This is a genomic window from Variovorax sp. PDC80 (genome assembly GCF_900115375.1).
Classification (GTDB): domain Bacteria; phylum Pseudomonadota; class Gammaproteobacteria; order Burkholderiales; family Burkholderiaceae_C; genus Variovorax.
Window position 1 is genome coordinate 1 of sequence record NZ_FOWG01000011.1, and the last position, 344,212, is coordinate 344,212.

A 344,212-nucleotide genomic window follows, 5' to 3' on the forward strand; every position below is an offset into this window, starting at 1 on the left:
CCCGATCGCGATGGAAGAAGGCCTGCGCTTCGCCATCCGCGAAGGCGGCCGTACCGTGGGTTCGGGCGTCGTGGCCAAGATCCTCGACATCTAAGCCGAACGCAAAGGAATCACCATGGCAACCAAGCAAAAAATCCGCATCCGCCTGAAGGCGTTCGACTACAAGCTGATCGACCAATCGGCCGCCGAGATCGTTGACACCGCGAAGCGCACCGGCGCGATCGTCAAGGGCCCGGTGCCCCTGCCGACCCGCCTGAAGCGTTTCGACATCCTGCGCTCGCCGCACGTCAACAAGACCAGCCGCGACCAGCTCGAAATCCGCACGCACCAACGCCTGATGGACATCGTCGATCCCACCGACAAGACCGTGGACGCGCTGATGAAGCTCGACCTGCCGGCCGGCGTCGACGTCGAGATCAAGCTGCAGTAAGCACGCAACAAGCCCGCTCGCGCGTCAAGCGCGGTGTCGCTTCGAGGCCCGTTCACAGAAATGTGAGCGGGCCTTTGTCATTTGCGTGTCGTCTGTGGCATCCTCGCCCACCACCGGCCGTTCAGACCTTGGCCGGGAGCTGAATGAGGGCAGCACAAGCTATGAACCACAGGATTCTTTCTGGCATCGGTTCGGCGCTGATTGCCGCGGCGTTCCTCGCAGGTTGCGGTGGAGGCGGCGGTGGCGGCGGCGGTGGAATCCCGATCGGTTTTCCGCCCCCGGTAATCGGTGGGGTCACGCTCAGCGGCAAGGCCACCTACGACTCGGTGCCCAACAACAGCGGGCCGCTGGTCTACTCGGCCACTACAGCGAAGCCGGTGCGCGGGGCCTTCGTCGAAGTGCTCGATGCCTTGTCGAATCAGATCGCGGTGACGGCCACCGATGCCAACGGCAACTACTCGGTGTCGGTGCCGGCGAACGCCACGATCGTCGTTCGCGTCCGCGCCCAGATCCAGACCGCGGCATGGGATGTCAGCGTGCGGGACAACACCAGCGCCAACACGCCGCTCTACTCCATGCAGTCGGCGGCCTTCACGACGGGCTCGGGTGCGACGACGCGCGACCTGCGCGCCGATTCGGGATGGGGTGGTTCGAGCTACACCGGGCGCCGCGTGTCGGCGCCGTTCGCGGTGCTCGACACGGTCTACACCTCGATGCAGAAGGTGCTGTCGGTGGCGCCGGCGACGAGCTTTCCGCCGTTGAAGGTGTTCTGGAGCCCGAACAACGTGCCGACCAGCGGCAGCCTCGCGCTGGGGCAGATCGGCAGCACCTTCTTCACCAACCGCAGCACCGGCCGCGAAATCTATGTGCTCGGCAAGGAAGACGTGGACACCGACGAGTTCGATGCACCGGTGATCGCGCACGAGTGGGGACACTACTACCAGTCTTCCTTCAGCCGCGACGATTCGGTCGGCGGGCCGCACAACCTCAGTGACCGCCTCGATCGCCGCGTGGCCTTCTCCGAAGGCTGGGGCAACGGCTGGTCGGGCATCGCGCTCGGCCGCAGCAACTATGTCGATTCCCGCGGCGAAGGGCAGGTCGCTTCCGACGTCAGCGTCTCGATCAACCTGGCGACGGGGCCGTCCAGCAATCCAGGCTGGTTCCGCGAGCGCTCGATCCACTCGATCTTCTGGAATCTCAACCAGCAGGTGGGCTTCAAGCCGATCCACGATGCGATGACCAGCGCGCAGTTCAGGGGCGGTGCTGCCGTGACCTCGATCCATCCGTTCACCGCGGCCTTCAATGCGGTGGCGCCCGGCAATGCATCGGCCCTGGCAAGTCTGTTGAGCGCGCAGAACATCAGCGCCGGCGCCAACGATTCTTTCGGCGAAGCCGAAGGCAACAACGGTGGCGCGCCGAGCGTGCCGAACGTGCTGCCTCTGTACGGCAGCGCCGTGGTGGGACAACTGGCCAATGCCTGCGTCTCGACGGTCGCGGGTGGCGGCAACAAGCTGGGCAACTATGCCTACCTTCGCTTCCTGGCGCCCACGACGCGCGACTACCAGGTGTCGGTGGCATCGAGCGCACCGCTGGTGAATCCGGATTTCGCCGTGTTCCGCGCCAGCCAGATCCCGAGGTCGGGCAACAAGGTCAGCCTGCCGGCCGGCGAGTACGTGCTGGCGGTCACCGATCTCAACAGTTCGGGCTCGAACTGCATCAGCGTCGCGATCCAGTAAGAGGAATGATGGCCATGACGACTCGCTCGAACACACGGACCGCCATCGCGGCGCTCCTGCTGGCGGCGCTCACGAGCTGGGCATTGGCCGACGGCATGCCGGACTCGCGCGTGCCCAAGCGCTCGCAGCACAAGGCGGCGCCGGCGCCCATGACCACGGCCGTGCAGAAATCCAACGGCTCGGGTGTCGCGGTGCAATACCGCGTCGATGGCGCGCCGCAGGCAGGCCGAGCCACGTCGGTCGTGCTGCAGTTCGACGACGTGACCGATCCGCAGGGCGCGTCGGTGCGCTTCACCGCGGACCCCGGCCTGACGCTGCGAAACGGCAATCCGCTCACACTGCCCGCCGGCCAGCGCTCCACCGCGACCGTCTCGGTCATCGGCGAGTCGGATGGGCTGCGCTACCTGAACGTGTTCGTGAGCCAGGGCGGCGCGAGCAGCGCCATCTCGATCCCGATCCAGACCGGGACGGCACCCCTGATGAAGTCGCAGGGCGACGTCCAGACCACCAAGGAAGGCGACAGCATCATCACGATGCCCGCCAAATAGGCGGACAACGGCCCCGCGGGCCGTTGCAACCGCCCCGAAAGGGGCCTTTTTCCAGCGCTTGCGCCCCGCCCATACCGCGGGCTATAATCGCTGGCTCTGCCCTTGTTGCGTCCGCAAGGTACGTGCAGGTCGGAGATTTATCAACCTTCCCCCGTTGCCGCGAGTCGGTCATACGACTTCGGTCAAACGCTGTCGCCAATTGAAGTGGCAGCGGCGGGAGAAGCTTCCATTTTTTGGAGAAAACACATGAGTCTGAGCAACTCCCTCGGGTTGCTGGGCCGCAAGGTGGGGATGATGCGTCTCTTCACCGATGACGGGGATGCAGTTCCTGTCACGGTGGTGGATGTGTCGAACAACCGCGTGACCCAGATCAAGTCGCAAGAGACCGATGGCTACGTCGCACTGCAAGTGACGTTCGGTTCGCGCAAAGCATCGCGCGTGACCAAGCCGGAAGCCGGCCACCTCGCCAAGGCGGGTGTCGAAGCTGGCGAAATCATCCAGGAATTCCGCGTCACCGCAGATACCGCAGGTCAGCACCAGGCTGGCGGCGTGATCGCGGCCGGCAGCGTGTTCTCCGTGGGCCAGAAGGTGGACGTGCAAGGCACCTCCATCGGCAAGGGCTACGCCGGCACGATCAAGCGCCACAACATGAGCTCGCAGCGCGCGTCGCACGGTAACAGCCGTTCGCACAACGTGCCCGGCTCGATCGGCATGGCACAGGACCCCGGTCGCGTGTTCCCCGGCAAGCGCATGACGGGCCACCTCGGCGACGTCACCCGCACGACGCAGAACCTCTCGGTGTTCCGCATCGACGAAGCGCGTCAGCTGTTGCTCATCAAGGGCGCGATCCCGGGTTCGAAGGGTGGCTTCGTCACCGTGCGTCCCGCCGTCAAGGCCAAGCCGCAAGCGGCTGAAGGAGCGAAGTAATGGAACTCGAACTCCTGAACGAGCAAGGTCAGGCCGCGTCGAAGTACGACGCCCCCGAAACCGTGTTCGGCCGTGACTACAACGAAGACCTGGTGCACCAGATCGTCGTCGCATTCCAGGCCAACGCCCGCCAAGGCACGCGCGCCCAGAAGGACCGCGAACAGGTCAAGCACTCGACCAAGAAGCCTTTCAAGCAAAAGGGAACGGGCCGCGCCCGTGCCGGTATGACGTCCTCGCCGCTGTGGCGCGGGGGTGGCCGGATCTTCCCGAACATGCCTGACGAAAACTTCTCGCAGAAGATCAACAAGAAGATGTACCGCGCCGGCATGGCCGCCATCTTCTCGCAGCTCGCTCGCGAAGGCCGTCTGGCCGTGGTGGATTCGCTGACCGTGGATTCGCCCAAGACGAAGCCGCTGGCAGCCCGTTTCAAGGCAATGAATCTCGAGTCCGTGCTCGTGATCGCCGAAGAAGTCGACGAAAACCTGTACCTTGCCTCGCGCAATCTGGTCAACATCCTCGTGGTCGAACCCCGTTACGCCGATCCGGTGTCGCTGGTTCACTACAAGAAGGTGCTGGTCACCAAGGGTGCAGTCGACAAGCTCAAGGAGATGTTCGCATGAGCCGCGTGAACCCCACCCCTGCTCAACGTCAGTTCGACGAAGGCCGTCTCATGAACGTGCTGGTCGCCCCGATCGTGTCCGAAAAGGCCACGATGGTCGGCGAGAAGTCGAACGCTGTCACTTTCAAGGTGTTGCAAGACGCCACCAAGCCCGAGATCAAGGCCGCCGTCGAACTGATGTTCAAGGTCGAAGTCAAGGGCGTGTCGGTTGCCAACATCAAGGGCAAGACCAAGCGCTTCGGCAAGTCCGTCGGCCGCCGCGACCACGTTCGCAAGGCCTACGTCACGCTGAAGGCCGGTCAAGAGCTCAACCTCGTCGGGGAAGGCGCTTAATCATGGCCGTCATCAAGATGAAACCCACTTCGCCGGGCCAACGCGGCGCGGTGAAGATTTCGCGTGACCACCTGTACAAGGGTGCTCCGCTCGCATCCCTGCTGGAACCCCAGTTCCAGAAGGCCGGCCGCAACAACAACGGCCACATCACGACCCGTCACAAGGGCGGCGGTCACAAGCACCACTACCGCGTGGTGGACTTCCGTCGCAACAAGGACGGCATCCCGGCGAAGGTCGAGCGCATCGAGTACGACCCGAACCGCACCGCCCACATCGCGCTGGTCTGCTACGCCGACGGCGAGCGCCGCTACATCATCGCCCCGCGCGGTCTGGAAGCCGGTGCAACGCTGCTGTCGGGTTCGGAAGCTCCGATCCGCGCCGGCAATACGCTGCCGATCCGCAACATTCCGGTGGGTTCGACGATCCACTGCATCGAACTGCAGCCCGGCAAGGGCGCGCAGATCGCCCGCTCGGCCGGTACCTCGGCCACGCTGCTGGCCCGTGAAGGCGTCTACGCCCAGGTCCGCATGCGTTCGGGCGAAGTCCGCCGCATTCACATCGAATGCCGCGCGACCATCGGTGAAGTGGCCAACGAAGAACACAGCCTGCGCCAGCTCGGCAAGGCCGGTGTGAAGCGTTGGATGGGTATCCGCCCGACCGTTCGCGGCGTGGTGATGAACCCGGTCGACCACCCGCACGGTGGTGGCGAAGGCAAGACCGGCGAAGGCCGTCACCCTGTCGACCCGTGGGGCAACCTGACCAAGGGTTACCGTACCCGTAACAACAAGCGCACGCAGGTCTTCATCGTGTCGCGCCGCAAGAAGTAAGGGATAGCAAATGACTCGCTCTCTCAAAAAGGGTCCGTTTGTTGACCACCACCTCGTTGCCAAGGCCGACAAGGCCGTGACGACGAAGGACAAGAAGCCGATCAAGACCTGGTCGCGCCGCTCGATGGTCCTGCCCGAGTTCATCGGCCTGACCATTGCCGTGCACAACGGCAAGCAGCACGTGCCTGTCTACATCACCGACCAGATGGTCGGCCACAAGCTCGGCGAATTTGCGCTCACGCGCACGTTCAAGGGGCACCCCGCGGACAAGAAAGTCCAGAAGAAGTAAGGAACGACCATGTCTGAAACACGTGCAGTCCTCCGCGGTGTCCGCCTCTCGGTCGACAAGGGCCGTCTGGTCGCCGACCTGATCCGCGGCAAGAAGGTCGATCAAGCGCTCAACGTTCTGCAATTCACGCAGAAGAAGGCCGCTGTGATCATCAAGAAGGTGCTCGAGTCGGCCATCGCCAACGCGGAGCACAACGACGGTGCCGACATCGACGAGCTGAAGGTCAAGACCATCTACGTCGAACAGGGCGCCACGCTCAAGCGCTTCACGGCGCGCGCCAAGGGTCGCGGCAATCGCATCAGCAAGCCCACGTGCCATGTGTACGTGACGGTTGGCAACTAAGAGCCTGGAAGAAATATGGGACAGAAAATCCATCCGACCGGCTTCCGTCTGGCGGTTACCCGTAACTGGTCCAGCCGCTGGTATGCCAGCGACCGCGATTTCGCGGGCATGCTGGCCGAAGACATCAAGGTTCGCGAATACCTGAAGAAGAAGCTGAAGAACGCTTCGGTGTCGCGCGTCCTGATCGAGCGTCCCGCCAAGAACGCCCGCATCACGATCTACTCGGCTCGTCCGGGCGTCGTGATCGGCAAGAAGGGCGAAGACATCGAGAACCTCAAGCGCGAACTGGGCCGCCAGCTCGGCGTGCCGGTGGCAGTGAACATCGAAGAAGTGCGCAAGCCCGAAATCGATGCCCAGCTGATCGCCGACAGCATCACGCAGCAGCTCGAAAAGCGGATCATGTTCCGCCGCGCCATGAAGCGCGCCATGCAGAACGCCATGCGTCTGGGTGCCCAAGGCATCAAGATCATGTCGGCTGGCCGCCTGAACGGCATCGAAATCGCTCGTACCGAGTGGTACCGCGAAGGTCGCGTGCCGCTTCACACGCTGCGCGCCGACATCGACTACGGCACCTCGGAAGCCAAGACCACCTACGGCGTCATCGGCGTCAAGGTGTGGGTCTACAAGGGCGACACCCTGGGCCGCAACGACCTGCCCGCCGTCGAGACCCCGCGTCCCGAGGAAGAGCGTCGTCCGCGTGGTCCGCGCCGTGATGGCCGCCCTGGTGGCGACCGTCCGGGCGGTGACCGCCGCGGCGGCCCGCGTGCCGGTGCCCGTGGCCCGATCGGTGGCAACACCGCTCCCGCCGACGGCAGCGACAAGCCCGCAGAAGCAACCGGCGGTGCCGGTGCAGACTCGAAACCCGCCGTTAAGCGCGTCCGCAAAGCCGCGCCCGCTGCAGCAGCGGACGGTGCCAAGACCGAGTAATCGGTCTCAGCCCCGGGTGTGCATTCGCACAGGAAGCCTGGGGCAGTCCTCACGGAGTAACAAGACATGCTGCAACCTGCACGCAGAAAGTTCCGCAAGGAACAAAAGGGCCGCAACACCGGCGTCGCCACCCGGGGCAACTCGGTGGCCTTCGGTGACTTCGGTCTGAAATGCACCGACCGCGGCCGCCTCACGGCGCGCCAGATCGAAGCCGCTCGCCGCGCGATTTCGCGTCACGTGAAGCGCGGTGGCCGTATCTGGATCCGCGTGTTCCCCGACAAGCCGATCTCGACCAAGCCCGCAGAAGTGCGGATGGGTAACGGCAAGGGCAACCCCGAGTACTACGTCGCCGAGATCCAGCCCGGCAAGATCGTGTTCGAGATCGTCGGCGTGCCCGAAGAACTCGCCCGCGAAGCCTTCCGCCTGGCCGCTGCCAAGCTGCCGCTGCGCACGACGTTCGTCTCGCGCCAGCTCGGCGCCTGAGAGGAGAACATCCATGGCAACACGTAAGAAGAAAGAAGCCGCGGCTCCGGCCAAGGTGAGCAAGGCAACAGCACTGCGCGAGAAGGACGTCGCCGGTCTGCAAGCCGAAATCAAGGATCTGCAGAAGGCCCATTTCGGCCTGCGCATGCAGAAAGCCACGCAACAGCTGTCGAACACCTCGACGCTGCGCGTGACGCGTCGCGACATCGCGCGCGCCAAGACCGTTCTTGCTCAGAAGCAGCAAGAAACCCAAGCCGCCAAGTAAGGAGTGAACATGACGGAAGCTAAAAAATCCCTCAAGCGCACCTTGATCGGCAAGGTGGTCAGCGACAAGCGTGCCAAGACCGTGACCGTGCTGGTCGAGCGCCGTGTGAAGCACGAGCTCTACGGCAAGATCGTGGCCAAGACGAGCAAGTACCACGCCCATGACGAAAAGGGCGAGTACAAGCTGGGCGACACCATCGAGATCACGGAAAGCCGTCCGATCTCGAAGACCAAGAACTGGGTCGTGACCCGTCTGGTCGAGAAGGCCGTCCTGGTCTGATCCCCCTCGGGTCCGCCGGCTCCGCAAGGCAGCCGGCAGTCCATCGCGAAACGGCCCACAATGTGGGCCGTTTTTCTTTTTCCAGGAGCACTTTCAAATGATCAAAGTCGGCGACACCCTTCCCTCGGCCACCCTGCAGGAGTACTCGGAAGTCGAGGGCGAAGGCTGCAGCATCGGCCCGAACCCCGTCGACGTGAGCAAGGCAACGGCTGGCAAGACTATTGCGCTGTTCGCGCTGCCGGGCGCCTTCACGCCCACCTGCTCGGCCAAGCACGTGCCGGGCTACGTGCAGCACTTCGACGATTTCAAGGCCGCGGGCGTAGACGAGATCTGGTGCGTGAGCGTGAACGACGCCTTCGTGATGGGCGCCTGGGCGCGCGACCAGAAGACCGGCGCCAAGGTGCGCATGCTGGCCGACGGCAGCGCCGATTTCGCCAAGGCCACGGGCCTCACGCTGGACCTCACGGGCCGCGGCATGGGCCTGCGCAGCAACCGCTACTCGATGCTCGTGAAGGACGGCAAGGTCGCGACGCTCAACGTCGAGGCACCGGGCAAGTTCGAAGTCAGCAACGCCGAAACGCTGCTGGCGCAAGCCAAGGGCTGAGCGGCAGGTTCATGACCAGAGCGGTCCGCTTCTCGCGGACCGCGCCCCGCCTACAGGTCCACCTTCAGGTAGTGCGCCCCCGCAATGGGGTTGTGATAGAAGGGCGGCACCTCGGCGAAGCCCAGGTCTTCATAGAGGGCACGCGCCGACTCCATCTCGTCGAGCGTGTCGAGCAGCACGCAGCCGTAGCCCGCGCCACGCGCCGCGTCGAGGATCGCCTCGGCGAGCTGGCGGCCCAGCCCCAGACCGCGAAAGCCCGGGCGCACGTACAGGCGCTTCATCTCCGCCGCATTCACGTAGTCCGCGCTGTCGAGCGGCCGCAGCGCGCAGCAGCCGGCCACGTGCGCGACCCGACCATCGGCGCGCACCAGCGTGGGCGTGGCGCGGCCGGCCTCGTCCTTGACGTGCGCCGGATCGACCAGCGCCAGCAGCAGCGTGCCGCGCGGCTCGACGTATTCGCCTGGCAGCGCGGCCAGTTCCTGGTCGAAATTCTGGAAATCGAGATCGATGCCCAGCGAGGCGGCGTAGTCGCGGAAGATGAGGCGCGCGGCCTCGAGTTCGTGGGCCTCGTCGGGCGTGAGCAGCACGACGGCCGGCGTGTCCGACAGCGGCAGGGGGCGTGAGACGGATGAGCTCATGCGCGCAACGATGAAACCCAGTACGCGACGCCCGCGCACAGCAGCGCGAGCACCAGCGCGAGGCCGCGCGATGCCGCGTCGTCGCGGCTGCCGGCGACGGGCGCGGCACGATCGGCGGCGGCGATGTCCTTGTCGCCCGAGAGCATCGGCGCGACCAGCCGGTGGCGCTTCACCAGCACGTAGAACAGCACCGCGAGCACGTGCAGGCTCGCGAGCGCGATCACGATCCACTTGCCCTGCGTGCTGTGCCAGCCCGTGGCCAGGCTCACGAGATCGCCCGAGACGAAGCGCGTGAGCGGCCCCGCGGCCGAGATCTCGTCGTCGGCCACGAGGCCGGTCGCCACCTGCAGCGCCAGGATCGCGAGCACCGCGAACACCGACAGCGCGCCCAGCGGCGTGTGGCCGATCAGGTGATCGGGATGGGCGCGGCCGCGCAGGTAGGCGAGGAGCGAGCCCGGCGCGTAGACGAAGGCCGCGAAGCGCGACCAGCGCCCGCCGACGAAGCCCCAGAGCAGCCGGAACAGCAGCAGCGCGAGCACCGTATAGCCGAGGCGGAAATGCCATTCCATGACGCCGCCGAGGCCGGTGGCGATCAGCCCGATCACGGCGGCGGCCAGGGCCCAGTGGAACAGCCGGGTCGGCAGGTCCCAGACGCGTGTTCGGGTGGCCTGGCGGGACGCCGCGGCCGCGGGGGAGTCGGTCATCGAAGGTGGGGGGAGCGCATGGCTGCGGAAGGCGCAGATTAGCAAAGTCCGAGCCGCCCGTTCCATCGGGTTGTTGCTATGCGCGCCGACCGGCCTGCCCCTACACTGCCGCGCAGGTGCCGCGCCCGACGGCATCACCCACGATTCCCACATGTCAGAAGGACCACGATGATCCGACTCGCCACCTTCGCGCTCGCCGCCGCCTGCGCCGCCACCACCCTGCCGGCCGCGGCCCAGTTCGCGAAGCCTGAAGACGCCATCAAGTACCGCCAGAGCGCGCTGTTCATCATGTCGCAGCACTTCGGCCGCCTGGGCGCCATGGCCAACGGCCGCGCGCCCTACGACGCAGCCGCCGCCGCGGCCAATGCCGAGGTGGTGGCCGACATGGCGAAGCTGCCCTGGGCCGGCTTCGGCGCCGGCACCGAGGGCGGCAAGGCCAAGCCCGAGGTCTGGAAGGAAGCGCCCAAGTTCAAGGAGCACCAGGACAAGCTGATCGCCGAGACCGGCAAGCTGCTGGTGGCCGCCAAGGCCGGCAACATCGATGCGCTCAAGACCCAGTTCGGCCCGACCGCCGCGAGCTGCAAGGCCTGCCACGACACCTTCCGCGATCGCTGATCCGCCATCGGTTGCCCCAACGAAAAAGGCGCTGTCCGGTTACGGGCAGCGCCTTTTTGATGGGTGGGGGAGGGCTCAGGCCTCGGCCAGCAGCTTCTCGATCAGCTTGTGCAGCTCGGCGAAATCGGGCTCGCCCACGTAGCGCTTGACGATCTGGCCCTGCTTGTTCACGAGGTAGGTGGTCGGCGTGAGCTTCACGTCGCCCCAGGCCTGCGCCACGCTGCCGGTGTTGTCGATCGCCACCTTGAACGGCAGCTTGCGGGTTTCGGCGAAATTGACGACGTAGCTCGGCGGGTCGTAGCTCATGGCCACCGCCAGCGTGTCGTAGCCGCGCGCCTTGTACTTGTCGTAGGTGGCGATCACCTTGGGCATCTCGCCGACGCAGGTCACGCAGCTCGTGGCCCAGAAGTTGACCAGCGTGACCTTGCCCTTGAGGTCCTCGGTGCTCTTCCTGGTGCCGTCGAGCAGCACGAAGGTCGAGGCGGGCGCCGCGGTGGCTCCCGAGCCGAGGTACACCCCCACGCCGGTGGCCAGGGCGACGGCAACGGCGGCTGCGATAACGTACTTTTTCATGGCTGCTGACTGAGTGGGGCGGCGCGATTCTAGTTCCGCACGTTCGAACGTGCTGGCGCGCGCGACAGTCCCCGTGGAACGGCGGATCGATAATCCGGTCCCCATGCCGCAGCCCACCTCCCGTCTTCGCCGCCGCGCGCGCGCCTCCTGCGCCGCCGCCGCGGTCCTCGTGCTCGCGGCCTGCAGCCCGACCTTCAACTGGCGCGAAGTCCCGGTGGCCGAGGCCGGCCTGGTCGCGCTGCTGCCCTGCAAGGCCGACCGCGCCACCCGCGCGCAGCCGCTGGGCGTCGAATCGGTGCAGGTCGACATGGCCGGTTGCGAGGCCGGCGGCGCCACCTTCGCGATCGCGCATGCCACCGCCGCCGACGCCGCCCAGGCCGAGAGCTGGCTGCGTGCCTGGCAGCTCGCCACGCGCGAGCAGCTGCAGGGTGCGGCCACCACCGAGGCGCCGGCCACGGTGCCGCGCGCCGCCGCCACGCCCGCGCCGCTGCGGCTCGATGCGCCGGCCACGCCCACGGGCCAGCCGCTGGAGGTGCTGTGGTTCGCCCAGACCGAGACCCGCTCGACGCCGCCTGGCGCCGTGTCGCTCTACCAGGCGATGGTGCTGGGCCGGCCATCGTCGGACGAGGCCGCCAAGACCTTCTTCGAAGGCCTGCGGCTGCCATGAGCCGCCCCCGCCACTTCGGTGCGGCGCTCCCGGCGGCCGCGCGATGAGCGAGGGCACGCTCGGCGGCCGGCGCCGCGTCGCCGGCGTCTTCCTGGCCTTCGCCTTCGCGTACTTCCTCTCGACGCTGGTGCGCGCGATCACCGCCACTCTGTCGCCCACGCTCACCGACGAGTTCGACCTCGAGTCGCGCGACCTCGGCCTGCTCGCGGGCGGCTACTTCCTCGGCTTCGCGTTCACGCAATTGCCCATGGGCGCCTGGCTCGACCGCCACGGCCCCAAGCGCGTGGTGGTGGCTTTTCTCGGCGTGGCGGTGGCCGGCTGCCTGCTGTTCTCGGTCGCCACGCATTTCTCGCTGTTGCTGGCCGCGCGCGTGCTCACCGGCGTGGGCGTCAGCGCCTGCCTGATGGCGCCGCTCACCGGCTACCGGCGCTGGCTCTCGCCGGCGATGCAGCTGCGCAGCAACTCGTGGATGCTGATGGTCGGGTCCTTCGGGCTGGTCGGCGCGACGCTGCCGGTGCAATGGCTGGTGCCGCTGGTCGGCTGGCGCGCGCTGTTCTGGCTGCTGGGCGCGGGCGTGATCGTCTCGATGCTGCTGATCGCCTGGGTCGCGCCGTCGTGGCGTCGAGCCTCACCCGCTGCGGCGGTGGCGGCTCTCGACGACGGCGGCAGCTACGCCGCCGTCTGGCGCGATCCCTTCTTCCGCAAGCTCGCGCCGATCGGCTTCTTCCACTACGGCGGCTTCATCGCGATGCAGTCGCTGTGGGCCGTGCCCTGGCTCACGCGGGTGTCGGGCTACACGCCGCTGCGCGCGGCCGAGGCGCTGTTCGTCATCAGCCTGGTGCTGCTGGCCACCTACTGGCTCTGGGGCGTGGCCAATCCCAGGCTCGCGCAGCGCGGCATTGCGGCGGATCGGCTCATGGCCTGGGGCCTGCCGCTTTCGCTGCTGTTCATGGCTATTGTTTTGATAGCGGGGGCGCGTGCGGGCACGGGAACGTGGGCGGTTTTCCTGTGCCTCTGCACGGTGGTCACGCTGGCCCAGCCGGCCGTGGCGATGGCGCTGCCGCCGGCACTCGCGGGCCGCGCGCTGTCGGCCTACAACCTCGTGATCTTCGTCGGCGTGTTCGTGGTGCAGTGGGGCGTGGGCCTGCTGATCGACCTGTTCGTGCGCGCCGGCCTCGACACCGTGGACGCTTTCCGTGGCGCAATGGCCATCCTGCTGGGGTGCTGCGTTATGTCGTATATCTACTTCCTCCGGGCGCCCCCGCATAATCGACGCGCCGTCCCCCGAGCCGCATGAACAGCATCCTCATCATTGCCCATTCGCCCTTCGCACAAGCGTTGCGAAAGTGCGCGCTGCATGTGTTTCCCGACAGCGAGAACGCCATCGTCGCGCTCGACGTGCTGCCCAACGTGCCGCCCGAGGAAACCCTGGCGGCCGCGCGCATCACGCTCGCGCAGCAGCTCCACGGGCCGCGCGTGCAGGTGCTGGTGCTGGCCGACGTGTTCGGCGCCACGCCTTGCAACGTGGCGCAGAAGCTGGTGGACGGCGTTCGCTCGCGGCTCGTGGCGGGCGTCAATCTTCCGATGCTGCTGCGTGCCGTGACCTACCGGCACGAGCCGCTCGACGTGCTCGTGCAGCGCGCCATCGCCGGCGGCACCGCGGGCGTGATGCAAGTGGCGGTGGCGGCACCGCAGAACCAGGCCAAGAGAAAGCACAGTGATCAAGAAATCCGTGACCATCAGCAATAAGCTGGGACTGCATGCACGCGCATCGGCCAAGCTGACCAAGCTCGCAGGCAGCTTTCCCTGCGAGGTGTGGCTCTCGCGCGGCGACCGCCGCATCAACGCCAAGAGCATCATGGGCGTGATGATGCTGGCCGCCGGGCTCGGCTCGACCGTCGAGCTCGAGACCAACGGCCCGCAGGAAGAAGAAGCGATGAACGCCATCGTCCAGCTCATGGACGACAAGTTCGGCGAAGGCGAATAAGGACCACCGCGCATGACCTTCGCAGTCCACGGCCTTCCCGTCGCCCGTGGCATCGCCATCGGCCGCGCGGTGCTGGTGGTGTCGAGCCGCATCGACGTGGCCCACTACTTCATCAAGCCCGAGGAGATCGAGACCGAGATCGATCGCGTGCGCACCGCGCGCAATGCCGTGGCCGAGGAGCTGGCCAAGCTGCAGACCAATGTCGCGCAGATGGGCCCGAACGACGCGCCGCACGAACTCGCGGCGCTGCTCGAGGTGCACCAGATGCTGCTGCAGGACGAGGCCCTGAGCGGCGGCGTCAAGCACTGGATCAGCGAGCGGCTCTACAACGCCGAATGGGCGCTGACCACGCAGCTCGAGGTCATCGCGCGCCAGTTCGACGAGATGGAGGACGAGTACCTGCGCGAGCGCAAGGCCGACCTCGAGCAGGTGGTGGAGCGACTGCTGCATCGCATGAAGGGCACGGCCGCGGTGCTGGCGCCGAGCCCGCCACGGCGCAAGCGCGCCTCGTCCGACGAGGACGACGACCTCACCGCGGGCGACGGCATCGACGTGCCGCTGGTGCTGATCGCGCACGATCTCTCGCCGGCCGACATGCTGCAGTTCAAGAAGAGCGTGTTCGCCGGCTTCGTCACCGATGTCGGCGGGCGCACCTCGCACACCGCGATCGTGGCGCGCAGCATGGACGTGCCGGCGGTGGTCGGCGCGCGCACCGCGAGCCAGCTGGTGCGGCAGGACGACTGGGTCATCATCGACGGCGATGCCGGCGTGATGATCATCGACCCCTCGCCGATCATCCTGGCCGAGTACGGCTTCAAGCAGCGCCAGGGCGACCTCGAGCGCGGGCGCCTCGCGCGGCTGCGCCACAAGCCGGCCGTCACGCTCGACGGCCAACGCGTCGAGCTGCTCGCCAACATCGAGATGCCCGAGGACACGGTGGGCGCGATGAAGGCCGGCGCGGTCGGCGTGGGCCTGTTCCGCAGCGAGTTCCTGTTCATGGGCCGCGAGTCGTCGGCGCGCCAGACGCGGCTGCCCAACGAGGAGGAGCAGTACCAGGCCTACAAGCGCGCGGTCGAGGGCATGCAGGGCATGCCGGTCACCATCCGCACCATCGACGTGGGCGCCGACAAGCCGCTGGACAACAAGTCCGCCAACAAGCAGGAGCACCTGAATCCCGCGCTCGGCCTGCGCGCCATCCGCTGGAGCCTGGCCGATCCCGCGATGTTCCTCACGCAGCTGCGCGCCATCCTGCGCGCGGCCGCGCACGGCGAGATCCACCTGCTGATCCCGATGCTCGCGCACGCGAGCGAGATCCGCCAGACGCTGGCGCTGATCGCGCTCGCGCGCACCGAGCTCGACAACCGCGGCGCGGTGCACGGCCACGTGAAGCTCGGCGCCATGATCGAGATCCCGGCCGCGGCGCTCACGCTGCGCACCTTCCTGAAGCACTTCGACTTCCTCTCGATCGGCACCAACGACCTGATCCAGTACACGCTGGCGATCGACCGCGCCGACGAGTCGGTGGCGCACCTCTACGACCCGGCCCATCCGGCGGTGCTGAAGCTGGTGGCCGACACCATCGCCGAGTGCCGGCGCCAGGGCAAGGCCGTGGCGGTGTGCGGCGAGATGGCGGGCGACGTGGCCTTCACGCGGCTGCTGCTGGGCCTGGGGCTGCGCAGCTTCTCGATGCATCCCTCGCGCATCCTCGCGGTCAAGCAGGAGGTGCTGCGCGCCGACACGAGCAAGCTCGAGGCCTGGGCGCGCTCGGTGGTCGACTCGGACGATCCCGCCGCCATGCTCGCGGGCTGAGCGCCGCGCGCGCTTCAAGCCCGCCGCAATAAAACGAAACACGCCGAAACCGCGGCGAAAGGACTTGCCGCGCGCCGGCAAGCACGATCAGGCCTTCTCTTCACCAACCCTGAAAGGCCCGATCCATGAAGCTCTCCCTGACCCAGGCTGTCGCCGTCGCCTCCTTCGCCATGCTCGCCGCCGCGGGCGCCAAGGCCGAAAGCTATGACGGCGTGCACCAGGCCGTGTCGGCCAAGACCCGCGCCGAGATCAACGAGGAAGCCGTGCGCGCCGCCGCGGCACCGAACCAGAACGTGACGCGCGGCTCGCGCGGTCCCGAGACCGTGGCGCGCTCGACCGACCGTGCCAGCGTGGCCGCCGAGGCGGTGCGCACCGCGGCTGCGCCCGACCAGAACGTGAGCTCGGGTTCGCGCGTCAACAGCAAGGTGATCTCGACGCTGCAGAACCCGGTGGACGCACGCGCCGCCGCCTCGCGCGACGCCAGCAAGCTCTGAGCGACGCGGCCCTCCGCGCCCCCCGGAAACAAGCGACGCATCGGCGTCGCTTTTTCGTTTCGGCCTCCCGGGCTTCGCGTCGCAATAAAACGAAACACGCCGATACCGCGGTGAAAGGACGCGAAGGCGGCCCGAAAGCACCATCGAGCTTCCTCCTCCAACACACACAAGGACCCGTCATGAAACACTGGATCAAACGCACGCTCTTCGGTTTTGCCGGGCTCGCCGTGGTGGCCGGCAGCGTCGCCGGCTGCGCCGGCCATCGCCACGGCTGGAACGGCGACAGCGCCGAGTTCCGCGCCAAGATGGTCGAGCGCGTGGGCAGCAAGCTCGACCTCGATGCGTCGCAGAAGCAGAAGCTCACCGTGCTGGCCGAGAAGCTGCAGGCGCAGCGCCAGGCCCTGCGCGGCGCCGACGGCTCGGGCGATCCGCGCTCGCAGTTCCGCGCGCTGTTCGCGGGCAACAAGCTCGACCAGGCCGGCGCCACGCGACTGGTCGACGAGAAGACCGCCGCGCTGCGCAACGGCAGCCCCGAGATCATCGCCGCGGCGGCCGACTTCTTCGACCACCTGAACCCCGCGCAGCAGCAGAAGGTGCGCGAGTTCATGGAGCGCGGCGGACGCCGCTGGAGCCGCCAAGGCTGATGCACCGGCGGCCCCGTCCCTCGGCCGGGGTCGCATTCCCATCCTTTCGGGGCCCGGCGCCCTCCACCTGATGCGAGCACACCATGAAGACCATCGAACCGAACCTGGGCGACTTGATCGCGCTGCGGCGCCAGGCCGCGCGCCGCGCGAGCGATGCCGCGACCGAGACACAGGAAGGCGCCGCGACCGGCGGCGTGCGCACCACGCTGCGGCTCGAGGCGCTGGCCGTGCTGGCGGGCGCGCTGATCGCCTACGACCGCACCGGCACCGGCTGGGGTCTGTTCGCGCTGCTGTTCCTGCTGCCCGACCTGTCGATGCTCGGCTACCTGGCGGGGCCGCGCATCGGCGCGCGGGTCTACAACGTCGCGCACTCGTACCTGGTGCCGCTGGGCATCGGCGCGCTGGGCCTGCTGGTGGCGTTGCCCTTCGCGCTGCCGCTGGCGCTGATCTGGGCCGCGCACATCGCGTTCGATCGCGCGCTGGGCTTCGGCCTCAAGTACGAAGCGGGCTTCGGCTTCACGCACCTGGGCCGCGTCGGAAGGCAGGACCCATGGTGAGCGCGCGTCCCGACGATGTCGTGCGGCCCGTGCTGCGCCCCGCCGTGGCGCGCACCTGGCTGCTGGCCGAGGCGCTCGCGCTCGGCACCGCCTCGGCCGTGCACGCGGGCCGGCTGATTCCCGGCTTCGCGCATGCGCAGGCACGCACGGCCGAGGCCGTGATCGCGCTGGTGCTGGTGGGCGCGGCGGTCGCGAGCTGGCTGCGCCCGGCCTGGACGCGCTGGTTCGCGATCCGCGCCCAGGGCTTCGCGCTGCTCGGCACGCTGGTCGGCCTGTTCACCATCGCGATCGGCATCGGGCCGCAGACCGTGCCCGACGTCGCGTATCACCTGGTCCTGCTCGCCGCGCTCGCGGCCGGCCTCGTCGTGGCGGTGCGATGCCGGGCGGGTTGATCATCAGCCAGCTCCTGGCCAGGAGGCACAATCCGCCCATGCCGCGCATCCTGCTGATCGACGACGACGAACACCTCGGCGCGCCGCTGGCGAGCTACTTCGCGCGCTTCGGCTGCACGCTCGAGAGCGCGGTGCGGCCCAGCGAAGGCCTGGCGCGGCTGCGCGCCGAGAGCTTCGATGCCGCCATCCTCGATGTCATGCTGCCCGAGATGGACGGCTTCGCGCTGTGCCGCGAGATCCGCAAGGAGAGCGACATCCCGATCGTGATGCTGACCGCGCGCGGCGAGGTGATGGACCGCGTGGTCGGCCTCGAGCTCGGCGCCGACGACTACGTGCCTAAGCCCTTCGAGCCGCGCGAACTCGTGGCGCGCGTGCAGACCATCCTGCGGCGCCAGCGCGTCGCGCCGCCCGCGGCCGCCTCGTCGCAGCAGCGCGTGTTCGACGGCCTGGCGATCGATCTCGACCGGCGCCTGGTGCTGCGCCAGGGCGAGCGCGTCGACCTCACCGGCACCGAGTTCGAGCTGCTGGCGCTGCTGGCGGCCGAGCCCGGCAAGGTGTTCAGCCGCGACGACATCCTCAACCGGCTGCGCGGCCACGAGGCCGAGCTCTACACGCGCGCGGTCGACATCGTGGTGAGCCGCCTGCGCAAGAAGCTCGAACCGCTGGACTGCATCAAGACGCTGCGCAACGCGGGCTACGCGCTGGCCGTGGCACGCGGCGAGCCTTCTTCATGAACTTCCGCCGCAGGGAACGCCGCGAACGCGAGGGCGCGTGGCATGCCTTCGCCTGCCGCCGCGACGAGCTGCACCGGCAGTGGCATGCGCAGTGGCACGAGAAGGTGCAGGGCAAGCGCCGCTGGCGCCGCTCGCTGCGCATCCGGCTGGTGATGATGTTCGTGCTGCTCGCGGTGGTCATGACCGGCGTGTTCCTCATGGGCATGAAGAAGTCCTTCTCCACCGGCTGGGCCGAGGCCGCGCAGCCGATGCTGGTCGACTACGCAGACCGGCTGGTGACCGAGCTCGGCACGCCGCCCGACGTGTCGCGCGCGCAGGCGCTGGTCGATCGCCTGCCGATCACCATCCGCATCGTCGGGCCGACGGTCAACTGGGACTCGAACCCCGGCGAGCACGGCACGCGCGGCGGCTGGATGCGCGACCACGACGAATCGATGTGGAACGACAAGTGGTTCATCCGGCCCACGGCCGACGGCCACCGCGTGATCTTCGGCTGGGCGCCGCGGCTGTGGCAGATCGCGCCGCGCGCGGCCGGCTGGGCCACGCTGAGCCTGCTGCTGCTGCTCGTGGTGCTGGGCTATGCCTACGTGAGCCGGCTGCTGCGGCCGCTGATCGACATCCGCGATGGCGCGCAGCGCTTCGGCCGCGGCGACTTCGAGCGGCCGATCCCGGTGCGCCGCAACGACGACATCGGCGATCTCGCCGAGCACATCAACACCATGGCCCACGACATCCAGGCCATGCTCGATGCCAAGCGCGGGCTGCTGCTGGCGCTGAGCCACGAGCTGCGCTCGCCGCTCACGCGCGCGCGGCTCAATGCCGAACTGCTGCCGGCCACGGCCGAGGGCCGGGCCGAGCGCGAGGCGCTGCTGCGCGACCTCAACGAGATGCGCGACCTGATCAGCGACCTGCTCGAGAGCGAACGGCTCGCGAGCCCGCACGCGGCGCTGCAGCGCGAGCGCATCGATCTCGCGGCGCTGGTGCGCGAGACCGTGGCCGAGATGCCGGCCGCGCGCGAGGTCCACCTCGACCTCGCCGAGGGCCTGCCGGCGCATTCGGTCGACCGCATGCGCATCCGCCTGCTGGTGCGCAACCTGCTGGACAACGCGCTGCGCTACAGCACCGAGGCGCCGCGTCCGCCCAGCGTGTCGGTGCGCGCGGTGCTCGAGGGCCAGGCGCAGGGCGTGGAGATCGAGGTGCGCGACTTCGGTCCGGGCGTGGACGAGGCGCAGCTCGAGCGGCTGACCGAGGCCTTCTACCGCACCGACGGCGCGCGCCAGCGCACCACCGGCGGCGTCGGCCTGGGCATGTACCTGTGCCGGCTGATCGCCGAGGCGCATGGCGGCAGCCTGCGGGTGCGCAACGCGTCGCCGGGCCTGCAGATCGTGGTGCGCCTGGGCTGACGCGGTCCGAGCGGGGAGGGCGGGAAGAGCGGGCTGTCGCCTGCGCTACGCGCGGCCCCGCGCGGCGCGGCTAGCATGCGCCGCTCAGCCAACCCCGGGGCGCGGCCCCATCTCCAGGAGACGCTTCATGACCGACACCACCGCACTCGTCAACCACCAGGTCCGCCTCGCCAAGCGTCCCGAGGCCGCCGCCACGCGCGAGCACTGGAGCTTCGGCAGCGAGCCCGTGGCCGAGCCGGCCGAAGGCGGCGTGCTGGTCAAGACGCTGTCGCTGTCGCTCGACCCGGCCATGCGCGGCTGGCTCAACGATGCCAAGAGCTACATCCCGCCGGTCGAGATCGGCGCCGTGATGCGCGCCGGCGGCATCGGCCGCGTCATCGCCTCGAAGAACCCGCAGTTCGCGGTCGGCGACACCGTCTACGGCACGCTCAACGTGCAGGAATACATGCTGATCCCGCAGGAGGAAATCAAGCGCAACGGCCTGGTGAAGATCGACCTGCGCGTGGGCAGCATCACCCAGTGGCTCAACGTGCTGGGCATGCCCGGCATGACCGGCTACTTCGGCCTGATGGACGTGGGCCAGCCCAAGGCCGGCGAGACCGTCGTGATCTCGGGCGCCGCCGGCGCGGTCGGCCAGACCGTGGGCCAGCTGGCCAAGATCAAGGGCTGCCGCGTGGTCGGCATCGCGGGCGGCGAGGCCAAGTGCGACTGGGTGGTCAAGGAGCTGGGCTTCGATGCCTGCATCGACTACAAGGCCGGCGCCGCCGCGGTGCGCGACGGCCTCAAGCAGCACTGCCCCAAGGGCGTGGACATCTACTTCGACAACGTCGGCGGCGAGATCCTCGACCTCGTGCTCGCGCGCATCGCGCGCAAGGCCCGCATCATCATCTGCGGCGCCATCAGCCAGTACAACAACGCCAACAGCATGCCGGCGGCCGGCCCGCGCAACTACCTGAGCCTGCTGGTGAACCGGGCGCGCATGGAAGGCATCGTGGTGTTCGACTACGCCGACCGCTATCCCGTGGCCATCGCCGAACTGGCGGGTTACCTGAAGGATGGGCGCATGAAGAGCAAGGAAGACATCGTGCAGGGCCTCGACACCTTCCCCGAGGCCCTGAACCGGCTCTTCAGCGGTGCCAACTTCGGCAAACTGGTGCTGCAGGTGGCGACCGAGTGATGTCAGCTCGGTAGTATTTGGCAAAACTTTCGTATCGAAAAGTTTGCAAATGGGTTTAGTTCACAAACATTGAATTAACAATGTCAACCACTGTCAACTGAGTCGAAAACGTCTTCTTCTCCTAGGAATTGGTTAATAGACTGCGCTCTGCCTTGTCAAGGCAAGTAGTTCTTTTTGTTAACAATCCCAGGGAATTCAGATGCGTAAATTCTTCAAGCTGGCGGCGCTGGCCGCTGTCGCCGCTGCGCTGTCGCAAGGCGCGATGGCTGCCGACGGCACCATCAACTTCACGGGCGAAATCGTCGATGCACCTTGCTCGATCTCGCCGAACAGCCAGAACATGACCGTGCCGCTGGGCAAGGTCGCTCGCACGGTGCTCGACGGCGGCAAGGGCAAGAAGGCCACGCCGTCGAAGTTCACCATCGACCTGCTCGGCTGCGGCGCCACCGCCAAGGGCGCGACCGTGTCGTTCACCGGCACGCCCGACCTCGACGACGCCACCAACCTGCGCCTGGCGAATGCCGGCCAGGTCGGCGTGACCACCGCTTCGGGCGTGGCCATCGAGCTGGGTGATTCCGCCGCCACCAAGATTCCGCTCGGCTCGGAATCGGCGCAATACGTTCTGGGCCAGGGCGACAACGCCCTGAAGTTCCAGGCCGTGTACGTGTCGACCAAGGACACCGTGACGGTCGGTCCGGCCAACTCCACGGCCCAGTTCACGGTCAACTACAAGTAAGCCGCCTTCGCGGAATCCGGCCCCTGTCCATTGCGGCAGGCGCCGTCGGATTCCGCCCCGGACCGACGCGGCGCGGCGACCTCGCGTGGACGCGCCGCATCGGCCGGTTTTTCCATCACCCGTCTTTTTTCCGCCGGTGCGCCGCGTGCGCCGCCGTGCTGGGGTACGCCTGGACGCCAGCGTCCGCCGTACCGAGGAACCCGTCGTATGTGCAGCAAGAATCGAATTCGTTGGACCCTGGGCATCATGGCGATGCTCTGCCTTCAATGGCCGGCCGCGGCGGGCGTGATGCTCGGCGGCACGCGCGTCATCCTGGGCGAGAAGGACCGCGAAGCCTCGATTCCGGTGAAGAACACCGGCACCTCGCCCTACGTGGTCCAGGCCTGGATCGACGCCGGCGAAGGCAAGAACAAGACCCCGATGCTGGTCACGCCGCCGCTGTCGCGGCTGGACCCCGGCATGGAGAACATCCTGCGCATCATGCGCGTGGCGGGCGAGCTGCCCGCCGACCGCGAGACGGTGTTCTGGCTCAACGTGAAGGAGATCCCCGAGCGCTCCAAGGACGAGAACGTGCTGCAGATCGCGGTGCGCAGCCGCATCAAGCTGTTCTACCGGCCCGCCAGCCTGGGCGGCAAGTCCGAAGAGGCCCGCAGCCAGCTGCAGTGGGCGGTGGCCGGCGGCGCGCAGGGCGCGGTGCTCAGGATCGGCAACCCGACGCCGTACCACGTGACCTTCACGGGTCTGAAGATCAACGGCGGCCAGCAGGACATCAACGCCGACATGGTGCCGCCCTTCGGCGAGTCGGTGTATCCGCTGACCGCGGTGAAGACGCCGCAGGCGATCCAGGTCAACTTCACCACGCTCAACGACTACGGCGGCGAAACGCCCGAGGAACTGGTGCGCGTGCCCGCGGGCGATGCGCCGGTGGCCGTGAAGGCCGAGCTCGCTCCTGTCGCAGCCGACGGCGCGAAGCGCTGAGGCGCGAGGGCGAAAAGCCATGCGCCGCCGCATCCCGTCCCTTTCAGCGATCCGGCGCGCGCCGGTGGCCGGCGGCGCCCTGCGCGCGCCGTTCCGCCTGAGTTTGTGCGCCGCGGTGCTCGCGGCCCTCGGCACGCACGGTGCGCAGGGCGCGCCGGTGCAGGAGCAGGCGCCCGCGCCCCAGAAGCCACAGGTCGCGCAGAAGCAGCAGCTGGCCGCCTCGAGCTTCAACGAGGAGTTCCTCGGCATCGGCGGCGACCAGCCCAATGCCGACCTCTCGCTGTTCTCGTTCGGCAACCGCGTGCTCGCGGGCAAGTACACCGTCGACGTCTCGCTCAACGAGCGCGGCGTGGGCCAGAGCGAGGTCCGCTTCGAGGACAAGGAAGGCACGAACGACGCGGTGGCCTGCCTCACGCGCGGCCTGCTCGACACCTGGGGCGTGAACGTCGCGGTGTTCCCGTCGATCGCCGCTGCCGCCGACGAGGCCTGCATCGACCTCGTCAACGCCATCCCCGAGTCGAAGCTCAGCTACGACGCTGGGCGCCAGCGCCTGTTCCTGAGCATTCCGCAGGCCGCGCTCAAGCGCAGCGCGCGCGGCGCCGTGGGCCCCGAGAAGTGGGACAAGGGCATCACCGCCTTCATGCTGGACTACCAGCTCAACTACTCGCGCTTCAGCGGCAGCAACTACCGCAACGACACCCCGCTGACCAACCCGCAGCTCAACGTCTTCGACGCCGCCGATCCGTTCAACCGCAACCGCAACACGCTCCAGCGCAACACCTTCTTCGCGGGCGTGCGGGCGGGCTTCAACATGGGCGACTGGCGCTTTCGCCACTACTCGACCTACAACCACGGCCTCGATGGCCGAAGCCGCTGGCAGGGCGTCACCAGCTATGCGCAACGCGACCTGGCCTCGATCAATGGCCAACTGCTGATCGGCGACGGCAACACGCCCGGCAACTTCTTCGACAGCCTGCCGTTCCGCGGCGTGCAGGTGTCCTCCGACGACGCGATGCTGCCCGACAGCCTGCAGGGCTACGCGCCCACGATCCGCGGCATCGCCCAGACCAATGCGCGCGTCACCGTGCGGCAGAACGGCTACATCGTCTACAGCACCTTCGTGGCGCCCGGGCCCTTCGTGCTCGACGACCTGTATCCCACCGCCTCGAGCGGCGACCTCGAGGTCACGATCACTGAGGCCGACGGCCGCCAGACCAAGTACACCCAGGCCTTCTCGGCCGTGCCCACCCTGCTGCGCGAGGGCACCTGGCGCTACTCGGCCACCGTGGGCAAGTACCGCAACGGCTACGACAACGTGAACACCAACCCGCTGCTGCCGAGCCAGGTGCCGGCCGAGCCGGTGTTCCTGCAGGCCACCCTGGCGCGCGGCCTGCCCGACGAGTACTCGGTGTACGGCGGCCTGATCGCCGCGCGCAAGTACCAGTCGGGCCTGGTGGGCCTGGGCAAGAACATGCGCGCCTTCGGCGCCGTCTCCTTCGACCTCTCGGCCGCGCGCACCGTCGACCGCTTCGACAAGACCTACAACGGCCAGTCGCTGCGCTTCCTCTATTCGAAGGCTTTCGTCGATTCGGGCACCAACTTCCGCGTGGCTGGCTACCGCTACTCGACCAGCGGCTACCGCACCTTCCAGGAAGCGGCACAGATGCAGGGCCTGCTGCTGCCCGACAACTTCAACAGCCGCCGCAACGAGCTGCGCTTCGAACTCTCGCAGCAGATCGGCAGCTGGGGCTCGGTGTTCGCCTCGGCGCGCCAGCAGACCTACTGGGGCACGCCCGCCAAGGACCGGCTGGTGCAGATCGGCTACTCGGGCAGCTACAAGCAGTTCGGCTACAGCGTCTTCTACAACTACAGCACCAACAACGGCGGCATCAACAGCTTCAGCACCGGCTCGATCCGTCCGGTCAGCCGGCAGCTCATGGTGATGGTCAGCATCCCGCTGGGCGACACGCGCGCCAGCGCGCAGTACACCGTGAGCCGCGACAACGACGGGCGCCTCAACCAGCAGGCCAGCGTCTACGGCAGTGCCTTCGAGGACAGCCGGCTCAACTACAACGTCACCGCGGGCCACTCGAATGCCGACGGCCAGGGCTCGAGCGGCAGCGCCAGCGCGAGCTACCTCTCGCCCGTGGGCCGCTTCGACGTCGGCCACTCGCAGGGCAAGGGCTACGGCCAGACCACCTTCGGCATGTCGGGCGGCCTGTTGGCGCATGGCGGCGGCGTCACCCTGTCGCAGCCGCTGGGCGAAACCATCGCGCTGGTGCAGGCGCCCAAGGCCGGTGGCGTGGGCTTCGAATCGCAGCCGGGCGTGGCGACCGACAGCGCGGGCAACGCGGTCATCCCGAACCTGAGCCCGTACCGGCTCAACCGCCTCGCGCTGCGCACCGGCGACCTCGGCGACACCGTCGAGGTGAAGAACGCGGCGATGGAAGTGGTGCCCACGCGCGGCGCCGTGGTGGTCGCGAAGTTCGAGACCTCGGTGGGCTTCCGCCTGCTGATGACGCTGAGCGACGCAAAGGGCCGCGTGCTGCCGCTGGGTTCGAAGATCGAGAACGAGGCGGGCCAGGAGGTCGGCATCGTCGGCCCCGACGGCCAGGCCTTCGTGACCGGCGCGGGCCAGAGCGGCAGCCTCACGGTGCGCTGGGGCCAGGGCGCGAACGACCAGTGCACGGTGGCCTACACCCTGCCCGAGGACGCCAATCCGCCGCCGATCCGCGAATTCACGGGGCAGTGCATCGGCAGCGCGGTCGACAGTGCGGCGCTGTTCGCGCCGCGAGCAAAGAAGAAGGGAGCGGAATGAACCGCAGCAATCCGTCGGGCGCGATGAAGGCGTTCTTCTCCTCCCCGCTGCGCCGCGGCGCCTCGCTGATCGCCGGGCTCGTGCTGCTTGTGGCCGCGCAGGAGGCGAGTGCCCTGTGCTCGCTGAACACCGCGGGCGGCTACGTCCCGAAGAACATCAACATGGTGATGGGACGCATCGTCGTCAGCCCGGACCTGCCCGTGGGCAGCCTCATCACCACGGCCAAGACCTTCCCCATCTACCAGGCGGGTTCGAACAACACGCCATTCACCTGCTCCGGCGGCGGCACCCTGTTCGGCGTCATCAATTCCGCGGCGGTGGGCGCGGAGTGGTCGGGGAAGGAAAAAGTCTTCGCCACCAACGTGGCGGGCATCGGCATCCGCCTGCTGCGACGGGCCACGGGGGGCAACCCGCCCGATGTGTACTACCCGCACACCTTGTCGACCACCACCACGTTCGGATCGTTCGCGACCAACGCGGACTTCGTGGTCGAGCTCTACAAGATCGCCCCCGTCACCGGCAGCGGACCGCTGGTCAGCGGCATCTACACCACCTATTCCGGCGACCGGGGCGGCTCGGCCGTGACCACCCGCGTCGACGGCGACGCCATCACCATCGTCACGCCCAGCTGCCTCGTGGACACGGGCTCGAAGAACATTCCGGTGGTGTTCGGCAAGGTGCCGCAGAGCGACTTCAAGGGCCGGGGCACGACCGCGGCGGAGCGCAACTTCAACATCCGGCTCAAATGCAACGCCGGGGTCGGCACGCAGAACACCGTCTACCTGCGCATGGATGCCACGCCCGATCCGGCCGGCGATGCAGGCGTGCTGCGCATCAGCCAGGCCAGCGGCTCGGCCACCGCCACCGGCGTGGGCATCCAGATCATCGACGGCCAGAAGGTGCCGGTGAAGTACGGCGACGACGCGTTGGTGGGGCCGTCGAAGGACGGCGACTACGTGCTGCCCTATACCGCGCGCTATTTCCAGACCGGCAACACCGTGACGCCGGGGCAGGCCAACGGCATGGCGACCTTCACGCTCGACTACAAGTAACTGGGCAAGGCGATCCGCAAGATGGATGCGCTGGGCCCGGTGAGCACCCGGGCCGGCGAGCGGCCGTCGCCGCTTCGCGTTCAGTCCACGTCCGGCCGCATCGGGATGTCGCCCATCGCGTCATCCTCGCGCAGCCCGCGCGCGGCCTTCAGCAGCTCGATCGACAGTCCGTCGCCGTGGCCCGCGAAGCCTTGTGCGATGCCCTCCAGCGCGGTCGAGAGGCCGAGCTCCCCGTCGGCGCGCGCATCCATGCTGATGTTGAGCACGCGCGCCGCCATCTGGCGGTAGGTGACGGCGCCCGCGCCCTCCAGCGCCGCGACCAGGTCGAGGTACAGCGCCAGGTTCATGTCGAACACGAGCTTGGGGGTGATCTCGAAATCCTCGCTGTTGTTCTTCTTGTCCATGCCATGACTCCTTTCTTCGGGAGTCTCCACTCTAGCCACAAAAAGCGCGCGCGCTCGTCGGACACGGGCGATGTTGCTCAACGCGCACGCGTTCGAGGCCGCGTGCCCCCGCCGCCGCCGTCACCCGAGCCGCAGTAGCAGTGCCGAGGCCGCGCACACCAGCAGGAAGGGCACGCTCAGGCGATGGAACTCGCGCAGCCCGTTGGGCAGCTTCGCGAGCCGCAGCGCGATCAGGTTGGCGAGCGAGCCCAGCACGCAGCCGAAGCCGCCCACGCTCACGCCGGCGGCCAGCGCCGGCAGGTCGTGCACGTAGCGGTCGAGCAGGATGGTGGCCGGCACGTTGCTGATGAACTGCGAGCTCACGATCGCCGCCAGGTAGGCGCGCCAGCCCTCGGCGATCGGCCATTGCGTCATCAGCGCGGCGATGAAGGGCAGCTCGGCGAGCTGGCGCAGGTCGACGAACATCAGCGCGATGATCGCGAGCAGCGCCCAGTCGACGTCGCGCAGCACGCGGCGCTGGAACAGCAGGTAGGCGCCGAACACGACCGCCAGGCCCGCGGCCAGCCAGTGCCGGTCGAGCGCGATCACGAAGCCCACGAACAGCAGGCCCGACAGCGCCAGCAGCCGCGGCTGCACCGGCGCGCTGTCGGCCGCCGGCTTGAGCGCGATCGCGGTGCGCGGCACCAGCAGCCAGACGGCGGCGAACAGCCAGAACAGCATCACGCCCACGGTCGGCGCCATCATGCCCATGAAGCCCGCGAAGCTCTCGCCGCTGCGGTGCCACAGGTAGAGGTTCTGGGGGTTGCCGATCGGGGTGAGCGCCGAGCCCGCGTTGACCGCCAGCGCCTCCAGCACCACCAGCCGCGCCAGCGGCAGGTGCGCCTGGGTGGCGAGCACGCGCGTGAGCGGCACCAGCAGGAACAGGCTGACGTCGTTGGTGACCAGCGCCGACAGCACGGCGGCGCTGGCAACGAGCAGCAGCGCGAGCTGGCGCAGGTTGGTGGTGCGCGCCAGCAGGCGCTGCGCGGCCGATTGCAGCACGCCGCTCTTCTCCACGCCCTGGGTGATCGCGAGCAGGCCCGCGAGCGCGCCCACGGTCTGCCAGTCGATTAGCTTCAGCCAGTCGAGCGGCGCGCGCGGCCGCAGGAAGGCGAACAGCACGGCCACCGCCACCAGCACCCAGAGCAGGCCGTTGCCGCCGCCCTCATGGGGCGATGCGGTGTCCGCGGCGGCGGTGGCGGGGGGCAGGACGGACGCGGTGTCTTTGGTCATGGAGCGGCGGTGGTCAGGGCGGCGGGAGCGTGCGCGGCACGCGCTTCCCGCCCCCGAGTTTCGGGCATGGCGAGCGCGAACAGCGCGAGCGCCGCCGCGGCGATGGCCGCGAGCACGACGAAGGCGGTGCCGTAGCCGGCCGCGTGCGCGATGCTGCCCGCCAGCAGGTTGCTGAGCGCCGCGCCCAGCCCGACGCAGGCCGCGCCCAGGCCGAGCGCGAAGTTGAAGCGGCCGCTGCCACGCGTGAGGTCGCCGATCATCAGGGTCAGCATCACGCCGAAGATGCCCGCCCCGATGCCGTCGAGCACCTGCAGCGCGAGCAGCGCGGCGGGGCTGTCGGCCAGCAGGTAGAGCAGCCCGCGCACCGGCAGCACCGCGAAGCCGACCAGGAACACCGGCTTGCGCGCGAGCCGCGGCGCCCAGCGCCCGACCGCCATCGCGATCGGGATGGTCACCAGCTGCGTGACGATCACGCCGGCCGAGAGCCACAGCGTGGCCGCGGCGCCGGTGCGCGAGCCGACCTTCTGCGCCACCAGCGTCAGCATCGCGGCATTGGCCAGGTGGAACAGGAAGGCGCAGGCCAGCAGCACGACGAGGCGGCGGTCATGCCAGCGGACGGTGCCCGGGGTGAGGTCATCGGATGGCGCGTCGGCGCCGCGCGCCAGCCGCGGGTCGACGTCACGGTCGCGGATCAGCAGCGCCGCCGCGATGGTCGGCAGCGCCATCGCCACCGCGTAGAAGAACATCGCGCGCGGGCCGAAGGCATGGCCGACCCAGCCGGTGCCCAGCGCCCACAGCACCGTGCCGGCCGCGGTGATCGCGGCGTTGCGGCCGATGCGCGCGTCGAGGCCGGCGCGGCCCACCATGCCGAGGCTGGTGGCCGCGAGGGCGGGCGCGACCAGCGTGCCCGCGGCGCCGATCAGCGACTGGCCCGCGAGGATGGTGCCGTAGAGCGGCCATTGGGCCATCGCCACCAGGCACAGCGCGATCAGCGCGACCGCGCCCGCGATCCAGCGCGGCTTGCGGCGCACGCTGTCGATCAGCGCGCCGGCCGGCGCCTGCACCGCCAGCCCGACCAGCGCCGAAACGAACATCACGCTGCCGATGCGCTGCGGATCCCAGGCCAAGGTGCCGGCCATGAAGACCACGAGGAAGGGGCCGACGCCGCCCTGGATGTCGGGCGCGAAGAAGGCCAGCGCATCGAGGGCGCGCAGGCTGCGGCGGGTGGGCGCGGTCGTCATGGCGGGACGGGGCCGAAGCTCAGGAAGCCGGGCCGCGCGGGGCGGGGCGCGGACCCGGGCCCGCGTCGGGACCCGCGCCCGGACGCGGACCGCGCAGCACCTCGGCCACCGTGTCCGCCGTCGGGCCCAGGCCGGTGGCCTCGAGCACCGTGCCCTGCGCGCCGCGCGTGCCCCAGCCGCGCGCATGGAGCTCGGCGCCCGGCTTCAGCTGGTCGCGGTACATCGCGCCCACGTGCGGCGGGAAGCGCACGATGGTCTGGTCGGCCAGCAGCGCGCCGCGCACGTCGCCGCGGTCGGTGTAGAGCAGGCGTTCGATGCGGCCCTGCGCGCTCAGCGCATCGAGCGCGCCCGGTTCGCGCGGCGGCCGCGGCGGCGCCATGCCGGGCGCGGGCGGGGTGTCGACCAGGCTGCGGCCGTTGGCTTCGAGCGAGCGCATGCGCAGCACCGGCACGCCGGGCGCGCGCCAGCCGCCGACCTGCACCGTGTCGCCGGGCTGCAGCAGTTGCATGGCGTCGGCCGACAGGTGCGGCGGGAACGCGACCTGGGTGCCGTCGGCCAGCAGCAGGCCGTCGGCCTCGCCGCCGGGGTTGAGCAGGAAGCGCTGCACACGGCCGGTGACGACCGTGCCGGCCTCGGGCGCGGCGGCCGCGGCGGCGGGGCTCGGGGGCAGCGGGGCGCCGGGCGGCGGAGGCGGCAATTGGGCGAAGGCCGTGCCGCCCGCGAACAGGATGGCGGCGGCGATCAAGGGAGTGCGGACTGTCATGGGAGGCTCCTTGCGGGTGGATGTCCCGAAGACATCTCACGCAACGTGCCAGCACCGAAATCCTTTGAAATCAAGGACTTGCGGGCGTCGCCGCGGCGGCGCCCGGATGATCCGGAGACAGCGGGCGTCCGCTTTCCGGACACCGCGTCATTCGAGGCCGTACTGCGTCAGCTTGCGATAGAGCAGTTGGCGGTGGATGCCGAGCCTGCGCGCCGCCTCGGCCCGGTTGCCCTGCGTCTGCGCGAGCGCATGCGCGATCAGCAGCCGCTCCAGCCTTTCGACGGCCATCGGCAGCTCGCCCTCGAGCCAGTCCGCGGGCAGCGCCGGCGCGGCATCGGCGGCCGGCGCGGCGCCCAGCGCGGCGGCCAGGTCGGCGTCGCCGATCACGCGGTGCCGCACCAGCGCCTGGCAGCGCTCCATCGCATTGCGCAGCTCGCGCACGTTGCCGGGCCAGGGGTGGCCGAGCAGGCGCCGGGCCGCCTCGGCCGACAGCGACTTCGGCGGCTCGGTCGCATCGCGCGGGACCGCGCGGCGCAGGAAGTGCTCGGCCAGCGGGATGATGTCAGCCAGCCGCTCGCGCAGCGGCGGCAGTCGGATCGACAGCACGTCGAGCCGGTACAGCAGGTCCTCGCGAAAGCGCCCCTCGCGCACGGCCGCGCGCAGGTCGCGGTGGGTCGCGGCGACCACGCGCACGTCGACCTTCACCGTGCGGTGCCCGCCCAGCGGCGTGACCTCGCCCTCCTGCAGCGCGCGCAGCATCTTGGCCTGCACGTCGAGCGCCATGTCGCCGATCTCGTCGAGCAGCAGCACGCCGCCGTCGGCCGCGCGGAAGCAGCCGAGCCGCTCGCCGGTGGCGCCCGTGAAGGCGCCGCGCACATGGCCGAACAGCTCGCTCTCGAGCAGTTCCTTCGGGATGGCCGAGCAGTTGATGGCCACGAAGGGCCCGCCGGCGCGCGCCGAATGGCGGTGCAGCGCGCGCGCCACCATTTCCTTGCCGGTGCCCGTCTCGCCGAGCACCAGCACCGGCATCGCGCTGGCGGCGGCCAGGCCGATGCGTTTGTGCACCTCGCGCATGGCCTCGCCCGGGCCGATCAGCGCGGCGTCGTCCTCGTCGTCGGGAGCGGACGAAGGCGCGGCCGCCGTGCGCTGCTGCAGCGCGCGCTCGAGCACCTCGCGCACCGCCTCGCGGCCGATCGGCTTGGCCAGGTGGTCGAAGGCGCCCAGGCGCATCGCCTCGATGGTGTTGCCCGCGCTCGAGAACGCGGTCAGCACGATCACCGGCGGCAGCCGGCCCGCGCGGGCGCGCAGCGCCGAGAGCGTCTGCAGGCCGTCCATGCCGGGCATGCGGTGGTCGAGGAACACGGCGTCGAAGCGCGTGTGCGCGAGCGCCTCGAGGGCCTCGGCGCCGCCGGCCACGGCCGTCACGCCATGGCCCAGGCCCTCGAGGGTTTCGGCCAGCGTGTCGCGGAAAGCGTCGTCGTCGTCGACGATCAGGAGGTGCGCCATGGAAGCTCCAGTTCGAAACGGGTGCCCGGCGCCAGCGGCAGGTGGCGCAGCTCGCCGCCATGCGCCAGCGCCACCTCGCGCGCCAGCGCCAGGCCCAGGCCGGTGCCGTCGGCGCGGCCGGTGGCGAAGGGCTCGAACAGGCTGGCCTGCAGCGACTCGGGCACGCCCGCGCCGTCGTCGTCGACGCGCAGCGCGAGCGTGCGCGCATCGGGCTGCACCGCCGCGAGCACGACCTCGCCGCCGCGCGGCGCATGGCGCACGGCGTTGTCGAGCAGGTTGTCGATGGCGCGGGCCAGGTGCACGGGGTCGAACACGGCGCTGTCGGGCGCCTCGTGCCGCAGCACGAGCCGCACGCCCGCGGCTTCCGCTTTCGGCGCCACGGCCGCCAGCCGCTCCTCGAGCCAGCGCGCGAGCGGCACCGGCACCGGTGCCAGCGTCACGGGCTGCACCAGCGCGAGCAGGCTCTGCACCAGTCCGTCGAGCCGGTCGATCTGGCCGACGATGGCCTGCAGCGCCGGGCCTTGCCGTTCGGGCGAGGCGGCCAGCGCGTTCTCGGCCTTCAGCCGCATGGTAGCGATGGGGTTGCGGATCTCGTGCGCGATGCCGCCCGTCATGCGGCCCAGCGCGGCCAGCCGCTGGTCGCGGCTGCGCTGCTGCGCGGCCGCGCGCAGGTGGGCGCGCGCCTCCTCGAAGCGCAGCCGGTAGCGGTTGAAACCGTCGACGATGCGGTCGAGCTCGCGCACGCCGGTGCGCGGCAGCTCGGGCATGGCGTCGCCGTCGGCGTCGGCCTGCGCCAGCCGGCTCTCGAGGCGCTGCACGTGGCGCAGCCCGCGCAGCAGGATCGAGCCCAGCCACAGGCCCGAGGCCAGCACCAGCAACAGCAGCACGCCGAGCCCGGTGCGCAGGCTGTCCTGGGCGGCGAGCGCGCCGCCGCTGGTGCGCGTCATGGTCCAGGCGGCGAGGTCGTCGGCCGGCGCGGGCAGCGGGCAGGCCGAGACGATCAGCGCCTCGCGGCTGCCGCGCACCACGTCGGTCTGCGGCTGGCGGGTGCGCGCCGCGAGCTGCGCCAGCTGGGCGATCAGCGGCTGCTCGGCCGCGGGCACGTCGCGCTTGACGCCGCTGCCCTCGTAGGTCGGGAAGGCGTAGGCCAGGGGACCGTCGACCGCGTGCCAGACGCCGCCCTCGACCTGCGGCGCCTCGATCAGCACGAGTTGCAGCAGCACGCGCAGCAGGTCGACCTCGGGCCGCGGCGGCGCGGGCGCGGCGATCGACTTGGCGTAGCGCGCCGCGATCGCGCGGCAGGACTGCTCGGTGGCGGCGCGCCCGGCCGCCACCTGGGCGCCCGCGCTGCTGCGGTAGAGCGTGAACATCACGACCGCGAGCGCGGCGCACATGCCGAGCAGCAGCACCCAGAAGAAGACCAGTTGACCGCGCAGGGATTTCATCTGCCGCGATCCTGCCCGGTCTTCGGGTCGCGGCGCGTCAGCCGCGGACGCGTTCTCGCAGCTCGCGCTTGAGCACCTTGCCGATCGCGCTGCGCGGCAGCTCGTCGATCAGCGCCAGGCCCGCGAGCCGCTGCGTCTTGCCGACCTGGGCATTGGCCCACTGCAGCAGCGCCTCGGCAGCGGTGGCATCGCCCTCGCGGCGCACCACGAAGGCCATCGGCGTCTCGCCCCATTGCTCGGAGGGCACGCCGACCACCGCCACGTCGGCCACGGCCGCATGGCAGCGCAGCACCGCCTCGAGGTCGCTCGGGTAGATGTTGAAGCCGCCGCTGATGATCATGTCCTTCTTGCGGTCGAACAGCGTGAGGAAGCCGTCGGCGTCGAAGCGGCCCACGTCGCCGGTGCGGATGAAGCGCTTGCCCGTCGCGTCGAACCATTCGGCCTCGCGTGTCTTCTCGGGCTGGCGGTGGTAGCCGGTCATCATGCCGGCCGAGTGGCCGACCACCTCGCCGGCCACCTCGGTGTCGCCGGCCGGCAGCTCGCGGCCTTCCTCGTCGATCAGCCGGATGTCGCTGCCCGGTGCGGGCTGGCCCACGGTGTGCAGCTTGGTCGGATGCAGGTGGGCCTCGAGGATGCAGGTGCCGCCGCCCTCGGTCATGCCGTAGAACTCGATCAGCCCGCCGGGCCAGCGCGCGAGCACGTCGGCCTTGAGCGCGGCATTGAAGGGCGCGCTGGTGCTGAACTTGAAGCGGTAGGCCGAGAGGTCGTGCGCGTCGAAGCGCGGATGCGCCATCAGCCGCTGGTACTGCACCGGCACCAGCATGGTGTGGGTCACGCGATGCCGTTCGGCCAGTTGCAGGTAGCCGAGCGCGTCGAACTTCGGCATCAGCACCACGCAGCCGCCGAAGGCCAGCGTGGGGAAGAACACGACCAGCGTGGTGTTCGAGTACAGCGGCGTCGACAGCAGCGTGACGGTGTGGCTGTCGTACTCGTACTTGGCGCCGCGCTGCACGTGGGCCCAGCGCATGCCGTGGCCCTGCACGATGCCCTTGGGCTCGCCGGTGGTGCCCGAGGAATAGATGATGTTGAAGGCCGTGCCGGGCTGCACGTCGGCGGGCTCGGGCGTGGCGCCCTCGGGCGCGAGCCAGTCGGCCAGCGAGCGGCCGATGGCCGAGCCGTCGAGCGCCACGCGCGCGATGCCGCCGGGCTGCGCCGGGCCGATCACCTCGGCCGCGCCCGCGTCGGCGAAGAGGATGCGCGCATCGGCGTCCGAGATCATGCGCGCCAGGCTGGCCGGCGTGGAGCCCGGGGCCAGCGGCGCCACCGCCACGCCCGCGCGCAGCGCGCCGAGGAACACGGCCGCGTAGTTCACCGACGAGGCGGCGCAGACCGCGATCGCGTCGCCGGCGCGCAGGCCGTCGCGCTGCAGGCTGGCGGCGATGCGGTCCATCAGCGCGTCGAGCGCACGGTAGTCGAGCTGCTGCGCGGCGTCGGCGAGCGCGGGGCGCTCGGGGGTGTTGTGCGCGTGGAAGCGGATCAGGTCGGCGATCACGCCGAAGTCGCGTTCCATCAGGGCCTGAAAGGAAGCGTCGGAAGAAGCGGAAGCGGGTTGCTGCAAGGTCGGGTCCTCGGTCGTTGCCGGTCGTGCAGGATAGCGAAGATGCCCGACGCCCGGTGAGCCCGAGGCGACGGGCCGCGCCATGAAAAAAGCGGCCCGGAGGCCGCTCGTTGCAGGGGCTCGCGCGGCTCAGACGCCGGCCGCGTGCGCCTGCTGGTCCGCGTGGTAGCTCGAACGCACCATCGCGCCCACGGCCGCGTGCGAGAAGCCCATCTTGTAGGCCTCTTCCTCGAACATCTTGAAGGTGTCGGGGTGCACATAGCGGCGCACCGGCAGGTGCGAGCCCGACGGCGACAGGTACTGGCCGATGGTCAGCATGTCGATGTCGTGCGCGCGCATGTCGCGCATGACCTGCAGGATCTCCTCGTCGGTCTCGCCGAGGCCGACCATGATGCCGCTCTTGGTCGGCACCTCGGGGTGCAGCGCCTTGAACTTCTTCAGCAGGTTGAGGCTGAACTGGTAGTCGCTGCCCGGGCGCGCTTCCTTGTACAGGCGCGGCGCGGTCTCGAGGTTGTGGTTCATCACGTCGGGCGGCGCGGCCTTGAGGATCTCGAGCGCGCGGTCGTCGCGGCCGCGGAAGTCGGGCACCAGGATCTCGATCTGCGTCATCGGCGAGAGCTCGCGGATGTTGCGGATGCAGTCGACGAAATGCTGGCTGCCGCCGTCGCGCAGGTCGTCGCGGTCGACGCTGGTGATCACCACGTACTTCAGGCGCAGCTTGGCGATGGTCTTCGCGAGGTTGAGCGGCTCGTCCTTGTCGAGCGGATCGGGGCGGCCATGGCCCACGTCGCAGAAGGGGCAGCGCCGCGTGCACTTGTCGCCCATGATCATGAAGGTGGCGGTGCCGTTGCCGAAGCATTCGCCGATGTTGGGGCACGAGGCTTCCTCGCAGACCGTGTGCAGGTTGCTCTCGCGCAGGATCTGCTTGATCTCGTAGAAGCGCGTGGTCGGGCTGCCGGCCTTGACGCGGATCCACTCGGGCTTCTTGAGCACCTCGCCCTGCTGGATCACCTTGACGGGGATGCGCGAGAGCTTGGCCGCGGCCTTCTGCTTGGCCAGCGGGTTGTAGGTTTCGGCGCTCTGGGCGTCGCGGACGACTTCGGTGGTGCTCATTGGAGTTCTCGTCAAGGCGCCAGGAAAGTACCGAGCTTGCGGCCCAGCACGGCGGCGGCTTCTTCCCATGTGGATTGGACGCCGATTGTAGAAAGGTCGACCGTTTGCAGCCCGGCGTAGCCGCAAGGGTTGATTCGCGAGAAGGGTTCGAGGTCCATCGCGACGTTGAGCGCCACGCCGTGGTAGGTGGCGTGGCGGCTGACCTTGATGCCCAGCGCGGCGATCTTGCCGAGGCCGCGGAACGGGTCGTGCTCGGGCCGCGGGCCGGTGAGGGCGGCGTGCGAGAACGGGTCGTCCAGGCGCACGTAGATGCCGGGGGCGCCCGCCACGCGGTGGCCGGTGACGCCGAAATGCGACAGCGTGCGCAGCACCGCCTCCTCGAGCCGGTAGACGTATTCCTTGACGAAGTAGCCCGCGCGGCGCAGGTCGATCAGCGGATAGGCCACCACCTGGCCCGGGCCGTGGAAGGTGACCTGGCCGCCGCGGTCGGTCTGCACCACGGGGATCTCGCCGGGGTTGAGGATGTGGTCCTGACGGCCCGCGATGCCCTGCGTGAAGACCGGCGCGTGCTCGCAAATCCATAGCGCGTCGGGCGTGTCGGGCGTGCGTTCCAGCGTGAACTGCTTCATCGCGGCGAAGGTGGCGGCGTAGTCGACGCGGCCTTGCCGGTCGAGGGCGATGGGGGGCGCTGCGGTGTCGGTGCTCATCGTGGGGGCTGCCGCTCGGGCAGGGTGCGGGTCTCGCCGATGGCGAGCGTGAAGAAATCGTCGGCGGCCACGCCCTGGGCCTGGCGCGCGGCGGCGAGGTCGCGCGGCGGCTGGTCGAGCGCCTCGTCGGTCAGCGCGAAGGTGCCCCAGTGCACGCCCAGGCTGCGCTTGGCGCCGAGTTCGCGGTGGATGCGCACGCTCTCCTCGGGATTCACGTGCTGGTCCTTCATGAACCAGCGCGGCTCGTAGGCGCCCACGGGCAGCAGCGCGAGGTCGAAGCCGCCGCCCTGGGCCGGACCCTGGCGCGGCGCGAAGCGGGCTTGGATGTCGGCGAAGTCGCGCGAATAGCCGGTGTCGCCCGAATAGAAGAGCTGCAGCTTCGGCGACAGCACGGCGAAACCGCCCCACAGCGTCTTCAGCCGGTCGCCGAGGCCGCGCGCGCTCCAGTGCTGGGCGGGCGTGAGGAAGACCTGGGTGGCGTCCGTCGCGGCCGCGAGGCCCGCGCCGTTGCGCTGGATGCGCACCTGCGAAGCCTGCGGCGGGGCGCTGCCGGCACCGGTGCCGGGCGGCAGCTCGAGGCTGTCCCACCAGTCGAGCTCGACCGCGTTGGCGATGCCGCGCTCGGCCAGCCAGGGCGCGATGCCCAGCGGCACCACGAACAGCGGCGATCCGCCGGCCTGCGCGGCGAGCGCCTTCACGCTGGCTTCGTCGAGGTGGTCGTAATGGTTGTGGCTGATCAGCACCAGGTCGATGCGCGGCAGCTCGGCCAGCGCCAGGCCCGGCGGCTGGAAGCGCTTCGGGCCCGCGAAGGACACCGGCGAGGCGCGTTCGCCGAACACCGGGTCGGTCAGCACGTTGAGGCCGCCGTTCGCGGTCGGCAGCTGCACCAGCACGGTGGCATGGCCGATGAAGGTGGCGGTGGGGCGCATCGGCTGCGCCGTGGCGTTGGCGCGCAGCAGCGCGAGCTCGGGCTTCACCACCGGCGGCGGCGCCTCGGGCGCCTTCGGCAGGCCCTTGAACCACGACGGGATCTGCCAGCGCACCAGCACGTCGATGAAGAAGTTCTTGGGCTGGAACTCGATGTAGTTGTCCTGGAAGCCGTCGCTGCGGTGATGCGGGCGGCTCGCGTCGTAGTAGGGATTGGGGGCGGTGGAGCAGGCCACCGCCAGGCCACCCGCGCACAGCGCGGCCGCGAGGTGCCGCCAGCGTGTCAGCGCGGAACGCGGCATCGCTCGCTCGTGCTCAGAGCACGACCTTGACCATCGGGTGCGAGGACAGGGCGCGGTAGATGTCGTCGAGCTGCTCGCGGCTGGTGGCGGTCACGGTGATCGTCACGCCGAGGTAGTTGCCGGCCTTGCTGTCGCGCAGCTCGACGGTGGTGGCGTCGAAGCTCGGGTCGAAGCGCTCGGCGATCTGGGTGATCGCGTGCACGAAGCCGTCGACCTTCGCGCCCATCACCTTGATCGGGAACTGCGAGGGGTACTCGATCAGCGAATCCTTGCGCGGATCGGTGACGGCGTCGGCCGCGTCGGCGGCCGGTGCGGGCGTGTCGGGACGTTCGGTGCTCATGCGGATACTCCTCGTGGCGGCTGCTGCGCCTGTGCGTTGCGTCGCTTGGCCTCCTGGTAGGCCGCGTACAAGCTCTGGTAGATGGGGCCGGGTCGGCCATTGCCAATGGGCCGGTCGTCGAGCTGCGTCACGGGCAGCACCTCCTTGGTGGCCGAGGAGATCATCAGCTCGTCGGCCGCGAACACCTCCTCGCGCGCGATGCGCCGCAGCGCGAACGGGATGCCGTGCTCGGCGCACAGGCGCTCGAGCAGGCCGTAGCGGATGCCGGTCAGCACCAGGTTGTCGCGCGGCGGGCCGAGCACGGTGCCGTCCTTGACCACCCAGACGTTGCTCGAGGCGGCCTCGCTGAGCCAGTCGTCGCGGAACATCACGGTCTCGGTCGCGCCCGCGTCGACGCCGATCTGGCGCGCGATCACCGCGCCCAGCAGGCTGGTGCTCTTGATGTGCGCCTTGGCCCAGCGGAACTCGTCGGCCGTCACGCATCGCACGCCGTCCGTGCGCGCCGCCGCGTTGGGCAGGGTGAGGGTGTTGACCATCGCGAAGACGGTGGGCACGATGCCCTGGACCATCGCGTGGTCGCGCGGCGCCACCCCGCGCGTGACCTGGATGTAGACCGAAACGCTGGCTTCGCCGGCCGCCGAGGCCACCAGCCGCCCGGCCAGCGCGCGCCAGCCCTCGCGCGTGTGCGGGTTCGGGATGCGGACCTCGGCGAGCGAGCGCTCGAGCCGGGCCAGGTGTTCGTCGAGGCAGAACAGGTGGCCGTCGTAGGCCGGGATCACTTCGTAGATGCCGTCGCCGAAGATGAAGCCGCGGTCCAGGACGCTGATCTTCGCGTCGCGCAGCGGAAGGTATTCGCCATCGAGATGGCACAGGGTGGCGGGCAGGGATTGCATGGCGCAAATTATGAGCGCCGGGCCGAAGGTGTCGCTTGTGCGCCCAAGATGTCAGGATCGGCGCGGGTTTGTCCTTATAATCAGAGGCTTTGTAGAATTCGCGGTAGGCAAGGGGTCGCATTCCAAATGACAACCAAGACCCCTGAAGCTGAACCCGAGGCCGAAATCTCTGATTTCGAGCCGCTCACGCCCGAAGAGGCGCAGCGGCTGCGCGAGCAAAATCCCGAACTGTCGCCCTGGTGGGTGATCGGGGCCCAAGTGGCCTTGGGAGTGATCGTGGCGGGAGTTGCATGGGTGTGGACTGGACTGTCGTCCGCCGCCGTGTCGGCGCTCTACGGAGCGATGGCGGTGGCTGTACCGGCGGCGCTGTTCGTTCGAGGCGTACGGCGCGGAACGGGAGCAGTGTCACAGTCCGCTGCCATGCTGAGGTTTTTTGTGTGGGAGTCGATCAAGATCGTGCTGACCGTGGCCATGCTGGTCGCGGCACCGTGGCTGGTCGGAGGGCTGAACTGGCTGGCGCTGGTCGCTGGCGTGATCGCCGCCCTGAAGACGTACTGGATCGCGCTCGTGGTGCGGCCCAGGTTGTTGAACCGGATTTGACTGTTTAAAAAAGAGACGCTGAAGATGGCCGCCGAAGGACACGCACCGACTGCGAGTGAGTACATCGTTCATCACCTCCAGCATTGGCAGGTCGACTGGAGTCTCAATCCCGTGGTGCAGAAGTCGATCGTCGACTTCAACATCATCAATCTCGACTCCGTCCTGTATGCGCTGATCATCGGCGCACTGGGCTGCTTCGTGCTCTGGCTCGCCGCGCGCAAGGCCTCGTCGGGCGTGCCGGGCCGCTTCCAGGCCGCGGTCGAGATCCTGGTCGAGATGGTCGACAACCAGACCAAGGCCAACATCCACAACGCCAAGAGCCGCAAGTTCATCGCGCCGCTCGCGCTCACGGTGTTCGTCTGGATCTTCCTGCTCAACGCCATGGACATGCTGCCGGTGGATCTGCTGCCGGCCATCTGGGCGAAGCTGCATGAAGTTGCCGGCCACGATCCGCACCACGCGTACATGCGCGCCGTGCCCACGGCCGACCTGTCCACCACGCTGGGCCTGTCGACCTCCGTGCTGCTGCTGTGCCTGCTCTACAGCATCAAGATCAAGGGCGTCGGCGGCTGGGCGCACGAACTGGTGACCGCGCCGTTCGGCACCAGCAAGAACCCCGCGTTTGCCGTGATCCTCGGCATTGTCAACCTGCTGATGCAGATCATCGAGTACGTGGCCAAGACCGTGTCGCATGGCATGCGGCTGTTCGGCAACATGTACGCGGGCGAACTCGTTTTCATGCTGATCGCGCTCATGGGCGGCGCGATGGCTGCGTCGTTCTCGGGAGTGCTGTTGCCAGTGGGCCACGTCATTGCCGGTACTGTCTGGGCGATCTTCCACATTCTGGTGATCACGCTCCAGGCATTCATTTTCATGATGCTGACGCTCATTTATCTGGGCCAGGCTCATGAGGCCCACTGAGGCTCGGTTCCCTTTCGTTCTTTTTCTTTTGCATTCATCCAGTTAAATCTAAGGAGTCATCATGGAAGCATCCAACGTTCTCGGTCTCGTTGCTCTCGCCTGTGGTCTGATCGTCGGTCTCGGCGCTATCGGTGCATCGATCGGTATCGCCCTGATGGGTGGCAAGTTTCTGGAATCGTCGGCCCGTCAGCCCGAACTGATGAACGACCTGCAGACCAAGATGTTCATCTTGGCCGGTCTGATCGACGCGGCCTTCCTGATCGGCGTGGCCATCGCCCTGCTGTTCGCGTTCGCCAACCCCTTCCTGTCCGCCCTGCCGAAGTAATCCGGTTTCAACGCCACTCTAGAAAGGTGTTGCCGTGAGTATCAACGCGACCCTGTTCGTTCAGGCCATCGTCTTCCTGTTGCTCGTGCTGTTCACGATGAGATTCGTGTGGCCGCCGATCGCGAAGGCTTTGGATGACCGGGCACAAAAGATCGCCGCGGGCCTGGCGGCCGCCGACAAGGCCAAGGCCGAACTGCAGTCCGCCAACCAGCGCGTCGAACAGGAACTGTCGGCTTCTCGCACCGAGACCGCCAGCCGTCTGGCCGACGCCGAGCGCCGCGCCCAGCAGATCATCGAAGAAGCCAAGGGCCGTGCGAACGAAGAGGCCAACAAGATCGTCGCGGCTGCCCGTGACGAGGCCGAGCAGCAGACCGTGCGTGCCCGCGAAGCCCTGCGCGAGCAGGTTGCCGCGCTGGCCGTCAAGGGTGCCGAGCAGATTCTCCGCAAGGAAGTCGATGCCGGCGTCCATGCCGACCTGCTCCAGCGCCTGAAGACCGAGCTCTGAGGACGACATGGCCGAACTCGCGACCATTGCCCGTCCCTACGCTGAAGCGCTGTTCCAGGCCAGTGCCGGCAACCTCGACGCCACCACCGGCTGGATCGACCAGCTGGCCGCCGTCGTCGGGAACCCGCAGCTGCTGCAGTTCGCGGCCAATCCCAAGGTCGCGCCCGAGCAGGTCGTCGGCCTGGTCGCCGGCCTGTTGTCCCAGCCGCTGCCGGACCTCGGCACGAACTTCCTTCGCACCGTCCTCGACAACGGCCGCCTCGCGGCCGTTCCCGAGGTGGCGGTCCAGTTCCGTGCCCTCAAGAACGCCAGCAGCGGTTCGTCCGATGCGGTGATCTACAGCGCCTTCCCGATCGAAGGCGCCGCGCTGCAGGACATCGAGGCGGCGCTCGTGCGCCGCTTCGGTCGCAAGCTCAAGACGAGCGTCGCGATCGACCCCGAACTGATCGGCGGCATCCGTGCCGTGGTCGGCGACGAGGTGCTCGACATGTCCGTCAAGGCCCGGCTCGAACAAATGAAAGCTGCGCTCACCGCCTGAGGCGGTCTGTCGCCGCGGTAAGCCCTATTTATTGAAAGAAGGAAAGAGTCATGCAACTCAATCCCGCAGAAATTTCCGAGCTGATCAAGAGCCGCATCGAAGGGCTTGGCGTCAGCGCAGACATCCGTAACCAGGGCACCGTGGTGTCGGTGACCGACGGCATCGTGCGCGTGCACGGCCTGTCGGACGCGATGCAGGGCGAAATGCTCGAGTTCCCGCCCACGGCCGACGGCGTTCCGTCGTACGGCCTGGCGCTGAACCTCGAGCGCGATTCCGTCGGCGCCGTGATTCTGGGCGAGTACGAGCACATCTCCGAAGGCGACACCGTCAAGTGCACGGGCCGCATCCTGGAAGTGCCGGTGGGCCCCGAGCTCATCGGCCGCGTGGTCAACGCGCTGGGCCAGCCGATCGACGGCAAGGGTCCGATCAACGCCAAGATGACCGACGTGATCGAGAAGGTCGCACCGGGCGTGATCGCACGGAAGTCCGTCGACCAGCCGATGCAGACCGGCCTCAAGTCGATCGACTCGATGGTGCCCGTCGGCCGTGGCCAGCGCGAGCTGATCATCGGCGACCGCCAGACCGGCAAGACCGCCGTGGCGATCGACGCGATCATCAACCAGAAGGGTCAGAACATGACCTGCGTCTACGTCGCGATCGGCCAGAAGGCTTCGTCGATCAAGAACGTGGTGCGCTCCCTCGAACAAGCCGGCGCGATGGACTACACCATCGTGGTGGCCGCATCGGCGTCGGAATCGGCCGCCATGCAGTACGTGTCGGCCTACTCGGGCTGCACGATGGGCGAATACTTCCGCGACCGCGGCCAGGACGCCCTGATCGTCTATGACGACCTGTCGAAGCAGGCCGTGGCCTACCGTCAGGTGTCGCTGCTGCTGCGCCGCCCGCCGGGCCGCGAAGCCTACCCCGGCGACGTGTTCTATCTCCACAGCCGTCTGCTCGAGCGCGCGGCCCGCGTGAACGCCGACTACGTCGAAGCCTTCACCAAGGGTGAAGTCAAGGGCAAGACCGGTTCGCTGACCGCACTGCCGATCATCGAAACGCAGGCCGGCGACGTGTCCGCCTTCGTGCCGACCAACGTGATCTCGATCACCGACGGCCAGATCTTCCTGGAAACCAGCCTGTTCAACGCCGGCATCCGCCCCGCCATCAACGCCGGTATCTCGGTGTCGCGCGTGGGTTCGTCGGCACAGACCAAGGCGATCAAGGGCCTGTCGGGCGGTATCCGTACCGACCTCGCGCAGTACCGTGAGCTGGCTGCGTTCGCGCAGTTCGCTTCCGACCTCGACGAAGCCACCCGCAAGCAGCTCGACCGCGGTGCCCGCGTGACCGAACTGCTGAAGCAGGCCCAGTACAGCCCGCTGTCCATCTCGCTGATGAGCGCGTCGCTGTTCGCGGTCAACAAGGGCTTCATGGACGATCTCGACGTCAAGAAGGTCCTGGCCTTCGAGCACGGCCTGCACCAGTTCCTCAAGACCAGCCACGCGGCCCTGCTCGACAAGATCGAACAGGCCAAGGCGATCGACAAGGACTCGGAAGCCGAACTGCACGCGGCGATCACCTCGTTCAAGAAGTCGTTCGCCTGATCGACCCCCAAAGGAATCCTCATGGCAGCTGGTAAGGAAATCCGCGGCAAGATCAAATCGGTGGAGAACACCAAGAAGATCACCAAGGCCATGGAAATGGTGGCCGCGTCGAAGATGCGCAAGGCGCAGGAACGCATGCGCGCCGCCCGCCCCTACAGCGAGAAGATCCGCAACATCGCGGCCAACCTCGGCCAGGCGAATCCGGAGTACACGCACGCGTTCATGAAGGAGAACGAGGCCAAGGCCGCGGGCTTCATCGTCGTCACGACCGACAAGGGTCTGTGCGGCGGCATGAACACCAACGTGCTGCGCGCCGTCACCGCCAAGCTGCGCGAGCAGCAGTCGGCCGGCAACGCGGTCGAGGCGGTCGCCATCGGCAACAAGGGCCTGGGCTTCCTGAACCGGATCGGCGCCCGCGTGGTGTCGCATGTCACCCAGCTGGGCGACACGCCGCACCTCGACAAGCTGATCGGCCCGGTCAAGGTCCTGCTCGACGCGTACGCCGAGGGCAAGCTGAGCGCCGTGTACCTGTGCTACACGAAGTTCATCAACACGATGCGCCAGGAATCGGTGGTCGAGCAGCTGCTGCCGCTCGCTTCCGAGACGCTGCAGGTCGAGAGCGGCCAGCACGCCTGGGACTACATCTACGAGCCCGATGCGCAGAGCGTCATCGACGAGCTGCTGGTGCGCTACGTGGAATCGCTGGTCTACCAGGCCGTGGCCGAGAACATGGCGTCCGAGCAATCGGCGCGCATGGTCGCGATGAAGGCCGCCACCGACAACGCGGGCAACGTGATCAGCGAGCTGAAGCTGGTCTACAACAAGACCCGCCAGGCCGGCATCACGAAGGAGCTTTCGGAAATCGTGTCGGGCGCGGCCGCAGCGGCGGGCGTCTGATCGAGGCAATGCACAGGGCCACATTGCCCACGGGTCCGTACGCGGACCGGTGACAACGGCCCAGCTCAGAAAAAAGGGGACTCGATTCAATGAAGAAATTTCTCGCTCTGGTGGCCGTGGCTGCCGCTCTGACCGCCTGTTCCAAGAAGGAAGAGGCACCGGCACCCGCGCCCGCTCCGGCGGCCGCACCGGCTCCGGCGCCTGCTCCCGCTGCTTCGGCTCCCGCCGCGGCACCGGCAGCGCCTGCCTCGGCACCGGCTGCAGCAGCACCGACGGCTTCGGCCGCCGACCTGCCGCAAGAGTGCAACGACTACCTGACGAAGGTCAGCGCTTGCGTCAGCTCGCAAAGTGGTGCCGCCGCCGACGCGATGAAGGCCAGCCTCGATCAGACCAAGGCGACCTGGGCTTCGATGGGGGCCGATAAGGCCGCCCTGGGCCAGGCCTGCAAGGCGGCGTCGGACGCTTTCGCCGCGCAAGCCACGGCGATGAAGTGCTGAGCACGACGAGCGCAGAAATCCGAACGCATCGTCATTGACTTCGAGGATGCCGGCCCGGCCGGCATTCTTGCAAAAGCGGCCCGCATTGGCACCAGGACGCTTCTGCAAGAACCTGTCGCAAATTTATTGAGAATCCATCCAGAAGGAAACGCCATGGCTGAAGGAAAAATTGTCCAATGTATCGGCGCCGTGGTCGACGTGGAGTTCCCGCGTGACCAGATGCCCAAGGTGTACGACGCCTTGAAGTTCGAAGGCAGCGCGCTGACCCTCGAAGTGCAACAACAGCTCGGTGATGGCGTGGTGCGCACGATTGCGCTGGGCTCGTCGGACGGCCTGCGCCGCGGCCTCATCGTGACCAACACCGGCGCACCCATCACGGTGCCGGTCGGCAAGGCCACCCTCGGCCGCATCATGGACGTGCTGGGCGCGCCCATCGACGAGCGCGGTCCCGTCAGCCAGGAGCTGACCGCTCCCATCCACCGCAAGGCCCCCGCGTACGACGAACTGTCGCCCTCGCAGGACCTGCTGGAAACCGGCATCAAGGTGATCGACCTGGTGTGCCCGTTCGCCAAGGGCGGCAAGGTGGGCCTGTTCGGCGGCGCCGGCGTGGGCAAGACCGTGAACATGATGGAACTCATCAACAACATCGCCAAGGCCCACTCGGGTCTGTCGGTGTTCGCCGGCGTGGGTGAACGTACCCGCGAAGGCAACGACTTCTATCACGAAATGTCGGACGCCAAGGTGGTGGACCTCGACGACCTGCCGAACTCGAAGGTGTCGATGGTCTACGGCCAGATGAACGAACCGCCGGGCAACCGTCTGCGCGTGGCGCTGACCGGCCTGACCATCGCCGAGTCGTTCCGCGACGAAGGCCGCGACGTTCTGTTCTTCGTCGACAACATCTACCGCTACACGCTGGCCGGTACCGAAGTGTCGGCACTGCTGGGCCGCATGCCTTCCGCCGTGGGCTACCAGCCGACGCTGGCCGAGGAAATGGGCCGCCTGCAAGAGCGGATCACCTCGACCAAGGTCGGCTCGATCACCTCGATCCAGGCCGTGTACGTCCCTGCCGACGACTTGACCGACCCGTCGCCCGCCACCACCTTCGCCCACCTGGACTCGACCGTGGTGCTGTCGCGCGACATCGCTTCGCTCGGTATCTATCCCGCCGTGGACCCGCTGGACTCGACCTCGCGCCAGCTCGACCCGAACGTGGTCGGCGAAGAGCACTACAACGTGGCCCGCTCGGTGCAAGGCACGCTGCAGCGCTACAAGGAACTGCGCGACATCATCGCGATCCTGGGCATGGACGAACTGGCGCCCGACGACAAGCTCGCCGTGGCCCGCGCCCGCAAGATCCAGCGTTTCCTGTCGCAGCCCTTCCACGTGGCCGAAGTGTTCACGGGCTCGCCCGGCAAGTACGTGCCGCTGTCGGAAACCATCCGCGGCTTCAAGATGATCGTGAACGGCGAAGCCGACCACCTGCCGGAACAAGCGTTCTACATGGTGGGCGGCATCGACGAAGCGTTCGAGAAGGCCAAGAAGGTCGCTTAAGAAGGAATCACCATGGCAGGCACCATTCATGTGGACGTGGTCAGCGCGGAAGAGTCGATCTTCTCGGGCGAAGCCAGGTTCGTCGCGCTGCCCGGTGAAGCCGGTGAGCTCGGCATCTATCCGCGCCACACCCCGCTGATCACGCGCATCCGCCCCGGCGCCGTGCGCATCGAAACGGCCGACGGCAACGAGGAATTCGTCTTCGTCGCCGGCGGCATCCTCGAAGTGCAGCCGAACGCCGTGACCGTGCTGTCGGACACCGCGATCCGCGGCAAGGACCTCGACGACGAGAAGGCCAACCAGGCCAAGGCCGCCGCCGAGGAAGCGCTGAAGAACGCCAAGAGCGACATCGACATCGCGATGGCGCAATCGGAACTGGCCGTGATGGCCGCGCAGATCGCAGCGCTGCGCAAGTACCGTCAGAAGAAGTAAGCCTGCGGGCTTGCTGCTTCCGAAGGCCGCCCACCGAGGCGGCTTTTTTTCGTCCCGGCTCGGCGCGAGGCCTGGTCCTCAAGGCCGAATTCAGCCATCTTCGATCTGAATATGGTCGAAGTTCAGCCTTGTCTGGCTGAAGACCTGCTCCTAGTATTCGCCTTCGCCCGCCGGCCTCGATGCCGCCGGGTCACCACAAAGAACCGGAGACAAGCGCGCGTGGCACCCTGGAGCGGCATCACTGCGGACGAAATGCGTTTGCTGGAGACCACCTTCTGGTCGGCCGGCGGTTCGCGCCATGCCATGGCCGAGGAACTCGGCTTCTCCAAGAGCAAGGCCAACGCGCTGATCGCAGGGCTGCTCGAGCAGGGCCTCTTGGCCGAAGCCGGCCTGCAGCGTTCCTCGGGCGGACGCCGCCCCGAAAACCTCCAGCTCCATGCCGACCTCGGCGTGCTCGTGGGCGTCGACATCGGCGCCACCAGCCTCGGCGTCGCCGTGCTGCAGCCCGACCTCACGGTGCTCGCGCAGCACGAGGAAGCGGCCGACGTGCGCGACGGCCCCGCGGTCGTGCTGGCGCGCGTGCGCGCGCTGATGCGCGAGCTGCTGGGCCGTTGCGGCCGCACGGCGCGCGACGTGTTCGGCATCGGCATCGGCGTGCCCGGGCCGGTGAACTTCGAGATCGGCCAGCTCGTCAATCCGCCGCTGATGCCGGCCTGGGACAGCTTCTCGATCCGCGACTACCTGCGCGAGGACTATGCCGCGCCGGTGTTCGTCGACAACGACGTCAACCTGATGGCCCTCGGCGAACTCTGGCGCCTCAAGCGCTCGCTCTCGAACTTCCTCGTCATCAAGATCGGCACCGGCATCGGCTGCGGCATCGTCTGCCACGGCGAGGTCTACCGCGGCGCCGCCGGTTCAGCCGGCGACGTGGGCCACATCTGCGTCGACCAGGAAGGGCCGCGCTGCCACTGCGGCAACCTGGGCTGCGTGGAGGCGATGGCGGCCGGCCCCGCGATCACGCGCATGGCGGTGCAGGCGGCCGAGGCCGGCGAGAGCGCCGTGCTGGCCGAGGTGCTGCGCAGCCAGGGCCGCATCGAGGCCCTCGACGTGGGCCAGGCCAGCCGTGCCGGCGATCCCGCGGCCAATGCCATCGTGCAGCGCGCGGGCAACCTCATCGGCCAGATGCTGGCTTCGGTCGTCAACTTCTTCAATCCGTCGCATGTGTTCATCGGCGGCGGCATCACGCGCATCGGCCCGCTGTTCCTCGCGGCGGTGCGGCAAAGCGTCTACCAGCGCTCGCTCGCGCTGTCGACGCGCCACCTCGAGATCCAGTACACGCCGCTGGCCGCGCAGGGCGGCCTGATCGGCGCCGGCGTGCTCGCGATGCAGCAGAGCCTCAAGGCGAGGGGGATCGCGCCATGAGCGAAACGCAGAACAAAGCCAGCGTCGCGGTCGAATTCGACGACGTGCGGAAATCCTTCGGCCCGGTGCAGGTGCTGCACGGCGTGAGCTTCGCGCTCGCGCCCGGCAAGGTCTACGGCCTGCTCGGCGAGAACGGCGCGGGCAAGTCCACGCTGATGAAGATCCTCTCGGGCTACGAGGGCCTCACGGGCGGCGCGCTGCGCATCAACGGCCAGCCGCAGCAGTTCGCCGGCTCGCGCGATGCCGAGGCGCTGGGCATCGTGCTGATCCACCAGGAGTTCAACCTCGCCGAGGACCTGAGCATCGCGCAGAACATCTTCCTCGGCCACGAGAAGAAGAAGGGCCTGTTCCTCGACGACGTCGCGATGGAGCGCGAGGCCGCCGCCGCGCTGGCGGCCGTCGGCCTGCAGGCCGATCCGCGCACCAAGGTGCGCCGGCTCATCGTGGCCGAGAAGCAGCTGGTGGAGATCGCCAAGGCCATCGCGCGCCGCGCGCGCCTCCTGGTGATGGACGAGCCCACCGCCACGCTCACGCCCGGCGAGACCGAGCGCCTGTTCAAGCTGATCGCGCAGCTGCGCGCCGACGGCGTGACCATCGTCTACATCTCGCACAAGCTCGACGAGGTCGAGCGCGTGACCGACGAGGTGATCGTGATGCGCGATGGCCGCTTCGTCGCGCGCTCGCCCACGGCCGAGGTCACGCGCCAGCAGATGGCCAACCTGATGGTGGGCCGCGAGCTGGCCGACCTCTATCCGCCGCGCGACCCGGTGTCCACCGCGCAGGCGCCCGCGATGCGCGTGCAGGGCTTCAGCGTGCCCGGCTGGGCGCAGGACGCGAGCTTCGAGGTGCGCCCCGGCGAGATCCTCGGCTTCGCGGGCCTGGTCGGCGCCGGCCGCACCGAGCTGTTCGAAGGCCTGCTGGGCCTGCGGCCCGCGGCCGGCAGCGTCGAGATGCTCGGGCGCGCGGTGCCCCACGGCAAGGGCTGGCGCAGCCCGCGCGATGCCGCGAAACACGGCCTCACCTACCTGAGCGAGGACCGCAAGGGCAAGGGCCTGCACGTGCACTTCGGCCTGCGCCAGAACCTCACGCTGATGGCGCTCGAGCGCTACGCCACGCCCTGGCTCAAGCCCGAGGCCGAGCGCGGCGCGCTGGCCGAGGCGGTCAAGGACTACGGCATCCGCGCCGGCTCGCTCGAGGTCAGGGCCTCGTCGCTGTCGGGCGGCAACCAGCAGAAGCTCGCGCTCGCCAAGGTGCTGCAGCCGCGCCCGCGCGTGGTGGTGCTCGACGAGCCCACGCGCGGCGTCGACGTCGGCGCCAAGCGCGACATCTACTTCCTGGTCCAGCGCCTGGCGCGCGAGGGCCTGGCCGTGATCGTCATCTCGTCCGAGCTCATGGAGCTGATCGGCCTGTGCCACCGCGTCGCGGTGATGCGCGCGGGCCGGCTGGTCGCCACGCTCGACGCCGACCACCTGAGCGAAGAAGCGCTCATCGCCCACGCCACCGGCGCGCACTGAGCCACGACCCACACCCGGCCCCCATGAACAACAGCCCCGAACCCACCGCCGACACCCACCGCGCCCAGCCCAAGGCGCGCTGGACCGAGCACCTGCACGGCCTCGGCCCCGTCATCGGCCTGGTGCTGCTGTGCATCGCCGGCACCCTGCTCAACGGCGACTTCGCCACCGTCGACAACGCGATGAACGTGCTCACGCGCACCGCCTTCATCGGCATCATCGCGGTCGGCATGTGCTTCGTGATCATCTCGGGCGGCATCGACCTGTCGGTGGGCTCGATGGCCGCGCTGATCGGGGGCAGCGTGATCATGTTCATCAACTGGGCCGGCCCGGCCACCGGCTCGCCGCTGATGGCGGTGATGCTCGGCGCCGTGCTCGCGGTGGTGCTGGGCGCGCTGTTCGGCCTCGCGCACGGCCTGCTCATCACCAAGGGCCGCATCGAGCCCTTCATCGTCACGCTGGGCACGCTGGGCATCTTCCGCGCCTACCTCACCTACTTCGCCGACGGCGGCGCGCTCACGCTCGACAACGAGCTGTCGGACCTCTACGCGCCGGTCTACTACGCGAGCCTGGCGGGCATCCCGGTGCCGGTGTGGGTGTTCGTCATCGTGGCCATCGTCGGCGGCGTGATCCTCAACCGCACCGCCTACGGCCGCTACGTGCAGGCCATCGGCTCCAACGAGCAGGTGGCGCGCTACGCCGCGGTCGACGTCGACCGCGTGAAGATCCTGACCTACGTGCTGCTCGGCGTGTGCGTGGGCATCGCCACGCTGCTGTACGTGCCGCGCCTGGGCTCGGCCTCGCCGACCACGGGCCTGCTGTGGGAGCTCGAGGCGATCGCCGCGGTGATCGTCGGCGGCACCGCGCTCAAGGGCGGCGCGGGCAGCATCACCGGCACCGTGGTGGGCGCGATCCTGCTCTCGGTCATCAGCAACATCCTGAACCTCACCAGCATCATCAGCGTGTACCTGAATGCCGCGGTGCAGGGCTTCGTGATCATCATCGTGGCCTTCCTCCAGCGAGGAAAGCGATGACGCCGTTGGGCGTGGCCACACCCGGTTCCTTCCCGTTCCGTTCCATCCACCAAGAGGAGACATCAGCATGACCCGTTTCACCCGACGCATCGCGCTCACGGCCGTGGCCGCCGCGGCATTCGCCAGCCTGCCTGCGCTCGCCGCGGACAAGGTCAACCTCGGCGTTTCGATCCCCGCCGCCACCCACAGCTTCATGGGCGGCATCAACTACTGGGCCAACCAGGCGAAGAAGGATCTCGAGAAGGAACACAAGGACCTGAAGATCACGATCAAGACCGCCGCCAACGCACCCGAGCAGGCCAACCAGCTGCAGGACCTGTCGACGGTCACCAAGATCAACGCGCTGGTCGTGTTCCCGTTCGAATCGGCCGCGCTGACCAAGCCGGTCGCGCAGGTCAAGGCCAAGGGCGCCTACGTCACCGTGGTCGACCGCGGCCTGACCGACACCAGCGCGCAGGACGCCTACGTGGCCGGCGACAACACCGCCTTCGGCCGCATCCCGGCCGAGTACATCGTCAAGCAACTCGGCGGCAAGGGCAACGTGGTGGCATTGCGCGGCATCGCGACCACGCTCGACAACGAGCGCATGGACGCCTTCAACGCGGTGCTCAAGAACAGCCCCGACGTGAAGCTGCTCGACGCCAAGTACGCCAACTGGAACCGCGACGACGCCTTCAAGGTCACGCAGGACTACCTCACGCGCTTCAAGCAGATCGACGCCATCTGGGCCGCCGACGACGACATGGCCGTGGGCGTGCTCAAGGCGATCGAACAAGCCAAGCGCGACGACATCAAGATCGTGTTCGGCGGCGCCGGCGCCAAGGGCATGGTCAAGACCATCATGGACGGCAAGGACAAGCGCATCACGGCCGACGTGAGCTACTCGCCCAAGTTCATCTACGACGCCATCAAGCTCACGGCCGAGGCGCGCCTGAAGGGCGAGAAGCTGCCCGCGACCACGATCATCCCGTCGGTGCTGATCACCAAGGACAACGCCAAGGACTTCTACCACCCGAACTCGCCGTTCTGAACGGGATCGGCCGGCCGGCCGATCGCTTCGCTCCCTCTCCCCGCGGGGAGGGGGAACCCCGTCTCTGGAACCTCAAGGAGTTGGATGACCGACACCCCCCATCGCAAGCTGCGCTACGCCATGGTCGGCGGCGGCCGCGATGCCTTCATCGGCGGCGTGCACCGCAAGGCCATCGCGCTCGACGCCCAGATCGAGCTCGTGGCCGGCGCGCTGTCCTCCGATCCCGCCAAGGCGCGTGCCTCGGGCGCCGACCTCGGCCTGGCCGACGCGCGCAACCATGGCGACTGGCAGGCCCTGCTGGCCGATGAACTGAAGCGGCCCGCCGGCGAGCGCATCGACTTCGTCTCGATCGTCACGCCCAACCACGTGCACTACCCGGTGGCGCGGGCCTTCGTCGAGGCCGGCTTCCACGTGGTGTGCGACAAGCCGCTGGTCCACACGCGCGAGCAGGCCGATGCACTGGTCGCCAGCGTGGCGGCACAGGGCACGGTCTTCGGCGTCACCTACAACTACACCGGCTACCCCATGGTGCGGCAGGCCCGCGCGATGATCCGCGCGGGCGAGCTCGGCACGCTGCGCAAGGTGGTCGTGGAATACAACCAGGGCTGGCTCGCGAGCCAGCTCGAGGGCACTGGCAACAAGCAGGCCGACTGGCGCACCGACCCCGCGCGCAGCGGCGCGGCCGGTGCCATCGGCGACATCGGCTCGCATGCCGAGAACCTCGTCGCCACGCTGACCGGCCTCGAGATCGAGAGCCTGTGCGCCGACCTCACGGCGCACGTGGCCGGCCGCCAGCTCGACGACGACGGCAGCCTGCTGCTGCGCTACCAGGGCGGCGCGCGCGGCGTGCTCATCGCCTCGCAGATCAGCACCGGCCTCGAGAACGACCTGCGCGTGCGCATCGCGGGCACCCTGGGCACGCTCGAGTGGCACCAGGAGCAGCCGAGCCGGCTGCTGCACCTGCCGCACGACGGGCCGCTGCGCGTGCTCACGCGCGGCGCCCCCTGGCTGCACGAATCGGCGCGCCGCGCGAGCCGCCTGCCCGCGGGCCATCCCGAGGGCTTCATCGAGGCCTTCGCCAACGTCTACGCGGGCGTCGCCGCCGACATCCGCGCGCGCCTCGAAGGCCGGCGCGCCGATCCGCTCGAGGCCGACTATCCGCGCGTGGCGGATGGGGCGCGCGGCGTGCGCTTCATCGAACGCACGGTGGTCTCGGCGCGCAGCGATTTAAAGTGGACGCCCTGGTGATGCCGCGGCCCCGCACCCGCGGGGCCCGCGCGCATCGCCTCCGGCGCCCATGACCTCCTTTCCCGACTCCAAGCCCGTCGCCACGCCAACGCCCTGGGCCCGCGCCCTGGGCCGCCGCGCACTCGCGCTGCTGCCGCTCAAGCTGATCGGCAACACCCTCGCCACCATCGGCTTCTTCCCGCTGTACTTCTGGGTCATGCGGCATTCGGGCGAGGCCTGGGTGCTGCCGCTCACGCCGATCGACCGGCTCGTCGCCTTCTGGCCCGCGCTGCTGCCGGTGTACCTGTCGCTGTGGCTCTACATCGCGCTGCCGGTGCTGTTCTCGCGCGACCGGCGCGAGCTCACGGCGTTCTCGCTGGCCTGCGCGCTGATGACGAGCATCGCGCTCATCGTGTTCTGGTGCCTGCCGACGGCGATTCCCAACTTCACCATCGACACCAGTCCCGGCACCACGCTGCACTTCCTCAAGACCAAGGACTCGGCGGGCAATGCCTTTCCCTCGCTGCATGTGTCGTTCTCGGTGTTCGCCTGCGTGGTGCTCGCGCGCCAGCTGCGCAGCGTGGGCGCGCCCGCCTGGCTGCGCGGCCTCAACCTCGCGTGGGCCGCGGGCATCGTCTACTCGACCATGGCGGTGCGCCAGCACGTGCTGATCGACGTGGGCGGCGGCTTCGTGCTGGGCGTGGTGTTCGGGCTGGCCACGCGCGTGCGCGCGGCGGCGAGCGGGGCGCGTGACATCGCCGGGGCCGGCCGCGCGGCGTAGACCGATCGCGGTATTCCGCGCCGCGGGGGCGCCCTGTACAAACCGAGGCATCGTCGAGCCTTCGACACGCCGCGCCCGGAGCCGCCCCATGAAGACCCTTCCCCTCGTCCTGGCCTTCCTCGCCGCCTTCGCCGCGGTGCTGCCCTGCACCGTGCTCGCCGGGCCCGCGGTGGCGATCGACTATCCCGCGCGCAAGCCCGGCCTGTGGGAGATGCGCAGCGACGACGGCAGCGGCGCGAAGGAGGGCAGCCACACCATGCAGCAGTGCATCGACGCGGCCACCGACAAGGCCCTGCGCGAGATGGGCCAGGGCATGGGCCGCAGCCTGTGCTCGAAGCAGGACCTGCGCGCCGAGGGCGGCAAGCTGGTGATCGACTCGGTCTGCAAGATCGGCAGCACCACCGCCACCTCGCGCGCCGTGATGAGCGGTGACTTCGGCTCGGCCTACCGCGTGGAAAGCAAGTCGACCTACAGCCCGCCGCTGATGGGCCGCAGCGAAGGCATGGCCGTCGTCGAGGCGAAATGGGTCGGCCCCTGCAAGGCCGGCCAGAAGCCCGGCGACATGGTAATGGCCAACGGCATGAAGATGAACGTGCTCGAGATGACGGCCGCGCGCCGCGGCAAGCAACCCTGAGCACCCGGGACAGGCGCGCCGGGTAGGCGCCGGCCCACGGCGCCTCGCGGCATCCGGGCCGAGGCGCCACGGGCCGCGAGCGCCTACGATGGCATGCCATGCCCGCGCAGGAAGAAGATCTCGTCGTCGCACGCCCCGAGGGCCTGTACTGCCCGCCGGGCGATTTCTACATCGACCCCTGGCGGCCGGTCGCGCGCGCCGTCATCACGCACGCGCATTCGGACCATGCGCGCACCGGCCACGGCCACTACCTCGCCCACACCGACAGCGCCGGCATCTTGCGCGCGCGCCTGGGCGCCGACATCCCGCTGCAGACGCTGCCCTACGGCGAGGCGATCGAGCACCGCGGCGTGCGCGTGTCGCTGCATCCGGCCGGCCACGTGCTCGGCTCGGCGCAGGTGCGGCTCGAACATGGCGGCCGCGTCTGGGTCGCCTCGGGCGACTACAAGACCGAGCCCGACGGCACCTGCGCGCCCTTCGAGCCGGTGCCCTGCGACACCTTCATCACCGAGTCCACCTTCGGCCTGCCGATCTACCGCTGGCCCTCGCAGGCGCAGCTCATCGCGGAGATCGACGCCTGGTGGCGCGCCAATGCCGAGGCCGGCCGCGCCTCGGTGCTGTTCTGCTATGCCTTCGGCAAGGCGCAGCGCATCCTGCATGGCGTCGACGCCTCGATCGGTCCGATCGTCGTGCACGGCGCGGTCGAGCCGCTCAATGCCGTCTACCGCGCGGCAGGCGTGGCGCTGCCGGCCACCTTGCGCGTCACCGATCCCGGCGTCGACGCGGCGCTGCTGAAGCGCGCGCTGGTGCTGGCGCCGCCCTCGGCGCAGGGCACGCCGTGGATGAAGCGCTTCGGTACCTATGCCGATGCTTTCGCGAGCGGCTGGATGCAGCTGCGCGGCACGCGGCGCCGGCGCGGCGTCGATCGCGGCTTCGTGATGTCGGACCATGCGGACTGGCCCGGGCTGCAGCAGGCGATCGCAGGCACGGGCGCCGAGCGCGTGTTCGTCACCCATGGCAGCGTGCAGGTGATGGTGCGCTGGCTGTCGGAGAACGGGCTCGACGCGCAGGGCTTCAAGACCGAGTACGGCGACGAGGACGACCAGGAAGCGCCGCCGCCCGCCGGGGAGGCGGCGCCGGCATGAAGGACTTCGCCGCGCTCTACCGCGAGCTCGATGCCAGCACCTCGAGCCTCGCCAAGCAGGCCGCATTGCAGCGCTACCTGCGCGCGGCCGATCCGGCCGATGCCGCCTGGGCCGTCTACTTCCTCGCGGGCGGCAAGCCGCGCCAGCTGGTGCCGACCAAGCTGCTGCGCCTGCTCGCGCAGGAGGCCGCGGGCCTGCCCGAGTGGCTGTTCGACGAGAGCTACGAGGCCGTCGGCGACCTCGCCGAGACCATCGCGCTGCTGCTGCCACCGCCGAGCGAGGCGCACGAGCTCGGGCTCGCGGCCTGGGTCGAGCAGTACCTCTTGCCGCTGCGCGAGGCAGCGAAGGCCGCGCCCGAGGAACTGGCCGACAGGCTGCGCGCGCAGTGGCGCCGGCTCGCGGCCGAGGAGCGGCTGGTCTACTTCAAGCTCATCACCGGCGCCTTCCGCGTCGGCGTGTCGAAGCTGCAGGTCACGCAGGCGCTCGCGGCGGTCGGTGGCATCGATGCCAAGCGCGTCGCGCAGCGGCTCATGGGCTACACCCACATCGGCGCGCGGCCGCGGGCCGGCGACTACGGCACGCTGATCGCGCCCGAGTCCGATGCCGAGCAGGTCCAGAAGACCAGCGGGCAGCCCTATCCCTTCTTCCTCGCGCACCCGTTCAACCTGCCGCTCGAGCAGTTCGACGCGGCGCTCGGGCCGCCCTCGGACTGGATCGTCGAGTGGAAGTGGGACGGCATCCGCGCGCAGCTCGTGAAGCGCGCGGGCGTGGTGTGGCTGTGGTCGCGCGGCGAGGAACTGGTGACCGAGCGCTTCCCCGAGCTCGCGGCGCTCGGCGAGGCGCTGCCCGACGGCACGGTGGTCGACGGCGAGATCGCCGTGTGGCGCGACGGCCGGGTGCAGCCCTTCGCCGAGCTGCAGAAGCGCATCGGCCGCAAGACGCTGGGCGCGAAGCTGCTGCGCGAGATCCCGGTGGTGCTGCTGGCCTACGACCTGCTCGAGTGGGAGGGCCGCGACCTGCGCGCGCTGCCGCAGGCCGAGCGCCGCGCGCTGCTCGACGAGCTGGTCGCGCGCCTCGCGCATCCGCTGCTGCTGCCGAGTCCGATGCTCGTCGGCGCCGACTGGGCCGATCTCGCGCGCCAGCGCGAGGCGGCGCGCAGCATGGGCGTCGAAGGGATGATGCTCAAGCGCCGCAGCGCGCAGTACGGCGTGGGCCGCACCAAGGACGTGGGCGTGTGGTGGAAGTGGAAGATCGATCCGCTGAGCATCGACGCGGTGCTGGTCTATGCGCAGCGCGGCCATGGCCGCCGCGCCAGCCTCTACAGCGACTATACCTTCGCCGTGTGGGACGGCCCGCCCGAACAGGCTGAGCGCAAGCTCGTGCCCTTCGCCAAGGCCTACTCGGGCCTCACCGATGCCGAGATGGCGCGCGTCGACGCGGTCATCCGCAAGACCACCATCGAGAGCTTCGGGCCGGTGAAGAGCGTCAAGCCCACGCTGGTGTTCGAGCTGGGCTTCGAGGGCATCGCGCGCAGCGCGCGCCACAAGAGCGGCATCGCGGTGCGCTTTCCGCGCATGCTGCGCTGGCGCGAGGACAAGCCGGTGCAAGAGGCCGACACGCTGCAGACGCTGGCCGCGCTGCTGCCCGGATGAGTGACCCGACCGATCCCGAATCTCTCCCTCCCCCTTTGGGGGAGGGCCGGGGTGGGGGCACGCGGCGCATCCAGCGTCAGCCGCGTGTCGAAGGGCGCGAGCCCCCATCCCGACCTTCCCCCAGAGGGGGAAGGAGCAAAGTCAAGGCGGCGCTCGACGCCTGGTTCGCCGCGCGCGGCTGGAAGCCCTTCAAGTTCCAGCGCGAGGTCTGGAAGGCCGTGGCGCAGGGTCGCTCGGGCCTGCTGCATGCGACCACCGGCGCGGGCAAGACCTATGCCGTGTGGCTCGGCGCGCTGCTGGCCCATGCGCAGGCGGCGCGCCCGCGCAAGGACGGCGCGCGGCCGGCACCGGCACCGCCGCTCACCGTGCTGTGGCTCACGCCGATGCGCGCGCTCGCGGCCGACACCCTGCGCGCGCTCCAGCAGCCGCTGGAGGCGCTCGGTGCCGGCGTGCAGCCCTGGAGCGCGGGCGCGCGCAGCGGCGACACCTCCTCGGCCGAGCGCAGCGCGCAGAACACGCGCCTGCCCACGGTGCTGGTCACCACGCCCGAGAGCCTGTCGCTGCTGCTCGCGCGCGCCGATGCCAGCGAGGTGCTGGGCGCCGTCAAGATGGTGGTGGTCGACGAGTGGCACGAGCTGCTCGGCAACAAGCGCGGCGTGCAGGTGCAGCTCGCGCTCGCGCGGCTGCGGCGCTGGAACGCGGGGCTCGCGGTCTGGGGCATGTCGGCCACGCTCGGCAACCTGCACGAGGCGATGCATGCGCTGCTGGGCCACGACGACGGCGTGCTGGTGCAGGGCCAGGTGCCGAAGAAGCTGGTCATCGATTCGCTGCTGCCGGGCCGCGCCGAGCGCTTTCCCTGGGGCGGCCACCTGGGCCTCACGATGCTGCCGCAGGTGCTCGAGGAGATCGCGGCCAGCAGCACCACGCTGGTCTTCACCAACACGCGCTCGCAGTCGGAGATCTGGTACCAGGCGATGCTCGAGGCGCGGCCCGAATGGGCCGGCACCATCGCGCTGCACCACGGCTCGCTCGACCGCGAGGTGCGCGAGTGGGTCGAGCTGGGCCTGAAGAGCGGCGAGCTCAAGGCCGTGGTCTGCACCTCGAGCCTGGACCTCGGCGTCGACTTCCTGCCGGTGGAGCGCGTGCTGCAGATCGGCTCGCCCAAGGGCGTGGCGCGGCTGCTGCAGCGCGCGGGCCGTTCGGGCCATGCGCCGGGCCGACCCTCGCGCATCACGCTGGTGCCCACGCACAGCATCGAGATGGTCGAGGGCGCGGCGGCGCGTGCCGCGATCGCCGAGGGCCACATCGAGGCCCGCCATTCGCCCGACCAGCCGCTCGACGTGCTGGTGCAGCACCTCGTGACCGTGGCGCTCGGCGGCGGCTTCGTGCCCGACGAGCTCTACGAGGAGGTGCGCGGCACGGCCGCCTATGCCGGCCTCACGCGCGCGCACTGGGCCTGGTGCCTGGACTTCGTCGCGCAGGGCGGCGCCTCGCTCGCGGCCTATCCCGACTACAAGCGCGTGGTGCCCGATGAGCAAGGCGTGTGGCGCGTGCCCGATGCGCGGCTCGCGCGGCGCCACCGCATGAACATCGGCACCATCGTGAGCGACGCGAGCATGGCGGTGCAGTACCTCGGCGGCGCGAGGATCGGCAGCGTGGAGGAGGGCTTCGTCGCGCGCATGAAGCCCGGCGACTGCTTCCTGTTCGGCGGCCGGCTGCTCGAGCTGGTGCGCATCCACGACATGACGGCCTGGGTGCGGCGCGCCAGCGGCCAGCGGCCCGCGGTGCCGCGCTGGAATGGCGGGCGCATGCCGCTGTCGAACACGCTGGCCGACGCGGTGGTGCAGCAGCTCGCGCTGGCCGACCAGGGCCGGTGGGAGTCGCCCGAGCTGCGCTGCGTGCGGCCGCTGCTCGAACTGCAGCAGCGGTGGTCGGCATTGCCCACGCCGCGAACGCTGCTGGCCGAGACGCTGAAGACGCGCGAGGGCTGGCACCTGTTCCTCTATCCCTTCGCGGGCCGCCACGTGCACCTGGGGCTCGCGAGCCTGCTGGCCTGGCGCGTGGCGCAGCACGAGGCGCGCACCTTCTCGATCGCGGTCAACGACTACGGCTTCGAGCTGCTGAGCGCGAGCGAGGTCGACTGGCCCGCGCGGCTGCCCGAGGTGCTCGGCATGCCGGCGGGCGACGCGGCGCAGGCGCACGAGGCGCTGCTGCACGAGGTGCTGGCCTCGCTCAACGCGGGCGAGCTCGCGCAGCGGCGCTTTCGCGAGATCGCGCGCGTGTCGGGGCTGATCTTCCAGGGCTATCCCGGTGAGAAGCGCAGCAGCCGGCAGCTGCAGGCCTCGTCCTCGCTGTTCTGGGAGGTGTTCCGCAAGTACGACCCCGACAACGCGCTGCTCGCGCAGGCCGAGCGCGAGCTGCTGTCGCAGGAGCTCGAGATCGGCCGCCTCGCCGCCAGCCTCGCGCGCATGGGCACGCAGCAACTGGTGCTGCGCGTGCTCGAACGGCCGACGCCGTTCTCGTTTCCGCTGATGGTCGAGCTGTTCCGCGAGAAGCTGTCGAACGAGAACGTGGCCGACCGCATCGCGCGCATGGTCGAGCAGCTCGAGAAGGCGGCCGGCGGTGCCGTGACCGCGGGCGGTGCGGAGCGGGTGCGCAGCACGCTGGCCTTCGGGCAGGAGGGCGCCGCCCGGCCGCCGGCGCCGCGACGCGAACGCCGGCGGCGCCCTTGACGCTTCAGCCGGCGCCGTGGGCCCTGGCCCAGCGCACGATGTCGGCCGCGCCCATCGCGCCGGCCTGGCGCGCGACCTCGCGGCCGCCCTTGAACAGCGCCAGGGTCGGGATGCTGCGGATGTTGAAGCGCGCGGCCAGCGCGGGCACGGCCTCGGTGTCGACCTTGGCGACGCGCACGCGCGGCTCGAGCTGCGCCGCGGCCTGCTCGTAGGCCGGCGCCATCTGGCGGCACGGGCCGCACCACGGGGCCCAGAAGTCGACCAGCACCGGGATCTCGTTGCGCGCGATGTGGCGGTCGAAGCTCGCCACGTCGGGCAGCGCGGCCGAGTGGGCGCCGAACAGCGGCTTGTGGCAGTTGCCGCAGTCGGGCGCGCTGGCCAGTTGGGCCTCGCGCACCCGGTTGGTGGTGTGGCAGTGCGGGCAGACGATGTGCAGCGTGGGCGATTCGGTCATCCGGCAAAGCTAGGGGCAGGGCGGGCGAATTGCAAGTCGGACGCGGTCGCACGGCGCTTTTGCGACACTGGCCGCCAATGAGTTCCCTTCCGTCTTCTTCCACTTCGACGCCGCTGCCGCTCCAATGGGCGGGCGAAGCGGTGCAGCTGCTGCCCGAGCGCGCGCTCTGGTGGCCGGCCGGGCAGGCGCTGTTCGTCGCCGACCTGCACCTGGGCAAGGCTGCCACCTTCCGCGCGCTGGGCCTGCCGGTGCCGGGCGGCACCACGCTCGAGAACCTCGCGCGGCTCGATCTGCTGATCGCGCGCCATGCGCCGCGGCGGCTGGTGTTCCTCGGCGACTTCCTGCATGCGGCGCCCGCGCGCGCCGTGCTGCCCGTGGTGCGGGAATGGCGCGAGAAGCATGCGGCGCTCGCGATGACGCTGGTGCGCGGCAACCACGACAGCCGCGCGGGCGATCCGCCGCCCGCGCTTCGCATCGAGGTGGTCGACGAGCCCTGGCTGCTCGGCCCCTTCGCCTGCTGCCACCATCCGCAGGCGCATCCCACGCACTTCGTGCTCGCGGGCCATCTGCATCCGGCGCGCCGGCTGCATGGGCCGGGGCGCGACAGCGTGCGGCTGCCGTGCTTCGTGCACGAGGAAGGACAAGGGCGAGGGCAGGCCGTGCTGCCCGCCTTCGGCGAGTTCACGGGCGGCTGGACGATGGAGTCGGTGCCGGGGCGGCGCTTCTATGCGGTGGGCGGATCGGCCGTGTGGGCGCTGCCCGCGGCCGATTGAGCAAGCGGCTCAGAGCACCACGGGTTCGTCGGGCAGCTCGTTGCGGTCGGGTTCGTCGTCGCGCAGCGGGAAGTGCTCGACCAGCAGCGCCGACATCTCCTCGAGCGCCTGCGTGAGCCCGTCCTCGAAGCGGCCCTCGCGAAAGGCCGCGCCCATGCGCTGTGCCATCGCGCGCCAGTCGTCGTCGCTCACCCGCGCATCGATGCCGCGGTCGGCCACGATCTCGATCGCGTGCTCGGCCAAGAGCAGGTAGATCAGCACGCCGTTGTTGTGCTCGGTGTCCCACACGCGCAGCTTGCCGAACAGCGTGACCGCGCGCTGCCGCGCCGGCGCCTCGCGGCGCAGGTAGGACATCGGCAGGCCGGCCTCGATGCAGATGCGGATCTCGCCGCTGTGGCGCCGCTCGCTCGCGCCCACGCGCGCGGCCAGCCGCGCGAGCGCGTCGGCCGGCAGCACGCGGCGCACCGCGGCCTCGTCGATCCAGCGATGGCGCCACATGCGGCCGAGTTTGGAGAAGAGGGTTGCCATGCTCACCAGTCTCCCGAGGCGCCGCCGCCGCCGAAATTGCCGCCGCCACCCGAGCTGAAGCCGCCGCCTCCGCCGCCGCTGCGGCCACCACCGCCGCCCCAGCCGCCACCTCCGCCGCCGCTCCAGCCACCGCCGCCACCCCCGCTGATCCAGCCCCCACCGCCGAAGCGTGCGAGGCCCGAGGCCAGCGAGACCACGAGCGCGACCATGCCCGCGAGCACCGCGATCACGAGGCTGGTGGTGAGGAAGAACGCGACCACGCCGATGCCGCCGCCCATGACCACCGAGCCCAGGGTCTTGCCGAGGATCGCGCGCACGATCGGCGCGCCGATGAAGACGCCCACGAACAGGAAGATCGCGAGGTTCTCCCAGTCGAAGCCCTGGCTGCCGCCATTGCCGCCGTCGCGCGCGGGCTCGGGCAGCGGCTCGCCGTCGACCAGGCCGATCAGCCGGTCGACCGCCGCGTTGATGCCGCCCGCGAAGTCGCCGTTGCGAAAGCGCGGCTTCATCTCCTCGTCGACGATGCGCGCCGCCGCGAGATCGGGCACCGCGCCCTCGAGCGCCTTGGCGGGGGCGATGCGCATCCGGCGGTCGTCCTTGGCGACGATCACGAGCAGGCCGTCGCCCACGCCCTTGCGGCCGATCTTCCAGGCATCGCCCACGCGCTGGGTGTAGCTCTCGATGTCCTCGGGCTGCGTGGTCGGCACCATCAGCACCGCGATCTGAGAGCCCTTGCGCTGCTCGAAGGCGGCGAGCTTGGTCTCGAGGCCGGCGCGTTGCGCGGCGTCGAGCGTGCCGGTCTGGTCGATCACGCGCGCCGTGAGCGCGGGCACCGGCAGCGGGGCCTGCGCGAAGGCCGGCAGCGCGGCCCAGCCGAGCGCTACGGCGAGCAGCGCGGCCAGCAGGCGGCGGATCAGGGCTGCGGCCATCGGCGCAGCTTTGCCTTACTTCTTCGGCGCGCCGAAGTCGACCGTCGGCGGCACCGAGATCTGGGCCTCGTTCTGCACCGAGAAGTTCGGCTTGGGCGCGTAGCCGAAGACCTTGGCCGTGAGGTTGGTGGGGAAGCTGCGCGCGAGCACGTTGTACTCCTGCACGCTCTCGATGTAGCGGTTGCGCGCCACGGTGATGCGGTTCTCGGTGCCCTCGAGCGTCACGCGCAGGTCGCGGAACGACTGGTTGGCCTTGAGGTCGGGGTAGCGCTCCGACACCACCATCAGCCGCGACAGCGCCGAGGAGAGCTCGCCCTGCGCCTGCTGGAACTTGTTGAAGGCCTCGGGGTTGTTGAGCGTCTCGGGCGTGACCTGGATCGAGGTCGCCTTGGCACGCGCCTCGATCACCTTGGTCAGCGTGTCCTGCTCGAAGGCCGCTTCGCCCTTCACGGTGGCGACGATGTTGGGCACCAGGTCGGCGCGCCGCTGGTACTGGTTGAGCACCTCGCTCCAGGCCGACTTGCTGGCCTCGTCGAGCGACTGGAACTGGTTGTAGCCGCATCCGCTGAGGGACAGGACCGCCGCGAGGATCAGGAGCCAGCGCTTCATCATCATTTGCATTACCTCCACAGAATGGGGCCGAAGTTAGCATAGGTGCCCCTATGTCCCTCGATCCGCTCCAAGCCCTGCGCGGCGCGAACCGCCCGGCGGTGCCCATCCCCGACGCCTCCGCCGCCTTCGGCACGCTGCTCATTGCCGGCGCCACCGGCGCGCTGGGGCAGGACCTGCTGCACCGGCTCGCGGGCAGCCACCGCCATGCGCATGTGCGCGTGCTCGTGAGCGAGCCCATGCACGACGGGCTGCCCGGCGTCGAGTCCTGCCTGTGCCCGTCGCTGCCCATCGAGCAGTGGCCGCCGACCTCGGCCCGGGCCGCGATCGTGGCCTTCGACGCGCCGCGCCTGTACCACGGCCGCGAGCGCGCGCTGTGGCTGCCCGACCCCGCGCAACTGCCGGCGCTCGCGCGCTGGCTGCGTGCCTGCGGCGTGCAGACCCTCGCAATCGTGCAGCCGCACGACCAGGGCCGGTTGCCCGAGGCGCTCAAGCGCGGCCTCGCGAACCTCGACGAGCAGGCCGTGGTGGCCTGCGGCTTCGAGCGCCTGCTGATCCTGCGCTCGGCGCGCAAGCCGGCCGCGGCGCAGCGCGCGAGCCGCCCCGAGCGGCTGGCGGCCTGGATGCTCGGAACGCTGAGCTACATGGTGCCCAGCAGCGAGCAGCCGGTGCGGCCGTCGAAGCTGGCCGAGTTGGTCGACCTCGCGCTGCGCATCGCGCCGCCGGGCGTGCACATCGCGGCGCCCGAGGTGGTGTGGCGCGCGGCGCAACCCGGGGCGATGCAGGCGGTGGCGCGCGAGTGGCTCGGCGCGCCGGCCGACGCGTAGCCGCTCAGCCGCGCCACTGGCGCAGCAGCTCCCGCGATTCCATCACCAGCCCGAGGTGCAGCGAGACCATCGCGAGCGCCGCGCTCTCGAGCCGCGTGTCGGTGCCGCGCACCAGGTCGCGCAGCACGATCACGCGGTAGTTGTGGTTGTTGGCGTCGAAGGCGGTGTTGAGCACGCAGCAGTCGGTGAAGCCGCCGTCGAGCACGACGGTCTCGATGCGCTGGTTGCGCAGCAGGAAGTCGAGGTCGGTGGGATAGAAGGCCGAGAGGCGCCGCTTGCTGTCCACGCGCAGGTCGCCGGGTTCCACGCGCGTGACCCACTCGGTCCACTTCGAGCCCTCGAGGGCATGCGCGTCGGCGTTCGGGATCTCGCCCACGTGCAGCGGGAAGGTGCGCCGCCAGGCGGCCGGAATGCCGCGCAGGTCGTCGCTGCCGTCGGGCCGCAGCACCGACTTCACGTGCACGATGCGCACGCCGAGCGCGCGCGCTTCGTCGTGGAAGCCGTCGATCGGCGCCACCACCTCGCGGGCGCGCGGCGCCGGGCACGGGCAGGCGGGATCGTCGTCGAGGTGGCCGCGGTGCATGTCGATCGAGACCACCGCGGTGGTCCTCGGATCGAGGTAGTCGGCGAAGCGCGCCGCCTCGAGCTCGCGCGGCTCGTCGTAGACCCAGGCCTTCAGCGTCATCTTCTTTCCTCCCGCACATAGGCCTGGCCGAGGGCGCCGGGCTCCTCGTCGGCGCCGCGCCGCGACAGCGCCACCCAGACCATCACGCCGAGCGTCACCGCGTACGGCGTCATCATCACGAAGTACTGCGGCAGCCGAACGCCGGCCGCGGCCAGTTGCGGGATCAGCGCCTCGATGCAGCCGAACAGCAGCGCGCCCACCAGCGCCTTCCACGGCGACCAGCGCGCGAAGATCACCAGGCCCACCGCGATCCAGCCACGCCCGCCGGTCATGCCCGCGATCCACAGCTTGGTGCTGACCACCGAGATGTAGGCGCCCGCCAGGCCCACCAGCGCCGAGCCCGCGAGCACCGCCGCGAAGCGCCAGGCCGGCACGCGGATGCCGGCCGCGTCGGCCGCCTGTGGGTTCTCGCCCACGGCGCGCAGCCGCAGGCCGGTGGCGGTGCGCGCGAAGAACCAGGCCACCGCACCGAACAGCGGCAGCGTGAGCCACACCATCGCGTTCTGCTCGAACAGCCGGCCCACGCCCGGCAGCAGCGACAGCGGCCACAGCCCCATCGCGCCGATGCCCTCGGTGGCATGGTTGGTCCACCCGGCCAGGCTGCCGACCAGCGCCGTCAGGCCCTGGCAGAAGAACACCAGCGCCAGCCCCGCGATCACCTGGTTCACGCGCAGCCAGATCACCATGACCGCGAACAGCACCGACACCGTGGCCGCCGCCAGCATCGCGAGCGCCAGCGACACCGCGGGCTGCCCGATCGCGATCTGCGCGCCGATGCCGGCCAGCGCGCCCACCAGCATCAACCCCTCGGCGCCGAGCGAGAGCACGCCCGCGCGTTCGCTGAGGATCAGGCCGAGCGCGGCCAGCGCATAGGGCACCGCGAAGTCGGGCGTGCTCGCGAGCCAGTTGAGGATCACGCCGCCGTTCATGGCGCGGCCTCCGTGCCGACGCGGCGCAGCCGGTGGCGGATGAAGAAGTCGCTCGAGGCGACGCACACCACGATGATGGCCTGGATCAGCTGCACCATCGAGAACGGCACCTGGTAGAACACCTGCAGGCTGCGCCCGGTGACGAACAGCGCCGCCACCAGCAGCGCCACCACCGTGGCCGCGAGCGGGTTGTTGCGCGCGAGGAAGGCGATCAGGATGCCCGAGAAGCCGTAGCCCTGGTAGAAGGCCTGCGTGAGCCGGCCCTCCTGGCCCGCGGCGACCGCGAAGCCCGCGAGCCCGGCCATCGCGCCCGACAGCAGCACCGCGCCGTAGATCGTGCGCCGCACCGGTACGCCGTTGGCATGCGCCACGCGCGGGTTGGCATCGACGAAGCGCAGGTACAGGCCCGCGCGGCTCACACCCACCAGCCACCAGGCCAGCAGCGCGACGATGCCCGCGAGCAGGATCGCGCTGCCGATGCCGGCCCCGAGCTCGGGCAGCCGCTCGAAGGCGCGGAACTGCGGCGAGTAGGGGAAGCTGTCCTTCGGATCCTTCCAGGCGCCGTAGACCAGGTGCAGCAGGAAGTTGGCCGCCATGTAGTTGAGCATCAGCGTCGAGATGATCTCGTTCACGCCCAGCCTGAGCTTGAGCCACGCGGGCCCGAGCACCCACAGCAGGCCGCAGCCGATGGCGGCCGCGAACATCAGCGGCAGGCGCAGCGGCTCGGGGCCGAGCTGCCAGATCGAGACGGCGGTCGCACCGATGGCGCCCCAGATCATCTGGCCCTCGAGCCCGAGGTTCCAGAAGCGCGCGCGAAAGGCCAGCGAGCCCGCGAGGCCGACCAGGATCATCGGCGCGGCCTGGAACAGCACGGCGCGGAAGTTCTGGCCGTCGAGGAAGGTCTGGGTCACGAACTCGTTGGCGAGCTCGTCGGCCGGCACGCCCGCGGCCACGAGGATCGCGGCCGAGATCGCGAAGCCCGCGGCCAGCGCAGCCGCGAGGATCAGCGCCTGCCAGCGCCAGGCCATGTGCTGGCGGATCTCGAGCGCGTAGCGGCGGCGTGCCAGCGGCTGCACGCGATGCGGTGCCGTGCCGCGCGCGGTGTCGGGGGCGAGCGCGGCTTCAGCCATGGTCCACCATCGCCTGCCCGATGGCCTGGCGGTCGGCCGGCTGCGCGAACTCGCCCGCGATGCGCCCGCGCGTCATCACGCCCACGCGGTCGGCCAGCTGCAGCACCTCGTCGAGGTCCTCGCTGATCAGCAGCACCGCGGCGCCGCCGTCGCGTGTGGCGCGCAGCCGCGCATGCACCTCGGCGCTGGCGCGCACGTCGAGCCCGCGGCTCGGGCTGTGCGCGAGCACCAGCGTGGGCGACTTGCCGAACTCGCGCGCCAGCACCAGCTTCTGCGCATTGCCGCCCGACAGCAGCGCGGCCTTCTGCGCCACCGAGCGCACGCCCTGCACGTCGAAGGCGCGCACCGCTTCCTGCGTGTCGGCCTGGATGCGGCCGCGCCGCAGCCGCCACACCGGGCCGTAGCGGCCCGTGTGCACGCGGCCGATGGCGTAGTTCTCGGCCACCGACAGCCCGCCCGCGAGCGCGAGCCCGTAGCGGTCGGCCGGGATCGCCGCGATGCCGAGCCCGCGGCGCGCCGCGGCGGCCATCGCCTTCAGGTCGCCATGGCCCTCGAGCCGGATCTCGCCCTCGACGGCTTCGCCCGGCAGGCCGAGGATCGCGCCGGCCAGCTCGCCCTGGCCGTTGCCGCCGACGCCGGCCAGGCCGTAGATCTCGCCCGCGTGCAGCACGAGGTCGACGCCGTCGAGCACGCGGCGTCCCTCGGGCGAGGCGGTGGTGCGCAGGCCGCGCACCGACAGGCGCACCGCGCCGCGTGCCGAGGGCGCGGGCCGGAAAGCCGAGGCCGCGACCGCCTCGCCCACCGTGAGCTTCACGAGCTCGGCGACCGATGCATCCTGCGGGCGCAGCGTGGCCACGGTGCGGCCGCCGCGCATGACGGTCACGCGGTCGGCATAGGTCTTCACGTCGGCCATCTTGTGCGTGACCAGCACCACCGCGGCGCCGCCACGCGCGAGCCCCTGCACGGTCTGCAGCAGCCGCGCGGCCTCCTGGTCGGTCAGCACGGCGGTGGGCTCGTCGAGGATCAGGATGCGCGCGCCCGCGAGCAGTACCTTGAGGATCTCCACGCGTTGCTGCTCGGCGATCGAGAGCGTGTCGACGCGGCGCATCGGGTCGATGTCGAAGCCCAGCGCCGAGGCCTTGTTGCGGATGTCGCGCGCGATGTCGCGCAGCCGCTCGCCATGGCTTCGGAACTCGGCCGAAGGCGGGGCGGTCAGCAGGATGTTCTGCGCCACGGTGAAGGGCCGCACCAGCTTGAAATGCTGGTGGACCATGCCGATGCGCTGGCGCGCCGCATCGCGCGGGCCGGCGAAGCGCACCGCGTTGTCGTCGACCAGCAACTGGCCCGCCTCGGGCGCGTAGAGGCCGGCCGCGATGTTCATCAGCGAGGACTTGCCCGCGCCGTTCTCGCCGAGCAGCGCATGCACCTCGCCCCAGCGCGCGGCGAAGTGCGCGTCGGTCAGCGCCGCGAAGCCGTCGAAGGATTTGCGGATGCCGGTGAGTTCGAGCGCGTTGGGCATGGGGGCGGAACTCCTCGCGGCCTACTTCTGTGTGACCACGCCCTTGACGAACCAGTCCATCTTCCAGAGGTCGGCATCGGACAGCACGGCGCCCTTGGCCACGCGCTCCTTGCCGTCGCGGTCGGCCAGCGGGCCGGCGTAGATCTGCTTGCCCTTCATGAGCGCGTCGCGCTCGGCGGTGATCAGCGCGGCCTTGTCCTTGGGCACGGCCGGGCCGAAGCCCGCGATGTCGGTGCCGCCGTCCTTCATCGAAATGAAGGCGCCGTACTCGGCGGGCTTCCAGTTGCCGGCCATGATCTTCTTGAGCTCGGGCGTCAGGAAGCGGTCCCACACCCAGACCGAGGAGCACAGCGTGGCCTTGGGCGCGAACTGGCGCAGGTCGCGATGGTGGCCGGTGCCGTAGACGCCACGCTCCTGCGCGACGATCTGCGGCGTGGGGCTGTCGACGTGCTGGCCGATCACGTCGGCGCCCTGGTCGATCAGCGCGGCGGCGGCGGCGCGTTCCTTCACGGGGTCGTTCCACGCGCCGGTGTAGATCACGTTGACGGTGGCGTTGGGGTTCATCTTCTGCGCGCCGAGCGCGAAGGCGTTGATGGTCCAGTTCACCACGCCGAAGGGGTTGGCCGCGACGAAGCCCAGCTTGCCGCTCCTGGAGGCCGCACCTGCGGCCATGCCGCACAGGTACTGGCTCTCGTAGGTGCGGCCGTAGAAGGATTCGAGGTTGCGGCCGTTGGTGGTGCCCGAGCCGTTGAGGAAGGCGACGTCGGGGTACTTGGCGGCCAGGTCCTTGAAGCTGTCGGAGTAGCCGAAGGCCGTGCCGATGACGATGTTGGCGCCGCGCTGGATGAACTTCTCGGCCGCGGGCTTGATGGCCGAGGCGTCCTCGGGCACGTTCTCGACGAACTGGATCTTCTGGCCGAGTTCCTTCTCGATCTTCACGCGTGCCTCGTCGAAGGCCTGGGTCCAGCCGCCGTCGTTCTTGGGGCCGAAGTAGAGCATCGCGATCTTGGGCTTGTCCTTGAGCGTGAAGCCGTCGGCGGCGGCCGCGGGCAGCGCCGCGAGGGACGCCGCGCCCGCCGCGAAGGCCAGGGCGAGGCAGGAAACGGGAGTGCGCGACATGGAGCGACCTTTCGAGAGAGGCATGGCGGAAGGGGGCGGGGAAGGAAGAAGGAAAGCGAAGAGGCGCGGGGACGCCGCGTTCGCGTCACAGCATGAAGTTGATGCGGAACACGTTGCCCTCGGGATCGAGCAGCACCGACTGGTACCAGTCGTAGTAGGTGCGATAGGGCGCCTTGACGAGCGTGGCGCCGGCTTCGAGCGCGATCGGCACCATCCGGTCGACCTCGTCCTGGCTGTCGACGTCGATGTTGAGCAGGAACTTCACGCCGCGCGTGTCGGAGAACTCGGCGAGCTGCAGCAGTTCGTAGGCATCGAGTGCGTTGAAGCCCAGGCTCGACTTGCCGGTGTCGAGGCCGCGGAAGATCGGCGAGCGGATCGCCTCGATCTCGGGGAAGCCGAACACGCGCTGGTAGAAGCCGCTGAGCGCGACCACGTCCTTCGCGAAGACGTTGACGTAGGACAGGTGGGCCATGTTCTCTACGCCGTCACCTTGGTGCCGCCGAAGGTCGTCTGCTTGACGAACTTCGAGGTCAGGTGGTCGCCCGAGGAGATCGGCGCGTACTTCGGCTGTTCGCCGGGCGCGAGGCAGCTCGGCAGGCACTCGACCATCGCGTCGTAGTTGGGCTGGTGGAAGAACACCAGCGACTGCCGGCGGTTGGTGCTCGCCACCTCGAAGGGCGGGTTGATCACGCGGTGCAGCGTCGACACCCACTGGTCGTTGGTCCACTGCATCATCAGGTCGGCGATGTTGACGACCAGTCCGCCCTCGACCTGCGGCACGTCGACCCACTGGCCGGCCTTGTTGAACACCTGCAGGCCCTTGTCGTCGGGCAGCACGATCGTGAGGCTGCCGTAGTCGCTGTGCGCGCCCGCGCGCAGCTGGCCCGGCAGCGGCTGCTCGCGCTGCGGCGGATAGCTCAGCACGCGGAACATGCTGATGTGGCGGTCGATCTTGTCGTCGAAGAAGCGCTCGGGCAGCGCGAGGCCGAGCGCGAACACGCGCATCAGCGAGCGCGAGAGATCGCTCATCGCCTCGAAGTAGCCCTCGTAGGCTTCGCGGAAGCCCTCGATCGGCGGCCAGCTGTTGGGCTCGAAATGCGGACCGGCCGCGGGACCGCGGTGGTAGTCGTCGTCGGGCACGTTCGAGGGGCCGATCGAGAACGACTCCTTGAGGTCGCCCGGTGCCGCTTCCTCGAGGCTGTAAGAGAGGCCTTCCTCGCCGACCGCGCTGTAGCCGCGCACCGCGTCCTCGCGCGGGCGGTCGACCTTGCGCTTCTCGGCCAGGGGCAGCTCGAAGAAGCGCCGCGACAGCGAGGCCACGCGTTCGATCAGCTCGGGCGCGATGCCGTGGTTGGTGATCACGAGGAAGCCGATGCTGCGGCAGGCTTCGTCGACTTTGTGCGCGACCTCGGCCTTGCCTTCGGCGGTGCCGGCGAAGTACGGCGCGAGATCGATGATGGGAACGGACAGCAGGGTCATGGCGAATGGCTCCATGGGCTTGGCATGCCTTTCGCCATGCAACGTCTGTGCCAGTTGGACCAAATGGACAAATCGCTTTCGTCGCGTCAGCATGGTGCGCCGCGAGGCCCTAGCGGACACCGACGCGGCGCAGTGCGATGCACGCGGCCTTACAGTGGTGCGCGTTCCGAACCAACGACCGACGAAGACAGAAAGAGCAAGGGAAGATGCCGAAGACCAAGGCGCTGGCCGCTGCCAGCCACAGCGAGAAGCCGAGCCGCAAGCCCGCCGTGCGCAGCGCGTCGGCGGTGAACCGGCGGCTGCGCCAGATCGAGAACAAGCGCAGCGCGATCCTGGGCGCGGCGCTCGGGCTGTTCTCGCGCTTCGGGCTGCACGGCACCTCGATCGACCAGGTGGCCGCGCGCGCCGACGTGTCGAAGAGCAACCTGCTCTACTACTTCGCGAACAAGGAGGAGCTCTACGTCAACGTGCTGCGCGACCTGCTCGCGCTGTGGCTCGAACCGCTGCGCGGCTTCAGCGCCGAGCAGGATCCGCGCGAGGCGATCGGCGACTACATCCGCCGCAAGCTCGTGATCTCGCGCGACCGGCCCGATGCCTCGCGCCTGTTCTGCCTCGAGATGATCCAGGGCGCGCCGCTGCTGCGCGACGAGCTCGATCGCGAGCTGCGCACGCTGGTGGAGAAGAAATCCGAAGTGATCCGCGCCTGGGTCGAGGCCGGCAAGCTCGCGCCGGTCGATCCGCCGCACCTGATCTTCGCGCTGTGGGCGATCACGCAGCACTACGCCGACTTCGGCGTGCAGGTGCAGGCGCTGTCGGGTCACACGCTGGAAGACGAGGGCTTCTTCGAGCGCACCGTGGAGAACGTGCAGCGCATCGTGCTGCAGGGCATCGAGCCGCGTTGAGTTCGCGGCTTCAGTGCGGCGGCGCCGCGATCTCGTGATAACGCCGATCGAAGTAGATCAACCCCTGCGCCGCGCCGCCGATGGCGATGGCCACGGCTTCGCAGAACAGCACGTCGTGCGTGCCCGCGCTGGTGGCGTGCATCACGCGGCAGTCGAAGGAGACGGCCGCGTCCTCGAGCATCGGCGAGCCGGTGGCGTCGCGGCGCCAGCGACCGGCGGCGAAGCGCTCGTCCATCGGCGTGCGACCACCGAACAGCGCGGACAGCGACTGGTGGCCCGCGGCGAGCACGTTCACGCACAGCACGCCATTGGCCTTGAAGGCCGGGTACACCGAGGCCGAGCGGTTGAGGCACACGAGCAGGGTCGGCGGCTCGTCGGTCACGCTGCAGACGGCCGAGGCCGTGAAGCCGGCGCGGCCCGCGGGACCGTCGGTGGTGATGATGTTGACGGCCGCGCCCAGTCGCGCCATCGCGTTGCGATAGTCGCTTTTCTGCAGGCCGGGCGGCAACCCGGCGGGCGTCGAAATGGAGGCCATGGCGTGTTGCATGCCGGGTGCTTTCAGGCCAGCACGCAGGCCTCGTCGAAGCCCAGGCGCGGCAGGCGCCCGAACAGCTTCGACGCGTCGCCGTGGCCGAGGTTGATGAGGAAGTTGACGGTCCAGTCGCTGCCCTCGAAGAAGGCGGCGTCGACCTTGGCCTTGTCGAAGCCCGACATCGGGCCCGCGTCGAGCCCGAGCGCGCGCGCCGCCAGCAGCAGGTAGCCGGCCTGCAGGCTGGCATTGCGAAAGGCCGTCTCGTGCGCGGCCTCGGGGCTGCCGGTGAACCAGCTGCGCGCATCGGCATGCGGGAACAGCGTGGGCAGCCGGTCGTAGAACCTGCGGTCCCAGGCGGCGATGACGGTGACGGGCGCGCTCATCGTCTTCTCGAGGTTGCCCTTGGAGAGCGCGGGCGCGAGCCGTGCCTTGCCCTCGGGCGTACGCACGAACACGAAGCGCGCGGGCGAGCAGTTGGCCGAGGTCGGGCCGAGGCTGGCGAGCGCGTGCAGCTGGCGCAGCTGCGCGTCGGACACCGGTTCGGCGGTCCAGCCGTTGTGGCTGCGCGCGGCGGTGAAGAGCAGCGCGAGCGCCGCGTCGTCGAGCGAAGTGGAAGTGGTCATGCGATGGCGGCGGGTGCGGCGACCCGCGAGAGGAAATCGAGCAGGCCGCGGTTGAAGGCCTCGGCCTCGGTCACGCTGTGGGCATGGCCGCCGTGCGCGACGAAGTCGAGCGTGACGTCGCGCAGGCCGTCGGCCAGGTGCTGCGAGCAGGTCCAGGGCACGAGCACGTCGTCCTTGGCGGCCGCGATCAGCGCGGGCGCGGCGATCTCGCCGAGGCGCGCGGCGATGTCGAAGGCGCGCAGCGCGCCGATGCGCGCGCGCATGTTGGCCTCGCCCGGAAAGTGCGCGAAGGCATGGTCGACCTCATCGGCCACGCGCTGCGCATGCTCGGCGGCCCAGGCGGCGGGGTACAGGAAGATCGGCTGCGCCTCGACATAGGCGCGCGCGCCGCAGGCGCCGAGCAGCGCGAGCCGTGCGTCGAAGCAGCGTGCCGAATGCGGATTGGGACGGGCCCACGCGTTGACGAGCACCAGGCTCGCGATGCGCGCGGGTGCGTCGAGCGCGAGCTGCAGGCCCACGAGGCCGCCGAGCGCATGGCCCGCGAAGTGGCACTGCGCGGTGCGGGTGGCATCGAGGATCTCGAGCACGTCGCGCGCCATGTCGGCGATCGCATAGGCCTCGGGCAGCGCGGCGGGGCTGCGGCCGGTGCCGCGCTGGTCGTAGGCGATGACGCGGTGGCCGGCGGCGACCAGCGCGCCGAGCTGCGGCTGCCAGAAGCCGGCCGAGCCGCCGAGGCCCGACGACAGCAGCACGGTGGCCGCGGCATCGGACGGGCCATGCACCTCGTAGTGCAGGGTGCTCATCGAGCTCAGGCCTTGCGGCCCACGTGCGCGATCGAGGCGATCTCGATCAGCGCGTCGGGCTTCACCAGGCCGCACTGGATGCAGAAGCGCGCCGGCTTGGTGCCCGGGAAGAACTCGGCATAGACCCCGTTGATCTTCGCGTAGTCGGCCCAGTCCTTGATCATGATCTGGTTGAAGGTCACGTCGTCCATGGTGCCGCCCGCGGCCTCGACCACGCCCTGGATGGTGGCGAGCACGTGGCGCGCCTGCGCGGCGGCGTCGCCGACATGGACCACGTTGTTGTCCTTGTCGAAGGGCAGCGTGCCCGAGACGTAGAGCACGCCGTCGGCGAGCGTGCCGGGCACGTAGGGGGCGAGCGGCACGCCGGTGCCGGGCGGGATGATGGCTTGCTTGGGCATGGGAAGGCTCCTGGAGAAAAGAGGATCAGGCGGTGGCGGCTTCGGCCGGGGCGGGTTGCGACAGCGCGGCCGGCGCGAAGCTGCGGCAGAAGTGGTCGACCGAGGAGACCCAGCCGAAGAAGGTCTCGACGTTGTAGACCGAGGCCTGCTGGATCGCGGGCCCGCCGAGCTCGTGCGTGGCGTCCTCGAGCATCACGGCGAAGTACTCGAGGTGGAAGGCATCGCGCAGCGTGGACTCCACGCAGACGTTGGTCGCGATGCCGGTGAACACGAGGTGGCGGATGCCGCGCGAGCGCAGCGTGCTGTCGAGCGTGCTGTTGAAGAAGCCGCTGTAGCGGGTCTTGGGCACGACGATGTCGCCGGGCTGCGGCTTCATCTCGTCGATGAGCTCGTAGTCCCAGCCGCCCTTGGCGAGGAAGCGGCCCTGCAGTTCGGGCCGCGCGCGCATGGTCTTGAGCGCGTTCGACTTGTGCCAGTTGGGCGAGCCGGGACCGCCGGCCTCGACATAGCCGGCGTCCCAGCCGTTCTGCAGGAACACGACCAGCAGGCCGGCCGCGCGCGCCGCGGCGATGGCGCGCACGATGCCGGCGATGGTGCCCTGCGCGCCCGAGATGTCGAAGCCGGCCGAATCGACGTAGCCGCCGAGCGAGGCATAGGCGTTCTGCATGTCGACCACGACGAGCGCGGTGTCGCTCGCATGCAGCGCGAGCGGCTCGGGGCGCGCGGGCAGGATCAGCGGGGCGGGCGCGCCCGCGGCGCGCGGCGCGCCGACGGGCGTGGTCGAGGTGAGGGTGGCGTTGCGGGCCGGTGCGTTCATGGCGTGCCCCGGTTCAGGCCGCGAGGCGTTCGGGTTCGGCGCGCGAGGGCACCGGGCTCGGCACGTGCGCGCGGCTCTTCATCAGCGGCTGGATGCGCTCGCCGAAGGCCTCGACGCCCGCGAGGAAGTCGTCGAAGGTCAGCAGCACGCCCTCGGTGCCGGGCACCTCGGCCACCTCGTCGAGCAGGCGCGCCACGGTTTCGTAGGAGCCCACGAGCGTGCCCATGTTGATGTTCACGGCCGAGGTCGGGTCGGCCATCTGCCGCACGTTGGTGTCGGCGCCCGATTTGGTGTCGGCCGCGCCCTGCGCGCCGAGCCAGGCGATGGCCTCGCTGTCGGCGCCGGCCTTGTAGTGCTCCCACTTGGCGCGCGCGGCCTCGTCGGTCTCGTCGGCGATCACCATCATCAGCACATAGCTGGTGACGTGGCGGCCCGTGGCGGCGCTGGCCTCGATCAGCTTCTCGGCCGCGGGCGCGAAGGCGCGCGGCGTGTTCACGCCCTTGCCGAAGCAGAAGTTGTAGTCGGCGTACTTGGCCGAGAACGCCATGCCGGCGTCGCTCTGGCCGGCGCAGATCACCTTCATGTCGACCTGCGGGCGCGGGCTCAGGCGGCAGTCGTCCATCCGGAAATGCGTGCCCTTGAAGTCGCAGCGGCCCGTGCCCCAGAGATCGCGCAGCACCTGGATGTATTCGGACAGGTATTCGTAGCGCGTGCCGAAGAACTGGTCGCCGGGCCACATGCCCATCTGCGAGTACTCGGGGCGCTGCCAGCCGGTGACGAGGTTGAGGCCGAAGCGGCCGTTGGAGATCGAGTCGATGGTCGAGGCCATGCGCGCGACGATGGCCGGCGGCATGACCAGCGAGGCCGCGGTGGCGAACAGCTTGATCTTGGTGGTGACGGCCGCGAGCCCGGCCATGAGCGTGAAAGACTCGAGGTTGTGGTCCCAGAACTCCGTCTTGCCGCCGAAGCCGCGCAGCTTGATCATCGACAGCGCGAAGTCGACGCCGTAGTGCTCGGCCTTCAGCGTGATCGCCTTGTTGAGCTCGAAGCTGGGCTTGTACTGCGGGGCGTTCTCGGACAGCAGCCAGCCGTTGTTGCCGATGGGAATGAAGATGCCGACGTTCATGGAAGAGCTCCGGTTGCGGGATGGCGAGGCTCCTTGCATGCGGCGTGCCAGTCGGAAAAATCCTTTCAAATCAATGGCTTGATGATTTTTAGGGCCGTTGTTTTGTCCAAATGGTCCAAAGTGGAGCGGTCGATCGCCCGAGGCTGCGGCGGCACGGTGCGCGCCGTGCCAAAGCAGTGCAGTGCCCGCGTCACGCACGGCGCGGCAGAATCACGCCCATGCCCAAGTCCCCACTCCGCACCGCCGCGGCCATCGGCGGCACCGCCGACGACATCGAGGCCGCCTTCTACGAGGCGCTGCAGCGCGGCGACATCGACGCGCTGATGGCCTGCTGGGCCGACGAGGACGAGGTGTTCTGCGTCCATCCGGGCGGTCCGCGGCTGGTGGGCACGGCGGCGATCCGCTCGGCCTTCGAGCAGATGTTCGGCAACGGCGCGATCCACGCCACGCCCGCGCACGTGCGCAAGATCGACTCGATCGCGAGCGCGGTCCACAACGTGCTCGAGCGCATCGAGGTGCTCACGGTCGAGGGACCGCGCCATGCCTTCGTGCTGGCGACCAACGTCTATCACAAGACCGCGCAGGGCTGGCGCATGGTGGCGCACCATGCGAGCCCGGGCAGCGCGCGCGAGCCCGACGACGCGAACGAGCTGCCGCAGATGCTGCACTGAGCGCCGGGCGTTCTCTTCCTTCGTTCGATGTCCGCGTTCCTTCCTTCTTCCTTTCCCTCCGGCACGCCCGATGCGCCGACGCCGTCCGCGATGGACTACCTGGCGCCACGCTGGCTGCCCGGCGGCAACCTGCAGACGATCTGGGGCGCGCTCTATGCGCGCCGCTTCGAGGGCGCGGCGCCGGTCTACCGGCGCGAGCGCTGGACCGCGCCCGACGGCGACTTCGTCGACGTGGACTTCGCCGATGCGCCCGGTTCGCAGGGCGAGTCTGGCGGCCGGCCCTTGCTGGTGCTGTTTCATGGCCTCGAGGGTTCCTCGCGCAGCCACTATGCCGAGGCCTTCGCCGACTTCGCCGCCGCGCGCGGCATGGACTTCGCGGTGCCGCATTTCCGCGGCTGCAGCGGCGAGATGAACCTCGCGCCGCGTGCCTACCACTCGGGTGACTTCGAGGAGATCGGCTGGATCCTGGCGCGCATGCGCGCGAGCCGCAAGGACGGCGCGCCGGTGCTCGCGGCCGGCGTCTCGCTCGGCGGCAATGCGCTGATGCGCTGGGCCGGCGAGGCCGGCGAGAGCGCCTCGCGGGTGGTGAGCGCGGTGGCCTCGGTGTGCTCGCCGCTCGATCTCGCGGCGGGCGGCGATGCCATCGGCCGCGGTTTCAACCGGCTGGTCTACACCCGCATGTTCCTCGCGACCATGAAGCCCAAGGCGCTGGCCAAGCTGGCGCAGTTCCCGGGGCTGTTCGATGGCGCCCGGCTCGCGGCCGCGCGCGACCTGCGGACCTTCGACGACGTCTTCACCGCGCCGCTGCACGGCTTCGTCGACGCGGACGACTACTGGCGGCGCGGCTCGGCCAAGCCGCACCTGGGCGCGATCCGCGTGCCCGCGCTGGCGGTCAACGCACGCAACGATCCCTTCATTCCCGCGGCCAGCCTGCCGCGGCCCGGCGAGGTCGGCCGCCACGTCACGCTGTGGCAGCCCGCGCACGGCGGCCACGTGGGCTTTCCGATGGGGCGGCCGCCGGGCCATGTGCGCGGCATGCCCGAGCAGGTCGGGCGCTGGCTCTGCCGCCAGGCCGGCGTGCCGGCCGACGCGGTGCGCGCGGCGCCGCGAGGACAATGAGGCCATGGACGACATCGTCAGACAGGCCCTGGCCAAGTGGCCCAACGTTCCGCACTGCTACGGCTGGCTCGGCCTCGACGCGCGCGGCAACTGGTACATGCGCGACGACCGCACCCAGGCCCAGGGACCGTTTCCGGCCGCCAAGGGCTCGATGCTGCGGCACGACAAGCTGATCGACTTCATCCACCGCAACTACGAGCACGACGACGAGGGCCAGTGGTTCTTCCAGAACGGGCCGCAGCGGGTCTACGTGGAGCTGGAGGCGGCGCCGCTGGTGTGGCGCATCGCCGAGACCGGCTTCGCGGTGACGGCCCACACGGGGCAGGCCGTCGAGGTCACGGGCTGCCTGCTCGACGAGCATGGGCACCTCTATCTGTCGGCGGGCCTCGGCCTGGGGTTGGTCCACACGCAGGACGTGGGGCTCGCGGCCGATGCGATCGAGCAGGGGTTGTGGACGCCCGAGACGGTGACGGCGGCGGAACTACCGGCGCGCTTCGGGCATGTGCTGAGCCCGGCCGAACGCCATGCTACGCAAGCCTGAATTGCTATCTAAAACGTAGCAAGCGAACACGAAAAAGCCGGCGCGAAGCCGGCTTTTTGCTGGGCGGACGCGGCGCGCGGGCCGCGGTCCTCTTCCGAATTACTTGCTGGCGCTGGCCGCCGGAGCCGCAGGCGCCGCGCCCGAAGCCGCGGGTGCTGCGGCGGCCGAAGCGCCATCGGCCGGGGCTGCCGCCGCCGGACGCTCGGGCACCGGGAACTTGGCGCCGCCGGCGTTGGCCATGTAGACCACGGCACGGCCGATCTCGAGGTCCTCGAAGTCGCCGCCGCCCTGGGCCGGCATCGCGCCCTTGCCCTTGAGCGCATGCTCGAGCAGCGTGGCGTAGCCCTGGCCGATGCGCGGGCCCCAGGCAGCCGCGTCGTTCAGATGCGGTGCGCCGGGAATGCCGGGCGCGCCGTGGCAAGCGACGCACTGGGCCTTGAACACCGCTTCGCCGGCCGCCAGCGGGCGGTTGGCATCGCGGATCTCGATCGCGCCGATCTTCTTCAGGCGCTCGCCGACCTCGCGGTCGCGGGCTTCCTGGGTGACGCCGTAGAGCGCCATGTTGTCGCCCTCGGCGGTACCTGCCGGCTTGTTGCCGGACACCACGTAGGCAACGAGGCCCACGATGATGAAGATGGGTGCGAGGAAGGAGAAAAAGACCGCCAGCAGCAGTTGCTTGGGATTCTTGATCGGACCGGTGTGGGCTTCTTCGGTGGCCTGGTAATGCGGGTCTGCGCTCATGGCGTCCTCAAAATCGGGGGCTCGTCGGGGGGCGTTTTTCGAATCAACCGACGATTATAGAGAGGCCCTTCGCCGCAAGGCGAAGGGCCTGTCGCATGAGCGTGCGCGGATTTGCGCGCAAACAACCGTCGAGGCGGCTTCAGCCCTTGCGGCGGATGACGACGGCGGGCGGCGTTTCGGCCGCGCCGGTCGTGGCCGCGGGGGCCGCGCCACCGCTCGCGCCGCTCGTCGCGGTGCCGGCCGCGGCCGCATCGCGCGAGGCCCAGCCGCCGCCCAGCGTCTTGTACAGCGTGACCTGGTTCTGCAGCAGCTGCAGCTGCGTGGTCACGGCCGACTGCTGCGCCGTGAACAGCGAACGCTGCGCGTCGAGCAGGTCGAGCGCGCTGGCCACGCCGTTGCGGTAGCGCAGGTCCGAGAGCTTGAAGCGCACCGCCTCGGCATCGGCCTGCGCCCGCTGCGCGCGCGCCTGCTCGCCGAAGGTGGCGCGGCCCGCGAGCGCATCGGCCACTTCGCGGAACGCGGTCTGGATCGACTTCTCGTACTGCGCCACCGCGATCTCGCGCCCGGCCTTGGCCGAGTCGAGGCCCGCGATGTTGCGGCCCGCGTCGAACAGCGGCAGCGTGACCGAGGGCGCGAAGCTCCAGGCCTTGGTGCCGCGGTCGAACAGGTTCGAGAACTCGCTGCTCGCGGTGCCGATCGAGGTGGTCAGCGAGACGCGCGGGAAGAAGTTCGCGCGCGCCGCGCCGATGTTGGCGTTGGCGCCGATCAGCTGCTGCTCGGCCGCGCGGATGTCGGGCCGCTCGGCCAGCAGGTCGGAGGGCAGGCCCGCGGGCACGTCGGGGATCGGGCGGATGCCGCCCAGGCCCTTGGCGCCCGCGAAGGCGCTGGCCGGCACCGGTGCACCCAGCAGCAGCGCGAGCGCGTTCTCGTCCTGCTGGCGCGTGCGCAGCTGCTGCGCATAGGCGGCGCGCGCGGTCTCGGCCAGCGAGTTGGCGGCCTGGAAGTCGAGCTCGGACGACACGCCGTTGTCGAAGCGCAGCTTGGTCAGCCGCACCGATTCCTCGCGCGTGCTCAAGGTCTGGCGCGTGATCTCGAGCAGCTCGTCGTCGGCCAGCACCGTGAGCCAGCCGTTGGCGACCGCGGCGATCAGGCTGATCTGCGCGGCCTTGCGCGTTTCGTCGGTCGCGAGGTACTGCGCCAGCGCCTGGTCCTTCAGCGCGCGGATGCGGCCGAAGAAGTCGATCTCCCAGGCAGTGATGCCGAGGTTGACCGAGTACTGCGACGTCACGCTGCCCTGGCTGCTGTCGATCGCCTGGTACGGGTTGGGGCTCGAGCGCGAGCCGTTGCCCGACAGGCCCAGCGCGGGGAACAGGTCGGCGCGCTGGATCTGGAACTGCGCGCGCGCCTGCTCGATGTTGAGCACCGAGACGCGCAGGTCGCGGTTGTTGGCCAGCGCAGTCTGGATCAGGCCCGCGAGGCGCGGGTCGGTGAAGAAGTCCTGCCACGGCATGGCGGACGCCGCCGGCCCGGCCGGCTGCGCCGGATCGCCCGGGTAGGTGGTGGGCACCGGCGCCGCGGGGCGCTCGTAGGTGGGGATCAGCGAGCAGCCGGCCAGCAGCAGCGTGGCCGCCAGCGCGGTGGGAATCAGTCTGTTATTGAGATTCATGTTTTTCCTCCGAGATGCCGGCGGCTTGCGCATGCCGCTTGTCGGCCTCGTGCTGGCGCGCGCTGCCCTTGAACAGCGTGCGCACCACCACGAAGAAGACCGGCACGAAGATCACCGCGAGCAGGGTGCCCGTCACCATCCCGCCGAGCACGCCGGTGCCGATGGCGCGCTGGCTCGCCGAGCCGGCACCCGAGGCCGTGAACAGCGGCACCACGCCGAGGCCGAAGGCCAGCGAGGTCATGATGATCGGCCGGAACCGCAGGTGCGCGGCCTCGAGCGCCGACTCGATCACGCCGCGGCCCTGCGCCTGCAGGTCCTTGGCGAACTCGATGATCAGGATCGCGTTCTTCGCCGACAAGCCGATGATCGTGATCAGGCCCACCTGGAAGTACACGTCGTTCGAGTACGAACGCAACAGCGTCGCGAGCAGCACGCCGATCACGCCCAGCGGCACTACCAGGATCACCGACAGCGGGATCGACCAGCTCTCGTACAGCGCGGCCAGGCAGAGGAACACCGCCAGGATCGCGAAGCCGTAGAGGATCATGGCCTGCGAGCCGGCGAGCTTTTCCTCGCGCGACTGGCCGGTCCACTCGAAGCCGAAGCCTTGCGGCAGCTGCGAGGCGAGCTTTTCCATCTCGGCCATCGCGGCACCGGTGCTGTAGCCGGCCGCCGCGTCGCCGCTGATGCGCATCGCGGGATAGCCGTTGTAGCGCACCGTCTGCGTCGCGCCGGTGACCCACTTGGTGGTCGCGAACGCGCCCAGCGGCACCGGCTGGCCCTGTGCGTTGGTCGCATTGAGCTTGAGCATGTCCTCGGGCTGCATCCGCGCCGGGGCATCGGCCTGCACCACCACGCGCTGCAGGCGGCCGCGGTTCGGGAAGTCGTTGATGTAGCTCGAACCCAGCGCGGTCGACAGCGCGCCATTGATCGCGTCGAAACTCACGCCCAGGGCGTTGGCCTTGTCGCGGTCGATGTCGATCTGCAACTGCGGTGCGTCTTCCAGGCCGTCGGGACGGACCTGCGACAGGATCTTGCTCTGCGAGGCCATGCCCAGCAGCTGGTTGCGCGCGTTGACGAGCGCCTCGTGGCCCGCGCCCGAGCGGTCCTGCAGCCGGAAGCTGAAGCCGCTGGCGTTGCCCAGTTCGGGAATCGGCGGCGGGCTCAGCGGATAGATGAAGGCGTCGCGGATGCCCGAGAGCGCGCCGAAGGCCCGGCCGGCGAGCGCGCTGGCCGAATTGCCCGGGTCCTTGCGCTCCTCCCAGTCCTTGAGCGTCACGAAGGCGAGGCCCGCGTTCTGGCCCTGGCCCGAGAAGCTGAAGCCCATCACGCTCACGATGCTCTGCACTTCGGGCTGCTTCATGATGAAGCCCTCGACCTGCTGCATCACCGACAGCGCACGTTCCTGCGTCGCGCCCGGCGGCAGTTGCACGTTCACGATGATGTTGCCCTGGTCTTCCTGCGGCAGGAACGAACTCGGCAGGTGCGTGTAGAAGTACACCACCGCGCCGATGATCGCCGCGTAGATGATCAGGTAGCGCGCGGCGCGGCGCAGGATGCGCGCGACGACGCTTTCATAGCCCTTGGCGGTGCGCGAGAAGCCGCGGTTGAACCAGCCGAAGAAGCCGCGCTTCTCGTGGTGGTGGCCGGCTTCCACCGGCTTGAGCAGCGTGGCGCACAGCGCCGGCGTGAGCGACAGCGCCATGAAGGCCGAGAAGCCGATCGAGGCCACCATCACCGCCGAGAACTGGCGGTAGATGTTGCCGGTCGAACCCGCGAAGAAGGCCAGCGGCACGAACACCGAGATCAGCACCACGGTCACGCCGATGATGGCGCCCGAGATCTGCTGCATCGCCTTGCGCGTGGCTTCCAGCGGCGACAGCCCTTCCTCGCTCATGATGCGTTCGACGTTCTCCACCACCACGATCGCGTCGTCCACCACGATGCCGATCACCAGCACCATGCCGAACATGGTCAGCACGTTGATCGAGAAGCCCAAAGCGAGCAGGGTGGCGAAGGTACCGAGCAGCGCGATCGGCACCACGATGGTCGGGATGATCGTGTAGCGCCAGTTCTGCAGGAACAGGAACATCACGAGGAACACCAGCGCGACGGCCTCGAACAGCGTCTTCACCACTTCGGTGATCGAGATCTGCACGAAGCGCGAGCTGTCGTAGGGGATGTCCCATTTCACGCCCTTGGGGAAGTAGCGTTCGAGCTCGACCATCTTCGCGCGTACGGCCTTGGCCGAGCGCAGCGCGTTGCCGGTCGGCGTGGGCTGCACGCCGACGCCCACCGCGGGCACGCCGTTCAGGCGCGCCGAGGTGGCATAGCTCTGGCCGCCGAGTTCGACGCGCGCCACGTCCTTCAGGCGCACGGTCGAGCCGTCGGTGTTGGCGCGCAGCACGATCTCGCGGAACTGCTCGACGCTGGTGAGCTGCCCGTTGACCGTCACCGTGGCGGCGATGGCCTGGCCCGGCACGTTCGGCAGGTCGCCGAGCGTGCCCGAGGCCACCTGGGCGTTCTGGGCGCGGATCGCGGTGTTGACGTCGGACGGTGACAGGTTGAAGCCCTGCAGCTTGGCCGGATCGATCCAGATGCGCATCGCATTCTCGGAACCGAACAGCTGCACCTTGCCCACGCCCTCGATGCGCTGCAGCTCGGGCACGATGTTGCGCGCGACGTAGTCGCCGAGCGCCACCGGGTCGACGTCGGGGTTGTCCGACGAGAGCAGCGCGAACAGCAGGAAGTTGTCGCGCGACTTGTCGACCTGCACGCCCTGCTGCGTCACGGCCGAGGGCAGCCGCGGCGTGGCGCGCGAGAGCCGGTTCTGCACGTCGACCTGCGCGAGGTCTTCGTTGGTGCCGGGCTCGAAGCTGATGGTGATCGCGCCGGTACCGTCGGCCTGCGCCACCGATTCCATGTAGATCAGGCCGGGCGAGCCGTTCATTTCGCGCTCGATGACGGACAGCACGCTGTCCTCGAGCGTCTGGGCCGAGGCACCCGGATAGGCCACGTTGATCACGATGGCGGGCGGCGCCACCGGCGGGTACTGGGCGATCGGCAACTGCGTGATGGACACGCCGCCGAGAACGATGACGAACAGTGCGATCACCCACGCGAAGATGGGTCGATCGATGAAGAATTTGGCCATTGCGGGCGCGCTCCTTGATTACTTCTTCTCGGCCGGAGCCGAGGCTGCCTTCTGGGGGGCGGGTGCCGCGCCAGAGGCTGCCGGCGCGGCGGCGGGCGCCGCACCGTTGGGATTCGGTTTCGTCCACGGGACGGCCTTCACGGGCGTGCCCGGCGGCATCATCTGCAGGCGCTGGAAGCCGTCGACCATCACCTGTTCGCCGGCCTTCAGGCCTTCGAGCACCACCCACTGGTTGTCCTTGGCGGCGCTGATCTTCACCGTGCGCTGGCTCAGCTTGCCGTCCGCGCCCACCACCGTCAGGTGGTCACCCTGCTGGGTGCGCGTGACCGCCTGCTGCGGCACCGTGATCGCGTTGCTGACCTGCGCCTGCTCGAGCTTCACGCGCACGTACAGGCCCGGCAGCAGCTCGCCCTTGGGGTTGGGGATCTCGGCGCGCAGCGTGACCTGGCCGGTGGTGGCGTCGACCGTGAGGTCGGAGAACAGCAGCTTGCCGTCCTGGCCGTAGTCGGTGCCGTCCTCGAGCACCAGGCGGATGCTGGCCGCGTCTTCGCCGCTGGCGCGCTTGTACTGGCCCGCGGCGACCGCGCGGCGCAGCTTCAGCACGTCGGAGGCCGACTGCGTGAAGTTCACGTACAGCGGATTGATCTGCTGCACCACGGCCAGCTCGGTGGCATCGCCCTGGCCGACCAGCGCGCCTTCGGTGACCAGCGCGCGGCCGATGCGGCCCGAGATCGGCGAGGTCACGTCGGCGTAGCCCTGGTTGATCTTCGCGGTCTGCAGCGCGGCGCGGCTGGCGGCCACGTCGGCCTCTGCGGTCTTCTGCGAAGCCACCGCGTTGACGTATTCCTGCTTGCTCACGGCATTGGCCTCGACCAGCGGCTTGTAGCGGTCGGCCAGGGCCTTGGCCTGCGCGGCATTGGCTTCGGAGCGGGCCAGTGCGGCCTGCGCGTTCTGCGTGGCGGCCACCAGCGGTGCCGGATCGATGCGGAACAGCAGCTGGCCGGCCTTCACGTCGCTGCCTTCGCGGAATTCGCGCTTGAGCAGGATGCCGGCGGCACGGGCGCGCACCTGGGCCACGCGCGAGGCCTCGAGGCGGCCCGGCAGTTCGGTCACCAGGCCGACATCGCCCGGCGCCGCGACGATCACGCCCACTTCGGGGGCGGGATGGCCGCCGCCACCACCACCGGCAGCACCGGCGCCGGCTGGCGCGTCGCTCTTCGAACAACCCGCGATGACCAGCAACACGACGGCAGCCACGGTCGCGAGGCGCGGCGAAAGAAACGATGGGCGCGAAACATGCAGGAGAGGCATGCGATTCCTTTGAAGCGAAGACGGGAGACGGCGATTTTTGCGGCCGCGCCGGAAAGCCAGCACGGCCAGGTGGGCCATCGGGAAGGGCGACAGTTTACATACATTCATGGATGTATAGTGACATCCACGCAATGGCCCCACGATATGCAAAGGGCGTTGCCTTTACAAATCAGGAGACTTGGTGGCACGTCGTACGAAGGAAGAAGCACTGGCGACGCGGAATCGACTGCTCGATGCCGCGGAGTTGCTGTTTCAGGCGCAAGGGGTCTCCCAGACCACGCTGCAGCAGATCGCGCAGCAGGCCGGGGCGACGCGGGGCGCGATCTATTGGCATTTCAAGGACAAGGCCGATCTCTTCAACGCGATGATGGAGCGGGTCATTCTTCCGCTGGAGGCGCCGCCCAAGGCCGCGGCCCTGAGCCATGACGACCCGCTGGCCGAGATCGAGGAGGGCATGGTGCATGCGCTGACTCTCATGACCACCGACCCGCAGGTGCGCCGCGTGTTCGACGTGGCAACCCACAAGGTCGAATACACCCACGACATGGCCTCGGTGCAGCAGCGCCATCTCGATGCGCGCAATGCCTGCGTGGTCGATTTCGAGAAGGCCCTGCGGCTGGCCGCGCGGCGCGCCCGCATCAAGCTGCCGGTGCCCGGCAGCGTGGCGGCGCAGGGGCTGCATGCGCTGATCAGCGGGCTGATCCAGAACTGGCTGCTCGATCCCGCGGCCTTCGACCTCGTGCCCACGGGCCGGCGCACCTTCCGCGTGTACCTCGCGGGCCTCGGTTTCGCGCGGCAGACGGGGGCGAATGGCGCGGCCGTGCACGAAGCCGAAACAGCGGCCGCGTGATAGGCGATAATGCGAGGCTCCGGTTTCACCGGAAACCCATTTCTCGCTGTATTTCAACGGATAGAATTCGGCCCTCCGAAGGCTGAGATCCAGGTTCGATTCCTGGCGGCGGGACCAGACACACGGCAAAAAGGCCGGAAGCTCCAAGGGGCTTCCGGCCTTTTTCATGGGGCGGTCATCGGGCGAAGGCAGGTCGCCCGCGCTTCAGACCCGGCAATCCGGCGCCAGCCGGTCGAGCGTCTGCACGATGCGCATCGACAGCCGCTGCGAATAGGCGCCTGCCGGATGCAGGATGTCGGCCATCTCGCTGGCCCTGAACTCTTCCGCACCCCAGTCGGCGAAGCCCGCGCCGGTGTCCTGCGCCACCTTGCGGATGGCCGCGTCGTACTTGTCGCGGCCCGGCACCGCGATGCGCTGGCGCGACAGCCCCGTGACGATCACGACCCGGCCCTCGCGCATCGCGGTGGCGATCATGCTGCGCAGCGGAGCCTCCACCGGCAGCGACAGCGCCGCGTCGTTGATGCCGTGGCCGATGACCACGAACCGCGCCTCGCGCTTCTCGCTCGCGAAGCTCGCGGCGCGCGTGGTGGCCGTCTCGCCATTGGCGGTGCGGTCGTCGATGGTGTAGCGCGGCCGCAGCCGCTTCAGCGCCGCGGCCGGCGGTTCGGCCAGCCGCTGGTTGCCGCCGTAGCCGCCGTGCAGGATCGAGTCGCCATAGAGCACGACGCTGCAATTGGGCGCGGCCGCGGCGGCAGGGGCCGCCGGCGTGGCGGGCGCGGCGGCGACCTGGGGCGGCGCCTCGGGCGCGCGCTGCACGGCCGGCGCAAACGGCACCGCTGGCGCGAGCGCCACGGGCGCGGGCGGCCGGGCCTTGTCGGGGGCGGACACTCCGCAGGCCGCGAGCGCGCAGGCACCCAGGAGGGAAAGGAGGGCCCGCGACGCGCGCGAGGCCTGGCGCGCACGGGCGTGCACTGCGAGATGGGAAGACATGGGAGGGGGAATCCGGTTCCGAGGTCGCCATCTTGCGAGTGCAATGTGGAGCAACTGTGAAGATCGTACCCCCGACATGGCCTTGCTTGCTTTTGCGGGCCGTCGCGCAGCCAATCGCCGCAGGGCCGCCCGTGCCATCGCCCCGCGCGGCATCATCGGCATCCATCATGAGAATCGGCATCCGGACCAAGCTCTTCTTCTTCCTGCTGGTGGCTTGCGCCGCCGTGGTGGTGGTTCAGGCCGGCGCCATGCGCTTCGTGTTCGCGCGCGGCTTCCTCGGCTACCTCAACCAGCAGGGCCGCGCGCATGTCGAGGAGATGCTGCCGCGCGTGGCCGCGGCCTATGCGGCGCACGGCGACTGGCAGTTCCTGCGGCAGGACTTCCGCAACTGGATGGAGCTGGTGCTGCCGATCGCGCGCGAACCCGGCGTGGATCCGGCGCCGCAGCTCGCCTCGTCCGACCAGACCGGCGCCCTCGCGCGCATCGGCCTGCTCGACGCGCACCTGCGCCGCGTGGTCGGCAATCCCTCGGTCGGGCCGGACTCGATCCGGCTGCCGGTGACGGTCGACGGGCGCATCGTCGGCTGGGTGGCGATGGTGCCCTTCGAGGACGTGTTGCCCAAGGACGACGCGCGCTTCCTCGAACGGCAGTTCAAGGCCCTGACGCTGATCGGCCTGGGCTCGATCGCGGTGGCGGCGCTGCTGACCTTCGTGCTGTCGCGCGCGCTGCTGCGGCGGGTGCGCGGCATGGCCCGCGCCACGCAGCGGCTGGCCGCCGGCGACTACGCCTCGCGCATCGAGGTCGGCTCGAACGACGAGCTCGGCCATCTCGCGAAGGACTTCAACCGCATGGCGCAGACGCTGGAACACACCGAGCGCGCGCGCCGCACCTTCATGGCCGACATCTCGCACGAGCTGCGCACGCCGCTGGCGGTGCTGCGCGCCGAACTCGAGGCGATCCAGGACGGCATCCGCTCGACCACCGCGCAGTCGGTCGATGCGATGCATGCCGAGGTCGGCCGGCTGGGCAAGCTGGTCGACGACCTGCACGACCTCTCGCTGACCGACATCGGCGCGATGACCTACCGGCGCACGCCGATCGACGTCGCCACCGTGCTGCGCGCGGCGGTCGGCAGCATGCAGGGCCGGCTCGAGGCGGAGGGGCTCGAGCTGCGGGTACGGATCGCGCAGGCACCGCTGTCCATCAGCGGCGACGAGCGGCGGCTGCAGCAACTGGCGGCGAACCTGCTCGAGAACTCGCTGCGCTACACCGACCGCGGCGGCGTGGTGCAGGTGCGCGCCGATCGTCACGAGAGCGGCGTGCGCATCGTGGTGGAGGACGGCGCGCCCGGCGTGCCGAGCGACAAGCTCGGGAAGCTGTTCGAGCGCTTCTACCGCGTCGAGGGCTCGCGCAACCGCGCCAGCGGCGGCAGCGGGCTGGGCCTGGCGATCTGCCGCAACATCGTCGAGGCGCACGAGGGCCGCATCCAGGCCCAGGCCTCGCCGTTCGGCGGACTGCGCATCGTCATCGACCTGCCGGGGATCGACGCATGAGCTCGGGCCTTCCGACCCTGGGCCATGTGCTCGTCGTCGAGGACGAGCCGCGGCTGGCGGCCGTGCTCGGCGACTACCTCGCGGCGGCCGGCTACACGCACCACTGGGTCGCCGACGGCAACGCGGCGCTGCCGGCCTTCCATGCGCAGCGGCCCGACCTGGTGCTGCTCGACCTGATGCTGCCCGGCCGCGACGGTGTGGAGATCTGCCGCGACCTGCGGCGCCTCGGCGCGGTGCCGGTGATCATGGTCACCGCGCGCGTCGAGGAGGTCGATCGCCTGCTGGGGCTGGAGATCGGCGCCGACGACTACGTGTGCAAGCCCTTCAGCCCGCGCGAGGTGGTGGCGCGCGTGGGCGCGGTGCTGCGGCGGCATCGGGCCGCGAGCGCCAGGCCCGCGGCCGCGTCGGCGCAGGCCCCGCTGCTGGTGGTCGAGGCCACGGGCCGCGCCAGCGTGCGCGGCCGCGAGCTCGACCTCACGCCGGTCGAGTTCCGCCTGCTGGCCGTGCTGCATGGGGCGCTGGGCCGTGCCTTCTCGCGCGACCAGTTGCTGGGCCGCATCTACGACGACCGGCGCGTCGTGACCGATCGCACCATCGACAGCCACATCAAGAACCTGCGCCGCAAGCTCGCCGAGGCCGGTGGCTCGGAGGACTGGATCAAGTCGATCTACAGCGTCGGCTACCGCATGGAGCTCTGAGCGCCCGCTTCGGCGAAGTGCGAGGGCGGGCGGCCCAGCGTGCGGCGGAACATGGTCGAGAACGCGGCGGGGCTGTCGTAGCCCAGGTCCAGCGCCACCGTCGTCACCGGCTCGCCGGCCGCCAATCGCGACAGCGCCAGCAGCACGCAGGCGCGCTGGCGCCACTGGCCGAAGGCCATGCCGGTCTCGCGGCCGAAGCGGCGGCTGAAGGTGCGTTCGCTCACATGCAGCCGCGCGGCCCATTGCGCCGGCGTGGCGTGGATGTTGGGCGCGCGCAGGAAGTCCAGGCACAGCGCGGCCAGCGCCGGCTCGCGCGGCAGCGGCAGGTGCAGCGGCAGCGCCTCGGCGCGCGCCAGCTCGTGCAGCGCGAGCCGCATCAGCAGGCCGTCGCGGCCCTGGCGCTCGTACTCGGCGGGCACCTCGACGGCTGCCATCAGCAGCTGGCGCAGCAGCGGCGACACCTCGAGCACCTCGCACTGGCGGCCATGGCGCGGCGCCTCGCGCGGCTCGATGTAGAGGCTGCGCGTGCTCACGCCCAGCATGCGCACGCGGTGCGGCTGGCCCGCCGGTATCCACACGCCGCGCTGCGGCGGCACCACCCAGGCACCGTCGTCGGTGCCGACCTCCATCACGCCGGTGGCGCCGTAGAGGAACTGCGCGCGCCGATGGCTGTGCGTGGGCAGCAGCTGGCCCGGCGGGTAGTCGGTGCCGATCGCGAGCACCGGGCGGGCGATGGCGTCGACGGCATCGATCGGGACATTGCGCATGAGGGGAAGAAGTGGCTTGGCCGGAACGAAAACATCATTGTCCGGCTTGCGCGGGCGCGCCGCACGGCAGCGGCCTATCTTCGAGGCCTGTCTTCGTTCTCCTGGAGTGCCTCTCGTGTGGATCTATGTCCTGCTCGCGGTCTTCGGTGGCCTCGCGGGCGTCACCACCGTGCTGTTCGGTTTCGGCGGTGGCTTCGTCGTGGTGCCGCTGCTCTACCGCGTGCTGCTGCTCGCGCATGGCGAGCACAGCGCCACCGGCCGCGCGGCCATGCACATCGCGGTGGCGACCTCGACCTGCGTGATGATCGTGAGCGCGCTGCTCGCCACGCGGCGCCACCAGCGCGCCGGCACCATCGACTGGCCGCTGATCCGGCCGCTGCTCGGCTTCATCGGCCTCGGCGCCATCGTCGGTGCCGCGGCCGCGGTGCAGGCCGATGGCGGGTTCGTACGGCTGGCCTTCATCGTCTACCTGGGCGTCACCCTTCTCGACTGCCTGTTGCGCCCGGGCTTCATCGTGCGCCGTGCCACGGCGACGGCGGCCATCGCGCCGCTCTCGCGCGGCATCGCCACCGCGGGCAGCTTCGTCATCGGCCTGATCGCGGCCTTCCTCGGCGTGGGCGGCAGCGTGATGACCGTGCCGCTGATGCGCCGCCGCGGCATCGACATGACGCGCGCCACCGCCATGGCCAATCCGCTGTCGCTGCCCATCGCGCTGGCCGGCACCGCCACCTACATGGCGCTGGCCTGGCGCTCGGGCGCGGCGCTCGAGGGCTGGCACCTCGGCTACGTGGACCTGCCGGCCTTCGCCGCGCTGGTCGCCGGATCGCTGCTGGGCGTGCGCGCCGCCGCGCCGCTGATCGGCCGCCTGCCCGACCGCGTGCATGCCTGGGGCTACCTCGCGCTGCTGGTGGTGGTGCTGCTGGGCATGCTGCTGCGCTGAGCCGGTTCGCGAAACGCGCGCCTGCTTGTCATCGAAGTTCGACAGTTGGGCGCCGGCGGTTGCGGCGCCGCGCCGGGCCTGCCACCATGGCCGCATGCCTTACCAACTCCATTACTGGCCCACCATCCAGGGCCGCGGCGAATTCGTGCGGCTCGCGCTCGAGGCCGCCGGTGCCGACTATGTCGACGTGGCGCGCGAGCGCGAGGACCAGGGCGGCGGCGAAAGCGCCCTTGGCCGCCGGCTTGCCGATCCCCTGCAGACGCGGCCGCCATTCGCACCGCCCTTCCTCGTCGACGGCGACATCGTTGTCGGCCAGACCGCCGCGATCCTGCTCTACCTGGGGCCGCGCCTGGGCCTGGCCGGCGTCGGCGAATCGGACGGCCTGTGGACGCATCAGCTGCAGCTCACCATCGCCGACGCGGTGGCCGAGGCGCACGACACGCACCATCCGCTCTCGACCGGCGACTACTACGAGGACCAGCGCGACGCCGCGCTGGCGCGTGCGAAGGGCTTCCGCGAGCAGCGCATCCCGAAGTTCCTGAACTGGTTCGAGCGCGTGCTGCAGCGCAATCCCTCGGGCGACCTGCACCTGGTGGGCGACGTGCTGACCTACGCCGACCTCTCCCTGTTCCAGTTGGTCGACGGACTGCAGTACGCCTTTCCCAAGGCCACCGCGCACGCGCTCGCGAAGACGCCGGCGGTGGCGAAGCTGCATGCCAACGTCCGGCGCCGCCAGAGCGTGCAGGCGTACCTGCAGAGCCCGCGCCGCATCGCCTTCAACGAGGACGGCATCTTCCGGCGCTATCCCGAGCTGGACGCCTGATTCAGCGCACCAGTGCCGCCGCATCTCGCCATGCGGGCAGCGGCACCAGGCCGGCCACGGTCACGGGCCTGGCCTGCGGGCCGAACAGGTAGCGCTTCGGCACGATGCCTTCGAGGTGGCGCAGCACATCGCTGCGGTCGTCGATGAAATGCGTGATGCCCAGTTCGCGGCAGTGGTCGGCCTTCTGTGGACGCTTCAGGCAGAAGCGCAGGTTGCCGGGCGCCATGCCCGTGCGTTCGAAGAAGCGGTGGTGCGCGAGCCAGGCGCGGCTCTTGGCCTGCACGCTCGGTCCGCACTTCGACACCAGCCAGACGCGGCCCTCGAAGCGATCGACCAGCGGCGCGACGGCCTCGAACATGCCTTCGTAGGGCGGCGTGTCGAGCGCGTCCCGCAGCGAGCCGCCGATGAAGGCGGTGTCGCCGCCGTCGGCCCGTTCGGCCGCGATCAGCACGCGGCCGATGTCGATGCCCAGGCGCGGGAGATGTTGCGATGCGTTCTTCATGTCGTGTTCCTTTCTTGTGTGTGCGGTGGATCGTAGGAACGAAGCCAATCACCAGGAACTACCGATATGCGATGGGCTATCCATAGAATGGATAGGTGGACATCCCCCGCACCAACCTCGACGCGCTGCAATCCTTCGCCGTGTTCGCCGACACGCTGAACTTCAGCGAATCGGCGCGCCTGCTGCACATCAGCCAGCCGGCGCTGCATGCGAAGGTGCGCAAGCTCGCGGAGCAGCTCGACGCCAAGCTCTACCTGCGCGTGGGCAGCGCGCTGCAGCTCACGAGCGCGGGCGAACAGGTGGCGCGCCATGCGCGCGAGCTGCTGCTGCTCAACCAGCGCTTCGTGAAGGGGCTCGCGCAGGGGCAGGAGCAGGCGGTGGTGAGCCTCGCGGCCGGCGAGGGTGCCTACCTCTACCTGCTGGGCAAGGCGCTGTCGCAGTTCTCGGGGCCGGGGGCCTCGCCGCACCTGCAATTGCTCACGCGCAACCGCGACGCCTCGGTGCAGGCGGTGCGAGCGGGCCAGGCACAGCTGGGCATCGCACCGCTGGGCGGCGTGCCGGCCGACCTGCATGCGGTGCGGCTCACGGTCGTCGGCCAGGTGCTGGTGCTGCCGCGCGCGCATGCGCTGGCCTCGCGCCGTTCGGTGCGCTTGCGCGACCTGCAGGGCGCGAACCTGATCGTGCCGCCCGCGGGTCGGCCGCACCGCGAACTGCTCGGCCGGCTGCTGCAGGCCGAGTCGGTGTCGTGGCAGCCCTCGCTCGAGGCCGATGGCTGGGAGCTGATGCTGCGCTTCGCCCAACTGGGCTTCGGGCTGACGGTGGTGAATGCCTGCTGCCGCATTCCCAAGGGCCTGGTGGCGGTGCCGCTGCAGGGCTATCCGCCGCTCGAGTACCACCTGTTCCGCGCGGCCGACCGTCCGCCGTCCGTGCATGCGCAGCGCCTGTGGAATGCGCTGCTCGCGCAGGCCGACCACTGGAAGAACGCATGACGCCCGAGGACGCGAGCCGGTTCATCGCCTACGTGCTGCGGCATGCGCCCGAATCCATCGGCCTCGCGCTCGATGCCGAGGGCTGGGCCGAGATCGATGCGCTGGTGGCCGGCGCGGTGGCCGCGGGCCGCGCGCTCACGCATGCGCAGGTCGTGCAGGCGGTCGATGCGGTCGAGCGGGGCGCGAAGAAGCGCTACGCGCTGTCGGCCGACGGCCGCTGCATCCGCGCGCTGCAGGGCCATTCGACGCCGCAGGTCCGCCGCAGCTTCGAACCGGCGGAGCCACCGGCCGTGCTGTTCCATGGCACGGCCACGCGCTTCCTCGCATCGATCCGCGCCGAAGGCCTGCGGCCCGGCGCGCGGCAGCATGTGCACCTGTCGGCCGACGAGGCGACCGCCGTGCAGGTCGGGCAGCGCCATGGCAAGGCGCATGTGCTGCGGGTCGATGCGGGCGGAATGCAGGCGCTGGGCCATGCCTTCCATCGCGCGGAGAACGGGGTCTGGCTGACGGAGGCGGTGCCGCCGCGATTCCTGTCTGGCTGGCCTTCGTCCGCCTGATCTACGCGCCCGAGCGCTGGGTGGTCGAGCGTGAGCGCGAGCGCTTGCGGGTGGTGCGGGGTTCGGCGGCGGGCAGCGCCGCGGCGCTGCGCAGGTCCTGGTTGCGCTGGTGCGCGCCCGCGATCACGCGGCGCAGGCCGCGCTCCATCGACTCGAGCTCCGAAGCCGTCATGTGCTCGTTGAACATCTCGTGGATGAGCTTCTGGTAGGGCGGCCACATCTTGCGGCGCAGCGCGCGGCCCTGCTCGGTCAGCACCGCGACGCGGCCGCGCCCGTCGGTCTCGTCGACCTCGCGCACCACCAGGCCCTCGGCCTCGAGCGTGGTGACGATGCGCGAGATGAAGCTGCGGCTGTAGACCGCGCGCTCCGCGAGCTCGTGCATGCGCATGCGGCCGTTCGGCGAGGCGTCGAGCAGCCACAGCACGTCGTACCAGGTCAGCGGCGGCAGGCCTTCCTTGCGGAAGCTGTCCTCCATGAAGTCGAGCACCAGCACATAGGCGCTGATGAAGGAGGCCCAGGTGGAGGTGCCGCGCACGGCGGTGGAACGGGGCGTTGCCATACGGGTGGAGAGCGCTTTCGGGAGTGAGCCTCGATTCTCTCTCCGCCGCGCCGGCCACCCGGGCGCGCACCGCTATGGGAGTGCCGCGTACCTGGCCTCGGGGTCGATGCCGTAGAGCGACAGGGCCCGCGCCGGCAGTTCCGCGTCGACCGCGCCGTCGTCGGCCAGCGCCTTGAGCGCCGCGAGCGCGACGTGATGGCGGTCGACCTCGAAGAAGGCGCGCAGCGCTTCGCGCGTGTCGGAGCGGCCGAAGCCGTCGGTGCCCAGGGTCACGAAGCGGCGATCGCCGACGAAGGGCCGGATCTGGTCGGGCACGATCTTCATGTAGTCGGTGGCGGCGATCGCCGGTCCGTCCTGGCCGGCCAGGCACTGCGCGACATACGAAGCGCGCGGTGCCTGCGCCGGATGCAGGCGGTTCCAGCGCTCGGCTTCGAGGCCGTTGCGGCGCAGCTCCGAGAAGCTGGTCACGCTCCAGATGTCGGCGCTCACGCCGAAGTCGCGCTGCAGCAGCGTGGCGGCCGCGATCACCTCGGAGAGGATCGCGCCGCTGCCCATCAGCTGCACATGCGGCGCGCCGGCGGCACGAGTGCCCCGCTTCAGGCGGTACATGCCTTTCACGATGCCTGCCTCGGAACCTTCGGGCATCGCCGGATGCGCGGTCTTCTCGTTGAGCAGCGTGAGGTAGTAGAAGACATCCTCCTGCGGCTCGCCGTACATCCTGCGCAGCCCGTCCTGCACGATGACCGCGATCTCGTACGCGTAGGCCGGGTCGTAGGACACGCACGACGGGATCACCGACGACAGCACGTGGCTGTGGCCGTCGTCGTGCTGCAGGCCCTCGCCCTCGAGCGTGGTGCGGCCCGAGGTCGCGCCCAACAGGAAGCCGCGCGCGCGGATGTCGCCGGCGGCCCAGGCCAGGTCGCCCACGCGCTGGAAGCCGAACATCGAATAGAAGATGTAGAACGGGATGGTGGCGACGCCGTGCGTGCTGTGCGCGGTCGCCGCCGCGATCCAGGACGACATCGCGCCCGATTCGTTGATGCCTTCCTGCAGGATCTGCCCCTGGCGGTCCTCCTTGTAGAAGCTCAGCTGGTCCGCGTCCTGCGGCGTGTAGAGCTGGCCCACGTGCGAGTAGATGCCGACCTGGCGGAACATGCCGTCCATGCCGAAGGTGCGCGACTCGTCGGGCACGATCGGCACCACGCGCGGGCCCAGCACCGGGTCCTTGAGCAGTTGCGCGAGGATGCGCACGAAGGCCATGGTGGTGGCGTACTCGCGCTCGCCGCTGCTTTGCAGATGGCTCGCGAAGGCCGCGAGCGCGGGCGTCGCCAGCGGGCCCGGTCCGCGCGAGCGTGACGGCAGGAGCCCGCCAGCGCGCTGCAGCCCGGCCTCGAGGCAGGCGGCCTCGGGGCTGCCGGGCGCGGGCTTGATGTATGGAATCTCCTCGAGCCGTTCGTCGGGCACCGGAATCGCGAAGCGATCGCGGAAGGCGCGCACGGCGGGGTCGCCCATCTTCTTCAACTGGTGGTTGATGTTGGCCGCTTCGCCGGCCGCGCCCATGCCGTAGCCCTTCACCGTCTTGGCGAGGATCACGGTCGGCTGACCCGCGTGGCGCACGGCGGCGGCATAGGCCGCATGCACCTTCAAGGGATCGTGGCCACCGCGGGCGAGGGCGCCGATCTGTGCGTCGCTCAGGTGCGCGACGCGCTGGCGCAGCTCGGGGTCCTTGCCGAAGAAGTGTTCGCGCACGTAGTCGCCGCCGTGCGACTTGAAGGCCTGGTATTCGCCGTCGACGCATTCCATCATGCGCCGGTGCAGCCGGCCGTCGTGGTCCTGCGCCAGCAGCTCGTCCCAGCCGCTGCCCCAGACGACCTTGATCACGTTCCAGCCCGCGCCGCGGTAGACGCTCTCGAGCTCCTGGATGATCTTGGCGTTGCCGCGCACCGGGCCGTCGAGGCGCTGCAGGTTGCAGTTCACCACGAAGATCAGGTTGTCGAGCTTCTCGCGGCCCGCCATCGCGACCGCGGCCAGGGTCTCGGGCTGGTCCTGCTCGCCGTCGCCGAGGAAGGCCCAGACCTTGCGGCCCTGCGCCGGGATCAGTCCGCGGTCCTCGAGGTAGCGCATGTAGCGGCCCTGGTAGGCGGCCATCAGCGGACCCAGGCCCATCGAGACGGTCGGGAACTGCCAGAAGTCCGGCATCGTGCGCGGATGTGGATAGGAGGCGAGGCCGCCGCCGATCTCGCGCCGGAAGCGGTCCATCTGCTGCTCCGACAGGCGCCCCTCGAGGTAGGCGCGCGCATAGATGCCCGGCGAGGAATGGCCCTGGATGTAGAGCATGTCGCCGAGGAACCCGGGCGTGGCGGCGCGGAAGAAGTGCCGGTAGCCGGTTTCGTAGAGCGTGGTGGCCGAGGCATAGGTCGCGATGTGGCCGCCGACGCCCGAGTGCTTGCCCGCGCGCAGCACCAGCGCCATCGCATTCCAGCGCAGGTAGGCGTCGAGCCGCAGCTCGATGTTCACGTCGCCCGGAAAGGCCGGCTGATCGGCGACGCGCACGGTGTTCACGTAGGGCGTGGTGCGCGGCGCGGCATAGCGGCCGGCGGCCGCGTGGTCCTGCTCGATCAACTGGTCCAGCAGGTAGTGGGCCCGGTCGCGGCCTTCGTGGACCACCACGGCGCGCATGGCGTCGAGCCATTCGCGTGTCTCTTGCGGATCGATGTCGTCCGCGCTCGCCAAGTCGTTCATTCGTTGCTCCTTCGTTGTGCGGTTCGTTGTTCGAACGTCGTTCGCATCTCACTGAATTTCATTATGTGGATATGAATCGTGCAATGCGCAACGGCAATGTATCCCCAGTTGATTGCAAATGCAATCAGTTGTGCTGTAACCTGCCTGGCGTGGATCGAGGCGATGTGGGGGATGAAGAAGGCTGAACTGGCCATGATTCGCCGCCATGACCTCGATCACAACGGATCTATCTGCATGCGATAGCAACTATTGATGTGGCAGATCCGTACCCATGCCCATGGCGCCCGCCGGGGCCGAAGACAACCCCTCGAGAACCCAAAGGCATCCATGCCGCCCTCCGACCCGTCATCCAGCTTTCCCACGCCCGCGCAGTTGCGCGACCTCGATCCCGCGGACCTCGCCGCGGTGGCCACCGATCTCCGACGCGCGCTGCTGCGCAGGGTGTCGCGAACCGGCGGCCATCTCGCCTCGAACCTCGGCGTGGTCGAGCTCACGCTCGCCTTGCACCACGCCTTCGACACGCCACGCGATGCGCTGGTATGGGACGTCGGCCACCAGTGCTATGCGCACAAGATCCTCACGGGCCGCGGCCCGGCCATGGGCACCCTGCGCAAGGTGGGTGGCCTGTCGGGTTTCACGTCGAGGGACGAATCGCCCTACGACCCCTTCGGTGCCGGCCATGCAGGCACGGCCGTCTCGGCGGCGCTGGGCCTGGCGATGGGCATGCGCGACGATGGCCGGCATGCCGTCGCGATCGTCGGCGACGGCGCGCTGTCGGCGGGCATGACTTTCGAGGCGCTCAACCATGCGGGCAGCTTCGCGACCCTGCCGCTCGTCGTGGTGCTCAACGACAACGGGATGTCGATCTCGCCCGCGCTGGGCGCGCTGCACCGGCATCTGCGCGGGCTGGTCGAGCGCGGCGCTTCTGCTCGAGGAGATCACCGCTCGTTGTTCGAGCTGCTCGGCCTGCGCTACACCGGTCCCATCGACGGCCACGATGTCGAGGCGCTCGTGGCCGCGTTCCACGCCGCGAAGCGATCGCGCGCGCCGCAGGTCATCCACGTCGTCACGCAAAAGGGCCGGGGCTACGCACCGGCCGAGGCGGACCCGACCACCTACCACGGCCCCGGTCCTTTCGATCTCGCCGTGGGCGTGGTCGCCAAGGCGGCGAGCCGCCCGACCTTCAGCCAGGTTTTCGGCGAATGGGTCTGCGATGCCGCGGCGAACGATCCCGCGGTCGTCGCGATCACGCCCGCGATGCGCGAGGGCTCCTGCCTGGTCGATTTCGAGCGGCGGTTTCCCTCGCGCTTCGTGGATGCCGCCATCGCGGAGCAGCATGCGGTGACGCTGGCCGCGGGGCTCGCGGCGGCCGGCATGCGGCCGATCGTCGCGATCTATTCGACCTTTCTCCAGCGCGGCTACGACCAGCTCGTCCACGACGTCTGCCTGCAGCAACTGCCGGTGCTGTTCGCGATCGACCGCGCGGGGATCGCGGGCGGCGACGGCGCCACGCACCTGGGCGCCTTCGATGTCGCGGCGCTGCGCTGCATTCCGAACCTGCTGCTGATGACGCCGGCCGACGGACACGAGTGCCGGCGCATGCTCGCGCTGGGGTTGGGCCACGATGGGCCATCGGCGGTGCGCTACCCGCGGGCCGTCGTGCCCGCGGACGACGGCGTTCGCACGGACCAGCCCCTGGCGATCGGTCGCGGCGAGGTCGTGCGTAGCTCGGCGAGGAGCAAGCCCGCCAGGGTGGCGCTGCTCGCCTTCGGCCCCTTGCTCCACGCCGCGATGGAAGCCGCCGAAGCGCTCGACGCGACCGTCGCCAACATGCGCTTCGTCAAGCCGCTGGACGAAGCGCTACTGCTCGAACTGGCCGCGACGCACGAGGTGCTCGTCACGCTCGAGGAGGCCTCGGCCATCGGCGGCGCCGGCGCGGCCTGCGCGGAGCGCATCGCGATGGAGGGGCTGCCCGTGCGGGTGCTTCGCCTGGGCTTGCCCGACGTCTTCATCGGGCATGGGGATCGAAGCGAACTGCTCGCGTTGCAGGGCCTCGATGCAGCGGGCATCGTCGGGGCGATCCGGGCGTTCGTCGAAATGCACTGACGGCCCGCGCAACGCGCGGATGTAGGGCAAACGCGCCTCTTGCCCCGCCGGCATGGCGCGGCGCCAGGGCTCTGCCCGACAATTCGCGCCGAATCCTCCGCACCCGGCGCGCCTTGTTCTTCAAAAACGCTTCCACCGACATCCGCCGTGAAGGCGAGGGGCCCCTGGCCCGGGCGAGGGCGCGCCTGCCGTCGCCGATCGCCTGCCTGGTGTTCGCGCTGTCGGTGGCGCTGCTGGTGGGCATGGGCGCCTTCTTCGGCGACCACTCGGGCGGCAAGTACCCGCCGGGCGCGACGCAGCACATCACGCGGGCCGACTGGCAGGTGCAGCGCGCGAACGGCTTCATGGCGCCGCCGCTGATCTTCGGCAGCCAGTCGCTGCCCGATGCCTGGCAGCCGGTCGAGCTGCCACTGGCGCTGCCGATCGCGCTGTTGGCCCAGGCCGACGCCAACACGATCTCGAACCCGGGCAAGGAGACGCGCATCACCTGGCTGCGGCTGAAGGTGCCGCCCCATCCCGGCCTGCGCGGACCGCTGGCGCTGTACGGCGCGCGCGTGAAGACCGACGGCACGATCGCGGTCTATGCCGATGGTCGGCTGGTGCATCGCGCACAGGAGCTGGGGCCGCTGTGGAACAGCACCCGCACGCCGTTGTGGGTGGTGTTCGAGCAGCGCGACGACGGCTCGGCCGCGCGGCCGGCCGAGATCCTGATCCGGCTCGAGCACACGCGCGCCGCGCAGGTCGGCATCGCCTCGCTGTGGCTGGGCCCGGCCGATGCGCTCAAGGGCCGCTACCAGATGCGCCAGTGGCTGCAGCAGGAACTGCCCGCGATGCTGAGCGCGGCCTTCATGGCGGTGGGCGTGTTCGCGCTGTTCGTATGGCTGTGGCGGCGCCACGAGACCGGCTACCTGCTGTTCTTCAACCTCGCGACCACCTCGTACCTGCGCGGGCTGCACTTCTACGTGGCGCTGCCGATCGCCAACGACTGGTTCGCCTGGCTCACGGTCAATGCGCTGTTCTGGCTGGTGGCGGTGGTGCACTTCGCGCTGCGGCAGCTGCACGACCGGCCGCTCACGCTGCTGACCTGGGCCGTGACGACGATCACGCTGCTCGTCAGCGTGCTGACCCTGCCCGGCATCGCGCTGCTGCCGAACACGCCGCAGGTCACGCCGCTGATCTACCTGGTGGCGGCGGCCATGGGCACGGTGGTCGGGCTGGTGGGCGGCATCAGCGCCTGGCGCCGATCGCCCGAGGGGCGGCTGGTGGCGGCCGGCATCGGCGCATGCGTGCTGCTGGGTGCCACCGACTGGATGGTGCAGAACAACATCGTGAGCCCCGAGGGCTGGTACCTGGGCGCCTATGCGAATGCCGTCACCTTCAGCGTCTTCGGCATCCTGCTGTACCGGCGCTACGTGCACGCGATCGGCGAGGTGGAGCGCGTCAACGCCAGCCTCGCGCAGCGGCTGCAGGCGCGCGAGAGCGAGCTCGACCTGAGCCATCGCCGGCTGCGCGAGGTCGAGCGGCAGAAGACCATCAGCGACGAGCGCCAGCGGCTGATGCAGGACATGCACGACGGGCTGGGCTCCTCGCTGATCAGCGCGATCCGCTCGGTGGAAGAGGGCCGGCTCAGCGACCAGAAGGTGTCGCAGATCCTCCAGGGCTGCCTCGACGACCTGAAGCTCACCATCGATTCGATGGAGCCGATCGATGCCGACCTGCTGCTGCTGCTCGCCACCTTGCGCTACCGGCTCGGGCCGCGGCTCGAGGGCATGGGCGTGTCGCTGACCTGGGAGGTGCAGGAGATCCCGCCTTTGCCGTGGCTCGATCCGTCGAGCGCGCTGCACGTGCTGCGCATCGTGCAGGAAAGCATCTCCAACATCCTGCGCCACACGCGCGCCACCACCATCCGCGTGGCGACCGGCACGGACGCCGCGCACGTGTGGGTGCGCATCGAGGACAACGGCCAGGGCTTCGACGTCGAGCAGGCCCTGACCGGCGGCCGGGGCCGCGGCCTGCAGAACATGCAGCGCCGCGCGCTCGCGGTGCAGGGCCACGTGGCGTGGGAGTCGGATGCCGCGGGCACGCGCTTCCTGCTGTGGCTGCCGCTGGTGCGGGCCGAGCGCCCTTCGGGGGCATGAGCCGTCGGGTACAGTGACGGCCCCTTGCCGCCGCACACCGACCCCTCTTCCGCCGACCACGGCATCCGTCTCGAATCCGTCGTGCTGGAGCGCGGCGCACAGCGCGTGTTCGACGGCCTCTCGCTCGAACTGCGCGACGCGCGCATCGGCGTGATCGGCGACAACGGCGCCGGCAAGAGCAGCCTGTTCCGGTTGATCAGCGGGCTGGAGCCGCCGGGCGAAGGCCGGGTGCGCGTGCATGGCTGCGACACGGTGGCCGATCGCCGGCAGCTCTCGCAGCATGTCGGCCTGATGTTCCAGAACCCCGACGACCAGATCATCTTTCCGACCGTGGCCGAGGAGCTGGCCTTCAGCCTCACGGCGCGCGGCGAATCGCGTGCCGAGGCACGCCGGCAGGCGCGCGACTTCCTCGCGCGGCGCGGCCTCGCGGCCTGGGCCGAGCGCGCCATCGGCGAACTGAGCCAGGGCCAGCGCCAGCAGGTGTGCCTGCTGGCATTGCTGATCAGCCGGCCCGCCACCCTGCTGCTCGACGAGCCGTTCGCGAGCCTCGACCTGCTGAGCCAGGCCCGGTTGTCGGCGCAGCTCGCCGCGAGCGACCAGCAGGTGCTGGTGTCGACGCATGTGCTCGAACACGTGCACGACTTCGAGCGCGTGCTGTGGCTGGCGCAGGGCCGGGTGCAGGCCGACGGCCCGGGCCGCGAGGTCTGCGAGGCCTATGCGCAGGACGTGCGGCGCCGCGCGGCGATGGACCTGCCGCATGCGTAGCCTCTACCTCGATCGCCGCACCTGGATGCACGCGGTGCCGGCGTGGCTCAAGCTCGCGCTGCTGTCGGCCGGCGGCACCGCGCTCGTGCTGACGGACCGGCCGATGGTGCTGGGCGCGGCCTGCGGGCTGGCGCTCGTACTGTTCGCTTCGCTCGGGCGGCCCGCGTGGGGCCGGGTGCGCACGCTGTTCGGCATCGCGATCGCCTGCGCGCTCATCGTCGGCTTCCATGCGCTGCTCGGCACCACCTTGCTCGGCGTGGCGAGCGCGCTGCGCATCGCTACCGCCGCGGTGCTCGCGCTGATGCTCACGCTGACCACGCGCTTCGAGGACCTGCTCGCGGTGCTCGAGACGGTGCTGCATCCACTGCGTCGCCTGGGCGTGCCCACCGACCGCATCGCGCTTGGCCTGGGACTCACGCTGCGTTTCGCCGAGAACTTCTACGTGCAGTGGCAGCGGCTCGACGACGCGCATCGCGCGCGCGCCGGCCGGGGCGGCGGGCTGCGGCTGCTGGCGCCGCTGACCATCCGCACGCTGCAGACCGCGGAGCGCGTGGCCGATGCGCTCGCGGCGCGGCTCGGGCGCTGATCAGCCAGCGGCGCGGAAGCGCGTGAGGCTCACGTAGTCCTTGCGCGGGCCGCGCACGGTGTGGCGCAGCGTGAAGCTGCCGTCGGCCAGGAAGCGGTAGAGGCTGTCGTAGAGGTCGGCGGCGCATTGGTGCGCGGCGGTGCCGGTCCAGGCAGTGTCGTCGTCGCCCGGCCGCAGCGCGATCTCGTGGAACAGGCGGGGCGGCTGTTCGGCGAACAGCACCGCGAAGCCGCCTGGACGGCCTTGGTACAGGTATTCGCGGTGCGCATCGAAGGCGCGGCCATCGAGCAGGCGCAGCCGGCCCTCCTCGCGGCAGTGCAGGGTCGGGTGCGCCGCGCTCGGCACGAGGCGGAAGACGGCCGTGCCATGCATCGAGGCCTGGCCTTCGATCGTGCGTTCGAAGGTCCAGCCACCCGCGAGCCGGGCCCAGACCGCGTCGGCCTCGCCCCATGGCGAGAGAGAAAGGGTGGGGTCAGGCGCCTGCATGGCGGCGACTCTATCCCCAGGCGGAATGGCCCGCCATGTCGGACGGAGGCGATTGATTGTTTCCTTCTCGTGAACGCCGCGGTTCCATTTGCCTAGGGTTTTTACCTAGGTTCGAGGCGCACAATTCATCTCACGGACCAGCCGCCGGCTCCAAGACAAGTAGAAGGCAGCGACTGATCTGGGTGAACAGGCACTAGCGAGGTGGCCGCCCCCTTAACGGACGGCGCCCCCCAAGACCGGTTCGAATCATCCAAAGTCAAGTCACAAGAATTGAAGGAATACTCAAATGAACGCCTCGAAGCTCCTCTCCGCCGTTGCCCTCTCCCTGCTCGCCGCTGCCGGTGCAGCCCATGCAGAAACCTATGAGGGTGTGCACCCCCTGACCTCGGCCGCCAGCCGCGCCGAAGTCGCCGGCCAAGCCGTCATCGCCGCCCGCAGCGCCGATCCCTATGCCGAAGGCGCGAACGCCGGCCCGGCCCAAGTGATCGTGTCGCAGACCAACCTGGCCACCGTGCGTGCCGAGGCCGTTGCCGCCGCGCACAGCGCCGACCCCTACGCCGAAGGCGCTTCGTCGGGCGTGGCCCCGCTGATCGCCAGCACCGTGGACCGCAATGCCGTGCGCGCACAAGCCCGCGCTGCTGCTCGCGGCGACGCGCTGCCGCTGTAATCGGCACCCAGAACTCGGTCGCATCGCAGGGCCCGTCCCCGCGGTGAGTCGAGAGGTTTAGCCACCCGGAGGCCGGCCCTTGCGAAAGCAGGGGCCGGCCTTTCGCTTGAGGGTGGTTAATCCAAAGCATTAACGGCCGATGCCGCGTGCTTCGCGGTCGATGGGGCCAAGAAGCCGGGTCTGTCGCGCAAATCGCACAGACCTGCAGGAGGCGCATCGAGCGCTTTCGGCTTCCATGCGTCGCGCGCGAACCCGCGCGGTCGCTGGCGCACCGCAGCAAGCCACTGCAACGTTGCACCGCCGCGGTGCGCTTCATCCTCCCATTCGGCCGATCGCACGAGTCACCGTCCGCCGAATGGCGCATTGCCATGCTGCAATGCATGATCGATGATGTTGCTCGCGGCTCGATGGACCGCACAACGTCATGCTTTCGGCCTACAGCGCCATTGTGGTGCGGGCACGCGAAAATGTACGGGCGCTTCTGCCACGACAAAAGCAAGCACGACCCTCGCCGCCGAGCGCGGCTGACCCATTACGCATGGCCCTCACTCTCGACACCGAAGACACGCGACAAAGGATCCACGATCTCGTGTGGTCAGGCTTTCATCACGACGCCGACGTCGAATGGATGATCACCGACGAGTACCTCGATCCCGACGAGCTGACTTCCGATGACCGGGCCTGGGTCAAGGCCGAGACCGCGCGCGCCTGCGCCGCCAAGCACGTGGCTGAGGCCGAGTGGCCCGCGCAGACCGAATACGACCGCCTCGAGACCGCGTTCGCGCAGCTGCGCGAAGAGAAGATCATCGCGCTGCACCGCGCGGGCAACACGCTGGCCGACGGCCAGGACGATGTGCGCGACGCCTGGCGCGCCGCGGGCCGCGATGCCTCGGGCATCGTGGGCTGCTGCTTCTATCACGCACAGGACCTCGAGCGCGCGGTGCGCACCGGCCGGCTGCACCTGGCCTTCAGCGGCGGCCTGATCCCCGAGATCGCGCGGCGCGAGGCCAACACCGTCGCGGTCGGACAGCGCATCGCCGCGCTGCTCCAGGGCGTCGGCTTCGTCGTGCACTGGAGCGGCAACATCGACGAACGCATCGAGGTCGACCTCGGCCAGTGGCGCAAGCGAGGCCCATCGGCGTGAGCGTGCAGGCCTGGCAGCCGCCGCGCCGCATCGATGCGATCGATTTCTGGCTGCGCTCCCGGTTGCTGGCCACCGCGCATGGGTTGCGCGAAACCTTGCGTCCTTCCGCGCGGCGCTGGCCCGTGGCCGAGGCATTGGCCGATGCGCCCGTGCTGGCGCGCTTCAGCAGTCCGCTGTGGACCGATGGGCGCGACGATGAATTCGCGCTGGTCGCCGGCAAGGTGCAGAACCTGCGCGTGGCGCGCGGCGCTTTCGATGCCATCGAGGTCCCTGCGGGCGAGGTGCTGAGTTTCTGGCGCCAGCTCGGCCGTCCCGGCGCCTGGCGCGGCTTCGTGCAGGGCCGCGAGCTGCGCGGCGGCTGCGTGGTGCCGACACTGGCGGGCGGGCTCTGCCAGCTCTCGAATGCACTGGCCACGGTCGGCGCCCGCGCGGGGCTCGAACTGGTCGAGCGCCATGCCCACACCGCGCGCATCGAGCAGGCCGCGGCCGTGCCCGACGATGCAGTGGACGCGACCGTATTCTGGAACTACGTCGACCTCAAGCTGCGCGCGCGCCATGCGTGGCGGCTCGAGGTCGAGCTCACGGCCACCGAGCTGGTGCTGCGCATCCGCGCCCATGCGCCGCGGGTCGCGCCGCGCGTGATGTGGCGTGCGCCGCACGATGTGGGCGTCGACGCGCCATCGCCGCCCGTGGCGCGCGGCTGCCTGAGCTGCGACCGCAACGATTGCTTCCGTCACCGACCCGCGCTGCCGGCCGCGGCCCAGGGGCGGACCGCCGTGCTGCTCGATGCATGGACGCCCGAATTCGCGCGCTACCTCGAGGCTCATCATGCCGACGCCGATCGCCTGCAGCGCGCGCCCGTGCGGCTGGCGTTCTGGCGGCCGATGACGGATTGGCGCGGCGGCAATTCGCCCGTGCACCGCCCCTGGCTGGCCAGCGTTCGCGGTGCGCTGTGGCGCCGCCTGTGGGCGCGCCAGGAAGGCGGACGGCGGCAGGCCAGCGTGATCGATGCGCAGCGCTGGCTCGCGCAGGCTTTCGTGACACGGCTGCTGCCCGAACACACGCAACTGGTGGTCGACCAGGCGCTGTTGCCGCATCTGCAGCGCCTCGGCGCGCTCGACGGGCGCGCGTTCACCGTGCTGGCCGGCTCGCTGCCGATGGCCGGGATCGAGGCACGTCTCGATGCGGCCGCTGCGCGCTGGCCCGACGACACCACGCTGCGCGACTTCCGCGCCGTGCCGTCGATGGTGCGCGCCGAAGCCCAGGCGTTGGCACGTGCCGCCGTGGTGGTCACGCCGCATGCGGCGGTGGCGGCCACGATGGCTGCCGCGGCGCCGCAAGCCATGCTCGAGCGGCTCGAGTGGGTGCTGCCCGGCATGTCGCCGCGCGCGAACCGGACCCCGGACGACGGCGTGCCGCTGGTCGTGCTGCCCGCCAGCGCCCTCGCACGCAAGGGCGCGCGCGAGCTGGCCGCGGCACTGCGCGGCAGCGGATGGCGCCTGCGCGTGCTCGGCACGCCGTCGGCCGATGCTTCGCTCTGGCAGGGCATCGCGCTCGACACGGCCCGCGATCCGCGTGCCGATTGGCTCGACGGCGCCTGCGTGGTGGTGCTGCCCGCGCATGTGGAACACGCGCCTCGCGCGGCGCTGCGCGCGCTCGCGGCCGGCGTGCCGGTGGTGGCTTCCACCGCCTGCGGTCTCGCGGGCTTGCAGGGCGTGCGCGAGGTGAGCGCGGGCGACATCAAAGGCCTGCGCGCCGCGCTGCGCGAGGCGATCGACGGCGCGAGCCGCTTCAACGAACAAGACGACAACGACCAGCGCTTCCCATGACCATCGATCTCCAGACGCTCAAGTGCGGCGAATGCGGCAGCAGCGTGCTCAAGCGCACCGGCCTCAACGAATTCACCTGCCAGCACTGCGGCTCCGTCACGCTGGTGGAGGACGACATCTCCGACCGCCTCGACCGCGTGCTCGACCAGGTCAAGGATGCGGCCGCGCGCCGCCTTGCCGACGAGCAGGCGGCACGGCAGAAGGTGGCGATGCGCACCGCGGGCTTCGCGGTCGCGGCCGTGGTCGGCATCACGCTGTTCGTGATGGTGGTGCAGATGTTCACGCGCAAGGACACGCCCGACGGCGGCCGCCGCGCCGCGGTCGCCTCGGTGGTCGACCGCAACATTCCCACCGACGGCCTCAAGCTCGGCGAGCCGCGCCAGGTGCTGGTGGGCAGCGGCAGTTCGGCACGGCCCAAGCTGCTGGTGGTGGTGCGCAACGAGACCGGCAAGCCGCTCGAGCGCGCCAGCGTCAAGGCCGCCTTCTACGACGGCGAGACACGGCTCGAGGAACGCAGCGAGTCGCTGCCGATCTCGGTGCTCGAGCCCGGCGAGAGCGCGCCGCTGCTGTTCGATCTGCCGAGCGGCAAGAACGTCACGCGCCAGGAGCTGCAGGTGCAGCGCCTGTCGGCACCCTACCGTTCGGCCGATGGTGCGCGGCTCGCGTTCTCGCGCCTGCGGCTGGTGCAGCAGGGCGACCGCGTGCGGCTGGTGGGCCGCGTGGTCAACGAGCGCAAGGACGCGGCCATCGGCGGCGTCGAGGCGCTCGCCACGCTCTACGACGATGCCGGCAACGTGATCGGATTCGGCCGCGGCTATGCGCAGGGCAACGACATCGCGCCCGGCGCGCGCAGCGCGATCGACATCGACATCGCGCGCTTCGGCCGCGCCGCGCAGGTCGCGGCCTGGGACTACCGCATCGCCTACAGCACCATCGAAGCCGGCGGCTCGCGCACCGCGGTGCGCAGCGCCGACCGCGTGATCCGCACCGCCGGCGCGCCCGAGGTCTTCCATGCCGACCTGCGCCTGAGCACCGAGGACCTGCTGGCCGACGACAGCGAGCGCTTCGACCTCAAGGAGCTCGAGCTGCTGCCGTTGGTGGCCGGCCGCAGCAACATCCAGCGGCCGCTGTTCCTGACCGAGCTCGTGAACCGCAGCAAGGAGGCGGTGGTGATCGCGCCCGGCGGCGTGATCTCGCGCTTCGGCGGCAGCAAGGCCGACGGCGCCACCGCCATCCAGGGCCTGGCCTATCTCTACCCGGGCGAGCGCTTCCCGATCCTGCTGGAGCCGCGCGATGTCGACCGCATCACCCAGACCCGCGTCGAATGGAAGCCGATGCGCCGCGCGGCGCTGCCCGGTCCGCGCACGCCGCTCGAGGTGCAGGTGACCGGCACCAAGGCCGAGACCGGCAGCGTGCTGCTCAACTTCAGCCAGCGCTTCCTCTACAAGAGCGTGCAGGTCACGGGCAAGGTCAGCAATCCGGGCACGACCATCGTCGGCAAGGTGCGGCTGTGGGTGAGCCTGCGCGACCGCGATGGGCAGCTCAGCGGCTTCAAGCTGGTCGACAACCTGCCGGCCATCGCGCCCGGCGAGAGCGTGCCGTTCCAGGTCAACGTGGAGCAGAACGGCCGAGACTTCGCGAGCGTCGGCACGCTATACCAAACCGAATAGCCCCGCAGCCAGCGTTTGCGGGCGCTTCGCGCCATGATCGGCGGATGACCGATTTCTCGATCCTCGACCTCTCCCCGATCGTCGAAGGCAGCGATGCCGCGCAGTCCTTTCGCAACTCGCTGTCGTTGGCGCAGCACGGCGAAAAGCTCGGCTACCGGCGCTACTGGCTCGCCGAGCACCACGGCATGCCGGGCATCGCGAGCGCAGCCACCGCGGTGCTGCTGTCGCACGTGGGCGCGGGCACCTCGACGATCCGCATCGGCGCCGGCGGCGTGATGCTGCCCAACCATTCGCCGCTGGTCATCGCCGAACAGTTCGGCACCCTCGAATCGCTTTACCCGGGCCGCATCGACCTGGGCCTGGGCCGCGCCCCCGGCTCCGACCAGCGCACCGCGCGCGCGCTGCGCCGCAACCTCGAATCGGATGCCGACCAGTTCCCGCAGGACGTGATCGAGCTGATGGACTTCATGTCGAAGAACCCGCAGCAGGCGGTGCGCGCCGTGCCGGGCGCGGGGCTCGAGGTGCCGGTGTGGATCCTCGGCTCGAGCACCTTCGGCGCGCAGCTGGCCGCGCACCTGGGCCTGCCCTACGCCTTCGCCTCGCACTTCGCGCCGCAGCAGATGATGCAGGCGATCCAGATCTACCGCGAGACCTTCAAGCCTTCGGCGCAACTCGCCAAGCCCTACGTGATGCTGGGCTTCAACGTGTTCGCGGCCGACACCGACGCCGAGGCCGAGTTCCGCGCCACCTCGTGGCAGCAGGCCTTCGTCAACCTGCGCAGCGGCCGGCCCGGCCGGCTGCCGCCGCCGGTCGAGGGCTACCGGCAGAAGGTCGGCCCGGCCGAGAACACGCTGCTCGACTCGGTGCTGTCGTGCTCGGCCGTGGGCTCGCCCGACACCGTGCGCGCGGGCCTGGAGGCCTTCATCGAGCGCACCGGCGCCGACGAGCTGATGATCACCTCGCAGGTCTTCGACCACGCCTCGCGGCTGCGCTCCTACGAGCTGCTGGCCCGCATCCGGGACAGCCTGCGCGCCTGAGGGGCGCGCCCCGATTTCCCCCACGCCGACCCCGCCTCGCCGGGGCTGGGACAATGTCGCCCCTATGGCAAAGCAACGGATCGTGGTCGGGCTGAGCGGCGGTGTGGATTCCGCGGTGACCGCGCACCTGCTCAAGCAGCAGGGGCACGAGGTGGTCGGCATCTTCATGAAGAACTGGGAAGACGACGACGACAGCGAGTACTGCTCGTCGAACATCGACTTCGTGGATGCCGCCAGCGTGGCCGACGTGCTGGGCATCGAGATCGAGCACGTGAACTTCGCGGCCGACTACAAGGACCGCGTGTTCGCCGAGTTCCTGCGCGAGTACAAGGCCGGCCGCACGCCCAATCCGGACGTGCTGTGCAATGCCGAGATCAAGTTCAAGGCCTTCCTCGACCATGCGATGCGCCTGGGCGCCGAGAAGATCGCCACCGGCCACTATGCGCGCGTGCGGCTGAACGAGGCCACGGGCCGGCACGAGCTGCTCAAGGGGCTCGACCCCTCGAAGGACCAGAGCTATTTCCTGCATCGCCTGAACCAGGCACAGCTGTCGAAGACGCTGTTCCCGGTCGGCGAGCTGCACAAGACCGAGGTGCGCCGCATCGCCGAGGAGATCGGCCTGCCGAACGCGAAGAAGAAGGACTCGACCGGCATCTGCTTCATCGGCGAGCGGCCGTTCCGCGAGTTCCTCAACCGCTACATCTCGAAGGAACCGGGCCCGATCAAGGACGACCGCGGCCGCAAGCTCGGCGAGCACCAGGGCCTGAGCTTCTACACGCTGGGCCAGCGCCAGGGGCTGGGCATCGGCGGCGTGAAGGAGAAGGGCGCGCAGCGCGGTGCGGGCGACCACTCGCCGTGGTTCGTGGCGCGCAAGGACGTCGAGAACAACACGCTGTGGGTGGTGCAGGGCCACGACCATCCCTGGCTGCTGTCGACCTCGCTGCGCGCCGACGACGCGAGCTGGGTGGCGGGCGAGCCGCCGGTGCCGGGCGCCTATGGGGCCAAGTCGCGCTATCGGCAGGCCGACGCGGCCTGCGAGATGGTGGAGGGCGATGACGCACCGCGCCACGATGCCTTCGCGCTGCGCTTCGGCGAGACGCAGTGGGCGGTGACGCCGGGCCAGTCGGCGGTGCTCTACGACGGCGAGCGTTGCCTGGGCGGCGGCGTCATCGTCTGAGTCTGTTCAGCGCGGCTTCTGCCGCACCGAATCGTCGACATGGATCAGGTCCAGCGGATGCCGCTGGCCGGCCAGGTGGTCTTCCACGCACTGCAGCAGCAGCGGGCTGCGATGCCGCGCCACGCTGGCGCGGATCTCGTCGGCCGTCATCCAGAGCGTGCGCACGATGCCGGTGTCGAGCGCCCGGCCCGCTTCGCGTTCGCCGAGCTCGCCGCTGAAGGCGAAACGCATGTAGGTCACGTCGGGGTCGTCGGCCGAGCGCGCGAGGTAGATGCCGATCAGCGCGGTCGGCGTGAAGGCATGGGCGGTTTCCTCGAGCGCCTCGCGTGCGCAGCCTTCGGCGGGCGATTCGCCGGGATCGAGATGGCCGGCCGGGGTGTTGAGGCGAAGGCCTTGATCGGTGTGCTCCTCGACCAGCAGGAAGCGGCCTTCGCGTTCGATCACCGCGGCGACGGTGACGTTGGGTTTCCAGCGGACGATGGTGTTCATGGGGACGGCTTTCTTCGGCGGTCGCGCGGGGCCCGGGCCATGGCGGGCACGCCGCCGCGCGAATCATCCCCGTATTGGACGCGAAGCCGAAGGCGATGGAGGGCCGCGAGAACCCGGTGGCTGCGTTTGCCTCCCCCAAGAGCGCAGCGCCGGGTTGTCGCGTGGTCCGCCGCGGCGGACCACCGAAGCGCTCAGGGGCTGCTGCGCAGCTCGGGCCCGCGAGAACCGAGCTGGCCGGCCTCGACCGTTTCGAGCCGGTAGCCGAGCCCGTAGATCGCCAGCAGCAGGAAACCGTTGGACGGCCGCAGGTCGAGCTTGGTGCGCAGGCGAGAGATATGGGTGTCGAGCGAGCGCGAGAGCGCCTCGACGCCCAGGCCCCACACGGCCTCGTGCAGGTGCTCGCGCGACAGCAGGCGGCCGAGGTTCTGGAACAGGAACAGCGCCAGCTCGTACTCGCGGTTCTTGAGCTCGACCGGCATGCCGCGCACCTTGAGCGTTCGCGAGGGCGGGTAGAAGTGGTAGGGGCCGAAGACCAGCTCGGTCTCGTGCTGCGCGGGATACGAGCGCCGCAGCAGGGCGTTGACGCGCGCCTCGAGCTCGGTGGCCTGGATCGGCTTGCTCATGAAGTCGTCGGCCCCCGCATTGAGCCCGGCGACCATGTCGGCGTCGTCGCGCCGCGCAGTGATGAACAGCACGGGCAGGCGGCTCTTCAGGTCGTGGCGGATCGTCTTCACGACGTCGAGGCCGCGGATGTCGGGCAGATGCCAGTCGAGAAGCAGCAGATCGAAGGTCTGTCGTCGCATCGAATGCAACAGCGACTTTCCATCTGCGTACTCATGGCACTCGTGCCCGAGCGACGCCATGGTCTGATGAATCAGTTTTCTCTGATGGGCCTCGTGGTCGAGGACAGCAATGCGCATTTTTATTACCCCCTTACTTCCTCCCATGGGCCGCCTCTGTGTACGACTCCAAGTGAGGCGAAGTGTATCTATCTGCGTCTAAGGTAAGTAATCTGCCCTGCAACTAATGCACATGAAGCGATCTTTTAAATGGATTCATCGAAGAATGATTACAAACACGCACAACTTTGTCCTTTAGATGACACGAAGTGCGTGCAGGCGTCGGGGCGTTGTTTTTGCGCTGCATGGTGGGACGCCGCCCCGGCGCCGCCTGAGACCGGTTTCCTTACAGCGCACCAGAGGGAGCGCCGCCGATCCATCACTAATAAGCTATCAAATGGATAGCTAGATTTTCAGCAGCCACGGACGTTGGAGCATGGATACTTCGCCCCTTGCGCGACAGATCGGGCCGAATGTCTTGCTGTAAGCTTCGCCCGCATTTCGCGCTGCACCTTGCCCTGAGGAGAACTCTATGCTGATAGGCGTGCCTGCCGAGACAACGACAGGCGAAACCCGAGTGGCCGTGACCCCGGAGACGGCGAAGAAACTGGTGGCGTTGGGGCACACGGTGCGTGTGCAGAGCGGCGCGGGCGTGGCGGCCAGCGTGACCGACGCGGCCTACCAGGCGGCCGGTGCCGAGATCACCGACCAGGCCGGTGCCTTCGGCGCCGACATCGTGCTCAAGGTGCGCGCCCCGAGCGACGCCGAATGCGCGCTCGCCAAGTCCGGTAGCGTGCTCGTGGGCATGCTCAACCCCTTCGACGCCGCCGGCCTGCAGCGCGTGGCCGCCGCCGGCCTCACCGGCTTCGCGCTCGAAGCCGCCCCGCGCACCACCCGCGCCCAGAGCATGGACGTGCTCAGCTCCCAGGCCAACATCGCCGGCTACAAGGCCGTGATGATCGCGGCCGACAAGTACCAGCGCTTCTTCCCGATGCTGATGACCGCCGCGGGCACCGTGAAGGCCGCGCGGGTGGTCATCCTCGGCGTGGGCGTCGCGGGCCTGCAGGCCATCGCCACGGCCAAGCGTCTGGGCGCGGTCATCGAGGCCTCGGACGTGCGCCCGAGCGTCAAGGAACAGATCGAATCGCTGGGCGGCAAGTTCATCGACGTGCCCTACGAGACCCAGGAAGAGAAGGACGCGGCCGAAGGCGTGGGCGGCTATGCGCGCCCGATGCCCGCGAGCTGGCTCACGCGCCAGCAGGCCGAGGTCGCCAAGCGCGTGGCGCTGGCCGACGTCGTCATCAGCACCGCGCTGATCCCGGGGCGTGCCGCGCCGACCCTGATCACCGAGGACATGGTCAAGTCCATGAAGCCCGGTTCAGTCATCGTCGACATCGCCGCCGGCAAGGGGCCGGACGGGGTAGGCGGCAACTGCCCGCTGTCCGAAGCCGACAAGACGGTGGTCAAGCACGGCGTGACCATCGTCGGCGAGACCAACCTCGCCGCGCTGGTGGCGGCCGACGCGTCGGCGCTGTACGCGCGCAACGTGCTCGACTTCCTCAAGCTCGTGCTGACCAAGGAGGGCGCGCTGAAGATCGACCTCGAGGACGACATCGTCGCCGCCTGCCGTGTCACGCAGGACGGCCAGGTCACGAAGAAGTAAGCGAACACGCCGAACACGCCGAACACGCGAGGAGAAGAAATCATGGACATCGTCTCTCACACCGTCATCAACCTCATCATCTTCGTGCTGGCCATCTACGTGGGCTACCACGTGGTGTGGACCGTCACGCCCGCGCTGCACACGCCGCTGATGGCCGTGACCAACGCCATCTCGGCGATCGTCATCGTGGGCGCCATGCTGGCCGCCGCGCTCACCGAGACCGGCCTGGGCAAGACCATGGGCGTGCTGGCCGTCGCGCTGGCGGCGGTCAACGTCTTCGGCGGCTTCCTGGTCACGCGGCGCATGCTGGAGATGTTCAAGAAGAAGGAGCGCAAGGCCGCGCCCGCAGCCGCCGAGGGAGCTTCCAAGTGAGCATGAACCTCGTCACCCTGCTGTACCTGCTGGCCAGCATCTGCTTCATCCAGGCGCTCAAGGGCCTGAGCCATCCCACCACCTCGATCCGCGGCAACGTCTTCGGCATGACCGGCATGGCGATCGCCGTGCTGACCACCGGCGCGCTGATCTACAAGCTCGCCAGCGGCAACCTCGAGGGCCTGGCCTACGTGCTGGTCGCGCTGGTCGTGGGCGGGGGCCTCGGTGCCTACATGGCCAACAAGGTCGAGATGACCAAGATGCCCGAGCTGGTGGCCTTCATGCACAGCATGATCGGCCTGGCGGCCGTGTTCATCGCGGTGGCCGCCGTGGCCGAGCCGCATGCCTTCAACATCGCGCTCAAGGGCGATCCGATCCCCGCGGGCAACCGCCTGGAGCTGTTCCTGGGCGCGGCCATCGGCGCCATCACCTTCAGCGGCTCGGTGATCGCCTTCGGCAAGCTCTCGGGCAAGTACAAGTTCCGCCTGTTCCAGGGCGCGCCGGTGCAGTTCGCGGGCCAGCACATGCTCAACCTCGTGCTGGGCCTGGCGACCGTGGGCCTGGGGCTGGTGTTCATGGCGACCGAGAACTGGACGGCCTTCTTCGCGATGCTCGCGCTGGCCTTCGTGATGGGCGTGCTGATCATCATCCCGATCGGCGGGGCGGACATGCCGGTGGTGGTGTCGATGCTCAACAGCTACTCGGGCTGGGCGGCCGCGGGCATCGGCTTCAGCCTGAACAACGCGATGCTGATCGTGGCGGGCAGCCTGGTGGGCAGCTCGGGCGCGATCCTGAGCTACATCATGTGCAAGGCGATGAACCGCTCGTTCTTCAACGTGATCCTGGGCGGCTTCGGCGGCGACGCTGCGGCGGCCACGGGTGGCGCGAAGGAGCAGCGCCCCGTGAAGAGTGGCAGCGCCGACGACGCGGCCTTCGTGCTGGGCAATGCCGAGACGGTGGTGATCGTGCCGGGCTACGGCCTGGCCGTCGCACGTGCGCAGCATGCGGTCAAGGAGCTCGCGGCCAAGCTCACCGAGAAGGGGATCACGGTGAAGTACGCGATCCATCCGGTGGCCGGGCGCATGCCGGGGCACATGAACGTGCTGCTGGCCGAGGCCGAGGTGCCGTACGACCAGGTGTTCGAGATGGAGGACATCAACGGCGAGTTCGGCCAGGCCGACGTGGCGATCATCCTGGGCGCCAACGACGTGGTGAACCCGGCCGCGCACACCAAGGGCAGCCCGATCTATGGCATGCCGATCCTGGAGGCCTACAAGGCCAAGACCGTGATCGTGAACAAGCGCTCGATGGCCGCGGGCTACGCCGGGTTGGACAACGAGCTGTTCTACATGGACAAGACCATGATGGTCTTTGGTGATGCTAAAAAAGTAGTGGAAGATATGGGCAAGGCCATCGAATAGGCCGAGGTTCCGTCCCGGCCCGCGCTCTGCGGGCAAACCCTTACGGCGCCGTTCAGGCGCCGTTTTCGTTTTCATCCCAATCCGACTCCGGAGGAGACACATCCATGACCGATCGTCCCTGGCTCAGCAGTTACCCGCAAGGCGTGCCTGCCGACATCGACCCATCGCAGTACGCCTCGCTGGTCGGTCTCATGGAAGAGAGCTTCTCGAAGTACGCCGACCGCACGGCCTACAGCTTCATGGGCAAGGACGTGAGCTATGCCGAGACCGACAAGCTCAGCAAGGCCTTCGCGGCCTACCTGCAGGGCCTGGGCCTCGCCAAGGGCGACCGCGTCGCGGCCATGATGCCCAACTGCCCGCAGTACCCGATCGCGGTGGCCGCCATCCTGCGCGCGGGCCTGATCCTCGTGAACGTGAATCCGCTGTACACGCCGCGCGAGCTCGAGCACCAGCTCAAGGACTCGGGTGCGAAGGCGATCGTCATCATGGAGAACTTCGGCGTCACGCTACAGCAGTGCATCGCGGCCACGCCGATCAAGCACATCGTGCTGGCCTCGATGGGCGACCGCCTCGGCTTCCTCAAGGGCGCGCTCGTCAACTACGTGGTGCGCAACGTCAAGAAGCTGGTGCCGGCCTTCAACCTGCCGGGCGCGGTGCGCTTCAACGACGCGCTCGACCAGGGCGCGGGCCGCACGCTGCAGGCGCCGGCCATCGGCGCCGACGACGTCGCGGTGCTGCAGTACACCGGCGGCACCACGGGCGTGTCGAAGGGCGCGGTGCTGCTGCATCGCAACGTGATCGCCAACGTGCTGCAGTCCGAGGCCTGGAACGAACCGGTGATGCGCAAGGTGCCCGCGGGCCAGCAGCCCACGAGCGTGTGCGCGCTGCCGCTGTATCACATCTTCGCGTTCACGGTCGGCATGATGCTGAGCATGCGCACGGGCGGCAAGCTGATCCTGATCCCGAATCCGCGCGACCTGCCCGCGGTGCTCAAGGAGCTGTCGAAGCACACGATCCACAGCTTCCCCGCGGTCAACACGCTGTTCAACGGCCTGGCCAACCATCCCGATTTCAACACCGTCGACTGGTCGAATCTCAAGGTCTCGGTGGGCGGCGGCATGGCGGTGCAGGCCGCGGTCGCGAAGCTCTGGCTCGAGAAGACCGGCTGCCCGATCTGCGAAGGCTACGGCCTGTCCGAGACCTCGCCCTCGACCACCTGCAACCCGACCGACAGCAAGGCCTACACCGGCACCATCGGCGTGCCGCTGCCGAGCACCTGGCTCAAGCTGCTCGACGACAACGGCAACGAGGTTGCACTCGGCGAGCCCGGCGAGATCGCGATCAAGGGACCGCAGGTGATGGCCGGCTACTGGCAGCGCCCCGACGAGACCGCGAAGGTCATGACCGGCGACGGCTACTTCAAGAGCGGCGACATCGGCGTGGTCGACGAACGCGGCTACTTCAAGGTGGTCGATCGCAAGAAGGACATGATCCTGGTGTCGGGCTTCAACGTGTACCCGAACGAGATCGAGGACGTGGTCGCACAGATTCCGGGCGTGCTCGAATGCGCGGCCGTGGGCGTGAACGACGAGAAGACCGGCGAGGCCGTGAAGCTCGTGATCGTGAAGAAGGACGAGTCGCTCACCGAGGCGCAGGTGCGCGAATACTGCAGAGCAAACCTTACGGGTTACAAGCAACCGCGAATCGTAGAGTTTCGCACTGACTTGCCGAAGACACCGGTCGGAAAGATCCTGCGCAGAGAGTTGCGCGACGCCAAAAAGTAAGGGTTCGGCCCGGGTGGGGCCGCGGCATCGATCTTGCATATTGCGGGTCGATGTTTCGCTTCCTACTCACGCGCGTGAGCTTGCTGGTGCCGACCTTCTTCGGCATGACGCTGCTTGCCTTCTTCCTCATCCGGCTGGTGCCGGGCGACCCCATCGAGACCATGGCCGGCGAGCGCGGGATCGACCCCGCGCGCCATGCCGAACTGCTCACGGCCTACGGCCTCGACAAGCCGGTGATCGTGCAGTACGGCATCTACATCGCGCGCGTGCTGCACGGCGACCTCGGCAAGTCGCTGATCACGCAGGAATCGGTGATGAACGAGTTCCTCGCGCTCTTTCCCGCGACCATCGAACTCGGGGTCTGCGCCATCGTGTTCGCGCTCGTGCTGGGCCTGCCGGCGGGCATCCTCGCGGCGGTCCGGCGCAACTCGATCTTCGACCATGGCGTGATGGCCACCTCGCTCACCGGCTACTCGATGCCGATCTTCTGGTGGGGCCTGCTGCTCATCCTCTTCTTCTCGGTGCAGCTCGGCTGGACGCCGGTCTCGGGCCGCATCGCGGTGCAGTACTACGTCGAGCCCGACACCGGCTTCCTGCTGCTCGATGCACTGCGCGCCGGCGAGATCGATGCCTTCTGGTCGGCGCTGCATCACCTCGTGCTGCCGGCCGTGGTGCTGGGCACGGTGCCGCTGGCGGTGATCGCGCGCATGACGCGCTCGGCCATGCTCGAGGTGCTCGGCGAGGACTACATCCGCACCGCGCGCGCCAAGGGTCTGTCGCGCTTTCGCGTGGTGGGCCTGCATGCGCTGCGCAATGCGCTGATCCCGGTCGTCACGGTGATCGGGCTGCAGGTGGGCGTGCTGTTCACCGGCGCCATCCTCACCGAGACCATCTTCTCGTGGCCCGGCGTCGGCAAGTGGCTGATCGAGGCCATCGGCCGGCGCGACTATCCGGTGCTGCAGGGCGGCATGCTGCTGCTCGGCGCCATCGTGATGCTGGTCAACCTGCTGGTCGACCTGACCTACGGCGTCATCAACCCCCGCATCCGGCGCTGAATCCATGGCATCGACCCACACCCTCGCGAACGCGGCCCCCGCCGCCTCGACGCCGCCCGGACCCTGGCGCGAATTCTGGAGTGCGTTCTCCGCCAACCGCGGCGCGGTGATCGGCCTCGTGACCATCGTCGTGCTGCTGCTGGTCGCGCTGCTCGCGCCGTGGATCGCGCCGCATGCGCCCAACCAGACCAACAGCGCCGTGTTCCTGCAGCCGCCGGCCTGGCAGCAGGGCGGCTCGCTCACCTACCTGCTGGGCACCGATGCCATCGGCCGCGACATCCTCTCGCGCCTGATGTACGGCGCGCGCCTGTCGCTGTCGATCGGCGTCGCGGTGGTCGCGATCTCGGTGGTGGTGGGCGTGGTGCTCGGCCTGGTCGCGGGCTTCTTCCGCGGCGTGCTCGAGATCGCGATCATGCGGCTGATGGACATCATCCTCACGCTGCCGAGCCTGCTGCTCGCGATCGTGATCGTGGCCATCCTCGGGCCCGGCCTCATCAACGCGATGCTCGCCGTGGCCATCGTCGTGCTGCCGCACTACGTGCGCATCACGCGCGCGGCCGTCATCGCCGAGGTCTCGCGCGACTACGTGACCGCGGCGCGCGTCAGCGGCGCCGGCACCCTGCGCCTGATGTTCCGCGAGGTGCTGCCCAACTGCGCGGCGCCGCTGATCGTGCAGGCCTCGCTGGGCATCTCCACCGCCATCCTCGACGCGGCAGCGCTCGGCTTCCTCGGCCTCGGCGCGCAGCCGCCCTCGCCCGAGTGGGGCACCATGCTGGCCGATGCGCGCGAGTTCGTGCTGCGCGCCTGGTGGGTCGTGACCTTTCCCGGCCTCGCGATCCTCGCGGCGGTGCTGGCCTTCAACCTGCTGGGCGACGGTCTGCGCGACGCGCTCGATCCGAAGCTCAAGCGCTGAAGCAAGGGAACGCATCGATGCCTTTGCTCGACATCCAGGATCTGCACGTCGAATTCCCGACCCAGGGCGGCGTGATGCATGCGGTCGACGGCGTGAGCCTCTCGCTCGAGGAGGGCGAGGTGCTCGGCATCGTCGGCGAGTCGGGCTCGGGCAAGAGCGTGACCATGATGGCGCTGATGGGGCTGATCGGCTTCCCGGGCCGCGTGCGCGCCGACCACATGCGCTTCGCGGGCCGCGACCTGCTCGGCATCTCCGACAAGGCGCGCCGCGCGCTGGTGGGCAAGGAGGTCGCGATGATCTTCCAGGAGCCCACCACCAGCCTCAACCCCTGCTTCACCATCGGCTTCCAGTTGATGGAGACGCTGCGCCTGCATCTCGGGCTCGACCGGCGCGCGGCGAAGAAGCGCGCCACCGAGTTGCTCGAGCAGGTCGGCATCCCGGCCGCGTCGTCGCGCCTCTCGAGCTATCCGCACCAGCTCTCGGGCGGCATGAACCAGCGCGTGATGATCGCGATGGCGATCGCCTGCAACCCGCGCCTCTTGATCGCCGACGAGCCGACCACCGCGCTCGACGTCACGATCCAGGCGCAGATCCTCGACCTGCTGCGCGACCTGCAGAAGGAGCGCGGCATGGCGCTGGTGCTGATCACGCACAACATGGGCGTGGTCAGCGAGATGGCGCAGCGCATCGCCGTGATGTATGCGGGCCAGGTGATGGAGCAGCAGCGCGTGGACCGGCTGTTCGCGACGCCGCAGCATCCCTACACCGAGGCGCTCCTGGCCGCGCTGCCCGAGCGCGCGCCGCCCGACGGCCGGCTCGCCACCATCGCGGGCGTGGTGCCCGGCGTGCACGACCGGCCCGCGGGTTGCCTGTTCGCGCCGCGCTGCGGCTACGTGACGACGCGCGCCTGCCAGGTGCGCCCGGCCCTGCGCGGCGTCGAGGCACTGCCCGGCGCGCAGGTGCGCTGCCACTTCCCGCTCGGCGAACCGGGGCGCATGGCCGCGATCGAGCGCGACCGGCCGCGCCTGCCGCGCGTCGAGGAGGCCGCATCGTGAGCGCCGCGGAAATCGTGGTCGAGGCGAAGAACCTGCAGCGCATCTACGAGGTGCGCCGCGGCCTGTTCCGCCCGAACGCGCAACTGCGCGCGGTGGGCGACATCTCGTTCCGGCTCGAGCGTGGCCGCACGCTCGCGGTGGTCGGCGAATCGGGCTGCGGCAAATCGACGCTCGCGCGCATGGTCGCGCTGATCGAGAAGCCGACGGCGGGCCAGCTCACGCTGGTCGGCCACGATGCCGTGAACCCGCCGTCCGAGCGGCGCCGCGAACTGCGCCAGGCGGTGCAGCTGGTGTTCCAGAACCCCTACGGCTCGCTCAATCCGCGCAAGAAGGTCGCGGCGGTGCTCGAGGATCCGCTCGCGATCAACACCACGCTCGGCAAGGCCGAGCGTGCCGCCAAGGCGCGCGAGATGCTCGCGCGCGTGGGCCTGCGGCCCGAGCATGCCAACCGCTATCCGCACATGTTCTCGGGCGGCCAGCGCCAGCGCATCGCGATCGCGCGCGCGCTGATGCTCGAGCCGCGGCTGGTGGTGGCCGACGAGCCGGTGTCGGCGCTCGACGTGTCGATCCAGGCCCAGGTGCTGAACCTGCTGGCCGACTTGCAGGCCGAGCTCGGCCTGGCCTACCTGTTCATCTCGCACGACCTCGGCGTGGTGCGCCACATCGCGCACGACGTGCTCGTGATGTACCTCGGCCATGCGGTGGAGCAGGGCCCGAAGGCGCGCATCTTCGAGCGTCCGCTGCATCCCTACACGCAGGCGCTGCTGGCCTCCACGCCGGGCCTCAGCAGCCAGCGCATCGTGCTCAAGGGTGAGCTGCCGTCGCCGCTGTCGCCGCCGCCGGGCTGCGTCTTCAGCACGCGCTGCCCGCATGTCACGCAGCGCTGCCGCGACGAGCGGCCCGTGCTGCGCGAGCTCGACCAGCGTCGCGTCGCCTGCCACTACGCCGAGCGTTTTCTCGAAGGCGCGCCGGTGGTGCGCGCCGATTTGCCGTCGGCACCGCCGTTCATCGCACCCGTCGCGATGAATCCCTGAAACCCGCTTTCCGTTTTCTCCAACCCGTGTCTCAAGGAGTTCCCATGACGAACCGTTCCTTCCTCCCGCGCCGCGCACGACGGCTGGCGCTGCTGGCACCCGTGGCGATCGCGGCGCTGACCCTGGCCTGCGGCGCGGTGTCGGCCAAGACGCTGGTCTACTGCTCCGAGGGCAGCCCCGAGAACTTCTATCCGGGCATGAACACCACCGGCACCTCGTTCGACGTGACCACGCAGGTCTACAACACCATCGTCGAGTTCGAGCGCGGCGGCACCAAGGTCGTGCCGGGCCTGGCCGAGAAGTGGGACATCTCGGCCGACGGCACGGTCTACACCTTCCACCTGCGCAAGGGCGTGAAGTGGCACACCACGAGCAAGAGCTTCAAGCCCACGCGCGACTTCAACGCCGACGACTTCATCTTCATGATCGACCGCCAGTGGAAGGAGAGCGATCCCTTCTTCAAGGTCACGAGCCAGAACCACTCCTACTTCAACGACATGGGCATGCCCAAGCTGCTGAAGTCGGTGGACCGCATCGACGACTACACGGTGAAGATCACGCTCAACCAGGCCGAGGCGCCGTTCCTCGCCAACCTCGCGATGCAGTACGCGGGTATCCAGTCGAAGGAGTACGCGATCGCGATGCTCAAGGCCGGCACGCCCGAGAAGGTCGACCAGGACCCGATCGGCACCGGCCCGTTCTACCTCGTGCAGTACCAGAAGGACGCGGTCATCCGCTTCAAGGCCTTCCCGCAGTACTGGGGCGGCAAGGCCAAGATCGACGACCTGGTGTTCGCGATCACGCCCGATGCCTCGGTGCGCTGGGCCAAGCTGCAGAAGGGCGAATGCCACGTCATGCCCTACCCGAACCCGGCCGACCTCGATGCGATCCGCAAGGACCCGAACGTGCAGGTGCTCGAGCAGCCGGGCCTGAACGTCGGCTACCTCTCGTACAACACGACCAAGAAGCCCTTCGACGACGTGCGCGTGCGCAAGGCCATCAACATGGCGATCAACAAGAAGGCGATCATCGACGGCGTCTACCTCTCGACCGGCGTGGCCGCGAAGAACCCGATTCCGCCGACCATGTGGTCCTACAACGATGCGGTGAAGGACGACCCCTACGATCCCGAAGCCGCGAAGAAGCTGCTGGCGCAGGCCGGCTTCCCCGACGGCTTCTCGACCGACCTGTGGGCCATGCCGGTGCAGCGGCCCTACAACCCGAACGCCAAGCGCATCGCCGAGCTGATGCAGGCCGACCTCGCCAAGATCAACGTCAAGGCCGAGATCAAGAGCTTCGAATGGGGCGAGTACCGCAAGCGGCTGCAGGCCGGCGAGCACCAGATGGGCATGCTGGGCTGGACCGGCGACAACGGCGACCCCGACAACTTCCTCTACACGCTGCTGGGCTGCGCCTCGGCCAAGTCGGCGAGCGGCAGCAACATCTCGAAGTTCTGCTACCAGCCCTACGAGGACATCGTGGTGAAGGCCAAGAGCGCGACCAAGCAGGCCGACCGCGACGCGCTCTACAAGAAGGCGCAAGTCATCTTCAAGGAGCAAGCGCCGTGGTTCACCATCGCGCACGCGGTGCAGCTCAAGCCGGTGCGCAAGGAAGTGATCGACTTCAAGCTCAGCCCCTTCGGCCGCCACACCTTCTACGGCGTGGACATCAAGTAAGCGGTGGGGGCCACCGCACCCATCGCGATCGTCGCGGCGATGCACGAGGAGCTGAAGGCGCTCCTCGCGCTGATGCCCGACGAGCAGCGCGTGCGCGTCGCGGGCCGCGACTTCTGGGTCGGCCACCTGCAGGGCCAACCCGTGGTCGCGGTGCTGTCGCGCATCGGCAAGGTCGCGGCCGCGGTGACGGCCACGCTGCTGCTCGAGCGCTTCGGCGTGCGCGCCATCGTCTTCAGCGGTGTGGCGGGCGGGCTCGCGCCGGGCGTCGAGGTCGGCGACGTGGTCGTGGCGACCGAGCTGCTGCAGCACGACATGGATGCCTCGCCGCTCTTTCCGAAGCACGAGGTGCCGTTGATGGGAATCTCGCGTTTCAAGGCCGATGCGGCGATCGGCGATGCACTGGCGGCCGTGGCCGAGCAGACCTTGCGCGATCCCGTGGCCCTGGTGGGGCAGGGCGCCGTCGACGAATTCGGCCTGCGTTCGCCGACCGTGCATCGCGGCCTGCTGATCAGTGGCGACCGCTTCGTCGCGACCGCGGCCGAAAGCGAGGCGCTGCGCCGCGCGCTGCCCGATGCGCTGGCGGTGGAGATGGAAGGCGCCGCGGTGGCTCAGGTGTGCCACGACTACGGCGTGCCCTTCGCCGCGATGCGCACGATCTCGGACCGTGCCGACGACGCGGCCCATGGCGACTTCGCACGCTTCGTCGCCGAGGTCGCGAGCCGCTACAGCCTGGCGCTGGTCGGCGCCTGGCTCGCCGCCCAGCCTTCTACTTGAGCCAGCCGCGCCGGCGGAAGTACCACATCGGCACCAGCGCGCTCGCGGCCATCAGCACGATGGCGTAGGGATAGCCCATGGCCCAGTCGAGCTCGGGCATGAACTTGAAGTTCATGCCGTAGATGCTCGCGATCAAGGTCGGCGGCAGCAGCGCGACGCTGGCCACCGAGAAGATCTTGATCGTCTTGTTCTGGTTGATGTTGATGAAACCGACGGTCGCATCCATCAGGAAGTTGATCTTGTCGAACAGGAAGGCCGTGTGGTTGTCGAGCGATTCGATGTCGCGCAGGATCTGCCGCGCCTCCTCGAACTGCTCGGCATTGAGCATCTTGCTGCGCATCATGAAGCTGACCGCGCGGCGCGTGTCCATCACGTTGCGGCGGATGCGCCCGTTCAGGTCTTCCTGGCGCGCGATGGCGCCCAGCACCTCGCCCGCGAGTTCGTCGCTGACGTTGCCCGAGAGCACCTTCTTGCTGGCGGCCTCGAGCTCGTCGTAGATGTTCTCGAGCGAGTCGGCCGAGTACTCGGCGTCGGCGTCGAAGAGCTTGAGCATCACTTCCTTCGCGTCCTCGATCAGCCCCGGGGCGCGGCGCGCGCGCATGCGCAACAGGCGGAACACGGGCACGTCCTCGTCGTGGATCGAGAACAGCACGCCGCGGCTGCGCAGGTCGGTGTTGTGCTGGTTGAGGATGAACGCGACGCGCACCGCGCGCGGGGCTTCGTCGTCGTCGATCAGGAAGTCGCTGCGGATGTGGAGCTCGCCGTTGTCCTCTTCATAGAAGCGCGCCGATTCCTCGATGTCCTCGTCCATCGCGTCCTCGGGGATCGAGAGGCCGTAGTACTGCTTGATCCAGCGCTTCTCCTCGAGCGTGGGCGATTCGAGGTCGACCCAGATCGGCTGGAAGCGGGAGAGCTCCTCGAGGGCCTCGATCTCTTCCTGGACGAGGCGGCCGTTGGCGAGCGTGAAGATATTGAGCATGGCTCACTCCCGTGAAATGGCTGGGGCGATGGGGCGGACGGGCGGGGGGGCGAGAAAGGGGGCGCTTTCAAATCCCGGACCCGGTCGGCCGGACTCAGCCGGGAGTTGAAAGCTGCCGAGACGGGGCGGTTTCCACGATGCGGTCTCCAGTTGCAGCGAGGCGCGATTATGTCATCGGCGAATGAGCGCAGAGTTGGCTGGACTGGACGAACATCCAGTAGAGTGGCGCCCATGCCGAGCGCCGTGTCCCCCGTTTTTTCCAGCCCGCCGGCGACCCAGGCCGAGCGCCTCGCGGCCGCCCTCGCCAGCCTCAACGACGAGCAGCGCGCGGCGGTCGAGCACGGGGTGGAGGCGCTGGCTGGTGGCGCGCCGGACGCGGCCGATGCAGGGCCCTTGCTCGTCATCGCCGGCGCCGGCTCGGGCAAGACCAGCACGCTGGCGCACCGGGTGGCGCACCTGATCGCGCGCGGGGTCGACCCGCAGCGCCTGCTGCTTTTGACCTTCTCGCGCCGCGCCGCGCAGGAAATGGCGCAGCGCGCCGGCCAGGTGCTCGCGCGCGTGCTGGGGCTGCAGGCCCACACCGCGCCCGCGCTGCCCTGGGCCGGCACCTTCCACGGCATCGGCGCGCGGCTGCTGCGCGAGTACGCCGCGCAGATCGGGCTGGACGACAACTTCACCATCCACGACCGCGGCGACGCCGAGGACCTGATGGGGCTGGCGCGGCACGAGCTCGGTTTCTCGTCGAGCGCGCGCCGCTTTCCGCACAAGGGCACCTGCCTGTCGATCTATTCGCGCTGCGTGAACACGCGCGCGCCGCTCGAGTCGGTGTTGAAGCAGTCCTTTCCGTGGTGCGCCGAATGGGGCGTCGAGCTGCAGCAGCTGTTCGGCGCCTACGTCGAGGCCAAGCAGCAGCAGAACGTGCTCGACTACGACGACCTGCTGCTCTACTGGGCCGGCATGATGGAGGAGCCCACGCTGGCGCAGCACCTGGGCGCGCGCTTCGACCACGTGCTGGTCGACGAGTACCAGGACACCAACCTGCTGCAGGCCGCGATCCTGCTCGCGCTCAAGCCCGATGGCCGGGGCGTGACGGTGGTGGGCGACGACGCGCAGTCGATCTACTCGTTCCGCGGCGCGACGGTGCGCAACATCCTCGACTTCCCCTCGCAGTTCTCGCGGCCGGCGCGCGTGGTCACGCTGGAGCGCAACTACCGCTCCACCCAGCCGATCCTCGACGTGTCGAACGCATGCATCGCGCATGCGGCCGAGCGCCATGCCAAGACGCTGTGGACCGACAAGCCCTCGGCCGGGCGGCCGCAGATCGTGCGCGTGCCCGACGAATCGCAGCAGGCCTGCTGGGTGGCCGACAAGGTGCTCGCGCACCGCGAGGGCGGGCTCGCGCTCAAGTCGCAGGCGGTGCTGTTCCGCACCTCGAGCCACAGCGCGCCGCTCGAGCTCGAGCTGGCGCGCCGCAACATCCCGTTCGTGAAGTACGGCGGGCTCAAGTTCCTCGAGGCCTCGCACGTGAAGGACCTGCTCGCGGTGCTGCGCTTCGCGCAGAACCCGCGCGGGCGCATGGCGGGCTTTCGCGTCACGCAGCTGATCCCGGGCATCGGGCCGGCCACCAGCGCGAAGCTGCTCGACGCGATGGACCAGGCGGCCGATCCGGCCGTCGCGCTGCGCGACTTCGTGCCGCCGAGCGCCGCGCGCGCCGAATGGGCCGCCTTCGCCGAGGCCTATGCCGCGCTGCGCGCGCCGTCGCTGGCCTGGCCGGCCGACGTGGGCATCGCGATGGACTGGTACCTGCCGCACCTCGAGCGGCTCTACGACGACACCGCGGGCACGCGCCGCGGCGACGTCGAGCAACTGGTGCACATGGCCTCGGGCTACGCCTCGCGCGAACGCTTCCTCACCGAGCTCACGCTCGATCCGCCCGAAGCCACCAGCGACCGGCCGGGGCCGCCGCTGCTCGACGAGGACTACCTGATCCTCTCGACCATCCATTCGGCCAAGGGCCAGGAGTGGAACTCCGTCCACGTGCTCAACGTGGTCGACGGCTGCATGCCGGCCGACGTGGCGCAGAGCGCGCAGGAGCTCGAGGAGGAGCGGCGCCTGCTCTACGTCGCCATGACCCGCGCCCGCGACCACCTGCACCTGCTGGTGCCGCAGCGCTTCTACATCCCGCAGCAGGCCGCGCGCGGCGACCGGCATCTCTATGCCAACCGCAGCCGCTTCATTCCCGATGCCGACCTCGCGCGCTTCGAGGCCCAGACCTGGCCGCCCCCGCCGCCGCGCGCGCCGGCAGTGCCGCCGCCGGCCGCGGTGATCGACCTGCGAAACCGGATGCGCGCCGCCTGGCGCTGAGCAAGCCCGGCCCTTTCTTCAGCAGGGTCATGCGCGGGTGGCCGCGAAAGATGGGCGCGGCAGCGAGCGTTCGCAACGCGGCCCGCAGCTTGCGGGGCCGCTGGGGCCTGCTATGGAAGAAATAGCTGAGCATGCGACGCGGTCCGCCGGTGCGTCATCCGGGCATCCCCCGGTATTGCAATACCGTGACAGCTTGGGCATAGTGAATCGACCTTCTCCTCTCCCGCACCCCTCTCTCTTCCCCCTCTCCCCCTTTCTTCTCCCAGCCCCACAACCGTTTTCGCCGGCCGCGCTGTATCCGCAGCGATGGTCATTTCCCCAACCGTCAATTCCAGGAGGTCATTCATGAATTTGACGATCAGCGGTCATCACCTCGACGTCACCCCTGCCTTGCGCACCTACGTCACGAGCAAGCTGGACCGGATCACCCGACATTTCGACCAGGTGGTCGATGTGAAGGTGATCCTCACGGTGGAAAAGCAGAAGGAAAAGGAACGCCGGCAACGGGCCGAGTGCAACATCCACGTCAAGGGCAATGACATGTTCGCGGAGTCGAGCCACGCTGATCTCTATGCCGCGGTCGATGAACTGGTCGACAAGCTCGACCGCCAGGTGGTGCGCCACAAGGACCGCCTGCAGGACCATCACCACAGCGCGCCCAAGCGCCTGATGTAAGACCCAGCGGATTTCCGGCTGTCGCGCCGGAGACTCTCGAAGCCGCCTCCGGGCGGCTTTTTCATGGGCTTTTCCGACTGCCCATCAAGGGTTTGAAGGGCCTCTGTCGAGGGAAGCGAGGCCTGCGGGCAACATGTAACCAGAAAGTAGATAAGCGGAGTGGGGGTTTTTACCAAGCAGGTGCATAATCGCCCCCGCTCTGACCCACCATGAATCGTCTCGCGTCCATCCTGCCGCCCGCTCAAGTGCTTGTGAGCGTTGACGCCACCAGCAAGAAGCGTGCTTTCGAGGAAGCCGGCTTGCTGTTCGAAAGCCTTCACGGGCTGGGCCGCGCCCTGATCACCGACAGCCTCTTCGCGCGTGAGCGCCTCGGCTCCACCGGCCTCGGTCATGGCGTCGCCATTCCGCATGGCCGCATCAAGGGCCTCAAGGCCCCGATGGCCGCGGTGTTCCAGCTCGCGAACCCGATCGGCTTCGATGCCCCCGACGAGCAACCCGTCGGGCTGCTGATCTTCCTGCTGGTGCCCGAAGCCGCCACACAGAAGCACCTCGAAATCCTGTCCGAGATCGCCGAGCTGCTGAGTGATGCCGGCCTGCGCGAGCAGATCAAGTCGAGCACCGACGCGGCCGCGCTGCACGGCCTGATCGCCGGCTGGCACTCCACGCAAGTCGCCTGAGCCCATGGCTCGCGGGGCGTGGCTGCTGCTAAGCTGCGCTGCCCTTCTTCCCGTCCCCCCTCACTTCCGAAGCGGTGCCGCGCGCCGCGCCCTGAACGCATGAAGCCGACCGTCATCAGCGCCGATGCCATGTTCGAGGAGTTCCGCGGCTCGCTGCGCTGGGAATGGCTCGCGGGACTCGGCGCGTCCGAGCGCCAGTTCGATCCCGAGGTCATCAGCCGCGCCCAGTCGGCCGCCGACCTGGTCGGCTACCTCAACTACATCCATCCGTACCGCGTGCAGATCCTCGGCGCGCGCGAGGTCGCCTACCTGACGCGCGGCAGCCCCGAGGACACCGCGCGGCGCATCGCCCGCATCGTCACGCTCGAGCCGCCGATGCTGGTGCTGGCCGACGGCCAGGCCGCGCCCGACGAGCTGCTGTCGATCTGCGAGCGCGCCCAGCTGCCGCTGTTCGCCACGCGCGAGTCCTCGGCCTTCGTGATCGACCTGCTGCGCGCCTACCTGTCCAAGCACTTCGCCGAGCGCACCTCGATGCACGGCGTGTTCATGGACATCCTGGGCATGGGCGTGATGATCACGGGCGAGTCGGGCCTCGGGAAGAGCGAACTCGGCCTCGAACTGATCTCGCGCGGCAACGGCCTGGTGGCCGACGACGCGGTCGATCTCTACCGCATCAACCAGAACACCATCGAGGGCCGCTGCCCCGATCTGCTGCTGAACCTGCTCGAGGTGCGCGGCATCGGCCTGCTCGACATCCGCGCGATCTTCGGCGAGACGGCGGTGCGGCGGAAGATGCGGCTCAAGCTCATCGTGCACCTGGTGCGGCGCGACAGCTTCGAGCGCGACTACGAGCGCATGCCCTCGACGCCGCTCACGCAGGACGTGCTGGGCATCCCGGTGCGCAAGGTCATCATCCAGGTGGTGGCGGGTCGCAACATCGCCGTGCTGGTCGAGGCCGCGGTGCGCAATTCGATCCTGCAGCTGCGCGGCATCGACACCTATGCCGATTTCGTGGCGCGCCACCACAAGGCGATGGAAAGCGCGCGCGACGCGGACTAGCTCAGCGCTTCTTGACGCAGTCGCCGCACAAGCCGTAGAGCGACATGGCGTGGTCCTGCAGGATCCAGCCCTTGTCCTTGGCCACCAGCTGCTGGCGGCGCTCGATCTCGGCGTCGTAGAACTCCTCGACCTTGCCGCAGGCGGTGCAGATCAGGTGGTCGTGGTGCGTGCCTTCGTTGAGTTCGTAGACGGCCTTGCCGCTCTCGAAATGGCTGCGCTCGAGGATGCCGGCCTGCTCGAACTGGGTGAGCACCCGGTAGACGGTGGCCAGGCCGATGTCGGAATGCTCGTTGAGCAGCACCCGGAACACGTCCTCGGCGGTCATGTGGCGTTGGCCGCCGGTCTGGAAGATTTCCAGAATCTTCAGCCGCGGCAGGGTGGCCTTGAGGCCGGTGTTCTTGAGTTCGTCGATGTTGGCCATGATGGTTCCTGCGCCCTGGGCAGCCAAAGGCCCCGGAGGGGCCAGCCGCTACAATGGCCGATCATATCGCTACCCCCTTTTCCCCCAATGCCTGCCATTTTCCAACGCCGTCCCTGGCTGCTGGCTGCGGCCGTTGCCGTCACCCTGGGCCTCGGTGCCTGCAGCGGTTTCAGCGAGCGCTCGCGTGGCGCGCTGTCGGCCGTCACCCCCTACAAGGTCGAGGTGGTCCAGGGCAACTTCGTGTCCAAGGAACAGGTCGCGGCGCTCAAGACGGGCATGTCGCGCCAGCAGGTGCGCGAGATCCTCGGCACCTCGCTGCTCACCGACATCTTCCATTCGAACCGCTGGGACTACGTCTTCACGATCCGGCGCCAGGGCGTGGAGCCGCAGGAGCGCCGCTTCACCGTCTTCTTCAACGGCGAGCAGCTCGAGCGCTGGGAAGGCGGCGAGATGCCGAGCGAGGAAGAATTCGTCGCCACGCTCGACACCCGCAAGAAGACCGGCAAGGTGCCGCCGCTCGAGGCCACGGAAGAAGAACTCAAGAAGTTCGACCCCAAGGGCGACCGGAAAGCCACCGACACCGAGAGCAAGGCGCCCGCCACGCTGCCCCCGCTCCCGGCCGCCTACCCGCCGCTCGAGGCCGCGCGCTAAAAGCGGCGCCCGGCCGGCGCGCCGAACCTGGCTTGGCGGGGCGGCGCGGTTTCCCCACCCATCGTCCCTACCGTCCTCCGACGGCAAGCAAGCCCGAATCCGCGTGACCGACTCCAACACCACCACCTCCTCCACGCCGGCCGCGCGCCGGGTTGCCGTCGCCGGCGCGTCGGGCCGCATGGGCCGCATGCTGATCGAGGCGGTTCGCAACACCCCCGACTGCCGCCTGGCCGGCGCGCTCGACGTGGCCGCCAGCCCCGCCATCGGCAGCGACGCGGGCGCCTTCCTCGGCTTCTCCAGCGGCGTGGCCATCGCCGCCGACCTGCGCGCGGGCCTGCAGGACGCCCAGGTGCTGATCGACTTCACCCGCCCCGAGGGCACGATGGCGCACCTGGCCGTCTGCCGCGAACTCGGCGTGCAGGCCGTGATCGGCACCACCGGCTTCAGCGACGCGCAGAAGGCCGAGATCGCCGAGATCGCCAAGGACATCGCGATCGTCATGGCGCCCAACATGAGCGTGGGCGTCAACGTCACCTTCAAGCTGCTCGAAATGGCGGCCAAGGCGCTGTCCACCGGCTACGACATCGAGATCGTCGAAGCCCACCACCGCCACAAGATCGACGCCCCCTCGGGCACCGCGCTCAAGATGGGCGAGGTCATCGCCGACGCGCTGGGCCGCGACCTCAAGGAATGCGCGGTCTACGGCCGCGAGGGCGTGACCGGCGAGCGCGACCCGTCGACCATCGGCTTCGCCACCGTGCGCGGCGGCGACATCGTCGGCGACCACACGGTGCTGTTCGCCGGCACCGGCGAGCGCATCGAGATCGCCCACAAGTCCTCGAGCCGCGCCAACTACGCGCAGGGCAGCCTGCGCGCGGTGCGCTTCCTGGCCGACCAGCGCGCCGGCCTGTTCGACATGTTCGACGTGCTCGGCCTGCGCTGAGCCCGGCCTTCCTCCGCCATCCCCGACGATGAGCGTCCTCGAACTGCTGACCCACGGCGACGGCGTCAGCCGCTCGGTGGCCGCGCTGCTGCTCGCGATGTCGATTTCGAGCTGGGTCGTGATCCTCTGGAAGGGCTGGCTGCTGCGCGGCGGCACGCGCGACGTGCTGCGCAGCATCGCGGCCTTCTGGCAGTCGACCAGCCTCGCTGAAGCCGAACAGCGGCTGCAGGCCTTCGACCGTTCGGCGCTGGTGCTGCCCACGGTCGCGGCGCTGCGCCAGGCCGCGGCCTCCCAGGCGCAAGACGCCGCCACCCTCGGCGCCGCGGGCGACCGCAACCAGCGACTCACGCGCGTGCTGCGCGAGGCGCTGCACGGTGCTCTGCGCCGGCTGCAGGCCGGGCAGATCCTGCTCGCCACGGTCGGCGCCACGGCGCCCTTCGTCGGTCTGCTCGGCACGGTCTGGGGCATCTACGGCGCGCTCGTGGGCATCGCGGGCCAGGCCGGCGGCTTCACCATCGACAAGGTGGCCGGACCGGTCGGCGAGGCACTCGTGATGACCGCCTTCGGCCTCGCGGTGGCGATCCCGGCCGTGCTGGCCTACAACGTCTTCGGCCGCGTCATCGGCCGCGTCGAGGCCGAGCTCGAAGGCTTCGCCCACGACCTGCTCGGCAGCTTCGGCGAAGCGCCCGCGGCGGTGCCGGCTCCGCCGCCGCCCGCGCGGCCGATGCCGGTCTGAACCGCTTCGCCCCATGGCCTTCGGACGCACCTCGCTCGGCAGCAGTTCCGCCGGCGGTGGCCGTGCCACCGGTGCCGGCGGCCAGCGGCCGCTGTCCGACATCAATGTCACGCCGCTGGTCGACGTGATGCTGGTGCTGCTGGTGATCTTCATCATCACGGCGCCGCTGATGGCCAGCTCGATCAAGCTCGACCTGCCGCAGACCGATGCCGGCCAGCCCAACGACACGCCGAAGTTCGTGAGCCTGTCGGTCGACCCGGCGGGCAAGGCCTTCCTCAACGACCAGCCCGTGACCGACGAGGAACTCGGGACCCGCCTCGAGAAGGCCGCCGCCGACAGCAAGGACACCGAAGTCCAGCTGCGCGCCGACCAGACCGTGTCCTACGGCCGCGTGGTGGCCCTGATGGGCATCGCCAACAAGGCGGGCCTGAGCCGCATCGGCTTCGTCACCGAGGCGCCGCCGCCGACGACGCCGCGCTGACGCCGGCCGGCGCCGGGCTCAGCCCAGCACCACCGGCTTGGTCTGCCAGATGTCGTGCGCGTACTGGGCGATCGTGCGGTCCGACGAGAAGGCACCCATGCCCGCCACGTTGAGGATCGCGGTGCGCGTCCAGGCGTCGGCGTCGCGGTAGAGCGCATCGACCTCGGCCTGCTTCGCGACGTAGCTCGCGTAGTCGGCCAGCAGCAGGTAGTGGTCGCCCCAGTTCACCAGCGCGTCGTAGATGCCCTGGTAGCGCGCGGGTTCGGCCGGCGAGAAGGCGCCGTCGCGGATCGCGTCGAGCACGCGCCGCAGCTCCTCGTTCCCGTCGTAGATGTCGCGCGGCTGGTAGCCGCGCGCGCGGATCTCGGCCACCTCGGGCGTGGTGTTGCCGAAGATGAAGATGTTTTCGGGCCCGACGTTCTCGCGCATCTCGACGTTGGCGCCGTCGAGCGTGCCGATGGTCAGCGCGCCGTTGAGCGCGAACTTCATGTTGCCGGTGCCCGAGGCCTCCGTGCCCGCGGTGGATATCTGCTCCGACAGGTCGGCCGCCGGCATGATGATCTCGGCCAGGCTCACGCTGTAGTTGGGCAGGAACACCACCTTCAGCAGCTTGCCCACGCGCGCGTCGGCGTTGATGGTCGCGGCCACGTCGTTGATGAGGCGGATCACCTGCTTGGCCATCACGTAGGCCGAGGCCGCCTTGCCCGCGAACACCACCACGCGCGGCACGATATCGACGCTGCCGCCCGCGGCCTGGGCGTCGAGGATGCGGTGGTAGCGTGCGATCACGTGCAGCACGTTGAGCAGCTGGCGCTTGTACTCGTGGATGCGCTTGACCTGCACGTCGAACATCGCGTCGGTGTCGACCACGATGTTCATGTGCTGCTCGATCCAGTTGGCCAGCCGCAGCTTGTTCTCGCGCTTGGCGTGGCGGAAGGCGCGCACGAAGGGCGGCTGCGCCGCCATCGGCCGCAGCGCCTCGAGCTGCGAGAGGTCGCGCCGCCAGCCCTTGCCCAGCCGCTGGTCGAGCAGCGCGGCCAGCGGCGGGTTGGCCTGCGCGAGCCAGCGCCGCGGCGTGACGCCGTTGGTCTTGTTGTTGAAGCGCTCGGGAAAGATCTTCGCGAAGTCCGCGAAGATCGACTGCTTCATCAGCTCCGAGTGCAGTCCCGACACGCCGTTGATCGAGTGGCTCGCGAGCACCGCCACGTAGGCCATGCGCACGCGGCGCTCGCCGGCCTCGTCGACCAGCGAGAGGCGGCGCATCAGCTCGACGTCGTTGCCGTGCGTCTGCGTCACGGTGGCGAGGAAGCGCGCGTTGATGTCGTAGATGATCTGCAGGTGGCGCGGCAGGATGCGCCCGAGCATCTCGACCGGCCAGGTCTCGAGCGCCTCGTGCATCAGCGTGTGGTTGGTGTAGCTGAACACCTTCTGCGTGTGGGCCCAGGCCGTGTCCCAGGGCAGGCCGTGCTCGTCGAGCAGCAGGCGCATCAGCTCGGGCACCGCGAGCACCGGGTGGGTGTCGTTGAGGTGGATGCTGACCTTCTCCGAGAGCCGGTCGAAGCTGGTGTGGTTGCGCAGGTAGCGCCGCAGCAGGTCCTGCACGCTGGCGCTGCAGAAGAAGTACTCCTGGTGCAGCCGCAGCTCGCGGCCCGAGGGCGTGGAGTCGTCGGGGTAGAGCACGCGCGAGACGTTCTCCGAGTGGTTCTTGCTCTCCACCGCCGCCATGTAGTTGCCGCGGTTGAAGGCCGAGAGGTCGATCTCCTCGGTGGCGCGCGCCGACCACAGGCGCAGCGTGTTGGTGGCCTGCGTGCCGTAGCCCGGGATGATGGTGTCGTAGGCCACGGCGCGCACGTCGTGGGTGTCGACCCAGTCGGCCGCGCCGTAGGGCGCGTTGGTGCCTTCGCGCTTCTGCACGCGGCCGCCGAAGCGCACGCGGTAGTTGACCTCGGGCCGCTTGAATTCCCAGGGGTTGCCGCGCGTGAGCCAGTAGTCGGGCGTCTCCACCTGCTGGCCGTCGACGATGCGCTGGCGGAACATGCCGTATTCGTAGCGGATGCCGTAGCCCATGCCCGGCACGCCGAGCGTGGCCATCGAGTCGAGGAAGCAGGCCGCGAGCCGGCCGAGGCCGCCGTTGCCCAGCGCCGCGTCGGGCTCGCGCTCGGACAGCGCCTCCATGTCGACACCGAAGTCGGCCAGCGCATCGCGCACGGTGGCGTGGAGGTCGACTGCGAGCAGCGCGTTGGTGAAGGTGCGCCCGATCAGGAACTCCATCGACAGGTAGTACACGCGCTTGAGGTCCTGCGCGTAGTTGGCGCGCGTGGTCGCCATCCAGCGCTCCACCAGCTGGTCGCGCACCGCGAGCGCGGTGGCGTAGAGCCAGTCGTCCTGGCTCGCGGCCACGGGGTCCTTGCCGACCGCGTAGATCAGCTTGTTGGCCACGGCGCGCTTGAAGGCCGCGACATCGCGGTCGGGATGGTCGTAGGCGAAGTCTTCGATCGTCATGGTGGGTGTGTCTTGTGTGCGGGTTGAACGGATGCCCCGGGCCTTCTTCAGTGGGGCAGGGGCGTCGGTGCCTGGGCCGCGGCCAGCGCCTGCCGGTACACGGCCACGTACTGCGCGGCCGCGGTGGCCCAGTCGGCGGGGCGCCGCATCGCGTGGCCGCGCACGCGCCGCCAGTCGGGGGCGCGCTGGTAGAGCGCGAAGGCGCGGCGCACCGCGCGATCGTAGTCCGCCGAGTCGAAACGGTCGAACACGAAGCCGGTGGCCTCGCCGCTGGCCATGTCCTCGAGCGTGCTGTCGACCACCGTGTCGGCCAGCCCGCCGACGCGGCGCACCAGCGGCAGGCTGCCGTACTTGAGGCCGTACATCTGCGTCAGGCCGCAGGGCTCGAACAGCGAGGGCACCAGGGTCACGTCGCCCGCGCCGAAGAGCTGGTGCGCGAGCGTCTCGTTGTAGCCGATGGTGACGCTGACCGCGTCGGGCGCGGCGGCCGCGCGCTGGCGGAAGGCGTCTTCGAGCCAGGCCTCGCCGCTGCCCAGCAGCGCGAGCTGGCCGCCCTGCGCGAGCAGCGCGTCGAGGCCCTGCAGCACCAGGCGCAGCCCCTTCTGCTCGGTGAGCCGGCTCACGAGGATGAACAGCGGCGCATCGGGCCGCGCGGCCAGCCCGAGCTGGTGCTGCAGCACGGACTTGCAGCGCGCCTTGCCCGCCATGTGGCGGCCCTCGGGCGTCTGGTAGCCCTGCACCAGCGCCGGGTCGGCGGCCGGATTCCAGACCTGGTCGTCGACCGCATTGAGGATGCCGTCGAGCACGCCGCCGCGCTGGCGCAGCAGGCCGTCGAGGCCGCAGCCCTGGTCGGGCGTCTGGATCTCGCGCGCGTAGGTCGGGCTCACGGTGGTGAGCCGGTCGGCATAGGCGAGCCCGCCCTTCATGAACGAGAGCTGGCCGTGGTATTCGAGCCCGTTCATCTGGAAAGCGGGCGCTGGCAGGCCGAGCTCGGGGAAGTGCCAGGGCGCGAACAGGCCCTGGTAGGCGAGGTTGTGGACCGTGAAGACGCTGCCCACACGCGGCCCGTCGGCGCCGCGCGCGAAGGCCATGTAGGCCGGCGCGAGCCCCGCGTGCCAGTCGTGCGCATGGACCACCTCGGGCAGCCAGGCCGGATCGAGCCCCTGCGCGAGCTGGGCCGCGGCCCAGCCCAGCAGCGCGAAGCGCAGGTGGTTGTCGCCGTAGGGCTGGCGGTTGGCGTCTTCGTAGGGATTGCCGGGCCGGTCGAACAGCGCGGGCGCATCGACCACGTAGGCCGGGATCGGCGGCGCGCCGTCGATCTCGATGCGCCCCTGCAGCAGCCCGAAGCGCTCGCCCCAGGGCGCCGCGAAGGCGGCGACCGGCGCGAGCCCGCGCACGCCCGCCACGATGGCCGGGAAGCCCGGCAGCAGCACGCGCGCGTCCTGGTCCGCGGCCATCAGCGCGAGCGGCAGCGCGCCGGCGACGTCGGCCAGGCCGCCGGTCTTGAGCAGGGGAAAGAGTTCGGCGCTGACCTGGAGGACTCTCATCGGCGGCATCAGGCGGCGGGCGCCGCGGAGCGCTCCGCCAGCCGCTTGAGCATTTCGCGCGTGACCAGCACCACGCCCGTTTCCGTGCGCTCGAAGCGCGCGGCATCGGCCTCGGCGTCCTCGCCGATCACCATCTCGTCGGGGATCACGCAGGCGCGGTCGATCACCACGCGGCTGAGCCGGCAGCCGCGCCCGACCTCCACGTCGGGCAGCAGCACCGCCTCGTGGACGGTGCAGAACGAGTGGATGCGCACGCCCGAGAACAGCACCGAGCTGCTGACCTGCGAGCCCGAGACGATGCAGCCGCCCGAGACGATGGTGTTGACCGTCATGCCGTGGCGGCCGTCGCGGTCGAGCACGAACTTGGCCGGAGGCAGCTGCCGCTGGTAGGTCCAGATGGGCCAGTCGGTGTCATAGATGTCCAGCTCCGGGGTGATCGACGCGAGGTCGAGGTTCGCCGCCCAGAATGCATCAATCGTGCCCACGTCGCGCCAGTAGGCCTTGGCGCCCGGCCCGCGCGAGGCCCGCGTGACGCAGGACATGCCGAACGGATGCGCGAGCGCCCGGCCCTCGGCCACCGCGCGCGGGATGATGTCCTTGCCGAAGTCGTGGCTGGAGTTCGGGTCGCGGCTGTCTTCCTCGAGCAGCTTGTAGAGGTAGGCCGAATCGAACACGTAGATGCCCATGCTGGCCAGTGCCACGTCGGGGTGGCCCGGCATCGCGGGCGGGTCGGCCGGCTTCTCGAGGAAGCTGGTGATGCGGCGGCTGTCGTCGATCGCCATCACGCCGAAGGCCGTGGCCTCCATGCGCGGCACCTCGATGCAGCCCACGGTGCAGCCCGCGCCGCTCTCGGCATGGTCCTTGACCATGATCGAGTAGTCCATCTTGTAGATGTGGTCGCCCGCGAGCACCACCACGTAGTCGTGCGGCGTGGAGCGGGTCTGGATGATGTCGAGGTTCTGGTAGACCGCGTCGGCCGTGCCGCGGTACCAGTGCTCGTCGCCCATGCGCTGCTGCGCGGGCAGCACGTCGACCATCTCGTTGAGCTCGGCGCGCAGGAAGCTCCAGCCGCGCTGCAGGTGGCGCATCAGCGAATGCGACTTGTACTGCGTGACCACCGCCATGCGCCGGATGCCCGAGTTGAGGCAGTTGGAGAGCGCGAAATCGATGATGCGGAACTTGCCGCCGAAATACACGGCCGGCTTGGCGCGCCGGTCGGTCAGCTGCTTGAGCCGGGAGCCGCGTCCGCCGGCCAGTACCAGCGCGATGGTGCGGCGCACGAGCTGGTGCGATTGCAGCGGCGTGCCGGGGGCGGCCGCGGGTGTCTTGTGATCCATCCTGTGTCTCCGTTCGTTCGTTCGTGTGTCGTCAGAGTTTCTGTGTGTGCCTGTGCCCGCTCGGGCCCTTGCACACTAGCACCGCCGCGCGGCGCAGGCTCCTACGTTCTTGCAATCCAGAGGCTCGAGGGCGGTATCGCGACCTCGGCAACGTTCACGACCGAGGGCTCGGGGCCCGGGTCGATGGCGGGGTCGCTGGCGAGGACGCCATGCCAGGCGCCGGGCGGCAGGCGGAACGGCTGCGCCTGCGCGCCCGCGTTCACGAGCAGCAGCCAGGCCGGCGCTGCCTTCGGTGTCGCTGGGGTGGTGGTCGATGTCGGTGTCTCCTTGGCGGTGCCTGCCTCCAGGCTGCCGAACAGGATTGCAAGGGCCGTGCCGCCTTCCCAGTTCGGCGGCTGCATCGGTGCGCCGTCGGGCCGCAGCCAGCGGATGCCGGCCGTGCCCGGCGCGGGATCGGCCGGCCACCAGCGCGTGCTGCGCAGCACCGGTGCCGCGCGCCGCAGCGCGGCCAGCCGCGCCACGAAGGCGCTCAACTGCGCCGGCTCGCCGGCCGGGTCGGTGCTGCCGACCCAGTGCAGCCAGGTGGTCTCGTTGTCCTGGCAGTAGGCGTTGTTGTTGCCGTGTTGCGAGTGGCCGATCTCGTCGCCGGCCAGAAGCATCGGCGTGCCCTGCGACAGCATCAGCGCGGCCAGCAGCGCGCGCCGCAGCCGCAGCCGTTCGGCCCGCACCGCGGGATCGTCGCTCGGGCCTTCCACGCCGCAGTTGCGGCTCAGGTTGTGGCCATGGCCGTCGCGGTTGTTCTCGCCGTTGGCCTCGTTGTGGCGCGTGTCGTAGCTCAGCAGGTCGCGCAGCGTGAAGCCATCGTGCGCGGTCACGAAGTTCACGCTCGCGGCGGGCGAGCGCCCGTCGTGCGCGAACTGCGCGCTCGAGGCCGTGAAGCGGTGCGCGAAGTCGCCGAGGCCGGCGCGCCCCTCGCGGTCCTGGCGCAGCCAGAAGCCGCGCTGCGTGTCGCGGAAGCGGTCGTTCCATTCGAGCCAGCCCGGCGGGAATTCGCCGAGCCGGTAGCCGCCCGGCCCGATGTCCCAGGGCTCGGCGATCAGCAGCGTGCGCGACAGCAGCGGGTCCTGCGCGATGGCCGCGAAGAAGGGTGCGCGCGGATCGAAGCCCGTGGCCGTGGCGCGGCCCAGCACCGGCGCGAGGTCGAAGCGGAAGCCATCGACCCCCATTTCGCCGGCCCAGAAGCGCAGACTGTCCATCACGAGTTGCAGCACGCGCGGCTCGCCGAGGTTCAGGCAGTTGCCCGTGCCGGCCCAGTTCTCGTAGAGGGCGCGGTCGTCGGCGCGCAGGTGGTAGTAGAGGGCGTTGTCGATGCCGCGCAGCGACAGCGTGGGGCCGAGCTCGTCGCTCTCGGCGCTGTGGTTGTAGACCACGTCGATCACCAGTTCCATGCCGCGCGCATGCACCGCGTCGGCCAGCGCGCGGAACTCGCCGGCCGGCGTGGTGCCGGGGCGGCCGCTCCAGTAGCGCGCCTCGGGCGCGAACCAGCCGATGGTGTTGTAGCCCCAGTAGTTCGTGAGGCCCATCGCGAGCAGCCGTTCCTCGTCGGCGCGGTGCTGCACCGGCATCAGGCTCAGCGTGGTGACGCCCAGGCGCTGCAGGTGGTCGAGCACGGCCGGCTCGGCGAGGGCGGCGTAGCTGCCGCGCAAGGGGGCGGGGACCGCGGGGTGCAGCTTCGTGTGGCCGCGGACGTGGAGTTCGCAGATCACGCGGTCTGTGGGGGGGATGCGGGCGTGGCCTGGGTTCGGATGGGTTGGCGCGGGCACCACGCGGGCCTTGAGGGCGATGCTGGCGTTGTCCCGTGTGTCGCGCTGCGTCGGGTCGGCGGCGGTGTGGCCGTGGGAGAGGTCGCTGCCGTCGTAGCGTCCGACGATCTCGCGGGCGTAGGGGTCTAGCAGCAGCTTCGATGGGTTGAAGCGATGGCCCTCGCTCGGGGACCAGGGGCCGTGGACGCGGTAGGCGTAGACGAGGCCGGGGCGGGCGCTGGGGAGCTGGCCGTGCCAGATGCCGTCTGTGAACTCGGGGAGCTTGAGTCGCTGCTGTTCGTGGGTGCCTGTGGGGTCGAATAGGCAGAGTTCTACCTTCTCAGCGCTGGGTGCTACGAGCGCGAAGTTGACGCCTGTCTGGGTTGCTGTGGCGCCCAGGGGGTAGGGGGTTCCTGGGTTCAGCACGATGGTTGAGGCTTTCTCTTGCTGAGGCAGGAGCCGGGATTTCGCCCCGGCGGGCGAGTCACTTTCTTTTGCTTCGCCAAAAGAAAGTAACCAAAGAAAAGGCGACCCCGCTGTCTGCGACCCTTCGCTTCGCTACGGGCAACCTGCGGTGCTCGCGTTTCGCGGGGTCTCGCAGAACTCGCTTCGCTCAAACAGCTGCGAGCCCTTATCCGCGAAACGCTGCGCTCCTCGGCGCAGCCAGAGGGGGTGGGTCGGGCCGTCGCTGCGCTCGGCCACGAAGACCCAACGGGCCTTCGCTTTGCTCGGCCCCGGTGGAAGAAGACCCGGGGCCTTCGCACTCCCCCACCCCACACAAGGACGCGCCATGGCGCGTTGACCCTGATCCCCTCTGGCTGTGCCGAGGAGCGCAGGGGAAAGCGGGATAAGGGCCGCAGCTGTCTGAGCGGAACGAAGTGGAGCGAGTTCTGCGGACCCCCGCTTTCCCCGAGCACCGCAGGTTGCCCGCAGCGAAGCGGAGGGACACAGACAGTGGGGTCGCCTTTTCTTTGCCTACTTTCTTTTGGCGAAGCAAAAGAAAGTAGGTCCGCCGCCGGGCGGAATTCCCGGCTCCTGCCTCTGCAAGACAAACAACTCAAATTCAAGCCAACACCCACATCAAGGTAGCCAGGGGAGGCAAATCAACCACCACCGAATCCGCTTTCCCATGCCAAGCCAAAGCCTCACTGGCAACCACCCCATTCCCCACCCCACTCCCCCCATAAACAACCCCATCGGTATTGATGATCTCCCGATAGGACCCCGAACAAGGCACCCCCAACCGATACCCATGCCGAACCACAGGCGTGAAGTTGCAAACCGCCACGACAAACGCCCCATCCCGCCCCCGACGAACGAACGCGAACACCGACTGCGCCGTATCGTCATGCACGAGCCACTCGAACCCCGCCCCTTCATGGTCGAGCTCGTGCAACGCCGGATAGTGCCGATACACGTTGTTGAGATCCCGCACCAGCCGCCGAACCCCCTGGTGCGATGCATGCTCGAGCAGATGCCAGTCCAGGCTGCGGTCCGCATTCCACTCCGCCACCTGCGCGAACTCGCAGCCCATGAACAGCAGCTTCTTCCCCGGATAGGCCCAGAGGTAGCCGTACAGGTTGCGCAGCCCCGCGAACTTCTGCCACTCGTCGCCCGGCATGCGCGCGATCATCGAGCCCTTGCCGTGCACCACCTCGTCGTGCGAGAACGGCAGCACGAAGTTCTCGCTGTGCGCGTACATCAGCCCGAAGGTGATCTCGCGGTGGTGATGCGGCCGGTACAGCGGGTCCTTGCCCGCGTAGGCCAGGGTGTCGTTCATCCAGCCCATGTTCCACTTGTAGTGGAAGCCCAGCCCGCCGTCCTCGGGCGGGCGCGTCACGCCGGGGAAGCTGGTCGATTCCTCGGCGATCGTCACCGCGCCGGGGCGCTCGGTGCCCACCACGCGGTTCATGCGGCGCAGGAACTCGATCGCCTCGAGGTTCTCGCGCCCGCCCTGCGCGTTCGGCACCCACTCGCCGGGTCCGCGGCTGTAGTCGCGGTAGAGCATCGAGGCCACGGCGTCCACGCGCAGGCCGTCGATGCCGTAGCGCTCGAGCCAGTACAGCGCGTTGCCCACGAGGTAGTTGCGCACCTCCGTGCGCGACCAGTTGAAGATCAGCGTGTTCCAGTCGTTGTGGAAGCCCTCGCGCGGATCGGCGTACTCGTACAGCGCCGTGCCGTCGAAGCGGCCCAGGCCGTGCGCGTCGGTCGGGAAGTGCGCGGGCACCCAGTCGAGGATCACGCCGAGCCCGGCCGCATGGGCCGCGGCCACGAAGAAGCGGAAGTCGCTCGGGGTGCCGAAGCGCGAGGTCGGCGCATAGAGGCCGATCGGCTGGTAGCCCCAGGAGCCGTCGAACGGATGCTCGGTGATGGGCAGCAGTTCGATGTGCGTGAAGCCGAGGTCGCGCACGTAGGGCACCAGGGTGTCGGCGAGCTCGATGTAGTCCAGCCATTCGTGGCCGTTCTTGCGCCGCCACGAGCCCAGGTGCACCTCGTAGATGCTGATAGGCGCATCGCGCCCGTTGGCCTTGGCGCGGCCCGCGGGCATGGTGGCGACCGGCGGCAGCGGGCGCACCACGCAGGCGGTGTCGGGCCGCAGCCGCGACGAGAAGGCGAAGGGATCGGCCTTGCGCAGCAGCTCGCCCTGCGCCGACAGGATCTCGAACTCGTAGGCATCGCCCACCGCCACGTGCGGCGCGAAGACCTCCCACACGCCGCATTCGCGGCGCAGCCGCATCATGTGGCGCCGGCCGTCCCAGTTGTTGAAGTCGCCGACCACCGACACGCGGCGCGCATTCGGCGCCCAGACCGCGAAGGCCACGCCCTTGACGCCGTCCATCTCGCGCAGGTGCGCGCCCAGGCGCTCCCAGGGCCGCAGGTGCGTGCCCTCGGCCAGCAGCCAGATGTCGGTGTCGCCGAGCACGAAGGGAAAGCGGTAGGGGTCGTCGATGCGCGAGACGTGCGAGCCCCAGTCGACCTGGAACGCATAGCCCATGCGCGCCTCGGCCGCGGGCACCAGGCCCGCGAAGATGTCGGAGCCCTCGTGCCGCTCGAGCGTGGCCAGCGGCCAGCCGGTGCGCGCATGCAGCACCGTCACGCCCTGCGCGCCGGGCAGCAGGGCGCGCACCACCAGGCCGCGCGAGGTCTCGTGCGGGCCGAGCACGCCGAAGGGGTTGCCGTGCTCGGCGCGCATCAGCGCATGGACTTCGGCTTCGGGCAGTTGTGTCGGGGCCATGGGATCAGTCGGTGATCGGTTCGCCGAAGAAGGCACCGAAGGGCGCCAGCGCGAGCGTGCGCCCTTCGGGGCCGCCGAGCGTCGCGCTCGAAGCCAGCGGTGCATCGACCAGCGGCCGCAGCTCGTCGCGCAGCACGATCGACATCGGCGCCGCGCCGAGGTTGAACACGGCCTGCAGTGAATGCGCGCCCTCGCGCCGCTCGAACCACAGCACCGGTTCGGGCGCGTCGAAGAAAGCGATGGCTGCCGTGTGCAGCAGCGGCTGCGCGCGGCGCCAGTGCAGCATCGCGCGGCTGAAGGCCAGCATCGACTGTTCATCGCCTTCCTGGCGATCGACCGCCAGCGGCAGGTGCGCGGGCGACATCGGCAGCCACGGCGTGCCGGTGGTGAAGCCGCCCTGCGCGTCGTCGCCGCGCCAGGGCATCGGCGTGCGGCAGCCGTCGCGGCCCTTGAACTCGGGCCAGAAGGCGCGGCCGTAGGGGTCCTGCAGCAGCTCGAACGGCACCTCGGCCTCGGGCAGGCCCAGTTCCTCGCCCTGGTAGATGCCGGCGCTGCCGCGCAGCGACAGCAGCAGCGCGAGCCACAGCCGGTCGCGCCGCGCATCGGGCGCGCCGCCGTCGCTCCAGCGCGTGACCACGCGCGGCACGTCGTGGTTCGACACCGCCCAGCAGCCCCAGCCGCCGGTGGCCGCGAGCGCGCGGTCGAGCGCCTCGACCTGCTGGCGCAGGTGCTTCGCCGTGTGGTCGGCGGTCAGCAGGCTGAAGCTGTAGGCCAAGTGCAGGCGCCGGTCGCGCGCGGTGTACTGCGCCATCACGGGCGGCGCGTTCTCGTCGCCGACCTCGCCGAGCGCGACCGCGCCGTGGCGGTCGAGCAGGGCGCGCAGCCGCTCGAGGAACAGCAGGTTCTCGCCCTGGCTCTTGTCGTACAGGTGCTGCTGCATCGCATAGGGGTTGTCGGCGCGCACCGTGCTGACCTCGCCCACCGACTGCGCCGAGGCCGGCGGGTTGCTGCGCAGCAGGGCATCGTGGAACTGGTGGTTGCAGGCGTCGAAGCGGAAGCCGTCGACGCCGCGCTCGCACCAGAAGCCGACCTCGCCGAGCAGCGCGTCCTGCACCGCGGGGCAATGGAAGTTGAGATCGGGCTGCTCGGCCAGGAAGCTGTGCAGGTAGTACTGGCGGCGGCGCGAATCCCATTGCCAGGCCGGCCCGCCGAAGACCGAGAGCCAGTTGTTGGGCGGCGTGCCGTCGGGCTTGGGGTCGGCCCACACGTACCAGTCGGCCTTGGGGTTGTCGCGGCTCGCGCGGCTCTCGGCGAACCAGGCGTGCTGGTCGGAGGTGTGCGAGAGCACCTGGTCGATGATGAGCTTCAGGCCCAGTTCGTGCGCCCGCGCGAGCATGGCGTCGAAGTCGGCCAGGGTGCCGAACATCGGGTCGACCGCGCGGTAGTCGGCCACGTCGTAGCCGAAGTCCTTCATCGGCGAACGGAAGAAGGGCGAGACCCAGATCGCGTCGACCCCGAGCGAGGCCACGTGCGGCAGCCGCGCCGTGATGCCGGGCAGGTCGCCGATGCCATCGCCGTTGCTGTCCATGAAACTGCGCGGATAGATCTGATAGATCACCGCGCCGCGCCACCAGTCATCGCTCTTGCTGCCGTTGCTGCTGCTGCCCATGCTGTCCCTTGGTCTGAAATCATTGTGGCATGCGAAATCCGGGCCAGCGGTACGCTCGTGCGCGCTCCGCGACTCTCTACACTGCACGCCCTCCATGACAGAGACGATTCCCCACGCCACCGCGGGTTCCCCGCCTCCCGCTTCCGATGCCGAAGGACTGCCCGCGCTCGAGCGCCGGCTCGCGCGCGACCTCGACATCCTGGGCTGGCGCGCCCGCGCCTGGATGCCGGCCTGCGAACACGAGGGCGAGGCGGTGCTCGACGTGGCCATCGTCGGCGGCGGGCAGGCCGGGCTGGCCGCGGCGGCCGCGCTGGCCCACCAGGGCATCCGTGCCGTGGTGTTCGATCGCGCGCCCGAGGGTTTCGAAGGGCCCTGGGCCACCACCGCACGCATGGAGACGCTGCGCTCGCCGAAGGAACTCACCGGCCCGGCGCTGGGGCTCGCGGCGCTGAGCTTCCGCGCCTGGTTCGAGGCCCAGCACGGCAGCACCGCCTGGGCCGCGCTCGACAAGATCCCGCGGCTGCAATGGATGGACTACCTGCGCTGGTACCGGCGCGTGATGGCGCTCGAGGTGCGCAACGACTGCGCGGTCACGGCGATCGTGCCCGAGGCCGGCGGCGCGCTGGTGCGGCTGGACCTGCGCACGCCGGCCGGCGCGCGGCGCGTGTTCGCGCGCCGCGTGGTGCTGGCCACCGGGCGCGACGGCCTCGGCGGCCCGGCGGTGCCGGATTTCGTCGCCGGCCTGCCGCGCGAGCGCTGGGCGCATTCGTCCGACGCCATGGACTACGGCCGGCTCGCCGGGCTGCGCGTGGGCGTGATCGGCGCAGGCTCCTCGGCCATGGACAGCGCCGCCACCGCGCTGGAGGCCGGCGCCCACAGCGTCGAGCTGCTGATCCGCCGCCTCGACCTGCCGCGCGTCAACAAGGGCAAGGGCGCCGGGGTGCCGGGCCTGACCCAGGGGCACTACGACCTGCCCGACGCGCACAAGTGGCGCGTGCGCCACTACATCAACCGGCTCAACGTGCCGCCGCCGCACGGCAGCACCTTGCGCGTGTCGCGCTTCGCCAACGCCTTTTTCAACTTCGGCTGCCCGGTCGAGGCGGTGGCGCTGGCCGGCGACGGCACGATCTGCGTGGCAACGCCGCGCGCGGATTTCGAGTTCGACTTCCTGATCGTCTCGACCGGCTTCAAGGTCGACTGGGCCGCGCGCCCCGAGTTCGCCGCCATCGCGCCCCATGTGCGGACCTGGAAGGAACGCTACCTGCCCGCGCCCGGCGAGGAGGACCAGGAACTGGCCGATTCGCCCGACCTCGGCCCGGTGTTCGAGTTCAAGGAACGGGTGGCGGACGCGTGCCCGGGGCTGGCGCGCATCCACTGCTTCTGCTATCCGGCCGCGCTCTCGCACGGCACGGTCTCGGGCGACATCCCGGCCATCAGCGATGGCGCCAAGCGGCTGGCCGCGGGCATCGCGGGGCTGTTCTACCGCGAGGACTTCGAGCGGCATTTCGCGAACATCGAGGCCTATGCCGAGCCCGAGCTGTACGGCGACGAATGGACGCCCGCGCCACTGCCCGACCGGCGGCCGGCACCCAAAGCCGGCTGAATGGCCCGGCCCGGCGGGAGCCCGGCGGCCGGGGCGCGATAATCCGCCTTCCCGGCCGCCCCGCGCCGGGCTCCTGCCGAAGCCCCGTCATGAACCCCAGCTACAAACCCAGCGACGTCGAGTCCGCTGCCCAGGCGCAATGGAGCGCCGCCGATGCCTACCGCGTGACCGAGGACGCGAGCCGCAAGAAGTACTACGCCTGCTCGATGCTGCCGTACCCCAGCGGCAAGCTGCACATGGGCCACGTGCGCAACTACACGATCAACGACATGCTCACGCGCTACCTGCGCATGAGCGGCTACAACGTGCTGATGCCCATGGGCTGGGACGCCTTCGGCCTGCCGGCCGAGAACGCGGCGCTGAAGAACGGCGTGCCGCCGGCCAAGTGGACCTACGAGAACATCGCCTACATGAAGGGCCAGCTCCAGGCCATGGGCCTGGCGATCGACTGGAGCCGTGAGATCGCCACCTGCGATCCGAGCTACTACAAGTGGAACCAGTGGCTGTTCCTGAAGATGCTCGAGAAGGGCATTGCCTACCGCAAGACCCAGGTCGTGAACTGGGACCCGGTCGACCAGACCGTGCTGGCCAACGAGCAGGTGATCGACGGCAAGGGCTGGCGCACCGGCGCCACGGTCGAGCGCCGCGAGATCCCGGGCTACTACCTGAAGATCAGCGACTACGCCGAGGAACTGCTCGAGCACACCCAGCACAAGCTGCCGGGCTGGCCCGAGCGCGTCAAGCTGATGCAGGAGAACTGGATCGGCAAGAGCGAGGGCGTGCGCTTCGCCTTCACCCATGACATCCAGGGCGCCGACGGCCAGCCGATCCAGGACGGCCGCATGTACGTGTTCACCACGCGCGCCGACACCATCATGGGCGTGACCTTCTGCGCCGTCGCGCCCGAGCATCCGCTGGCCGCGCATGCCGCCACGCTCGATCCCAAGGTCGCGGCCTTCATCGAGGAATGCAAGAGCGGCGGCACCACCGAGGCCGAGCTCGCCACGCAGGAGAAGAAGGGCGTGCCCACGGGCCTGACCGTGACGCACCCGATCACCGAGGAGCAGGTACCGGTGTGGGTCGGCAACTACGTGCTGATCGGCTACGGCGACGGCGCCGTGATGGGCGTGCCCGCGCACGACGAGCGCGACTTCGCCTTCGCCAACAAGTACGGCATCGAGATCATCCAGGTGGTGCTGGTCGACGACGAGCCGCACTTCGACTATCACAAGTGGCAGGACTGGTACGGCGACAAGCAGCGCGGCGTGACCATCAACTCCGACAACTTCAGCGGCATGTCGTACAAGGAGGCCGTGGCCGCCGTGGCGCATGCGCTGGGCCAGAAGGGCCTGGGCGAACTGCAGACCACCTGGCGCCTGCGCGACTGGGGCGTGAGCCGCCAGCGCTACTGGGGCACGCCGATCCCGATCATCCATTGCGAGGAGCACGGCGCGGTGCCGGTGCCCGAGAAGGACCTGCCGGTGGTGCTGCCCACCGACTGCGTGCCCGACGGTTCCGGCAATCCGCTGAACAAGCACGAAGGCTTCCACGCCGGCGTGGTGTGCCCGGTGTGCGGCAAGGCCGCGCGGCGCGAGACCGACACGATGGACACCTTCGTCGACTCGTCGTGGTACTTCATGCGCTACTGCGATCCGAAGAACGACCAGGCGATGGTGGCCGAGGGCGCCGACTACTGGATGCCGATGGACCAGTACATCGGCGGCATCGAGCACGCCATTCTTCACCTGCTGTATGCGCGCTTCTGGACCAAGGTGATGCGCGACCTCGGCCTGGTGAAGGCCGACGAGCCCTTCAGCAAGCTGCTGACCCAGGGCATGGTGCTCAACCAGATCTTCTACGCGCGCAACGAGAAGGGCGGCAAGGACTACTTCCCGCCCTCGGAAGTCACGCCGGAGCTCGACGCGCAGGGCCGCATCGTCGGCGGCACCGCGGCCGACGGCACCAAGGTCGAGTACGGCGGCGTCGGCAAGATGGGCAAGAGCGAGCGCAACGGCGTCGACCCGCAGGACCTGATCGAGAAGTACGGCGCCGACACCGCGCGCCTGTATACCATGTTCACGGCGCCGCCCGAAGCCACGCTCGAGTGGAACGACGCGGCCGTCGAGGGCAGCTACCGCTTCCTGCGCCGCGTGTGGAATTTCGGCGCGGCGCAGTCGGGGCTCGCGGCCGCCGCGGGCGGCAAGCCGGCCTACGGCAAGCCGGCCCAGGCGCTGCGCCGCGAGGTGCACACCGTGCTGCGCCAGGTCGACTACGACTACCAGCGCATGCAATACAACACCGTGGTGTCGGGCGCGATGAAGCTGCTCAACGCGCTCGAGGGCTTCAAGCCCGACGGCAGCGCGGGCGACGCGGCCGCGCTGCACGAAGGCTTCGGCATCCTGCTGCGCTGCCTCTATCCCGCCACGCCGCACATCGCCCAGCAGCTGTGGACCGAGCTCGGCTACGACCGGACGCTCGGCGCCCTGCTCGACGCGCCGTGGCCCACGGTCGACGTCGATGCGCTGGCGCAGGACGAGATCGAGCTGATGCTGCAGGTCAACGGCAAGCTGCGCGGCAAGCTGCTGGTGCCGGCCGGCGCCTCCAAGGACGAGATCGAGAAGCTCGCGCTGGCCTGCGAGGACTTCACCACCTTCGCGCCGGGCGCGAGCGCCAAGCGCGTGATCGTGGTGCCGGGCCGCCTGGTCAACGTGGTCATTTGAACAAGCCAAGCATGAACATCCGCACTGTCTCGCTGCCGCGCCGCGGCTTCCTCCTGGGCCTGGCGGCCGGCGGCGCCTCGCTGGGCCTGGCCGGTTGCGGCTTCGAGCTGCGCAAGCCGCCGGTCTTCGCCTTCAAGTCGATCGCGGTCTCGGGCAACTCGGCGCTGGTCAACCAGATCCGCCGCAACCTGCGCGCGGCGGGCACGGTGACCTTGCTGCCGGGCGACGACAAGAGCGCCGAGGCGGTGCTCGACATCCTCGGCGAGGACCGCGAGCGACTGGTGGTGTCGACCAACTCGGTCGGCCTGCTGCGCGAGATCCAGCTCGTGCTCAAGGTGCGCTTCCGGCTGCACGCGCAGGGCGGCAAGGACCTGCTGGCGGCCACCGAGCTCATGCAGACGCGCGACCTGACCTTCAACGAGACCAATGCGCTGGCCAAGGAAGGCGAGGCCGACCTGCTGTTCCGCGACATGCAGGTCGACATCGCGCAGCAGCTGGTGCGCCGCCTCGGGGCGGTGAAGACGCTGTGACCGGCCGCTGACGCGATGCAGCTTGCCAGCGCCCAGCTTTCGGCCCACCTGCAGAAGGGGCTGAAGCCGCTCTATACGATCCACGGCGACGAGCCGCTGCTCGCGCAGGAGGCGGCCGACGCCATCCGCGTGGCGGCGCGCGCGCAGGGCTACACCGAGCGCAGCTCGTACACCGTGGCCGGCGCGCACTTCGACTGGAGCGCGGTGCTCGCGGCCGGCGGATCGCTCTCGCTGTTCGCCGACAAGCAGATGGTCGAGATCCGCATCCCCTCGGGCAAGCCCGGCAAGGACGGCAGCGCCGCGCTGCAGCAGATCGCCGAGGGCGCGGCTGCGAACGACAGCACGCTCACGCTGGTGATGCTGCCGCGGCTGGACAAGGCCACGCGCACCGGCGCCTGGTTCTCGGCGCTCGAGAACAACGGCGCCAGCATCCAGGTCGACCCGATCGAGCGCGCCGCGCTGCCGCAGTGGATCGCCCAGCGCCTCGCGCTGCAGGGCCAGCGCGTGAAGCCCGGCGACGAGGGCCAGCGCACGCTGCAGTTCTTCGCCGACCGCGTCGAGGGCAACCTGCTCGCGGCGCACCAGGAGATCCAGAAGCTCGCGCTGCTGCATCCGGGCGGCGAACTCGGCTGGGAAGAGGTCGAGGGCGCGGTCAACAATGTCGCGCGCTACGACGTCTTCAAGCTGTCCGAGGCCGTGCTCGGCGGCAACCCGCAGCGCGTGGCGCGCATGCTCGACGGCCTGCAGGCCGAGGGCGAGGCCGAGGTGCTGGTGCACTACACGCTGGCCGAGGACATCCGCGCGCTCAAGCGCGTGAAGGACGCCATGGCGGCCGGCCGGCCGCTGCCGATGGCGCTGCGCGAGAACCGCATCTGGGGCCCGCGCGAGCGCGCCTTCGAGCGCGTGCTGCCGCGGCTGGACGACCGCATGCTGGCGCGGCTGCTGCGCGCGGCGCACCTGGTCGACGGCATCGTCAAGGGCCTGAAGCAGCCCGACTGGCCGGCCAGCGGCTGGCAGGCGCTGCAGCGGCTGGCGCTGATGCTGTGCCGGGCCTGCGGCAACGGTGGCGCCGCCGCACCGCGCCGCGCCTGAATTCCCGGCGTCAGCCGCCCGCAGGGTTGGCGTGGGAAAATGCCGCCCATGAACGCGTTCAATGTCAGCGAACACATGCAGACCCTGGGTCTGCAGGCAAAAACGGCCGCCGCCCTCATGGCGCGAGCGGATGCAGCTACCAAAAACGTAGCGTTGAAGGCGCTGGCCCGGCGCCTGCGCGAAGCCGGCGCGGTGCTCGCCACGGCCAACCAGAAGGACCTCGAGCGCGCCACGGCCGCCGGCCTGTCGGCCCCGATGGTCGATCGCCTGAAGCTCGGGCCCAAGGTGATCGAGACCGTCGCCCTCGGCTGCGAGCAGCTCGCGGGCATGGCCGACGTGATCGGCGAGATCATCGGCATGAAGCAACAGCCCAGCGGCATCCGCGTCGGCCAGATGCGCGTGCCGATCGGCGTCTTCGGCATGATCTACGAGAGCCGTCCCAACGTGACCATCGAGGCCGCGAGCCTGGCGATCAAGTCGGGCAACGCCGCCATCCTGCGCGGCGGCTCGGAGGCCATCGAATCGAACAAGGCGCTGGCGCTCTTGGTGTCCGAGGCGCTGGCCGAGGCCGGCCTGCCGGTGGAGGCGGTGCAGCTGGTGCAGACCACCGACCGCGAGGCCGTCGGCCAGCTGATCGCGATGCCGCAGTTCGTCGACGTGATCATTCCGCGCGGCGGCAAGGGCCTGATCGAGCGCATCAGCCGCGACGCCAAGGTGCCGGTCATCAAGCACCTGGACGGCAACTGCCACGTCTACGTCGACGACACGGCCGAGTTCGGCATGGCGCTGCGCATCGTCGACAACGCCAAGACCCAGAAGTACAGCCCCTGCAACGCCGCCGAAGGCCTGCTGGTGGCCGCCTCGGTGGCCGAGGACTTCCTGCCGAAGATCGGCGCCATCTTCGCCGCCAAGGGCGTCGAGATGCGCTGCGATCCGGCCGCTGCCCAGATCCTGCGCGCCGATGGTGCTATCGATCCGGGAGCAAGGGTGGTGGACGCGGTCGAATCCGACTGGTCCGAGGAATACCTGGCCGCGGTGATCAGCATCAAGGTGGTGGCGGGCCTCGAGGAGGCCATCGCGCACATCAACCACTACTCGAGCCACCACACCGACGCGATCGTCACGCGCGACCACGTGAATGCCCAGCGTTTCCTGCGCGAGGTCGATTCGGCCAGCGTCATGGTCAATGCGAGCACACGCTTCGCCGATGGTTTCGAGTTCGGCCTGGGGGCCGAAATTGGCATCAGCACCGACAAGTTCCACGCCCGCGGACCGGTGGGCATCGAAGGGCTGACCTCGCTCAAGTACGTGGTGCTGGGGCAGGGCGAAGTCCGGACCTGAGGGGGCGCGACGGGCGCCGTTGGGTGCTCTTCGCGTCGGTGGTGCGTGTGGATTCCACGTAGGCCGTGGTGCTTGTCATCGGGGGGCGCGTCCCCAAATCTTAGGGTCTGTCATCCATCCAACGCCCTCGCGCTGGCCCCGCCATGCGGTGGATACGCGAAGGACGGCGCAGCCCATGGCCACCCATGGGCAAGCCGGCCGACAAAGTAGCCGCCGTATGGCGGGGCCAGCCCGGAGGGAAGCCCTGTTGCGCGGTGCATTGCGGCGTTGCCCTTCGCTTGCGTAGTGCGCTACGCGGCGCTCAGGGCGCCTTGCACTGCCCCGCGCAACAGGGCTTCGCGAGGGCGTTGGATGGATGACAGACCCTAAAATCCCGCATACCTTTAAGTAGAAAACAAAGAAGGCCGCCGCATGGTTCCGCATCTCGTCACAGCCCTGACCGGCCCGATCAACGAACTGGAGCAGCGGGTGCTCGACTCGATGCCCGCCATCGAGCGCTGGTTCCGGCTCGAATGGATGGAGCACACGCCGCCGTTCTACAGCGCGGTCGACATCCGCAACGCGGGCTTCAAGCTGGCGCCGGTCGACACCAATCTCTTTCCCGGCGGCTGGAACAACCTCACCAAGGAAATGCTGCCGCTGGCGGTGCAGGCCGCGCAGGCCGCGATCGAGAAGATCTGTCCCGAGGCGCGCAACCTGCTGGTGATTCCCGAGAACAACGCCAAGAACAGCACCTTCTACCTGGCCAACGTGGCGCAGATGGTGCGGATCTTCCACATGGCCGGGCTCAACGTGCGCGTGGGCTCGATCGATCCGGCGATCAAGTCGCCCAAGAAGATCGAGCTGCCGCACGGCGACACCGTCACGCTCGAGCCGGTGGTGCGCACCAAGCGCCGCCTGGGCCTGAAGAACTTCGATCCCTGCACCATCCTGCTGAACAACTCGCTCTCGGCGGGCACGCCGGGCATCCTCGAGGACCTGCACGAGCAGTACCTGCTGCCGCCGCTGCACGCGGGCTGGTCGGTGCGCCGCAAGAGCAACCACCTGCACAGCTACGAGGAACTGTCCAAGCGCTTCGGCAAGCTGCTGGGCATCGATCCCTGGCTCATCAACCCGATCTACGCGCGCGCCGACGGCGTCGACCTGGCCGAGGGCCGCGGCCTCGACGTGCTGACCAGCCACGTCGACGCGGTGCTGACCAAGGTGCGCCGCAAGTACAAGGAATACGGCATCAACGAGAAACCCTTCGTGGTGGTCAAGGGCCAGAGTGGCGCCGAGGGCCCGCGCGTGCTGACGGTGCGCGACGCCAAGGAGGTCGAGGGCCTGGCGGGCAAGGTGCGCGCCGCGGCGGCCCGGCCGGCCGGTGCCCGCGAGCCCGGCGAGATCATCGTGCAGGAAGGCGTGCTGACCAACGAGCGCGTGCACAACGGCGTGGCCGAGCCCGTGGTCTACATGATGGACCGCTACGTGGTCGGCGGCTTCTACCGCGTGCATGCCGACAGCGCGCCCGACGAGAACCTCAAGCTGCCCGGCGCGAGCTTCGTGCCGCTGGCCTTCTCCGAGAGCGCGCACCTGCCGCAGCCCGGTGCCAAGCCCGGCGCCAGCGCGCCCAACCGCTTCTACATGTACGGCGTGGTCGGCCGGCTCGCGATGGTCGCCGCCAGCTACGAGATGGAAGCCACCGACCCGGACGCCGAAGTCTACGAATGACCCCCACCGCGCGCCGTGTTTGCGGCCCGCGCGGGTGACGGCAGAATAGCGGCCCCACAGCAACGGAAATCAAAGGGCGGCGAGGGCGAGGATCGAGGCGCGGCGGATGCCACCGTCCGCCGATGCGCGCCCCCTGGCATACCTGATGCGTCGTCATCGCGAGCCGCCGGCCCTTTTCCCATCGACCTCGTGTCAGCCCCCAAATCCCTCTCCGCCGGCCTGATCGTCGGCGCCATCGGCGTCGTCTATGGCGACATCGGCACCAGCGTGCTGTATGCCGTCAAGGAAGTCTTCGGCCACGGCCACGTTCCCTTCACCGTCGAGAACGTCTACGGCATCCTCTCGATGTTCGTCTGGACGCTCACCACCATCGTCTCGCTCAAGTACGTGGTGCTCGTGCTGCGTGCCGACAACGAGGGCGAGGGCGGCCTGGTCGCGATGCTGGCGCTGGCCTCGCGCGCCGTGGCCGACAAGCCGCGGCTGCGCCACCTGCTGCTGGTGATCGGCATCTTCGGCACCTCGCTGTTCTACGGCGACGGGGTCATCACGCCGGCGATCTCGGTGCTCTCGGCGGTAGAGGGCCTGGAGGTGGTGTCGCCGCACTTCAAGCACTACGTGATCCCGATCACCCTGGTGGTGCTGTTCTGCCTGTTCGCGGTGCAGAAGCACGGCACCGCGGGCATCGGCCGCTTCTTCGGGCCGATCACGGTGGTGTGGTTCCTCGCGCTGGCGGTGCTCGGCGTGTGGCACATCGTCGACCACCCCGAGATCCTGAAGGCCCTGAGCCCGTTCTACGCGCTCAAGTTCATCTGGGACAACCCCGGCACCAGCTTCATCCTGCTGGGCGCCATCGTGCTGTGCGTGACCGGCGCCGAGGCGCTGTACGCCGACCTCGGCCACTTCGGCAAGGCCCCGATCCGCATCGCCTGGTTCACCGTGGTGATGCCGGCGCTGATCCTCAACTACTTCGGCCAGGGCGCGCTGCTGCTGGCCAACCCCGAGGCGGTGAAGAACCCGTTCTTCATGATGGCGCCGGAGTGGGCGCTGATCCCGCTGGTGCTGCTGGCCACCGCTTCCACGGTGATCGCCTCGCAGGCCCTGATCACCGGCGCCTTCAGCGTCACGCGCCAGGTGATCCAGCTCGGCTACCTGCCGCGCCTGAACATCGAGCACACCAGCGTGCGCACGGCCGGCCAGATCTACATCCCGCTGGTCAACTGGGGCCTGTTCGTGGCGATCGTGCTGGCGGTGGTCATGTTCCGCTCCTCGAGCAGCCTGGCCGCGGCCTACGGCATCGCCGTGACCACCGACATGCTGATCACCACGGTGCTGACCTTCTTCGTGATCCGCTACGCCTGGAAGCTGCCGCTGGCGCTGTGCATCGCCTCGACCGCGGCCTTCTTCTTCATCGACTTCATGTTCTTCGCGTCGAACCTGCTCAAGCTGCCCGAGGGCGGCTGGTTCCCGCTGGTGATCGGCGGCGCGGTGTTCGTGCTCATGATCACCTGGAAGGAAGGGCGCCGCCTCATGGGCGAGGTGCAGCGCTCCGACGCGATCGAGCTGAAGGCCTTCCTCGATTCGGTGTTCGAGAACCCGCCGGTGCGCGTGGACGGCACCGCCGTGTTCCTCACGGCCGAGCCCGGCGTGGTGCCCAATGCGCTGCTGCACAACCTCAAGCACAACAAGGTGCTGCACGAGCAGAACCTGTTCGTCACCGTGCGCAACCACGAGGTGCCGTGGATCCCGATGGACAAGCGCATCGAGATCGAGCCGCTGGGCCGCCATTGCTGGCAGGTGATCGTGCACTACGGCTTCAAGAACGACATCGACCTGCCGCGCGCGCTCGACAACGCGCGCCTGCGCGGCTGCCAGCTCGAGCCGATGCTGACCAGCTACTTCCTTTCGCGCGACGTCGTGATCCCCACGCTGGGCAGCGGCATGGCGCCCTGGCGCGAGAAGCTGTTCGCGCAGATGCACCACAACGCGAGCGGCGCGGCGGCCTTCCTGGGGCTGCCGAACAACGCGGTGGTGGAGCTGGGCTCGAAGATCGAGATCTGAGGCCGGCCCGCGCGCCTCAGCGGAAGTCGTCCGGCCGTTCCTGCGCGAGCCGTGCCATGTGCGCCGCGATCGCGCCGGGCGTGGTGAACCAGATCTCGCCGCGGTCGCGCGCGAGCGCCAGCTGCGTCAACACGCCGCGCAGATGGCGCAGCCGGTAGGGCTGGCCCACGATGTAGGGATGCAGCGCGAGGCCCATCACCAGCGGCTGGGCGCGCGACTGCAGCAGCATCTCCTCGAAGTTGTCGCGCACCATCGCGCAGAAGTCCTTCGCGTCCATCAGCCGGCCCACGATCATCGGGATGTCGTTGAGCTCCTGCGGATAGGGCACCGACCAGATCGCGCCGCCGCCGCGCGTGCGCATGCGCACCGGCTGGTCGTCGTGGCACCAGTTGAGCGTGTAGCCGTAGCCGGTCTCGGCCAGCAGGTCGGGCGTCAACGGGCTCTCGGAGATCCACGGCGACAGCCAGCCCGCGGGCGCCTGCCCGCTCTCGCGCGCCATGCGTTCGCGGCAGCGCACCAGCAGCGCGCGCTCGTGGTCTTCGCCGAGCGCGCCCTGGCGCTCGGCATTGCTGTGGCCATGGCCGATCAGCTCGTCGCCGCGCGCCACCACCGCCTGCACCAGTTCCGGGCAGTGGTCGTACAGGGCCGTGTTGACCAGCGCGCCCGTGGGCAGCGCGAGCGCGTCGAACAGCTCGAGGCAGCGCCAGGCGCCCACGCGGTTGCCGTACTCGCGCCAGCCGTGGTTGAGCACGTCGGGCTGCGGCGAGGCCGGGCCGAGGCAGGCGCCCAGCCCGTCGCCGAAGGCGAAGTGCTCGAGGTTGAAGCCGAGGTAGACCGCGAGCCGCGCGCCGTTGGGCCAGCGGTAGTCGGGCCGGCGCGTGATCGGCCGGTAGTCGAAGCGGTCGTGCGAGGGCAGCAGTTCGGGCCAGCGTGTCGTCATGCCCATGCCGCCTGCAAGCCTCGTGCCCGATGGTCGACATATCGATAGAAAATTGTTGACCATCGCTCGGCCAGCGCGGGCCGGCGCGGGCGGCCCGGCACAATCGCGCGATGCGTTTCTTCAAGGACCTGAGCCTTTCCGCCTTCACCGCCGGCTTCGTCGCCGTGCTCGTCGGTTTCACGAGTTCGGTGGCCATCGTGTTCCAGGCCGCGCAGGCCTTCGGTGCCACGCCCGAGATGGTGGCCTCGTGGATGTGGGCGCTGGGCATCGGCATGGGGCTGGCCTCGGTGCTGCCCTCGCTGTGGTGGCGCAAGCCCGTGATGATCGCCTGGAGCACGCCCGGCGCCGCGGTGCTGGCGGTGGCCGGCGCGGGCCATGGCATGGGCGAGGCGGTCGGCGCCTTCGTCGTCTGCGCGCTGCTGATCGTGCTGGCCGGCGCCACCGGCTGGTTCGAGCGCGTGATGAACCGGATCCCGATGGCCATCGCCTCGGCGCTGCTGGCCGGCGTGCTCGCGCGCTTCGGCCTCGCGGCCTTCACCGCGGCGCAGACCGCGCTGCCGCTGGTGCTGCTGATGCTGGCCACCTACCTCGTGGGCAAGCGCTGGCTGCCGCGCTACGCGGTGCCGCTCACGCTGCTGGTGGCGATCGCCTTCGCGGCCGCGCGTGGCGAACTCGCCTGGTCGGCGGTGCATGTCTCGCTGACCTGGCCGGTGTTCGTCATGCCGGTGTTCCACTGGCAGGCGATCGTGAGCCTGGCGCTGCCGCTGTTCGTCGTCACCATGGCCTCGCAGAACCTGCCGGGCGTGGCGGCGATCCGCGCCGCCGGCTATGGCGAGCTGCCGGTCAGCAAGCTCATCACGATCAGCGGCCTGACCACGCTGGTGCTCGCGCCCTTCGGCGCCTTCGCGCTCAACCTCAGCGCCATCACTGCCGCGATCTGCATGGGCCGCGAAGCCCACGAGGACCCGGCGCGGCGCTATACCGCGGCCGTGAGCTGCGGCGCGATCTACGTCGTGATCGGCCTGTTCGGCGCGGCCGTGACCGGGCTGCTCACGGCCTTCCCGAAGGAGCTGGTGGCGGCCATCGCGGGGCTCGCGCTGCTCGGCACCATCGGCGGCGGACTGGCGGCCGCGGTGCGCGACGAGCCGCACCGCGAGGCCGCGCTGATCACCTTCCTGGTCACGCTCTCGGGCGTGACCATCGCCGGCATCGGCTCGGCCTTCTGGGGCGTGGTGGCGGGCGCGTTCGCGCTCGCGGTGCAGCGGCTGGGCAACCGGCCGGGCCCGCCAAAAGCCCCGGCCGGCCAGGGCCTCGCCGCTTCCGGCAACATCGCGACCGACAGCAGCAACATGGCGGCCCCGCCGGGCGCCGGAAAGACCTCCTGATGAAAAACATCCTCTTCGTGGCCGACCCGCTCGATCACTTCAAGATCTACAAGGACACCACCTTCTCGATGATGCGCGAGGCCCAGCGCCGCGGCCACCGCATCGCGGCCTGCCTGCCGCAGGACCTGCAGTGGGTGTCGGGCGGCAAGGTCACGGCCACGGTGCGCCAGGTCACGCTGACCGGCGACCCCAAGGACTGGTACGCCGTCGACATCGTCGAGAGCAAGGCGCTGGCCGATTTCGACGCCGTGCTGATGCGCAAGGACCCGCCCTTCGACGCCGAGTACATCTACGCCACCCACCTGCTCGAGCAGGCCGAGCGCGAGGGCGCGCGCGTGGTGAACAAGCCGCGCGCGCTGCGCGACCACCCCGAGAAGCTCGCGATCATGGAGTTTCCGCAGTTCACCGCGCCCACGCTGGTCACGCGCAGCGCGCAGGCGGTGCGCGACTTCCATGCGCAGCACGGCGACATCATCCTCAAGCCGCTCGACGGCATGGGCGGCATGGGCATCTTCCGCGTGAAGCAGGACGCGCTGAATCTCGGCTCCATCGTCGAGACGCTCAACAAGGACGGCGCCGAGACCATCATGGTGCAGCGCTTCGTGCCCGACGTGGTCGAGGGCGACAAGCGCATCCTGATCATCGCGGGCGAGCCCGCGCCCTTCGTGCTGGCGCGCATCCCGCAGGGCACCGAGGTGCGCGGCAACCTCGCGGCCGGCGGCAAGGGCGTGGCCCAGCCGCTCACGCCGCGCAACCGCGAGATCGCCGAGATCGTGGGCCGCGCGCTCGCGCCGCGCGGGCTGCTGCTGATCGGCCTCGACGTGATCGGCGACTCGGTGACCGAGATCAACGTGACCAGCCCGACCTGCTTCCAGGAGATCACGGAGCAGACCGGCTTCGACGTGCCGGCGATGTTCGTCGATGCGCTGGAGGCGCATCTGAAGCAGGCGGCCTGAAGGCCATGAAAAAAGCGCACGGGGCGATCGTCGCCCCGTGCGCTTTTTTTTCGATCCCGGGGAAGCCGGGATCGCCGATCAGAAGTCGACCGTGGCCGACAGGCTGAAGGTGCGCGGGTTGCTCAGCACCAGGTAGCCCGAGCCCGGATAGCCGCCCACCGAAGCCCAGTAGTTGCGGTCGGCCACGTTCTCGATGCGCGCGCGCAGCGTCAGCAGCTTGCCGTTGCCGACCTCGGTGACGTAGCGCGCACCCACGTCCAGGCGCGTCCAGCCGGGCACGCGCAGCGTGTTGATCGCATCCGCGTAGCTCGAGCCGCTGGTCACGACGCGGCCGTTGAGCGACAGCCCCTGCACGCCCGGCACGTCCCATTCGACGCCGATGCTGCCCTGCGCCTTCGGCACGCCGATCACGCGCTTGCCATCGGTGGTGAGGCTGCCCGTTTCCTTCTGCTTGGCGTCGAGCCAGGTCACGCCGCCGAGCACGCGCAGGCCCTTGGTCGCCTCGCCGAAGACGTTGAGCTCGACACCGCGGTGGCGGTCCTCGCCGCCGGCCTGGAACGAGCCGTTGGCCACGAAGGCGCGCGGCTTCGCGGTGCTGAACAGCGCCAGGCTGCCGCCGATGCGGCCGGCGTCGTACTTGACGCCGATTTCCTTCTGCTTCGACACGTAGGGACGCAGCGACTGGCCGGCGTTGAGCACCGGCTGGCCGTTCGATTGCGCGGGGGCGCTCTCGCCGGGCGACAGGCCTTCGATGTAGTTCGCGTAGACCGACAGGTCCTCGCGCGCCTTGAACACGATGCCGGCCACCGGGCTGGTGCGGCTCTGGTCGTACGAGGTGACGGTGCCGCCGGCCGAGGTCAGTTTGCCGCCGCTCACGATCTGGTAGCTGATGTCGCTGGTCTCGATCGACTGGCGGCGCACGCCGAGCGTGACGAGCAGGCGGTCGTCCAGGAAGGACATCGTGTCGCCGATCGCCACGCTCTTGAGCGTGATGGTGCCGTTCAGGCGCGGACTCGCGAGGTTGTTGCCCAGGTAGGTGAGCTGCGTCGGCAGGTAGCCGCGCGGGTAGTAGATGTTGCTGCTGAGCGTGCCGCCGGTGCCCAGGCCCAGGCCGTAGGCGTTCTTCTTGTCGAGGTCGAAGTAGGAGTAGCCCAGCACCCACTCGTGGCCCACGCTGCCGGTGCGCGCCTTGCCGCGGATGCCGAGCTCGGCGGTCTTGACCTTGTCCTCGCGCGTGTTGTCGAAGCGGCTGGTGGTGAAGGCGCCGGTCAGGCCGTTGGACACCGTCGGGCCCGCGAGCGAGTTGTTCTCGTAGCTGCTGCGCGCGCCGGCCGCGGCCCAGGCCGTGATGTTCGGCGTGATGTCGTATTCGCCGCGCACCGAGCCGAAGGTGTCGCGCTCGTAGGAATAGGTCCAGGGCTGGGCGAAGTTGGTGTCGTTGTCGGGCGCCTTGGGCACCACGGTGACGGCGCTGCCGAGCGTGACGTTGGGGCGCGTGTTGCGCAGGCGGTGCTCCTGGTGGCCGATGTCGGCCGAGATGCGCGCGTCGCGGCTGCGCCAGTCGAGACCGACCGCCAGCGCGTCGAGCTTGACGCCTTCGCCGTTCACCGCCGTGCCGCCGTCGCGGTGGACGGCATTCAGGCGCACGCCCACGCTGTCGTCGGGACCGAAGCGGCGCGCGATGTCGGTCGCGGCATAGGACTGCGAGCCGCTCGCGGTGCCGAGCGTGAACTGAGTGAGCGCTTCGTTCGGCGCGCGCTTGGGCAACAGGTTGATGGTGCCGCCGATGCCGCCGCCCGTGGGCGCCGCGCCGTTGAGGAAGGCGCTCGCGCCGCGGAACACTTCCACGCGCTCGAACAGCTCGGAGGCGATGTACTGGCGCGGCAGCAGGCCGTACAGGCCGTTGTAGGCGATGTCGTCGGAATTGACGATGAAGCCGCGGATGAAATAGGACTCCTGGAAGTTGCCGAAGCCGCGCGCCACGCGCACCGAGGGATCGTTCTGCAACACGTCGGCCACGCTGCGGGCCTGCTGGTTCTGGATCAGCTCGTTGGTGTAGTTGTTGCTCGAGAACGGCGTTTCCATCATGTCCCGGGTGCCCAGGATGCCGGCGCGGCCGCCGCGCGCCACCTGGCCGCCGGCGTAGGGCTTGGCCAGGCCTTCGGCCGATGCATCGGCGCTGGCTTCGACGGTGATGGTGCCCAGCGCGGCGCCAGGGGCGGTGGGAGCGGTCGCGGCAGCCGGTGCCGGCGCGGCGCTCTGCGCCGAGGCCGTCAGGGCATGGAGGGCGAGCAGCGTCGCGGCGACGGTCGGGCGGAGGCTGGCGCGGAGAAGGGCGGAGGAGGCGGGCATGGACGGTTCGTTTTCACGCAAATGAGAACCGTTATTGTTAACGGACTCCGTCCAGCCGCCGATACTTTCTTGCAGTGTTGCAAAAATGTGTCAGAAAAAACGTTTCATTCGAGGGGTCTTCGGCCACGAGTCAGCAAGCTCGCTGCAGGCAGGCAGGCTGCCCTGGCCGATCCTTCAATGCCCCGAGCGCCGCCCGTCCACGAACACGTGCAGCTCGCCTGGCTCGAACGCGGTCCATTCCTCGTTGGTGGTCAGCGGCGCCGTCACCACCACGGCGACGCGGTCGTTGGGCGTGGTGTGCTGGGCGAAGTCGATCTCGAGGTCCTCGTCCGACAGCTGCGCGGTCACGAAGGGATGGCGCCGTTCCACGTACCAGAGGTGCGTGGAGGCATGGGCCCACAGCGCCTGGCCGTTGGAGAGCATGAAGTTGAAGGTGCCGTGCCGCGCGAGCTGGGGCGCGAGTTCGCGCAAGGTGAGCGTGAGCTCCTCGACGCTCGGCACGCCCGCATGCGACTTCGCGAGCTCCTGCATCAGCCAGCAGAAGGCGTGCTCGCTGTCGGTGTTGCCCACCGGGTGGAAGTTGCCGTGCAGCCGCGGGCGGAAGTCCTTCAGGTCGCCGTTGTGCGCGAACACCCAGTAGCGGCCCCACAGCTCGCGCACGAAGGGGTGGCAGTTCTGCAGGTTGACCTCGCCCTGGGTGGCCTTGCGGATGTGGGCGATGACGTTGCGGCTCTGGATCGGGTAGCGCCGGATCAGCTCGGCCACCGGCGACTCGCAGGCCGGCTGGTGGTCGACGAAATGGCGCAGGCCGCGGTCCTCGAAGAAGGCGATGCCCCAGCCATCGGCGTGGTGGTCGGTGCGGCCACCGCGCTGCGCGAACCCCGTGAAGCTGAAGGTCACGTCGGTCGGCGTGTTGCAGTTCATCCCTAGCAATTGACACATGGGGGCCATTAGACACCGCCCCCGCTTACCCGAGCGCCCGGGTTTGCTTCCGCGTCAGCGCAGGAAGCGGCCTTCCTTGGTCACGCGGACCATCTCGATGAAGCGCGAGCCGGTGTTGCTGGCGCCGGTGAAGTCGAGCTCCATGCCGGCGATGCGCAGCTTCATCGCCTTGAGCGCCGCATGCAGCCGCGCGCGCGTGAGGTCGCGCCCGGCGCGGCGCAACGACTCGATCATCACCAGCGCGTTCACGTAGCCCTCGAAGCTCAGGTAGCCGATGTCGACCTTGGCGCGCTCGGCGAGCTGGCGGTAGTCGCGCGCCACCGGCTCGACCTCGCTCCAGGGATAGGGCACCACCTGCGAGATCGCCAGCCCGCTGGTCTTGTCGCCCACCAGCTTGGCCGTGACGTCGCCCGGCACGATCGACATGCCGTAGAACATCTGGCGCCCGCCCGCGTCCCAGGCGCTCTTCATCACCTCGCCGCCGATGGCGCCGCCCAGGTACATGATCACCGCCTGCGCCTTGCTGTCGGCCAGCGCCTTGCCCATGGCGGCGTTGGTCGAGCCGTCGCCCTTGACCGCCACCGCCGCCACCGGCTTGAGCTGGTGCGCCGCGAGCGCGGCCTCGACCAGCTTCGTGACCTCGGCGCCGCCCGGGTTGTCGAGGCAGGCCGAGGCGATGCGCGTCACGCCGATGGTCGTGAGGTGCTGCACCAGCGCCTGCGCCTCGCGCGCGAAGGTGGCGCGCACGAAGTAGCCCGAGCCCATGACCTTCTCGCGCGCCGAATCCGACACCGCGTAGCCCGCGACCATCGGCGCGCCGCTTTGCGACAGCACCTTGGCCGCGGCCGCGGTGGTGGCCGAGCCGACGCAGCCGAAGAAGGCGAACGCGCGGTGCTCGCCGAGCAGCTTCTCGTAGTTGGCCACCGCCTTCTCGGGCGAGAGCTCGTCGTCGAGCGACACCAGCCGGATCTTGCGGCCCGAGACGCCGCCCTGCGCGTTGACGGCGTCGAAGGCCAGCCCGGCGCCGGCCATCACCACCTTGATCGGCGCGCCCAGCGGGCCGCTGAGGATGCCGGTGTGGCCGAGCACCACCTCGGTGTCCGTGACCCCGTTCTCGGCCGCGCGGGCCACGGAAAAAAGGCCAAGGCTGGCCGCGGCCGCCGAGGCAGCCATGAAGTTCCGACGATGCATGGGAGAAAACCGTCCAATCGATACAACTGATAACAATTGAAATCGATGGGCGGGTGTTTGCCCGCAGGGGTTTACCCCGGCTTGCGGGGCGCGTCGCCGGGATTCGCGCGGATGCGCAGCTGCCAGGCCGCGCAGATCGCGAGCGCGCACAGGCCGGCCAGCATCGCGAACACCTCGTCGAAGGCCGCCAGCCGCGCCGGGCTGGTCTGCGGGTTGGCGAGCGAGTCGCCGTGCGCCGCCAGCCGCCACTCGAGCACGATCGCGCACAGGCTCACGCCGGCCGCGCCGCCGAGCATGCGCACGAAGTTGATCGCGCTCGCGCCCTGCGGGATCAGCGGCTTGGCCAGCGGCCGCATCGAGCCCAGGTTCAGCGAGGGCAGGATGAAGCCCAGGCCGATGCGCCCGACGATCGCGAACGCCACCAGCAGCCACAGCGCGCTGTCGGCGCGCAGCAGCATCATCAGCGCGAACGAGGCCGCCAGCAGCGCCAGCCCGATGCTCACCAGCGCCCAGGTCGGTTGCCGGTCGGCCAGCCGGCCCACGCCCGCGATGGTGGCCGCCAGCACGAAGCCGGCCGGCAGCAGGATCGTGCCCACGTGCGAGGCCGACAGGTGCAGCCCGACCTGCATGTAGACCGGCAGCAGGTAGGTGGAGCCGAACAGCGCGGTGCCGTAGATGAAGGCGACCACGCTGCCCATCGCGAACTGGCGGTAGCCGAACAGCGCGAGGTTCATCAGCGGCGTGCCGCCCGCGGCCGCCAGCCGCCGCTGCCACAAGATGAAGAGCCCGAACGAGAGCAGCGCGCCGCCCAGCAGCGCGGCCGCCTCGAGCGGCGAATCGCCGCGCAGCGCCACCAGGCCGTTGAGCAGGCACAGCGTGCCCACGGTGCCGAGCGCGAGTCCGCGCACGTCGAGCCCGCCGCTGCGCGCCGCGACCGCGCCGCCGGGCGCGGTGGTCGGCACGAACTTGTAGGCCAGCCACAGCGAGGCCAGGCAGAACGGCACCACCATGTAGAAGATCGAGCGCCAGCCGAACAGGTCGACCAGCACGCCGCCGATGCTCGGGCCGATGGCCGGCGCCAGCACCACGCCCATGCCGAAGATGCCGCTGGCGCGACCCTGCTCGTGGGGCTCGAAGGCGCGCAGGATGATGATCGCGGGGATCGGCTGCACCACGCCCGCGGCCAGGCCCTCGGCCACGCGCGCCAGCAGCACCAGCGAGAAATCGTTGGCCATGCCGCCCGCGACACCGCCGGCCAGCAGCAGCAGCATCGTGCCGACATAGGTGCGCCGGTAGCCGTAGCGCGCCAGCAGCCAGGGCGTGGTGAGCATCGACACCGTCATCGCCACCATGAAGCCGGAGCTCACCCATTGGGCGCGCTCCTGGCCCAGCGAGAAGTGGTGGCTCATGCCGGGGATCGCCACGTTGACGATGGTCGAGGACATGATCGAGGCCATCGTGCCGACCATCACCGACAGCAGCAGGTACCAGCGGTAGCGTTCGCCGTAGCGCGCGCGCAGCGGGCCCATGGCGGGGGTCGGGGCCGGCGTGGCGGCTTCGGGCGTCTCGTGGTGGGTCATCGGCGGTGGGGGAGCGGCGGGCGTGAAGGTCGGCGATGCCGGGCCCGTCGTCCTACAAGCATATCGGGCTTTGCGCGGCGGGCCGCATCGAAGGCGGCTCCACAATGCCCGGGCTGTCCCGCATCCGACCCTCCGCCGACATTACGCAAAGACGACCATGGATCACTCTCCCCCCGCGACGAACGACGAAACGACGCCCGAGTTCGCCGAGGGCGCGACCACCCTGGCCGCCGAGCTCGCCGCGCCCACCGTCACGCGCGCCTACCGCTGCCAGTGCGGCCGGCCCGTGTTCCTGCGCAACAGCGAATGCCTGGCCTGCCACACGCCGCTGGGCTACGTGGAGGACAGCCTCGGCGTGGTGCCGCTCGCGCCCGCCGTGGCCGAGGACGCCAACGGCAATGCCGTCGCCGAGCCCGACAGCTACACGATCTTCGGTGATGCGCAGGGCCCGACCTACCGCCGCTGCGCCAACCTGATGACGCCCGCGGCCTGCAACTGGATGGTGCCGGTGGCGCGCCCGGGCCAGGCGCTCGCGCCCGACACGCACGGCCTCGCGCCCGGCTACTGCCTGGCCTGCAGCGTCACGCGCACCATTCCCGATCTCTCGGTGGCCGGCAACGACGAACTCTGGCGCAAGCTCGAGCAGGCCAAGCGGCGCCTGATCTCGCAGCTGCTCGCGCTGCGTCTGCCGGTGGTGAGCCGCCATGCCGACCCGGTGCACGGCCTGGCCTTCGACTTCCTGAGCAACGTGCCGGGCGGCCCGCACGTGATGACCGGCCACGACACCGGCATCATCACCCTCAATGCCGAGGAGGCCGAGGACGCGGTGCGCGAGCGCATCCGCACCGAGATGCGCGAGCCCTACCGCACGCTGGTGGGCCACTTCCGCCACGAGATCGGCCACTACTACTGGGACCTGCTGGTGCTGCCCTCGGCCTGGCTCGAGGACTTCCGCACGCTGTTCGGCGACGAGCGCGCCGACTACGGCGCCGCGCTGCAGCAGCACTACAACCAGGGCCCGCCGCCCGACTGGGCGCAGCGCCTCGTGAGCAGCTACGCCAGCATGCACCCGTGGGAGGACTGGGCCGAGACCTGGGCCCACTACCTGCACATGGCCGATTCGGCCGACACCGCGATGAGCTTCGGCGTCGATGCCACCAACGTCGAACTCACGAGCGACCTGTTCACGCCCGAGGACCTGTGGCGGCCCGAGCATCCCGAGGCTGCGAAATTCCTCGACTTCATCAACAGCTGGGTGCGGCTGACCAACGTGCTCAACGAGCTGTCGCGCAGCATGGGCCAGCCCGACTTCTATCCCTTCGTGCTGCCGCGCACCGCGGTCGGCAAGCTGCAGTTCATCCACTGCGTGGTGACCGAGCTGCGCGGCGACGGCGGGCCTTCGCTGGTGACGGCGCAGGATGTGGAGGCAGCGGCCGAGGCCGCTGCGGAAGCACAGGAGCAGGCCCAGGCACCGGAGCAGATGCAGGAGCAGGTGCAGGGACAGCAGCAGTCGCAACAGCAGACGGCCGAGGCGCCGTCCCAGCCCGCGGTTCAGTCGCCCTGAGCGCCCGCCGCGCAGCGCGCGCAGATGCAGGCCTGGCCGCGCAGCGCCTCGGGCAGGCGCTCGAGCGGCGCCAGCGAGAAATCCACCGCCATGCACCAGCACGGCGGCTGCGGCTGGCCGGTCTCGCGCTCGATCTCCATCGCGCAGCGGTTCGCCTCACCGCACAGCGGGCAGCGCGTGGCGTCGAGCGCCTGCGCGGTGTTCGCCATCACGCGAGCTCGAACGGCGGCAGCTTCTTCGGCACCGCCACGTTGTTGAGCGTGGCATAGACCGGCAGGCCGCCGCGGTAGGCCGGGTAGTCCTCGCCCTCGATCAGCGGCAGCAGGTAGCGCCGGCATTTCTCGGTGATGCCGTAGCCGTCGTCGGAGATGAAGTCGCGCGGCATCGGCTTCTCGACATTGGCCACCGAGGCCAGCGGCGCGCTGCCGATGGCGTAGGCATAGGGCAGGTCGCTGGTGCGTTCGATCGTCGGCATCACCGCGTTGTGGCCTTCGAGCGCGAGCTCGACCGCGCGCTGCCCGAGTTCGTAGGCCTGGCGCACGTCGGTGGCCGAGGCGATGTGGCGCGCCGCGCGCTGCAGGTAGTCGGCCACGGCCCAGTGGAACTTGTGGCCCAGCGCGTCCTTCACCATCTGCGCCACCACGGGCGCCGCGCCGCCGAGCTGCGCATGGCCGAAGGCGTCGCGCGTGCCCTGCTCGGCGAGGAAGGTGCCGTCGGGATGGTGGCAGCCCTCGGACATCACCACCGAGCAGTAGCCGTGCTGCTTCACCAGCGCGTCGACGCGCGCAAGGAAGCGCTCCTTGTCGAACTCGATCTCGGGGAACAGCACCACCACCGGAATGCCCTGGTCGGCCACCAGGCCGCCGGCCGCCGCGATCCAGCCCGCGTGCCGGCCCATGACCTCGAGCACGAACACCTTGGTCGAGGTGGCGGCCATCGAGCGCACGTCGAACGAGGCCTCGAGCGTGGACACCGCCACGTACTTCGCGACCGAGCCGAAGCCCGGGCAGCAGTCGGTCAGCGGCAGGTCGTTGTCGATGGTCTTGGGCACGTGGATGGCCTGCAGCGCATAGCCCATCGACTGCGAGAGCTGGCTCACCTTGAAGCAGGTGTCGGCCGAATCGCCGCCGCCGTTGTAGAAGAAGTAGCCGATGCCGTGCGCCTTGAAGACCTCGATCAGCCGCTCGTACTCGCGCCGGTTCTTCTCGAGCGACTTGAGCTTGTAGCGGCAGGAGCCGAAGGCGCCCGCGGGCGTGCTGCGCAGCGCGGCGATGGCCTCGGCCGGCTCGGCGCCGGTGTCGATCAGGTCCTCGGTCAGCGCGCCGATGATGCCGTTGCGACCGGCGTAGAGCTTGCCGATGCGATCGGGATGCCGGCGCGCAGTCTCGATCACGCCGCAGGCCGAGGCATTGATGACCGAGGTGACACCGCCCGACTGGGCGTAGAAGGCGTTGGTGGGGTTCGTGGGCATGCGGGGTTCCTTCGCGCGGGGAAGGCCATTCTGGCCCAGTGCGCAGTCGTACTCAAACGGGCCCGGGGCCCTTTAAGCCGCGGATTCGGCCGGATGGAACCAGACGTTGCGGATGCGCCCGTCGATCACTTCGTAGACCGCCACGATCTCGACGGCGTTCGCCGCCAGGCCCGTGATGCGTTCGTGGTCGATCACCTTGTTGCCGACCACCATGCGCTGTGCGACCTCGGCATGCAGTTCGGGCAGCACGAAGCGGTGGTCGCGGTAGTAGGTCCGCAGCGCCTCGCGGCCGACCAGCACGGGCTCGGGCGCGGGCGGGCGGAAGGTGCGCACGTCCTCGGCGTATTCGGCCACGAAGGCGTCGAGGTCCTTGGCGTTGTAGGCGAGCAGTTGCCGTTGCACGGCATCTTCCGGTTTCATCGGCGCGATCCTCCGCTGAGTCGCGCCCGGAGACGGGCGCCCGCGCAGTCTAGCGCCCCGGAAATTCCGGCGCGCGCTTCTGCAGGAACGCGCTCACGCCCTCGCGAAAGGTCGCTCGCTCGATCAGCTCGCGCTGGCGCTCGCTCTCGTAGTGCAACTGCTCGGGCAGCGTGTGGCGCTCGGCCGCGGCGAAGGCGGCGCGCGCCTCGGTCACGGCATGCGCGGGCAGGCGCGCGAGGCGCTGCGCGGTCTCGCGCGCCTCGGCCATCAGGTTCTCGTCGTCCACGCAGCCCCAGATCAGGCCCCACTGCACCGCGCGCCCGGCGCCGAGCCGCACGTCGAGCAGCGCCATGCCCATCGCGCGCGCCCGGCCCGCGCGGTGCGGAATGGCCCAGGTGCAGCCCAGGTCCGGCACGATGCCAAGCTTGGGCAAAAAGGGCAGGTAGAAGTAGGCGCTGCGCGCCGCCAGCGTGATGTCGGCCGCGAGCGCGAGGCCCACGCCGGCACCGGCGGCCGCGCCGTTGACGGCGGCCACCACGGGGATGGGCATCGACTGCAGCGTCTCGATCAGCGGATTGCTCAGCGACTGCATCCATTCGGCGGTCTGGTCGCCGAGCGTCTTGCCGTCCTGCGGCGGGCGCATCGCGCTGAGGTCGGCGCCCACGCAGAAGGCCTTGCCCGCGCCCGTGAGGATCAGGGCGCGCACGGCGCGGTCGTCGCGGATGCGTTCGAGGTGGGCGCGCAATTCCTGCTGCAGCTCGATCGCCAGCGGGTTGAGCTTGGCCGGCAGGTTGAGCGTGAGGGTGGCGATGCCCTCGTCGAGCGCGTAGAGCACGTAGGGCTGCGCGCCCGGGTCCTGTGGTGGCTGCTGCGTCATCGGAATCTCTCCACGTGTTCGTCGGCTCGGATGTTCGGCGGGAATGGATGACCGTGCACGGCGCCCAAAGAAAAAGCCGCCCGTCGACGGGGCGGCTCTGGCTGGCGTGCTCCGGTTCCCTGGCATCGATGGTTCGATGCCGGGGGGCCAGGGTCAAGCCGGGGACAACCCGTGGGGCAGCAGTCGCCAAGGCGACCGCCGGCGCGCGGGCACCGGCAGCGGGATCGCGGCCGGCTGCGCGTCCGACACCGTGATGCGCGCGGGCTCGAGCGCCGACACCAGGATGCGGCGGTGTTCGGTGCCCTCGAAGCGCTCGCCAGGCTCGAGCACGATGTCGCGCGGATCACGGTCCAGGGTGACCCAGACCGAGCCGCTGCGGCATTCGATGCCCACGCCGGCGCCATCGGCCACGGCGAAGACCGCGCGCGCCGGCAGGCTGAGCTGGAAGCAGGAAGGGAAGGGGGTGCTCATGGCAAGCTCCATTGCATTCGTCATGCGAATGAATATATTGAGCGCCCAGTCCTTTACAAACGGTCTTTTGGAACTCATTGCATGCGTATCGAGAATGCAAAGAAGGCCTCGCCGGCCCAGCCCCAGAGCGTGGTCGACCTGCCGCCGCTGGAACTCATGCGCAGCTTCGAGGCGGCCGCGCGCCGGCTGAGCTTCACGCTGGCCGCGACCGAGCTGCATCTCACGCAGTCGGCCGTGAGCCGGCAGATCCAGCAGCTCGAGGCCAGCCTGGGCGTGCTGCTGTTCGAGCGCCGCCACCGCGCGCTGGTGCTCACCGAGGCCGGCGGCGTGATGCAGCGCGCCGTCACCGACAGCCTGGAGCGGCTGCGCGATGCCACCGCGCGCGTGCGCGCCGGCTCGGCGCCGCGTCAGGTCGCGATCACCACCACGCCGGGCTTCGCCTCGCTGTGGCTGATCCCGCGGCTCGCGCGCTTCACCGGCAGCCATCCGCAGGTCGACGTGCGCGTGTCGGCCACGCTCGAGGTGCTCGACCTCGAGCGCAGCCGCGTCGACGTGGCGGTGCGGCTGATGCCGGTCTCGCGCGGCAAGGGGCCGGCGCTGTTCGAGGAGAGCGTGGTGCCGCTGTGCTCGCCCGCGCTTGCCAAGTCGCTGCGCAAGCCGGCCGATCTCGCGAACCTCACCCTGCTCACCGTCGAGTACCCCGACCACAGCGAGGCGCCCACCATCGACTGGGAGCCCTGGCTCAAGGTGATGGGGCTGCACGACCTGCGCATGAAGAGCACGCTGCGCTTCACGCAGTACGCCGACGCGGTGGGCGCGGCGGTGGCGGGGCAGGGCGTGGTGATCGGGCGCCTGCCGCTGCTGCGCGAGCTGATGCGCGAGGGCCGGCTGGTGGCGCCGCTGGGCGAGGGCGCGGCCTCGCAGCGCGGCTACTTCGTCGAGACCTCGCGGCGTGCCGCGGGCAACCGCGACGCGCTCGAGTTCGCGCAGTGGCTGCGCGAGGAAGCCGAAGCAGCGCAGCGCGCCTGAGCGCGCCGCGCCGGCGGGCGATCAGCCCGGCAGCAGCACCTTGTTCACGACGTGGATCACGCCGTTCGACTGGTAGACGTCGGCGATCGTCACCATCGCGGTGCCGCCCTTCGCGTCGGTCACGAGCACATTGCTGCCGCTCATCATCGCGGTCAGCGTGCCGCCGCTCGCGGTCTTCAGCACGGCCTTGCCGCCGCCGGCCTTGATCGCGTTCATCAGCGCGGCGCTGTCCATGCGGCCGGGCACCACGTGGTAGGTCAGCACCGTCGTCAGCGTGCCCTTGTTCTCGGGCTTGAGCAGCGTGTCGACCGTGCCGGGCGGCAGCGCGGCGAAGGCCGCGTTGGTCGGCGCGAACACGGTGAACGGGCCGGGGCTCTTGAGCGTGTCGACCAGGCCCGCGGCCTTCACCGCCGCGACCAGCGTCGTGTGGTCCTTCGAATTCACGGCGTTGTCGACGATGTCCTTCGTGGGATACATCGGTGCGCCGCCGACCATGGGCGTGTTCGTGTTGCTGCTGCCACCCATGCCCATGCCGCCCGCGCAAGCGCCGAGCAGGACCGAGACACCGAGTGCGATGACGAGTTTCTTCATGAAGGTCTCCTTGAGGAGTGCGCCATGCGCGCACCGCCGTGTGTCTGTGGAACCGCCAACAGCGCGGAGGCGCGATGCGCTTGAGACCAGTACGGGGCGCATGCGCGGCTGGATTCGCGCGGCGGTTTTTTTCTTCGCTGCCGGCGAATGGGACACGTCGCCTTCACGCCACAGCGTTGCACAACGGTCTTGCGCGCCGCACGCGGCCTCGCCAGAATCCGGCCTTCATTTTTCAGCGACAGTTTTTCTTTCACGCGCGCACGGCGACGATCGACCTCCCGGGCGCCCCACCACTTTCATGAACCGTCCTCTGAACTCCTGACCGCACACCGACCGCCCCGGCCGGATGTGCATCCACGCATCCCGCCGCGGCCGTATCGACGAGGGCCCCGCGCGCAAACATTCGCCGGGGCCTTTTTGTTTTTGATCCGGAGTGTGTGCACATGAGTGCTCAGCGAAAGGCCCGCGACGACGAGAAGCGTCTGGGCCGGTTCTATTTCTCGGTGCCGGGCGAAGCCCCGCGCAATCCCGTCGTGGCCGCGATGGCACGCCGCGCATCCAGCCAGGGTGCGGGCCGCCACCTGCGCACGCATCGCGCCGAGCGGCGCGCGCAGAAGGTCGCGCTGCAGAAGGCGGCGCGCGGACTGAAGGAGGACTGACCATGCGCGAAGACATGGACAAGGTGATCGTCGAACGCCCGCGCGGCGGCTGGCGCGTGCAGGGCGACGGCCGCCCCTGGCGCAACAGCCCCGAGCGCGGCTCGCACCTGGGCATGCGGCGCGGCTACCAGCGCCCCAAGTGGCTCAGCGAGAACCTGCAGCCGCTCAAGCGCTGGCTGCACAAGCAGGTGCATCGGCCCTGGGACAAGGTGTGGAGCGAGCTCTGCGAAGGCATCGACCGGCGCAACACGGTGCAGGCGCACATCTTCGTGCACATCGACCAGTTCGTCGAACGCCAGGCCGAGCTGCACGAGGGCGAGGTGTGGGTGCCGGGCCGCATGTGGCAGCAACGGATGGTGCCGCTGCGCGAGTCGGCGTCGGTGGAGTTGTTCGTGCATCCCGGCACGGGCATCCTGCTGCCCAACCGCCACCTGCAGCGCGCGAAGCAGCAGCGCAAGGCCGAATGGGCCGAACGCTATGGCAGCCGCGACACGGTGCGGCCCTATGCGCCTTATCACGTCATCGATGCCGTCACGCAGTGGCACCGCATCGATGGCGCCTGGTGGGAGGTGACGCTCGCGCGCCTGCCCGAGGCGCGCGGCGGCGAGGCCGAGCCGCGTCGCTACGACGTGCTGCGCCGCTGCTTCGTCACGCGCAAGGGTTGCGAGGCGCCGGCCTTCGGCAGCACCGATGCGCAGGCCATGTACGGCCGGCCGCACGTGTACGCGCAAGGCATGCGCCGGCTGGGCCGCGTGGAGGTGCGCTCGCGGCTCGGCTGAGCCTCAGCGGCCGGCGGCGATCGCGCCCGTGCGTTCGTGCGCGCGCGGCAGCAGCAGGAAGGCCGTGGTGCCCGCGGCCAGCATCAGCGCGATCGTGAGGAACACCGCGCGGAACGGCTCGACACCGTTCGAGGCGGCCCACGAGGCGGCCACGCCGGTGGTCCACTGCATCAGCGAGACGCCGAGGAACATCGCCATGTTGAGCAGCGACAGCGCGCGCCCGGTCATCGCGGCCGGGTAGGCGGCGCGCGTGTACGAGTACTGCAGCACCGAGTAGCCCGAGAGCAGGCCGTAGAGGATCGGCAGGCCGATGTCGACCGCCAGCGACTGCGTGAACGCCATCAGCGCGAACATGATCGCGGCCGCCGAGGCGCAGCCCATGAGCCAGCGCCCGCGCCGCGCACCGCCGGGATCGAGTCGGCCGAACAGGGCCGGGCTGATCATGCCCGCGACGGTCATCACCAGCGCGACGTTGCCGCTGCTCACGAGCGAGAGCCCGTGGCGGTCGTGCAGCACCGGGCCGAGCCACAGGCCGCGCAAGGTGATGAAGGCCGCATACGAAACGCAGGCGAAGCACAGCAGGCCCAGCGTGTGCGGCATCGCGAACAGCGGCAGCAGTTCGCGCACCGCCTTGCCCACCGTCTGGCGCTGCGTGGCCTGCGCATGCGGCGGCTCGTGCACGCGCCAGAACACGAAGCCCCACGACAGCACCGCGAAGCCCGCGAGGCAGGCATAGCCCGCGCGCCAGCTCGCGGCCTCGATCAGCAGCGCCAGTGGCGTGCCGGTGAACAGGATGCCCAGGCCCGCGAGGCTCATGACCAGGCCCGACATCGCGGTGAAGCGCGCGGCCTCGAAGTGGCGCGCGATGAACACGGTGCAGGCCAGGAAGGCCGGCGCGCAGCCGACGCCGATCATCGCCTGGCCGAGCAGCAGCGCGTGAAAGCTCGGCGCCAGCGCGCACAGCACCGCGCCCGCGACCGCGAGCGGAAAGGCCGTGAGCACCGTGCGGCGCACGCCGTACATGTCGATCGAGACGCCCATCGCGAGCTGCGTGGCGCCGAACATGAAGTGGAAGGTGCCGGCCCACAGGCCGAGCGCCTGCGCCGTGAGGCCGAAGTGCTGCGACAGCGGCGTGGCCATCATCGCGCCGACGGTGCGGAAGGCCTGGCTCAGCGCGAAGGCCGAGGCCAGCACGATCAGCATCGAGGTGGCCGAGCGTGCGCGGGCCGGGGAGAACGTCATGGGACAGCAGGAAACGGAGAGCGGCCCGCATCCTAACCAGCCATGAAAAACGGCGCCCGAAGGCGCCGTGGTTCGCGAGTCGCGCGCTCGGCGATCAGGCTTCGCCCTTGACCTTCAGGCGCCAGGCGTGCAGCAGCGGCTCGGTGTAGCCGCTGGGCTGCTCGATGCCCTTGAACACCAGGTCCTGCGCGGCCTTGTAGGCGGCCGAGGTGTCGAAGTGGCCGGCCATCGGCTGGTACAGCGGGTCGCCGGCGTTCTGCTCGTCGACCACCTTGGCCATGCGCTGGAAGGTCTCGTCGACCTGCGCCTTGGTGACCACGCCGTGCAGCAGCCAGTTGGCGATGTGCTGGCTCGAGATGCGCAGCGTGGCGCGGTCTTCCATCAGGCCCACGTTGTGGATGTCGGGCACCTTCGAGCAGCCCACGCCCTGGTCGATCCAGCGCACCACGTAGCCCAGGATGCCCTGCACGTTGTTGTCGATCTCCTGCTGCTTCTCGGCCTCGGTCCACTTGGCTTCGGCGGCGATCGGCACCTGCAGCAGCGCGTTCAGGATGTTGTCGCGCTCGGCGTCGGCGTCGATCTTCTCGAGCTCCTGCTGCACCGCGGTCACGCTGACCTGGTGGTAGTGCAGCGCATGCAGCGTGGCGGCGGTGGGCGAGGGCACCCAGGCGGTGTTGGCACCGGCCTTCGGATGGCCGATCTTCTGCTCGAGCATGGCGGCCATCAGGTCGGGCATGGCCCACATGCCCTTGCCGATCTGCGCCTTGCCGCGCAGGCCGCACGACAGGCCGACCAGCACGTTGTTCTTCTCGTAGGCGCCGATCCAGGCGCTGGCCTTCATGTCGCCCTTGCGGATCATCGGGCCGCCCTGCATGGCGGTGTGCATCTCGTCGCCGGTGCGGTCGAGGAAGCCGGTGTTGATGAAGGCCACGCGCGCGGCCGCCTCGGCGATGCAGGCCTTGAGGTTCACGCTGGTGCGGCGCTCCTCGTCCATGATGCCGAGCTTCACGGTGTTGGCCGGCAGGCCCAGCAGCTGCTCGACGCGGCCGAACAGCTCGCTCGCGAAGGCCACTTCGGCCGGGCCGTGCATCTTGGGCTTGACGATGTAGATGCTGCCGGTGCGCGAGTTGCCCTTGCGCTTGAGGTCGATCATCGCGATGGTGGTGGTCACCACGGCATCGAGGATGCCTTCGGGGATCTCCTTGCCGCCGTCGTACAGCACGGCCGGGTTCGTCATCAGGTGACCCACGTTGCGCAGGAACATCAGCGAGCGGCCATGCAGCTTGATCGGCTGGCCGTTGGCGCCGGTGTATTCGCGGTCGGGGTTGAGGCCGCGCGTGAAGGTCTTGCCGCCCTTGGCGACTTCTTCCGTCAGCGTGCCCTGCACGATGCCGAGCCAGTTCGCATAGGCGACCACCTTGTCGGCGGCATCGACCACGGCCACCGAGTCCTCGAGGTCGAGGATGGTCGACAGCGCGGCCTCGAGCACCAGGTCGCTGACGCCGGCGGCGTCGCTCTTGCCGATCGGGGTGGAGCGGTCGATGCGGATGTCGAGGTGGATGCCGTTGTGCTTGAGCAGCACCGACGACGGGGCCGAGGCATCGCCCTGGTAGCCGATGAACTGCGCGGGATCGGCCAGCGCGGTGCTGCTGCTCTGCAGCGCGACGACCAGCTGGCCGTCCTTCACGCTGTAGCCGGTGGCGTTCTTGTGCGAGCCGTTGACCAGCGGCGCGGCCTGGTCGAGCACGTTGCGCGCGAACTCGATGACCTTGGCGCCGCGCACGGGGTTGTAGCCCTTGCCCTTTTCCGCGCCGCCGGTTTCGGGGATGGCATCGGTGCCGTAGAGCGCGTCGTACAGCGAGCCCCAGCGCGCGTTGGCTGCGTTGAGCGCGTAGCGTGCGTTGAGGATCGGCACCACGAGCTGCGGGCCGGCCTGCTGCGCCAGTTCGGCGTCGACGTTGGCGGTGGTCGCCTTCGCGCCCTGGGGCTGCGGCAGCAGGTAGCCGATCTTCTCGAGGAAGGCGCGGTAGGCCGGCATGTCGGCGATCGGGCCGGGGTTCTTCTTGTGCCAGGCGTCGAGCTCGCTCTGCAGGCGGTCGCGCTCGGCGAGCAGCGCCACGTTCTTGGGCGCGAGGTCGGCGACGATGGCGTCGAAACCCTTCCAGAAGGTCTCGCTGGCCACGCCGCTGGCGGGCAGCACCTTCTCCTCGACGAAGCGGTGGAGTTCGGTCGCGACCTGGAGTCCGTGGGCGGTGGTGCGGGCGGTCATGTTTTCTCCTCGGGGACGAAATGCAAAGCGATGCGGTGGGGTGTATTCGGATTCAAGGCGCGCGCATGCGCGATCCATAACCTCCACTTTATTGCATACCGTAGTGAAGAGTAATAGCTCAAAGCGGGATTAATCGATGACAAAAATGAATGTAATCCGAGCCGCTCACCGTCATTGCGTTCACCCGCGGCCTGCAATGCGTTCACCCGCCCGCGGCTTCGGGAAGGGTAGGCCCCGATGGCCGCGCCGAGCCGGCCGGATAAATTTAACTTCTTAAATAAATCCGCCTTTCCGCACCGACGACATGACCGCCCCGAAGATCCTCCTGGCCTCCAACGAAAACCCGCTCGGCATGCCCGAGTCGGCGCGCCGCGCGGCCGCCGACGCGCTCGCGGGCGCCGGCACCTACCCCGACAGCAACGGCAGCGCGCTCAAGCAGGCGTTGTCGGTACGGCTGGACGTGCCGCCCGAATGGCTGGTGCTGGGCAGCGGCTCGAGCGAGATCCTCGAGCTGGCCGCGCAGGTCAGCCTGAAGCCGGGCGAGAGCGTGGTCTATTCGCAGTACGGCTTCGTGGTCTACGCCCAGGCCACGGCGCATGCCCATGCGCGCGCCACCGTGGTGCCGGCGCGCGATTTCGGCCACGACCTCGACGCGATGCGCGCGGCGATCGGCGAGGACACGCAGCTGGTCTTCGTCGCCAACCCCAACAACCCCACCGGCAGCTTCATCGAGGCCGCGCCGCTCGAGGCCTTCCTGCAGTCGGTGCCGGCGCACGTGACGGTGCTGCTCGACGAGGCCTACACCGAGTACCTCGCGCCCGCGCAGCGCTACGACAGCATCGGCTGGGTACGGCGGCTGCCGAACCTGATCGTGGCGCGCACCTTCTCCAAGGCCTTCGGCCTCGCGGGCCTGCGCATCGGCTATGGCGTGGCGCAGCCCGCGCTGGCCGCGCGCATGAACGCGCAGCGCCCGCGCTTCAACGTCACGACGCCGGCGCTGGCCGCGGCCACGGCCGCGCTGGGCGACGCGGATTTCCTCGCGCGCAGCTACGAACTCAACACCGCCGGGCGCGCGCAGCTCGCGGCGGGCTTCGACGAACTCGGCCTCGCGCACCTGCCCTCGTCGGGCAACTTCCTGGCGGTGAAGGTGGGCGACAGCGCCGCGGTGCATGCGCGGCTGCTGGCCGCGGGCATCGAGGTCTCGCTGCTGGGCAACTACGGCCTGGGCGAATGGCTGCGCGTCTCGGTCGGCCTGCCCGAGCAGAACAGCGCGCTGCTGGCCGCATTGCGCTGAGGAACGAAGAGATCCAGGGACGACGACACGACAACAACGCGACAGACCATCCACCCGCGAGGAGACAGACCCCCATGAAACGCCGTCAGTTCGCAGCGCAGGCCGCTGCATTCGCCGCCGCCGCCGCCATCGCGCCGCGGTCCTTCGCGCAGGAGCGCACCCTGCGCATCCTGGTGGGCTTCCCGCCCGGCGGCTCGGCCGACGTGGTCGCGCGCCTGCTGGCCGACAAGATGCGCGTGACGCTCAACCAGAACGTCATCATCGACAACAAGCCCGGCGCCGCCGGCCGGCTCGCGCTCGCCGAGGTCAAGCGCTCGGCGCCCGACGGCAACACGCTGGTGTTCTCGCCGAGCGGCGCGCTGGTGATCCATCCGTGGCTCTATCCGAGCCTTGGCTACGACCCGGTCAAGGACTTCACGCCGGTCGCGCTCGCGGGCACCTTCGACTTCGCGGTCACGGCCGGCCCCGGCGCGCCGGCCGGCGACCTGAAGGCGGTGCTGGCCTGGATGAAGGCCAACCCCACCAAGGCCAACTACGCGACCTCGGGCGCGGGCACGGTGCCGCACTTCGCGGGCCAACTGCTGGCACAGGCCTCGGGCGTGCCGATGACGCACGTGGCCTACCGCGGCGGCGCGCCGGCCGCGCAGGACCTGATCGGCGGCCAGGTGCCGCTGATGGTCGACACGGCCTCGGAGACCATCGAGCACCACCGCGCGGGCAAGGTGCGCATCCTCGCGATGACCGGCGCGCAGCGCAACCGCTCGCTGCCCGAGGTGCCCACGCTCAAGGAGGCCGGCATCGACGTCACGGCCAATGCCTTCTTCGGCCTCTACGGCCCGGCCGGCCTGCCGGCCGAGACGGTGCAGCGCCTCGACCGCGCCGTGGCCGACGCGCTGCGCGCGCCCGACGTGCAGGAGCGCATCTACGCGCTGGGCCTGGTGCCCACGCACGCCGGCCCGGCCGAACTCGCGGCCACGCAGGCGGCGCACCTGAAGATGTGGGAGCTGCCGATCAAGAACTCGGGCTTCAAGGCCGAGGGCTGAGCGAGGCGCTCAGACCAGCCCGGTCAGTTCGCGCGCCGCCGAGAGCACCGCCTCGGCATGGCGCGCGTCGTAGCGGTGCGCGGGCATGGTGAGCGTGACCGCCGCGGCCAGGCGGCCGTCGCCATGGAACACCGGCGCCGAAATGCCCGCGAGCTCGGCGCTGCGGTCGCCCACCAGCGCGCAGAAGCCCAGCGCGCGGATCTCCTCGTAGCGCCGGCGCTCGGCCGCGTCGCGCGGCAGCTCGGCCTCGGGCCCCCAGGCGATCAGCACGCGCGCGCCCGCGCCGCGGTCGTTGGGCAGCAGGTCGCCGGCGCGCACGTGGTCGCGCACCACCTGCGGCGAATCGACGCGGAACTGGCACAGCCGCACCCAGCCCGTGCCCTGCGGCTGCCGCACGTGATAGGCCGCGCTCTCGCCGGTGGCCGCGACCAGCGCGCGCAGCACCGGCAGCACGATGCGGTCGAGCGACTGCGCGGCCGCGTACAGCCCGTGCAGCCGCGCGATCTCCGAACCGAGCGCATAGCGGCCGTCGTCCTGGCGGCGGATCAGCCGTGCGTGCTCGAGCGAGGCCAGCAGGCGCAGCACCGTGCTCTTGTAGAGCTGCGTGCGCTCGGCGAACTGCGCGAGCGACAGCGCCTCGTCGCCGGGGCGGAAGGCGCCGAGCAGGCTCAAGGCGCGGTCGACCGCGGCCGCGCCACCGGGCGCGGCATCGCGGTCGGACATCGATTCGGTCTGGGCTTTGCGGGGCATGGGCGGGGCCTGTGGCTTGACAGCGATGCCGGGGTCGGCGTCTAATTCTGTTCTGCAAAATATAGTTCTGTCAGATAGAACTGTCAAACAAAGCCTTCAAATAGAACCGTCGAATTTCCGATGACAACCCCAGATGTGCTCATCAGCGAGGTCGGTCCGCGCGACGGCCTCCAATCGGTCGCGGCCACCATGCCCACGGCCGACAAACTGCGCTGGATCGACGCGCTGCACGCCGCCGGCGTGCGCGAGATCGAGGTCGCCTCCTTCGTGCCCGCGAAGCTGCTGCCCCAGATGGCCGACGCGGCCGAGGTGGTGCGCCATGCGATCACCTTGCCGGGCCTCGTCGTGATGGCGCTGGTGCCCAACCGCAAGGGCGCGCAGGCCGCGCTCGAGGCCGGCGTGCACAAGCTCACCATGCCGGTGTCGGCCAGCGTGGCGCATTCGCTGGCCAACGTGCGCAAGACGCCCACCGAGATGGTCGAGGAGGTGCGCGCCATCGCCGAGCTGCGGCGCGCGATCGCGCCCCAGGTGAAGCTCGAGGCCGGCATCTCCACCGCCTTCGGCTGCACCCTGCAGGGCCTGGTGCCCGAGGACGACGTGATCCGCCTCGCCGCCCAGTGCATCGAGGCCGGCGCCGACGAGTCGGGCCTGTCGGACACCGTGGGCTATGCCAATCCCGCGCAGGTGCGGCGCCTGTTCAAGCGCCTGCGCGCCGAGCTCGGCCGCCACGCCGGTGCGGCCCACATGCACAACACGCGCGGCCTCGGCATCGCCAACTGCCTCGCGGCCTGGGACGAGGGCGCGCGCACCTTCGACGCCTCGCTCGGCGGCCTCGGCGGCTGCCCCTACGCGCCCGGCGCCTCGGGCAACGCGGTCACCGAGGACCTGGTCTTCATGTTCGAGGCCATGGGCGTGCGCACCGGCATCGACATCGCCCAACTCATCGCGGCGCGCGCGCCGCTCATGGCCGGCCTGCCCGGCGAACCGGTCTACGGCATGACGCCCGAGGCCGGCCTGCCCAAGGGCTTCGTCCAGGAGAACACCGCACATGGCTGACACCAATCCGCTGCCCTACGCCGGCGTGCGCGTGGTCGAGTTCACCCACATGGTGATGGGCCCGACCTGCGGCCTGATCCTGGCCGACCTCGGTGCCGAGGTCATCAAGGTCGAGCCGGTCGAGGGCGACAACACGCGCCGCCTGCTCGGCTCGGGCGCGGGCTTCTTCCCGACCTTCAACCGCAACAAGAAGAGCATCGCGCTCGACCTCAAGCAGCCCGAGGGCATCGAGGCCGCGCTGCGGCTGATCGCCACGGCCGACATCGTGAGCGAGAACTTCAAGCCCGGCACGATGAAGAAGCTGGGCCTCGACTACGACACGCTCAAGACCCTGCACCCGGGCTTGATCTACGTGAGCCACAAGGGCTTCCTGCCCGGCCCCTACGACCACCGCACCGCGCTCGACGAGGTGGTGCAGATGATGGGCGGGCTGGCCTACATGACCGGCCGCTCGGGCGATCCGCTGCGCGCGGGCACCAGCGTTAACGACATCATGGGCGGCATGTTCGGCGCCATCGGCGCGATGGCCGCGCTGCGCCAGCGCGAGCTCACGGGCAAGGGCTGCGAGGTGCAGTCGGCGCTGTTCGAGAACAACGTGTTCCTGGTGGCGCAGCACATGATGCAGTTCGCCGCCACCGGCAAGCCGGCCGACCCGATGCCCAGCCGCATCTCGGCCTGGGCGGTGTACGACGTGTTCACCGTCAAGGACGGCGAGCAGATCTTCCTCGCGGCCGTCAGCGACAAGCAGTGGGCCGTGTTCTGCCAGGCCTTCGGCCTCGAGGAACTGGCCGCCGACCCGCGCCTGAAGACCAACAACGACCGCGTGCTGGCGCGCGAATGGATGATGCCGATCCTGCGCTCGCACCTCGCCGAACGCAGCGCGGCCGAGCTCGCCGCGGTGTTCGAGCAGAACGAGCTGCCGTTCGCGCCCATCACCAAGCCGCAGGCGCTGTTCGACGACCCGCACCTCAACGCCACCGGCGGCCTCGCGCCGGTGCGCATGAACGATGGCCACATGGCCAAGGTGCCGCTGGCACCGTTCACCCTCGACGGCGTGCGGCCCGGCATCCGCCTGCAGCCGCCGCGCCTGGGCGAACACACCGTCGAGCTGCTGCGCGAAGCCGGCTACGACGACGCAGCGATCGAGGCGCTCCGGCGCCGCCACATCACCACAGGAGACTGATCCCATGACATCCATCCCACGGCGCGGCCTGCTGGCCGGCGCCGCGACCGCGTTCGCCTGCGCCCTGGCGCTCAGCGCCTGGCCGGCCCATGCCGACACCGCCTGGCCCGACAAGCCGGTGCGCCTGGTCGTGCCCTACACGCCCGGCGGCGCCACCGACATCGTCGCGCGGCTGGTCGCGCAGAAGCTCGCCGAGGACACGAAGTGGAGCTTCATCGTCGACAACCGCGCGGGCGGCAACGGCAACATCGGCATCGACGTGGTGGCCAAGGCCAAGCCCGACGGCTACACCATCGGCATGGGCCAGACCGCGAACCTCGCGATCAACCCGACGCTGTTCCCGAAGATGCCCTACGACGCGCTGAAGGACGTGGTGCCGGTCTCGGTCGTCGCCGCGCAGCCCGTGGTGCTGGTGGTGCGCGCCGACTCGCCGTACCGCTCGCTGGCCGACTTCGTCGCCGCGGCCAAGGCCAAACCCGGCGAGATCAAGCAGGCGCTGGCCGGCACCGGCACCCTGGGCCACATGGCCGGCGAGGTGCTCGCCAAGCGCGTGGGCTTCAAGGTGCTCAACGTGCCCTACAAGGGCGCGGCGCCGGCCATCACCGACCTGCTCGGCGGCCAGACCGACTGCATGTTCGCGACGCCGCAGGGCGCGCTGTCGATGGTCAAGGCCGGCAAGCTGCGCGCGCTGGCCGTGACCTCGGCCAAGCGGCTGCCGGTGATGCCCGACATCCCCACCGTGGCCGAGACCTACAAGGGCTTCGAGGCGGTCGACTGGAAGGCGGTGGTGGTGCCCGCGGGCACGCCGAGCGAGATCGTGAAGAAGCTCAACGCCGCGATCGACAAGGCGCTGGCCAAGCCCGCGACCATCGCGCAGCTGCAGGCCGAGGGCAGCATGCCGGTGGGCGGCAGCCCCGAGCAGGCGGCGCAGTACGTGCGCGCCGAGCATGCGCGCTGGGGCGCGGCGGTGCGCGAGGCCGGGGTGCAGCCCGAATAGCCGGTCCCCGGGATGAGCCCGCGCGGCGCCGGGCTTCCCGCCGCCTCTATATAGTTCGGGCGCCATGGACCGCCTGAAGCAGCTCGAATCCTTCGTCTCGGTCGCCACGCGCGGCAGCCTCACCGCGGCCGCCAAGGCCGAGGGCGTGGCGCCCGCGATCATGGGGCGCCGGCTCGATGCGCTCGAGGAGCGCCTGGGCGTGAAGCTGCTGGTTCGCACCACGCGGCGCATCACGCTCACGCACGAGGGCAGCGCCTTCCTCGAGGACTGCCAGCGCCTGCTGGTGGAGTTCGCCAATGCCGAGGCCAGCGTGAGCGCGGGCGGCGTCAAGGCCAGCGGCCACCTGCGCGTGACCGCGCCCGCGGGCTTCGGCCGGCGCCACGTCGCGCCGCTGGTGCCGCGCTTCCATGCGCTGCATCCCGAGGTGACGATCTCGCTGAACCTCAGCGACCGCGTGGTCGACGTGGCCGGCGAGAGCTTCGATTGCGCCGTGCGCGTGGGCGACCTGCCCGATTCCTCGCTGGTCAGCGTGCGGCTGGCCGACAACCGGCGCCGCTGCGTGGCCACGCCCGAGTTCGTGCTGCGCCACGGCGCGCCGCGCCATCCGAACGAGTTGTCGCGCTTCGCCTGCCTGGCGCTCACCAGCGACGCCTCGCAGACGCGCGGCTGGGCCTTCCGCATTCCCGACGCTCAGGGCGGCCACGAGCTGATCCACCTGCGGCCCAGCGGCCCGCTCGACTGCTCCGACGGCCAGGTGCTGCACGACTGGTGCCTGGCCGGCCACGGCATCGCCTGGCGCAGCACCTGGGAGGTCGAGGCCGAGATCGACGCCGGGCTGCTGGTGCCGCTGCTCGACGAGTTCGCGGCACCGCCCAACGGCATCTACGCGGTGTTCGCGGGCGCCAAGCACCTGCCGCTGCGCGTGCGACTGTGGCTTGATTTCCTCAAAGACCAATACGGGCGGCCCGAATTCTGGGGTGGACGGACCTGAGCCGGGCGCGTGGCTGCACAATCTGTTTGCATTTGCAAACCCCACGCGCCCCGACGAAGAGAACGCCACGATGACCCTCGAAGCCATCCTCGCCTACCTGCATCTGCTGGCCATCCTCACGATGGTCGTCTTCATCGCCAGCGAGGCGGCGCTGTGCCGCGTCGAGTGGCTCAATGCCGCGGTGGTCGAGCGGCTCGCGCGCGTCGACATGGTCTACGGCATCGCCGCCGTGTCCGTGCTGCTGACCGGCATCGCGCGCACCCTCTGGGGCGTGAAGGGCACGGCCTGGTACTGGACCAATCCGCTGCTGCACCTGAAGCTGGGCCTGTTCATCGTGGTCGGCGTGCTGTCGATCTTCCCGACCCTGAACTACCTGCGCTGGCGCAAGGCGCTGCGCGCCAGCGGCACGCTGCCTTCGGAGGCCGAGGTGAAGAAGACGCGCAAGCTGGTGATGATCCAGGCGCACCTGATCGCCGTGATCCCGCTGGCCGCGGTGTTCTTCGCGCGCGGCTTCGGCAGCAAGTAGCCGCATGGCGAGCGCCGGCATCCAGCTCCTGTTTGCCGGCACGATCTTCGGCAGCGCCTTCCTTCTCTTCCTCGTCCAGCCGCTGATCGCGAAGCAGATCCTGCCGTGGTTCGGCGGCTCGGCCGCCGTGTGGTCGATCTGCATGGTGTTCTTCCAGGTCGCGCTGCTCGCGGGCTATGCCTATTCGGACTGGATCTCGCGCCACCTGCGCATGCGCGCGCAGGCGCTGCTGCATGTGGCGCTGCTGCTCGCGAGCCTGGCCTTTTTGCCGATCGTGGCCGGCGCGCAGTGGAAGCCGGCCGGCGCCGAGGACCCGGCCTGGCGCATCCTCGGGCTGCTGGTGGGCACCATCGGCCTGCCGTATTTCCTGCTCTCGACCACCGGGCCGCTGGTGCAGTCCTGGGTGTCGCGCACGCCCTGGGGGGCGCGCGTGTACCGCTACTTCTCGCTGTCCAACCTCGCATCGCTGCTCTCGCTGCTGAGCTACCCGGTGCTGATCGAGCCGCGCAGCACGCTGATGCAGCAGGCCATCGGCTGGTCGTGGGGCTACGCGGGCTTCGTCGTGCTCTGCGCGGGCACCGCGCTGTACATGGCGCGCCGCTGGAACCACGACCTGCCGGCCGCCGCCGCATCGACCGATGCGCCCGTCGCGGCACCGCGCCGCATCGACCAGCTGCTGTGGCTCGCGCTGCCCGCGCTCGGCTCCTGGCTGCTGCTGGCCGTCACCAACCACATCACGCAGAACATCGCGGCCGTGCCCTTCCTCTGGGTGTTGCCGCTGTCGCTCTACCTGCTGACCTTCGTGCTGTGCTTCGAGAGCGACCGCTGGTACCGGCGCGGCCTGTTCGTGCCGCTCGCGGCCGCGATGCTGGCGCTGTGCGCCTACCAGCTGCAGGACGGCGCCGGGCTCAAGATCCACACCGCGCTGACGATCCACGTGGCGGGCCTGTTCGTGCTGTGCATGTTCCTGCACGGCGAGACCGCGCGGCTGCGGCCCGGTCCCGCGCACCTCACGCGCTTCTACCTGATGCTGTCGCTGGGCGGCGCCATCGGCGGCGTGACGGTCGGGCTGGGCGCGCCCTACCTGCTGCCGGCCTACTACGAGCTCGGCATCGGGCTGGTGCTGGCGGCGCTGCTCGGCGCGCTGGTGCTGCGCGCGCGCTGGCTGTTGTGGGTGCCCGGCGTGGGGCTCGCGGCCTGCTGCGGCTGGCTGCTCTCGGAGCAGGTGCGCAGCGACCACGAGGGGCTGCGCACCCTGGAGCGCAATTTCTACGGCTCGATGCACACCTACGACGTGCGGCGCCAGGACCCGCCCGACTACGTGCGCCAGTTCGTCCACGGCTCGATCAAGCATGGCGAGCAGTTCCTCTCGCCCGAGCGCCGCCGCGAACCCACCACCTACTACGGCGCCACCTCGGGCATCGGCCGCGCCATCGAGGCGCTGCCGATCGGCGCGCGCCGCGTCGGCCTGATCGGCCTGGGCGCCGGCACGCTCGCGACCTACGGGCGCACGGGCGACGTCTACCGCTTCTACGAGATCAATCCCGAGGTGTTCGACATCGCGGACCGCGAATTCACCTTCCTGCGCGACAGCCGCGCGCGGATCGAGCGCGTGCTCGGCGACGCGCGGCTGGCGCTGGAGCGCGAGAGCGCGCAGGGCTTCGACGTGCTGGCGGTCGATGCCTTCTCGGGCGACTCGGTGCCGGTGCACCTGCTGACCGCGCAGGCCATGCAGGTCTATCTGCGGCACCTGCGGCCCGACGGCGTGGTGGCCTTCCACGTCACCAACCACTTCCTCGCGCTCGCGCCCGTGGTGGCCCGCATCGCGCAGTCGCAGGGGCTGCACGCGGTGCTGGTCAGCGACGACGCGGAGGATTCGGCCTGGCTGCACGCCACCGACTGGGTGCTGGTGGCGCGCGATCCGCAGGTGCTGGCGCGTGCGCCGATCGCGGCGGCGGCCCAGCCGATCGCGGTCGACCCCACCGCGCGGCCCTGGACCGACGACTACAACAACCTGTTGGGCGTCCTCAAGTAACAAAGCCCGCACGAGGCGGGCTTTGTTCACAAAGGTTGCGGAGAAACGCGGTCTCAGCCCTTGGAGGCGTCCGCTTCGCACTTCTTGACGAAGCTGTTCTTGGCGGCGCCGGCGAGCGCCTTGCCGTTCTTGTCGACCGCCTTGGCGGCGCAGGCGGGGGCGGCGGCGGCCTTGGCTTCCTTCTCGCACTTCTTGATCGAGCTGGCCTTGGCGGCGCCGGCCAGGGCCTTGCCGTTCTTGTCGACGGCCTTGGCTTCGCAGCCGCCGGCGGCTGCGGCGGGGGCCGCCGCGGCGGGAGCGGCCGGGGTGGCGGCCTTGTCCTGGGCCTGGGCGGCGCCGAAGGAAAGGCAGGCGCCGAGCGCGATGGTGGAGGCGACCAGGGAAAGGAGCTTCTTCATGGTGTGTGTCCTTGCAAATGGGTTGTGACAGTGGCTGCCCCGCCTCGGGGTTGACCATCGTAACGGGCGAAGGGGACGGTCGGATGACGATCGTCAACTGCGACCGAGTTTGCCCCCGGTAAAATTCGCCGATGCTATTGGTCAAACAGGAGCTGCTCGCGGCGCTCGCGAACACGCTCGAATCCCTCTCGCCCGGCGCCGGCCTCAAGGCCGCGTTCGAGTCTCCCAAGGTCGCGGCCCACGGCGACTTCGCCAGCAATGCCGCCATGCAGCTGGCCAAGCCGCTCGGCCGCAAGCCGCGCGAGCTCGCCGAGGAACTGAGCGCCGCGCTGCTCGCCACCCCCGCCTTCGCCCAATGGGTGCAGGCGGTCGAGATCGCCGGCCCCGGCTTCCTCAACATCCGCCTGAAGACCGCCGCCAAGCAGCAGGTGGTGCGCGAGGTGCTCGACGCCGGCGCCGCCTTCGGCCAGCGCCCGGCCACCGGCGAGAAGGTGCTGGTCGAGTTCGTCTCGGCCAACCCCACCGGCCCGCTGCACGTGGGCCACGGCCGCCAGGCCGCGCTCGGCGACGCCATCTGCAACCTGCGCGCCTCGCAGGGCGAGCAGGTCTGGCGCGAGTACTACTACAACGACGCCGGCGTGCAGATCCAGACCCTGGCCAACAGCACGCAGCTGCGCGCGCGCGGCTTCAAGCCCGGCGACGCCGAATGGCCGAGCGGCGAGAAGGCTGCGGCCTACAACGGCGACTACATCGCCGACATCGCGGCCGACTTCATCGCGAAGAAGACCGTGAAGTCGGAGGACCGCGAGGTCACGGCCAGCGGCGACATCGAGGACCTGGACGCGATCCGCGAGTTCGCCGTCGCCTACCTGCGCCGCGAGCAGGACCTGGACCTGCAGGCCTTCCGCGTGCGCTTCGACCAGTACTACCTCGAGTCCAGCCTCTACACCAGCGGCCGCGTCGAGCGCGCGGTGGCGCAGCTGGTCGCCGCGGGCAAGACCTACGAGCAGGACGGCGCGCTGTGGCTCAAGTCGACCGACTACGGCGACGACAAGGACCGCGTGATGAAGAAGCAGGACGGCACGTACACCTACTTCGTGCCCGACGTCGCCTATCACATCGCCAAGTGGGAGCGCGGCTTCCACAAGGTCATCAACATCCAGGGCACCGACCACCACGGCACCATCGCGCGCGTGCGCGCCGGACTGCAAGCGGCCGGCGAGGGCATTCCCGAGGGCTACCCCGACTACGTGCTGCACACCATGGTGCGCGTCACCAAGGGCGGCGAGGAGGTCAAGATCAGCAAGCGCGCCGGCAGCTACGTCACGCTGCGCGACCTGATCGAGTGGACCAGCACCGACGCCGTGCGCTTCTTCCTGCTGAGCCGCAAGCCCGACACCGAATACACCTTCGACGTCGACCTGGCCGTGGCGCAGAACAACGACAACCCGGTGTACTACGTGCAGTACGCGCATGCGCGCATCTGCTCGGTGCTCGCGGCCTGGGGCGGCGATGCGGCCGTGCTGCAGGGCGTCGACCTGTCGCCGCTCGAGAGCCCGGCGGCCCAGTCGCTGATGCTGCTGCTGGCCAAGTACCCCGAGATGCTGAGCGCCGCGGCCAAGGATTTCGCGCCGCACGACGTCACCTTCTACCTGCGCGAACTGGCGGCCACGTACCACAGCTACTACGACGCCGAGCGCATCCTGGTCGACGACGAGGCCGTGAAGCTGGCGCGCCTGGCGCTGGTCGCCGCGACCGCGCAGGTGCTGCACAATGGCCTCGCGATCCTCGGCGTCACCGCGCCGCGCAAGATGTGAACCCCCTCCCCATGAAGAAGACAACCAGACAACGCGGCAACATCGTCATCGGCCTGATCATCGGGCTGGTGCTCGGCCTGGGCGTCGCGCTGGGTATCGCGGTCTACGTGACCAAGGTGCCGATCCCCTTCGTCACCAAGACACAGCGCGGCGGTGCCGAGCAGGACGAGGCCGAGGCGCGCAAGAACCGCGACTGGGACCCGAACGCCCCGCTGGCCGGCAAGCCGCAGCAGCCGCGCCCCGCGGCCGCCGGCCCGGTCGGCGCGCCACCTGCCGGCGACGGCAGCAATCCCGCCACCGCCACGGTCTCGCCCGGCACCCCGCCGCCCACGGCGCCGGTGCCGGTGGTGGTCGCGCCCAAGCCCGCGCGGCCCGCGCCGGTGCCGGCCGAGGCCAACGCGCTGCCGCCCTCGAACGATCCGCTCGGCGACCTGGCCCGGGCCCGCGCCGGCAGCGTCGGCGGCAGCACCACGGTGGCCGCCGCCCCGTCGTCGAGCAGCGGCAATGCCGCGGCCGCCACCGGCTCCGGCGGTGCCGATCCCTTCATGTACTTCGTGCAGGCCGGCGCCTTCCGCACCACCGAGGACGCCGAGGCGCAGCGCGCCAAGCTCTCGCTGATGGGCGTCGAGGCCCGCGTGACCGAGCGCGAGCAGGCCGGCCGCACCGTCTACCGCGTGCGCGCCGGTCCGTTCAACAAGAAGGACGACGCCGACCGCCTCAAGGAACGGATGGACGGCGCCGGCCTCGACTCGGCGCTGGTGCGCGTCCAGCGCTGAGCGCCGTCCGGCCGGGGAGCGCCGCCGCCGGGTGGCCTCTCCCGACAACGGTCATGGTTTTTCTTTAAGCTTCGCCGCGGTCCGCGCCGCCCCCGGTTTCCCGGAGCCCCGAGCACCGCGCGCGGGAACTCCGCTTCATCGGCCCGGCTCAGTCTGCCGTCTACCAACTGGAGAGCTCTTTCCCATGAAACGTCGTGATTTCTCGCTGGCCGTCGCCGCTGGCTCGCTCGGCCTGATGGCCCATCTGCCCGCGCAAGCCCAGGCCCGCGCACCGAAGGCCGGCACCGAATACCTCGTGCTCGACAAGCGCGTGCCGGTCGACGCACCGGCCGGCAAGATCGAGGTGATCGAGTTCTTCTCGTACAACTGCCCGCACTGCAACGACTTCGAGCCCGCGCTCGAGGCCTGGGCCAAGGGCCAGCCCAAGGACGTGGTGCTGCGCCGCGTGCCGGTGCCCTTCGTGGGCAACGACGTCGAAGCCAAGCAGCGCCTGTACTACGCGCTCGAGGCGCTGGGCAAGGTCGACGAGTACCAGCCCAAGGTCTTCAACGCGATCCACGCCCAGCGCCAGAACGTGAACGGCGACGCCAACATCGTGGCCTGGGCCGAGAAGAACGGCCTCGACGGCGCGAAGTTCAAGGAGCTGTTCACCTCCTTCGGCGTGGCGAGCAAGGCCAAGCGCGCCTCGCAACTGACCGAGGCCTACAAGGTGGCCGGCGTGCCCGCGCTGGCCGTGGCCGGCCGCTGGTACGTGGACGGCGAACTCGCCGGCAACATGAACAAGGCCTTGGCCGTCACCAACTACCTGATCGGCGAAGCCCGCAAGGGTTGAGACCGGTCTCGCGGCCCTGGCCGCTCCGCCGCCGGGAGGCCGGAATCCCATCGAGGGTTCCGGGGCGGCCGGGCCGTCATCCAGCCGGTCGGCAGAACGCGGGGCGATCCCGCGGGGTGCCGTGCCCGGGTTCGCCGCCCCCGGGGCTTTTTCATCCGCGCGCATGGGTCTGGCGCGATGGGCCGCATACAATGCAGAGCAAGTTTCGTGCCTCTATGACATCGCACTCTCACCCCACCTCCTCCCTTCGCCGCACCGGTCGCCTCGTGCTGGCCGCGCTGCTGCTGGCTGGCTCCGCCGCCGCCGCCCTGGCCGAAACGGCCGACCGGACCAAGCCGATGAACATCGAATCCGATTCGATGCGCTACGACGATCTCAAGCAGACCAGCGTCTTCACCGGCAACGTGGTGGTCACCAAGGGCACCATCATCATCCGCGGCGCGCGCATCGACGTGCGCCAGGACCCCGAGGGCTACCAGTACGGCGTGGTCACCGCGGCGCCCGGCAAGCTCGCCTACTACAAGCAGAAGCGCAACGGCAACGGCGACGAGTGGATCGAGGGCGAGTCCGAGGTCATCGAGTACGACAGCCGCGCCGACAACGTCAAGTTCATCCGCCGCGCCGTCATGCGCCGCCTGGTCGGCGCCACGCCCAACGACGAGAGCAGCGGCGCGCTGATCGTCTACGACCAGAGCAACGACACCTACACCGTCAACGGCTCGACCGTGCCGCCCAATGCCGGCGTGTCCGCGCCGGGTGGCGGTGGCCGCGTCAAGGCCATCCTCACGCCGAAGTCGGCCGCGCCGGGTGCGCCCGGCGCCGCGGCGCCGGCCACGCGCCGTCCCGCGGCCCCGGCGCCCACGCCGGCACCGGGCGCCGGACTGCGCTCCACCACCACGCTGAGCGGCGAAGGGGAAGAACGCAAGTGATCGAAGCCGCCGGAACCCAGGAAGCCAACGGCGTGCCGGGCAGCCGCCTCGTCGCGCGCGGCCTGCAGAAGAGCTATGGCAGCCGCAAGGTGGTCAAGGACGTCTCGCTCGACGTGCAGAAGGGCGAAGTGGTCGGACTGCTCGGGCCCAACGGCGCCGGCAAGACCACCTCGTTCTACATGATCGTCGGGCTGGTGCGCGCCGACGCGGGCGAGATCTCCATCGACGGCGAGCCGATCGCCCACATGCCGATCCACCGCCGCGCGCGCATGGGCCTGAGCTACCTGCCGCAGGAAGCCTCGATCTTCCGCAAGCTCACGGTCGAGGAGAACGTGCGCGCGGTGCTCGAGCTGCAGCGCGAGCCCGATGCCAACGGCCGGCCGCAGGCGCTGTCGAAGCAGCGCATGGAAGAGCGCCTGTCGGAGCTGCTGGCCGACCTGCGCGTCGACCACCTGCGCGATTCGCCCGCGCTCGCGCTGTCGGGCGGCGAACGCCGCCGCGTCGAGATCGCGCGCGCGCTGGCCACCCAGCCGCGCTTCATCCTGCTCGACGAACCCTTCGCCGGCATCGACCCGATCGCGGTGATCGAGATCCAGCGCATCATCAGCTTCCTGAAGGAACGCGGCATCGGCGTGCTGATCACCGACCACAACGTGCGCGAGACGCTGGGCATCTGCGACCACGCCTTCATCATCAGCGACGGCCATGTGCTGGCACAGGGCACGCCCTCGGAGATCGTCGACAACGCCGAAGTGCGCCGGGTCTACCTGGGCGAGCACTTCCGCATGTGATGACCCTCGTGCAAGTCATTTCCTGAGGGCATGAAACAAGGCTTGTCGCTGCGCGTTTCGCAGCATCTCGCGCTGACGCCTCAGCTGCAGCAGTCGATCCGGCTGCTGCAGCTCTCCACGCTCGAACTGAGCCAGGAGGTCGAGCAGATGCTCGACGAGAACCCCTTCCTCGAGCGCACCGCCGAGGAAGCCGCGCGCGAGGAGTTCGGCCTCGACGCCGCCGACACGCCCGCGCCGCGCGAGGACACCGAGCGCGAGGCCGAGAGCGACTACGCGAGCGCCGCGCCCTCGACCTCGACCACGTCCACCGAGACCACTTCGTCGTCCGAGGCCGAGCCGGCCCTCGACTCGCCCGAGCGCGAGCCCGACTGGGAAGGCGACGGCACCGTCGACATGGCGCCCGACGACAGCGAGTGGGGCAGCGACGCCCCCGCGCGCAACAACAGCAGCACCGGCGACGACGAGCGCGCCGATGCCACCGAGCTCGCGCGCAGCCAGGAATCGCTGCAGTCCTTCCTGCACCGCCAGGCGCTGAGCCTGCGGCTCAACGAGAACGACAGCGCCGCGCTGCGCTTTTTGATCGAGTCGCTCAACGACGACGGCTACCTCGAGGATTCGCTGCCGGCGCTGGCCTCGGGCCTCGCGGGCGACGACAACGACCAGTTCGACGAGCTGGTGCACCACTTCCAGGTCGCGCTGGGCCTGCTGCAGAGCCTGGAGCCCGCGGGCGTGGGCGCGCGCGACCTCGGCGAATGCCTCGCGATCCAGCTGCGCGCGCTGGCCGACGAGGACGAGACCGAGGACGAGGAGCTGGTGCGCAAGACCGCGCTCGCCATCTGCAAGCAGCCGATGGAGCTGCTCGCGCGGCGCGACTTCAAGCGCCTGGCCACGCTCACGCGCACCAACGAGGAGCTGGTGCGCTCGGCGCTGCAGATCATCGCGCGGCTGGAACCCAAGCCGGGCCGCCGCTTCGTCGACGTCGAGCGCAACATCGTCATTCCCGACGTGATCGTCACCAAGACCGGCCGCGGCACCAACGTGAAGTTCCGCGTCATGCTCAACCCCGAGGTGATGCCGCGGCTGCGCGTGCACGACATCTACGCCGGCGCGCTCAAGTCGCACAAGGGCGAGGGCAGCCAGGCGCTGTCGCAGCGGCTGCAGGAGGCGCGCTGGTTCATCAAGAACATCCAGCAGCGCTTCGACACCATCCTGCGCGTGAGCAACGCCATCGTCGAGCGGCAGAAGAGCTACTTCGTGCACGGCGAACTCGCGATGCGCCCGCTGGTGCTGCGCGAGATCGCCGACGAGCTCGGGTTGCACGAGTCCACCATCTCGCGCGTGACCACCGCCAAGTACATGTCCACGCCCTTCGGCACGGTCGAGCTCAAGTACTTCTTCGGCTCGGCGCTGGGCACCGAGACCGGCGGCAATGCCTCGAGCACCGCGGTGCGCGCGCTGATCAAGCAGTTCGTCGGTTCGGAGAGCGTGAAGAAGCCGCTGTCGGACAGCCAGATCTCCGAGATGCTCAAGGAGCAGGGCATCGAGTGCGCGCGCCGCACCGTCGCCAAGTACCGCGAGGCGCTGCGCATCGCGCCCGCCAACCTGCGCAAGGCCCTGTAGAAAGCCGCCGATGGCCCGACGCCTGCTGTCGCGCTGTGGGCCCTGGGTGTTCGCCATCGCGGCCGCGCTGCTGGCCGCCGGTTGCGCCACCTTGCCCGACGAGGCCCCGCGCGCCCCCGCCAGAGCCATCGCCGTGTCGAAGGACACCGCGCTCGGGCGCATCGCGCTGGCCGCGCAGCCCGACCCCGACCTCAGCGGCTTTCGCCTCATGCCCGGTGGCGACTTCGCCTTCGACACCCGCATCCAGCTCGCGCGCCGGGCCCAGCGCACGCTCGACGTCCAGTACTACCAGATCGAGAACGACGAGACCGGTCGCTACCTGCTGCGCACCCTGCGCGATGCCGCGCAGCGCGGCGTGCGGGTGCGCGTGCTGATGGACGACCTCTACACCGCGGGCGAGGACGAGCTGCTGCGCGGCTTCGCGGCCACGCCCAATGTCGAGCTGCGCCTGTTCAACCCGTTCCCGGCCGGCCGCGGCAGCCTGCTCGCGCGCTTCACGGCCTCGCTGTTCGACTTCAGCCGCGTCAACCGGCGCATGCACAACAAGCTGTTCATCGCCGACGGCGCGATGGCCGTGGCGGGCGGGCGCAACATCGGCAACCAGTACTTCCGGCGCACCGCGGGCGAGAACTTCATCGACCTCGACACCTTCGTGACGGGCGCGCTGATCCCGCGCCTGGGCAGCCTGTTCGACCAGTACTGGAACAGCCCCTACGTGCGGCCCGTCGAATCGGTGGTGGCGAGCGCGCTGCCTGCCGACGAACTGCGGCGCCGCTTCGAGGCCGCCACCGGCCCCGACACCACGCCGCCGCCGCCGAAGCCCGCGCCCAACGACCTGCTGGGCTACGGCCCGATCGCCGAGGACCTCGACGCCGGCCGGCTCGGCCTGATCTGGACCACGGCCGAGGCCTATGCCGATTCGCCCGACCGCGTGATCGGCAAGACCGCCTCGTACGGCGGCGTGCCGCTGCTCGACGTCGACAGCGTGCGCTACAACGTGGTCGAGCAGATGCGCCGCGCGCGCAGCGAGGTGACCATCGTCTCGCCCTACCTGATCCCGGGCGCCGCGGGGCTCGAGGTGATGAACGAGATCCGCCGGCGCCAGGTGAAGATCAGCGTGGTGACCAACTCGCTCGCCGCCACCGACGAGCCGTTGGTGCACACCGCCTACCGCCGCTACCGGCCCGAGATGCTGCGCCTGGGCGCCGAACTCTACGAACTCAGCACCAACCGCACCCGCCGCAGCGTGCGGCTGGGCCTGTTCGGCACCTCGGTCGGCAGGCTGCATGCCAAGTCGGCGGTGATCGACCAGCGCATCCTGTTCGTCGGCTCGATGAATTTCGACCCGCGCTCCGAGGTCCACAACACCGAGATCGGCCTGTTCATCCGCAGCCCCGAGATGGCGCAGCAGGCGCTGAAGCTGCTCGAGGTGCTCAAGCAGCAGGGCGCCTACAGGCTGCGCTTCGCCGAAGGCAGCGACTCGCGCCTGGAGTGGATCAGCGAGGAGGCCGGCAAGACCACGGTGCTGAGCGAGGAGCCCGACTCGGGCTTCTGGGACCGCACCATGCTCGAACTGCTGGCGCCGCTGACGCCCGAGAGCCTGCTCTAGGCGGTTTGGGCGGCTTTCGCAAACCGTCGGTTTCCGTTCCGCAAACCTCGGCCTGTCATGCTGTGGTGCCCCTGCGAGCAGGGGGCCCGAACACCACCGACAGGAGCACGCGCATGAAATGGATCCACTACACCGCGCCCGGCGCGGCCGCCAGCAGCTATGGCGTGCTGGAGGACGATCGCGTCCGCGCGGTGAACGGCAGCCCCTTCGGCGGCCACGACTTCACGGGCGCCGTGCATCGCCTGGCCGACGTGAGGATCGAGGTGCCGCTGCTGCCGCGCACCTTCTATGCGGCGGGGCTCAACTACGTGCGCCACATCAAGGAATACGCCGAGCGCAGCGGCCAGACGCTCGCGATCCCCGAGAAGGCCGACATCGGCTACCGCGCGGTCAACGCCCTGGTTCCGCACGAGGCGGCCGTCGTCATTCCGTCCAACGCGAAGCAGGTGGAGTACGAGGGCGAGCTGGTCGTGGTGATCGGCCAAAAGGCCCGCCACCTGAGCGAGGCCGACGCGTTGTCGTGCGTGCTGGGCTACACCATCGGCAACGACGTGAGCGAGCGGCTCTGGCAGGCCTCGGACCGCACCTTCTGGCGCGCCAAGAACAGCGACACCTTCAAGCCGATGGGGCCGTGGATCGAAACCGATTTCGACCTGGAAGCGGCCCGCACCACGGTGCGCGTCAACGGCGAGGTGAAGACGCAGTTCCGCACCGGCGAGATGCTGTTCGGCATCGCGGCCTTCATCAGCGCGATGACGCGGCATCTCACGCTGTACCCGGGCGACGTGATCTGGATGGGCACCGACGGCAAGTCGCCGCACCTGAAGGCCGGCGATGTCGTCGAGGTGGAGATCTCGGGCCTCGGCTGCCTGCGCAATCCCTTCGTCGCCGAAGAGGCCTGAGGGCGACCGTTCAACGGCCCGCGGTGCCGCGCGCCGCGGTGGTGGCCGGCAAGGCCCAGTCGGGCGGATGGCGCGACCATTCGCGCAGGAACTCCAGCAGGTGGCGCACGCGGCTGGGCATGTTGCGCCGGGTCGAGAACACCACGTGGATGTCGAGTTCCTCGGGCACCGCGCCGGGCAGCAGGGCCTCGAGCGTGCCGGCCTTCAGTTCCTCCGACACCATGTAGTGCGGGTGCAGCGAGATGCCGGTGCCCAGCAGCGCGCACTGCTTGATCGCATCGCCCATGTTGGCGCGCACGGTGCCGCGCACGCGCACCTCCTGCGGCGGATTGCCGGCGAACTTCCACACGCCCGAGCCCGACTTGATGATGTGCACCAGGCAGTTGTGGCGCGCCAGGTCGGCCGGCGTGGCGGGGCGGCCGTAGGCCTTCAGGTAGGCCGGCGACGCCACCACCACCTGCGGCGCCTTCAGCAGCGATTGCGCGACGTAGCTCGCGTCCTCGAGCGAGGGCGCGATGCGGATCGAGAGATCGAGCGCCTCGGCCACCAGGTCGGAGCGGCCGTCGTCATGGACCACCGTCACCTCGATGTCCGGGTAGCGGTGGGTGAACTGCGCCACCACGCGCATCAGGTGGTAGGCGCCGAACGAGGGCGGCGTGCCCACGCGGATCGCGCCGCGCGGCAGCTGCACGGCATCGCGCACCTCGCCCTCGATCGCCTCGTAGCGCTCCAGCAGGTCACGCCCCGAGTCGAGCACGCGTGCGCCGGCCTCGGTCAATGCCACCTGCTTGGAGGTGCGCTTGAGCAACTGCGCGCCCATCGAGGCTTCGAGCCAGGCCACGTGCTTGGTGATGGTGGCGCGCGACACCGAGAGCTGCATGGCTGCGCGCGCGAAGCTGCCGCAGCGCGCGACCTCGGTGAATATCTGAAGGCAGCGAAGGCGATCCACGTCGTTCGACCCGGTTCAAGGTTTCCAAATCGCAAACCTTGGATTGTCGAACAGGGTGTGTCAGCGGGCAAGCCGACTCCTAGACTCGTCCGCCACATGACCGCCGATGTTTCCATTCCCGACGCCGCGCGCCTGCTGCCCGAGCTGACGCAGGCGCTGCACCGCTTCTTCCATGCGCTCGACCGGCGCGACTACGACGCGATGCTCGCGCTGTTCGCCGACGACTGCCGCTGGCTGCGCCAGGGCCGGTGGCTCGAGGGCAAGCCGGCCGTGCGCGCCGCGCTGGAAGCGCGCGCCGCCGATGTCGAGACGCGCCATGTGCTCACCAATGCCCATGTGAGCGCGCAGGACGGCACGTCGGCCGAGGTCGAGGCCTACATGACGGCCTACCGCCATCCCGCCGCAGCGCAGCCCGACGGCGTGCCGCCGCGCATCGCCGGGCCGTTGCGCTTCAACCTGACGACCACCGTCTTCCGCCGCGATCCGGGCCATGGCTGGCGCATCGCCGAGCAGCGCATGGTGACGGCCTTCGACTTCGCCTCCGCTTCCGCCGAATGAACGCCTTGCCCGCCTCCTTCGTCCACCGCGGCGTCGCCACGCGGCTGGTGATGCGCGAAGGCGCCATCGACGGCCTGCGCGCCGAGCTCGATGCGCTGGGCATCGCGCGGCCGCTGGTGCTGGGCGGCGCGCGCACGCAGCGCTCGGCCCTGTTCGCGCGCAGCCTCGCGGCGCTGGGCGACCTGCCGCATCGGCTGGCCGACCCGGTGCCCGCGCATTCGAGCGTGGCGCTGGTCGAGCAGCTGGCCGCGCGGGCGCTGGCCGAGGGCGTCGACGGCTTCGTCGCCATCGGCGGCGGCAGTGCCTCCGACACGGCCAAGGCGATCGCGCTGCTGATGGCGGAGGGTGGTGCGCTCGCCGACCACGCGGTGCGCTTCACGCCGCCCGATTCGCTGGTGGCGCCGCGCCTCCTCGCGCCGAAGCTGCCGATCGTGGCCATTCCGCAGACCGCCTCCGGCGCCGAGGTCACGGTGTCGCTCGGGGTGCGCGGCGGCGACGGCGCCAAGCTGTTGTTCACCGATGTGCAGCTCGCTGCGCGGCTGGTGCTGATCGACCCGCGCGCCAACCTCGAGATCCCCGCGGCGCTGATGTGCGCCACCGGCATGAATGGCCTCGCGCATTGCCTCGAGGGCCTCTATTCGATGGAGCGCTCGCCGCTGGCCGAGACGCTGGCGCTCGATGCGATGGCGCGCTTCGCGCAGGCGCTGCCCGCCGTCCACCGCGATCCACAGGACGTCGCGGCGCGCGCCGCGCTGCTCTATGCCGCGCACCTCTCGGGCCAGGTGCTGGTCAATGCGCGCACCTGCCTGCATCACGCCGTGTGCCATGCGATCGGCTCGGTGACCGGCGTCGGCCACGGCGATGCCAATGCCGTGATGCTGCCGCATGCCATCGCCTTCAATGCCGAAGCCGCGGCCGGACCGCTGATGCGCGCCGCCGCGGCGTGGGGCGCGTCAGGCGTGCCTGCGCTGGTGGAGGCCCTGCGCGCGCTGCAGGCGGCCATCGGCGTGCCCACGCGGTTGCGCGACATCGGCGTGCCGCGCGACGCGCTCGACCGCATCGGCGCCAAGACGATGCGCGAACGCGGCCTCTACTACAACCCGCGGCGCGTCGCCGGCGCGCACGAGATCCGCGCGCTGCTCGACGCCGCGTACTGACGGCCTTCCCCGAACACGACCCCCTTCATTCGCCAGAGGACTCCATCCATGACCATCCGCATCGTTCCCGGCGGCGCCACCCTCGGTGCCCGCGTCGAGGGACTCGACCTGTCGCACCCGCTGTCCGCCGAGGTCTTCGAACAGCTGCTGCAGGCGCTCGGCCGCCACGGCGTGCTGAGCTGCCCGCGGCAGGAACTGTCCGCGACCCAGCTGCGCGACTTCTCGGCGAACTTCGGCCGGCTCGAGGTCAACGTGGCGGGCGCCTACCAGGAGCCGGGACTGCCCGAGGTCATGGTGCTGTCGAACATCGTCGAGAACGGCAAGCCGCTCGGACTCTCCGACGCGGGGCAGGACTGGCACACCGACATGTCCTACAACCGGATGATCGCGTTCACCAACGTGCTCTACGGCATCCGGATTCCGCACCGCGACGGCCAGCCCCTCGGCAACACCGAGTTCTGCAACATGCATGCGGCGCACGAGGCCTTGCCCGATGCGTGGAAGCGGCGCCTCGAGGGCATGACCGTGCTGCACGACTTCGACAAGTTCTGGGAAATGATGCGCCGCGAGCGCGGCAGCACGCGTCCGCCGCTCACGCCCGCGCAGCGCGCGGCGCGGCCGCCGGTCTCGCATCCGCTGTTCCTCGTGCACCCGATCACGGGCCGGCGCGTGCTCTACGCCAACCCGGGCTATGCGATCCGCATCAACGAGATGGACGAGAAGGAAAGTGCCGAAGCGCTCGAATTCCTCTTCGCGCACCAGACCCGGCCCGAGTTCCGCTACGCCCATCGCTGGGAGGTCGGCGACGTGCTCATGTGGGACAACATGGGCACGATCCACAACGCGATTCCCGACTACCGGCCCGACGAGCCGCGCTACATCAAGCGCTGCCAGGTGATGGCGACGCGCTTCTTCCATGACGACGGCACGCCGCGCGCGGTGGCCGACACGGCGCTGGCCGGCGCATGACGCACAGCGCGGCCGCCTGCTATTCGATCGCCGACCTGCGCACGCTCGCGCGCCGGCGGCTGCCGCGCGCCGTGTTCGATTTCTTCGACGGTGGCGCCGAGGACGAGCGCACGCTCGCCGGCAACGGCCGCGCCTTCGAGCGCTGGCAGCTCGCGCCGCGGGTGCTGGTCGACGTGGCGGATGCCTCGTCCGCCTGCAGCCTGCTGGGCGCGCCCGCGGGCATGCCGGCCGCCATCGCGCCGACCGGCGCGGCGGGCTTCGGCTGGCGCGGCGCGGACCTGGCGCTCGCGCGCGCGGCGGCCAGGATGGGTTTGCCCTACACCCTGTCGAGCAGCGCCACCACCGCCATCGAGACCATCGCCGAGCAGGCGCCCGGGCGCCTGTGGTTCCAGGCCTATGTGCTGCGCAACCGGGACTTCTTCTGGCAACTGGTCGACCGTGCCCGCGAGGCCGGGTACGAGGCGCTGGTGATCACCGTCGACCTGCCCGTCGGCGGCAAGCGCGAGCGCGATTTCCGCAACCACTTCTCGATCCCGTTCCGCTTCACCTCGCGCAACGTGCTCGACTTCGCCTCGCGGCCGCGCTGGGCCCTCGACATGCTGCTGCGCGGCCTGCCCGCGATGGAGAACCTGCGCGGGCTCGAGACGGCGGCGACCAGCGCGGGCGCCATCGCCTCGTCCGTCGGCCGCAGCTACGACCCCGCCTTCGATTGGGCGCGGCTGGCCGAGGTGCGCGAGCGCTGGCCGCGCAAGCTGATCGTCAAGGGCGTGAGCCGCGCCGACGATGCCACGCGCCTGGCCGCGATGGGCGTGGACGCCATCGTCGTCTCCAACCATGGCGGCCGGCAGCTCGACGGCGCCGTCCCCAGCCTGCAGGCGCTGCCCGAGGTGCTGCAGGGCGTGGCCGGGCGCTGCCCGGTGCTGGTCGACGGCGGCATCCGCCGCGGCGCGGACATCGCGAAGGCGCTGGCTCTGGGCGCGCACGGCGTGCTGCTGGGCCGCGCGACGCTGTTCGGCGCGGTGGCCGCGGGCGACGCCGGTGCGCAGCGCGCCCTCGACATCCTGCACGACGAACTTCTGCGCACGATGCGCCTGTGCGGCGCCCCGGGCGTGGCGCAGCTCTCGGCCGACCTGCTGCGGCCGGCCCCGTGAATCCCCGAACCGAAAGGAAAAACAAGATGACGAGACATCTCCCCACCCGCCGCCTGTTGCTGATCGCCGCCGCGCTGCTCGGCAGCGCCGGCCTCCATGGCCGTGCGCAGGCCCAGAACGACTACCCCGACAAGCCGATCAAGCTCGTGGTCGGCTACAGCGCCGGCGGCCCGACCGACATCCTGGCGCGCGTGTTCGCGCAGGACATCGGCACGGCGCTCGGGCAGTCGGTCATCGTGGAGAACAAGCCGGGCGCCAACGGCAACATCGCCACCGAGTACGTGCAGCGCGCCGCGCCCGACGGCTACACGCTGGTCGTCAACACCATCTCGCACAACGTGAATCCGCTGCTGCAGCCCGAGCGCGTCAAGTACGACCCGGTCAAGGACTTCACGCCCGTGAGCATGGTCGCGGTGCTGCCGCAGCTCATCGTCGTGGCCGGCGACTCGCCGTACAAGACGCTCGGCGACCTGGTGAAGAAGGCGCAGAGCGGGCCGAGCGCGGTCAGCTACGGCACGGCCGGCGTGGGCGGCTCTGCGCACCTGGCGGCCGCGCTGCTCGAGCAGCGCACGAAGACGAAGATGAACCACATCCCGTTCAAGGGCAACGCGCCGGCGCTGACCGAGGTGATGGCGGGCCGGGTCGACTTCATGTTCTTCCCGATGGTCGGCGTGTCCGACTTCGTCGCGAGCGGCCGCATCCGCATCCTGGCCGCCACCACCGCCCAGCGGCATCCCGACTATCCGCAGGTGCCCACCACCGCCGAGCTCGGCTTCAAGGGCTTCGAGGACTATGCGCAGCCGATCGGCTTCATCGCGCCCGCGGGCCTGCCCGCACCCATCGCGGCCAAGCTCGACACCGCCATCGCCGCGGCGCTCGCCAAGCCGGCCATGCAGGCCAAGCTCAAGTCGCTGGGCGCCGAGGTCAAGCACCTCGGGCCGGCCGCGTACCGCCAGTGGCTCGGCGAGGACCGGACCCGCTGGGCCCAGCTGATCCAGAGCGCCGGCATCAAGGGCGAGTGAGCGTCCCGCCTCAGGTCCCGCGCACCGCCGACCACACCAGCCGCAGCCCCAGCAGCCCCATCACGCCGCCGGCCGCGCGGTCGATCCAGGTCTTGTAGCGCAGGTAGGCCGAGCGCGGCGCCGCCGACGACAGCGCGAGCGCGACGATGGCGTACCAGCCGGTCTCGATGCAGAAGATGACGGCCGGCACCGCGAGCGCCAGCACCAGCGGCACCTCGCGCGGCAGGAAGGCCGCGAAGATGCTCGCGTAGACCACGGCCGTCTTCGGGTTGCTGACCTGCGTGGCCAGCCCGAGCAGGAAGGTGCGCTTGCCGCGGCCGCCCGATGCGGCGGGCGTGCCCGCCTCCGGCGCCATCGCGAGCGGCTGCCGCGCGCCGCGCCAGATGCGGATGCCCAGGTAGACCAGGTAGGCGCCGCCGAAGCCCTTGATCGCGAGGTAGAGCGCCGGCACCGCGAGGAACGCGGCCTGCAGCCCCGCGAGCGCCGCGATTGCGAACACCAGCCCGCCCGCGCCCATGCCGAGCGCGGCCGCGAGGCCGTCGGCACGCGAGGCCACGGCCGTGCGCGCCACCATCACGAAGCTCGGGCCCGGGCTCATCGCGCCCACGGCCATGGCGCCGGCGATGCCGAGCAGGGAAAGGGTGGTGTCCATCATCGGGAGTGCTCTCTTTCGGAATTCATTGCTGCACGTTCACCGCCTCGACCTGCACCAGCAGCTTCACCTTGTTCTCGAAGCCGAAGTTCAGCCCCCAGGTGATGCCCCAGTCGCTGCGCTCGACGGTGGTCTCGAAGTCGCCGCCGCAGACCTGGCGGTTGATCAGCGGGCTCAGGTAGCAGTTGAAGCGCACGGCCTTGAGGGTGACGGGTTTGGTCTGGCCCATCAGCGTGAGCGTGCCGGGCACCTCGGCCACCTTGTCGCCGCTGAAGGCGATGCGCTCGGCGACGAAGCGGCCGGTGGGGAATTCGGCGACGTTGAAGAAGTCCTTGCTCTGCACGTGCCGGTTCAGCAGGTCGACGCCGGTGTTGATCGAGCTGATGTCCATCGTGATGTCGACCTTGCCGCTGGTGCCGGCGGCATCGATCTGCACGCTGCCGTCCTTGGTGCTGAAGCGGCCGCGGTTGGTGGTGGTGCCGTAGTGGCCCATCTCGTACATGACGAAGGTATGGGTCGGGTCGACCACGTAGCTGGCGCCCTTGACCGGGCCGCCCGCGGGCTTGGCCGCGACGGCCGGGGCGGTGTATTCCTGCGCGGCGACGAGGCCGGACGCGGCGAGCGCGAAGCCCAGCAGGGCGGCGGAAAGCAGTGTCTTGTTCTTCATGGCGGGTGCTGCATGCGGGGGAGTGTGTGGGGTCAGGGCGCGCCGAGGCCGTCGACGACGAGCTTGAAGCGCACCTGCACGTCGTTGGCGATCACCGAGGTGTCGGTCCATTCGCCGTCGCCGACCTTGTAGTCGATGCGCTGCAGCACGAAGCTGCCGCTGGCCACCGACTGGCCGTTGGCGGCCGGCGCGATCGTCACGGGCACGGTCAGTGGCCTGGCGATGCCCTTGAGCGTGAGCTTGCCGGCCATCTCGAAGCGGCCGTCGCCGAACGCCTTGATGGCCGTGGTCTGGAAGCCGGCCTGCGGGAAATGCGCGGCATCGAACCACGGCGCCTTGGGCAGCTCGGCATCGGTCATCGGGATGCCGAAGGCCGCGCTCGCCGTATCGATCTGCAGCGCCACGCTGCCGCCCTCGGGCTTCTTCGGGTCGAAGGCGATGCGCGCGTCGAACTTCCTGAACGAACCCTCGACCGGCACGCCCATCTGCTTGCTCACGAACACGATCTGGCTTTTCTCGGGCACCAGCCGCGCGGGCGGTGGCTCGGCATGGGCCGCCGGAAGGAGGAGCGTGGCGAGCGCCAGCGCGCCGGGCCAGCGGTGAAGAAGCGAAGTCATGCGTTGGGTTTCCTGGAAGTCGACGACGGCCCGGGCCACATGCGCCGCAGCAGGCCGTCGCGCGCGATCCACTGGTGCTTGACGACGGCCGCGACGTGCAGCACCGAGACGGCGGCCAGCAGGTAGGCGCCGGCCCGGTGCAGCGGCTGCAGCCACTGCTCGGCGAGCGCGCGGTCCACGGGCACGAAATCGGGCAGCGGCAGCACGCCGAACCACACCACCGGCACGCCGAGCGCCGAGCTCTGGGCCCAGCCCAGCAGCGGCACGGCGAAGAACAGCAGGTACATCAGGCGATGGCTGATCGTGCGGCCCGTGCGCTGCCAGCGCGGCATGGCGGCCAGCACGAAGTCGGGCACGCCGGGCGGCGGATGGCCGAGGCGCCACAGCAGGCGCACGGCGGACAGCAGCAGGATCGCGATGCCGGTCCACTTGTGCCAGCTGTAGAAGCGCACGCGCTGCGGCGAGAACGGCAGGCCGGTCATGTACAGGCCCAGCCCGAGCGCGCCGAGGATCAGCAGCGCCAGCAGCCAGTGCAACCCGATCGCGACCGGCGTGTAGCGGGCCGCCTTCAGTTCGGCGAGGGTCGGCGGGGAGGAGGCGGTGGGCATCGGCGGGCGGGCCGGCATCGGGGATGGCGCGCAGCATAGCTCGGAACGCCGCGCCCGGTGGCGCCGCTCCTACCGCGGCGGCGCCTGCTGCGCGCGCCGCAGCAGCGCATGCAGCTCGGCCGGCTGCACCGGCTTGCGCAGCGCATGCCAGCCGCGCTCGTTGGCCAGCCGCTGCGTGGCCTCGTCGATGTCGGCCGACACCAGCGAGATGGCCAGCGCGGGCTTGAGCTGCTGCAGCCGGGTGGCCAGCGCGATGCCGTCGAGCGCGCCCGGCAGCCGGATGTCGCACAGCGCGAGGTCGAGCGCCTGCAGGTCGGCCAGCGCCAGCGCCTCGGCGGCGCTGCCGTAGACGCGCGGCTGCGCGCCCCACTGGCGCAGCAGCGACTGCAGGCTGTCGGCGACCACGGCGTTGTCCTCGACCACCAGCACCGCGAGGCCGGGGCGCAGCGCGGGCGCTGCATCGGCCGGCGGCTTGAGGGCGGACGGTGCCAGCGGCGCAGCGTCGGCGGGCGCGGCCGCGAGCTCGAAGGCGAACACCGAGCCGCGGCCGGGCGCCGAGCGCAGCACCACCTCGATGCCGAGCTGGGTCGCGAGCCGCCGCACGATCGCCAGCCCCAGGCCGTGGCCGCGCTGCAGGTTGCGCTCGACGTTGCCGATCTGCTCGAAGTCGCCGAACACGCGCTCGTGCGCCTCGGGCGCGATGCCGATGCCGCTGTCGCGCACCTCGACGCGCCAGGCGGCTCCGCCTTCGCCCTCAGCCTCGCGCCGGCGCGCGCGCACCGCCAGCAGCACGCGGCCCGCGGGCGTGAACTTGACGGCGTTGTCGACCAGGTTGGCGAGCACGCGGCGCAGCGAGACCGCGTCGCTCCAGGCCACCGCGTCGCTCGGGCAGCGCACCAGCACGCGGCGCTCGCCGGCCTGGCGCGCGAGTTCGTGCAGCAGCGGCGCCAGCGCGACCGCGGCCGGGCGCAGCGGGTCGGCCGCGGCCTCGATGCGACCGATCTCCAGCAATTGGTTGGTGAGCCCTTCCAGCGCCTGCTGGGCGCGTGCCAGCGAGCCCACCGTGTGCTGCACCGCCATCGTGTCGGCGCCCTCGCGCAGCTGCTGGCGCAGCACCTCGGCCTGCAGGCCGATGGCCATCACGGGCTGGCGCAGGTCGTGGTTGGCGGCCGAGAAGAAGCGCAGCCGCTCGGCCTGGGCCTGCTCGGAGGCGCGCAGGCCGGCCAGCGCCTGCTCGCGCAGGGTGCGCTCGTTGAGGCGCAGGCCGATGTTCTCCTCGAGCTGGCGCGAGCGCTCGGCCACCAGCTTCCACATCATGGCGGTGAGGCCGGCGCCGATGACGGCGACCGCGATCATCATCGGCGGCCCGAGCCAGATGCCCATCACGATGATCGGCGCCAGCAGCAGGGTGATCGCGAGCTGCGTGGCCGGCGTGTAGAACGAGACCGAGAAGGCGGCCGACAGCGTCATGCCCATCACGATCACGCCCAGCAGCAGCTGCAGCTCGATGCGCGAGGGGTCGAACAGCAGCACGCCGGCCGCGCCATGCGCCAGCTCCCAGATGCCGGTGCGCAGCACGTGCACGCGCTGGGCGCGGCGCAGGCTGTCGGGCGTGAAGGGCTCGGGCAGGCGCTGCGGCACGAAGGCGCGCATCACCGTCACCAGCGTGATCAGGCCCAGCCAGGCCAGCGACAGCGGCAGCGAGAACTGCCAGGCGAACAGCGCCGCGATGCCGCAGTTCAGCAGGTACTGCACCGCCAGGATCGGGCCGATCGGCTGCACCGAGATGCGCAGCACCTCGCACTGGATGGCGAAGCCGTCGTCCCGCGCGGCCCCTGGCGCTTCGGGGTTTCCGCCGGCGCTGGCGGGGCGGGCGGCGGGTGCCGCGGAGTCGTGCAGGGGCTTCATGGACCGGACCACTATAGGCAAGCAGGGCGACACAGCGACAATGGCAATCCCGTAGCCGGCCGTCGACCAAGCGAACTTCCGTGAATGATCTCTCCCTTTTCCTGCCTTGCGCCGCCGGCGTCGAGGAGTTTCTCGCGCAGGAGGTGCATGCGCTCACCGGCCGTGCCGGCGACGACCTGCTGATGCTGCGCGGCGGCGTGCGGGTGCGCGCCGACTGGCGCGAGGTGCTGCAGCTCAACCTGCACTGCCGCCTCGCGCAGCGCGTGCTGGTCGAGCTGGCCCAGGGCCTGTACCGCAACGAGAACGACCTCTACGGGCTGGCCAGCGGCGTGGCCTGGGAGATCTGGTTCACGCCCAAGCAGACCTTCAAGATCGAGACCACGGCCCAGCACAGCCCGCTGCAGAGCCTGAACTTCGCCACCCTGCGCATCAAGGACGCGATCGCCGACCGCTTCCGCGCCCGCGCCGGCGGCGTGCGCCCCAGCATCGAGACCCAGTGGCCCGACTGCCGCGTGTTCGCGCACCTGACCACCGACACCTGCACCCTCTACATCGACACCTCGGGCGAGCCGCTGTTCAAGCGAGGCTGGCGCCAGGACAAGGGCGACGCGCCGCTGAAGGAAACCCTGGCCGCCGCCATGCTGGCCGCCAGCGGCTGGTGGAACCCCGAGACCGGCGAGGTCGCCGACAAGCCGTTGTACGACCCCTGCTGCGGCAGCGGCACCATCGCCATCGAGGCGGCCCAGATCGCGCTCGGCATCCCGGCCGGCTGGTTGCGCCGCTTCGGCTTCGAGAAGCTGCTGCCGTTCCAGCCCCACGTGTGGGCCGCGGTGCGCGCCGCCTCCGAGCCGCCGGCGGCCGAAGCGGGCGCCGCGCCGCGCATCTTCGGTTCCGACGTCTCGCACCGCATGGTCGATTTCGCGCAGCGCAACGCCGAGCGCGCGGGCGTGGACCAGGCGGTCGAGTTCCGCGGCGGCGACGCGCTGCAGCGCATGCCGCCCGCCGAGGCCGGCCTGATCGTGCTGAACCCGCCCTACGGCGAGCGCATCGGCATCGGCGGCGTGGCGCGCAGCGGCGCGCGCGAGACCGCGCAGGTGGCGGCGCCGGCCGAGGGCGATGGGGAAGGCGACGGCGGCGAATTCTTCCCGCAGCTCGCGAGCCACTGGAAGAAGAACTACCCGGGCTGGACCGCCTGGGTGCTCACGCCCGACCTCAAGCTGCCCAAGCGCATGCGGCTGAAGGAATCGCGCCGCGTGCCGATGTGGAACGGCCCGATCGAGTGCCGGCTGTTCCGCTTCGACATGGTCGCGGGTTCGGCGCGGGGCTAGCGGCTTCATGCGCGTGTCCGCAGACAGCCCGGCGCTGCCCGCGCCGCCGTCGATCGTCATCGACACCAACATCGCGCTCGACCTGCTGGTGTTCGAGGACCCGGCCTGGGCCCCGCTGGCCGCCGTGCTCGCGGCCGGCGAACTGCGCTGGGTCGCCACCGAGCCGATGCGCGGCGAGCTCGCGCGCGTGTTGCGCTATCCGCTGATCGCGCGCCGCATGGCGCAGCGCGCGCTCGAGCTGCCGGCCGTGCTGGCCGACTTCGATGCCCGCGCGCGGCTGGTGGAGGGCGTGCCGAAGCGCGCGCCCTACGTCTGCAGCGACCCCGACGACCAGATGTTCGTCGACCTCGCGGTGGCGCACCGCGCGCGGCTGCTCAGCAAGGACAAGGCGGTGCTCTCGATGCGCAAGCGGCTGGGCACGCTCGGGGTGGCGGTGCAGGCGGCCTTCGAGCCGCTGCCGTAGCCGGCCGGCGCTCAGGCGCCGTGCCAGCGCCCGAGCAACCGTGCCACGGCGCGCACGCGCTGCGTGTCGCGGCCCCAGCGCCGGCTCGCGGGCAGCTTCTGCGCCCACTTCATGCGCCGCGCCGCGTTCGCGATGCGCTCGCGCACGTCGGCGTTCACGTCGGCCAGCGCCGCATGCCAGTGCTGGCCGGCGGCGTCGGGCGCGGCGGCCTCGAGCATCATGGCCGTGGAATGCAGGTAGCTGAGCCAGTCGCGCGCCTGGCATTCGGCCAGCGTCATCACCTCGGAAGGGTCGTCCTCGAAGTCGATGTAGCCGATCACGCCGTCGGGGCACTGCACCAGGTTGCGGTCGAAGGCCTGGCTCAGGTGCTGGCCGTGCGCATGCACGGTGGCGATCGCCGCCAGCCCTTCGCGCCAGACCGCGAGCAGCGCGGCCGGGCCGGCGGTGGCGGCCTGGTCGAGCCGCTCCTGCAGCACCACGGTGCCGCGGCCGCTGGCGCCCAGGTCGGAGATCAGCAGGCCATCGGCCTGCTCGGCCAGCACCCGGGGCACGCGCAGGCCGGCCGCGGCCAGCTGGCGCAACCGGCGCGCCTCGGTCGCGATGGCGGCCTCGCCGCCGGGGTTGGGCACCGGCTTGATGATGTCCAGCCGCGCCATGCGCGCCACCGCAGCCATCACCCGGTAGCCCCACTTGCCGTGGCGCGGGCCGGCCTTCTTGAGCCACACGCGCTCGTCGCCGAAGCGGTGGCTGGCCACGTTCTTGGCCTGGCGCGGCAGGGTGGTGCGCAGGAAGGCCGCGTAGTCGCCCGGCGCGGGCGGGGAGGGGATCGCATCCAGCGGGGCCGGGCCCGAGGCCACGCCCTTGCGCATCGAAAGGCGCGCGCCGGCGCCGCCACGTCGCAGCGGATTCATGCGGCCAGCGCGAGCCCCTGGGATGCGGCGGGAGCGCTCTGCATGCCCTGCATTCCCTGTGTCAGGGGTTGGAAACTGTCGGCACTGGCCAGCGGCCAGTAGGTGCGGAACACGTTGTGCTGCTCGTCGAGCGGGCCCAGCAGCGCGCCCGGCTGCACCTGCATCACCAGGTTGCTCAGCAGGCGCACCTCGGTGTCGGAGATGCGGCGCACGATGTGGTGGGCGGTGATCTGCTGCGGATGGTCGAGGCCGGCGGCCTGCACCAGCTCCTGCAGCGCATGCAGCGTGCTGCGGTGGAAGTTGCGCACGCGCTCGGCCTTGGTCGGCACCACCAGCGCCTGCTGGCGCACCGGGTCCTGCGTGGTCACGCCGGTCGGGCAGTGGCCGGTGTGGCAGCTCTGCGCCTGGATGCAGCCCAGCGCCATCATGAAGCCGCGCCCCGCGTTGCACCAGTCGGCGCCCAGCGCCATCATGCGCGCCAGGTCGAAGGCGGTGATGACCTTGCCGGCGCAGCCCAGCTTGATGCGGTGGCGCAGGTTCACGCCCAGCAGCGTGTTGTGCACCAGCAGCAGGCCTTCCTGCAGCGGCGCGCCCACGTGGTCGCTGAACTCGACCGGCGCCGCGCCGGTGCCGCCCTCGGCGCCGTCGACCACGATGAAGTCGGGCGTGATGCCGGTGGCCTGCATCGCCTTGACGATGCCGAACCATTCCCAGGGATGGCCGAGGCAGAACTTGAAGCCCGTGGGCTTGCCGCCCGAGAGCTCGCGCAGCCGGGCCACGAAATGCATCATCTCGGTGGGGGTGGAGAAGGCGCTGTGCGAGGAGGGCGAGATGCAGTCCACGCCGATCGGCACACCGCGCGCGGCCGCGATCTCGGGCGTGACCTTGGGTGCCGGCAGCACGCCGCCGTGGCCGGGCTTGGCGCCCTGGCTCAGCTTGATCTCGATCATCTTCACCTGCGGGTCGCGCGCATTGGCGATGAAGCGTTCCTCGCTGAAGGTGCCGTCCTCGTTGCGGCAGCCGAAGTAGCCCGAGCCGATCTCCCAGATCAGGTCGCCGCCGTGCACCCGGTGGTGCTGCGAGATCGAGCCCTCGCCGGTGTCGTGCGCGAAGCCGCCGCTCTTGGCGCCCTGGTTGAGGGCGAGGATGGCGTTGGCCGAGAGCGCGCCGAAGCTCATGGCGGAAATGTTGAACACGCTGGCGCTGTACGGCTGCGTGCAGACCTGGGCCGGGTTGGCATCGGCCGGCTGCGGCGTGCCGCCGATCACGATGCGGAAGTCGTGGTTGGCGAGTTTCGTTGGCTGCATCGAGTGGTTGATCCACTCGTAGCCCGCGATGGTCACGTTGAGCTGGGTGCCGAAGGGACGGTTGTCGGGCTCGCCCTTGGCGCGCTGGTAGACCAGCGAGCGCTGGGCGCGCGAGAAGGGCGCGGCCTCGGCGTCGCTCTCGATGAAGTACTGGCGGATCTCGGGCCGGATGAATTCCAGCAGGAAACGCAGGTGCCCGATCACCGGGTAGTTGCGCAGGATCGCGTGCCGGGTCTGCCGCAGGTCGTGCACGCCGGTGCCCGCGAGCACCGCGAACACCACCAGCGCGAGCCAGGCGAACCAGAGATGGGGGGAGGCCAGGACGAAGGCCAGGCTGGCCGCGAAACCGGCCACGCACAGGGCGAAGGCGGTGTAGCGGACCGGAAACGGAGTGATCGTGGGCATGGTTGTGAGGGGCTGCCGGAGCCTGCTGCATCATAGAGGGCTGCTTCGAACTTGCCATGACGACCACCCCACCCGACTCCGCCGGCACGAATCCGGCCCCCACCCCCGACCTGCAACCCCTCGGTCCCGACGACTTCGACGCCCTCGACCGGGCGCTCGACGCGATGCGCGAGCACGACGAGGAAATTCCCCAATGGGAGTTCTGCGAGGGCTTCCTGGCAGCGCTGGTTTGTACCCGTCGCGTCATCGAGCCCGCGGAGTACTGGCCCGTGCTACTGGGCGACGGCTTCGTGCCGGCCCAGCAGATGGAATTCGTCTGGCACTGGAAGCGCCGCTGGCGCGAGATCGAGGTCGGCCTCGATGCCGACGTCGAGACGCTCGAGGACGAGCGCAGCTGGCAGCCCGAGGTGCTCGACACCCGCGGCGCCGTCGCCGCGCTGCCGCCCGAGGAGCGCGCCGAGATGGAGGGCGAGGCGCTGCCCTCGTTCGCCCAGGTCTGGGCGCTGGGCTTCATGTACGCGGTCGAGAACTGGCCCGAGGACTGGACCCCGCCGCGCGACAAGGAGGCGGCCCAGATGCTCGACGACGCGCTCGAGAACATCGTCGTGCTGACCGAGGACGACAAGGCCAAGCCGGTGCTCTCGATGTACGACGAGAACGGCCCGCCCAGCGTGAGCCAGCAGCGGCTGGACGACTTCGGCGCCGCCATCTGGGCCGTGTACGACCTGCGCCAGCTCTGGAAGAGCCTGGGCCCCAAGGTCGAGACCGTCCGCAAGGAGGCCACGCCGGGCCGCAACGACCCCTGCCCCTGCGGCAGCGGCAAGAAGTACAAGAAGTGCCACGGTGCCGGCTGAGGGCGCCAGTACCGCTTCACCACCGGCCGCGGCGCTGAGCGCGCGCGCGGCCTGGGCCATGGTGCTCGCGCTGTGCGCGGGCGTGGCGCTGAGCCAGGCCTTCCGCACCGTCGGCGCCATCATGGCCAGCCCGCTGCAGGCCGAGTTCGGCCTGTCGCCGCAGGCGCTGGGCATCTTCTCGGGCGCCTTCCATTTCGCCTTCGGCGCGATGCAGCTGTTCATGGGCATCGGCATCGACCTGCACGGCGTGCGGCGCACCGTGCTGGTGGCCTTCCCGGTTGCGATCGCGGGCGCGCTGCTGTCGGCCCTGTCCTCGAACTACCTGGTGCTGGTGCTGGCCCAGGCGCTGATCGGCGTGGGCTGCGCGCCGGCCTTCCTGGTCTGCACCGTCTTCATCGCGCGCCACTTCCCGGCCGAGCGCTTCGCCACCGTCTCGGGCCTGGTGCTGGCGATCGGCGGTCTGGGCATGCTGGTCACGGGCACGCCGCTGGCCTGGCTGGTGCAGGCGCATTCCTGGCGCGCCGGCTTCGTGCTGCTGGCGCTGGCGGCCGCGCTGGCCTGGCTCGCGATCTGGCACTGGGTGCGCGAGCCCGCGGCGGCCGTGCCGGCACGGCGCGAGTCGGTGCCCGAGGCGATCCGCCAGTTCGGCGCGTTGCTGATGCTGCGCCATACGCTGGGCATCGTGGTGCTGGGCGGCGTGACCTACGCCGCCTTCATCTCGCTGCGCGGGCTCTGGCTCGGGCCGCTGATGATCGAGCGGCACGGCTTCTCGCTGGTGCAGAGCGGCAACGTCGCGCTCGCGGTGTCGGTGATCTCGCTGGTCGGCGCGCCGCTGTTCGGCCGGCTCGACAGCACCGATCCCGCCGCGCGGCGCCGCCGCATCGTGCTCTGGGCGCTGGCCTACACCGGCCTGTTCGCGCTGATCGCCTTCGTGCACTCGGCCTGGCTCGACATCGCGGGCATGCTGCTGATCGGCCTGCTCTCGGGCTTCATCGTCTGGCAGTACGCCGACGTGCGCGGCGCCTACCCGGCGGCGCTCACGGGCCGCGCGATGGCGGTCTTCACCATGGCGATGTTCATGGGCGTGGCGCTGATGCAGTGGGGCACGGGTGTCGCCGCCTCGGTGGCGGCCGCGCACGGCGGCGATCCGCTCACGGCCGTGCTGGTGACCATCGCCGTGCTGCTGCTGGCGGGCATCGCGGCCTTCGCCTGGCTGCCGGCGCCGACCGCGAAGCCGCGTTCCTAGATCTTGAACGCGCGCTGGATGTCCGGCCGCACCAGGTCGGCGTACTCGCGGTGCTTGCGGATGTAGCCCGCGATGAACTGGCACACCGGGATCACGTGCAGGTTGCGCGCGCGGGCCTCGTCGAGCACGTGCTTCGCGATCTTCGAGCCCAGGCCCTTGCCCTCGTGCGCGGGCATCACCTCGGTGTGGGTGAACATGATCGCGTCGGTCAGCAGGTTGTATTCGGCCAGCGCGGCGAGCTCGCCGCCGATGCGGGCCTCGTAGCGGTGCTCGGCCTCGTTGTTCGAAAGGATCGGGGCGTTGTCGTCGGTGCTCATGGTTGTCCTTGCAATGGTCGTGTTCAGGCGGGCCGGCTCGCGAGGTACCTGGCGAGGTTGGCGGCGGCGGTGGCGCGCACCTTGTTGCGCAGCATCGGCGACCAGCCCAGCAGCAGCCCCGGCGTGCCCAGCGCCTGGCGCGACCAGGTCCAGAACGGGAAGCTGTCGCGGTGGGTGGCGATCAGGCCCTCGGGCGTGAAGCCGAAGCGCGCGTCGATGCTGTTGTCGACCAGGCGGCCGGTGGCGCTGAAGCGGTAGTGGGCGTCCCAATGGGCGCTGCCGCCGCGTTCGTCGGCGCGCACGTCGCGATGGCGCAGGCGCCAGACGTCGGCGCCCTTGGCCTTCGTGGCCTCGCACAGCATGCGCCACATGCCGCCGACCTCGCGCCGCCCGCGCAGCGAGAAGGCCTCGTCGTCGAACACCGCGTCGGGTGCGTAGCAGGCTTCCATGGTGGCGGCGTCGAGCTGGGCGAACGCGCCGTAGAAGCGTTCGATGGTCTGCGCGTTGGTGGTGGCTGTCATGGGGCCTCGGGCGCCGGGAGCGCGGTGGTTGTGGAGCGGGTCAGAGCGCGGCCGGAAGGGTGCGCACCAGGAAATCATAGACCGCGCGGATGCGCCGGTCGGTGCGGACCTCGCGGTGCACCGCCAGCCACACCGGCAGCGCGGGCAGCTTGAGCGAGGGCAGCACGCGCACCACCTCGGGGTCGCTGCGCGCCAGCGATTCGGCCACGAAGCCGATGCCCATGCCGTGGCGCAGCGCCTCCCAGTAGACGCTGACGTCGTCGGTGCGGAAGCAGAAGTCCTCGCGCTGCAGCGGCGCGCCGAGCTCGGCCGAGCTGCGTAGGATGCTCTCGTCGCGGTCGTAGCCCAGCAGGTCGTGTCGCAGCAGGTCGGTCCAGTGGCGCGGCGTGCCGCGCCGGCGCAGGTAGTCGCGCTGCGCGAAGGCGCCGAGCGCGAAGCGGCCCACGCGCCGCGCCACCAGGCTCGCGGTCTCGGGCCGGGTCATGCGCAGCGCGATGTCGGCCTCGCGCCGCAGCAGATTGCTGACCTCGTTGCTGGCCACCAGCTCGATCTGGATCTCGGGCAGCTCCAGCCGCATGCGCGCCAGGATCGCCGGCAGCAGGTGGCGCGCCGCCGCCTGGCTGGCCGACAGCCGCACCGTGCCCGAGGTGGCGGCATTGGCGCCGGCCACGCCGCGCGACAGCGCCAGTGCGCCGTTCTCCATGACGCGCGCCGACTCGGCCAGCTGCGTGGCCATGGCGGTGGGAAGCAGGCCCTGGCCGGTGCGCTCGAACAGCACCACGCCGAGCTGCGACTCGAGTTCGGCGATGTGCCGCCCCAGCGTCGGCTGGCTCGCGTTGAGCAGGCGCGAAGCGGCCAGCAGGCTGCCGCTGTCGAGCGCTGCGAGGAAGGAGCGGATCAGTCGCCAGTCGAAATCGAGGTCGGTGCCGCGCCGCATGGGGTATTCAATTCTGAATATCTGTTGTCAATGGTTGTCTAATTGTGAAGTCAATCTTGACTTCCGATAATCCCCGGCATGGACGAGCGAAGAAACTTTGTCCGGCTGCTGGGAGGCGGTGTGGTGTTGGCCGCGGGCGCCGCGGCACTGGCCACCTGGTGGCTGCACGACGACATGCCGGCCGCGGCCCTCGAGATCTGGAACGGTCCGGGCGACGAGCCCGACGTGCGCCGGCGCGCGCTCGCCTATGCGGTGACCGCGCCCTCGGCCTACAACCGCCAGCCCTGGCGCGTCGACCTGCGCGAGCCCGATGCGATCGTCCTGTACTGCGACCGCGAGCGCCTGCTGCCCGAGACCGACCCCTTCGGCCGCCAGGTGGTGATCGGCCAGGGCGCCTTCCTCGAGCTGCTGGTGATGGCGCTGGCCCAGCAGGGCGTGGCGGCCAGCGTGCAGCTGTGGCCGCAGGGCGAACTGCCCGCCGACCCGCGGCAGTGGGGCCACCTGCCGGTGGCGCGGCTGCGGCTCGCGGGCGGCGGCACGCCCGATCCGCTGTTCTCCCAGGTGCTGCGCCGGCGCACGCCGAAGCAGCGCTTCGACACCGCGCGCCCGGTCTCGGCCGAGCTGCTGCAGGGCGTGACCGCGGCGGTGCCCAACGGCGGCTCGCTGCGCGCCGACGGCACGGTCGAGATGGCGCGCGTGCTGCCGCTGCGCCGCGTCTGCCTGGCCGCGGCACGGGTGGAGATCACCACGCCCAATACCGCGCGCGAGAACCTGCGGCTGCTGCGCGTGGGGCCCGAGGAGATCCTCGCGCACCGCGACGGTTTCTCGCTCAACGATCCCGCGCTGCGCGTGGCCGTGGCGCTGGGCCGCTTCGACCGCGAGGTGCCGGCGCGCGAGGGCAGCCGCGCCTTCGAGCGCACGCTGGCGCTGTATGCCGACCAGGCCAGCACGGCCATGGGTTTCACCTGGATCAGCACCGCGGGCAACAGCCGCACCGACCAGCTCAACGCCGGCCGCGCCTACCTGCGCCAGCAGCTGCGCGCCACCGACCTCGGGCTGGGCATGCACCCGATGAGCCAGCCGCTCGAGGAGTTCGCGGAGATGGCTGCGCACCACGCGGCGGCGCACGAGATGCTGCTGGGCCTGCCGCCGCCGCGCGACGCGCGCAGCCGCACGCTGCAGCTGCTGTGCCGGATCGGCTATCCGATGGCGCTGGTGCCGCCCGCGCCGCGCCGGCCGCTGGGCGAGTTCGCGCTGGCCTGATCAGGCCGCGTTCGGGGCTTCGAGCAGCTGCACCAGCGTGTGCAGCGCATGCCGCACCGTGGCCGCGCGCACCGTGGCGCGGTCGCCGTCGAAGCGGCGCCGCTCGGTGCGCACCTGGCCGTCGACCGACCAGCCGAACCACACGGTGCCGACCGGCTTGTCGGGCGTGCCGCCGGTGGGGCCGGCGATGCCGGTGACCGCCACCGCGACGCGCGCCGGCGCCGAATGCGCGATCGCGCCCTGCGCCATCGCGCGCGCCACTGGCTCGCTGACCGCGCCGTGCGCCTCGACCAGCGCGGCGTCCACGCCCAGCAGCTCGGTCTTGGCCGCGTTGGAGTAGGTCACGAAGCCGCGCTCGAACCAGGCGCTGGAGCCCGCGAGCTCGGTGCAGGCGGCGCCGATCAGGCCGCCGGTGCAGCTCTCGGCGGTGGCCAGCAGCCAGCCCTTCTTCAGCAGCAGGGCGGCCAGGGCCTCCACCAGCTCGGGCGTGTCGAGGTCCTGCGATGAAGGGGGCGGGAAGGAGGATTCCATGGGTCGGGGTCTCACCAGGCGCGCCAGAGCGCGATCACCAGCAGCGAGCAGAAGGCCGCCACCAGGTCGTCGAGCATGATGCCGAAGCCGGCGTGCCACCAGCGCACCTGCGCGGCATCGCGCTGCTTGAACAGGCCGTCGGCCCAGGCCACGGGGCCCGGCTTGGCGGCATCGAAGAAGCGGAACAGGGCGAAGGCGACGATCTGCGCCCACAGGCCGGCCGGCGTCACCAGCCACAGCACGATCCAGAACGCGACCACCTCGTCCCACACCACCGCGCCGGGGTCGGCCAGGTTCATGTCGCGCGCCGTCAGCGTGCATGCCCACCAGCCCAGCGGCAGCGAGACCCCGATGATCCAGCCGATCGCGGCCGGCGACAGCCAGTGCTGCATCACCGAGAACGCAGCCCAGGCCCACAGCGTGCCCACGGTGCCGGGCGCGAAGCGCGACAGGCCGGAACCCAGGCCCAGCCCGACGAAGTGCGCCGGATGCGAGAACAGGAAGCGCGCGCTCGGGCGGCGGATGGAGGGTAGGGGTATGGCGCCGGAAGTGGGCATCGGACGGGCGGGATCGGAGACGGGAACGGCGGCGTGCATCAGCCGGGAGTGTCGCGCATCTTGCCGCAGCGGGTGCCGGCGGGGCGCGCGGCTCGCCGTCTTCGATTTTATTTATCAAAGCCATTGCTTGTTTAATTCGAGGTGGCGGCCTAGTATCCGGGCACCTTCAGATCCGGGCCCGGGCGCTGCGCCATCGGGCCGACGCTTCCACCATGGCCTCTTCCTCCTCTCCCGCCCTCGACCGTTCCCGCGCCGATCCGCCGGCCACCGCCGGCTGGGGCGAACTCTTCAGCGGCCGCAACGGCTGGCGCGCGCTCGCGCTGACCGGCGGCGTCGCGCTGCATGCGGTCAACGTCCACATCGTCACCACCGTGCTGCCCTCGGTGGTGCGCGAGATCGGCGGGCTCGACTGGTACGCCTGGAGCACCACGCTGTTCGTGCTCGGCTCGATCCTCGGCGCGGCGCTGTCGGTGCGCCTGCTCGCGGTGCTGGGCCCGCGCGGCGCCTGCCTCGCGGCGCTGGCGGTTTTCAGCGCCGGCTCCATCGGCTGCGCGCTCGCGCCGGCCATGCCGTGGATGCTGGCCGGCCGCACGGTGCAGGGCCTGGGCGGCGGGCTGCTGGCGGCGCTGAGCTACGGCCTGATCCAGCTGGTGTTCGCGCCGCGGCTGTGGCCGCGCGCGGTGGCGCTGGTGTCGGGCATGTGGGGCGTGGCCACGCTGTGCGGGCCGGCGGTGGGCGGGCTGTTCGCGCAGGGCGGCCACTGGCGCTGGGCCTTCTGGACCCTGCTGCCGGTGGCGGCCGCGCAGGCGCTGCTGGTGACGCTGCAGCTGCGCCCCGCGGCCGGCGTGCGCCACGAGCGCCCCGCCACCGCGCCGCGCATCGCGCTGCCGCAGATCGCGCTGCTGCTGGCCTCGGTGCTGGTGATCGCGGCCAGCGAGTTCGGCGCCTCGTTGCCGGTGCAGGCCGCGGGCGTCGCGCTGGGGCTGGCGCTCGGCATCGCCGCCACGCGCGTCGACCGCGCTTCGGCCGTGCGGCTGCTGCCCACGGGCGCCTACTCGATCGCCGCGCCGCTGGGCGCGATCTACGCCAGCGTGGCGCTGCTGCTGATCGGCACCACCACCGAGATCTTCGTGCCCTATTTCCTGCAGCTGCTGCACGGCCACACGCCGCTCGCGGCCGGCTACCTCACGGCCGCGATGGCCGGCGGCTGGAGCGTGGGCTCGCTGCTCTCGTCGGGGCGCAGCGGCGCCGGTGCCGACCGCATGCTGCGCGCCGGCCCGGTGGTCTGCACACTGGGCCTGGCGGCGCTGGCCGTGCTGCTGCCCGCGCCGGGGCATCTGCCCGCCGGGCTCGAGACGCTGGCCGTCGCGCTCGCGCTGGCGGCCGTGGGGCTTGGCGTGGGCATCGGCTGGCCGCACCTGCTGACGCGCGTGATGTCGCGCGCGCCGGCCGGCGAGGAAGGCCTGGCCTCGGCCTCGATCACCACGGTGCAGCTCTACGGCATGGCGGTCGGCGCCGCGGTCGCCGGGCTGGTGGCGAACGCGGCCGGGCTCACGCAGCCGGGCGGCGTCGAGGGCGCGCGCTCGGCGGCCGTGTGGCTGTTCGCGAGCTTCGCGATCGCGCCGGCGCTGGTGGTGCTGCTGGCGCGGCGCGTGGTGTCGGCCACGCGCGAGGCCTAGACGCTAGGCCAGCACCCCTTCCCACGGCAGCGCGCGCTTGGTCGCGCGCTCGCGCTGCGGCTCGCCGCGCAGCCGCGCCACCAGCTCGTACACGTCGGCCGGGATGTAGGCGCCGCGCCAGGCCACGTGCTGGTCGGCGCGGCACAGCACCAGCCGGTGCGCGTAGGCCGGCGGCACCACGGCGGCATCGATGTCGAGCACCGTGAGCGGCATGCGGTAGGTGTCGGCCGCGCGTTCCAGCGCGCGCACGTCGGCGCTGCGGTCGAAGCGCAGCAGCGTGTAGCCCGGGCCGAAGGCGTCGTACAGCGAGCGGCCGTCGGCCAGCCAGAAGTGCGGCGCGCGGCAGCCCGGCACGGTCGAGGCCGTGAAGGCGCCCATCGAATAGACCGGCGGCACGTGCTCGCCATCGGGCACGATGATCGGCGAGCCGGTGTAGAAGTAGCCGAAGTTCAGGCCCGCGCAGCAGAACTGCTGCACGTTGAGCTCGTAGGCCTCCTGCCCGATGTCGGCGCGCAGCGCATCGCCCTCGGGGCCCGGCGCCTCGATGTTCGGTGGCACCGCGCGGCGCGCGCGGATCATCTTCTGTGCATGGTCCATCGCGAACTGCGAGACCTGCTCGGTGATCGGCAGCCGCTCGGCCTCGTAGGCGTCGAGGATGCCCTCGTCGGCCCAGCCCTGCACGCAGGCCGCGAGCAGCCACGAGAGGTTGAGCGCATCGGCGATGCCGGCGTTCATGCCGTAGCCCGCGTAGGGCACCCACAGGTGGGCGGCGTCGCCCGCGAGGAACACGCGGTCGTTGCGGAAGCGGTCGGCCACCAGGCGGCGGCCCACCCAGTCCTCCTTGCTGAGGATCTCGTACTCGAAGTCGGGACCGACGCCGAGGATCTCGCGCAGCGAGCGGTCGCGGTCGACCGAATCGAACTCGGGCTCCTCGGCGTTGAGGTGGTTGTGCACCAGCCAGGTCTCGTGGCCGTCGATGGCGAACATGGTGCCGCAGCGGCGCGGGTTCATCGCGTAGTACGACCACGCGGGCTTGCCCGGGATCAGCGCGCGCAGGCCGGGCGCGCGGATGCAGGTCGACTGCACGCGCTGGATCACCGCCGTGCCCTCGAGCTTCGCGCCCATCTGCTTGCGCACCGCCGAGCTGCCGCCGTCGCAGCCCACCATGTAGCGCCCGCGCAGGCTGCGCGTCACGCCGCTGTCGAGGTCGGTGGCGATCGCCGTCACGCCCTCGGCGTCCTGCGTGAAGCCGCCGACCTGCGTGCGGTTGAGCAGGGTCACGCCCGGCAGCGCGGCCGTGTGGCGCAGCAGGATCGGCTCGAGGTAGATCTGGTTGATGCGATGCGGCGGCTCGGGCGTGGGCCACCAGGCATCGGGGCCCTCGGTCTCGGTGTAGCGGTCGCGCCGGCAGGGGATCGGGATGCGCGCGAGCTCGATGCCGGTCACGCTGGTGCGGAACACCACGTCGTTCGGATGGTCGGCCGGCAGGCCCGCGTCGCGCAGCTTCTGCGCCACGCCCAGGCGGCGGAACTGCTCCATGGTGCGCGACGCCACGTGGTTGCATTTCACGTTCGGCGGCTCGGCGAAGCCGCGCGTCTCGCAGACGATCGTGCTGACGCCGCGCGAGGCCAGGTCCATCGCGAGCGAGAGGCCCACCGGGCCGGCGCCGACGATCAGCACGTCGGCCTGGAGATCGAGGTCGTTCTTCATGCGCACGGGGTCTATTCGAGCTTGATGTTGGCGGTGCGGATCACCTGCGCCCACTTGCGGGTCTCCGCGCGGATGTAGGCATCGAAGGCCTCGCTCGACCCCGGCGCGGGTTCCACGCCGAGGTTGCGCATCGCGGCCTTGATCTGTTCGTCGCCGAGCGCCGCGTTGATCTCGGCATTGAGCCGCGCGACCACCGGCGCCGGCGTGGCCGCGGGCGCCACCACGCCGAACCAGCCGGTCGAGTCGTAGCCGGGCAGGCCGGCCTCGGCCACCGTCGGCACCTCGGGCAGCATCGGCAGCCGCGCGGGGCTGGTGACGGCGAAGGCGAGCAGCTTACCGGCCTTGATCTGCTGCAGCGCCGAGGGCAGGTCGACCACCGCGAGCGGCACCTGTCCCGCGAGCGCGTCGAGCGCGGCCGGACCCGAGCCGCGGTAGGGCACCTCGACCAGCTTGACCTCGGCCATCTGCGCGAACAGCGCGGCCGACAGGTGCATCGCCGTGCCGTTGCCGCCATGGCCGATCGACAGCCCGCCGGGCTGCGTCTTCGCGAGCGCGATCAGCTCGCGCTGGTTGCGCGCCGCGATCGAGGGATGGCCCACGATCACGAACGGGATCGCGGCCAGCATGCCCACGGGCTTGAAGTCCTTCAGCGGATCGAAGGGCATCTGCGCATAGAGGCTCGCGTTGGCCGCGAGCGCGCCCGCCGCGCCCACGCCCAGCGTGTAGCCGTCACCCGGTGCCTTGGCCACCAGCGTGAGCCCGACGTTGCCGCCCGCGCCGGGCCGGTTGTCGACCACCACCGGCTGGCCCAGCTTCTCGTTGAGCCGCGGCACCAGCATGCGCACCACCGCGTCGGCGCTGCCGCCGGGCGGGAAGGTCACGACCACGCGGATCGGCTTGTCGGGAAAGGCGCCCGCGGCGGGCGCCTGCGCGAAGGTGGGTCCGCCGGACAGCGCGGCGGCCGCGGCCAGCAGCAATTGCCTGCGCAGCGGTTGCGTCGCGCCGCGGGCGATCGTTGCGGTCATCGGTACTCCTTGAATGTTCATGTCTGTTCTGCGTCCGATTGAACGATGGGCGGATTCATTCGTAAATCAAGAAATTCAGAACCAAATATCATGTTTCCTGATGAAAGCGAACTTCAGTCCTACGATCCGCCAGCTGCGCGCCTTCCTCGCCGTCTACCAGTTGCGGCAGCTCAGCGCCGCGGCGCAGCGGCTGTTCGTCACGCAGTCGGCCGTGAGCATGCTGCTGCGCCAGCTCGAGGACGGATTGGGCACGCGGCTGTTCGACCGCACCACGCGCTCGCTCAAGCCGACGGCCGCCGCGCAGGAGATGCTGCCCGCGGCCGAACGCATCCTGCGCGACGTCGATGCGCTCGCGGCCGGCTTCCGCGACCTCGCCACGCTCGAGCGCGGCCGCGTCTCGATCGCGATCACGCCGACCCTGGCCTCCTTCCTGCTGCCCGAGGCGATCGGACTGTTCCAGCAGCAGCATCCCAAGGTGCGCGTGGTGGTCAGCGACTGCGCGCCCGACCAGTTCATCGCGCGCATCCTCGGCGAGCACGTGGACTTCGGCATCGGCACGCCCGAGCGGCCCGGCGCCGAGGTCGAGACGCAGCGCCTCTTGCGCGACCATCTCGCGCTGGTGTGCCGCAGCGACCATCCGCTGGCGCAGGCGCGCGTGGTGCGCTGGACCGACCTCGGCCGCCATCCGGTGATCACGGTGCGGCCCGGCTATGGCGTGCGCCCGTTGATCGACGGCACCGCCAGCGATGCGGGCGTGGCGCTCGAGGTCGCGCACGAGGTGTCCTTTCTCTCGACCGCGCTGTGGATGACCGCCTGCGGCATGGGGCCGTCGATCATGCCCTCGGCCTTCGCGCGCGCGGCGGGCGATCCCGCGCTGGTCATCAAGCTGCTGAGCGCGCCGCGCGTCTCGCGCGACATCTCGGTGGTCACCAAGCGCGGCCACACGCTGTCGGAGGCGGCGCGCCAGTTCCTCGACGTGCTCAAGCGCACGCTGTGAGGAGGACTGGCGTTCAGGCGAAGTGATCGAAGGAGCCGAAGCGCTGCGCCACCGGCGCGCCCGCGGCATCGACGAAGCGCAGGCCGCTCTCGGCATCGATGCGCCCGATGCGCGTGACCGGCGTCGCGCTGTCGCGGCCGGCCTGTTCGACCGCCGCGCGCGCCGAGGCCGGCGCGGTGAACACCAGCTCGTAGTCGTCGCCGCCCGAGATCGCCATCGCGCGCAGCGTGTCGCGTTCCAGGCCCGCGGCGGCCGCCGAGCCGTCGGCCACGGCCGCGATGCAGTGCATCGCCGCGTCGACGTCGAGCGTCGCGCCCACGCGGCTCGCGCGCAGGATGTGGCCGAGGTCGCCCGCGAGGCCGTCGCTCACGTCGGCCGCCGCGCTCGCGATGCCGCGCAACGCCTGGCCCAGCGCCACGCGCGGCGCGGGCTGCTCCATGCGGGCGCGCGTGCGCTCGAACAGCGGGCCCGGCAGCGACAGCGTGCCGCGGAAGTTCTCGAGCGCCAGCCGCGCATCGCCGAGCGTGCCGCTGGTCCACAGCTCGTCGCCCGCGCGCGCGCCCGAGCGCAGCAGCGCCGCGCCGGCCGGCACTTCGCCGAACACGGTGATGCAGATGTTGAGCGGGCCGCGCGTGGTGTCGCCGCCCACCAGCTCGCAGCCGTGCTCGTCGGCCAGCGCGAACAGGCCGCGCGAGAAGCCCTCGAGCCAGCCCTCGTCGACGCCCGGCAGCGCCAGCGCGAGCGTGAAGGCCAGCGGCTTCGCGCCGCAGGCCGCGAGATCGCTGAGGTTGACCGCCAGCGCCTTGTGGCCGAGCCGCGCCGGATCGACGGTCGAGAGGAAGTGCCGGCCCTCGACCAGCATGTCCGAGGAGACCGCGAGCTGCATGCCCGGCGCGGGCGCGAGCAGCGCGCAGTCGTCGCCCACGCCCAGCGGCGAGCGTATGGCGGGGCGCTGGAAGTAGCGCTGGATCAGGTCGAATTCACCCATGCGCCGAGCATAAGCGGGGAAAGGCATGCGCCGATGGCCGACACGCGGCGCCGCCGCGATGCATTAGATTGGCGGACTGTCCGAGGAGATCCGCCGAATGCCCGATACCCTGACCCTGTCCGCGACCGAACGCGTCGGCGAAGCCATGCGCCGCTCGCTCCCGCTGCTGCCCGGCGAGGCGCGCGGCACGGTCGAGGCGATGCTGCAGCCCGAGGCGCTGGCGATCGTCGCCGGCACGCTGGTGGTGTGGGCCGGCTCGCATTTCTTCGGCGTGGGCGAGGTGGTCGACATCATCCTGCTGGTGGTCGGCTTCGCGGCGCTCGGCATGTCGGTGTTCTCGGGCGCGGGCGAGCTGTCGGAATTCACCACCAAGGCCGTCAACGGCCGCACCAGCGCCGACCTCGACGAGGCGGCCGGCCACTTCGCGAAGGCCGTGATGCTGCTGGGGATCTCCGCGATCCAGGCGATGCTGCTGCGCGGCGCCGCCAAGCCCGTGGTCCAGCGCGGCATGCCGCGCGTCGAACCGCTGCCCGACGTGGGCACGCCGCCGCCGGCCGGCAACGGGCTGTCGCTGAGCCGGCCGCGCTCGCTGCCCGGCGGCGAACTCGGCGGCACCACCATGTACGGCGAGATCGCGGTCTCGCGCGCCCAGAGCCTCAGCGAGCAGAAGGTCACGCTGTTCCACGAGCTCGTGCACCGCTACTTCTCGCCGCGCACCGGCCCGCTGCGGCAGCTGCGCGCGCAGTTCCGCTGGAACGCCTATTCGAAGTCCTCGCTGCTGCGCTACCTCGAGGAGGCGATGGCCGAGGGCTATGGCCAGCTGCGGGTGCACGGCCTGTCGCAGGCGCTCGGCGCCTACCGTTTCCCGATCCAGTTCGGCTACGTCACGGTGTCGCAGATGCGCGCAGAGGGCATGGCCATCGGCACCATCTCGCTGGGCGGCACCCTGTTCTGGGTCGGCGTGAGCGACGGGCCGATGCCCACGCATCCCCGCATGCCGCAGGCGCTGCCGCCACTGCCCGCGCAGGCCCCGGCCCAACCGTCCTCGCCGCGGCTACAGCCCGCGCCCGCGCGATGATCGACGAAGCCACCGCCATCGGCGTCGCGCGCCGCATCGCGCTGCAGCAGGGCTGGGCCTTCGTGGAGCCGGTGCAGGCGCGGCTGCGCAAGCCCTGGTTCTTCTCGAAGCAGTCCGCGCGCTGGGAGATCGAGAGCAATGCCGTCGCCTTCGGCGCGCGCGCGCGCTTCGTGATCGATGCCGAGGACGGCACGGTGCTCGAGAAGGGCTACGTGCCGCGCTGAGGCGTCCGCTACGTCGCCCCGCGAAAGCGCAGCGACGCCTGCCGCACCACCTCGGCCAGCAGCCGCTCGCGCCCCTGGCGCTCGCGCAGCCAGCGCGCGTCGTTGCGGTTGGTCTCGACGCTGGTGCGCAGCTCGCCCAGCGCCTGCGTGGCGTTGAGCGCCTCGCTGTGCCATTCGAGCTGGGTCATGGTCATCAGGATGTGGTCGCGCAGCGGCATGTGCTGGCCACTGGCCGGGTCGACGTAGACCGCGTCGAGGCCGAAGCGGCAGGCCTGGAAGCGGTTGTAGGTGTAGACCAGGTAGTCGTCCTCGCTGGGCTCGAAGGGCTGCTCCTGCAGGAACCAGGCGGCCAGCGACTGCACGTAGCCCGCGAGCGCGGCGGCGCGCGCCACGGTCAGCGGGGTGTCGAAGACGCGGATCTCGATGGTGCCGAACTCGGGCTTGGGCCGGATGTCCCAGTAGAAGTCCTTCATGCTGCGCACGACGCCGGTGCGGGTCATGCGCTCGAAGTAGGCCTCGAATTCCTTCCAGCTCGTGGTGAAGGGCGCGCGGCCCGAGAGCGGGAACGCGAACACCGAGTTCAGCCGCGCCGAGTCGAACTGCGTGTCCTGCCCCTGCACGAAGGGCGAGGAGGCCGACAGCGCGATGAAGTGCGGGATGTAGCGCGACATGCGGTGCAACATCAGGAGCGCCGAGTCGGCATCGGGGCAGCCGATGTGCACGTGCTGGCCGAAGATGGTGAACTGCTTGCTCAGGTAGCCGTAGAGCTCCGACAGCTCGCGAAAGCGCGGCTTGTCGTAGATGCGCCGCTCGTGCCATTGCTGGAACGCATGCGTGCCGCCGCCGACCACCGCGATGTTGAGCTTGTCGGCGTTCTTGATCAGCGCGTCGCGGATCGGCGTGAGCTGCGCGATCACGTCCTGTGCCGAATGGCAGATGCCGGTCGAGATCTCGATCATGCTCGAGGTCATCTCGGGCACCACGCTGCCGGGCAGCGGCGTCTGCGCCATCAGCCGCAGCATGTCTTCCGCATACGGCGCGAGGTCGTAGTCGTGCGTGTTCACGAGCTGCAGCTCAAGCTCGACGCCGAGCGACAGCGCCTCCGACTTGTTGAAGGGCTCGAGCTTGACGGCGCGGCTCGCGGGATCGGCCGGCAGCGGGGCCGAGCGCACGTCGTCGCTGTCCGGGTCGATCGCGGGGCTCGGGGGAGTGGTCGTATTGCTGCTCATCGCTGCGTGTCCTCGGCGGTGCTGCTGAAGGCCTCGGGCGCCCAGGGCACCGAGCTCTCGCCGACCGCATGGATCGCGACCGTGGCGAGCACTGCGCCCAGCAGTTCCATCAGCAGGATCGAGGGCAGCGCGACCTGGGTGATCATGGTGCCGAGCAGCGGCGAGGCGGTGGCGAAATTGGAGGCGATCAGGAGCGCGATCGAGGACAGCGGCGACATCGCGCAGCCGACCCAGAAGGCCTGCTTCCAGCTCGCGCCGCTGCCGGGGTTGGCGATCGCCACGCCGGCGATCTTGGCGACCATGCGCACGGCGATCAGCGCCAGCACCACGCTGGCCACGGGCAGTGTCCAGTCGGCCTGCGCCGCGACGATCGACACCAGCACGAACATCAGCATGGTGAGCAGCGAGGACGCGGTGCCGAGCTGGCGCTGCCAGGCCCAGGGCTTGGGGTTCAAGGTCTTGAGCAGCACGCCGCCGATCAGCGCGGCCAGCGGCGCGGAGCCGCCGATGTGCGCGGTGACGGCGGCGCCGGCCGCGATCAGCGCCAGCAGCAGCAGCGAGGTGTTCTCGCTGGTCGGGCTCATCACGCGCAGCGCGGTGCGCAGCGCCAGCGCCATCAGCGCGCCGACCACGAAGGACAGGCCCAGCACCACCGCGATCGGATAGAGCTTCTGCAGCACGGTCTGCGGCGCGCGCTCGATCAGGCCGGCCTGCGCATAGCCGAGCGCGAGCGCGTAGAAGGTGTTGAGCGTGGCCAGCGTCATCGCGCGCTCGGTCACCGGGCCGGCGGCGCGGGTGTCGATGATCACGCGGCTCAGCACCGCGGGCGAGGCGACGATCGCCATCAGCGCGAGCGGGTTGGCCACCGGGTCGGGCAGGCCCAGCAGGCGCAGCACCCAGAACACGCCGAAGTAGGTCAGCGTGGCTTCGAGCAGGCTCTGCACCAGCACCATCGGGTTGTGGCGGAACCAGCGCAGCGGCAGCCGGCCGCCGGCCTCGAACAGCACCACGGCCACGCCGAGCTCGAGCAGGAACAGGCTGATGCCGCGCAGCGGCCAGATCGCGCCCTCGAAGCCGGCGAAGCCGACGATGGTGCCCACGATCGAATAGCCGACCACCTTGGGCATGCCCATGTAGCGGCGCACCAGGTGGCCGGAGGCCGCGGCCGCGGCCAGCAGCAGCGACCACAGCACGGTGGGAAGGCCGGCCGACGGGCGGGCCCATTCGGACCAGAAGCCCATCAGGTCGGCGGTGAGACTCGTCAGATTCATGCGGGTAGGAAGAAGCTCATGGGCCGGCTGCGCCAGCGCGCCCGCAGCGCGCCGCGGATGCGGGCGCGGTCGGCGAGGCTCACGCTGTGCGCGCGCAGCGCCAGGCGGAATGCGAAATAGAAGCTCACGCTCACATTGAGCGCACCGATCACCGGGATCGCCGCCACCGCCCACCACAGCAGCGGCTGCTGCAGCACCGGCAGGCCGAGCGACACCACGGCCGCGCCGATCTGGCCGGCCGACAGCGTCACGTGCCGCACGTCGAGGCCGAGCCCGAAGAAGCCCGCGACCGCTGGCAGCAGTCCGAGCATCAGGCCCAGCGAAATGTTGGCGGCGAAACCGGAGATGTGGGTGCGCATGAAGTCGGCCCATCGACGGGCCCGGGCGGCGCCCAGGACGGCGCCGATGCGGGGGTTGTACCGCATGGCGGAGTCCAGCCGATGCAGGACAAAGGCGTTTTCTGCCCAGCCCGCGATCAGGCTGGAGGCGAACAGCAGCACGCCGGTGAAGGCCGCGAACAGCGCCGTGGGGCCCGCGAGCGACAGCGACTGCAGCACGGCGGCCGCATGCGCGGCATCGAGCAGCGGCTGGTGCAGCGCGAGCCGCCAGGCGATGGCGAGCGCGGCCACCGCCGGCACCACCACCAGCACGTTGCCCAGCACCGCCGCCACCTGCGAGCGCACCAGGTTGGCGACCTCGTCGACGAATTCGTCGAGGCCGCTGTCGGCGCGGATCTCGCGCAGCCGCGCGGCCAGCGCCGGCGCCGTCATGGCCGGCTGCTTGGTGGCGAGCGTGAGGTGCAGCAGCTGGATCGCGACGAAGCTGGCGGCGTACATCACGCCCGAGCCCAGGCCGCTCCAGAAGGCCGACAGGCCCAGCGCGTAGATGCCGAACTTCGCGAGCACCGTGAGCGAGGTCAGCGCGCCGCCGCCCGCGGCCTTGCGCACCATCTGCCGGTAGCTCGCGCGGTCGCGCGTGATGTAGTGCTCGCCGGTCTCGGCGCTGCGCTCGGTGACTTTGGCGGCGAGCATCGACGAGTTCGAGGCGATCAGCGCGCGGATGCTGTTGCGCTCGCTGCCGGCCTGCACCAGCCGGCCGACCAGCCGCGCGATGCTGACCGCGGGCGTGGGCGACATCAGGCCGTCGAGCAGCTCGCGGATGCGCAGCACCCGCTCGCGCATCTGCCGCACGCGGAACACCAGGCCGACCGAGATGCCGTTGTCTTCCAGGTGCGCGTAGACCGAGGCGGCGCTCGCGCGGCAGGCATCGAGCCGGTCGCGGAACGCGACGAAGGCCGCCTGCACCGCGGCCTCGTCGCGCGGGCGGTCGTCGAACAGCCGCTCGCGCAGTTCGTCGAGCTCGGCCATCAGCGCATGGAAGGGCCGGCTCTCCTCGGTGCTGCGCATGCGCAGCCGCAGTTCGGACGAGAAGCCCGCGGCCACCAGCTGGCTCGCGCAGTAGGTGATGGCATCCATCAGCGTGGCGCGCCAGCGCGGCACGGTGGCGCCGTCGTCGGCCGTTTCATCGGCCAGCAGCGCGCCGATGCGCACCAGCTGCGGCGCTTCGAGCAGCGCGATCCAGCGCGCATCGAAGTCGCCCGGCAGCACCATGCGGAACAGCTCCGAGGCATCGGTGGTCTCGGGCGTGCCCGGCAGGATCTTGCGGCGCAGCCGCTCGTTGAATTCGCTGAGGAAGGCGGTGCGCGGCGCGAAGCCGTAGTCGGCCAAGAGCGTCGACAGGTCGACGTCGCGCGTGAAGGCACGCCACCAGGCGCGCACGCGCTCGCGCAGCTCGGGTCGCGCCTCGATGGCGTCGAGCAGCAGCTGCACGCGGCCCATGGCCGCCTGCGGCGAGGCACGGTCGCCGCGCAGCCAGTCGAACAGGTCGATGAGCCAGATGTGGCGCCGAGCCACGTCGGCGGAAGGATCGAGGCCGGCGAGCAGCCCCTGCAGGTCGCGCGAAGCGGCAGCCATGGGAGGAGGGAATCGAAAGGGAGAAGAGAAGGGCGATGCCGCAGCGGGAGAAATTCCGTGCGGGTGCCCGAGCGGGAAAGGCTAGTGCAGCACGCGCGAGACCGGCGCGCCGCCGATGTCGGCCTCGAGCACGAACATCGGGATCGGCACGTCGAAGCGCTCGCCGTCCTCGGTCACCACGAGGTAGCTGCCGTGCATGGTGCCGCTGGCGGCCTGCAGCCGGCAGCCGCTGGTGTAGCGGAAGCTCTCGCCCGGCGCCAGCAGCGGCTGCTGGCCGATCACGCCCAGGCCCTTGACCTCCTGCGCATGCCCCGAGGCGTCGTTGATCAGCCAGTGCCGCGCGATCACCTGGGCACCGGTCGAGCCGGTGTTGGTGATCGTGATGGTGTAGGCGAAGGTGTAGATGCCTTCCTTCGGCGAGGACTGGTCGGCGAGGTAGCGCGGCTCGACCTCGATGGAAAGGGGGCTGTGTGACATGCGCGCGATGGTAACTGCTGGGTTTTGGCGCGGGGAGAGCTTCCCGGTACCGGGCCGGCTTTCTTGCAGGATTGGGGAAGATCAGATAATCTGGTCGGTATGACCAGAATTTCACTTCCAGGCCATTGGCCGCTGCAGGACGCCAAGGCGCGCTTCAGCGAACTGGTGCGCCGCGTCCACAGCGAGGGGCCGCAGCACGTCACGGTCCACGGGCGCGACGAGGTCGTGGTGATCGCGGCCGAGGACTTCCAGCGCCTGCAGGGCGCGCGCACGGGCCAGGCCCTGGTCGACGTGCTGCAGGCCTCGCCGCATCGGGACATCGAGCTGTCGGTCTGCGCTTCCGAAGCTTCGTCGGTGCGCAGCGTCGAGCTGTGAATGCCGTGAGCGCCATGAGCGCGATGAACGGCTTCCTGCTCGACACCAACGTGCTGTCCGAGCTGCGGCGCCCGCGCCCCGAGCCCCGGGTGGTCGCCTTCGTCGGCGCGCAGCCGCTCGAAAGCCTGTTCGTCAGCACCGTCACCTTCGCGGAGATCCGCTTCGGCATCGAGCTGGTGGCCGACATCCACAAGCGCGCCCAGCTCAACGACTGGCTGCAGCTGCAACTGCGGCCGATGTTCGGCTACCGCGTGCTGCCGGTCAGCGAGGACGTGATGTTCAAGTGGCGGCTGATGGTCGAGCAGGGCCGCAAGGCCGGGCGCACCTTCTCGCAGCCCGACCTGATCATCGCCGCCACCGCCGCGCAGCACGGCCTCGCGGTGGTCTCGCGCGACGCGGGCGGCTATGCCGGCACCGGCGTGGCGCTCGTCGATCCCTGGCAGGCGTAGAAGTCCGGGAGCTCCGCTGCGCCTTTGGCCGGCTGCGACAATCGCCGCCCATGACCTTCCGCATCGCCCCCTCTATCCTTTCCGCCGACTTCGCCCAGCTCGGCCAAGAGCTCTCGGACGTGATCGCCGCGGGCGCGGACTGGATCCATTTCGACGTGATGGACAACCACTACGTGCCGAACCTGACCTTCGGTCCGATGATCTGCCAGGCGCTCAAGCCGCATGCCAAGACGGCCGACGGCACGCCGGTGCCGATCGACGTGCACCTGATGGTGCAGCCGGTCGACGCGCTCGCGGCCTCGTTCGCGCAGGCCGGGGCCGACTACATCAGCTTCCATCCCGACGCCACGCCGCACGTGCACCGCAGCATCCAGGCGATCCGCGCGGCCGGCTGCAAGCCGGGGCTGGTGTTCAACCCGGCGCGCGGGCTCGAGGTGCTCGACTGGGTGATCGACGACATCGACCTGATCCTGATCATGAGCGTCAACCCCGGCTTCGGCGGCCAGAGCTTCATCGACTCGGCGCTGCGCAAGATCGAGCAGGCGCGCAAGCGCATCGAGCAGAGCGGGCGCGACATCCGCCTCGAGGTCGACGGCGGCATCAAGGCCGACAACATCGCGCGCGTGGCCTCGGCCGGCGCCGACACCTTCGTGGCCGGCAGCGCGATCTTCAACGCCAAGGACTACGGCGCCGTGATCGCGCAGATGCGCACGCAGCTCGCGGGCGTGGCCGCCGCCTGAGCGGCAGCAGGCCTTCGAATCAGCGCCTGGCCTGCTCGCCGACATTGTCGGCGCGCAGCCCCTGGTCGGTGTCGACCAGGCCGCGCTCCACATCGTCATGCGCGCGGCGGCCACGCTCGGTCGGCTTGCCGTCGCGGGTCTGCTGGCTGTCCGAGGACTGATCGCGTTCGTGCGGCAGCCGCGGCGACGATTCGCCGCCCTGTTCGATCTTGGTCTTGCCGCCGCCCGCGTCCTTCTGCGGATCGGCGGGCTTGCGGGTCGGGGTGCTGTCCTTGGCCATGGGGCCTCCTTCGGTCGTTGGTGGGCACCAGCTTGCGCGGCGGCCCTCGCAGGGCCGGTAGGACAGCCCAGGGCACGGCTGTAGGCTGCGTGTCGATCGCGGCCGTGGCCCCGTGGCCGCGAGGATCGGTGCTATGAAAAGCGAAGCATCTTTGCACCTGTCAAGAGGCCTCCTCATAATCCCCGCATGGCTTCCTCTCCCTTCGACGCCGTCGCGCACGACAGCATCCGCCTCCACGGCTTCGCCTCCCTGAACCCCGGCCCCCGGCTGCTCGTGATGGGCGGCGTGCATGGCGACGAGACCAGCGGCACCGCCGGCATCGAGCGGGTGCTGGCCGAGTTCGCGGCGGGCGAGCTCGCGCTGCTGCGCGGCGAGCTCACGCTGGTGCCGGTGGCCAATCCGCTCGCGCGCCGGCGCCTGCAGCGCGAGGGCGAGCGCAACCTCAACCGGCTGTTCAAGCCCACGGCCGAGCCGGCCGACTACGAGGCCCGCGTGACCAACGTGCTGGCGCCCGTGATCGCGCGCCACGAGGTGCTGCTCGACCTGCATTCGTTCCAGAGCGCGGGCGAGGCCTTCGCGATGATCGGCCCGCGCGACAACACCGGCACGCTCGAGCCCTTCGCGCGCGCCGCCGAGGAAGGCCAGCTCGCGCTGCACCTGGGCACGCCGATCGTGGTCGAGGGCTGGCTCGACATCTATGCCGCGGGCCTGGCGCAGCGCGGCGCCGCGGTCGACGAGGCCGCCATCGACTTCGGCCGCGGCACCAACGAATACATCCGCAGCTGCGGCGGCTACGGCGTCACGCTCGAATGCGGCCAGCACCAGGACCCGCAGGCGCCCGAGGTGGCCTGGCGCGCGATCCGCCGCACGCTGGCGCTGCTGGGCATGGCGGCGCTGCCGCCGGGCCTGTCGGCCGGGCCCGACGTGCCGCCGCGCCTGCTGCGCCTGGCCAGCGTGACCGACCGGCTGCATGCCGACGACCGCTTCGCGCGCGACTGGGCCACCTTCGATCCGGTGCGCCGCGGCGAGCTCATCGGCACGCGGCACGACGGCACGCCCGTGACCGCGCCCGACGACGGCTGCATCGTGTTCCCCAACGCGCTCGCGCTGCCGGACACCGAGTGGTTCTACTTCGCGCGGCCCAGCGAACGGCGGCTCGACGGCACGGCCTGAGCGCCAGGAATACACGGCGCGCCGTCGCGTTCCTACATCCGCGGCCCCGGGCGGGCACGACCATGGCGGACCAAGGAAACCAACCATGGCCGCCGACCGCAAGCAATCCACGCCGCGCATCACCCATGCCGATCGCCTCGTCGACGCGAAGAGCGGCATCACCAAGGGCGAGCTCGCCGCCTACTACGCGCGCGTCGCGCCGCTGATGCTGCCGCACCTGCGCGGCCGGCCGGTGGCGCTGGTGCGCGCGCCCGACGGCATCGCGGGCGAGCTGTTCTTCCAGAAGCATGCGCAGCACGGCGAGATGGCCGGCGTGGGCCTGCTCGACCCGGCGCTCGATCCCGGCCACGAGCCGCTGCTGCAGATCGACACGGCCGAGGGCCTGCTCGGCGCGGCGCAGTTCAACGTGGTGGAGTTCCACACCTGGAACGCGCTCTCGCGCGCCTTCGCCCAGCCCGACCGCATGACCTTCGACCTCGACCCCGGCGAGGGCGTCGAGTGGCCGCGCATGCAGGAGGCCGCGCTGCTGGTGCGCACCCTGCTCGACGAGCTCGGGCTGCCGTCCTTCCTCAAGACCAGCGGCGGCAAGGGCCTGCACGTGGTGGTGCCGATCCGGCGCGCGCACGGGTGGGACGAGGTCAAGGGCTTCTCGCAAGCGATCGTGCAGCAGCTCGCGCGCAGCGTGCCCGAGCGCATCGTCGCCAAGAGCGGGCCGCGCAACCGCGTCGGCAAGATCTTCGCCGACTACCTGCGCAACGGCTTCGGCGCCACCACCATCAGCGCCTGGTCGGCGCGCGCGCGGCCGGGGCTGGGTGTGTCGGTGCCGCTGGACTGGGACGAGCTGTTCGAGGTCGACGGCGCCGACCACTGGACCGTGGCGACCATCGCCGAGCGGCTCGACATCGGCAATGCGCCGTGGGCCGCGATGGAGCGCAGCCGCAAGGGGCTCGGCGACGCGATGCGCAGGCTCGGCTACCTGGTGAACTGAACGCTCCCGTCCTCCGCGGACGGCCGGTCGCGATCGCGCGACATCGCATCGAATTCATCGATGTGTAACTCCCATTCCATCGATTGGGCAAATAAGCGGGTACTCCTAAAGTCCCCGTCCACGAGCCACCCACGATGAAATGCGGCGCTTCCCGCGGCGCCGGCCGGAGACAAAGAACACCATGGAGCGATCCTTCGCCGAAGAAGTCAAGCGCCTCTCGCTGGGCGCGAACGAGGAATTCCACGGCGAGGGCATCCTGGCCGTCACCAAGGCCCTGCTGCAATCGGGCGTGAGCTACATCGGCGGCTACCAGGGCGCGCCGGTCTCGCACCTGATCGACGTGCTCGGCGATGCGCGCGAGCTGCTCGACGAGCTCGGCATCTACTTCGAGAACAGCGCCTCCGAGGCCGGCGCGGCCGCGATGCTCGGCGCCTCCATCAACTACCCGGTGCGCGGCGCCGTCACGTGGAAGTCCACGGTCGGCACCAACGTTGCGTCCGATGCGCTGTCCAACCTCGCCTCGGCCGGCGTGCAGGGCGGCGCGCTGGTGATCCTCGGCGAGGACTATGGCGAGGGCTCGAGCATCATCCAGGAGCGCACCCACGCCTTCGCGATGAAGTCGCAGATGTGGCTGCTCGATCCGCGGCCCAACCTGGGCTCGATCGTCGACGCGGTGGAGCACGGCTTCGAGCTCTCCGAGGCGAGCCAGACGCCCGTCATGCTGCAGCTGCGCATCCGCGCCTGCCACGTGCACGGCAGCTTCGTCTGCAAGGACAACCGCGCGCCGGCCATCTCCACGCGCGAGGCCATTTCGCAGCCGCGCTTCGACTTCGCCAACATCAACCTGCCGCCCTCGATCTACGCGCAGGAGCGCATGAAGATCGAGTCGCGCTGGCCGGCCGCGCTGGCCTACATCCGTGACGCGCGGCTCAACGAGCGTTTCGACGGCGACTGCGCCGACATCGGGCTGGTGCTGCCGGGCGGCCTCTACAACGGCACCCTGCGCGCGCTGCAGCAGCTGGGCCTGGCCGATGCCTTCGGCAACAGCCGCATTCCGCTGCAGGTGCTCAACGTGGTCTACCCGATGGTGCCCGACGAGCTCATCGACTTCTGCCGCGGCAAGCGCGCGGTGCTGATGGTGGAAGAGGGCCAGCCCAACTACATGGAGGACGCGCTGCACGCGATGCTGCGCAAGGCCGGCTGCGACACGCGGCTGCATGGCAAGGACATCTTCCCGATGGCCGGCGAATACACCGGCGAGGTGCTGGTGCGCGGCCTGGCCGAGTTCATCCGCCAGGCGCGGCCCGAAGCACTGGGCGACCAGGGCGCCGTGCAGGTCGCCGACAGCGCCGCGCCGCTGGCCGCGCTCAAGCCGCGCGCGGTCGAGGCACTGGGCGTGCCCGTGCCGAGCCGGCCGCCGGGCTTCTGCATCGGTTGCCCCGAGCGCCCGGTGTTCGCCGCCATCAAGCTGATGCAGAAGGAACTCGGCAGCGTGCACGTCAGCGCCGACATCGGCTGCCACACCTTCGGCACCCTTCCGCCTTTCAACACCGGCAGCACGGTGCTCGGCTACGGCCTGGGCCTCGCGAGCTCCTCGGGCATCGCGCCGCTGATGGGCAACCGGGTCGTCAGCATCATGGGCGACGGCGGCTTCTGGCACAACGGCTTCACCAGCGGCGTGGTCAACGCGGTCTACAACGGCCAGGACTCGGTGCTCGTGATCCTGAAGAACGGCTACACCTCGGCCACCGGCACGCAGGCCATTCCCTCCTCGCCCACGCAGCCCGCGGCCAAGCCGCTGACCTTGGACATCGAGGCCGCGCTCAAGGGCGTGGGCGTGGGCTGGGTGCGCAAGGTGCGCAGCTACAGCGTGGCCGAGATGCGCGACACGCTGCAGGAGGCGATGACCACCGAGGAGGGCGGCCTCAAGGTCATCATCGCCGACGGCGAATGCCAGCTCGAGCGCCAGCGCCGCATCAAGCCCGTCACGGCCGCGAAGCTCAAGCGCGGCGAGCGCGTGGTGCGCACGCGCTTCGGCATCGACGACGACGTCTGCACCGGCGACCACTCGTGCATCCGGTTGTCGGGCTGCCCCTCGCTGACCATCAAGCCCAACCCGAGCGCGCTGCGCACCGATCCCGTGGCCACCGTCAACCAGGGCTGCGTGGGCTGTGGCCTGTGCGGCGAGAACGCGCACGCCGCGATCCTCTGCCCCTCGTTCTACAAGGCCGAGATCGTGCAGAACGCCGGCACCTGGGAGCGCCTGCTGCACCGGCTGCGCAGCGGCGTCATCGGCCTCATGGCCGGCAAGGCGCGCGACCGCGCGGAGGCGCTGGCGGCATGAACCACGATGCCTTCGAAGACGCACCGCGCATCGTGACCGTGCTGGTCGCCGCCATGGGCGGCGAGGGTGGTGGCGTGCTGGCCGACTGGCTGATCGCCGCGGCCACGGCCCAGGGCTTCCCGGTGCAGAGCACCTCGGTGCCCGGCGTGGCGCAGCGCACCGGCGCCACCAACTACTACATCGAGATCTACCCGGTCGAGGCCGCGCGGCTCGGCGGCGCGCGCCCGGTGTTCTCGCTGACGCCGAGCCCGGGCGACGTCGACATCGTCGCCGCCTCCGAGCTGATGGAGGCGGGGCGCGTGCTGCAGGGCGGCTTCGTGCATCCGCGGCGCACCACGCTCGTGGCCTCGACGCACCGCGAGTTCGCGGTGGCCGAGAAGTCCGCCATGGGCGACGGCCGCTACGACGGCCGGCGCGTGAGCGAGGCCGCGCGCGAGCTCGCGCGGCACAGCCACCTGTTCGACATGCGCGCGCTGGCCTGGCGCCATGGCACGGTGATCAACACCGTGATGTTCGGCGCCATGGCCGGCAGCGGCGCGCTGCCGTTCTCGCGCGAGGCCTGCGAGCAGGCGATCCGCGCCTCGGGCAAGGCGGTGGAGGCCAGCCTCAAGGGCTTCGCGGCGGGCTTCGAGCAGGTGGCGCATCCCGCGCCGGAGGCCACCGCCAGTGCCGCTGCGGCGCCGCCGCGCACGCTCATCGACCCGCGCATCGCCGCCATGCCCGAGCCGCTGCACGAACTGCTGGGCCACGGCCTGCAGCAGGTGCTCGACTACCAGGACGCGCGCTACGGCGCGCTCTACCTGCAGCGCGTCGACGCGGTGCTCGCGCTCGAGCGACCCTTCGGCGGCGAGCTGCCCGTGACGCGCGAGACCGCGCGCCATCTCTCGCTATGGATGAGCTACGAGGACGTGATCCGCGTGGCCGACCTCAAGACCCGCGGCGAGCGGCTGCAACGCGTGCGCGAGGAAGTGGGCGCGCGCCAGGGCGAGCCGCTGCGGCTGACCGAATACCTGAAGCCCGGCCTCGACGAAGTCTGTTCGCTGCTGCCGCCGCGCGCCTCGGCCTGGCTGCGCCGGCGCCTGGCCCACAAGGCGCACCGGCTCAACGTGGGCCTGCACATGCGCACCGACACCGTGCTGGGCTTCGCCATGCTGTGCGGCCTGCGCTCGCTGCGCGTGCTGCGCCGCGCCGGTGCGCGCTATGCGATCGAGCAGGCCATGATCGAGCGCTGGCTCGACACCGTGCGCGCCGCGCTCGCGCTGAGCCCGCGGCTGGCCTACGAGATCGCGCTGTGCGGCAACCTGGTCAAGGGCTACGGCGAGACCAGCGAGCGCGGCCACCGCAACCTCGGCGCGGTGCTCGACGACATGCAGGCCCAGTTCGCCGCGCCCCCCGGCGACGCCGCCGCGCTCGTCCAGGCGGCCGAGCGCGTGCGCGCCGCGCGCGAAGCCGCGCTGGCCGACCCCGAGGGCCGCACCCTGGCGCGCGCGCTGGGCCTGCCGCCGCCCGCGCCGCGCGTCCACCCCATCCACATCGTGCGGCGAAAGCCGGCGCGCTGAGGGACCGCATCCCTTCCCCCAAGAGAACGACGACAGGAGACAAGACGATGAGAAACAGCAAGCCTTCCACTTCCCTCGGCCGCCGCGCCATCAACGCGCTGCTGGCCGGCGCGCTGCTGCTGCCGCTGGCCGCGCAGGTCCATGCGGCCGGGCCGATCAAGATCGGCGCCGTGGTCTCGGCCACCGGCCCGGCCTCCTTCCTCGGCGATCCGCAGCAGAAGACGCTCGAGATGTACGTGCGCAAGATCAACGCGGCCGGCGGCGTGCTCGGTCGCAAGCTCGAGCTGGTGCTCTACGACGACGCCAGCGACGCGAACAAGGCCAACGCCTTCACGCGCCGCCTGATCATGCAGGACGAGGTCGACGCGATCCTCGGCGCCTCCACCACCGGCTCGACCATGGCGATGGTGCCGCAGGCCGAGGCCGCGAAGATGCCGCTGATCTCGCTGGCCGCCGCCTCGGTCATCGTCGAGCCGGTCAAGCCCTACGTGTTCAAGATGCCGCATTCCGACCGCATGGCGGCCGAGAAGGTGCTCGGCGAGATGAAGAAGCGCGGCTTCACGCAGTTCGCGCTGCTGTCGGACACCGGCGGCTTCGGCAAGTCGGGCCGCACCGAGACGCTCAAGCTCGCCGAGTCGCTGGGCCTGAAGGTGGTGGAGGACCAGACCTACGGCGAGAAGGACACCGACGTCACGCCGCAGCTCACGCGCATCAAGTCCTCGGGCGCGCAGGCCGTGTTCGTGTTCGGCACCGGCCAGGCGCCGGCCATCATCGCGCGCAACCACCAGCAGCTCGCGATGAAGCAGCCGCTGTACACCTCGCATGGCCAGGCCTCGACCGAGTTCATCCGCATCGCGGGCAAGTCTTCCGAAGGCATCCGCATGCCTTCGCCCGCGCTGCTGATCGCCCAGGCGCTGCCCGATGCCGATCCGCAGAAGAAGGTCAGCGTGTCGTATGCCAAGGACTACGAGTCGACCGCGAAGATGGACGTGTCGACCTTCGGCGGCTACGCGCACGACGCGCTGTACCTGCTGATCGACGCGATCCAGCGCGCCGGCGGCACCGACAAGCAGAAGCTGCGCGACGCCATCGAGGCCACCAGGGACTTCGTCGGCGTGAGCGGCATCTACCGCATGTCGGCCACCGACCACATGGGCCTGGACGTGTCCGCGTTCCGCATGGTCGAGATCAAGGACGGCAAGTTCGTGGAAGTCCGCTGAGTTCGCGCGCGTCACCGGAGAGCGCATGAAGCTCAATGCGAACGATCACCGCCGGCATGCCCGCCGGCGGCTGCCGCGCTTCGTCTTCGACTACGTCGACGGCGGCGCGGAGACCGAGGATTGCCTGCGGCGCAACGAGGCCGACCTGGCCGCGCTGCACCTGGTGCCCACCGCGCTGCGCGACACCCGCCATGCCGACCCCGGCATCACGGTGTTCGGCCGGCGCTGGGCCGCGCCGCTGGGCGTGGCGCCCGTGGGCTTCTCGGGCCTGGTGCGCCCGCATGGCGACACCCTGCTGGCCTGCGCGGCCGCGGCCACCGGCGTGCCGCACGTGCTGTCGACGCCGTCGAACGACCGGCTCGAGGCGGTGCGCGAGGCCGCGCTGCGGCGCGACCCCGAGGCGTTGCAGTGGATGCAGCTCTACGTGATGGGCGATCGCGCCATCGCCGAGCAGCTGGTGCGCCGCGCGCGCGCCGCCGGCTATTCGGCGCTGGTGCTGACGGTCGACGCCGCTGTGAGCGGCTATCGCGAGCGCGACGTGCGCAACGGCTTTCGGCTGCCGTTCCGCTTCACGCCCTCGACCCTGCTCGACCTCGCGCTGCATCCGCGCTGGTCGCTCGCGATGGCGATGCAGGGCCGCTCGCCCTCGTTCGTCAACCTGGCCGAGGCCGAGGACGGCGCCACCTCGGCCCAGCTGCAGGCCGCGCTGCTGTCGCGCACCATGGACCGCACCCTGGCCTGGGAGCACCTGGCCTGGCTGCGCCGGATGTGGGACGGCCCGCTGCTGGTCAAGGGCCTGCTGCATCCGGGCGATGCCGCGCTGGCCGTGCGCCACGGCGCCGACGGCATCGTGGTGTCGAACCACGGCGGGCGCCAGCTCGACGCCGCGCCTTCGACCATCTCGGTGCTGCCGCGCATGGTCGATGCCGTGGCCGGGCGCATCCCGGTGTTCGTCGACGGCGGTTTCCGCCGCGGCAGCGACGTGGTCAAGGCGCTGGCCGCCGGCGCCACCGCGGCCTTCGTCGGCCGCGCCGCGGTCTGGGGCATGGCCTGCGACGGCGAGGCGGGCGCGCGCGGCGTGCTCGCCGGCCTGGTCGACGACATCGCCCGCACCCTGGTGCTGCTGGGCGCCGACCGCGTGGACGAGGTCGCACCCCACCACCTGCTCGCCAACCTTCCCTTCCCCGGCAACGCCGGGCTTTCCCACGCCGGAGCACGCCATGGCTGACTTCATGCAATTCGTCTTCTCGGGACTCACCACCGGCGCGATCTACGCGCTGGCCGCGCTGGGCTTCTCGCTGATCTACAACGCCAGCGGCGTCATCAACTTCGCGCAGGGCGACTTCCTCATGCTCGGCGCCATGATCACGGCCGCGCTGCTCGGCGCCAGCCTGCCCTATGGCGTGGCCGTGGCCGGCGGCGTGCTGGCCACGGTGGTGGCGGGCCTGCTGCTGTACCGGCTGGCGATCAAGCCCGCGGGCGAGGCCAGCGTGGTGTCGCTGATCATCATCACCATCGGCGCCTCGATCTTCATCCAGGGCGTGGTGCAGATCGTGCTCGGCAAGAACCAGCAGACCCTGCCGGCCTTTAGCGGCGACGCGGCGCTGTCGATCCTCGGCGCCTACGTGCTGCCGCAGAGCCTGTGGGTGCTGGGCACGGCGGCGCTGCTGGTGGCCCTGTGCTTCGCCTTCTTCCGCTTCACCATGGTGGGCAAGGCCATGCTCGCGGTGGCGGCCAATGCGCTGGCCGCGCGCGCGGTCGGCATCCCGACCTCGCGCGTGCTGCAGCTCTCGTTCGGCCTGTCGGCACTGCTGGGCGCCGTGGCCGGCGTGGTGGCGGCGCCGATCACCACCACGGTCTACGACATCGGCCTGATGCTGGGCATGAAGGGCTTCGTCGCGGCCACGCTGGGCGGGCTCGGCAGCGCCGGCGGCGCGGTGGTCGGCGGCCTCATCGTCGGCCTGCTCGAGGCGCTGATGGCGGGCTATGTCTCCTCGGCCTACAAGGACGCCGTGCCCTTCGTGCTGATCGTGTTCATCCTGCTGGTCATGCCGCACGGCCTGTTCGGCAGCAAGGGAGCGGAGCGGGTATGAAGGCGTCCTCGCGGGCGCTGCTGCGTCCCTCCCTGCTGCTGCTGGCCCTGGTGCTGGCGCTGCTGCCGCTGGCCATGCCCAACAACTACGTGATCGACGTCGCGGTGCGCATCGCGCTGGCGGCCATCGCCGCCATCGGCCTCAACCTGCTGATGGGCTTCGCGGGCCAGATCAGCATCGGCCACGCGGCCTTCGTCGCCATCGGCGCCTACGGTAGCGGCATCGTGACGGCGCGCTTCGGCTGGCCCGCGCTGCCGGCCATCTGCGCCGCGGCCGTGGGCGCGGCGCTGGTGGCCTGGCTGATCGCCAAGCCGATCCTGCGCCTCAAGGGCCATTCGCTGACCATGGCCACGCTCGGGCTGGGCGTGATCGTCAACATCGTGCTGATCAACGAGGTCGACTGGACCGGCGGCCCCGATGGCATGCCGGTGCCGCCGCTGGCGGTGGCCGGCTTCGCCTTCGCCAAGGTGCTGCACTGGTATGCGCTGGCGGCGGTGCTGCTGTGGCTCGCGGTGCTGCTGTCGCTCAACCTCTACGAGTCGCCGGCCGGGCGCGCGCTGCGCGGCCTCAACGGCTCCGAGGTGGCGGCGCGCGTGATGGGCGTGGACGTGGCGCGCTTCAAGGTGCGCGCCTTCGTGGTGTCGGCCGTGTTCGCCGCGGTCTCGGGCAGCCTCACGGCGCACTACCTGGGCTTCATCAGCCCCTCGCTGGCGGCCTTCACGCATTCGGTGGAGCTCGCGACCATGGTGGTGCTCGGCGGCATGGCCTCGACCTTCGGCGCGCTGCTCGGCGCCGCGCTGCTGACCGCGCTGCCGCAGCTGCTGGGCGGCCTGCACGGCTACGAGATGGTGTTCTTCGGCCTGGTGCTGATGCTCACCATGATGTTCCTGCCCAAGGGGCTGGTGCCCACGCTCGCGCTACGGCTGCGCAGGAAGGGCTGAGCCATGCTCGAAGTGAAGAACCTCAGCAAGTCCTTCGGCGGCGTGCACGCCATGCAGGACGTGAGCTTCAGCGTGCGCGGCGGCTCGGTGCATTCGGTGATCGGGCCCAACGGCGCCGGCAAGACCACGCTGTTCAACCTGATCAGCGGCGTCTACGAGCCGACGCGCGGCGAGATCCTGCTCGACGGCGAGAACGTGGCGGGCATGGCGCCCGACCGGCTCGCGCGGCGCGGCATGAGCCGCACCTTCCAGAACCTGCAGGTGTGCATGAACATGACGGCCTGCGAGAACGTGATGCTCGGCGCGCACCTGCACACGCGCAGCTCGCTGCTGGGCGGCATGACCGGCGCCACGCGCCGCGCCGACGCCGCGCTGCGCGAGGAGGCGCTGCGGCTGATCGACTACGTGGGCGTGGGCCGCCATGCGCATGCCCATGCCACGCAGCTCTCGTTCGGCCTGCTCAAGCGGCTGGAGATCGCGCGCGCCCTCGCGAGCCGGCCGCGCATCCTGCTGCTCGACGAGCCGGCCGCGGGCCTCAACGACACCGAGACCCACGAGATCACCGAACTGATCCGCAGCATCGCCGCCTCGGGCGTGACCGTGCTGCTGGTGGAGCACGACATGAAGCTGGTGATGAACATCTCCGACCACCTGCTGGTGCTCGACTACGGCCGCAAGCTCGCCGAGGGCACCGCCGCCGAGGTGCGCGCCAATCCGCAGGTGATCGCGGCCTACCTCGGCACCGAGGCGGAGGCATCCGCATGAGCGGCATCGCATTGGAGGTCAGCGGCCTGCGCGCCGGCTATGGCCGCATCGAGGCGCTGCACGGCATCGACCTGCAGGTCGGCGCGGGCGAGCTGGTGGCGCTGGTCGGCGCCAACGGCGCGGGCAAGACCACCTTGCTGCGCGCGGTCTCGGGCCTGATCCGCGGCAGCGTCGGCAGCGTGCGCCTGTTCGGCCGCGAGATCGCGCGCGACAGCGCCGATGCACGCGTGCGTGCCGGCCTGGCGCAGGTGCTCGAGGGCCGCCAGGTGTTCGGCCCGCTGTCGGTGCAGGACAACCTGCTGCTGGGCGGCTACACGCGCGCCGAGCGCCGCGCGCAGCGGCTGGACGAGATGTACGCACTGTTCCCGGTGCTCGGCGAGAAGCGTCTGCTGGCGGCCGGCACCTTGTCGGGCGGCCAGCAGCAGATGCTGGCGATCGCCCGCGCGCTGATGTGCGAGCCGCGCATGCTGCTGCTCGACGAGCCCTCGATGGGGCTGGCGCCGCTGCTGGTGAAGGAGATCTTCGGCGTCATCGCGCGGCTCAAGTCGCGCGGCATCCCGATCCTGCTGGTGGAGCAGAACGCGCATGCCGCGCTCTCGGTGGCCGACCGCGGCTACGTGCTCGAGACCGGCGCCATCGCGCTCGGTGGACCGGCCGCGCAGCTGCTCGGCGACGAGCGCGTGAAGGCCGCCTACCTGGGCCTGTGAGGAACGACGCACGCATGAACTCCCTTCTCGATACCGGCCTGCGCGTGGCCGACGTGCAGGCGCGCTGCGTCAACGTGCCGCTCGAGCATCCGGTGCGCACCAGCGTGGGCGTGGTGGCGACCGCGCCGCTGGTGCTGGTCGACCTGCACGCGGACGACGGCACCGTCGGCCATGCCTACCTGTTCACCTACACGCCGCTGGCGCTGCGCGCCACGCGGCGCATGGTGCTGACCCTGGGCAGCGTGCTCAAGGGCCAGCCGCTCGCGCCCTTCGACCTCGACCGGCTGCTGGCGCAGCGGCTGCGCCTTTTGGGCCGCACCGGCATCGCGCTGATGGCCGGCGCAGGGCTGGACATGGCGGCCTGGGACGCGCTGGCCAAGGCGCGCGGCGTGCCGCTGGTCGAGCTGCTGGGCGGCACGCGCCGCGCCATCGCCGCCTACGACAGCCACAGCATGGACGGCCTCGCGCTCGGCACGCGGCGCGCCGCGCTCGCGGCGGCGCAGGGCTTTCGCGCCATCAAGACCAAGATCGGCCATGCCACGCTGGCCGAGGACCTCGAGGTGGTGCGCGCGCTGCGCGCCGTCGTCGGCGAGCGCGTCGAGCTGCTGGTGGACTACAACCAGGGCCTGAGCGTGCCGGAGGCGGTGCGCCGCATCCGCGCCCTTGAGGACGAGGGCATCGGCTGGGTCGAGGAGCCCACCTTGCAGGAGGACTACGCGGGCCACGCGCGCATTCGCGAACGCGTGGCGCTGCCGCTGCAGATGGGCGAGAACTGGTGCGGACCCGAGGAGATGGCCAAGGCGCTGCAGGCCGGCGCCTGCGACCTCGCGATGCCCGATGCGATGAAGATCGGCGGCGTGACCGGCTGGCTGCGCGCCGCCGCGCTGGCGCAGGCGCACGGCGTGCCGATGTCGAGCCATATCTTCCAGGAGGTCAGCGTGCACCTGATGGCGGTGACGCCGACGGCCCACCTGCTCGAGCGCATGGACCTCGCGGCGCCGGTGCTGGCGCGGCCGCTGGCCTTCGAGGACGGCATGGCGACCGCGCCGGCCGAGCCCGGCACCGGCATCGCGTGGGACGAGGAGGCCGTGCGGCGCTATCTGGTGTGAGCCGAGGCTCAGAGCTTGCCGAGCGTGCGCACGATCTCGTCGACCAGCCAGCGGTGCGCCGCGCTGTACTCGTGGCGCGCATGCCAGTGGGCCTGCACCTGGAAGTCGGGCAACGGCAGCGGCAGCGGCAGCGCCTTGAGCCCGCCCTGGCGCACGTAGAGGTCGGCCACGCGCGAGGGCAGCAGCACCAGCAGGTCGCTCTGCGACAGCAGCTGCGGCAGCACGGTGAACTGCGGCACGCGCGCCACGATGTTGCGGTTGATGCCGCGCTCGGCCAGCATGTCCTCGATCAGGAAGTGGCCCGAGCGCGGCGACGACACCATCACGTGGCGCGCCGCCGAGAAGGCCGCGAGGCTCATGCGCTCGCCGATGCTCGGATGGCTGGCCGACATCAGGCACACGTAGTGCTCGCGGAACAGCAGCGCGCCGTGCATCGGCGAACCGAGCGAGGGAATGTTGCCGACCGCCATGTCGAGGCGCCCGGTTGACAGCTCCTCGCCCAGCGTGTCGGAGATCTGCGCGATCTCGATCTCGATGCGCGGCGCCACCTCCTGGAATCGGCGCAGCAGCGGCGGCACGAAGTACAGCACGCCGATGTCCGACATCGCGAGCCGGAAGCGCCGCGTCGAGCGCAGCGGGTCGAAGCTGGCGTTCTGCTCGAGCGTGCCCTCGACCATGGTCAGCGCCTCGCGGAAGCGCTGGAACAGCTGCTCGGCCATGCCCGTGGGCACCAGGCCGTCGCTGCCGCGCGAGAACAACCGGTCGAGGTAGACCTTGCGCAGCTTCGCCAGCGCGTAGCTCACGGTCGACTGCGTGACGTCGAGCCGCTCGGCCGCATGGGTCACGCTGCGGGTTTCGTAGATCGCGACGAACACGCGAACGAGGTTCAGGTCGAGGTGGCTCATGCGCGGCTTGCGGTTCGTGGGGCGGCGCCTGAATGTGCCACAAGGCCGGCCCCGCGGGCCGCCCGGCGCTAGCGCTCTTCTTCGGTCGTCACGTCGAAGCGCGCCAGCGTGTGCGCGCCGAACATCATCGTGATCGGCACGTCGGCCGCGTCGCGCCCGCGCGCCACCGTCACGCGGCCGATGCGGCGCTGGTTGTGGCGCGCGTCGAAGGTGTGCCAGCGGTCGCCGAGGTAGACCTCGAACCAGGCGCTGAAGTCCATCGGCGAGCGCACCGGCGGCACGCCGATGTCGCCGAGGTAGCCGGTCACGTAGCGCGCCGGGATGTTCATGCAGCGGCACAGCGTGATCGCCAGGTGTGCGAAGTCGCGGCACACGCCGGTGCCCTCGCGCAGGCCCTGCGCGGCGGTGCGCGTGGAGCGCGCATTGGCGTAGTCGAAGCGCAGGTGGCCGTGCACGAAATCCGAGATCGCCTGCACGCGCGACCAGCCCGGCGCCACGGTGCCGAAGCGGTCCCAGGCGAACTGCAGCAGCTCGCTGTCGACCTCGCAGTAGCGGCTGGGCAGCAGGAAGGCCAGCGTTTCCACCGGCAGCGCGGCGGGGTCGTGTTCGACGGCGCCGCGGTCCACCGGGTCGGGCGTGCCCGGGTCGGCGATCACGGCCTGGTTGCGCAGCCGCACGTTGGTCACGCCCGCGGGGATCTGCACCCGGGCGCAGGCGTTGCCGAAGGCGTCGAAGTAGTGGTCGGTGAACAGCGGCGGCTCGATCGTGAGCTGCTCGCCGCCGCCGCGCAGGTCCGCCACGCGCGACGGATGGACCTGCAGCATGTAGACCAGCGCGGTGGGCGCGATGGGGGCCGTGGCGAGCGCGAGCTCGATGTCGTAGCCGATCCGGATGAGCATGGGTTCTTTCGCGGGGGAGATTCCCCAACGCCGATCTTGGGGCCTGCGACTCCCGCGCGCGCGGGGTCAACGCGCGCATCGGTCGTAGGCCGTCGCGCTGTCGGTGCCTTCCTACCGCAGGGGCGCCCGCTCTCCCACAGACGGGGGCGGGGCGCCACTACGGGTTTCGCGCGGTGCCGACCCTACGCTTCGTTTCCGCTCGTATCCGAAGCCAGGCGGGGAGATGTCGCAAGTCCTGGCCAGCGATCTTTTTTGACAGGTCGTACGGGCGCGTTCAACCGGTCTGCTGGAGGGAATCATGGAGTTTTCGTCGCTGTTCGACTCGTTCGCCACCAACTGGGGCGACGAGATCCTGATCTGGTCCGTTGCCGCCGTCGCCGGCTGCATCTGCCTGGTCGCCGTGGTGAATGTGCTGGACATGCTTCTCGACAACGGCGGCGCCGGATGAGCCTGAGCTCCCTTCACGACACCTTGAAAGCCCCTCGATGACGCCACAGAACAAGGCCGCCGCCCGGCGCGCCAAGCCCGCCAAGACTTCCAAAGCGGGGGACGCCAGCGATGCCAAGCAGCAGCAGCTCGAGGGCTTCACGCTCGACCACGGGGCCGAGCTGACGACCAACCAGGGCCTGCGGATCCCCGACAACCACAACTCGCTGAAGGCCGGACGGCGCGGACCCACGCTGCTCGAGGACTTCATCCTGCGCGAGAAGATCACGCACTTCGACCACGAGCGCATCCCCGAGCGCGTGGTGCATGCGCGCGGCGAGGCGGCGCACGGCTACTTCCAGGTCTACAAGTCGATGTCGCAGTTCACCAGCGCCGACTTCCTGCAGGACCCCGAGGCGAAGACGCCGGTGTTCGTGCGCTTCTCGACCGTGGCCGGCTCGCGCGGCTCGGCCGACACCGTGCGCGACGTGCGCGGCTTCGCCGTCAAATTCTACACCCGCGAAGGCAACTACGACCTGGTGGGCAACAACGTGCCGGTCTTCTTCATCCAGGACGCGATGAAGTTTCCCGACCTGATCCACGCCGTCAAGCCCGAGCCGCACCACGAGATGCCGCAGGCCGCGAGCGCGCACGACACCTTCTGGGACTTCGCCTCGCTGATGCCCGAGACCACCCACATGCTGATGTGGGCCATGAGCGACCGCGCGATCCCGCGCAGCCTGCGCATGATGGAAGGCTTCGGCGTCCACACCTTCCGCCTGGTCAACGCGCGCGGCGAGAGCCACTTCGTCAAGTTTCACTGGAAGCCCAAGCTCGGCATCCACGGCCTGGCCTGGGACGAGGCGCAGAAGATCGCGGGCAAGGACCCCGACTTCCATCGCCGCGACCTCTGGGAGGCGATCGAGAACGGCGACTTCCCCGAATGGGAACTCGGCGTGCAGATGATCCCCGAGGGCAAGGAAGGCACGCTGGGCTTCGACCTGCTCGACCCCACCAAGCTGATCCCCGAGGAGATGGTGCCGGTGCAGAAGATCGGCCGCATGGTGCTCAACCGCAACCCCGACAACTTCTTCGCCGAGACCGAGCAGGTGGCGTTCCACCCGGGCCACCTGGTGCCGGGCATCGACTTCACCAACGACCCGCTGCTGCAGGGCCGGCTGTTCTCCTACACCGACACGCAGATCTCGCGGCTGGGCGGCGCCAACTTCCACGAGCTGCCGATCAACAAGGGCGTGTGCCCGTTCCACAACTTCCAGCGCGACGGCATGCACCGCCAGACCATCGCGCGCGGCCAGGTCGCCTACGAGCCCAACACCCTGGGCACGGGCGCCGAGTTCCGCGTGGACGGCGACAGCGCCGGCTTCCAGAGCTACCCCGACACCGACTACGAGGCGCCCAAGCTGCGCCGCCGCAGCCACACCTTCGACGACCACTTCACGCAGGCGCGCCTGTTCTTCGAGAGCCAGAGCGCGCCCGAGAAGGAGCACATCGTCGCGGCCTTCCGCTTCGAGCTGTCGAAGGTGGAGGTGCCGGCGATCCGCCAGCGCATGGTCGACAACCTCGCGCACGTCGACGAGAAGCTGGCGCGCCGCGTGGCCGAGCCGCTGGGCATCGGCGAGCCCGATGCGCGCGCGGCGGCCGGGCGCGCGGGCTTCCGCGAGCACCGCATCCACCTGCCGATCGAGGAATCGCCCGCGCTCAGCATGGCGGGCACCGGCGACGGTTCGATCCGCACGCGCAAGATCGCGATCCTGGTGGCCGACGGCATCGACTCGGCCTCGCTCAAGCCGATCCGCGAAGCGCTCGAGCAGGCCGGCGCCCAATGCAAGGTCGTGGGCCCGCGCCTGGGTTCGGTGGTCAGCGGCTCCAAGCGCCAGGTCGACACCGACGCCACCTTCGCCAACATGCCCTCGGTGATGTTCGACGCGGTGCTGGTGCCCGCGGGTGCCGAGGGCGCGCGCGCGCTCGCCGCCAGCGGCGACGCGGTGCACTTCGTGCTCGAGGCCTTCAAGCACTGCAAGGCCGTGTGCACGGTGGGCGAGGGCGTGCAACTGCTTTCCACCCTGGGCATCGCCGCCGACACGCCGGCCGACAGCCTGCCGCCGGGCGTGGTGGTGGCGGCCACGCCGGTCACCAACCTCGGCGACGCCAGCGCCGCGCAGCAGATCGCGCAGGACTTCGTGGCTGCGATCGCGAAGCACCGGCACTGGGACCGGCCGAACATTGACGCCGTGCCGGCCTAAAGCGCAGGCTGTCGTTCTCAGTGGCGCGGCGAAAGCCGTGCCACCAAGCATCTTCTGTCAGGCGCGTTCCACGTCGACGGAGACGCGCTTGATGCTGTAGAGCGAGACAGCGCCTCCGGTTGCCTTCGAAGGGTCGAAGAGGGCTAGATTGATGCCAGTGCTGACGGAGCTTCGGAACACGACGCCGTCGTAGCCAGTTTTCTTGATGAACTCACACAAGTACTGGCTTGGGAGGTAGTCGATTGCAGCACTTCTAGGCAGCACTGGCCGAGTGAGCTCTTGCCCCAGTCGCTCGAGAAATGGAATATCCGCACGCATCTGGCCAATGGAGCTTGCCTCACCCAGTAAGAAGGGGGAGACGAGCTGGCGTGGATTGCGTAAATCGACGGCCCGCAATGGGGTCTGGATTCGGAACTCGGCCACGCATGCGATTTCGCCGGTGTGGGGCCGGACTTCGGCAACGGCCGTGTCCGGTAAGGACCCCAGATAAAGATAAGGTATGCCTGTCGGATTGGCTCGGCCGTGCGTTGCCAAATGCTTTGGAGGGGCACCCATCTCCGCGATGGGATACGCCGTGCTTCCCGTCAGGATTCGAGCCCTGTGCCAGAGTTCCGGCATATCGTCTGCGGGTAGGTAGGCGAGCAGTTGCTCCAGTCGATCGGCATCAAGAGCCTCGTTCAGAAAGTATCGGTTTCTGAACATCAGTTCGTCCCGTAGCATCTCCCAGCGTGCAAGACCTTCACTCTTGAATGCGGCCGATGGCGAGAATGGCTTTCGAACGATATCGCCGTCATCCAGTATCTCGGCCAGCAACTCCTTGGCGCGAGGACTGTCCATGCGAGGGTGCGAAAAAAGCTGCCAGTCTGTCTTCATCCACTCGACCAGCGACTTCCCGTCTGGATCAGGCTCATAGATGCTGATGAGCATCTCGAAATACTCCGCCAGCTGGCTCGGATGCACAAGCGCCACGTTCTCCGATTCGCAGTAGCTGCATGTTCCAAGGACTGGACCCAACGATGGGATCACGTCATTCCGCAGGCCACGATCATTGAAGCACTCAGGGCAGCACCGAGTAAGCATGGCCATCAGTGATCGAAGTAGTGAGCCAAGGTCTCGATGTGATGCTTCATGGAGAGCTTCTTGACCTGTGCCAGCCCAGGAAAGTGTCCCTTGGCATGGAGCTCCCGAAACTCCCCGATGGCTTGGCTTTCGAAAACCTTCGAATTCGGCTCGCTGATCTGCTTGATGAGCTTCCCTAGAGCCTGGCCGAACTTTCCAGCCGGATCTGTGGGTGTGTCTTTCGTCGTCGAAACGAAGTGATAGATGTACATCGCATCATCCTTCTCGGGATCGATGAATGTCAGATGGATAGTCACCGCGTAGGCGGGGCCTCCGCCTTCAAGAAAATCGTCGCCGACGATCAGAAAGTCTCCGAACCCGTCCATGCCCTCTTCTTCGTAGGTGACATGGAGGTCGGAAAAGTCCTCGACGGGAGGATAGTCCGCATTCTTCTTCTGCCTTCGAAAGCCATCGCGCAGCAGTACGCGATGCCCGCCTTTGAAGTGCTTGCGGTACAGCTTGCCGCCGTATGCTTCATTGAAGATGTGGCGACTGTGCGGAAGATCAGCGCCGAGAGCCTCTGCGAGGCCTTTGGGGTCGCCAAAACCGGCATGTACGAAAGTTGGGTTGTGCCGCCTGTGCGCTTGGTAGCGTTCTATGGCGGCTTCCAGAGAGACATCTTCTCTCAGAAGGATTCCAGCCGATATTCCCGCCTTGTCGAGGTACTGATCCTGCAGCATGGCCGTGATCCCTATCCCATCCTCCGAGTGGTCGCCATGAAAGGGATTTACGACAACGATGGCTTCACCGTTCGCGTCGCAGATGGCTGTCAGTGCTCGCTGGAGGCCGCTAAGTGCCTCTTTTACCGGTTCGATGATCGGGACAAACTTTGCTTTCGCCAGCAACTCAGCCGACTCTCGAACAGTGATCAGTTCAAACTGCTTGCCTCGAAAGTAAGGATGGTACATAGAGCGCTCAAGTCCAAGTTATCGCTTCTTGAAATGATGCACGCGTCGCATTGATCAAATTTTGATGATTGCCACGTCGTACTGGCACCGATAGGGCAGCAGGTTTCAATGAAACTGGAAGGTGCTCGATTAGAGCTCCCAGAGACTCGAGACTGCGTGTCCGCCTTAATGTAGAAACCATGCGATCGTGAACTTCAGCAGGTTTCAACTGAGCGAAACAGTCGCGCATTGCACCATACAGCAAGGTGTTCGGCACATCTGGCACCGACACCTCTAGATCGCTGAGTATGGTGCGCGCCTCGTCTAGGCGAAGAGAGTCAAAAATCGTGACCGGGCAGACCATGTCGGCGCGGTCTGCGGCCTCTCTCACGGTACGGATTCGATCCCATCGAACAAGGCTCATCACGCCGATGTCTTCATCGGTGCTGCGAACAACTTCCTCAACGTGCGGCTCACCAACGATCACGTAGATCTTGGCGAACACCTTGCGATAGTTTGCAATCTGGTTGGTCAGCCGTGCCAACGAATCGCGCTCGGATTTGATCTCGTAGACGGAGGCCGTGCCATTCAAGATAGCAAGGTCGGCCTTGCATGCACCAGCTCGAAATTCTGTGAGCATGCTGGCCGTCTTCAGCGTATGGCGACCCAGGAGCACGTTGTGAGTCAGCGCAGCGCGATATACGTACTCATCACGCAGCCCAGATCGCCGCAGTACGGTGAAGGCAGCGTCAAATGTCGAACCGACTGTCTCACGCGCGATGTCCCGACCTACCTGCCCCAACTCACTCAACAGGCGCGCAAACAAAGGCGAGCGCCCTCTCTTCGCCATCTCGTGGAACACGCTGGACGAGAACAGGCGCGAAAGCGCGGCAAGTTGAGTTGCGGTAAGTGACATCTTCGTGGTCAGGTCCGCGCTGGCAACGAGGAGCAGTGGGCGATGAGGTTTGATTATCGTGCATGCAAAAGCCATGCAAGAAGGTCCTGCCTTCGCTTTGCAAACTGGGCATGCGAGCGCCTGCTGAGGCATGTTCTTTCTATGACCTCAGGCATGGAGTTGCTGAGCCGGATCTCTGGATCAGACCCGTGCCGAACGCCGCAGCTGCTTGAGCAGCAGGCCCAGGTACGGGTTCGGGTCGGCCTCGCGGTAGCCCAGGTGCAGCGCCGATACGGCGCTCTTCTCGCGCAGCCGCTGGTAGACCACGCCCTCGAGCCGGATCGACTCGGTGCCGCTGGGCACGATCGCGAGGCCCACGCCGGCCGACACCAGGCCGACGATGGTCGAGGCGTCGCGCGCCTCCTGCACCATGCGCGGGCGAAAGCCCGCCTTCGAGCACAGCTCCTGCACCTTCCAGTACAGCCCGATGCCCGAATGGCGCGGGTAGAGGATCAGCGGCTCGTCGCGCAGGTCGGCGATGCGCACCGGGGCCAGGCTCAGCGGATGGGTGGCCGGCACCGCCACCATCAGCGGCGCCTGGTACCAGGCCTCGATCGCGATGCCCGCGGGGATCGGCACGTTGGGATGGCGCAGGATGCCGAGGTCGAGCCGGTGGCCGTGCACCGCGTCGAGCTGGTCGAGCGAGGTCATCTCGTGCAGCGCCAGCGCGATGCGCGGATGCGCGGCCTGGAACTCGCGGATCGCGGCCGGCAGCGTGGCCGACAGCATCGACGAGGCGGTGTAGCCCAGCGCGATCTTGCCGATGCCGCCCGTGGCCGCGTCGCGTGCCTCGCCCTTGGCCGATTCGACCGACGCGAGGATCGCCTGCGCGCGCTCGAGGAAGTGGCGCCCGGCCTGCGTGAGGTGCACGCGGCGCTTGTCGCGGTCGAGCAGGCGCACCTGCAGCTCCTCCTCGAGCAGGCGGATCTGCGTGCTCAGCGGCGGCTGCGCCATGTGCAGCCGCTTCGCCGCGCGCGTGAAGTTCAGCTCCTCCGCCACCGCCACGAAATAGCGCAGATGCCGTAGTTCCATCGATATCTCCTGCGTATGGAAATCTGTGACCAATCAGTATTTCCAAATATAAGGCCGACTGCCTACAGTCGCCGCCATGGAGACAAGAGACACCCCTTCGCCGGCTTCCGCCGGAAGCACCAGCCCCGTGATGCAGCGGCTCGCGCGCCGCCAATGGGTGGCCGCGCTCGGCGTGCGCCATGCGCGCGGCGCCGAGATCGCGCGGCTGGCCAAGGCCAGCGGCCACCATGCGATCTGGGTCGACCTCGAGCACAGCGCGATGCCGATCGACGCGGCCGGCGCCATCTGCGCCACCGCGCTCGACATCGGCCTGGTGCCCTTCGTGCGCGTGCCCGAACGCGAATACGGCGTGATCGGCCGGCTGCTCGACGCGGGCGCGGCCGGCATCATCGTGCCGCGCGTGGAAACGGCCGAACAGGCGGCCGACGTGGTTGCGGCCTGCCGCTTCCCGCCCGAGGGCCATCGCTCGGCCATCGCCGCGCTGCCGGCCTTCGGCTACCGCCGACTGCCGGCCGCCGAACTGCGCGAGCGCGCCAACCGCTCGACCGTGGTCAAGCTGCTGATCGAGAGCCCGCGCGGCATCGAGAACATCGAGGCCATCGCGCGCGTGCCGGGCGTGGACCTGCTGGCGATCGGCAGCAACGACCTCAGCGCCGAGATGAACCTTGCGGGCGGCCCCGCCGTGCATCCGCTGCTGCGCGAGGCGCACGACGCCGCGCTCGCGGCCTGCGCGCGCGCCGGCAAGCCGCTGGCCATCGGCGGCGTGGCCGACATCGCCTACGTGGCCGACTGCATCCGCCGCGGCGCGGCGCCCTTCCTCATGACCGGCATCGACACCGACCTGCTGCTCGCCGTGCTGCATGAGCGCGTGGCGCAGGCGCTCGATTCGGTGCGGCCGCTCGACGGCGCCGTGCTGCTCGACTGAGCTTCTTCGAATTTCCGATCCGACCTTTTCCATGACCGACCAGATCCTCGTTTCCAAGCCGATGCGCGATGCGCAGACCCTGACCCGCGCCGCCTTCGAGGTGCCCGCCGGTGCCTGCGACGCGCACGTGCATGTGTTCGGCCCCGAGGCGCGCTACCCGCGCGTGCCCGCGCCGCACTACACGCTGCCCGACGGCGACCTGCCGCAGCTGCGCGCCGCGCTCGGCGTGCTCGGCCTCGAGCGCTTCGTGATCGTGCAGCCCAGCTTCTACGGCACCGACAACCGCTGCATGCTCGATGCGCTCGACCTCGCGGGCGATGCCGCGCGCGGCGTCGCGATGGTCGAGGACGGCACCTCGGCGGAGGAGCTCGCCGCCATGCATGCGCGCGGCGTGCGCGCGCTGCGGCTCGACCTGTTCCTGCGCTCGGGCCTGCCCACGGCCGAACTGCAGCGCTTCATCGCGCGCAGCGTGGAACGCACGCGCGCGCTCGGCTGGCACGTCCAGTTCTACACGCCGGGCTGGGTGGTGCGCGACCTGATCCCGTTCCTGCCTGAGATCGAGAGCGACTTCGTGATCGACCACATGGGCTACATGCTCGAGAGCGACGGCCTCACGCGCGCCGACTTCGACCGCCTGCTGCGCGCGGTGCACGACGGCCGCGGCTGGTTCAAGCTCTCGGGCCCGTACCGGCTCGCCAAGGACGGCAACTACGAGCGGCTGCGCCCGCTCGCGCAGGCCATCGTCGAGGCCGTGCCCGAGCGCGTGATCTGGGGCAGCGACTGGCCGCACATTCCCGAGGGCGGGCGCGACACCGGCGAGCTGCTGAACCTGCTGGGCGACTGGATCCCCGATGCCGCCGCGCGCCGGCGCATCCTGGCCGACAACCCGGCGCGGCTGTTCGGGTTCTGAGACCATGGATGCCTCCACGATCGAAAGCCCGGCCATGCAACTGAACTGCATCCAGGAACTCGCCACCACCGGCGCGCGCGCGGTGGCCGGCTTCGTCCACGGCGGCACGCGCTACCTCGCGGTGCCGCAGCTGGCGCGCGATGTCGAAGGCCAGCCCGCGAAGATGACGCTGGGCGACAGCGACCTCGAGATGCCCGTGTACCGCTGGGAGGGCGGGCGCTTCGTGCCGCATGCCAGCCTGCCGGTGCCCGGCGGCGAGGACGCCGAGTTCTTCCGCATCGGCGAGCGCGCCTTCCTCGCCACCACGAGCCTGCGCAGCGGGCGCGATCCCTACACGCTGGCCGTGCCGTCGACGATCTTCGAGCTGGTCGACGGCCGCTTCGAGCCCTTCCAGCGCATCGACGGCTTCGCGGCCAAGCAGTGGCACCACTTCGCGATCGGCGAGCGCCACTTCCTCGCGCTCGCGCAGGGCGTGACCCTGCCGGGCGAGCAGCCCGCGCAACCGGTGTCGTCGTGCCTCCTCGAATGGGACGGCACGCGCTTCGTGCCGTTCCAGGACGTGCCCTCGGCCTGGGGCTACAACTGGGCCTTCTTCGAGGTCGGCGGCGAAAAGTTGCTGGCCCATGCCGACCATGCCGTGCCCTCGCTGCTGCTGCGCTGGAACGGCGAGCGCTTCGAACTGTTCCAGCAGCTCGATGGCCGCAGCGGCCGCGCCTTCTGCTTCTTCGAGACCCAGGGCCAGGCCTGGCTGGCCTTCGCCAACCTGCATGGCGACACGCTGCTGTACCGCTGGCAGGACGGTGGCTTCGCGGTCCACCAGGTGCTCGCGGGCCCGGGCGGGCGCGAGTTCGCCTGGCGCGGCGATGCGCAGGGTGGGCACCTGGTGCTCGTCAACTTCCTGCACGGCACGCGCGAGGCGCCGATCCCCGAGCTCGAGTCGGTCGTGTTCCGCATGGACGAAGGCCAATTGGTCGAGGCCGCGCGCTTCGCGACCTCGGGCGGCACCGACGCCGCCTTCTTCGAGGCCGACGGCGCGCTGCATCTGGCGGTGGCCAACAGCCTGAGCGCCGCGGTGCGCTTCGCGACGCCCAGCCGCATCTACCGCGTCGACGGCCTCGGCGCCTCCATCACGGGCTGATCCGCCATGGCCACCTACGCACCCCACGAAAGCCCCGAGCTGGTCCGCCTGTTCGAGACCTACACGGCCGGGCCCACGAGCATCGGCGCCACGCTGAGCGCGCGCACCGCCGCGGCCAGCGCGCACGATCCGCTGATCGTCGCGACCAGCACCGACATCGTGCTGTTCCCCGGCGGCGGCCGGCCGCCCGAGATCGAGGGCTTTCGCATGTCGACGCGCGGCTTCAAGGAGCTCGCGGGCATCTCGCACCACGGCCCCGCGGTGGCCTCGCTGCTGCGGCTGCGCGAGCTCGATTCCGAGGGCGAACTCTGGCGCGCCGAGACCCGACGCCTGATCGACAGCACGCGCGCCGCGCGCGCCGCCAACTCCGAGGCGCTGTGGCGCGACACCGTCGCGGTGCCGGCCTACCGCGGCCGCGAGGCGCGCATCGCGCAGCTGGTCGACTACTCGTGCGCGCTGACCGAGCGCTACCTCGAGCGCGCGCTGCGCGAGCCCGAGACCTTCACCGCCGCCGACATGCGCGAGCACTACATCGAGGCGCGCGGCGATGCCGTGGGTGCCACGGTGCCGATGAACGCCGTGATGATCGCCACCTTCTTCCTGGTCGGCATGGACACCGGCCACCGCGTGATCGGCTGGTTCGACCGCCATGCGATCGACTGGTCGCGCGCCATGGTGCTGATCGTCGGCCGCCAGGGCCGGCCCACGGCCGGCGTGACCTGGACCACCAACTCGGTCGCCGCCATGATCCTCGCGGCTTCGGGCCAGCGGCTCGCGCTCGACCGGCTCTACATCGCGCCGCATGGTCCGAGCTTCAAGGTGGCCGAGCTGCCCGATCTCGCGGCGGTGCGCGCCTTCGAGGAGCCGCTGCGCCAGATCTGGGCCCACACGCGCACCGTGAGCGAACTCGGGCCGCTGATGTACGAGGGCTACCCGCGCTTCGAGCCCGGCGCCGCGGGGCGGCCCCGCATCGATGCGCAGACCGAGTCGGTCGGCGAGATGCCGGCGATCGCGAGTCCCGACGACTGGTTCGCGCTCAACACGCGGCTGCGCGTGGTGCTCGAGGACCCGCGGCAACTGCTCTCGGGCTGCGTGGTCGACTACGCGGTCGACCAGTTGCGCGCCAACGGCAACGAGCCCGCGCGGCTGGTGGTGCCGGGGCTGGACAACGTGAGCTATCCACCGCTGGCGCCGCACGCCGGCGGTTGAGCGGACGTGGCGGCCGGCGACGGCACGCCGGAGGCGGGACGACAAAAGAAGAAGCGCCAGACAGCAGGCACGCCGGCGGCCGCGCCGCGTGCATTCGATCCATAGAAAAGAGAACGGAGACAAGACACCATGAGAAAGCTCGCAACCCTGTGGGGCGCCGCCCTCGCACTGACACTGGCCAGCGCCGGCGCGCAGGCGCAGTCCGGCGCCTGGCCCCAGCGCCCCATCAGGATCATCACGCCCACGCCGGCCGGCGTGGGCTCGGACGTGTTCGCGCGCGCCTACGCCGAGCGGCTCGGCCAGATGCTCAAGACACCGGTGGTGGTCGAGAACCGCCCCGGCGCGCTCGCGGCCATCGGCACCGACGCGGTCGCCAAGGCCGCGCCCGACGGCTACACCATCCTGTTCTCGACCAGCAACCCGTTCACCATGACGCCGTTCCTGCTGTCGAAGCTGCCCTACAACCCGCAGACCGACCTGGTGCCGGTCACGCAGGCGCTCAAGGGCGGCTCGTTCATCGTCGCCAACCCCTCGGTGCCGGCGAAGAACCTGGTGGAGCTGGTAGCGCTCGCGAAGAAGGACCCGGGCCGCGTGAGTTTCGCCTCCTACGGCTCGGGCAGCACCGCGCACCTGGGCTTCGAGCTGCTGCAGGACGCCGCGGGCATCGAGCTGCTGCACGTGCCCTACAAGCAGAGCGCCATGCCCGACGTGATCGCGGGCCAGGTGATGCTGGGCTTCGAGCCGCCGATCTCGGCGCTGCCCAACATCCGCGCGGGCCGCGTCAAGCCCATCGCCTACACCGGCAGCCAGCGCAGCGCCGCGCTGCCCGACGTGCCCACCCTGGCCGAGCGCTATCCGGGCCTGGAGGTGTTCACCTGGCTGGGCTTCTGGCTGCCAGCGAAGACGCCGCCCGAGATCGTCGACCGCTTCAACCGCGAGATCCGCGCGGCCACGCAGTCGCCCGAGCTGCAGCGGTTGATCGCCGAGGCCGGGCTCGAGCCGATGGGCACCACGCCCGAGGAGACGCGCGCCATCGTGCGGCGCGAGGCCGAGGCGATGGGCAAGCTCATCAAGGCCAAGAACATCCGCATCGACTGAGCGCCGGGGCCGGGCTTCGCCCCGCGCCACCTCGCACCACTTTCCATTTCGACCGCGCCGCGCCGGCCCGAGGGCCGCAGCGCCGGCTTTCGCTCGCCCATTTTTCGGAAGACACCCATGCGCAACATCCCCTTCGCGTTCCGCGCCGTCCTGGCCGCCCTGTTCCTTTCGTCCCTGCCGCTGCTCTCGCAGGCCCAGTCGAGCGTGCAGGTCTTCGGCACCGTCGACCTCAACTTCACCTACAGCAAGGCCGGCGGCAAGAGCGTGCGCGCCATGGACCAGGGCGGCAACATCTTCCCGAGCCGGCTGGGCTTTCGCGGCAGCGAGGACCTGGGGGGAGGGCTGGTCGCGAGCTTCTGGCTCGAGTCGGCGCTGCTGCCCGACACCGGCGAGTACCAGGGCGTCTACTGGCACCGGCGCTCCACGATGAGCCTGTCGAGCCGCACCTGGGGCGAGCTGCGGCTGGGCCGCGACTACGTGCCCACCTTCTGGAACGTCTCGCAGTTCTCGCCCTTCGGCACGGTGGGCGTGGGCGGCTCGGCCGCGATGGTCGAGGGCTGGCCCATGGGCCTGGGCGGCGCGCGCACGCTGGTGCGGGTCGACAACTCGGTCGGCTACTTCCTGCCGCGCGACCTCGGCGGCTTCTACGGCCAGGCGATGTACGCGATGCCAGAGGGCGCGGAAGGCATGCGCTATGCAGGCGCTCGCCTGGGCTATGCCAACGGCCCGCTCGACGTCGCGGCCGCCTATGGCCGCACGCCGGTGGCCAACGGGCAGGTCTACCGCACCGCGACCGTGGGCGGCACCTACGACTTCGGGCCGGTGAAGCTCTACGCCAACTACCACCGCCACCAGGCGTACAACGACCGCCAGGTGCACGTGATGGTGGGCGCGAGCATGCCGGTGGGACCGGGTGTCATCAAGGTGTCGGCCGCGCGTGCCAACCGCAGCGGTCCCGGCCTCGATGCCGACGACGCGACCCAGTTCGCGGTCGGCTACGTGCACTGGCTCAGCAAGCGCACGGCGGTCTACACGGCCTATTCGCGCATCCGCAACCGCGGCAACGCGGCCTACGTGGTGGCCGATTCCTCGCCGGCCGGCTCGCCCGGCATGCCCTCGAGCGGGCTGCAGTTCGGCATCTCGCACAACTTCTGAGACTGCGGCGTGACGCCTCCCATAGTCCATTTGCGCTAGACCGTATTGCGAATAGGCGGGGGTAGGGGCCGTCCCTAGACTTTCCCCACGAGGCCAGAACGGCGCGCACTTCCGCGGCGTCGATGCCCGCCAAGGCGGGCATGCCGGCCGCGCGCGGGGGTCCAATGGCGAGGTTTTCGAGAATGGGATGGGCGCTGGGATGGGCCGGCGTGGTGCTGCTGACGCAGCTGTCGCCGGCGCAGGCGCAGGAAGGCCCGAGCGCCGAGGCCGCGGCCAGCAAGATGGAGCAGGCCCGGCTCGCCGACACCGACACGCTGCTGGCGCTGACCAGCGAAGGCGCGGTGCTCTACGGCCAGGACAACGTCAAGCTCTCGGGCTACCAGTACTGCAGCCAGGCGGTGGCGCTGGCCGAGTCGGGCGAGTTCCGCCAGAGCGTGCGCGCCGCGAGCAAGGCGCTGCACCTGGCCAACACCACCAACGACCCGAATCTGCGCGCCATGGCCAACCGCGACCTGGCCATCGTCTACAGCTATTCGGGCCAGCTCGAGAAGGCCGAGCAGTTCGCCCGCGAGGCGCTCAAGAGCGAGGCGCGCGATCCCAAGCTGGTGGTGGGGCCGGCGCAGAAGGTGATCGGCGACGTGCGCACGCGCCGCGGTGACTACGAGGGTGCGATCCTCAGCTACGACGAGGCGCTGGCCAACAGCTCGCCGCGCTATGCGCCGCTGGTGCAGGCCTCGCTGGTCAATGCGCTGATCGAATCGGGCACGCCGACCAACACGCAGCGCGCGCGCGAGCTCTTCGGCACGCTGCCGCAACCGAAGGACGCACCGCTGGCCGCGCAGCTCGATCGCACGCGCGCACGGCTGCTGCTGGCCGAGAACAAGCCCGCCGAGGCGCGCGATCTCTACCGCGCGCTGGCCGCGCGCCAGGTCGGCGCCGACAGCGGCTACTACCAGCTCTGGGCCTGGGACGGCGTGGCGCGCAGCGAGGTGGCACTGGGCCAGAAGCAGGCCGCGGCCGAGGCCGTGGGCCGCGCGCTCGAGGGCGTGGACAAGGTGCGCGCGAAGTTCCGCAGCGAAGAATTCAAGATGGGGCTGTTCTCCGACCTGCAGTCGGTGTTCGAGCGCGGCGTGTCCATCTACAGCGACGCGGGCGACAGCGCCCGCGCCTTCGAGGTCAGCGAGCACAGCCGCTCGCGCGCACTGCTCGACGCGGTGCGTGGCCGAGCCAAGCTCAGCGAGCAGGCCTCGGCCACGGTGGACCTCGCGACGCTGCAGCGCACGCTGGCGCCCGACGAGCGCGTGGTGCAGTTCCATTCGCTGCCCGACCGGCTGATGGTGTGGGTGGTGAGCCCCGCGGGCATCGAGAGCAAGACGATCCCGGTCAAGCGCGAGGAGCTGACCGAGCTGGTCGAGACCTTCCGCAACACCATCGTGCGTGGCCGCCGCACCGCGATCACCAATGCCGACAAGCTCGGTGCCGCGCTGCTCGGCCCGCTGAACCTGCAGGCCGGCCAGCGGCTGGTGATCGTGCCGCACGGCCCGCTGCACTACCTGCCGTTCCAGGCGCTGCGGCTGAACGGCCGCTACGTGATCGAGACGCACCCGGTGGCGGTGGCGCCCTCGATCAGCATCGCGGTGCAGCTCGCGCAGCGCACGCCGCGCGTGAACGCCACGCTCACGGCCTTCGGCAATCCGCGCATCGAGGACAAGTACGACCTGCCGGGCGCCGAGAGCGAGGTCAAGCAGCTCGCGCAGTACTTCCCGAGCAACAGCGTCTACATGGGCGCGGCCGCGACCAAGACGCAGTTCCGCGACGTGGCGGCGCGCTCGCCGCTGATGCACGTGGCGGCGCATGCGGAGGCCGACGAGGTCGATCCGCTGTACTCGCGCATCCTGCTGGCCAACGAGGGCGGCAAGCAGAACTTCCTCGAGGCGCACGAGATCCTCGAGATGCCGATGCAGGGCACGGCCCTGGTGACGCTGTCGGCCTGCGAGTCGGGCCTGGGCCGCATCGCGCAGGGCGACGAGGTGCTGGGCTTCACGCGCTCCTTCCTCTCCGCGGGCAGCTCGAGCCTGATCGCCTCGCTGTGGCCGGTGTCGGACGACGCGACGGCGGTGCTGATGAGCACGCTCTACGGCGAACTCGCCAAGGGCCGCGACCTGCAGAAGGCAATGCAGGCGGGGCAGCTGGCGGTGCTCAAGGATCCCAAGATGTCGCATCCCTTCTTCTGGGCGCCGTTCAATCTGATCGGCAACTGGCGTCTGACTGTTGGGAGTTGAGATGTCTCGCGTTGTTCTCTTGCATTGCTGTTCGGGGCGGGCTCACGCCGACGGGGTACTCCCCTCCGCGAATGTCCCCCGGCCTGCGGCCTCCTCCTTTATTTCGCTGCGGGGAGTACCCCATCGACGTGAGCCTGGACACGACGGTCGAACCGGCCGCGCAACCCGAGCGTCCCCGTGCACAGGGCAGTGGGTGCTTCCCGCAGCGAAATCAAGGAGGAGCCCGAAGGGCGGGGGACATTCGCGGAGGGAAGTACCCGCTGTCCTGTGCACGCGCCCCGAACGAACCGAACCCCAAAAACACCAGCAACCCGCAAGAAACAAAGCGGTGGAGCCCTGAAATGCGCGCCCTTCAACGCTCTACACCGATCGCCCTCGCCGTCTCCGCCCTGTTCGGCGCCGCCTTGCTCGTGGCCGCCCAGCGTGCCCATGCCAACGAGGCCGAGGAGACCGCCTTGCTGCCCACGCAGGACTCCTGCGGCAGTTGCAACCGACCGATCGCCCAGGCCACCGGCGGTGTCGCGCCGCAGACCCTGCCCGCGCCGTCGCGCAACACCTCCGCCACCGGTGCCTTCAAGCTCAACGACCTGCGCCTCAATGGCGTGAAGGCGCTGAGCAACGAGGAGCTGCAGTCGATCACCTCGCCCTACATCGGCCGCGACGTCACGCTGGCCGACCTCGAGGAACTCGCGAAGGCGATCACCGCGCGCTACAAGGAGCGCGGCTACTTCCTCGCGCAGGCCGTGGTGCCCGTGCAGACCGTTCGCGACGGCATCGTCGAGATCAGCGTGATCGAGGGCCGGCTGGGCCGCGTCGACGTGCTGGTGGCGCCCGAGGCACCGATCGCCGAAGCGCGCGTGCGCGGTTTCCTCGCGCCGCTGCAGCCGGGCGAGGCCGTCAATGCGCCCGCCTACGAGCGCGCCATGCTGCTGCTGTCGGACCAGCCCGGCGTCAAGGTCTCGTCGGCCTTGCAGGAAGGCACGCAGCCCGGCACCACCGATCTGTCGGTCGAGGTCGCGGCCGCGCCGCGCTGGGCCTTCACCGCCGAGGGCGACAACCATGGCACCAAGGAATCGGGCCGCTACCGGCTCGGCGGCACCGTGCGCTGGCTCAGCCCCTTCGGCATCGGCGACAACCTCGACGCGCGCGTCATGGTGTCCGACAGCAATGCGCTGCAGTACGGCCGCATCGCCTACGAGGCGCCGATCGGCACCAGCGGCCTGCGCGCCGGCATGGGCCTGGCGCGCGTGAGCTACGACCTCGGCGGCCAGTTCTCCGACCTCGACGCGCAGGGCCGCGCCGACGTGCTCGATTTTTCGCTCAACTATCCGCTGATCCGCCAGCGCCAGCAGAACCTGTTCCTGCGGCTGACCGCCGACCTCAAGGACCTCAAGGACGAGATCCGCGTCGTCGACTACGACGTGAAGAAGCGCGTGCGCGGCATCGGCCTGGGCTGGGCCTGGGAGCGGCGCGACGACGTCTTCGGCGGCGGCTACTGGGCCAGCACCGGCACGCTCTACCACGGCTCGCTGTCGATCCGCGACCCGCAGACCCTCGCGGCCGACCAGGCCTTCGGCGGCCGCCACACCGAGGGCGGCTTCACCAAGATGAGCTTCCAGCTCTCGCGGCTGCAGTCGATCGTGCCGCGCCATTCGCTCTACCTCGCCATCGGCGGCCAGTGGGCCAGCAGGAACCTCGATGCTTCGGAGAAGCTCGCGCTCGGCGGCGCGCGCGCCGTGCGCGCCTACCCCTCGGGCGAACTGCTGGCCGACCAGGGCGTGATCGGCACCGTCGAATGGCGCTGGTCGGTCAACGAGGAGTTCACGCCCTTCGTGTTCTACGACGCGGCGCGCGGCAAGCTCGCGCGCCATCCCTCGCCCTTCGACGGCGAGAACTCGCACAGCCTGCGCGGCTACGGCATCGGCATGAGCTGGTCGCGCCCCGGCAATTTCTCGATCAACGCGACGCTGGCCTGGCGTGACGGCACACCGCGGGCACAGACCGACGGCGGCGGCCACAACCCGCGGCTGTACGTCCAGGTTCAAAAGGCGTTCTGACCATGAAGCAACGCACGTCTCCTCTTCTTCGCGCCACCACGCGCCGCCTGCGGCTGCGGCCGGTCGCTCTCTCGCTGATCTGCGCGGGCGCCGTGCCCGCGATGGCGCAGGTGCTGCCCACGGGCTTCCTGCCCTCGGCGCTGCCGGGCAACGTGGTCTCGATGACCCAGGCCGGCAACATCATGAGCATCGTGCAGGGCAGCCAGCGCGGCATCGTCAACTGGACCACGTTCTCGATCGGCGCCAAGAACATCGTCAACATCCAGCAGCCGAACGCCTCGGCGATCCTGCTCAACCGCGTCACCGGCAACGAGCTCTCGACCATCGCGGGCCAGCTCAATGCCAACGGCCGCGTGTTCCTGATCAACCCGAACGGCGTGATGTTCGGTTCCGGTGCCAGCGTCAACGTGGGCGGGCTCGTGGCCTCGACACTGGGCCTGACCACCAGCGACGCGAACTTCCTCGGTGGCACGACCAACTTCAGCTTCGAGCGGCTGAACGCCAACGCCAAGACGGTGGTGAACGAAGGCGGCATCACGGCCACCGGCGGCCCCGTGGTGCTGATGGGCGCGGGCGTGAGCAACACCGGCACCATCACGGCCGACGGCCAGACCGTGGCGCTGGTCTCGGGCCGCAAGATCACCTTCGACCTCGCGGGCGACGGCCTCACCAACATCGCGATCGCGTCCGACTCGATGGCGACCAACGCCTCGGTCGGCAACACGGGCACCGTGCAGGCCGACGGCGGCAAGGTCGTGATGGTGGGCCAGTCGACCACCCTCGGCGAGCTGGTGGTGAACCAGGCCGGCGTGGTGCGCGCGCGTTCGCTCGGCACGAAGAACGGCGAGATCGTGCTCGGCGGCGGTGCCGACAACGAGGTGCGCGTGGGCGGCACGCTCGACGCGACCTCCACCGGCACGGCGGTCGGCGGCCGCATCTCGGTGGCCGCGGGCAATGTGCGCGTGATGGATGGCGCGCTGGTCGACGCGAGCGGCGATGCAGGCGGGGGTTCGGTGCAGCTCAAGGCGATGAGCGGGCTGTCGATCGCGTCGGCGCCGCCCGCCGCGCTGCTGGGATCGGGGGCCGTGGTGCGTGCCGATGGCCGCGCCGGCAATGCCGCGGGCGGCGAGATCCGCATCGAGCAAGCCACCTACGCCTCGCTGCCGGGCACCGGCAGCGAGGCACCGCCGGCCACCCGGCTCGGCCTGCACCTGTCGGGCACGCTGTCGGCCAAGGGATCGGGCTCGGGCGCGGGCGGCAACATCGTCACCAGCGCCGATGCGGTCCAGGTCGGCAACGACCTCGCGCTGTCGGCCGCGGGCGGCGCGAACGGCGGCGCCAACGGCAAGTGGACGCTGAATTCCAACAAGCAGATCGTGGTGACGCCCGAGGCGCCGAACTACGACCCCGGCAGCTTTCCCAGCGCCGGCGGCATGGCCTCGAGCCCGATCAGCTCGCAGGCGCTGGGCCGCGCGCTCGGCCAGGGCACCGACGTCACGCTCGCGAGCAACGCGGCCAATGCCGAGGGCGGGCAGGAACGCTTCGGCGTGCTGTTCGATACCGCGGCCCAGGTGGTCAAGAGCGAGGGCGGCACCGCCTCGCTGCGCGTGGACTCGGCCACCGGCATCGCGATGCTCGACCGTTCGGCCCTCCAGTCGACGAGCGGCGCGTTGAACGTGGACTTCAATGTCGATGCCAACGGCACGGTGCCGGGCGCCGGCAACACCCCGATCGTGACCTCCGAAGGCGAGGGGGCGGCCCAGATCCAGATGACGAACGCGCGCATCGAGACCAACGGCGGCAACGTGCGCTTCTACGGGCAGGGCGATGCCGCCAACGGCCGCGCTATCGGCTATGCCTCCGAGTTCGGCGATTCGGGCGTGGGCGCCGGCATCGAGTTGCGCAACAGCCGCATCTCGACCTGCGGCGTCGATGCCGCGAGTTGCGCCCAGGGTGGCGTCATCAACCTGCGTGGCGAGGGCCGCACGCTGTTTTCGAGTTCCACGCTCAACGGCAGCTCGGGCGTGCTGATCTCCAGCTCCGAGCTGATCACCGGCAGCGGCGCCATCACCGTCGACGGCGTCGGCGGGCTGGCCGCCAAGGGCGTGGAGATCGGGCGCGAGGCCGGCAGCGTGCCGGGCCCTCGCAGCCGCATCGCCTCCACCGGCGGGGACATCGTGCTGCGCGGCAGCACGCGCGGATGGACCACCGGCGATGCCGTGGGACGGCTGCGCTTCAACGTCGCGGGCGCGGGCGTGCAGGCCAACGGCGTCGACATCGCCACCGGCGGCAACGTGCGCGTGGAAGGCCAGGGCGCCGACCTCGGAACGCTGCTGGGCACCGACGAATTCGCCAAGCTCTCGGCCTCGGCCACCATCAATGCCTCGCACGGCGTGCTGATCGGCGATACCGGCATCACGGCCGGCCAGGGGCGGCGCATCGACATCGTCGGCACCGCCGGCAGCGCGGGCGTGACCTACGACTTCAACGGCGTGCCGACCCCGCCACCGGCCGGCATCGACGAAGGCGTCACGCCCGCGGCGGTGTGGATCCGTGCCAGCGGCGCCGGCCAGGGCCTGCGTGCCGAAGGCGGCCAGATCAACATCGTCGGCGGCAACGGCGACGTGCTGCTGCAGCGCGGCGCCCAGCCCGATGCGCTGCTGAGCACCGCGAGCGGCACCGTGGCCGGCGGCTCCATCGCCGTCACCGGCCGCAACATCTACGGCGGCGGCCTCGCGGGCGCCACCGGCACGCTGGCCGACGCGAGCGGCGCGGGCACGGGCGGCGACATCCGCTTCGAATCGACGGTGAGCGACAAGACCGGCGGCATGCTCGCGCTGGCCACCGGCATGGGCCTGCTCGCGGACAGCGCCTCGGCCAACGGCAACGGCGGCAACATCCGGCTGCTCGCGGGCAACGGCCTGCGCGCCCACGGCACGCTGTCGGCGCGCGGCGGCAGCACGGGCGGCAACGGCGGCTTCATCGAGACCTCGGGCACGCAGCTCGACCTGACCGGCATCCGCGTCAACGCGGGCGCGCCGGCCGGCACCGCGGGGCAGTGGCTGATCGATCCCTATGCGGTCTCGATCGTCAATGGCGCGGCGGCCGGCACGCTGCCGACCAATCCCTTCGACGCGGTCGCCACCTCGACCATCCAGGATGGCGACATCAATGCCGCGCTCAACGGCGGCGCGAGCGTGAAGATCACCACCGGCACCGGCGGGCCGGGCGCCGGCAGCATCTCGCTCGCGAACAACGTGCTGATCGACTACACCGCCGCCTTCGGTCCGCTGAGCTTCGAGCTGGCCTCGGGCAACAGCATCCAGGGCGGCCTGGGCACGGTGATCCGTTCGTCGGGCAAGGGCGGTCCGCTCACCGTGCTGTTCAACGCGGGCGTCAATCCCGACGGCACGCCTTCCGGCAGCAACGGCTCGATCAACTACAACGGCACCATCGCCACGCGCGGCGGCAGCGTCACGATGAACGCGCGCGGCGACGGCAGCCCCACCAGCGGCTTCATCCAGATGAATGGCGCCTCGGTGCAGACCGATGGCGGCGCGGTCACGCTCTACAGCGGCCAGCCCGGCGCGCCCACCGGCTACGTCACGCTGGTCGACAGCCAGATCGACACCCGCGTGGGCCAGGCCGATGCCGGCGCAGGCGGCGCGGTGCAGATCGCCGGCGGCAACGTGACGCTGGCGGGCGCGCAGATCGCGACGTCGACCGGCAACGTCGACATCCGCGGCAGCTCGGCCGACTGGAACAGCGGCGTGGTCATCACCGACGGCCGCACGCCCTCGACCATCTCGACCACCAGCGGCAACGTGACGGTGCAGGGCGTGGCGCGGCGCCAGGCCTCGTCGACCTTCGCGGCGGCGCACGGCGTGCTGGTCAACGGCGGCAGCAGCATCACCACTGGCAGCGGCAACATCGCGCTGCGCGGCTACAACTTCAACAACGACACCACCGTGCCCGCGGCCACGCCCGATTCGGGCGTGCGGCTGGAGAACGGCGCGCGCATCGTCACCACCGGCGGCGGCGACATCGAGATCACGGGCCGTTCGCAGAACGGCGGCACCGGCGTCTCGATCGAGGCCGGCGGCTCGCCGAGCCTGCCCGGCACGGCGCCCGTGGTGCAGGGCAGCCGCAACGTGGTGCTGCGCGCGGTCAACGACGGCAGCGCCGACGCGATCGTGATCGGCACGCCGGTGAGCGCGGCCAACGCGATCAACCTGCGGCCCGGCGGCATGGATGCCAACTTCGCGGTGTCGGACAGCACCAATGCGCCGATCGTGCTCGGCGGCGCGGGCACCGGCGGCTTCTCGGTGTCGAGCGCCGAGTTCGCGCGCCTCGCCGCACCCACCATCGTGGCGGGCAGCGCCACCCATGCGGCCGACATCACGGTGGCCGGTGCCATCGCCACGCCGGGCGCGCTCACCCTGCAGAACGACGCGGGCGGCAACATCGCGGTCAACGGCACGGTCAGCGCCTCGCAGCTGGGCCTGCTGTCCGACGGCCGCATCACGCAGTCGGCCGCGGGCGCGATCACCGCCACCGGGCTGCTCGCGCGCTCGAGCGGCGCGAGCGTGGACCTGCAGAATCCCGCGAACAACGTCGCCACCGTGAGCGGCGGCGCCGAGGGCGGCTTCGCCTACGTCGATGCGAACGCCGTGACCATCGGGACGCTGAGCGTCAACGGCTTCAACGCGGCGACCAACCAGCTCGCGCCCACGGCGACCACGTCGATGTCGGCCGGCACCGTGTTCGTGCGCACGCTCGCGGGCGACCTCACGCTGGGCACCAACGTCAATGCGAGCACCAGCGCCGACCTGGTGGCGGCGGCACGCTTCCAGAACCCGGGCGCCTTCACCATCGGCGCCGGCACCTGGCGCGTCTGGGCCGACACCTGGATCGGCGAGACCCGCGGCGGCCTCGCGGGCTCGGGCCCGCTGCCCAACCTCTACCACTGCGCCTACCTGGGCCTGTGCACGGTGACGGTGCCGGCCACCGACAACCACTTCATCTACGCGCAGCAGCCGACCGCGATCGTGACCGTGGGCAATGCCGCGCGCCAGGAGGGCGCGCCCAACCCGACGTTCACCTACAGCGTCAGCGGGCTGATCCTCGGCGACAACGCCTCGAGCTTCAGCGGCACGCCGGGCACCAGCGCGAACACCGCGAGCCCGCCGGGCAACTACCCGATCGATGGCGCCTTCGCCTCGGCGGCCGGCTATGCGGTGCAGGTGGTGCCGGGCAACCTGCGCGTCGACCCGGGACCGCCGCCGCCGCCCGCGCCCCCGCCGCCGCCGGTAGCGCCGCCGCCACCGCCGCCCTTCGTGTTCTTCGAGCGGCCCGAGCTGCCCTCGGTGGACGTGGTGCGCGACCAGCCCTCGACCTACCTCTACGACCGCAACATCGGCCAGGCGCCGATCTGCGTGGCGACCGGACCGCTGGACGGCGACCGCGCGGCGCAGGGCGGCGACGTGCTGGCGCGCGAATGGTCGCGCGTGCGTTCGCGGCCGAACCTGCTGAGCTGCGTGAACACCGAGCGGCGCAACGGCTGCGCCGACTTCTAGGGTCAGCGCGTCGGGCGCGCCGTGATGACGAACAGCTGCGCCATCAGGTCGGCCAGCAGCCGCAGCTGCGGGTCGTCGGTCAGCGTCGCGTGGCGGTAGCCGGCCACATGGGCCTCGAGGCCATCGATCGGGCCGGCGAAGAACAACCGCCGCAGCGCGCCGCCGAGCGCGTCGTTCTCCGCCGCGCGCGGCCGGTCGTCGATGGTGCTTTGCGCATGGCTCTCGAGCCGCGGCGTGGCGAGGAAGGGCGCGAGCACCGCGGCGCGCAGGCGGCCTTCGGCCACCCAGCGGTTCAAGGCCATGTCGAAGGCCTGCGCCGGCCCATCGGCCAGCGCCTCGCGCAGCAGCGGCGGCAAGGCGCGCAAGCCCTTCGGCGTGGCGAGGTAGGCGACCGCGCCCCAGTTGTAGAGGCCACGCGCATCGAGCACCTCGATGCCGGCGATCGCATCGCGCGGTGCGGCCGGATCGGCGGGCAGCTGCTTCTTCAGCGCCTGCCACAGCGCGAGCAGGCTGTGGGCCGAGGTGTAGGGCAGGCATTCGAGGAACACCAGGTCCCAGTCGGCCAGTTGCGCGAGCGCCTCGGGCCGCAGCAGCGGCGGCAGCGCGCGGCTCAGCAATGCGTCATCTTCCAGCACCAGGAAGAAGCCGTCGGGCGGCGCGCCCTCGAGCGCGCGCGCATGCGAGAGAAAGCAGGCGCGCTCGCCGGCGCTGGTGGCGGCATCGGCGGGCGCCGCGGGCAGGGTGGCCGCGTCGATCGCCTCGAAGCGCGCCACGCCCTCGATGCCGAGCGCGCGCAGCTGCGCTTCCATGGCCGCGCGGCGATCGCCACTGCGTTGCAGATTGATGAAGCAACCGTTCATGATGCGGGGATGAAGCAGGTCCTGCCATTGTCTCCCTTGTCTTTCGCCATCGCGCCGATCGCCGGAGGGCGGACCGCATGATGCTCAGCGTGGTGCTGCCGTTCTACCGCAAGCGCGCGGAGTTCGAGCGCGTGGCCGCGCTCAACGCGCCGTACTGGTCGCGCCCCGGCATCGAGGTGGTGATCGCGCTCGACGAACCGGCCGAGGAACAGGACCTGCTGCAACTGCTCGCGCGCTTCGACACGGTGTGCTGGCGCGTGGTCGTCAACGACCGGCCGCACGGCTGGCGCCCGCCCTGCCGCGCCATCAACGTCGGCGTGCGCCATGCGCGCGGCCGCTTCGTGCTCGTGCATTCGCCCGAGTCGGCCTATGTGGACGACGGGCCCGCGCTGGCGCTGCAGGCCGCGCTGTCGGTCGAGCGCGGCGTGGTGCTGGGCCGCGTGGGCTTCGCGCGCTTCGACGCGGTCGACGGGCCACTGGCCACGTTGGCCGCGCTGTTCGCGCGCCAGGTGCCCGAGGCGCTGTTCCTGCGCACCTTCTACGGTTCGCTGTGCGGCCCGCGCGAGGCCTTCGAGGCGGTCGGCGGCTACGACGAATCGTTCGCCGGCTGGGGCGGCGACGACGACGATTTCCGCGTGCGGCTCGAGATGGCGGGCTGGCGGCTTTCGGCCTGTGCCGAACTGAAGCTGCTGCACCTGTCGTTCGAGACGCGCGACGGCGCCGAGCAGTTCGATCCCGACAACGACTGGCGCAAGTGCACGCCCGCGAAGGCGCGCGCGAACGGCGAGGACTGGGGGCGCGACTTCGCGCGCATCGCCCGTGACGATCCGGCACCGGCCGATGCCGGGGCCATGCGTGCGTGGGGGCAACCCGCGCCCGTGTTCGCGATGGGCTCGCGCCGCCAGTGCGAGCTCTGCGCGCGCATGTTGCACCACGAACCGGCGCCGCACTACTTCTGCCCGCGTTGCAGCGCCGCGCCGCCGCAGCCGCTAGCCTCGCGGCTGCGCATCGTCTGCCTGCTGCAGCTGCGCAACGAGGCGCGGCTGCTCGAAGGCTGCCTCGACCACCTGCGCGACCATGTCGACGGCTTCATCGCGCTCGATGACGGTTCGACCGACGACACCGCGCGGATCCTGCGGCGCGAACCCAAGCTGCTCGAGCTGCTGTCGAACCCGCCGGGCGGCGACTGGAACGAAACGCAGAACAGGCGCCGCCTGCTCGAATGCGCGCAGCGCCATGGCGCGGGCTGGGTGCTGGTCTGCGATGCCGACGAGCGCTACGAGAGCCTGTTCCTGCGGCACCTCGGTGCCATCGTCGATTCGCTGTCCGACACGCCACTGGGTTGCCTCTCGCTCGCCGTGCGCGAACTCTGGGACGCGCCCGACCGCTTTCGCGACGACGGCCCCTGGGGCGCCAAGTCGCGCGTGTGCCTGTTCCGGCTGCCGCGCGAGATCGCCTTCGACGCGGCGCCCGCGCTGCACGGGCCCTGGTATCCCGATGCGGTCGCGCAGCATGGCCGGATGTTCCGCAGCTACTTCCGCCTCTACCACCTGCGCATGATCCGGCGCGAGGACCGCATCGCGCGGCGCGACCGCTACCGGCGCCTCGATCCCGGGCACCGCTGGCAGGCCATCGGCTACGACTACCTGGCCGAGGAGGGGCCGGGACTGCGGCTCGAGAAGATCGCGCCCGATCGCGGCTACGACCTGGGGACCTTGCCGGCCGATCTGCGTCAGGCCGACGGCCCGGCGCTGGCCGCGAGCGAGCGCGCGTAGTCGCCGCGGTAGGTGCGCGTGCCGGTGTGCGTGAGGCGCGAGCGCGTGTCGACGAAGACCTGGCCGCCGATCGATTGCCAGCGGCGGCAGAAGGCGAAGTCCTCGCTGAGGTAGCGGCCGTTGCCGGGCTCGGCCCAGACGTCGAAGAAGCGGTGGTGCGGCCAGGCCGCGGCCGTCTCGTCCTCCATGCGGTCGGGCGTGTAGCGCAGCTCGGGCAGGGCCTGCGCGAGCCGCTCGAACACGGCGCGCTCGATCAGCATGAAGCCGGTGGGCGCATCGAGCACCTCGACGAAGCCGTCGGCATCGATGCGGCCGGCGACCTCGGGCCCCGTGAGGTTGACCGGGAACACCGCGTGCTTGGCCTCGAAGTCTTCGCGCGTGCTGCCCGCGGGCAGCGGCTGCGCGAGGCCGGCGCGCGGCCAGCCGTCGTTCTTCTGCGGATAGGCGCCGGCCACCACCGCGCGGCCGGCCAGCAGCAGGCGCAGCGCGGCCTCGGGCTCGAAGCCGATGTCGGCATCGATCCAGAACAGGTGGGTCCAGCGGCTGTCGGCCATGAACTCGGCCACCAGCCGGTTGCGCGCGCGCGGGATCAGGCTGTCGCCGTCGAGGAAGCGCGTCTGCATCGGAAAGCCGTGGCGCCACGCGAGGTTGACCAGCCCGAGCAGGCTGCGCACGTAGTCGCTGGTCATCGCGCCGCTGTAGCTGGGCGTGGCGATGAAGGGGCGGATGTCTTTCAGGGCGTCGATGGGCAGCATCGTGGTGGAGCAATGGGCGTGTTCATGCGGGCTGCGCATGCCGCCGCGTCGACAGCAGGGCCCGAAGCTTCGCCGGTGCCACCGGCTTCGTCAACAGCGTCGCGCCGCTGTGGCGCAGCCGTTGCAGCGCATCGGGCCCGGTGGCGCCCGAGACCAGCACCGCGAGCGCCTCGGGCTGCAGCCGCTTGGCGGCGTCGATCACGTCCATGCCGTCAGTGTCGCCGGGCAACTGCAGGTCGCACAGCACGGCGTCGTAGGGGATGTCGCCGGTGCCCAGCCGCGCGATCGCCTCGGCGCCGGTGGCCACGCATTCGACCTGGCAGCCCCACTGCTCGAGCAGCGCGCGGCTGCCGTCGAGGATGGCCGGGTCGTCGTCCACCACCAGGCAGCGCAGGCCCGCGAGCGGCGCGGGCGCGGGTGGTGCCGGCTGCGGCGGCGCGATGTCGGCGGCATTGGCCGCGGGCAGGGTCAGCGCGAAGGTGCTGCCGGCGCCGAGCGCCGAGCGCAGCGCGATGCGCGTGCCCAGCAGGGTGGCGATGCGCGCGCAGATCGCGAGGCCGAGGCCGAAGCCGCGGCGGCGGTCGCGCTCGGTGTTTGCCACCTGGTAGAACTCCTCGAAGATGCGCTGCTGGTGGATCGGCGCGATGCCCACGCCGTCGTCGCGCACCTCGATGCGCACGCCGCGCCCGCCGTCGGGGCCGTTGCGCGCGCGGCGCGCGGCCACCAGCACGGTGCCGCCCGCGGGCGCGTGGCGCAGCGCATTGGTCACGAGGTTGCCGACGATGCGCTTGAGCAGCGCCGCGTCGCTGCGCACCGCGAGGCCGCGGTCGCTCCAGCGCAGCCGCACGCGCAGCTCGGTGGCGGTGGCCGCGTGCTGGGCATCGAGCTGGTCGAACAGCGCGGCCAGCGAGACCTTGGCGATGGCCGGCGTGAGCACCTGCGCATCGAGCCGCGAGATCTCGAGCAGGTCGTCGAGCAGCACGCCCATGAACTCGGTGCTCTCCTGCAGCCGCAGCACCGCCGGGCGCTGCGCCTCGCTCGCGCCGGGCAGCAGGCCGTCGATGAACAGGCCCATGGCATGCAGCGGCTGGCGCAGGTCGTGGCTGGCCGCGGCCAGGAAGCGCGCGCGCGACAGCGCGGCCTGCTCGGCCTCGGCCATGCGCTGCAGCGCGACCGCGGTGGCCTCGCGCACGCGCTCCTCGCTGACCTGGCGGTTGTGCTGCAGCCGCTCGGCCAGGCGGTCGATGTCGTGCGCGAGCATGGCCAGTTCGTGCGTGCCGCGCGAGCCGCCCTCGACCACGCCGCAGCGCATCTCGAAATGGCCGGCCTCGAGCGCCGCCACGGTGCGCGACACGCGGCGCAGCGGCCGCGCCACCGTGCGCGCCATGTGGCGCACCGAGGCCCAGGCCGCGAGCAGCGCCACCATCGCGATGCCGATGCCCGCGAGCAGCGAGCGCGTGCGTTCGCGCGAATAGGCGGTGGTGTCGCGGAAGGTCTGGACCAGGCCGACCGGCGTCTCGCCCGCGGCGGTCGAGCCCGCGGGCGCGAAGGCGCTGGCGCGCGAGGCCTCGCGCAGCGTGACCGGCGCGGTGAACATGCGCAGCTGCGCGAGCGAGCCGGCCTTGGGCCCGGCCGTCACGTAGACGCCGGCGCTGTTGCTGATCTCCACGCGCATCACCTGGCCGCCGCGCAGCGCGGCGTTGGCCACGTTCTGCAGCGCGGGCAGGTCGCCGGCATAGAGGCTCAGGTCGGACATCGCCGCCACCTGGCGCGCCACCGCCTGGCCTTCGGCGTCGAAGGCGGCCTCCAGCGTCTGCAGCCGGTTGTGGGTGAACCAGGCGGTGAGCGCGAGCGCCACCGCCACGCAGGGCACCACGCCGAGGCGGAACAGGTCGCGCTGCAGGTTGCCGCGCACCACCAGCGCGCCGGCGGCCAGGCCCGGCGTGGGTGCTTCGGCCGGCGCCGTGGCCGGGCTGGGGTCCGCGCCCTCGGGCGGCCGGGTGGCGCTCATCGCGTGACGGTGAGGCGCTCCGTCAGTTCGCGTTCCTCGGGCAGCCGCAGCCCGAGCCCGCGCGCGACGGTGGGGTTGATGCGCACGGTGGCGGGCGTCGCGGCCTCCACCAGCGGATTGCCTCCGCCGCCCGCGCTGCCGCTGCTCGCGACCTTCTGCGCCAGCAGCCGCGCCTGCTGCGCGAGCTGCGCGGGCGTGGAGACCGCGGCCGCGAGGCCGCCCGAACGCACCAGGCCTTCGCTGGCGCCGAACACCGGCAGGCCGGCGCCGGCACCGGCGCGCAGCACCGACAGCGTGGCGGCCTGGTTGTCGCCGATCAGGTCGGGCAGCACCATCAGCGCATCGCTGCGCGGCACCACGGCACGCAATGCGGTGGCGAGCGAGCGCGCGTCGGGCGCGTATTCCACCTGCAGGTCCCAGCCGCCGCCGGGCTGGACCTGCGCGGCGCGCTGCAGGTCGCGCACCAGCGGTTCGGACTCGGGCGTGGCGACCACGCCGATGCGGTGGCGCTGCGCCGGCAGCACCGCGCCCACCAGCGCGAGCTGGTCGGCCATGGCCGGGTCGCGCAGCAGCACGCCGACGCGGCGGTCGGCGCGGCGCAGCGCGGGGCTGGTGCGCAGGCCTTCGTAGTCGAGCCGGCTCAGCATCGCGAGCACCAGCGGTTCCTGGCCCGGGCGCTCGATGGCGGCGCGCGCGGCCACCGCGCCCACCGCCATGGTCAGCGAGCCGCCCTCGGCGCTCGAGATCGAGGACCGCATGCTGCGCGTGCGCACGCCGACGTTGACGTCGCCGGGCTCGGCCGCCGCGTTGTCGGGCACGCCGGTCGAACCGGGCGCGAGCCGCACCAGCTCGAAGCGGCTCGCGGGGTCCAGCCCCTGGCGCAGCTGCTGCACGAACTCGGCATGCGCGGCGAGGTCGTCGCCCATCAGCACCGTGAAGCCGGCGGCCGGGCACAGCGCGGCGCCCAGCAGCGCGGCGCAGGCCAGCCACGCGCGGGCGGCACCGCGCAGCAACCGGGTCGTGCAGTGGATCGGGGGAGAGGTTTTCGCGGCGACGGACATGAAGGCTTCTGCCACAAGGGGCGATGGCTCAATGTACGGAAGGGCCCTGCTTCGCGCGATAAGGCGGAGGGCTTATGCCCGCGGCGCGCACCCTGCGGGGCTGTGAGGAAGTTCACGTGCCGACGGCCGCTTGGCCTATCTCCGATGGCGTATCGCCACCGAAGACCGTTGTCCGGAGCGTGTTCTCAGGCCTGCACGGCCTGCATCGCGGCCGTGCGCTGCGCCATGATCGCCTGGCGCAGCACGCGCGGCGACACCGGCTTGTAGAGCACGGTGATGCCCGCGCTCTGCACCTCGCGCAGGCGGTCGGGCTTGGTCTCGCCGGTGACCAGCAGGCGCGCGGTGCCGGTGCCGATGCCGCGCGGATGACGCTCGAGCGCGGCGATCACGTCGAGGCCGTTGTCGCCGCCCTGCAGCAGCAGGTCGCTGACCACCACGTCGGGCGGCACGGGCCAGGTGTCGGCCATGGCGAGCGCCTCGGCGCGGGTCTGCGCGGCCAGCACCGAGGCGCCCCAGTTCGACAGCACCACGGTCAGGCCTTCGAGGATGGTGCGCTCGTCGTCGATCACCAGGATGCGCAGGCCCTCGAGGCAGCGCTCGTCGTTCTCGGGCACGTGCGGCGCGGTCACGGCCGGCGCGGGCAAGGCGGCCGGCGCCGAGCGCACCAGCACCCGCACGCAGGTGCCCTTGTTGAGGCGCGAACTCAGTTCCACGCGCGTGTTGAGCAGCTCGGCCAGCCGCTGCACCGTGGCCAGGCCCAGGCCCATGCCGCGCGTGCCGCGCGAGGCCTGGCGGCCCGAGGGCTCGACCTGGTAGAACTCCTCGAACACCCGCGCCTGGTGCTGCTGCGCGATGCCCACGCCGGTGTCGACCACGTCGATGCGCACGCCGCGGCCGCGCTTGCGCGCGCCGATCAGCACGCCGCCCTCGAGCGTGTGGCGCAGCGAGTTCGACACCAGGTTGTTGAGGATGCGCGACAGCATCACGTAGTCGCAGCGCACCCACAGGTCGGTCTTGCGCGCCACCAGCCGCAGGCCCTGCTGCTCGGCCACCGGGCGGAAGTTGCGGCTGATCTCGTCGAACAGCCGGTCGAGCGGGAAATCGACCCACTGCGGCTGCAGCACGCCGGCGTCGAGCTGCGAGAGGTTCAGCAGCTCGGAGAACAGCCGGTCGAGCGAGTCCACGCATTCGCGGATGTGGCCGATGCGCTGCAACCGCAGCGGATCGGTCTCGCCGTTGGCCAGGCCGTCGGAGAACAGCGTGAGCGCATGCAGCGGCTGGCGCAGGTCGTGGCTGGCGGCGGCCAGCAGGCGCGTCTTGGCCTGGCTCGCGACCTCGAGCTGCTGGTTCTTGCGCGCCAGCTCGGCCGTGGCCTCGGTGATGCGGCTCTGCAGCAGCCGGTGGCTCTCGGCGAGCGCGCGCGCGGCCTCGTTGAAGCCGCGCTGCAGGTGCTGCACTTCGGAGGTGCCCTCGATCGTCACGCTCGCGGCCTCGCCGGCACCGAGCCGGTCGACCGCCTTGCCGAGCGCGCGGATCGGCTCGCTGATGCGGCGCGCCGCCCACCAGCCGGCCAGGCCCACGCCCACCAGGCTGGCGCCGAGCACCAGCACCACGTTGAGCCAGACCGAGCGGCGCGCGTTCTGCACCGCGCCGAGGCTGATCTCGACCATCACCTTGCCGCTGGTGCGGCCGTCGTCGCCCACGATCGGCACCACCACCTGCAGGCCCTCGCCGCGCGCGCGGTCCATGGTTTCGGAGTTGGCCACGATCTCGCCGTCGTCCGACCAGATCTGCACCTGCTGCACATGCGGCTGGTAGGTGCCCGACTGCGCGGTGCGCTGCAGCGCGCGCCGGTCCATGCGCACGATCGGCGCCTGCGCCACCGTGGCCACCTGCAGCGCCACCGTCTGCGCATTGGCGCGCATCAGCTCGGTGAGGTTGTCCAGGTGCTGGCGCGTGAGCACCGTGATCGCCACCAGCGTCGCCGCCATGGCCGGCAGCATCGCCAGCAGGATCAGCTGCTGCGCGAAGGTGAGCCGCGCCAGGCCGCGGACGACGGCGAAGTTCCAGTTCATGGACGCGGGAAATGCATGGCGGCCGAGCCTACGGAGGCCTTGCAGGGCAGGGAAGACGGGAAAAACATCACGAAAACTGCTTCTGGTTGATATCTAATGGCGTCCGCTTCGCCATGGTAGGGCCTGTTAACCCTATTCAAGGGGTCGCGAAGCTTGCCATAGCCCGCCCATCAAGGCGCGCGACGCCGCGTGTGCGTCCGCACACGCAAGGAGCGCAACGCCGAGGGGCGGGCTATGGCAAGCTTCCCTCCGGGTTGCCCCGCAAAGGGACCGTCTGCGGCGTTGCCCGCGCTTGCAAGGCATCAGCCTTGCTGCGCGCGGGCGCCTTGCATCCGGTCCCTTTGCGGGGCAACGCAACCCCTTGAATAGGGTTAACAGGCCCTTAGACCGGCCGGTTCGTCACGGCCTCTCTCGTCCGTCCAAATATGCCGGCTTTCCTGCGCTGTTCCCAAGGCCTCTCCGAGCCCACCGGTATCCGTCGGCCTCGCTGGTCGCGCTGGCTGGCGGCGGCGCTGCTGGGTGCCTCGCTGCCGTTCGCGGCGCTGGCGCAGACCCCGGCCCCGCCCTCGCTGCCCTCGCTCTCGACCATTCCCCCCTCGACCCAGTCCACGCCGGCCCAGACCGTCAAGGGCGGCTTCACGGCCGCCGGCGGCCATGGCGCCGAGGCCGCGCCGATGCGCTTCGGCATCCTGCCGCTGGGCGGCGCCTTCGAATCGCGCAGCGACTGGGATCCGCTTTTGGCCGAGCTCAGCCGCGCGCTCGGCCGGCCGGTGGCGGTGCTCTCGGTCAATTCCTACGAGGCGCTCGAGCAGGCGATCCAGCGCGACGACGTCGACATGGCCTTCCTGTCGGGCAAGATGGCGCTCGACGCCGTGAGCCAGCGCCGCATGAAGGTGGTGGCGCAGGTGGTGCGGCACGACGGCCTGCCCGGCTACCGCGCGCTGCTGCTGGCGCGCAAGGCGCCGCCGTTCAACACGCTGGCGGGCCTCTTGGCCGACCCCGAGCGCTGGCGCCTCGCGCGCGGCGAGAAGCAGTCGGTGTCGGGCTTCATCGTGCCGCAGCTGCAATTCTTCCTGCCCAACCACATCGCCATGGAGACCCGCTTCGCGAGCGAGGTGGTGGGCACGCACCAGGTCACGGCGCTGGCCGTGGCCAACAACGAGGCCGACGTCGCCACCAACAACACGGCCGACTTCGAGCGCTTCAAGCTGCGCTTCCCGGCCGAGGCCGGCCGGCTGCAGGTGCTGTGGGAGTCGGAGCTGATCCCGCATGCGCAGATCGTGATGCGGCGCGACTATCCACCCGAGCTGCGCCAGCGCGTGCAGGCCTTCCTCGTGGCCTACGGCCGCGCCAAGGGGCCGCGAGGCGATGCCGAGCGCGTGGTGCTGAAGTCGCTGCACGACCTCGCGGGCTTCGTGCCGGCCGACAACAGCTCGCTGCTGCCCGCGGCCAAGCTGGCCTACCAGCTCGCCACCCAGAACGCCAAGACCGCGCAATGGGTCAACGATGCCGCGCGCCAGGCGCGCCTGCAGCGGCTGGACAGCGGCTATGCCGAGCAGGTCGGCGTGCTGAAGGACGTCTCGCCTTGATCGCCTGGCTGCGCGCCGCGTGGCTGGCGGTGCTGGCCGTGGCGGCCTGCGCCGCGGTGCCGGCCGCGCAGGCCACGCAGCCGGAGCCCGTCAAGGCGATCCGCTTCGGCGTGCTGCCGCTGGGCGGCGCGGTCGAGTCGCGCGCGCTGTGGACGCCGCTGCTGGCCGACCTCGGCCGTTCCATCGGCGTGCCGGTGAGCGCCTACTCGGTGTCCTCGTACGAGGAGCTCGACCGCGCCATCGGCCGCGACGAGATCGACATGGCCTTCCTGTCGGCCAAGATGGCGCTCGATGCCGTGACCCAGGGCCGCATGAAGGTGATCGCGCAGATCGCGCGCCGCCCCGGCATGCCCGAGCACCGCGCCGTGCTGCTGATGCGCAAGGCGCCGCCCTTCAACAGCCTCGAGGCGCTGCTCGCCAGGCCCGAGTCATGGCGGCTCGCGCGCGGCGACAGCCGCTCGGTGACCGGCTTCCAGGTGCCGCAGAGCGAGCTGTTCCTGCCGAACCACATCGTGATGGAGACGCGCTTTCGCAGCGAGATCGTCGACACCCACCAGGCCACCGCGCTGGCCGTGGCCAATGGCGATGCCGACGTCGCCACCAACAACAGCACCGACTTCGAGCGCTTCCGCGAGCAGTTCCCGGTCGAGGCCGAGCGGCTGCAGGTGGTGTGGGAGTCGCAGCCGCCGCCGGGCGCGCCGATGGTGGTGCGGCGCGGCTGGCCGCCCGAGTTCCAGGCCCGGCTGCAGTCCTTCCTGACCAACTACGGCCAGGGCAAGGGGCCGCGCGCCGATGCCGAGCGCGAGGTGCTCAAGACCTTGCGCGCCGGCTTCGGCTATGCGGCGGCCGACGACAGCGCGCTGCTGCCGCAGGCCCGGCTCGACCGCCAGCTCGGCCGCCAGCGCGCGATGGCCGCGCAGTGGGTCAACGATGCCGCGCGCGAGCAGCGGCTGCAGCGCATCGAGAAGGTCTACGCCGACCAGGTGCGCATGCTCGGCGGCACGCCCGCGCGCTGACGCGCCGAGGCCGCGCGTCCGTTTCGCGGCGCCATCCCCATCGCTTTCGAGCCCGCATCGGGCCCGCGTCTACTCCCTTCGCCGTACGTCCTCGCGCGCCGCCTATGCCGTTAGCTAGGCCTTAAGGCGGATTTGCCCACGACTTCGCGCGCCGGAAACTCACCGCTTCTTACAGGCAGCCCTTGCCGTTGACGGAGTGCGAGCGGATGAGTTGGCGAACAAAAGTGGTCTGGAGCGAGGGGATGCTGCTGCAGCCCCAGCACCTGCAGCAGAGCGAACGACATGCCGATCACGCGCGGCACGTGCTGCTGCGCTCCACCACGCCCTATGCCTGGGGCTTCGCCGAACTGGAGATCGACCAGGCCGCGCTGACGCTGGGCAAGCTGGCGCTGGTGCGCGCGGTGGGCGTGTTCGGCGACGGCACGGTGTTCGACATGCCGGCGGTCGATCCGCTGCCCGAACCGATCGACATCCCCCAGACCATGCGCGACGAGGCCGTGGTGCTGGCGCTGCCGCTGCGCCGCGCCGGGGCGCGCGAGGCCGATGCCGAGGAGTACGAGGAGCTGGTGCGCCACCGCGTGCTCGAGTCCGACGTGCCCGACTCCAACACCGCGGGCGAGCGCACCGCGATGCTGCAGCTGGGCCAGCTCCACACGCGGCTGATGCGCGCCAGCGAGGCCACCGATGCCTGGACCACGCTGGGCGTGGCGCGCGTGGTCGAGCGCCGCGTCGACAACCAGGTGCAGCTCGAGCGCGCGATGCTGCCGCCGCTGCTCGACGTGGCCGGCCACGCGGTGATCCGCGCCTGGCTCGACGAGCTGCTGGGCCTGCTGCGCCAGCGCGGCGAGGCGCTGGCCGGGCGCATGACGCAGGGCGGCACCGGCGGCGTGGCCGAGATCGCCGACTTCATGCTGCTGCAGACCGTGAACCGCAACGAGGCGGTGTTCGCCCATCTCGCGAAGAGCGCGATGCTGCATCCGCAGCGCTTCTTCGAGCAGGCGCTCGGCCTGGCCGGCGACCTCGCGAGCTTCCGCGACTCGCGCCGGGTGGCGCGCTTCGGTCCCTACATCCACGACGACCTCGCGCTGAGCTTCCGGCCGCTGATGGACGACCTGCGCCGCAGCCTGTCGATGGTGCTCGAGCAGTCGGCGATCCGCATCGACCTGCACGACCGCAAGCATGGCGTGCGGGTGGCGGTGATCAGCGACGTCGAGCTGCAGCGCAACGCGGTCTTCGTGCTCGCGGTCAATGCGCACATGCCCAGCGAGGCGCTGCGCGCGCGCTTCCCGACGCAGGTCAAGATCGGCCCGGTCGAGCGCATCCGCGACCTCGTCAACCTCGCGCTGCCGGGCGTCACGCTGACGCCGATGCCGGTGGCGCCGCGCCAGATCCCGTTCCATGCGGGCGCGAACTACTTCGAGCTCGAGACCCGCAACAGCGACCTCTGGCGCCAGCTCGAGCAGTCGGGCGGCGTCGCGATGCACATCGCGGGCGACTTCCCGGGCCTCGACCTCGCGTTCTGGGCGATCCGTGGCTAGCCATCGGCACAGGACGGAAAAACCATGACCACACCCGACCCCTTCGCCGCCTTCGAGTCCGAGCGCACGGTCATCAAGCCCAAGCCGCGCACGCCGGCCAATGCGCCGGCGGCCTCGGCCGCGCCGGCGCCTTTCTTTCCCGCCACCGATCCCACGCCGGTGGCCGACCTCGGCGAGCTCGGCCTGCTCAATCCGCTGGTGTCGGCGGCCGGCAAGCTGCTGGTGCTGATCGGCAAGCTGCGCAACCTGGTGCAGCCGCCCAACGTGCCGGCGCTGCGCGCCTCGACCGCCGAGGCCGTCAACCAGTTCGACCAGAACGCGCGCCGCGCGGGCGTGAGCAACGAATCGGTGCTGGCCGCGCGCTACGTGCTGTGCACCGCGCTCGACGAGGCGGTGGCCAACACGCCCTGGGGCGTGCAGGCCGGCTGGAACAAGCAGAGCCTGCTGGTGCAGTTCCACAACGAGACCTGGGGCGGCGAGAAGGTGTTCCAGCTGCTGGCCAAGCTCGCGCAGGACGTGCCCACGCACCGCCAGCTGCTCGAGCTGATCTACAGCGTGCTGGCGCTCGGCTTCGAGGGCCGCTACCGCGTGGTCGACAACGGCCGCGCGCAGCTCGACTCGGTGCGCCAGCGGCTGGCCGACCTGATCGCCAAGGACCGCCCCGCGGTCGAGCCCGAGCTCTCGCCGCACTGGCGCGGGCAGGGCGCGGGCACGGTGCGGCTGCGCGAGTCGCTGCCGCTGTGGGTGTTCGCGGCCGGCTTCGCGCTGCTGCTCGCGCTGGCCTGGTTCGGCCTGCGGCTCACGCTCAACTACCGCTCCGACACCACCTACTCGGCGCTGTCGAGCCTGCGCGTGCCCAACATCCAGATCGCGCCGCCGGCCGCGCCGGCCAAGACGCCGCGGCTCGCGCGCTTCCTCGAGCCCGAGATCAAGCAGGGCCTGGTCACCGTGACCGACGAGGCCGACCGCAGCGTGGTGCGCTTGCGCGGCGACTCCTTCTTCAGCTCGGGCAGCGCCGACCCGATGGCTCAGTCGCTGCCGGTGCTGCGCCGCATCGGCCAGGCGCTGGCCGAGGTCAAGGGCGAAGTGCTGATCACCGGCCACTCCGACAACCAGCCGATCCGCTCGCTGCGCTATCCGTCGAACTGGCACCTGTCGGCCGCGCGCGCCGACGCCGTCAAGGGCGCGCTGTCGACGCTGGTCGATCCGGCGCGCATGCGTTCCGACGGCAAGGCCGATGCCGAGCCGGTCGCGCCCAACGACTCGCCCGCCAACCGCGCGCGCAACCGCCGCGTCGAGGTGGTGCTGCTGACCGAGCCCGAGCGCCTGGCGTCGGCGCCCGCCGCCGCCGCGCCGCCTGCGCCGTCGCCCGCCACGGGAGCGACCAAATGATCAAGAAAATCTTCGGCTTCCTGTTCAGCCCGCTGCTGCTGACGCTGCTCGCGCTGATCGTCGTCGCGCTGCTGATCTGGTGGATCGGCCCGCTGGTGAAGATCGGCGCGCTGGCGCCGCTCGAGAGCGAGACCACCCGCGCCATCGTCATCGGCGTGATCGTGCTGCTGGTGCTGCTGCGCGCCATCTACCGCCGCTGGCGCGCGCGCCGCGCCAGCCAGCACCTGACCGACGGCCTGATGAAGGCGCCCGCGGCCAAGGCCGGCACGCCGGTGGCCGGCGAGCAGCAGATCCTCGACACGCGCTTCAACGAGGCCGTGGCCACGCTCAAGCAGATGAAGCTGCACGCGGCCGGCAAGAAGCCCGGCTGGCGCGACTGGCTCTCGATCTCGGGCGGCAGCTACCTCTACGACCTGCCCTGGTACGTGTTCATCGGCGCGCCGGGCGCGGGCAAGACCACCGCGCTGGTCAACTCGGGCCTGTCGTTCCCGCTGGCCGAGAAGTTCGGCCCCGGCGCCATCCGCGGGGTGGGCGGCACGCGCAACTGCGACTGGTGGTTCACCGACGAGGCCGTGCTGATCGACACCGCGGGCCGCTACACCACGCAGGACAGCCACCAGTCGGAGGACAAGAACGCCTGGGAAGGCTTCCTCGGCCTGCTCAAGAAGGTGCGCCCGCGCCGGCCGCTCAACGGCGTGTTCCTCACCGTCAGCGTCGGCGACCTGCTGAGCCAGGGCCCCGAGGCGCGCTCGCAGCTCGCGGCCTCGATCCGCGCGCGCCTGCTCGAGCTCGACGGCAAGCTCACGACGCGGTTGCCGGTCTACGTGCTGGTCACCAAGAGCGACCTGCTGTACGGCTTCACCGACTACTTCGACGACCTCGGCAAGGAGCAGCGCGCGCAGGTGTTCGGCTTCACGCTGCCGCCCGAGGAGAACCAGCAGGTCGACGAGAAGGGCCTGTCGACCGCGTTCCAGCGCGAGTTCGCGCTGCTGCACCACCGCGTCAACGACGGCCTGATCGCGCGCATGCAGCGCGAGACCGACGGCACGCGGCGCGCGGCGATCTTCGGCTTCCCGGCGCAGTTCGGCTCCATCGGCCCGCTGCTGTCGGACCTGCTCGACCAGGTCTTCACCGGCTCGCGCTTCACCCAGCCGCCGTGGGTGCGCGGCGTGTACTTCACCAGCGGCACGCAGGAAGGCAGCCCGATCGACCGCGTGATGGGCAGCCTGTCGCGCAGCTTCGGCATCGAGCGCGCGATGCTCGCGCCGCAGAAGTCGAGCGGGCGCAGCTACTTCCTCACCACGCTGCTGCGCGAGGTGGTGTTCCCCGAGCAGCGCCTGGCCGGCGCCGACGTCAAGCTCGAGCGCCGCCGCCACACGCTGCGCTTCGCGGCCGTGGCCGCGATGACGCTGCTCACGGTGGGCCTGCTCGCGGCCTGGGGCTACAGCACGCTGCGCAACATGGACTACCTGAAGTCGGTCGAGGCGCGCGTCGAGCCGGCCAAGCAGAACCTGGCCGCGCTGCCGGCGCGCGTGCAGAACCTGGTCGAGGTGGCACCGGTGCTGCAGAACCTGCGCGACATCTGGCGCACCCCCGAGAACCGCCTGGGCGACGAGCCGCTGGCCATGACCCTGGGCCTCTACCAGGGCGACAAGCTCGATGCCGCCGCCATGCTGGTGCACCAGCGCGCGCTCAACGAGGCCTTCCTGCCGCAGATCGCCAAGCGGCTCGAGGACCAGCTGCGCACCGCGCAGAAGGACAACCTCGAGTACACCTACGAGGCGCTCAAGAGCTACCTGATGCTCTACCAGCCCGAGCACTTCGATCCCGAGGCGCTCAAGGCCTGGATCACGCTCGACTGGTCGCGCAGCCTCGACCGCGGCATTCCCGAGGACCAGCGCAAGCAGCTCGAGGACCAGCTCGACGTGCTGATCGCGCAGGGCCCGCCGCGCTCGCCGCTCAAGGTGGACGAGAACCTGGTGCGCAGCGTGCGCGCCGTGCTCGCGAGCTATCCGCTCGAGCAGCGCGTGTTCAGCCGCCTGAAGCGCCAGCGCGCCTCGCGCGACATCCCGGCCTTCAGCGTGGCGCAGGCCACCGGTCCCTCGGGCCCGCTGGTGTTCGAGCGCATCAGCGGCAAGCCGCTGACCGAGGGCGTGCCCGGCATGTTCACCTACGACGGCTACCACAAGCGCTTCCAGAACGAGGTGGTGGTGCTGACCGGCCTGCTCGCGCAGGAGGACCCGTGGGTGCTGGGCCAGGACCGCAGCACCGCCGACCGGCTGCGCGACGCGGCCGCGCTCGGCGAGCTCACCGACCGCGTGCGCCGGCTCTACCTGGCCGAGTACGTCAAGCAGTGGGAGGCGCTGCTGGCCGACGTGCGGCTGATCCGCGTCACCGGCCTCGACAAGAACATCGAGACCGCGCGCATCCTCTCGGGCGTGGATTCGCCGCTCGCGAACTTCCTGCGCGCCGTGGTCAAGCAGACCACGCTGATTCCCGCCGCCGACGCTAGCAAGGACGTGGTGAGCAAGGCCTCGGAGACCGTGCGCAACACGCGCAAGGGCCTCGAGGACCTGTTCGGCGGCGACCCCGGCCGCCAGGTCGCGCCCGGCAAGCGCATCGAGAGCATCGTCGACGACCGCTTCGAATCGCTGCGCCGCCTCGTCACCGCCGGCGGCCCGAACCAGCCGGCACCGATCGACGACGCGCTCAAGCTGTTCAACGAGGTCTACGTCTACCTCAACGCCGTCGACACCGCGGTCAAGGGCCGCACCTCGCCGCCGCCCGGCGACGTGGCCGGCAAGCTCAAGTCCGATGCCGGCCGCCTGCCCGAGCCGGTGCGCAGCATGATCGAGAACCTGAGCCAGACCGGCGCCACGCAGGCCCAGGTGGCCGAGCGCGGCAACCTGAGCCAGGACCTGCGCCCCGTGGCCGAGTTCTGCGCGCGCGCCATCGCGGGCCGCTATCCCTTCGTGCAGAGCAGCAAGCGCGACGTGCTGCCCGAGGACTTCGGCCAGATGTTCGGCGCCGGCGGCCTGATGGACGACTTCTTCCAGAAGCGGCTGGCCGCCCTGGTCGACACCAGCACGCGGCCGTGGCGCTACAAGCCCGTGGCCGAGCGCGGCGCCATCACCACGCAGGCGCTGGCGCAGTTCGAGCGCGCGGCGCGCATCAAGGAGATCTTCTTCCGCGGCGGCGGGCGCGGCCCGTCGATGCGGCTCGATTTCAAGCCGGTGGAGATGGACGCGAGCATCACGCAGTTCATCCTCGACGTCGACGGCCAGCTGGTGAAGTACGCGCACGGCCCCGTGGTGCCGATGGCGGTGCAGTGGCCCGGCCCGAAGGGCAGCAACCAGGTGCGCGTGCAGGTGAGCCCGCCCTCGGCGACGGGCAGCTCGGGCTCGGCGGTCGATGGGCCGTGGGCGCTGTTCCGCACGCTCGACGACGGGCAGCTCGAGGCCGGCGACGCGCCCGAGAAGTTCTTCATCACCTTCCAGGTCGGCAACCGGCGCACCCGCTTCGAGGTGACGACCAACAGCGTGCAGCACCCGATCCGGCTGAAGGAACTGCGCGAGTTCTCGTGCCCGGAGGGCTTGTGAACCTCGCCTCGTCCCCGTTGTTCGCTTCCACGCAATTGCCGGGATGGTTCGGCAAGTTGCCGGGGATGGGGGACTTCGCGCATCGCCGCTTGCCCGAATCGTTTCGGGAGGTGTGGGATGCGTGGCTGCAGCGCGGGCTCGCCCGGTTGCGGGATCGGCATGCGGACTGGACTTCGCATTACCTCGAGGCGCCGGTGTGGTGCTTCGTGCTCGGGCCTCGGGTGGCGGGGGAGCGGGGGTGGATCGGGGTGTTGATGCCTTCGGTCGATGGGGTGGGGCGGTACTTTCCTTTCACCGTGGCGGTGGAGTTGGAAGACCCGCTGCTCTCTGAGCTCGAGGGGGCTGCGTTGGTGGCTGCCTTGCGGTGGTGGGGGGTGGCTACGCAGGCTGCTTTGGAAGGGTTGGAGTTGGATCTGGATGCGGCTCGGTTTGATGCTGCGTTGGCTCGGTTGTTTGGTGCTTCTGGTTCGGATGCTTCGTCTTCTGAAGGGGCGTTGGCTTTGCCTTTGGAAGGGGCCTCTTTGTGGATTGGGGATCCTTCCGTTGAAAGTGGGCTGCGGATGGTTTGCGTTGGGCTGCCGATGGATTTGCAGTTCGAGGCGCTGTTTCTTGGGGGAGGGGAGTGAGCTTTGTCTTCCTCTGATTGTTTTTTTGAGGGTGTCGGCCGGGATTTCGCCCCGGCGGGCGAGTTACTTTCTTTTGCTTCGCCAAAAGAAAGTAACCAAAGAAAAGGCGACCCCACTGTCTGTGTCCCTCCGCTTCGCTACGGGCAACCTGCGGTGCTCGGAGAAAGCGGGGGTCCGCAGAACTCGCTCCACTTCGTTGCGCTCAGACAGCTGCGGCCCTTATCCCGCTTTCTCCTGCGCTCCTCGGCACAGCCAGAGGGGATTAGGGTCAACGCGCCGTGGCGCGTCCTTGTGTGGGGTGCTGGGATGCGTAGGCCCTGGATCTTTCACCAAGGCCGAGCAACGCGAAGGCCGGTTGGGTCTTGGTGGCCGAGCGCAGCGACGGCCCGAACCACCCCTCTGGCTGCGCCGAGGAGCGCAGCGTTTCGCGGACAAGGGCTCGCAGCTGTTTGAGCGAAGCGAGTTCTGCGAGACCCCGCGAAACGCGAGCACCGCAGGTTGCCCGTAGCGAAGCGAAGGGTCGCAGACAGTGGGGTCGCCTTTCTTTGCTTACTTTCTTTGGCGAGACAAAGAAAGTGAGCCGCCCGCCGGGGCGGGACCCGGCCGACAGCCTCCCGCCAGGAGCAAGCCCCGAAGAGGCCCGGAGGACCCGATGACCGAAGAAACCAAACCCGAAGGCAACGACGACCGCACCCGAGTCGTCCCCCGAACCACGCCCCTGGACGACAGCGCCACAGTCATCACGTCCGGCCAGCCCACGCGCACCAACAGCCCGTTGTTCGCCCCCACGAACCCCCCGACAAACCCGGCCACGGGCCCATCCCAAGGAACACCCCACGAAGCCGGCCTCCTCCCCGTAGGCAGCCGCCTCGCAGAATTCGAGATCACCCGAGTCATAGGCCAAGGCGGCTTCGGCGTCGTCTACGAAGCCTGGGACCACACCCTCGAACGCGTCGTAGCGATCAAGGAATACCTCCCTTCCTCCCTCTCCACCCGCCAGGGCGACGGCAGCGTAGTCCCCCTCTCGGAACGCCACCGCGAAACCTTCGACCTCGGCATGCGCAGCTTCATCAACGAAGCCCGCCTGCTCGCCCAGTTCGACCACCCCTCGCTGCTCAAGGTCTACCGCTTCTGGCAGGAGCGCGGCACCACCTACATGGTGATGCCCTTCTACCGCGGCGACACCCTGCGCCAGGCGCTGGTGTCGATCCCCGCGGGCGTCGACGAAGCCTGGCTGGTGCGCATCATGGATGGCGTCACGCAGGCGCTCGGCGTGATGCACGGCGCCAACTGCTACCACCGCGACATCGCGCCCGACAACATCATCCTGCTCGAAGGCTCGGGCCGGCCGGTGGTGCTCGACTTCGGCGCGGCGCGGCGCGTGATCACCGACAAGACGCAGGCGATCACGGTGATCCTCAAGCCGGGCTACGCGCCGATCGAGCAGTACGCCGAGATGCCTGACATGTCGCAGGGCGCATGGACCGACGTCTATGCGCTCGCGGCCGTGATGCACGTGGCCGTGTGCGGCCGCGCGCCGCCGCCGTCGGTGGCGCGCCTCCTGTCCGACAGCTACGTGCCGCTCGCGGGCAACGAGATCCTGCGCCAGCGCTACAGCCCGCAGTTGCTCGCGGCGATCGACGCCGGGCTCGGCGTGCGGCCCGAGGCGCGGCCGCAGTCGATGGCCGAGCTGCGCGCGGCGCTCGGGCTCGAGACCAGCCAGAGCATCGCGCCGCCCGCGCATCCCTCGCAGCATTCGCGCGGCACGTCGGCGGCACCGGGGCCGAACAGCCGCAGCGGCGGTGGCGGCAAGACCGTGGTGCTGCCGCCCGCGCCGGCACCGTCGGCGGGTGCGCGCCCGGGCGGCAACAAGACGGCCGTGGCGCTGGTCTCGGTGGCGCTGCTCGCGGCCGCGGCCGGCGGTGGCTGGTGGTGGTTCCAGGGCCGTGGCCATGGCGACACGCCGCCGCCGATCGCGAGCGCGCCGCCGCCGCCCGGCGGCGACACGCAGCAGGTCGCGCAGACACCGCCGCCCCCGCCACCGCCACCGCCCGCGCCGGCGCCATCGCCGCGCACGCCGCTCGAATCGCTGCAGTCGCTGGCCGGCGGTGCCGCGGCCGGCTTCGAGGTCACGGCCTCGGCCAGGAAGCCCGAGGTGGCGATCGGCAAGGACAAGCTGGCCTTCGAGGTGCGCAGCAAGCGCGACGGCTTCGTCTACGTGTTCCTGCTGTCCAGCGGCGGCGAGATGTTCCTGCTGTTCCCGAACCTGCTCGACAAGTACAACAAGATCACCGCCGGCAGCCCCCTCGCGCTGCCGCGTGCCTCGTGGCCGATGGAGGCCGGTGGGCCCGCCGGGACCAACCAGTTCGCGGTGCTCGTCAGCGAGCACGAGCGCGACTTCGGTGCCTCCGGCGTGCAGAACGAGGGCGTGTTCCCGCAGTTCCCGCTGCCGGTGCTCGCGGCCCTCGAGACCACCCGCGGCAGCGGACCTTCCCCCCTGCTGGGCAAGCCGGTATGCGCGCCCAACACCCCCTGCAACGACGTCTATGGCGTCGCCAATTTCAAAATCGTCGAGAAGTAATCGTCTGTAGAGCGTGACCCGACGGGCCACCTTTCCACGAAGGAGATCTTCACCATGAACAAGCACCTGCCGGCCCTCGCGCCGACGCCCGCGCCGGCCCTGCACCGGGCCGCCGTGGCAGCCGCGACTGCCGCCGCCGCCTTCCTCGCGGGCTGCGCCGTGCCGCCGCCCGCCGCGACCGAGACGCCCGCCGCCAGCACCGACACGGCCGCGGCGGCGCCCGCGCCCGCCCCGGCGCCGCGCCCGCCCTCGAGCGGCAGCGTGGCCGGCCAGGCGCGCACCTTCTCGACCCAGCTCGCCACCTACACCGCGGTCGGCTTCGATGCCGTGCCGGGCTGGACGCGCGACGACTTCGCCGAGAGCTGGCCCGCCTTCCTCGGCAGCTGCAAGGTGCTCAACGGCCGCGGCACCGAATGGAAGTCGGTCTGCGATCGCGCGGTCAAGGTCGACGGCAAGAGCAATCCCTCGATCCGCAACTTCTTCGAGACCGAGTTCTCGGTCTACCAGATCCGCGACGACGACCGCCGCCCCGACGGCGTGGTCACGGGCTACTTCGAGCCCGAGATCCAGGGCAGCCGCAGCTACGCGCCGCCGTTCATCTATCCGGTGTACGGCCAGCCCGAGGACATGCTGTTCGCCGACGCGCGCAAGCTGCCCGCGGGCGACGGCACCGTGGCCGCGCGCGTGCAGGGCCGCAACGTGGTGGTGCAGACCGGCCTGAGCACGCGCGACATGGGCGCGCCGGGCCTCTATGCGCTCGACCTCTCGGGCATCGTGCGCGACACGCTCGACCGCAAGGTGCGCCTGCGCGTCGAGGGCAAGCAACTGCTGCCGTACTACACGCGCGAGGAGATCGAGACCAAGGGCGCGCCCAACGCCAAGGTGCTGGCCTTCGTCTCGAGCGCCACCGCGCTCTACGAGATGCAGATCCAGGGCTCGGGCCGCATCCGCCTGGCCAGCGGCGAGATGATCCGCGTCGCCTACGCCGAGCAGAACGGCCAGCCGTTCCGGCCCACGCTGGCGCAGGCCGCCAACGGCAAGCCGCGCAGCCCGGTCAAGGTGCGCGGCTCGTCGATCGAGCTCGACCTCGACGACGGCGACGACGACGATGCCGGCAACGTCTCGACCACCATCCGCACGCGCGGCTTCACGCTGGCGCGGCCCGCCACCAGCGGCGCGGTGATGGTGCCCGGCCGGCGCGCGGCCGGCCCGGTGGCCGGCACCGGCATCAAGGACCCGAGCTACGTGTTCTTCAAGGAGGCGACCACGCCCGGCGGCCCGGTGGGCGCCTTCGGCGTGCCGCTGTCGGCCGGCCGCTCGATCGCGGTCGATCCGCGCAGCACGCCGCTCGGCTACCCGGTGTTCGTCTCGACGCGCACGCCCGGCAGCGGCGCGCCGATGCAGCGGCTGACCATCGCGCAGGACACCGGCGGCGCGATCCGCGGCGCGGTGCGGGCCGACTATTTCTTCGGCAACGGCCAGCAGGCCGCGACCAATGCGCGCCGCATGAAGGAACGCGGCCAGCTCTGGATCCTGCTGCCGCGCGGCCTGGCGGTGGCGAGCGCCGCCGTGTCCTCGGCGATCCGCACGCGCGGCGCGCCGGTCGGCGCCGGCCTCGCGCAATGCCTGGTGCCGACCGAGGGCGTCTGCGAGGACGATTGAGGAGATGACAGCGTGAATGCCGCCACGAGGCCCGGCTCCGGCCGTTGAATCCATGCAGGAAACGCTGTCGTCCGAGGAAAGCGGAGAACTCGTGCGCCTGTGGCGCCGGCGCCAGACGCTGACGTCGAACGACATGGGCCGCATGTACCGCATCGTGGGCGACGCGCTGGTGGCCTGCAATCCGCCCGAGCTGCAGGTGCTCGGCGAAGGGCGCCAGGAGCTGGTGGCGCAGTTCATCTACGTCAAGGTGCTGCGGCTCGATGCCGATCCCGACGAGGCCGAGGAGCGCGCGGGCCACAGCGCGCCCTCGACCGCCTTCGCGCTGTGCGCGTACTTCCGCCGCTACCTGATCGACTGCACGCGCTCGGCCGCCTTCAAGCGCAAGCTGTCGATCGGCGACCAGATCACCGAGGCCCAGCTCGAGGACGAACTGGGCGCCGACGAGGACCTCGAGGGCTGCCTGGCCGAGCACGGCCTCAGCAGCCTCGCGGTGCAGCAGGCGGCGCGCGCCTTCATCGCCGAGCTGCCCGAGCCCGAGCGCATCCTGCTGTGCGAGGGCTTCGGCAAGGAGGCCGAGGGCGGCCTGTCGGGCATCGCCTCGCGCCATGCCATCGCCTCCTACCACTACCGCGCGGGCCGGCTCGGCCTGGTGCACAAGCGCGAAGGCCTGACCGCCGACTACGCCAAGACCCGGCTCGGCGGCTGGCTCCAGGGCACCCTGGGCATCGCCATCGAGGCCGACAACATGGCGGCGATCCTGCAGGTTTTCAAAATCCTGGGCGCTGAAGCGTCTTATGCCTGAAGACATAGCCATTCAGGAACAGACGCCATGACCACCCATCTCTGGCCACCGCTCAGCGCGATCCGCAGCGCCTTCGAAACCGGGCCCGGCGCCGCTTCGGCGTTCGCGCCCGAGACGCCCGGGCTCGCGACCGTCGCCATGCCCGGCGCGCGCGGCGAGGCGCCCGCAGCGCCCGCCGCGGCCGCGCCGCCGCCGGTCGACCTGCTGCTGCCGCTGGCCGAGCTCGCGCGCCGCCGCGAGGCCGTGGCGCAGCGCAGCTTCGGCGCGCGCTGGGCGCCGGGCCGGCTGGTCAGCGTGGTGCACGAGGGCCGGCTGCTCGGCGTGCTGCTCGACCGCTGCATCCACGGCGAGCTCTGGCAGGGCTGGATGGCGGCCGGCGAGGCCGACTGGGCCTCGGCCTTCGACGTGCTGCTCGAGCCCGACGACGAACCCTTCGAGCCGGCCTTCGGACTGATCCAGGCTTGGAACGTGCTGACGCTCGAGCCCAGCCCGCAACTGGCGGCGCGCGTGCTCGGCGAGGTCTCGGCCACGCGGCTCGCCGCGATCCGCGCGGTGCACGACGAGTGGGCCGCGCAGGCCGCGCCCGCCATCGCGCCCGAGCCTGGCCGCATCGCGCTGCGCACCGTGGGCGGCGTGTTCGCCGTGCTGTCGGGCACGCCGCTGGGCCCGCGCGATCCGCGCGTCGAATACCAGTCGCTGTACCGCGACGCGGCCTCGCAGCTCGGCGCGGCCTGGCTGCCGGCCGCGCGCAACGCGCCCGGCCCGGCCGCCGCGCCGCGCGCGCGGCCCCAGCCCGGGCCCGAGGGCGGCTGGTGGGGCAGCGTGCGGCGCTGGCTCGGCGCCGACGGCTGGATGCGGCCCGCGTTCGCGGTGCTGGCCCTGTGCGTGGTGGTGCAGAACGCGGGCCTGTTTGGCGGCCACGATGCGCAGGACGACGTGCGCTTCCGCGCCGTGCCCACGGCACCGGCCGCGGCCGGTGCCGATCTCACGGTGCGCTGGAAGGACGGCGTGCGCGTGGACGAGGCCGACCGGCTGCTGCAGGCGATCTCGGCCGACGTGGTCGGCGGTCCCGGCAGCAACGGCGTGTGGCGGCTGCGCGTGCCCGACGTGGAGAAGAGCCTGCAGGTGCTGGCCGCCTCGCCGCTGGTCGAAGCGGCGGGACGGGCGTCGGAGCGGCCATGAGCCATGGCGCGCGGCGGTCGATGGCGACGCGGGAGGCCTGGCTTTCGTGGCTCCTGCTGCTCGCGCTCGCCTGCCTCGCTCCGCGCGCCTTCGCCACCCAGCGCGCGCTGCTCGTGGGCGTCTCCGAACTCGTCAACCAGCCGCAGTCGCTGTGGCTGCAGGCGCCGCGCAACGACGTGGCGCTGATGCGCGACGCGTTGCTCCGGCAGGGCTTCGGCGCGGGCGACATCACGACGCTGGCCGATGGCGTGAGCGGTGCCGCGCTGCCCGAGTCGCAGGCCATCCACGACGCGCTGTCGCGGCTGCTCGCGCAATCGCGCAGCGGCGACTTCGTGCTGCTCTATTTCTCGGGCCACGGCACGCGCTGGCGCGATGCCACCAAGCGCTACCAGGAGCCCGACGGGCTGGCCGAGAACTTCCTCGCGCGCGACGTGCGCGGTGCCGTCGGCGTCGACAGCGCGCTCGCGGGCGGCGTGCGCGACGTCGACTTCGACGGCTGGGTGCAGGCCTTCCTCGCGCGCGGCGTGTTCGTCTGGTCGGTGTTCGACACCTGCGCCGCCACCTCGATGACGCGCAATGCCGCTGCCGCCGTGCCCGCCGTCGCCGAAGGCCCGGCCGACGACGAGGTGCGCTGGCGCGGCCTGCGCGCGGGCCAGCTGCGCGCCGCGCCGGCGGCCGTGCCGCTCGCCGCGCCGGCCGCGCCGCCCGTGGCCGAGCGCGTGGCGCGCGCGCGCTACGTCGCCTTCTTCGCCTCCGAGAGCCACCAGATCACGCCCGAGCTGCGGCTGCCGCGCCAGGGCCGCAACGCGCGGCCGCAGGGCCTGCTGACCTGGGCCGTGGCCGGCGCGCTCGAACGCCGGCCCGCCACCTGGCGCGAGCTGTTCGACGGCGTGCTCGCGCTCTACCCGCCGGTGATCGACGAACTGGCGCAGCGCTTCCCGACCCGCGAGCTGCCCTCGCCGGTGGCCGAGGGCAACCTCGACGCACCGCTGTTCGCCAACAGCGCCGGCGCCGTCTCCACCTTGCCGGTGTGGCGCGCGCAGCGCAGCGGCGACAGCCTGGTGCTGCAGGCCGGCCTGGCCGACGGCCTGCAGCCGCAGCAGGAACTGCGCATCAACGCCACGCTCGAGGACGGCACCGTGCGCAGCGTGCAGGCGCGCGCATCGCAGGTCGACCTCGACGGTGCGAGCCTCGCGGTGCCCGCCGCGCTGCGCGAGCTGGCGGGCGCGGTGCTGTGGAGCGCCTCGCCGCTGGCCGCGCCGCCTTCGACCGCGCTGCGCGTGCGCAGCGACGGCCCGCTGCCGCCCGGCATCGGCCTCGACTACCCGGCCTCGGTGGTGGCGGTGAGCGCGGGCGCGCCGGCCGACCTGCGCTGGAGCGACCTCGGCTCGGCCGGCCAGCGCATCGAATGGCAGTCGCCGGCGCTCGGTGCCGGCAGCGAGCGCCTGGGCGACAAGGCCGCGGTGCGGCGCCGGCTCGAGACGCTGGCGCGGCTCAAGTGGTGGCGCCAGCTGTGCGCGCTCGGCGAGGGCACGCAGATGCCGATCGACGGTTTCGAGGCCGTGCTCGAGGTCTGGAACGGCGACCGGCTCGCGCGCAGCGGGCCGCTGCGCACCAGCGGGGCGAACCTGCTGCCGCTGCGCGACGGCGAGCGCGCGGCGCTCAACGTGCGCAACACCAGCGGCCATTCGGTCGACATGGTGGTGGCGGGCATCGATGCGCAGGGCCGTCCGCGCGCCGAGTACCCGTCCGATCCCGGCGAGAGCAACCGCTTCGAGCGCGGCACGCGCGAGGCGCCGGCCGCCAAGCGCTTCGAGCTGCCCTGGCTCTCGGCCGAAGGCGCGCGCCTGTTCGTGCTGGCCACGCCGGCCGCGCCGCAGAGCGGGCCGCGGCTGTTCGGTGCGGCGGTCGAGCCGGTGCTGGCCGACCTGCGCGTGCGCGGCCAGGTGGAGCCGCCGCGGCGCCGCCTCTACGCGGCGATGTTGTCCTGGGGCGCCGCGGACGCCGCGTCCCGATGATTTTTTCAAGGAGATTGCAATGAGCTTTTCTGCAGAAGGCGCCCTCGATCCCGACGAGCTGCTGCGCCTGCTCGACCTGATGGCCGGCGAACCGGTCAACGACTTCCTGATGTCGATCGACAACCGCGGCACCAAGGTCAAGGGCGAATCGGAACGCGGCCTCGAGTTCATCGACATCGGCGGCTACTGCCACCAGATGGAGGTGGTGTCGCCGCCCGGCTCGACCAAGGGCTCGGTGCGCGTGCATCCCTTCGTCATCGTGCGCGAGGTCGATGCCGCCACCGCGTCGATCGCGAGCCTGCTGTTCAGCCAGGAGGCCAACCTCGAGGTCTCGATCTTCGTCTACCGCGCCAGCGGCGACCACCTGCCGTCGCAGCCCTTCTTCGAGGTCATCCTGACCGGCGCGCGCGTCGTGAGCCAGGCCATCCTCACCGGCGGCACGCCGCGCCAGCCGCGCGAGGTGACCGTGTTCGAGAGCCGCAACGTGCAGATCAAGACCGCGCCGCAGCTCGCCTCGGGCATCCGCGGCGCCGTGCGCACCGCGGTCATCGCGGCCACCCAGTGAAGCGGAGCCAGCCATGACCACCGCCGCCGAATTCCTCAAGGCCGCCGATCCGGTGGCCGCCCTCAAGGCGCTGAGCGACGACGTGCGCGCCAAGCCCGCCGACAGCAAGCCGCGCGTCTTCATGGCCCAGCTGCTGTGCGTGCTGGGCCAGTGGGAGCGCGCGCTCAACCAGTTGACGGTCGCGGCCGAGCTCGATGCGCTCGCCGTTCCGATGAAGCAGGTGTACGGCGATGCCGTGCGCTGCGAAGGCCTGCGCGCCGAGGTGTTTGCCGGCACGCGCACGCCCATGATCTTCGGCCAGCCCGACGAATGGCTGGCGCTGCTCATCGAGTCGCTGCTGCGGCAGGGACGCGGTGAGGCCGAGCTGGCCGAAGACCTGCGCCAGCGCGCCTTCGACGCGGCGCCGGCCATCGCCGGCAGCATCGACGGCGTGCCCTTCGACTGGCTGTCCGACGCCGACATGCGGCTGGGCCCGGTGCTCGAGGCCTTCGTCAACGGCAAGTACTACTGGATCCCCTATGCGCGGCTCGCCTGCGTGAAGATCGAGCCGCCCGAGGACCTGCGCGACTGCGTCTGGATGCCCGCGCACCTGGACTTCGAGAACGGCGGCGAGACGCTGGCGCTGATCCCCACGCGCTACGAAGGCACCGAGCGCTGCAGCGACGGCCAGCTGCTGCTCGCGCGCCGCACCGAGTGGCGCGAGCTGCGGCCCGAGGTCTGGGCCGGCCATGGCCAGCGCGTGTTCGGCACCGACGCCGGCGAGTACGCGCTGATGGACGTGCGCGAGATCGTGTTCACGGCCGCCGCGCAGGAAGAAGAAAGCGGCGAAGCGAACGGCGAAGAAAGCGGCGCAGGTGGTTGACCTCACGGCGCAGGAGCGGCTGCAGCCCTCGCTGCTCGACCGGCTGGTCGACAGCGCGCCCGACGAGCAGCGCGAGGGCGACGACAAGCGCACGCTCACCAAGCAGGCGCTGCGCGCGGCCGTGCTGCGCGACCTGAGCTGGCTCTTCAACGCCACCAGCTACGGCCTCGGCATGGACGACCGGCAGTACCCGAACGCCGCGCGCTCCGTCATCAACTACGGATTGCCTATGCTGTCTGGCCAGTTCACCTCGTCGATACAGCGTGTCAGCATGGAACAGGCTCTGAAGAACGCGATCCTGCAGTTCGAGCCACGCATCCTCTCACGCACTCTCGAAGTGGAACTCGTCATGGAAGGCTCCGCCCTGGACTCGCACAACTGCGTCGGCCTGCAGATCCGCGGCATGCTGTGGGCGCAGCCGGTGCCGCTGGAGTTCCTCATGCGCAGCCGGGTCGACCTGGAAGAAGGACGCATCGAGATCGAGGACGCGACCCAGAAGCCATGACGCCGCCGGCCCCGCATTCCGCTTCGCCGCGCGCCGATTCCCGCCTGCCGCGGGCCGCGTGCGGGCCGCTGGCCACCTGGAGGTAGCGCCGCGATGGATCCCCGACTGCTGAGCCTGTACGAGCAGGAACTGCGCTACTTCCGCGAGAGCTCGGCCGAGTTCGCGCGCGCCTTTCCGAAGATCGCCAACCGGCTCGGCATCGAAGGCCAGGAGGTCGCCGACCCCTACGTCGAGCGCCTGATCGAGGCCACGGCCTTCCTGTCGGCGCGCGTCAACCTCAAGCTCGATGCCGAGTACCCGCGCTTCACCGGCCACCTGCTCGACATCGTCTATCCGCACTTCCTCGCGCCCACGCCCGCGATGGCGGTGGTCAGCATGGTGCACGACCCCGACGACGCCAACCTCGCCGTGGGGCCGACCCTGCCGCGCGGCGCGGGCCTGCGCTCGCGGCACGCGGTCGGGCAGAGCACCTACTGCGAGTTCCGCACCGCGAGCGCGATGCGGCTGTGGCCGCTGGAGCTGCTGCGTGCCCAGTACTTCAGCTACGCGCCCGACCTGCCGCTGGCCACGCACCCGCAGTCGCGCGCCATCCGCGGCGGCCTGCGCATGGTGCTGCGCACCACCGCCGACCTGAACTTCAGCCAGATCGCGCTCGACGACCTGGTGCTGCATCTCGGCGGCGCCGACGACGTGGCCTGGCAGCTGCACGAATGCGCGCTGGGCCAGCCCATCGGCGTGCTGGTGCGGCCGCTGGGTGCCGGCGGCGCGCTGCAGGGCGAGGCGCGCAGCCTGCCGCCGAGCGCCATCGGCGTGGTCGGCTTCGAGGATGACGAGGCGCTGCTGCCGGTCACGGCCACCGGCTTCTCGGGCTTCCGGCTGCTGCAGGAGTACTTCGCGTTTCCGCAGCGCTTCCAGTTCCTCAAGATCTCAGGCCTGCAGTCGGTGCTGCCGTCGATGCCGGTGACGCAGATCGAGATCGTGCTGCTGTTCTCGCGCGGCGACGCGGCGCTCGAGAAGCTGGTGACGGCCGAGAACGTGCAGCTGCACTGCGTGCCGGTGGTCAACCTGTTCAACAAGCGGCTCGACCGCGTGCCGCTCAGCGAAGGCGTGAGCCAGTTCCACCTGGTGCCCGACCGCACGCGGCCGCAGGACTTCGAGGTGCACACCGTGACCGAGGTCGTCGGCCACGGCGCGCCGGGCGCGGACTCGGGCTCGGCGGCCGCGGTGGAGCAGCTGTTCCGGCCCTTCTACTCGGCCTTCCACGGCACGCGCCACAGCCATCCGGCCTACTACACGACCACGCGCGAGCCGCGCATGCTGTCGGTGCGCCAGCGCACCGAGGGCAACCGCAGCAGCCACATCGGCTCCGAGGTCTACATGCAGATCGTCGATCCGCAGCAGGCGCCGTACGCGGCCAGCCTGCGCCAGCTCGCGGTGTCGGCGCTGTGCACCAACCGCGACCTGCCGCTGCTGTTGCCGATGGGCCGCGACAACGACTTCGACTGCGTCGACTCCTTCCCCGCGCAGCGCGTGCGCATGGTGCGCGGGCCCTCGCGGCCGGTGTCGCCGGTGGTGAGCCAGGGGCTGGGCTGGCGCGTGCTCGACCACCTCGCGCTCAACTACCTGTCGATCTCCGACAGCACGCCGCAGCAGGGCGCGGCCGCGCTGCGCGAGACGCTGATGCTCTACGCCTCGCACGCCGACGAGATGCGCCAGGGCCAGGTGCGCGGGCTGCTGTCGGTCAGCAGCAAGGCGGTGGCGCGCCGGCTGCCGATGAAGGGGCCGATCGCCTTCGGGCGCGGCCTGGAGATCACGCTCGAGGTCGACAAGGACGCCTTCCACGGCCACAGCGTGTTCCTGTTCGGTGCCGTGCTCGCGCGCTACCTGGCGCGCCACGTCGAGGTCAATCATTTCGTCGAGACCGTGGTGCGCATCGCGGGCAAGGGCGAGAACATGCGCTGGAGGCCGCTGTGCGGGACGCGCCAGATCCTCTAGCCGCGCCCGCGGTGCCGGCGACGCCCGAGGGAACGGTGGCCGCGCGCGTCGATGCCGCGCTGCGCCAGTGGTCCGACCAGCCCTGGGCCTACGACTACTTCGCGGTGCTGCGCCGGCTCGAATCGGCCGCCGCCACCACGCCGCGCTGGGGCCGCGCGCTGCTGCCGAGCGCCGAGCCGGTGCGCGTGGGCCAGGAGCCCTCGCTGTCGTTCGCGCCCGCCGCCTTCAGCCGCTTCGAGCCGGCCGGCGCGCATTCGCCGCCGCGGCTGCGCCAGCACTTCTTCGCCTACATCGGTCCCAACGGGCCGCTGCCGGTGCACCTGAGCGACTTCATCCGCGAGCGCAGCCTGAACCACGGCGACCCGACCTGGCTCGCCTTCCTCGACAGCTTCCTGCACCGCTTCTCGCTGCACTTCTACCGCGCCTGGGCGCAGGCCCGGCCCGCGGTCGCGCTCGACCGGCCGGGCGAGGACCGCTTCCGGCTGCAGATCGGCGCGCTGGTGGGCATCGGCACGCCGGGGCGCACCGGGCGCGACGAGATCCACGACGACGCGCGGCTGCACTTCTCGGGCTGGCTCGCGCGCCGCGTGCACAGCGCCGAAGGGGTCGAGTCGGTGCTGTGCAGCTACTTCGGCGTGCCGATGAAGCTCGAGCGCTGGGTCGGCCACTGGATGAGCCTGCCCGATGCCGAACTCACGCGGCTGGGCCGCGGCGAGAGCTCGCGCGCCATGGGCATGGGCGCGATGCTCGGCACCCGCGCCTGGGACCGCCAGCACCGCGTGCGGCTGCACGTCGGGCCGCTCGACCTCGCGCGCTACCGCATGTTCCTGCCGATCGGCGACGCGCAGCCCGTGCTGCAGCGCTGGATGCTGCAGCTGCTGGGCGGCGAGCTCGAGTGGGATGCCGAACTGGTGCTGCGCAAGGAGCAGGTGCCGCCCACGCGGCTCGGCCAGCAGCGCGGCAACGCGCCGCGGCTGGGCTGGATCTCGTGGCTCGGCGAGCGCCCGCGTTCGCGCGACGCGAGCGACGTGCGCATCGCGAGCCGACCCGGTGGCGAGGCGCATCCGCGCGCGCCGGCCTTTCAATGAAACCCCTTTCGTTCGTCTTGAAGAGATACGGAGTCCTCCATGAGTGAAATCAGCCGCACCGCCCTGTTCGGGAAACTCAATTCGCTGGCCTACAAGGCCATCGAAGGCGCGACCGTCTTCTGCAAGATGCGCGGCAACCCGTACGTCGAGCTCGAGCACTGGTTCGCGCAGCTGCTGCAGGCGCAGGACTCCGACCTGCACCGCGTGATCCAGCACTACGGCCTCGACGTCTCGGTGATCGCCAAGGACATGACGGCCGCGCTCGACCGCCTGCCGCGCGGCGCCACCGCCATCAGCGACTTCTCGCCGCACATCGAGAACGCGATCGAGCGCGCCTGGACCTACGCCACCCTGCAGTTCGGCGAGGCGCAGGTGCGCACCGGCTACCTGCTGGTGGGCATGCTCAAGACGCAGAGCCTGCGCAACCCGCTGTTCGGCCTGTCGAAGCAGTTCGAGAAGGTCAAGGTCGAGGACCTGGCCGAGAACTTCGTGAAGATCTGCGATGCCTCGCCCGAGGCCCAGATGCGCGCGCAGGACGGCACCGGCATGGGCAGCGGCGCGCCCGGCGAGGACGCGGGCGCGATGGCGCCGGCCGCCATGGGCAAGGGCGATGCGCTCAAGAAGTTTGCGGTCGACCTGACCGAGAAGGCGAAGAAGGGCGAGATGGACCCGGTGACGGGCCGCGACGAGGAGATCCGCCAGATCGTCGACATCCTGATGCGCCGGCGCCAGAACAACCCGCTGCTGACCGGCGAGGCCGGCGTCGGCAAGACCGCCGTGGTCGAAGGCTTCGCGCAGCGCCTGGCGCGCGGCGACGTGCCGCCGCAGCTCAAGGACGTGAAGCTGCTCACGCTGGACATCGGCCTGCTGCAGGCCGGCGCCAGCATGAAGGGCGAGTTCGAGCAGCGCCTGCGCCAGGTGATCGACGAGGTGCAGAGCTCGCCCACGCCGATCATTCTGTTCATCGACGAGATCCACACGCTGGTGGGCGCGGGCGGCGCGGCCGGCACCGGCGACGCCGCCAACCTGCTGAAGCCCGCGCTGGCGCGCGGCAACCTGCGCACCATCGGCGCCACCACCTGGGCCGAGTACAAGAAGTACATCGAGAAGGACCCGGCGCTGACACGGCGCTTCCAGGTCGTGCAGGTGCCCGAGCCCGACGAGACCAAGGCCATCCTGATGCTGCGCGGCGTGGCCAGCGTGCTCGAGAAGCACCACCGCGTGCAGTTGCTCGACGAGGCCATCGAGGCCGCCGTGAAGCTGTCGCACCGCTACATTCCCGCGCGCCAGCTGCCCGACAAGGCCGTGAGCCTGCTCGACACCGCCTGCGCGCGCGTGGCCGTGAGCCAGCATGCGACGCCGCCCGAGGTCGAGGACTGCATGCGCCGCATCGAGGGCCTGACGGTCGAGCAGGAGATCATCGGCCGCGAAGAGGCGATCGGCATCGACGTCACCAAGCGCGCGGCGCAGGTGTCGACGCTGCTGGCCGAGTCGAAGGCGCAGCTGGAAGTGCTCAATGCACGCTGGCAGGAAGAGAAGGGCCTGGTCGACCGGCTGCTGGAACTGCGCGCGAAGCTGCGCACGGGGAACAAGCCGGTGGATGCACCGGCCGGCACCGAAGCCGCCCCCGCCGAGGCCGCGCCCGATCGCGCAGCGCTGCTCGCCGAACTGCACGAGCTGCAGGCGAAGATCCACGCGGTGCAGGGCGAGTCGCCGCTGATCCTGCCCTCGGTCGACGAGCAGGCCGTGGCTTCGGTGGTCGCCGACTGGACCGGCATTCCGGTCGGGCGCATGGTCAAGAACGAGGTCGAGGCGGTGCTCAAGCTCGCCGACACGCTGAACCAGCGCGTGATCGGCCAGAAGCACGGGCTCGAGATGATCGCGCGCCGCATCCAGACCTCGCGCGCGCGGCTGGACAACCCGCAGAAGCCGATCGGCGTGTTCATGCTGTGCGGCACCTCGGGCGTCGGCAAGACCGAGACCGCGCTCGCGCTGGCCGAGGCGCTGTACGGCGGCGAGCAGAACATCATCACCATCAACATGAGCGAGTTCCAGGAGGCGCACACCGTCTCCACGCTCAAGGGCGCGCCCCCGGGTTACGTGGGCTACGGCGAGGGTGGCATCCTGACCGAGGCCGTGCGCCGCCGGCCCTACAGCGTGGTGCTGCTCGACGAGGTCGAGAAGGCGCACCCCGACGTGCACGAGATCTTCTTCCAGGTCTTCGACAAGGGCTGGATGGAGGACGGCGAGGGCCGCATGATCGACTTCAAGAACACGATCATCCTGCTGACCACCAACGCCGGCAGCGAGCTCGTCATGAGCATGTGCCGCGACCCCGAGCTGCTGCCCGACCCGAATGCGCTGGCCGATGCGCTGAAGGCGCCGCTGATGAAGGTGTTCCCGCCCGCGCTGCTGGGCCGCATCGTCACCATCCCCTACTACCCGCTGTCGCCCGAGATGATGAAGAAGATCGTGCGGCTGCAGCTGGGCCGCATCAAGAAGCGCGTCGAGACCAACCACGGCGTGCCCTTCGAGTACAGCGACGCGGTGGTCGACCAGGTGGTCGCGCGCTGCCAGGACCCGGAGTCGGGCGGCCGCGTGATCGACGCCATCCTGACCAACACCGTGCTGCCGACGATCTCGGTCGAGTACCTGCAGCGCCTGGCCGCCGGCGGCGAGATCCGCCGCGTCGCGCTCGACGTCAAGGACGCCGACTTCACCTACGCCTTCGATTGACCTGGCGCCGCGGCCGGCACGCTGAGGCGCTCCCAACCAGAAAGACAGCAAGATGGCCGAGCACGAGTTCCGCATCGACAGCGAATCACCCGTCAACAAGGACCTGATGTTCTGGCGCATCGTGGGCCACGAGGGGCTGTCGCGCCCGTCGTCCTACGAGCTCACCGTGCTGTCGCAGGACCGGACCATCGATCCGCGCCAGATCCTCGGTCACGCCTTCGACGTGGTGATCGGCTTCGCGGACGCCGACGACCAGAAGCACGAGCGGCATGCGCGCGGCCATGCGGTGCGCGTGGTGCGCGGCGGTCAGGTCGGGCGCTTCTTCGAATACCGCATCAGCCTGCGCTCGTGGTTCGGCCTGCTGACCAAGCGCATCAACTCGTGCATCCTGCAGGAGAAGCCGGTGCTCGACGTGCTCGATGCCGTGCTGACCGACAGTCCCATCAAGGCCCATGCGAAGACCGAGCCCGCGGGCGTGATCGGCGTGCACGAGGCGCGCCGCTACTGCGTGCAGTTCCAGGAGAGCGACTACAACTTCCTGTCGCGCATCCTCGAGGACGAGGGCGTCTACTACTGGTTCGATTCCTTCGACTCGCCGGGCGTGATGCACCTGGCCGATTCCACCGGCATGGCGCACGGGCCGCTGCCCGCCAAGGGCGTGCTGAACTACGCCGGCGACGGCGCGAGCGAGGCGCGCTTCAACGAGATCGAGCGCTGGGTCAGCGCGCGCCAGCTGCGCTCGGGCAAGTACGAGTCGCGCGACGTGAACTACAAGGCGATCAACACGCTGCTGAGCACGCACGGCGAGATGGTGCCCGCGCACGAGCTGGCGGACCTGGAGGTGTTCGAGTACCCGGGCGGCTTCTTCACGAGCGAGCAATCCGATGTCGTGCTCGAGGTCCGCGCGGGCGAGCTGCCGGCGCGCCAGACGCTGCACTGGGCCGTCACGCGCTGGCCCGATGTTGCGGTGGGCCACACCTTCACCTTCAAGGGCGATCCGGACGGCACGCGCGACGGCGACTACCTGATCGGCGGCTGCGTCTTCGTCGCCACCCATCCGGGCTACGAGGGCATGGGCACCTTCGTCGCGCCGCGGCCGACCGCGGAGCTGCTGCGCGAGGCGCTGCGCGACGACGCGGTCAATGCCGGCTGCACCGATGCCCTGCTCGAGCTGATCGACACCACGCCCACCTTGCGCGAGGGCGTGCGCGGCACCAGCGCCTTCCTGATCACCGCGCTGCCCGCCGACCACATCTTCCGTCCGCCGCGGCTCACGCCGCGCGTGACCATGCCGGGCCCGCAGAGCGCCATCGTCGTGGGCGGCAAGGGCAAGGAGCACGACGTCGACCCCATGGGCCGCGTCAAGGTGCACTTCCACTGGGACCGCAAGGATTTCCGCGACGACCGCTCGACCGCCTGGATCCGCGTCTCGCAGCCCTGGGCCGGCAAGGGCTGGGGCGGCTACTTCGCGCCGCGCATCAACCAGGAGGTGATCGTCGAGTTCATGAACGGCGATCCCGACCGGCCGATCGTCACCGGCCGCGTCTACAACGACGACCAGCCGATCCCCTACAAGTCGGCCACGCAGAGCGGCTTCAAGACCCGCTCCACGCCCGGCGGCGGGCCCTCGAACTACAACGAGATCATGTTCGAGGACAAGAAGGGGGCCGAGCTCGTCAACATCCATGCGGAGCGGAACATGTCGACCTCGGTGGAGGTGGACGATTCGCTGAGCGTGGGGCGCGACCAGACCGAGACCGTGGACCGCGACCGCACGGCGCTGGTCAAGCGCAACGAGAAGAACACGGTGGCGGAGATCCAGACCAACATCGTCGGCATCTCGCAGAGCAACACCATCGGCTCGGGCGGGCAGAAGACCCAGGTGCAGGGCTACCAGGAGAACATCTTCCATGCGAGCCAGAAGACCTCGGTCGTCGGCATGCAGGACCTGATCGTCACGGCGAACCAGAACGTGGCGATCGGCGGGTTCCAGAAGACGGTGGTGGGTGCCAACCACGACATCGGCGTGGTCGGTTTCCAGACCACCTCCGTGGGCGCCGACATGGCCTACCTGGTGACCGGCAACAGCAAGATGCAAAGCGGCGGCGAGCGCAACGACGTCACCGGCGGCAAGCACGCCATCATGGCCAACCAGGTCAAGCTGATCGCCAACTCCTCGATCGACATGATCGCGGTGGGCGACATCAACGCCACCTCGATCGGCTCCAACACCACCGTGCTGGGCTCCAACTCGAGCGGCTACATCGGCTCCAACAGCGAGGCCAACCTGGGCATGAACCGGTCGACCTTCATGGGGCTCAACATGAGCAACGCGCTGGCGGTCGACATCGCGAACTTCGCCGGCGTGCAGATCGAGAACACGGCCGCGGCGCGGCTGACCAACGTCGCCTCGGTGAACCTGAGCCAGAACGGCGTGGACCTCGACCTGCAGACGATGAAGATCATCTCGGGCGGCGGCGGTGCCGGCGCCGCGGCCAGCGGCGGCACCGCGGGCATGGTCACGGGCTTCGCCATCGGTGCCGCGGCCCTGATCGCCGGCCTGTTCGACGTGAACGCCACCTTCACCCAGTACGAGACGGCCAAGACCGAGCTCAAGAAGGCGGCCGAGGAGGCCGCCGCCCAGGGGCTGACCAGCCTGGCCGCCCGCCTGGGCGACATGGCGGCCATTGCCGAGCGGCGCGCCTACGAAGGCAAGCTGTCGATGATCCCGCTGGTGGGCGGACTCGGCATGGCGGGCGCGGAACTGCTGGGCGGAACCTACGGCCGGCGCACCGCCGATGCCTTGAGCAAGGCGGCGCCCGAGACCGCGGGCAAGGCCCCCGTGGTGCCCGCGGCGCCGGTCATTCCGGACGCGCCGCCGATGCCGCCGCTGCCGCCGCGCTACGTCCCGCCCCACGGCGGCACCTGAGGCCGGCCGCGCATGCAAGTCACCAAGCCCCAGGCGCTGGGCCTGTCGACCCGTCCGGTGGAGTACCGCAAGCGCTTCGGCCTGTGCGTGACCGCGAGCCTGCACGTGCCCTTCGCGCAGGGGCCGTCCGGGGCGTTGTGGAGCGAGCAGTCGATGTGGGAATTCCTCGGCCAGGAGATGGCCGAGCCGATGATCGACGAGGGCGTGGCCAAGCTGACGGCCGAGTTCCTGGTCCACGGGCGTGCCTTCGCGCCGGCCGACCAGCCCACGGGCTGCGCGGTGCGCGCGCGGCTGGGCGCGCGCGAGAAGACCCTGCTCGTGTTCGGCGAGCGTCACTGGAACGGGCAGGACGCGAGCGCGCCGCTGCCCTTCGAACAGATGCCCATCGACTGGGCGCATGCCTATGGGGGCGCGGACTTCGCGGCCAATCCGGCCGGCACGGGCCGCGAGGTGCGCGAAGGCGTGCAGCGGCTGCCCAACGTCGAGTGGCCCGGCACGCGGTTGCTGCGGCCCGATCACGCGGTGGCGCCGGCCGGCTTCGGCGCGCTCGCGTCGACGCACCCGCAGCGCGCCCAGTACCGCGGGACCTACGACGCCGACTACCTGCAGGCGCACGCGCCGGGCTTCGCGCCCGACCTGGACTGGCGCCATTTCAACCTGGCACCGCCCGACCAGTGGTTCGAGCAGCCGCTGCGTGGCGACGAGCCTTTCGCGTTCGACCACCTGCATGCGACGCGGCCGCGCATCGAGGGCCAACTGCCCGGATTGCGCGCGCGCGTCTTCGCCGGCTACGCGGTGGCCGGCGCCAGCGAACCGAAGTTGCGCGAAGTGCCGCTGCGGCTCACCACGGCGTGGTTTTTCCCGCATGCCGAACGCGCGATCCTGCTGTTCCAGGGACTCGCGGAGGTCGACACCGACGACGGTTCCGATGTCGTCTCGCTGGTCGGGGCGGTGGAGCGGCTCGGCGAGCGTCGCCCCGACGAGCACTACGTGGACGCGATCGCGCGGCGCGGCGATCCGCGCCTGGGTGCCGTCCACATGCTGCACGACGGCGACCTGCTGCCCGAGGGACTGAATGCCGACGATCCCGCCGTCGAGGCGGCGCGCGCGGCCTTCGCGATGGACGGCCTGCAGGGCGATGCGCAGTACCTGCGCGCGCGCGCCGAGGTCGAGGTGGCCCGCGAGCAGGTCCGCGAACACGGCGGCGATCCGGACGCGCTCGGCATCCGCCTGCCCGAGCGCGAGAAGGTGCCCAAGGGCGCCGAACTCGCACCCTACATCGAACGCAAGATGAAGGAGGAGCAGCGCCAGCAATGGGCCGTGCTCGACGATGCGCTGACCCAGGCCGAGAAGGCGCTGGCATTCGCCGCCGAGCAGGGGCTGCCGCCGACCTCGCTGGCGCATCGCGGGCCGCCGCGCTTCAGCGCCGAAGCGAAGCTCGACGAATTGCGCGCCGCCTTCGCCGCGCAGGGGCAGGCGCTGGACACCGCCAAGGTCTATCCGGCGCTGATCAAGCAGCAGGCGGCGGAACGGCTGGGCTATCTGCAGTCGGCCCATGCCCAGGCGCCCGCGGCGCCGATGGAGGCCGAAGCCGCCAAGGCGCTGCGCGAGGAGATGAAGCGCGCGGTGGCGGGCGGCCTGCGCCGCTTCGCGGACCTCGACCTCACCGGCGCCGACCTGTCGGGCCTCGACCTGCGCGGCACCAGCTTCGCCGGCGCGTGGCTCGAAAGCGCCAACCTGTCGAAGTCGAACCTCTCGGGCGCGGATTTCTCGCGCGCCGTGCTGGCCCATGCGGACCTGCGCGGCGCCATCGGCGCGGGAACGCTGTTCGCCGAAGCCAACCTGGGCGCCTCGCAACTCGCCGGCGCGATGTTCGACGAGGCCGACCTGCGCGGCGCCGTGCTGAACCGCTGCGTGCTTGCCGAGACCCAGCTGCGCCGTGCGCGGCTGGAAGGGGCCTCCCTGCTCGAGACGCTGTGGGGCAGCGCGGACTGGAGCGGTGTGCACGGCACCCGCCAGATCTTCTACAAGCTCGACCTGCGGGGGCTGTCGCTCGCCGAGGCGGAACTGGCCGAATGCAGCTTCGTGGAGTGCGACCTGAGCGGCTGCGACCTGCAGGGCGCGCGGCTGCGGCACAGCAGCTTCGTCGGCTGCAAGCTCGACGGCGCGCGGCTCGTCGGCGCGCAGGCCGAGGGCGCGGTGTTCGTGCAGCAGTGCAGCCTCGCCGCGGTGGACTTCAGCGGCGCGGTCCTGGCAGGGTGCAACCTCGGCGAGGCCATCCTCGATGGCGCGAAGCTGGTGCGCGCGAACCTCGACGGCGCCAACCTCACGAAGGCCTCGCTGGCGCGCTGCGACCTGCGGCTCGCGCGCGCCCGGGGCGCGATGCTGCGCAAGACCAGCCTGCGGCAGGCCGCGATGGCGGGCATGGACCTGTCGAACGCGGTGCTGCACCACGCGGATCTGCGCGGTGCCGACCTGCGCCGCGCGAACCTCTTCGGCGCCGACCTGTCGCGCGTGCGCCTGGATGGCGACGCGCGCTTCGAGAACGCGCTGCTGCAGCGCGCGCGCACCTGGCCGCGCCTCACGCCCGAACAGCAGCAGGCCGCGCCATGATGAGTCCCGAACTGCTGTCCATGGCCGTGGCCATCGGCGAGCCCGTCATCGGCATGGACCTCGCCAAGGGCGCCTTCGGCGGGGCCCAGCTCGGCGGGGCGGTCTTCTCGGGCGCGCGGCTGAGCGAGGCGGACCTGCGCGGCGCCGACCTGCGCGAGGCGGTGTTCGAGCAGTGCGACCTGCGCGGCGCGCTGCTGGCCGGCGCCAACCTGCGGCGCGCCGTGTTCGATCGCTGCACGCTCGACCATGCCGACCTGCGCGGCGCCAACCTGCACGCCGCCGTCTGGACCGACTGCCAGGCGCCCCATGCCCAGCTCGCCGGGGCCCAGCTGAGCATGGCCATGCTGACGCGCTCGCGCCTGGACCATGCGGTGCTGCGCGGCGCCGACCTCGACGCGGCCGTGATCGACGGATCGAGCCTGATCGACGTCTGCGCCGACGAGGCCCACTGGCGCCAGACCACCGTCATCGGCTGCGACCTCTCGCTGCTGACCTGGACCGGCGCGACGCTGGTGCGCGTCGCCTTCATCGATACCGGGCTGCAGAACCGGTCCTTCGTCGGACTGCGGGTCGAAGGCTGCCAGTTCCTCAAGGCGAACCTGTCGGGGGCCGACTTCTCGGGCGCCGACATGCGCCAGTGCAACTTCCAGGAAGCCGTGCTCGACGGGGCCTGCCTGGCCAAGGCGCATGCGCCGCTGGCCCTGTTCTGCGAGACCCGGGGCGAGCAGGTGGATTTCTCCGGTGCGCGGCTGCGCCAGGCGCTGTTCACGGGCGCGAAGCTGCCGGGCGCCAACTTCGCCGGCGCCGACCTCTACCAGACCCACTTCGCGGGCGCGCAATTGCCCAAGGCACGGCTGGTCGCGGCCGAACTCACCTATGCCGACTTCCGGCATGCGGACCTGTCGGGCGCCGACCTGCAGGACGCGTCGATGTTCCGCACCGTGCTGCATGGCGCGAACACGCAGGAGGCGCGCATGTCCGACCGCGGGCGTGCGATCGAGCAGGACCCCGAACTGGCGGCCGCGGAACGCTGGCAGCCCATGGAGCAGAAGACATGACGACCTCGAAAGCAGCCCCGTCGCGGCGCCGTTCGCGCCGCGCCGCCCATCCCCAGGCCGCGCAGCCGGCCCAGCCCGCGCAGGCCATTGCCGCCGGCTGGTGCGTGGGCACCGTGTGCGAATGCGGACCCGCCGGCTTCACGGTGCTGAGCGGTACGCTGCGCCGCAGCGGCCAGCGCGCGGTCAGCTGCCTGCTCGAGCCGCGCGCCGGCGACAGCGTCGCCTGCCTGCAGGTCGCGCCGGACGAACTCTGGATCCTGGCCGTGCTCCAGCGCGAAGGCGAGACGCCGCACGTGCTGCAGCTGCGCGGAGACACGCAGCTGCAGGTCGACGGCCGTCTCTCGCTCACGGCGCCGCAGTTGCGCATGAGCAGCGACCAGCTCGAAGTGCGCGCCCGCGAGGCCCGCGTGGCGCTGGATTCGGCCGAGCTGACGGGGCGCCACCTGAGCGTGGTGGGCAGCGTGGTCAAGCTCGTCGGTTCGGTGCTGTCGACGGTCATGGACCGCGTCAGCCATTACAGCCGGCACCACGTCCGCACCACGGAAGGCACGGACCGCGTGGCGGCGACGCATGTCGAATGCGAGGCCCGCCAGCTGCTGCGGCTGTCGGGCGAGCACACGCTGGTGAACGGCGAGAAGCTCGTCAAGACGCGCGGCGGCCAGATCCACTTCGGCTAGGAGCACGCACATGTTCGCCAACTGCCAGATGATGGGCACCGACATGGGCTTTCCCGATGTGTGCCTGACGCCCACGCCCGCGGGGCCCGTGCCCATTCCGTACCCGAACATCGCGATGGGGCCGATGGCCATCCCGAACTGTCCCACCATCCTTTTCATGGGGGCCCCCGCGCACAACCTGGCGACCTCGATCCCCATGACCAACGGCGACAACGCCGGCGTGAACATGGGCGTGGCCTCGGGCACCGTCATGGGCCCGTCGCGCCATGTGACCGGCGCGTTCACCGTGCTGCTCAACGGCATGCCGGCGAGCCGACTGACCAGCGTGTCGCTGCAGAACAGCACCAACTGCCCCGGGGTGCGCGTCGTGCCGAGCCAGGCGCTGGTGCTGCTGCTGGCGCCCTAGCGCGGCGCTCTCCATCGCCTTCCGATGCAAAGACATACCTCTTAAGGCGAGATTGCCAAGCCGTCCCCCGGAATGAATACTCCTTCCGAGTTTCGTCGCAAGCTCGCGCACAGCTGTAGGGGCGTCGCCCTGGGGGCCGGTTCATGATCCAAATCACTGTTGTCACCCGCCAAGGCGTCCCGGCGGGGCCGTCCTTGTCGGCGAATTTCGGCCCCGAGGGCGGCACCATCGGCCGCGCCGACACCAACACGCTGGTCCTCGACGATCCCGACCGCACCGTCTCGCGCGTGCATGCCCAGGTGCTGTGCCGCGACGGCCAGTACTTCGCCATCGACCGCGGCAGCAACCCGATGCAGTGCAACGGCGTGTCGCTGGGCTCGGGCAAGGAAGCGGCGCTGACCGACGGCGCCCGCCTGGTGGTCGGCAGCTTCGAACTCGTGGTGCGCGTGCAGGCCGCCGCGCCCGCACCGGCACCGGCCGCCGCACCGTTCGCGATCCCCGAAACCATCATGGGCCTGTCGGGCGCGGCGCCGGCACCGGCCACCGCGACCAGCGACGATCCCTTCGCCGACCTGCTCGCGGGCCTGGGGTCGCCGCCCGCGCCCGCACCCGCGCCAGGCCGGTCGCCCGCGTCGTCGCCATCCTCGTCGTCGTCAGCCGACTCGCTGCTGTTCCCCGACCCCATGGCCACCGGCTCGCGCAACGCGCAGGCCGCGCAGATCGATCCCTTCGCCAACCTGCTCGGCCCCGACCCGGCCTCGGCACCGGCCGGCGGGCTCGGTGCGCTCGACGACTTCTCCGACCTCGGCGCGCCGCCCGCGCACGGCAAGGCCGCGGGCATCGACGCGCTGTTCGGCGGCACGGCCGGTGCCGGCGGCATCGGCGGCGATCCGCTCGCGCTGTCGCCGCTGGCCGATCCGCTGCTGCAGCCCAACACCGCGAACGATGCCGATCCGCTGGCCGCGCTGCAGCGCGCCGCGCCGGCCACGCCGATGGCGCGTTCCGACCACCTGCCGATCGAGCAGTTCGGCTTCACGCCACCGAAGGCGATCACGCCGCCGGCCGCGGTGCCGGTACCGCCGCCGGCCCCCGCGCCCATTCCCGCACCCATCCCCGCACCGCGCGCAGCGCCGCTGCCCGAGCTGCCCGCCTTCGACGACATGACGGGCCTGCCGATCCGCATCAGCGGCCCCGACACCGCGGGCCGCCCCCTGCCGCCGTTGTCCGCGCCGCCGCCGGCACCCGCGCCGCGCGCGCCCGCGCCCGTCGCCGCCGCGCCCGTCGAGCGCACCGCGAGCGACGACGAGCTGCTGGCCGCCTTCCTGCGCGGCCTCGGCGGCACGCACCAGCCGCCCGAGATGCTCACGCCGGGCCTGATGGAGCGCATCGGCTCGATGCTGCGCAGCGCCACCGAAGGCACGCTGCAGCTGCTGCTCACGCGCCAGGAATTCAAGCGCGAGGTGCGCGCCGAGGTCACGATGATCGCGGCGCAGGCCAACAACCCGCTGAAGTTCTCGCCCACGGTCGAGGTCGCGCTGGCGCACCTGCTGGGGCCGGGCGTGCGCGGCTTCATGCCGGCCGAGGCCGCGATGCGCGACGCCTTCAACGACCTGCGCGCGCACCAGTTCGGCGTGATGGTCGGCCTGCGCGCGGCGCTGGCGCACGTCATCGCGCGCTTCGAGCCCGAGGAGCTCGAGAAGAAGATCAGTTCGAAGTCGGCGCTCGACGCGCTGTTCGCGGCCAACCGCAAGGCCAAGCTGTGGGACCAGTTCGTGGCGCTGTACGGCGGCATCGCGACGGAGGCCGAGGACGACTTCCACAACCTGTTCGGCAAGGCCTTCCTCGAGGCCTACGAGGCGCAGATGGCGCGCCTGAAATCCGACGACTGAGGCGCGCGCGACCGCTGCACCGCAGAACAAGAACCCACGACACGCACGACCGACGCGAGGAGCCCCGCTTGGAAATCGAAATCGTCACGCTGTCCCGCCAGGGCGGCCGCAGCTACAACGAAGACGTTCACGGCCATTGGCACGACGAGCGCCATGTCGCCTGCCTGGTGGCCGACGGCGCCGGCGGCCATGGCGGCGGCGACGTGGCGGCGGCCACGGTGCGCGCGAGCGTGCTGGGCGCGTTCTCGGCCGGCCCCAGCCTCGACGCGGGCGTGCTGCGCGGCCTGATCGAGCAGGCCAACCGCGACGTGGTGACGCGCCAGGCCGAGGGCGGCACGCTCGCGGGCATGCGCTCGACGGTGGTGTTCGCGGCCATCGACCTCGAGGTCCATGCGCTGGCCTGGGTGCACAGCGGCGACAGCCGGGCCTACCTGTTCCGCGGCGGCGCGATCGTCGCGCGCACCACCGACCACAGCCTGGTGCAGCAGATGGTGGCCGGCGGCATGCTCGACGAGGAGGGCGCGCGCCTGCATCCGCAGCGCAACATGCTGCTGTCGGCGCTGGGCTCGCTCGAGGAAGAACCCGACATCGCGGTGTCGGACCGCATGCGGCTGCTGCCGGGCGACGTGCTGCTGCTGTGCAGCGACGGCGTGTGGGAGCCGCTGGGCGACGAATGCCTGGTCGAGACCCTGCATGCCTCGCGCACGCCCAGCCAGTGGGTCGAGCAGATCGAGGCGCAGATCGTCGCGCGCGCGAAGCCGGGGCACGACAACTACACGGCGCTCACGCTGTGGGTGATCGACGCCGCTGAGGACGAGACGCGGCTGCTGCCGGTCGAGGCGCAGCCCGAGCCGCGCGATCCCGAGGACACCGTCCTCGGCTGACGCAACGGGCGGCGGCGTGCGCCGCCTCTTCTCCCTTTTCTTTTCTCCCGCACCAATAGAAACGGCCCGCGATGCCCTCGAGAGAGGACGCGGGCCGCAAGGCGTGGAGCTTGCCGCGCTCGCGCGGCGAAGTCCCGGGGGATCTCAGCGGGTCTCGGTGGTGGCCACGTTCCAGCCGAACTTGACGTCGCCGGTGGTGGCGCCCTTGTCGTTCTGGGCCTTGTAGGCGAACTCGATGTCCTTGTAGGTCACGACCACGTTCTCGAGCACGTCGCCGCCTTGCGAACCGGCCGGGGCCACGTTCGAGATGAAGACTTCCTTCATCGTGACCTTGAGGTACTCGCCCTGGCCGTCGCCGGACTTGCGGCAGGTCAGGACCGCGTCCTTGAAGTGCTTGCCGCTGACGCAGTTCTTGGCCAGCACGGGCGAGGCCTTGTCGAAGATGTGGACGAAGTTGAAGAAGCCGGGCTGCGCCTTGCCCTTGCCCGAGCCGCCGCCCGATGCCGCGCCGGAGGTGTTCGCCACGTCCCACGACCACGACAGGATCTCGATCTCGTCCTTGTGATCCTTGTGGGTGGCCTCGCCGGTGACGCCGTCGAACTTGATGTGGAAATCGGATGCCATCTTGCTACTCCTGTGATGCCTGCGATGCGCGGGCGATGGTTGACGAAAGAGAAAGTTTTTTGGGGCTACCGGCCGCTGCGGGTGGGGCTTCGGCCGGTAGTGATCTCAGAACGAAGAAGCGGGCGGGATTTCAAACCCACCCGATGGCCTATGCCGCGCCCTTGGCGGACGGCAGCTTGGAGACCAGGCGCAGCGAGACCGTCAGGCCCTCGAGCTGGTAGTGCGGGCGCAGGAAGAACTTGGAGGAGTAGTAGCCGGGGTTGCCCTCCACCTCCTCGACCACCACCTCGGCCGCGGCCAGCGGCTTCTGGGCCTTGGTGACTTCGGACGAGTTCGCCGGGTCGCCGTCCACGTAGTTCATGATCCACTTGTTGAGCCAGCGCTGCATCTCGTCGCGTTCCTTGAACGAGCCCACCTTGTCGCGCACGATGCACTTGAGGTAGTGCGCGAAGCGGTTGCAGGCGAACAGGTAGGGCAGGCGCGCGGCCAGGTTGGCGTTGGCGGTGGCGTCGGGATCGTCGTACTCGGCCGGCTTGTGCAGCGACTGGGCGCCGATGAAGGCCGCGAAGTCGGAGTTCTTGCGGTGGATCAGCGACAGCAGGCCGGCCTTCGAGAGCTCGGCCTCGCGCCGGTCGCTGATGGCGATCTCGGTCGGGCACTTCTGGTCCACGCCGCCGTCGTCGCTCGGGAAGGTGTGCAGCGGCAGGTTCTCGACCGCGCCGCCCGATTCGATGCCGCGGATGCGCGAACCCCAGCCGTAGAGCTTGTACGAGCGGTTGATGTTGGTGGCCATCGCATAGGCGGCGTTGGCCCAGGCGTACTTGCTGTGGTCGGCGCCGGCGGTGTCCTCCTCGAAGTCGAACTCCTCCACCGGGTTGGTGTTGGCGCCGTAGGGCGTGCGCGCCAGGAAGCGCGGCATGCACAGGCCCAGGTACTTCGCGTCGTCCGACTCGCGCAGCGAGCGCCAGCCGGCGTACTCGGGCGTGAGGAAGATCTTGGTCAGGTCGCGCGGGTTGGCGAGCTCCTGCCATGACTCCATCTGCATCAGGTTCGGGCTCGCGCCGGTGATGAAGGGGGCGTGGGCCGAGGCCGCGATCTTGGCCATCTCGCCGAGCAGCTCGACGTCGGGCGGGCTTTGGTCGAAGTGGTAGTCGCCGACGATGGCGCCGAAGGGCTCGCCGCCGAACTGGCCGTACTCCTGCTCGTAGATCTTCTTGAACATCGGGCTCTGGTCCCAGGCCGCGCCCTTGAACTTCTTGAGGTTCTTGGCGAGCTCCTGCTTCGAGATGTCCATCACCCGGATCTTCAGGTTCTCGTCGGTCTCGGTGTTGTTCACCATGTAGTGCAGGCCGCGCCACGCACTCTCGAGCTTCTGGTAGTCGGGGTGGTGGATGATCCGGTTGACCTGCTCGGTGAGCTTGGCGTCGATCGCCGCGATCATCGACTGGATCGACTTCGTGACGTCCTTGCCGATGACCTCGCTGTTGGCCAGCGCCTGCTGGGCCAGCGTGAGCACGGCGGCTTCGACCGCGCTCTTGGCTTCGTCGCTGCGCGGCTTGAATTCCTTCTGCAGCAGCGACGAAAAGTCGCTGCCCGCGTACGCGACGTCTTTCAACGCGCTCTGTTCGAGTGCTTCGGCCATGGTGGGTTACTCCTCGTGAACCGGATGTGGAAGTCGGAATGGGACAGGGATCAGGCGGCCGGCGGGGTGGTGCCGTCCTCGGGCTTCTTGGTCGCGGCCAGCGACTGCAGCAGCGCCGGGTCCTCGAGCACCTTGGCCAGCAGTTCCTCGGCGCCGTTCTTGCCGTCCATGTAGGTGACGAGGTTCGACAGCTGGGTGCGCGCCTCGAGCAGCTTGTTGAGCGCGCCGACCTTGCGGGCCACGGCGGCGGGCGAGAAGTCCTCCATGTTCTCGAAGGTCAGCTCGACCTTGAGCTCGCCCTCGCCGGTCAGCGAGTTCTCGACCGCGAAGGCCGCGCGCGGCTTCATGGCCTTCATGCGCGAGTCGAAGTTGTCGACGTCGAACTCGAGGAACTTGCGGTCGGTCACGGGCGCCAGCGGGTCGGCGGGCTTGCCCGACAGGTCGGCCAGCACGCCCATCACGAAGGGCAGCTGGATCTTCTTCTCGGCGCCGTAGAGTTCGACGTCGTATTCGATCTGCACCCGGGGCGCCCGGTTGCGGGCGATGAATTTCTGACTGCTCTTGGCCATGGCGATGCTCCTTGCGGGGGTGAAACGGGGTGGGTCGATCCAGGGATGGAAAGGGGAGGGGACGAGGGGGAGAGGCGGCGGAAGGGCCTCAGTCCGAGGCGCGGCGACCGGTCACGTTCTCGATCGTGTCGAGCGCGTTCGGCGCGAGGTTGGCCATGATCTCGAGGAAGCTCACGCCGATCAGCTTCTTGGCGCGCTCGATCAGGAGCGGCGCGGGATTGCCGGGCTCGGTGGTCTCGAGGAAGCGGATCACGCGGTCGAGCATCTTCAGCGCGTCCTCGCGGGTCTGGATCTCGCCGCGCGCGGCCGCGGGGCGTGCACCGCCACCGACCGCGGCAGCTTCGCCGCCGTCTTCCGGGCCCGCCGCGCCGGCTTCTTCGGGCACGCCGATCGCGGCGCCGCAGGCCTTCTGCACGGTGCGCGCGATGGTGCGCAGCGCGCCCAGGTCGATGGCGTCGGAACGGCCGGTGCGCTCCACCAGCAGCGCCTGCAGCTGGTCGATGAGCGCCGGCGCGCCGATCGCGGCCTCGATGCGGTCGGGCTGCGCGGCCTGCAGGGCCTCGAGGCCGGCCTGCAATTGCGGCGCGGAGTAGAGCGGCTCGCCGTTCGCCGCGAGCGTGCCCTGGACCACCGCGATGTCGCGCACGCGGATCGAGCCCACGCCCGGCGCCGCGCCCACCTGGGCGTCGTAGAGGTCGCGCAGCACCATGGTCTCGTCGTTCAACGGCGCGAGCGCGTTCAGGCGCATCGTCGGATCGTTGTCGTCGTCGGCATCGAGCGTTGGATGTATGCCGTCCCAGAAGCGGTCGAGCAAGCCGGTCAGAAGGCGCAGGCCGGCGACGAAGCCGGGCACGCCCTGCAACCGGGTGGCGGCACGCAGCATCAGCACGGCGGCGCGCACGTCCTTGCTGCGGCGCAGGATGGCGTCGGACTGCTCGGCCACGCTGCGCCAGTCCGGCTCCACCGCGGGAATGACGGTGTCGCCGAACTGCTGTTCGGGCTTGCCCTGCGACGCGGTCACGAGCGCGGTGAAGTCCGCGTCGTACTCGAGGTCGGTGCCGCTCGGCGCGCTGTCGCCGATCGGTGTGAGCAGTGCATCTGCGAGTTCGTTGGTGAGCATGTTGCCTGTTGAATGTGGCTGGTGATAATCAAAGATGCCTCTCAACCGGTCAATGCAACGAAGGGAATAGCATGCGAGCGCTCGGTACACACCATTCGTCCTATGGAGGCCTTCCGGCCACGGCTTCGCGCCGGCACGTGGCGGCCTTCGGCCTCGCTGCCGCGGGGCTCTTTCTCGCGGGCTGCGCGAGCAAGCCGCCACCCGAAGTGAAGACGCCCGTGTCGCTGACGCTGGTGGCGGGCCCCGATGCCAACCCCGACGCGCGCGGCCGCGCATCGCCGCTCACGGTGCGCGCCTACGTGCTCAAGACGCCGGGTGCCTTCGAGGGCGCCGACTTCTTCTCGCTGTTCGAGAAGGACCAGGCCACGCTCGGCGCCGAGCTGGTGCAGCGCGAGGAAACGCTGCTGCGCCCCGGCGAGAGCCGCAAGTTCGATTTCGTGCTGCAGCCCGACGCCAAGATGATCGGCGTGATGGGCGCGTTCCGCGACCTCGACCGCGCGCGCTGGCGCGAGGTGCGGCCGCTCGAGGTCGGCAAGATCAACACCATCACCGTGACCTACGGCGCGCGCCAGATCCGCATCGATCAGAAGGCGGAGCCGATCAAGGAGAAGTAGGCGCCGCGCGGCGCGGGATCGGGCGGCGCTCACATCGCGTCCAGGCCCGTGTCGCGGTCCGCGGGCGGCAGCCGGCCGGGGCGCACCAGCGAGGCGTCCGCCGGCAGGAAGCGATGGAACAGGTCGCCCGTGAAGGCGCCATTGCCGCCCGCCGCGCCGCCGGCCACCGTCAGGTAGAGGCCGCGCCAGCGCAATCCCCGGGCCTCGCGCGCCTTGCGGCCATGGCTGTCGAACAGCGCCTCGGCCGCCAGCCTGAGCCCCGGCTGCAGGCTTCGCACCCCCTCCACGAACGAATGCACCGCGAGCCGGCCCGAAGCGCCCGACTGCTCGCGCAGCAATCCCATGCGCAGGGCATGCAACCGCGCGGCGATCGGCTCGAACACCGCATCGAGCCGCTCGGCGGCGCTGCCGGCATCGGCCATCGGCTGTTCCGCCGCCAGCCGATGGCCCAGGGCCTGCGCCAGCACCTCGGGCGGCAGCGTGCCGCGCAGCGCGCCATAGCCTTCGAGCCCCTCGAGGCCCGTGACCACGAGGTAGAACGGCAACTGCAGCCGCAGGGTGCGGCCCGCCTCCTCGACCAGCCGGCGCAGCCGCGCGATGCGCATGCGGAAGGCGATGGCGTCGGCCGGCGCCTCGCGCAGCGCCTGCGCCCCGATGCAGGCCACGATGCCGTGCAGCGGCAGACGCTCGCGGCGCTCGGCCAGCGCCAGCAGCGCCGCGAGCCAGAGGGCGCGCGACTGCGGCGCGTCGGCCGGGTCCTCGAGCACGCGCGCATCGATCTCGATGGCGGCCATGGCGCCGCCGGTCCACCAGCGCCAGCCGCTGCGCACCGGGCCCGTCGGCGCGTCGTCCGACGGGTCCGCGTCGAGCGGCGAGGCGGCAAGCAGCCCCGGCAGGTCGGCGGCCGCATCGCCGAGGAACAGCAGCCATGGCGCGCTCGGCGTCGTGCAGCGGCCGAAGTCCTCGTCATCGAGGCTCTCGCCGGCGGCACGCGGGCGCGGCGCCAGCCGCAGCCGCTGCTGCGCGCGCGCCATCGCCTCGTGCAGGCGCTCGACGGCCTGCGCATCGGCCGCGCGCGAGGGCGGCCGCAGCGTGGCGATGCGCTGCTGCAGCGCACGCCGGCGCGCGCCGCGCCCGGCATCGCGCACCACGGCGCAGAGCACCGCGAAGCCGAGCGCGCACAGCGCGAGCAGCGGCCAGAAGAGGTGGGCGGGCGGCAGGGTGTGCATGGCGGCGGCGCGCGCGTCAGCGCGCCTCGGTCTCGAGGAACACGAAGTCGGCGATCAGCCGGTCGCCGCCCTTGTTGGCCGCGAGCGCCTCGCGCAGCTGCAGCAGGTAGGCCGAGGCCAGTTCGAACGGCGGCCGGTCGGCGGTCTCGTGAAACGGCATCGGCGAGGAGATCACGGTCACCAGCACGCTGCCGAAGGGCGGGCTCACGAGCCAGCTCGAGGGGATGTCGCGCCCGAGCTCGAGCTTCTCGCCGGCGTGCAGGCGGGTCGGCGCGCGGCCCGCGTTGAGGTGCATCACCGAGCCGTCGGCGGTGTAGTAGTCGACCCACAGCACGCTGTCGTGGCGCGGCGCGGTGACCTCCACGCGCACCGTGTCGCCCTCGCGCAGGCGGCGCTGCCGCGCGGAGGGCAGGTCCAGCCCGAGGCCGTAGGCCTTGTCGGCATTGCGTGCCTGGTAGGGCTTGAGGATCGCGAACACCTCGCAGTGCGGCCACACGCGCACGCCGAGCTCGAAGCGCGGCGCCTTCACGCCCGGTAGCTGGCCCACGTCGTGCTGCACGTTGGCCACGTCGGCCGGCAGCGAGACGAAGCCGCTGACCTTGAGCGTGCCCCCGGCTTCCACCGCCACCGCGAGGTCGGCGCAGGCGTAGCTCTGCAGCTGCTGCTCGACGCGCTGCGCGAGGTCGGCCTCGGGCCGCGGCGCGCCCGCCAGCCAGGCCCACAGCAGGTAGAGCAGCGGCACCAGCAGCGCCAGCGCCGCGCTCGCGCGCAGCAGCGAGCGGTCGCGCCGGTGCATGTCGATCGGGGCCGGCGGGTCGGGCCCGTCGTAGGGCTGGGGCGTGATGTGCTGCTGCGCGAGGCTGCCGAGCGCGAGCGGCTGCTGCCGCAGCTGGCGTGCGTGCAGGTCCTTGAGCTTGCCGAGCTCGCCGCGGTCGCCGTGCTCGAAGTAGTACTGGCCCTTGAAGCCCAGCGCCAGCGCATGCCAGTAGACCTCGCGCACCTCGTCGTCGCGCGCGCCCAGCGCCGACAGGTGGTGGAAGAACTCGCTGTGGGCATTGTTCGAGGCGAACAGCTGCACCTGCAGCGGTGCCGCGCCCTGGCCCGCGCCCGGGTGGCGCGCGAGGATCTCGTCGATCCAGGCGACCATCGCGAAGGCGGCCGACTCGAGCTGCGCGGGCAGGAGCGGCGTGGCCGCGGCGCGCGCGCTTTCGCGCGCCGCGTCGAGCAGCTGGCGGGCCTGGATCTGCGCGGCGTCGTGCGCGAGCGCGGGGCGGTTCGCGGCGATCGCGGCATCGAGCGCGAGCCCGAACGAGACGAAGGCCGAATAGCAGTCGATCAGGCGGGCCATGAAGACACGCGCGCCGGCTCAGGCCGCGGCGAGGCGCGCAGGCAGCGCCGGGCGCCGCACGAGAGATGCCCTGCACCGGCGCCTGCTTCGTTGGCACATGCCCATGTCTCGCTTCCTTCGGGTTGGCGATCATTCTTCTCAGCGGCCCCGGGGGGCGCCATATCGCTTGGGGCCTATGCCGTTCGTGGAGCGCGCCAGCCTTGCTGCGCGGGGCATTCGCCGGTATCGTCGGCGGTCGCTGAGTCAATGCACGCTGGGGCGAGCTTCGTGACCCCTTCTCAAGCGTTGAAAGGCCTTAAGTCATGAAAATTCTGATCGCCGACGACCACCGGCTTGTCATCGAAGCGGTCAAGGCCAAGTTGTCCGAGCTGGAGCCCGGCATCGAGTTCGTGCTGGTCATGAGCGTCGACGAGCTGCTCGCCGGTGCCACCGACGACCTCGACCTGGCATTGATCGACCTCAACATGCCCGGCGCCGACGGGCAGGCCCACATCGACGAGATCCGCCGCCGCCATCCGGCCGTGCCGGTGATCGTGCTGTCGGGCTACGAGGACCCGGCCATCATGCGCGCCGCCCTCGAGCGCGGCGTGCTCGGCTTCATTCCCAAGGCCTACTCGCCCGAGGTCATGCTGTCGGCCGTGCGGCTGGTGCTGGCCGGCGGCGTCTACGTGCCGCCGATGATGCTGACCGCGCTGCCGCCCGGCATCGTGGCCGGCGTGGCGCCGCAGCCCGGCGCCGACACCGCGCGCGCGCCGGCCTCCTCGCAGACGCTCGAGCACCTGCGCAACGTGCTGACCGAGCGGCAGGTCGAGGTGCTGCAGCTGCTGTCGCAGGGCAAGCCCAACAAGCTGATCGGCCGCAGCCTCGGCATCAGCGAGGGCACGGTCAAGATCCACCTCGCGGCGATCTTCCGCGCGCTCAACGTGCGCAACCGCACCGAGGCGGTGGTGGCGGCGCAGGCCTTGACCGAAGCGCAGGCCTGACCCAGGCCCGAGACCGTTCGGGCCGCCCCTCTCGTTTCAGCGCCGTTGCGCCGCCTGTGCCACCGCGCGCGGCACCTTCACCCGCATGTCGAGCAGCATCTGCCCCATGCCCTTGCCCAGCGGGTCCATGCGCATCGACGAGGGCCCGCCGCCGTCGAGCGCCCCGTGCAGCAGCAGGTTCATCGCCGCGATGCCCGGCAGGTGGAAGCGCTCGACCTCGCCGTGCACCAGGTGCGCGAAGTAGGCGCCCACCGCCTCGGGCGTGACGCGCGACCACAGCAGCGGCAGCCACTCGGGCCGGCGCGCCACCAGGCCGATGTTCGAGAGGTCGCCCTTGTCGCCGCTGCGGGCCCAGGCCAGGTCGATGAGCCGCAGCTCGACCTGTTCGCCGCCGTCGTCGGCGAAGGGCGGCGGTTCCGCCATCGGCGGCGCGGCACCATCGCCCGCGCCCGGCGGGATCGCCACGGCCTGCCGCTCGCCGTCGATCGCGAACGCGACCGGCACCTGCTCCTTGGCGAGCAGGAAGGCGAAGGGCTTGATGAGCGGCGACACCGAGGGCCGGCCGCCGCCGGGCCCGGTGGTGCCCGGCGACCACGAGGTGCCCGCGGGCGCGATCTCGCGCGCGAAGATCTCGAGCGCGGCCTTCTGCGGATGGTCGACCGCCACGCGCATCATCGCCTCGCGCACGCCGTGGGTGCGCGCATGCGGGCCGTAGAGCGTCTCGGCGCCGATCGCCTCGATGTGGCTGCGCGTGAAGGGTGGCAGGCCCAGGCGCGCGAGGATGCCGCCGGTGCGCTCGAGGATCGCCTCGGCCGTGCGCCGCGCCTTGCGCTCGGCATCGATGCCCACGATCACCAGGCTGCCCGCGCAGCGGAAGCCGTCGAGCTGCGTGGCCGAGACCTTGTAAGCCGGCGTCGGCGCGCGGCCGCGCGCGGGGCCCACGCGCACGCGGTCGGGGCCCTCCTGCTCGATCGTCACGGCGCGGAAATCGCAGCTCACGTCGGGCAGCAGGTAGGCGCCGGGGTCGCCGATCTCGTAGAGCAGCTGCTCGGCCACCGCGGCGCGGATCACCTTGCCGCCCGTGCCCTCGGGCTTGGTCACGACGAAGCTGCCGTCGGCCTGGCATTCGACGATCGGGTAGCCGATGTTCGCCCAGTCGGGGATGTCTTCCCAGTCGGTGTGCAGGCCGCCCGTGGCCTGGCAGCCGCATTCGATGATGTGGCCCGCGAGGCTGCCCGAAGCCAGCCGGTCGAAGTCGCCGGGCTGCCAGCCGAACTCGTGCATCAGCGGCCCGAGCGTGACCGCGCTGTCGACGCAGCGGCCGGTGATCACCACGTCGGCGCCCGCGGCCAGCGCGGCGGCGATCGGCAGCGCGCCCAGGTAGGCGTTGGCGCTCAGCACCTTCTCGGGCAGGGCCTCGCCCGTGAACATGTCGCGCGTGTCCGCGGCACGCAGTTCGGTCATGCGGGCGCCGAGGTCGTCGCCCTCGACCACCGCGATGCGCAGCGGCACGCCCTGGGCCTCGGCCAGCGCGCGCAGCGCGGCGGCGCAGCCCTGCGGATGGATGCCGCCCGCGTTGCTCACCACCTTGATGCCCTGGCGCTTGATCTCGGCGAGCACCGGCTTCATCGCGATCTCGACGAAGTCGGTGGCATAGCCGAGCTCGGGCTTCTTCGCGCGCGCCGCGGCCAGGATCGCCATCGTGGTCTCGGCCAGGTAGTCGAACACCAGGTAGTCGAGCCGGCCGTGCTGCACGAGCTGCGGCGCGGCCACCATGCTGTCGCCCCAGAAGCCCGAGGCGCCGCCGATGCGGACGGTCTTGTTCGGTGCGGCGGTGGATGAAGGCATGGCGGTCCTCGGGTGGCGGATGGAAGGGCCAGCTTAGCGAGACGGGCGCGGCAAGGCTTGCGTCGAGTCGCTGCGCCTCGCGTCGCGTCGTCGGGCGCAGCCTGTTGGCGCAAGACCGGCGGGGCGCCCGCCGCTAGCCTCGTGCGCCAAGGAGACACCATGGAATTCCTGGACGCCCCACCGCTGCCCTTCTACTTCTCCGCCGAGCACGAAGCCTTCCGTGCCGGCCTGCGCGCCTTCGTGGCACGCGAGATCGCGCCCTTCGTGACCGAATGGGACGAGGCCGAGACCTTCCCGCGCGAGCTGTACCGGCGCGCGGCCGGGCTCGGCGTGCTGGGCCTGGGCTATCCCGAGGCGCTCGGCGGCACGCCGGCCGACCTGTTCCATCAGCTGATCGTGGCCGAGGAGTTCGCGCGCTGCGGCGCGGGCGGCGTGCAGGCCTCGCTGAACTCGCACAGCATCGCGCTGCCGCCGATCCTCAAGGCCGGCAGCGAGGAGCTCAAGCAGCGCGTGATCCCGCCCGTGCTGGCCGGCGAGAAGATCGCCGCGCTCGCGATCACCGAGCCCTCGGGCGGTTCCGACGTCGCGGCGCTTCGGACCACCGCGGTGCGCGATGGCGACCACTACGTGGTGAATGGCGAGAAGACCTTCATCACCTCGGGCGTACGCGCGGACTTCATCACCACCGCCGTGCGCACCGATCCCGCGAACAAGGGGGCGGGCGGCATCTCGCTGCTGGTGATCGAGGGCGACACGCCGGGGCTCGCGCGCACCTCGCTCAAGAAGATGGGCTGGTGGAGCTCCGACACCGCGCACCTGCGCTTCGAGAACTGCCGCGTGCCCGCGCGCAACCTGGTGGGCACGGAGAACCAGGGCTTCAAGCTGGTGATGAACAACTTCAACGGCGAGCGCCTGCTGATGTCGGCGCTGGCCTGCGGTTTCGCCGAGGTCTGCCTCGAGGAGGCGGTGGACTGGGCGCGGCAGCGCGTCTCCTTCGGCGTGCCGCTGGCCGAGCGCCAGGTGGTGCGCCACAAGCTCATGGACATGACCCTGCGCGTCGATGCCGCGCGCACCCTGGTCTACGACCTGGCCTACCGCATCGAGCACGGCCTGGCCGATCCGGCGAAACTCGTGGCGCGCGTGTGCCTCGCGAAGGTGCAGGCGACCCAGGCCATGCAGTTCTGCGCCGACCAGGCGGTGCAGTTGCTGGGCGGCATGGGCTTCATGCGCGGCACGCGCAGCGAACGCATCTACCGCGAGGTCAAGGTGATGATGATCGGCGGCGGATCGGAAGAGATCATGAAGGACCTGGCGGCCCGGCAGCTCGGGCTCTGAAGAACGAGAAGGACAACGCCCACGATGAACGATTCGACGAACGGCCCCAACGCCGAGACCGCGCGCGACCTGCGCGACGAGTACGCCGAGCTCGCCGCGCTGTGCGCCACGCTCACGCCCGAGCAGTGGCGCGCGCCCAGCGTGTTCTACGGCTGGTCGCCCTGGGACGAGATCGCCCACCTGTGCTTCTTCGACCAGACCTCGATGCTCGCGCTGAACGACCCCGCGGCCTTCGTGCGCGATGCCGCGGCGCTCAACGCGCAGTTCGCGCAGGGCCGCGAGATCAGCTCGCTGGCGCGCGAGAAGTACGGCGCGCTCGACGGCCCCGCGATGCTCGCGCTGTGGCAGCCGATCTCGATGCAGCTGGCCGACGCGCTCGCGACGCTCGACCCGAAGGCGCGGCTGCCCTGGTACGGGCCGATGATGAGCGCGCGTTCGTTCGCGACCGCGCGGCTGATGGAAACCTGGGCCCATGGCCAGGACATCTGGGACCTGATGCGCCGGCGCCGGCCGGCCCATGCGCGGCTGCGCCACATCGCCCACATCGGCGCCACCACCTTCGGCTGGACCTTCGTCAACCGCCAGCTGCCGGTGCCCGAGCCCGCGCCCTTCATCGAGCTCGACGCGCCCGGCGGCCAGACCTGGCGCTGGGGCGATCCGGCCTCGGCGGAATCGGTGCGCGGCGATGCGCTCGACTTCTGCCTGGTCGTGACCCAGCGCCGCCACCTCGCCGACACCGCGTTGCGCTGCACGCCGGGCAGCGCAACGCAGTGGCTGTCGATCGCCCAGTGCTTCGCGGGGCCGCCGGCCGATCCGCCGGTGCCGGGCGTGCGCGCGGTGGTCTACGACGCCGCATGAGCGCCGCGCCGGGGCAGCCGCTGTCGCTGGCGCTGCGCGAGGCGATCGAGCCGGCGCTCGCGCGGCTGCGCGCGGGCAGCGCCGAGGGCTGCCTGTCGGACCTGAGCTTCTCGAACCTCTGGCTGTTCCGCGAGGCCCACGACTACCGCTACATCGGGCCAGAAGACGACGGCTGGCCGCGCATCTCGGGCCGCACCTACGACGGCACGCGCCACCTGGTCCCGCTGTTCGCGCTGCCGCAGGCACCGCCCGAGGCGCTGGCCACGATGCTCGAAGACCACGACTGCTTCTATCCGTTGTCGCGGCGCGACATCGAAGGCCTGAGCGCCGACCGCTTCGCGCTGAGCGCCTCGCCCGACGACGCCGACTACCTCTACGATGCCAGCCGCTTCGCCGACTACGCCGGCCGCGCGCTGGCCTGGAAGCGCAGCCAGGTGCGGCAACTGCTCGCGCAGTGCACGCCGCGCGCCGAGGCCTTCGGTCCCGCCTCGGCCGGCGCCGCGCTGCGCGTGCTCGAGGCCTGGATGGCACAGAAGGGCAAGGCCGCGGGCGAAGCCGATGAGGCGCCGTGCCGCGCAGCCATCGCCGATGCGGCGGCGCTCGGACTCGAGGGCTTCGTGCACTTCGCGCAGGACGAACCGCTGGGCTTCGTGCTCGCGCAGGAACTGCAGCCCGGCGTGTTCGCGATGCGCTTCGCCAAGGGGCTCGACAGCCACGCGGGCATCTACCCGCACATGTTCCAGCACTTCTGCCAGCAGTTCGAGGCCGGGTTCGGCCGGCCGGTGCGCTGGCTCAACTTCGAGCAGGACATGGGCATCGCGGGCTTCCGGCGCAGCAAGCGTTCGTACGCGCCGGCGGCGATGGTGCAGAAGTTCAGGGCACGGTTATTGCGCTGAGCCGGCGCGGCGACGGGTATTCTTCCGCCGCCCACCGTACCGACCGCATCCGCCGCGAGGAGCCCGCATGACCCGGACCACCGATTCCCTTCATCGACGCTGGCCGCGCGCCGCATCCGCGGTCGTTGCCGCTGTCGCCGCCGGCCTCGCATTCGCGGCCCAGGCCGCCGACTACACCGGCCCGCTGTTCGACACCCACCTGCACTACAACGAGGAGGCCTGGAACGGCAGCAGCGGCCCGTTCCCGCCGGCCGAGGCGCTCGCGCGCATGCAGCGCAACGGCGTGCGCGCCATCGTCGGCAACTCGCGGCCCAACGACGGCACGCGCACGCTCGCGGCACTGCGCGAGACCCGCGAGGCCGGCGTCACCGTGGTGCCCTTCGTGCGGCTGTACCGCAACCGCGCCGACTACAACAACTGGTTCCGCGACGAGAGCATCCACGAGATGGTGCTGGCCGAACTCGAGCGCGGCACCGCGAGCGGGCCCTACCGCGGCATCGGCGAGTTCCATCTCTACGAGAGCGCCAATGCCAACGGCCCGGTCGCGAAGAAGCTGATGGCGCTGGCCGAGCAGAAACAGCTCGCCGTGCTCGCGCACGTGGACGACGAGGCGGTCGACCTGCTGATGGCCAACACGCCGAGCCAGGGCCGCGACACGCGGCTGATCTGGGCCCACACCGGCATCGGCGGCACGCCGGTGGCGCGCGTGCGCCAGATGCTCGAGCGCTATCCGAAGCTGATGGGCGAGCTGTCGTACCGCCCGGGCCTGGTCTGCGAGGGCGGCACGCTGTGCGCGCCGTGGCGCGAGCTGATCCTGGCCTTTCCCGATCGCTTCCTGATCGGCTCCGACACCTGGGTCAACCAGCGCTGGAGCGCCTACGACGAGCTGATGCGCGGCTACCGCGGCTGGCTCGGCGAGCTGCCGCCCGCGGTGGCGCAGCGCGTGGCGTGGGACAACGCGGCCGGGCTGTTCGGCGTGCGCTGAGCCCGCGTTCGGGGGCACAGCCACTGGGCACAAGACGCCCCGGGAGGCGCTGCCTAAGCTGCCATGGACTCTTCCGCAGACCATGGCCACCATCGAATCGACCCTCTCCCCCCACGGCGAAGCCTTCCAGGCCAATCGCGCCCACATGCTCGCGCTGCTCGAGCGCGTACGCGGCTGCGAGCAGCGCGCCGCCGCCACCTCGGAGCGCTCGCGCGAACGCTTCGAGAAGCGCGGCCAGCTGCTGCCGCGCGAGCGGCTGTCGCTGCTGCTCGACCCCGGCACGCCCTTCCTCGAACTCTGCTCGCTCGCCGGGCTCGGCCTGGACAACCCCGACCTCGACAAGAGCGTGCCCGGCGGCGGCGTGATCGCGGGCATCGGCCAGGTCTCGGGCCTGCGCGTGATGGTCAATGCCTCCGACTCGGGCATCGACGCCGGCGCGCTGCAGCCCATGGGCATTCCGAAGCAGTTGCGCATCCAGGAACTCGCGCTCGAGAACCGGCTGCCCTACGTGCAGCTGGTGGAGAGCGCGGGCGCCAACCTCATGACCTACAAGGTCGAGGAATTCGTGACCGGCGGCAGCCTGTTCCGCAACCTCGCGCGGCTGTCGGCCGCCGGCCTGCCGGTGCTGACCGTCACGCACGGCTCCTCGACCGCGGGCGGCGCCTACCAGACCGGCCTGTCGGACTACATCGTGATGGTGCGCGACCGCTCGCGGGCCTTCCTCGCGGGGCCGCCGCTGCTGAAGGCCGCCACGGGCGAGATCGCGACCGAGGAGGAACTGGGCGGCGCGCTGATGCACAGCTCGGTGTCGGGGCTCGGCGACTACCTGGCCGAGGACGACCGCGACGCGATCCGCATCGCGCGCGAGATCCTCGCCCACATCGACTGGAACCGAGAGCTGCCGGCAGCGCCGCCGCGGCGCTTCAAGCCGCCGCGCTTCGACGCCGAGGAACTGCTGGGCATCATGCCGGCCGACCTCAAGCGGCCGGTCGACATGAAGCAGGTGATCGCGCGCATCGCCGACGACTCCGAGTTCCTCGAGTTCGGCGCCGGCTACGGCAGCGCCACCGTGGTCGGCCACTTCAAGATCGAGGGCCTGCCCGTGGGCGTGGTCACCAACAACGGCCCGATCGACAACGCGGGCGCCACCAAGGCCGCGCACTTCATCCAGGCCTGCTGCCAGTCGCGCACGCCGATCCTCTACCTGCAGAACACCACCGGCTTCATGGTGGGGCGCGCGCACGAGGAGGGCGGGATGATCAAGCACGGCTCGAAGATGATCCAGGCCGTGACCAACGCGACCGTGCCGCAGATCACCATCCATTGCGGCGCTTCGTTCGGCGCCGGCAACTACGGCATGTGCGGGCGCGGCTTCCATCCGCGCTTCTGCTTCTCGTGGCCCAACGCGCGCACCGCCGTGATGGGTGGCGAGCAGGCGGCGCAGACCATGGTCAACGTGACCGAGGCAGCGATGCGGCGCAAGGGCGGCGAGGTCGACCGCGCCAAGCTCGCGGAGATGGAGCGACGCATCGTCGAGCGCTTCGACAGCCAGATGAGCGTGTTCACCACCAGCGCGCACGTGCTCGACGACGGCGTGATCGATCCGCGCGACACGCGCGCCGTGCTCGCGAAGCTGCTGGCCGTGTGCCACGAGGCCGAGCTGCGCGAGCCGCAGCCCATGCAGTTCTCGGTGGCGCGGCCATGAGCGAGGGGGAACAGTCCATGACCCAGGCCACGCCCTTCCACAAGATCCTGATCGCCAATCGCGGCGAGATCGCGCTGCGCGTGATGCGCAGCGCGCGCGCCCTCGGCTACCGCACGGTGGCGGTGTATTCGAGCGCCGATGCCGGCGCGCGCCATGTGCGCGAGGCCGACCAGGCCGTGTGCATCGGCGAGGCGCTGCCCGCGCAGTCCTATCTGCGCATCGAGGCCATCGTCGAGGCCGCGCGCCGCACCGGCGCCGACGCGGTGCACCCGGGCTACGGCTTCCTGGCCGAGAACGCCGCCTTCGCGCGCGCCTGCGCGGAGGCCGGGCTGGTCTTCATCGGGCCCTCGGCCGAGGCCATCGAGGCCATGGGCCACAAGGCCGGCGCCAAGGCGCTGATGCAGGCCGCGGGCGTGCCCTGCATTCCGGGCTACCAGGGCGAGGATCAAGGCGAGGAGCGGCTCGCGCGGGAGGCCGCGCGCATCGGCTTCCCGGTGATGATCAAGGCCACGGCCGGCGGCGGCGGGCGCGGCATGCGGCTGGTGCCGTCTGCCGAGGAGTTCGCGCCGCTGCTGCGCAGCGCGCGCTCGGAGGCGCAGAGCGCCTTCGGCGATCCCGAGGTGATCCTCGAGCGCGCGATCGCGCAGCCGCGGCACATCGAGATCCAGGTCTTCGCCGACCGCCACGGCCATGCCATCCACCTGGGCGAGCGCGACTGCTCGGTGCAGCGGCGGCACCAGAAGCTGATCGAGGAGGCACCCTCACCGGCGGTGGACGGCGCGCTGCGCGAACGCATGGGCGCGGCCGCGGTGGCGGCCGTGAAGGCGATCCGCTACGAGGGCGCGGGCACGCTCGAGTTCCTGCTCGACGGCGGCGGCAACTTCTACTTCATGGAGATGAACACGCGGCTGCAGGTCGAGCATCCCGTGACCGAGGCCGTGACCAGCCTCGACCTGGTGGAACTGCAACTGCGCGTGGCCGCGGGCGAGCCGCTGCCGCTCGCGCAGCAGGACGTGCGCTTCGAGGGCCATGCGATCGAGGTGCGGCTGTGCGCGGAAGATGCGGCGCAGGGCTTCGTGCCGCAGAGCGGAACGCTCGCGCTGTGGCGGATGCCGCCGCAACTGCGCGCCGAGCATGCGCTGCATTCGGGTGCCGAGGTGCCGCCGTATTACGACTCGATGATCGCCAAGCTCGTGGCCCATGGCCGCACGCGCGAGGAGGCGCGGCGCAAGCTGGCCACGGGGCTCGAGGACGCGGTGGCGCTGGGCGTGACGACCAACCAGTCCTTTCTGCGCGCCTGCCTCGTGCATCCGGTGTTCGCGGCGGGCGGTGCCACCACGGCCTTCATCGGCGAGCACCAGGCGGCGCTGCTGCAGGCCGACGAGGCCGCGGCCGCACGCGCGGCCGCGCTCGCGGCGGTGCTGCTGTACGAGCGCGCCGACGACACGCAGGCGCGGCGGCTGCCGCACAAGCTGCCGATCTCGCTGCGCTTCGAGCTCGCGGGACAGACGCGGCATGCGAGCGTCGCGTTGATCGCGTCGCGCCGGTTCCAGGTCACGCTCGATGCGCAGGCTTTCTCGATCGAATTGATCGAGCACGGCGACGACAGCGTGCGCTTCGCCTGCGATGGCGTGCACGAGAGCGCCGCGTACTGGCGCGACGGCACCTTGCTGTGGCTGCAGTACCGCGACCGTGCGTTGCGCATCGAGGACACCACGCGCGCGGCCTCCGTGCGCCAGGGCGGCGCGGGCGGTGGCGACGGCAAGCTGCGCGCCTCGATGAACGGCCGCGTGGTCGCGGTGCTGGCCGAGCCCGGCCAGGTCGTGCGCGCGGGGCAGCCGCTGCTCACGCTCGAGGCGATGAAGATGGAGCATGTGCATGCCGCGCCGGTGAGCGGCCGGCTGGCCGCGCTGCATGTGCGCATCGGCGACCAGGTCGAGGCGCGCCGTGTCGTGGCCGAGATCGAGGTCGCTGTCACTGAAGGAGTCGCGCCATGAGCACCGCCGCCGTATTGCACGAGAAGCGCGACCGCGCCTTCTGGATCACCATCAATCGTCCCGACAAGCGCAACGCGCTCAACGCCGAGGTGGTGGCCGGCATTCGCGAAGGCTGGCGCCTCGCGCATGCCGATCCCGAGGTGCGCGCCATCGTGCTGACCGGCGCGGGCGAGAAGGCCTTCTGCGCCGGCGGCGACCTGCAGCCCGGCGCGGGCTTCGCGTTCGACCTCGCGCAGCCCACGCTCGACTACGCCGACCTGCTGCGCGAGACGCAGGCAGGCACCCTGCCGAGCATCGCGCGCATCAACGGCACCTGCATGGCCGGCGGCATCGGCCTCCTGTGCATGACCGACCTCGCGGTGGCCGCCGACACGGTGCAGTTCGGCCTGCCCGAAGTGAAGATCGGCCTGTTCCCGATGCAGGTGCTGAGCCTGCTGCAGCGCATCGTGCCGCGCCGCACCCTGCGCGAGTGGTGCCTGAGCGGCGAGCCCTTCGGCGCGGCCGAGGCGAAGGAAGCCGGGCTGCTGAACCACGTGGTGCCGGCCGACGCACTCGATGCGAAGACGCAATGGCTGCTCGAGCGCCTGACCGACAAGTCACCGACCGCGATCCGCCGGGGCAAGTACGCGATGCGCGCGCTCGAGGCCATGTCCTTCGACGAGGGCATCGCCTTCACCGAGGGGCAGATCGCGCTGCTTGCGGGCACGCAGGATGCGAAGGAAGGGCTGGCCTCGTTCAACGAGAAGCGCAGGCCAGTGTGGACCGGGCGCTGAGCGCGGCCGGCGGGCTCACACCTTGTCAGGCGAAGGGCGCGCTGGCCATCTCGTCCATGAGCCACTGCGTGAACGACTGCAGCGCCGCGCTCGGCGCGCGGTCCGCGGGACGCACGAGGTAATAGGCGCTCCCCGGATCGACGGTGTGCGCGAACGGCGCCACCAGCAGTCCGGCATCGAGGTCCTCGCGCACCAGCGCCGTGAAGAACAGCGCGAAGCCATGGCCGTCGAGCGCGGTGCGGCGCAGCGCGTGGGAGTCGTCGATGCGGGTGGTGTCGAGCGGGTCCGCGTCCACGTCCGTGTCCACGCCCGTCGTTGCGAACCAGGCGCTCCAGTGCGCGGCATCGAACTCGTGGAACAGGCGGCGGCCGCGCAGGTCGCGCGGCCTGGGTTTGCGCGGCAGCGTGGCCAGGCAGGCGGGGCTGCACACGGGCGTGAGCGTGCCCGGCACGACCAGCCGGGCCTCGACGCCGGGCCAGCGCCCGTCGCCCCAGCCGATGCCGGCATCGACCGGATCGCGCAGGAAATCGGCGGGCTGGTAGGCGTGGTGCAGCTGCAGGTGCAGCCGCGGATGCCGCGCCCAGAGCCGCCCGAGGCGCGGCGTGAGCCAGCGCGCCGAGAAGTACGGGGCGACGCTCAGCGCCAGGGTGTCGGGCCGCGCGGCGCGGCGCAGCCGGTCGATCGCGGCCTCGAGGCCCTGGAAGCCCTGGGCGCAATCGGCGCAGAGCTGGCGTCCCTCGGCCGTGAGCTCGATGCGGCGGTGCGAGCGCAGCACCAGCGGCATGCCGAGCTCGGCCTCGAGATGGCGCACATGGTGGCTCAGGGCCGACTGCGTGACGTGCAGTTCCTCGGCCGCGCGCTTGAAACTGCCGTGCCGGGCCACCGACTCGAAGGCGCGCAGCTTCGTGAGCAGGAACAGGGGCAGCGGCATGCGGGCGATCCTAGAAGTGAGTTTGCTTCACGTCAACGCAGAACGAATCAATTGAACGAAGCAAGGCGGCTTCGCAAAATTCCCCTTCACATCAATGAAGGAGATTCACATGAGCAACCAGCCTGCCGCGTTCGAGATCGCGAAGGGACCGCGCCGCGTCATGACGCTGAGCGAAGCCGAGGTGGCGCGCCTTCTCGATCCGCGCGCACTGCTCGACGGCCTCGAGGACGGCTTTCGCGCGCTGGCGCGCGGCGAGGTGCAGTCGCCGGCGCGGCCCGAGCTCACGGTGCCGGGCCAGGGCTTCTCGCTCGCGATGCCGGCATGGCGCCCGGGCATGCAGATGGCGATCAAGGTGGTCAACGTCTTCGACGGCAACCTCGCGCTCGGGCTGCCGAACCACCTCGCGATGATCCTGCTGTTCGAGCCCGAGACGGGCATGGCCTCGTGCGTGATGGACGGCACCTTCATCACCGGCATCCGCACGGCCGCTTCGGCGGTGCTGTCGGCGCGGCTGCTGGCGCGTCAGGACGCGCGCGTCGCGACCATCGTGGGCGCGGGCGTGCAGGCGCGCGAGCACCTGCGGCTGCTGCCGCTGGTCCGTGACCTCGAGCGCATCCATGTCTGCGCACTGCATCCCGAGGAGGCGCGGCGGCTCGCGGCGCGGCATCCGCTCGCGCGGGCCGGCGAGGACATCGAGGCGGCCGTGCGCGACTCGGACATCGTCTGCCTCGCGAGTCACAGCGCCCAGCCCGTGATCCGCCCCGAGTGGCTCAAGCCCGGCGCCCACGTGTCCTCGGTCGGCTACCACCCGCCGGCGGGCGAACTGCCGGTGGCGCTCGCGCGCGAGGCGCGCCTGTTCGTGGAGACGCTCGATGCCTTCGAGCCCGTGCCCGTGGGTTGCGCCGAGCTCGCGAGCTGCGACCGCCGGCGCGCGACCACGCTCGGCGAGGTCGTGCTCGGCACTTCGCCGGGCCGGCGCGATGCGCGCGAGATCACGGTCTACAAGGCCATGGGGATCGCGATGGAAGACATGGTGGCGGCCAACCTGGCCCATGCGGCCGCGCTGCGCGAAGGTGGCGGTGAGACGATGGCGTGGTGAGCCACGTCATCCGCCGGCGGGGCTCTGTAAAGTCGCGGGCAGTCTTCGCAACGCCATGAGCCCTTCTTCCTTGAACTCCATCGATTTCGACCTCACCCGCTTCGACGCCGCCATCGTCGACCTCGACGGCACCACCATCGACACGCTCGGCGATTTCGCCGTGGCCGTGAACCGCATGCTCGAGGACCTCAGTCTGGCTGCGCTGCCGCGCGAGCGCATCGAACTGATGATCGGCAAGGGCTCGGAGCACCTGATCCTGTCGGTACTGCAGTACGTGGCCGCGGCGGACGGTGCCGACGCACCCGCCGCCCTGGCGCGCGCGCAGGCGCAGTTCGACCGCGGCTGGGAGCGCTACCAGCACCACTACCTCGCGATCAACGGCCAGCATGCGGCGGTGTATCCGGGCGTGGTCGAGGGGCTGCAGGCGCTGCGCGACCGGGGGCTGAAGCTGGCCTGCCTCACGAACAAGCCGACCGCCTTCGCGCAGCCGCTGCTGGCCCAGAAGGGGCTCGACGGCTTTTTCGAGCGCGTGTTCGGCGGCGATGCCTTCGAGCGCAAGAAGCCCGATCCGCTGCCGCTGCTGAAGACCTGCGAGGCGCTGGGCACGCAGCCCGCGCGCACGCTGATGATCGGCGACTCGAGCAACGACGCGCGTGCCGCGCGCGCGGCCGGCTGTCCGGTGGTGCTGGTCACCTACGGCTACAACCACGGCGAGCCGGTGCGCGCGGTCGATGCCGACGGCTTCGTCGATTCGCTGGCCGAACTGGCGGCGCCGCGCGCCTGAGGCGCTGGCCGCCGCTCAGGCCGGCTTGCCGAGCAGCGCGTCCTTGAGCTTCCAGTCGGCCGGGTTCGGGCCGAGCCAGATGCGCAGCAGCGCGTTGAAGAAGGCGGGTTCCTTCACGGGATCGGGCTGCGGCACGCCGCGCACCGTGATCAGCGTGCCGGTGCCGGGCAGCCAGTCGATGGTGAAGGTGTCGCCGGCCTTGAGTTGCTTCTGGTCGGCGAACATCTGGCCCATGCGCAAGAGGCCTGGGATCAGCTGGCCCATCTCGCTCTTGGGCGAGTTGTCCTCCACGCCCTTGATGAAGAGCTTGCCGAGTTCGTTGGCGTCGATGTCGCGCAGCATGGTGATCGCCACGCGCTTCGGGCCGGGCACGGCCAGCGCCTCCTCGGTGGTCGAGGCCTTGCGGCCCATGTAGAGGCCGGCCGTGTAGACCTTGAGGATGGCCTTGTAGCGCACGCCGGCGCCATTGAGCTGCAGCGGCGTGCCGCGCAGCTCGAGGTTGTCCTCGAGCTTGACGCCCGCGACCTCGACCGGGGCGGCGCGCACCGGCGCGGCGATGGCCAGCGCCGCCGCGAGACCGGCCAGCAGGAACAGGCGCGCGAGCGCCGGTGACACGAGCGGAAGTGCGGTCGAGCGTGCGGACAAGGCGGCCTCCTCTGGAAATTTGCGAACGGTCGTGCGAATGTATCTTTTCGTTTTATCGCCCCGGCTCCGGACGAACCCTGAAGCGCGGGTTTGCGCGCGGCCGCGTTCTCGTGGGCTAAACTCCGGCCCTCATGTTCGTTCATCACATCCATCAGACAGGTGAAGGCAGCCGGGGAGCCTGGCCCTGGCGTACGCCATCGACGCTGCCTGTTTGATTGCACGGCGCACGCCGTGCGCCCGAGGTTCCGGATCGCCCCGACGCCGAACCAACCCCCTCTGTTTGTGAATGAGACCGCTCCCGGCCGATGAAAGCGCGCCGGGCCGGCTTTCCGGAGAACGACACGTGATCACCGAACTCGAATTCAAGAGCCTCAGCGCCCAGGGCTACAACCGCATCCCGCTGATGGCCGAGGCCTTTGCCGACCTCGAAACCCCCCTGTCCCTCTACCTCAAGCTGGCCCATTCGCAAGGCGGCGGCAAGCACAGCTTCCTGCTCGAATCGGTCGTGGGCGGCGAGCGCTTCGGCCGCTACAGCTTCATCGGCCTGCCGGCGCGCACCCTGCTGCGTGCCAGCGGCTTCGGTGCCGAGGCCGTCACCGAGGTCGTGACCGACGGCCAGGTGGTCGAGACCGCCGCGGGCAATCCGCTCGACTTCGTGGCGCAGTACCAGAAGCGCTTCAAGGTCGCGCTGCGGCCCGGGCTGCCGCGCTTCTGCGGCGGGCTGGCCGGCTACTTCGGCTACGACACCGTGCGCCACATCGAGCGCAAGCTCGAGAAGAGCTGCCCGCCCGACACGCTGGGCTGTCCCGACATCCTGCTGCTGCAGTGCGAGGAACTGGCGGTCATCGACAACCTCTCGGGCAAGCTCTACCTGATCGTCTATGCCGATCCGAAGCAGCCCGAGGCCTATGCCAACGCCAAGCGCCGGCTGCGCGAGCTCAAGGAAAAGCTCAAGTACTCGGTGAGCGCGCCGATCGTGAAGCCCACGCAGCCGCATCCGGCCGAGCGCAGCTTCGCCAAGGCCGACTACCTCGCGGCGGTGGAGCGAGCCAAGGAGATGATCGCCGCCGGCGACTTCATGCAGGTGCAGGTGGGCCAGCGCATCAGCAAGCGCTACACCGAGTCGCCGCTGTCGCTGTACCGCGCGCTGCGCTCGCTCAATCCCTCGCCCTACATGTACTACTACCACCTGGGCGACTTCCACGTGGTGGGCGCTTCGCCCGAGATCCTGGTGCGCCAGGAGCACACGGGCGAGGGCGAGCAGAAGATCACCATCCGCCCGCTGGCCGGCACGCGCCCGCGCGGCGCCTCGCTCGAGCTCGACAAGGCGGCCGAGGTCGAACTGATCAACGACCCGAAGGAGCGCGCCGAGCACGTGATGCTGATCGACCTCGCGCGCAACGACATCGGCCGCATCGCCAAGACCGGCACGGTGAAGGTGACGGAAGCCTTCGCGGTGGAGCGCTACAGCCACGTGATGCACATCGTGAGCAACGTCGAAGGCACGCTGAAGGACGGCATGACCGCCATCGACGTGCTCAAGGCCACCTTCCCGGCCGGCACGCTGACCGGCGCGCCCAAGGTGCATGCGATGGAACTGATCGACCAGCTCGAGCCCACCAAGCGCGGCCTGTACGGCGGCGCCTGCGGCTACATCAGCTACGCGGGCGACATGGACGTCGCGATCGCGATCCGCACCGGCATCGTGAAGGACCAGGTGCTGCACGTGCAGGCCGCGGCCGGCGTGGTGGCCGATTCGGTGCCAGAGCTCGAATGGAAGGAAACCGAGGCCAAGGCGCGTGCACTGCTGCGTGCCGCCGAACTGGTCGAGGAAGGCCTGGAATGAGCAACGCACCCGATATCCAGAACGATTTCTCGCACGAGATCATCGGCGCCGCCGTCGAGGTGCAGCGCGTGCTCGGCACGGGGCTCGACGAACGCGCCTATGCCGCGGCGCTGGCCATCGAGCTCGCCGAGCGCGAGATCGGCTTCGCGCGCGACGTGCCGCTGTCGGCCAGCTACAAGGGCCGTTCGCTCGGCGAGGTCTACCGCGCGGGCTTCGTGATCGAGCAATCGGTCATCGTCGAACTCAAGGCGGTCGACGCGCTGACCGACCAGCATCGCGCGCAGGTGCTCGCCGCGCTGCGCCTGTCGGGCCTCAAGCTGGGCCTCCTGATCAACTTCAACGTGTTCCCCGTCGTCAAGGGCGTGCACCGGATTGTGAGCAAGCCATGAAACTGCTGATGATCGACAACTACGATTCGTTCACCTACAACATCGTCCAGTACTTCGGCGAGCTGGGTGCCGACGTGCAGGTGCATCGCAACGACGAGATCACGGTCGCGCAGATCGGCGAGCTGATCGCCTCGGGCGTGACGCGGCTGGTGGTGTCGCCCGGGCCGTGCTCGCCGGCGGAAGCGGGCGTGTCGGTGGCGGCCATCGAGGCCTTCGCGGGCAAGCTGCCCATTCTCGGCGTGTGCCTCGGCCACCAGGCCATCGGCGCGGCCTTCGGCGGCAGGATCGTGCGCGCGCAGCAGCTCATGCACGGCAAGACCAGCGAGATCACGACCACGCAGGAGGGCGTGTTCGCGGGGCTGCCGAAGACCTTCGTCGTCAACCGCTACCACTCGCTGTCGATCGAGCGCGCGAGCTGCCCCGAGGCCCTGGCCGTCACGGCCTGGACCGACGACGGCGAGATCATGGGCGTGCGGCACACCGGTTACGCGCACGACGTGCGCATCGAAGGCGTGCAGTTCCACCCCGAATCGATACTCACCGAGCACGGCCACGCCATGCTCAAGAACTTCCTGGATTGAAGCCATGACCGACCGCACCGCCATCGTCGACCTGCGCAGCGACACCGTCACGCAACCCACGCCGGCGATGCGCGACGCCATGATGGCGGCGCCGCTGGGCGACGACGTCTTCGGCACCGACCCGAGCGTGAACGCGCTGCAGGAGAAGATCGCGGCGCTGCTGGGTTTCGAGGCGGCGCTGTTCGTGCCGACCGGCACGCAGAGCAACCTCAGCGCGATCCTCGCGCACTGCGGCCGCGGCGACGAATACATCGTCGGCCAGATGGCGCACTGCTACCGCTGGGAGGGCGGCGGCGCGGCGGTGTTCGGCAGCGTGCAGCCGCAGCCGCTGGACCACGCGGCCGACGGCACGCTGCCGCTCGCGCAGATCGAGGCGGCGATCAAGCCCGACGACGCGCACTTCGCGCGCACCCGGCTGCTGGCGCTCGAGAACACGCTGGGCGGCAAGCTGCTGCCCTTCGACTACGTGCAGGCGGCGACCGAACTGGCCGCGCGCCACGGGCTGCAGCGGCACCTGGACGGCGCGCGCCTCTTCAACGCGGCGACCGCGCAGGCGGCGAAGAACGGAAGCACCGACGTGCGCGCCGAGGCGCGCCGCATCGCGCAGTGCTTCGACAGCGTGTCGGTGTGCTTCAGCAAGGGCCTGGGCGCGCCGATCGGCTCGGCGCTGGTCGGTTCGCGCGACTTCATCGCGCGCGCCCACCGCATCCGCAAGATGGCGGGCGGCGGCATGCGCCAGGCCGGGCTGCTGGCGGCCGCGGCCGCGCATGCGCTCGAGCACCACGTCGACCGGCTGGCCGACGACCATGCGCTGGCGCTGCGCCTCGCGCAGGGGCTCGCGGGCATCGAAGGGCTGAAGCTCGAGATGCCGCACACCAACATCGTCTTCGTCGACCTCGAGGGCGAGGCCAAGGCGCGCTCGGCGGGGCTGATCGAGAACCTCGAGCGCCAGGGCATCCTGGCCACGGGCCTGTACCGCTTGCGCTTCGTGACGCACCTCGATGTCGATGCCGCCGGCGTCGACCGCGCGGTGGCCGCGATCCGGGCCTACTTCGCAGCCTGATCCGTCGTTCGAGGAGAGGAGAACGCCATGCCCGATCTTCCCCATCTGCTGGCCTTCATCGCCGCCGGCTGGCTGCTGAACCTGACGCCGGGGCCCGACGTGCTCTACGTGGTCACCCACTCGCTGCGCTCGGGCGTGCGCGCCGGCATCGTCGCCGGGCTCGGCATCACCGCCGGCTGCTTCGTCCACATCTTCGCGGCGGCCATCGGCGTCGGCACGTTGATGGCGACCTCGGCCGCGGCCTTCACCGTGCTCAAGTACATCGGCGCGGCCTACCTGCTGTACCTGGGCGTGCGCATGGTGCTGTCGCGCGCCGCGCCGCCGACCGACCTGGCGCAGGCCGCGGCGGCCACCGGGACGCGCAGCCTCAAGGCGATCTTCCTCGGCGGCTTCTGGACCAACGTGCTCAATCCCAAGGTGGCGCTGTTCTTCCTGGCCTTCGTGCCGCAGTTCATCGCGCCCGGGGCCGACCACAAGGCGCTGTACTTCGTGCTGCTCGGCGTGCTGTTCAACCTCAACGCGATCCCCGTCAACGTGGGCTGGGCGCTGGCGGCGGGCTGGATGGCGCGCCGCGGCGCCGTGCAGAAGGGCATGCACTGGCTCGACCGCGCCGCCGGCATTCTTTTCATCGGCTTCGGCCTCAAGCTCGCGTTCACCGACGCCCCCGCGGCGCGCATCGGCCGCTGATTCATCCCGAGGAGACTTTCCATGATCACCCCCCAGGAAGCGCTGCAGCGCACCATCGAGCACCGCGAAGTCTTCCACGACGAGATGCTGCACATCGTGCGGCTCATCATGAGCGGCGAGTGTTCGCCCGTGATGATGGCCGCGCTGATCACCGGGCTGCGCGTGAAGAAGGAAACCATCGGCGAGATCACCGCCGCCGCGCAGGTGATGCGCGAGGTGTCGACCAAGGTGGCGGTGGCCGACACCACGAACCTGGTCGACATCGTGGGCACCGGCGGCGACGGTTCGCACACCTTCAACATCTCGACCTGCTCGATGTTCGTCGCGGCGGCGGCCGGCGCCAAGGTCAGCAAGCACGGCGGGCGCAGCGTGTCGAGCAAGTCGGGCAGCGCCGACGTGCTGGAGTCGCTGGGCGTCAACATCAACCTCAGGCCCGAGCAGATCGCGCGCTCGATCGAGCAGTCGGGCATCGGCTTCATGTTCGCGCCGAACCACCATCCGGCCATGAAGAACGTGGCGCCGGTGCGCAAGGAACTCGGCATCAAGACCATCTTCAACATCCTGGGCCCGCTGACCAACCCGGCCGGTGCGCCCAACATCCTGATGGGCGTGTTCCATCCCGACCTGGTGGGCATCCAGGTGCGCGCGCTGCAGCGCCTGGGCACCGAGCATGCGATGGTGGTCTACGGCCGCGACGGCATGGACGAGATCTCGCTGGGCGCGGCCACGCTGGTGGGCGAGCTCAAGAACGGCGAGATCAGCGAGTACGAGCTGCATCCCGAGGACTTCGGCTTCCAGATGTCCAGCAACCGCGCGCTGCGCGTGGAGACGCCCGAGCAGTCGAAGGCGATGCTGCTCGGCGTGCTCGACAATCAGGCCGGCCCGGCGCTCGACATCGTGCTGCTCAACGCCGGTGCGGCGCTGTACGCGGCCAACGTGGTCGACTCGGTGGCCGCGGGCGTGACGCGTTCGCGCGAGGCCATCGCCTCGGGCGCGGCCAAGGCGAAGCTCGCCGAGCTGGTGCGGGTCACCACCTCGGTCTGAGCCAGGAATTCAGGAGCAAGAGAGAAGCCATGTCCGACATCCTCGACAAGATCGTTGCCGTCAAGCACCAGGAAGTGGCCGCCGCGAAGCAGCGCAGCCCGCTGGAGGCGGTTCGCTTCGACGCCGAAAGCCGCGTGCTGACGCGCGATTTCGAAGGCGCGCTGCGCGCCAAGATCGCGGCCGGCCAGGCCGCCGTGATCGCCGAAGTCAAGAAGGCCAGTCCGAGCAAGGGCGTGCTGCGCGCCGATTTCATTCCGGCCGACATCGCGCAGAGCTATGCCGAAGGTGACGGCAAGATCAGCGCGGCCTGCCTGTCGGTGCTGACCGACAAGCAGTTCTTCCAGGGCGGCATCGACTACCTGAAGCAGGCGCGTGCCTCGTGCGAGCTGCCGGTGCTGCGCAAGGACTTCATCGTCGACGCCTACCAGGTGTATGAATCGCGCGCGATCGGCGCCGACGCGATCCTGCTGATCGCCGCCTGCCTCGACGATGCGCAGATGAAGGACTTCGAAGCCATCGCGCACGGCCTGGGCATGGCGGTGCTGGTCGAGGTGCACGATGCGGCCGAGCTCGAGCGCGCGCTGCGCCTCAAGACCCCGCTGGTGGGCGTCAACAACCGCAACCTGCGCAATTTCGAGGTCTCGATCCAGGCCACCATCGGCCTGCTGCCGGGCCTGCCGAAGGAGCGCCTCGCGGTGACCGAATCGGGCATCGCCACGCGCGAGGACGTCGCCACGCTGCGCGCCGCGGGCGTCCATGCCTTCCTGGTCGGCGAGGCCTTCATGCGCGCCGAGGAACCTGGCGAAGCCCTCGCGGCATTGTTCCAATGAGCCGGGCGGATCAGTTGGTCAGCAGCGATCCGGCCGACTGGCCGGTGGCGCCGGGCTGGCAGCCGCTGGTCGATGGCTTCTTCGGCGGTGCCGTGGGGCAGAAGCTGCAGGCCTTCCTGCGCGAACGGCTCGACGCGGGCACAGTGATTTTCCCGCCGCAGCCACTGCGCGCGCTGGAGCTCACGCCGCCCGAGGACGTGCGCGTCGTGATCCTGGGCCAGGACCCGTACCACGGGCGCGGCCAGGCCGAGGGGCTGGCCTTCTCCGTGGCGCCCGGCGTGGCGCTGCCGCCCTCGCTGCGCAACATCTTCAAGGAGCTGCAGCGCGACCTCGGCACGCCGCCGCCGCCGTTCCCGAACCCGGGCGGCAGCCTGGTGAAGTGGGCGACGCATGGCGTGCTGCTGCTCAACACCTGCCTCACGGTCGAGGAGGCCCAGCCGGCCAGCCATTCGGGGCGCGGCTGGGAGGTGCTGACGGACGCCGTGATCCGCCATGTTTCCGATGGCGCGAAGCCTGTTGTTTTCATGCTATGGGGCTCGCACGCCCAGAGTAAGCGTGCGTTGATCGACGTTGGCCGCCATAAGGTGCTGATGTCGAATCATCCCTCGCCGCTGTCGGCGTTGCGCCCGCCCGTGCCGTTCATCGGATGCGGACATTTCGGCGAAGCACGCGCCTGGCGTGAGGAGCACCAGAAGGGGGCCTGAAAATTCGCGGATAATCGCCCGCAGTTCATTCCTCGAACGGTTTCCCTCGCTCCTTTTGGTGCTCGGGTTTCTGCATAGTCACAAAACCGTGCTATATTTCGAGGTTCGCCGGAGAGGTGGCCGAGTGGTTAATGGCAGCAGACTGTAAATCTGCCCTCTAACGAGTACGCTGGTTCGAATCCAGCCCTCTCCACCAGCGATGAATTTGGTTTCTAAGAGCGATTGGATCTAGCGCTTTGGGTGCCTTGAAGTGCCCCCGATGCGGGAGTAGTTCAATGGTAGAACCCCAGCCTTCCAAGCTGATGACGCGGGTTCGATTCCCGTCTCCCGCTCCAGAGACCGAGTTTGATGCAGGTTTAGGCAAAAGCCCTTTTGGCTCAGTGGTAGAGCACTCCCTTGGTAAGGGAGAGGTCGCGGGTCCGATTCCCGCAAAGGGCACCAGTTTTTCCCAGGGGTTGCAAGAGCAGCGTTGCGACCTTATCTGCGTACGTTGATATCGTTTTTTTTCGGAGTCGAAAAATGGCAAAAGGTAAATTCACCCGCACGAAGCCGCACGTGAACGTGGGCACGATCGGTCACGTTGACCATGGCAAGACGACGCTGACGGCT

Annotated in this window: 312 protein-coding genes, 4 tRNA genes and 3 pseudogenes; 210 read left to right on the top strand and 109 right to left on the bottom strand. The window is 70.3% G+C overall.

Annotation, left to right across the window (positions count from 1 at the left end):
• The 15 genes and pseudogenes from BM109_RS27940 to BM109_RS28010 form a co-directional block, all read left to right on the top strand.
• Positions 1 to 94: pseudogene (locus tag BM109_RS27940) on the top strand (elongation factor Tu); the annotation flags it as partial.
• 21 nt (positions 95 to 115) lie between these two features.
• Positions 116 to 430 (top strand): 30S ribosomal protein S10, encoded by a 315-nt coding sequence (gene rpsJ / locus BM109_RS27945; RefSeq protein ID WP_057596142.1) that lies wholly within the window; start codon positions 116 to 118, stop codon positions 428 to 430.
• A gap of 161 nt (positions 431 to 591) precedes the next feature.
• Entirely contained in the window at positions 592 to 2,166 is a 1,575-nt protein-coding gene (locus BM109_RS27950) for a hypothetical protein (protein WP_093350207.1), read from the top strand.
• A 14-nt stretch (positions 2,167 to 2,180) separates the two neighbouring features.
• Positions 2,181 to 2,714 (top strand): hypothetical protein, encoded by a 534-nt coding sequence (locus tag BM109_RS27955; RefSeq protein ID WP_093350919.1) that lies wholly within the window; start codon positions 2,181 to 2,183, stop codon positions 2,712 to 2,714.
• Positions 2,715 to 2,960: 246 nt separating this feature from the next.
• The gene (gene rplC / locus BM109_RS27960; RefSeq protein WP_057596145.1) at positions 2,961 to 3,641 is read left to right on the top strand and encodes a 50S ribosomal protein L3; all 681 of its coding nucleotides are present in this window, start codon (positions 2,961 to 2,963) and stop codon (positions 3,639 to 3,641) included.
• Positions 3,641 to 4,261, top strand: coding sequence for a 50S ribosomal protein L4 (gene rplD, locus BM109_RS27965; protein ID WP_093218836.1), 621 nt, complete (start codon positions 3,641 to 3,643; stop codon positions 4,259 to 4,261). The genes rplC and rplD overlap by 1 nt, the downstream gene beginning before the upstream one ends.
• Positions 4,258 to 4,593: a 50S ribosomal protein L23 gene (rplW, locus tag BM109_RS27970; RefSeq protein ID WP_057596149.1), complete on the top strand. Its 336-nt coding sequence runs from the start codon at positions 4,258 to 4,260 to the stop codon at positions 4,591 to 4,593. Before rplD ends, rplW begins: the two co-directional genes overlap by 4 nt.
• 2 nt (positions 4,594 to 4,595) lie before the next feature.
• Complete coding sequence (gene rplB / locus BM109_RS27975) at positions 4,596 to 5,420, top strand: 50S ribosomal protein L2 (protein WP_057596151.1); 825 nt, start codon at positions 4,596 to 4,598, stop codon at positions 5,418 to 5,420.
• 10 nt (positions 5,421 to 5,430) lie between these two features.
• Positions 5,431 to 5,709, top strand: a complete 279-nt coding sequence (rpsS, locus tag BM109_RS27980) for a 30S ribosomal protein S19 (protein WP_007838132.1) — start codon at positions 5,431 to 5,433, stop codon at positions 5,707 to 5,709.
• Between the two features lie 9 nt (positions 5,710 to 5,718).
• The gene (rplV, locus tag BM109_RS27985; protein ID WP_007838134.1) at positions 5,719 to 6,051 is read left to right on the top strand and encodes a 50S ribosomal protein L22; all 333 of its coding nucleotides are present in this window, start codon (positions 5,719 to 5,721) and stop codon (positions 6,049 to 6,051) included.
• A 15-nt stretch (positions 6,052 to 6,066) separates the two neighbouring features.
• Positions 6,067 to 6,978, top strand: a complete 912-nt coding sequence (gene rpsC / locus BM109_RS27990; protein ID WP_057596153.1) for a 30S ribosomal protein S3 — start codon at positions 6,067 to 6,069, stop codon at positions 6,976 to 6,978.
• A 66-nt stretch (positions 6,979 to 7,044) separates the two neighbouring features.
• Positions 7,045 to 7,461 (top strand): 50S ribosomal protein L16, encoded by a 417-nt coding sequence (rplP, locus tag BM109_RS27995; protein ID WP_057596155.1) that lies wholly within the window; start codon positions 7,045 to 7,047, stop codon positions 7,459 to 7,461.
• Between the two features lie 13 nt (positions 7,462 to 7,474).
• Positions 7,475 to 7,726 carry a 50S ribosomal protein L29 gene (gene rpmC / locus BM109_RS28000; protein WP_371268850.1) on the top strand — a complete coding sequence of 84 codons (252 nt, stop codon included), beginning with the start codon at positions 7,475 to 7,477 and terminating at the stop codon, positions 7,724 to 7,726.
• A 9-nt stretch (positions 7,727 to 7,735) separates the two neighbouring features.
• Entirely contained in the window at positions 7,736 to 8,005 is a 270-nt protein-coding gene (gene rpsQ / locus BM109_RS28005) for a 30S ribosomal protein S17 (RefSeq protein WP_015867662.1), read from the top strand.
• Positions 8,006 to 8,102: 97 nt separating this feature from the next.
• Positions 8,103 to 8,609, top strand: a complete 507-nt coding sequence (locus tag BM109_RS28010) for a peroxiredoxin (RefSeq protein WP_057596157.1) — start codon at positions 8,103 to 8,105, stop codon at positions 8,607 to 8,609.
• A gap of 50 nt (positions 8,610 to 8,659) precedes the next feature.
• Here the strand turns inward: BM109_RS28010 and BM109_RS28015 are convergent, their stop codons facing one another.
• Positions 8,660 to 9,247, bottom strand: a complete 588-nt coding sequence (locus BM109_RS28015) for a GNAT family N-acetyltransferase (protein WP_093350209.1) — start codon at positions 9,245 to 9,247, stop codon at positions 8,660 to 8,662.
• A complete protein-coding gene (locus BM109_RS28020; RefSeq protein ID WP_093350213.1) occupies positions 9,244 to 9,951 on the bottom strand; it encodes a cytochrome b/b6 domain-containing protein in 708 nt (235 codons plus the stop codon). Before BM109_RS28020 ends, BM109_RS28015 begins: the two co-directional genes overlap by 4 nt.
• A 168-nt stretch (positions 9,952 to 10,119) precedes the next feature.
• Between BM109_RS28020 and BM109_RS28025 the strand changes: the two genes are divergently transcribed.
• Positions 10,120 to 10,566, top strand: coding sequence for a c-type cytochrome (locus BM109_RS28025; RefSeq protein WP_093350216.1), 447 nt, complete (start codon positions 10,120 to 10,122; stop codon positions 10,564 to 10,566).
• Between the two features lie 75 nt (positions 10,567 to 10,641).
• Here the strand turns inward: BM109_RS28025 and BM109_RS28030 are convergent, their stop codons facing one another.
• On the bottom strand, positions 10,642 to 11,139 hold the full coding sequence (locus BM109_RS28030; protein WP_093350219.1) for a TlpA family protein disulfide reductase: 498 nt from the start codon (positions 11,137 to 11,139) through the stop codon (positions 10,642 to 10,644).
• Positions 11,140 to 11,242: 103 nt separating this feature from the next.
• Between BM109_RS28030 and BM109_RS28035 the strand changes: the two genes are divergently transcribed.
• The 16 genes from BM109_RS28035 (at position 11,243) to BM109_RS28110 (ending at position 26,587) form a co-directional block, all read left to right on the top strand.
• Positions 11,243 to 11,806, top strand: a complete 564-nt coding sequence (locus BM109_RS28035; RefSeq protein WP_093350222.1) for a hypothetical protein — start codon at positions 11,243 to 11,245, stop codon at positions 11,804 to 11,806.
• Positions 11,807 to 11,849: 43 nt separating this feature from the next.
• The gene (locus BM109_RS28040) at positions 11,850 to 13,103 is read left to right on the top strand and encodes an MFS transporter (protein WP_093350226.1); all 1,254 of its coding nucleotides are present in this window, start codon (positions 11,850 to 11,852) and stop codon (positions 13,101 to 13,103) included.
• Entirely contained in the window at positions 13,100 to 13,555 is a 456-nt protein-coding gene (locus tag BM109_RS28045; protein ID WP_093350228.1) for a PTS sugar transporter subunit IIA, read from the top strand. Before BM109_RS28040 ends, BM109_RS28045 begins: the two co-directional genes overlap by 4 nt.
• Positions 13,524 to 13,793 (top strand): HPr family phosphocarrier protein, encoded by a 270-nt coding sequence (locus BM109_RS28050; protein ID WP_057596164.1) that lies wholly within the window; start codon positions 13,524 to 13,526, stop codon positions 13,791 to 13,793. Before BM109_RS28045 ends, BM109_RS28050 begins: the two co-directional genes overlap by 32 nt.
• A gap of 12 nt (positions 13,794 to 13,805) precedes the next feature.
• Positions 13,806 to 15,602: a phosphoenolpyruvate--protein phosphotransferase gene (ptsP, locus tag BM109_RS28055; protein WP_093350231.1), complete on the top strand. Its 1,797-nt coding sequence runs from the start codon at positions 13,806 to 13,808 to the stop codon at positions 15,600 to 15,602.
• Between the two features lie 125 nt (positions 15,603 to 15,727).
• A complete protein-coding gene (locus tag BM109_RS28060) occupies positions 15,728 to 16,096 on the top strand; it encodes a DUF4148 domain-containing protein (RefSeq protein WP_093350234.1) in 369 nt (122 codons plus the stop codon).
• A gap of 179 nt (positions 16,097 to 16,275) precedes the next feature.
• Positions 16,276 to 16,740 carry a Spy/CpxP family protein refolding chaperone gene (locus BM109_RS28065; RefSeq protein ID WP_093350236.1) on the top strand — a complete coding sequence of 155 codons (465 nt, stop codon included), beginning with the start codon at positions 16,276 to 16,278 and terminating at the stop codon, positions 16,738 to 16,740.
• An 83-nt stretch (positions 16,741 to 16,823) separates the two neighbouring features.
• Positions 16,824 to 17,297, top strand: a complete 474-nt coding sequence (locus tag BM109_RS28070) for a DUF4260 domain-containing protein (RefSeq protein ID WP_093350239.1) — start codon at positions 16,824 to 16,826, stop codon at positions 17,295 to 17,297.
• Complete coding sequence (locus tag BM109_RS28075) at positions 17,291 to 17,689, top strand: hypothetical protein (protein ID WP_093350242.1); 399 nt, start codon at positions 17,291 to 17,293, stop codon at positions 17,687 to 17,689. Before BM109_RS28070 ends, BM109_RS28075 begins: the two co-directional genes overlap by 7 nt.
• Before the next feature lie 38 nt (positions 17,690 to 17,727).
• Positions 17,728 to 18,423: a response regulator transcription factor gene (locus tag BM109_RS28080; RefSeq protein ID WP_093350245.1), complete on the top strand. Its 696-nt coding sequence runs from the start codon at positions 17,728 to 17,730 to the stop codon at positions 18,421 to 18,423.
• Positions 18,420 to 19,826 (top strand): HAMP domain-containing sensor histidine kinase, encoded by a 1,407-nt coding sequence (locus BM109_RS28085; protein WP_093350247.1) that lies wholly within the window; start codon positions 18,420 to 18,422, stop codon positions 19,824 to 19,826. The genes BM109_RS28080 and BM109_RS28085 overlap by 4 nt, the downstream gene beginning before the upstream one ends.
• 127 nt (positions 19,827 to 19,953) lie before the next feature.
• Complete coding sequence (locus BM109_RS28090; RefSeq protein WP_093350249.1) at positions 19,954 to 21,003, top strand: NADP-dependent oxidoreductase; 1,050 nt, start codon at positions 19,954 to 19,956, stop codon at positions 21,001 to 21,003.
• A gap of 199 nt (positions 21,004 to 21,202) precedes the next feature.
• On the top strand, positions 21,203 to 21,739 hold the full coding sequence (locus BM109_RS28095) for a fimbrial protein (RefSeq protein WP_093350252.1): 537 nt from the start codon (positions 21,203 to 21,205) through the stop codon (positions 21,737 to 21,739).
• Between the two features lie 246 nt (positions 21,740 to 21,985).
• On the top strand, positions 21,986 to 22,717 hold the full coding sequence (locus BM109_RS28100; RefSeq protein WP_256222826.1) for a fimbrial biogenesis chaperone: 732 nt from the start codon (positions 21,986 to 21,988) through the stop codon (positions 22,715 to 22,717).
• Positions 22,718 to 22,736: 19 nt separating this feature from the next.
• Positions 22,737 to 25,535, top strand: a complete 2,799-nt coding sequence (locus BM109_RS28105) for a fimbria/pilus outer membrane usher protein (RefSeq protein ID WP_093350259.1) — start codon at positions 22,737 to 22,739, stop codon at positions 25,533 to 25,535.
• Positions 25,532 to 26,587 carry a fimbrial protein gene (locus tag BM109_RS28110; RefSeq protein ID WP_093350262.1) on the top strand — a complete coding sequence of 352 codons (1,056 nt, stop codon included), beginning with the start codon at positions 25,532 to 25,534 and terminating at the stop codon, positions 26,585 to 26,587. Before BM109_RS28105 ends, BM109_RS28110 begins: the two co-directional genes overlap by 4 nt.
• 80 nt (positions 26,588 to 26,667) lie before the next feature.
• Here the strand turns inward: BM109_RS28110 and BM109_RS28115 are convergent, their stop codons facing one another.
• The 12 genes from BM109_RS28115 to BM109_RS28170 all read right to left on the bottom strand — a co-directional run bounded on the left by BM109_RS28115 (position 26,668) and on the right by BM109_RS28170 (position 39,118).
• Entirely contained in the window at positions 26,668 to 26,991 is a 324-nt protein-coding gene (locus BM109_RS28115; RefSeq protein WP_093350265.1) for a hypothetical protein, read from the bottom strand.
• Positions 26,992 to 27,111: 120 nt separating this feature from the next.
• Positions 27,112 to 28,263: an SLC13 family permease gene (locus BM109_RS28120; RefSeq protein WP_093350268.1), complete on the bottom strand. Its 1,152-nt coding sequence runs from the start codon at positions 28,261 to 28,263 to the stop codon at positions 27,112 to 27,114.
• On the bottom strand, positions 28,260 to 29,504 hold the full coding sequence (locus BM109_RS28125) for an MFS transporter (protein WP_093350271.1): 1,245 nt from the start codon (positions 29,502 to 29,504) through the stop codon (positions 28,260 to 28,262). The genes BM109_RS28120 and BM109_RS28125 overlap by 4 nt, the downstream gene beginning before the upstream one ends.
• A gap of 19 nt (positions 29,505 to 29,523) precedes the next feature.
• Entirely contained in the window at positions 29,524 to 30,267 is a 744-nt protein-coding gene (locus BM109_RS28130) for a hypothetical protein (RefSeq protein ID WP_256222827.1), read from the bottom strand.
• A 147-nt stretch (positions 30,268 to 30,414) separates the two neighbouring features.
• Positions 30,415 to 31,773 (bottom strand): sigma-54-dependent transcriptional regulator, encoded by a 1,359-nt coding sequence (locus tag BM109_RS28135; RefSeq protein ID WP_093350275.1) that lies wholly within the window; start codon positions 31,771 to 31,773, stop codon positions 30,415 to 30,417.
• Positions 31,758 to 33,218 carry a sensor histidine kinase gene (locus BM109_RS28140; protein ID WP_093350278.1) on the bottom strand — a complete coding sequence of 487 codons (1,461 nt, stop codon included), beginning with the start codon at positions 33,216 to 33,218 and terminating at the stop codon, positions 31,758 to 31,760. Before BM109_RS28140 ends, BM109_RS28135 begins: the two co-directional genes overlap by 16 nt.
• A gap of 37 nt (positions 33,219 to 33,255) precedes the next feature.
• Positions 33,256 to 34,788, bottom strand: a complete 1,533-nt coding sequence (locus tag BM109_RS28145) for a class I adenylate-forming enzyme family protein (protein ID WP_093350282.1) — start codon at positions 34,786 to 34,788, stop codon at positions 33,256 to 33,258.
• A 177-nt stretch (positions 34,789 to 34,965) separates the two neighbouring features.
• Complete coding sequence (lipA, locus tag BM109_RS28150) at positions 34,966 to 35,949, bottom strand: lipoyl synthase (protein ID WP_093350284.1); 984 nt, start codon at positions 35,947 to 35,949, stop codon at positions 34,966 to 34,968.
• Positions 35,950 to 35,960: 11 nt separating this feature from the next.
• Positions 35,961 to 36,656, bottom strand: a complete 696-nt coding sequence (gene lipB, locus BM109_RS28155) for a lipoyl(octanoyl) transferase LipB (protein ID WP_057593987.1) — start codon at positions 36,654 to 36,656, stop codon at positions 35,961 to 35,963.
• On the bottom strand, positions 36,653 to 37,885 hold the full coding sequence (locus BM109_RS28160; RefSeq protein ID WP_093350288.1) for an MBL fold metallo-hydrolase: 1,233 nt from the start codon (positions 37,883 to 37,885) through the stop codon (positions 36,653 to 36,655). Before BM109_RS28160 ends, lipB begins: the two co-directional genes overlap by 4 nt.
• A gap of 13 nt (positions 37,886 to 37,898) precedes the next feature.
• A complete protein-coding gene (locus tag BM109_RS28165) occupies positions 37,899 to 38,225 on the bottom strand; it encodes a YbeD family protein (RefSeq protein WP_093350292.1) in 327 nt (108 codons plus the stop codon).
• Positions 38,222 to 39,118: a D-amino acid aminotransferase gene (locus BM109_RS28170; RefSeq protein ID WP_093350296.1), complete on the bottom strand. Its 897-nt coding sequence runs from the start codon at positions 39,116 to 39,118 to the stop codon at positions 38,222 to 38,224. Before BM109_RS28170 ends, BM109_RS28165 begins: the two co-directional genes overlap by 4 nt.
• Positions 39,119 to 39,244: 126 nt before the next feature.
• Between BM109_RS28170 and BM109_RS28175 the strand changes: the two genes are divergently transcribed.
• From BM109_RS28175 to BM109_RS28270, 20 genes are all read left to right on the top strand, one after another.
• Positions 39,245 to 39,718 (top strand): ATP synthase subunit I, encoded by a 474-nt coding sequence (locus BM109_RS28175; protein WP_093350299.1) that lies wholly within the window; start codon positions 39,245 to 39,247, stop codon positions 39,716 to 39,718.
• 24 nt (positions 39,719 to 39,742) lie between these two features.
• Entirely contained in the window at positions 39,743 to 40,639 is an 897-nt protein-coding gene (gene atpB / locus BM109_RS28180) for a F0F1 ATP synthase subunit A (RefSeq protein ID WP_093350304.1), read from the top strand.
• Positions 40,640 to 40,700: 61 nt separating this feature from the next.
• Positions 40,701 to 40,964, top strand: a complete 264-nt coding sequence (atpE, locus tag BM109_RS28185) for a F0F1 ATP synthase subunit C (RefSeq protein ID WP_057593982.1) — start codon at positions 40,701 to 40,703, stop codon at positions 40,962 to 40,964.
• A 34-nt stretch (positions 40,965 to 40,998) separates the two neighbouring features.
• Positions 40,999 to 41,469, top strand: a complete 471-nt coding sequence (locus tag BM109_RS28190; RefSeq protein ID WP_093350307.1) for a F0F1 ATP synthase subunit B — start codon at positions 40,999 to 41,001, stop codon at positions 41,467 to 41,469.
• Positions 41,470 to 41,476: 7 nt separating this feature from the next.
• Complete coding sequence (locus tag BM109_RS28195; protein ID WP_093350310.1) at positions 41,477 to 42,007, top strand: F0F1 ATP synthase subunit delta; 531 nt, start codon at positions 41,477 to 41,479, stop codon at positions 42,005 to 42,007.
• A 50-nt stretch (positions 42,008 to 42,057) separates the two neighbouring features.
• The gene (gene atpA, locus BM109_RS28200; RefSeq protein WP_093350313.1) at positions 42,058 to 43,611 is read left to right on the top strand and encodes a F0F1 ATP synthase subunit alpha; all 1,554 of its coding nucleotides are present in this window, start codon (positions 42,058 to 42,060) and stop codon (positions 43,609 to 43,611) included.
• A 21-nt stretch (positions 43,612 to 43,632) separates the two neighbouring features.
• Positions 43,633 to 44,508 carry a F0F1 ATP synthase subunit gamma gene (atpG, locus tag BM109_RS28205; protein WP_057593978.1) on the top strand — a complete coding sequence of 292 codons (876 nt, stop codon included), beginning with the start codon at positions 43,633 to 43,635 and terminating at the stop codon, positions 44,506 to 44,508.
• A gap of 89 nt (positions 44,509 to 44,597) precedes the next feature.
• Positions 44,598 to 45,005, top strand: coding sequence for a hypothetical protein (locus BM109_RS28210; protein ID WP_093350315.1), 408 nt, complete (start codon positions 44,598 to 44,600; stop codon positions 45,003 to 45,005).
• Between the two features lie 153 nt (positions 45,006 to 45,158).
• A complete protein-coding gene (gene atpD, locus BM109_RS28215) occupies positions 45,159 to 46,559 on the top strand; it encodes a F0F1 ATP synthase subunit beta (protein ID WP_093350318.1) in 1,401 nt (466 codons plus the stop codon).
• Between the two features lie 12 nt (positions 46,560 to 46,571).
• On the top strand, positions 46,572 to 46,991 hold the full coding sequence (locus BM109_RS28220) for a F0F1 ATP synthase subunit epsilon (RefSeq protein WP_057593975.1): 420 nt from the start codon (positions 46,572 to 46,574) through the stop codon (positions 46,989 to 46,991).
• 252 nt (positions 46,992 to 47,243) lie between these two features.
• The gene (locus tag BM109_RS28225; protein WP_057593974.1) at positions 47,244 to 48,413 is read left to right on the top strand and encodes an ROK family protein; all 1,170 of its coding nucleotides are present in this window, start codon (positions 47,244 to 47,246) and stop codon (positions 48,411 to 48,413) included.
• Entirely contained in the window at positions 48,410 to 49,927 is a 1,518-nt protein-coding gene (locus tag BM109_RS28230) for a sugar ABC transporter ATP-binding protein (RefSeq protein ID WP_093350321.1), read from the top strand. The genes BM109_RS28225 and BM109_RS28230 overlap by 4 nt, the downstream gene beginning before the upstream one ends.
• Positions 49,928 to 49,950: 23 nt before the next feature.
• Positions 49,951 to 50,961, top strand: a complete 1,011-nt coding sequence (locus BM109_RS28235) for an ABC transporter permease (RefSeq protein ID WP_093350323.1) — start codon at positions 49,951 to 49,953, stop codon at positions 50,959 to 50,961.
• Positions 50,962 to 51,028: 67 nt separating this feature from the next.
• The gene (locus tag BM109_RS28240) at positions 51,029 to 51,991 is read left to right on the top strand and encodes a substrate-binding domain-containing protein (protein ID WP_093350325.1); all 963 of its coding nucleotides are present in this window, start codon (positions 51,029 to 51,031) and stop codon (positions 51,989 to 51,991) included.
• Positions 51,992 to 52,075: 84 nt separating this feature from the next.
• The gene (locus BM109_RS28245) at positions 52,076 to 53,239 is read left to right on the top strand and encodes a Gfo/Idh/MocA family protein (RefSeq protein ID WP_093350327.1); all 1,164 of its coding nucleotides are present in this window, start codon (positions 52,076 to 52,078) and stop codon (positions 53,237 to 53,239) included.
• A 49-nt stretch (positions 53,240 to 53,288) separates the two neighbouring features.
• Positions 53,289 to 53,999: a phosphatase PAP2 family protein gene (locus BM109_RS28250; protein WP_093350330.1), complete on the top strand. Its 711-nt coding sequence runs from the start codon at positions 53,289 to 53,291 to the stop codon at positions 53,997 to 53,999.
• Between the two features lie 88 nt (positions 54,000 to 54,087).
• Positions 54,088 to 54,633 (top strand): DUF3617 domain-containing protein, encoded by a 546-nt coding sequence (locus BM109_RS28255; RefSeq protein WP_093350332.1) that lies wholly within the window; start codon positions 54,088 to 54,090, stop codon positions 54,631 to 54,633.
• Between the two features lie 98 nt (positions 54,634 to 54,731).
• Positions 54,732 to 55,778 carry a ligase-associated DNA damage response exonuclease gene (locus tag BM109_RS28260; protein ID WP_093350335.1) on the top strand — a complete coding sequence of 349 codons (1,047 nt, stop codon included), beginning with the start codon at positions 54,732 to 54,734 and terminating at the stop codon, positions 55,776 to 55,778.
• Complete coding sequence (locus tag BM109_RS28265) at positions 55,775 to 57,430, top strand: ATP-dependent DNA ligase (RefSeq protein WP_093350337.1); 1,656 nt, start codon at positions 55,775 to 55,777, stop codon at positions 57,428 to 57,430. The genes BM109_RS28260 and BM109_RS28265 overlap by 4 nt, the downstream gene beginning before the upstream one ends.
• Positions 57,427 to 60,162, top strand: a complete 2,736-nt coding sequence (locus BM109_RS28270; RefSeq protein WP_093350340.1) for a ligase-associated DNA damage response DEXH box helicase — start codon at positions 57,427 to 57,429, stop codon at positions 60,160 to 60,162. The genes BM109_RS28265 and BM109_RS28270 overlap by 4 nt, the downstream gene beginning before the upstream one ends.
• A 4-nt stretch (positions 60,163 to 60,166) precedes the next feature.
• Here the strand turns inward: BM109_RS28270 and trxC are convergent, their stop codons facing one another.
• Entirely contained in the window at positions 60,167 to 60,616 is a 450-nt protein-coding gene (trxC, locus tag BM109_RS28275; RefSeq protein WP_057593964.1) for a thioredoxin TrxC, read from the bottom strand.
• 77 nt (positions 60,617 to 60,693) lie between these two features.
• On the opposite strand from trxC, the gene pdeM reads away from it, so the two are divergent.
• The gene (pdeM, locus tag BM109_RS28280) at positions 60,694 to 61,389 is read left to right on the top strand and encodes a ligase-associated DNA damage response endonuclease PdeM (protein WP_093350343.1); all 696 of its coding nucleotides are present in this window, start codon (positions 60,694 to 60,696) and stop codon (positions 61,387 to 61,389) included.
• A gap of 9 nt (positions 61,390 to 61,398) precedes the next feature.
• On the opposite strand, the gene BM109_RS28285 is transcribed toward pdeM, so the two are convergent.
• From BM109_RS28285 to BM109_RS28295, 3 genes are read right to left on the bottom strand one after another with little or no spacing between them, the layout of a single operon-like run.
• Positions 61,399 to 61,917: a TPM domain-containing protein gene (locus BM109_RS28285; protein ID WP_172705455.1), complete on the bottom strand. Its 519-nt coding sequence runs from the start codon at positions 61,915 to 61,917 to the stop codon at positions 61,399 to 61,401.
• A 2-nt stretch (positions 61,918 to 61,919) separates the two neighbouring features.
• Positions 61,920 to 62,846 (bottom strand): TPM domain-containing protein, encoded by a 927-nt coding sequence (locus tag BM109_RS28290; protein ID WP_093350346.1) that lies wholly within the window; start codon positions 62,844 to 62,846, stop codon positions 61,920 to 61,922.
• A 15-nt stretch (positions 62,847 to 62,861) separates the two neighbouring features.
• The gene (locus BM109_RS28295; protein WP_371268851.1) at positions 62,862 to 63,461 is read right to left on the bottom strand and encodes a LemA family protein; all 600 of its coding nucleotides are present in this window, start codon (positions 63,459 to 63,461) and stop codon (positions 62,862 to 62,864) included.
• Between the two features lie 47 nt (positions 63,462 to 63,508).
• On the opposite strand from BM109_RS28295, the gene BM109_RS28300 reads away from it, so the two are divergent.
• The gene (locus BM109_RS28300; RefSeq protein WP_093350349.1) at positions 63,509 to 64,282 is read left to right on the top strand and encodes a hypothetical protein; all 774 of its coding nucleotides are present in this window, start codon (positions 63,509 to 63,511) and stop codon (positions 64,280 to 64,282) included.
• A gap of 4 nt (positions 64,283 to 64,286) precedes the next feature.
• On the opposite strand, the gene BM109_RS28305 is transcribed toward BM109_RS28300, so the two are convergent.
• The 7 genes from BM109_RS28305 to BM109_RS28335 all read right to left on the bottom strand — a co-directional run bounded on the left by BM109_RS28305 (position 64,287) and on the right by BM109_RS28335 (position 71,143).
• The gene (locus BM109_RS28305; protein WP_093350923.1) at positions 64,287 to 64,961 is read right to left on the bottom strand and encodes a cysteine hydrolase family protein; all 675 of its coding nucleotides are present in this window, start codon (positions 64,959 to 64,961) and stop codon (positions 64,287 to 64,289) included.
• Between the two features lie 2 nt (positions 64,962 to 64,963).
• On the bottom strand, positions 64,964 to 65,896 hold the full coding sequence (locus BM109_RS28310) for an ABC transporter permease (protein WP_093350352.1): 933 nt from the start codon (positions 65,894 to 65,896) through the stop codon (positions 64,964 to 64,966).
• A complete protein-coding gene (locus BM109_RS28315; RefSeq protein ID WP_093350355.1) occupies positions 65,893 to 67,026 on the bottom strand; it encodes an ABC transporter permease in 1,134 nt (377 codons plus the stop codon). Before BM109_RS28315 ends, BM109_RS28310 begins: the two co-directional genes overlap by 4 nt.
• Positions 67,019 to 68,545 (bottom strand): ABC transporter ATP-binding protein, encoded by a 1,527-nt coding sequence (locus tag BM109_RS28320; RefSeq protein ID WP_093350358.1) that lies wholly within the window; start codon positions 68,543 to 68,545, stop codon positions 67,019 to 67,021. The genes BM109_RS28315 and BM109_RS28320 overlap by 8 nt, the downstream gene beginning before the upstream one ends.
• A gap of 21 nt (positions 68,546 to 68,566) precedes the next feature.
• Entirely contained in the window at positions 68,567 to 69,664 is a 1,098-nt protein-coding gene (locus BM109_RS28325) for a BMP family ABC transporter substrate-binding protein (protein WP_093350361.1), read from the bottom strand.
• Positions 69,665 to 69,749: 85 nt separating this feature from the next.
• Positions 69,750 to 70,136, bottom strand: coding sequence for a VOC family protein (locus BM109_RS28330; RefSeq protein ID WP_093350364.1), 387 nt, complete (start codon positions 70,134 to 70,136; stop codon positions 69,750 to 69,752).
• 5 nt (positions 70,137 to 70,141) lie between these two features.
• Positions 70,142 to 71,143 carry an isopenicillin N synthase family dioxygenase gene (locus BM109_RS28335; RefSeq protein ID WP_093350926.1) on the bottom strand — a complete coding sequence of 334 codons (1,002 nt, stop codon included), beginning with the start codon at positions 71,141 to 71,143 and terminating at the stop codon, positions 70,142 to 70,144.
• A gap of 206 nt (positions 71,144 to 71,349) precedes the next feature.
• Here BM109_RS28335 and rutR point away from each other — a divergent pair, with 206 nt between their 5' ends.
• Complete coding sequence (gene rutR / locus BM109_RS28340) at positions 71,350 to 72,045, top strand: HTH-type transcriptional regulator RutR (protein WP_093350367.1); 696 nt, start codon at positions 71,350 to 71,352, stop codon at positions 72,043 to 72,045.
• A 10-nt stretch (positions 72,046 to 72,055) separates the two neighbouring features.
• Here the strand turns inward: rutR and rutF are convergent, their stop codons facing one another.
• The 6 genes from rutF to rutA are packed head-to-tail and all read right to left on the bottom strand — an operon-like array spanning position 72,056 to position 76,344.
• The gene (gene rutF / locus BM109_RS28345) at positions 72,056 to 72,580 is read right to left on the bottom strand and encodes an NADH-dependent FMN reductase RutF (protein WP_256222830.1); all 525 of its coding nucleotides are present in this window, start codon (positions 72,578 to 72,580) and stop codon (positions 72,056 to 72,058) included.
• Between the two features lie 23 nt (positions 72,581 to 72,603).
• Positions 72,604 to 73,200, bottom strand: a complete 597-nt coding sequence (locus BM109_RS28350; protein WP_093350373.1) for a malonic semialdehyde reductase — start codon at positions 73,198 to 73,200, stop codon at positions 72,604 to 72,606.
• Positions 73,197 to 74,003: a pyrimidine utilization protein D gene (gene rutD / locus BM109_RS28355; RefSeq protein ID WP_093350377.1), complete on the bottom strand. Its 807-nt coding sequence runs from the start codon at positions 74,001 to 74,003 to the stop codon at positions 73,197 to 73,199. Before rutD ends, BM109_RS28350 begins: the two co-directional genes overlap by 4 nt.
• A 5-nt stretch (positions 74,004 to 74,008) precedes the next feature.
• A complete protein-coding gene (gene rutC, locus BM109_RS28360) occupies positions 74,009 to 74,401 on the bottom strand; it encodes a pyrimidine utilization protein C (protein ID WP_093350380.1) in 393 nt (130 codons plus the stop codon).
• 25 nt (positions 74,402 to 74,426) lie between these two features.
• Positions 74,427 to 75,218, bottom strand: coding sequence for a pyrimidine utilization protein B (rutB, locus tag BM109_RS28365; protein WP_256222831.1), 792 nt, complete (start codon positions 75,216 to 75,218; stop codon positions 74,427 to 74,429).
• 13 nt (positions 75,219 to 75,231) lie between these two features.
• On the bottom strand, positions 75,232 to 76,344 hold the full coding sequence (gene rutA / locus BM109_RS28370; RefSeq protein ID WP_093350383.1) for a pyrimidine utilization protein A: 1,113 nt from the start codon (positions 76,342 to 76,344) through the stop codon (positions 75,232 to 75,234).
• A gap of 218 nt (positions 76,345 to 76,562) precedes the next feature.
• On the opposite strand from rutA, the gene BM109_RS28375 reads away from it, so the two are divergent.
• The 3 genes from BM109_RS28375 to BM109_RS28385 are packed head-to-tail and all read left to right on the top strand — an operon-like array spanning position 76,563 to position 78,675.
• Positions 76,563 to 77,015 (top strand): YybH family protein, encoded by a 453-nt coding sequence (locus tag BM109_RS28375; protein ID WP_057593960.1) that lies wholly within the window; start codon positions 76,563 to 76,565, stop codon positions 77,013 to 77,015.
• A 27-nt stretch (positions 77,016 to 77,042) separates the two neighbouring features.
• Complete coding sequence (locus tag BM109_RS28380; protein ID WP_371268853.1) at positions 77,043 to 78,134, top strand: YheT family hydrolase; 1,092 nt, start codon at positions 77,043 to 77,045, stop codon at positions 78,132 to 78,134.
• Positions 78,135 to 78,138: 4 nt separating this feature from the next.
• A complete protein-coding gene (locus tag BM109_RS28385) occupies positions 78,139 to 78,675 on the top strand; it encodes a DUF2946 family protein (protein ID WP_093350389.1) in 537 nt (178 codons plus the stop codon).
• 99 nt (positions 78,676 to 78,774) lie between these two features.
• Here BM109_RS28385 and BM109_RS28390 read toward each other — a convergent pair whose 3' ends face one another.
• The 4 genes from BM109_RS28390 to BM109_RS28405 all read right to left on the bottom strand — a co-directional run bounded on the left by BM109_RS28390 (position 78,775) and on the right by BM109_RS28405 (position 85,547).
• The gene (locus tag BM109_RS28390; protein ID WP_093350392.1) at positions 78,775 to 79,416 is read right to left on the bottom strand and encodes a c-type cytochrome; all 642 of its coding nucleotides are present in this window, start codon (positions 79,414 to 79,416) and stop codon (positions 78,775 to 78,777) included.
• A gap of 139 nt (positions 79,417 to 79,555) precedes the next feature.
• On the bottom strand, positions 79,556 to 81,082 hold the full coding sequence (locus tag BM109_RS28395) for an efflux transporter outer membrane subunit (protein ID WP_093350395.1): 1,527 nt from the start codon (positions 81,080 to 81,082) through the stop codon (positions 79,556 to 79,558).
• On the bottom strand, positions 81,069 to 84,236 hold the full coding sequence (locus BM109_RS28400; protein WP_093350397.1) for an efflux RND transporter permease subunit: 3,168 nt from the start codon (positions 84,234 to 84,236) through the stop codon (positions 81,069 to 81,071). The genes BM109_RS28395 and BM109_RS28400 overlap by 14 nt, the downstream gene beginning before the upstream one ends.
• 18 nt (positions 84,237 to 84,254) lie before the next feature.
• Positions 84,255 to 85,547: an efflux RND transporter periplasmic adaptor subunit gene (locus BM109_RS28405; RefSeq protein ID WP_093350400.1), complete on the bottom strand. Its 1,293-nt coding sequence runs from the start codon at positions 85,545 to 85,547 to the stop codon at positions 84,255 to 84,257.
• A 178-nt stretch (positions 85,548 to 85,725) separates the two neighbouring features.
• On the opposite strand from BM109_RS28405, the gene BM109_RS28410 reads away from it, so the two are divergent.
• Complete coding sequence (locus tag BM109_RS28410) at positions 85,726 to 86,397, top strand: TetR family transcriptional regulator (protein WP_093350403.1); 672 nt, start codon at positions 85,726 to 85,728, stop codon at positions 86,395 to 86,397.
• A gap of 42 nt (positions 86,398 to 86,439) precedes the next feature.
• Positions 86,440 to 86,514 (top strand) — tRNA-Arg (locus tag BM109_RS28415).
• An 87-nt stretch (positions 86,515 to 86,601) separates the two neighbouring features.
• Here BM109_RS28415 and BM109_RS28420 read toward each other — a convergent pair.
• The gene (locus BM109_RS28420; RefSeq protein ID WP_143129283.1) at positions 86,602 to 87,387 is read right to left on the bottom strand and encodes an SGNH/GDSL hydrolase family protein; all 786 of its coding nucleotides are present in this window, start codon (positions 87,385 to 87,387) and stop codon (positions 86,602 to 86,604) included.
• A 167-nt stretch (positions 87,388 to 87,554) separates the two neighbouring features.
• Between BM109_RS28420 and baeS the strand changes: the two genes are divergently transcribed.
• Both baeS and BM109_RS28430 read left to right on the top strand, forming a co-directional pair.
• Positions 87,555 to 88,940, top strand: coding sequence for a sensor histidine kinase efflux regulator BaeS (gene baeS / locus BM109_RS28425; RefSeq protein WP_093350409.1), 1,386 nt, complete (start codon positions 87,555 to 87,557; stop codon positions 88,938 to 88,940).
• The gene (locus BM109_RS28430; protein WP_093350412.1) at positions 88,937 to 89,638 is read left to right on the top strand and encodes a response regulator; all 702 of its coding nucleotides are present in this window, start codon (positions 88,937 to 88,939) and stop codon (positions 89,636 to 89,638) included. Before baeS ends, BM109_RS28430 begins: the two co-directional genes overlap by 4 nt.
• Here the strand turns inward: BM109_RS28430 and BM109_RS28435 are convergent.
• Positions 89,620 to 90,405: an AraC family transcriptional regulator gene (locus BM109_RS28435; RefSeq protein WP_093350415.1), complete on the bottom strand. Its 786-nt coding sequence runs from the start codon at positions 90,403 to 90,405 to the stop codon at positions 89,620 to 89,622. The two genes, BM109_RS28430 and BM109_RS28435, sit on opposite strands and share 19 nt — an antisense overlap.
• A gap of 115 nt (positions 90,406 to 90,520) precedes the next feature.
• On the opposite strand from BM109_RS28435, the gene BM109_RS28440 reads away from it, so the two are divergent.
• Together BM109_RS28440 and BM109_RS28445 are read left to right on the top strand one after the other, a co-directional pair.
• Positions 90,521 to 91,345: a sulfite exporter TauE/SafE family protein gene (locus BM109_RS28440; protein ID WP_256222833.1), complete on the top strand. Its 825-nt coding sequence runs from the start codon at positions 90,521 to 90,523 to the stop codon at positions 91,343 to 91,345.
• Between the two features lie 94 nt (positions 91,346 to 91,439).
• Positions 91,440 to 92,168, top strand: coding sequence for a glutathione S-transferase (locus BM109_RS28445; RefSeq protein WP_093350421.1), 729 nt, complete (start codon positions 91,440 to 91,442; stop codon positions 92,166 to 92,168).
• A 1-nt stretch (position 92,169) separates the two neighbouring features.
• Here the strand turns inward: BM109_RS28445 and BM109_RS28450 are convergent, their stop codons facing one another.
• Positions 92,170 to 92,670, bottom strand: coding sequence for a hypothetical protein (locus BM109_RS28450; RefSeq protein ID WP_093350424.1), 501 nt, complete (start codon positions 92,668 to 92,670; stop codon positions 92,170 to 92,172).
• A 95-nt stretch (positions 92,671 to 92,765) separates the two neighbouring features.
• Here BM109_RS28450 and BM109_RS28455 point away from each other — a divergent pair, with 95 nt between their 5' ends.
• Entirely contained in the window at positions 92,766 to 93,659 is an 894-nt protein-coding gene (locus BM109_RS28455) for a LysR family transcriptional regulator (protein ID WP_093350427.1), read from the top strand.
• Complete coding sequence (locus BM109_RS28460) at positions 93,656 to 94,216, top strand: RNA 2'-phosphotransferase (RefSeq protein ID WP_093350430.1); 561 nt, start codon at positions 93,656 to 93,658, stop codon at positions 94,214 to 94,216. The genes BM109_RS28455 and BM109_RS28460 overlap by 4 nt, the downstream gene beginning before the upstream one ends.
• Before the next feature lies 1 nt (position 94,217).
• On the opposite strand, the gene BM109_RS28465 is transcribed toward BM109_RS28460, so the two are convergent.
• The 3 genes from BM109_RS28465 to BM109_RS41345 form a co-directional block, all read right to left on the bottom strand.
• A complete protein-coding gene (locus BM109_RS28465; RefSeq protein ID WP_093350433.1) occupies positions 94,218 to 94,775 on the bottom strand; it encodes a MarR family winged helix-turn-helix transcriptional regulator in 558 nt (185 codons plus the stop codon).
• Positions 94,776 to 94,847: 72 nt separating this feature from the next.
• A complete protein-coding gene (gene aceE, locus BM109_RS28470; protein WP_093350436.1) occupies positions 94,848 to 97,517 on the bottom strand; it encodes a pyruvate dehydrogenase (acetyl-transferring), homodimeric type in 2,670 nt (889 codons plus the stop codon).
• Positions 97,514 to 97,711, bottom strand: a complete 198-nt coding sequence (locus BM109_RS41345; RefSeq protein WP_177239489.1) for a hypothetical protein — start codon at positions 97,709 to 97,711, stop codon at positions 97,514 to 97,516. The genes aceE and BM109_RS41345 overlap by 4 nt, the downstream gene beginning before the upstream one ends.
• A 133-nt stretch (positions 97,712 to 97,844) precedes the next feature.
• On the opposite strand from BM109_RS41345, the gene BM109_RS28475 reads away from it, so the two are divergent.
• The 4 genes from BM109_RS28475 (at position 97,845) to BM109_RS28490 (ending at position 103,112) form a co-directional block, all read left to right on the top strand.
• Positions 97,845 to 99,623, top strand: coding sequence for a 1-deoxy-D-xylulose-5-phosphate synthase (locus BM109_RS28475; protein WP_093350438.1), 1,779 nt, complete (start codon positions 97,845 to 97,847; stop codon positions 99,621 to 99,623).
• A gap of 242 nt (positions 99,624 to 99,865) precedes the next feature.
• The gene (locus BM109_RS28480; protein WP_093350931.1) at positions 99,866 to 101,761 is read left to right on the top strand and encodes a sensor histidine kinase; all 1,896 of its coding nucleotides are present in this window, start codon (positions 99,866 to 99,868) and stop codon (positions 101,759 to 101,761) included.
• Positions 101,762 to 101,785: 24 nt separating this feature from the next.
• Complete coding sequence (locus tag BM109_RS28485; RefSeq protein ID WP_093350441.1) at positions 101,786 to 102,526, top strand: energy-coupling factor ABC transporter ATP-binding protein; 741 nt, start codon at positions 101,786 to 101,788, stop codon at positions 102,524 to 102,526.
• Positions 102,519 to 103,112: an energy-coupling factor transporter transmembrane component T family protein gene (locus BM109_RS28490; protein ID WP_093350443.1), complete on the top strand. Its 594-nt coding sequence runs from the start codon at positions 102,519 to 102,521 to the stop codon at positions 103,110 to 103,112. Before BM109_RS28485 ends, BM109_RS28490 begins: the two co-directional genes overlap by 8 nt.
• Here the strand turns inward: BM109_RS28490 and BM109_RS28495 are convergent, their stop codons facing one another.
• Complete coding sequence (locus BM109_RS28495) at positions 103,113 to 103,598, bottom strand: DUF6314 family protein (RefSeq protein WP_093350446.1); 486 nt, start codon at positions 103,596 to 103,598, stop codon at positions 103,113 to 103,115.
• Positions 103,599 to 103,884: 286 nt separating this feature from the next.
• Between BM109_RS28495 and BM109_RS28500 the strand changes: the two genes are divergently transcribed.
• From BM109_RS28500 to mnmA, 6 genes are all read left to right on the top strand, one after another.
• Entirely contained in the window at positions 103,885 to 104,265 is a 381-nt protein-coding gene (locus tag BM109_RS28500; RefSeq protein ID WP_093350449.1) for a helicase SNF2, read from the top strand.
• A gap of 589 nt (positions 104,266 to 104,854) precedes the next feature.
• A complete protein-coding gene (locus BM109_RS28505; protein ID WP_256222834.1) occupies positions 104,855 to 105,409 on the top strand; it encodes a DUF6891 domain-containing protein in 555 nt (184 codons plus the stop codon).
• Complete coding sequence (locus tag BM109_RS28510) at positions 105,382 to 107,238, top strand: VanW family protein (RefSeq protein ID WP_093350453.1); 1,857 nt, start codon at positions 105,382 to 105,384, stop codon at positions 107,236 to 107,238. Before BM109_RS28505 ends, BM109_RS28510 begins: the two co-directional genes overlap by 28 nt.
• On the top strand, positions 107,235 to 108,908 hold the full coding sequence (locus BM109_RS28515) for an FxLYD domain-containing protein (RefSeq protein ID WP_093350456.1): 1,674 nt from the start codon (positions 107,235 to 107,237) through the stop codon (positions 108,906 to 108,908). Before BM109_RS28510 ends, BM109_RS28515 begins: the two co-directional genes overlap by 4 nt.
• Before the next feature lie 44 nt (positions 108,909 to 108,952).
• The gene (locus BM109_RS28520) at positions 108,953 to 109,945 is read left to right on the top strand and encodes an LLM class flavin-dependent oxidoreductase (protein WP_093350459.1); all 993 of its coding nucleotides are present in this window, start codon (positions 108,953 to 108,955) and stop codon (positions 109,943 to 109,945) included.
• A 64-nt stretch (positions 109,946 to 110,009) separates the two neighbouring features.
• Positions 110,010 to 111,122, top strand: coding sequence for a tRNA 2-thiouridine(34) synthase MnmA (mnmA, locus tag BM109_RS28525; protein WP_093350461.1), 1,113 nt, complete (start codon positions 110,010 to 110,012; stop codon positions 111,120 to 111,122).
• A 6-nt stretch (positions 111,123 to 111,128) separates the two neighbouring features.
• Here mnmA and BM109_RS28530 read toward each other — a convergent pair whose 3' ends face one another.
• Both BM109_RS28530 and BM109_RS28535 read right to left on the bottom strand, forming a co-directional pair.
• A complete protein-coding gene (locus BM109_RS28530) occupies positions 111,129 to 111,611 on the bottom strand; it encodes an NUDIX hydrolase (RefSeq protein WP_093350464.1) in 483 nt (160 codons plus the stop codon).
• A 191-nt stretch (positions 111,612 to 111,802) separates the two neighbouring features.
• Positions 111,803 to 112,531 carry a response regulator transcription factor gene (locus BM109_RS28535; RefSeq protein ID WP_093350467.1) on the bottom strand — a complete coding sequence of 243 codons (729 nt, stop codon included), beginning with the start codon at positions 112,529 to 112,531 and terminating at the stop codon, positions 111,803 to 111,805.
• Positions 112,532 to 112,982: 451 nt separating this feature from the next.
• Here BM109_RS28535 and BM109_RS28540 point away from each other — a divergent pair, with 451 nt between their 5' ends.
• From BM109_RS28540 to BM109_RS28585, 10 genes are all read left to right on the top strand, one after another.
• Entirely contained in the window at positions 112,983 to 114,113 is a 1,131-nt protein-coding gene (locus tag BM109_RS28540) for a Re/Si-specific NAD(P)(+) transhydrogenase subunit alpha (protein WP_093350470.1), read from the top strand.
• 42 nt (positions 114,114 to 114,155) lie between these two features.
• Positions 114,156 to 114,485 (top strand): NAD(P) transhydrogenase subunit alpha part 2, encoded by a 330-nt coding sequence (locus BM109_RS28545; RefSeq protein ID WP_093350473.1) that lies wholly within the window; start codon positions 114,156 to 114,158, stop codon positions 114,483 to 114,485.
• Complete coding sequence (locus BM109_RS28550) at positions 114,482 to 115,906, top strand: NAD(P)(+) transhydrogenase (Re/Si-specific) subunit beta (RefSeq protein WP_093350476.1); 1,425 nt, start codon at positions 114,482 to 114,484, stop codon at positions 115,904 to 115,906. The genes BM109_RS28545 and BM109_RS28550 overlap by 4 nt, the downstream gene beginning before the upstream one ends.
• 104 nt (positions 115,907 to 116,010) lie before the next feature.
• Positions 116,011 to 117,690 carry a long-chain-fatty-acid--CoA ligase gene (locus BM109_RS28555; RefSeq protein WP_093350478.1) on the top strand — a complete coding sequence of 560 codons (1,680 nt, stop codon included), beginning with the start codon at positions 116,011 to 116,013 and terminating at the stop codon, positions 117,688 to 117,690.
• A gap of 50 nt (positions 117,691 to 117,740) precedes the next feature.
• Positions 117,741 to 118,745 (top strand): ABC transporter permease subunit, encoded by a 1,005-nt coding sequence (locus BM109_RS28560; RefSeq protein WP_093350481.1) that lies wholly within the window; start codon positions 117,741 to 117,743, stop codon positions 118,743 to 118,745.
• 4 nt (positions 118,746 to 118,749) lie between these two features.
• Positions 118,750 to 119,658, top strand: coding sequence for an ABC transporter permease subunit (locus BM109_RS28565; protein WP_093350484.1), 909 nt, complete (start codon positions 118,750 to 118,752; stop codon positions 119,656 to 119,658).
• A 17-nt stretch (positions 119,659 to 119,675) separates the two neighbouring features.
• Positions 119,676 to 120,713, top strand: coding sequence for an ABC transporter ATP-binding protein (locus BM109_RS28570; RefSeq protein WP_093350487.1), 1,038 nt, complete (start codon positions 119,676 to 119,678; stop codon positions 120,711 to 120,713).
• Entirely contained in the window at positions 120,710 to 121,747 is a 1,038-nt protein-coding gene (locus BM109_RS28575; protein WP_093350490.1) for a dipeptide ABC transporter ATP-binding protein, read from the top strand. The genes BM109_RS28570 and BM109_RS28575 overlap by 4 nt, the downstream gene beginning before the upstream one ends.
• Before the next feature lie 44 nt (positions 121,748 to 121,791).
• Positions 121,792 to 123,423 carry an ABC transporter substrate-binding protein gene (locus BM109_RS28580; RefSeq protein ID WP_093350493.1) on the top strand — a complete coding sequence of 544 codons (1,632 nt, stop codon included), beginning with the start codon at positions 121,792 to 121,794 and terminating at the stop codon, positions 123,421 to 123,423.
• A 39-nt stretch (positions 123,424 to 123,462) separates the two neighbouring features.
• Entirely contained in the window at positions 123,463 to 124,197 is a 735-nt protein-coding gene (locus tag BM109_RS28585) for a 5'-methylthioadenosine/adenosylhomocysteine nucleosidase (protein ID WP_093350933.1), read from the top strand.
• On the opposite strand, the gene corA is transcribed toward BM109_RS28585, so the two are convergent.
• Positions 124,190 to 125,176: a magnesium/cobalt transporter CorA gene (gene corA / locus BM109_RS28590; RefSeq protein ID WP_057593823.1), complete on the bottom strand. Its 987-nt coding sequence runs from the start codon at positions 125,174 to 125,176 to the stop codon at positions 124,190 to 124,192. The two genes, BM109_RS28585 and corA, sit on opposite strands and share 8 nt — an antisense overlap.
• Positions 125,177 to 125,407: 231 nt before the next feature.
• Between corA and BM109_RS28595 the strand changes: the two genes are divergently transcribed.
• The 4 genes from BM109_RS28595 to hprK all read left to right on the top strand — a co-directional run bounded on the left by BM109_RS28595 (position 125,408) and on the right by hprK (position 129,951).
• Positions 125,408 to 127,540 (top strand): ATP-dependent helicase, encoded by a 2,133-nt coding sequence (locus BM109_RS28595; protein WP_093350496.1) that lies wholly within the window; start codon positions 125,408 to 125,410, stop codon positions 127,538 to 127,540.
• Between the two features lie 345 nt (positions 127,541 to 127,885).
• Positions 127,886 to 128,215, top strand: coding sequence for a ribosome hibernation-promoting factor, HPF/YfiA family (gene hpf, locus BM109_RS28600; protein WP_093246312.1), 330 nt, complete (start codon positions 127,886 to 127,888; stop codon positions 128,213 to 128,215).
• A 209-nt stretch (positions 128,216 to 128,424) separates the two neighbouring features.
• Positions 128,425 to 128,892, top strand: a complete 468-nt coding sequence (locus BM109_RS28605) for a PTS sugar transporter subunit IIA (protein WP_057593827.1) — start codon at positions 128,425 to 128,427, stop codon at positions 128,890 to 128,892.
• A 99-nt stretch (positions 128,893 to 128,991) separates the two neighbouring features.
• Positions 128,992 to 129,951 (top strand): HPr(Ser) kinase/phosphatase, encoded by a 960-nt coding sequence (hprK, locus tag BM109_RS28610; RefSeq protein ID WP_057593828.1) that lies wholly within the window; start codon positions 128,992 to 128,994, stop codon positions 129,949 to 129,951.
• 1 nt (position 129,952) lies between these two features.
• On the opposite strand, the gene fur is transcribed toward hprK, so the two are convergent.
• A complete protein-coding gene (fur, locus tag BM109_RS28615) occupies positions 129,953 to 130,372 on the bottom strand; it encodes a ferric iron uptake transcriptional regulator (RefSeq protein ID WP_057593829.1) in 420 nt (139 codons plus the stop codon).
• Positions 130,373 to 130,459: 87 nt separating this feature from the next.
• On the opposite strand from fur, the gene BM109_RS28620 reads away from it, so the two are divergent.
• The 4 genes from BM109_RS28620 (at position 130,460) to BM109_RS28635 (ending at position 133,183) form a co-directional block, all read left to right on the top strand.
• The gene (locus BM109_RS28620) at positions 130,460 to 131,023 is read left to right on the top strand and encodes an outer membrane protein assembly factor BamE (RefSeq protein ID WP_093350499.1); all 564 of its coding nucleotides are present in this window, start codon (positions 130,460 to 130,462) and stop codon (positions 131,021 to 131,023) included.
• Between the two features lie 103 nt (positions 131,024 to 131,126).
• Positions 131,127 to 131,966: a 4-hydroxy-tetrahydrodipicolinate reductase gene (gene dapB, locus BM109_RS28625; protein WP_371268856.1), complete on the top strand. Its 840-nt coding sequence runs from the start codon at positions 131,127 to 131,129 to the stop codon at positions 131,964 to 131,966.
• A 28-nt stretch (positions 131,967 to 131,994) separates the two neighbouring features.
• On the top strand, positions 131,995 to 132,702 hold the full coding sequence (locus BM109_RS28630; protein WP_093350503.1) for a MotA/TolQ/ExbB proton channel family protein: 708 nt from the start codon (positions 131,995 to 131,997) through the stop codon (positions 132,700 to 132,702).
• A 13-nt stretch (positions 132,703 to 132,715) separates the two neighbouring features.
• Complete coding sequence (locus BM109_RS28635) at positions 132,716 to 133,183, top strand: ExbD/TolR family protein (protein ID WP_093350506.1); 468 nt, start codon at positions 132,716 to 132,718, stop codon at positions 133,181 to 133,183.
• Positions 133,184 to 133,201: 18 nt separating this feature from the next.
• On the opposite strand, the gene BM109_RS28640 is transcribed toward BM109_RS28635, so the two are convergent.
• The 6 genes from BM109_RS28640 to BM109_RS28675 form a co-directional block, all read right to left on the bottom strand.
• Entirely contained in the window at positions 133,202 to 135,685 is a 2,484-nt protein-coding gene (locus BM109_RS28640; protein WP_093350509.1) for a glycogen/starch/alpha-glucan phosphorylase, read from the bottom strand.
• A 47-nt stretch (positions 135,686 to 135,732) separates the two neighbouring features.
• Positions 135,733 to 137,232, bottom strand: coding sequence for a glycogen synthase GlgA (glgA, locus tag BM109_RS28645; protein ID WP_093350938.1), 1,500 nt, complete (start codon positions 137,230 to 137,232; stop codon positions 135,733 to 135,735).
• A gap of 8 nt (positions 137,233 to 137,240) precedes the next feature.
• Positions 137,241 to 138,569, bottom strand: a complete 1,329-nt coding sequence (gene glgC / locus BM109_RS28650) for a glucose-1-phosphate adenylyltransferase (RefSeq protein ID WP_093350512.1) — start codon at positions 138,567 to 138,569, stop codon at positions 137,241 to 137,243.
• A 101-nt stretch (positions 138,570 to 138,670) separates the two neighbouring features.
• Positions 138,671 to 140,797 (bottom strand): glycogen debranching protein GlgX, encoded by a 2,127-nt coding sequence (gene glgX / locus BM109_RS28655; protein WP_093350515.1) that lies wholly within the window; start codon positions 140,795 to 140,797, stop codon positions 138,671 to 138,673.
• A 637-nt stretch (positions 140,798 to 141,434) separates the two neighbouring features.
• The gene (glgB, locus tag BM109_RS28670; RefSeq protein ID WP_093350518.1) at positions 141,435 to 143,606 is read right to left on the bottom strand and encodes a 1,4-alpha-glucan branching protein GlgB; all 2,172 of its coding nucleotides are present in this window, start codon (positions 143,604 to 143,606) and stop codon (positions 141,435 to 141,437) included.
• Positions 143,607 to 143,610: 4 nt separating this feature from the next.
• On the bottom strand, positions 143,611 to 145,275 hold the full coding sequence (locus BM109_RS28675; RefSeq protein WP_093350521.1) for an alpha-amylase family glycosyl hydrolase: 1,665 nt from the start codon (positions 145,273 to 145,275) through the stop codon (positions 143,611 to 143,613).
• Positions 145,276 to 145,369: 94 nt separating this feature from the next.
• Here BM109_RS28675 and BM109_RS28680 point away from each other — a divergent pair, with 94 nt between their 5' ends.
• The 7 genes from BM109_RS28680 to BM109_RS28710 all read left to right on the top strand — a co-directional run bounded on the left by BM109_RS28680 (position 145,370) and on the right by BM109_RS28710 (position 156,329).
• Positions 145,370 to 146,878, top strand: coding sequence for a flavin-containing monooxygenase (locus BM109_RS28680; RefSeq protein WP_093350524.1), 1,509 nt, complete (start codon positions 145,370 to 145,372; stop codon positions 146,876 to 146,878).
• Between the two features lie 89 nt (positions 146,879 to 146,967).
• Complete coding sequence (gene leuS / locus BM109_RS28685; RefSeq protein WP_093350527.1) at positions 146,968 to 149,598, top strand: leucine--tRNA ligase; 2,631 nt, start codon at positions 146,968 to 146,970, stop codon at positions 149,596 to 149,598.
• Positions 149,599 to 149,609: 11 nt separating this feature from the next.
• Entirely contained in the window at positions 149,610 to 150,128 is a 519-nt protein-coding gene (gene lptE, locus BM109_RS28690; protein WP_093350530.1) for an LPS-assembly lipoprotein LptE, read from the top strand.
• A 15-nt stretch (positions 150,129 to 150,143) separates the two neighbouring features.
• Complete coding sequence (gene holA / locus BM109_RS28695; protein WP_093350533.1) at positions 150,144 to 151,220, top strand: DNA polymerase III subunit delta; 1,077 nt, start codon at positions 150,144 to 150,146, stop codon at positions 151,218 to 151,220.
• A 48-nt stretch (positions 151,221 to 151,268) separates the two neighbouring features.
• Positions 151,269 to 152,561, top strand: a complete 1,293-nt coding sequence (locus BM109_RS28700) for a glutamate-5-semialdehyde dehydrogenase (protein WP_093350536.1) — start codon at positions 151,269 to 151,271, stop codon at positions 152,559 to 152,561.
• A 411-nt stretch (positions 152,562 to 152,972) separates the two neighbouring features.
• Positions 152,973 to 154,271 (top strand): glutamate--cysteine ligase, encoded by a 1,299-nt coding sequence (gene gshA / locus BM109_RS28705; RefSeq protein ID WP_093350539.1) that lies wholly within the window; start codon positions 152,973 to 152,975, stop codon positions 154,269 to 154,271.
• A gap of 189 nt (positions 154,272 to 154,460) precedes the next feature.
• Positions 154,461 to 156,329, top strand: coding sequence for a potassium transporter Kup (locus BM109_RS28710; RefSeq protein WP_093350542.1), 1,869 nt, complete (start codon positions 154,461 to 154,463; stop codon positions 156,327 to 156,329).
• Positions 156,330 to 156,345: 16 nt separating this feature from the next.
• On the opposite strand, the gene BM109_RS28715 is transcribed toward BM109_RS28710, so the two are convergent.
• On the bottom strand, positions 156,346 to 157,269 hold the full coding sequence (locus tag BM109_RS28715; protein WP_093350941.1) for a polysaccharide deacetylase family protein: 924 nt from the start codon (positions 157,267 to 157,269) through the stop codon (positions 156,346 to 156,348).
• Positions 157,270 to 157,376: 107 nt separating this feature from the next.
• Between BM109_RS28715 and BM109_RS28720 the strand changes: the two are divergent.
• Positions 157,377 to 158,654, top strand: a pseudogene (locus BM109_RS28720) (benzoate/H(+) symporter BenE family transporter); the annotation flags it as partial.
• Entirely contained in the window at positions 158,654 to 159,610 is a 957-nt protein-coding gene (gene gshB, locus BM109_RS28725; protein ID WP_093350548.1) for a glutathione synthase, read from the top strand. The pseudogene BM109_RS28720 and the gene gshB, both read left to right, overlap by 1 nt.
• Before the next feature lie 78 nt (positions 159,611 to 159,688).
• On the opposite strand, the gene BM109_RS28730 is transcribed toward gshB, so the two are convergent.
• The 4 genes from BM109_RS28730 to BM109_RS28745 all read right to left on the bottom strand — a co-directional run bounded on the left by BM109_RS28730 (position 159,689) and on the right by BM109_RS28745 (position 165,675).
• Positions 159,689 to 161,962 (bottom strand): TonB-dependent receptor, encoded by a 2,274-nt coding sequence (locus BM109_RS28730; RefSeq protein WP_093350551.1) that lies wholly within the window; start codon positions 161,960 to 161,962, stop codon positions 159,689 to 159,691.
• Between the two features lie 174 nt (positions 161,963 to 162,136).
• Complete coding sequence (locus BM109_RS28735; RefSeq protein WP_093350553.1) at positions 162,137 to 162,904, bottom strand: class II glutamine amidotransferase; 768 nt, start codon at positions 162,902 to 162,904, stop codon at positions 162,137 to 162,139.
• A gap of 54 nt (positions 162,905 to 162,958) precedes the next feature.
• A complete protein-coding gene (locus BM109_RS28740) occupies positions 162,959 to 164,095 on the bottom strand; it encodes an ABC transporter substrate-binding protein (protein WP_093350556.1) in 1,137 nt (378 codons plus the stop codon).
• A 71-nt stretch (positions 164,096 to 164,166) separates the two neighbouring features.
• Positions 164,167 to 165,675 carry an MFS transporter gene (locus BM109_RS28745; protein ID WP_093350559.1) on the bottom strand — a complete coding sequence of 503 codons (1,509 nt, stop codon included), beginning with the start codon at positions 165,673 to 165,675 and terminating at the stop codon, positions 164,167 to 164,169.
• A gap of 157 nt (positions 165,676 to 165,832) precedes the next feature.
• Between BM109_RS28745 and BM109_RS28750 the strand changes: the two genes are divergently transcribed.
• Positions 165,833 to 167,239 carry a zinc-binding metallopeptidase family protein gene (locus tag BM109_RS28750; protein WP_093350562.1) on the top strand — a complete coding sequence of 469 codons (1,407 nt, stop codon included), beginning with the start codon at positions 165,833 to 165,835 and terminating at the stop codon, positions 167,237 to 167,239.
• Here the strand turns inward: BM109_RS28750 and BM109_RS28755 are convergent.
• The 5 genes from BM109_RS28755 to BM109_RS28775 form a co-directional block, all read right to left on the bottom strand.
• On the bottom strand, positions 167,227 to 167,448 hold the full coding sequence (locus BM109_RS28755) for a cysteine-rich CWC family protein (protein WP_093350565.1): 222 nt from the start codon (positions 167,446 to 167,448) through the stop codon (positions 167,227 to 167,229). The two genes, BM109_RS28750 and BM109_RS28755, sit on opposite strands and share 13 nt — an antisense overlap.
• A complete protein-coding gene (locus tag BM109_RS28760) occupies positions 167,448 to 168,710 on the bottom strand; it encodes a 6-phosphofructokinase (protein WP_093350568.1) in 1,263 nt (420 codons plus the stop codon). The genes BM109_RS28755 and BM109_RS28760 overlap by 1 nt, the downstream gene beginning before the upstream one ends.
• Before the next feature lie 72 nt (positions 168,711 to 168,782).
• Positions 168,783 to 169,130, bottom strand: coding sequence for a nuclear transport factor 2 family protein (locus BM109_RS28765; RefSeq protein ID WP_093350571.1), 348 nt, complete (start codon positions 169,128 to 169,130; stop codon positions 168,783 to 168,785).
• A 49-nt stretch (positions 169,131 to 169,179) separates the two neighbouring features.
• Positions 169,180 to 170,007 (bottom strand): enoyl-CoA hydratase-related protein, encoded by an 828-nt coding sequence (locus BM109_RS28770; RefSeq protein WP_093350574.1) that lies wholly within the window; start codon positions 170,005 to 170,007, stop codon positions 169,180 to 169,182.
• Positions 170,008 to 170,160: 153 nt separating this feature from the next.
• Positions 170,161 to 170,478: a DUF2917 domain-containing protein gene (locus BM109_RS28775; protein WP_256222837.1), complete on the bottom strand. Its 318-nt coding sequence runs from the start codon at positions 170,476 to 170,478 to the stop codon at positions 170,161 to 170,163.
• 81 nt (positions 170,479 to 170,559) lie between these two features.
• Here BM109_RS28775 and BM109_RS28780 point away from each other — a divergent pair, with 81 nt between their 5' ends.
• A complete protein-coding gene (locus BM109_RS28780) occupies positions 170,560 to 171,507 on the top strand; it encodes a LysR substrate-binding domain-containing protein (protein ID WP_093350580.1) in 948 nt (315 codons plus the stop codon).
• Positions 171,508 to 171,528: 21 nt separating this feature from the next.
• On the opposite strand, the gene BM109_RS28785 is transcribed toward BM109_RS28780, so the two are convergent.
• Positions 171,529 to 172,038 carry a fasciclin domain-containing protein gene (locus BM109_RS28785; RefSeq protein WP_093350943.1) on the bottom strand — a complete coding sequence of 170 codons (510 nt, stop codon included), beginning with the start codon at positions 172,036 to 172,038 and terminating at the stop codon, positions 171,529 to 171,531.
• Positions 172,039 to 172,541: 503 nt separating this feature from the next.
• On the opposite strand from BM109_RS28785, the gene BM109_RS28790 reads away from it, so the two are divergent.
• Entirely contained in the window at positions 172,542 to 172,757 is a 216-nt protein-coding gene (locus tag BM109_RS28790; RefSeq protein ID WP_093350583.1) for a hypothetical protein, read from the top strand.
• A 2-nt stretch (positions 172,758 to 172,759) separates the two neighbouring features.
• Positions 172,760 to 173,536 carry a hypothetical protein gene (locus BM109_RS28795; protein ID WP_093350586.1) on the top strand — a complete coding sequence of 259 codons (777 nt, stop codon included), beginning with the start codon at positions 172,760 to 172,762 and terminating at the stop codon, positions 173,534 to 173,536.
• A 3-nt stretch (positions 173,537 to 173,539) separates the two neighbouring features.
• Here BM109_RS28795 and BM109_RS28800 read toward each other — a convergent pair whose 3' ends face one another.
• Both BM109_RS28800 and BM109_RS28805 read right to left on the bottom strand, forming a co-directional pair.
• Entirely contained in the window at positions 173,540 to 174,778 is a 1,239-nt protein-coding gene (locus BM109_RS28800) for an MFS transporter (protein ID WP_093350589.1), read from the bottom strand.
• 94 nt (positions 174,779 to 174,872) lie between these two features.
• Positions 174,873 to 177,047, bottom strand: a complete 2,175-nt coding sequence (locus tag BM109_RS28805) for a malate synthase G (RefSeq protein WP_093350592.1) — start codon at positions 177,045 to 177,047, stop codon at positions 174,873 to 174,875.
• A 304-nt stretch (positions 177,048 to 177,351) separates the two neighbouring features.
• Here BM109_RS28805 and hisC point away from each other — a divergent pair, with 304 nt between their 5' ends.
• Positions 177,352 to 178,341, top strand: a complete 990-nt coding sequence (gene hisC, locus BM109_RS28810) for a histidinol-phosphate transaminase (protein ID WP_093350595.1) — start codon at positions 177,352 to 177,354, stop codon at positions 178,339 to 178,341.
• A 74-nt stretch (positions 178,342 to 178,415) separates the two neighbouring features.
• The gene (locus BM109_RS28815; protein WP_093350598.1) at positions 178,416 to 179,384 is read left to right on the top strand and encodes a Bug family tripartite tricarboxylate transporter substrate binding protein; all 969 of its coding nucleotides are present in this window, start codon (positions 178,416 to 178,418) and stop codon (positions 179,382 to 179,384) included.
• Between the two features lie 9 nt (positions 179,385 to 179,393).
• Here the strand turns inward: BM109_RS28815 and BM109_RS28820 are convergent, their stop codons facing one another.
• On the bottom strand, positions 179,394 to 180,134 hold the full coding sequence (locus BM109_RS28820) for an IclR family transcriptional regulator (RefSeq protein WP_093350603.1): 741 nt from the start codon (positions 180,132 to 180,134) through the stop codon (positions 179,394 to 179,396).
• A gap of 120 nt (positions 180,135 to 180,254) precedes the next feature.
• On the opposite strand from BM109_RS28820, the gene BM109_RS28825 reads away from it, so the two are divergent.
• From BM109_RS28825 to BM109_RS28850, 6 genes are all read left to right on the top strand, one after another.
• On the top strand, positions 180,255 to 181,190 hold the full coding sequence (locus tag BM109_RS28825; protein WP_093350606.1) for a hydroxymethylglutaryl-CoA lyase: 936 nt from the start codon (positions 180,255 to 180,257) through the stop codon (positions 181,188 to 181,190).
• Entirely contained in the window at positions 181,183 to 182,373 is a 1,191-nt protein-coding gene (locus tag BM109_RS28830; RefSeq protein WP_093350609.1) for a CaiB/BaiF CoA transferase family protein, read from the top strand. The genes BM109_RS28825 and BM109_RS28830 overlap by 8 nt, the downstream gene beginning before the upstream one ends.
• Positions 182,374 to 182,377: 4 nt before the next feature.
• Positions 182,378 to 183,370 (top strand): Bug family tripartite tricarboxylate transporter substrate binding protein, encoded by a 993-nt coding sequence (locus BM109_RS28835; RefSeq protein WP_093350612.1) that lies wholly within the window; start codon positions 182,378 to 182,380, stop codon positions 183,368 to 183,370.
• A gap of 64 nt (positions 183,371 to 183,434) precedes the next feature.
• On the top strand, positions 183,435 to 184,361 hold the full coding sequence (locus BM109_RS28840; protein ID WP_093350615.1) for a LysR family transcriptional regulator: 927 nt from the start codon (positions 183,435 to 183,437) through the stop codon (positions 184,359 to 184,361).
• Between the two features lie 70 nt (positions 184,362 to 184,431).
• Positions 184,432 to 184,887: a DUF2214 family protein gene (locus tag BM109_RS28845; protein WP_093350618.1), complete on the top strand. Its 456-nt coding sequence runs from the start codon at positions 184,432 to 184,434 to the stop codon at positions 184,885 to 184,887.
• A 4-nt stretch (positions 184,888 to 184,891) separates the two neighbouring features.
• Positions 184,892 to 186,922, top strand: coding sequence for a spermidine synthase (locus tag BM109_RS28850; protein WP_093350621.1), 2,031 nt, complete (start codon positions 184,892 to 184,894; stop codon positions 186,920 to 186,922).
• A 53-nt stretch (positions 186,923 to 186,975) separates the two neighbouring features.
• Here the strand turns inward: BM109_RS28850 and BM109_RS28855 are convergent, their stop codons facing one another.
• On the bottom strand, positions 186,976 to 187,320 hold the full coding sequence (locus BM109_RS28855) for a hypothetical protein (RefSeq protein WP_093350624.1): 345 nt from the start codon (positions 187,318 to 187,320) through the stop codon (positions 186,976 to 186,978).
• A 131-nt stretch (positions 187,321 to 187,451) separates the two neighbouring features.
• Between BM109_RS28855 and argS the strand changes: the two genes are divergently transcribed.
• From argS to BM109_RS28895, 8 genes are all read left to right on the top strand, one after another.
• Positions 187,452 to 189,137: an arginine--tRNA ligase gene (gene argS, locus BM109_RS28860; protein WP_093350626.1), complete on the top strand. Its 1,686-nt coding sequence runs from the start codon at positions 187,452 to 187,454 to the stop codon at positions 189,135 to 189,137.
• Positions 189,138 to 189,148: 11 nt separating this feature from the next.
• A complete protein-coding gene (locus BM109_RS28865; protein WP_093350629.1) occupies positions 189,149 to 189,913 on the top strand; it encodes an SPOR domain-containing protein in 765 nt (254 codons plus the stop codon).
• Between the two features lie 184 nt (positions 189,914 to 190,097).
• Positions 190,098 to 190,745 carry a thiol:disulfide interchange protein DsbA/DsbL gene (locus tag BM109_RS28870; RefSeq protein ID WP_093350631.1) on the top strand — a complete coding sequence of 216 codons (648 nt, stop codon included), beginning with the start codon at positions 190,098 to 190,100 and terminating at the stop codon, positions 190,743 to 190,745.
• Between the two features lie 215 nt (positions 190,746 to 190,960).
• A complete protein-coding gene (gene lptA, locus BM109_RS28875) occupies positions 190,961 to 191,674 on the top strand; it encodes a lipopolysaccharide transport periplasmic protein LptA (RefSeq protein WP_093350634.1) in 714 nt (237 codons plus the stop codon).
• Positions 191,671 to 192,465, top strand: coding sequence for an LPS export ABC transporter ATP-binding protein (gene lptB, locus BM109_RS28880; protein WP_057595581.1), 795 nt, complete (start codon positions 191,671 to 191,673; stop codon positions 192,463 to 192,465). Before lptA ends, lptB begins: the two co-directional genes overlap by 4 nt.
• A 30-nt stretch (positions 192,466 to 192,495) precedes the next feature.
• Positions 192,496 to 194,085: an RNA polymerase factor sigma-54 gene (locus tag BM109_RS28885; protein WP_093350636.1), complete on the top strand. Its 1,590-nt coding sequence runs from the start codon at positions 192,496 to 192,498 to the stop codon at positions 194,083 to 194,085.
• A 10-nt stretch (positions 194,086 to 194,095) separates the two neighbouring features.
• The gene (locus BM109_RS28890; RefSeq protein WP_093350639.1) at positions 194,096 to 195,694 is read left to right on the top strand and encodes a phospholipase D family protein; all 1,599 of its coding nucleotides are present in this window, start codon (positions 194,096 to 194,098) and stop codon (positions 195,692 to 195,694) included.
• A 113-nt stretch (positions 195,695 to 195,807) separates the two neighbouring features.
• Positions 195,808 to 196,596 (top strand): fumarylacetoacetate hydrolase family protein, encoded by a 789-nt coding sequence (locus tag BM109_RS28895; protein WP_093350640.1) that lies wholly within the window; start codon positions 195,808 to 195,810, stop codon positions 196,594 to 196,596.
• 10 nt (positions 196,597 to 196,606) lie between these two features.
• Here BM109_RS28895 and BM109_RS28900 read toward each other — a convergent pair whose 3' ends face one another.
• Positions 196,607 to 197,545 carry a LysR family transcriptional regulator gene (locus BM109_RS28900; protein WP_093350643.1) on the bottom strand — a complete coding sequence of 313 codons (939 nt, stop codon included), beginning with the start codon at positions 197,543 to 197,545 and terminating at the stop codon, positions 196,607 to 196,609.
• A gap of 96 nt (positions 197,546 to 197,641) precedes the next feature.
• Here BM109_RS28900 and BM109_RS28905 point away from each other — a divergent pair, with 96 nt between their 5' ends.
• The 5 genes from BM109_RS28905 to BM109_RS28925 are packed head-to-tail and all read left to right on the top strand — an operon-like array spanning position 197,642 to position 202,402.
• Entirely contained in the window at positions 197,642 to 198,103 is a 462-nt protein-coding gene (locus BM109_RS28905) for a nuclear transport factor 2 family protein (RefSeq protein ID WP_093350646.1), read from the top strand.
• Positions 198,100 to 199,260: an iron-containing alcohol dehydrogenase family protein gene (locus tag BM109_RS28910; RefSeq protein WP_093350648.1), complete on the top strand. Its 1,161-nt coding sequence runs from the start codon at positions 198,100 to 198,102 to the stop codon at positions 199,258 to 199,260. Before BM109_RS28905 ends, BM109_RS28910 begins: the two co-directional genes overlap by 4 nt.
• Before the next feature lie 48 nt (positions 199,261 to 199,308).
• Positions 199,309 to 200,229: a TauD/TfdA dioxygenase family protein gene (locus tag BM109_RS28915; protein ID WP_256222841.1), complete on the top strand. Its 921-nt coding sequence runs from the start codon at positions 199,309 to 199,311 to the stop codon at positions 200,227 to 200,229.
• On the top strand, positions 200,226 to 201,380 hold the full coding sequence (locus BM109_RS28920) for an alpha-hydroxy acid oxidase (RefSeq protein WP_093350651.1): 1,155 nt from the start codon (positions 200,226 to 200,228) through the stop codon (positions 201,378 to 201,380). The genes BM109_RS28915 and BM109_RS28920 overlap by 4 nt, the downstream gene beginning before the upstream one ends.
• Positions 201,381 to 201,406: 26 nt before the next feature.
• The gene (locus BM109_RS28925) at positions 201,407 to 202,402 is read left to right on the top strand and encodes a Bug family tripartite tricarboxylate transporter substrate binding protein (protein ID WP_093350653.1); all 996 of its coding nucleotides are present in this window, start codon (positions 201,407 to 201,409) and stop codon (positions 202,400 to 202,402) included.
• A 10-nt stretch (positions 202,403 to 202,412) separates the two neighbouring features.
• Here BM109_RS28925 and BM109_RS28930 read toward each other — a convergent pair whose 3' ends face one another.
• The 5 genes from BM109_RS28930 to BM109_RS28950 all read right to left on the bottom strand — a co-directional run bounded on the left by BM109_RS28930 (position 202,413) and on the right by BM109_RS28950 (position 206,854).
• On the bottom strand, positions 202,413 to 203,057 hold the full coding sequence (locus BM109_RS28930) for a LysE family translocator (protein ID WP_093350656.1): 645 nt from the start codon (positions 203,055 to 203,057) through the stop codon (positions 202,413 to 202,415).
• Between the two features lie 22 nt (positions 203,058 to 203,079).
• The gene (locus BM109_RS28935) at positions 203,080 to 203,721 is read right to left on the bottom strand and encodes a YceI family protein (protein WP_093350658.1); all 642 of its coding nucleotides are present in this window, start codon (positions 203,719 to 203,721) and stop codon (positions 203,080 to 203,082) included.
• 32 nt (positions 203,722 to 203,753) lie between these two features.
• Positions 203,754 to 204,338 carry a YceI family protein gene (locus tag BM109_RS28940; RefSeq protein WP_093350661.1) on the bottom strand — a complete coding sequence of 195 codons (585 nt, stop codon included), beginning with the start codon at positions 204,336 to 204,338 and terminating at the stop codon, positions 203,754 to 203,756.
• Positions 204,335 to 204,946, bottom strand: a complete 612-nt coding sequence (locus tag BM109_RS28945; protein WP_093350663.1) for a cytochrome b — start codon at positions 204,944 to 204,946, stop codon at positions 204,335 to 204,337. Before BM109_RS28945 ends, BM109_RS28940 begins: the two co-directional genes overlap by 4 nt.
• Before the next feature lie 69 nt (positions 204,947 to 205,015).
• Positions 205,016 to 206,854 carry an ATP-binding response regulator gene (locus BM109_RS28950; protein ID WP_093350666.1) on the bottom strand — a complete coding sequence of 613 codons (1,839 nt, stop codon included), beginning with the start codon at positions 206,852 to 206,854 and terminating at the stop codon, positions 205,016 to 205,018.
• An 80-nt stretch (positions 206,855 to 206,934) separates the two neighbouring features.
• Here BM109_RS28950 and BM109_RS28955 point away from each other — a divergent pair, with 80 nt between their 5' ends.
• The gene (locus BM109_RS28955; RefSeq protein WP_093350668.1) at positions 206,935 to 208,182 is read left to right on the top strand and encodes a THUMP domain-containing class I SAM-dependent RNA methyltransferase; all 1,248 of its coding nucleotides are present in this window, start codon (positions 206,935 to 206,937) and stop codon (positions 208,180 to 208,182) included.
• A 7-nt stretch (positions 208,183 to 208,189) separates the two neighbouring features.
• Positions 208,190 to 208,645, top strand: coding sequence for a PIN domain-containing protein (locus BM109_RS28960; protein ID WP_093350670.1), 456 nt, complete (start codon positions 208,190 to 208,192; stop codon positions 208,643 to 208,645).
• 11 nt (positions 208,646 to 208,656) lie between these two features.
• On the opposite strand, the gene BM109_RS28965 is transcribed toward BM109_RS28960, so the two are convergent.
• Entirely contained in the window at positions 208,657 to 209,556 is a 900-nt protein-coding gene (locus tag BM109_RS28965; RefSeq protein ID WP_093350673.1) for a BUD32 family EKC/KEOPS complex subunit, read from the bottom strand.
• A complete protein-coding gene (locus tag BM109_RS28970; RefSeq protein ID WP_093350675.1) occupies positions 209,553 to 211,268 on the bottom strand; it encodes an FMN-binding glutamate synthase family protein in 1,716 nt (571 codons plus the stop codon). Before BM109_RS28970 ends, BM109_RS28965 begins: the two co-directional genes overlap by 4 nt.
• A gap of 56 nt (positions 211,269 to 211,324) precedes the next feature.
• Between BM109_RS28970 and BM109_RS28975 the strand changes: the two genes are divergently transcribed.
• The gene (locus tag BM109_RS28975) at positions 211,325 to 212,122 is read left to right on the top strand and encodes a UPF0149 family protein (protein WP_093350678.1); all 798 of its coding nucleotides are present in this window, start codon (positions 211,325 to 211,327) and stop codon (positions 212,120 to 212,122) included.
• A 58-nt stretch (positions 212,123 to 212,180) separates the two neighbouring features.
• Positions 212,181 to 213,368 (top strand): MFS transporter, encoded by a 1,188-nt coding sequence (locus tag BM109_RS28980; RefSeq protein ID WP_093350680.1) that lies wholly within the window; start codon positions 212,181 to 212,183, stop codon positions 213,366 to 213,368.
• Here BM109_RS28980 and BM109_RS28985 read toward each other — a convergent pair.
• The 3 genes from BM109_RS28985 to BM109_RS28995 are packed head-to-tail and all read right to left on the bottom strand — an operon-like array spanning position 213,365 to position 215,143.
• On the bottom strand, positions 213,365 to 213,685 hold the full coding sequence (locus BM109_RS28985) for a GNAT family N-acetyltransferase (RefSeq protein ID WP_093350683.1): 321 nt from the start codon (positions 213,683 to 213,685) through the stop codon (positions 213,365 to 213,367). The genes BM109_RS28980 and BM109_RS28985 overlap by 4 nt on opposite strands.
• A gap of 23 nt (positions 213,686 to 213,708) precedes the next feature.
• Positions 213,709 to 214,206, bottom strand: coding sequence for a nuclear transport factor 2 family protein (locus BM109_RS28990; protein ID WP_093350686.1), 498 nt, complete (start codon positions 214,204 to 214,206; stop codon positions 213,709 to 213,711).
• Positions 214,207 to 214,246: 40 nt separating this feature from the next.
• Positions 214,247 to 215,143, bottom strand: coding sequence for a LysR family transcriptional regulator (locus tag BM109_RS28995; RefSeq protein ID WP_093350689.1), 897 nt, complete (start codon positions 215,141 to 215,143; stop codon positions 214,247 to 214,249).
• A 78-nt stretch (positions 215,144 to 215,221) separates the two neighbouring features.
• Here BM109_RS28995 and BM109_RS29000 point away from each other — a divergent pair, with 78 nt between their 5' ends.
• Entirely contained in the window at positions 215,222 to 216,406 is a 1,185-nt protein-coding gene (locus tag BM109_RS29000) for an Acg family FMN-binding oxidoreductase (RefSeq protein WP_093350691.1), read from the top strand.
• Here BM109_RS29000 and BM109_RS29005 read toward each other — a convergent pair whose 3' ends face one another.
• Positions 216,407 to 216,937, bottom strand: coding sequence for a CinA family protein (locus tag BM109_RS29005; RefSeq protein WP_093350694.1), 531 nt, complete (start codon positions 216,935 to 216,937; stop codon positions 216,407 to 216,409). It abuts the gene before it with no gap.
• A gap of 11 nt (positions 216,938 to 216,948) precedes the next feature.
• Positions 216,949 to 217,494, bottom strand: coding sequence for a phosphatidylglycerophosphatase A family protein (locus BM109_RS29010; RefSeq protein ID WP_093350696.1), 546 nt, complete (start codon positions 217,492 to 217,494; stop codon positions 216,949 to 216,951).
• A gap of 212 nt (positions 217,495 to 217,706) precedes the next feature.
• Here BM109_RS29010 and BM109_RS29015 point away from each other — a divergent pair, with 212 nt between their 5' ends.
• Entirely contained in the window at positions 217,707 to 219,173 is a 1,467-nt protein-coding gene (locus BM109_RS29015) for an MFS transporter (RefSeq protein ID WP_093350699.1), read from the top strand.
• A gap of 3 nt (positions 219,174 to 219,176) precedes the next feature.
• Here BM109_RS29015 and BM109_RS29020 read toward each other — a convergent pair whose 3' ends face one another.
• Both BM109_RS29020 and BM109_RS29025 read right to left on the bottom strand, forming a co-directional pair.
• On the bottom strand, positions 219,177 to 220,883 hold the full coding sequence (locus tag BM109_RS29020; protein ID WP_093350701.1) for an FAD-dependent oxidoreductase: 1,707 nt from the start codon (positions 220,881 to 220,883) through the stop codon (positions 219,177 to 219,179).
• Positions 220,884 to 220,894: 11 nt separating this feature from the next.
• The gene (locus tag BM109_RS29025) at positions 220,895 to 221,908 is read right to left on the bottom strand and encodes a Bug family tripartite tricarboxylate transporter substrate binding protein (RefSeq protein WP_093350704.1); all 1,014 of its coding nucleotides are present in this window, start codon (positions 221,906 to 221,908) and stop codon (positions 220,895 to 220,897) included.
• A 100-nt stretch (positions 221,909 to 222,008) separates the two neighbouring features.
• Here BM109_RS29025 and BM109_RS29030 point away from each other — a divergent pair, with 100 nt between their 5' ends.
• Positions 222,009 to 222,905, top strand: a complete 897-nt coding sequence (locus BM109_RS29030; RefSeq protein WP_093350707.1) for a LysR family transcriptional regulator — start codon at positions 222,009 to 222,011, stop codon at positions 222,903 to 222,905.
• Positions 222,906 to 222,918: 13 nt separating this feature from the next.
• Here BM109_RS29030 and thiL read toward each other — a convergent pair whose 3' ends face one another.
• Entirely contained in the window at positions 222,919 to 223,893 is a 975-nt protein-coding gene (thiL, locus tag BM109_RS29035) for a thiamine-phosphate kinase (protein ID WP_093350709.1), read from the bottom strand.
• A gap of 97 nt (positions 223,894 to 223,990) precedes the next feature.
• On the opposite strand from thiL, the gene BM109_RS29040 reads away from it, so the two are divergent.
• Positions 223,991 to 224,971, top strand: a complete 981-nt coding sequence (locus tag BM109_RS29040) for a hypothetical protein (RefSeq protein ID WP_093350712.1) — start codon at positions 223,991 to 223,993, stop codon at positions 224,969 to 224,971.
• A complete protein-coding gene (locus tag BM109_RS29045) occupies positions 224,968 to 225,195 on the top strand; it encodes a hypothetical protein (protein ID WP_093350714.1) in 228 nt (75 codons plus the stop codon). The genes BM109_RS29040 and BM109_RS29045 overlap by 4 nt, the downstream gene beginning before the upstream one ends.
• An 8-nt stretch (positions 225,196 to 225,203) precedes the next feature.
• Here the strand turns inward: BM109_RS29045 and BM109_RS29050 are convergent, their stop codons facing one another.
• The 4 genes from BM109_RS29050 to apaG all read right to left on the bottom strand — a co-directional run bounded on the left by BM109_RS29050 (position 225,204) and on the right by apaG (position 230,145).
• Positions 225,204 to 226,424 (bottom strand): YbdK family carboxylate-amine ligase, encoded by a 1,221-nt coding sequence (locus BM109_RS29050; protein ID WP_256222844.1) that lies wholly within the window; start codon positions 226,422 to 226,424, stop codon positions 225,204 to 225,206.
• Entirely contained in the window at positions 226,421 to 227,695 is a 1,275-nt protein-coding gene (locus BM109_RS29055) for a cation:proton antiporter (protein WP_093350717.1), read from the bottom strand. The genes BM109_RS29050 and BM109_RS29055 overlap by 4 nt, the downstream gene beginning before the upstream one ends.
• Entirely contained in the window at positions 227,692 to 229,668 is a 1,977-nt protein-coding gene (locus tag BM109_RS29060) for a site-specific recombinase (protein ID WP_093350719.1), read from the bottom strand. Before BM109_RS29060 ends, BM109_RS29055 begins: the two co-directional genes overlap by 4 nt.
• A gap of 81 nt (positions 229,669 to 229,749) precedes the next feature.
• On the bottom strand, positions 229,750 to 230,145 hold the full coding sequence (gene apaG, locus BM109_RS29065) for a Co2+/Mg2+ efflux protein ApaG (protein WP_057593319.1): 396 nt from the start codon (positions 230,143 to 230,145) through the stop codon (positions 229,750 to 229,752).
• A gap of 99 nt (positions 230,146 to 230,244) precedes the next feature.
• On the opposite strand from apaG, the gene BM109_RS29070 reads away from it, so the two are divergent.
• From BM109_RS29070 to rpe, 3 genes are read left to right on the top strand one after another with little or no spacing between them, the layout of a single operon-like run.
• On the top strand, positions 230,245 to 230,520 hold the full coding sequence (locus tag BM109_RS29070; protein WP_093350722.1) for a type II toxin-antitoxin system Phd/YefM family antitoxin: 276 nt from the start codon (positions 230,245 to 230,247) through the stop codon (positions 230,518 to 230,520).
• 14 nt (positions 230,521 to 230,534) lie between these two features.
• Positions 230,535 to 230,969 (top strand): type II toxin-antitoxin system VapC family toxin, encoded by a 435-nt coding sequence (locus BM109_RS29075; RefSeq protein ID WP_256222856.1) that lies wholly within the window; start codon positions 230,535 to 230,537, stop codon positions 230,967 to 230,969.
• A 50-nt stretch (positions 230,970 to 231,019) separates the two neighbouring features.
• Entirely contained in the window at positions 231,020 to 231,709 is a 690-nt protein-coding gene (rpe, locus tag BM109_RS29080) for a ribulose-phosphate 3-epimerase (RefSeq protein WP_093350724.1), read from the top strand.
• Positions 231,710 to 231,728: 19 nt separating this feature from the next.
• Here the strand turns inward: rpe and BM109_RS29085 are convergent, their stop codons facing one another.
• Positions 231,729 to 231,989, bottom strand: a complete 261-nt coding sequence (locus BM109_RS29085) for a hypothetical protein (protein WP_093350727.1) — start codon at positions 231,987 to 231,989, stop codon at positions 231,729 to 231,731.
• 186 nt (positions 231,990 to 232,175) lie between these two features.
• Here BM109_RS29085 and BM109_RS29090 point away from each other — a divergent pair, with 186 nt between their 5' ends.
• The 11 genes from BM109_RS29090 to BM109_RS29140 all read left to right on the top strand — a co-directional run bounded on the left by BM109_RS29090 (position 232,176) and on the right by BM109_RS29140 (position 244,888).
• Positions 232,176 to 233,162, top strand: coding sequence for a succinylglutamate desuccinylase/aspartoacylase family protein (locus BM109_RS29090; RefSeq protein ID WP_093350729.1), 987 nt, complete (start codon positions 232,176 to 232,178; stop codon positions 233,160 to 233,162).
• A gap of 85 nt (positions 233,163 to 233,247) precedes the next feature.
• Positions 233,248 to 234,150 carry a non-homologous end-joining DNA ligase gene (gene ligD, locus BM109_RS29095; protein ID WP_093350732.1) on the top strand — a complete coding sequence of 301 codons (903 nt, stop codon included), beginning with the start codon at positions 233,248 to 233,250 and terminating at the stop codon, positions 234,148 to 234,150.
• 181 nt (positions 234,151 to 234,331) lie between these two features.
• On the top strand, positions 234,332 to 236,494 hold the full coding sequence (locus BM109_RS29100; RefSeq protein WP_093350734.1) for a thiamine pyrophosphate-dependent enzyme: 2,163 nt from the start codon (positions 234,332 to 234,334) through the stop codon (positions 236,492 to 236,494).
• On the top strand, positions 236,491 to 238,053 hold the full coding sequence (locus BM109_RS29105) for an indolepyruvate oxidoreductase subunit beta family protein (RefSeq protein WP_093350737.1): 1,563 nt from the start codon (positions 236,491 to 236,493) through the stop codon (positions 238,051 to 238,053). Before BM109_RS29100 ends, BM109_RS29105 begins: the two co-directional genes overlap by 4 nt.
• 47 nt (positions 238,054 to 238,100) lie before the next feature.
• Positions 238,101 to 239,273 carry an ABC transporter substrate-binding protein gene (locus BM109_RS29110; RefSeq protein ID WP_093350739.1) on the top strand — a complete coding sequence of 391 codons (1,173 nt, stop codon included), beginning with the start codon at positions 238,101 to 238,103 and terminating at the stop codon, positions 239,271 to 239,273.
• 25 nt (positions 239,274 to 239,298) lie between these two features.
• Positions 239,299 to 240,501, top strand: coding sequence for an alpha-hydroxy acid oxidase (locus BM109_RS29115; RefSeq protein WP_093350742.1), 1,203 nt, complete (start codon positions 239,299 to 239,301; stop codon positions 240,499 to 240,501).
• Complete coding sequence (locus tag BM109_RS29120) at positions 240,494 to 241,366, top strand: branched-chain amino acid ABC transporter permease (RefSeq protein ID WP_093350744.1); 873 nt, start codon at positions 240,494 to 240,496, stop codon at positions 241,364 to 241,366. The genes BM109_RS29115 and BM109_RS29120 overlap by 8 nt, the downstream gene beginning before the upstream one ends.
• Positions 241,363 to 242,307 carry a branched-chain amino acid ABC transporter permease gene (locus tag BM109_RS29125; RefSeq protein WP_057593306.1) on the top strand — a complete coding sequence of 315 codons (945 nt, stop codon included), beginning with the start codon at positions 241,363 to 241,365 and terminating at the stop codon, positions 242,305 to 242,307. Before BM109_RS29120 ends, BM109_RS29125 begins: the two co-directional genes overlap by 4 nt.
• A gap of 3 nt (positions 242,308 to 242,310) precedes the next feature.
• Positions 242,311 to 243,072, top strand: a complete 762-nt coding sequence (locus BM109_RS29130; protein ID WP_093350747.1) for an ABC transporter ATP-binding protein — start codon at positions 242,311 to 242,313, stop codon at positions 243,070 to 243,072.
• Entirely contained in the window at positions 243,069 to 243,779 is a 711-nt protein-coding gene (locus tag BM109_RS29135; RefSeq protein ID WP_093350750.1) for an ABC transporter ATP-binding protein, read from the top strand. The genes BM109_RS29130 and BM109_RS29135 overlap by 4 nt, the downstream gene beginning before the upstream one ends.
• Before the next feature lie 14 nt (positions 243,780 to 243,793).
• Positions 243,794 to 244,888 carry an enolase C-terminal domain-like protein gene (locus BM109_RS29140; RefSeq protein WP_093350752.1) on the top strand — a complete coding sequence of 365 codons (1,095 nt, stop codon included), beginning with the start codon at positions 243,794 to 243,796 and terminating at the stop codon, positions 244,886 to 244,888.
• An 8-nt stretch (positions 244,889 to 244,896) separates the two neighbouring features.
• On the opposite strand, the gene BM109_RS29145 is transcribed toward BM109_RS29140, so the two are convergent.
• Both BM109_RS29145 and BM109_RS29150 read right to left on the bottom strand, forming a co-directional pair.
• Positions 244,897 to 245,793, bottom strand: coding sequence for a LysR family transcriptional regulator (locus BM109_RS29145; RefSeq protein ID WP_093350755.1), 897 nt, complete (start codon positions 245,791 to 245,793; stop codon positions 244,897 to 244,899).
• Between the two features lie 68 nt (positions 245,794 to 245,861).
• A complete protein-coding gene (locus BM109_RS29150; RefSeq protein ID WP_093350757.1) occupies positions 245,862 to 246,692 on the bottom strand; it encodes a transglutaminase-like domain-containing protein in 831 nt (276 codons plus the stop codon).
• Positions 246,693 to 246,990: 298 nt separating this feature from the next.
• Here BM109_RS29150 and BM109_RS41350 point away from each other — a divergent pair, with 298 nt between their 5' ends.
• Both BM109_RS41350 and katE read left to right on the top strand, forming a co-directional pair.
• Positions 246,991 to 247,140 (top strand): hypothetical protein, encoded by a 150-nt coding sequence (locus tag BM109_RS41350; RefSeq protein WP_177239491.1) that lies wholly within the window; start codon positions 246,991 to 246,993, stop codon positions 247,138 to 247,140.
• 31 nt (positions 247,141 to 247,171) lie between these two features.
• A pseudogene (gene katE, locus BM109_RS29155) lies at positions 247,172 to 249,382 on the top strand (catalase HPII); the annotation flags it as partial.
• A 57-nt stretch (positions 249,383 to 249,439) separates the two neighbouring features.
• Here the strand turns inward: katE and BM109_RS29160 are convergent.
• The 4 genes from BM109_RS29160 to BM109_RS29175 all read right to left on the bottom strand — a co-directional run bounded on the left by BM109_RS29160 (position 249,440) and on the right by BM109_RS29175 (position 253,375).
• Positions 249,440 to 250,309 (bottom strand): RES family NAD+ phosphorylase, encoded by an 870-nt coding sequence (locus BM109_RS29160; RefSeq protein WP_256222846.1) that lies wholly within the window; start codon positions 250,307 to 250,309, stop codon positions 249,440 to 249,442.
• Positions 250,310 to 250,467: 158 nt separating this feature from the next.
• The gene (locus BM109_RS29165; RefSeq protein WP_093350762.1) at positions 250,468 to 251,409 is read right to left on the bottom strand and encodes a sce7725 family protein; all 942 of its coding nucleotides are present in this window, start codon (positions 251,407 to 251,409) and stop codon (positions 250,468 to 250,470) included.
• Positions 251,410 to 251,416: 7 nt separating this feature from the next.
• A complete protein-coding gene (locus BM109_RS29170; RefSeq protein ID WP_256222848.1) occupies positions 251,417 to 252,379 on the bottom strand; it encodes a sce7726 family protein in 963 nt (320 codons plus the stop codon).
• 105 nt (positions 252,380 to 252,484) lie between these two features.
• The gene (locus tag BM109_RS29175) at positions 252,485 to 253,375 is read right to left on the bottom strand and encodes a LysR family transcriptional regulator (protein ID WP_093350764.1); all 891 of its coding nucleotides are present in this window, start codon (positions 253,373 to 253,375) and stop codon (positions 252,485 to 252,487) included.
• 76 nt (positions 253,376 to 253,451) lie between these two features.
• Here BM109_RS29175 and BM109_RS29180 point away from each other — a divergent pair, with 76 nt between their 5' ends.
• The 9 genes from BM109_RS29180 to BM109_RS29220 all read left to right on the top strand — a co-directional run bounded on the left by BM109_RS29180 (position 253,452) and on the right by BM109_RS29220 (position 269,725).
• Positions 253,452 to 254,300, top strand: a complete 849-nt coding sequence (locus tag BM109_RS29180; protein ID WP_093350767.1) for an HpcH/HpaI aldolase family protein — start codon at positions 253,452 to 253,454, stop codon at positions 254,298 to 254,300.
• A gap of 31 nt (positions 254,301 to 254,331) precedes the next feature.
• A complete protein-coding gene (locus tag BM109_RS29185) occupies positions 254,332 to 255,210 on the top strand; it encodes an amidohydrolase family protein (protein WP_093350769.1) in 879 nt (292 codons plus the stop codon).
• Positions 255,211 to 255,244: 34 nt separating this feature from the next.
• A complete protein-coding gene (locus BM109_RS29190; protein WP_093350958.1) occupies positions 255,245 to 256,348 on the top strand; it encodes a hypothetical protein in 1,104 nt (367 codons plus the stop codon).
• 6 nt (positions 256,349 to 256,354) lie between these two features.
• Entirely contained in the window at positions 256,355 to 257,557 is a 1,203-nt protein-coding gene (locus BM109_RS29195; RefSeq protein WP_093350772.1) for a DUF5624 domain-containing protein, read from the top strand.
• Between the two features lie 129 nt (positions 257,558 to 257,686).
• Positions 257,687 to 258,655, top strand: coding sequence for a Bug family tripartite tricarboxylate transporter substrate binding protein (locus tag BM109_RS29200; RefSeq protein WP_093350774.1), 969 nt, complete (start codon positions 257,687 to 257,689; stop codon positions 258,653 to 258,655).
• Between the two features lie 117 nt (positions 258,656 to 258,772).
• The gene (locus tag BM109_RS29205) at positions 258,773 to 259,810 is read left to right on the top strand and encodes a porin (RefSeq protein ID WP_093350777.1); all 1,038 of its coding nucleotides are present in this window, start codon (positions 258,773 to 258,775) and stop codon (positions 259,808 to 259,810) included.
• 182 nt (positions 259,811 to 259,992) lie between these two features.
• Positions 259,993 to 262,092 carry a CHAT domain-containing protein gene (locus tag BM109_RS29210; RefSeq protein ID WP_256222849.1) on the top strand — a complete coding sequence of 700 codons (2,100 nt, stop codon included), beginning with the start codon at positions 259,993 to 259,995 and terminating at the stop codon, positions 262,090 to 262,092.
• 341 nt (positions 262,093 to 262,433) lie between these two features.
• Positions 262,434 to 264,149, top strand: a complete 1,716-nt coding sequence (locus BM109_RS29215; protein ID WP_093350779.1) for a ShlB/FhaC/HecB family hemolysin secretion/activation protein — start codon at positions 262,434 to 262,436, stop codon at positions 264,147 to 264,149.
• 2 nt (positions 264,150 to 264,151) lie between these two features.
• Positions 264,152 to 269,725 (top strand): two-partner secretion domain-containing protein, encoded by a 5,574-nt coding sequence (locus BM109_RS29220; protein ID WP_093350782.1) that lies wholly within the window; start codon positions 264,152 to 264,154, stop codon positions 269,723 to 269,725.
• Between the two features lie 2 nt (positions 269,726 to 269,727).
• Here the strand turns inward: BM109_RS29220 and BM109_RS29225 are convergent, their stop codons facing one another.
• Positions 269,728 to 270,585, bottom strand: coding sequence for a glycosyltransferase family 25 protein (locus BM109_RS29225; RefSeq protein ID WP_093350784.1), 858 nt, complete (start codon positions 270,583 to 270,585; stop codon positions 269,728 to 269,730).
• Positions 270,586 to 270,662: 77 nt separating this feature from the next.
• Here BM109_RS29225 and BM109_RS29230 point away from each other — a divergent pair, with 77 nt between their 5' ends.
• Positions 270,663 to 272,360, top strand: coding sequence for a glycosyltransferase family 2 protein (locus tag BM109_RS29230; RefSeq protein WP_093350787.1), 1,698 nt, complete (start codon positions 270,663 to 270,665; stop codon positions 272,358 to 272,360).
• On the opposite strand, the gene BM109_RS29235 is transcribed toward BM109_RS29230, so the two are convergent.
• From BM109_RS29235 to BM109_RS29250, 4 genes are all read right to left on the bottom strand, one after another.
• Entirely contained in the window at positions 272,318 to 273,115 is a 798-nt protein-coding gene (locus BM109_RS29235; RefSeq protein WP_093350963.1) for a hypothetical protein, read from the bottom strand. The genes BM109_RS29230 and BM109_RS29235 overlap by 43 nt on opposite strands.
• 22 nt (positions 273,116 to 273,137) lie before the next feature.
• Positions 273,138 to 275,126 (bottom strand): hybrid sensor histidine kinase/response regulator, encoded by a 1,989-nt coding sequence (locus tag BM109_RS29240; RefSeq protein ID WP_093350789.1) that lies wholly within the window; start codon positions 275,124 to 275,126, stop codon positions 273,138 to 273,140.
• Positions 275,123 to 276,187 (bottom strand): ABC transporter substrate binding protein, encoded by a 1,065-nt coding sequence (locus tag BM109_RS29245; RefSeq protein WP_093350792.1) that lies wholly within the window; start codon positions 276,185 to 276,187, stop codon positions 275,123 to 275,125. The genes BM109_RS29240 and BM109_RS29245 overlap by 4 nt, the downstream gene beginning before the upstream one ends.
• A gap of 185 nt (positions 276,188 to 276,372) precedes the next feature.
• A complete protein-coding gene (locus BM109_RS29250) occupies positions 276,373 to 278,262 on the bottom strand; it encodes an ATP-binding response regulator (RefSeq protein WP_093350794.1) in 1,890 nt (629 codons plus the stop codon).
• Between the two features lie 425 nt (positions 278,263 to 278,687).
• On the opposite strand from BM109_RS29250, the gene phnD reads away from it, so the two are divergent.
• The 24 genes from phnD (at position 278,688) to BM109_RS29375 (ending at position 314,474) form a co-directional block, all read left to right on the top strand.
• Positions 278,688 to 279,851 (top strand): phosphate/phosphite/phosphonate ABC transporter substrate-binding protein, encoded by a 1,164-nt coding sequence (gene phnD / locus BM109_RS29255; protein ID WP_256222851.1) that lies wholly within the window; start codon positions 278,688 to 278,690, stop codon positions 279,849 to 279,851.
• On the top strand, positions 279,848 to 280,867 hold the full coding sequence (locus tag BM109_RS29260; protein ID WP_371268858.1) for a phosphate/phosphite/phosphonate ABC transporter substrate-binding protein: 1,020 nt from the start codon (positions 279,848 to 279,850) through the stop codon (positions 280,865 to 280,867). Before phnD ends, BM109_RS29260 begins: the two co-directional genes overlap by 4 nt.
• A gap of 206 nt (positions 280,868 to 281,073) precedes the next feature.
• Positions 281,074 to 282,405, top strand: coding sequence for a type VI secretion system baseplate subunit TssK (tssK, locus tag BM109_RS29265; protein ID WP_093350799.1), 1,332 nt, complete (start codon positions 281,074 to 281,076; stop codon positions 282,403 to 282,405).
• 24 nt (positions 282,406 to 282,429) lie between these two features.
• Entirely contained in the window at positions 282,430 to 283,797 is a 1,368-nt protein-coding gene (locus BM109_RS29270) for a DotU family type VI secretion system protein (protein ID WP_093350802.1), read from the top strand.
• Positions 283,794 to 287,396 carry a type VI secretion system membrane subunit TssM gene (tssM, locus tag BM109_RS29275; RefSeq protein WP_093350804.1) on the top strand — a complete coding sequence of 1,201 codons (3,603 nt, stop codon included), beginning with the start codon at positions 283,794 to 283,796 and terminating at the stop codon, positions 287,394 to 287,396. Before BM109_RS29270 ends, tssM begins: the two co-directional genes overlap by 4 nt.
• A 17-nt stretch (positions 287,397 to 287,413) precedes the next feature.
• Positions 287,414 to 288,022: a type VI secretion system-associated protein TagF gene (gene tagF / locus BM109_RS29280; protein WP_256222852.1), complete on the top strand. Its 609-nt coding sequence runs from the start codon at positions 287,414 to 287,416 to the stop codon at positions 288,020 to 288,022.
• Between the two features lie 652 nt (positions 288,023 to 288,674).
• The gene (locus tag BM109_RS29290) at positions 288,675 to 290,603 is read left to right on the top strand and encodes a serine/threonine-protein kinase (protein WP_093350809.1); all 1,929 of its coding nucleotides are present in this window, start codon (positions 288,675 to 288,677) and stop codon (positions 290,601 to 290,603) included.
• Between the two features lie 54 nt (positions 290,604 to 290,657).
• Complete coding sequence (locus BM109_RS29295; protein ID WP_093350812.1) at positions 290,658 to 292,265, top strand: murein transglycosylase A; 1,608 nt, start codon at positions 290,658 to 290,660, stop codon at positions 292,263 to 292,265.
• 52 nt (positions 292,266 to 292,317) lie between these two features.
• Positions 292,318 to 293,067, top strand: a complete 750-nt coding sequence (locus tag BM109_RS29300; protein WP_093350814.1) for a hypothetical protein — start codon at positions 292,318 to 292,320, stop codon at positions 293,065 to 293,067.
• Between the two features lie 27 nt (positions 293,068 to 293,094).
• On the top strand, positions 293,095 to 294,249 hold the full coding sequence (locus BM109_RS29305) for a hypothetical protein (RefSeq protein WP_093350817.1): 1,155 nt from the start codon (positions 293,095 to 293,097) through the stop codon (positions 294,247 to 294,249).
• Between the two features lie 20 nt (positions 294,250 to 294,269).
• A complete protein-coding gene (locus BM109_RS29310) occupies positions 294,270 to 296,267 on the top strand; it encodes a caspase family protein (protein ID WP_093350819.1) in 1,998 nt (665 codons plus the stop codon).
• A gap of 19 nt (positions 296,268 to 296,286) precedes the next feature.
• Positions 296,287 to 296,832, top strand: a complete 546-nt coding sequence (locus BM109_RS29315) for a type VI secretion system tube protein Hcp (RefSeq protein WP_093350822.1) — start codon at positions 296,287 to 296,289, stop codon at positions 296,830 to 296,832.
• A 13-nt stretch (positions 296,833 to 296,845) separates the two neighbouring features.
• Positions 296,846 to 297,694: a type VI secretion system accessory protein TagJ gene (locus BM109_RS29320; RefSeq protein WP_093350824.1), complete on the top strand. Its 849-nt coding sequence runs from the start codon at positions 296,846 to 296,848 to the stop codon at positions 297,692 to 297,694.
• Positions 297,687 to 298,199, top strand: a complete 513-nt coding sequence (gene tssE, locus BM109_RS29325) for a type VI secretion system baseplate subunit TssE (protein ID WP_093350827.1) — start codon at positions 297,687 to 297,689, stop codon at positions 298,197 to 298,199. The genes BM109_RS29320 and tssE overlap by 8 nt, the downstream gene beginning before the upstream one ends.
• Positions 298,200 to 298,292: 93 nt before the next feature.
• Positions 298,293 to 300,194 carry a type VI secretion system baseplate subunit TssF gene (tssF, locus tag BM109_RS29330; protein WP_093350829.1) on the top strand — a complete coding sequence of 634 codons (1,902 nt, stop codon included), beginning with the start codon at positions 298,293 to 298,295 and terminating at the stop codon, positions 300,192 to 300,194.
• An 11-nt stretch (positions 300,195 to 300,205) separates the two neighbouring features.
• A complete protein-coding gene (tssG, locus tag BM109_RS29335) occupies positions 300,206 to 301,282 on the top strand; it encodes a type VI secretion system baseplate subunit TssG (protein ID WP_093350832.1) in 1,077 nt (358 codons plus the stop codon).
• Positions 301,283 to 301,321: 39 nt separating this feature from the next.
• On the top strand, positions 301,322 to 304,018 hold the full coding sequence (gene tssH / locus BM109_RS29340; protein ID WP_093350835.1) for a type VI secretion system ATPase TssH: 2,697 nt from the start codon (positions 301,322 to 301,324) through the stop codon (positions 304,016 to 304,018).
• Between the two features lie 52 nt (positions 304,019 to 304,070).
• Positions 304,071 to 306,947, top strand: coding sequence for a type VI secretion system Vgr family protein (locus tag BM109_RS29345; protein ID WP_093350837.1), 2,877 nt, complete (start codon positions 304,071 to 304,073; stop codon positions 306,945 to 306,947).
• Positions 306,948 to 306,959: 12 nt separating this feature from the next.
• Positions 306,960 to 309,560, top strand: a complete 2,601-nt coding sequence (locus BM109_RS29350; RefSeq protein WP_093350840.1) for a DUF2169 family type VI secretion system accessory protein — start codon at positions 306,960 to 306,962, stop codon at positions 309,558 to 309,560.
• Positions 309,557 to 310,618 carry a pentapeptide repeat-containing protein gene (locus BM109_RS29355; RefSeq protein WP_256222854.1) on the top strand — a complete coding sequence of 354 codons (1,062 nt, stop codon included), beginning with the start codon at positions 309,557 to 309,559 and terminating at the stop codon, positions 310,616 to 310,618. Before BM109_RS29350 ends, BM109_RS29355 begins: the two co-directional genes overlap by 4 nt.
• Entirely contained in the window at positions 310,615 to 311,295 is a 681-nt protein-coding gene (locus BM109_RS29360; RefSeq protein ID WP_093350845.1) for a DUF3540 domain-containing protein, read from the top strand. Before BM109_RS29355 ends, BM109_RS29360 begins: the two co-directional genes overlap by 4 nt.
• 10 nt (positions 311,296 to 311,305) lie before the next feature.
• Positions 311,306 to 311,701 carry a DUF4150 domain-containing protein gene (locus BM109_RS29365; RefSeq protein WP_093350847.1) on the top strand — a complete coding sequence of 132 codons (396 nt, stop codon included), beginning with the start codon at positions 311,306 to 311,308 and terminating at the stop codon, positions 311,699 to 311,701.
• A gap of 194 nt (positions 311,702 to 311,895) precedes the next feature.
• Entirely contained in the window at positions 311,896 to 313,590 is a 1,695-nt protein-coding gene (tagH, locus tag BM109_RS41765; protein WP_305728104.1) for a type VI secretion system-associated FHA domain protein TagH, read from the top strand.
• A gap of 68 nt (positions 313,591 to 313,658) precedes the next feature.
• Positions 313,659 to 314,474, top strand: coding sequence for a PP2C family protein-serine/threonine phosphatase (locus BM109_RS29375; RefSeq protein ID WP_093350852.1), 816 nt, complete (start codon positions 313,659 to 313,661; stop codon positions 314,472 to 314,474).
• Positions 314,475 to 314,618: 144 nt separating this feature from the next.
• On the opposite strand, the gene BM109_RS29380 is transcribed toward BM109_RS29375, so the two are convergent.
• The 4 genes from BM109_RS29380 to tssA all read right to left on the bottom strand — a co-directional run bounded on the left by BM109_RS29380 (position 314,619) and on the right by tssA (position 318,429).
• On the bottom strand, positions 314,619 to 315,098 hold the full coding sequence (locus BM109_RS29380; RefSeq protein WP_093350855.1) for an Hcp family type VI secretion system effector: 480 nt from the start codon (positions 315,096 to 315,098) through the stop codon (positions 314,619 to 314,621).
• 148 nt (positions 315,099 to 315,246) lie between these two features.
• A complete protein-coding gene (tssC, locus tag BM109_RS29385) occupies positions 315,247 to 316,740 on the bottom strand; it encodes a type VI secretion system contractile sheath large subunit (protein WP_093350857.1) in 1,494 nt (497 codons plus the stop codon).
• Positions 316,741 to 316,790: 50 nt separating this feature from the next.
• A complete protein-coding gene (gene tssB / locus BM109_RS29390; RefSeq protein ID WP_093350860.1) occupies positions 316,791 to 317,309 on the bottom strand; it encodes a type VI secretion system contractile sheath small subunit in 519 nt (172 codons plus the stop codon).
• Positions 317,310 to 317,397: 88 nt separating this feature from the next.
• Positions 317,398 to 318,429, bottom strand: a complete 1,032-nt coding sequence (gene tssA / locus BM109_RS29395) for a type VI secretion system protein TssA (protein ID WP_093350862.1) — start codon at positions 318,427 to 318,429, stop codon at positions 317,398 to 317,400.
• 137 nt (positions 318,430 to 318,566) lie between these two features.
• On the opposite strand from tssA, the gene tssJ reads away from it, so the two are divergent.
• A complete protein-coding gene (tssJ, locus tag BM109_RS29400) occupies positions 318,567 to 319,043 on the top strand; it encodes a type VI secretion system lipoprotein TssJ (protein WP_256222855.1) in 477 nt (158 codons plus the stop codon).
• Positions 319,044 to 319,072: 29 nt separating this feature from the next.
• On the opposite strand, the gene BM109_RS29405 is transcribed toward tssJ, so the two are convergent.
• Both BM109_RS29405 and BM109_RS29410 read right to left on the bottom strand, forming a co-directional pair.
• Positions 319,073 to 320,272, bottom strand: a complete 1,200-nt coding sequence (locus tag BM109_RS29405; protein ID WP_093350867.1) for a type VI secretion protein IcmF/TssM N-terminal domain-containing protein — start codon at positions 320,270 to 320,272, stop codon at positions 319,073 to 319,075.
• A 16-nt stretch (positions 320,273 to 320,288) separates the two neighbouring features.
• Entirely contained in the window at positions 320,289 to 321,620 is a 1,332-nt protein-coding gene (locus tag BM109_RS29410) for a DotU family type IV/VI secretion system protein (protein ID WP_093350870.1), read from the bottom strand.
• A 302-nt stretch (positions 321,621 to 321,922) separates the two neighbouring features.
• Here BM109_RS29410 and BM109_RS29415 point away from each other — a divergent pair, with 302 nt between their 5' ends.
• Positions 321,923 to 322,603, top strand: coding sequence for a response regulator transcription factor (locus BM109_RS29415; RefSeq protein ID WP_093350872.1), 681 nt, complete (start codon positions 321,923 to 321,925; stop codon positions 322,601 to 322,603).
• A gap of 36 nt (positions 322,604 to 322,639) precedes the next feature.
• On the opposite strand, the gene BM109_RS29420 is transcribed toward BM109_RS29415, so the two are convergent.
• Positions 322,640 to 324,451, bottom strand: a complete 1,812-nt coding sequence (locus BM109_RS29420) for an acyclic terpene utilization AtuA family protein (protein WP_093350875.1) — start codon at positions 324,449 to 324,451, stop codon at positions 322,640 to 322,642.
• A 159-nt stretch (positions 324,452 to 324,610) separates the two neighbouring features.
• Between BM109_RS29420 and BM109_RS29425 the strand changes: the two genes are divergently transcribed.
• The 7 genes from BM109_RS29425 to BM109_RS29455 all read left to right on the top strand — a co-directional run bounded on the left by BM109_RS29425 (position 324,611) and on the right by BM109_RS29455 (position 333,000).
• Entirely contained in the window at positions 324,611 to 325,786 is a 1,176-nt protein-coding gene (locus BM109_RS29425; RefSeq protein ID WP_093350878.1) for an acyl-CoA dehydrogenase family protein, read from the top strand.
• Between the two features lie 24 nt (positions 325,787 to 325,810).
• Positions 325,811 to 326,644: a TIGR03084 family metal-binding protein gene (locus BM109_RS29430; protein WP_093350881.1), complete on the top strand. Its 834-nt coding sequence runs from the start codon at positions 325,811 to 325,813 to the stop codon at positions 326,642 to 326,644.
• The gene (locus tag BM109_RS29435) at positions 326,641 to 327,540 is read left to right on the top strand and encodes a phosphatidylglycerol lysyltransferase domain-containing protein (protein ID WP_093350883.1); all 900 of its coding nucleotides are present in this window, start codon (positions 326,641 to 326,643) and stop codon (positions 327,538 to 327,540) included. Before BM109_RS29430 ends, BM109_RS29435 begins: the two co-directional genes overlap by 4 nt.
• Positions 327,541 to 327,607: 67 nt before the next feature.
• Complete coding sequence (locus BM109_RS29440) at positions 327,608 to 328,525, top strand: amidohydrolase family protein (protein ID WP_093350886.1); 918 nt, start codon at positions 327,608 to 327,610, stop codon at positions 328,523 to 328,525.
• Between the two features lie 82 nt (positions 328,526 to 328,607).
• The gene (locus BM109_RS29445; RefSeq protein ID WP_093350888.1) at positions 328,608 to 330,230 is read left to right on the top strand and encodes an acyl-CoA carboxylase subunit beta; all 1,623 of its coding nucleotides are present in this window, start codon (positions 328,608 to 328,610) and stop codon (positions 330,228 to 330,230) included.
• Between the two features lie 17 nt (positions 330,231 to 330,247).
• Positions 330,248 to 332,227: an acetyl-CoA carboxylase biotin carboxylase subunit gene (locus BM109_RS29450; RefSeq protein WP_093350891.1), complete on the top strand. Its 1,980-nt coding sequence runs from the start codon at positions 330,248 to 330,250 to the stop codon at positions 332,225 to 332,227.
• A complete protein-coding gene (locus BM109_RS29455; RefSeq protein WP_093350894.1) occupies positions 332,224 to 333,000 on the top strand; it encodes an enoyl-CoA hydratase/isomerase family protein in 777 nt (258 codons plus the stop codon). The genes BM109_RS29450 and BM109_RS29455 overlap by 4 nt, the downstream gene beginning before the upstream one ends.
• Before the next feature lie 25 nt (positions 333,001 to 333,025).
• Here the strand turns inward: BM109_RS29455 and BM109_RS29460 are convergent, their stop codons facing one another.
• Positions 333,026 to 333,931 (bottom strand): LysR substrate-binding domain-containing protein, encoded by a 906-nt coding sequence (locus tag BM109_RS29460; protein ID WP_093350896.1) that lies wholly within the window; start codon positions 333,929 to 333,931, stop codon positions 333,026 to 333,028.
• A gap of 109 nt (positions 333,932 to 334,040) precedes the next feature.
• Between BM109_RS29460 and BM109_RS29465 the strand changes: the two genes are divergently transcribed.
• Complete coding sequence (locus BM109_RS29465; protein WP_093350969.1) at positions 334,041 to 335,030, top strand: ornithine cyclodeaminase family protein; 990 nt, start codon at positions 334,041 to 334,043, stop codon at positions 335,028 to 335,030.
• A 55-nt stretch (positions 335,031 to 335,085) separates the two neighbouring features.
• Positions 335,086 to 335,814, top strand: a complete 729-nt coding sequence (locus BM109_RS29470; protein ID WP_177239492.1) for a phosphoglycolate phosphatase — start codon at positions 335,086 to 335,088, stop codon at positions 335,812 to 335,814.
• Positions 335,815 to 335,829: 15 nt separating this feature from the next.
• Here the strand turns inward: BM109_RS29470 and BM109_RS29475 are convergent, their stop codons facing one another.
• The gene (locus BM109_RS29475) at positions 335,830 to 336,408 is read right to left on the bottom strand and encodes a chalcone isomerase family protein (RefSeq protein ID WP_371268859.1); all 579 of its coding nucleotides are present in this window, start codon (positions 336,406 to 336,408) and stop codon (positions 335,830 to 335,832) included.
• A gap of 394 nt (positions 336,409 to 336,802) precedes the next feature.
• On the opposite strand from BM109_RS29475, the gene trpE reads away from it, so the two are divergent.
• From trpE to BM109_RS29535, 12 genes are all read left to right on the top strand, one after another.
• Positions 336,803 to 338,305, top strand: coding sequence for an anthranilate synthase component I (trpE, locus tag BM109_RS29480; RefSeq protein ID WP_093350901.1), 1,503 nt, complete (start codon positions 336,803 to 336,805; stop codon positions 338,303 to 338,305).
• Positions 338,302 to 338,694 (top strand): GxxExxY protein, encoded by a 393-nt coding sequence (locus tag BM109_RS29485; RefSeq protein ID WP_093350904.1) that lies wholly within the window; start codon positions 338,302 to 338,304, stop codon positions 338,692 to 338,694. Before trpE ends, BM109_RS29485 begins: the two co-directional genes overlap by 4 nt.
• On the top strand, positions 338,691 to 339,275 hold the full coding sequence (locus BM109_RS29490) for an anthranilate synthase component II (RefSeq protein WP_057597579.1): 585 nt from the start codon (positions 338,691 to 338,693) through the stop codon (positions 339,273 to 339,275). Before BM109_RS29485 ends, BM109_RS29490 begins: the two co-directional genes overlap by 4 nt.
• A 4-nt stretch (positions 339,276 to 339,279) precedes the next feature.
• The gene (gene ltaE, locus BM109_RS29495) at positions 339,280 to 340,338 is read left to right on the top strand and encodes a low-specificity L-threonine aldolase (RefSeq protein ID WP_093350906.1); all 1,059 of its coding nucleotides are present in this window, start codon (positions 339,280 to 339,282) and stop codon (positions 340,336 to 340,338) included.
• Positions 340,339 to 340,365: 27 nt separating this feature from the next.
• On the top strand, positions 340,366 to 341,025 hold the full coding sequence (locus BM109_RS29500; protein WP_093350909.1) for a LysE family translocator: 660 nt from the start codon (positions 340,366 to 340,368) through the stop codon (positions 341,023 to 341,025).
• Between the two features lie 21 nt (positions 341,026 to 341,046).
• The gene (gene trpD / locus BM109_RS29505) at positions 341,047 to 342,069 is read left to right on the top strand and encodes an anthranilate phosphoribosyltransferase (RefSeq protein ID WP_093350911.1); all 1,023 of its coding nucleotides are present in this window, start codon (positions 341,047 to 341,049) and stop codon (positions 342,067 to 342,069) included.
• Positions 342,070 to 342,098: 29 nt separating this feature from the next.
• Complete coding sequence (gene trpC / locus BM109_RS29510; RefSeq protein WP_093350914.1) at positions 342,099 to 342,899, top strand: indole-3-glycerol phosphate synthase TrpC; 801 nt, start codon at positions 342,099 to 342,101, stop codon at positions 342,897 to 342,899.
• Positions 342,896 to 343,603: a uracil-DNA glycosylase gene (locus BM109_RS29515; protein ID WP_093350916.1), complete on the top strand. Its 708-nt coding sequence runs from the start codon at positions 342,896 to 342,898 to the stop codon at positions 343,601 to 343,603. Before trpC ends, BM109_RS29515 begins: the two co-directional genes overlap by 4 nt.
• Before the next feature lie 110 nt (positions 343,604 to 343,713).
• Positions 343,714 to 343,799 (top strand) — tRNA-Tyr (locus BM109_RS29520).
• A gap of 65 nt (positions 343,800 to 343,864) precedes the next feature.
• Positions 343,865 to 343,938, top strand: a tRNA-Gly gene (locus BM109_RS29525).
• 31 nt (positions 343,939 to 343,969) lie between these two features.
• Positions 343,970 to 344,044: transfer RNA gene (locus BM109_RS29530), tRNA-Thr, on the top strand.
• 78 nt (positions 344,045 to 344,122) lie between these two features.
• Positions 344,123 to 344,212: GTP-binding protein (locus tag BM109_RS29535; RefSeq protein WP_038111923.1), on the top strand; the 90-nt coding region annotated here is incomplete at its 3' end.

Coding starts and splice junctions, on each gene's coding strand:
- rpsJ (WP_057596142.1), top strand. CDS start 116: ATGGCAACCAAGCAAAAAATCCGCATCCGCCTGAAGGCGTTCGACTAC.
- BM109_RS27950 (WP_093350207.1), top strand. CDS start 592: ATGAACCACAGGATTCTTTCTGGCATCGGTTCGGCGCTGATTGCCGCG.
- BM109_RS27955 (WP_093350919.1), top strand. CDS start 2,181: ATGACGACTCGCTCGAACACACGGACCGCCATCGCGGCGCTCCTGCTG.
- rplC (WP_057596145.1), top strand. CDS start 2,961: ATGAGTCTGAGCAACTCCCTCGGGTTGCTGGGCCGCAAGGTGGGGATG.
- rplD (WP_093218836.1), top strand. CDS start 3,641: ATGGAACTCGAACTCCTGAACGAGCAAGGTCAGGCCGCGTCGAAGTAC.
- rplW (WP_057596149.1), top strand. CDS start 4,258: ATGAGCCGCGTGAACCCCACCCCTGCTCAACGTCAGTTCGACGAAGGC.
- rplB (WP_057596151.1), top strand. CDS start 4,596: ATGGCCGTCATCAAGATGAAACCCACTTCGCCGGGCCAACGCGGCGCG.
- rpsS (WP_007838132.1), top strand. CDS start 5,431: ATGACTCGCTCTCTCAAAAAGGGTCCGTTTGTTGACCACCACCTCGTT.
- rplV (WP_007838134.1), top strand. CDS start 5,719: ATGTCTGAAACACGTGCAGTCCTCCGCGGTGTCCGCCTCTCGGTCGAC.
- rpsC (WP_057596153.1), top strand. CDS start 6,067: ATGGGACAGAAAATCCATCCGACCGGCTTCCGTCTGGCGGTTACCCGT.
- rplP (WP_057596155.1), top strand. CDS start 7,045: ATGCTGCAACCTGCACGCAGAAAGTTCCGCAAGGAACAAAAGGGCCGC.
- rpmC (WP_371268850.1), top strand. CDS start 7,475: ATGGCAACACGTAAGAAGAAAGAAGCCGCGGCTCCGGCCAAGGTGAGC.
- rpsQ (WP_015867662.1), top strand. CDS start 7,736: ATGACGGAAGCTAAAAAATCCCTCAAGCGCACCTTGATCGGCAAGGTG.
- BM109_RS28010 (WP_057596157.1), top strand. CDS start 8,103: ATGATCAAAGTCGGCGACACCCTTCCCTCGGCCACCCTGCAGGAGTAC.
- BM109_RS28015 (WP_093350209.1), bottom strand. CDS start 9,247: ATGAGCTCATCCGTCTCACGCCCCCTGCCGCTGTCGGACACGCCGGCC.
- BM109_RS28020 (WP_093350213.1), bottom strand. CDS start 9,951: ATGACCGACTCCCCCGCGGCCGCGGCGTCCCGCCAGGCCACCCGAACA.
- BM109_RS28025 (WP_093350216.1), top strand. CDS start 10,120: ATGATCCGACTCGCCACCTTCGCGCTCGCCGCCGCCTGCGCCGCCACC.
- BM109_RS28030 (WP_093350219.1), bottom strand. CDS start 11,139: ATGAAAAAGTACGTTATCGCAGCCGCCGTTGCCGTCGCCCTGGCCACC.
- BM109_RS28035 (WP_093350222.1), top strand. CDS start 11,243: ATGCCGCAGCCCACCTCCCGTCTTCGCCGCCGCGCGCGCGCCTCCTGC.
- BM109_RS28040 (WP_093350226.1), top strand. CDS start 11,850: ATGAGCGAGGGCACGCTCGGCGGCCGGCGCCGCGTCGCCGGCGTCTTC.
- BM109_RS28045 (WP_093350228.1), top strand. CDS start 13,100: ATGAACAGCATCCTCATCATTGCCCATTCGCCCTTCGCACAAGCGTTG.
- ptsP (WP_093350231.1), top strand. CDS start 13,806: ATGACCTTCGCAGTCCACGGCCTTCCCGTCGCCCGTGGCATCGCCATC.
- BM109_RS28060 (WP_093350234.1), top strand. CDS start 15,728: ATGAAGCTCTCCCTGACCCAGGCTGTCGCCGTCGCCTCCTTCGCCATG.
- BM109_RS28065 (WP_093350236.1), top strand. CDS start 16,276: ATGAAACACTGGATCAAACGCACGCTCTTCGGTTTTGCCGGGCTCGCC.
- BM109_RS28070 (WP_093350239.1), top strand. CDS start 16,824: ATGAAGACCATCGAACCGAACCTGGGCGACTTGATCGCGCTGCGGCGC.
- BM109_RS28075 (WP_093350242.1), top strand. CDS start 17,291: ATGGTGAGCGCGCGTCCCGACGATGTCGTGCGGCCCGTGCTGCGCCCC.
- BM109_RS28080 (WP_093350245.1), top strand. CDS start 17,728: ATGCCGCGCATCCTGCTGATCGACGACGACGAACACCTCGGCGCGCCG.
- BM109_RS28085 (WP_093350247.1), top strand. CDS start 18,420: ATGAACTTCCGCCGCAGGGAACGCCGCGAACGCGAGGGCGCGTGGCAT.
- BM109_RS28090 (WP_093350249.1), top strand. CDS start 19,954: ATGACCGACACCACCGCACTCGTCAACCACCAGGTCCGCCTCGCCAAG.
- BM109_RS28095 (WP_093350252.1), top strand. CDS start 21,203: ATGCGTAAATTCTTCAAGCTGGCGGCGCTGGCCGCTGTCGCCGCTGCG.
- BM109_RS28100 (WP_256222826.1), top strand. CDS start 21,986: ATGGCGATGCTCTGCCTTCAATGGCCGGCCGCGGCGGGCGTGATGCTC.
- BM109_RS28105 (WP_093350259.1), top strand. CDS start 22,737: ATGCGCCGCCGCATCCCGTCCCTTTCAGCGATCCGGCGCGCGCCGGTG.
- BM109_RS28110 (WP_093350262.1), top strand. CDS start 25,532: ATGAACCGCAGCAATCCGTCGGGCGCGATGAAGGCGTTCTTCTCCTCC.
- BM109_RS28115 (WP_093350265.1), bottom strand. CDS start 26,991: ATGGACAAGAAGAACAACAGCGAGGATTTCGAGATCACCCCCAAGCTC.
- BM109_RS28120 (WP_093350268.1), bottom strand. CDS start 28,263: ATGACCAAAGACACCGCGTCCGTCCTGCCCCCCGCCACCGCCGCCGCG.
- BM109_RS28125 (WP_093350271.1), bottom strand. CDS start 29,504: ATGACGACCGCGCCCACCCGCCGCAGCCTGCGCGCCCTCGATGCGCTG.
- BM109_RS28130 (WP_256222827.1), bottom strand. CDS start 30,267: ATGACAGTCCGCACTCCCTTGATCGCCGCCGCCATCCTGTTCGCGGGC.
- BM109_RS28135 (WP_093350275.1), bottom strand. CDS start 31,773: ATGGCGCACCTCCTGATCGTCGACGACGACGACGCTTTCCGCGACACG.
- BM109_RS28140 (WP_093350278.1), bottom strand. CDS start 33,218: ATGAAATCCCTGCGCGGTCAACTGGTCTTCTTCTGGGTGCTGCTGCTC.
- BM109_RS28145 (WP_093350282.1), bottom strand. CDS start 34,788: ATGGAACGCGACTTCGGCGTGATCGCCGACCTGATCCGCTTCCACGCG.
- lipA (WP_093350284.1), bottom strand. CDS start 35,949: ATGAGCACCACCGAAGTCGTCCGCGACGCCCAGAGCGCCGAAACCTAC.
- lipB (WP_057593987.1), bottom strand. CDS start 36,656: ATGAGCACCGACACCGCAGCGCCCCCCATCGCCCTCGACCGGCAAGGC.
- BM109_RS28160 (WP_093350288.1), bottom strand. CDS start 37,885: ATGCCGCGTTCCGCGCTGACACGCTGGCGGCACCTCGCGGCCGCGCTG.
- BM109_RS28165 (WP_093350292.1), bottom strand. CDS start 38,225: ATGAGCACCGAACGTCCCGACACGCCCGCACCGGCCGCCGACGCGGCC.
- BM109_RS28170 (WP_093350296.1), bottom strand. CDS start 39,118: ATGCAATCCCTGCCCGCCACCCTGTGCCATCTCGATGGCGAATACCTT.
- BM109_RS28175 (WP_093350299.1), top strand. CDS start 39,245: ATGACAACCAAGACCCCTGAAGCTGAACCCGAGGCCGAAATCTCTGAT.
- atpB (WP_093350304.1), top strand. CDS start 39,743: ATGGCCGCCGAAGGACACGCACCGACTGCGAGTGAGTACATCGTTCAT.
- atpE (WP_057593982.1), top strand. CDS start 40,701: ATGGAAGCATCCAACGTTCTCGGTCTCGTTGCTCTCGCCTGTGGTCTG.
- BM109_RS28195 (WP_093350310.1), top strand. CDS start 41,477: ATGGCCGAACTCGCGACCATTGCCCGTCCCTACGCTGAAGCGCTGTTC.
- atpA (WP_093350313.1), top strand. CDS start 42,058: ATGCAACTCAATCCCGCAGAAATTTCCGAGCTGATCAAGAGCCGCATC.
- atpG (WP_057593978.1), top strand. CDS start 43,633: ATGGCAGCTGGTAAGGAAATCCGCGGCAAGATCAAATCGGTGGAGAAC.
- BM109_RS28210 (WP_093350315.1), top strand. CDS start 44,598: ATGAAGAAATTTCTCGCTCTGGTGGCCGTGGCTGCCGCTCTGACCGCC.
- atpD (WP_093350318.1), top strand. CDS start 45,159: ATGGCTGAAGGAAAAATTGTCCAATGTATCGGCGCCGTGGTCGACGTG.
- BM109_RS28220 (WP_057593975.1), top strand. CDS start 46,572: ATGGCAGGCACCATTCATGTGGACGTGGTCAGCGCGGAAGAGTCGATC.
- BM109_RS28225 (WP_057593974.1), top strand. CDS start 47,244: ATGCGTTTGCTGGAGACCACCTTCTGGTCGGCCGGCGGTTCGCGCCAT.
- BM109_RS28230 (WP_093350321.1), top strand. CDS start 48,410: ATGAGCGAAACGCAGAACAAAGCCAGCGTCGCGGTCGAATTCGACGAC.
- BM109_RS28235 (WP_093350323.1), top strand. CDS start 49,951: ATGAACAACAGCCCCGAACCCACCGCCGACACCCACCGCGCCCAGCCC.
- BM109_RS28240 (WP_093350325.1), top strand. CDS start 51,029: ATGACCCGTTTCACCCGACGCATCGCGCTCACGGCCGTGGCCGCCGCG.
- BM109_RS28245 (WP_093350327.1), top strand. CDS start 52,076: ATGACCGACACCCCCCATCGCAAGCTGCGCTACGCCATGGTCGGCGGC.
- BM109_RS28250 (WP_093350330.1), top strand. CDS start 53,289: ATGACCTCCTTTCCCGACTCCAAGCCCGTCGCCACGCCAACGCCCTGG.
- BM109_RS28255 (WP_093350332.1), top strand. CDS start 54,088: ATGAAGACCCTTCCCCTCGTCCTGGCCTTCCTCGCCGCCTTCGCCGCG.
- BM109_RS28260 (WP_093350335.1), top strand. CDS start 54,732: ATGCCCGCGCAGGAAGAAGATCTCGTCGTCGCACGCCCCGAGGGCCTG.
- BM109_RS28265 (WP_093350337.1), top strand. CDS start 55,775: ATGAAGGACTTCGCCGCGCTCTACCGCGAGCTCGATGCCAGCACCTCG.
- BM109_RS28270 (WP_093350340.1), top strand. CDS start 57,427: ATGAGTGACCCGACCGATCCCGAATCTCTCCCTCCCCCTTTGGGGGAG.
- trxC (WP_057593964.1), bottom strand. CDS start 60,616: ATGACCGAATCGCCCACGCTGCACATCGTCTGCCCGCACTGCCACACC.
- pdeM (WP_093350343.1), top strand. CDS start 60,694: ATGAGTTCCCTTCCGTCTTCTTCCACTTCGACGCCGCTGCCGCTCCAA.
- BM109_RS28285 (WP_172705455.1), bottom strand. CDS start 61,917: ATGGCAACCCTCTTCTCCAAACTCGGCCGCATGTGGCGCCATCGCTGG.
- BM109_RS28290 (WP_093350346.1), bottom strand. CDS start 62,846: ATGGCCGCAGCCCTGATCCGCCGCCTGCTGGCCGCGCTGCTCGCCGTA.
- BM109_RS28295 (WP_371268851.1), bottom strand. CDS start 63,461: ATGATGATGAAGCGCTGGCTCCTGATCCTCGCGGCGGTCCTGTCCCTC.
- BM109_RS28300 (WP_093350349.1), top strand. CDS start 63,509: ATGTCCCTCGATCCGCTCCAAGCCCTGCGCGGCGCGAACCGCCCGGCG.
- BM109_RS28310 (WP_093350352.1), bottom strand. CDS start 65,896: ATGAACGGCGGCGTGATCCTCAACTGGCTCGCGAGCACGCCCGACTTC.
- BM109_RS28315 (WP_093350355.1), bottom strand. CDS start 67,026: ATGGCTGAAGCCGCGCTCGCCCCCGACACCGCGCGCGGCACGGCACCG.
- BM109_RS28320 (WP_093350358.1), bottom strand. CDS start 68,545: ATGCCCAACGCGCTCGAACTCACCGGCATCCGCAAATCCTTCGACGGC.
- BM109_RS28325 (WP_093350361.1), bottom strand. CDS start 69,664: ATGTCGCGCACTCCCGTTTCCTGCCTCGCCCTGGCCTTCGCGGCGGGC.
- BM109_RS28330 (WP_093350364.1), bottom strand. CDS start 70,136: ATGGCCCACCTGTCCTACGTCAACGTCTTCGCGAAGGACGTGGTCGCG.
- BM109_RS28335 (WP_093350926.1), bottom strand. CDS start 71,143: ATGACCCTGCTGTCCGTTCCCATCATCGATCTCGCGCCGTACTTCGCC.
- rutR (WP_093350367.1), top strand. CDS start 71,350: ATGCCGAAGACCAAGGCGCTGGCCGCTGCCAGCCACAGCGAGAAGCCG.
- rutF (WP_256222830.1), bottom strand. CDS start 72,580: ATGGCCTCCATTTCGACGCCCGCCGGGTTGCCGCCCGGCCTGCAGAAA.
- BM109_RS28350 (WP_093350373.1), bottom strand. CDS start 73,200: ATGACCACTTCCACTTCGCTCGACGACGCGGCGCTCGCGCTGCTCTTC.
- rutD (WP_093350377.1), bottom strand. CDS start 74,003: ATGAGCACCCTGCACTACGAGGTGCATGGCCCGTCCGATGCCGCGGCC.
- rutC (WP_093350380.1), bottom strand. CDS start 74,401: ATGCCCAAGCAAGCCATCATCCCGCCCGGCACCGGCGTGCCGCTCGCC.
- rutB (WP_256222831.1), bottom strand. CDS start 75,218: ATGAACGCACCGGCCCGCAACGCCACCCTCACCTCGACCACGCCCGTC.
- rutA (WP_093350383.1), bottom strand. CDS start 76,344: ATGAACGTCGGCATCTTCATTCCCATCGGCAACAACGGCTGGCTGCTG.
- BM109_RS28375 (WP_057593960.1), top strand. CDS start 76,563: ATGCCCAAGTCCCCACTCCGCACCGCCGCGGCCATCGGCGGCACCGCC.
- BM109_RS28380 (WP_371268853.1), top strand. CDS start 77,043: ATGTCCGCGTTCCTTCCTTCTTCCTTTCCCTCCGGCACGCCCGATGCG.
- BM109_RS28385 (WP_093350389.1), top strand. CDS start 78,139: ATGGACGACATCGTCAGACAGGCCCTGGCCAAGTGGCCCAACGTTCCG.
- BM109_RS28390 (WP_093350392.1), bottom strand. CDS start 79,416: ATGAGCGCAGACCCGCATTACCAGGCCACCGAAGAAGCCCACACCGGT.
- BM109_RS28395 (WP_093350395.1), bottom strand. CDS start 81,082: ATGAATCTCAATAACAGACTGATTCCCACCGCGCTGGCGGCCACGCTG.
- BM109_RS28400 (WP_093350397.1), bottom strand. CDS start 84,236: ATGGCCAAATTCTTCATCGATCGACCCATCTTCGCGTGGGTGATCGCA.
- BM109_RS28405 (WP_093350400.1), bottom strand. CDS start 85,547: ATGCCTCTCCTGCATGTTTCGCGCCCATCGTTTCTTTCGCCGCGCCTC.
- BM109_RS28420 (WP_143129283.1), bottom strand. CDS start 87,387: ATGTCTTCCCATCTCGCAGTGCACGCCCGTGCGCGCCAGGCCTCGCGC.
- baeS (WP_093350409.1), top strand. CDS start 87,555: ATGAGAATCGGCATCCGGACCAAGCTCTTCTTCTTCCTGCTGGTGGCT.
- BM109_RS28430 (WP_093350412.1), top strand. CDS start 88,937: ATGAGCTCGGGCCTTCCGACCCTGGGCCATGTGCTCGTCGTCGAGGAC.
- BM109_RS28435 (WP_093350415.1), bottom strand. CDS start 90,405: ATGCGCAATGTCCCGATCGATGCCGTCGACGCCATCGCCCGCCCGGTG.
- BM109_RS28445 (WP_093350421.1), top strand. CDS start 91,440: ATGCCTTACCAACTCCATTACTGGCCCACCATCCAGGGCCGCGGCGAA.
- BM109_RS28450 (WP_093350424.1), bottom strand. CDS start 92,670: ATGAAGAACGCATCGCAACATCTCCCGCGCCTGGGCATCGACATCGGC.
- BM109_RS28460 (WP_093350430.1), top strand. CDS start 93,656: ATGACGCCCGAGGACGCGAGCCGGTTCATCGCCTACGTGCTGCGGCAT.
- BM109_RS28465 (WP_093350433.1), bottom strand. CDS start 94,775: ATGGCAACGCCCCGTTCCACCGCCGTGCGCGGCACCTCCACCTGGGCC.
- aceE (WP_093350436.1), bottom strand. CDS start 97,517: ATGAACGACTTGGCGAGCGCGGACGACATCGATCCGCAAGAGACACGC.
- BM109_RS41345 (WP_177239489.1), bottom strand. CDS start 97,711: ATGGCCAGTTCAGCCTTCTTCATCCCCCACATCGCCTCGATCCACGCC.
- BM109_RS28475 (WP_093350438.1), top strand. CDS start 97,845: ATGCCGCCCTCCGACCCGTCATCCAGCTTTCCCACGCCCGCGCAGTTG.
- BM109_RS28480 (WP_093350931.1), top strand. CDS start 99,866: ATGGGCGCCTTCTTCGGCGACCACTCGGGCGGCAAGTACCCGCCGGGC.
- BM109_RS28490 (WP_093350443.1), top strand. CDS start 102,519: ATGCGTAGCCTCTACCTCGATCGCCGCACCTGGATGCACGCGGTGCCG.
- BM109_RS28495 (WP_093350446.1), bottom strand. CDS start 103,598: ATGCAGGCGCCTGACCCCACCCTTTCTCTCTCGCCATGGGGCGAGGCC.
- BM109_RS28500 (WP_093350449.1), top strand. CDS start 103,885: ATGAACGCCTCGAAGCTCCTCTCCGCCGTTGCCCTCTCCCTGCTCGCC.
- BM109_RS28515 (WP_093350456.1), top strand. CDS start 107,235: ATGACCATCGATCTCCAGACGCTCAAGTGCGGCGAATGCGGCAGCAGC.
- BM109_RS28520 (WP_093350459.1), top strand. CDS start 108,953: ATGACCGATTTCTCGATCCTCGACCTCTCCCCGATCGTCGAAGGCAGC.
- mnmA (WP_093350461.1), top strand. CDS start 110,010: ATGGCAAAGCAACGGATCGTGGTCGGGCTGAGCGGCGGTGTGGATTCC.
- BM109_RS28530 (WP_093350464.1), bottom strand. CDS start 111,611: ATGAACACCATCGTCCGCTGGAAACCCAACGTCACCGTCGCCGCGGTG.
- BM109_RS28535 (WP_093350467.1), bottom strand. CDS start 112,531: ATGCGCATTGCTGTCCTCGACCACGAGGCCCATCAGAGAAAACTGATT.
- BM109_RS28540 (WP_093350470.1), top strand. CDS start 112,983: ATGCTGATAGGCGTGCCTGCCGAGACAACGACAGGCGAAACCCGAGTG.
- BM109_RS28545 (WP_093350473.1), top strand. CDS start 114,156: ATGGACATCGTCTCTCACACCGTCATCAACCTCATCATCTTCGTGCTG.
- BM109_RS28555 (WP_093350478.1), top strand. CDS start 116,011: ATGACCGATCGTCCCTGGCTCAGCAGTTACCCGCAAGGCGTGCCTGCC.
- BM109_RS28560 (WP_093350481.1), top strand. CDS start 117,741: ATGTTTCGCTTCCTACTCACGCGCGTGAGCTTGCTGGTGCCGACCTTC.
- BM109_RS28565 (WP_093350484.1), top strand. CDS start 118,750: ATGGCATCGACCCACACCCTCGCGAACGCGGCCCCCGCCGCCTCGACG.
- BM109_RS28570 (WP_093350487.1), top strand. CDS start 119,676: ATGCCTTTGCTCGACATCCAGGATCTGCACGTCGAATTCCCGACCCAG.
- BM109_RS28580 (WP_093350493.1), top strand. CDS start 121,792: ATGACGAACCGTTCCTTCCTCCCGCGCCGCGCACGACGGCTGGCGCTG.
- BM109_RS28585 (WP_093350933.1), top strand. CDS start 123,463: ATGCACGAGGAGCTGAAGGCGCTCCTCGCGCTGATGCCCGACGAGCAG.
- corA (WP_057593823.1), bottom strand. CDS start 125,176: ATGCTCAATATCTTCACGCTCGCCAACGGCCGCCTCGTCCAGGAAGAG.
- BM109_RS28595 (WP_093350496.1), top strand. CDS start 125,408: ATGCCGAGCGCCGTGTCCCCCGTTTTTTCCAGCCCGCCGGCGACCCAG.
- hpf (WP_093246312.1), top strand. CDS start 127,886: ATGAATTTGACGATCAGCGGTCATCACCTCGACGTCACCCCTGCCTTG.
- BM109_RS28605 (WP_057593827.1), top strand. CDS start 128,425: ATGAATCGTCTCGCGTCCATCCTGCCGCCCGCTCAAGTGCTTGTGAGC.
- hprK (WP_057593828.1), top strand. CDS start 128,992: ATGAAGCCGACCGTCATCAGCGCCGATGCCATGTTCGAGGAGTTCCGC.
- fur (WP_057593829.1), bottom strand. CDS start 130,372: ATGGCCAACATCGACGAACTCAAGAACACCGGCCTCAAGGCCACCCTG.
- BM109_RS28620 (WP_093350499.1), top strand. CDS start 130,460: ATGCCTGCCATTTTCCAACGCCGTCCCTGGCTGCTGGCTGCGGCCGTT.
- BM109_RS28630 (WP_093350503.1), top strand. CDS start 131,995: ATGAGCGTCCTCGAACTGCTGACCCACGGCGACGGCGTCAGCCGCTCG.
- BM109_RS28635 (WP_093350506.1), top strand. CDS start 132,716: ATGGCCTTCGGACGCACCTCGCTCGGCAGCAGTTCCGCCGGCGGTGGC.
- BM109_RS28640 (WP_093350509.1), bottom strand. CDS start 135,685: ATGACGATCGAAGACTTCGCCTACGACCATCCCGACCGCGATGTCGCG.
- glgA (WP_093350938.1), bottom strand. CDS start 137,232: ATGAGAGTCCTCCAGGTCAGCGCCGAACTCTTTCCCCTGCTCAAGACC.
- glgC (WP_093350512.1), bottom strand. CDS start 138,569: ATGGATCACAAGACACCCGCGGCCGCCCCCGGCACGCCGCTGCAATCG.
- glgB (WP_093350518.1), bottom strand. CDS start 143,606: ATGGCCCCGACACAACTGCCCGAAGCCGAAGTCCATGCGCTGATGCGC.
- BM109_RS28675 (WP_093350521.1), bottom strand. CDS start 145,275: ATGGGCAGCAGCAGCAACGGCAGCAAGAGCGATGACTGGTGGCGCGGC.
- BM109_RS28680 (WP_093350524.1), top strand. CDS start 145,370: ATGACAGAGACGATTCCCCACGCCACCGCGGGTTCCCCGCCTCCCGCT.
- leuS (WP_093350527.1), top strand. CDS start 146,968: ATGAACCCCAGCTACAAACCCAGCGACGTCGAGTCCGCTGCCCAGGCG.
- lptE (WP_093350530.1), top strand. CDS start 149,610: ATGAACATCCGCACTGTCTCGCTGCCGCGCCGCGGCTTCCTCCTGGGC.
- holA (WP_093350533.1), top strand. CDS start 150,144: ATGCAGCTTGCCAGCGCCCAGCTTTCGGCCCACCTGCAGAAGGGGCTG.
- BM109_RS28700 (WP_093350536.1), top strand. CDS start 151,269: ATGAACGCGTTCAATGTCAGCGAACACATGCAGACCCTGGGTCTGCAG.
- gshA (WP_093350539.1), top strand. CDS start 152,973: ATGGTTCCGCATCTCGTCACAGCCCTGACCGGCCCGATCAACGAACTG.
- BM109_RS28715 (WP_093350941.1), bottom strand. CDS start 157,269: ATGACGACACGCTGGCCCGAACTGCTGCCCTCGCACGACCGCTTCGAC.
- gshB (WP_093350548.1), top strand. CDS start 158,654: ATGAAAAACATCCTCTTCGTGGCCGACCCGCTCGATCACTTCAAGATC.
- BM109_RS28730 (WP_093350551.1), bottom strand. CDS start 161,962: ATGCCCGCCTCCTCCGCCCTTCTCCGCGCCAGCCTCCGCCCGACCGTC.
- BM109_RS28735 (WP_093350553.1), bottom strand. CDS start 162,904: ATGTGTCAATTGCTAGGGATGAACTGCAACACGCCGACCGACGTGACC.
- BM109_RS28740 (WP_093350556.1), bottom strand. CDS start 164,095: ATGCATCGTCGGAACTTCATGGCTGCCTCGGCGGCCGCGGCCAGCCTT.
- BM109_RS28745 (WP_093350559.1), bottom strand. CDS start 165,675: ATGACCCACCACGAGACGCCCGAAGCCGCCACGCCGGCCCCGACCCCC.
- BM109_RS28750 (WP_093350562.1), top strand. CDS start 165,833: ATGGATCACTCTCCCCCCGCGACGAACGACGAAACGACGCCCGAGTTC.
- BM109_RS28755 (WP_093350565.1), bottom strand. CDS start 167,448: ATGGCGAACACCGCGCAGGCGCTCGACGCCACGCGCTGCCCGCTGTGC.
- BM109_RS28760 (WP_093350568.1), bottom strand. CDS start 168,710: ATGCCCACGAACCCCACCAACGCCTTCTACGCCCAGTCGGGCGGTGTC.
- BM109_RS28765 (WP_093350571.1), bottom strand. CDS start 169,130: ATGAAACCGGAAGATGCCGTGCAACGGCAACTGCTCGCCTACAACGCC.
- BM109_RS28770 (WP_093350574.1), bottom strand. CDS start 170,007: ATGACGCAGCAGCCACCACAGGACCCGGGCGCGCAGCCCTACGTGCTC.
- BM109_RS28775 (WP_256222837.1), bottom strand. CDS start 170,478: ATGAGCACCCCCTTCCCTTCCTGCTTCCAGCTCAGCCTGCCGGCGCGC.
- BM109_RS28780 (WP_093350580.1), top strand. CDS start 170,560: ATGCGTATCGAGAATGCAAAGAAGGCCTCGCCGGCCCAGCCCCAGAGC.
- BM109_RS28785 (WP_093350943.1), bottom strand. CDS start 172,038: ATGGGCATGGGTGGCAGCAGCAACACGAACACGCCCATGGTCGGCGGC.
- BM109_RS28790 (WP_093350583.1), top strand. CDS start 172,542: ATGAGTGCTCAGCGAAAGGCCCGCGACGACGAGAAGCGTCTGGGCCGG.
- BM109_RS28795 (WP_093350586.1), top strand. CDS start 172,760: ATGCGCGAAGACATGGACAAGGTGATCGTCGAACGCCCGCGCGGCGGC.
- BM109_RS28800 (WP_093350589.1), bottom strand. CDS start 174,778: ATGACGTTCTCCCCGGCCCGCGCACGCTCGGCCACCTCGATGCTGATC.
- BM109_RS28805 (WP_093350592.1), bottom strand. CDS start 177,047: ATGACCGCCCGCACCACCGCCCACGGACTCCAGGTCGCGACCGAACTC.
- hisC (WP_093350595.1), top strand. CDS start 177,352: ATGACCGCCCCGAAGATCCTCCTGGCCTCCAACGAAAACCCGCTCGGC.
- BM109_RS28815 (WP_093350598.1), top strand. CDS start 178,416: ATGAAACGCCGTCAGTTCGCAGCGCAGGCCGCTGCATTCGCCGCCGCC.
- BM109_RS28820 (WP_093350603.1), bottom strand. CDS start 180,134: ATGCCCCGCAAAGCCCAGACCGAATCGATGTCCGACCGCGATGCCGCG.
- BM109_RS28825 (WP_093350606.1), top strand. CDS start 180,255: ATGACAACCCCAGATGTGCTCATCAGCGAGGTCGGTCCGCGCGACGGC.
- BM109_RS28830 (WP_093350609.1), top strand. CDS start 181,183: ATGGCTGACACCAATCCGCTGCCCTACGCCGGCGTGCGCGTGGTCGAG.
- BM109_RS28835 (WP_093350612.1), top strand. CDS start 182,378: ATGACATCCATCCCACGGCGCGGCCTGCTGGCCGGCGCCGCGACCGCG.
- BM109_RS28840 (WP_093350615.1), top strand. CDS start 183,435: ATGGACCGCCTGAAGCAGCTCGAATCCTTCGTCTCGGTCGCCACGCGC.
- BM109_RS28845 (WP_093350618.1), top strand. CDS start 184,432: ATGACCCTCGAAGCCATCCTCGCCTACCTGCATCTGCTGGCCATCCTC.
- BM109_RS28850 (WP_093350621.1), top strand. CDS start 184,892: ATGGCGAGCGCCGGCATCCAGCTCCTGTTTGCCGGCACGATCTTCGGC.
- BM109_RS28855 (WP_093350624.1), bottom strand. CDS start 187,320: ATGAAGAAGCTCCTTTCCCTGGTCGCCTCCACCATCGCGCTCGGCGCC.
- argS (WP_093350626.1), top strand. CDS start 187,452: ATGCTATTGGTCAAACAGGAGCTGCTCGCGGCGCTCGCGAACACGCTC.
- BM109_RS28865 (WP_093350629.1), top strand. CDS start 189,149: ATGAAGAAGACAACCAGACAACGCGGCAACATCGTCATCGGCCTGATC.
- BM109_RS28870 (WP_093350631.1), top strand. CDS start 190,098: ATGAAACGTCGTGATTTCTCGCTGGCCGTCGCCGCTGGCTCGCTCGGC.
- lptA (WP_093350634.1), top strand. CDS start 190,961: ATGACATCGCACTCTCACCCCACCTCCTCCCTTCGCCGCACCGGTCGC.
- BM109_RS28885 (WP_093350636.1), top strand. CDS start 192,496: ATGAAACAAGGCTTGTCGCTGCGCGTTTCGCAGCATCTCGCGCTGACG.
- BM109_RS28890 (WP_093350639.1), top strand. CDS start 194,096: ATGGCCCGACGCCTGCTGTCGCGCTGTGGGCCCTGGGTGTTCGCCATC.
- BM109_RS28895 (WP_093350640.1), top strand. CDS start 195,808: ATGAAATGGATCCACTACACCGCGCCCGGCGCGGCCGCCAGCAGCTAT.
- BM109_RS28905 (WP_093350646.1), top strand. CDS start 197,642: ATGACCGCCGATGTTTCCATTCCCGACGCCGCGCGCCTGCTGCCCGAG.
- BM109_RS28910 (WP_093350648.1), top strand. CDS start 198,100: ATGAACGCCTTGCCCGCCTCCTTCGTCCACCGCGGCGTCGCCACGCGG.
- BM109_RS28915 (WP_256222841.1), top strand. CDS start 199,309: ATGACCATCCGCATCGTTCCCGGCGGCGCCACCCTCGGTGCCCGCGTC.
- BM109_RS28920 (WP_093350651.1), top strand. CDS start 200,226: ATGACGCACAGCGCGGCCGCCTGCTATTCGATCGCCGACCTGCGCACG.
- BM109_RS28925 (WP_093350653.1), top strand. CDS start 201,407: ATGACGAGACATCTCCCCACCCGCCGCCTGTTGCTGATCGCCGCCGCG.
- BM109_RS28930 (WP_093350656.1), bottom strand. CDS start 203,057: ATGATGGACACCACCCTTTCCCTGCTCGGCATCGCCGGCGCCATGGCC.
- BM109_RS28935 (WP_093350658.1), bottom strand. CDS start 203,721: ATGAAGAACAAGACACTGCTTTCCGCCGCCCTGCTGGGCTTCGCGCTC.
- BM109_RS28940 (WP_093350661.1), bottom strand. CDS start 204,338: ATGACTTCGCTTCTTCACCGCTGGCCCGGCGCGCTGGCGCTCGCCACG.
- BM109_RS28945 (WP_093350663.1), bottom strand. CDS start 204,946: ATGCCCACCGCCTCCTCCCCGCCGACCCTCGCCGAACTGAAGGCGGCC.
- BM109_RS28950 (WP_093350666.1), bottom strand. CDS start 206,854: ATGAAGCCCCTGCACGACTCCGCGGCACCCGCCGCCCGCCCCGCCAGC.
- BM109_RS28960 (WP_093350670.1), top strand. CDS start 208,190: ATGCGCGTGTCCGCAGACAGCCCGGCGCTGCCCGCGCCGCCGTCGATC.
- BM109_RS28965 (WP_093350673.1), bottom strand. CDS start 209,556: ATGAATCCGCTGCGACGTGGCGGCGCCGGCGCGCGCCTTTCGATGCGC.
- BM109_RS28970 (WP_093350675.1), bottom strand. CDS start 211,268: ATGCCCACGATCACTCCGTTTCCGGTCCGCTACACCGCCTTCGCCCTG.
- BM109_RS28975 (WP_093350678.1), top strand. CDS start 211,325: ATGACGACCACCCCACCCGACTCCGCCGGCACGAATCCGGCCCCCACC.
- BM109_RS28980 (WP_093350680.1), top strand. CDS start 212,181: ATGGTGCTCGCGCTGTGCGCGGGCGTGGCGCTGAGCCAGGCCTTCCGC.
- BM109_RS28985 (WP_093350683.1), bottom strand. CDS start 213,685: ATGAGCACCGACGACAACGCCCCGATCCTTTCGAACAACGAGGCCGAG.
- BM109_RS28990 (WP_093350686.1), bottom strand. CDS start 214,206: ATGACAGCCACCACCAACGCGCAGACCATCGAACGCTTCTACGGCGCG.
- BM109_RS28995 (WP_093350689.1), bottom strand. CDS start 215,143: ATGCGGCGCGGCACCGACCTCGATTTCGACTGGCGACTGATCCGCTCC.
- BM109_RS29000 (WP_093350691.1), top strand. CDS start 215,222: ATGGACGAGCGAAGAAACTTTGTCCGGCTGCTGGGAGGCGGTGTGGTG.
- BM109_RS29005 (WP_093350694.1), bottom strand. CDS start 216,937: ATGGAATCCTCCTTCCCGCCCCCTTCATCGCAGGACCTCGACACGCCC.
- BM109_RS29010 (WP_093350696.1), bottom strand. CDS start 217,494: ATGCCCACTTCCGGCGCCATACCCCTACCCTCCATCCGCCGCCCGAGC.
- BM109_RS29015 (WP_093350699.1), top strand. CDS start 217,707: ATGGCCTCTTCCTCCTCTCCCGCCCTCGACCGTTCCCGCGCCGATCCG.
- BM109_RS29020 (WP_093350701.1), bottom strand. CDS start 220,883: ATGAAGAACGACCTCGATCTCCAGGCCGACGTGCTGATCGTCGGCGCC.
- BM109_RS29025 (WP_093350704.1), bottom strand. CDS start 221,908: ATGACCGCAACGATCGCCCGCGGCGCGACGCAACCGCTGCGCAGGCAA.
- BM109_RS29030 (WP_093350707.1), top strand. CDS start 222,009: ATGAAAGCGAACTTCAGTCCTACGATCCGCCAGCTGCGCGCCTTCCTC.
- thiL (WP_093350709.1), bottom strand. CDS start 223,893: ATGGGTGAATTCGACCTGATCCAGCGCTACTTCCAGCGCCCCGCCATA.
- BM109_RS29040 (WP_093350712.1), top strand. CDS start 223,991: ATGCCCGATACCCTGACCCTGTCCGCGACCGAACGCGTCGGCGAAGCC.
- BM109_RS29045 (WP_093350714.1), top strand. CDS start 224,968: ATGATCGACGAAGCCACCGCCATCGGCGTCGCGCGCCGCATCGCGCTG.
- BM109_RS29050 (WP_256222844.1), bottom strand. CDS start 226,424: ATGAGCAGCAATACGACCACTCCCCCGAGCCCCGCGATCGACCCGGAC.
- BM109_RS29055 (WP_093350717.1), bottom strand. CDS start 227,695: ATGAATCTGACGAGTCTCACCGCCGACCTGATGGGCTTCTGGTCCGAA.
- BM109_RS29060 (WP_093350719.1), bottom strand. CDS start 229,668: ATGGCTGCCGCTTCGCGCGACCTGCAGGGGCTGCTCGCCGGCCTCGAT.
- apaG (WP_057593319.1), bottom strand. CDS start 230,145: ATGTCACACAGCCCCCTTTCCATCGAGGTCGAGCCGCGCTACCTCGCC.
- BM109_RS29070 (WP_093350722.1), top strand. CDS start 230,245: ATGACCAGAATTTCACTTCCAGGCCATTGGCCGCTGCAGGACGCCAAG.
- BM109_RS29075 (WP_256222856.1), top strand. CDS start 230,535: ATGAGCGCGATGAACGGCTTCCTGCTCGACACCAACGTGCTGTCCGAG.
- rpe (WP_093350724.1), top strand. CDS start 231,020: ATGACCTTCCGCATCGCCCCCTCTATCCTTTCCGCCGACTTCGCCCAG.
- BM109_RS29085 (WP_093350727.1), bottom strand. CDS start 231,989: ATGGCCAAGGACAGCACCCCGACCCGCAAGCCCGCCGATCCGCAGAAG.
- BM109_RS29090 (WP_093350729.1), top strand. CDS start 232,176: ATGGCTTCCTCTCCCTTCGACGCCGTCGCGCACGACAGCATCCGCCTC.
- ligD (WP_093350732.1), top strand. CDS start 233,248: ATGGCCGCCGACCGCAAGCAATCCACGCCGCGCATCACCCATGCCGAT.
- BM109_RS29100 (WP_093350734.1), top strand. CDS start 234,332: ATGGAGCGATCCTTCGCCGAAGAAGTCAAGCGCCTCTCGCTGGGCGCG.
- BM109_RS29105 (WP_093350737.1), top strand. CDS start 236,491: ATGAACCACGATGCCTTCGAAGACGCACCGCGCATCGTGACCGTGCTG.
- BM109_RS29110 (WP_093350739.1), top strand. CDS start 238,101: ATGAGAAACAGCAAGCCTTCCACTTCCCTCGGCCGCCGCGCCATCAAC.
- BM109_RS29115 (WP_093350742.1), top strand. CDS start 239,299: ATGAAGCTCAATGCGAACGATCACCGCCGGCATGCCCGCCGGCGGCTG.
- BM109_RS29120 (WP_093350744.1), top strand. CDS start 240,494: ATGGCTGACTTCATGCAATTCGTCTTCTCGGGACTCACCACCGGCGCG.
- BM109_RS29125 (WP_057593306.1), top strand. CDS start 241,363: ATGAAGGCGTCCTCGCGGGCGCTGCTGCGTCCCTCCCTGCTGCTGCTG.
- BM109_RS29130 (WP_093350747.1), top strand. CDS start 242,311: ATGCTCGAAGTGAAGAACCTCAGCAAGTCCTTCGGCGGCGTGCACGCC.
- BM109_RS29135 (WP_093350750.1), top strand. CDS start 243,069: ATGAGCGGCATCGCATTGGAGGTCAGCGGCCTGCGCGCCGGCTATGGC.
- BM109_RS29140 (WP_093350752.1), top strand. CDS start 243,794: ATGAACTCCCTTCTCGATACCGGCCTGCGCGTGGCCGACGTGCAGGCG.
- BM109_RS29145 (WP_093350755.1), bottom strand. CDS start 245,793: ATGAGCCACCTCGACCTGAACCTCGTTCGCGTGTTCGTCGCGATCTAC.
- BM109_RS29150 (WP_093350757.1), bottom strand. CDS start 246,692: ATGCTCATCCGGATCGGCTACGACATCGAGCTCGCGCTCGCCACGGCC.
- BM109_RS41350 (WP_177239491.1), top strand. CDS start 246,991: ATGGAGTTTTCGTCGCTGTTCGACTCGTTCGCCACCAACTGGGGCGAC.
- BM109_RS29160 (WP_256222846.1), bottom strand. CDS start 250,309: ATGCTCATCAGCATCTATGAGCCTGATCCAGACGGGAAGTCGCTGGTC.
- BM109_RS29165 (WP_093350762.1), bottom strand. CDS start 251,409: ATGTACCATCCTTACTTTCGAGGCAAGCAGTTTGAACTGATCACTGTT.
- BM109_RS29170 (WP_256222848.1), bottom strand. CDS start 252,379: ATGGCTTTTGCATGCACGATAATCAAACCTCATCGCCCACTGCTCCTC.
- BM109_RS29175 (WP_093350764.1), bottom strand. CDS start 253,375: ATGGAACTACGGCATCTGCGCTATTTCGTGGCGGTGGCGGAGGAGCTG.
- BM109_RS29180 (WP_093350767.1), top strand. CDS start 253,452: ATGGAGACAAGAGACACCCCTTCGCCGGCTTCCGCCGGAAGCACCAGC.
- BM109_RS29185 (WP_093350769.1), top strand. CDS start 254,332: ATGACCGACCAGATCCTCGTTTCCAAGCCGATGCGCGATGCGCAGACC.
- BM109_RS29190 (WP_093350958.1), top strand. CDS start 255,245: ATGCAACTGAACTGCATCCAGGAACTCGCCACCACCGGCGCGCGCGCG.
- BM109_RS29195 (WP_093350772.1), top strand. CDS start 256,355: ATGGCCACCTACGCACCCCACGAAAGCCCCGAGCTGGTCCGCCTGTTC.
- BM109_RS29200 (WP_093350774.1), top strand. CDS start 257,687: ATGAGAAAGCTCGCAACCCTGTGGGGCGCCGCCCTCGCACTGACACTG.
- BM109_RS29205 (WP_093350777.1), top strand. CDS start 258,773: ATGCGCAACATCCCCTTCGCGTTCCGCGCCGTCCTGGCCGCCCTGTTC.
- BM109_RS29210 (WP_256222849.1), top strand. CDS start 259,993: ATGGGATGGGCGCTGGGATGGGCCGGCGTGGTGCTGCTGACGCAGCTG.
- BM109_RS29215 (WP_093350779.1), top strand. CDS start 262,434: ATGCGCGCCCTTCAACGCTCTACACCGATCGCCCTCGCCGTCTCCGCC.
- BM109_RS29220 (WP_093350782.1), top strand. CDS start 264,152: ATGAAGCAACGCACGTCTCCTCTTCTTCGCGCCACCACGCGCCGCCTG.
- BM109_RS29225 (WP_093350784.1), bottom strand. CDS start 270,585: ATGAACGGTTGCTTCATCAATCTGCAACGCAGTGGCGATCGCCGCGCG.
- BM109_RS29230 (WP_093350787.1), top strand. CDS start 270,663: ATGATGCTCAGCGTGGTGCTGCCGTTCTACCGCAAGCGCGCGGAGTTC.
- BM109_RS29235 (WP_093350963.1), bottom strand. CDS start 273,115: ATGCTGCCCATCGACGCCCTGAAAGACATCCGCCCCTTCATCGCCACG.
- BM109_RS29240 (WP_093350789.1), bottom strand. CDS start 275,126: ATGAGCGCCACCCGGCCGCCCGAGGGCGCGGACCCCAGCCCGGCCACG.
- BM109_RS29245 (WP_093350792.1), bottom strand. CDS start 276,187: ATGTCCGTCGCCGCGAAAACCTCTCCCCCGATCCACTGCACGACCCGG.
- BM109_RS29250 (WP_093350794.1), bottom strand. CDS start 278,262: ATGAACTGGAACTTCGCCGTCGTCCGCGGCCTGGCGCGGCTCACCTTC.
- phnD (WP_256222851.1), top strand. CDS start 278,688: ATGCCGGCTTTCCTGCGCTGTTCCCAAGGCCTCTCCGAGCCCACCGGT.
- tssK (WP_093350799.1), top strand. CDS start 281,074: ATGAGTTGGCGAACAAAAGTGGTCTGGAGCGAGGGGATGCTGCTGCAG.
- BM109_RS29270 (WP_093350802.1), top strand. CDS start 282,430: ATGACCACACCCGACCCCTTCGCCGCCTTCGAGTCCGAGCGCACGGTC.
- tssM (WP_093350804.1), top strand. CDS start 283,794: ATGATCAAGAAAATCTTCGGCTTCCTGTTCAGCCCGCTGCTGCTGACG.
- BM109_RS29290 (WP_093350809.1), top strand. CDS start 288,675: ATGACCGAAGAAACCAAACCCGAAGGCAACGACGACCGCACCCGAGTC.
- BM109_RS29295 (WP_093350812.1), top strand. CDS start 290,658: ATGAACAAGCACCTGCCGGCCCTCGCGCCGACGCCCGCGCCGGCCCTG.
- BM109_RS29300 (WP_093350814.1), top strand. CDS start 292,318: ATGCAGGAAACGCTGTCGTCCGAGGAAAGCGGAGAACTCGTGCGCCTG.
- BM109_RS29305 (WP_093350817.1), top strand. CDS start 293,095: ATGACCACCCATCTCTGGCCACCGCTCAGCGCGATCCGCAGCGCCTTC.
- BM109_RS29310 (WP_093350819.1), top strand. CDS start 294,270: ATGGCGACGCGGGAGGCCTGGCTTTCGTGGCTCCTGCTGCTCGCGCTC.
- BM109_RS29315 (WP_093350822.1), top strand. CDS start 296,287: ATGAGCTTTTCTGCAGAAGGCGCCCTCGATCCCGACGAGCTGCTGCGC.
- BM109_RS29320 (WP_093350824.1), top strand. CDS start 296,846: ATGACCACCGCCGCCGAATTCCTCAAGGCCGCCGATCCGGTGGCCGCC.
- tssF (WP_093350829.1), top strand. CDS start 298,293: ATGGATCCCCGACTGCTGAGCCTGTACGAGCAGGAACTGCGCTACTTC.
- tssH (WP_093350835.1), top strand. CDS start 301,322: ATGAGTGAAATCAGCCGCACCGCCCTGTTCGGGAAACTCAATTCGCTG.
- BM109_RS29345 (WP_093350837.1), top strand. CDS start 304,071: ATGGCCGAGCACGAGTTCCGCATCGACAGCGAATCACCCGTCAACAAG.
- BM109_RS29350 (WP_093350840.1), top strand. CDS start 306,960: ATGCAAGTCACCAAGCCCCAGGCGCTGGGCCTGTCGACCCGTCCGGTG.
- BM109_RS29355 (WP_256222854.1), top strand. CDS start 309,557: ATGATGAGTCCCGAACTGCTGTCCATGGCCGTGGCCATCGGCGAGCCC.
- BM109_RS29360 (WP_093350845.1), top strand. CDS start 310,615: ATGACGACCTCGAAAGCAGCCCCGTCGCGGCGCCGTTCGCGCCGCGCC.
- BM109_RS29365 (WP_093350847.1), top strand. CDS start 311,306: ATGTTCGCCAACTGCCAGATGATGGGCACCGACATGGGCTTTCCCGAT.
- BM109_RS29380 (WP_093350855.1), bottom strand. CDS start 315,098: ATGGCATCCGATTTCCACATCAAGTTCGACGGCGTCACCGGCGAGGCC.
- tssC (WP_093350857.1), bottom strand. CDS start 316,740: ATGGCCGAAGCACTCGAACAGAGCGCGTTGAAAGACGTCGCGTACGCG.
- tssB (WP_093350860.1), bottom strand. CDS start 317,309: ATGGCCAAGAGCAGTCAGAAATTCATCGCCCGCAACCGGGCGCCCCGG.
- tssA (WP_093350862.1), bottom strand. CDS start 318,429: ATGCTCACCAACGAACTCGCAGATGCACTGCTCACACCGATCGGCGAC.
- BM109_RS29405 (WP_093350867.1), bottom strand. CDS start 320,272: ATGCACACCCTGCCGCCCGCCCACCTCTTCTGGCCGCTGCTCGCGCTG.
- BM109_RS29410 (WP_093350870.1), bottom strand. CDS start 321,620: ATGGCCCGCCTGATCGACTGCTATTCGGCCTTCGTCTCGTTCGGGCTC.
- BM109_RS29415 (WP_093350872.1), top strand. CDS start 321,923: ATGAAAATTCTGATCGCCGACGACCACCGGCTTGTCATCGAAGCGGTC.
- BM109_RS29420 (WP_093350875.1), bottom strand. CDS start 324,451: ATGCCTTCATCCACCGCCGCACCGAACAAGACCGTCCGCATCGGCGGC.
- BM109_RS29425 (WP_093350878.1), top strand. CDS start 324,611: ATGGAATTCCTGGACGCCCCACCGCTGCCCTTCTACTTCTCCGCCGAG.
- BM109_RS29430 (WP_093350881.1), top strand. CDS start 325,811: ATGAACGATTCGACGAACGGCCCCAACGCCGAGACCGCGCGCGACCTG.
- BM109_RS29435 (WP_093350883.1), top strand. CDS start 326,641: ATGAGCGCCGCGCCGGGGCAGCCGCTGTCGCTGGCGCTGCGCGAGGCG.
- BM109_RS29440 (WP_093350886.1), top strand. CDS start 327,608: ATGACCCGGACCACCGATTCCCTTCATCGACGCTGGCCGCGCGCCGCA.
- BM109_RS29445 (WP_093350888.1), top strand. CDS start 328,608: ATGGCCACCATCGAATCGACCCTCTCCCCCCACGGCGAAGCCTTCCAG.
- BM109_RS29450 (WP_093350891.1), top strand. CDS start 330,248: ATGACCCAGGCCACGCCCTTCCACAAGATCCTGATCGCCAATCGCGGC.
- BM109_RS29455 (WP_093350894.1), top strand. CDS start 332,224: ATGAGCACCGCCGCCGTATTGCACGAGAAGCGCGACCGCGCCTTCTGG.
- BM109_RS29460 (WP_093350896.1), bottom strand. CDS start 333,931: ATGCCGCTGCCCCTGTTCCTGCTCACGAAGCTGCGCGCCTTCGAGTCG.
- BM109_RS29465 (WP_093350969.1), top strand. CDS start 334,041: ATGAGCAACCAGCCTGCCGCGTTCGAGATCGCGAAGGGACCGCGCCGC.
- BM109_RS29470 (WP_177239492.1), top strand. CDS start 335,086: ATGAGCCCTTCTTCCTTGAACTCCATCGATTTCGACCTCACCCGCTTC.
- BM109_RS29485 (WP_093350904.1), top strand. CDS start 338,302: ATGAGCAACGCACCCGATATCCAGAACGATTTCTCGCACGAGATCATC.
- BM109_RS29490 (WP_057597579.1), top strand. CDS start 338,691: ATGAAACTGCTGATGATCGACAACTACGATTCGTTCACCTACAACATC.
- ltaE (WP_093350906.1), top strand. CDS start 339,280: ATGACCGACCGCACCGCCATCGTCGACCTGCGCAGCGACACCGTCACG.
- BM109_RS29500 (WP_093350909.1), top strand. CDS start 340,366: ATGCCCGATCTTCCCCATCTGCTGGCCTTCATCGCCGCCGGCTGGCTG.
- trpD (WP_093350911.1), top strand. CDS start 341,047: ATGATCACCCCCCAGGAAGCGCTGCAGCGCACCATCGAGCACCGCGAA.
- trpC (WP_093350914.1), top strand. CDS start 342,099: ATGTCCGACATCCTCGACAAGATCGTTGCCGTCAAGCACCAGGAAGTG.
- BM109_RS29515 (WP_093350916.1), top strand. CDS start 342,896: ATGAGCCGGGCGGATCAGTTGGTCAGCAGCGATCCGGCCGACTGGCCG.